Origin of the sequence: Paenibacillus sp. FSL H7-0940, assembly GCF_037979415.1 — a bacterium.
GTDB lineage: Bacteria > Bacillota > Bacilli > Paenibacillales > Paenibacillaceae > Paenibacillus > Paenibacillus amylolyticus.
This window is the reverse complement of the sequence record NZ_CP150280.1, coordinates 4,498,087-4,959,459: the sequence shown is the minus strand read 5'-3', so window position 1 is coordinate 4,959,459 and position 461,373 is coordinate 4,498,087. Positions and strand designations below refer to the sequence as shown.

Below are 461,373 nucleotides of genomic sequence, written 5' to 3'. Positions count from 1 at the left end.
CAAAAGAGATATCTTTCAGTCATTTGGCTGAAGATATCTCTTTTTTCTCTAAACCATCTAACCCCAAGCTTAATAAGGCGGCCACAACAACTTGCGTGCCGTTTCGTAACGCTCGGCCACAGCGGGCCAGTAGACAACGTTCCACCAATCCTCGATATACTTTTTGCGTTCATTCTGATGCTTCAGATAGTAGGCATGTTCCCACACATCCAGTGGCAGGAGTGGTACGATATCGGACTGGGACAGGTTCTGGTGTTTTTCCGCCTGCAAAATCTCCAAACGATGTGCTCTCGGGCTCCAGACAAGCATCGCCCAGCCACTGCCTTCCACCTTGTTCGCGGCTTCTGTGAATTGATTCTTAAACGCTTCATAACTTCCGAAATCCCGCTTGATCTGCTCTGCCAGCATACCGGAAGGTTTGCCGCCACCAGCAGGATTCATAATTGTCCAGAAGATCGTATGCAGGTAGTGGCCTGCCCCGTTGAAGGCAAGTTCACGTTCCCAATGTTTGATGAGTTCAAAGTTATTCTTTTTTCGCGATTCCGCCAGCTTTTTCTCTGCTACATTTAGTCCGTCCACATAAGATTGATGGTGTTTGTCATGATGGATACGCATCGTCAGCTCATCAATATGTGGCTCCAGCGCATTGTACGCATAGGGGAGAGGAGGCAGTGTGTGTCCTCCAATGGGAACTGGCTTCTCTTTTACGGGAGGTGCTGTAGAACTGGGTGTGGCTTGTGTTGTTCCGGTAGAAGGTGGTTGAATGGTTGCGGATTGGATATGAGCTGAACCGGCAGGTGCATTTACATTCCCCTCTGGAGAAGTTGGAGCTTCTGAAGCTTGGCGATGGACACTTCCTGACACTGACGTATGCAACGCATTTTCCAGAAAAAGTGATGGCTCCGAATCCGTTTCGCGTAAGATGCCAGGTTGGCCAAGCGTATCCAATACACCCAGAAAATACTCCGACTCGCGGATAAAATGCAGAATGAGTACTTTGGCAAGCGGAACAGCTTGCACAGCAGCACTTTGCTCCAGAAGAACATACAGCTGTTTGATGAACTCTCTCGATTGCTGCCGAGCTGCCAACACAAGTTGATCGATACAACGAACGATGTAGGGAGCAGGTGGATGGGTTGCGGGCAATAGTTGTTTTAAAAGCTGATTGGCTACTCGCTCACTGTTTGCAAAGGTAACCTCCCATTCCTCCAGTAGCTTGACGTATGGGGGCTCCAGATCAGGAACCAGGGCACGAATGACGAGTGTATGTTCTTTCTCCTGCTCTTTCCAGAAACGGATTTCCTCCAATGTCCGCAGAGGCAGCAGGTGACCATATTCATACCAGTTCATCTATGTTGAACCTCCTTCAGATGAAATTCATTGCATGCAGACCGTCTGTTCATGCGTCCCAAGAGTATATTCCGCGAGCTTGTTGTCCTATGAGTGCAAAAAAAAGAGCCCCTGAGGGCTCTGGAAAAAATTCAATGATTGAAATTTGGTTATTCTCCACTATTGGTGTTTTCCACATCGTCACTGCTTGTTTTCGTTACATGACTCAGGAAAGTTGAGACACGGCGCAGATATTCCTTTGGATGCTCCCGGAAGATCAACTCATGATGCGCATCCTGGACAATCCATACATCGGAGTACGGATTGGTCTGGTTGGCGGCGAGTTGCTCCGCAATTGGATAAGGCGCCTTCTCGTCCTCTGTACCATGGATGAAGAAAATCGGGAACGGATAATCTTTCTTTTTCACTTCCTGGTATGGAATCTGTTGTAATCCGGTACCATTCAGAACAGGGAACAACAGTTTCATGATCTCCAGTGTAGGCTGACGCGGGAGATCGATCTGGTTGTGAATGTTGTGGTACAGCGTATCTGGCTCCAGCAGGAACGCACTGTCCAGAATCATCGCATCTACTTCCTGCGTAATCAATCCGGTTTGAAGCGCTGTACCGGCACCCATCGAGAAGCCCCAGACAACCAGTTCCTGCGCACCACGTTGCTTGGCGAACTGGATCGCACCGAGCAGTTGCTGTGACTCAGCTTTGCCACCTGTGGCTACAGCTTTGTTCACCTGTGAGGCGAAGCCATAATCGAACATGACCACGTTAAACCCAAGTTGATGGGCATAGTGTGCCAGGTCATACATGGGTACCCATGTTTCTTCACGATTAGCACCATAGCCGTGACTGAAAATAATCGTTTTGCTTGCAGCATTGTCAGCAGGTATATACCATCCCTGCATCGTCCGGCTGCCATCTGCTGCCGGGAACGTGATATCTTCATACTTCATGTTCTTGGCTTGCATCGGATTGGAGAAGACTGGCGCTACCGTTGGATTGGATAATACCCATGCGATATAACCATGCAGTGCAATAAAACAAAACAGTAGAAAAAATACAACGGAGAGCAGCAACGCTACGATAATATGTTTGAACCGAATCAGCCTCGGTGATAGGGAAGAGGGCAGATCGGACACTTTTGTTTGCAGCGGGGCTTCGCTCTGGGATGATTGATACATGAATGCCCCTCCTTTGAAGTTCAGTTGAAGATAACAACGACATGTAAAGAGAATTGCGTCGATTTCAGAGCCTGCTTCAGAGCGATATCTTAATGTAATATATCTTTATCGTATGTTCCAATATAGTCAAAGTCAATTGATTGAGGGCATTTGTTACGCAATTGTTATATAGTTCTTAAGATATATGGGTAACATTACCTTAGTGTGTAAATTACAGGGGATTAAGTCTTATAAAAAGGAAAAATTTATACGTTGGCCTATTTTGATTTTGGCTCTTTTTGGTTTACAGATGAGACCGTTTCTCATATAATTTATGTAACCAAGTTTCATGTGATGAAACATGAGGAGGGCATTATGCCATGGAAGATCGCAAGTTAACCGTCCGGGCTGTGGAACGGGCGCTGGATATATTATTATGTTTTACCACACGCAGTGATCTGGGACTCACCGAAATTGCCAGCCAGATCGGCCTGCACAAAAGTACAGTCCACCGCTTGATGGCTACGCTGGAGGATCGAGGGTTCGTGATCCGCGATGCAGCAACAGAGAAGTACCGACTTGGCATCCGAATCTGGGAGCTGTCAGCTCATATGTCCCGCAGTGATGATCCCGCTATTCTGCTGCTGCCTGCGATGGAGCGACTGAGAGATCGATTGGGGGAGACCGTGAGTCTGTACCTGCGTGATGGGAGTGAAAGGATACGGATTCAAGCTGTGCAAAGTGATCAGGCGATCCGCCGAGTCGCTCCAGTGGGTGTTAGACTCCCGCTGTCTGTGGGCGCTTCCAGCAAAGTCCTGATGGCGTTTGCCACGGACGAGGATCGTGAAGAACTGATGAACGGGCCGGAATGGCCGGTGTTTATTGATCCCGCGGTGTATTTGGCGCAGATGGGAGATATCCGGGATAACGGATATGCGACGAGTTATGAGGAACGTGAGCCGGGAGCTGCCGCGGTATCTGTACCGATTATGGATCGCAGAGGCAATATTGCAGCTGCGCTCTCGGTCTCAGGACCTGTCAGTCGACTCTCGCAGGAGACATTGCATGAATACGCACCTGTGTTGAAGGATGCTGCTACGCAAATGGGGCTCATGTTATCCTGATGTTGATGTAAGTTTTTTCTCTAATAGAGTTTGATCATTTGGAATATAAAGGTTGTTTTTATGTTCCGGTTGCGCTACTCTGTAATGGACGGCCCAACGGAGCCAGCTTCATTGAATATGAACGGCGGCTTATGTAAGCCGCAACTTATTAACGTTACTGGGGGAGTCCGAATTGTCCGGACTGAGACGGAATCGCATGAGATTCCGGACCCTTTGCACCTGATCTGGATCATACCAGCGTAGGGAAGTAATCGGCGATATGACCACAACCACCACATGATGTGACCCTTGTAGGGCTCCGTTAAGGAGCTGCATAAAGGTGCATTATTGGTGATGGACATAAAAGTCGGTTCCTTCGGGGACCGGCTTTTTTATATACAGGGAACGGGCGATATAGCGCGGATTTTATGGGCCTCTTTTTCGATAACCTGCGGAAGTGGGCTTGGATGAGGAGGGAAGTCTTATAGATCGATGATCTGTGGCAGCCTCCGTCTGTTGTTAACTGTACATGAAAAGTGTCTCCCCTGGTCTGGTGTAGGATCGCTCTTTCTTCTCTGCATTGCGCATGATTTGGGACAGGTACGTAAGCGAGCTAATGATGAAACCAACCAAACAAGCGACGAACACTGAGGAGGAGACAAGTGAACATGAGTACAGGAAATCAAACGGGACAACAAGCGACGGAGCAGGGACATAACGATCAGCAGGTGGAAAAAGAAACAGGAGCGGCCGGACGGGTTCAGCCCTTTCCGGGCAGCCGCAAAGTCTACATTCAGGGCTCACGGCCGGACATTGCTGTACCGGAGCGTGAGATAGCCCTTCATGACACGAATACTCCCCAAGGGGTGGAGCATAACGAACCGCTGCGTGTCTACGATACGAGCGGCCCCATGACCGATCCCGAATTTCATGCGGATATCCGCGCAGGTCTGCCAGCTCTGCGCACTCGTTGGATCACAGAGCGTGGCGATGTTGAAGCTTATCAGGGCCGTATGGTTAAACCGGAGGATAACGGACTGAAGCCCGGAGGGAAGAGAGCCGGCGCTGAAGAGTACCCCGGATTACGTGGCAAACCGTTGCGGGCACAGCCGGGACGTTGTGTGACTCAGATGCATTACGCGAGGCAGGGAGTCATTACGGCAGAGATGGAATTCGCCGCCATTCGTGAAGGCGTGGAACCGGAATTTGTGAGACAGGAGCTGGCGAGTGGACGGGCCATTCTGCCATCCAACATCAATCACCCGGAGAGTGAGCCGATGTTGATCGGTCGTCATTTTCACGTGAAGATCAATGCCAACATCGGCAACTCTGCCGTATCTTCCTCCATCGAGGAGGAGGTCGAGAAGATGACTTGGGCAGTACGATGGGGATCGGATACCGTGATGGATCTATCCACAGGCAAAAACATTCATACCACCCGGGAATGGATTATCCGCAATTCACCTGTGCCGATTGGTACGGTGCCGCTGTATCAGGCGCTGGAGAAGGTGAATGGCGAAGCGGAAGCGCTGACCTGGGAGTTGTACCGTGACACGCTCATTGAGCAGGCAGAGCAGGGCGTGGACTACTTTACGATTCATGCTGGTGTATTGCTGCGTTACATCCCCATGACCGCCAAGCGTATGACAGGCATTGTGTCCCGGGGTGGTTCCATTATGGCAGCATGGTGCCTTGCGCATCATCAGGAGAATTTTTTGTACACCCATTTTGAAGAAATCTGCGAGATTATGAAAAGGTATGATGTGGCGTTTTCACTGGGAGATGGACTTCGTCCAGGCAGTATCTACGATGCGAATGACGAAGCTCAGATGGCGGAACTGGCCACGCTTGGGGAACTGACGCAGATCGCATGGAAGCATGATGTGCAGGTGATGATCGAAGGCCCGGGTCATGTGCCGATGCATAAGATCAAGGAGAATGTGGACTTGCAGATGGAGATCTGTAAAGAAGCACCGTTCTACACACTTGGGCCGCTAACGACCGACATTGCGCCAGGATATGATCACATCACATCCGCCATTGGGGCAGCCATGATTGGCTGGTTCGGCACGTCCATGCTCTGTTATGTTACGCCAAAAGAACATTTGGGCCTGCCCAACAAGGATGATGTGCGGGAAGGGGTCATCGCCTACAAGATCGCAGCTCATGCCGCCGATCTGGCGAAAGGCCATCCGCGTGCTCAACGCCGCGATGACGCATTGTCCAAGGCACGCTTTGAGTTCCGTTGGCGGGACCAGTTCAACCTGTCACTGGACCCGGAACGGGCATTATCCTACCATGACGAGACGCTGCCAGCAGAAGGGGCCAAGGAAGCTCATTTCTGCTCCATGTGCGGACCAAAGTTCTGTAGCATGCGCATTACGCAGGACATTCGTGCCTTTGCCGCGGACAAAGGATTGTCCGAGAATGAGGCTGTAGCAGCGGGTATGCAGGAAAAGGCCGAGGAATATCGGACACGGTCCTAGGCGCCGATACAGCGCAAGCTGGGCAGTCTGAAATAGAGATAAAGCCGTTTCTCTCTGTCATTGCAGAGAAGAACGGCTTTTTTTAGTGTTATGTCATGTATGTATTCTTAACCATACTCAGCCTTTATCAGAATTAGCTTTGTGATTAAGTGTGGTCCATATCTTATACAGAATTCCTGCGATAACGAATAAAAGAGCATCACTGAGTTTTGGTGCTCCTCCGTATAGAAATGCGGAACAGGAAAAACCTACTATAAACAGTAAAACAATATAGAGGAATCGCATATTAGTTCACCTCGTTAATTTGTGGTGTTACTAAGTAAGTGAGTTCATAGTTGCATAGTTTCAGATAGAACTTGTTACTTCACTCCAAATCAGCAGCTACTGTCGAGCCAAGCCCAAATCCTTCTCCAAATACGCCGCAAGCAATGCCAGCGGGCTATGGATTGGAATACCGCGATCTATTGTAACCTGTGCAGCAGCGGGAGCCATAGACAGTTGGGCCGCCACTACCGCTTTACCCGGGTACTGCTCAGCAATCTGCTGTAAGCCTTCTCGTACCGCTTCGAGATACCCTTGCTGATCTCCACGCATAATCAACTCAAATGTCCCAGGGATGCACACCGCTTCCGTCTGAGAGGTCTTGGCAACGTGTAGTTGCCCATTCTCATCCTCTTGCTGTAATGCCTGATTCAACCGTGCCATCGTTCCTTCAATAGTTGCCGGGTTGGTGAATGATATTATGTAATCTCCTGGTACTCGCCGCATCTCCTGCAATAACGGATCATCTATGCCGATCACAGGCACAGGGACCTGTATGGCTTCCTGCTCCAATACTGTCGCAAACAGGGTACACGTGACCAGAATGGCATCGGCATGACACTCAGCGATCCATTGGAGCGTCTGGGCTACCTTCTCGTGAATGACGACCGCGGAAAAGTCAGCGTCATGTTTAAGACGGTCCAGACCTGGATCGACGTAATGGACCAATTCAACTTCATAAGGAGCAAGCGTCTCTTCAATTAAGGCGATGTTGGAATAATGAGCGTGAAAACAACCAATGGTGATCATGTGCTAAGTCCCCTTTAACAGTTCGTATATGTCATGGATCTTTTAGATATTTAAACCATTATAGAAACATGCCTGAGAACTGTACAGTCGTTTATGGCTCCACGCCAATAACCGCCCTTCCGCCAAGCTGCGGAAAGACGGTTGATAACCTGACTCGACTAGGGTCGGTCCGGTGTCCATTTTTATCTAAGGGAAGGAGAAGCGTTTTTCTTCGCCATTTTTTGCTGTAAAATTTCATGAAAGGATAGACCTTGAGTGTTCTCATTCTCCTTTTTAGGAGCAGTGGTCGCCGTGTTGCGCGGATATTGGTGATGGTACGGGATCATTTGCTGAATAGGCATGCGGATCATCTTGGTTCCTCCTTTGATGCGTTTTTTTGGATTATGTATTTCGACTGGTTACCATGCCAGGTGCGCATATAGGTACATGTGACTTGTTAGACGAAATAAAAGAGTTTAAAGCGTAATTCCAATTGGATTGTAGTGATTTTACCCGGTTTTAAGGAGATGTAAACGTTTTTAGGGAAATTCAGGAGAAAAGGACCTGATATGAAAGGTTTGATATGGGAGGATCGAATCGGTTGTTATGTGAATAGTCCCAATTTTAAGGAAGTCAATGGTACCCGCATATGAGGCATATTATCTGGTTAAATGATGCAAAGCATGCTAACTAACTTGGTACCATGGTCGGGTTGTTTAGGGGATAATGTAGTTCCGGATATAACAAAAAAACTGCCGAGCGAACCCGGCAGCTTGCTTGATATGAAGAAGGATGCGATGAAACTTTGATTCTGTCTGAGGTGGTATCGTGTTGGTTTTATCTACTTTGGCGAACAGCGATGTATATATCCACTTGTACACTTTCGGGATTCAGGCTGCGTTCATCATATAATTCAAAATCCCCGGTGAACGTACGATCGCTTTGTTTATCCCATGCCCACACGGCTCCCCAAGCTTCGCCAACAACCTCTGCCATCGGTCCTTTTCTGGAAGTGAATATGGCGTAATTTGCAGGAGGGAGTAAAATGTCGTCCAATCCCTCAGGCAACGATTCGTTCGGACTGACCTCATGCCCTACCAGTATGGTGTATTCTCCGGTTATCCCATCGGTGTAATCCGTGTAACAACCATAGCGAACAACTTCAGGTGCAGGGAGGTGCTCTGAGGCAAAATAATTGTTCCAGAGTCCCTGAATACAACCTTTGCCACTGATCTCAATGGCGTTGGTTGTGCGGGCGGATACGCCGGCAAGACGTTTGCCAGGGAGCGTGACATAACGAACGGGCTGGGCAGAGAACGAATGCTCTGTTGTTACCTGACCAGGATTAGCGGAAGCAGTAGAGTTTTCAGCCAGAGATTCTGTGTGTTGATCCGTTGTATTCGTGCGCCAACGCTTCAAAAAAGGAAGCTGGTTACGCAGCATCGAACGAGCGGATTCCTCATCCATGCCTTCGTCCTTCAGAATGGCAGTGCACATCTCCGTCATGCCTTCTAGTGACATACCGGGCTGCTCAAACTTGCCCTCTTTGTAACAATAAATACAGTACTCACGGGTTGTGCTTCCATCTGCTTCCGTTCCGAATTGGGCAGGGGTTGTGAGCGGCATTCCGCAGCTTTGACATACAGTAACGTTCATGATTAGTTCCTCCTCATATATGTACAGATTGAATATATCTGAAGTATACGGGTAGGAACTGGACAGCTGTCTGTCAGGTTTGAGTCGGAGGTATATAATTTTGTACAATTTGCTCCGCGATACGGCAGATTTCATCCCGAATATGCTGAGGTTCCAATACTTCAACGTCCGCGCCGAAGCCCAGAATGAACCCATATAACCAGCCATCCTCGGGAAAAGCAACCTCGCTGATATAATACCCAGTCCCATCAGGCATGACGTTCTCGATCCCAAACCATTCTTCCGCAATATGACGGACGCGAGCATGGAATTTCAAGGTTAACCTAGCTTGATTGTCCGGACGGCTCCATTCCTGTTGCCAGGGTCTGTCCTGTGGGTTAATGACTTTACGCTCGAAGTGCTCATTAGCAAGTGTAACATCTTGCATGCGCACAAGCTTGAACATGCGAAATTGATTCCGCTCGTGACAAAAAGCGTACAGGTACCAGGAATGCTTCTTGAGTACGATGGTATGAGGGTCGGCAGTTCGGTGAGTATGGATACCTTCCGCACTGCAGTAGGTAAAGGTTACGGGGCGTAATTGATCCATACCCTGTTCGATAAGTTCAAGCTTGATTTTCAGCGCTTCGGGATGCGTCCAGGTTGAATAATCAACGATGAATCGATTGGTATTAGCCTGAAAATCGTCATTTTTGGATTCAGGGACGATACTGCTGAGTTTTTCGACCAGAAGCTCACGCGCCGCATTAGCATGGGAAGTGGATACACTGCGCAGTGCAGTGACGATAGAAGCGAGGTCCTTGTCTGTTAATACGTTTCGATCCAGACGGTAACCCTCTGCCAGACCAATCCCGCCGCTTGCCCCCTGATACGTCACTACAGGGATACCTGCTTGACCCAATGTATCGATGTCTCGATAGATGGTCCGGATCGATACTTCGAACATATCTGCCAAGTCTTTGGCTTGTACCCGTCCACGATTGATTAGCAACACCACGATGGCTAATAAACGCTCCAGTTTCATATGTATGGATTCCTTTCATTGGTTTATCTGTTGGATTCAAATATGTTATATTGTTGAGCATCACACATAGGAGTGGAATAAGCAATGAAGCGAATTACGATTCTGATCGCAGACGATGAAGTTGAGATCGCTGATCTGGTTGCTTTACATTTACAAAAAGAAGGATATCACACCATCAAGGCCTTTGATGGGAAGGCGGCGGTTCAAGCTGTTCAGACCCAAGCGATAGATTTGGCGATTCTGGACATTATGATGCCTGGTATGGACGGGTATGAGGTGACACGTAAAATTCGGGAACAGCATCATTTACCGATCATTTTCCTAAGTGCCAAAACGTCAGATATGGATAAAATTACGGGGCTTGTGATGGGCGCGGACGATTATATGACCAAACCGTTTAATCCGATGGAGCTTGTTGCCCGGGTCAACTCTCAGTTGCGTCGTTCTCTGCAATTCAGCCAGTCTGTGCCTGTGCAAAGGTCCATTCTGGAGAAGGGCGGGCTCATCATCACGCCAGATCAACATCGCGTTGAACTCTACGGCAAACCAGTGGAACTAACACCGAAGGAGTTCGACATTTTGTATCTGCTCGCGAGCCACCCCAAGCAGGTGTTCAGTGCTGAGAACATTTTTGAACAGGTCTGGGGAGAAGCCTATTACGAGAGTGGGAATACCGTGATGGTCCATATTCGGACCCTGCGCAAAAAGCTGGGGGAAGATGTGAACAAGAACAAGTTTATCAAAACCATCTGGGGTGTGGGGTACACGTTTAATGACTAAACGAAGAAGTTTTCGTACAACCATGATTATGTTGCTAGGGTTAAGCATGCTTGCCTCTGGTGCAATTACCTATGGCATTTACAAGCTTTTACAAGCCTATTATTCGGGTGTCCGTTTAGAAGATCCGCTTGCTGAATATCGTCATTTTATGAGAAGTATCGGAGATATTTATTTTTTTCTGCTCTTATTTATCCCGCTCGCCATTCTATTTTTCTTCTGGTTTACCAAGCCCTACGTGACGTATTTCAAGGATATTTCTACAGGGATCAGTCATTTGGCGAATGGAGACTTTCAGCATCGTGTACAGATCTCATCCAAGGACGAATTAGGTACGATTGCAGAGGATGTGAATCTGGCGAGTGAGAAGCTAAGGGAAGCGGTAGAACGAGGGGATTTTGCTGAAAATAGTAAGGACCAGCTTGTTGTCAATCTGGCGCATGACCTGCGAACACCGCTGACCTCAGTGCTTGGATATTTGGATCTGCTGATGAAGGATGAACATCTGACGGAGGAACAGGTTAGGCACTTTACGTCGATTGCCTTCACCAAATCACAGCGTCTAGAGAAGTTGATTGATGATTTGTTCGAAATTACCCGCATGAATTATGGCAGGCTTCCTATAAACAAGACACAGCTGGATCTTAGTGAGCTGCTGAAGCAGATGAACGAAGAAATCTATCCTGTATTTGAAAAGAACAAACTAGTCGCCCGACTAAAAATAGACACTGACCTTACCATCTCCGGTGATGGCGAGTTGCTGGCACGTGTGTTCGAGAATCTGCTGATTAACGCTGCACGACATGGCAAGGATGGCATGTACGTGGATATTAACGGATATCGTGATGCAGAACAGATCATTATTCAGGTGATTAACTATGGTGGACATATTCGTCCGGAGGAATTGCCGCATATCTTCGATATGTATTACACTGGAGATCGTGCCAGGACCCCTCAGGACGGGGGGACAGGCCTTGGCTTGTTTATCGCTCGCAATATAGTGGAGCAACATGACGGTACGATCTCGGCCCAGAGCGATGTGGTGCGGACGTTGTTCGAAGTTCGTTTGCCCGTATTCCAATAAAGTTCGACGTCAAATTTAAGAAAAACTTTAAAATTGCCCTGCTTTTTCTTTAACTTGTTTTGTCTATCCTTGATGTATGAGGTAAAAGGAGGAACAAGCATGAAAAAGTGGGGCTTTTTAATATGTATCGTTTTGATCGGATATATCGTTACACAATCACCAGGATGGCTTCAGCAGAAGAAGGAGTTGCCCATCGAGATTCAGAATACGCATGAAAATCCTGCAGGTTATACGGCATCCGTCACTGGAAATATTCATGATCAGGTACATAAGGGGAACTTGTTATTGGTTAATAAGCAATACCCCGTTGAAGCGGAAGGGGTTAAATCCGATATTGTATATGTGGCAGATGAGGATGAGCTGCTTCGTGGATATGGAATCATGGATCAGAAAATCATGTTATCCCGCCAGGTGGCGCAGGAGTTTCAGAAGATGGTCGAAGCAGCAGGCGAAGAGGGAGTCCGATATTTTCTCATCAGTAGTGGTTACAGGGATTTTGCGAAGCAGGACGAGCTTTATCGGGAAAAGGGTTCAGACTATGCGCTTCCTGCGGGACACAGTGAGCACAATCTCGGGTTATCCCTGGATGTCGGTTCCAGCTTGGCTGCCATGAATGAAGCACCAGAGGGAGCCTGGCTGGAGAAGAATGCATGGAAATACGGATTTATTTTGCGTTACCCAAAGGATAAAGTGCGCATTACAGGTATTCAATATGAACCATGGCACTTTCGATATGTAGGCCTGCCCCATAGTGCTGTCATGCATGATAATAATCTGGTGCTGGAGGAGTACCTTGAATTGTTAAAAGAAAAAGAGAACATTACTGTTGAAGTAGAGGGTGAGGCGTATCATATCCGCTATTATCGTGCCACCGAAGATATGACCGTGTACATACCTGAGCAAGGCCAAACTGAAATATCGGGTGATAACATGGATGGCGTCATCGTCACCGTAAAGAAATAACAGGGCAACACAAAGGAGGAGGAGCAGCATGAATCACAACAACCAGAAGAAAAGCAAACATTACATCCTTTGGATTGCCGTATTCATTATCTATGTATATCTGCTGACTAAGCTGATCCTGTTCAAAGGAAACCCGGTCGATTTTGGCATCGTGAAGGATCGACTGATGGCGTTCTTGCAACAACCGGATCTGATCCATACACGAACCGTGAACCTGACACCATTCCAGGAAATCTCACGAGACTGGAACAGTCTGTCGTTACATCGTCCGGGTACAGCAATCCATCTGGTAGGCAATATACTGGCCTTTATCCCACTGGGCATCTTCATCCCTGTGTTGACGGGCAACAAGTTATTCTCTGGAGTAAAAGTGCTCCTGCTGTCTCTGCTACTCAGTCTGGGTTATGAAGTGACACAGTTAGTGACTGGGATGGGGATATTCGATGTGGATGATCTGATGCTTAATACACTCGGCGGCTTGATTGGATATATTGTTTTCACTATGGCTATGGGTCTGAAAAAGGTGTTGGTGGGAGGAGAATCCCGCGTGACGACGAAAAAGTTAAATTCTAAGGAAAGTCACGTGTAAGGAGGGGAACAACTTGATTATAATGGCTGTACTGTTCATTAGCGCAGGGCTAATGTTTCTCGTGTATCCACACAAGGTAACGGATGCTTCGGAAAAACAGATCACGGAGCGAGTGATCATGTCTAGATGGGTTGGCGGCTCGTTAATTGCTCTGTCGTGTTTGTTTCTGATCATGGGCACAATTCAACTGTTAGATCAAGCCGCACATCACATTGGGCATTAAAAGGCAGTTGGCCTTGAAGCAACGGAGAATACACACATACTGAAACCACAGCTCCCCGTAACGTGCAGAGTGCACTTTACGAGGAGTTTTTTAGTGTTTCATAAGGTATCGAATTTAGCATAGGACCATTGAACTTTGCGAGTAACATCGTAAATGAGGTAGAGTAGAGAAGATGCGTTAGTACCTATTTCTTACAAAAAAAAGGAGGACATACATTGTATTCATTAGCTAAAGAACTAGCTGGAACAATGAAAGCCATTATGCAAATTGAAACTGAAATTGCTGAAGCTAAGATTGATCAACAGGCTGAAGAGATCATACTTGGTATGGAACAGAGAAGATCGGCTTTAATAAATAATGTCACACGTGATGAATTAATGGTCATCCAAACAGTGATGAACGTAGGAAGGTCAGAAAGAGGGTATCGTTATCATTTTAATTCGGAAGACGTTGAGATTATTAACCTTCCCATTGAGTTAAACGAGCATGAGTTGATGCAGAAATATTCCTATTATCTTATACATAAAACCAAAGAGGAATTAGCATATGGAATTGAATATCATACGCTTGTCTCATCATTTCTAAAAGAAGGTATAGAGATCTTAAAACTCTAGACCGTTACGCGACATACTAATAGGAGGTCTGCAAGATGATAATGAAAATTTCGTATTATACGCCAGATGGATTCTACTATTATGTCCCCGATCAATATGCAGAGAAGATGGAAGAGTGGAGAATTGAATTTTCAGATTTTTTGCAGAGTATAGAGGGGAAACATCCATTCACAGAATACATGGAGTCCATTAATTATGAGGGTGAGCTGGAATATGCCGTTTTTGTAAGATGCTACGGAGGAGATGAGTTTGTAGACTGGATTAACGTAGAGAAATTAAACTGCAGAGGTATATATCGTATAGCTGAGCCACCTGATGATTCGGAAGTTGGCTTGAAGATTGATTTTTAAACATATTCCTATTATAAAAAACAAAGCCAAAAAAGCTCCTCGCCACGTGCTGATTGCACGTGGCAGGGAGCTTTTCTGTATAACTTCATCACATTAATGATTCATGTAATTAAGCTTTTTTCATCATTTGACGCAATACAGTTTGCAGGATACCGCCGTTATGGTAGTAATCCACGTCAACCATGCTGTCCAGACGAGCGATAACAGGGAATTCGAACTGTGTACCGTCTTCACGAGTTACGGTTACTTTCAACTCTTGTCCTGGTTTCACATCATTGCTGAGGCCGGTAATGTCATACGTTTCACGTCCGTTCAGACCAAGGCTGGACCAGCCGTGACCTTCCTGGAATTGCAATGGCATTACGCCCATGCCGACCAGGTTACTACGGTGAATACGCTCGAAGCTTTCTGCGATAACGGCTTTGACGCCGAGCAAGAATGTTCCTTTTGCCGCCCAGTCACGGGAGCTTCCTGTACCATACTCTTTACCTGCGATAACGATCAGGTTCTGTCCTTCATCCTGATACTTCATGGAAGCATCGTAGATGGACATTTCCTCGTCCGTTGGCAGGTACTTCGTGATACCGCCTTCTGTACCAGGAGCCACCTGGTTACGAATACGAATGTTGGCAAACGTACCACGCATCATGACTTCATGGTTACCACGGCGTGAACCGTAGGAGTTGAAGTCTTTGCGCTCTACGCCATGTTCTTTCAGGTACAGTCCAGCCGGGCTGGATGGTGCAATATTACCTGCTGGCGAGATGTGATCCGTTGTTACGGAATCCGCAAGCAATGCCATAACGCGTGCAGAACGGATATCTGCGATATCGTTCAACTTGTCGCCAAGCTCCTGGAAGAACGGAGGATTCTGAATGTACGTGGAGTTCGGATCCCACTCGTACAGTTCACCTTCCGGTACAGAAATTGAATTCCAACGCTCATTGGCTGTAAATACATTCTCGTACTTGTTGCGGAACATCTGAGCGTTCAGGGAACTAGCGATAGTATCCTTGATTTCCTCGGAGGTAGGCCAGAGGTCTTTCAGGAATACAGGCTCATTGTTCGTATCATAACCGATTGGATCGGTTTCAAAGTCAATATTTACGGTACCCGCAAGTGCATATGCCACAACGAGTGGTGGTGATGCCAGGTAGTTGGCTTTAACCTGTGCGTGTACACGGCCTTCGAAGTTACGGTTACCGGACAATACAGCCGCTACGGTCATATCGTTCTCAGCAATAGCTTCGCTCACTTCGTCCGGCAGTGGGCCGGAGTTACCGATACATGTTGCACAACCGTAGCCCGCAACGTTGAATCCGAGTTTGTCGAGATACGTGATCAGACCTGCTTTTTCCAGGTACTCGGTAACCACAAGGGAACCTGGTGTCAGACTGCTTTTCACATATCCTGGTTTGGTCAGGCCGCGTTCAACTGCTTTTTTCGCCAGTAGTCCCGCTCCAACCATAACACTTGGATTCGAAGTGTTCGTACAACTTGTGATCGCCGCGATCACAACAGCGCCTGCTTTCAGTTCACTGTTGGAACCGTCCGGATGCTTCACAGGTACGGATTGTTCGATTTTCTCATCGCTCAGACCGTAGCCGCCTTTATCTACAGGTGTGCGAATGATGCTGTTGAAGCTTTCTTTCATTTGTGTCAGCTCGATGCGATCCTGTGGACGTTTTGGTCCTGCAAGACTTGGTACAACAGAGCCGAGATCCAGTTCAATCACATCTGTGAATTCAGGATCGACGGTGCTTGAAGTACGGAACATGCCTTGAGCTTTGTAATAAGCTTCAACCAATTCTACCTGCTCGTCAGGACGGCCAGTGTTACGCAAATAGTTCAACGTCTCACTATCAACAGGGAAGAAACCGATCGTTGCGCCATATTCTGGTGCCATGTTGGCTACTGTTGCACGGTCAGCCAGACCGATGTTGGCAAGACCTGGTCCGTAGAACTCAACGAATTTACCAACAACGCCTTTTTTACGAAGCAATTGGGTAACAGTCAGTGCCAGATCCGTTGCTGTTGCGCCTTCACTCAGGCTGCCTGTCAGTTTGAAACCGATAACGTCCGGTGTTACAAAATAAAGCGGTTGGCCCAGCATACCTGCTTCAGCCTCAATACCACCAACACCCCAACCAACAACACCAAGTCCGTTGATCATGGTGGTGTGGGAGTCTGTACCTACGAGGGAATCCGGGAATACAACGGTTTCGCCGTCCACGGTTTTTGTTGCTGCCACGGAAGCCAGATACTCCAGGTTAACCTGGTGAACGATCCCTGTGGATGGTGGAACTGCACGGAAGTTGTTGAATGCCGTTTGCGCCCAACGCAAGAAGCGGTAACGCTCTTCATTACGCTCAAACTCAACTTTGATATTGTAATCAAGTGCATCGTTGGTACCAAAAGCATCAACCATAACGGAGTGGTCGATAACGAGATCGACCGGTACGAGCGGGTTGATCTGTTTTGGATCGCCGCCTGCTTTTTTCACAGTATCACGCATTGCAGCGAGGTCAACGACAACCGGTACACCGGTGAAATCCTGCAGAACGATACGTGCAGGGATGAATGGAATTTCCTTGTTATTGTCACGGCCATCTGCCCAGCCGGTCAGTTGTTTTACGTGTTCTTCGGTGATAGCACGTCCGTCGAATTGACGAATTGCTGCTTCAAGCAACACTTTAATGGAGAAAGGAAGCCTGGAAAGATCGCCGTGGCCGTTTTCCTGAAGAGCATCGAGACTGTAGTAGCGGTAAGACTTGCCTCCAACCTCAAGACTGCGAGCGGCGGAGAAATGATTCTTTGCTGACATACATGTACCTCCTTGGGATGTGTCGGTGAGATGAAGAAAACGTTCATTTAGGTGAAGAACAGGCCTTCATCGTTCCGTGTTCTTGTTCGTTAGTTTCATCAGATGAAACGTAATTTCATAATCATAACTTTAGTTTTAAGTATACCGTTTTCACCTCCGTACGTAAAGGTCTTTTTGCCTGATCAAGCAAGCTTTTGGACCGATGAAGGCGTTTTCGTGAAGCGAGTAGGAATAAGATATCTTGTGTACCTGTATTTGCCGAATTTAGAATCTCCCTCCTGAGCCGTGTACATACAACCGAAGACCCTTTCATATGAATAGTAGGAGTTTATATACGCAATGAAATATTTCAGACAGAACTCATGCCAAAGGGGGACATAGGCTTGGAACGGGAATGGAAGAGTGCCTTATATACTTACGTGAACCAGTACAATCGCTGTGAGATCGACTACCGTCCACAGACCAGCGAACGGATCGTTACCGATCCTGACTTCGTGGTGGAACGGGGAGAGCGTATGGCAAGGCTGGACGAATGGTATCGTAAGCGGCGCGCCGTGCCTCTTCGCAGCGAGACCAGCGCCAAGCTTGTGCGCACGCTTATGGATGGCCAGGAAGAAGCGGTGGTGGATGTACAATTGTACAGCAGACTGTTCTACGAGAAGAGCGGGATCACCCACCGGGAGGACCGGATTGAGCGGGAGCGGTTAACCTTTCTGCGGCAGAGTGGTGGATGGATCATTGGACGGGTCGAGCGAGAAGTGCCGGAGCGTCGCCCTGCTGGGGAAGGACGTCCGTTTCAACAAGCTGATTTTGTACAGGCGATGAATCGGCCGTTGCTGAATCGGGAAGTGTTGGGTCAAGGAAGAAGCTCACGGCAACAGTCATATCGCAGAGATCTGGCGGTTGCCTATGCAGATCGGTGGTGGAATGCGGGGAATCCGGCATTTGAGGAATTTGATGTGGATTGTACCAATTACGTGTCCCAATGTCTCTTTGCAGGGGGCGCACCCATCCACTATACTGGTAGAAGAGAAGCCGGCTGGTGGTATAAAGGGTATGTGAACGGCTCCGAAATGTGGAGTTACAGTTGGGCAGTTTCCAACAGTCTGGAGCGTTATTTGTCAGGCAGCAGCTGGGGTCTGACCGCGACAGAAGTGGAGCGTCCTGAGCAGCTGATGCTCGGCGATGTTATTCTCTACGATTGGGATGGAGATGGACGATTTCAGCACAGCACCGTTGTGACCGCGTTTGATGCAGGCGGTATGCCGCTTGTTAACGCACATACGGTTAGCAGCCGTCACCGCTTTTGGGATTACCGGGATTCTTACGCTTGGACGGAGCGGACGGTATACCGGCTTTTTCATATTGCAGATGAGTTTTGATGATGAAAGATTTTCGGGATGCGGTGACGCAGACATCCAGTTCCGTGTAAAATAAGACCAGATAATGCAAGCAGAATAACAAGGGTGCTGAGCATGCAAGCATGACAGCATCAGGCACAGATAATCGGAGGGTACACATGAGTATGGATAAATTAAAAGTAGGCGTCGTGTACGGCGGAAAATCAGGCGAGCATGAGGTGTCGCTGCAAACGGCGTTTGCTGTAACAAACGCATTTGATTATGAAAAGTATGAACTGGTTCCTTTTTATATCTCCAAGCAGGGGACGTGGAAAAAAGGACCTGTCATGCATGCGCCGTTCGCGCAGATTGAAGACTTGAAGCTGGAGCAATCGGCAGGCGGAACGCAGGATGCGCTGAACGCACTGTTTGGCCGTTTGTATGGCGGAGCAGAAGCGCTGGACGTGATGTTCCCTCTGCTGCATGGTACGTTTGGAGAGGATGGCACCATTCAGGGCATGTTTGAGATGGCGGATATGCCATATGTAGGTGCAGGTGTACTGGCTTCGGCTGGCGGCATGGACAAAGTGGTCATGAAAAAGCTGTTTGCACAGGCTGGCATTGACCAATGTGCCTTTACGTATTTTAACGCGACACAATGGAAGCAGACAGAGCACGAAATGATCGTACAGGTCGAAGATCAGCTGGGGTATCCTTGTTTTATCAAACCGGCGAATCTGGGCTCCAGTGTAGGTATCTCCAAAGCACGTAACCGCGATGAGTTGAAGACAGCTGTCGAGTTTGCACTTCGGTATGACACGAAGGTTGTCATTGAGGAGTTCGTTGAAGCACGCGAGGTTGAAGTCAGCGTCCTCGGCAATGACGAGCCCATGGCTTCCGTTCCAGGTGAGATCGTATCCTCCGGTGAGTATTATGACTATGCAGCTAAGTATATTGATGGTCAATCACAGATGCTGATTCCAGCTCCACTGGACCCAGAGGCCGCAGATCGCATTCGCGAGGCAGCTTTGCAGGCGTTCCGTGCGATTGAAGGTAACGGTATTTCACGTGCCGACTTCTTCATTCGGAAAAATGACGGCGCTTTGCTTATTAATGAAGTCAACACCATGCCTGGTTTCACACCATACAGCATGTATCCACTTCTTTGGCGTGAGACAGGTGTATCGTATGCCGAACTGCTGGATCGCATGATTGAGCTGGCACTGGAGCGTTACAACCGCAAGCAGGCACTGAATTACGAGAACGGCGTACAGGCGTAGCCTGCGACCACAAGATCAGGAGGGATATGCATGGGATTTCAGACTGAATTCAATTCCGTATGCAAGTTCAAGAATGAGCAGGAGCTGTTCGAACTGCTTGAATACGGACGCGGCAAAATGGTCAAACAGGGCTTCCGGGTATTTCCTACCGGCCAGAAAGTGATTGCATACACACCGGATAACGTGGCTGTAGCCATCGTCAAGATCGTGGTTTCCATTGCGGAGATCAACTTCCAGGGGCAAGAGGTAACCGAGGTGGAGATGCAACTCATCCGCAAATTGACTGAGGAAGAATCACGCATTCAGACTGCCCTTGCGGATGAGATGTTCTTTGGGGAGCAAGCACAGGAGTAGTTGTTGACTGTAAGTGCGGGTCGGAAGGACGGATTTGCCAGAATACGATTATGGTCACTCTTTTAGGGTAAAACTTGGTTATATACAGTGACGGTACATCCTGACGGTTGAATATGCCGTGCGGGTTCTCCGCCCTAATAGAGAGGAAGAGATTCATGCTCGTACGCTTTGGTTACGTGGCAATGTCCGTGCTTATAGAGAACGCCTCGCCTTCCCGGACCATGACCATGTCGAGTTTTAACAAAATCGATGACAGGGAAGCGGCGATCCGCAAGCTCGAACGGATTGCAGCCGAGAACCTGCACAATACATTACGTTTGCTCAGGCACAACAAGGGTAGCCATATTCATGTATATCGCTTCTCTTCCAAATTGATTCCACTGGCAACACACGAAGACCTGAATGACTGGGACCCGTTCCCGGCACTGAAGCAGGACTTTGCGGCCATTGGTGATTTTGTGAAGGAAAATCATATGCGTGTGTCCTTTCATCCGGATCATTTTACCGTACTTAGTACCCCCCGCGAGCAAGTTCTGCGCAACTCGATTCGCGACCTTCGTCATCATGTTCGGATGCTGGATGCCATGGGTCTGAATGCCACTGCCAAGAACAATATACATATTGGTGGTGCATACGGGGACAAGCCTTCGGCGGCGCTTCGTTTTGAAGAAAACTTTTTGAAGCTGGATCGGGACATTCAGGAGCGGCTCACACTCGAAAATGATGACAAAACGTTCAATGCGCCTGAGACACTTGCCGTGTGCCAGCGCTTGGGATTGCCCATGGTACTGGATATCCATCACCATTGGGTGAACAACGAAGGAGAACAGGCATGGGATCTGTGGCCTGATATTCTAAAGACCTGGCAGTCACCGCTTGCCCAGGCAGATTCACCGGCTGATCAGCCATTGCCACCCAAAATCCATGTCTCCAGTCCAAAGAGTGAGAAGGATCTGCGAGGTCATGCCGATGGTGTGGAGGTAGAGCCTGTGCTCGATTTCTTGCGTCATATCGCAGCAGACACCCCAAGACTTGACGTGATGATTGAGGCCAAACGCAAGGATGAGGCTCTTGTGCAACTGATGCAGAAGCTGACATTCTATCACGAAGAGGGTGTGGAGTGGGTGGACGAGTCTACCGTCATCATTCATCCGTAGTGCCAAAAGGGGCCTGGGCAACGAGAAACTTTACGACCTGTGGGGCGTATACTTTTAACAAGTATTTCAACTTTTCGTAGATTGATATAGAAAGTAGAGTGAACGCTTTGAATGAGAAGGAAAAGACACCTTATGTCGTGACAAGCAAAAGCTATACTGCCGTTGCCATTAATGCAGCTTCCAAAGCTGGCGAATGGATCAAAAGCCGTCTTGGGACGGTAGCTGAACTTGGCACCAAATATTCACCCCAAGACCTGGTGACCGAAGTGGATAAAGGAGCGGAGCAGATGATCCGCCGCCTGATTCTTACGCATTTTCCCCACCATGCCATTCTGGGTGAAGAAGGCGTCGAACCGGGACCGGAAGCTTCGGCAAAAGCACTGAAAGAGGCCGAGGAAGAAGAGTTCCTGTGGATTGTTGATCCTGTGGATGGAACGACAAACTTTGTACACGGATTTCCGTTTTATTCGGTGTCCATCGCATTGGCTCACAATGGTGAAGTCATTGTCGGCGTGATCTACGACCCTTCCCGTGATGAAATGTTTGTTGCGGAAAAAGGGAAAGGAGCATATGTTCACGGAAACCGGATGCTTGTATCTGGTGAACAAGAACTGGCTCAGAGCCTGATTGCGGTTGGATTCCCGGCAGACACAACCTTTGCGTTGCCACTAAATATGGCCGCTGTACAGGCGCTTGCTCCGCAAGTTCGTAACTTGCGTGCAGGCGGATCTGCCGCCCTCCATCTGGCATATGTTGCCGCAGGACGTCTCAGCGCCTACACCGAAGTTGGATTGAAACCTTGGGATATTGCCGCAGGTGCACTGTTGGTTGAAGAATCAGGTGGCAAGGTGACCGATACCATCGGAACGCCTTACCAACTGTCTGTGAACCATGTCGTTGCCAGCAATGGCAAAATCCATGATGCAATGACGGATGTACTGAAGGAAGCGAAGGCTACCGGCTTGGAGTGAGTTTATTCAACTCATCCATGCTTTAATAACCCCTGTGATTGTACATTAACGGAGGGGACAGAAAGCATCTGAAGAAACGAAGTGCTCGCCTTTATCACCGGATTTCTCCCTTGGAAAAGGGAATCAAAGAAATCTGGGGATAACAGCGATCGGAAGATGGTTCTGTACACGAAGTGAAAGTACAATAGTAATAATTAACGCATGTATGACTTTAATTAAAGGAGCGAAAACAATGGATGAATCCAAAGAACTGGAACGACGGCTCAGTGATATGCTGACGGAAGGGGACATGGAAGAGTCCGGCGACACCGATCAGCGTGAACGCCAGCTGATTCCTCCCAAGTATGAAGTGCGAATCCAGACGGAACGTGATCCAATTGTCGAGGAAACGTTAAAGTACCGGAAGATGGCACGCGAAGTGGATGATCGTTATGATCGGTATCTGGAGCGAGCTACCGGGAACAAACCGGAGAGTGACAAGGGTCATTCGATTGCTGAAGACTCGAATAAGCCGCAATCTTAACTAATCACTGAACGTCATAGCTGAGCTTAACCAGTAACAGACTCCCCTTCAGGGAGTCTGTTATTTCATGTGTGCTCTCAGTAGAGAGGACAACACCTACTTTAAAATGATAGAATAGAGTAACACCAACCAATGTCATTGGAATGACCAATGTACTATATATTAGTGAGGTTGTTCAAAAAGTCCGCTTTTGATTACGAAGGATGCCTAACGGCATCATCAGCATCGAATATGGAATTCAGCCGAAATAAGCGGGAAGCTTACGAAGTATGTTTCCGAAGGAAACATTTTGGTTGCTCACGTAGTTTTCCTACGCTCCGCTACTCCATTTCTAGCTTCATCCCATCTTCTCGGTACTGAAAACCGACCTTTTTGAACACGTACATTTAGTGTAATTATAGATTTGCGAGAAGGAGTGTTACCTGAATGAAGCGTAAACGTATATGGGAAAATACAGCTGCCGGTTTAACGGTAAGCATGTTGGCAGGAATGCTGCTCTTTACATCATCTGCATTGCCTGCACACGCGGCTGACACCAAAACCGGTGTATTGCCAGCGGGTACAAACGAGACTTCGCTGACAGCGAAGAAAGATGCAGTAGCCGTAACTAAGGAGTTCCGCATCGTCACATTGGGAGATTCCATAACGGTAGGTTATGAGCCCAACACAGAAGAATTGCCTTATGGTTATGTAGAACGTCTCCAGGAGCAAGGTTTGCTACATGGACGTACACAGGTGGACAACTACGGGATTGCCGGATTGAAAACCAGTGGTCTGAAAAACTTCACTACTGCAATTAAGGATGGCAAAACGCTGACTTCTGAAGCCATTCAACCAAGTCTTCCTGATCCAAGAGCGGGACAGATCGGAGCCAATACTGCTGCAATCCGTGAGAGTGTAGCAAAGGCCAATCTGGTTGCAATTACCATTGGGGGAAATGATGTATCTGAGCTTCTCGGTACAGCAGACAAACTGAGTGATCAGGATCTGCAAGCGAAGGTAAAAGAATTACTCGCAACATATACAGCCAATGTAAGTGCAACGATTAATGATATCCATGAAATTAATCCGACAGCTACAATTGTCATCGCCGATCAGTATCAACCGATGCCAGAAGTAGCAGGCAAGGCACTTTATGCCAAACTGATGGAGGCATCTCAAGGTTTCACACAGACCATTGATGGCATTGCAGCACAATTCACTGCTCAGGGTACCGATGTCAAAGTCGCACACGTGGCCAAGGAGTTTGTTGGTGGTGAAGGCACGATGACACATATGATCAAAGATCGTGATTTCCACCCGAACCAATTTGGATATGCGGCCATTGCCGAAGTATTTGCCAAAACGATCTGGGGCGACTACACCAAGCTGACTGCACCTGCGATAGGTGAGCCGATGAACATTATTGTGAGTGGCAAAACATTAAATACACCGTACAAACCGATTATCCGTAACGGCAAAAACTTTGTGGCGATTCAAGACATCGTAAACGCTGTCGGGGCTACTACGGTGTGGGATAACAAAACTTCAACCGCAACCATTACATATGGAGACCGGAAAGTTGCTGTGAAGATTGGTGCCAATACTGTGAAGGTAAATGGAGCATCGGTTACTGTGGATACACCTGCATTCCTGAATAAGGTAGGCAAAGAGTCCAAAACATATGTACCACTTGCCATGGTGGCTGAAGGTCTTGGCTTTGATGTGCAATATGTAGCGAAGCTGAAAACTGTTTTTGTTAACCCGTAAATTGTATTTCTTACTTTAACATGATGTTATTCAACAGCCAGAATACCTTGATCTGTTCAAGGTATTCTGGCTGTTTTGTGTTCTTTTTGAGTTGCTGACACAGATGTATACCTTCTCTAATGACCTAAAATGTTGCATAAATATATCTTGTCAGATGACCAATGGATGTGTAAATATGAAAATAACTTACAATAAAACCACTAATGCATAGTATGACAGGCACCCCTCGCAAGCCAAAGGAGCGCTTAGGATGAACAAAATTAAGAACGCTTTCACAACACTGCCGATTCATCACAAAACGATTCTTCTTATCGGACTTTTGATGTTGATCAGCTTTACGTTTTATGCGTCCGTACTCCGATATGTGTTCAGCATCTATGACCGTCAGATCTATGAGAAATCCTCGCAGGTCCTCAATATGTCTTCGGTAGGTATTGAGAATCAACTTCGTGAAATTTCCAATCTCTCCTTCAAGGTGATGTCGGACGAGCCGCTTCAGCAATATCTGCTCCAACTGAAAAAGGCCGAAACGGGTTACGAGAAAAATGGATTACGTAAAAAAATTACCAACAGGTTAGTCGCTTATGCCGGTTCCGAAAAATACGTCTATTCCATGCTATTTATCGATAATGATAATAACGTTATGGCTGCAGGCAATCGAGAGGGAATTTCGGAGTCGAAGCAAAAGGAACTGGTTGCACTGGGACAGCAATACTCGGGCTCGAATGCATGGCATACCAGTGGGGATAAACAGTCCCGACTCTTGTCGGTCCGACAGGTGAAATCCTTTATTGGCGGAGCATTTACATTGGAGGACCTCGGCACACTGATCATCCGCGTCCGGCTGGACCGAATTGTACAGGACCAGATGCAAGAACCGGCCGAGGACTCCCAATTACTCATTACGGATGGAAAAGAAGTGATCTATCCAACAGAATCGTCGGTCAGTGAAGCCGAGATTGAGTCTGAACTGAAGCGTACCCAGCCCTATGGAATTGCCATGTTGGAGCAGGGGAGACACTTTGTAGCTCGTGCTCATTCTTCCTATACGGATTGGACCTATTTGTACACAACCCCGTTTGACCAGATGTTTAAAAAGATCCAGTTTGTCAAACAGTTGGTCACGGTGATCTTCATCATGATTTTTCTGGCGGCGCTTATCATTGGAGCGAGATTCTCTCGCAGTATTACCCATCCGATTGCACAGTTGATCAAAAAGATGCGTAATATCGAAAAAGGCGATTTGGATAAGCTGGAGGAGGCTGCTCTCGGCAATGTTCCGATATCTCCACAGAATGAGGTTGGGCTGCTGCATCGCACATTCAAGATGATGCTTCAACGAATACGTGAATTGATTGATGAGAATTATGCCAAGCAACTGGTGATTCGTGAGACCGAGTTGAAAGCGCTTCAGGCGCAGATTAATCCACATTTTCTATACAACACGCTTGAATCCATTAACTGGCTGGCTAAAGTACAGAAGCAACGACAGATCTCGGAAATGGTTGAGGCTCTCGGATTTCTGCTGCGTAGCTCTGTGAATATGTCCGAGAAGTGGATCACGCTGGAAAGAGAGCTGGACATTGTCCGCAGTTACGTGACGATTCAGCGCACACGTTTTGAGGAAAGACTGGATTTCGACATGGAAATTGCCCCGGAGGTAGGAACGGCGCGGATACCGAAGTTAACATTACAGCCTCTGGTGGAGAACGCGATACATTATGCGCTCGAACCAAGTATTGACCCCTGCCGGATTCGGATCCGGGCGAGAGCAGAGGGAGATAAGGTGATTATTGAAGTCGAGGACGACGGTCCGGGGATGACACAGGAATTCCTGGAACAACTACACGAAGGACGTATTCAGACAAGAGGACAGGGCATTGGGTTATCTAACATCCAGGAACGAATCAGACTGACCTTCGGTGATGAAGGTGGAATGGTGATGAGCAGCAAGCCCGGATCAGGAACTGTAGTATCGATCAGCATACCTTGGATCAGAGAGGACGATGACGATGTACAAAGTGATGCTCGTAGATGATGAACGTGTCATTCTGGAGGGGATTTCCCAAGTGGTCGATTGGGCCGCGGCAGGAACGGAATTGGTGGATACGGCGAGGAACGGGATTGAAGCATTGGACAAAATTGGGCAGTCGCGACCCGATATTATTATTACGGATATTTCCATGCCAGGTCTGGATGGTCTCGGACTCATAGAGAAGGCGTCTGAAGCTTACCCAGGAGTACGTTTCATTATGTTATCCGGCTACAAGGAGTTCGAATATGCTCGCAGAGCGATGCAATATGGTGTGAAGCATTATTTGCTCAAGCCCTGCAACGAGAATCAGATCCATGATGCGTTAACTGAATTGTTGCAGGAACATCAGGATGCTCAGGTGAAGGAGCATGTTGCCGGTGAGATGAAACAGCGATTGCAGCGTGTCCTTCCACATGTGAAGGAGCAATTTCTGCTGGAGTTCATGACCAACCGCACCTATGGGCCGGTTGATCTGGAGTATTATCAGGAGCTGTTTGATCTGGAGCTTGAAGAGAACGCAGTTCGGTTACTGTTGTTCCGAATTGTAGATGAACATGATTATAGTCACTTATTTGCGATCAAAAACATTGCCAATGACCTGCTCCCACATGTCCTGTTAAGCACAACCATTGAAGGCAAACTCCTCATTCTGCTCGCGGATTCAGCTGATCCGGCTGGACTGAAAGAAAGTATTGAAGAGGTTCGGTCTGCATTCACCAGACTATATAAATTGGAAGTGACCGCTGCGCTGAGTGAAGCAGATCGAATGATTCAGTCCCGGCGGTTGTTTCGTGAGGCGTTGCAGTATCTGAACCATCGCTTTTTTATCGGTGAAGGCAAGCTGATTACGAAGAATGATCTGGTACTGGCCGGAGAATGCGACGGATTGCATGTAGAACAGGATGCCGAGCAACTGTGTCAGTTGATCAAATCGGGCAATACCGAGGAAACAGCGGTAGAGGTGGAGCGTCTGTTTGATCTATTATCACGTCAGCAGCTGGAAATTGAAGTGACTCGCTCTTACGTAGTGCAGCTATATTCTGCGATGGTTCATGTCTGTCCGCCAGAGGAGGCAACGGAATTCACCCAGCGTATGGCAGAACTGCCGCATATCGATACGTTATCCGGTTTGAAGTCTTTTGTTGCAAGCAGTGCGGCCCGATTAACTTCAGGGTATTACAAAAACCATATCAGCCGCCAGTCTTCTGCCGTGGAGAAGATGATGGATATCGTGGATCGTCATTATGGGGAGGCGGATCTTTCTCTCAACGGAGTCGCCCATCAGATGCTGTATATGAATCCCGATTACCTGGGCAAGATTTTCAAAAAAGTCACAGGCGAGAATTTCTCCAATTACGTGAATCGTCTGCGCATTGAACGCGCATGTGACCATATTCGCAGAGGCGGGGATGTGAAAGTATTTGAGCTTGCTGAATTGTTCGGATTTGGCGGGAATTCACAATATTTCAGTCAGGTGTTCAAAAAATGGACCGGGATGACACCTACTGAATTCCGCAGGATCGGCATATAACAATGGGCTACCAATCATGTAATTCATGTCTGGGGAGGACGAACAGCGCCGAGAGGGGGACTGTTGTCCTCCTCTGTTTTTTGAACCAACAAGACGGTTTTGTGTATTCAACTATGGTCGTACATTTGCGAAAATGACATTAACAAGTTTGTGAAAGCGTTATCAGAAATAAAAAGGATAACTCGTTCACACAACCATATCAACATAAAAGGGGAGATTGGCATGGTGAAAAAGGCAATATTCCTGATGATGGCTGCTTTGCTCGTGTTTACAGCGGCATGTAGCTCAGGTGGAGGAAATGAAGGAGCATCTGGAGATGACTCAGTTACCCTGCGGATCGCTTGGTGGGGCTCGGATGCAAGGCATGAATATACACAGAAGGTCATCGACCTGTACAAATCGAAAAACCCGAATGTCAAAATCGACGTGGAATATGCTTCATTTGATGACTACTGGAAAAAGCTCGCACCACAAGCAGCGGCAAATCAGTTGCCTGACATCGTTCAGATGGATATTTCCTATATTAGCCAATATGCACAGAATGGTCAGCTTGAGGATCTAGCGCCTTATCTTGGCAACCAGATCAAAGTGGACGATGTGTCCGAGAATGTTATCAGCACAGGTGTAATTAACGGTAAACAATACGGTGTACCTGCCGGTGTTAACGTTCTGGGCTTCCAATATGATCCGGCATTGCTTAAAAAAGCAGGCGTGGATGCAATCCCTGACAATATGACTTGGGAATCGTACGAAGCACTGGGTAAACAAACCGCAGATAAAGGTCTGTATTTGGATGGAGGGATAGCTCCGGATATTTTCTTCCACTACTTCCTGCGTACCAAAGGATTGTCGCTTTACAATGCGGAAGGAACAGGTCTTGGTTATGATGATGATCAATTGTTTGTGGAGTTCTTCGGACTTATGCGCCGCATGATCGAGCAAGGTGCAGCACCTACGCCGGATGTAGCCAACCAAACCAAAGGCATTATTGAGGAATCAGATCTCGTGAAGGAAAAAGGAATTGGCGTGTGGCAATGGTCCAACCAGTTCGTAGCCTTACAACAGGTAGCGAACCGTCAACTCGAAATCGCCCCAATGCCAGGACCAGATATGGAAAAAGGACTATATATGCAGCCAAGTATGTACTGGGGTGTGACGTCCAACTCCAAAGTGAAGGAAGAAGCGGCTAAATTCATTGATTTCTGGGTGAATGACGTGGAAGCCAACAAACTGATCAAAGGTGAGCGCGGTGTGCCAATTTCAGGAGCAATCAAAGAAGCTATCGCACCTGAGCTGAGTGACGCAACGAAACAAGTCTTTGAATTCGTAGCAGCCATGGAGCCTAAGGCTTCACCAATGAGTTCTCCGCCACCGGTTGGTTCACCTGAAGTAATCTCTTCCCTGGCAGATGTGGTTGAAGAATTGAACTTTGGCAAAATTACACCTGAACAAGCAGCAGAGACATTCCGCAAGAACGCCGAATCTGTACTTGCGAACAATAAATAACAGTTGAATGATGGCTTGCTCGTCCCACTTCAGGGATGGTCGGGAATGGGGCTACTCGCAAATGCGAGGGCCTTTCCCCGTCCAGATGACCGAAGCCAGGATGAGGGAGCAAGCTGATCCATGAAGGAGGTTCGTTCCATTGAGGCAGTATTCGTCGTTACGTAGAAACTTAACTGGATATGCGTTCATAAGCCCGTTTATTATTGGTTTCCTGGGCTTCACACTCATCCCCATGTTTGTGTCCTTATATATGTCGTTCACGAGTTATAACTTGTTCACTTCTCCGCGGTGGATTGGGCTTGATAACTACACCAAAATGTTTTTTGATGACCCGAAATATTGGAACTCGGTCAAAGTGACGTTTCTGTATGTATTCATTGGGGTACCGTTAAGGTTGATCTTTGCCCTCTTCGTAGCGATGGTCCTAAACACTGGCTCTCGTATGATTGGAACGTACCGGACGCTGTATTACCTGCCATCCATAATCGGTGGTAGTGTGGCCGTATCCATTATGTGGCGTAACCTCTTCAGTAATGAGGGTGTTATCAACAGTGCTCTAACGGCAATCGGGATCGGGCCTATAAGCTGGTTTGGTGACCCGAATGCGTCCCTGGTTATGCTCATCTCACTGTCTGTGTGGCAGTTTGGTTCGTCCATGCTGATCTTCCTGGCTGGTCTCAAAAATATCCCTACTGAGATGTACGAGGCAGCAGGTGTGGATGGCGCGAACCCTATACGGAAATTTTTCAGCATCACTTTGCCACTGCTTAGCCCGATCGTCCTGTTCAATATGATTATGCAGACGATTGGAGCATTCATGACGTTTGTACCTGCCTATATTATCTCCAAAGGCGAAGGCGGTCCAATGGACGGTACGATGCTGTACTCTCTATATCTGTTCCGTCAGGCATTTATGTTTAACAACATGGGTTATGCTTCGGCCATGGCTTGGATCATGCTGATCATGATCGGTATACTCACGGTAGCTGTGTTCCTGACATCCAAGTACTGGGTGTTCTACGAATCTGAAGGAGGGAAGTAACGATGGTTTGGAGAAATGTGAAATGGCCCATTTATCACCTGTTCGTTGCAGCTCTTGCCCTCCTAATGTTGTATCCCGTACTTTGGATGCTCTTCAGTTCATTCAAGGAAAGCCGTACGATATTCGTCACAGCGGATACCCTGTTTCCTGCGGAGTGGATCTGGAGCAACTATGTAGATGGCTGGAAAGGCACAGCGGGAAGACCGTTCATGGATTACATCACGAACTCACTTGTAATCGTAGTGATATCTACCATCGGTGCTGTGATATCGTCATCGCTGATCGCTTTTGGTTTTGCCAGACTGAATTTCAAGGGACGCACGTTCTGGTTTTCCTTGATGATGTTAACACTGATGTTGCCACATGACGTGGTATTGGTTCCTCAGTACATCATTTTCACGAAGCTCGGCTGGCTGAATACTATCTTGCCAATCGTTGTACCTACATTCTTCGGAATGCCGTTTTTCATCTTCCTGATGGTACAGTTCATTCGAACGATTCCGAAGGAGCTGGATGAGGCTGCAACCATCGATGGGTGTAACAAGTTCAGACTGTATATCCAGATTATTATGCCGCTGATCAAGTCTTCTCTGGCGACTGCAGCCATTTTCTCCTTCTACTGGAGATGGGAGGATCTGCTCGGTCCGGTATTGTACCTGAACTCACCTGATAAATACACCGTGTCGATGGCGCTGAAAATGTTCCTCGATAGCGAATCTGCTTCCAACTGGGGTGCAATGTTCGCCATGTCCATCGTCAGTCTGGTTCCGGTTGTAGCTGTGTTCTTCATCTTCCAGAAACAAATTGTTCAAGGGATGAGCACCAGCGGATTGAAAGGATAAGCCAGATTACTGTATCTTCGTATCTTCGCCCGAATGAACGTTTACGAAAGTTAACCAAGGAGGTTATCGCTTTTGAATAAAGCTCAGGGTAGTCAGGCCGTTGCCATGGAGGCAGCGGCAGAGGGCCAGGCAGTGTCCGTGACCAGCTGGAAGTTTAACTTTGGACCAGACTCGGGAAGAGCAGATGAGACAGGGGATTATCTGAAAGTAACTGCAACAACCGCATATGAGGAACGCGGAGGGTACGGATTCGAGGCAGGATCTCTGGTGTATGAGAAACAACGCATTCGTGATGACGATGTGTCGAATCCCACGAAACAACATCATAACAATCCGGGGCAGACAACCATGTCTGCCCGATTGCGTTCAGGCTTCTGTATTCCGCTCAAAGCATCGTTCATCGTGGATGTTCCCGACGGAACCTACCAAGTATTACTTGTTGCAGGGGATGAATTGGCTGAGACAGTGACACGCGTGAAAGCTGGTGAAGGCAAGCTTGTACTGCCAACCATTCGCACACTTCCCGGACAATACGCAGAGGTTAGATTCTCGGTTGTTGTTCGCGGCGGCAGACTTCGTCTGTCATTCTCCGGTCCTGCACCGAGAATCAATGCATTGGAGATTACTCTTGCGAATCAGACCATGACCGTATTTCTTGCCGGGGATTCAACCGTAACAGATCAGCCGGAAAGTGGATATCCGTATTGCGGTTGGGGCCAGTTATTGCCGGCACAGTTCAAACATGATGTGGCAGTGGATAATCATGCCCAGTCAGGCCGCAGTTCCCGCAGTTTTATTAATGAAGGCAGATTAAGCGCCATTCTGGAGCGAATCAAGCCTGAAGATTTTCTGTTTATTCAATTTGGACATAACGATGAGAAGCCGGACCCTGAACGTGGGACGGACCCATTCACAACATATAAGGAATATTTGAAAAAGTATATCGATGCTGCACGCGAAGCCAAGGCTCGTCCGGTGCTCATCACCCCAGTGCATCGTCGCTATTTTGCGGACGATGGCACATTGACCGATACCCACGGCGATTATATCATCGCCGTGCGTGAGCTGGCGGAAGAGGAAGATGTTCCGCTGATCGATCTGGCTGAGCGCAGTCGTCTTCTGTTCGAGCAGGCGGGCGTTGAAGGCACTAAGGACGACTTTATGTGGGTACTGCCAGGCGAGTATGTGAACTTCCCATCAGGCGTGGAAGATAACACGCATTTTCAGGAAAGAGGTGCCCGCCGCCTTGCCCAGCAGGTGGCAGAAGCCATCCGCGAGTTGCAATTGCAACCGCTGCAGATGTATCTGCGGTAGGTTCATGCCCTTAATAATTAAGCGAGTTAATTAAATAACGAGCCGGCAAAGTTGCCCAGCGAAAGAGCGAAGGCAATAATCTTTAAAAAACAGGCGAGCGTAGCAGCGAAGAAGGGCGGAATCGGGTAGAGGGAGCGAAGCGCCCGCCTTTGGAGCGGGATTTCCCCTGCTGAGGGGGAATTGAATAGAAATCCCGAGCCAACAGCGGCCCACAGCCCGATCCGCCCGCCGAAGCGGCTGCCCCACGAGCCCACGGGTTTTAAGAGTTTCCCCCGCGAATGAGCCAAAGAAATCCCGAGCCAACAGCGGCCCACAGCCCGATCCGCCCGCCGAAGCGGCTGCCCCGCGAGCCCACAGGTTTTAAGAGTTGCCCCCGCGAATGAGCCCAAGAAATCCCGAGCCAACAGCGGCCCACAGCCCGATCCGCCCTTCGAAGCGACTGCCCCGCGAGCCCACGCATTTTTAACCTATATTGCACTCGCAAAAAAGGAGGAGGTATATCAATGACACCTGACCAGACAGAATCAGGCACATCTGCCCGTAAGAATGTTTCAGCAGCTACAGGTCACACCTACTGGGTCATTCCGGATGGTTACATTCCCCCGGAGAGCCGGGGCACATTGGAGAGTCATGAGAGCATCTGTGTACTGAACACCAGTGCCACGGATGCGGAGCTGCACATCACGATTTACTTTGAAGACAGAGAACCATTCGAAGGTATGGTCGCTGAAGTGCCAGCGAGAAGGACGAAGCATATTCGCACTGCATCGCTGCGATCCGGGGAGCAGTCTATTCCGCCGGGCGTGCCTTATGCGATTACGGTTTCGAGCAATATCCCCGTTATCGTCCAGTACAGTCGTTTGGACACGACCCAGCCTGAATTGGCTTTGATGAGTGTCATGGCGTATCCATTAGGATAACTTCCCCAATTGACCGCATAGCTGGAGATGTTAAGAAGCCCCGTAACCTTGCATTCAATGCAGGTACGGGGCTTCTATTTCTTCATTTATTCACTGTATTTATATGTGCTCGCATTCAGGATATCCACGTGAACCTCCACTTTTCCAAGCTTAAAACGTTGGAGTGGGTCCGCCCGGTTGTAGACTTCCTGTTTCCATAAGGGAAGGTTGTGGCGATATAAGTGTTCCACAAGACCGTATGAATCGATCTTGCGTTCCTTGGTTTTTTCGAACGTATCTCGGATTTGGGATTCGATCTGTTTCTCGGCTTCTTGTTCCATGGCATCTGGAGACCGAGGAGCCCCATGATCTTCGGTGATGGCGCTTTTGACCGAGATAACCAGATCAAATGTGACGCCATCACCTTGCTTCCTCGCCTTGATTTTCGTCTTGGGATGATGAAGCATCAAGGTTAAGTCAGGAGTCTTTCCACCATTCCCATATACGTAAAGTGGGTACTGATGTACGCGCTCATAATTTACGTATCGTGTACCATCTGCATCTGCTCCTGCAACTCTACCTTGACTTGTGCCTTTGGAAATGACATAAAATCCATCCATTCTAACAAGGGGTGGCGTTTTATCGCCGTTAAACCAGGTCTCGTTCCTCGTTGACACCGAGGGTAAAAGAACGACGGAAGCAGGTTCCCGTAATCCATCGAGAAGCTGATGGAGCCGGATAGGTTCGTAACCGGAATGCTGTTTGTATAGCCTCATGGGCTCAAATAATTCAATGGTCTGGGCGGATTGGTTCAACAATGCAGAGGGAGAGAGTATATCCGGAATGTTATGCTCTGTAGCATAGATCCAAGGTGTATATCTTAATTGGCCTGAATGAAGAAGGGTATTAAATACATCCTCCAGTCGACCGTCCAGCACTTTTTTGGATAAAACAATAGCTTTAACATGAGTCCAGAGCGTTTGCTGCTGTGACGTTTCATACAAGTCGTTAATAGCCATACTCAGTGTTGTACCCTCGCCCCGTCCAGTCCAGATATCCCTAGTCTCCCGGGAAGTTGGCGTTTCCTGTTTTGCAATACTGGAGAAGTCAATCAGTTGGGCATACGCAATATACTGGTTGTCTACATAGTCAATTCCTATCGCCGTAATGAAGTTTATACTTTGCACCTCTTTGGAATCCCAGCACCCGGTTAGCAGGATCAAGCAGCATATAAGAAGGCCGCTTATGGATACCCATCGTTTCACGGACGTTTCCTCCGACGGGTAGAATCCTGTGTATGAAGTGCTTCTGGGCGCTTGGTTCTTTTCATGGAAGGTGGCATGGATACGGCCTGAGTGAAGTCTCCGGGAATGTAGGGAGATACAGGTGACAGATAGGATACGCCATAACACTCCAACGATACGAGGTGTACCAACAAGGCTAATAGTCCGATCATAAAACCGAATAATCCAAGAATGGAAGAGATGAGTAACATCCCGATCCGGATATGGGCAGTAGCCCCACTTAACACAGTGTTCACGAGAATATAGCTAGAGATGACCGAGATCGCTACCGTGACAATAATGGTAGGGGACGTAATCCCGGCTCTAATGGCAGCATCCCCAATAATAAGCCCGCCAACAACGCTGACCGTTTGCCCCAACGCACGTGGCAACCTACGCCCAGCTTCGTTAAATAGCTCGAACATAAAAATCATCAGGAACGCTTCCAGTGTCACCGGCATGGGCAGGCCCATTCGAGTGCCAGCAATCGTTGCCAGAAGAGGCAGGGGAATCTGTTCCACATTGAAACTGGTCAGGCCGATATAGAAGGCTGGGAAGAAACAGGCAATCAGCAGTCCGGATATACGCAAAATTCGTTCGAAAGTAACGATGAAAAAGGGTGTACTTTCGTCCTCCGGAGACTTCAATTGATTGAAAAGTGTAGTTGGTGCGATGACCGCTACAGGAGAACCTTCAATGAGAACGGCAAAACGTCCGTTTAACAGGGAATCAACGACAAAATCAGGACGCTCGGTATTATCTGTAAGTGGAAAGATACTCCGAATCCCTCCCATGACAGCTCGTTCCATGATTGAGGTACCCAGAATGCCATCAATCTCAATCTGATCCAGATTGTGCCGAGCTTCTTTCAGAATGTCTGGATTGATAATATCTTTTACATATAGAAGTCCAATGGCTGTCTGGGTACGACCGCCTTTGACATATTTCTCATAACACATCGAAGATGTTTTCATTCGTTTGCGTATAAGGGCCACGTTGGTAGTGAGTTCTTCGGTGAATCCATCGCGCGGGCCTTTAACTGATGTTTCAATAGCTGATTCTTCTGGACTGCGTCCCGGGATATCAGCAATATCCACACTGCAGGACTGCACACCATTGCCGAAAATGATCACTAGTTGTCCACTAAATATCAACATATTGAGCTTGTTAGTATCTGTGAGGTCATCCAACGGGTTCAAGGTTAATCCCAGTTCTTTAGGGTGTGATTCCTCAATGATCAGGGAGTGCTGTTCCAGACGGGGAATAATAAATTGGTTAATTTGTTTACCGTCGACGAGACCGTCGCAATAAAGCAGAATTACGGGCTGATCAGATTCATCTTTGACAGGAAAGGTCTGAATAACGACATCTGCACATGGATTGAACTGCTCTTTCAAAGAGGCAAGCAGTGTCTCATGGGACGTGGTGTCAATCGCTTGATGCTCCATGATGTTTCCTCCTCTGATGGCGTGAATGGATAAAGGCAACCGTCGTTGCGATAATCGCAAGTCCGCTCAGATACACGAGATTGAACGGAAATATGTATTCGACCAGAAGCTTTTCGAAGGTCATATCATCCAGAGGATACAACATGGTTAGAATAAAGAAGACACCTAACGAGATACAACTGATAAGCCTTCTGGTAGAGCTCTTAATATTCCATATTTCTACTACAATATACATGGCGAGACTAATACGGGTGAACGAGCCTGCGAGCCACTGGTAGATGGAAAAGAAGTCGGTCTGGGCGATGTATTTGCCCAAGGAGGCGATTCGCCATTCTTCAAAGGCGGGATATCGCATTTTGGCAGCCTCAAAAGGATCAAATTCCACAATCGCCCCGATGAGTGGGCCGACTGTCAGTCCCACAAGAATGAGTGCGAGCATCAGATACTGCCATACACGTATACGTTTGGTGAGGTGAGGCTGGATATACCAGATGAACAGCAGTTCAAACATGCCTGCAAGACTGTAAATCATGCCATTCAGCACTGGATGCCAGCCATGTTCTAACATAGGCAGTAGACGACTGTAATCCTTATATTGAGTGTTCACAATTGCAACATAGAAGCCCAACAGTACCACCAGTGGAAGGATCAATCCTGCCGTAAATGCCAGTGAGCGGATGCCTTTATATGCCCCATAGGCACATAGAGTCATCAGAGCAATACTAGTTACCAATATTGGCGTTTCTGTCAGGTAATTTGTTTTGGCCCAAGTCGTGGTTTCGTGCAGGGTGAAATAGATTGCGCTCAGAAAAAAGAGACTGTTACCAACTCGAAATAACATGCCAATGGGCTTGCCGAGACGGGATGTTAACCATTCATGCAGAGTTTGATGCTGGAGGAAACGAGAGACATATGCGAGCATTAGCGCAAATATCAAAAATGGTCCGGCTGATAGCAGGACGGAAATCCAAGAATCCCTTTTGGCCGCAGCCAAAAGGGCAGGAATAATCAGAACATGGCTGATCAAGCCAACGGACAACATGATCAACATCATAGCTTGTAAAAAAGAAGGCTGTGTTCGTTTCATGCTGAGGGGTCTCCTTTTCCCAATAGACTGTCCTCAGCAGTGTTAACGTGATTGGAGCGCTTCATACCGTCAGTCGAAATAACGAATACCCATGGTTTCTCTTACCTCTAACATCGTTTCCCGGGCCGCTTTCCGGTCAAAATGCGGGGTTTGGGGAGGATGGGAGCGTATAACTCGTTGAACCAGCGAACCAAATTCCGCGCTGTCTCAATATGGGGAATCTGATTTGATTCCGGTGACCAGCCTATGTTTGCGACCGCTCATATTGGTGCCAAGCACACCGGCGATAATCAACAATGCACCAATATAGTGATGGCTACCCACTGGTTCATGCAATATCCATGCACCTCCTACGATGGAGATGAGCGTGGACAGATTGCTGAATACACTCATTTGCGATGCCTCCAGATGAGTAAGGGCATAGCTCGCAAGCAGGGTAGAAATCATGGTGGAGAGAATTGCCAGATAAGCGAGTGCACCCAGATAGGATGTATCTCCAAGCGGTTTGATATAGTCCATCATGGAGCCGTTGGACGCATGTCGGATCAGGGAAGCGGCGTTAAATACAATACAGCCAACCATCAGTGTGACCCAGGTTAATTCCTTTGGTTTATACTTCTGGGTTAATGGTCTTGCAAGCACACCATATCCTGCAAAACAGACCGTGGAGAGTAGCAATAATGCAATACCCTTCAGGTTACTCATAGATACGCCGCTTCCTTGCATCATGAAAATAAAGACCACTCCAGCAACAGATAGAAGCAGGAATAGCTTCTGCATCGTGGATGTACGTTCCTTCAGGAAAACTGAAGCGAGAACGAGTGTGAATACAGGGGCCATAGCCTGAATAATTCCGGCTTCCGATGAGTTGGAAGAGACAAGTCCAAAGGCTTGAAAGGCAAAAAATAAGACGGGAGATAAAAGCCCCAGTGGAATGATTCGCCACAGATCACGAAGGCTAAGTCGAATTTTGATCCAGCCAAAAATGACAGGAATGCTGACAACGATCAGCGACAGCGCGAATCGGTGGGCAAGCACATCAATTGGATGTGCAACAGAGACTGTCATTTTAACAAATAAAAAAGATAGACCGATAATAGCTGCGTACAATACAGCTGCGATATAGGCGTATCCCCGAGTGTGTGTTGTGTTCATGAATGCTCCTCCAATACAGTAGTCATAGCGCTTTATCCTTCATTATCCTGAATTATGTCAGGTTCGAGGCATGTGCTGGCCTTATTCAATATACTGCCAGGTGCATCGTGCTACAATAGATAAAAGGTTAAACTGTATCGGTACAGTTGTTGGAGAGGGATGGGTGCATTGAGAAAATACGAAGTGATTGCCGAAGCGTTAAAGCAATGGATTCAGGAACAGATGCAGCAGCAGGATCGTCGCCAGTGGGCAGATAAGGGCATTCGACTGCCAGCTGTTCGAGTTGTAGCAGAACAATATCAATGCAGTGTAAGCACGGCTATTCGTGCATATGAGTGGCTGGAACAGCGGCATTTGGTGTATGCCATACCTCAATCCGGTTATTATGCCGTACAGAACGGGACAGGTGCTCAGGACATGGACTGGCAAGGAGCGTTGGACTTTGCTTCAGCTGCACCCGATCCAAGGGTGTTCCCTTATGCAGACTTTCGTCATTGTGTGGATCAGGCGATGGAGAAGAAGCAAGCAGAGTTATTTATGTATGGCACGGATCAGGGATTACCTTCGCTTATCATGCTGTTGCAGAAGCAGTTTGCGGATTATCAGGTGTTCGCGAGAACAGAGCAGTTCTTTATCACGTCAGGTGTGCAACAGGCACTGGCTGTACTTGCATTGATGCCTTTTCCCAATGGAAAGAGAAAAGTACTGCTTGAACTACCGACCTATCACAATATGCCCTCGCTACTGAGTGGATTGAATGTGCCGATTGCTGGTGTGAGACGTGCCCTGGATGGGCTGGACTGGGCATCGCTTGAACGTCAGTTCGCTGAGGGAGATATCAAGTTTTTCTATGTCATGCCGCGCTTTCACAATCCGATTGGCACATCTTTAACTGTTGCTGACAAGAAGAGACTGATCCGGCTTGCACAGCGGTACGATGTCTATCTGGTGGAGGACGATTATCTGGCTGATCTGGAGGACAATACGAAACAGGACCCGCTATGGTCTTATGATACGGAAGGCCGGGTCATCTATTTGAAGAGTTATTCCAAAATTTTGTTTCCAGGTCTGCGCATTGGTGTAGCTGTTCTGCCCTCACCACTAATTCAATCTTTTGGGGCTTACAAAAAAATGCTCGATATCGACACTTCCGTTCTGTCTCAAGCTGCTCTGGAAATCTATGTCCACAGCGGAATGTTTGCTCATCACAGGAAAGTGATTCGTAACCGCTACGCTGCCCGGATGCACACGGTGCATGAGCAATTGGATGCATATCCAGACTTTGCTCCATTTATGGATGCTCCTCGAACAGGAGGGGAGCATACCGTATTACCTTTGGCGGGTGATATGCCGCTTCGTGTTCTGCTGTCCCGGCTTCAAAAGCTCGGAGTCATCGTTGATACGACTGAACGGTATTATCCGGAGGGAACATATCAGGTGCATCAGGATCAGATGCTGCGCTTGAACATCTCCAATGTGCCGAAGCAGCGAATCGAAGAAGGGATACAGAAGATCCGGGAGGAAATTTTGAAACTTCAGATCAGGCAGAAATAAGGTGAAGAATCGGAGTGTTGTCCGTAAATAACAAAAGGCGTCCACACAAGTTAATCACTTGTTGGACGCCTTTTCCATGAGTTGTTATCCATCTACAATACAAGCTTGTACGCTACATGGTAGATGGAAATAATCTAATTTATTCTTGAGCCATCGCTTTGAAGGAAGCTTCTGCGGCTTCCAATGTAGCCTGAACATCCTCGTCTGTATGAGCCGTGGTCAGGAACCACGCCTCATATTTGGATGGAGCCAGATTAATGCCACGGTCCAACATGTGACGGAAGAAGGAAGCAAACAGCTCTCCATCCGTGTCTTGGGCATGATCATAATTCGTAACCGGATGGTCACAGAAATGGGTGGAGAATGCACCGCGAATCCGGTTGATCGTCAGAGCAATGCCATGACGGTCAGCAGAAGCTTGCAGACCTGCCGTCAGGTCGATAGCAAGGCGTTCCATCTCTTCGTATACACCCGCGCCTTGCAGGACCTCCAGACATGCGATACCAGCCGAGATGGATGCAGGGTTACCAGCCATCGTTCCCGCCTGATAAGCCGGCCCAAGCGGAGCAACCTGCTCCATAACGTGTTTGCGTCCACCGTAAGCACCGATTGGCAGGCCGCCACCAATAATTTTACCAAGAGCCGTCAGATCCGGTTCAATCTCCGCATGATTATCGAGTCCGGCATACGTCTGAGTAGAACCATAATGGAAACGGAAAGCCGTAATGACTTCGTCATAGATAACCAGGGAGCCGTTGGCCCGTGTCATGGCACAGAGACCTTCCAGGAAGCCAGGTTCCGGCATAACCATACCGAAGTTACCAACGATCGGTTCAACCATGACTGCGGCGACATCATCACCCCAGCGTTCCAAAGCATCCTTCAGGGCTTCCAGATCATTGTAGGGCACAGTAATGACTTCTTGTGCAATACTGGCTGGAACTCCCGCACTGTCAGGAATTCCGAGCGTGGACGGGCCTGAACCGGCAGCTACAAGCACCAGATCGGAGTGACCATGGTAACATCCAGCGAATTTTACGATCTTGTTGCGTTTGGTGTAGGCACGAGCGACCCGAATTGTAGTCATGACCGCCTCCGTACCGGAGTTTACAAAACGAACTTTATCCATGGAAGGGATAGCTTCCTTCAACATTTTGGCGAGCTTGATCTCAAGCTCAGTCGGGGTACCGTATAGCACTCCATTTGCCGCTGCTTCCGTAATGGCCTGTGTAATATGCGGATGAGCATGTCCTGTAACAATCGGACCGTAAGCGGCCAGATAGTCAATATAACGGTTGTCATCAACATCCCAGAAGTGGGCCCCTTGAGCTTTTTTCATAAATACAGGTGCACCCCCACCAACGGCTTTGAACGAGCGTGAAGGGCTGTTAACACCTCCTACAATATGTTCAAGTGCTTCTGCATATAGAAGTTCGGAACGAGAACGTGATGTATTCATAAGATAACTTCCTTTCGTTAATTCAAAATATGATAAAGAAACAAGCCACAGAAAGATATGATGATTTTCTCATAATAGTATAGCCGGGCACAACGAGAGGGCAGCGTAATGGCTGCCCTCTGCATGTTTAGATTACTGAGCCGGTTGCTCTGACTTTTGATCGTCACCACTGGCTGTTTTATCTTCGGTGCTGGTTGTACTATCATCCGTTGTAGCAGGTGGGTGAATAATATCCTGAATATGCTGCTTTAATTTTTCTTCATTGGTAACCGTCAATACTTGTGCACCGCCTGCTGTACGTTCTTCTTTCAGCAGGTTCATTGGCGGAATCTGCTCACTGCCGTTCATGCTGCTCTGGTATCCGAGTCCACCCAGCTTCCACATATCGGAAAGCGTGAGATTTGTATCTACGTAAGGATTAACCTGTTCCAGAATGGCAGGCAGTTTGGCAATGGTAGTTGTTGACTGCATTTTCGCTGTTACAGCTTTCAGCAACTCACGCTGACGTTCGGACCGAGCGAAATCCGACATGGCATCATGACGGAAACGAACGTACATGAGCGCTGTCTCGCCATCTAGGTGCTGATATCCTTTTTTGAGATCAATATCGTATTCGTTATTGTCTGCTTTACTTGTATAGTGCATGTCTTTCTCCACATCAAAATCAACACCACCAACGGCATCCACCAATTTGATGAATCCCTGGAAATCCGTATACACATAATACTGTACAGGGATGCCGAGCAGGTCGCCGGCAGCTTGCATCGCTGCATTAGGACCATGGGTGATAGCGGTGTTGATCCGCTCCTTGCCATATCCGTCAATATTGACGTAAGTGTCGCGCAGAATGGAGAACAGATTGATTTTTTTGGTCAGTGGGTCGAGCGATACAACCATCATGCTGTCGGAGCGAGGAACTTCACCTTTTTTCAATCCACGTGCATCGACACCCATAACGAGAATATTTACCGTTTCTGTGCCTTCCCATTTGGGTGGGTCAGGCGTATTTACTTTCTCCACATTTTCGATGCCTGCGAATGGTGAATCGTCGCCGTCCTTTGCCAAACCGTCCAACTGATTGAGAATAGAACCGAAATAATATGCCGCTGCTCCTCCAATAATTAACACGAAGGCGGCAAGAGAAATCCATATGGTTCTCTTCGTCTTTCTGGTCATGCTAGCTCTCCTTTGTATTTGAGATGAAATAAAAAAACGAGTTCGAGTATTCAAGTAAGAACTAGTCGAAGCTTTCCGTACACATCTTTTCCCAACATAAGGGCAGGACGCGGCTCCAGACTATTTTAAAGCTTGCTGAATTTTGACTGATACCATTATAATTTCTTTTTGGGCTACAAGCAATTTCAACAAAATCCAAGTGAGGTATAATCATGCTGGCGATTGATGTCAAAGATTTGCGCAAGTCGTTTAGCGTCCAGAAAAGCCGAGGTGGGCTGAAGGGCGCGTTCCAGGACCTGTTTGCACGTCAATACCAAGAGGTATTGGCTGTAAATGATATTTCGTTTCAGATTCCACAGGGTGAAATATGCGGATATATTGGGGAGAACGGTGCCGGTAAATCAACAACGATCAAGATGTTGACCGGCATTTTGGTGCCTACTTCAGGGCAAATATCGGTTGGTGGATATGTTCCGTATCAGGAACGGGAGAAGTTTGTACAGAATATCGGTGTTGTTTTTGGTCAGCGCAGTCAATTGTGGTGGGATATTGGCGTTATCGAATCCTTCCATTTATTGCGCAAAGTATATCGTGTCGGAGAGGTCGATTTCCGCAAACGGCTGGATGAACTAGTTGAGCGATTGCAGCTCCAGGACCTGTTAAGCCGTCCGGTACGGAAGCTCAGTCTCGGTCAGCGTATGCGCTGCGAGTTAGTGGCAGCCTTGTTGCATAATCCGAGTATTGTTTTCCTGGACGAGCCAACCATTGGTTTGGATATTGTGGTGAAGTCGGAAATTCGGGATTTCTTGAAAGACATGAACAAGGAGCATGGAACGACCATTCTGCTCACAACCCACGATTTGCAGGACATTGAGGCACTGTGTTCCCGGGTCATCATGCTTGATGCAGGCAACATCATTTATGATGGAGGTCTGGATCATCTCAAGTCCCAGTGGGGTAAGGAGCGGGAGATCCGTTTCAAATTTGGTTCAGCTCACAACATCAGTCAGATGCAGGAATGGACTGCTGCGTTGCCTGTACGTTGGACGGTTGAGAATGAATTGTCCGCATCCGTATGGATTCCACTTGAACTGAATGTTTCGGATGTACTCGGACGTGTCGTTGGACAAGCTGATATTACCGATATTCAGATTATCGAGATCAACACGGATGAGATTGTGCGCAGTATTTACCAATCCGGTTCCGCCGAGCGTCCCGAGATTGTGGGAGCAGGGAAAGAAGCGGTGGGTGTATCCTGAGATGAATAGTGCATTTATTGATTTTATGCGCATCCGTTTTCTAACGATGCTGGCATACCGGGTGAATTATTACTCCGGCATTTTGATATATACGCTGAATATCGGCGTGTATTACTTTACCTGGCAAGCTATTTACGGTAGCAGTGGGGAGCTTGGCGGCTTCACGGCAGCGCAGATGACCACTTACATCGCTGTATCCTGGATGGCACGTGCTTTTTACTTTAACAACCTGGACCGGGAGATTGCCGCAGACATTCGGGATGGCTCCATTGCGATTCAATTCATCAGGCCGATCAATTACGTTATGGTCAAAATGATGCAGGGTCTTGGCGAAGGTATTTTCCGCTTCCTGCTGCTCATGATTCCGGGAATGCTCATTGCCATTCTGCTGTTCCCGGTTGAATTGCCTACGGCGCCATCGGCGTGGATTGGCTTTCTCGTCATGCTGTTCTTCAGTTTCCTCATTAATTCCCAGATTAATGTGATAACGGGACTGGCGGCATTCTTTGTGGAAAACAATGAAGGCATGATGCGTATGAAACGCGTCGTGGTTGATTTGTTCTCCGGTCTAATCATCCCGATCAGTCTGTATCCAGGCTGGATGTCTGCGGTGATGAAAGTATTGCCTTTTCAGGCCATTACGTATCTGCCCGGTTCTGTGTTCACTGGAAGAGTGGAAGGTACCGCCATCTGGAGTGTACTCGGTATTCAGGTGTTCTGGTTTGCCGTACTGCTGCTTCCGATGGTATTGATCTGGCGTAAGGCGCGCAAGCGTCTGTTCGTGCAAGGGGGATAACAGATATGTACTATATGGGTCTGATCTGGGAATATTTGAAGAATTACATGAAAACACGCCTCACGTACCGTGCTGATTTCTGGGTGGAGATCCTATCGGATCTGCTGTTCCAGGCAACCAACCTGATCTTTATCTTTGTGGTGTTCCGCCACACGGATAACTTGGGCGGCTGGAGTGAGAGTGAAGTGCTCTTTGTTTATGGATATTTTATGGTGCCCTATGGCATCTTCAGTTGTTTTATCAATCTGTGGGGATTCAGTGAGCGGTACATCGTCAAAGGTGAGATGGATCGGATCCTGACACGTCCAGCACATAACCTGTTCCAGATATTGCTTGAAAATGTGGACCCGCCTGCACTCGTGGGCTCGTTTATCGGCTTGATCATCATGATCTTCAGCGGAGCAGAGATGGGTCTGATGCTGGAGTGGTGGCATATCCCTGCCTTAATTATTTTGGCACTCAGCTCAGTCATGATCTATGCCGGCATCTATACCACCCTGACTTCGTTGTCCTTTTATTCGGACGCGCCAACAGGTATCCTGCCGTTGATGTATAACATTCAAGGATATGGACGCTACCCGGTAACGATCTATAACCGTGCTATTCAGGTGCTGTTAACCTGGATCATTCCGTTTGCCTTTGTGGGGATCTATCCCGCAGCGTTGTTCCTGGAGAGGTCCGAGATGCATCGCATGGCGCTGCTTACACCTGTGATGGGATTGGTGTTTGGCTCGATGGGCTTGCTGTTGTGGAATTTTGGCGTGAAGCGGTATCGCGGAGCAGGTTCATAATAACGCCCTATAGCATTTCATGGGGGAGATTAGGGAGGAACTGACATGACGTTAAATGTAGGCGAATTGGCACCGGATTTTGAGCTTCCGTCCAGTACGGGAGAATCAGTAAAGCTTTCGGATTACCGCGGACAGCGGGTACTGCTTTATTTTTACCCCAAGGATATGACCTCGTCCTGTACGCAACAAGCTTGTGATTTCCGGGATCGACATGCTGAATTTGAAGGGCTGAACACGGTCATTCTCGGAATCAGCACCGATCCGATGAAACAACATGACAAGTTTATCGCCAAATATGGACTGCCTTTCACCTTGTTGTCGGATGAAGAGCACGTTGTAGCCGAGCAATACGGTGTATGGCAGCTGAAGAAAATGTATGGCAAGGAGTACATGGGTATGGTTCGCTCCACTTTTCTGATTGATGAAGAGGGGAAATTGATCAAGGACTGGTCCAAAGTTCGGGTCAAAGGACATATCGAGGCTGCGCTTGAGGCTTTGAAGACATTGTAATTAATGATTTAGACATGTGTGAATAAATACATCTTAACCGTTTCATCATTAAAGGCTGTGCTTCGCGGAATTTACCGTGAACACAGCCTTTTTAGGTGGGCAATCGTTTATGATTGGTTGAATTGTTCTTGCTCTTGCCCGAACGAAGCCGATGCACAAGCAGTAGGAATAGCGGAATAATAAAGCTTACCGTGATATCCCAATCCACCCAAGCGGGCATGATCGTATTGGTGTAGAAAATGACATTGGGAGAAATCAGTACAGCTAACGCGAATAATAACATCGCTGATGGCAGGATGAGAGGTTTATATGTCTTTAATCGAAATAGCTGAGCTGTTCCAACGACAAAGGAGAACATATACAGCAGGCTTTTAAAATAGGTAGCAATTAACCACGCGGTTGCCATGAACGCCTCAATTCGCTCGAAAAAGTTGCCGATATTAATTTTCTGGGACAGGGTATAGGAGATGTAGATGTCATGTTGGGTCAGAAAGGGGCCAAATATCATCAGTGAAATGACCAACAATGTGGTTAGTAACAGCCCTCCACATAAAGTAGCGAGTAACATGTCCCGTTTGATGTGAGGCCCGGACATCACATAAGGAAGAACCATGGTGATCACGATTAGTTCACCAAAGGAAGTGAAAGCCCCTCTAATGATAGACTGCATCAGATGAAGCCAAGGGGTGTTCAAGTAAGGCTGTAGATTTGAACTGTCTACTTTGGGCATCAGCCCCAGAAATAATAGAATCATAAATGCAACAACGATTGGAGTCAGCATTTCACTGCTTCCTCCTATTGTATGCAAACCATGCATAAGCCCCCAGACCAGAGCGCACATAAGGATAATTAGAATGACCCGGATGGGGGTCTGAAGGTAGATCTGTGTGGTCATGAAGTCACCGACTTCACGGATACATATGACAGCGCCTATGGCGAAATAAAATAGATATGCAGCTGACAAAACAGACCCTGCCCACCGGCCAAGTATTTTTTGGCAGATTTCAATAAGGGAAAGATCAGGATGCGTCTGATGAAGTTTGTATAGCACCCACATGATAAGTATGCCGATCGGTTGACCGATAAGAGAACAGATCCATGCATCCTGTTGACCCGAAGCAGTAACCACGGAGGGATAGAGTAGAATCATGTCCCCAATCATGACGAGAAAGGTAAGGACTGCAAATTGCCTAATGGTGATTTTCTCCTTAATTAACATAGACACCGTTCTCCTTCTCTATATTCAGCATGGATGACTTTCATGGATGAACTCCATTTTTCCATCTATACCAGGCTCCTTCCCTCAAAAAAAGCACTCATTCCTGTGAGGAATTGTTTGGAGTAACCGATGATGTTCTGTAAGACTTGAGCAATTGTATCAGCAGGAGACAACCCGGCAGAATGATCCCCAGTGTGGTATCCCAATCTACCCAATATGGAACAATGGTGATCACGATAAAAGTAATGCTTGGTGAGATCAGATTGGCTAATCCGAACACAAGTATGGACGCAGGGAGTACCAGTATCTGATACTGCTTAAGCTTGAACAGTTCCGCACAACCAACAATAAAGGCGTATAAGTATATCATCGCTTTGAAGTACGTAGAGATCAGCCAGGAAGAAGCCATAATCGCTTCAATACGTTCAAAAAAGTTCCCAATACTGATTTTCTGGGACAAAATAAACGAAGCATATATGTTATGTTGCGTAAGAAAGGCACCCAAGACCAGCAACGATATGGTAACGAGTGTTGCCAATACCAAACTACCTAGGCCAGCTGCAATAATTACGTCCCGTGTTCGATGAGCCTGCTTGGCAACATAGGGCAGTATCATCATGATGGGAACGACTTCACCGATTGGATATATAATGCTTACCAGAATGCCTTGCGAGATAGAGACAACACCCGTATCACTTACTGGCTTCAAATTTCTGATATCAATCTGAGGAAGCAGGCAGATTGCAAGGACGACAATAAACACAATAACAACGGGCATTAGTAGTTCACTACTTCGCCCCATCGCCTCTAATCCATGAGACACTCCCCAGGCGATCACGATGACGAACATCAGAATGATGATGCGAAGGGGAGTGTACGGGAAGATTTGAGTGGTCATGAAATCGCCGACTTCTCTCGTATGTGTGGAAGCGCCAATAATGAAAAAGAACAGGTAGAAGCAGGAAAAGAAAGTACCTGGCCAGAACCCTAGAATGCTTCGTGCCATCTGCACCAGATTTTTTTCTGGGTGCATGCTACATAGCTTCAGGAACATGGCCATCAGTGCCATCCCCAGAGGAACGCCTATAAAAGCGCAAATCCAGGAGTCTTGTTTGGCATAGGACGTGATGACCGAGGGGTAGATCAGCATCATATCCCCGACCACCATCATAAAGATGAGCGTGGTCAATTGTCTTGTTCCAAGGCGCCCCTGTTCCAGCATAATGGTCCTCTCCTTTTTCTAGGTTCCCGTCAGATGTGCCAAGAATTGATTAACAGGTTCATAGATCCACATGATGATATAGAGCGGACTGGGGAAATCCCACAGGTTGGCTGCAATCACACTGAACCCTGTGGCTATGACGAGCATTCCGCTGTACACAACTGTTTCCCTCCATTCCTTACGGCGGATGAGACCTGGAAGATCAACCATACCTACGAGGCCCCCTATGACAATGACAGTAATTGTAATTAACATCCGGTCTCACTCCTTCAAATCCTCCTTGAATGAATCATCCAGTGTACCTACACGTTTGATCTGTGCATTGGCTTCATATTTAACATCCAGATTCTCAAAATATTGATCCCAATCCTTCTCAATTTTTTTGAAAAATTTAGGATCGGCATGATAAACTTCCTGACCGAATCCAAAAATGTCAATATGGAACTTTCGCCGCACTGAATTCACGGATTTTTCCATCAGTTCTATCAATCGCTCCTCACTGTCCTTTTCCAACTCTTTGAGTGTTTTCATCGAACCAATTTTGATTCCACACTCTACTGCACCAATGGAAGATACATTTTTAATTTTGATGTGGATCACAGGTTGGTCATCAATGACCTTTGCTTTTCGTTGAGTCTTGGTGCGAAGGGTTTTAAAAGTCACATTTCCTCCTTTTCGGCAAGGCAGGTGACCTATGGTAGATACGACATTGTCGCGGATATAGTTGTACCCTTTGGATTCATCTTCCGTTAACCAGCCAATCAGTTTGTCTTTTTTGAATACACTCAATCCTGTTGAAACTAGACGAGCTTTGGACTTAATCGTCGCAATATTGTCTTTGCTTCCGCTTCTCTCTGAATTTCCAAAAACCTCTACACCAGTGATTACGGGTTGTATTCCGGAAGTAAGCATATATTCCATCAACTGATCACCGGTTACAGTCGTTGTAGGAGACCAGGTCTTGGCAGACACGTCCAGGGAATTAAATAACTTCTCTGCAGGTAAATTCTCTAATGGAGTAAGTGTGTCCAATACCTTGGAAGCTGTAGTATTTCGAGCAACCATGACGTAATAATCGGGCCGGACAGTAGGTTCTCGCATTAATGCTTCCATAACATCGTAGATGCCCTCTTTGCGGGCATATTCTTCACTGAACACCAGTACACGGATATGTGCCATGAATATACGGCGTGGGCTTGTCTCGGTCAGCTTTTGAATCGCTTCAAACAGCGTGGGCGCGGACGCTTCGTACAGCGTGACAGGAGTGCCATTGCCTCCCCCTGACTTGGAGGAAACTTCATTTGGCACAACGACCTGAGCGCTCACTTTAATCAAATCGCCATCCTTGTCTACACCAAGACCCAGCATAATGCCAAGTTCATTCAGCTCCTGGCGATCCCAGCATCCGGTAAGGAGAGGGAGTAGGAATGCAATGCATACAATTAATCGGAAGCACTTGTTCATACGTTGTTCTCCTTACCGAATTAACGCTTCGTTTTTTTTTTGGTTTGTCTGGTTTTGTTCGGTGTACCCGTAGAGAGTGGCCGTGTTTTCATACGGGACCAGGGCACACGAAACAGCGTATCCTTCAGATCTTTCTGAATTAGAGGTGCAAAGGGGGACATATATGGTACGCCAAAAGAACGCAAGCTGCACAGGTGTGTAACTGTAATGAGCAGAACAATTAGAATACCGTAGAAACCAAAAGCTGCCGCGAGAATCATCAATACAAATCGCAAAATTCGGACAGAGATAGACAGTCCATTCTCTGGAATGACATAACTGGATATGGCCGTTATGGAAACGATAATAACCATTGCTGCGGAGACAACTCCTGCATCTACGGCTGCTTGGCCAATCACCAGTGTTCCGACAATGGAAACGGCCTGACCGACCGTTTTCGGAATACGTATACCTGCTTCTCGCAAAATTTCATAGGTCAGTTCCATCAGTATGGCTTCAATGAATGCGGGAAAAGGAACGCCTTCACGTTGAGCTGCCAGACTAATGAGCATATTGGTGGGCAACATCTCCTGGTGAAAGGTGGTAATGGCAATATAGAAGGATGGAGCTAGTAAAGCAATAAAAAAGGACAGATAACGAATCAAGCGAATCAATGTACTGATATCGGCCCGTTGATAGTAATCCTCCGGCGATTGGAAGAAATGCACGAACAAGGCTGGAACCAGCAGCACAAAAGGCGTGCCGTCCACGATGATGGCTACTCTACCCTCAAGCAAAGCAGCACAAACCGTATCTGGACGTTCACTATTGTAAACCGTGGGGAATAACGTTCTGGTTTCGTCTTGTACAAGTTCCTCGATGTACCCGCTCTCAAGGATACTGTCGATATCGATCTCATCGAGTCTTCGACGCAGTTCTTTTACAATCTCCTGATCCACGATATGTTCCAGATAGAGCACAGCCACTCGGGTTTTGGTAACCTGACCTATTTCTCTTTCTTCGATCCAAAGATGAGGATTACGGATTCGTTTGCGGATCAATGATGTGTTGGTACGCAGGTTTTCGTTGAAGCCTTCCATAGGCCCCCTAACGACAGTTTGGGAGACAGGTTCTCCAACGGATCGATCTTCCCAGCCTGCTGCACCAATCTTCAATCCTCGTACAGATCCTTCAAGCAGTAAGATAGCTGATCCCGAAAGAAGTGCATTCATTACTTCATCCATATCATCGACCAGCAATACATCACTGGCGATCAAGATATCATTCTGGAGGTAGCTGAGATGTTCATCGTCTGCAGAGAATTCAGGGAGATCACGCTTTTGCAATAATGATTCCATAATGGAGTGATTCAGGATCTGCACATCCACTAATCCATCAATGTACAACATGACTGCAGGCCATTTATGTAAACACTGGAGAGGGCGCATCATCAAGTCGTTGCTGTTCCCCATTACTTGCTTGCAGTATTCCATATTTTCGCTTAGATCCGGAGAGATTTGCCTCTGATCTTGGCGTTCCAGCGACGATTCACTCATGCCTTCACCTCCCTATACACCCTATATTTCAAGTTAGTATGACCTGGATGAATTCGGATTATCACAAAAAAAAGGAGCTGCGATTATTCGCAACTCCTTGCCTGTTTATTATAGATGGACTTTTGTCCGAATTTACTTTTGTCTTTGTCGAACAGGGGCTGGCTTGGATACGGTGGATCTTGCTGTCCATGCTTTGCGGTAACGATAGAGCACAGCTACGATAAGCAATAGGCCGATTCCTCCCACGATATATGCTGCATATTGATGAGCCAGATGGAATACGGCGTTCCACTGGGGGCCAAATATTTTGCCAATGCCCAGAAACAATACAACCCAGAACAGTGCGCCTGAATAGGCGTAGAGAGCGAATTTGCGAAAGGGAACAGCGGCTATGCCCGCGAAATACCCGGTGAAATGCCTTACACCCGGAATGAAATAACCGATGAAGATTAAGGCATTACCATACTTGGCAAACCACTTTTGCGTTTTATCGAGCTTGTCCTGCTTCATCAGAAACCATTTTCCGTATCGTGTTATAAAGGGCAGTCCTGCTTTGGCTCCAATAAAATAAGTGATGGTCATGCCAATCGTTGTTCCCAGAAAAGCCAGTATGGTGAGGATTCCGAAGTCCAGATGCCCCTTGTAGGAGAGAAACCCTGCGTAAGCCATCGTTGTTTCACCAGGAAAGGGAAGTGCGATGAATTCAAGCAACAAGCCAAAAAACAAAACGCTGTATCCGTAGGACCCAAACAGATGTTGGATCTTCTCAAGCAATTCCAATAGATTTCACTCTCCTGAATACGGGGTGGGAGCATGAATACTCTCCAAGGTGTTTTAATGTGTTCTGCCTGTTCATTATGCTACCTAATCTGAAGCGAAGAATCAATCAGGCTACATAGCAAATTGTGAAAAAATATTAAACAAAATCACGTCTTTTTTCAATGTAGCCTCCATATAATTCTAACAAATCTGCTGAAGTCTATCAGCAAATTACTAGAGACGGTGGAGGTCGATTCGTAAATGGTACAGAGACCGGAATTCAGAATCAAGAAATTAGGGGGAAACTCTGCAACAACCATACATATGTTTTTAGCTGGACAGTGGTCTGTCATTCTCATGCGTATTGCGATATTGTTATGTGCATTTGCTGTATATGCAGGCACGGCTTATGCATCTTCTGCTTCTGGCTCAGGTGATCCAATCCCGGAAGATAAGAATACTCAAGACAAGGTAGTTTATCTGAGTTTTGACGATGGACCGGGGAACCATACCCGTGAAGTATTGGATATTTTGCGTAAGGAGAAGGTTTTGGCTACATTTTTTGTGCTGGGTGAGCAGGCAGAACGTTATCCCGAGTTAATCCGGGGGCTTGTGGAGGATGGACATGCACTGGGCAATCATACGTTTAATCATCAATACGAACAGCTGTACAGTGATTTTAAAGTGTTCTGGAAACAGATTAAGCAGACAGAGGAAGTGCTGGAGCGTATAACCGGTTTCCGTCCGAATCTGGTGCGAGCACCAGGCGGTACCTACGGGCATTTTGACCAGAATTATTTTGATTTGCTCCAACTGGGTGGATACACCGTCATGGACTGGAACGTCGATAGTGGAGATTCCAAGCGTAAAGGTGTTCCAGCCAAAGAGATCCTCAGCAATTCGACCAAAGTACCTGCGGGGGCACGTTCGGTCATTGTCCTGATGCATGACGGTGGTGCACATGCTGAAACGGTAAAAGCACTTCCGGGTATTATCAAATATTATCGTGATCATGGATATCGTTTTGAGACCATAAAGAGTACGGATCAACCAGTTCAATTCCGTGTACATCCAGATGGTAAGTATAAGGCCCGCAAGGTGCCAGGAAAGGCCTGGATCGCAGAGCATGTAGAAGCGAACGCGACGTTATGGCTTGCAAGCAAGAAGCTGAAGGTAGAGGTGGGCTTGGCTGCAGCTACCTTGCAACCGGGTGAGTTCCGCATGGAGGGGCCGCGAATCATGGTGCCATTGCGTACTTTCATGAAAAAATTCGGGGGCAGCACTCGCTGGGACTCTGAAACAAGGACGGCCATAGCAGTATGGAAGGAAAGAACGATTCATGCAGACAGTGTGAGTGGAACACTGACAACAACCGGGGCAATTGAAACGGGAGCAGTACAGAGTCAAGGTGGAACCATCTGGGTTCCGTTACGTGAGCTACTGGAGCAGATGGGGTTGAGGGTGAATTCCTTAACCAGTAATGAAGCAGAGTGGACGGTAAAGGCGGGCACTTCCAGATCTATTTCGGCAATGAACAACATATTTAAGTATAAAATGATCTGAAGAAAGTAATTCTTGCAGGACTATTCTCTCTACTTCCGGGCAACACTGAATCATAGATTACTATGGTTCAGGAATGCTGATGAACGGAAGGAGATCAGAGAAATGTCTTATATCCGAATGGAACATGAACATGCTGTTGAATTGTTAAACAGGGTCATGAAGCGTGTTGAGAGTGTGATTATTGGCAAAAAAACAGAGATTCGTTATGTCCTTACCGCAATGCTCAGTGGAGGTCATGTACTTCTGGAAGATGTGCCGGGTACCGGGAAAACGATGCTGGTTCGTGCCGTTGCTTCTGCACTGGACTGCTCCATGGGCCGGATTCAATTCACGTCCGATGTCATGCCGGCAGATGTTACGGGCACTTCAATCTATCATCCACATACAGCTGAATTCAAGTTTCGTCCCGGACCTGTCATGTCCAACGTTGTCCTGGCTGATGAAATAAATCGCGCTTCACCACGCACTCAGTCTGCCCTGCTGGAGGCAATGGAGGAACGACGTATTACGGTTGATGGTACAACCTATGCCTTGCCACGCCCGTTCTTTCTGCTGGCGACACAGAATCCGTTGCAGTTCGAGGGTACGTACCGTCTGCCTGAAGCGCAGCTGGATCGATTTATCATGAGAATTGGATTGGGGTATCCCGATCCGGAACAGGAATTGGAATTGTTAACCCGCATGCAAGGTAGAGAAGCGATTGATGAACTTCGCCCTGTCCTGCTTGCTGAAGAGGTCGTAGCCATGCAGCGTGAAGTCAAACAGGTACATGTTGATCCGGTCGTTAAACAGTATCTGGTGGCTGTTGCTGTAGCCTCTCGCAGCCTTCCGGCGGTCAGACTGGGCATCAGTCCGCGTGGAACACTGGCCTGGATGGCTGCGGCGCAGTCATTTGCCTATCTTCAAGGGCGCAGTTATGTCATTCCGGATGATGTGAAAGAGGTAGCTGTGCCTGTCCTTTCCCACCGTATTCAATTGAAGGCACAGAACAGAGCGGAGGTTTGGGGGCAAGTACAGGTCATTGAAGAAGCATTGTCATCGGTCCCGGTACCTGTACAGATGGCATCACAGGGAAGGGGACGGAGGCAATGACTGCGCTGGGACAACGGATTGTGAGTGCTGTCTTGGTGGTGGTTTTTGCTTCCTTGTATCAGTGGCATGGGGGCAAAGCGGCGTTGTTTCTATCCGTTATAGCTTTCTTGATGTTCACAGGAGGTCTGTTTCTCCATTGGTTCGGACCACGGCGTATTCACATCCGCCGGAAAATACACACGAACCGGATTGAGGCAGGCGAGCAGGTACGGGTTCTGGTCGAACTGGAATTCAATTGCCGTATTCCATTGTTATGGATCGTTCTGTGTGAGAACACACCTGCAGGTGTTCATCGCAAATTGATTTTCCCGGGAACACGGCGACAATTTTCCTATCAATATGAATGTTCCGGGTTACGCAGAGGAGTCTACAGATGGGATACGGGCAGATTGTACTGGGGTGATATGTTTGGCTGGAATACCCTCTCCGCAGAGACCGCGGGAGGTACCCCCTTGATTGTTGTTCCTCAAGCAACAGCTTGGGGGAAGGGTGATTCGGTAGAATTCGCAGCGATGATCGAAGGGACTCTGTCAGAGCGAAGAAATAGCCAGGGTAACCGTAGCCCTGAGTTCCGTGAATATCAGCAGGGTGACCCACTGGGACGAGTTCATTGGAAAAGTACAGCCAAAACGGGAAAACTTCAGACCTTTCTGCCTGATACCACGGATCTGGCTTCGCTCGGCATCCTTGTGTATGAAGGCGCGTCAGGTTATGACGTAAAACAACGGGAGAACATGGATGCACCTGCTTTTGAACGAGTGGTTCGTGCAGCTGCCCGCTGGATTCATACCGCTGAACGGGATGACATTCCTTATTATCTGTGGATGGAAGGCGGCGATAAGAACTATGATGCACAAGATCAATGGAAACATGGGCCGTTCCATGCAGATGATGAGAATCATGGACTGGACAAGTTAGCGGGGGCACGAATATCCAAAGCACAATCAGGCTCTGTTTCGCTTCGAACGGAGATGCTGGATGGACTAACGAGCGGGTCGCGAATTGTGGTTCTCACAGGTAAGATGGATCAGGTTCTGGCCGAATGGATCATAACTGCAATCGGGTCGGGTTATCGTGTAGAGGTGCAATTGACTGAAGCAAACCAGAATCAAAACCAATTAGGATCAACGGATAGATTGATGAATGGGTTGGGATATGACAGCTTAAGTTTGGAGCGGCTTCGTCACAGCGGGGTGCCGATCCACGCGGTTACAGACGTTGCGTTATCTTCATTGGGAAAGGTGGAGGTAACGGATGTGGGAGCGTAATGGTAACCAGCAACCCAATTCCACTGTGGCCGACTTAGAGTCAACGGACCGTACGAGAATGGAATCGGCCCATTCTGTATATATAGCTGTGAACCAGAATTCTGTGACGGATATAAAGGATGAGGGATATGTGAGCGTACCTGTCCTGTACAAAATTGTTATTTCGGCCATTTTACTTATACTGTCTCTGGAGTGGATATATCCGGTTACATCATCAGATCAGCAGGGCAGTGAACGGTTCTTGTCCGTAATGGCGGGATTAACGGGAGCATTGTTGCTCGCGGGGTTAATTCGTACAGGATGGATCACCGGAGTACTGATCCGATTATTCATTGCACTCACTGCGCTATGTCTGATGTACGGAGGAAGTGATCCTGTCCGTTGGGCCGTTGCATACCCTGGGATATTTTCAGCGGATATGGACACGTTTATAAATAACTGGCGATTTCACTCGATTAGTACAGAAACGAGAGGTTTGTTCATGATGTGCGGCTGGAGTATGCTCATGGCTTCTGTGCAATCCCTCGTATTGTTACGTCGAAGCGTGATGCTGTTTGGCAGTGCAACGCTGCTCTATTTGCTTTTGCTTGAATCCTTTGCGGGGCTGGATGTGTATGCTTCCGTAATACGGTCTGTCCTATGGACTTTTCTTATTCAGGCTCTGCTTCAGCTACTACGTCTCAATGGAGGAGTCACGACTCCGAGTTATCGCGGCAGCCCCTATGGCCGTTGGAGTGCAGTAACTATCGTTGCTTCTGCAGGTATGGTACTTCTCTCCGCGTTACCTGGCCAGTTTGCTTCCATTCCTCAACCTGAACGCATATCTCTGGAACAGATGGGTGAACGCATAGCTCGCTGGGCAGGTTATACACAGCACAGTAGTATCCCTGCTGCAACAGCAGTCACGGGATATAGCACAGCGGACGCGCCTATGGGAGCACCGTTGGTGCAGGGGAACTCCATCTTTTTTATAGCAAAAAGTCCAAAAGTGACGTATTGGCGAGGGGAGACCCGTTCATATTATAACGGTAGTACTTGGAGTGATCCGGGTCAAAGCTTCGAAACGGCAAGTCCATCCGGAATGCTGCGTGCTGATGGTTGGGAGAATCCAATCTATTGGAGTCGCATTCGCCAAACTGTCATGATGCAGCGAGAGTGGAAAGGACCAAATCCACTCTTTACCGGAGGCACACCGGTCAACGTATCGTTCCAGGATAAGAACAAGGATAATCAGGAAAACATGTTTTCTTTGCTGTCTAATCGCGATTCGGCAACATTGTGGCTCGCGAGCTCCGGAAACGATAAGATAGTTAAACATTATTCGGCAGACGTCATGGTTCCTGTCGCAACACCTGAACAGTTACGTCTGCTTGAGGAAACGAATAAAGGGAAAGATCCGGCAGCCATTCGGAGGGATTATCTGCAATTGCCTGCATCACTCCCTGGTCGAGTGAAGACGCTTGCCAAGGAAATCATTCAAGGCAGTGAGACCCGGTATGACGCTGTGCAGGCCGTCAAGACTTATCTGGCTGCTCATGCCGAGTATACGTTGGATACCCGTATGCCACCGCGTGGAACCGATTTTGTGGACGATTTTCTATTCGTCACCCGGCAGGGGTATTGCAATCATTTCTCCACAGCTATGATTGTGTTGCTGCGTGCAGAGGGCATCCCCGCACGCTGGGTTAAAGGCTTTGGGCCTGGAATTGCTGACCCGAATGTGCCCAGTCAATATGTGATTTCACAGGGAGATGCACATTCCTGGGTAGAGGTATATTTTCCGGTTGCAGGCTGGATGCCGTTTGAGGCCACGCCAGGCTTCACCATGGCGCAAGGCGCGGGCGAAAGTGTCGCAGCGCTCGCCGGGCCGCAGCCTGTTGCGGAGACTCCGCCGTATATGAGCGGCGGATTGGCTAATGCGGGCGCATGGCTGCTCGCCCGCGCACGGGCTTTTGCCGCGGAGCCATGGCTCGCGGCAGCCCTTGTGGCAGCGGCCCTGCTGGGCGCCGCTGCTCTGATCCGCATGCGGCGGCTACGCCCCGCGCTGCGGATAGGGCTGCTGCTGGCGTGGCCACGCAGCAGCTTTCCAGACCGCGAGCGGCTGCTGCGTGCCGCCGCTCCGGTCTGGGCCGCGCTCGCGCGCCGGTACGGCCCGCGGCCGCCGGGTATGACGCTGCGTGAATATGCAGCTTCACCGGCTTTAGCCGCAGGCGCGGACGGGGCGGACATCGCGCGGTTTGCAGCCGACTGGGAACGGCTGCTGTACGGGCCAGACCGTCCGCTGCGCACGGACAGTCTGGACTTTCTGCGCCGGGCACTTCGTTTGGCCCGGCGGTTGCAGACGTTGTAACACAAGGATGTTACAACGTTACACCAAAGATGCGAAGCAGGCTTGCCATACAGTCGCTATCGCTTTCCAATAGAGCTTGGCCACTTGTGGGCAGATGAAGATCTCCATTGCTGGCGCATTGTTATCTAAATGAAGCGTTTGGTTCATCGCTGCATGCCATACATAAGACGCCTTTCGCGCTGCGCTGCGAACGAGGCGTCTTTCCACGATCATACACTTGAACCAGCATCTTGCTGCCAAGCTTTTCTGTTCGAAATTTCATATTTAGAGGCATTTGGTAATCCTGTTTTGAGATGTCGAAAAAAGGAGTTTCGCCTTTCCTTGACGGTATGTTTTGTCGTTGCGTATAATTAGTTTCATTGAATTGAGGGAGGCACGGTTATGAATAAACAGAATGAAATTGTAGTTGTCCTTGACTTCGGGGGTCAATACAATCAGTTAATCGCCAGAAGAATCCGGGATCTTGGCGTATACAGCGAGCTTTTGCCGTATAATACACCGGCGGAAAAGATCGCAGAAATAGCACCAAAAGGGATCGTATTTTCAGGTGGTCCGTCCAGCGTATACGCTGAGAATGCTCCACACGTGGACCCAGGTGTCTATGACCTGGGCTTGCCGATCTTCGGTATCTGCTACGGGATGCAGCTTATGGCCCAGCAGGCTCGAAGGTAAAGTAGAACGTTCCGAGAAGCGAGAGTACGGTAAAGCAGACCTTGAGTTTGCCGCTGGATCTACACTGGCAAAAGGCATTGAAGGCGAACATACGGTATGGATGAGTCACGGTGACCACGTGGTTACACTTCCTCCAGGTTTCAAACTGGATGCAGGCACGGAAAGTGCGCCAATCGCTGCCATGAGTGACGATGAGCGTAAATTGTATGCTGTTCAGTTCCATCCGGAAGTACGTCACTCTGTTCGCGGTAACGACATGATTCGTAACTTCCTGTTCGAAGTTTGTGGTTGCGAAGGCAACTGGACGATGGAGACATTCATCGATGACACGATCAAAGACATTCGTGAAAAAGTTGGCGACAGTAAAGTACTGTGTGCGCTTAGCGGCGGTGTAGATTCTTCCGTTGTAGCTGCATTGCTTCACAAAGCCATTGGTGATCAACTGACATGTATGTTTATCGACCACGGTCTGTTGCGTAAAGGCGAAGCAGAAAGTGTAATGGAGACGTTTGTCGGCAAATTCGACATGAAAGTTGTCAAAATTGATGCACAAGAGCGCTTCATGTCCAAACTGGCTGGCGTGGATGATCCGGAACAAAAACGTAAAATCATCGGTAACGAGTTTATTTACGTATTTGATGAAGAGTCCAAGCAGTTCGATGATTTTGCATTCCTGGCGCAAGGTACACTGTATACGGACATCGTAGAAAGTGGTACAGCAACTGCACAGACGATCAAATCCCACCACAACGTGGGCGGTCTGCCTGAGGACATGAACTTCAAACTGATCGAGCCACTGAGCACGTTGTTCAAGGATGAAGTACGTAAAGTCGGTACCGAGTGTGGCTTGCCGGACGAAATTGTACACCGTCAGCCGTTCCCTGGTCCAGGTCTTGCAATTCGTGTTCTTGGTGAGGTTACCGAAGAGAAACTTACCATCGTTCGTGATTCAGACTACATCCTGCGTGAAGAGATTGCCAAAGCCGGTCTCGACCGCGAAATCTGGCAGTACTTCACAGCCCTGCCTAACATGAAGAGTGTCGGCGTTATGGGTGATGCACGTACGTATTCCTACACTGTAGGTATCCGTGCTGTAACATCCATCGACGGTATGACTGCGGACTGGGCACGTATCCCTTGGGATGTGCTGGAGAAAATCTCCGTACGGATCGTTAACGAAGTTGATAACGTAAACCGTATCGTCTATGACGTAACTTCCAAACCACCTGCAACAATCGAGTGGGAATAGGGTATAGACTCTTAACGATAGATTATAAAAAATGCTCTTTTATCTGCGGTATTTCGCAAATAAAAGGGCGTTTTTTTATTAAGAAGAATATTGTGATCAAATTTTTGTAGGGCTACTTTTTTTACAAGTAATAAACTTTCAAAATTCATCCCATTTTAAAGTTCACTTCATGATCCTTTCAGGTCGGGCCTGTACAATAAGTACATACTAAGAGCTATATGGCTACTGAAGGGAGAATTGAATGTATGCGTAAAACCGACTATATGAGCAAATGGAAGATGGGCATTGGAAGTGCGTTTCTGATGGTGATGCTGGCAGGATGCGGTTCAGGTATGCAAGATCTGGCTTCCGGTTCGGGGGACTTTCCATTTGTGAATTTAGAGGCAGCGGATGCTTCTTCCGATCAGTCCAGTAACCAGGAGTTATCCTCTGACTCAACAACAAACACAAATCAGGAACAACAAGAGATACAGGATGCTTCGCAGACAGAGATATAATTAACATAGGACTGATCCGGTAAAAAATAGCTCCGGAACATGTCGCAAATTGCTCCATATACCTAATGAGTATAAGTCTTCGGAATACGAGACATCGTTATTATTCCTATATCATCATACACCTGATTGCTAAGACGCATCAGAAATATAAGCTAGCCTGATTAGAGCGCTTCTGCTCTTTGACCAGGCTAGCTTTTTATGTTATCCTGCGGAACTTTCAGTCTGAAAGAATGGACATATCCCATTGAGATTGCACCGAAAAAAGCGTATTCAATTGGGTTGTAAACCGCTGAACTGGTTCAATCTGTTAAATAATACGAACGATATTCTAAAAGCGTGATATTAACATTCGTTTTTCTCATTGACAAAAACATACTGCCCTCCTAAAATAGTGATGGGAAACAAACAAATAGCGCATACTTATTCGTATAATCCTGGGGATTGGCCCGGGAGTCTCTACGAGATCACCCTAATGATCTGGCTACGAAGAGGAGAAGGCTAAGCACATGAATTCTACATGATTGCGGGGACATCACGCACATTAGAATTTTTTTTGTTCTTAGTAAAGGCACATGCCACTCCTTGTCAATTTGAACCCTGGGTGAAGAATCTTCATCAGGGTCATTTGTCGTTTTTCAATATGGCTTCAACATCTCTAAGGGGGAGTTAGTAATTATGGATCGTTTCTTTAAATTAAAAGAAAACGGAACAAACGTTAGAACGGAGATTGTTGCGGGTCTCACTACGTTTATGACAATGGCTTACATTCTTTTTGTAAATACGTTGTTCTTGGGACAAGCCGGTGCGGGGATGTCGGATAATGCAGTATTCTTTGCAACAGCCGTCGGCGCCGGATTAATGACTATTATTATGGGATTGTTCGTGAATATTCCAATCGCGCTCGCACCAGGTATGGGGCTGAATGCGTACTTCATGACTGTCGTTCTAAGCTCGAATGGAGCGATTACTTGGCAGGCTGCCCTCGGAGCGGTATTCCTTTCAGGTATCGTGTTCATTATTTTGACCGTGACGAAGATTCGGCAAATGCTGCTTGTAGCAGTTCCACAGTCGATCAAAATGGCCATTACTGTTGGTATCGGTCTCTTTATTACCATTATTGGTTTCAAACTTGCTAATCTCGTGGCTGTAACAGTTAATGTTGCGCCAGACGCAGATCTGAGTCAGCCGATTCCAGGTAGCAGTTTTAACTTGTCATTGGGAAACTTTATAACGCACCACGATGCTTTGCTTGCACTGATTGGTTTGCTCCTTATTGCTATATTGATGGTTATGCGCGTCAAAGGCGCTCTGCTGATCGGGATCGTAGCAACAACGCTGATTGGTATTCCGATGGGCGTTACGAATCTGAGTGGTCTTTCAGGCGCAAGCTGGTTGCCTAACTTCAGTGATCTGGCGGTTGGACAGCTGGATTTGAAAGGTGCCATCAGTCTCGGATTGTTCGAGATCATCTTCATCTTTACCTTCGTTGAATTGTTCGACACGTTTGGTACGATGGTAGGTACTGCAACGCGTATGGGGATTATGAAGGATAAGAAAAAGGCGAGAAAACGATCGGTAAAGCGATGCTCGTCGATGCAGTTGGTGTCAGCGCAGGTGCTGCACTAGGTACAAGTACCATTACGGCATACGTTGAAAGTGCTTCAGGTGTTGAGGCAGGTGGACGTACAGGACTGACTTCGGTAACGACAGGTTTGTTGTTCATTTTGGCCCTGTTTATCGCACCGCTTGCGCTGGTTGTTCCATCCGCTGCGACGGCTCCGGCATTGATCATCGTGGGTGTACTTATGATGAGTCAAGTGCGCAGCATTGAGTGGGATGATTTCCTGCAAGCTTTCCCTGCATTCCTTACCATTGTATTGATGCCTTTCACAGGTGGAATCGCAAACGGAATCTCCGCAGGTATCGTATCTTATGTGATTCTGGCGGTGTTCAGTAACTTGGTTACAGAGCGTAAAGTGAAAATTCATTGGCTTATGTGGATCTTGGCGCTCATTGTAATTTGCCGATACGTATTTATTGGCGGGGAGTAAGCGTACATTAGGTTTAATGAAGAATACGGAGATAAGTTTGATACCTTATATATGAAAGAAGCGGAAGCCACGGGATTTAAACCCGGAGCTTTCGCTTTTTTTGTATTCTTTTCTTGGGAAAAATGAATTTCAAAAATGTTTTCCTTCTATATAGAAGGAATGAGTATAATGTTCTATGATCTGTTGGTTGTTTATCTAATGAAATTATCGGTTAATAAGTTCTATAACGTGATGAGTATGTACGTATACAACATGAGTTTCTCTATAAGTTGGATTAAGGATCATATAAAAAAACTTATTGCGTTTGTAAGTTAATTACTCTGATCATCAAAGTTAGTGCGCAGATGTATCATTTAGCTGGTTATAAGGAGATACTTGTTAAAAGGTCTATAGGGTATTCATTTTATAAGAATTTAATGTTTATCTAAAAAAGACTTGCGTTTCATAACTGTACATGGTATATTCTATTTCCGGCCAAAAAAACACGAGATACACGGTGCGGCAAGCGAATGAAATAAGCTTCGAAAGAAACTTAAAAAAAGAGCTTGCAAAGTTGGTTCGGACATGATATTATATAAGAGTTGCTGAAGAGAACAACATTCAGTAACGAAACAAGTTTGATCTTTGAAAACTGAACAACGAGTGAGTAAACATTCTGCTTGCAGAATGAACGCAAAAGTTTGAGACAAGCCTTGGCTTGGATCGACTGGAGCACAAATGAGATTTTTAATCTCGTCAGATTCAAAATGAGCATATCGCTCTTTTCAATACTTTATTGGAGAGTTTGATCCTGGCTCAGGACGAACGCTGGCGGCATGCCTAATACATGCAAGTCGAGCGGAGTTGATAGGAAGCTTGCTTCCTTGATACTTAGCGGCGGACGGGTGAGTAACACGTAGGCAACCTGCCCTCAAGTTTGGGACAACTACCGGAAACGGTAGCTAATACCGAATAATTGTTTTCTTCGCCTGAAGGAAACTGGAAAGACGGAGCAATCTGTCACTTGGGGATGGGCCTGCGGCGCATTAGCTAGTTGGTGAGGTAACGGCTCACCAAGGCGACGATGCGTAGCCGACCTGAGAGGGTGATCGGCCACACTGGGACTGAGACACGGCCCAGACTCCTACGGGAGGCAGCAGTAGGGAATCTTCCGCAATGGGCGAAAGCCTGACGGAGCAATGCCGCGTGAGTGATGAAGGTTTTCGGATCGTAAAGCTCTGTTGCCAGGGAAGAACGCTTGGGAGAGTAACTGCTCTCAAGGTGACGGTACCTGAGAAGAAAGCCCCGGCTAACTACGTGCCAGCAGCCGCGGTAATACGTAGGGGGCAAGCGTTGTCCGGAATTATTGGGCGTAAAGCGCGCGCAGGCGGTCATTTAAGTCTGGTGTTTAATCCCGGGGCTCAACCCCGGATCGCACTGGAAACTGGGTGACTTGAGTGCAGAAGAGGAGAGTGGAATTCCACGTGTAGCGGTGAAATGCGTAGATATGTGGAGGAACACCAGTGGCGAAGGCGACTCTCTGGGCTGTAACTGACGCTGAGGCGCGAAAGCGTGGGGAGCAAACAGGATTAGATACCCTGGTAGTCCACGCCGTAAACGATGAGTGCTAGGTGTTAGGGGTTTCGATACCCTTGGTGCCGAAGTTAACACATTAAGCACTCCGCCTGGGGAGTACGGTCGCAAGACTGAAACTCAAAGGAATTGACGGGGACCCGCACAAGCAGTGGAGTATGTGGTTTAATTCGAAGCAACGCGAAGAACCTTACCAGGTCTTGACATCCCTCTGATCGATGCAGAGATGTATCTTTCCTTCGGGACAGAGGAGACAGGTGGTGCATGGTTGTCGTCAGGCTCGTGTCGTGAGATGTTGGGTTAAGTCCCGCAACGAGCGCAACCCTTATATTTAGTTGCCAGCACTTCGGGTGGGCACTCTAGATAGACTGCCGGTGACAAACCGGAGGAAGGTGGGGATGACGTCAAATCATCATGCCCCTTATGACCTGGGCTACACACGTACTACAATGGCCGGTACAACGGGCTGCGAAATCGCGAGATGGAGCCAATCCCAACAAAGCCGGTCTCAGTTCGGATTGCAGGCTGCAACTCGCCTGCATGAAGTCGGAATTGCTAGTAATCGCGGATCAGCATGCCGCGGTGAATACGTTCCCGGGTCTTGTACACACCGCCCGTCACACCACGAGAGTTTATAACACCCGAAGTCGGTGGGGTAACCGCAAGGAGCCAGCCGCCGAAGGTGGGATAGATGATTGGGGTGAAGTCGTAACAAGGTAGCCGTATCGGAAGGTGCGGCTGGATCACCTCCTTTCTATGGAGAATCGTTTCCTGCAACGGAAACATTCAAATAAGCAGGTTCTAAGAACCTGCAACAGCGATTCATTTCGGTCCGTCACTTCGGTGTGGATGAAATGAAGAGCAAAAGCAACTCACTCGTTGCTCAGTTTTGAGAGCTCAAACTCTCAAAACAGCTTGCTTTTGCATGGAGCTTGTTCTTTGAAAACTAGATATCGAAACGAAACAAACGCGAATTAGAACATTCCTTTAAGCTGATCTTGTGTAAACAAGTGAAGTGTTTTTATAAGGTAGATTGCACGTACGATGGTATCGAATGGGAGCGACTTTTGGCTTTGCGCAAGCAAAACAAGGGAAGCGAGCAGTCGAAACCGGAGCACGAGGTTAAGCTACTAAGAGCACACGGAGGATGCCTAGGCGCTAGGAGCCGATGAAGGACGTGGCGAACAACGAAACTGCCTCGGGGAGCCTGTAAGCAAGCTTTGATCCGGGGGTGTCCGAATGGGGAAACCCAGGCTGGGGTAATTTCCAGTTACTCATAACTGAATACATAGGTTGTGTAGAGGCATACCAGGGGAACTGAAACATCTAAGTACCCTGAGGAAGAGAAAACAATAGTGATTCCGTCAGTAGCGGCGAGCGAACGCGGAGAAGCCCAAACCAAAGAGCTTGCTCTTTGGGGTTGTGGGACGTCTCACATGGAGTTACAAAGGAACCGGTTAAGCGAAGAGGTCTGGAAAGGCCCGCCAAAGAAGGTAAAAGCCCTGTAGTTGAAAGTCTGTTCCCTCCGAGACGGATCCCGAGTAGTGCGGGGCACGTGAAACCCCGTATGAATCCGGCAGGACCATCTGCCAAGGCTAAATACTTCCTAGCGACCGATAGTGAAGCAGTACCGTGAGGGAAAGGTGAAAAGCACCCCGGAAGGGGAGTGAAATAGAACCTGAAACCGTGTGCTTACAAAAAGTCAGAGCCCGTTTTAGGGGTGATGGCGTGCCTTTTGTAGAATGAACCGGCGAGTTACGTTCCCGTGCAAGGTTAAGGTGAAGAGCCGGAGCCGCAGCGAAAGCGAGTCTGAATAGGGCGACTTAGTACGTGGACGTAGACCCGAAACCGGGTGATCTACCCCTGTCCAGGGTGAAGGTGCGGTAACACGCACTGGAGGCCCGAACCCACGCATGTTGAAAAATGCGGGGATGAGGTGGGGGTAGCGGAGAAATTCCAATCGAACTCGGAGATAGCTGGTTCTCCCCGAAATAGCTTTAGGGCTAGCCTCGGAAAACAGAGTCGTGGAGGTAGAGCACTGATTGGGTGCGGGGCCCGCAAGGGTTACCAAGCTCAGTCAAACTCCGAATGCCATAGACTTACTTCCGGGAGTCAGACAGTGAGTGCTAAGATCCATTGTCAAAAGGGAAACAGCCCAGACCATCAGCTAAGGTCCCCAAGTGTGTGTTAAGTGGGAAAGGATGTGGAGTTGCACAGACAACCAGGATGTTGGCTTAGAAGCAGCCACCATTGAAAGAGTGCGTAATAGCTCACTGGTCGAGTGACTCTGCGCCGAAAATGTAACGGGGCTAAACACACCACCGAAGCTATGGCTTGATGCTTTGCATCAGGGGTAGGGGAGCGTTGTATAAGGGTTGAAGGTGTACCGTAAGGAGCGCTGGACATTATACAAGTGAGAATGCCGGTATGAGTAACGAAAAGATCAGTGAGAATCTGATCCGCCGAAAGCCTAAGGGTTCCTGAGGAAGGCTCGTCCGCTCAGGGTAAGTCGGGACCTAAGGCGAGGCCGAAAGGCGTAGTCGAAGGACAACAGGTCGAAATTCCTGTACCACCGTAAGCCGTTATGAGCAATGGGGGGACGCAGTAGGGTAGTGACGCGGACTGATGGATGTCCGTCTAAGCAGTGAGGCTGATGTGTAGGCAAATCCGCACATTGTAAGGCTGAGCCTGTGATGGGGAGCGAAAATTATAGTAGCGAAGGTCATGATCTCACACTGCCAAGAAAAGCCTCTAGCCAGGTGATGGTGCCCGTACCGCAAACCGACACAGGTAGGCGAGAAGAGTATTCTAAGGCGCGCGGAAGAACTCTCGTTAAGGAACTCGGCAAAATGACCCCGTAACTTCGGGAGAAGGGGTGCCCCGGTAGTGTGAATAGCACGAGGGGGCCGCAGTGAAAAGGCCCAAGCGACTGTTTAGCAAAAACACAGGTCTGTGCGAAGCCGTAAGGCGAAGTATACGGGCTGACGCCTGCCCGGTGCTGGAAGGTTAAGGGGAGTGGTTAGGAGCAATCCGAAGCTGTGAACCGAAGCCCCAGTAAACGGCGGCCGTAACTATAACGGTCCTAAGGTAGCGAAATTCCTTGTCAGGTAAATTCTGACCCGCACGAATGGCGTAACGACTTGGGCGCTGTCTCAACGAGAGATCCGGTGAAATTTTAATACCTGTGAAGATGCAGGTTACCCGCGACAAGACGGAAAGACCCCATGGAGCTTTACTGCAGCTTGATATTGAATTTGGGTACGATCTGTACAGGATAGGTGGGAGCCTTTGAAACGTGAGCGCCAGCTTGCGTGGAGGCAACGTTGGGATACCACCCTGATCGTATCTAGGTTCTAACCTGGTACCGTAATCCGGTGCGGGGACAGTGTCAGGTGGGCAGTTTGACTGGGGCGGTCGCCTCCTAAAGAGTAACGGAGGCGCCCAAAGGTTCCCTCAGAATGGTTGGAAATCATTCGAAGAGTGCAAAGGCATAAGGGAGCTTGACTGCGAGACCTACAAGTCGAGCAGGGACGAAAGTCGGGCTTAGTGATCCGGTGGTACCGCATGGAAGGGCCATCGCTCAACGGATAAAAGCTACCCTGGGGATAACAGGCTTATCTCCCCCAAGAGTCCACATCGACGGGGAGGTTTGGCACCTCGATGTCGGCTCATCGCATCCTGGGGCTGAAGTAGGTCCCAAGGGTTGGGCTGTTCGCCCATTAAAGCGGTACGCGAGCCTGGGTTCAGAACGTCGTGAGACAGTTCGGTCCCTATCTGTCGTGGGCGTAGGAAATTTGAGAGGAGCCTGTCCTTAGTACGAGAGGACCGGGATGGACGTACCGCTGGTGTACCAGTTGTTCCGCCAGGAGCACCGCTGGGTAGCTATGTACGGACGGGATAAACGCTGAAAGCATCTAAGCGTGAAGCCCCCCTCAAGATGAGATTTCCCAGTATGTAAGACCCCTTGAAGACGACGAGGTAGATAGGCTGGGGGTGGAAGTGCAGCAATGCATGGAGCCTGACCAGTACTAATCGGTCGAGGGCTTATCCAATAGCAAGTGATAATTCGCATGTTTCGTTTCGAATCTAGTTTTCAGAGAACGATCTCTGAAATGAAAATTGGTACATCACAGAACGTGTGTATGATTTTCAGTTCCATATCTGATTTTAAGAAGCTATGCTTCGACAAATCGCGTTTGGTGGCGATGGCGGAGGGGTTCCACACGTACCCATTCCGAACACGACCGTTAAGCCCTCTAGCGCCGATGGTACTTGGACCGCAGGGTCCTGGGAGAGTAGGACGCCGCCAAGCAATCTAAAGACACACTTGATGATATCGAGTGTGTCTTTTTTATTTTAATCCTAAATACTTATATAAACCTTAACAGCCCTGGTAAATAACCAAGGCTGTTTTTTTATTTCAATATTTATGAGAATGTTAAATAACTTTAAAAGGATCATTTCTTCTCTATCATCGATTTAAGTACAACATCTGTCTATACTTTCATTTGGTTGCAAGCCTCCCCAAGGATTGTAAGGGAGTTCTGCAATGCATGCTGGGTTTCCGAATCAATGATGACGCCTTGTTTGTTCATTTTCAATGTAATATGAGGAATGGTTAAACAGCCCTCCTGTAGAACTTGTGCATTAATCATGTTTAGTGTGAGCAATAAGGAAGCATGGGCTTTGTCACCTCCCATGGGGCTTGGGGAAGCAGCAATGACAATGGTGGGTTTATTGAGCCATTCTCCAGAAGATACAACCCAATCTAGTGCGTTTTTTATGACCCCAGGAACGCCGTTTCCATACTCTGGCGTGCAGATAAGGACACCGTCCGAATGCTTAAGTTGGGCTCTCAAGTTCTGTACGGACACTGGACCCTCCTCGACATCGAGGTCAGGGTTAAAATGCGGCAGATCATTTAATCCATCATATACTTCAAACTTAAGGTTAGTGTGAGCCAGTTTAATCATGGCGTGCATTAGTAACGTATTGGAGGACTGATTGCGCAGACTTCCGGAAATGGCAAGGATATTTAATTCTTTTTTCATGGATATAGATCATCTCTATTCTTTAGTAATGTAGGGCAATTTGTTTATTTTCCTCCTGTTTGAATGAGCTGTCTATAAAAAACGCATATAATTAAGGCATTCTTCATGTTAGTCAGGGAATATCCACAATTCTTCATCAAAAATGCATGCCATCGTTTGTATTACTCTGGGTAATAGAATGAAGAGATCACTTTAAAATAAACAACTAACGAAAGAATCATAATAAATATTTTATAAAATTAGTACCAAGTACTAAGACTTAGTGATATAATGATAAAAAACAAGTGAGGTGACTACCGGTATGAATCATCAATCAAAGGCAACCATCACGGCAATGGGGACGTATGTACCGGATCGAATATTAACGAATGCTGATCTGGAGAAATTGGTCGAGACAAGTGACGAATGGATTGTACAGCGTACAGGTATGAGAGAACGGCGAATTGCAGCTGAAGATCAATTTGTATCTGACCTGGCTACGAAGGCTGTAGAAGATATGATACATCGTTATGATGTAAGTGTAGAAGATGTGGATATGATCCTAGTGGCTACAAGTACACCTGAATATGCTTTCCCAAGTACCGCATCCAGAGTACAGGCTAATCTTAAGATCCCACACACGGGTGTACTGGATTTAAATGCTGCATGCGCAGGTTTTACCTACGGACTACAGCTAGCCGACAGTCTGGTGACCAGTGGAATGTACCGCAAAGTACTGGTTACTGGAGCAGAGACATTATCCAAAATTACGGATTACACAGACCGCACGACTTGTGTATTGTTTGGTGACGGGGCGGGAGCCTTCTTGGTGGAGAGATCATCGGATGCTGAAGGTGACTTTATGGCAGCCATATCAGGTACACATGGAGAAGGCGGTGCACATCTCTATAAGAGTGGCTTGTCTTCGGAGATGAATGGTGTGCCTTTACAGGGCGAAGGTTGTTTAGTTCAGAATGGGCGAGAGATTTATAAGTGGGCTGTACGGACGATTCCAGAGCAATTGGGTAAACTTATAACGAAAGCTGAATTAAGCCCTGACCAGATTGACTGGTTTGTCCCGCATAGTGCCAACATGAGAATGATTGAAGCTGTTTGCGAACGTGGTCCGGTTCCTTTGGAACGTACTTTAACCAGTGTCGAGTATCGGGGGAACACATCTGCTGCTTCCATTCCGCTTGCTTTACAGCTTGCAGTGGATGAAGGGAAGTTGAAAGAAGGACAGAGCATAGCTCTCTTTGGCTTTGGCGGTGGTCTGACATACGCAGGCCTGGTGCTGAAATGGGGCGTGCCGGACAAGATTCAGGAATGAGTAACTTATGACTGTGCAACACAAAATAAATAGAGAAAAAAAGAGACCACCCAAACTTCATGCAGTCATGAAGAGGGTGGTCTCTTTATTGGGTTAACTCGTTTCAAAAAAGTGATATGATTGCATTTATTTTTTTGTTAACTGGATTGCTTAATTCCATAAATATTTTACGGCGTAAGTTTAGGCGCTTGGCGGTGATGTGTACCTTGTTCGTAGCTGTAAGCTAGCTTGATCAAGGTACCTTCATCAAAAGCACGACCCAGAAATTCCATACCTACTGGCAAACCATCAGTTGTGAAACCAGCAGGTACAGTAATCGCCGGGAAGCCGGAGAAAGGACTCAATCGGTTGTTACCACCAGAGTTTTGTCCTTCGCCAATAACACCAGCGGCTTGTGTGGACGTAGGGTAGATGATGGCATCCAGGTTATTGTCTGCCATAACTTTCAGTAGGGACTCACGTGTAACTTGGGTACGTTTCAGGACGATGTCCTTGTATTCGGTAGTCTCCAACGTTTGGCGTGCATCCCGAGTCTTCATGGATTGCTCCTGAGATTTGTCGAACTCTCCGGAAGCGATGATCTCGGACAGACTGTGATATGGAGCGTCTGCACCCAATGAGTCCAGATAGTCATTCAACTGGAACTTGAATTCATATCCACTAAGGCTTGGATATTTATTGATCTCAGTCAAGTTCGGGATGGAGATGGGAACTGCGGTAGCGCCCAGTGTCTTCAATTCTTCCACAGCGGTGTTGATCAAGTCAGCAACGGCTTTTTCTTCAGCTTTGGTACTTGGGATGAGTTCTGTGGCCACACCGATGCGTGCACCTTTCAGTCCGTTTACATCCAGGAAGTCTGTATAGCTGGAAGGGATTTTTCCAACCGCGTAAGCTGTAGCGACATCCTTTTTATCATATCCGGCTGTAGCATCCAACATGATTGTAGCGTCACTAACCGTACGAGCCATAGGTCCACCTACATCCTGTGTCAAAGCCAATGGGATAATGCCTTCACGGCTGGACAGTCCGATGGTTGGACGGATACCTACAAGGCTGTTGAAGCTGGATGGGATTCGGATTGAGCCACCAGTGTCAGTCCCCATGCCGGCTGCTGCAAAGTTAGATGCAATGGCAGCACCTGTTCCACCACTTGAGCCACCTGGATAGTGGTCCAGGGCGTAAGGATTAAGTGTTTGTCCACCTAATGAGCTGGATGTCGTGATGCCAAATGCGAATTCATGCAGGTTTGTTTTGCCCAAAATAATGGCGCCAGCTGCTTTGAGTTTCTTCACTTGTTCAGCATCGTGAGCAGGAATGGAATCTTTCAGACAGATACAGCCTGCGGTTGTCGGCATGTCATTGGTATCAAAGTTATCTTTCACCAGAATGGGAACGCCATGCAGAGGCCCGCGAGCACCTTGGGCTGCACGTTCTTCATCCAATTGCTCCGCAATTTGGAGTGCATCCGGGTTCAGCGTTAATACGGCGTTGATGCTTACACCTTGATCATCGTATTTCTCAATGCGGTCCAGATATTTCTGAACCAGCTCTTTTGATGTCAGTTTTCCTTTCGTCATTGCGGCCTGGAGATCCATAATGGTTGCTTCCTCCAGAACAAACGGTTTTATGTAGTTATAAATGCGGTCTTTCAGTATGGAGAGGTCATTCTCGGTAAGTACAGCGTTTGGAAGGAAGAGGGATTCCGTATAACCTTTCATCAACCCCGCAGTGTTCAATGCACCAACAGCACCTGCGAAAGTGGCTTCATCTGGAACATCCTTGAATGATTCGGAAGTCGAATCCAGCTTGAGCCATTGTTGCAAGGCGGCCGCAGCATCTTTACGTTGTACGGTTGTGCCAGAGAGCTTGTCCATGGTAAAAGGAACACCTGCAAGTGTAGCCGCTTCTTCCATAGCCTGAACAAATGCTGCCGGAGTTGCTGGCGCTTTTCCTTTGGATACAGCTGCTACTGTTGTTTTACTCGTAGGCGTTGCCGTTGCGGCTGATGCCGAAGGTACCGTTCCTCCCCATGTTGTGGCAACAACAGCACCTGCCAGTAACAAAGCCCCACTTTTTTTCAATACAGATCCATGATAAGTCATGCATCCACGCTCCCTTCCTGTGTCTCATTGATGTGTGTAGCAGCGATTCTGTTTCTATGCTTTTGACACATTGTATAGTTATGTCAGGTAATCTTACAAGGGTTATATTTATCCAAAAAAACGTATACATCAATACTTTACAGTGTTAATACTTATTCATGCTTCTGTTTACATGTACTCAGAAAAACTATTATATATTATGATGTGAAGAAATATAACATAAAAGCGGTATGTTGATTAAACATGAGGTTACGGGATGCGAGTAGATTAGGAAGTAGAGATGACAGAGCATACCTTTAGTGTGAAATGATATAATGAAAAGATAGGGATAAAAGAGACATAACGTTCTACCAGAGAGGAAGAGATATGAAGTGAAGACATTGGTACTCGCAGAAAAACCATCTGTAGCACGCGAAATAGCCAGAGTAATGGGGGCGCGTGATAAACATAAAAGTTATATGGAAGGCCCGAAATATATCGTTACCTGGGCGCTTGGACATCTGGTTGGATTAGCTGAACCTGAGGATTACGACAAAAAGTATGCAACATGGAATCTGGAGGACCTGCCCATTCTGCCAGATCGTACGAAACTGAAGGTACTTAAAGAGACCAACCATCAATATAAAGCCGTGCAGCAGCTGATGAAACGTCAGGATGTGGGTGAGCTTGTCATTGCGACGGATGCAGCACGTGAGGGAGAATTGCTGGCTCGTTGGATCATGCAGATGGCAGGGTGGAAAAAACCTTTTAAACGCCTGTGGATTTCATCCCAGACAGATAAGGCGATCAAAGACGGATTTGCTTCGCTGAAGCCAGGCAGTCAGTTCGACCGCCTCTATGAATCTGCACGTTGCCGGGCGGAAGCCGACTGGATGATTGGACTTAACGTGACCCGTGCACTAACCGTTCGTTTCAATGCACAGTTATCTGCTGGACGTGTACAAACCCCGACATTAGGCATGATTATGGATAGGGAAAATGAAATTACCGGTTTCCGCTCGCAGGAGTATGAGACGTTAACGGCAGATTTGGGAGATTTTCAGGCTGTGTGGCGGGCAACTGGGGGAGATTCGCGAATCTTTGACCCTCAGGAAACGCAGGAATTGAAGAAACGGGTAGACGGGCGCAAGGGTACGATTGCCCAAGTGAAGAAAAGCGAGAAGGTTGAGCCGCATCCACTGGCATATGATCTGACGGAACTACAACGGGATGCCAACCGGAAGTATGGTTTCTCTGCAAAGCAAACATCAAATGTCCTGCAACGTCTGTATGAACAGCACAAGCTTGTGACGTATCCGCGTACGGACAGTCGATACCTCACTTCGGATATGACAGCTACGTTGAAAGAACGGCTGGATAGTGTAGCCATTGGACCTTATGCGTCTTTGGCACGTCCTTTGCTGCGCAAAAATCTGAATATTACCAAACGTATTGTGGATGACAGCAAAGTTACGGATCACCATGCGATTATCCCAACGGAGCAGACGGTACTTTTGAATCAATTGAATCCAGAGGAACGCAAATTGTACGATCTGATTGTACGTCGTTTTATCAGCCTATTCTATCCGGCAGCGAAGTACGATTCGGTTGCGATCACGGTTCAGGTGGGGAATGACTCCTTCCATGTTAAAGGTACAACGGTGAAAGAAAGTGGATGGCGTGAAGTATACGGCGGCGATTACAGCGATGATGACGATGACCGTACTGATGATGCAGCAGACCATGAGCGTGCGCTTTTGCCAGATGTGCAGCAAGGGCAGTCCGTGACGGTTCAGCGTTGCCATATTAAAAGTGGACGGACGATGCCGCCCAAACGGTATACCGAAGCTGCTTTGCTTTCCCAGATGGAAAAGCATGGACTCGGCACTCCAGCTACACGTGCGGATATTATCGAGAAGCTGGTCAGTTCCGATACAATAGATCGTCAAGGCAACAGCATGCATCCAACCGGTAAAGGAAAACAGTTGATTGAACTGGCTGCCCCGCAGCTTCGTTCACCGGATCTGACTGCCCGCTGGGAAGCTGAACTGGAACGCATCGCTCGTGGGCAAGGGAAACCGGGGCCGTTTCTGGATAGTATCCGATCCATGGCGAAAGAGCTGGTGTCTACGGTAAAAGGCAGCAAAGCGGAGTATAAGCCGCATAATGTGTCCAATAGCCATTGTCCGGACTGTAATGCACGTTTGCTGGAGAAGAAGGGCAAGCGCGGCAAGTTTCTTGTATGTCCTACCGAGGACTGCGGGTATCGTCGTTCGGCAGAAAAGAGACTCTCCAATCGTCGTTGTGCGCAGTGCCACAAAAAGATGGAAATCAAAGAAGGTAAGGCGGGGTTATACGTACAATGTCTACCTTGTGGTATTACAGAAACGTTGGATAAGGACAAACAGCATGTGAACAAACGCGATCAGCAAAAGCTGGTGAAACAATATGCGAAGCAGGAGTCCATTGGGTCTAACCTTGGAGATCTGCTGAAGGCGGCTATGGAGAAAAAGGGAGAGTAACACGCTTGAGGGTAGTTGAAGTCGTATAAGATCCTCCGTTTTCAGGCAACGTAAGCCAAGGAGGTGATACCTACATGCCGCATAACAAACCAGAGAAAATTCATAACCAGCAAAACAAAGACAGTATTCGGGAAGAGAGTATCGCTGTGCGCCCGGACAAAGCAGCCAAAAGAGCACCAAGCCTGAACGGTATTCCAAAGCAGGAGTCCTAGGTTAGAGCAAGGTTAGCGTTATTACACAAAATTGCGGTTCCCTATCCGGTGCGTTGAACATGTCTCTGATGAGGACTATAATGGAGACAGGGAGATGTCCCGGGACAGGGGGATCGCTAGAATTATATGCAAACCGGACTTATATTGTGGTTTTTATTTATTAATGTAGTTGGTTATCTGGTGATGTCGGATGATAAGAGGCGTGCACAACAGCGTCGTGACCGTACACCCGAACGGACGTTATTCTTATTAGCATTCATAGGCGGTGCTTTGGGAGTCTGGATCGCGATGTATCGGAAAAGGCATAAGACTAAACATCCCAGCTTCACCATTGGCATTCCGCTGTTGTTATTCTTAAATGCGGTAATCTATGGTTACTTTATTCAATGAACACGGAACAAATGCGTAACCATTCAAACAAGACTTACGCTGAAGTGAAAGGTGTATCATTAATTCGTCTGATATGTAAATTCATTCGTATAAATGGTTCATTGTGGTTCCGGAACGTTTAAGGAGTTATATGGTTCTGTTAGTTTATTACATGTCAGACCGAAGCTTGCTTCGCGTGCTCTACATATAAAGGAAGGGACGGGATTCACATGTTATTTTCCAAAATATTAGTGGCTTATGATGGTTCCAAAGCTTCAAATAAAGCGCTTGATCGTGCGATTGAGCTAGCTAAAGTGTCCCCAAATGCAGTACTGGATGTCATTCATGCTTTTGATTTCCCGCGTGTATTCATCGGTGAGGGACTGGCTCCATTGCCACCTTCACTTAATAATGACTATTACAATCTGGCGGTACAGACAACAGATGAAGCGAAAGAACGAATTCAGGCTGCGGGTGTAACGGCCAATGTGGATCTGATTCAAGGAGCGGCAGCGGAAGTGTTGCTTGATTTTGCCAAAGAAAATGATTCTGATATCATTATTATTGGCAGCCGTGGACTGGGTGGTATTCGGGAATTTGTCCTGGGTAGTGTCAGTCACAATGTGGTGCAGCATGCGCAGGTTCCAGTACTGATCGTAAAATAATGGATGAAGTGTGGACGCACTGAAAAGCAGGAAGCCGGTTGTCTTCGAGAGATTGAAGAGGAGCCGGCTTTCTTTTATGGGATGAAATGGATGGTTAAGCGAATTTAAAGAAGCAATTCCCGAACGTTATATTTGTCAATATGTTAAATGTTCGTCTTTAAGTTGACATTAGCTGTAGGGGATTGTTAGAATGTTAGATGTGTCGATCAGGTAAGAATAAGGTCGAGTAGGAACGAAATGTGTAATAAGAGATTACTAAAATGAACGAAGATAGTTTGACAGATATTTGCTCGTATAACGCCGGGAATAGGGCCCGGAAGTATCTACCCGGGAACCGTAAATTTCCGGACTACGAGGAGATACGGCTGAGAGTCGCATGCAACCAGATGCGGACAGCAAGCCCCCTTTTGGCATGCCCAAATGAGGGATACGTATTTCTTGGAGTCCGGTGTCCGGAGAAAATGTGATGTTTTCGCGGGTAGCGGATTTTTTCATTTCACACGTAATAAGAGTCCCTTAATAGTCAGATGTAATCAAAAAAGCGCAGACGGGAGTTGGATGTATTCATGTCACTGCAAGTCGCTGTAATTATGGGCAGCAAGTCGGATTGGGAAACGATGAAACATGCGTGCGAGGTGCTGGACGAGCTGGAGATTGGGTATGAGAAAAAGGTGGTCTCCGCCCATCGTACACCGGATCTGATGTTTGAATACGCAGAGCAAGCAATTGATCGAGGATTCAAGGTGATCATTGCAGGGGCAGGCGGGGCAGCACATCTACCTGGTATGGTTGCCGCCAAAACGATGCTTCCAGTCATTGGCGTACCGGTTCAATCCAAAGCATTGAACGGTCTCGATTCCTTGTTGTCCATTGTTCAGATGCCTGGTGGTATTCCCGTCGCAACTGTGGCGATTGGCAAGGCGGGGGCAACGAATGCAGGATTGCTGGCAGCTCAAATGATCGGTGCTTTTGACCCGGATGTCCAACGTCGCTCTGAAGCTCGCCGAGAGCGCATCAAACAAGAAGTACTCGAAAGTAGTGAAGAACTATGAGTAGCACAGGGAACCAGTCCGGTATAACAGGAGAGCTGAAAAATGTCCTGCTGCCGGGGAAGACAACCATCGGCATTCTAGGGGGCGGACAGCTCGGACGTATGATGACGCTCGCAGGAACGGCAATGGGGTATCGATTCGTTACTCTTGATCCCGCTGCGGATGCACCTTGTGGTCAAGTTGCTCGTCAGATTGAAGCTGGTTATGACGATGCCAAAGCTGCACTTGAACTGGCTCGGCAATGCGATGTCATTACGTATGAATTCGAAAATGTGGATGCAGAAGTCGCTGTGCTGCTCGAGCGTGAGTCTTACGTTCCACAAGGAAGTGCGTTACTGTACACCACACAACATCGGTTGCGTGAAAAACGTGCGATCGAAGCTGCTGGAGTAAGAGTCGCGCCTTATCGTGAGATCACAAGTGTGGATACGATGCTTGCTGCTGTTAGCGAACTTGGAGTGCCGTGTGTACTGAAGACGGTGACTGGAGGCTACGATGGCAAAGGTCAACGGGTCATCCGGGAAGCAAGTCAGGCTGTTGCCGCATATGAAGAACTTGCAGCTACTGGTGCGGAACTGGTGCTGGAACAATTCATCAAGTTTGAATGCGAGATTTCGGTCGTTGTAGCGCGTAGTACAAATGGGGAGATCAAAACGTTCCCGCCAGCGGAGAACATTCATGTGAATAACATTTTGCATGCTTCAATTGTACCGGCTAGAGTTGCTGCAGACATCCAGATTGAAGCACAGAAACTGGCAGCAGCGGTGGCAGAATCGATGAAGGCTGTTGGGCTACTGGCTGTGGAACTGTTTGTAGCGGCGGATGGAAGACTGTACGTTAACGAACTGGCACCAAGACCGCATAATTCTGGTCACTATACGATGGAAGCTTGTGCGACTTCTCAGTTCGAACAACATATCCGTGCGATCTGCGGATTACCACTCGGGGACACCTCGTTATTGAGTCCAGTTGTTATGGTCAATGTGCTTGGAGAACATCTGGAAGGCATTATCGCCAGAACAGGGCAACCTGATGCAGAAGCGATAGAGCTCGGTGTGATTCCCAAGCTTCATATATATGGTAAAACCGAAGCAAAAACAGGACGGAAGATGGGGCATGTGAATCTGCTCTGTCAGGATGTTGAAGAAGGATTGCAATGGATTGAACAAACTAACCTCTGGAGGAATACAAATTCATGATTGAACGTTATAGCAGACCCGAAATGAGAGCCATCTGGACCGAAGAAAACAAATTCCAATCGTGGCTGGAAGTTGAAATTTGTGCATGTGAGGCGTGGGCCGAACTGGGTGTAATCCCTAAGGAAGAAGCAGCATTGCTTCGTCAGAACGCATCTTTTGATATCGATCGCATCTATGAGATTGAAAAGGAAACACGTCATGACGTTATCGCATTTACACGTACGGTATCTGAAAGTCTGGGTGCAGAGCGGAAATGGGTGCACTACGGACTGACTTCCACAGATGTCGTGGATACGGCTCTGGGTTATGTACTGCGTCAAGCGAATGAGATTTTGGAAAAGGATATCGTGAATTTCATTGAAATTCTGCGTGAAAAAGCACTGGCTTATCAGCATACACCTATGATGGGACGTACGCACGGCGTGCATGCGGAGCCAACAACATTTGGACTGAAAATGGCGTTGTGGCATGAAGAGATGAAACGGAACCTGGAGCGTTTCCGCCATGCAGCAGACAATGTACAATACGGCAAAATCTCAGGCGCAGTTGGAACATATGCGAACATCGATCCGTTTGTCGAAGAGTTTGTCTGCGAGAAGCTGGGCACGAAACCTGCGCCGATCTCGACTCAAACATTGCAACGTGACCGTCATGCGGAATATATGGCTACACTGGCGTTGATCGCAACGTCCCTGGACAAGTTCGCTACAGAGGTACGTGCACTGCAGAAGAGTGAATTCCGTGAAGTGGAAGAAGCTTTTGCAAAAGGTCAAAAAGGATCTTCCGCGATGCCGCACAAGCGTAACCCGATCGGTAGTGAAAACATCTCCGGTCTGTCCCGCGTCATTCGCGGACATATGGTATCGGCATACGAGAACGTAACGCTCTGGCATGAACGCGACATCTCGCACTCTTCCGTAGAACGTATCATTCTGCCGGATGCAACGATGCTGCTGAACTACATGCTGAATCGTTTTGGTAACATCGTGAAGAACCTGACTGTTTTCCCTGAAAACATGAAACGCAACATGGAGCGCACCTACGGGGTACCATTCTCCGGTCGCATCATGACAAAGCTGATCGACAAAGGCTTCAGCCGCGAGCAAGCATACGATACCGTTCAACCACGTGCGATGCAAGCATGGGAAGAACAACGCCAGTTCCAGGATATCGTGAAATCCACACCGGAAATTACGGAAGTGCTGAACGAAGAAGAAATCGCAGATGCATTCAACCCGTCATGGCACCTGAAGCACGTTGACACCATCTTCAAAAAGCTCGGCTTGAACGACTAATATATTAAGGTTTTGAATTATTCTACTCTCTAAAAGTATAGGTTGATTATGTGTTCACGCTGGAACGGAGAAGGCAGAAAAAACCTGAAGAAGCAAAGCGCTCGCCTTTATCACCGGATTTCCCCCTTGAGAAAGGGATCAGAAAAATCCGGGGATAACAGCGATCGGAAGGTTATTCTGCATTCGGAGTGGCCCCGCGTGATGAGGGGAATTGGACGTATACTTTACATCTCCTGAAAGAAGGTGAGCCCATGGCACTGTCCACTGCGGCAGATCTCGTTAAAGCACCTCTGTTATATAAAGGAAAAGTACGTGAATTATACGATCTGGGTGAACATTTTCTGATCGTGGTTACGGACCGTATATCGGCATTTGATTACGTGCTGGACCCGGCGGTTCCCGAGAAAGGAAACGTACTGAATAAACTCAGCAGCTTTTGGTTCGAACTGACGGGTGACATGATGGAGAATCACGTCGTTCATACCGATGTGAATCAACTGGTTGATCTCATCACAGATCCTGAATTGCTCAAAGACCGCATCATGGTAACCCGCAAAGCAGAACGCATTGATATTGAATGTGTCGTGCGTGGATACATCACGGGTGGGGGATGGAGACAATACGAGACGAGTGGTGAAGTGAATGGCATTAAACTGCCTGATGGACTTCGCAAAAACGCCAAGCTCGAAGTTCCTATTTTCACACCGGCAGCCAAAAACGATGTTGGTCACGATGAGGACATCCCAATGGATCGCATGAAAGAACTGGTGGGAGACGCACTCGCAGTTGAGCTTCAGGAAAAAAGCTTGCGCCTGTACGAATTCGCCCGTGATTACTGTGATCAGCGTGGCATCATTCTGGCAGATTGCAAATTCGAGTTCGGCATCGTGGATGGCAAGGTCATCCTGATTGACGAAATCTTCACCCCAGATGCTTCTCGCTTCTGGGCCAAAGAGAATTATGAACTCGACATCGAGATCGACAGTATGGATAAAGAGCCAGTGCGCACCTATCTCGCCGGAACCGATTGGGACAAGAACAGCAAACCTGATCCACTTCCACAAGAGGTAGTAGAGACAACAACCGCAAGATACGTCGATATTTATAACCGTTTAACGAAATAATAAAGTTTAACGTTTGAGGAGACTAACGTTTGAGCGGGCTACGAGAAAGTTTGGCTTTCGATCGCTGTTGCCCCCGGAATGTTTTGATTGGAATCCTTTTTTCAAAAGGAAACATTCCGGTTGCAAAGGCGAGCACTTCGTTTCTCTAGCTCAAATCTTTCCCTCCGCCAGTGTTCAAACTGGTGGGTGAGGCAATTAAGAGCGGTGGCTTCCCACAGGTAGGGGAAGCCTTAAAAATTAAGAGAATTAAATTCACTAATTACTAAAGTAACTTAAAGACCATTCGCCATTCACTGTTTTGAAGGAATGGTCAGGCTAGACGATTACACACCGTGCAACGTAAAAGGTTTAGGCCTTTAAAAAACGTCGCATGGACTAGCGGAGGGGCGGAATTGTTCTTAAAGGAGCGATAGCGTTCGCCTTTGTCCCCGGGTTTTGACCGCACAGCGGGCCAAAACAATCCAAAAAACCTGGGGACAACAAGCGACCGGAAAGAACAATCCGCCCCGGAGCAAGCACCAAAAGTAACTTTTTTAACAGCGTAAAGCATTTATCCCGTTCATTACTGAGGAGGAACATAAGGATCATGATCAAAGCAACCGTATATGTCACTATTAAGCAAAGCGTACTCGACCCGCAAGGCGTAGCTGTTCAAGGAGCCCTGCATTCTATGGGATTCAACGAAGTGGAAAGTGTACGGATCGGTAAAGTCATGGAATTGAACCTGGATACAACAGATCGTGCGGAAGCGGAGAAACGATTGAAAGTCATGTGTGAAAAGTTGCTGGCCAACACCGTTGTTGAAGATTACCGCTACGAATTGGAGGGTTAATCTCATGAAATTTGCAGTTCTTGTGTTCCCTGGCTCCAACTGCGACATCGACTGTTATAAGGCAGTGGAAGATGCAATTGGGCAAGAGGTTGATTATGTATGGCACACGGCTACAGATCTATCGGCTTATGATTGTATTTTAGTTCCGGGTGGTTTCTCTTATGGTGACTACTTACGTTGCGGAGCGATTTCCCGCTTTGCACCGGTAATGAACGAGGTAGCGAAGGCTGCTGAACAAGGTAAATATATTCTTGGTATTTGCAACGGATTCCAGATCCTGACGGAAGCGGGATTGCTTCCAGGTGCATTGATCCGTAACACTTCCCTGAAATTCCGTTGTCACGATACGGTATTGAAAGTGGCAAACGCAGATACACCATTTACACGTGATTATGCACCGGGTGAAGAGATTATCATCCCGATTGCTCACGGTGAAGGAAACTATTATTGCGACGAGGAGACGCTCGCGAGTCTGCAAGCGAACAACCAGATCGTATTTACGTACGGGACCAACCCGAACGGTTCCCTAGGTGATATTGCAGGAGTCTGTAACGAGGCTGGAAACGTGGTCGGCATGATGCCGCATCCAGAGCGTGCAGTGGATTCACTGTTTGGTTCGGAAGACGGCAAACGTATGTTTACATCTATTTTGAAAGCATGGAGGGATCGGCATGACGCAGCAGCTATCCGCTAAGGAACCAACAGCAGAACAGGTCGCAGAACATAAACTTTACGCACAAATGGGCGTATCTGACAGCGAGTATAAGCTGATCTGTGAGTTCATGGGGCGTAAGCCAAACTACACGGAAATTGGTGTGTTCAGTGTAATGTGGTCCGAGCATTGTGCTTATAAAAACTCCAAGCCATTGCTGCGCCGTTTCCCAACCACTGGACCACGTGTCCTGATGGGACCTGGTGAAGGTGCCGGTATCGTGGATATCGGTGATAACCAGGCCGTTGTATTCAAAATTGAAAGCCATAACCATCCTTCCGCAGTTGAGCCTTATCAAGGTGCGGCAACAGGTGTGGGCGGCATTATCCGTGATATTTTCTCCATGGGTGCAAGACCGGTAGCAATACTGAACTCCCTTCGTTTTGGCAAGCTGGAGAGCGATCGAGTTAAATATTTGTTCGAACATGTGGTAGCAGGTATTGCTGGATACGGTAACTGTATCGGTATTCCTACCGTTGGTGGCGAAGTGATGTTTGATGAGAGTTATGAAGGCAATCCGCTGGTTAACGCCATGTGTGTGGGTCTGATTGATCATGACAAGATTCAGCGCGGCGTAGCTAAAGGTGTAGGTAACCCTGTGTATTATGTTGGTCCGCCAACAGGCCGTGATGGAATTCATGGAGCAACCTTTGCATCGGTTGAATTGACGGAAGAATCCGAGTCCCAACGGACAGCCGTTCAGGTCGGTGACCCGTTTATGGAGAAACTGGTGATGGAATCTTGTCTGGAATTGATCGACACGGGAATCGTGCTGGGAATTCAAGATATGGGTGCCGCTGGTCTGACATGTTCGAGTGCAGAGATGGCAAGTAAAGCGGGTAACGGTCTGGAACTGTATCTGGATCAGGTACCACAGCGTGAAGAAGGCATGACACCTTACGAGATGATGTTGTCTGAGTCCCAAGAACGGATGTTGTTCGTTGTTGAGCCGAAGGACGAGGCGCAGGCGATGGAAATCTTTGAACGTTGGGGCGTAATCTGTGCCAAAGTTGGTAAAGTAACGGATGACGGTCGTCTGAAATTGATCCACCACGGCGAAGTGGTCGGAGATATGCCAGTAACGGCACTGGTTGACGAATGTCCAGTGTATGACAAACCTTCTTCTGTACCTGCATACTACGAGCAAAGTGCTTCCATCGACACGCTTCGTTACGACGAAGTGTCGGATCTCGGCGGAGCGTTGAAACAAGTATTGGCTTCACCAACAGTAGCTAGTAAAAAATGGGTGTATGATCAATATGACTACATGGTGCGTACAAGCACTGCCGTTCGTCCGGGTTCGGATGCGGCTGTAGTTACGATTCGTGGCACACGCAAAGGTCTCGCAATGACAACGGACTGTAATGGACGTTATGTGTACCTTGATCCTGAAGTTGGCGGACGGATTGCCGTAAGTGAAGCAGCGCGTAACATTGTATGTTCCGGTGCTGAGCCACTGGCGATTACTGACAACCTGAACTTCGGTAATCCGGAGAAACCGGATATTTTCTGGCAAATGGAGAAAGCGGTAGACGGTATGGCGGAAGCTTGCCGTGTGCTGGATACGCCGGTCATCGGTGGTAACGTAAGTTTGTATAATGAAAACGCCAAAGGCTCCATCTATCCAACGCCAGTTGTCGGTATGGTAGGTCTCGTTCATGATACGGATCATATCACGACACAAGCATTCAAGTCCGAAGGTGATGTTATCATCCTACTGGGTGAAACAAAAGCTGAACTGGGTGGCAGCGAGCTGCAATACGCGGTTCATGGTCAGACGGAAGGTCGTCCACCAGAACTGAACTTGCAAACAGAAAAAGCGTTGCTCAGCACGGTGCTGGAAGCTATTCAATCCGGTCTCGTTCGCTCGGCACATGACTTGTCTGAAGGCGGCTTGGCTGTTGCACTCGCAGAGTCTTGCATCAGTGGTAACGTAGGAGCACAGGTGAATGTGGAGACTGCATTGCGTGCAGATCACGCCCTATTCAGTGAGAGCCAATCCCGTATCTTGTTGTCGGCTACGCCAGAGCAAGCGGGTAAACTTGAAGCATTTGTACGTGAGCGTGGTGTACCTGTAGCTGTGATTGGACGAGTAGAAGGAAGTAACCTGACGATTGAATTGAACGGAACATCAGCCGTGAGCGAACCTGTAGGAGGTTTGGCTCAGGTCTGGGAGGATGCGATTCCATGTCTCATGAACTGACGACAGGACCGTTGTGGACAGGCGATTATTATAATGAAGGGTCCGGCAAGGAAGGACTCGACAAATTGAAAGAAGAATGCGGTGTGTTCGGGGTGTTCAGACACCCTGACGCGGCTTCGCTCTCCTATTATGGACTGCATGCGCTGCAACATCGGGGCGAAGAAAGTGCAGGCATGTGTGTGAGTGATGGCAGCCAGTTTAACTATCATCGCGGCATGGGTCTGGTGAAGGAAGTATTCACCAAAGACCTGATGCAGACGCTGACCGGGGATATTTCCATTGGACATGTCCGTTATTCAACGAGTGGTGACAGTAAACTGACAAACGCACAGCCATTGGTATTTAAATACCGTGATGGCGATTTGGCGGTAGCGACCAACGGGAACATTGTGAATGCACCAACGATCCGGCGCGAGCTGGAGCAGAGCGGGTCCATTTTCCAAACAACAAGTGATACCGAGGTCATTGCGCATCTAATTGCACGATCCTCCAAAGGGCTTGTGGAAGCGGCAAAAGAGGCGTTCCAGCGCATTGTGGGTGGTTATGCATTTCTGATCATGACCAACGACAAACTGCTCGTGGCTTCCGATCCGCACGGACTTCGTCCGCTGACGATGGGTAAGCTGGGAGATGCATATCTGTTTGCATCTGAGACGTGTGCACTGGAAACAATTGGCGCAGAGTTAATCCGTGACATTGAACCGGGTGAACTACTTGTGTTGGATGCAGATGGTCTGCACGAGGATCGCTTTGATCATCACAAACACCGCAAGGCATTATGCGCGATGGAATATATTTATTTTGCTCGTCCGGATAGTGATATGAATGGTACGAACCAGCATGCGGCCCGTAAACGGATGGGAAGCCGGATGGCGATTGAGTCGTTTGTGGATGCGGACTTGGTTACGGGGGTACCAGATTCCAGCATCTCGGCGGCCATTGGATATGCTGAACAGACAGGTATTCCGTATGAAATGGGTATGATCAAGAATAAATACACTGGACGTACGTTTATCCAGCCAAGCCAGGAATTGCGGGAGCAGGGCGTGAAGATGAAGCTCAGCGCTGTGCGTCGCGTTGTGGAAGGCAAACGTGTGGTCATGATTGACGACTCCATCGTACGGGGAACAACTTCCCGACGGATCGTGAACATGCTGCGTGATGCAGGAGCTACCGAGGTTCATGTGCGCATTACATCACCACCTTTCAAAAACCCGTGTTTCTACGGTATTGATACGCCTGACAGCCGCGAATTAATTGCTTCACAGTTGTCGGTGGAAGAAATCTGCAGTGAAATTAATGCGGACTCCCTGGAGTTCCTCAGTCCCGATGGACTGATTGCATCGATTCAGGGAGATAATCAGGATGATCCGAAGGGCGGACTATGTCTCGCATGTTTTGATCATGATTACCCAACCCGCCTCGACTTTGGCGGCGAGGAAAAATTCGGCTGTAGCTGTTAATCCTTAAGCCCCGCTTTGCGGAGCAACAGGGGCTAGGCAGCCAGGCGAAGCAGCTGCCACCGGGTCTAGCCCGAGCCCTTAAGCCCCGCTTTGCGGAGCAATAGGGGCTAGGCAGCCAGGCGAAGCAGCTGCCCCGGGCCAAGCCCGAGCCCTTAAGCCCCGCCTTGCGGAGCAACAGGGGTTAGGCAGCCAGGCGAAGCAGCTGCCCAGCGGGCTTGCCCGCAGCGTAGCTGAGCGGGGTTCGCTGACCGATGGCTTGCAGCCAACGGAATCGGCGAACAATCCCGCGAGATCACGCACGAACCAACCATAGCAAGATCACACCAGCCACCTCTGCACCGCTTTTTTGGCGGGTGTCCAGAGGGCCTGCCAAGGTCCTATGGGGTCCTCCCGGGCGGGAGGATTTAGGTGGGGCGAAAAAAAAGGAGATGATTCCACTTGTCCGAAGCATATAAAAAGGCCGGCGTTGATATCGCGGCAGGTAATGAAGCGGTTGAACGGATGAAAAAACACGTGAAGCGTACCTTCCGTCCGGAAGTGATGACAGATCTGGGTGGATTCGGTGCCCTGTTCGGTTTGAACAAAGATAAATACGATGAGCCGGTGCTTGTATCCGGTACGGATGGCGTAGGCACCAAGCTGAAAATTGCATTTGCCATGGACCGTCACGATACCATCGGAATCGACGCGGTAGCGATGTGTGTGAACGACATTGTGGTACAGGGTGCAGAACCACTCTTCTTCCTCGACTATCTGGCATGTGACAAAGTCATTCCTGAGAAAATTGAAGCTATTGTTGCGGGTATCGCTGAAGGGTGTCATCAATCTGGTTGTGCGTTGATCGGTGGCGAGACGGCGGAGATGCCGGGCATGTACAGTGAAGGCGAATACGATATTGCCGGATTCACGGTGGGCATCGTGGACAAAGCGAAGATCATCAATGGTACAACCATTGCTCCTGGCGACACAGTAATTGGCCTGGCTTCCAGCGGTGTGCATAGTAACGGATTCTCGCTGGTACGTAGACTTTTGTTGGAAGATGCGGGACTTGATCTGCATGATGAAGTAGCGGAACTGGGTGGTAAGCTGGGCGATTCTCTGCTGGAACCTACAAAGATCTATGTTAAACCTCTGTTGTCCCTGCTGGAAAAGGTAAAAGTAAAAGGCATGGCACACATTACAGGTGGTGGTTTCATCGAGAATATCCCACGTATGTTGCCTAGCAGTGTGAATGTGGATATTGACTACGGCTCTTGGCCGATCCTGCCAATCTTCAACCTGTTACAGGAAAAGGGTGCTGTCTCGAACCGTGACATGTTCACCACATTTAACATGGGTGTTGGGCTTGTACTGGTCGTTAATGAAGCAGATGCATCAGAAGCGCTACAACAACTGAAAGCATCTGGTGAAGAAGCGTACATCATTGGCCGTGTTACTGAAGGAGATGCGCGAGTAACCTTCACGGGAGCGGATGTTTAATGGCGAACTACCGCATAGCTGTATTTGCCTCGGGTGAAGGGACTAACTTTCAGTCATTGGTCGATGCAGTACGGAATGGTGGGCTGAATGCATCCGTTGATCTGCTCGTGTGTGATAAACCATCTGCACGTGTTGTGCAGCGGGCACAGGACGCAGGCGTGGAATGTCATCTGTTTACTCCGAAAAATTATGCTTCCCGTGAAGCCTATGAGGCAGAGATCGTGGAAGTGCTTGAATCCAAAAAGATCGACTTGGTCGTTCTTGCTGGATATATGAGATTGCTGACTTCCGTTGTGGTGGATCGTTACGCAGGGCGGTTGATTAACATTCATCCGTCCTTGCTACCGGCATTTGCAGGTAAGGATGCGATTGGACAGGCATTGGAATACGGTGTGAAAGTTACGGGTGTGACCGTGCACTTTGTGGACGGAGGCATGGATACTGGACCAATTATTGCCCAGCATCCGGTTCCCATTTTGCCAGAGGATACGCCTGAGTCAATCAGCCGTTCCATTCATGCGGCTGAACAGCAGTTATACCCTGAAGTTGTTTCCTGGTTCGCGCAAGGTCTGGTTCAGTTAGACGGACGTCACGTCACTGTTAACAAACCGGTTTGATATAGTTTTAAACTTTTTCACACATTAACGGAGAGGACAGAAAAAACCTGGAGAAGCGAAGCTAAAAGCTTTCTGAAAGAAAGCTGCATCGGAAGCATATACTTCGCCTTTATTACTGGATTTTTACCATTGAGAAATTGTTCAAAAAAATCTAGGAATAACAGCGATCGAAAGATTATTCTGGACTCGTAGTGTTTTAGTGTGAAAATCTATTTATCAACTGTATAACAGAAGTCGAATATTGGTACGCATTTTGTGATATTTCTCGGGAAATAAATCGGCTGTGTTTCGTCAGGAAACGCGAAGCCATGGGACATTAAAGGAGGAGCATATTGTGAGTATCAAAAGAGCGCTGGTTAGCGTATCGGATAAAACGGGCATCGTGGACTTTTGCCGCGAGCTGTCGCAAATGGGTGTGGAGATTATTTCGACAGGAGGTACAAGTAGCCTGTTGTCGAAGGAAGGCGTACCTGTCATCGGAATTTCGGATGTGACCGGATTCCCGGAAATCATGGACGGACGTGTCAAAACATTACATCCGGCAGTTCATAGTGGGTTGTTGGCTGTGCGTGATAACGAAGAGCACACACGCCAGATGGAAGAACTCGGTCTCGGCTATATCGATCTGGTTGTCGTGAACCTGTATCCATTCCAAGAGACTATTGCGAAACCGGACGTAGCATACGAAGATGCCATCGAGAACATCGATATTGGCGGTCCAACGATGCTTCGCTCGGCAGCCAAAAACCATGCCTTTGTCAGTGTCGTTGTAGACGCATCTGATTACAGCCAAGTGCTGGAGGAAGTGCGCAACGATGGAGATACCACTCTCGAAACTCGCAAACGGCTTGCGGCAAAAGTGTTCCGTCATACGGCGGCTTACGATGCACTCATCTCCGACTACCTGTCCAACGTAAATGGCGATCCACTGCCAGAGCGTCTGACGGTTACTTACGAAAAACTCCAGGATTTGCGTTACGGCGAAAATCCACACCAGCAGGCGGCATTCTACCGCAAACCGCTGGCTGCACAAGATACGTTGACAACAGCCGAGCAATTGCACGGCAAAGAGTTGTCTTATAATAACATCAACGATGCGAACGCAGCATTGCAGATCGTCAAAGAATTTGAAGAACCGGCAGTTGTGGCGGTTAAACATATGAACCCATGCGGCGTAGGAATTGGCGCAAGTATCTATGAAGCCTACAGCAAGGCATATGCTGCAGATCCAACGTCTATCTTTGGTGGCATTGTAGCAGCGAACCGCATTATCGACAGCGACACAGCAGGCAAGTTAAGCGAGATTTTCCTGGAAATCGTACTTGCTCCTGACTTTACACAAGAGGCTCTCGATATCCTGACGAAGAAGAAAAACATTCGTTTGCTCAAAACGGGTGAGTTGAATGCTGCTCGTAAACGGGAGAGCCAATTCGTGGTAACGTCTATCGACGGCGGCATGATCGTGCAACAGTCCGATGTACACTCCATCGAAGCGAGTGAACTGAACGTGGTAACGGATCGTGCGCCATCGGAAGAAGAACTGAAACAGCTGTTGTTTGGCTGGAAAGTAGTTAAACACGTGAAATCCAATGCGATTGTACTTGCTGCGAATGATATGACGGTGGGTGTGGGCGCTGGACAAATGAATCGTGTGGGTGCAGCCAAAATTGCGATTGAGCAAGCGGGCGAGCAAGCAAAAGGTGCTATTCTGGCATCCGATGCGTTCTTCCCAATGGGTGATACGCTGGAACTGGCAGCAAAAGCCGGAATTACAGCCGTGATTCAACCTGGTGGTTCGATCAAAGATGAAGAGTCCATCAAAGTAGCCAATGAATACGGAATTGCCATGGTCTTCACAGGCGTTCGTCACTTCAAACACTAGAACGAAAAAGGTTTAAATAAGGGGTGTCGCCAGTCATACTTATGACTTATGGTACACCCCCTCTTTTTTAGGTTTTTTAACACGCATTAGCGTAACAAATCCAGTTATGCACGGAGGGGGAACAGAGCGAATGGATATTCTGGTAGTAGGCGGCGGTGGCCGGGAACATGCAATCATCTGGGCATTGGCAAAGAGTCCAAAGGTAGACAAGATTCACTGTGCACCTGGAAACGCAGGCATTGCTCAGCTCGCTGAGTGTCATGCCATTGCGGTAAATGAATTCGATAAACTAACGGCTCTTGCTGTAGAGCTTAAAGTAGGTTTAGTGGTTATTGGTCCGGATGATCCGCTTGCGGATGGGATCGTGGATGCATTTGATTCGACAGGTATTCCGGTATTCGGACCTCGTCGTAATGCAGCAGAGATCGAGGGAAGTAAAACGTTCATGAAGGATCTGCTGCACAAATACAACATTCCAACCGCAGCCTATGAAAAATTCGACAACTACGAACAAGCTCAAGCATACCTGAATGAGCAAGCAATCCCGGTTGTCATCAAGGCAGATGGATTGGCTGCGGGCAAAGGTGTGACGGTAGCTTATTCTCGTGATGAGGCTGATCAGGCACTTCGCAGTATCATGGTGGACAAAGTATTTGGTGAAGCAGGAGCCAAAGTGATTATCGAGGAATTCCTCGCAGGACAGGAAATGTCGATTCTGGCTTTTGTCGATGGGGAGACGGTTCGCCCAATGGCCGCAGCACAGGATCACAAACCTGTATTCGACAATGATCAGGGGCCAAACACAGGCGGTATGGGTACATACTCACCTTTGCCACATATCCCTGCTTCTATTATTGAGGAAGCCGTGGAGACGATCATCAAACCAACTGCCAAAGCGATGGTTTCCGAGGGACGCCCATTCCAGGGTGTATTGTTTGCCGGGCTGATGATTTCACCAGATGGTAAACCAAAAACGATTGAGTTCAACGCACGTTTTGGTGATCCCGAAACACAGGTTGTTTTGCCACGTTTGAAGAGCGACTTGTTCGATATTTTCTGGGCAACCGTTCATGGCAAGCTGGCTGACATTGAGATTGAATGGAGCGATGAAGCTGCTGTATGTGTGGTACTTGCTTCAGGAGGTTATCCGGGTCCTTATGCCAAAGGCGTAGTCATTGAAGGACTGGATCAAGTGCAAGATGCCGTGGTATTCCACGCAGGTACAGCACGTAGTGAAGCAGGAGACTGGGTTACGAATGGTGGACGGATCCTGGGTGTAGTTGGCCTTGGTGCGGATATTGCCGAAGCTAGAAACAAAGCTTATGAACAGGCGGAGCGTATCCACTTTGATGGTAAACATCAGCGAACGGATATTGCTGCCAAAGCACTCGTATAGAATGAATATAAGAGCCCGTAAAGATGTATACCGGAAAGGTATTTGCATCTTGCGGGCTCTTTGATACGTATATAGATGTATCTTGTGCATAAGGCCGGACTTGTTTTATACGGGAAAGAATATGGGGAAGATTCAAAACGGGATTAAATCAGGGAGATCCGGCATGTTTAATGCCCTAAAGTAAGGGGTAGTATTTTTATAAATTGGACTATACTAGACATGTGAACAATATCACATTATGAGGTAATATCAATCATATTATATAAAGTACGTAACATACATAGAGACTAATTTGTGAACATTATACTGTAAGCTTGTGGCAAACCATAACGTGCAACTGGATGGTTGAGCGGGAAACATGGTATACTTTTCGGAAACAGGAATGAGTACGAGGGGAGGTGGATATCTATTGGGTAGGCGATATTGTAAATTGTCCAAATGGCGAATCTAGGTGGAGTTAAGCGAGGAACAATTGACAGCATGAGGGGTAACCCGATTTGAATGAAGAAGTTTCTGCAAGTCATTGACTTCATCTTGAATTCCTGTTTTGTAATTTTACAAGGTCAAACGTAAGACTTATACAAAAGATATCATTGAAATCAATTTTATATAAGGCAGACGTCGTGTTGAAAGACTAACAGTTGATGAATGGTTAACACAGTTAACGGATCACGCTGTAACTATCTCTGGAGGTGAATCCCTGAGAACCGGGGAAATCATTGGACATAATTACCATATTGAATATCGTTTTACTTATTATCTTGATTGCATTGACTGCATTTTTCGTAGCATCGGAGTTCGCTGTAGTCAAAATTCGTACATCAAGAGTGGATCAACTGGTTGCGGAGGGCAATAAAAAGGCCGTATTGGCTAAAAAAGTTGTCTCGGACCTGGATTATTATCTGTCAGCCTGTCAGCTCGGTATTACGGTCACTGCTCTGGGACTGGGAGCGCTCGGAAAACCGACGGTTGAGAGATTGTTATATCCGGTATTCAATTATTTAGATGTACCTGCTTCAATCTCGTCGATTGCTTCCTATGCGATCGCCTTTATCCTCGTCACGTTCTTGCACGTGGTTGTTGGTGAGATGGCACCGAAAACGTTGGCGATTCAATTTTCAGAAAAACTGACATTAATGCTCGCCCCATCGCTATACTGGTTTGGTAAAATCATGTATCCGTTCATCTGGGCGCTTAATGGAACATCACGTGTTCTTCTGCGAGGATTCGGTGTGAAGCCTGCCAAACATGATCAAGCCTACTCGGAGGATGAGATCAAAATCATCATGAACCAGAGTTATGAAGGTGACGAGAACAACAAGACCAAGCTTTCATATCTGGAAAATGTATTTGTGTTCGATGAACGTGATGCCAAAGACATCATGGTACCTCGTACAGAACTGGTGACATTAGATCAGGATATGACCTATGACGATATTATTCCTATATTGGATGAACATAACTACTCACGTTACCCTGTCATCGAGGATGGGGACAAGGACCGCATTATCGGCGTTGTGAATGTGAAAAAGATTTTGCCTGACATGGTAGCCGCAAGATCGTATCAACTAAGCGAGTTCGTTCGTGAGATCCCATTTGTTTCCGAAGTTACAAGTATCCAGGATGCAATGATTAAAATGCAGCAGGAACGTGTACACATGGCCGTGGTCGTGGATGAATATGGGGGTACCTCGGGTATCATTACGATGGAGGATATTCTGGAGGAACTTGTCGGTGAGATTCGCGATGAATTCGATGCCGATGAGGTGGCCGATATTCAGGAGACCGGAGAGAATCAATATCTCATTAATGGTCGGGTACTTTTGGATGAAGTGGAGCGGCAGTTCGGACTTAGCTTTGAAGGTAATGAAGAGATGGATACCGTTGCTGGATGGATCCAGTACCAGAAGGGTGTAGGTGTGGAAAAAGGCGACACGGTAGAACACGGCGATTATGTGTGGACCGTTGTTGATACCGAAAACTATCACATCAAACAAGTTCTTCTGGAGCGGGTAAACGGCGCGCAGGTCGAGGAAGCGACTAGCGATCTGGCGTGATCTTGGTTGGTTCGATCTGACTGTAATCTAGGGTTTGACTGCCTATTTGGCTACTGCCCTCAGAATTTAAAACGTTTTGGCAACGTAGCAGTGTAGGGGACGGAATCGATCCTGAAGAAGCGTAGCGTTCGCGTTTGCAAACCAATTTTAAACCTTTGAAAACAATAATCAGGAAAATTTGGAGGCAATGGCGATCGGAAGAACGAGCCGTCACCGGAACGTCACTCGTGCAAACCTTATTTTAAAATTTAATGGAGGTGAATCCCTCAACCCGAGGGAAATCATTGGACGGAATAATAGCCTTGAATTTATTTTTAGTAGCCGTATTTATAGGTCTGACAGCCTTTTTCGTTGGAGCCGAATTTGCAATTCTTAAAGTACGGATGTCCCGAATCGATCAATTGATCTCGGAAGGCAACAAAAAGGCAGTACTGGCCAAAAAAGTGGCGCACAACCTGGATTATTATCTGTCGGCGTGTCAATTGGGGATTACCATCACGGCGCTGGTATTGGGAGCCTTGGGTGAACCTACTGTTGAGAAAATGCTGCATCCGCTCTTTGAGCGAATGGAAGTACCAGCGGCATTGTCTACCGTGCTTTCCTATGGTATTGCTCTGGCGATCATTACGTTCCTGCACGTGGTTATTGGTGAATTGGCACCGAAAACCCTGGCGATTCAGTTTGCAGAGAGAATGACGCTGTTGCTGGCACCACCACTGTACTGGTTCGGTAAAATCATGAATCCATTCATCTACGCGCTAAATGGAGCTGCTCGTCTGTTGCTTGGCATATTTGGTGTAAAACCTGCCGGGCATGATACCGTTCACTCCGAAGAAGAGCTGAAGCTGATTATGGCACAGAGCTACGAGAGTGGCGAGATCAACCAGACGGAGCTGGACTATCTCAAAAACATTTTTGCTTTTGATGAGCGTCTGCTTCAGGAGATTATGATTCCACGAGATAAAATTGTTACTCTGAATAAGGAAATGCCGATTGATCAGATCATTGAGACGCTAAATCGACATGAATACACGCGATACCCTGTTATTGCAAATGGGGATCAGGCTCATTTTGTTGGCTTTATTAATACAAAAGAAATGCTGACGAGTGTGGCTGCGGGCAGAGATTTCAATATGGAGACATTTGTTCACAATACGCCGAGTTTCTCCGAGCGTTCTCCAATCAAGGATGTACTGATCCAGATGCAGCAAAGCCGTGTACACATTGCAACCGTGAAAAACGAGGCAGGTGCTACGGTAGGTATGGTTACGATGGAGGATATCCTTGAAGAGATTGTCGGAGATATCAAGGATGAATACGAGCATAAAGATTTGGTGAATCCACCAAAAAGAATGAAACTGGTTTAAGAAGCAGTAATGCAAAAGTAATACAGGAATACGAAGCAACCTAATCAATCGTTATACGCTAAGCAGGTTCCCGGAGTGATCGGGGCCTGCTTTTTGTATTAAATCTTAATTTTAAAATAAAAGCTTGCATATTGAGGTCCAATGGATTAATATAAATTTAAAGAATCTTAACTTAAAGATAAATAACAGAAACCAATAAATAAAAGAAGCAAAAACAACCTATGATACAACTAAAACCAAGGGAGTGGAGATTATGTTCAGAACTTCAGGAATTCATCATATTACAGCTTTTGTTGACGATGCGCAGAAAAACGTTGATTTTTATGCAGCTGTGTTGGCGCTCAGACTGGTGAAAAAAACAATAAACTTTGATGCACCGGACGTGTATCACTTGTATTACGGGAATGAGCAGGGTGCACCGGGCACAATCATTACCTTTTTCCCACAGCAGAATTCAAGAAGAGGTGTCATTGGGTCAGGTCAGACTGGAGTTACCGTATATGCGGTTCCTGTAGGAAGCCTGCCTTTCTGGAAAGAACGTCTTGCTTCCTTCGATATTCCATATGAAAATAAAACCAGATTTGGTGAGCAGTACATTCGTTTCTTCGACAAAGGCGGTCTGTTGCTTGAACTGGTTGAGCGTGAAGGCGGTCAGCAAAGCAACTGGAGTTTCAACGGTGTGACACCGGAGCATGCCATCAAAGGATTTGGCGGAGCCGTATTGTTCAGCCACGTTCCTGAGAAAACCATGGACGTCTTGGTGAGCAAACTGGGTCTGGAGCAAGTCGGTGAAGAGAACGGACTCCTTCGTCTTCAGGCAAGCGGCGATATTGGTCAGATCATCGATATTCAGTCCACAGGTATCCAACGCGGGATTGGCGGAGCCGGAACGGTTCACCATATTGCATGGCGTGCCAAAGATTACGCGGAACATGAACAAATTCAGCAGGATCTTGAACAATCCGGATATCATCCAACGCCAGTCATTGACCGTCAATACTTCAACGCTGTGTATTTCCGGGAGCCGGGTGGTATACTGTTCGAACTGGCTACGGATCCTCCGGGATTTGCACGGGATGAACCAGCAGAGAGCATGGGTGAGAAACTGATGTTGCCTGAATGGTATGAACCACAGCGTGAGCAGATTGAACAATTGTTGCCACGAATTGAAGTACGTGAATGGAAAGGAGAGTCCAAATCATGACCACAACCAATACAATGAAACATATCTATAAAGCAGGTGCTCAGCCGGATGCGCCAACAATCCTGTTGCTTCATGGCACAGGCGGAACCGAGAATGATCTGATCGGTCTGGCGGAGATGATCGCACCAGGAGCTGGCATACTTGGGGTGCGGGGTAATGTATCGGAGAACGGGATGCCCCGTTTCTTCCGCCGCCTGGCCGAAGGCATTTTTGATGAAGAAGATCTGATTGCTCGTACGGCAGAGCTGGGATCTTTTGTCGATGCAGCTGCGGTGGAATATGGGTTCGATCGTTCCAACGTGTATGCACTGGGTTACTCTAACGGTGCCAACATTGCGGCAAGCTTGATCTTCCATCAAGCAGATGTATTCAAAGGTGCAATTCTGCATCACCCGATGGTACCGTTGCGCGGACTTGAACTGCCGGATCTGAAAGGCCTGCCTGTGTTCATTGGTGCGGGCGAGAACGATCCGATTGTACCAAGACGTGAAACCGAGGAACTTGCTTCGCTGCTCAGCGGTGCAGGTGCCGATGTAAACACGCATTGGGAGCGTCAGGGTCATCAGTTGACTCGTACCGAGGCAGAAGCCGCGGCAGCTTGGTTTAAGACTCAGGCGTAAATTGGGTGGATAGACGGTTATGAAACGTGTAGAGACAGCCTGATCGTGAAGATCGGGCTGTTTTTCCTTTTTATTTTGATCATCGTCAGGAAGAAGAAATGATTGACTGGTGTTATGTAACCGTTACTAACCGGGTAAACATTTGAATGTGTGGTAGATAACCTTGTATGCTTAGTGATATAGCTATGTATCAACATCATGAACTGGAGGGGTTAATGTGGAACGTAACATCAAGGAACTGGTACAGCGGATGACACTGGAAGAAAAAGCGGGCATGTGCTCGGGACTGGACTTTTGGCATCTGAAAGGGGTGGAGCGTCTTGGCATTCCATCCATCATGGTGACGGACGGACCTCACGGACTACGCAAGCAGGATGGGAGTGCAGATCATCTGGGTCTAACGTCGAGCGTGCCTGCAACCTGTTTCCCGTCTGCGGCAGGATTGGCTAGTTCATGGGACAAGGAGCTGGCGCGTCAGGTCGGGGTGGCTTTGGGTGAGGAATGTCAGGCCGAGGATGTAGCGGTATTACTTGGACCGGGTGTAAATATTAAACGTTCCCCATTGGGTGGACGTAATTTTGAATACTTTTCCGAAGATCCGTTGTTATCTACGCAGATGGCTACCGGTCATATTCAAGGTGTGCAGAGCCAGGGTGTGGGTACGTCTCTCAAACACTTTGCAGTTAATAATCAGGAAGAACGGCGTATGTCGATTGATGCGGTGGTAGATGAACGGACACTGCATGAGATCTATCTGGCGAGCTTCGAAGGTGCGGTGAAGGATGGACAGCCGTGGACGGTGATGTGTTCTTATAATAAGGTGAACGGTACGTATGCAGGTGAGAATGAATGGTTGCTTACGGATATTCTGAAAGACGAATGGGGTCACGAAGGTCTTGTGGTATCAGACTGGGGTGCGGTTAATGAACGTGCAGATGCCCTTGCAGCAGGACTGGAACTGGAGATGCCAACAAGTGGTGGAATCGGTGAGCGTAAAGTGATCGATGCCGTAGAAAGCGGACAACTGCCGCTGGACAAGCTGGATCGGGCGGTGGAGCGTCTGCTTACGCTGATCTTTAATGCCGTTGATCAAAAGCAAGATGGGGCTGCATATAACAAGGATGAGCATCACCAACTTGCGCGTAAGGTGGCAGCCGAGAGTATGGTTTTGCTGAAAAATGAAGAAGGTATCCTGCCGCTTGGGCGTGAAGGCGATGTGGCGATAATCGGGGCATTTGCGCGTAAACCTCGCTTCCAGGGCGGGGGAAGTTCCCACATTAATCCGACCAAAGTGGATGATATTGTGGAAGAGATGACACAGGTGGCTGGCGAAAGTGTAACCTTCTCGTATGCCCCAGGTTATCGGATTGAAGCGGATGATGTGGATGAGACATTGATGCATGAGGCTGTTCAGGCAGCACAGTCAGCGGATACCGCTGTTGTGTTTGTTGGATTGCCGGATCGTTATGAATCCGAAGGGTATGATCGTGCCCATTTGCGTTTGCCTGACAATCATATTCGTCTGATTGAAGAGATTGCAAAAGTACAATCACGTGTGGTTGTGGTGCTGAGTAACGGATCTCCAGTGGAGATGCCTTGGTTGCCGCAGGTGCAAGCGGTGCTTGAAGCTTATCTTGGTGGACAGGCCGTTGGTGGAGCGATAGCTGATCTGCTGTATGGAGAGGTGAATCCGTCCGGTAAACTGGCAGAGACATTCCCTGCCAAACTCAGTCATAATCCATCTTATTTGAATTTCCCGGGTGAAGGGGATCGTGTCGATTACCGGGAGGGTATCTTTGTTGGTTATCGCTATTATGATAAAAAAGAGCTGGAGCCACTGTTCCCGTTTGGTTATGGACTGAGTTATACGACATTTGAATATGCTGATCTGAAGGTAGATCGCACAGAATTGACCGATCAGGATGAGGTGAATGTGCAAGTAAGGGTCACCAATACCGGTGACAGAGCGGGCAAAGAGATTGTACAGTTGTATGTCAGCGATGTAGAGAGCACAGTTATTCGTCCTGTAAGAGAATTGAAAGGATTTGCGAAGGTGGCCCTTGAACCTGGAGAGTCCAAAGTGGTGAGCTTCACACTAAACAAACGTTCATTCGCCTATTACAACGTAGATATGAAGGACTGGCATGTGGAGACCGGAGAGTTCGAGATTCAGGTAGGCAGTTCCTCACGGGACATTCATGTGCACACACGTGTGAATGTAGAGTCTACAGCGACATTCCTTCCAACCTATACGCGTAATAGTACATTGGGTGATATCCAGCGTGATCCGGCCCATAAACAGCTACTGGACCAGGCTTTGCAACAATTCCAGGAAGCCAGTGGGTTCGGCGGTGATGATGCCGGGGATCATGCAGATATGATGGATGCGATGATGAAATATATGCCGCTGCGAGCACTGGTTGCGTTTAGCGGTGGGGCCATGACGGAAGAAGCGATGAATGAACTTCTGGAGCAGCTGAACAACAAGGATCATGGTATTAGGGGATAAGGGGCTGTGCTCTTAAACCGAGTATTCGTCCATCCTTGGATTAAGCGATTACGATTATGCGATACGTGCAGGAACTGCGCACGAAGCAACAAGAATGTGCATGAGGGCCAGCCGCATAGTGGCTAGGACAGTTACCCGATCCGATCATGGATCGGGTTTTCTTTTTGCACAAGGAAAAAGGGGGGAAGGAACGGTGGGATGTGGGGTGATCCTAGCAACGTGACAGAGGTGACAGGACTGCTCTAACTTGCTGAAGCAATATGGTTGTCGTAAAGGATAGATTAATCTATAATGAAGTAATTGATAATCATTTTCAATTAGATTCGGTGATAGATGATTATGCACGTAATCAGGAGGGGAATATGAATCCTAACCCTAGCTTACATACATTTGGTTCAAGTGCGTTTGTTCAGACCCGCGATGGTCGCAAACTACATTATATGTCCAGGGGAACAGGAGAACTGACGGTTGTATTTGAGTCCGGTATGGGCGCCTCCAGATCAAACTGGGGACTGGTTGCACCAGCCATTGCTGAGCATGCACGTGCTGTCGTGTATGACAGGGCAGGGGCGGGACGAAGTGATGTCGACTCGGCTCCCCGCAGCCTTGAACGCATTGCAGGGGATCTTGGAGAACTGCTGACAGCTCTGGGCCCGGGCCCATTCATTCTGGTTGGACATAGCTGGGGCGGTCCGATTGTACGGGCTGCGGCAGCTGCACATCTATCTCGATTACGTGGCATTATTCTGGTAGATCCATCAGACGAGCATTGCGAAATGTATTTTTCCAAGCTTACTAAAAAGAGCTTTGCCATCAATGGTTTTATTATTCCAATCATGGCGCGGACTGGCTTATATAAGAAACTTGGCAGCAAAGCTGGAAGTGTTCAGCCTGACGATGTGGCAGCGGATCACCTCAAGGAGGATTTCACTGTACGGGCAGCCAGCACGATGCTTGCAGAAGGCAAAACATTTCTGAATGACATGGCAGCGCTGCTGGAACATCCTCCGGCTCTGGGTAATCTGGAAGTTAGCGTGATCACGGGTACGAACCCGGGCAAGGGAGAGGGGAAAATCAGACCTGCCCTCATCACGGCGCATCGCCAGACGGTGAGCCAGCTATCCAATGCGAGATGGATTGGGGCCGATCAATCGGGACATATGGTTATGTATACAGACCCTCAGGTCATTATTGATGAGATTGTACGAATGATAAATGACGTGAGCTCAGGCGCAAGAATAGATCAAAAGTGATACAATACAAAGAAAAGCAGTGCGCGACATTGCTAGATAAGTTGAATTAATGATTTACACGATAACGGAGAGGACAGAAAGAACTCGAAAAAGCGAAGCGTTCGCCTAAAAGCTTTCTGAAAGAAAGCTGCATCGGAAGCATACGCTATCACCGGATTTTTCCCTTGAGAAAAGGGAATCGAAAAAATCTGGGGATAACAGCGATTGGAGGGTTATTCTGTCATCGTAGTGTCAGTGTAAATAAACTTTAGTTCAACTTATATAGACCATAAAAGCGGAGTGTGGAGACAACATGAAACCAGTTGAACAAGAACCAACGGGAACCACAAGTCCCGGTCGTGCCAGTGTTGGCATGGAAGATATCGTACGCGCACATCATGTGTTGCGTGAGGTCATTGTAAGAACGCCGTTACAGCGGGATGCTGTATTGTCGGCCAAATATAACTGTAATGTGTATCTGAAAAGGGAAGACCTTCAAGTGGTGCGTTCGTTCAAAATTCGGGGCGCCTATAATATGATTCGCAGTCTGACACCAGCCGAGATGGAGAAGGGTATTGTCTGTGCAAGTGCGGGCAACCATGCTCAGGGTGTTGCTTTTAGCTGTAATGCCCTTGGAATTAACGGCAAAATCTTCATGCCGAGTACAACGCCGAACCAGAAGGTGAAGCAGGTGCGTCGCTTTGGTGGAAACAACGTTGAAGTGGTGCTGATCGGGGATACGTATGACGATGCATACGCAGAAGCAATGCGTGCATGTGACGAACAGGGCATGACGTTCATCCATCCTTTTGATCAACCGAAGATTATTGCAGGTAATGGTACGGTAGCGATGGAAATCATGGAAAGTCTCGATGAGAATGCCGACTATGTATTCGTGACGATTGGTGGCGGAGGGCTGGCAGCCGGCGTGGGAACCTACATGAAGACCGTGAGTCCAGAGACACGCATCATTGGAGTTGAGCCACTTGGGGCAGCTTCCATGAGTGAGGCGATGTTCCGCAAACAGGTTGTGACGTTGGATGATATTGATAAATTCGTGGATGGCGCAGCGGTGAAACGTGTTGGCGATCTCACCTTTGATATCTGCAATAGTATACTTGATGACATTGTGAAAGTGCCGGAAGGCAAAGCCTGCACAACTATTCTGGAACTATATAATGAAAATGCGATCGTTGTCGAGCCTGCCGGTTCCTTGGCTGTTGCGGCGCTTGAGCAGTATCGTGAGCAAATCGTGGGCAAGACGGTGGTCTGCGTAATTAGTGGCGGTAACAACGATATCGACCGGATGCAGGAGATCAAGGAACGTTCCCTGATCTATGAAGGTCTGAAGTATTATTTCATGGTTAATTTCCCGCAGCGTGCAGGAGCTTTACGTGAATTCCTGGAGGAAGTTCTAGGGAAAAATGATGATATCACCCGGTTTGAATATACGAAAAAGCATGATAAGGAAAATGGCCCTGCCTTGGTGGGCATCGAGCTGATGTACAAGGAAGATTACCACCCGCTCATTGAACGTATGAACCGCAAAGGTATCGCCTATACCGAACTGAACAAAAATCTAAATCTGTTCAACATGTTAATCTGATGAATGATTCCAAGATGCAATTAGATCACCAAGAAACATCTCCTCTGATCAGACCTGCGCGCATAGAAGATGCTGATCAGGTTATTCCGTTACTGTATCAGGCGATAGGAGACATTGCATACGCGCTTGCGGGTGAGGCGGATCATGAGAAGGCGATGCAGATTTTGCAGGAGTTCTATGTACAGGAAGACAACCGGATTAGCTATCGTCATGTGACAGTGATGGAGCGGGATGGGCTGATTGCGGGGATTCTGGTAGCCTATGATGGCGGAGATGCAGATCGTCTGGACCAGCCGATTCTGGATCGACCTGGACGAAGCCGGGATGAGAAGTATGCATTGGTCAAAGAGACCCGTCCGGGGGAGTATTATCTGGATACTCTCTCGGTAAGTGAAGCATATCAGGGGCAGGGTATCGGCCGGGCACTGATGGCTGCTTTTGAGCAGCAGGGCAGAGATCTGGGTCACTCGCAGGTATCTTTGATTGTAGAACGAGACAACGGCCGTGCGCTAATGCTGTACGAACGGCAGGGATATGTCAAAGACGATGTAATTGTCATCGCAGGACATGAGTATAATCATATGGTCAAACCGATTCAATAGTGCAGGGAGCTGACCGGTTGAGTTAGTTCTGATGATAAAGCATGAAGAAAACCGCCACAGGAGCGAATCCTGTGGCGGTTTTTGTTGTGGTTATCTGTTGGGATTTAGCCTGAATTTGAACCGGGTGTTAACCGTGGGAGCAGATTAATTCAATAATTCGCGTAGTCGCTGACCGGCACATTCTGCTCTAGCCATTTCTCGACAGCAGCGGTTTTCTCGAATTTGGCTTCGGTTACGATATCCATGAACTTTTCGAGTTTGGTCAGGAAGGCACTGTCTTCGGATGAGTTACGTTGTAAGACAGCTTTGTAACCTTTCTGGGCATTGGCTGTCATTTTGTTCGTTTCATAGTCAAATAAAGGCGTATTATTCAGGCCATAAAAGGTATACAAGGTATAGTTATTCATCAGGTTCTTAACCTGTTGTACCCGATTGGACTTCGGATATTCGTTCAGGAATCGTTCCTGATTCAAAGCGCGATTGAGTATCTCCTGATAGCCAATGACCAGTGCACCATCATCGGCGGCAAGGTTGCTGGTTTCAACTGCCATAATATTAATGTATTGTTTGATGTCTGGTTTCACGTACGAGATATATTTCTGAAAAGCCATATAATTCATGATCGGATAGAGGGAACCTTCCAACATAACCAGGCGATAACCGCTATCCCGTGCCTGCTGGAGCAGCGCACGCAGACTGGTGTCGTTGGTGCGGCTCATCAGTTGGGTGAAGCTATCATTCCACTTGTAGGCATTGATCATCTTGTCTTGAACATTAGGCACCAGTAGACGGTCCGTCATGGCTGTTAACGCCTTGTTGCGGGCATTCTCCAGTTGTAAGACCATCAGAGTTGCATGATAAGTGGTGACTTGATTGATATGAGATTCGAGATAAGTATCCGCGGCAGGCAAGCCGTTCTTTTTGTAGAGCATGGACTGAAATGTTTTATATATCGTTGTTGAACTGGCAGTCGTGACTTTGGTATCTGTACTGGAAGAAGCGGCAGCAGCGACTCCGGATAAGGGAGCGACAGCCGTTTGGAGCAGCATGAGGATGGCGGTGGCTGTAATGAAGGTGCGCATGCCTTTACGTTTGGCAGATTGGAACGATGATGTCATAGATATGAACCTCCCGTAGTTGAGAAAATGATAGGTGCTGTTCACTAGTCACTATACATTAACCTAATTGATGCAGGATGTGGTTGCGGAATGGTGACAAATTCTTCTGTTATTTTTAACTTTTGGAGGGTGGAAGATAGAGGGAGAATTCTGAGAAAATATTTTTTGTACAACTGGAAACTTTTGAGCTGATCGGAACGTCTTAGTTGTGCATAGGTAAATACAGGAATTAATGAAAAGAACAGCGAATCTATTTCGATGTTAACTAAATGCGAGAATGGGGATATGGGATATGAGGAAAGCGGGAGGAAAACAAGTGAAGAAGGTAATGTCAGCGCTGGCTGTATCAGCCATGCTGATGTCCGCACTTCCAACGTCGGTTATGGATGCAGCCGCGAGGATCAGTATATATATTAATGATGCAGAGTTATCATCTGCTCAGGCACCTGTCATGAAAGGTGGACGCGTACTGGTTCCGCTGCGGTCGATTTTTGAAGGATTGGATGCGAAGGTACAGTACACGAACAGAACCAAAACGATTGTTGCAACGCGCGACGATCAGGAAGTTACTTTGACACTTGGTTCCAAAACGGCATACATCAACGGGGAAGCGATATCGCTGGATGTACCTGCGAACACGATTAAGGGCAACACGATGGTTCCAATTCGTTTTGTCAGTGAAGCTTTTGGAGAAAAAGTATTCTGGAACTCACGCAATCAGCGTGTAGATATCAAGACAACAGCAACACCTCCAGTAGATGAGACTCAATATGCTGCATGGAACATCTATGGTTCGGTATCCGGAAGTAACGGAGATGGTCGTGACTTGACCGTGAGCTTCACACGTCCAACTTCAGAGAAGGCGGTATCTGCTTACCGGATTATGCTGGTGAAAACTCGCGATGTGAATAGCTTTACGGAGTCCTCAGCAACTGCCGTACCTTCTGCAAACTATACATCTGTTACACCGAATGGCAACAACCCGAAACTGACACTTAATGCACAGACGCGTGACGTAAACGGGGATTTGCTCAATAGTAATGAAACTTATCGTCTGTATGTACTGACTGTTGGTAACAGCAGCAATAATTATAAAAATGCATTGAACTGGTCTTCCCAAGCATTGAAGCTCAATAATGTGAAATCCACAGTACAGGCGGTTACAAGTCTGCGTGCCGCAGATATTAGTGACTATGGCGATGGCCGCGATCTGGAGATTAACTTCACGCAGCCGAGCACGACATCGAACATTACGTATTATCGTGCTTTTGTAGTCAAAGCGAAGGACTCTTCTGCGTTCAATCTGGCTGCAGCGAATAAAGTGTCCAGTGCAAACTCCACGATCATATACAAAGGAAACAGTACCGCAGTGAAAAGCCAGCTGACTTCTTCGACACGGGATACGTCTGGCGAAATGATTAAAAGTGGCACAGCGTATGTGGTCTACATCTTGTCGGTAAGCACTAATACAACAACAGACAGCAAGCTGTCCGCAGCATCATCTTCACTTACGTTGTCCGTGAACACAGCAACGTCTCCAGTAATTACGCAGGTGAAGGATAACTCGGATTATGGAGATGGTCGTGATATTCAGGTGAGTTTCAACCGTTCATCGGATGAGTCCAAGGTGGCGAATTATCGCGTCTTTGTGGTACGCAACTCGGTTGCCAGCAGCTTTAATCTGACGACGGCAAGTAATCTGTCCTCCAGTCTGTACTATACGGTGAATAAAACAGGCAACAACATTACAACGACTTTGCCTTCATCCATGAAGGACACAAGTGGTTATAACGTAACGAATCTGCAAGATTATCGCATCTTTGTGATGGCGGTGGGCAACCAGCAAAATGGATACACCAATGCGCTGTCAGCTTCCTCCACAGCTCTGAGACTGACAACGACCGGTAACGCGGGAGTTATTAGCAACCTGTCTGTTGCGGATATTAGTGACTACGGTGATGGGCGTGATCTGCGGGTTTCTTTCAACAAAGCTGCGGATGAATCCAGAATCTCTGCCTACCGAGTATATGTAGTTCGTTCCGCTAATGTGGGCAGTTTCACACTAAGCGCAGCTAATGCGTCGAACAACTATACACAGGTGAATAAAACGGGTGGTAACCTGTCAGTTACGCTTCAAAACTATGCGGTAGATACCAATGGTTATACCATTACCAATAATGTTGCTTATCGGGTATTCGTGCTGTCGGTGAATAACAACGGTAACTCCAGTCAGAATGCGTTGTCCGGTTATTCTTCGCAGATTACATTGTCGGCAAACGCGGCGGTAACCGCACCAAGCGGTGTGCTGCCATCTGATATTGGGGATGCTGGAAATGGTAGTGATCTGCGTGTGAGTTTTAATAAATCCGCAGATGAGACGAATGTGAATCATTATCGGGTGTTCGTAGTGAAGGCGGGCAGCGCGTTTAATTTGAACACAGCGAATGCATTGAACAGCGCGTATTACAGAACCGTCAATAAAACGGGAGCTAACCAGACTGTTACTTTAACAAGTAGTTCCAGATCTGTGGACGGTGAACTGATTCGTAATGATGTGGCCTACCAAGTATATGTGATGGCTGTGAATAACAATGCTTCTCTGGCGAATGCATTATCGTCTGCCTCCGGAACAATTACACTGACTTCGAATGCCACTGTAGAGGCAGTGAGCAAGGTAGAAGCAACTGTGAAAGATGCATCGCAAGCTGCAGGCAACGTAACTGATATAACAGTTAAATTTACGAAGCCTGGTAACGAGACAGGCATTAAACGGTATGTGCTAATGGTTGTGCCTGCTGCAACGGCATTTGATCTGAATGCAGCCAAAACAACTGCAAATTCAAATTATGCAACAGTTGTTACTACTACTCCGACAGACTTGCCACTTTCATTGAAGGATAGCAATGGCGGTGATATCAAAGCAGGAGTTTCATACAAGGTGTATATACTATCGGAATCATCAGATAGTAAGCGGGAATCCAATTTGGCATCTTCCCCTGTTTTCACAATCAACGCAAAGAAACAGGCACCAACGCCTGTTGAGAAGGTAACGGGTGTAAATGCAGCAGTAACTGATAATTCAATCAATGTAAGTTTCACTAAGCCGACTAATGAGGCAGGCATTGTTCGTTACGATGTGTACATTGTTAAAGAAGGGGGCGGTACAGGTACTTCTGGTACAGTTCTAGCCACAGTAAATACGGGTACTGCTCCATGGACAGCAACAGTGGGTATTACAGCTAAGGATTCAGATAATGTAGATTTTGGAGCAGGAAAATACCGGGTTTTGGTAGTGGCAGTGGCGAGTGACACGTCGTTAAATACATCCGTCACTTCTGAAGGGACTTTGACCATTCCGCCAGCTTCTTCTGGTACTGATCAGGGAGCCGACAATACAGGTACATCCTCTAATCAGGATACCGATGCAAGTGCCTCTGGTGGTAGTGGTATTTAAGTATCAGCTTGAGATACCTCATAAAACAAACAAATTTAAATACTTGGATGCATAATCTGGATGAGTGACAGAGGTAGTGAAGGGCACGGAATCGATTCTGAAGAAGCGTCAGCGTGCGCCTATTACTACCTTTTACAGGTTAATCAAGAAATTTGGAGACAACAGCGATCGCAAGAACGATCCGTGACCGGAACGGCCACTCAGAGAAGCGCAATCTATTTTAAGTAAAGTAACATGTTAACTCCCTTTCCAAAAGAGAAGGGGAGTTTTTTTTATTACCATATTGAAAATCTTGTCGCTAAAAAGGTTCCTTAGACCATTGCTGGAACAGGACAAACGGATGGATAATAGAAGGAATAAGCTAGAAGCCTATGAGCCGAAAGGAATGATGGAATGCTTGCATTTCGTTTGACAGGCCTGCCGGATTCCCGGTTGCCGCTGTACCTGTATTGTGTGGGGACACAGGAAGAGAAAGTTCTGCATAGACCGGATGGATTTCCGGTGTATCAGTTGTTTTTGTCACGCGGTGGTGAAGGGCAGTTCAAGATAACGGGAAAAGGGACATGGACGATGGGAGCAGGGCAGTTATTCATCGTGGAACCCGAGGTTGCGCATGAGTATGTGCCTCATTCCAAAGCCAAAGGAGAACTGGGTTATATCGGTATTGGCGGTACATCGGCTGGATCGGTACTACAATCCACGGGTTTGCTTCAGAACGAGCCGTGCCATATCTCTGGTTTTGAAATCATCTGGTCACGCATGACCAATCTCTGGCACGCGTTGGATCGAGGAGCAACGGAGATGTGGAACACATCAGCCCTTATCTACCAGCTTATTTTAGATATAGCACAATCGAAAATTCCATCTGATGTCGGTATTGGAGGTGTTGGATCAGGGATGCCCCGTGACGTAGCTGTAAAACACTCTAATCGGGAGACCGATCCGAGCAAGGATGCACTCATCCGAGCAGTAGCATTGATGCATACGCACTACCAGGATGACCTGTTATTGAAGCACATCGCTGACGCAGTTGGTTATTCGGTGCAGCATCTCAACCGATTATTTCACCAGCATTATGACGTGACAGGACATCAATATATGCAACGATTACGTTTGCAGAAGGCTTCGGACTGGATGGACAAGCATCCAGGAGCAAGTGTACGAGAGGCGGCAGAGACCATAGGGATGGAAGTGAACTATTTTATCCGTATGTTCAAGCGGGAGTTTGGAGAGACACCGGGCAAAGGAATCAAACATCGGAACCAGCTCCAAATGGAAAAAGACCTCACGAATTCGTGAGGCCCCTTAATCGCTTATATAACGTGTTATGCTGTTTTCTTTTGTCCAAATAAAGGCCTTACCGTTGCAAGTCCCACAACTCCGATCACTGCACTCACCCACGGAGCCAGTGCAAATACCGGAAGTTTATCACGCAGTGGATACCCTACAAAGAGCACAAGGACCACGATGACGATGTAGATGATGATTCCCTTAAGGTTAACCTTAGGTACGGTGTTCTTGTCCGCTCCTTCATCGTCCGGTCGCTCAGCAAGGCGGCGAAGCATCTCCACCAATGCAATACCGCCAACTGCCGCAACGATCAGAGAGAACAGACTGATGTGTTGGAACGGCTCCGTATCTCCGCCAGTCCAACCCACGAACAATCCCACACATCCTTGAATCAACATGACAAAAGACAAAGCCGCCCAAGCGATCATGGCATACCACTTTGGTGTCCGTTTCACAGGCTCTGGATTCTCAGTTGGCTGTGGTTCTACAACGTTGGCATTCTTTTTCGATGAAGCTGTTGAACTATTATCACGGGTTGGGCTGGATTTACCCACCTCAACGGCAGCCGTCTTCTCCGGTGCTGTATTTGTAATCCCGAGCTGTGCATGGATGTCTTGTTCCAGATCAGGTCCGTATAACTCGCGAGCGGGTTTGTTATCCCGCTGAGCCTGTACGATTGCTTTTCCTGCGGAGAGTATCCACTCTTCCTGTGTTCTCTCGTCCGCTGGCGCATGACGCGCAATTGTGCTGATCTCGTCATACAATTTCACATGTTCAGGTGTCATTCGACTCATCTCAGTTATTTGCCGATTCTGTATTTCTTTAAGCTTCTTATAGGAAATCCCCAATGATTGCTCCCCCTGTCTACACACGTTCTGATCTTCCAATGGACTGAAGACCCTGACGGTATTTTAGTATACGGGAAGGGCTCTCGTTTCGCAAAGTCATTCCTTATAAAAAAGCTGCTCATGGTGGACCCATATCCATACACAGGCCAGTATAACACAGGTGCATAACAGCACCAGTTTACCGTGATGTTGAATCCATTCCAGTAGATGTTCCATGAATTCATTCCTTTCGGCAGAAGGATTCCGAGGCATATGCTGCCTATGTTTGTTCGTTTATTTTCCCCCGTTCATGTGAAAAAATACCCTCAAGCCTCCCAGATCTAACGATTGTGTGAAGTATGCATAAAGAGCAGCCGATTCCATCACAATAGTAGCATTTCCAACAGAAATCCAAGATTGGAGTGTGCTTGTTATGGATAAACAAACAGAATTGACGCGAAAGCTGCTACTGAACAGCAACTCCCGTGGAGTCGTGGACGAGGTTGTATCCTTTGAAGAGAACCTGGAGGATACGGAGTATGCAGAAGAACTGACAGATGGCAATTTGAAGGGAAGAAGTTTCTGGGACAATAGTGATTCGGGTCATGAGCATGAGTGGAATGGACGGGTGGAGACCCACGAGATGTTCCGTAGAAGCTACGAATAACGATCCTGCAACACTTGTTTGAATTCCAAATGATATCCGGGCCAGCTGTCATCAGCGTGGCTCATTTTTTTGCGCTCATCAACCGATAAAATGTAGATTAGTAGTCGACGTAGAAAGGATCCTTATTACGTTGACTTGAAGGTTACGGGATGATAATATATGAATAACATCTTAATACACACTAAACTTATCGGATTATATATATTTAATAAATGAAGCTCAACAGGCTAAGCAAGGAAAGGGGAAATCGGTATGGAACGTCAGATCAGTATCCGTCATGGACAGGATGAATTAACAGCCACGATTCATTATCCGGTTGTGAAAGATATCAAGGAGGAGAAGAGTCAGCAGCGCGTCCCTCTTGCGGTTATCTGCCACGGCTTCGTTGGTAGCCGGATCGGCGTGGATCGTTTGTTTGTAAAAACTGCACGGGAGCTGGCTGAAGACGGTTATTTGGTCCTGCGTTTCGATTATATCGGTTGCGGAGAGAGCAGTGGGGAGTACGGAGCGGAGGGACTGGAGTCCATGGTACTGCAGACCCGTTCGGTGCTGGACTACGCGGTGAATTGCAGTGATGTAGATCCTACGCGTGTTACGCTGATTGGTCATAGTCTGGGTGGTGCCGTTGCATTACTAACTGCTGTACGTGACAAACGTGTCAAAAACCTGGTTATGTGGTCCTCCGTGGGTTATCCATTCAATGATATCGTGAAGATTACGGGACGGGAAGTATACGATGAAGGCGTGAAACTGGGTGCGTCTGATTATCTCGGATACAAATTCACACCAACGTTCTTCGAGTCTCTTGCTGAACAACAGCCATTCCAGGAAGCAGTTAAGTTTAGCGGAGATGTACTCGTCGTACATGGCACGTCAGATGAGATTATTCCTGTAGACTACGCATTCCTGTATCAAAAGGTATTCTGGATGCGCCAAGAGGGCCGCTGTGACAAGGAGATCATCTTCCAGGGCGATCACACCTTCTCTTCAGGTAAAGAGCGGGAACAGCTAATTACGCGTACCAGAGAGTGGCTTGGGGAACGTCAGAAGATCGAGCAGGATTGGCAGCACTGGATGATATAAGTGGCAGGATTACAACTGTTTGGGGATGTCAGCTTGGAAAAGCGCCTTCTTAAGGGTAAAATAGAGGAGTAAGCATTCTATCCGTGTCTGGAGGTTGGCAGCAATGACATTACCCGCACTTTTCATTGCGCATGGTTCTCCCGCTCTGGCGGTGGAGAGCAATGACTACACTCACTTCTTGAACCAGCTTGGAGACAGGCTGCCGGCTCCGAAAGCCATTGTCGTATTTACGGCGCATTGGGATTGTCCTAAGCCGTCCGTGACGATGGATGATACACATCAGACCTTGCATGATTTTTACGGATTTCCTTCTACGATGTATACGATGGAATACCCTGCATCTGGGCAGCCAGATTTAGCGAACGAGATATGTGCTTTGTTCACCCGCAGCAATCTGGCACATCAGCCGATTCGAGGCCGAGGGCTGGATCATGGCGTATGGGTACCGTTGCTCCATATGTATCCCGAGGCTAACATACCTGTGATTGCTGTATCTGTAGACTCGTTGCGTACGCCGCAGGAACAGTATGATATTGGCCGAATGCTGGAACAGTTACGTCATGATGATGTGTTAATCATTGGCAGCGGTGGAACGGTTCACAATTTGCGATTGCTGGGCAATACGGATGAACCGCAAGAGTGGGCGGTTGAATTTGATAACTGGATTGGGGAGCGCTTGCAGCAGTGGAACACAAGAGAACTGTTTCAATATGAGAAAAAAGCCCCTCATGCACGTACGGCGGTTCCGTCGTATGGTACAGAACACATTGCACCTTTGTTCTACGCCATGGGTACAGCGGATATGTCCCGATCAGCGAAGCGTCTATTCCAGTCTTACCCTTACGGAACGCTCAGTTTGAACTGCTGGCAGTTTGGAGACGGCGTGTAACTTGGAACAGACAACAGCCTGATTATGGTGTTTGAAGCCAGTTTGGTACGGATAACATAACGTGTATTAATGCATACAATTACAATATATAAACAAAAGAAGGTTACTCTACACCCTTGAAGGGCTACAGTAACCTTTTTTCAATATGAGGACTTTATTCATGCAATAGATCTTTATTTGCGGATTTCGAACAATTCACAGTCTGTACGCGAATGATAAGCGAGCTCACTGACACTGGATTGTACTACTACGGTGTTGCTGTCAAAACGGATAATGATGCCACCGGAGTCAATCTGGTGATTATCTTTAAAAACTCGAACCTTATACTTCATATTCATGGCTTCCTGGAAGTCCGCATCGGTCTCAAGACGTCGCTGGGTCGGCATATCGTGTACTCCTTTGAAATTCAACTTTATTTCATCATAATACGATTTTCTGTGGCTGAGCAAGTCAGACAGAGTATCCAGGCTATTTTTGAAAAGTAAAAAGCCCTGCTCTCCAGGGGGATTGGGAGCAGGGCCGAGAATTTTATGCTATGAATGATTGCTTAAGCTGTTTTTTGAGTTGGGCTAATCGTTGGTGTGTCTTTAGGAAGATTGCCTTTGTTGTTACGAGTGAACAATCCGCGAAGGTAAGGCAGTACCCAGTGATCCAGCCCGATTTTACCTGCATTTGCACCAGCAACGACAAGGAAGATTTCCATTACAACCAGTTGAGCATTCGTGCTTACTGTTCCCGAGAAGAGGAACGCGAAGTTCATGACCATAGCCATCAGTGCTGCTAGTGTAGTGAAGCAACCGAGGATGAGACCCAAACCTACAAGGAATTCACCCAATGGGATAACGAAGTCAAACAGTCCTGCGTTTGGTACTGCGAATTTTTCAAGGAACGTTGCCCACCAAGCTTGGACAGCCGGGTGATCACCTGTTGCTTTTTCTACCGCACCGGCCAAGAACCCGCCAGCTTGGAATCCGCCAGTCAATTTGCTCCATCCGTGAGTCATCCAATCATAACCGATATACACCCGAAGTACTGTCAAAATCCACATTGCTACTTTGTTTTCTCTAAGCCATTGGTTTGTGCTGAACATATGAACCACTCCTTCATGGAATCTAGTGTGTGTTGTTTTGTTTTTCTAAGTGATCACCTTTGATGTCTTTATTGTATAGTTCAAAAGTTGTTTTGTTTGTGATTAAAATCACAATCTAGTTCAAATTTTAAGTAAGGTTTGAGAAGTTCACATTTAGGACATATTTTTCTGGCTATATGCTGTTTCAAATGTGAATTTCAAGCTGTATCAAGGCCTTCTGGGCGCAGACAAATCGGATAGGGTGTGATTAAATGGAAAGAAATACGTGAAATGGTTGCCCACATGAGACATATATCACAACTTAGAACCAGGCCATATCGTTCAGGAGGTCCTATATTGAAGCTTTTTAAATGGAACAAAGTAGCATCGGCTGCATCTCTGTTTATTCTCTCATTAAGTCTTGTTGCTTGCCAAAACCAGGAGGTGGCGCAGATGCCAGTTCAGCCAGAACCGACACCTGCACCTGTACAAGAAGAACACGTGGAGGAATCCAACACGTCTCTCTATACAGCACCTCTGACGGGTCTGCCTGTAGATGAAGCGATTACGCGTCGACCACTCGCCGTAATGATTAATAATGCACCCGCAGCTCGGCCCCAATCGGGTCTAAGTTCAGCCGATATCATTCTTGAAGTTCTCGCTGAGGGAGGCATTACCCGTTTCATAGCCATCTTCCAGAGTGAAGGCGGTGCTGAGACGGTTGGACCGGTTCGCAGTATACGTCCATATCTGATTGAGCTCGGCGAGAGTTATGATGGGGTACTTGTTCACGCCGGAGGCAGTCCGGAGGCGTATTCCATTTTGCAAAGGCAGCAGAAACAGCATATGGATGAAATCTCGAATGGTGGACCTTACTTCTGGCGTTCCTCGGATCGTAAAGCCCCACATAATCTGTATACTTCAGCGGACAAGCTGAGAGAAGGGTCAGATATCAAGGGTTACAGCCATGATTTCAAGTCGCCAGTATACAATTATAACGAAGAAGGCGCGACATCCGCAGGAGAGGCAGTGAAGCAATTTGATATCCATTATTTATTGGATAGTTACCGGGTGACGTATGATTATGATGAAGTTAGCGGACGATATATGAGAATGGTGAATGGCAAGGCAGATCAGGATCTGGATAATGGGACTCAACTTGGTGCAGCGAACATCATTGTGGCAGGTGCAGATCACAAGGTGCTCGATAATGTAGGTCGGTTGTCCGTTAATTTGGAACAGGGCGGGGAAGCCATGCTTTTTCAGAAGGGCAAGATGATTCGTGGGCAGTGGGTGAAGAAGCAGGGGGATATTATACGGTTTGTTCAAGGTGGCAGTGAAGTTGCTCTTGTACCGGGTAAAACCTTTATCAGCATTGTTCCCAATCAACCGGAATTTTCCAGTCATGTGAAGCTGGCTGCGCAGCAATAAAAGGATGTAATGAAAGAAAACAATGAAACATGTATTCATTTTGTTGTCGAAAAGGCATTATATTTGTCCTTAGCGTGAAAAGTAGAATCGTGTCGATTTTGAATTTTGATGTCGAATTGTAAACGCAGTGTAAAATCTTGACTTGAATTTACCATTATTCCAAATAATTAAGATTCATTTCAGATTAATGTGATAAGAATATAAAAAAGGATCACACCTTTTGTACAAACCATGAAACAAATATGATAAGATATCAAAGGTTGTCATTTCATGTTTCATCGGTTGTCGGCAATTTTTCTCGTAAAGGGGATAGAGCTATGAAGCTTAAGAAGAAGAAGGATATATTTTTTGAGACACTGGAGAATATGGCAGATACGGTTGTTCAAGCGGCAGATTATTTCTCCCAGCATGTTTCCAACCTTCAGGATGTGACTCTTTTTGCTAATGAAATGAAGAAGTACGAGTCGAAATGTGATGATTACGTGCATACGATCATTACAGAACTCAACAAAACATTTATCACACCGATCGAACGCGATGATATTATGGAGCTGACAACAACACTTGATGACGTATTGGACGGACTCGAAGCAACGGCTTCCCGTTTCTATATGTACCAACTGACAGATCCAGATGATGAGTTCGTCATACAGTTTGCTGAAATTTTGCGCCAATCGGCTTACGAAATTCAGAAGGCGATCCATCTGCTGTCCCAGAAAAAATTGCTCGCGATCCGTGAGTATACCATTCGTTTGAATGATCTGGAAAACCAAGGCGACGAAGTGCTGCGCATGTGTATCAAACATCTCTTCGCTACCGTGTCTGATCCGATTGAACTGATCAAGCGTAAGGAAATTTACGAACGTCTTGAGACAACAACGGATGCTTGTGAAGACGTGGCGAACGTGCTTGAATCCATCATTATGCGTAATTCTTAAGGAGCCAGAGAATAATGGAAACAACGATTTGGGTATTGGGTATAGTCGTCTTCCTTGCACTGGCGTTTGACTTCATCAACGGTTTTCACGACACGGCCAATGCCATTGCGACTTCGGTCTCAACCCGAGCACTGACGCCGCGTCGAGCTATTCTTATGGCAGCGGTGATGAACTTTGTCGGTGCGATGATGTTCACAGGTGTTGCGAAGACGATTGGGGGGAGTGTGACCGACCCCACCACGCTGGATAACGGGATAGAGGTCGTCATAGTCACCTTGATATCAGCGATTATCTGGAACCTGGTTACATGGTGGTTTGGTATTCCGTCTTCTTCCTCACATGCACTTATTGGAGCCCTTGCAGGTGCCGTACTCGTTGGCGCAGGATCTGATAAAGTGAAATGGAGCGGATTCATTGATATCGTCGGAGGTTTGTTATTATCACCTCTGATCGCATTTGCCATCGGTTATGTGGTCATGACGATTCTCAAATATATTTTCGCCAAACGCAGTCCGCATAACGTGAACAAAGGTTTCCGTACGGTACAGATTTTCACGGCAGCACTGCAAGCATTCACGCATGGTACGAATGATGCACAGAAAGCGATGGGTATTATTACGTTTGCTTTGGTTGCAGCAGGTGTGCAGGATAATCTGGATGTTCCGCTGTGGGTTAAAATTTCAGCGGCAACAGCGATGGCTCTGGGTACGTCCATCGGTGGTTGGAAAATCATCAAAACGATGGGTACCAAAATCTTTAAAATTGAACCGATTAATGGTTTTGCCGCGGATATTTCAGCTGCTTCCGTTATTTTCACAGCAACGTTGCTTCACCTTCCAGTTAGTACAACGCACGCGATCACCTCAGCTATTCTGGGTGTGGGTTCCGCGAAACGTTTCTCTGCTGTGAAATGGGGACTTGCTGGACGTATCATTATTACGTGGTTCATTACGATTCCGATTACTGCGGGACTGGCAGGATTGCTCTACTGGATTATTTTCTAAAAAGAGAAGTTATCCCGAACGAATTCGGGGTTACCAGACCATCTGTTCATAACTGTGTGAATATCGGGATATGTGGACAATTATACAACCAAAATCAAGAGACGCCTGTGCATGAACGTGTGGACAGGCTGGATATGTGGATAGCCATCCGTGGAATGATAAACCAAAAGAAGATATTCCTGTGGATACAGGGAACTGTGGATAGGGAAATGAGAGAAGCCAACAGGGTTGGCTTTTTTTGTTGTCGAGTTTGAATGCGTCTGTGGATATTTTGGACACGTGGGAGACGTACCTATGGTTAAAGTTGTACAATGAAGTAAAGATACAGGACAAGGACGTGGTCTAATTTATGATTCGTACACTCGCCATTACACGAGAACATCAAGTCTCCGTTAACGTACCACTTACACAGCTGGATCTGAACGATTACGCCTGGGTATGGGCCGATTTTAACCAGCCAACGGAAGAGGAAAGTCGTTTGCTGGATACATATTTTCATTTTCACCCTTTAGCTATTGAGGACTGTCTGCATGTATTGCAGCGGCCAAAGCTTGATTATTATGATAATCTGCAGTTTCTTGTACTACATGCACTGAACCCGTCCACACTGGAAGCCGAGGAGGTTGACTTGTTTCTCGGATCAAACTTCCTAGTGTCTTTTCATCATGGAGTTTTGGAGGAAGTAGATGAAGCGTGGGAACGCTTGTTGCACCATGCACATGAACGAACCATCTGGGCACGAGGTCCGGTGGCTGCAGCCTATACGGTGATGGACAAGCTGGTCGATCATTATTTTCCGTCTCTATTTGCGATTGAGGATGAACTGGCCGAACTGGAGAACCGGGGTGGACAGGAGTCAGTTGAAGACTTGATGAACCAGGTGTTTGATCTGCGGACTCGATTGCTGAAGCTAAGACGAACGGTAGTACCGATGCGGGATCTGCTCTATCGGGTGGTCAATTCCCAGCATGTACAACGAACAGGCGAACATACGGCTTATTTTACCGATATCTATGACCATTTATTGAAGCTGACGGATATGATTGAAGCCGATCGGGAGATGACCGCTGACCTGCGCGATAGTTATATTTCCCTGAACTCCAACCGGATGAATCAGATCATGAAGACACTCACGGTGATTACGACTGTATTTATGCCGCTTACACTGATCGCGGGTATTTATGGCATGAACTTTGCCTATATGCCTGAGCTTCAATGGAAGTTTGGGTATGGTGCGGTGCTACTGTTGATGTTTGTGCTTGGCGGAAGCATGGTCGCCTGGTTTGTAAAACGGGGCTGGTTTAAGTGAGAACCAGTGTAATCAGATGTTAGTAACAAAAACTTGTAATAACGTGTATCCACAGGTAAAATATAACGATATGTGAATAGATTCTGGATGAATTATCCATACATATCATTGTGGAAGGATGGGATACGATGAGATTGGCAGAGGCTCTTGTACTGCGTGCAGATGAGCAGAAGAAGATAGCTCAGCTCAAGCAACGTCTGGAACGCGTAGTTAAAGTTCAGGAAGGTGAACAGCCAGCAGAGGACCCACAGTTGCTTATGATTGACCTGGAGAATACGATCCGGAGCCTGACGGTATTGGTTAAGAAAATTAATAAGACCAATGCACAGACTGACTTCACAGCTGGAGTTACGCTTGCAGATGCCCTTGCAGAGCGGGATGGAATCATGCAAGAAAGAGCATCGTTTAACGAGGTTTTGCAGAATGCGTCCATTCGCCAGGATCGGTACAGTCGTTCTGAAGTGAAGTATGAGCGAACCGTGAACATAGCAGATATTCAACAAAAAGTGGATAGCCTTTCGAAATCCTACCGGGAACTGGATTTTAAAATTCAGGAGAAGAACTGGACCATAGACTTAATCGAGGAATAAAACTGCGTCGGTAACCCTATCCAAATGAAGCGAGCATAACCCACCAACGGGAAGTTGGAAACCTGGTAGACGCTGGGCCATGTCTAACCCATATCATCATTTAGCCCAATATTGTTACAAGAATGCGCAGCATGGATGTATCGTGTATCTTTCTAATTGTTACGACCATATGCAGGTCTTTGGATAGCGGTGAGGGTGGGTAAGGGGAATTGCAGTTTGAACTACATATGAAGAAGGCCACTGGGCCATGATCTCGGGCAGTAATAAATGTCGGGAGATGATGTTTGCCAGGTGGCCTTTCTGATTCTTCTATTAGAAGTTTTGAAAAAAATGTATCCACATGTGAATAACTATTCCGCTTCAACAAGCTGTGTATAACTTATGATGACTTCCTTTTACTCCATTTCAAGAACAAAAGAAGTTGTAGCTGCTTCTTTGCCATTCACAAGAATGGTAAGCGTATGCAGACCGGCATAATATTTTCTCGTTGTGATGACTTTGAACGATTGTTTAGTGGCTACCTTGGTTCTGCCTGTCGGGTACATTTTATCGGAGCATTTGAACCGTTTGGGGGCCTGCTTGCCATTTGCCTTCATATAACCCATCTCATATTCAATTCGCAGCATCTGGGACTCGCCGCTCTCGTTAACGACATCAAACGAAAAATGAAGATCCTCGCCAATGCTAATCGTATCCTGGACAAGCTGAAGCTGCTCAATGTGAATCGAATCCTGCTCGTTATAACCAAAAAGACTCAGTGCTTTGCGATGTCCTTTCTTCAGTAATGACCTGCTGGCATGCCGGACAATCCAGTCTGTGTGTGCATGTTGTCCGTACCAGGTCGTGGCCAGATCCATAACCAGTTCAGGGTGGTCCTTGGAGATGTCATTCAGATGATTGGCGACACTTTTGCGAACATAGAGGGACTCGTCCTGTTTCAATGCATGCAGAATCGGAAGTACAGGTGTTGGATCAGTGATAAAGTTCTGGAGTTTCGCACCCCATGGCAAACGTGGCCGGCTGCCCTCACTGGCAAGTCTGCGGATATGCTCGTTGTTGCTCTCTGCCCACGCCATCATATGTTTCATCGTTTGGATTGGATAATGTTCAATAAACGGGCGTACCGCGAACTCCGAGCTGGAATAAGGTGTGAAGAGGGTCAGATACTTCATGGATAACTCGTAATCCTCTGGGTCAAGTCCGTTCACTTCGATAAAATCCGGTACAAACAGATATTCAACGCCTCTCATCGTCGGGGCGGCTTGTTCGATAATATGTAATGCTTCCTCATAATTGTCCGGCAGTACCTGGGTCAAAGCCAGTGTGATTCTGCGAATGCGCGCTTTGAATTCCAACTGTTCCCAGCCTTCGGCGAAAACCAATTCATGAAATTGCTGTGTATCCAGCTTAGGGTAGAATTGACGCATCTGTTCGCCGGTCCGATCGATTAATGCGGGAGTGTATTTATCTTTGATAAGTTCCATGGTCCGCCTCCTTTAGTTACTATCCAGTATACCTCAAATTACAGAAATAAGAACGTAAGTTCCTGGAATTTATTTGTATACGGATGGACGGTGTTAAGGCACCCGCCTTCTGTAAGGGGGTGCCTGAATCTTCTTAACCTTTGTGACTTTTGGGACGGCGCTTCGTGGAATTGGATTTGCGACGGGTTGGAGTCGTATTACGGCGACGTGGAACATTCGTTGCTTTGTTCCGACGTTTGTTTTTGCGTTTGCGGGACGGCTTATATTCTTCATAGTCTGCATCGGCCGCGCTGCTATCCGTTTTTCCTTTTCCAAAAGGCAGAATGCCCATAACAAGTTTCATCATCGGAGCCATCTGCTGGATACCACCGACGACCTTTTGCATTTTGCCTATTCCAGTCATGATTCCATCAATACCGCCGAAGCGGTCGATCATTCCTTTTAACTCACCGATGTTGGCTAATGAAAAGCCGGAACTGCCAGTAGCAGGCGCCGGTACCGGAGCTGGGGGAAGAACCTGAGCTGCACCTCCATAAAAGTTCCCGCCAGCCACACCTTGCCCATAGGGTACGACTGCAGAAGCTTCGACTTCACCAAAGCCCGGGTAATGGGGCTCTACTCCAGGATACATCGGTTGAATCTGAGTTTCATTTAAAGACCTCGGAACCACACCGGGCGGCATATAGGCAGAAGTATGTGCCTGCCGATGAGCATGAGAAGACGGACGCTGCCCTGGTGCTGGCTGGCGGTGATAATAATGCTGTGGCATGAACAATCACGTTCCTTCTATTGGATTTCGGAATTGCGTTCCATGAGTTGCATGACAGATGTACATCATAGACCCTTGTGGAACTCCCTTTTGTTATACTGTATGTCATTCGCGGAGAGACGGCGTAGGCGGGTATCCCGGAAAACGGGATATTTGCGGATTTGGGCGCATGTAAGATGGCAGGTTCACGAAGAGTAAAATGAAGTTTAGACACAAAATTGTAACATTTAGGAGGATTGAAATCCTACATAAGTAATCGGATATATACAGGTGAAAACTGGGAAAAAGCGCGGAAATTTCGCCCGATGTACACGAGGGGAGGACAATAGTACCTTTTGTAAGCGGTAACATGTATTTTTATTCTGTAGTGCGTGAAATCGGTAACGCTTGAAATACCAACTCAGGGTGAGTACAATGTAGGTACACAGTAACCGCTAGGGGATGATGATGAAATGCAGCTGAAAAAGCTAAATGATAAAAGCATTGAACAACTATTCGAGGCTATTTTGACGCTAAAAGATATTGAAGAGTGTTATGTTTTCTTTGATGACCTCTGCACAGTTAACGAGATCCAATCCATGTCCCAGCGGCTGGAAGTGGCTCGTATGTTGGGTAAAGGCAATACGTATAACCAGATTGAAGCAGAGACAGGTGCGAGTACAGCTACAATTTCACGTGTGAAACGCTGCCTGAATTACGGTAATGATGGTTATAAAATGACGCTGGAACGCCTGGGACGCTAACATGAAGAAGCCGGGTGTACTCATCATCAGTCACGGTTCACAGGAGCAGACCTGGGTGGAATCCGTCGATGACGCGATCTCCCGGTTGAATCTGCCTGTTCCATTACCGGTTGAAGCCGGTTTTCTTGAACTTGTGGAAGGACGCCTGATCCAGGACGGTATCGACCGACTGGAAGCACAAGGCGTAACCGATATTCTGGTTGTACCTCTATTTGTTTCGTCCGGGAGTACACATGTGGATGAAATTGAATATGCCATTGGTGCAAAGGAAACACCTGATCGCGAAACGGATCTGGAACCGTTCGATGTGAAGGCTCGGGTTCACTTCGGTTATCCGGTGGATAACGATCCGGATATTGCCGTGATGGTGTGGGACAAAGTCCGATTACTGTCGCAGCAACCGGAGGAAGAAACGATTCTGCTGGTAGGCCATGGGAGTATTCATGATGGTTTTCGCGAGCGTTGGGAAGCTGGAATTTCTTCCCTTGCAGAGCGTGTGCAGGAAGTTAGTGGTGTAGCCCATACGGATTATGCATTGCTGAATCCGGAGAGTGTGTACGACAAAGTGAAGTACTGGAGCGAAGAGCGGGGGAACCGAGTCATTGTGGCGCCGCTGTTTTTGAGTGCCGGTTATTTCACGAGGAACGTTATCCCAGGTCGGCTGCAAGAACTGAACTATGTGTACAGCGGTGAAACACTGTTGCCACATCCATTGCTCGGGCAGTGGCTGGAGCATCAGATCCAGATTTTGCTGGAGAGATGTAATGAAGTTAAAGCTTCTTCTTGAAGTGATTGCTTTGGCATAGGTGTGTAATCACATCGCTCGCAGTAATGTCGCATCAATTGATTTGAACTCCATAGCTTCATAAACAATTAAACCACGTCGAAGGACGTGGTTTTTGTTTGTTGTAGATCACTTGAAAGAGATTGGGTTATCCATTAATGGGTGCGTGCAATTGCAGATGTAGCTCCAGTAAATTTATTAATTGGTCAACGATCTCCTCGGCCGGATAAGGCATGGAATTCATAATCCACCACTCCAGGAGGCCCACAGCAGCGGAAGCAAGAAACTGTATGGTAATCTCTTTTTTCATACCTTCCTGGATTCCACAAGCATCCATTTGATCCTGTACTCCCTGGACCAACAATGTCATCAACTTACTACGGAACGCTGGAATACCTTTTTTAGTTAGAAGTGTGGTATAGGTAGAGGCATGCTGTTCCAGATAACTGAAGGTTCGGAGCAGCGCATCCTTGGCCGTAACGGGTGTTGTAGTAGGGCTTTCGATCATACAGGCATCCAACAACCGCTGCAAATAGGTCTCAATGCATTGATCCAACAGGTCGAACTTGTCAGCATAATGCAAATAGATGGTTCCTCGGTTTATATTAGCCCGATCTGCAATATCGTTTATCGTAATTTGCTCGAATTCCTGTTCCTCCAGTAACCCCACAAAAGCTTCAATTATCGCCTTTCGTGTCTTGAGTACTCGTCTGTCCATGGCCCCTCCTATGATGGTTTTCAACAATAAGGAATCATTCGTTGATTATTCAACAAAAACGGATATTTTAACGATTGAAGCACAGTAGGTGCTTTGTTAATCTTATTTTATCAACAAATGTTCATAAAGCAACGAATATTGATAAAATATGAAATTGAGGGATAACCAATGAAGATATTAGTTTATGGTGCGGGGGTTTTGGGCAGTCAACTGGCGCATGTTCTGGTGCGCGGCGGCAATGAAGTCACCATTCTGGCCAGAGGGAAGCGGGCAGAGGAGCTGGAGAAGGATGGAATCGTCATCCGGCATTTTTTTCAATTCAAAACGACAGTTGATCAGGTTCGGGTAGCCAGAACGTTGGAAGTGGATGACGAATATGATCTGATTTTTGTTGTCATGAAGTATAACGATTTTTCTTCAGTGTTACCTATTCTGGCAGACAATCAGAGCAGCAATATTGTGATTGTGGGAAACAACGCAGATGCACGAAGCATGCAAAACTTTTTGGAGGAAAACAGCAGGGTAGCAAAACAGGTCGCGTTTGGATTCCATGTGAGTGCAGGGAAGCGGGAAAAGGACCGCATGTTATCGGTCGGTGGAGGCAGCGGACAAATGGTAATCGGCAGTCTGGACGGAGAGATAGGATTTAAACCTTTACTGGACCAAGCTTTCCAACATGTGAAATACAAGTTAAATGTTCTGAGCGATATTGATGCCTGGTTGAAAAGCCATATCATCCCCATTCTGATGCTTAATGCGGTGAGCTTTAATGAGGAGAGTGAGTTGATCAAGTTGGACGGGAACAGAAAGCAAATCCAACATATGATTGGGGCGATGGATGAAGGCTTTAGCGTACTTGAGGCTATGGGCATAACGATTATACCGGAGATTCAGGCTAAAATGATCCGCAAGCATCAACGGATGTTGTACCTTCTGTTGAAGATCTATAGCATGCTTCCGGTTCATAAGCTGGTCGCAGGTTCTTTTGGAGAGATTGAGGCATTAAATAATGCATTTACCGATTGGAAAAAGACAACAGGCATCCCAACTCCCCATTGGGACGTGCTGAAAAGAGATTTTACTATCCTTAAATGAAGTGTTGCTCATTAACCCAATACCGACTACAATAAAACCAACTAATAAAATGGGGATAAGGAGATATACAGATGCGGGAAGTGCCCATGCGTTATGTGAAAGCAAATCAGGTCGGTATTGTATTGTTTGTTTTACTCTCGTTTGTGTTCAATCCAATTGTAGTTCTGGGAGCGCTCTGGAGCATTCAGGTGGTTGGTCTGGCTTCCAGTGGCAAGCTTAATCTGTTTGTGCAGATTGGGAAAGCTGTGTTGACTGGTAAAGGTACAGAGACGCAGGCGGTGGAGCTGCAGCGATTCAACAATATTCTGGCCGTGCTCTTCCTGTCTCTGGCACTCATCTCGTTCTCGCTTGGCTGGGTAGCCGCAGGTTATGTATTCTCCGTCATGCTTCTCGCGGCTGCAAGCGCGGCGCTGCTGGGTTATTGTGTAGGCTGCACCGTCTATTTCTGGTATAAACAGCTGCGTGCAGGCAGAAAAATCGGATTTTGAAGTTGGTTGAAGAAGTGATACAGGTATCCGGGATACTACAATAACTTCATAATGAAATCCCCCTCAAGTGAGCTGCCACTTGAAGGGGATTTTTTTATCTGAACCAGGCCTTATTTAAATTGTTGGTAAAATTGTTATCGTTGAAAGGCACGTTGGCGCTACCGAAGTTTGTCGTGTTGAGTGCATTTCGTGCCGCAGAAGTCAGATCGTCCCATCCGATCAAAGGCTGAGTTCCACCCACAGCATTAGTAACGCCAAGCTCATGGTTCAGCGGCCAGGTACTATTGTAGGAAATCAACGGATGGTTACCTTGTGTATTGTTATTGTTCGGTGTAACTTTTGTAAACTGGCCGTGACCGGAATATGCGATAGAGAGGATTTTGGAATTGGCAGCTGCCGGATTATCGACCCACACGACGATTCCTTCCCAATCATGACGATGGCCGAGTCCAGAGGAAGGGGAGTCTTTGGGGAAATACCACGAATACATGATAGCCCACACCCCATTGTGCCATGTGGAGCGGGAGTAGATCTGCCCTGTACTTGAGCTACAGTTCCCATTCGATGACCCGGACGTATTCAAGCCAGCACTGGTATTGCCCTGTTGATCCACTGCGGGAAAAGGCACACAACCATGATAGACCTTCAAAAACGGCTGAAAACGCTTGGCTGCTTGTTGCATTACGGTGACTGGTGAGACTTCCTGAAATCCGACAACCTGATCATGATTGATTTCTGCTGCTTCAACAACGGTGACCCAAGGAATACATGCCATAAGCGAAACCATGAGCATTAACACGATTTTTTTCATTTACAATTCTCCTTCAAGGGTATGATGTGGTGCTAAGTCGAGGGTTCACTAAAACTATATTGGAAAAAGGTTTATGTTATTTATCTTTTCATCTTAAGATTTGTAAATTTGTAGCATATCTATGTCATAATCATATGTAGATCATCGAAATCGAAGACTAATTCCTGCCTAAGCGGGCAGAATGGTTGATTAATGAGACTATTTTACATAAAAGGTAGTGGGGAAGATTCAGGATCGGTGCGTGAGGTTTATTGGGTAATAGGCAGATTAGTGGGTATTTATATGTTAAAATATACTTATACATTACAGGCTAGGACATCTTTACATTTGATGATATGATAGGAGTTAAAGGCTTTGGAATGAGACGGAATTCCTGATGCATAGATATAGGTAAGTCGAAAGATTAGAGCAGAATGAACGCAAGTTCATTATTGTGTAAAAAATATGCCCTTTTGTGGACTGATGCAACGTAAGAATATGAGGTCGTTTAGACTCATGGATAATGTGGAATAGGTGGCGTATGAGATGAAAAAAGCTCGCTTAATATATAATCCGACCTCAGGCCGGGAAGAAATGAAGAAACGTCTGGCTGATATTTTGCAGCGTTTGGATCAAGGTGGTATTGAAGCTTCATGTCACGCAACAACGGGTGAAGGTGACGCAACCCGGGAAGCTGAACTGGCAATTGAACGCGGATATGACATGATTATTGCTGCTGGTGGCGATGGCACGTTGTATGAAGTTATCAATGGTATGGCTGAGCGGGAGAATCGTCCTCCGCTGGGTGTGTTCCCTTTGGGAACAACGAATGATTTTGCACGTGCACTCGGCATTCCGAGACAGTGGGAGGATTACGTGGATCTGGTCATTAACCAGCATCTTCGTCCGCTCGATCTAGGCAAAGCGAATGATAAATATTTTATCAACATCGCCGGTGGCGGATCACTGACTGAACTGACCTATGAAGTACCGAGTCGTCTGAAAACGATGATTGGGCAACTGGCCTATTACATGAAGGGTATTGAGAAAATGGCGAGCCTGTCTCCTCAGGAGCTGATTATTCGCGCCGACGGTCAGGAAGAGATCCATGATGAATTCATGTTATTCCTCATCGCCAATACCAATTCGGTCGGGGGATTTGAGAAGTTGGCTCCAGGTGCAACCATCGATGATGGTCTGTTCGATGTGATCGGTGTCCGCAAATGTAATCTGGCCGATATGATTCGCCTCGTAACGCTCGCGCTGCGTGGGGAGCATCTGAACGACAAGAAAGTGGTTCATTTCCAGACGAGTCATATGGAAGTTACGTCCCCGGGATATGTACAATTGAACCTCGATGGAGAGTTGGGCGGTACATTGCCAGCTACCTTTACGAATTTGCGTCATCATCTGATGTTGTATCGTTAAACTTGGCACTTGGCGGAGAATGTGGTCGCTTGCGGAAAGCGTTAATGCCGCAGTGGTTGTTGTATAGCATCGCACAAGTGGTGAGGAGAGTTGGATTCAGCTCTGCCGTAAGGCGTGATGGAAGTGTATTTTCCAGTTGCTGTGTACAGTGGGATCGCGTATAATCTCATGTGGTCACTATGCGTTGAGCTGATACAGGGCAGATTGTGGTGATTGAGTGAACGTGAACAGTGAATATTGAATATTGAATAGTGAAGGTTAAAAGAGCTGGTCTAGTTCAATGGTACTGCGATGTGGTACACCGTGCTGAATGTAACAGTTTGGTCGAATGCCGGCTGGCTGCTAACGAACTCAGAAAGCCTTAATGTGGCGAAATCGCCGAAGTTGTGAATCTAACGAATCTCAACGTCGTTATTTTGGAGAAAATGACCGAAAAAGGTTGGAAAACACCATCCGAAGATGATATAACGTTTCTGAAGTTCATTAGAAATTCGGAACGTTATTTTTTGATGTGATACTATATAAGAAGAAAGAAGTGAATGTACGTTGTCTAATACGAACCGCAGCGGTCGTGGAAAAAACCGCCGGAATTCGGCTGCCTCTCAGGGGCAAGGGAACGCTTCAGCGTCCCGTCAGCCAAGTCAATCATCTCGTCCATCTACACGTCAGCAGGGAAAAGAGGTGCGGCCACAAGGCGCATCTCTTTCTGCCGTTCGTCCAAAGGGAAGAACACGTGAATCTGCACCAATCGAAGGACTGCCCGTTAGCAAAAATGAAGAGACCGTCATCGACATCATTGGCATGAACCATGACGGTGAGGGTGTAGGTCGTGCGAATGGATACACGCTCTTTGTGCAGGGTGCGCTTCCAGGTGAAACCGTGCGTGTGCGCGTGATGAAAACCAAGAAGCAGTATGGCTACGCCAAATTGCTGGAGATTGTGAAAGCAAGCCCGGATCGTGTGTCCGCGCCTTGCCCGATCTACGATCAGTGCGGCGGCTGCCAGATCCAGCATATGAGTTATGCCGGACAGCTTGCGTGGAAACGCCAGTTGGTGGTCGATAATTTGGAGCGGATTGGCAAGTTGAACGTGATGGTGGAGGATGCAGAAGATACAGAACACGCGATTCGCGTACTGCCTACGATGGGTATGGACGAGCCGTGGCGATATCGGAACAAGGCACAGGTGCCCATTGGAGCTGCCGAGGGTGGTTTGGTAGGTGGTTTTTACGCTAAAGGAAGTCACCGGATCATTGATATGGAGAGCTGTCTCATTCAGCATGAGCATAATGACGAAGTGGTTGCGAAGGTTAAGGAGATCGGCAGTCATTTTGGTATTAGCGCCTATAACGAAGAGACAGGTCGCGGCTTGCTACGTCACGTGGTTGTGAAGAAGGCATTCCGTACTGGCGAGATGATGCTCGTACTGGTCACGAATGGTCGAGACATTCCGTACAAAGACGAATGGATTGGCAGTATCCGTGAAGCGATTCCGCATGTGGCAAGCATCTGCCAGAACGTGAACAAGAAACAGACCAACGTCATCTTTGGCGATGAGACCCGCGTCCTGTGGGGCCGTGATGTAATTTATGATTATATCGGTGATGTTCAGTTTGCGATCTCGGCTCGTTCGTTCTATCAGGTGAATCCAGTGCAGACGGAAGTACTGTATGGGAAAACGGTAGAGTACGCAGGACTGAGCGGCAAAGAAACTGTAATTGATGCTTATTGCGGCATCGGAACGATCTCTCTTTTCCTCGCGCAACATGCGGATCAGGTGTACGGGGTAGAGATCGTGCCCGAAGCGATTGAGGATGCGCGTAGCAATGCTCTATTGAACGAGATGCGCAACGTCAAGTTCCAAGTTGGTGCCTCTGAGGACGTCATCCCGCGCTGGAAAGAACAAGGCATCGAAGCTGACGTCATCGTTGTCGACCCACCACGGAAAGGCTGCGACCCGCGTTTGCTCGATACCATCCTGGAGATGAAGCCGGAACGCGTGGTTTACGTGAGTTGTAATCCGAGTACGCTGGCACGTGATCTTCGTGTGTTGGAAGATGGCGGCTATCGCACCGTGGAGGTAACGCCGGTGGATATGTTCCCGCATACGGTGCATGTGGAATCAGTGGCGATGTTAAAATGGAAGGGGCAGGATTAATTCCTACGCCTCTCGTTGTTCCAACTTCCTTATGGATTGAGGACGGGAAATATGTAATGTATGGCTTTGATTGAACCGTCTTTAATAACTTCAATTTTTTGAATAAGTCTTTGAAGTGCCTGCTTAAAGACTTGTTGACCTTCAATTTGAAGTTTGGTGAAGCGGGATAATTGCTTTATATAGGCACGGAGTTGTTCTTCCGTGTCTTTTTTTGTACCTATAATACAGATAGAGGTGAAATTTCTTGAACTATAGGGGCATAGATCTCATCCAGTAGAAGATTCTTATCATCACGCTTGTAGCCAAATGTGGGTAGAGAAGCCTTGTAGGGCGGTTCGTGAAAATATCATCTTCATGTGGCTCGCCGCTGGCCAACTGCCAGACTTTCGTACCAGTAACCTCTTTCCGAACGGATGAAAGAGGTTACTGGAAACCGTGTTTACCCATGTGCTAGAGTTATAACTGATTTCGATTGGACGTCAAAGCGAGGCAAACTTCATTAACTCAGCTTTGTACGCTGATACACGTGATTCTGTATCGTGTTCGTGAGCGATTCCAGTTTGAAGTCGAGCCGTTCTCCTTATCAATATCTCCGCTCGTCTGTTTCCTCGTAAGCTTAACAGTCCCTAGACGAAAACACTTCGACATTGTGGTTATGAAGCATTCTGACAATGTTTATTGTATTAAGCGTATTCTTTATGACTGGAATGGTTGCGTTAACTATATTTTCCCTTAACCATACACATTTTGAAACAATCACAAATGAGAGAAACAACCAGATGACGAATGGAATTCCAGAGGGCATCAACGGGCTTTTTCAAAAATGTTGACAATTGGTATATTTGTAATTATATTAAATATATCGGGCGCTTGGTGCTGTAAATCTACTAGTGTAAACGCTACCAAGAAAGCCTTTACGCAGTATAGTTCGATCCCGTCGAGGAAGAAAATGGAGAGTTGATTGGGGGCTTACTCCCAGTTGTATATACACTCTGTCCATTTACGAGTGACATTCATCGTAGTTTTGTAGAGCATTTTCAGCAACGCTTCATTGCTTGGGAAAATGCTTTTTTCTTTAGGTTTTGCGATGTTGACGATGGTAACCCTCAATTATTTCCGTCGTTGTACTCTTCGCGTCAAGCTTTTTATGTCCTGCATCGTGTCATACTCCGCCTCCAGCATGAATTGCAGAATCTCTGCATACAACTATGCAAACAACTCTTTCAGTGCAAATTCACCTTGTACATCGTTATGAACTTTTTTTTCTTCAAATCACTTTCACTTGCTCATCACGTATACTATCCTCTTTAATCAGCCTTTCTAAAGATTATCTAACGGGGGAATATGATGTCTAAATCAATAGAATCTATCTTGAGAGATGAAATTTTTGCTGAGCTGGACATCGAGTATCCGGAAGGCCACGATACCCGTTTGTTGGACCAAGGGATCGATTCAGTAGGCTTCATCAAGCTTATTGTTTTAATGGAATCGAAGTTTAACATCTCGATCCCTGATGAAGATCTGTTATTTGAGAAGTTCTCCACGGCTGGATTAATCCTTAATTATTTGACTGTGAAAACGCTATGATGACTATCATTCAGCGTCTATTTCTGGAGGCCTCTGATCGCCAAGATCATATTATCCTTGAAGATCTAAAGCAGCAATGGACTTACGCAGAAGTGATGACAGAAGCTTACTTGATTTCTTTATATATCCACAAGAATTTTGAACTTGAGTCCGGAAGTCATCTTGCATTATACACAAATAATGAGCCCTTGTTCATTTTTGCGGCGCTGGGCATTCAATTCTGCGGTTATGTGTTAGTACCGGTTCCTTATTCGGCGTCCAATACTGAAATTGAAAATATTTTAAATGCCAGTGACGCCAAATTGGTTATCAGCAAATCTGCACAGCCAGCGCATTTAAATTGCGACATACCTTGGGTTACCGCTCAGGATTTATCGCAAGAACCAATGCCTTCGTTCGAATCGATCTCGTTAACCAATCAGTCCGATCCCAATCAATGTGCGATTCTCCTTCCTACATCGGGCACAACCGGAAAATCTAAAATCGTTATGTTATCCCATTGGAATGTATTAACGAATGCGTTGGCACATGGCGGAAAGGTGGGGTATACAGAACAAGATTCGTTTCTTGTAACGATGCCCGTTCATTTCAGTTCTACGATTGTCACGCAATTGATTTCTTGTATGTTATATGGAACCCGAATTAAACTTATCAGCTTGCCCTTGCTGCCGCGCACAGCGTTTAAACTGTTTCAGAATAAGGCGGTCACGGGATTCTCAGCGGTGCCTACGCAATTGATGCACTTTGTTTCCGATTTCCATCAGACAAAGAACTGGAGTGCCTTTGATTCCATTGAATTTATTGTAATTAGCGGTGCGGCGATTCCCGCGAAATTAGTAGACCATCTTCAGACTGTATTTCCTCACGCGGACATTATTCAAACCTATGGATTGACCGAAGCTTCTCCGCGGGTGACCATGATGGAACGGGGAGAGCGCTACTTATCCTGTGGATCACCCATAAATGACGTTTCTATTCGTCTTGTTGACGAAGAAGAGAATGAGGTAGAAGGAGCTGCTATCGGAGAAATTTGGGTCAAGGGCCCGAATGTGATGCTCGGTTATTACAAAAACCCGGAGTTAACGAACGCTACCATTGTTGAGGGTTGGTTAAAGACAGGAGATTTGGGATATTGGAATGAATCAGGGTGTCTTATACTCACAGGCCGAAAGAAGAATATCATTATATCCGGCGGTATCAATATCTATCCGGAAGAAATCGAGGAATTTTTGTACGGCTTGAAAGAAGTGGAGGAGGTCATGGTTGTTGGTGTACACGATGATCTGTTAGGCGAAGTGCCTATCGCATTTCTGAAAGTTTTTAATGAATGCCTGGTTGATATAGATGCACTGACACGACATTGCAACTTGCATTTGTCAACGTATAAAGTGCCTAGACAATGGAGGATTATCGATAACATTCCAAAAACAAAAACAGGAAAACTGGACAGGGTAAGCACGAAGCGCTTATTGCTAAATGAGATATACTGATTCGAAATCCTTAAGCTATTTAACCAGATAACGAGGGGTGAACGAAAGGTTGAAGAATTCAACTCAAACGTTAGGCAGAAAAATATTGCCGGTCAGTTATCCGATGATTACAACATATACGCAACATGCTCATCTCTTGTCCATACTTACCCATTACGAGTGCGCACACCCATGGATATTTAGCAATTATATTCAATTATTTATTAACAAAGATTATAAACACCATTGGGGAGATTTTTATTTCCCTCTGACTTATGAGCTGCGGCCTTCGGATGCGTGCAAATGGATTACTACTCAAAAGATACATAGAGATACTGTAACAACTAAATGGGACTCTGTTATTCATTTTATTATAGAAAATATTAATGCTAATAACTATGTCCACACCATGGTCAATTATTTCTACGTGCCCCTAAGCGATCGCTATAATAGACTTCAATTGCATCATGACATATTTGTTTACGGCTATGATTTGGATAGAGAGATGTTGTATGTTTCCGATTTTTTTAAGAACGGGGTGTATAGTCAGGCTGAGATATCATTTACTGATTTCAATCTTGCGTTCGACACGAATCATCTAACAACCAATCATGATTATCTTAGAAAAATGGTTTATCTGTATAGATTCAATGATCAATATCAGGATAAATTCAGTGCAGATACCCTAGTGAATTCTATAAGAAATTATTTCACTAAGCAAACGCCGGAGTATTGGCAGATGTTCAACTATGGGGGCGACAGGGATAATCTTGACTTCGGCATGCAAATATACACAACTCTATTTAATTATGTGAAAGAGACATTGGAAAATAAGGCTATGCTTGATATAAGACCCTTTCATTTAATTTATGATCATAAGAAGATAATGACGCTAAGATTCAAGTACTTGTACGATAATCAGCATTTAATTGAATTAAATCAAGAGCATATAGATGAATTCACAGCTATTGAACTTCAGGCAAAGATCCTTGTGAATCTAGCGATTAAATATAATTTGACAAAGGATACGAGTATTTCCGAAAGCTTACAAACGCTGATTACGAATATAGAAAATGAAGAATCCATATTCCTTGAACGATGGCTGAAGAAGGTAGTTATTCAGTAATGTTGAGGGAGCAGATGATGTCAGTTGTGGATATCTCTTCTTGCACCCGAATAGAAGCTTTAGCGCGAAGCCCGTGGTGATCCGGGCATATTTATGGAAGGAGTGATGCCGGGATTATAATCGTTGGGAGACAGCGTGTTGAGTAAGCCAAACCGTTGCTCTTGTATTAAAGATTCCGTTTGCTGACAGCCTATTGCCTTCTTGTCTTTCAACGATCCGCATTGCTTCAAGCGCTTTTTTCCGGCACAACCACAGCGAATCCACTCACCTCAAGAATCTCTCCTGGTATTTGACCCAACATCTTGTGATTCATGCATAGAACCATATCTGTTCGATTGAATTAATAGTGGTTTCACAAACCTTAAGCAAGGGGGGGGATCATAATATTCATTGTATTAACAGGAGTCGCAGGCTTCATCGGTTCCAACCTTGCCGAGAGGCTGCTGCGGGAAGGCCATACCGTTATCGGCGTCGATAATTTTCTGACCGGGTCTACTGTCAACATAGACAATCTCTTACGGTCGCCCAATTTCAAGTTTATCGAGCATGACGTCATTTATCCGCTCGCAATTGAAGGCCCTGTCGATTGGGTGATGCATTTTGCCAGTCCTGCCAGTCCGCCCAAATATTTGTCCTATCCGATCGAAACGATGAGGGTCAACAGCGAAGGGACGATGCATCTGCTGTATCTGGCCAAAGAAAAGCAGGCTGCTTTCTTCTTGGCTTCAACAAGCGAGATCTACGGTAACCCAACTGTTCACCCTCAGCCGGAAAGCTACTATGGCAACGTGAATTCGGTTGGAGCAAGAAGCTGCTACAACGAAGCGAAGCGGTATGCAGAGGCGATCACCTACTGGATGAACAGGAAATACGGTATACCGGTAAGGGTCATTCGGATCTTCAATACATTCGGCCCGAAGATGGATTTAAATGACGGACGCGTCATTACCAATTTCATTAATGAAATCATGTCCAAGCAAAACCTTACGATTTATGGCGACGGCAGACAGACGAGAAGCTTTCAGTATATCGACGATTTGCTGGAAGGGATTGTGAGACTGCTGAGCACCACGTATGAACAGCCAGTCAATTTGGGGAATCCGGAGGAAGTCACCATACTTGAAGTCGCCCAAATATTGAAGGAGCTAATGAAGTCCAACGCGCAGTTAGAGTTTCTCCCGCTGCCGGAAGACGATCCAAGGAGAAGGAAGCCGGATATTACCATTTCAAGGACGATTATGGACTGGGAACCGGCGATCAGTTTGCATGATGCACTCGCTAGAACGATCCATTATTACCAGGGTCAATATATCCATTAAACGGGAGGTACCTATGCAAGAACAGATCATAGCGTTGATATGCGAAATCAAGGAAGACGCCCAACTGGCAAACAGTTTGAACGAGCATTCGAACATCATGGAAGACGGGGGATTGGACTCTTTACAGCTAATTACTTTTGTACTACAGGTGGAAGAGCGTTTCGGTATTGAAATCGATTTTGAACAATTCGACTTCAATCTTATGGAGTCGGTAACGACCTTCTGCAATTATATCTCGGAGCTGCAGAAAACAGCGCCTGTATGAACGATAGACGCAAGTTCGAGCTCATTATCGGGACATTTGACGCGGAACGCTTCTGGCGCGACCCTAATCTAGCCAAACTGCCGTCGTTTCACGATCCTGAAATGGAGAATATCGTGATGGCCATGGATGAGCTGCTCTTCCCATTTTGCGAGGCGCAGGATAAGCTCATTACTCGCTATCGAATGAACGTTTGCCATAAAGCGTATTTGCATGAGATCGGATTTAAATTTCTTTCCAATTCAACCGATCTCGAGAGTCCTGATGTAGGAAGCGTAGGCAGAACCGCCAATATATTCGACCTGCTCACATCAGCCGATCGAATGGGTGACATGGATCTCTACTTGCTGGACGGCGCCCAGTTGTCCCCCTTTGCCGTCATTCCGGGGGTGGATCGTACTGCAGCGCGTTACGGGCTGGAACAGGATTTTCCAGCTATCGAAACGGTTCAGACTGTCAATTCGAAGCTGTATTCAACCGAATTGAACCGTCGCCTTGATCTTCGGTGTGACAGCCAGACGGTCTATTCTCCCGAAGAGCTGCTGGCAAGCGGCTTGACTTTGCTGAATCAAGGCCCCTTCCTGATCAAAGATGAGTTTGGGGTATCCGGGAAAGGGAATTTGCTGATCGAGTCGGAAGCGATTTTGCAGCGAGTCACATCCTATGTCGCCGATCAGTGCAGCAAGGGAAAAACGGTTCGGTTTATTATTGAGCCGTTCCTCCGCAAGGAATTGGATTTTTCTTGCCAATTCCACATCGATCCGGACGGCACTTACCGACATATCTCAGTGCAGCAGTTGGTCAATCACAATTTCGCTTACCAAGGCTCCTATACAGCAGACGATAGGTTGCTTCATATGCTGCAGGAAGCGAAGTATTTTGATGTAATGAAACGGGCGGCTCGCGAGCTTTATCGGTCGGGTTATCACGGCGACGTATGCGTCGATTCTATGCTGTTGACAGACGGCCGCATCGTTCCGATTGTTGAGGTGAATGCAAGAAGATCGATGAGTCTGATCAAGCATTACGTTGACCGCTACCTGAAGAAGCACGACACGGCCGGGAGCATGACACATGCGACTTTACAGTTTGCATGCGATGTATCATTCGATCAATTGCTTGAATCGCTGGACCGCGAGGGTGTTCTATATAAGCCTGATCGAGGATTCGGTATTTTACCTTTAAGCGCGAATACGCTCTTTATTAACAAAGTCGTCAGCGAGTGCAAGGGGATCCGGAATAAGCAGGTGAAAGGCAGATTATATTATTCGTTGATCGAAGGGGAATGGGATAACGAACGATTGACCACTAAGGTTAATGAGGTGCTGTCGTCGTTATCCTTCAAGATCGCCCGCTGATGCAGTCCGAAGCGCTTGAAGCCATGAATGGAGGAAGAAATTTTATGGGTGAGCGGAAAGTGACGATTCTATGCTCGGGTTTCGGTCTGGGTTTCTATATTCCCGGCCTGTTAGCTGCAAGTGATTTCGAGAAAAGGGATATCGCGACGGAAGTGCTCGTGTTCGAAAGCTATTTGGAGCAAGACAAGATGGATCATATTGTAGACAGCAGAAAGGCTTACCACAATAATTTCGCACTTGCCAATTTATCGGCCCGAATGCCGATGGATATCCGGGGCAGCATTGATTATGCCCAGGTCGAGCTATTGCTGGAGGCGTGGAAAGCGGAAGAGCGGTACGAATTCATATCGTTATCCGGACACTGGATCTATATTCTGGATTTGTATAGGGAGAAGATGCTGCCGAATCAAATTCATGTAGACCTGCTCTACGTCGATTCAGATCTGGCCCCGTCTTGGAAGAGCTTGAAGAAGTTTCATCCTAGCTATGACGAGTATTATTACAATGCTTGTCTCTATGACACCGACAAGATGGAGATTCGATGCGAAATCCCGGTTCTTCATCGTACGGCACTGCCCTTCGACTCAAGGAAGCGGCGGCTTGTTGTTCATGGCGGCGGCTGGGGGATGGGCACTTATCAAAGTACAATTCCAGAGCTTGCCTCCCATAACTATGGGCTTGATATCGTAGCTTACGATTGGAAGGAAGCGAAGCCCGATCCCGATCACCGATATTGGATGAATGATCCGGAATGGTGTGCATGGGTGAAGAGTGCGAACGGCCTGCACGAGTTTCCGCCATACATCGAAATAACGGGAGAAGACACGAAGTCATACGCCGCTGAGGTTGATCATCATTGGTTATTCGATATCGCTTCGGAGGCGATGGCTATCGTGGCCAAGCCGGGAGCGGGCACATTAATCGACTCGCTTGCATCCGAAACCCCTCTTATTCTGCTGGAGCCGTTCGGAAGTCACGAGCTTAGCAATTTGGAATTGTGGGAATCACTGGGGTTCGGAATACGCTACGAGAAGTGGCGGGAGATGGATTTTTCCGTAGAGGTCCTTAGGGAGATGCATCAAGCGATCATGAACAGACCCAGAGAACGGACGAATTATGTGGATCATTATTGTGCGAGAGTCGCGTTAACGAAGGGGTAAGATTTCAATGGCAGAAGGGGTTATGCGATGAGCGTAAACAAATTGAGTGTCGCCCAAGATAAGACAAAGACAAGCTATCCGAGATGGATCGTCATGCAGCTGTTGGAGGAGTGTAATTTACGATGCAAGATGTGCTATGAGTGGGGACTCGAAGGGCCCTACAAAAGCAAAAAAACGTTAGCGCATCTGGATCCGGATCTCATTAAAAAGATCATCGTCGAGTGCAGCCCGGGCAAGCCGTATTACGATTTCTTCGGCGGCGAGCCGCTGATGTACCCTTGGCTGAGCGACATTCTCGCCATGATCAATCACTATGGAAGTAAAGCGGACTTCCCCACGAACGGCACATTGCTTGAGCAGCATGCCGAGATGCTTGTCGAGACTGCTCCAAATAAGATCTGGATGTCGCTCGACGGCCCTGAGGAAATCAACGATAAGCAGAGAGGCAAAGGCGTATTCAAGAAAGTAATCAAGGGGATCGAGAAGCTTTATGAGCTTCGGGAAAGCAAGGGCAAGCAATTTCCGAAAATGGGTGTATCCTTTATCATTACGCCCTTGAACTATATGTACGTTGAGGAATTTTTCTTTAAGCATATCGACTTGTCAATGTTGGACCATATCAGCATGGAAGTGCAACTCTATGCAACGGAAGAGCAGTATGCCCAATATGTGAAGGTTCTTAGTGACAAATTCGACGTTCATGAAGCTCCTTATGCCAAGGGGATGGTGTGGCGTGACACCAGTTCGTTCAGCCAGATCGATATTCCGGAATTGACGAGACAGCTCAATAATGTTAAAGCGTATTGCTTGAAAAACAGCATCCATGTGATCACCTATCCGAAGACGATAGATGAACAAAATTTGAGCAACTATTTCTCGGGGCAATTCCATCAGATGGCTGATAAACGGAATCGGTGCTCCCTTCCATGGGTTTATGCGGAGATTACGGCAAGGGGCGACGTTTCTCCCTGCCATGCCTTCTATGATCTGACCTTTGGCAACGTGAACGAAGAGAGTTTGCTGGATATCTGGAGTAGTGACAAGTACAAAGATTATCGCGCGTATATGAAAAAAAATATGCTTCCGATTTGTACGGCTTGTTCAAGGTATTATATCTATTGATTCATGTGAATGACCTAATAGGTTTAAGAAGGGTGGTGTTGATATGAATCCGAAATCAGAGATTAAACGTTCCCCAAAGGATTTGCAAATATTGAAACGTACTATCAAGAATACGGTGGAAACCAAGCGGAACATGGAGAAAATAGCGGGTTACGCGACACCGTTGCCAGAGTCGGTCGGGATTAAACTGACGAACCAATGCAACTTGCGCTGCAAGCATTGCTATCAATGGAACGACACAGGCTATCATCACTTTATGACACCGGAGCAGCAGCGGGAACAGCTCGACTACGGGCTGCTGGAGAAGCTGATCCTCGAGACGGAACCAGCCAAGTCGAGACTCTATATCTGGGGCGGCGAGCCGCTCGTATACAGCCATTTCGACCGTTTGGCCGATTTGCTTGAAGCCCATCCTCGCGAGACGACGATCTGCACGAACGCGATGCTGATCGAGCGAAAGCTGGACGCCTTGCTGAGAATCTCCGACAACCTGGAGCTGCTCATTGCACTTGATGGATTCGAAGAAGAGAATGATGCGCTTCGCGGCAAAGGGGTATTCAACAAGGCGATAGATGCTATTCGGATGCTAGTCGAGCTGCGCAAGGAAAACCGATTCAAGGGCAAAATTACGATCCATACCGTCGTTAACGATGCTATGACCGACAAGCTGTACGATCTGTTGGACTTTCTGGAGGGCGTCGGTGTAGATATGGTCATGGTCTGTTTCCCGTGGTACATCTCGGACGAGTGCACGCAGGGAATGGACGATTACTTTGACCAGAAGTTCGACTTCCTTGCGGCGAGCGAGCACAAGGGCGAACGAAGCTGGCACGCCTTTAACTACAAGCTCGATCCGGAGCGTATCCCTGCTTTGATGAGCGAGTTGGACCGGGTGAATAATCGGGTCTGGAAAATGCGTTTACGCTACCAGCCGAATCTGGATTATGACCAGATCGAAGATTTCGTGCTCGGCAAAGAGGTGAAGAGTAAAGGCACGATGAACAAGAAGTGCCTGGCTCTCTCGAACCGGATGGATATTACGCCCGATGGAACGATTGTTGCGTGCAAATTTTTCAAAGAGTTCGAGATCGGCAAATTAAATGAAGCGTCCGTACAGGAATTATGGCACGGCATGACCTACAGAAGGATAAGGGAAATGATGGATGAACGACTGACACCGGCATGTTCCAAGTGCAGTGTCTTGCATTTGCACGGTGTTTAACTATTCTACATGAGCATAAATGAGGTGAACCAGTGAGTATTATCCAAGTGGAACACTTATCCAAAAGCTTCAATTACTACGAAAAAGAATTGGGGTTCAAAAAATCGCTAAAAAATTTAGTGAAGCGGAAATCACTGATCAAAGAAGCGGTTAGCGAGATATCACTTGTAATCGAGCAAGGCGAGATGGTCGGATTCTTAGGCCCGAACGGTTCCGGCAAAACAACTACGCTTAAGATGTTGTCCGGCATCTTGTATCCGACAAGCGGGCAAGCGACGGTATTAGGCTATGTCCCTTGGGAGCGAAAAAAAGATTTCAAGATGCAGTTCTCGATCGTGATGGGGCAGAAATCGCAGTTGTGGTGGGATTTACCGGCGAACGAATCGTTGTACCTGAACAAATGCATTTATGAGGTCGAGGATAAGCCCTACAACCTTGTCCTGGATGAGCTTACGGAGATGCTTGATGTTAAAGATCTGCTCAATATTCAGGTACGTAGGCTTTCGCTGGGGGAACGGATGAAGATGGAGCTAATTGCGTCGCTCATCCACCGGCCTAAGGTGATTTTTCTGGATGAGCCTACAATCGGACTCGATCTGATTTCGCAGAAGCGCATTCGGGAGTTCCTGAAGTATTATAACCAGCAGACGAAAGCAACGGTCATTCTGACAAGCCACTATATGGCGGATATTGAGGATTTATGCAAACGAACAATCATCATCAATCAAGGGAAGATCGTATACGACGGCGATCTTCGGCGTGTGAACGAGCTGTTTCATGCAAAAAAGATCATCAAGCTGCAATTTACGGACGAAGTGCCGAGGCAAGCGCTAAGCGACTATGGCGCTATCATGCAACATGACGGCATGAATGCCGTCATGGAGATCGATAAGCATGACCTTCAGCGGCTTTCCAAGATGATGCTGGACCGGTTCCCGATCCTCGATTTCACAGTTGAAGATATACCTGTCGAGCGAGGCATCGAAAGCTTGTATCAGAAAGATGGGGTCAGACATGAAAGCCTTACAGAAGTATAAAAGGACGTACATCCTAGCGCTTCAGAATGCGATGGAGTATCGGACCGATTTCTTTATGAGTATCATCAGCGGCGGCTTCATCATTCTCGTCCAATGCTTCCTCTGGACGGCCGTGTTTCGCAGTTCGCCGCAAGAGATTATTAATGGCTATACTTATTCACAGATCATCATTTATTCCGTGTTGTCCGGCGTCGTCTCCAAGCTGGTTTCTGCCGGCTTCGAAGGGGAAATCGCGAATGATATCAAGACGGGTGGACTGAGCAAATTTATCGCTCAGCCCATTCATTATTTCAGCTATCGGATATGCAATTTTTTCGGTGGGAAAACGGTCCAGATCGGGGTCGTCCTTGTCTTATTCGTCATACTGATGATCGTTTTTACTCAGATTTGGGGGTTTCAGCTTAGAGGGGTGCAGATCGTTATGTTCCTGGTCAGCATTCTGTTCGGACTGCTCATCAACTTCCTGCTTTTTTATTCGATTAGTGCTCTCGCGTTCATCATTACCGAGGTGTGGGGCGTTTATATCGCGTTCAATCAAGGCGTCTATCTGCTAAGTGGTGCCATCTTTCCGCTTAATATTTTCGGAGATACGTTTGCCAGAATCTCCAGCTATTTACCGTTTCAATATGTCGTATTCTTCCCGGTTAACATCATCAATGGGAGCATGGCGATTCATGAAATCGTGCGCGGACTCCTCTTACAAGCGGTCTGGGTAATTGTGCTTATGATGATTTCGAAGTTGTCGTGGGATTCCGGGATGAGGAAATATGTAGCCGTTGGAGGTTAGATCTGTGAGTATCAGCTTGACGGAGTTTCGGAAGCATGTACGTATGTTCTTTATTTTCGCAAAGAACAGCTTGGTCGGTTACATGGAATACAAAGCGAATTTCTACTCCGGTTTGATCATGGAGACCGTATTTCTGTTTTCCAAACTTATCTATATCTTGTTCGTTTTCCAGCTCGGGATCGAAATCAATGGCATTTCTCCTGACCAGATGTTGATCTTCACGGGGACCTATACGATTATGATCGCAATCTATACAGGACTGTTTATGGATAACTTTTATAGATTCGCCGGCCATATCCGCAACGGGACGCTGGACTTGTATATGACGAAGCCGCTTTCGCTGCAGTTCATGATTTCATTCCGGCACGTTAACTTCGCGTTTCCGATCCCGAACCTGATCGCCGGGATCACGATGATCGTACTGGCTTGGCGGCGTCTTGACATCGAGCCAAGCTTGATCCACGTGGCCGGATATATCGGCGTGATCTTGAGTAGCACGATCGTGACCTATTCGGTGCTTCTACTTCCGCAAATCCTTGCCTTCTGGACGGTGAAGTCCGGTTCGATCTTCGAAATACTCGACAAATGTTGGGATTTAAACAATATGCCGATGTACATATACCCCAAATGGCTGCGGAGAATTGGGCTGTATGTCGTGCCGATCTTGTTCATCACCAACATGCCGTCGGTTTATTTGATTGATCGATTGGACTTGTTCCTTGGGATATGGATTTTTGTAGCTCCCGTTATATCGCTTCTAGTGGTCAGGCTGTTCTGGAAGCTGGCCGTCAAACGCTATGAAAGCGCCAGCAGTTAGAGAAATGCCCTACAAACAAATTGTTGAGAAGGTGAATTGAATGAGCAGGACGGAGCATGAGCGTCATCCATTGCAGACAGAGGCCATTACAAAAAAACGGCTGCACAACGGGATTGAAATCTATCAAAATAACGAAGGAGAGACCGAGTTTCTCTACAACGAGATTTTCCACAAGGAGATGTATTTCAAGCACGGGATTACGCTTCCGGATCATGGCACGGTCCTGGATGTCGGGGCTAATATCGGCATGTTCAGCCTATATGTCAGCAGCAAGAGCGACTGCAGGGTGTATGCCTTTGAGCCACTGCCTCCGACGTTTAAACTCTTGAAGATGAATACAAACTCGCTGCCTCGCGTAACGACGGTTAACGTCGGGCTTTCCAATGAGATCAAGGAAGCGGAGTTTGCCTATTTTCCTACGATGTCCACGGACTCTGTCCAGATCAAATACAGGGAGAAACACGATCAAGATCTCCGATACGGGTTAATCAACCATTACGAAGATAATTTCGCTGACCGGCGAATGCTAAACCGCTTTGTCGATCATCTTATGTCGCCGAAGCTTCTGAATGAACAAATCTATCGTTGCAAGCTAACTACGATCTCCGATATGATCCGTTTTTATGATCTGAACCAAATTGATCTGCTCAAAATCGACGTGGAAAAAAGTGAGTTCGAGGTGCTGGAAGGAATCCAACCGGAAGATTGGAGCAAAATCAGGCAAATTGTAATGGAGGTACACGGACTGGACGGAGAGCAGATCAGCAGGCTCGAGAACATCTTCCAAACCTACGGCTTCTATGCCGTGATCGATTACTACGAAGATTTGAATATCCCAAATTACTATAATGTGTACGCGTTGAATCAAATGCATACGTCGGCTGGGTGATAGTCATGCTACAACATCTACATGCAAGGTTGGTATGCTCCAGCTGCAAGGGCGTGCTGGTCCAGTCGGAGGCATTGCTGCAATGCTGCAGCTGCGATGCGGTATATACGAACGATGACCGTTATGTATCGATGCTCGACCGGCGTGAGCAGTTTGTCCACCCTTCCGAATGGAACCGGAAAGAGGCTGAAATTCGGGATTATAGCGAGATTTCGCACTCTCTTGCGCTGTCCGGTATAGGCCGATTCGCCACCTTCTTAAATTATGGTTACGTCCCGCACGGGAATGAGCAACATGCGGTGATCGAGCCCGACGATGCATGGAATAGAAACTCGGTCAAGCTGCTGCTTGAGACAGTGGGCAGGACGGCGATTCGGGAGCGGCAGGTGATCGACATCGGATGCGGCAGGGGAGGGAACATAGCAGCTCTGTCTAAATATTTCAAGCCGCTGTCTATTGTCGGTCTCGACATCTGCCCGGCGAATATTGCCTATTGCAATGCCAAATCCCGAGGGGGTGAATCTTTGTATCTCGTCGGTGATGCGGAGAATATACCGTTTGCAGACGAGAGCTTCGATGTGGTGTTAAATATAGAATCCGCACATGCCTATCCGAACCGATCACGATTCTATGAAGAGGTGTACCGGATAATGAGAGTTGGCGGCGTATTTCTGTATACGGAGCTGATGCTGGGAGATCAGGTAGCGCAGAACATCAGGCTGTTAGAGGAAGCAGGCCTGTCTGTAATCCGCAATCAGGATGTGACTTCGAATGTTCTTCTATCATGTGATGAGAGTGCGAAGCAGCGTACTGGCACACAAGGGATCGCGAGCAACGCCAAAGCGAGCACGAATATTGGAGATATCAATGAATTCATCGCATTGCCCGGCTCAAAGAAATATGAAGAGATGAAGGCTGGAACGCGGCAATACCGTATGATGAACCTTGTTAAGAGGTAATATAGCCGTAATATCAACAATAATTTTAGTATAGGAGAAATATTGTATGGAAGAAATTATTTCCCTGGACACCTTTCAGCCCTTCGACGGCATGACAAAAATGTATCCTCATCATAATTTTCCTTATTTTAATTGCGGCTATAATTTGTTGTTAACGCTTGCCAGATATTTTAAAAAAGATGAGTTGCCGATTTTGAATAATGTTATTAGTATTTATAGATTTGATAAACAAAAAATACAAACAAGAGGATATTTCAAGTTAGAGGTGTTGGATCTTGAGGAGGGAGATCAGATCCTTGAGGAAATGGGGATCTCTATTCGTAAAAAATCCCCTGAACTAGATACGTTACAAGATGAGATCATAAACTCTATTTCAAGTGGTCATCCGATTTCCATATTTATTGATTTATTTTATCAACGCGGGAGAGACTTTTACTATAACCAAAAACATGGACTGCACCCTGTTTTTGTCTATGGCTTCAATCTTACGAACGAGGAAATATATACGGTTGATGATATTACAGAATACAGACAATATTCTCTGCCATTTTCAGAATTTAAATGGTCATGTATGACTTCGGAACACGTAAAGATGCCAGACTACTTTTGGGAATATGCGCTAGTGCCCCCCGGTAATCATGAGATCTTGAACAATAAGAATTTAGCACACACAACCATCAATACATTCGTAGAAAATATGTGCAGGTATCAAAATGAAATAACGGAAAGTTTGAATAATATACGGTTGTTGGCAGAAAATTACGAGCTCATTATAAAAAATGAAACGATTATAGAAACATTGAGCAGTACTATTTATAGGAAATGTTCTGAGAAATACAGGTTAAATACTCTCTATAAGTACAACATTGATCATATCAATGCAAAACATACGCTTGACCCGTTATTGGACCAAATTATTCATGACTGGAAGACAGTAAGGATCTATTCGAATAAAGCCATCATGTCCCAAAAGTTCACTGGGGAAATCATAGACAAGTGCATTGGTTTATTTACAAAAATATATACGAATGAAGTACATTTTAATAATCAATTATTTTTAATGTTAAAGGCTTTCAGGTAAAATCACATCTAATATTGCTAGAAATGAGCCGCATCAACAGGCATACTGTGCATGTGTCTTTTCATCGTATGAAAACCGCCGCGAACAGAGAAGCCGCCGCCGCTGTCTGCATCAACACTTTAAACACAAACGGCAGAGATGCCGTTTTTTTGTTTTGATTTTGTTACAGCACACTAGTCATGTAGAGTGTTACTCACTGTTGGTCAGGAAAGACTAATAGTTGAGATGTATTGGCGAAAATAGCAAAGAGGGGAAATTAACCCCTCTTTTTCTTTTCCCCTCTGAACTACCGTGTCCCGTTAGTATCAACGAGGCCGTCTTATCTTTCATTTATGACAGGTGATGATCTTGTAAAGATCTATGTATAAAAGAGTAAGTGGAGAATATCTCATCGAACAGGCATATCTGACAAAAACAGAAAAAACTAAATTTCAGCTCGAAAATCCGAAAACTCAACTCATTGAAAAAACCTCTCTATCTAAGAGTGAAAATTCTTGGATTAAAAAGCCAGATGTTGTATCCAAGGGGGCGCAGTATAGCTTTGCTTCTGTCGCAGATTACATCACAGAGTGGAACGATCTCTCTTTTCCTGGCGCAACATGCGGATCAGGTGTACGGGGTGGAGATCGTGCCCGAAGCGATTGAAGATGCTCGCAGCAATGCGTTCTTGAACGAGATGTGTAACGTGAAGTTCGAAGTTGGCGCATCCGAGGAAGGTATTCTATGCTAGAAAGAACAAGGTATTGAAGCTGATGTGATCGTAGTTGATCCACCGCGCAAGGGCTGTGATCCACTTTTACTTGAAACGATCCTGGAGATGAAGCCGGAGCGAGTGGTGTATGTGAGCTGTAATCCGAGTACGTTGGCACGTGATCTTCGTGTGCTTGAGGATGGTGGATATCGCACGGTTGAGGTAACGCCGGTGGATATGTTCCCACATACGGTGCATGTGGATAGTGTAGTGATGTTGGTTAGGGTATAGTGTTTTGAAGCTACATTTACCTGTTTTAATAAATTACTTTGCCCGAAGCTTCTAAAGCTCGGGCTATAGTTGTTATAACCATTAGTAGAGTTGATGTTGGTCTGAACAATATCCAATTTTTCAGTTTATCCGTTTTTAATAGCTGTGTGTTGTTCAATGTTTTCTAATGCCAAGGTAAGGCGTGGCAAAGGTATACCTAACTTTTTTGCTTCTCTCACAACTTCAAGTACTGCAAAACCGGCTTTACTATTGTTGTATTCAATGAAAAGTCGCGGTAAGCTGCCCTTTGTAAAAATAACCTTGTTAAACAGCGTGCCGAGAAGTGCTGATGGAATTTTGGTCAACAGTAGAGTAATCGCGTCCATCTTTGCGCCTCTTGCTTTAAGTACAGGTGCCATTTCCCGCATATTCTTACCAACATTTGCGAATGAGTCACGATGATTCATAAGTGCTGGAAAACTTCCCCGTTTTAACACCTCGGTCTCCATCGCCGCATTCACGGCAAAGTGATTCCATAGCCAGCTTTGCATATCCTTTATCCAATTGATTTTAAAATGGGCGCTTTCAAATAGTTCTTTGACCTTGTTGTTTATCTGTTCCGTGCCTACACGTGGTTTTTCCAGAAATATCGTTTTTAAGAAGCCGCCCCTAAGCTTATTGTCCTCAATGCCGCCTCCTGCTCCTGGGAAACCAAAGACAACATTGTTCATAGACAAGGGCAAGATCGATGATTTTAAATCCTGCCAAATATTATTGAATATAAGGATCGGGGTGTTACCCGCGGTAGTCGATAGTAATTGTGCTGCTTCGGGAAGTTGTTTCGTATTGACACTCGCAATAATAAGATCGTAATTTGGGCTTATCTCCTCATGCAGCTTGACTTTCCAGTTTTCCTTGATTAACCGTTTCGCTCTTCGTGCGTCCCACATTTCAAGCGCTATATGACTTCCGAAGGTTTCTTTTCTCCCTTTTCTAACGTAAAACTCAACGGTGTGGCCTGCCTTTTCGAAAGCCCACGCGTATTGGGTCGATATTACACCTCTACCGAAAAATAAAATTCTCATCTTAGCCTCCTAATAATCAATATTCATCCTTGTTGATGATCCAACAACGTGTTGTATAATATTATTGTATTGATTCACTATACGGTCATCAACCATCAGATTTTTAATATCTGTCGGATAATTGATCGAACAGCAAACGGAGGAAAATAATGAAAAAGCAACCTGAAATTACGGACAAAACAAGGCAGACATTCATAAATGTATTCTGCGATTTATATAGCCAAAAACCCATCGAAAAAATATCTATTCAAGAGATTGCTAACCAATCAGGATATAATCGGAGTACATTTTATCAATACTTTACAGATATCTATGAGTTGTTGGACTGCGTTGAGGAGCGTATTTTGAAATCCATTAAGGAGGAAATGGCAGGCAGAGAGTTTTCTACACATACTATTCAAGATGCACTTCAATGCTTAGAAAATGCAGAGGAGATTTCAGTTCTTAAAGCTATATTGGGCGACTATGGTTCTGTTCATTTTGTGGAACGCTTGAAAAGAGAAATTCCCTTTGAGCGATTGATTGTGGATTTTCCAACAGATGATGTCTTGGCACAATATATCATTGAGTTTTACATTTCAACATTAATATCTATGTTTCGTCTTTGGATACGCAACGACAAAGATCTATCGTCGGAGGAATTGATCAAACTGATCGATAGTCTATTTTCAAAGGGGATAACACCGTATCATATCTTTGGCACGGTCAATCCGCAGCGTTCAGGAGTGTAGCGATGATGGTTAGAAAGCTAAACATAAACATAAGGGGTTCGAGAATTTATACATAATTCTCGAACCCCTTCTTGTCTAATACACATGCACACTCGCGCCAAGCACGGATTTGTTTTGTACGGAATTACCGGATAGATATACCTTTTGCAGATTAGGCAGCTGGCTAAGGGTCTCTATATTGGAAATGGCATTGTTCTCGAGATGAAGCTCTTCTATGGCCTGCCAGTTGCTCATGAATTCGAGAGAAGCCAAATTGCTGTCTTGCAGAGTGAAGGTACGTAGAGCGGACATGTTGGCAAAGTAAGGCATTATTTGGTCAACTTCAGTAACAGAGGTATTGTTCATGCTAAAATATGACTGATTTAAGGTCAAATGTTCAAGTACGCTGTTCTTCGCGGCCGCCTTTTGTTCAAAGTTCAGCCTACACTCGTAGCACACCAGAGATTTCACCTGCTTCAAACGAAATAAGGCATCGCTTTCCTTGAACAGTGACGAGTCGTAAATGTTTAAGGTCTCTAGGCGGGACAAGCCGTCCAGGGCGGCAAGACGGGTTATTTCATCGATCTCCCAGAGCGAGAGTTGCTCCAGTTTCGGGAATTTCCCCAGCGCAGCCAAGTTCAATTCCCCACTTCCGCCACGGAGCGTCAGACTGGTTGTAACCGGGGCCTTTAGCCCGGGGAGAAAGGAGCTTGGAATTTCCACTCGCTCTACTTTAGGCAGTGTCAGCGCTTCTGCATTCTCGTAGTAGCCGGACAACGTTAATTCCCGCAAAGAGGGCAGACTGTTTATGGCCTTTACCGAGCCAAGCTCACTTAGAGAAGCCAGGCGTAGTGTGGTAATAGAGTTTTTGCCGGTCAAGCGCTCCAGACTGGAGAAGTTTACATTTTCAATATCTAACGTTTGTAGAGCAGGCATATTTTGCACAAAGTCGATGGACTTTACGTTCGTTAAATAGGACAACTGAAGCTCCTGAAGCTGGGTCAAGGCATACAGCGGCTGCAGGTCTGTGGTTTCACTGTACTGTATAGACAAGGATGATAACCCGGTCATGGACGACAACCATCCGAGTTCATCGACAAAGGTGAGCGACAGGGACTTGATTGGCAATTGGTTTAACAAGTGAAAATCTGTTACGGACTCATCCACATAGGTAATGGATAAAGAGTTCAGATTGGGGAATTCCAGCAACATAGCCAATTCCTGATTGCTGCGAAGCTGAGTGGTAAGCTCCGTAATTTTAGACTTGTCGCCAAAGTAGCCCGAAAATGTACTAAAGGATTCGTTAAAAGCGCCACCATAACTTTTTAATCCGGGCATATGGGCCAAAGTGGTTTGGTCCGTCTGGGATATTTCATAGGTATTCGTCAGGTCCAATGCCGTCAGTCCCTTAAAAGCTTCAAAATCTCGCTGATCAATCCGCTGGCTATTCAGTTTCTTGTCCTGAGTAATATAAGTGATCTTCTCGGCCTGTTCATCGCTGAAGGGATCGGAGAGGCTATATGTAAACTTCCACTGATCATTCTCCGAATGCTCTACGGTTAAATAGCGAATACGAGCCAATTCCTCCTCTGTTGGCAAGGCGGCCCCTTTATCAAAGATATCTCGCAAAAATGAGAGCAGAACCTCGCTTTCAGGCATCTTTCGTAAAGGCAGATTGGCTTCTGTTTTTGGATAGGTGGAGCTGTTGCTATAATAAAAATATGTACCGATCGCGCCAGTTAGGACTAACATCAGTATCAGCATTACCTTTACGGAGGCAGTCTGCTTCAGCGGTGCTTTAGGGGGTGTTCCGTGGTAATGATTAATGGTCTGGTCTACGTAATACACATGATTTTGCTTCAATAAAAGCTCTGTTTCACAATAGGGACACTTTAAAACCTCATCCTTCTTGTATTCGATTTTTCCGTTGCAATTGGGGCAGTTTAGCGGGATAAACGCCACGAATGTCCCCTCCTTCATTATGATGGTCATAAGATCATGCTGAACGGTCATCTGATTTCATTATACCTTGTGAATTTACGTTTGATGAGAGAAAGAAGTTTCACATAACGAAGGAGCAGGGAAATCCTGCTCCTTTTTGATCTTTTTTAAGTATGGTCTGGTGGTAGGTCTTATTAAATAAATCATCAAGCAATAGATGTAATCGGATGTTTAACGTGCAGAGGGTAGAGATGTTCACCATGGGTTCTTACAAATAAACCTTCATTGGTGATCGAACTTTTTAGAACGATATCATCTGTTGCATCTGGAGTGAAATGAAAGGTTACTTTCTCTGTATCTTCATCTGCAATCTTATCCAATATATCTTTCATATTCATTTCGTTTAAGCTAACAACGTCGAAGAGCTCAATATGATTGTCTTCTTTCTGATAAATAACAATGACGTTTTCGTTTTCCAAGTAATAAATATCATCACTAAAGACATTCAGGCAATAAAACATGAGTATTCCTTGAGCATGATGGGTTGCGAAATGCTGAGAAACAGGCAATCTTTCCGATGCCAATTTTTGAATAAGACGTAAATCCTCCGCGTTAGTTACATTTAGTTTTCGGATGTTCGCAGGCTCGGGTGATTTTTTTGCCGTATAATTCATTGAAAAAAGATGTTCTTCCACAGGATTAAATCCAAACTTGGGATAAAAATCAAGCACCGATTCATTGGCAAAAAGGTACATGTAATCGTACTTGTTCTCGTATTCCTCTAAAACTTTATTCATTAAACGTGTGGAGAGTCCTTTTCCCCGATAATCAGGATGTGTCATCACCGTGCCGATTTGAATCGCTTTTTTCTTCTCACCGTGAATGATGAGCTCAAGGATGTTAACAGAAACGTTGGCAATAACCTGGTCTCCATCGACATATGAATAAGGGATGTAACGCTCGCCCCAGTATCCTTGTTGATACCAATCTTCAAAATTGATCTCAAACGTGTTGACAGCAAGCTCGAAAAAACTCTTGCGCAGTACTTCATTGTTTTTATAATTCTTCATAAATATTAATTCTTGCATGGTATTCTCCCCTTAATCTTCAAAAGTGACTGTTTGTACAGTGGTACGATCCCGTATTTAACTATATAAAATATGATTGCAGGTGACAATTGCAGGTGACAAAAATCCTCTCTTAACAACGCATTTTAAACAAACCTGGCGATATTGGTTAAGCAGGAGTTTTAACAAGAGAAAGTGGAGTTTGATATGGAAAGAGACGCGAGCAAATTCGCGTCTTCTTTTTTTGCATGCTTTATAGGATATGCTTAAATGCAATTGCGTCAGTGAACTGTTTTTCACTATTAAAAATCTTGGTCTATTAATCTACGTTAAAATGCACGATTGCACTATATAACATCTTGTTGCGAAAAGGGTCAAACGTGACTTGATGCTGAACTTGCTTCACGCGCAGCATTAATGCTTTGTTCATTCCGATTCGCTCTTCGATCGCTCGTTCGAGTTCACGGAAGTCATAAGCCTGCAAACATTCGACTTTGTCTTTGATCATATCCAGTGAAATTTCCATATATCATTCAGGCCTCCTTAAAATCTCGATTTGCAGGTTAAAAGCCTGTCGAGCTTCATTCTAGAGGAGCTTTTCCAGTTCGGCAAGTGCAATCGGGCTGAAAATCTAATAGAGACGTGATAAAATCGGGAAAGAGCAATTTCGAGATCATCGCACTTCCATTAATCTGAAGATCTAATGGAAGTAATAACAGATACTGCTGTTTGAAGGAAGTTCATTTGCATGGTATAAGTGAAGAAGCAAGGACAGCATAATGTGAATTGCAACGAAACTGCGAATGATCATGTAAAGGATAGGCCAGCAGATGCATGAGTTACGAGGTTTACTATTTTAACTATTAATGAGGACAAAGATTGTCCTGGAATGTATAGAGGAGCTTTTGAGATGACAAAGGAAAACTTTTGGCGTGAATTGCCACGACCATTTTTTATACTGGCACCCATGGAAGATGTGACGGATGTTGTGTTTCGGCATGTCGTAGGTGAAGCGGGAAGACCGGATGTGTTTTTTACGGAGTTTGCGAACACAGAGAGTTATTGTCACCCGGAGGGGCACCATAGTGTGCGCGGGCGTCTGACATTTACAGCGGATGAACAGCCGATTGTGGCTCATATCTGGGGAGATAAACCGGAATTCTTTCGTGAGATGAGTATCGGTATGGCAAAGGAAGGCTTTAAAGGCATCGATATCAATATGGGTTGTCCGGTAGCGAATGTAGCCGAGAATGGAAAAGGAAGTGGATTGATCTGCCGGCCAGCCCTTGCGGCGGAGATTATTCAGGCGGCGAAAGCCGGGGGGCTGCCGGTCAGTGTAAAAACGCGTCTCGGATTTACTGAGGTAGACGAATGGCGTGACTGGTTAACCCATATCTTGCAACAGGACATTGTGAATCTGTCCATTCACCTGCGGACAAGAGAAGAAATGAGCAAAGTAGATGCTCACTGGGAACTGATTCCGGAGATTAAGAAGCTTCGTGATGAGATAGCGCCCAATACACTGCTGACGATTAACGGGGATATTCCTGACCGTGAGACGGGCCTGAGACTAGCTGAGCAATATGGCGTGGATGGCATTATGATTGGACGCGGTATTTTCCAGAATCCGTTTGCTTTTGAGAAGAAGCCGAAGGAACACAGCAGCACGGAATTGCTTGATTTGCTACGGCTGCATCTGGATCTCCATGATCAATATTCCGAGCTTGAACCACGTTCGTTCAGCCCGCTGGCCCGGTTTTTCAAAATCTATGTTCGTGGCTTCCGCGGTGCTAGTGAGCTGAGAAACAGCTTGATGAACGCCAAAACCACTTCTAAAGTACGCGAATTGCTCAATGAGTTTGAAAGTAATGAACAGGTGGGAGTAGAGTAAGACGTAATCATGGATACGGAGTATGATTCAGGTAGATTAATAGCAAAAAAAGAAGCGGTAACTTTTCCGCTTCTTTTTTGCTTTGCTGTTTAACGCGTATACGCAGGCTTCTCCATAGCCACCGGCTGAGGATTGGCAAGCACCCATAACACAGCCAACTCGGATAATCTGGCGGGCGCATCAAAATCGTATCCATTGTGAAGTCTGCTGACCAAGTCTGCTGCCTCTTGGAGAAGTGCCGGGGCGAGTGGCGTACCAGAGCCCAGGTGACGAATCAGTGCATCCAGCATCTTGCGATACTCCGCATCCCAGTTTCCACCGCCATTATCCAATACTTCATGGGACACACGTCCTGTGATGCGGATGACCTCTCCCTGCACCGTTTGAGCGTGGCCTTGGGCGGGAATGAGATATTCCCACAGCTCTTGGTGCTGTTTGGTCCAGGTGGTTGCCTTTACCTGAATGGGAGTAGTCCCATCGTGTATGATCCGATTCGCTACCGGCTCAACATCAAATAACGGGTACAGTTTGATCAGCGCGTCTGAAACTTCATCGACCTTGTCCTTATTGAACTTCTCACGGACGAATTCAAAATCCTTACCGATCCGCTTCACCGATTCTTTCATATCGGGGGTGACCGATGCTCCGGCATTCAGCAGAATTGCGGCAATCTCTGCCAGACTGACTATATCGCTATTCCTGCAATTGGCTAACCCCTTAGCTAATGGCGTATTTCCCTGTTTATTTTCTACGTTAATCGTAGCGCCTTGGTTTACCAACTCTTGAACCACTTTGGTTCGATACCCATTGACTGCTGCATGTAACGGTGTTTCATTTTGGTAATCCACAGCGTCCAGATCCGCACCTAATTCAAGGAACAGGGGTACATTTCCTGACCAGTGTGAGGCATGGGCATGTAAAGGCGTGCGTTGATATTTGTCGCGTGCATTAATATCTGCCCCTTGCTCTACCAGCCAACGAACCAATTCATCCGATATTTGACGAAAGCTGAGGGTCGTACCTTTGCTGTAGCCCCCGCGGGCATCCCATTCGCATTGCTCGAAAACCTCTTTTACGGTAGCGATATCATTATCTTTAACGAGTTTTTCCATATGAGCAGGTAAGGTTGCTTTCTTCGTAGCCATTACACTCTTCCTCTCCTTTGTGAATAACAACGTATGTTCCAATGGTAGGCTATGACGATTTAATAGTAAGTAGATAATTTTCTGCAATTTTATCACATAGGGGATTTTAAAACCAATAACTGGGTTTCTTCCATCATCCATTTGGTTTGCTATGTTATAATTTAGATGAATGTTGATACTGGAGACGGATTGAAAAATATTTGAAATGATCGCCGTAATTCATGCGGTAGGCTTTTGATAATAGGAGGATCTATGTCCTGGAGTAAATTGAAGCAACAACTGGAGAGTTTTCTTAGTCCTGCGTTAGTTGGAAGGGTGGAGTACCGTGCCACCAGCTATAGCTATTCACCTGATAAATCAGGCAATTGTTATATTACTGTAGATAAAAAGAATGTACTCAACATGAGTGATACTACAACCCCAATTCGATGGTATCAGTCAGAGCAGGAGATCAAGAGCGACCCGGAAATCATGATTCCTGTGAGCGATGAAGAGATTGAAGCTATCAGAAAAGATTCCAAAGGACCCATTCCCGAGGATCGTCTTCAAGTCATGGCAAGAAGTAGAAAAATCTCCGTACATGCCAAAGAGCTTTTGTTGGCTCAGACCGCACTTAGTAAATCGAATTTTACCGTTGCAGCTACGACGTATTTATCCACTTCTATAGAGGATAATCTGGAGAGCAAGGATATCTTGTTTAATATTCTGGCTTTAATGGACAGACGAGTTGGCAAAAAGCGAATTCTAAATATGTCGAAGCAGGTCAAATTAAAGCATCCAGCCGTTCAGTATTTTTATGAACTGCGTCGTCGTACGGTGTGAAATTGAATAACGTTCACGGATAGAGGTACACTGTGTCGGTGAAGGTTTCACTGAAATCTGTCTAATAAGTGGATATAGCTTTTAACTATAACCAGTTATGGTTTTTTAGTATCCCTTCTAACTGCTCTCAGCGTGATATGATCATTGTATACAACGAGGGGGTTTTTTACATGACTGATAAGTTCCAGATCGTAGGAAGTTTATTGCGGCCGGATGAGCTGCTGAAATATAAAACGCAAATTGAACATAATGATGATATCCAATATCCGTTCTATGAAAACTACGAAGGATATGAGAAGTGTGAGACGGAGGCAATCAAACAAGTTGTCGCTAAGGAAATCGAACATAACTTGTCCGTGGTTACCGATGGCGAATTCTCCAAATCGATGTGGCATCTGGACTTTGTATGGGGATTTGGCGGAGTGAAGCGTTACATCGCGGATCACGGCTATTTTTTCAGAGATGTGGACGGAACTTCGAAATATGAAACACGCAAAGATATTGGACTGCGCATCACTGATAAATTGAGTGGAAAGAACCATCATTTCATTCAACTGTTCCAACAACTGCAAGACACGGCTGGCGAGCAACAAACGAAACTTTGCGTACCGTCTCCTTCCCATATTTTCGGTGAGCTTTCCTGGTCAGATAACATTGGCGGTACGGATGCTGTATATCAAAACATACAGGAGCTCAAAGAGGGTCTTGTGATCGCGTATAAGGAATTCGTGGAGGAATTCGCTGCAGTGGGCGGTAAAATTCTGCAATTCGATGATTGCTTGTGGGAACTGTTTGCAGACGACAACCCGAACTCTCCTTTTACAGGGGAACATATTAATCAAGATGAAGTATCAGGTCTCGCAACTGAATTCATTGATATTAATAATACCGTGATTGACTTTGGTCATAGCCTTGGCTTGAAAATGTGGACACATAACTGCCGCGGCAATTATGATTCCCGCAACATGGGTGGTGGATCGTATGCCAAAATTGCGAATCTGTTCCTGAAGCAATTGAAGTATGACCGTTTCTTCCTGGAGTGGGATGATGATCGTGCGGGTTCAATTGAAGCTCTGGAAGTGTTCAAGGACAGACCTGAAACGGAAATTGTACTGGGTCTGTTGTCATCCAAAACGAGTACACTCGATGATGAAGCACGTGTTGTCCGTTTGCTGGACGAAGCTTCCAAAATCATCGATAAGGATCGGCTGTTGTTGTCTCACCAATGCGGCTTTGCATCTTGTGATGGCGGTAACGAATTAAGCGAAGCTCAGCAATGGGCGAAGATTGATCAAGGGCAGAAGATTGCAAAGCAATATTGGGGCAGCACCGTCTAGAATTTAAGCTGAATGTATTGTGACCTTATAAATACATTGCTCGATCAATAGTGTTATGCACGATAATGAAACGGCGACTTTTCCTCTGGAATCTATCCAGGGAGAAGCCGCCGTATTTGTTGTGGAACGTACGTATGGGTACGTTCTCATTTCTATAACTTTTTTAAACTAATGATGGGGCTTGTCATTCTTTATTTCTGAGATTCACGCTGTGCCAGCCATTCCTTTTTCAACAAAGCATATTGATACGTATTCTCGTATTTCGGTGTGCCGTCCTCATTTTTGACAAATGAAACGAACTCCAAAAAAAGACCCTCCCGGCGCATGCCCAGCTTCTCACACAGTTTCTGAGAACGGAAGTTATCATCCTCGACATAAGCGTACAATCTTCTTATTCCCTGTTCCATAAAGAGATTTTCGATGAAAGCATTGGCGCTCTCACTGGCGTACCCTTTCCCTTCAAATCTGCCATTAAAATTCCAACCTATACTATACGTATCTGAATTCGAATCTTTATCCGTATCGGAATCCCGATCTTCCCTCATACCAAACAGCTCACCGATCAACTCGTTACTGTCTTTCAGACAGACTGCGATGTGGGAATCGTCACTGCTTCTTTTTGCGACCTCTGCCGCCGCATCTTCCAATGTTGAAATTTGTTGATCCATAAAACAATTCACTCTGGGATTTGCTGTGTATTCCAACAGTCCGGCTGCGTCCGTTACGGTGAAATTTCTCAGGATTAATCGATTGGTTTTAAGTATTTGCATAAGATGATATACCTCCGGTTTTCATATCAATAGATTGGCTTTGTTCATGTTGTATCTCTTTTTATTTTACGAGACGCCCTATTCGTACTATAACTGGGTATAGCCTTGGGTTTGGCTTTGGTACTGTCTGACCGGGAGAACAATCCCACCAATTTCTCCCTATAGATATAACCGAATACGAACCCGATTACAGCGACAACAGAAATAATAATGGCGATTGTGTATTGTTGCATATGAATCGTGGACCCTACAACGGTAGATGCGATGATCCATGGCAGACGACCAACGATAAGGATCGTGAAGAACCTAAACGAACTAATCGATGTAAGTGCGGCGACAAATACAAGCATGTCTTTGGGCAAGCCGGGAATTACGAAAAAGATGAATAAAAAAGCGGAGAACTTCTTCTCATCATGAATTAACGACATCCACTTATTATTTTTCTTTTGCATTAGCCGTGAAATATAGGCGCGACCGATAAAACGAGTAAAATAAAAAGCAATCGCTGAGCCTATAATCAAACCTATTGTAGTATACAAGGACCCAAGTGTAACCCCATAGATATAACCGCCTGCAATCTGTACCACTTCTCCTGGAATGGGTGCAACCACGATCTGAAGAATCTGGAATAAAATAAACATGACCGGACCCCAATGGCCTGTTGAATGAATATACGCTCTGAAGTTGTCCATGGAAGACATGATTTTAATAAGGGCAGGAGAATAATACACCAGTAGACCAATGGACAACATGATGAACAGACCCAACAATATGTTAATCATTACTTTTTTCGAAGGTTGTGGCATACCTGACGACCCCTTTGTCTAATAACTTCTACATATTTACAGTATAAGACGAAATTATTAAGAGATACCTACATAACTTCTGAAGAATTCTTAAGTCGATTGTATTTGCTGGTAGTCGCTAATAGCGCATATTATACTGAAATTAGACGGAGGGATCAGATGAGCAAGAAAATTCTAATTGCTGATGATAACAGTGAAATTCGTGAAATTGTAAGGATTTTGTTAGAGAGTGAGAATTATGAAGTGATTGAAGCGATAGATGGTCAAGATGCGATTGATAAAGTGAACGAAGAGACGGATCTCATTATTTTGGATATGATGATGCCCAATAAATCGGGGCTGAAGGCGTGTCTGGAGATTCGTGAAAAAACAAGCGCACCGATCCTGTTTCTCACGGCGAAAACGCAGGATTCTGACAAACAATTGGCATTTTCCTCAGGCAGTGATGACTTTTTGTCCAAACCCTTTTCCTATACAGAACTCGTTTCGAGGGTGAAGGCCTTACTGCGGAGGTATTATGTTTATCGGGGCAAGGAGAAGACCGAAGAACAGGACCAAATTATCGTTAAGGATCTTACCGTCCATCAGGATTCAAAAGCCGTGTTTGTTGGGGAGAAGGAGATTGCTCTGACTGAAATTGAATACCAGATTTTGCTGTTGTTGGTTAAGAAACGACGAAAGGTATTCTCGGCAGAAAACATATATGAGAGTGTTTGGGGGCAACCCTACTTTTATACGTGTAATAACACGGTGATGGTTCATATTCGTAACTTGAGAGGCAAACTGGAGGATGACCCGCAGAACCCTAAATATGTGAAGACCGTTTGGGGGAAGGGGTACAAAATTGAATAGATTATTAATCGGAAAAAAGCTGAAGATTAAACTGGTTCTGGCGGTTGTCATTTCTTTGGTCATTTCCATAAGTGCACTCGTTATTTTACAAGTTGTTGGCGAGACTGTATTGGATAGTTATTTAAGCAAATCCACTTTTGTAGAGAACAGGCAGCAAGATGCGCTTGATCGATTAGAAGCATTTGTGAATAACCAGAACGTGTCAACTCGTGATCATGAGGAATTGTCTGCTTGGATAAGACATGAGCGCTACTTAAATCTGTATATTTTTGCAAAAGACAAATTGATATTTTCCTCCAACACGGAAGTTGATCCTGCCATTAATGAAGAGTTGTTAACTCAATTCGTGCCATCGAAAATACCCATCACCACCATCCATTTTGCGGATCAGGATGCCCAGATATACTTGGTTAGCTTTTATGAGTATCAATACTACAACCTCATTCTGATTATTGGTGTTTTCATAGCGGCCATTGTGTTCATTGTTTCCTTTCTATTGATGATTAATAAGAAAACATCTTATATTGGCGTGCTTGAACAAGAGATCAAAATACTCGAAGGTGGAAATTTGGATTATTCGATTACGATATCGGGAAAGGATGAACTGTCATCTCTGGCCCAGAGTATTGATGAGATGAGGAAATCATTTGTGGAGCGGCTGGACAGCGAGGAGAGGGTCAGGATGGCCAACCGTGAATTGATCACGGCGATTTCCCATGATTTGCGAACACCACTCACGATTCTATTAGGATATATGGATATCATAGAGCTCAACAAATATAAGACACATGAGGATCTGTTGCAGTATATTCATAATAGCCGGGAGAAGGCCTATCAGATCAAAGTGCTGTCAGACAAACTATTCGAATATTTTACGGTATCCGCCGCTGAAGAAGAGGAAGTAGAATTTGAAGTGTATGAGGGCAGAGCGCTTATCGATCAACTCATAGATGAGCAATTAGTGGTTTTGGACGATATAGATGTGCAGGTTCAGACAGATGCACATCATGAGGAGTTTTTGCTGGAAATCAATCTGGTCGCCATGCGTCGCGTAATGGATAACATATTTTCAAATATTCGAAAATACGCCGATCCAGGGCATCCCGTTCATATCCAGATTTCTTTGAAGCAACAATGGGTCATTCTTGGGGTGGAGAATAAGATTAAACGTGTTGGCAAAAAGAATGATAGCAACGAAATTGGGCTCGTTAGTAGTCAGAAAATGATCCAGCAGCACAACGGGACGTTGACGGTGTCGCAGGAAAAGGATATCTTTTCACTACAGATTATGCTACCTGTCATCATCAACAAACCAACGCAGACTCATATATAACGGATCTCTTGAAATGATGCTGAGTGTTCGTGGAATCCATCTTGCTGTCTAATTTTGTTACCTTAGGGTGCTGTAGTGGAGGAGCTTGCTAAATAGGCGTAGGAGAAAGAACATCGCTCTACCATTCACACTATACAAAAAGAGCCATGCGACAGCATGGCTCTTACATATATCGCGAGAGGGCAAACCTCATGTTTTAAACAACAGGTGCATTCTGTTTCTTGAAATATTGTTCAATTAAAAACGCGAGCATCGGTCCGGGCTCAGCCTGCTGTAATTGAGCCTGATCGCCAAATTCCATGAGATACGGCTGTTCCGTAGTACAAGGAGTCCAATGAGGCATCAGCTTTCCGGTGGAGTCCGAGCCGTTCGGATCACCTGTAGCAATAAAGTTGGATAAATAATTACACATCTGGCGAGCCAGATCATAATGCTTGCCTGTGAAAGGCCGCCAGCATTTGGCGAGTGTTTCGAAGAAAAACCACAGATCAACGGAGTGAAAAGTGCCTGGCTGGTCCCAGCCCGGAATCTCGGCGTCGAAGTTATAATAGTAGAGAGGCGTTTCAGACGGATGACCGCTGTTCGCGCGGATGGCGAGCAGAATGGCATGTTGGATCATGCGGACCGATGCTTGTTGCAGAGCATGTTCGATTTGGCCGGAATCAGCCTCACATAGTTGCAAAAAGGCAGGAGCATCCTCGCCAAAGAGCTCCACAGCCATCTGCTTCAGTTCTTCCAGATTGGCTGCGGCGGGACGGGTCCAAAATTCGGAAGACGTATGCCCCAGCATTACGGGGATCGCCTCGCGCTCCTGCTGAACAAAACGAGTAAACGGATCGCCTGCGCAGAATTGTTCGTCGATGACGGTTCCCCAGAAGCTTTTGTATTCGAGTGCTTTGTCACGGAGATATTCAGCATCCAGTTGTCTCGCCTCAGCCAGGGAAGATACGCCCAGGAAGCCGAAAAATTCAACCCCTGCTTGCTCTGCATCCCTTAGTGTGGAGCGGACAGAAGGCACGCGGACCTTCGGGTACAACTCGGTAGCTATACCGCTCATGATGACGGCTCGCTGGAACAAGCCTTTATTTTGAGGAGAGGTCATCTGGCTGAGTACACTTCCTCCGCCTGCCGACTGTCCGCCGATGGTGATCTGGTCTGGATCACCGCCAAAGGCGGCAATGTTGCGTTTGACCCACTGGGTACCTGCTTGTTGATCAAGATGACCAAAGTTGGCGGGTGCATGGGGGGATTCGGCACTAATCTCAGGATGGCACAGGAAGCCAAAGGCATTCAGTCGATAATTAATCGTCACAACGACAATACCTCTACGAGCGATTCGCTCGCCATCAAATTCCATTTCGGCTGTGTGGCCGACTTGTAGGCCCCCGCCAAAATACCAGACAAAAACAGGCAACTTCTCGTCCGTACGCTTGGCGGGTGTCCAGACATTCAGATACAGACAATCCTCGTCCATGGGCAGGTCGGGATCAACGGCCCATTCGCGGGTATAGATATTGTTATCATCGATGACTGTTGGGGCTTGCATGGAGATGGGAGCAAAATCAAAAGCTTGCAGTACACCTTCCCAGTTCGACTGCGGTTGCGGAGCGCGCCAGCGGTTCTCACCTACAGGAGGGGCGGCAAAAGGAATTCCCTTGAAGCTGGTAATCCGCGGGTCCGCCGCGGGCAGTCCTTGCACTTGTCCATGTTCTACCGTAACCATTCTAAGCATACAACATTCTCCTCTCTGGATTTAGCATGTAAGCGTTACCGAGCATCTGATCAACGATATATAAGATAAACCTAACGCCAGAACAGGGCGTCTTAGAAAGGGGGAATCGTGGTTGAATCCGATTTGGCATGAGAGCAGTAGAGCCAGTAATTTGCATTTTATCAGCGGTGGTCACAAGCCAGCTAACCCTCACCAATGGGGGCCAGGCGTGCGTGACGTTTATGCGCTGCACTATATTATCCGCGGCCAAGGGACGCTGGAGACGGGCGGCCGCGTTTTTCGGCTCGTTACGGGGGAAAGCTTTATCATATTTCCGCAAAAGGAGATTTACTATTATCCAGACCCGCAAGATCCATGGGAGTACGTCTGGGTGGAGTTTAGCGGTGAGGATGCCGGGCGGTTGCTGGGGCTGACACAGCTCTCAGAGGTACAACCCGTGGTGACGGTCTCGCCGGAGACATTGCAGCCTTTTTTCCACCTTGCCTGGAACGCGGGTGCATCATCTTATGAATTACTGCGGGCGGATGCACGTTTGCGTCTGCTGCTCTCCTACTATATGGAGCATTATCCGAAAGAGCCGCAGGTGGACGCCAAGGATTATGTCTGGCTGGCGAGAAAGTACATCGAGCAGAACTACTGGAAGCCAACATTGACCGTCACCGAGATCGTAAAGGCAGTTAATCTGGAGCGCAGTTATTTGTTTCGTCTGTTTAAGGCAGCAACCGGCAAGTCTGTTTTGGAGTATATTACATCCTGCCGAATCGAGCGCGCCTGTGAACTGTTGAAAACGTCGGGCCTGCCGATTCAATCGGTAGCTTATTCTGTCGGCTACAATGATCCGTTATATTTTTCCAAAGTATTTAAAAAAGCAACTTCACACACGCCAACATCGTACATGATGCTGCACGGGACCAAGGCATAACGTTAACGGAACAGGGCGCAGTTCCCGGACTCTCGGAAATAACGGATCAGCTTCTCAATAGGCTCGCGTCCACAGTTCAGCTTCACTCCTATACAATCGATGCACAGAAATTGCTGGGCAGAGCGCGAGATCAATTTGAGGTAGATGCCCACATCGTCTGAAGAGAGCGGGACCTGACAGGAGGTGCACAGGTGATGTTGAGCCATCTATTTCACCAGTTTGGCACGCACAACTAAACAATCATGTGCTGCAACAACGGGAGCGAAGCGTTCACGGAATACGCCAAGCTCTTGATGTTCCCAGCAGTCATACAGGGACAGGGCATAACCGGCAGCGTAAGGCAGACCCATATCCCAAAATTGCAAAGACAATTCCCGCTGGCTGTCGCTCAGGTTGAAGAAACCAATAGCTAGATCTCCATCTGTGAGTACCTTCACCAGCATAAATACATCGTCCGTGTGAAACCATTGCGGTTCTGGTTTAATGCGGTAAGCTCCGCGCGCTTCTACATCCTGATTGATAGCGATTAGGTCAGGATTCAGGAGAATATCTTTTGTGATCTGGTTAGCCTTGCGCACGTCACATCCGATCATTAATGGGGACCCCATCATGGACCAGAGTGAGAAGTGGGTTTTATATTCGATGTCGTTGCATCCGCCGATGCTGCCAATATAATCATTGTTACTTCCACCGTACATACCTACAATCAGCATATCCATGTCGTTATGGCAGAAGGAGCCGGTGTAGCTTTGTTTTCCCAATTGAGACAGGGCAAGTTCCTTCACTGAATCCCAATTGTCACGGATATCGCCGGTGGAGCGGTACATATGAGCCCCCGATTCGCGAATCCAATCGTATACATCGTCAGCTCCCCAGTTGCAGGCGGAGAACAGGATATCGCGTCCGCAGTTTTTGAGCGCAAGACTCATCCGTTTGTACAGCAGCTCTCCTGAGATATGGCGCGGCTTGAAGCAGTAATCATACTTCAAATAATCAACGCCCCATTCGGCAAAAAGGGCAGCATCCTGGAATTCATGCTCGAAGCTGCCTGGATACCCGGCACATGTATGCGTACCTACGCATGAATACATGCCGAATTTTAGTCCTTTGCTATGGATATAATCAGAAAGCGCTCTCATTCCACTCGGGAATTTATCCGGGTCAGCCACCAGATTACCGCTCGCATCCCGTTCCTTCAGGCTCCAGCAATCATCAATGACAATATACTCGTAACCAGCGGCCAGATAACCTTCCGATACAAACACATCAGCGACATCCCGAATTAATTGTTCGTTAATATCCCACGTAAAGGTATTCCACGAATTCCAGCCCAGGGCAGGGGCAAAGCCTAATACTTGATTGTTGCTCATGCTCTCGCATCCTTCCTCATCTCGGTTTTGTTAACAACACTAAACTGAACATAAACGATGAGTGACGTATCCTGCCATAGGTTAACGTTGCTTGGACATGGACATATGTTGCTCTGCTTGTGCTGGGGGAATCAGCTCTTTCCAATCAGGCTCTCGGCAGGTATTCAGAAGTTGCCAGTAGAAGCATAAGAAAGGAAAAATGTTCGTCTGCGAAGAAGTTATATCTATCTTTTCAGGGATCTGTGCGAAACAATGGATAAGGATGTTATGATCGGTGATAATGCTCGAACAGGTTGTCAGAGCAACAGGGAAATTTGAATAGTATTCAGTTTTTTTAGGAAAAATACTCCAGTGGGGAATCCCTCATACGTAAGGTAGTAATTCCGCCGTAACGATTATGCATATGCCAGAAGGGTTCCAATTGGATAATGTACGATTTCTCATCGGTTTTTTGTTAAACATAAGTGTTTGTTTGATTTGATTAGATATATAATTTATAGGATTGGGAGTGTCGCGAAATGAATCTAGATGAAGTGATGCAAGAGCTAGAAGCGCTGGGTAAAGAACGAACGAAAAAAATCTATATCTCTAACGGTGCGCATGAACCGCTATTTGGCGTGGCAACCGGAGCGATGAAACCAATGGTGAAGCGGATCAAAAAGGATCAACCTTTGGCAGAGCAACTATACGCGACGGGGAATTATGATGCGATGTACTTTGCGGGCGTGATTGCCGATCCTCAAGCAATGACGGAAGCTGATTTTGACCGTTGGATTGATGCTGCTTATTTTTACATGATCTCTGACTTTATCGTTGCTGTGACGTTAGCCGAGACAGACATTGCGCAAGAGGTTTCCGATGCGTGGATTGCTAGTGGGGATGAACTGAGAATGTCAGCGGGATGGAGCTGTTACTGTTGGTTGCTCGGCAGTCGAAAGGATGCTGAGTTTTCGGAGAATAAACTAATGGAGATGCTTGAACAGGTGAAAAAGACGATTCACGAATCTCCGGAACGAACGAAATATTCGATGAACAACTTCCTGTATACCGTTGCAACATCCTATCAACCGTTGCACGATCAGGCAGTGGAGATAGCCAAGGCTGTGGGACCTGTCGAAGTGAACAAGGACAAGCTGCTGAATGCCTCTGAGAATATCCAAAAGGCAGTGGATAAAGGGCGGACGGGGTTCAAGCGTAAATATGTAAGATGCTGAAATTTTCGCCGTATCGTCAGTTTGAACATACGGAACATATGGTTATCGTGGGATTGAAATCCACAATCTCCATGTTATAATGAGGACAGAAACAGCTTATAATGCAAAGAGAGCCGTGCGCTAACACGACTCTCTGATGCAATAGCCGCTTTTAAGGGCGGTGGGCTTAACAAGCAGGGTACCGACTAAATAGACCGCATCCCTTAGCCAGAGGGCGGTCTATTTGTCTTTATTGGACAGCAGCGCTACAATCAGCGAACCGAAGGTAAGCATTAGCATAATCGCTTCAAATACTGTCACAAGGCATCACCTCCCTTCCGGGAGATTAGCCGACCGCCCATATAAGCCTTTCCATTGCTCTGTGAGTATACCATATTTTTCTTGGAGCTAATAGATGAACAATAATTCGTTTTTATAAAAGTTTGGGAATGTTAATGACCCCGTACTTTGAATGCCAAAAGAGCGTTACGGTGGCTAGGATGGAATTTATTAAGTTGCAAACAGATAAGAAAAACACGCCATTTATAGGCGTGTTTTTTGTTGACAGCTAGATAATCAGCATATAGCAACATCAAGGATACATAGCGTTCCTTTTAACCATTTCTTTGGCTTGTTGCCTGCCCGCCGAGAGAAAGCTGTCGCTAAGCTCAGGATCAGTAACAGAGCGTGCAAGTACAAGCGAACCAACCATTGTACTGAACAGTGCACGACCGCTGGACATATCGATCTCAGCCAGATTGGAGATAAAAGTGATCATCCGCTCCAATTCATGTGTGAACACCTGCCGAACCTCTTCGGACGAACGGGATATTTCGCTGGAAAGGGCGGGGAAAATACAGCTCATTTCTGTTTGGTCGCGGTGATACGGACTCAAATAATAATCGATTACTTTATTGATTTTGGGATTTTGCTCTTGCTGATCAGCCACGTTCTGTAGAAGTGCAATGGTATCACTGATGGCATATTCGCAGGCTTCGGCAACTAATTGTTCCTTGTTGTCAAAGTGTGAATAGAACCCTCCGTGAGTTAATCCAGCTCCCTTCATAATAAACGGGACACTCACCTCCTGGATACCATTGGTGCGAAAAGCTCGAGCCGCACTTTCAACAATCTTACCTCGTACTTTTATCTTATGTCCTTTGGGATAGGGCATGATCATTCACTCCATAATTTCATCATTATGCTTTTTAAAATATTATAGTCATCATAATAAAGCCTGTCAATTTGGCGACTGAATATCAGTTGATTTAGAAAAGGGCCAAATACGGTTGTTGACGGTCTTAAAATATGATGGTTATAATATATTACGGTCATCATATTTTAAAATGACTTCAAATCGGGAGGTATCAGAATATGAGCAAGCTTGAATCTGTGGATACGTTAGTTATTGGATCAGGTCCAGGGGGATATGTGGCGGCGCTTCGTTCTTCGCAGTTGGGGATGAAGACGGCGATTGTTGAACGTAAACAGCTCGGCGGGGTCTGTACACATGTGGGTTGCATACCATCCAAAGCCTTAATTGCGGAATCGCATCGCTATGATTGGTTCAGACAGTTCAATCAAGCTGACGCGGCAGCGACATTTAAGAATGCTCAGGATTTTAAACAGGGGGTTGTGAATAAACAGGCAGGTGGTGTCCACTATTTGTTAAAGACTGCGGGTGTGACCATTCTTGAAGGCGAGGCCAGTCTGTTGGATGAGCACACAGCCATGATCCAGCAAACTGGACAGGAGCAAAGCATTTCTTTTAAAAATCTCATATTGGCAACGGGGTCTCGTCCAATTGAGCTGCCAGCATTTCCAGTTGGAGGTCGCATCTTATCTTCCACTGAAGCATTATCTCTACAGGAGGTTCCGAGTAGTCTGATTGTGATCGGCGGAGGTTATATTGGGGTGGAGCTCGGACAGATGTATGCCAAATTCGGAACCAAGGTAACGATTCTGGAGGGAGGCGCACAAGTATTGCCTGGATTCGAGGCGGAACTTGCAGCCCCTGTAGTCAAACAATTAAAGGCGGACGGCATCCAGATCGTAACCGGAGCGATTGCCGAAAAGGTGGAGCACAAGGCGGATTCCATTACACTTCATTATTCAAAAAATCAGGAGCAGCATCAGGTTACAGCGGAATATGTATTGGTCACAATCGGCAGGAAACCCAATACAGACGGCCAGTTAGGACTGGAACGCATAGGCTTGCCCGTAACGAACAAAGGACTGGTTGAGACGGATGCACAGTGCAGAACGGTTATCCCGCACATTTATGCCATTGGAGATATTACAGCCGGTCCGGCACTTGCTCACAAGGCCTCCTATGAAGCTAAAGTAGCTGCAGAGGCCATTGCGGGTCTCACCTCCAAAGTGGATTACAAGGTGATTCCGCTTGTTGTCTTTTCTAATCCGGAGCTATCCAGTGTTGGGGTAAGTGAGACGGAAGCCAAAGCGCAGGCCATTCCGGTGGTTATCGGAAAATCTTCTTTTGGGATCAACGGAAGAGCATTGGCGTTAAGGGAAACCGAAGGTTTTGTGAAAATAGTGGCTGACCCGACTTCAGGAATTGTCATTGGTGCGCAAATCGTCGGAGTGGAGGCATCCACACTGATATCGGAGCTTGCACTTGCGGTCGAGATGGGCGCAACCGTGGAAGATCTGGCCATGACGATTCACCCTCATCCCACTTTGGGAGAAGTGATCATGGAGGCAGCCGAGAACGCAGTCACCAAAATGAAAAAGCAAAAATAGTCAGCAAATTTAACCATACACGAGGATTGGGAATGGGAGAGATAAAAAGATGAAGTTAAAAGCAGGTTTGTATATCGGAATTGCGATGGTGTTCATTGTTGGAGGTTCACTTCTGGCTGTTAAAGGAAAGGATGCTGTAAGTCAGGCCGAGAGCAGTAAACAAGGCATACTTGAGGCAGAGCAAACGACATTATTTTATCAGAATAGTCCCGGGACGATTGCAGAGGTTGGTGTGTCTGCAGGTGACTCCGTGAAAGAGGGAGAGGTACTTTTCAAAGTGAAATCAGCGGGGGAGGGAGATAAGGAGGTACTTGCACCGTATGACGGGTTGGTTGACCGAGTTGCTGTAATACAGGGAGATCAAGTCCAAGCAGGAGTCCCGCTAGCAGTTGTGCAAAAGAATACGTATTACACCGACCTTTACATACAGGAAAGTGAAATTCAACAGCTTGAAGTGAATCAAAGCATTGATGTTCATTTCCCTTATTTGGATCAGCCAACGCAGGTGAAAGGGAGTATTATTTCCATCTCAACTGCTCCTCAGTTTGCGAACTTGCGTATGTCGCGGGAAAAAGGGCAAGCCGATTTGAGCATGTTTCTGGTCCGAATATCGATGGATTCGAATACCGATTTGCTTCCGGGGATGACAGCAGAGGTGAAACTTGATGAAATCACTGATTGACGAATGGAAGTACGTCGCGGACAGTAAGTATATACGGCTAATTTTTATTGGGCCAATGATTGCAGCCCTATTTTTTGGATTAATGTTCTCGCAGAATCAACTTAATAAATCACCAGTTGTGGTTATTGATGAGGATCATAGCGAATATTCACGGCAATTGATCTCCAAGATAAATGCGTCACAATATATGAGCGTCAAAAGCGTATATGCGAGCCGAATGAGTCCTGAAACATTGCTTGCCAACGAGCAGGCTGTAGCGGTCATTATGCTTCCCAATCAGTTGGGTTTGCGTCAACAACAAGGGAAATCGACGAATATCGGCATCTTGATGGATAACACGATGCCCTCGGGGTTAACAGGTATTCGCACTGCGATTCAGGAAATCATACTGACAGAGAATATGACCCTTTCCATGACACGTCTGATCCAAAAAGGGATGGATGCCGAGACAGCTAAAGGAATCGTGTCACCGTTATCCCTTCAGCAGCGGATGCTGTTTAATCCAACCTCCAGTTATGTCGGTTTTATGGTGCTTGGATTTGTGAATATCGTAGTATTGATGATTACAACAAGTGCAGCGGGCTCAATTGTACCCCGGCTTCGTCAGGAAGGGAAACTGTTTGCAAACGGAAAGTCACCTTTCCAGATATGGGTTCGGAGTGTACCTTACGCTGTGTTGAGTTCCCTTTCGCTGCTTCTAACCTATGGATTATTAAAGCAGGTGGGGGGAATGCGGTTTGAAGCAGAGGCTTATCTTTTTATCATTCCGTTAGTTGTTTATGCTTTTGCCTTGTCACTCATGGGTATGCTGATTGGATACACTGCCAAAGATATGTCGAAAGTAAGCCTACGAACCAGTTTTGTATTGTATCCCTCCTTTTTGGCTACGGGAATTCAATTAACGCCGCTGGCGTTCCCAGAACCGTTCCAAATGTTCGCATGGGCATTACCCATGAACTGGCTTAACCGTCTGATTCGTGGAATGGCGTTTAGGGACGGGGCGCTGACAGCCTACAGTCAGGAGTTGGGGGCATTGCTGATTATTATTGGCGGAGTGTCTTTGTTCATGGGATTACTGTTTCTGCGGGAAACAAGGAAAGTTTCTTCCAGCAGAGCACCCCTGTTGAATATGGATATATTGCCGAGCAGTAATTAATTTTTTAAGAATCGTTAAACAACGAAAAAAGACGCACGGGAGTCATTCCTGTTGCGTCTTTCTGTTTTCTTTTAAATCTCATTCGTGCTCCCATACGGCGAGCTATTTTCCATATTCAAAAATGGATCGTGATAAAGAGGGAAATACCATAGATTGTTTCTCATTAATCGTCATCATTATATGATATAATTTCTCACTGAGAGTACAGAAATGGAGAGCAAGAACGGCTTGATCCAGCTACTCCATAGCTGCGCCCATTTGTGACCTACTGCTCAGATGAAGACTTCCAAGGGAGCACTGGCTTTTAGGATATAGAGCTGCACGCAGATAAAATTATATATTGTGGGAGTTGTCTAACGAATCATGAATAAAAAAGAAGTCGCGCATATACGCAAGCAGTTTAAACTCGATCACGATCTACTGAATATTTACGATATTCTCAACGTGTATATTACGAAGGAAACCAATGAGGTCTATCACTGGGAGCGTCACCCGTTCGAACTGGTGGACAGAGAGAAGCAGGAGCTGTACATGGGCAATTTCAAAAAATTGCTGACAGGTGATTTGGATCAGAAGTTGTTTGAGTTGAAGTTCCAGGAAGCGGCGGAGGATCCAGCACAAGTATTGCTTCACCAGGCGCTGGTAACAGGTGATCCGGATGAATGGCAGGATCTGATGTTGCTGCTCGTGGATCGAATGTTGGTGGATACGAAGTTTGAGCGGGATATGGTAGCTACGTTCGTGCGTGGACAGTATTATCTGCCAACCAAGGCTAGAAACGAAGCCACGGAAGAGAGTGAGAAGAATGAGGTGTTCGCCCATCCGTTCATTCTGTGCAGCGTGAATTCCACGGAGAAACAGCGGAAGACACTCTTGTTTGATTACGTGGAGAGAGAATTCAAATACAACATCATTGTAGATCCGATTATCAAATTAAGCACGCCAGAGCAAGGGTTTCTGTACCCTAGCGTGACGGACAACTACTCCGATGTGAACCGTGTACTGTATTGTACAGGGAAATCTAATTTCCCGGATCCGCATTTTGTTGAAAATGTATTGAATGGAGAAAGATCCGTTACCGCACTGGAAGAACGGGCGATCTTCGAAGATATCGTCAAGGAAGTGGCCGGTGAACAGTTCGATTCAGCCACCATTGCACATGTATACGAGGAGATCAACCGAGTCATCGAGATTAACGAAGAGTCCCATGAGGAAGAACCTCCGAAGCTGGATTATAAAGATCTGGAACGTGTACTGACCGCAAGCGGTATAGAGGATCTGACAACGGAGAAAGTAGAACGTGCCTTCGAAACGATCGTTGATAACAAGAACTATGAGATGAAGGCAACCAGTGTTATGCCGAAGTTTACGTCCAAGTCCATTAAGATTGAGACCAAGGTTGCTACGATTTCGGTTAGCCCGCAAGACCTGAGATATGTGAAGCAGGTAAATTATCAAGGCAGACGTTGCATCATGATTGAAGTGGACGAAGATGTTGTGATTGAAGGCTTTACCCTTAATACAGAAAAACTTATAAATGAGTAATTGATTCTAGACAATGGTGATGTAAAATAATCCTGCAAGGACGAATAAACGTCCATTTATTGCAAAAAGCCCAAGCCAAAAGCAACACTGAACTGCTCCTGTCATAGTAGACCGTAGAAGACTACGATGGGAGCAGTTCATTATCGCCAAGGCATGGGCTTTTTTGCTGTTTCATGACTGTCGCAGCAGTTGTTTGATATCCGCTGCCGGACTGGAGCCAAGCTCCTCTTTGAGCAATTCCTCCAGCACCAGATACTGTCGCTGCGCTTCGGTTCTTCGTCCAAGCGACAGATACAACAGGATGATCTCGCGATGAATATCTTCCCGAATCGAATCAATCTGGAGGATACGTTCAAAATAATACAGCGCCCGTAACGGCTCGCCTGCCTTCGCGTGATAGTGGGCCGCAGTTTCCATCGTCATGATGAAATCCAGTTCCAGCTGTCTGGACCACGCAAAAGCCCACTCATAATGCCTTCCTTTCAGAAGTTCACCCGTATACAACGTATCCATCCGCTCGAAGAGCTCGGGGCGATGTGCCGAGGCCTGACGCATCTGCCGGAACAAAGTCTCGAACTCGTACAGATCACAGTTAATCGCTTCCCGGTCGATACGGATACCGTTTCTGTCCTTGAGAATGATCGGCACGTCACTGTTATCACCGATGGCACGTCGCACGTAGTACAGTGTGGAATTGATGTTGGTCCAGGCTTTCTGCGGACTGAGGTCCTTCCACAACGTATCGGCCAAGGCATCGCGGGTGGTTGATTTGGTATACAGCAAGAATGCAAGTAACTCTTCGGTTTTGGGCGTTCTAAGCTTGATGGGACTGTCTGCTCCGGCACCGCCAAACACGGTGAATTCACCGAACAGACGAACGTTCAGTTTGGGTCCAGGCACCGCTGGTTCAGGTGTTATCACGGACTTGTGAAGCTTTTCCTGCAACCGTTTGATGCTGCGGTTCAGTCGCTCAGCCGTGACCGGCTTGATGACGTAATCGATGATCTCTTTGTCGAAGGCCTGCACCGCATATTCCTCATAACCGGTCACCAGCACGATTGGAAGCGAAGGATGATGTTTACGCAGTTCACCAATGAGTTGCATACCCGAGATGCGAGGCATCGTAATGTCCAGAAATGCCGCATCGAAGCTATTCTCTGCCGCATATTCACAGGCTTCCTCCGGGTCATGAAACGCACGAGATACCTTGACTTCTCCGCTTTCTGTCAAAATGCGATTCAGTCGCTTCAGCGACAAATCCTCATCGTCCACGATGATGACTTTCATCTTCATGTTTCATAACCTCCGTTCCCATCTGTGCTTAGACGTTGATTTGGAAGATCAAATGTAATCCGCGTTCCCTCGCCGTCCAGACTTTCCATCTGAAGGTGTCTGCCATACAGCAGGTTCAACCGGCTGGAAATATTCCATAGTCCAACGCCGTTACTGCCGTCTGTGGATTGCCGAATTTCGTCCATCCGTTGCTTGGTTATGCCGATTCCGTTGTCCTCGATGGTGAACCGTGTTTCCGTATCATTCAGATTGCGGATAGACAACATGACCCGACCACCGCGAATGCTGGACATCAGCCCATGCCGAATTGCGTTTTCGATCAGGGGCTGTAACGTGAGCGGTGGAATGTCCATGTTCCGGTTCACATCCGCATCCACATCGATAATGACCTCCAACCTTGAGCCAAAGCGGGCTTGCTCAATCGCTACGTATGCCTCGATCATCTCCAGTTCGTTCATTAGGCTAGTTTTTGAGTCCAGATGTTTAAAGTGCACACTCCGTCGTAAGTAACTCGATAATTGCAAAATCAATTGTTCTGCCCGATTTGGCGCATCCACGCACAATTCGGCAATGGCGTTCAGGGCGTTATACAGAAAGTGCGGGTTCATCTGTGACCGCAAAAAAGATATTTCCGCATCTCGCGCAGCTTGGACGGATGTTTTCATCCGAGTCAAACCGCCGATCCGTGCCAGCAGTTCCTCCGATTCGAACGGCTTGGATACAAAATCATTGGCGCCTTTCTCCAAGGCCAGCTTCAATTGATTAGCTTTATTACTCGCCGTCAACATGAGTACAGGTAACTCGGAAGGAGAGAAGCGCTCCCTGATCCGTTCCAGCAATTCGTAACCCGACATGTCAGGCATCATGATATCAGCAATGACGAGATGCACGGCAGGTAGTTTGTCCAGCAACTCCAGTACGGAAGGGGAGCGTGAAGTGACCGCATAACTGTAACCTTCCAGCTTCAAGAGATTCACTATTGTCTGCAAATTAGCCGAGTCGTCATCCACAACGATGATCCATTCGTCTTTATTCCCTTGTACAATCGTTGGTTCTTCGAACCGGAGTAGCCGATTACCAGGACCTGTAGGAGCGATGGTAAGTGGCATGACGTTGGAACGTTTCTCTCCTTTATTCTCTGCCAGCGGAAAGGTCAGGATGAACGTAGCACCCATGCCGGGTGCTGATTCCGCATGAATGGTTCCGCCATGCAGCTCGACCAGCTTGCGTGTAATGCTTAGTCCTAGACCGGTGCCTCCAGCAACGACTGGCCCCGTATCCGCTTCCTGCTCGAACGGCAGGAAGATATGTTCCAGCTTGTCCGTACCGATACCACGGCCGGTATCCACAATGCGTATTTCCGCTTTGCCTTGCACGACCGTAGCTTTGATGCTTACCGTGCCACGTTCCGTGAACTTAACGGCATTGCCGATCAGATTATGCAAAATCTGAATCAGTCGGTTGCCGTCTGCATAGATCGGCGGGAAATGCGCCGGGATGCGGTTGATAAGCTCCACCTTTTTCGCGCCAAGCAGGAAGGAGTGCATACGCATGACCGATTCGACAAACGAGTACAGATCGGTCGAAGACCGGTGGAGTGGGATGTCGCCATGTTTCATTTTCGAATAATCCAGTAATTCATCGACCAGATAGGTTAATCGTCTGCCACTTCCCGTCACGATCGCCAGATTGTGCGCTTGCTCATCGGTAAGGGGACCTTCTGCGCCTTTAAGCAGGCTTTCACTGATGTTAACAATCGCGTTCAGCGGTGTTTTGAGCTCATGCGAAGTATTGGACAGGAAGTCGTCCTTCACCTTGTCCAGCAAGAGCAACTGATCTTTGAGGGTGCGGACCGTACGATAGGCCTCGAAGAACCGAAGCACCGCTAGAAACAGCATCAGGATGCTGAACAGGACAATGGAAGCCTGCCCGATATTCATATTTTCCTTGAGCGAGATCGAGAAGAGATTAATGTCCAGACAGTACAACATGATGCTTAAGAGAGCTGCGTACCACAGAAAAGTAGACAGCCGTTCGCCTTTCTCACTGGTTAGGAACTGTTTTGCACATTGATACAGCAACCAGAGCAACATCAACGTGTACATAACGACGACGTAAGGCGCAGCCAGCCCGTAGATGGAAATAGGCAGGAGCGTGACCATACATAAGTAAGCTCCGAAGATGATCAGGATCAACGCCGTGAGCATACCGGACAGGATGCCTGTTTTGAATCGGTAGAAGTAAAAGGTTAACAGACCCAGACATGCCACAGAGCAGAAATCTTTTAATTTATAGAGCGTGCTAAAGGAGATTTCCGTGCCCGCCATCGATAACACACGTTCGCTGATCATGCCGTTATAGAGTGCATACAGCAGACAGATTAGACCAATCAGCAGCAGGGAATCGTCTCTGTTTCGGTAGAGTGCAGACCCTAGGTAACTGATGAGGAATATGATCGAAATGGTACCCAGTACAGCAAGCGTGCCAAATTCGATAGCTGTGTTGAATTGATGTTTTTTCAGCATGGCTGCTTGTTCGCCAAAAAAGAGTGGACCTGGAATGCCAGAGTCCGTGTAATCGTAATTAGCCACCCGAATCAAAATCTCAATGTCACCGCCATGATAGGGGAAAAAGCCAATCTGGGGGGAGTTGCCTGGTCGGTAACCTGCGGATTTTGCCACGGCATACCCGTCTTCCAGCAGCTTGTTGCCATTAATGTAGATCTCGCTGGCAAAACGGATGTTCATTTTTTTGATCGCCAGTGTTCCCTCAACAGGTGCATTACGCAGTACCAGTCGATACGTGGCGAAGCCGTGGGTTGGCAGTCGTTCACCATCCACTTTAAGTCGATTCCAGGAGCCGGGAACGGTTGCATAGGTGTCGGGTGCTTTCGTTGGACCAGCCTGATTCGATGTTGCAGATTCGTCAGGAAGCAATCGCTCCCAGTAAAATTCCCACTCCCCGTCCAGCTTGATCCGCTCGTCTTGTTCAGGGTCCCAGGCCGAGAGGTCCAGAACACCTTGACGGGCATGAAGCGCAGCAGATTGTGGTTCTCTGATCGTTGACAGCAGCAGTACGGTAATAGCGAGTAAAACAGTCAGGACAACGCCTGAAATTTTTAATAACACGAAATGCTGCTCCTTTAGAGATTGTTCAATCCTTTGGTAGCTTCGGACAAAATCTCTTGTATTCTATCGGCATTGTAGCGAATATCTCTGGGGGGCGCAATCACATTTCGACAAATTTTTTTCTGTTTATTGCTTGTTTATTGTGATCCATTATAATGCGGAAGCAAGATATGTCGAACGGACGCAGAAAAAGCATCGAAAGACCTATCTTTGCGCGACTATGGGCTGATGGAGTTGAGAGAAATGAAGAGGAGCATCACATCATGGCGTTTGCGGCGTCAGATGATTGGCTTGCTGGCTGTACTGATTGCTGTGGCATGTCTGAATGGATATACAGGTGTATCCGTTGCCAAAGCCGCTGGAACCGGACAAGTGGCCGTATCGGGAGCTGAAAAAGTGTATCAGTCCGCGGCGCAAGCTGTCTTTTACTTGAAAGCGTATCGCAAGGACGGAACGCTCAAAACGGTAGGTACCGGTTTTCTCATCGGTAATGGTAGAGCACTTACAGCAGCCCATGTTGTGAAGGACGGGGTTTCTTTCGAAGCTGTATTTGAAGATGGTTCCATTGAAAAGATAACGGTTCTGAGCGCTGACATGGATACCGATGTGGCTATGCTGTCTGTGCAGAATAGTAAAAAACGTCCGGTCCTTACCCTCTCAGGGGACAAGCAGTCTGCAAGATATGGGCAACGATCGTTTGCCATCGGATACCCGCTAAAGGATGGCAAGATCATTACGGAGGGCATCGTGAATGCACCAACCGCCGAGGTGAACGATGTCATTCGCTTGCTGACTTCCGCGCAGGTGTCTGCGGGCATGTCGGGTGGTCCTTTGTTAAATGAAGAGGGTCGCGTAATCGGATTAATCTCCGGTTCGTTTCGGACAATGACTGGCATTCATATCTGTGTAACGATCGAAGATATTCGCAAGCTGATGAAGAAGTCGAATACATAATGGGGAAAAAGGGGAATCTCGCATGTTCAAAAAGTTATCAATCTGCCTGCTTGCTGCCTTGCTGACGTTGACGTCTGTGAGCTGGCCACACCAACCGACCGTTTCCGCAGCTGCGGGGTACACGGATATTCTTATTCCGAACGGCGGCGGTAAAATCATCAATCGGGAAGACATGTCTTCCTGGAACAACAACGTGAAGAAGGACGAAGCGAACAGCTTTGGAATATTTGCTGGCAAGGCACAGGGCGTATCCACGGATTTGAAGAATGTAAAATCATTGGGACCGAGTTACATGACTTTTGAAAAGGGTTTCGCAATGGATACAAGATTCAGCGGAACGATTAACGTTCAATCCAATCCCGTCTTGAAGCGCCTGGCTGAAAGCGGTGATGCCAAAATGCTATTGAAAATCAAACGTCTTACAGGATCCTGGACAATGGCAGCTAGTTTGGATGTTTCCGTTAATGGAGGTTCCAAATATAGGCAGGGTGCAATGCAATCAGGGGCCTCCGCAAATTCGTCATGGATTTCATTTGGCGCTAATGATACCATTCAAATTTCGATCACGGGGTTTACGATAGAGAACATCGACGACATTGAACTCTATTTCGCGGATATCACACCCCCTACATACAACGGCAATACACTGACCCATACCGGTGCAGTTCGATTCAATGCTGATCCGGCGGTACAAAAGAATGAATTGTTCCTAAAGCAAGGGAGCAACCTCAACCTTGCGCTGAACTTCAGCGAGCCGGTGTTTCCTGATTTTGCAGAGCTTGCCTCTGACCGAATTGATGGCAAATTCAGCTTCATGCGTACCGAACTGTTCAGTAATCCGGGTGGAGACGGCTTCGATCCTTCCGTTTATTATCTAACAAGCGCAGATAGCGGATACGGTGACTTTGCGCAGGGTGGACTGGATCGCAACATTCATGCACGCTCCACTTTTAACTTTCGTTATCAGGCTGCGTTAAATGATAGCACAGGCAACATTCCTATTGATCCGAAGCGCCTGATCGCGCCCTCCGAGGAGGACCGTCCAACATTGCTGGAACGGATGAATGCAGCGGGCTTTATCGATGGCGCGGGTAATCCCGTTGCAGCTTTTAACGGCATTGGAACAGTTCCTTTTGCCGATAACGCGAACCCGAGTGGTACGTTCCGTACCATTATCGACGCGCGAGTACCGCAGTACTCAGCATCTCGCAACGGCGTACAGCCTGAAGTACTTACGGGACTTGTGCTGAACAAGGGCGACGTTGTTGATTTTACCGTGTACCTTAACGAACAGGTGATCAGCGCGTTTACTCCGACCGAGGATACACGACTCAAGTTTGCCAACGGCTTGACCGCAGCATATGTTGGCGGCCAGAACACAAATATATGGACGTTCCGTATGACGGTTCCAGATGGCAAGAGCATCGAAACGTCATTGCTGGAGACGGCTGCCTTGGAGCATGCCAGTAATCCTGGCGACGGGAAGGCTCTGACGGACTACGCTGGTAACGTGCTTACTGAGCCAGTCAAAAAGATTGATTGGGCTGGATTGTCTGTGGACAACACGGCACCTGAAGTGAATTTTGTTTATGAGAATCAGGACGGAGAAGTCATTCCCGAAGGGCAATACGTGGGAAATGGATCATTCACGATTAATGCGTTCGATCCCGACTTAAACGGCCAGACGAGCAAAGGATTGTTCCGTCCAGGCAGTGGTTCAGGGCTCGTGTATTATGTGCTGAACCAGAGTCCGAATGATCCCTTCGCTGGGCAAAACGACAACTTTGCCGCTGTGAAACGGTATTCCCTGACACAGAAGCAGCCTTCCGATGAACTGTATACATCTGGTTTCCAGGATGTTGTATTGTCTACCGGACAGAATGGCATGACAGTAGAACTGCCGGATGACGGCAAAGATTTGAACGGGAACTGGTACTTGCATACATGGACTGCGGATATGAGTTGGGACTCGGCACGTCAGCGGATGCAATACGACAAAGGCAGCAACGAACGTGCGGCTTACCTTGCCCAACATCCAGATGCAACACCTGCTGAGTTAGAGGAATATTATCGCTCAAGTATATTGCCAAATCTGTCCGATTACGGCAATACGACGCAGTGGCCTTTGGCCGATTTCAAACAGGATGATTCCAATTGGTCGTACCATGTCGGCCTGTTGAAAATTGATAATGACGATCCAACCGTCGAAGTTGCAAACATCGTGGACAATAACTCCGACAATGTGAAGATTACGGTTAAGGCCGCTGATCCGACTTCTTCTATTAAAAATAACAAGGTGCAATACCAGTTCGTGGCAGCGGGCAAGAGCCCTGTCGCTTCCGGGTGGCAGGATGCCGAGCTGAACGCACAAGGTGAAGCTGAGATATCAACATTGAATGATCCGGCGATCTCCAAAGGCGGACAATACGAGCTGCATGCCAAAGCCGAGGATGTGGCGGGCCATTCAGCCACCGCCGATCCCAAAGCGGTCGATGTGCTTGTTATCTCAACCAAGTTCAAAGCCTATCCGGGTACCTATGCGATTAATGACGGACCCGACTTCACCGTAGCCGGTGTTCCGATCGATACGATTGAATATCAATACAGTGAAAGTTCTGAACGTCCTGTGGGCAACAGCAAATGGGTTGCTTTTGAGAATGCACCGAAGGAAACAAAGCTTGGGGAAGTACCCGCCGAGCGCTACAGCTTCCCTGCCGACAAAACGTTGAACGGGGCCTGGTACGCCCATGTGCGCATCAAGCAGCAGGATACCGGACGTTTTTACTACTATTATCAGGAGTACAAATTCGACCATCTGCCACCTGTCACGAAATTCGGTTCGCAGGGTTATCTGTATCCGATGCCAGAGCAGACGGTACAGATTGATGTGTCTGACACGTTGGTGGACTTTAACGGTGTAGCAGCCAAGAACATTCGTCACCAATGGATCAAAGTGGTTGACGGGCAAGACGAGAAGGAACCAGATCCGGAAGGCAAGGGCTGGAGCGTGTCCCCTGCGGATCGTTTGATCACATTGCAGGTAGACAACAAAAAGGACAACGGTAATTACCGCCTGTACGTCCAGGCCAGCGATAGCCTGGGTAACAGTAAGCTTTACCACACAAGTGGTCTGTTCTCCGTGTTTTATCTGAGCAGTGAACCACCTGTTGGTAGCGCGCGTTTGATTCGGACAGAAGGTCCAGGAGATGACGGGTACACCGCCATTATGGAACTGACGGTTGATGTGCCAGCACAGGAAGGGTACTTCTATTCCGTTTCCACCAACGGCGGAGACAATTGGAGCACTTGGCTGCCGTATACGAACTATGTCGGCGTTCCTGTTGATACGAATGATTCGGGACAACTCAAGTCACAGGTTCGGGTCAAATTCAAAGGTTACTACGACAATATCAGCGATATCGTAACACCTGAGATCGAGCTTCAGGATGCCCCCCCTGCATATGGGCTTGCTTCATTGGAGCAAATCATGCCGGTTCGCGGAGGCGAGAAGTTGCAGGATGGTGGGCAGAACGAAGGACAAGAGATCCTGTTCGACCTCGTTGATGGCAAAACCGTGAAGCCAACAAACAGCAACCCGGAAATGCCGGAAACGCTGGAGGCGAATAAACGGTTCAAAATATACCGCAACGGAAGCTACTCCTTCACCGTGAAGGATGGCAGCAATACAGCAACCGTGTTCATCGTCGTCTCCAACTTCGATGATACTCCGCCAATGGTGAATGCGAAGTATTCCACGATTGCGGCAACGAATAGCACAGTTAAAGTAAGTCTGCAATCGAGTGAACCGATCCGCATCACGAATCTGCCAACGTCGTCCAAAACGTTCCGCGAGAACGGAGAATTCACGTTTGAGTACGAAGATGCGGTTGGCTTTACAGGCAGTGTGACAGCAACGGTGAGCAACATTGATACCACGCCGCCGGAAGCAGATATTGTCATGCACTACAATCATCCCGATCTCAAAGCGTTGATTCGTTACGGTAGTGGTACTGCTGTCGTGGATAGCGCGGGTGATGGATACAACGCAAACGGAGAATTTACTCATTTCGCAGCACCGACAACAAGTAATGTGATCGTGTCTAATCTGATTGTGGCGCAAGTGCTGCCGAAACAGGGACAAGTTCAGGATTATCAGGTGGTGTCCAATAGCTCGGGGACGAACCAATCTTCATTGGTCATGACTTCGGGCAGTAAAGCACGCTTCTCGTTGGCAGATGCCGCCGGGAATAATGCAAAGCTGGAATCCGAAGCGATTACAACACTCGTTGGATCAATCCCGGCTGTAGAAGAGATTACGATGGTTCGAGTAGACAATGATGGACAGACCATCGATGACAGCAAGCTGGTGCAGATCGGCGATCAAGCCTACTCCAAAGGCAAAGTGCGTGTAGGTCTTGTGATGCCATCATCTGTAGTAGAAGGCAATACGATCTACGCCGGGGCAACCCCGGTAGCAAACTTTAGCGCCGACTACGCCAGCAATGGCGAGCATTCGATTTTACTTTCAGACGTACTTGGTAACAAGAAACAGGTCAACTTTACGATTGCGGGTCTGGATAACACGGCACCAACGATCCGTCTGAACAAAGCTTCCACAACGGTTCTGCAAAACAAACCAGGCTTCGATCTGGTCACCGATCTGGGTGGATACACAGTGAGTGACAATCTCACATCTGCGGAGCAGATTCAGGTGACGGCTGCGGAATATGTTCTGGAAGGCGGACAATACGTGGAGAAACCTCTGAACCTGACGGTGACGGGTAAACACACCATTCGTTACACCGCGAAGGACCAGCTCGGCAATGCAGGCTACGCGCTCCAAACGGTGTTTGTTCGTTCGACAGATGGCATGTTTGTTACGGCCAATGGCATTCCGTTGTCGGATACCGAATCCGAAACAGCAATCGTGAATACAGGTACAGTCACGTTCAATGTGAACAACTTCCGTACGATCGAGACCGCTGGCGGAACCAAGCTGGAGAACGAACTCGGCACGTACGACATTTATTATTTCCCGGGTCTGGTGCGCGAAGGACAGATGAAATACATCGCCACCCGAGTGACCTATAAAGAACTGATCAGCAAAGACTTCAAGGTTACACTGCCCAAAGCAGGATGGTACACCATCATTGTGCAAAATCAGGAGCGCGAACGCGTATACTCCACGCTGCTTGTTAATCGGGCCAATTAGAGAAACGGAAGGGGTTCACCCATGCGACGGAACAAAATCATTCGGATAATCGCAACGTTGATGGCCATGGTAATGCTGATCAGCGTCTTGCCACTTCACATCGCGGTAGCGGCCGTTTCCTCAGCGGGAACGACATCCATTAAGAACGGGTTTATCAAAGTAACAGTGGACAATGCAAGTGGGCGCTTTAGTATTCGTACAGAAGATGGCCAGCCAATCCGCAAAAAGGATAACGGTGTGGATATGATCTTTGGTGGAGATAACCCGGAGACGTCGTTCACAACGTTCCGTATTAACGGAACGGATCTGATCTTTGGTAATCCGTACAAAATGGCACCGAACTGGACCTCGGAGGTTACACCTCCGAAGGTCGTAACGGGTAATGACGGTACTCAAAGTCTCTTGACCGTATGGACCGTTCAAGGTATTCGCATTAGCCAAGTCATCACTTTGCTGTTGAAGGAAGACAAGGATCAGGGCGGAAATGCCCGTGTTCAATATGTGGTGGAGAATACGACAAATGCCAAGGTAGAGATCGGGTCACGTGTATTACTGGACACGTCGGTCGGTGGCAATGACGGCCCGGCCTTCCAGATCGGGCAGAATTATTCCGTTCCACTTACGGTGGAGCGCAAACTGGTTCACGAGCCAGAGAAACTCGGTTACGACAAAAACGTGGACGAGCAGGCATACAATCTGCATAAACTGCCACCTTACTGGGTGATGCGGGACAAGATTGATCTAAGCAATCCGCTGTCGACAAATGTCATTGCTTATGGATTTAACAACTTGTTCGAGGGCGGTATTAACATTGTTGATGAAATGGTGGTAGGCCATTGGGCCAATCTTGCCGGAACGAAATGGGAATATGAACCGGACGAGAATCTTGATTTTACGCAGGATACAAATGATTACGGTACAGCCGATACGGCCGTGGCTTTCTATTGGGAGCCTGATATGGTTCAAGCTGGCGCCCAGCACTCGTATGAACTGGTGTACGGTTTGGGGGAAATTGTATCCCCGGAGAAGGTATTTGATGTTCGTTTCCTAGATCCAACGCAGAAATTGGAGACCAATGAGGAAGAGACGGGTTACGTTAATGACGGCGTGTTCGAAGTGAACACGGAGATCGAGAACCTGGAGATGTTCAACACAAACCATAGCCAGATCGATGTGACTCTGACACTGGAGAAAGGTCTGAGCTTTGTGGATGAGAATGGGAAGGAACTCAATGCAACAAGCCAGAAGCTTACCTTCCGCAAGGATGTTCCGCCGGAACAAGCTGCACAGGGCATTGAATTTATTCCGTATAAACCGGGCGAGGTCGTCGCAGCCAAATGGCGAGTGAAGGGTACAGGCAAAGCCTGGCCTTCAACGCGCCAGTATATGGTAACGGTGAGCAGCCCGGAGACAGAGAAAAAGCTGGAGACGGCTGCTCAAGAGAGTGAGGGGCTTCCGGAATCGGAGATTCGTGCAATCTATGAATCGTCGAGAGCAGGTTTTATTTTCCTGCCACCGGTTGGTGAATTAAGAGAGACGTTGATCTACGCCATGTCACCCGAGGAAGCGTACAGCACGGACGAGAAGTACATCACGCTGAACGTGTCCAATATCGCTGCCTACAATGTCGGCAATGAAGCAACGTCTACCGCTGCCAACTTTGACATGTATCTGGAGAATGTGAAGAACGGGGATCGTTACAAAGTGCCGGTGACCCGATCTGTAACATCCCAGCCGCTTGGAAACGGGTTCGCGGGAGATTTGAAGCTGGTATATCGTGGCGGGGAAAAGGTGAAGGCGGACGGCACAACGCTTGAAGTGCTGAACGACGCGATCTTGCCACTTGGTGAATATGCTGTGCAAGTGGACTATCGGGACAAGTCAATTCCCGAGATGGCTGAAGCGCTGAGCTTCAAGACAGACCAGACCTTTTCTATAACCGAGAACGAAGAGAACCGGATTCGCAAAGCCGGCATTCTCGCTGTATATAAAACCAAACTGGACCTAAATGCAGGTGCTGGTGAGAAAGCGACGTTTGCCAGCGTGCTGCCATGGACGTACGGTAACCTGACGGACGCGCAGTTCAAAACGAAGTTGGATCAGGATCGGGCGAGACTAACTGCTGCCAAGCAGGAAATGGTAGCAGCATCACGCAAACTGGACCCTGCTCTGGATGTAGCTGGAGCCATCGATGCATCGGCTTCGCCGGTATATGCGGTCCAGACGTTTGAAAATGAAGCGGCATTCGAAACGTTCAAAAAAGGACTTGATGATGATACCGAGCAGGAGGTTGTTCTGGAAGTGCGCGGTAAGATCGTGCAGTCCGGTACGGGGGCAAACGCCCAGTACACGGTTCAATCGGATACAGAACCTGCGATTCTCAACAAGAGTGTAGCTTACAGCGGGAAAGACCTCACCATTTCAACAGGGAACTTCCCGCTCGCCAAAGATTTGAGAGCCAATACGGACACGCCGTTTTTGCAAACCCTCTTTGTGGGTGGCGACGGTACCCTAAGTGTGGCGAACAGCGGGTTCGTATTCCATTCCGGCGAATGGACCGTTGATTTCTACAACGGATTCGATAAGTCACTCGGAACGGAATCAAAGCTGACGGATGAAGAGCAGGCATGGGAGGAAGGACGCAATCCGGAAGACCCTACCCTGAACGGAACCCTGACTTGGGCTAACGGTATGCTGGGCGATGCGCTCAATCCATATCGCAATCTGCTTGTCTCCTATGTGTACTTTAATAAACACACGTTGTTTTCAACACCTACCTTCTCGCTGAATGGCTTTGGGTTGAAACTCAATGACTTTGTGCTGCGGCAGGATGGGGTGTCCTTCGGTGGTGCAATGAAGATGTTTATTGTAAACGGGGAAGTAAGCAACGTTATGTTCAACCAATCGGGCTTTGTAGGCATTGATTCCTCACTGGCGTTTGAACTGGATAATAGAATTGGTTTGTTCAAACCGGACTCCGAGGACAGTGTAAAAGGTGGCATCAATGTTACGCACTATAAAGATCCGAACAAATACGGCGTCATGAATTCGTACGGCGTTAACTTCGAGGCGAAGCTAGAGAACTTGTTCTCCATTAGTGCGGAGCTTGCCTTTAAACGGGTTCCTGACGGACGGATTATTCCTGACGTGATTGCTTTTGGATCGGACCTTCCTGATCCGGGCATCATGATCAATCCGGCTACCAAAATCTCAAGTATTCGCGGCGCAATCCGTGAACTTGCGATGACAATTGCGGGTGGTACCGAGCGCTTGCCACTGACGCTAGAGGCAGGCATCGACATGGAGCTGGGTCAGAAACCGGCTGTTTTCTCAGGTAGTGTAGACCTGACGCTCAAAGCTACCGGATTCAAAGTGGTGGGCAAACTCGGCTTTGGTGAAGGCAGCAAAGTCATCCCGATGTTGACGGAAGCGCTTGTCCAGACCCAATGGGCCAGCCCGATGTTTATCCGAGCCAGGGCACAGATTGATGTCGGTGGATGGGATATCATCGTGGGCAGCGCCAGCCTCTTTATCGGCGAGAACCTGGAGAAGGGACGAGTCGATTTTGAAGGCATGGTCAGCTCCAAAATACAGATACCAAGTTCAGTGCCGGTTGTCGGCGGTTTAGGATTTGGAACCCGTGCAGGCGTGAATAACGATGAGCTGTGGGCAGGGATTTCCTTGTTATTCCTCACCTTGGGCATCAAATATTACTGGGGCGGTGGCATCTCGTTTATGACCGATGGATCGGCATTGGATAACGAGGCACTCGCACACCTGTCGATTAATGATCCAGAACAAGGTCCGCGCTTGTTACAGATCGGGACAGGAATCGAGACGCTTGCGACCTCATGGGAGAATGAGGAGCTTGAGCGTTACGAGATTCGGTATACCGCCGTTGGGGACGGCATTGATATGATTGAGGATAGCTCGCAAAATCTCGGAATTGGCGGCATTCGTACGTCCAATGGAGGGAAAACACATGTGATCCCGATGAGCGGAGTGACAGGGGATGCACTCCTTGAATTAGAGTATTTTACAACAACCAGACCTACCCTGACTCTGAAGCGTGACGACGGAAGCACGTACGATATCGTGTACGGAGAAGCAACGGATCGGAACGCAACGGCGTTTGAACAGATTATCAAAGCACCTAAAGAGGGTGATCTGAAGAGTGACGGTACAACAGTGACCAAAAAAGAAGAGCTTCAGGGCACCGATATCCGTCGGATCTATGTTGCGATTCCACAGGACGATGCAAAAACGGGAAGCTGGACGCTGACGTCGAGTCAATCGGTCAAGTCCAAGCTGATGAACATTCCGGTACTACCGGAACTGTCTTCGACGGAACTTGCGATAGATCCACAGGATGCGGACCAATTCACAGCAAACTGGACCGTGGACAACGCTTCGCCTGGAGATACGGTTGATCTGTATCTGTCTTCGGACCGTTTGCAGGCAACACCTACACCGGACGAATCCATTGATCCAGGGATCATGATTGCCAAAGGCATCGAGATCGAAAGTGCCGATATTGGTGCTGACGGTCGTGCATCAGGCGAGATGACCTTTGACGTGAAGCAGATTGCGTATCTCGGCGGAGCAGACCTTCGTGGTTTGCTGCAACAAGGGACATATTATCTTCGTACGGAACTGAAAACGGATATGGCATTCTCTGTCTTGTCTTCACAAGAAGGGTATACGCTCGTAGATCCGTTTGCTCCGAACGCCGTGCCAGTGGTTGAAACGAGAAGCATCGGTAACGGGCAGTTCGAGGTCGCTTTCCCGGCGATCACCAAAACAGCCGAAGGAGAAGCGGAGGAGTTCACTTACATCCTGACCGCATCGGATGAGCAGGGACATCTGTATGATCCGTTCGGCGAAGAAGGATACAGTGAATCCGACTTGAAAACCACGCTCAAGGATGGCAAGTATCATGTCACCGTAGGTGGATGGAATGTACTAGGAACGCCTAAGCTGGGTGCGGACGGCAAAGTACTACGCAATGCAGACGGCACCATTGCCATGGAGGATAAAGAGGTACGCCATTCCGGACTGGAGTCGGGCAAATCGTATCGCATCGGCGTTACGGTCGCACGCCAACCGGCTTCCGATGAGCAAGCAAATCTTCGTTTATCCACAACAACGTATAGCGGGTCGAAGCTGCTTCCTGCCCCTACAGGGCCAGTGCTTTCACTCGATAACAAACAAGTGGTCAACAACAAATACGAGGTTGTTACAAGTTCGAATCAGGTGACCGTGAACGTGGCTTCGAATCAGCCAAACGTGGTTGTAGAGGCTTCGACGGACGATGGTTCGCTCGGCACCACTAACCTTGCAACAACAGACAAACTAAAGTTCAACTTTGAGGTAGATGGTGTATACGCAGTCCAGCTCAAAGCTCGCAATACCAGCACAGGGGATACGTCAGTCACAATGCTGTACGTGACGATGGATACGACGGCTCCGATGATCTATCTGGATTCACCTTCACAAGGCGAACGGGCACAGGGAGGCGTTGCGCTCGTACAGGGTACAACGATGACCGACGCCCAAGTGACGGTAACGGATGCCGATAGTGATCAAGAATTGGCACAGTTCAAACCGGACGAGAACGGAGTCTTTAAACATGAGGTGCCGATTGATGCAAACCGCATGAAGACCCGTCTCCGAATTAAAACCGAGGACGCGGCAGGCAATGTGAACTCTGCCGTTGTTGAGGTGCTGAACGGCGACTTCAAGCTGCCGCGCAGACTGAAACTGGTTATGCCGGAAGAACTTGTTGCTGGTGGAGAACAAGCTGCGGTTCAGACTTATGTGGAGTATACGGATGGAACTCGTGAACTCGCAGACAACGACAGCATCATCTACAGTGTGGTTATGGGTGAAGCGAACGCAGCCGTTCAAGATGATGGCCTTCTCGACGGAAAACGTGTTGGAGTTGCTCTAATCCAGGCCGATTATACATGGCAAGGTACGGAGCTCAGCACAACGGATATTGTATCCGTTGTTGCACCGAAGACGGGAGCTGCACCACCGGATTACATGGATACGATCAAAGCATCCACGATCGGAACGGGCAAAAAGGGAGAGACACGTGTCTCGATCAGCGCTGCCGGACACAAAGGCAACATGGTTGGCAGTGAACTGGCATACCGGATTTTCACGGAGCAATCGCAAGTGATGTTGCCAACATTTGAACAGGATATCAGCGGATGGAACACGCTGCCTTCCGATAAAGTCATCAAAGCAAAACCAGGCGAGTGGGTTGTTATCGCCAAACGAACAACGAGTGAGCCAAAACTCACGACAGCATCCTCTGCTGCGGTGAAGGTGAATGAGCGGATCTCTTCAAGCGTGGAACCAAGCGAGCCAAGCTCGGGCGGCAGCAAACCACCGGCATCGAATGTGCCTGTTGGTCCGTTAACAGTGGGTGGTGTAGCGATCGATAGTGCCATTGGAGGTCGAGACCTGAAGATACCTCTGGAACTGGACGCAGTGCAGAAGGATGGATTGTTGCTGGTCGATGTTACGCCAGGCGTAAGTGGCCCAACCGTGGTTGCTCATCCTGTGCGAGAAGCGCTGCTGGATGCAGTCAAGCAAGGTCAGCGAATTCGTTTGCACGTTGCGGGCCAACTGGAGCAACTACGCTTCGAACTGGATGCGGATCTGATTAAACAACTCGCTGCCAAAGACATTTCGATGGATCTGGAAAGCGATTGGGGCAGCTACCGTTTGGATTGGAATGCCATCGATCTGAACGCACTTGAAGCAGCTTTCCCGACGCAAAAGGGCGAGGATATCAAAGTAAGCTTAAATGTAGGTAAACCGGATCAGGCATACGAACGGCTTGCTGCGAAGCTTGCCAGTGAGGGACGTACGATTCCAAGAGGAACCCCGGTTGCCTTCAACATGACGGCAAGTGACGGTACCAAGTCAATCGAGATTGATAAACTTTTGAAAATGACAACCAAAGAACTGTACCTGCCGGTCGGAGAGGACGAGCGCTCCGTATCGACCGTGGTCGTTCTTGAGTCTGACGGCAGCTTGCGGCATGTGCCTACTCGCTTCGAAGTGCGGGAAGGTCGGGTGGTTGCCATCGCAAGCAGTCTGACCAACAGCGTGTACTTGCCGATCCGATATGACACTGCGTTTAGCGACATGAAGGGCCACTGGGCAAGCGAAGCAGTTCATGATCTGGCATCACGTCTGGTTGTGAATGGCGTGTCGTCTGCTCGTTATGAGCCTTCGCGTAGTATGACTCGGGCAGAGCTTGCTGCACTGATGGTGAGGGCCTTTGGACTCAAACCAGATACAGGCGCAAGTTCAACATTCACAGACGTTAAGGCAGCAGATTGGTACAACGATGTGGTGCAAACGGCAACTGCCTATGGCCTCATGACGGGCTACAGCGGTAACCGTTTCGGTCCACAGGATGCCATGACACGTGAGCAAGTGATGGTCATGCTGATCCGTGCATACGAGATGGCAGGACATACTGCACCAGCTGTGAGTAGTGCAGCTAATAGCCTTGAGGGTTATACCGATACATCAACATTGTCTGATTGGGCCAAAGATAGTGCCGCGCAGGCGGTGAAGCTGGGTCTGATTCAAGGCAAATCGGCAACGACACTTGAGCCAAAAGCTCCGGTAACTCGTGCCGAGATGGCAACGCTTATCCGCAGATTACTTGTGGAACTGGATTTGCTGTAAACATGAAGTTGTTGATTTGAACTGGAAAAGCCCGAAAGTCATTGCGACTTTCGGGCTTTTTTGTATCTTTTTTATGAGAAAGGTTATTTCAATATGTTGTACGTGAATTCATACCCAACCCGTGAATTCCAATATCGACGCTTTTGCAGACTGTGCTTCCGTATGAGCGCCTTTGCGCCAGGCTTTGGGCGATTCTCCCATCAGTTTGGCGAAGCAGCGGTTAAAGCTGGAGATGGATCGGAAGCCAACTTGCTCGGAGATGGACAGGATGGAGGCCTCCGTACTTTTTAATCGCTTGCATGCCTCTTCAATCCGGGTACTGTTCAGAAAATCAAGCGGCGTGGTTCCCATAATTTCATGGAACTTGCGTCGAAAATGCGTTGTACTCAGATGACACAGTTCAGCGAGGTAATCGATGGTCACAGGCATCATATAGTTTTTGGTGATAAACTCCAGCACGGGTGAGATAACCAAGTCACCTTGGAGGTCTCGTTCCCGTTCCTGATCCTGAGATGACAAGCGTTCGCTGCTCGCATGAATTCGAAGCAGTTCGATATATAGAGACATCAACAAGCCGTACGCGCTCTCCCGATAGTAGGGGGACTGCTGCTTCATTTCTTCAACGATTGAAGTTGCGAGCATATGAATTTTGGGATGCTGTTCCTTATTCAGAATGCAATTGGTTCCCTGAATCGCCCATAGATTCGGTTCAATGTGAGTTTGTGCTGTTTTGAGCGAGTGACGGAAGAGTTCTTCCGGTGAAAAAAAGATATAAGCCCACAGGCTGGCATTATTAGGTGAACTGTATGTGGTATGCGGAAGATAGCGGGGAATGAAGGTGACGTCGCCTGCCCGAAAAGGTACAGATTCCCCCTTAATCTCCATGATGCCTCCATCTGAATAACAGATGCCAATCTCCATGTGGTTATGGAAATGAAGATGCTCACTCTTGATATCGGATATTCTCCAGCGGTTTCCACTGAGTAACAGGACAGGAAAATCAATGGGCAGGCTGTAGTGGCGATATTCAATGACAGGTTTCTTCGGTTTGGGCATTTTCGAGGACTCCTATGTATAAATGATTGAAATTGCACAGTTTTGTTGCGAATATGCTTAGATTGAGACTATTTTACTGCGTACAATGGAATAAGTAAAGCGTTTACAAAAATGGACGGACACCTCTCAGGGCGCACTTGGGGGCGTGTACACAGGGAGAGGGGAATAACAATGCTTCAAGTGAAATATGACAGGGAACAGATTCTACACGTAATCGAGAACGTTACCAAGAAAACACTGGATATGGATCTGACATGGGATTGGCCCGGTGGAGTGGCTTATTATGGCGTATCCAGAGCCTATCAAACGACAGGCAATCAAGAGATTCTGGACAGGCTAGTGAAATGGGCGGACGAATATATCGAGCTGGGTCTGCCAAGTTGGACGGTAAATACATGTGCCATGGGTCATGTGCTCATCACTTTATATGAAGAAACTGGAGATCAGAAATATTGGGATATTGTCCTCAGCAAGGTCGATTATCTCCAGAATCATGCGCTTCGCTTTGGAGACAATGTGCTTCAGCATACGGTATCCGTTTCCAATGATTTTCCGGAACAGGCTTGGGCGGACACCTTGTTTATGGCGGCATTTTTCCTGCTTCGCGTAGGTAGCAAATTAAAAGATGAAGCCATGATCCAGGATGCGCTGAATCAGTATTACTGGCATATCAAATACCTGCAAGATCCGAGCAGCAGTCTGTGGTATCACGGTTATAACAATATCAACAAGGACCACATGTCCGGATTTTATTGGGGCAGAGCGAACGCTTGGGGAGCCTATACGATGTCTCAAGTGAAACCGCAATTGAACGACTGGTACTTGTATCCGCAATGTATGGATGTAGAGTGTGCCCTTCGTGATCAATTGGCGGCTCTCAAGCTGGTACAGACCGAGAATGGCTTGTGGCGTACGGTTCTGGATGACGAAGAATCGTATGAAGAGGTGTCAGCTTCCGCGGGTATTGCAGCAGCCATGATCAACAACGGCAATCCACTGCATACCAAATACGTGCAAAAGGCATTGGAAGGCATCCTGAACAACATTAGCGAAGATGGACGCGTGCTTGGTGTATCTGGAGGTACGGCGGTAATGAAGGATCGGGCTGGCTATCGCAATATTCCAAAAGACTGGATTCAGGGCTGGGGTCAGGGCCTGGCACTCGCTTTTCTGTCCGATATGTTGAGATAGGGAGGGAACCACATTGTCCAAACCAACCAAAGGCTCCTTTACACTACCGGGAGAATCCGGTTATGAAGCACTGACGCTTGAACTTGCCAACCGCTGGGGTGCCGATGTGATCCGTGACAGTGACGGTACAAAGTTGTCCGATGAGATTATCAATGCCGGATACGGCATCTATTCAACCATTTGCATTATTCGGGATCATAATGAGTGGGGATCCCGTAATCTGGATAAACTGCAGCAATGTTTTCTCATTACGAATCCGAAGGTTGCTGTGCAAGATTATGTATCCATCTATCTGATGGAGGACTTCTTTGCTGAACAATTCAGGGTGAATGATTCGAAAGAAGCGTTTAAATATTGGCAAGTTTATGATCGAACGACTGGGGAAGAGGTGCCTAGAGGACAGTGGAATTATGAAAGGGAATCTGGCAATGTTGTCATTACCGGCGTTGCTCCTTGGCATAAATACACCGTGAGTTTCATGGTTTATCGGATATGGGAAGAAATTTCCATGTACAATCACACGACGAATAATTGGGACAAAGAGCATCTGATGCAGATTGACCCGATCTATACAGACACCCAAACCTATTTGCTGGATTGGATGGAAAAGTGGTGCCAAGGCCACCCGGAAACAACGGTTGTACGTTTTACGTCCCTATTTTATAACTTCGCCTGGATCTGGGGCAGTGATGAGCGGAATCGTCATCTGTTCTCGGATTGGGGTTCATACGATTTCACGGTAAGTTCGAGAGCGCTGGATCTGTTTGCTCAAAAATATGGGTACTCACTCTCCGCCGAAGACTTTGTGAATGGCGGTAAATATCAGGTCACTCATATGCCTGCGGATCAGCGCAAACTGGACTGGATGGCATTTATCAATGATTTTGTCATTGAATTCGGTAAAAAGTTAATTGATATTGTACACAAACATGACAAGCTGGCGTATGTCTTCTATGATGACAGCTGGGTGGGCATGGAGCCGTATAATGATCGCTTTGAGGAATTTGGATTCGACGGCATGATCAAATGTGTGTTCTCCGGTTACGAGGCAAGAATGTGCTCCGGCGTTAAGGCTGATACCCATGAGATTCGCTTGCATCCTTACTTGTTCCCAGTTGGCTTAGGCGGGCTTCCTACCTTCAAAGAGGGAGGAGACCCTACCCTGGATGCGAAGAAATACTGGATTAATATCCGGCGTGCGCTGCTGCGTGAGTCGATAGACCGGATTGGACTGGGTGGATATTTGCATCTGGTTGAGCCTTACCCGGACTTTGTGGATTATATCGAGAAGATCGCCCATGAATTCAGGGAAATGAAAGAGCTGCATCAGGCTGGAAAACCATATCAGATCAAGACAAAGGTAGCCGTGCTGCATAGCTGGGGCAAGTTAAGATCGTGGACCTTGTCTGGTCATTTTCATGAGACACATATGCATGATCTGATTCATGTGAATGAGGCATTAGCCGGGTTGCCTGTTGACGTGCAGTTTATTGATTTTGATGATATTCGACAGGGGGCATTGAAGGATGTAGATGTCGTCATCAATGCCGGCTCTGCAGGTTCAGCATGGAGCGGTGGAGCGCATTGGAGTGACCACAAGTCTGTGGACTTATTGACACAATGGGTGTATGAGGGTGGTACCTTTATTGGCATTAACCAGCCTTCGGCAATGGACGGGTACGACAGCTATTTTAGAATGGCCCATGTGCTTGGGGTAGATGAGGATACAGGTGCAAGGGTTGTTCATGGAAAATGGTCGTATGAAGTTAATGATGAGTATGGTTTGGTGCCTGAGGGGGCCAGCATACTTCCGAAAGATAACATTTATCTTACTGATGGATCAGCAGCTGTAGTGAATGAAACGGATGGTCAGATCACACTGTCCACACATGCTTTTGGAAAAGGAAAAGGGATCTACCTGCCTTCCTTCGAATTCAGCTGGGAAAATACAAGACTACTTCTGAATTTGATTCGATTTGCGGGCAATGAATTCCATGAAACAAAGTACATCACGGATAACTTGTATACGGAGTGCGCCTATTACCCCGAGAGCAACATATTGGTTGTGATCAATAATAGCAATCAGGTTCAGTCCACGACGATCAATACAGAGCATGGAAAACAGACCGTGGAATTGGAGCCGTATGATACGGTGATCACCAAAATTGGTTTAACAAAATCGGTATCCCCATAGAATAATGACTCGATAGACCGTATTCCTTAACCAGGGAGCGGTCTATTTTAGTTATTAGGACGTGTCTGAAAACTCTGAAGAAAGCAGATTTTATCGTACGGATATTACTTTATAGTTTTAACACTATTTAGTAGAATATTTAAATAAGGATAGGGATCATGAGCCCTAATATATTATTGTTTTCATCTTTTTAAAGGAGAGAGTGCCCTAATGTACAGTTATAAATTGTTGGACAAAATAAGCATGGAGACACTTCACGAGGCGTTTGTGGATGCGTTCTCCGACTACCAGGTTAAAATGGATTTGCCTTTTTGGAAGTTTCAACAAATGCTCCAACGAAGGGGGTATCACCCCGAAATATCTATGGGAGCCTTTAAGGATGAGAGAATGGTTGGATTTGTTATCAATGGACTTCGAAGCTGGAATGGAAAGGAAACTGCATATGACCTTGGGACAGGCGTTATAAAAGATTGCAGACGGCAAGGCATTACAAGCAATCTGCTCTTGAATATTCAAAAGCTGTTAAAAGAAAAAAATGTAGAGCAATATTTGCTGGAAGTCATCCAATCCAACGAATCTGCAGTTCAGCTGTACAGTAAACAAAACTTCAAAATTCAAAGGGAATTTTCATGTTTCCAGTTGCAAAAAGATCAATTCATACCGCAAACGACCTGCACGGTGGAATGTGTGGAGAGAATCGATGTGGAGCAGTTTAAGGAATTTTGGGATGTGGAGCCCTCCTGGCAAAATTCAATTGATTCCATCTACGCTGTACCGGAGGCTTTTATCTATGTGGTAGCACGTCAGGATCACAGCATTGTTGGTTATGGCATTATAGATCAAAAAACAGGTGATATTCCCCAGCTTGCAGTGAACCAAAATTACCGGGGCAAAGGTATTGCAAGCAGCATCCTGACAGAGATGGTCCAACGCACAGAATCGCCTAGAATCAGTGTCCTCAATGTGGAGTCTCATCTGAAACCGATGCAAGATTTCCTCCTGGTCAAATCAGGTTTTGCATATCATGTGGGCCAGTACGAAATGCTCTTGAAATTATAACGAGATACCCGTTTCGACTTAAGATCAGATCGGGTTCATACGAAAATATGTGGGGTGTTAGTGTCTGTCTTGTTGGGCCAGTTGAACGGGAGGTTGATTAAAGGCTTCCCGGAAATCCTGGATTGCAGTATCCAACCCATCCTGTACTCGTTATAATAATGTTGATATATGACATGGTTAGAGGAGACAAAGACATAACATGAGCCGCAAGAAATACTGTAAGCGTATTCAGTTTCTGGATGATTGGAGTCTCAAAACCAAGTTGTACATATTGTTCATTTTTTGTGTGCTGGTCCCGGTCCTGGTCACAAATACCGTGTTTTACCAAAGTATCAAAGGTAACATTGAAGAGAAGGAGCATAGCCGATTCAATGAGATGCAGCAAAGGATCAAGTTCAACCTGCGGAACAGTATAGACAATAGCTTGTATGTGTCCAATTTTCTCTATACCGATGGAACGCTGAACCGGTTCATGGAGTTCAAGTATCGCGATCAGGAAGACTATTACTCTGCCTACTATGATATGCTTAGCAACAACAATCTGGTCAGGTACTACTACAGCTACCAGCAGGTGAATCAAATTACGTTTTATGTTGGCAATGATACATTCGTCAATGGAGGAAACTTCATTAAGCTGGATGATGAGGTGAAGAAAAGTGATTGGTATCAAGCGCTGATGAACACGAGCGACCATATCATGATCTATTCGTATTTTGACAAACAGCAGGCGGAGATGTCGCAAAGTCAGGGAGGACGCAAAGTAAGCATTATTCGCAAGCTGGATTACTTTGGGGAGCAACAGGTTGAAAAGGTGTTAAAGGTTGATCTGGACTACGCTTTCATCAACAAATCGCTTAAAAATGAGGGAGCAAATGGGAAGGTGTATGTCGTTTCGGATGGCAGGGTCATTTTCTCGAACGATTCAAAAATGAATCAGATGCGCAAGCCATTTAATCTGATTGCAAACAGTTCAATTGATCCTGTTCAATCCATGCAATCGATTCCCGTCGTATCCGAGGATTGGCAGATTGTCGTCAGCACGGAGAAATTGGACGTTCTGTCGGAGATTGTTAATTCCAAGCTTAATTTGACTTTACTAATCATTCTTAATCTGTTGGTGCCGACACTGCTAATCTGGTTGATATCCAGATCACTGGTCATCAGAGTTGATCGGATAGCGAAACACCTGGATCAAGTGAAGCATGAGAAATTTGAGGTGATATCGGGACCTGTGGGCAAAGACGAGATCGGCAGCCTGACCCATAGTTATAACATGATGGTCATCAAGATCAAGAACCTGATTGAGATTGTGTTTAAGGGCCAGGTGGAGCGGCAAGCCCTTGAGCTCTCCAAAAAGCAGGCGGAGCTGAAAGCCCTTCAGAGTCAGGTGAATCCCCATTTCATGTTCAACACGCTTGAAACGATCCGTATGCGGAGTTTGATCAAGGACGAGCTTGAAACCTCCGATGTCATTCATAAACTGGCACTGCTGTTACGTCAGACGATCAATTGGGGCGATGATCTGATTACAATTGCAGAGGAAATCAATTTTGTGGAGAGTTATCTGAGTATTCAGCAGTATCGCTTTGGTGAAAAGCTGCAATTTGCAATCCGGATCACAGACGAATCCATTGCTGCCATGATGATACCCAAGCTAACCGTTCTCACCTTTGTGGAGAATGCTTGTATCCATGGTATTGAGGGGACGTCGAATGATGGGGTCGTGGAGGTATTATTCGAAATTCGAAGTAATGAGCTGTACATTTCCATTCGAGATACCGGAGTCGGTATGGATCAGGACAAGCTGGCCTCGCTCCGCAAAATGATGCAAGACCCGAGTATGGATCGGATGAGCGAGCTTAGCAGCATTGGTATGATGAATGCATATATTCGGCTGCGGATGTATTTTGATGATTTCGTTCAGGTGCACATATTCAGTGAAAAGGGGAAGGGAACAACGATTGGCATTCAAATTCCTCTTATGCAGGCATCTCAAGAATAAGGAGCGAGGATATGATCAACGTGCTGATTGTGGACGATGAGCCATTTATTCGCCAAGGACTTCTATTGTTAATTGATTGGGAGTCTTACGGGTTTCAGATTTGCGGTCAGGCTTCCAATGGCATGCAGGCATTGGAGTGTATCCGCGCTATACAGCCCGATCTGGTGATTTCCGACATTAAGATGCCGGAAATGGACGGATTGCAGCTTGCCAAAACCTTGTACGAGCAATATAACGGTGACATCAAGCTGATTCTTCTAAGTGGATTCTATGAGTTCGGATATGCCAAGCAGGCGATTAAATACCAGGTGGATGACTACATTCTCAAGCCTATTGTGAAGACCGAACTGGTTCAGGTGCTTGAGGAGTTCAGGGTCGCATTTAATGCGCGGACGAAAGAGAAGCGATATCAGCAAAAAAAAGATCGGATTATTATGGCTCAGCATATGCAGTCAATCTTGCTTGGGGTGGCTGAGGAGGATGCTGTTACGAGTCTGCAGCCCCACTATCAAGATGTCGGCATACTGCGTTGCATCCTGATTGAGGCGGAAGCCGGTCCAGAACAGGGAACGGATTGGTGCGCTCGGGTTGAGGCATGGGTGGGCAAGCCTTTGCCGGGACAAATTTTGAAGCCGTTCACAGGTGATAAAAATGCGGTTCTGCTTATGGTTACGGACCTGATGGTGAACCGTGAGGCAGTGACCTTGGAGCAATATTTGACCCGATTACATGCCGATCTGAGCCATGGTCAAGAGGCGGCTATTGCTTGTTATGTCGGGAAGGAAGTACATGAGTTGGAGGCGCTGCACGAGTCTTATCAATCCTGCGGCATAATGAAAAGCTTACGTTTCTTCACCACTTGCAGGCCCATTTATTACTTCGAACTTATGGATACGACCTTATTTGTTAATCGGCCGGGACAGTTCGAAAAACAATTATTTGATGGGCTAGTCAAGTCTATTGAGGAACAGCAGACGGATGAGTTATACAGTCATGCAAAGGCCATTTTTCGATTTTTTCTGGATGAGCGAATCGAGCCTGGTATTGTCCGCATTCACTTGCATTATTTGGCATACACATTGCTGGATCTCGTGAATAACGATACGGTTACTCCAGATTCGGGGTTGATGGAATCGACTTTTCTGAAGGTGAACTACGCGATGTTATCCATGGAGGAAAACATTGAACATTTATGCGAATTCTCGCTCATGTGCGCAGAGAAACTGAAGGAGCAGCAAAAGTCAAATGCGATGGGCGTATTAGCCAAAATCGAGGCCTTCATTCACGAGCATTACAGAGAAAATATCAGCCTGAAATTGCTTGGGGAGCAGTTTTACATGAATAGTGCATATCTGGGTCAGATTTTCAAAAAGCATTTCTCGATCAGCTTCAGTGATTATTTGAATCAATTGCGTATTGAGGAAGCCGCCCGGCTGTTGCGCAGAACAGATCAAAGAGTATACGAAATCGCAACAATGGTGGGATATCGGGATTCCGATTACTTTATTAGCCGGTTCGAGAAACTCATGGGGGAGACTCCTGCACAATATCGTAAAAGTGCCCATGCTGCGTACTCTCTTGATTAACATCCTGCACTCCTTGACGGAGCGGCGGGATATTTTTTTTCGCAGATGCTGGAATTAGTGGGATTCCATCTATAGTTTATCCCGTTGAGAGGGGCATGGAAGCATGATAATTTTAAGTCAGCCTTTGGAAAGCGCTTTCCAAAAAGCTTCTGTCAATATAATCGATGGAGGGGTCATGATGAAAAAGGATGTTAGAAAAAGAATCAAGTATAGTGCTCTGCTCGCTTTAATACTGGTCATCGCACTCACTGGATGTACACCGGGATCGTCCTCGAAAGGGGAAAAGACAGCAGATGGAAGGGAATTGAAACAATTTTCCGCATTTTTTGCCGTACCGGGAAAAATTGCGCCTGACGATAATCGGGTGTTAAAGGCTATTGAGGAGAAAACAGGCGTCAGAGTCACGATGGACTGGCTTACGGGCCAAACGGCCAAAGAGCGGATTGGTGTACTTATTGCAGGCGGCGAATATCCCGATTTTATCGATGGGAGTGATGGTACTCAGCAACTGGTAGCAGCAGGCGCGTTAGTACCACTTGAGGATTACATCGATAAATATCCAAATATCAAAAATTACCTGGGCGAAGACTGGAAGAAGATGAAAAATACGACGGATGGACATATCTACTTCATTCCTCAATTCGGCAATATACAAGAAAAGTCAATGAAAGTATCTCATGACGGCGAAGCATTCTGGATTCAGAAGGCCGTACTGGAGTGGGATAATTATCCGACAATCAAAACGCTTGACCAATACTTCGACTTGATTGAACGATATAAAGCAGCTCACCCGACCGTTGATGGTCAGCCAACCATTGGATTTGAAATTATCTCCTATGACTGGCGTTATTTCGCACTGGAGAACCCTCCGCTCTTCATGGCTGGTTATCCTAACGAAGGCGCAGCCATCGTTGATAAAGAAACGCTGACGGCCAAAAACTATAATACCATTCCGGAAGCGAAGGCATATTTCAAGAAGATCAATGAGGTATATCATCAAGGTTTGGTCGATAACGAAACCTTTACAGCAAACTATGATCAATATATCTCCAAAATTTCAACCGGACGTGTGCTGGGCATGGTGGATCAAGGATGGCAGTTCCTTGACGCCGAGGCATCACTCGTGAAGCAAAAATTGTATGACAAAACCTATGTACCATTGTCCATTACACTCTCCGAGGATGTTAAAGGGCGCTATCAGAACAATCCAATCCTTAACGTGAATGGCGGCTTGGCCATTACAAAGAGCTGCGAGGATATCGAGGGAGCACTTCAATATATTAATGATTTGCTGGACCCTGATATGGAAGTATTGAGAACTTGGGGACAGGAAGGCGTGGATTACCAAGTCGATGACAAAGGTGTGTTCTCCAGGAATGAAGAGCAACGTGCGAATTCCAAAGATCCGGACTGGGTGCTGGCAAACACGGGAAGCCCGTTGGTCTATTTCCCGCATCATGAAGGCATGACCGCTGACGGGAAGAATGCCCTTGACCCTAAGGAGCAGCCGGAGGAGTACCTTGCCACATTGAATGACATCGACAAAAAAGTGCTGAAGGCTTATGGATATACGAAGTTTACCGACTTCCTTGAACCCGCGGAGGAAAATGAACCGTGGTTCCCAATCTATACCTATAATTTTGAACCGAATAAACCGGAGACCATCGCCAGACAGAAAATGGACGATGTAAAACGCAAATGGCTACCCAAAATGATTATGACCTCACCAGCCGAATTTGATAAGGCTTGGGAAGAATATCAAGCCACGCTCAAGGAAAGTGCAGATATTAAAGCGTATGAAGATGCGCTGACGGAAGAAGTCCGCAGACGTATGGAACTGTGGGGATAAAGGCCTGTCACAGAAAGGCTATGGGGAACCCCGTAGCCTTTCTTACACGCTAGATTGGATAGGAATGGAATCGATTCACCCAGACTGGGTGATATAGATAAACTCGTAAGCAAGGAGAGAAAAAACATGGCCAAAAAGGAGTTGCAGCCTTCGTTAAAAACCAGCCATATCCCAGCGGGAACAAGCTGGATCGGGTACAACCTGTCCAGAATGAAAAGTCAGCGACAATTAATGTGGATGTCATTTCCGTTTATTGCGTTTATCGCTATTTTTGCGTATGGACCATTATGGGGCTGGTTGATGGCGTTTCAGAATTATAGACCTGGCATTGGTTTTATGGAGCAGGATTGGGTTGGAGTGGATCATTTTCGAACGTTATTCACGGACCCTACATTTTTACGTGTCATTCGCAATACGCTGGCGATGAGCCTGATCAGTCTGTTTCTGGGATTTGTCGGCTCGATTGGTCTGGCGCTCTTATTGAATGAACTGCGAATGGTATTGTTCAAACGTGTGGTACAGACGGTTTCCTACCTTCCGCATTTCCTGTCATGGATCATCGTAACAGGTATTGTTGCGAATGTATTATCAACGGAAACAGGAATAGTGAATGTGCTGTTGACAAAATTGGGCCTGATTGATGCACCGATCAATTTTTTTGCCGAACCCAAATACTTCTGGGGGATTGTAGGTCTGTCCAGCATGTGGAAGGAAATTGGCTGGGGCACGATTATTTATCTGGCGGCCATGGCGTCGATTAATCCGAGCTTGTACGAGGCAGCTTCCATCGACGGAGCCGGACGGTTTCGTAAAATGTTCAATGTCACACTTCCAAGCATCAAACCAACGATTATTATCCTGCTTATCATCAACGTTGGTAACGTACTGAACGCGGGTTTTGAGATTCAATACTTGTTGGGGAACGGACTTGTGCAGGATGTATCCGAGACGATCGACATTTTTGTTTTGAAATACGGGATTAATCTCGGCAACTACTCACTTGCCACCGCAGCAGGCATTTTCAAAAGTGTGGTCAGTCTGGTGCTCATATTTATCGCCAACGGGATTGCCAAGTCTCTTGGTGAAGAGCGATTGATATGATAAGGGGGCAGAGCTGTGAAACGATTTAGTAGAAAACGAAGCTTGGGAGACTCTATTTTTTCCATCACCAATGGCATATTTATGTTGCTTGTCATGGTTGTTACGTTATATCCTTTTTTAAACACCATTGCCGTATCTTTCAATAACGGGCTGGATACGATCCGCGGGGGGATCTATCTCTGGCCGAGGGAATGGACGCTGCAAAATTACGTTTCCGTATTCCAAAACCCGAATCTGACACAAGCCGCATTTGTTTCGGTCGCCAGAACCGTGGTGGGAACGGTTGTACAGCTGTTCTGTACAGCCATGCTGGCCTATGTACTGAGCCGCAAGGAGTATATGTTTAACAAATTGGTCACAACGCTGTTTGTCATGACGATGTATTTCAGCGGCGGCTTAATTCCGGGATACATGCTGATCAAACAAGTGGGGCTGCTGAACAGCTTCTGGGTATACATTATTCCCGGGTTGATCGGGGTGTTCAACATGATCGTCATTCGTACCTACATTCAGGGACTGTCGGAGGGATTGATTGAATCCGCGAAGATGGATGGAGCCGGAGATTTTCGGATTTTCATGCGTATCGTGCTTCCCCTATCCAAACCGGTTCTGGCTACGGTTGCACTGTTTATTGCTGTAGGTCAGTGGAACTCCTGGTTTGACTCCATGTTGTACACGGCGGGAAATCGGAATTTGACCACCTTGCAGTATGAGCTGATGAAATTGTTATCCTCTGCGACCTCACAGGGGGGGACCGTCAACGTGGATTCATTCAAAAATGTAACCAACATGGTGACGCCTGTATCCATTCGGGCAGCAATCACGGTTGTGACGGCAATGCCGATTGTTTTACTGTATCCGTTCTTGCAAAAATACTTTGTGACTGGACTAACCATTGGAGGGGTAAAAGAATGAAGAATGCAACTCAAAGCGAACAATGCACGTTTAACAATCCGATTATGCCCGGGTTTTATCCAGATCCGTCCGTATGCCGGGTGGGTGAAGATTTTTATCTGGTGACATCAACATTTGCCTATTTTCCTGGCGTTCCGATCTTTCAGAGCCGTGATCTAGTGAATTGGAAACAGATTGGAAATGTGCTGGACCGCCCTTCACAGTTAAATCTTCAGGGAGCAGGCCATTCACAGGGGATATTCGCACCAACGCTCCGGTATCATGAAGGCACCTTCTATATGATTACAACCAATGTATCACATGGCGGCAATTTTGTTGTAACCGCTACCGACCCGGCTGGGCCATGGTCTGATCCTTATTTTATTGAAGGCGCAGAAGGCATAGACCCTACAATTTTCTTCGATGATGGCAAAGCGTATTACCTTGGTACACGTCCTTGCTCCGAGGGAGTTCGTTACAATGGGAACTGGGAAGTGTGGCTGCGGGAGTTGGATCTGGGCAGTATGAAGCTGGTGGGAGACAGTTACGTTCTGTGGCGTGGGGCGATGGTGGATGTCATATGGCCGGAAGGCCCGCACCTGTATAAGATCGATGAATATTACTATTTATTGATTGCAGAGGGAGGCACAGGGCCAAACCATGCGGTGACCATTGCTCGTAGTAAAAATTTGACTGAAGGATACGTCGGGAATCCGAATAATCCAATCATTACACATCGCCATTTGGGTAAACGTTACCCTGTTGTTAATGTAGGACATGCCGACTTGGTGCAGGCTGCGAACGGTCAATGGTTCATGGTCATGCTTGCTTCGCGTCCATATGGAGGGAGCTTTAGCAATCTGGGGCGGGAGACGTTCCTTGCTTCTGTCGTTTGGGAGGACGGATGGCCTGTTGTTAATGAGGGCCGCGGAATCCTGGAGGAGCAGGGCACGTTGGATTTGAAGCCTGTTCCGGTAGAGCCGCAACTGCGTTTTGACCATTTTGACAGTGATAAACTGGGCTTGCAATGGATGTTCCTGCGCAATCCTCAGGAGGATCTCTATTCATTAACCGAACGAAAAGGATACTTGCGACTGAAGCTGAAACCGCAAACATTGAAGGAAAAAGAAAATTCCAGTTTTGTTTGTCTGCGTCAAAGGCATATGGATTATGTCGCAGCTACAGCGATGGAATTTGTGCCCGGGAATGCCAACGAAACGGCTGGTCTTGTCGTCATTCAGAACGATCTGTATCACGTACGGATTGAGCGTGCTCTGGCGGATAAACAGCAGGTGCTGCGTGTGGTGACCGTTATAGATGGTCAGGATAGCCACATTGCGCAAATCGCGCTGGAGGGTGATGTATCGCGGGTGTATATCAAACTGGCCGCAACAGGTCAGCAACTAAACTTCTATTACAGCACAGATGGAAGTCAGTATCATCTGGTGGCGGAACAGGTGGATACAAGCAGCCTGAGCACCGAAGTAGCTGGCGGCTTTGTTGGCTGTTGTATCGGAATGTTTAGCAGTAGCAACGGTACTTCTTCCGATCAGGTAGCGGACTTTGACTGGTTTGAATATGGTTCATATAAATAATATTTAGATGACAGAATAACAGCAAGAAAGCTCAATCCGGTGGCGGTAGTCCAGGGATTGAGCTTTTTTTCGTTCTTTTTGCGAAAGGGCTATGGGGAGGCATTACAGTCTATTGTCTAGCTTCATGTGCTGAGCTTTTTATGATGTTAACTATTTTACGCTGCGCATCCCTGGCTTCCGGAATCGGATAGAGGACAAAGACATGGTTCATTTTGGGGTAAACGTACGTTTGATGATCGATTCTTTGATCCGTCAGCAGTTTGTCGAGCTTCATATTATCAGGAAACAAACCCTCGTGAGTCCCGATAAAGATGCTGATTTTGCCCAGACCGGCGAAATCTCCGTAGATTGGACTGATTAACGGATCGTTCAAAGGTTTGTCACCTGCCCAGATCCGCCGGATGACATCATACCCTTCGACAGCGAGCATAGGGTCGCGGGTCTCGTAATCGAATATGACCGGATTGTCCAGCACCATATCCACACAAGGTGATAACAAGATGATATCTTTGGGCTGCGGGAGATCATGCATCTTCAGATAATGGGCCAAGGCTAGGGATATGTTCCCGCCTGCAGAATCCCCCATAATGGTGAGTTGTGCCGGGTCGTCCACGGAGGCAAGCAGATCCCGATATAGATTGAGCAGTTTCGGATACGTGTGCTGATAGTTAAAATGTGGAACCTTTGGATAGATGGGAGCAACAACTTTGGCATTCAGAGCCTGAGCCATACGGTCCATGAATTTCCAGTGTAAAGACAGCGGCTGGTGTGTATGCGCCCCGCCATGAATGTAGAGAATGACCCTCTGTTCACGGGAATGCTGATCGTTTAAGGTGAACACCTGCATGTCTTCATGGGAGCGCTCTTTGATGGAAGATGACAGTTTTGTTTTACCCAAGATATAAGGTTTAATGTTTTCCAAGCCCATATGATCCAGGTGTTTGCGGGTAAGCTCGCGTGTTGAAAAAATTTTCTTGGTATCTAACGTTCCGATATATTTCTCGAATAGAAAGCTCGTCAACGAGCGTTTGTGATTATGGATATACATGTTCATTGAGGAATCACCCTTCCTGATGGAGTTCAGATATACGGTCTGTGGAGACTATAAGTAAAGTATAAAGGTTGAAGTATACTTCAAGGTCAATCTTAATTTTTCTATCAAACCGTTATGGTTAGAGTAAAGCATGGTACCCGTTCTATGTTATGATATTTGCATCTTCAAAAGTTCGATTGAAGGGGCATAGCGTATGAATCAGAGCATACAACAGTTTAAAGCGGATTTTTTCAAAGCGTTGGCACACCCGATGCGGATTCAGATTTTGGAGCTGCTGAGTGAAGGAGCCAAGAACGTGAATGAACTGCAAAGCATTCTGGGATCGGAAGGCTCTGCTGTTTCACAGCAACTGGCTGTATTGCGTAGCAAAAACGTTGTCCACGGAATCAAAGAAGGGACAACCGTCACCTATTCGCTGCGTGATCCGCTGATTAAGGACCTGTTGGCAGTCACCAAACAGATTTTTGACAATCATCTGGTTGATGCCATTTCCATGCTGGAAGATATTCGTAAAGAGTCCTGACACAATAAACAAGAGCAACTGGGTGTAAGCTCCGGAGGTTCTTGTTTTTTTGTGTTAGGTTCCTGCTGGGATTGTGCGTAATCCGATTGACAGGACGTATGCAGGGGAGTAGTCTTTTAAATATATTCAAATATTCAAATATATGAAGAAAAGAAGGTTTTGGTACATGAAATGGATGGGGAGATATGCAGGGTACAATGCTGCCGCTTTTCGCAAGGATCTGTTATCAGGACTGATTGTAGGTATCATTGCGATTCCACTCGGTATGGCCTTTGCCATCGCTTCCGGGGTCAAACCGGAGTATGGATTATATACCACAGTAATCGCAGGGATTCTCATTTCCTTGCTGGGTGGGTCCAAGTTCCAGATTGGCGGGCCAACGGGGGCATTCATTCCGATCCTATTTGCCATTGTGATGCAGTATGGATATGAGAATCTGCTGATCGCCGGAATGATGGCCGGTTTGATGCTTGTACTAATGGGCGTATTCAAGCTCGGGGCATTAATTAAGTTTATTCCAAAGCCGGTGACTATCGGTTTTACGGCAGGGATCGCCGTCATTATTTTTAGCGGACAAATTACGAACTTTCTGGGACTTCGAGGCATCGAGAAACACGAGGATTTCTGGTCCAATATGAAAGAAATCGGGATGCATATCTCGACGATTAATATATACAGTGTGCTTACAGCTGGAATCTGTCTGGCTGTTCTTCTGCTTGTGCCCAAGTTTGCACCAAAGGTGCCTGCATCACTGGTGGGGCTGGTTCTTTCGACGGTAGTCGCGGCGTTCTTTTTTGAAGGGCAGGTGGCTACAATTGGTTCGTCCTTTGGCGCCATACCTAACTCTTTGCCTCAGTTTCATGTGCCAGAGATCACTTGGGAGCGTATTGTGAACCTGCTGCAACCCGCTTTTGTCATCGCCATGCTGGGTGGAATTGAATCACTGCTATCCGCAGTGGTTGCCGATGGCATGACCGGAAGTCGGCATAACAGCAATCGAGAGTTGATTGGGCAGGGGATTGCTAATATGGTGACGCCGTTGTTTGGTGGTATTCCTGCAACAGGAGCGATTGCACGCACAGCAACAAATATCAAATCCGGCGCAGTATCGCCATGGTCTGGCGTGATTCACGGTGTGGTGGTTTTGCTGGTTCTTGTTCTCTTTGCGCCATATGCATCGCACATTCCTCTTGCCAGTATGGCTCCCGTTCTCATGCTGGTTGCCTGGAATATGAGTGAACGAAGATCCTTCGTACATGTCATGAAAACCAAAACGAGTGATTCACTCGTTCTGCTGATTACCTTTTTGCTGACCGTATTTACAAGTTTAACAACGGCTGTAGAGGTTGGGTTGATTCTGGCGGTCCTTTTATTTGTTAAACGGATGAGTGAGATGTTGAAGGTTGCCAAAGTACTACCCGATCCCGATCATAAACATGAGAAAGTCATGGCCCACATGGTTCGGGAAGGACATGACTGTCCGCAAATAAGCCTGTATACAATTGAAGGGCCACTTTTTTTCGGCGCAGCGGATATGTTCGAGAAGTCGGTCATGGATTCGATTCATCGGCGACCAGGCACTCTGCTGTTGCGCATGGGCAAGGTGCCTTTTATGGATACAACAGGTGAATCCAATCTGGCCCGTGTTGTCAAACATATGGAGAGATCCGGGGGCAGGATTTTACTTTCAGGCATTCAGGCGCAACCGTTGGAGATGTTGAAGAGAACAGGTTTGATTGAACGAATTGGTTCGGATCATATGTTTGAGCACACGGGTGAAGCCATCAATTATGCATTAGTGCATCTGGATGTTCAGAAATGTAGGGGGTGCAAACACTTTGCCTTTCGTGAATGTGCTGCATTATCGAGAGATGGAACTATAGGAGTCTAAAGAATATTACTCATCAAAATATATATTCTGGAAAATAAACGAAAAATATACTATGTTATAGGTTGATAGGTGAAAGGATTACATCGTTCATCAGATGAAAAATAATCATATTAAACCGAAGGAGCAACCATATGTCCATTCAACCGACTGCTTTACGTTCAGTGCTTAACCCCAGGTACCTGGGGTCTGCATTGAGTAATCAATATGACATTGGAACATGGGAAGAATGTTTGTTTTGGCTTAGAGGATTAAATGATACCTACCGGGTTCGCACGTCCAGTGGCATGTACATTCTCCGTATCTACCGCACTGAAATCACGGAGGCAGATGTTCAGTATGAGCTTTCATTATTGTCTCAACTCAAGAACGTTCTAGGTTCTGCGGAACATACCGACATTGGAGAATACATCGAGAAGAAAGATCATACGGGATATACGGTGTTGGAGGCTGCGGAAGGCAAGCGGGTTGCTGTAATGTTTCGGTATATTGAGGGTACGGAGAACAACCTGGAGGATGAGGAGTCTTGTTACGCCTTTGGTCAATCTGCCGCTGAATTGCATGAGGCTATGGATCAGGTGAACATGGAGCTGCCACGATATGAGCTGGATCTGAAGTTACTTATTGACGAACCTCTTGAGCGAATTATTCACTATATCGGTGAGAACAATGAAGCAGCAGCATTTCTCCATACGTTTGCCACAACATTAAAAGAACGCATCGTTGCCACTTCCAGGCAAGACCTGGACTTTGGTCTGTGCCATGGCGATATGCATGGGAATAACAATGTATTTCAACAGGAACATCAGTTCATCCATTATGACTTCGAGTGGGCAGCCAAAGGCTGGCGTGCCTATGATTTAGCTCAAGTGAAAGTTCGAAAAAGACAGTCTGATGAACGAAAAGCAGCATTATGGGAAACGCTCATGGCAGGATATCGTTCAGTCAGAAGTTTCTCTGCCGAAGATGAGCAGGCGGTTGATCTCTTTATTGTTGCTCGCCGATTCTGGGTGATGGGACTAGATGTTGCTTTTATTGAGAGTGATACGGGTGCGCTGGACTATGGTTCGGATTGGCTGGATAGTTTCGTGGAAGAATTCCGGGAAGCAGATATCGTTAGTTAATCATTCAATGAAAAAGAGAATATAGTTACCATCATCATGCCGCCATTCTGGCGGCTTTTTTAGTTTGAATGAACGTACATACCTGTGTGCTGTAATACGTTTACTCTGCGAATTCAACAGGCTTGTCATTGAATTTGTACCCGACACCCCGAATTGTACGGATATAGTGTGGCTTGGCCGGATTTTGTTCCAGCTTCTTCCGCAGATTATAGATATGCACCATAACTGTATGCGTATCGCCCATATGCACATCATCCCAGAGCAACGAGAAAAGCTGTTCATTTTTGTATACGCGGTTAGGGTTCTTCGCAAGATGGAACAATAATTTGAATTCCTTGGCCGACAAAGCAATGGGTTTGTCACCGACGAGTACACGATGGGTGGCTGGGTCGATGAGTAGTTGATCAAATACCAGCGTTTCATCCACCTGTTCCTCTTGTTTCTGTGGCATGTTGTTTCTCCGAATATGAGCCTTGACTCGTGCAATCAGCTCAATTGGACTAAATGGTTTGGAGATAAAGTCGTCCCCTCCCAGCCCAAGTCCGATGACTTTGTCTGTGGCTTCATCCTTACAACTTACGAACAAAATAGGCACATTACTCGTTTTACGAATCTCGCTACAGATCTGAAAACCATCCATCCCAGGCAACAGCACATCCAGGAGTACAAGATCAGGTGAATGCTCCTGTGCAGCTCGAAGTGCCTCCACGCCAGTGTATGCAGATATAGTCTGAAAACCTTCCCGTTTCAAAGACATCGTTAACAATTCATTGATTTCATGATCATCATCGACGATCAAAATCGTGTTTTTCAAAGACATAGGGCTTTCATTCTCCTTATGTATATCGCTTTGGTCAAAGTCCGTATCCTTCCAATCGTTCGTTGAAAGTCCTCGATGTATTCTGTTTCAAGTATCGCATGTGGACCGGGATAAGTCGATTGGATACATAAAATTTGATATGAAATTGAGGTTAACTTGAATTTCAATTTATGGTCTTGATGATTAGGCTCCTTCTATAATTAATGATATTAAAACTTGGGCGTTCCAGGTTTGAGCTCTGGAGGGAGATAGGTCTAGTGAATGGAAGTGGGGGGAATCGCCTGAAATGGGTGTTGTGGAGTGTGGTACTGCTTGGTGCACTGGTAATCAGTGGGTGTTCATCTGACGCTGCGCCAGACCAGATCAGAGAAAAGACGCTTGGAAGCTCATCAAATGAAGTCATCGTGGGAGCTGTATGGCCTTTTGAAAAGCAGAATGAACAATTCCGTGAAGGACTTCAGTTGGCGCTGGAGCAGATTAACAAAGAGGGTGTTCTGGGAGGGAAAAAAATTAAATTGCTGGAGATGGACGATGGCGCTTCCACGACAAAGGGCATGGCCATTGCGCAGCAATTTGCCGATAATCCCTCCGTCAGCGCGGTCATTGGACATCGGGGTTCTTCCGTAACCGTACCGGCTTCACGTATATATGCCAATGCGGGCATTGTACTGTTGTCTCCGGCATCGACCTCGCCCAAACTGACCGATGTGAGCAGTCCTTATATTTTTAGAAATATACCGAATGATAATCAGATCGGGCAATCTCTTGCCCTGTATGCTGCGGGCACGAAACATGAGAATATCGCAATCTACTATACCGATGATGAGTATGGTAGAGGGCTCGCGAATGCATTTGAACGTCAGGCTACCCTATCCGGACAGAATGTGGTTGACCGCGTATCCGGTTATAAGGACGGAGCCGACATGATGCGGATTGCGAATAAATGGGAAACACTGGACACGGATCTGATCATGGTAGCGACTAGGGCTGACGAAGGCATTACGTTTGTCAAAGCAATCCGTGCGGCGGGTATGGATACCCCTATCATTGGGGGAGATGCGCTTGATTCGGCTGAGTTTGCACAAGGCGGCGGGTCCGTAGAAGGCACAATCGTCGCTTCCGTATACGATGATCAGGGACAATCGACCGTCAATCAAGATTTTCGATCAACCTATATTAAACACTATGGTAAGGCACCGGACAAATGGGCAGCACAGGCATATGATTCACTGAAATTACTCGCTGCGGGTATAGAAGAAGCAGGTTCACGAAGTCCGAAAGCGATAGCAGAAGCTTTGTCCGACCTTACATCTTGGGAGGGGGTTACGGGTGAACACTTTTTTGATACCCAGGGTGATGTTCAGGGAATGAGCATTGTAATGAAGAAGTTACAGCAGGGCAAATTTCAGACCCTGAATGAGACGCCCGTTTCAGATTCATCACGAGATTCAGCGAAAGGGGGAGGTCAGGATGAATAAACAGGTTTTTCGAAAAGTAGCCCTTGAGCGGCTGTCTTCTCCTGAACAGCTGGATAATCTGGTACGAGTCACCTCTCCCCGCGGCTGGTTGATGCTCATCGGAGCAGGTTTAATTCTGGCAGCTGCGCTGTATTGGGGAATCTTTGGCACCATGACCACGAGGGCAGAAGGACAGGGTGTATTGATTCGGCCGGGCGGCCTAAAAACGGTACACACCTCTTCAGAAGGCGCAATCTCCGATATTGCAGTGGTGGAGAATGATACGGTTCAGCAAGGAGAGGTGATTGGTCGGATCGAGCAACCGGCATTGCTTGACCAGATCAGGCAAACGAAGCTTGCTATCACCAATCTGCAAAGTGCCTCATCTCAAGGCAAGTCAGGACGTGTTGCGGAGCTGGGCAAGTTAAAACAGCAGCAGGAGCAGCAGTTACTGAACTATGAATACCAGACTCAAGTGGTCAGTCCTTACACAGGAAAGGTCACCGAGGTGTTAGTTAAGAATGGAATGTATGTGGGTGAAGGAACGGAGATGTTCCGGATGGAGACCTACGGGTCTCAGACGGATGAATTAATAGGGGTTATATATGTGCCCGTAAATCAAGGCAAGCAGTTACTTCCGGGCATGGAAGTCCGCGTCTCGCCAAGTACCGTTAATCGTGAAGAATATGGCTCCATGATCGGGCAGGTCGTTTCGGTATCTGAATTCCCCGTAACGGTACAAGAGTTACAGTCTACATTAGGTAACGAGGGTCTTGTAGAGCAGATGGCCTCACAAGGTCTCTCGCTGGAAGTACGCGTGAATCTCTCACCTAACTCGGAGTTGTCGAGTGGATATAACTGGACAACGAAACAAGGTCCGCCTGTGCGTCTGAATAGCGGAATGACGATGGATGGAACCATTACGGTTCATTCGCAGCGACCGATTGCAACCGTCATTCCCTATTTCAAATGAGGAGTCAATATAGTCGAACAGGCATAGGGAGGATGATGGAGTAGTGGCCCCAAGAAGAGTGAAAACGCCGACGGTATTACAAATGGAAGCTGTAGAATGCGGAGCTGCCTCACTGTCGATCGTACTTTCCTATTACAAAAGTTTCATTCCGCTGGAGGAGCTTCGGATATCCTGTGGCGTGTCCCGTGATGGCAGTAAAGCGAACAATATTCTCAAGGCAGCAAGGCAATATGGAATGGAAGCCAAAGGGTACCGTAAAAATCCCGAGGATCTGAGAAACATGCCATGGCCGGTCATCATCCACTGGAACTTCAATCACTTTCTAGTATTGGAGGGCATTCAGAAGGATCGGGTGTTCCTCAATGATCCGGTTACGGGCCCGCGGGAGATTACCTTTGAGGAATTGGATCAGTCGTTCACGGGTGTTGTACTGACGATGAAGCCTGCGGAGGGTTATGTCCCACAAGGCAAAACGTCAAGTCTGCTTAGCTCTCTCTCCAGTCGAATCAAAGGTTCGGAGAAGGCACTGGTCTATGCGATTATAGCAGGATTGTTTCTGGTTCTGCCCGGTCTGGTCATTCCGGTGTTCAGCAAAATTTTTATTGATCAGGTCTTACTTGGACATCTGAACAATTGGTTATTCCCGCTTCTGGTTGGTATGGGAATAACGGCGCTGCTGCGTGCATTGCTGATTTGGCTGCAGCGCTACTACTTGCTCAGACTGGAGATGAAATTGGCTTTAAGCTCATCCAGTCGTTTTTTCTGGCATGTACTCCGGTTGCCGATTGAATTTTTTTCCCAACGGCATAGCGGAGACATCGCATCAAGGGTGGCCATCAATGATCGGGTCGCGCAGCTGTTGTCTGGACAGCTGGCAGTCGCTGCACTGAATTGTGTCATGATCCTGTTTTATCTGCTCCTGATGTTGCAGTACAGTGTATTGCTAGCTGTAGTTACGGTAGGGGTATCCCTGCTTAATGTTATATTCATGCAATTCATCACGCGTAAGCGCAACGATCAGAATCTGCGCCTGTTGCAGGAAAGCGGCAAGATGCAGGGTGTCTCCATGAATGGACTTCAGGTTATTGAGACGTTGAAGTCCAATAGCTCTGAGTCTGATTTTTTCGTCAAATGGTCAGGTTATCAGGCAAAACTGTTGCAATCCAATCAGCAATTTGGCGTATCCAATCAGTTTCTGATGTCTGTTCCCACACTGTTGACCAGTCTGGGGGCTGTTGCCGTGTTATTTTTTGGCGGTTTTCAAGTCATGGACGGGGCGTTGACCATTGGTTCGTTGGTGGCTTTTCAAAGTCTTGCGGCAAGCTTCAGTCAGCCTGTGAATGAGATGGTCATGCTGGCAGGAACGATTCAGGAAGCAGGAGGAAGCATGAAACGTCTGGATGACGTGTTGCAATATCCGGTGGATCGTCAGATTCAATCGGATCTGGATGAAACAGACGAACAGAAGGACCGTGCCAAGTTATCCGGTCAGGTACAGATCAGTAATCTGACATACGGATACAGCAAGCTGGAGGCACCGTTAATTGACCAGTTTAATCTGTCTATTCAGCCAGGTATGAAGGTGGCTCTGGTTGGTGGTTCGGGTAGCGGAAAATCCACGATTGCAAAACTGATTGCCGGAATATATGAACCGTGGGAAGGTGAGATTCGATTTGATGATCTGCGTCGGGATGAGATCTCCAGGCATCGGATGGGCAATTCCCTGGCCGTTGTGGATCAGGAGATTGTGCTGCTTGAAGGCACGATCAAGGAAAATATTACATTCTGGGATGCAACGATTCCAGAGACGGATGTCGTTCGTGCAGCCAAAGACGCCGTCATTCATGACCATATCGCAGAACGTAGCGGTGGGTATGACCACATGATTTCGGAGAATGGCGGTAACTTCAGCGGAGGACAGAGACAGCGGCTGGAAATAGCCAGAGCCCTTTCAGGCAACCCGTCGATTCTGATCCTGGATGAGGCGACGAGTGCACTTGATCCGGCAACAGAGAAATTGGTCGATTACAGTCTTCGGCGCAGAGGTCTGACCTGTATTACGGTGGCTCATCGTTTGAGCACCATCCGGGATGCCGATGAGATCATTGTACTGGAACGCGGGAAGATAATTGAACGGGGAACGCATACGTTTTTGATGGAGCAAAATGGATATTACACCCGTCTTATTCAGAGTCAGTAACAGGGGTGCAGAAGGGGGTGAAAGCGTGGCAGAGCCGATCAGGCCGAAAATGGAGTCATTTTTTACAAAGGTTGGAACGATTCATGATGTGGAAGGAAATAACCCTATTCTGATCACGGATGAGAACAGTGTATGGTACGTGGCTTCCGGTTACGTGGATGTATTCGCTGTAGTCATGGAAGGAGAGAACGCCGGAACAAGACATAAACGCCGTTATATGTTCAGTCTGGATGAGGGAGCGCTCTTGTTCGGCTTTGACAATGGTCAGATGGTGGAGCGAATGGGCTTGTTGTTAACAGCGTCTGTCGGTACCAAAGTATTCCGGATAGATAAGGAGTTACTCCTGAACCGAAGAGTAAACGACCAGTGGGATAACGAGTGGCTGGCATCCAGGGTAGATCAGTGGGTTGGTAGTTGGTCGGCAGCACTGAATGTACGGAATTCACCACTTGAATTTACACTGTTGGAACCTGGGGAAGATCAGAATCTGATACCTGATCAGACCTGGAGGCCGATGCGTACCGTATGGATTAAAGTACAGGATGGCATGGTACTCTGGGGGAAAGAACATCCCGTTACTACAGAAGATGCTTGGTACATACCCGTAACGTCCTCGGGCTGGCTGGAAACGCAACAAGCGGCTGTCGTTGATGTAATAGCAACACAGTCCTGGTTACCCACAGATCCGTCACTTCACGGGTTATATGCGTTTCATCGATTAATCGCCAGCAGGCTGTCAATCGTCGTTGCCAAGGAACGCTTGCAGGAACAGGAACGCTTGCAACAGCGTACGGAGCATGATGATTCCTTAATGGACCATGCGCTCAAAAAACTGATTGCCGTTACCGGGCCGGATGAGCAGCAAGTTGTCTCTTTTTATTCTACTGATCCGCTTTACCCCGTAGGCAAGATCGTTGGGGACTATGCTGGTATCGTGATGAAGCCTGTTACACGAAAATTAAAAAGCCAATCGAAGCGTTCACCTGTCCAGGAGATGGCGGAATCTTCCGGTGTGCGGTCCCGCCAGGTCGCACTTAAAGGGGAATGGTGGGAAGCGGACAATGGACCGCTTGTTGGATACCTGGAGACATCAGGCGAGCCAATTGCATTAATCCCGGCAGGGGCCAATTCTTATCGCTGGGAGAATCCATTGCACGGGGAAAATGGGTTCGTTAATGATGAAATGGCGGCTACCATACAGCCGATGGCGTACATGTTTTACCGGCCTTTTCCCGCGCGCGAGCTTGGCATCAAAGACCTGCTTCAGTATGGTGCTCACCACTCGGTTCGTCGGGATCTCGTGATGGTGATTCTGATGGGGGCACTGGCTGGATTACTGGGCATTATGGTCCCGCTCGCCAGCGGTATTCTGGTGGATACCATTATACCGGAGTCTTATCGAGGGCCGTTGGTACAGATGGCCTTTATCCTCATCGCGGTCGTGTTATCGATTGCCTTGTTCCGACTCGCAGGTTCACTTGCCGCGCTGCGTATGGAAGGACGCGTGGAGAATGCGGTTCAGGCTGCCATCTGGGATCGATTGCTGAATCTGCCGGTTTCGTTCTTCCGAAACTATTCAGCCGGGGATTTGGCTTCCAGAGCGGGAAGCATCAATGCGATTCGGCAGCTGTTATCCGGTGCAGTAATCAGTTCGCTGCTAACAGGTGTGTTCTCCATTTTTCAATTTGCATTATTGTTCCGGTATAGTCCTGTTCTTGCCTTGGTGGCGGGTGGTCTTGTCCTCATCTCCATGTCATTTACCTTTGCGATTGGCCTGCTACAGGTACGTTACCAGCGCCGATTGTTGGAGCTTCAGGGACAGATTGCCGGAACAGTACTTCAGCTATTGAACGGAATGAGCAAATTTCGGATGGCAGCAGCCGAGAACCGGGCTTTCTTCTTGTGGGCCAGAGCATTTGCGGAGCAGAAAAAGTGGTCCTATAAAGTTCGGATGCTGGATAGCTTCTCCAGTGTATTTCATGCCTTTTTCCCATTGCTGACATCAATGGTGTTGTTCTATCTGGTGGTCTCTACCCGTTCAGAAATGTCGGCAGGACAGTTTATCGCCTTTTTCGCTGCATTTACCAGCTTCCTTATGGCCATGCTCGGTATGGCTACAGCACTATTATCCGTGGTGAACATTATTCCATTATATGAACGAGCCAAACCCATTCTCAAAACGTTACCTGAAATCCATGATCAGTTGGAAGATCCGGGTGAGGTGAGTGGAGCGATCGAGATTCGCCATATCCAGTTCCGGTATGAAGAGGATCAGACACTTGTGTTGAACGACCTGTCGATGGATATCAAATCAGGACAATATGTAGCCTTTGTCGGGGCATCAGGCTGTGGAAAGTCTACCTTGATGCGACTGTTACTTGGTTTCGAACAACCTCAGAGCGGCTCTATTTATTTCGATGGTCAGGATCTGCGTTCGCTTGATATCAGCTTGCTTCGGAGTCAGTTCGGCGTGGTGTTGCAAAATAGTAAACTGATGTCCGGTGATATCTTCACAAATATCACAGGAACGTCGGATCTGACGATTCAGGATGCTTGGGAGGCCGCAGCCATGGCTGGATTCGATGATGACATCCGCAGCATGCCCATGGGAATGCATACGGTCATTTCTGAAGGTGGAGGTACACTATCCGGTGGGCAACGGCAGCGTTTAATGATTGCCAGAGCCATTGCCAAACGGCCGAAGATTCTCTTTTTTGACGAGGCAACAAGTGCATTGGACAACCGGACACAGCGTATTGTCAGCCAAAGCCTCAGCAAGCTTCAGGTGACAAGGATTGTGATTGCACACCGGCTCAGTACGATTACGCAGGCGGATCATATCTATGTATTTGATAAAGGCAGAATCATTCAGTCTGGTACCTATCAGGAGCTGATGGAGCAGAATGGGCTCTTCGCGGAACTGGCCAGCCGTCAGCTGGCGTAGATTTGAACTAAACTTGAAGTAACCTTGAGCGTTGCTTGAAACTGGGCTGTTATGCTGAATAAGGTAAGAAACCAAATCGATCTATTGGAGGAATCATTACATGAGTTGGACAGAAGAGCAGATTCAAGAAACGGTTAACGCAGTTATGGCTAAGGCAAGTTCGGATGCAGCATTCCGCGCATTGGCTGTAAGCGACATCTACGCAGCAATTCAGCAAGAAACGGGTCAAGAAGTACCACGTGAGTTCAAAATCAATGTAGTGGATGGAACAGGTTACCACGCAACGATTGTATTGCCAGAAGCACGCGGCGAGGCGGATGAGTTGACAGAAACCGAGCTGGAATCTGTGGCTGGTGGTAGCAAAGACGGCGCAACTGATTTCTTCAATGGCGTGGGTAGTATTGCCGAGGATGCTGCAAGAGCAGCCATCCGTGTTGGAGAGAATTACGGTAACGCACAAGCCAAGTAGTCTTCCTTATATACTTCATACTTATATTAAAAAGCATGGAATGAATTGGAGTGTGATCCCCTACCCAGGTAGGATCGCACTCCAAATTGCTTAACACGAGCCGAAAAGTCCGCTGTCTGAACAGGAATTCAGTGCAGCAGTCACTATGGCTACAATGACGAACAAGAGGTGCCTGCGTGTCAAGGAAGACAGCTTTCTCATTGAAATGGATCAAATCATTCTGGATGATTGTGCTCTGTATGGTATCTGGAATTGCGGCAGGATTATACGTTCCTGAGTTGGCTCATGCCGTATCACGTTTTGGCGATCTGTATCTGTCCTTTTTGAAGATGTGTGTCATTCCCATTATGATGACCGCCATCATCTCTAGCATCGGCAGTCTGTTTATCCAGAGCGGAGCGATGAAGATGATCGTTCGCATGTGCATGGTATATACCATAGCGTTGATATTCTGTGGTCTGTTGGGTCTCGGTCTTGGTGGAATAGGTCGTCCGGGTGCAGGGCTGCCAGAAGAATCCAAACATGTACTTGGGGCTATTGTATACGATCTGAGCGCCGATAACAGTGCCCTGTCCATCGAAGAGAAGCCGCAGGGGATATTTTCGTTTTTGCTTAACATGATTCCATCCAATATATTCACAGCGCTGACGGAAAACAATACGCTGCAAATCTTGTTTTTTTCCGTGATCGTTGGGGTGGCAGTCGGCATGATGCGGACACCGCAGGGAGATGACGTGCTGAAGATTGCTGATGTATTGTTTGGAGCGTTTCAAAAGGTGATCTCCTGGTCCATGTACGCATTGCCTTTTGCACTCTTCTGTATGATGGCAGGGCAGTTCGCAACACTAAATTTGGATATTCTACCTGCCATGATGAAGTTGATTATGATGTTTTACATTTCCAGCGTGATTCTGATTGGGCTATCTATTGTGATGATGGCTGTAACATTGCGGAAGCCTGTCCGGGTAGTCCTGTCTGCATTGAAGGATACGTTAATTCTGGCATTCGGTACACGGAATAGTATCGCCACCGTTCCAACCTGTATGGAGGCACTGAGTATGAAGCTTCAGCAAGATCCGCGTATCGTTCAATTGGTCGTACCCCTGGGCATGATCATGTGCCGTTACAGTATGGTGCTTGTGTATACGCTTGGCATCACCTTTACCGTTCAATTGTATGATTTTGACTTTACGTTGTCGCAGTGGATCGCGGTGCTTGCAGGGGCTGTGGTGATATCGATTGCTGGTGCAGGCTCCCCGGGTGTTGTCTCTATTGGCATGATAGCGGTTATTGCGGAGATGCTGGGTCTGCCTTCCGAGGTCACCATCATTCTGCTTTTGGCTATGAATCCAATTATTGATCCTATCATTACGGCTGCGAATGTATCCATACAATGTCTAACCACTTCACTATTGTCAGCCAGAAAGGATAACTATGATCACTATCAAACGGCTAACACTCCAGGACAGGTTGAAGTATAAATCGTTCATGTTTCAGTGGTTATACAAACAAGTGGAACAGAGCTTGAATGATCCAATGGAATCTGAACGGTTCATGTTAATCGGAGCAGAATCGCAAGGTGTCCCCGTGGGCCTGCTTGTGCTTGAGCAGCGGGGTGGATACGGGCATGCAGTCTTACAGTGTATCTTCGTATCGAAGCCATGGCGCAGGCAAAAAATCGCTACATCGTTGCTCCAGGAAGCACGAATTTTAGGTATGGAGAAAGAAATGGCTACGCTCTCTCTGAGCTATTACTCTGACAAGTCTTCGTCGGATACGATCGAAGCTTTATTGCATAAGGAAGGCTGGATACAGCCTCAATGTGAATCAGTCGTTTTCCATATCCATCTTGGAAGCGGAATTGCTGAGGCGACCTGGTTAAGGGAACGAGCTATCCCCAATGGGCTGGAGTTATTTCTATGGGCAGATCAGGAAGAGGGGCAACTTAGACAATCCATTGAAACAGGAGAGCTTGATTTCCCTTCATTTTTGTCTCCGTTCAAAACCTTTGCTCCCCTGGAACCAAGCAACAGCTTTGGTATTCAATCCACACAGGGAGTTCAGGGGTGGTCGATGACGTATCGACTGGACGAGGATACGATCTTGTATGATGCACTGTATATTGCGCCGGAATATCAACAGTTCGGTCTGGCTTTTCAGATGCTGGGCAGATCCATCCGGGTTCAAACGGAGGCAGGCATCCCCCACGCGATGTTCACAGTTAACCAAAGTACACCAATCATGATGAAGCTTTCCCGGCAGTGGCTTGCACCGTATTCCTGGAAGACGAGTGAGAAGCGAAGCAGTTATATCCGATTGGGATAAGGAGAGGAGGACGAATATGAGCGACAGAGAGAATGCCAACACGAAGGATCGTATCGTGATTACAGGCATGGGCGTATTATGCGCACTCGGCGATCATCCGCAGATGGTATATGAGCGTATGCTTGCTGCTGAGACCGGAATTCGGGAAGTAACCCGCTTCGACACGGATAAATTACAGAGTTCACTTGCAGGTCAGTTGGAGGATCCCATCCGAGAGGCGGTACTTGCAGGCACAGCGGAGCTATCCATGGACTTATGTGCACGGTATGCCATCGCTGCTGCGAGGAAAGCGTTAATCGATAGTGGCCTTTCAATAGCACATGCGGATAACATGAAGCATCACGACAGGGCAAAAGGAACAGGTGGAAAGCCATCCGTTTTTCCTGCGCGGATCGGACTCACGCTGGGTACGTGTAACGGTGGAGTTCTATCTTTGGAAGAACAGTGGAACCTGTCTGAGTTGGACGTTGATCATACGTCCCGGTACCCATTTTATCAGCAGGGCGATGATGCAGCGCGAGTTCTGGGTGTGGCAGGTCCGGTCGCAACGTTAAATACGGCATGTGCTGCGAGTGGCAATGCCATAGGCTATGCAAGTGATCTCATTCGCTGGGGGTATGCCGATGTGATGCTCGCTGGTGGATCTGATCCATTGTCGCATAGTGTATATGCCGGATTTAATGTACTCCGTGCACTTAATTCCCGTCCCTCTTCACCCTTCAGCACCCAATACGGATTGAATCTGGGAGAAGGTGCTGCTTTTGTGGTTCTGGAGAGACTGGACGCCGCACTTGAACGTGGTGCTACGATCTATGCTGAATTATGTGCCTATGGGTTGAGTAACGATGCCCATCATATGACGGCTTCTCACCCGGAAGGTGCAGGTATACAACGTGCAGTGGAGATGGCGATCAGCCTTGCCGGAGTATCCAAAACGGATATTGAATACGTAAACGCACACGGGACTGGAACACAGGCGAATGATCGTGCTGAAATTAGTGGTCTGCAGGGTAGTTTCGGGCCTAATCTGTCGATTCCTATCAGCTCAAGCAAAGCCTATTTTGGTCATACATTAGGTACTTCGGCTGCATTGGAGCTGGTTACCTCGCTCTACGCTATCAGGCAAGGATACGTTCCCGCTACGCTTCATTTTGAAGAAGCTCGCGAAGGATGCGAGGATGTTGATATCATTCAACATTCGATGCGTCCGATGCGCCCGGAATATATGATCTGCAACAATTCTGGCTTCGGAGGACACAATGTTTCGCTTGTGCTGCGTACAAATGGAATCGAAGAAGAGCGGTATTCAAGCGTGCAGAATCCTGAACGTGAGAATTCACTTGCAGGGCATCCGGGCGAGGCAGTCCCCCGACGACGTGTTGTCATTACTGGAGTGGGTGCCGTCAGCAAAGGGGATATCCGTAAGGGAAATGTACTCGGGGCTTTTGGTAAGGATACCAAACAGGTAACGGAAACGTCCTTCTTCTCCTTAAAAGATTACGATAAGAGCAAATATGAGCGCAGAATGAACCAGCTCACACAGAATACGATAGGTGCAGTCCTTGCAGCGATGGAGGATGCAGCGCTGGGCGAGTCTCAGCGGGAACATACGGGCTTTATCTACGGTACAGCACGAGGAAGCACGAGCAGTATTTCGAACTTTCTGGAATCTGTATTTGTCAAAGGCCCGGAGTATGCAAGTACGATCTATTTCCCGCATACGGTCATTAATTCCATTGCTGGCCAGACGGCTGAAAAATTACAATTTAAGGGATTCAATAGCTCCTTCAGCACAGGAGGCAACGAGGGATTGACTGCGGCATTGTATGCAACGGGCAAGATCCGAGAGGGAGCCCTGAGGTCTTGTCTGATTGGTGCTGGAGATGAACGATCCCAGCTTACGGAGGATATCGACCGGGCCAAAGGATTGCAGGACAGCCGTTACGAGATGACGGAAGGCAGTGTCTGTATGGTCCTCAGTGACCTGGAAGAAGCTGATCAGACGCGATCCGGGATCTATGCAGAATTGAGTGGACTCGGTGTTGCTTCTGGCGCAGCACAGAACGCTTCGAGACAGAGCGAGGCGTTGATCCGGGCAGTTACCGATGCACTCCATGAAGCTGAAACCAGCATGGGGCAAATGGATCTGATTTTGCTCAACTCAGTGGGACGTCCCGGTGAATTGGAATTAGAGCAGAGCGCCATATCCTCGATGGGGAAAGGTGAGGTCGCACAATTCGTGCCGATCATGACCCTTAATGCGTGCACTGGTTATGGAGAATCGTACAGTTCGATGTTACATCTCGCGGCGGCTGCAGAGCTTGTAAGCCCGGGAGCCATGCACGAACTTGCCAAAGGTACCTACGCCCATCTGGGCCTGCCTGAGCGATCTTCTGCATACCAGCATATTTTGACCATCAGTTCTACCGTTAATGGCAGTTATTCTGCGGCAATCGTCAGTAGCGTCGCTGAGTGAACCGTGTTAATTGAAAAAATTATAGGAGGCTTACACATATGACAGTGAATTACGAGGTAGAGATGGATGAGATCAAACAGACAATCAAACAAACGTTGTTAATTGATCGGCTCAAACTGGAGGACATCACCGCAGAGGAAATTACGGATGACATGATTTTGTTCGGTGAAGAACTGGGACTGGACTCTGTGGAGGCGTTTGAGGTTATGGTTGGTATGGAAGAAGTATACGGCGTGATGGTCGAGGACCTTCCCGCGACAGAGTTGCAGATTCATCTGAAAAATGTGCAATCTATTGCCGAACTGATTATGGCCAGAAAGACCAAAGGAACGCGAGGCCAATGACCTTTCGTGATCACGTCGTTGTGGTTACGGGGGTAACACGGGGCATAGGGCGGGCCATAGCGCTGAGATTCATTGCAGAGGGAGCCATTGTGGTAGGCATTTTTGTCAGGGATGACGCTGCAGCGGACCGGCTAACAGAAGAGGTGAGTGCAGCAGGCGGACGGATGCGGTTGTTCAAGGGCTCTGTTGCGGACCATGCTTTTGTAGCGGATGTGATGAAAGAGGTATTTGATACATTTGGCCGTGTGGATGTCCTGATTAATAATGCCGGAAGATCGAGCGACCAGATGGCACTGCGGATGGAAGAGCAACAGTGGAATGAGGTGCTGGACACCAATTATGTTGGTGCCTGTTATTGCTCACAGGAAGCGGTCAGCTACATGGTTCTTCAGGACAGTGGAAGCATTATCAACCTGGTGTCGGTGAGCGGTATATACGGCCGGGAAGGGCAGTGTAATTATGCAGCTTCCAAAGGCGCTTTGATGGGGCTGACGAAGTTATATGCCCGCCTGTATGCATCACACAACATTCAGGTCAGTGCCATCGCACCAGGTATGATTGATACCGAGATGACGGTGGAGGTGCCGGAAGAGAAACTGAATGATTTTCTGCGCCACACCCTGATCGGAAGGCAAGGATATGCGGAAGAGGTAGCTGAGGCGGTAATATACCTCGCAGGACCCGCGGCACGTTATCATACCGGACAGACATTAAAACTGGATGGCGGCTTTTTGCGTTAAGGGCAAACTTGAATTGGAATCAGAGGGAGGGAAGCTAATGAAAACGGCGTATGTGCATCATGCAGAGAGTACAGTTATGCAGATGATGGTTGTATATTTGTTACATCGTGGCTTGCAGATTACAGCAAGCTTCGCCACATCAGAACAAGCAGAGCAGTTTCATTCCGATCTGTCTGTGCACGACCAGAAGAACTGCCGGACTATCGTTGCGCCGGACCTGGGAATGAAGGGAATTGAATCCGTACTGTCAGCATCTGCCGAGCATATGCAGGGGCTCGACTTCTATATTCATGGCAGTAGCTGGGTGGATGAACTGTCTGAGTTCCAAAGTGATCCGGCGGCTTTTGCTCTAACCAGCCATCGTCAGTTAAGTGAACTCTTTCTATATACCCGTGCAGCAGGTCATTTTATGGCGCGTAAACAGAGTGGACAGATGATCGTACCCATACTGGCAGATATGATGCACTATAGTGGATTTCCTTCTTCTCCGGTGTATAACCAGGGTGCCCAGGCATATGTCAAAAGCTTTGCCAAAGAGATGACGCCTTTTCGAGTCTCGGTCAATACGTTAACGTTTGGTTACTACCGTATGGAGAACCATATAAATGCCGGACGAAGTCGCAGGAAGATCTATGATATGTTCACCTTAAAACCTTCTGTGCCTGAATTGGAAGAGCTTGTACAAGGTCTAGGCCTGTTACTTGATTATGGTCAGGGCATGAGTGGTCAAAATATAACGTGGGGTTACGGTATTCCGTCTGTTCTCTGATATGATCTGAGACAATACGGCTTCAGTAATCTTCGAAAGAGGCAGAAGATGGGATATCAACAGAATGGAAACGATGCGGAGCAGGAGAACCGCCTGTCCGATGAACTGCTGGAAGAAGAACTGGAAGAGGTTGTCGGTGGGCTGGCAACTGTTTCGATTGCGCGTTGCGAAGTCTGCCACATTCGAATTGCAGTGTACGAGATGAGCGTATGTGCAGCTTGTTTTCGCAAAACGCAGCTTCCACTTGCAGGAGAAGGGGGCTAACCATGATCAGAAGTTACGGCCGGCTGTGCAGCTTGCTGTTGTTCATGTTAATCATAGGACTTATCCTCTCATCCTGTACAAGCGTATCCCGAGACGCTGCATCAACCATAGCAAGTCCGCAGATTGAAACGGCTCAGTCTCGGGCAACAGAAACGGACATCACAGCAGCTAAGGCAGCTAAGGGAAGTGAGCCCAGAGTTTATACTGCGGAAGAATTAGAAGGATATCCGCAAGATATTCGGGATATTTTGAGCAGGGGCAAGCTGAGGATTGGATTGAAGGTAGAGGACCGTTATCCGTTCTTTTACACCGATGAAGAAGGGTTACTGCGCGGGAGCGATGTTGAGCTTGCCAACGACATCGCTCTTAAACTTGGAGTTAAACCGGAGTATATCCGAACAGCGGATTCTTTCGATGAAGTGATTGATCAGGTGTCTTCCGGGGAGGTGGATGTCGGCATATCCAAATTGAGTATCACCCTGGAGCGGGCGAAGCGAGTACTGTTCTCTAATGCGTATCTACATTTTAAACAAGCACTGCTGATTAACCGCCTTCAACTTGCGGAGCTCGGCAAAAAAAACGAATTTTCCGATGTGCTAACGCTGCTTCAGCAACGTGGAACACAGATCGGCATTGTGCAAGGCACGTCTTACGTAGGCTTCACACGTGAGCTTTTCCCCACGCAGAATCAGATTGCCTACAAGAATACTTCCGAATTGTTTGATCGTGTGCGGCAAGGCGAAGTGATCGCTGCAGTCTATGATGCTTTTGAAATTTCACGTTATTTGGATCAGAATCCAGCCTACTCCCTTGACCTTCAATATGTGCAGCTGGAGGATCAGGATGACGATATTGCCATCGCCGTTGATCCGCGCCGCATGCATCTCCACCAGTGGATCAATACGTATCTTCACATGCAGGAGAAGAAGATTCAGCGCTGGCTTGAAAACTATGGCATCTGAACAATAGGGTTGTGCTATGATACATGCATGAACCCGATGGTTCGGTTTTTTATTCAGTTAAAAGAGGGGACACCGTGGTGGGAATCTCATGAATAAACGTACTTCTTTCCTGTATTACATCATCCCTGTTATGCTATTTTTTCTGATTTTCACGGTGTTGATCTTGTTCGAATTACCTTCTAATCAGATGAATGCAGAAGTTCAGGATGGGCGTTTAACGATTACCAGTGAAGCTCTGTCCTCTGGAGAAGGAAGTCGGTTAGATGGCGAGTGGGCATTCTATTGGAAACAATTGCTGGAGCCCAAGGATTTTGCCAGTGAACGAACCGGTCCGGTAAGTTACGTTAATGTTCCAGAATCTTGGGGGGATTATGAAATCAGTGGGCATAAGCTGGATAATACGGGATTCGCCACGTATCGTCTGGTGGTGGATTTACCTGAGCAAGATATAGAGCTGGGATTACTAACCTCAGGGATAACTTCCGCACACCGATTGTGGATTAATGGCAAACTTGTATCCGAAAGTGGGATTGTCGGACGAACGTTAAAGGAATCTTCTTCATATAAGGTGCCTGCTCTAATCCGAATGGAGGCAGGGCAGACCCAAGCTGATATTATTATTCAAGTTTCGAACTATACACATCGAAAAGCGGGTCTGTTTGGCTCTCTAACGATCGGTGAATATAATCAATTGAATCAATCCATGAAATACAAAATTGTATCCGAGAGCATGATTATTGGCTGCATGTTGATTATGGGGCTCTACCATATCCTGTTGTATGCATTGTTGCGCAAAAATCGGGAGTCTCTGTATTTTGGTCTGATCTGCATTCTGCTGGCCATGAAGAACAGCTCTGATTCCCAGTACATTTTATCAGAGCTTATTCCGGGAATGAGTGGTGATACGTTCCTTAAAATTGAGTATTTAGGCTTCTTGGGCAGCTCTCCACTTGCTCTACTTTTTTGTTACTCCATTTTCCCCAACGAGATGTCCAAACGATTACGTATATTTTGGATTCCAGGGTTGCTATTCACTGTATTTATCCTGTTCACACCTACTCAGGTATATACGAAGTTTGCGTTGTTCATGCAGGCATACGCGATTCTGATCGGGATTGTGATCATTCAAAATGTGGTCCGAGCTGCCATGAAAAAACTTGGTGGGGCACACTGGATGCTGGCAGGTACCATCGTATTCTTCATTACTGTAGTGAATGATATTTTAATGAATAACGGTATAATTCAAACAGGAATCTATTTCTCATATGGTCTTCTCTTTCTCATTCTTTGTCTGTCGATTATTGTATCCACCAAATTTTCCAATGCCATGAAAACCAATGAACGTTTATCTTCGCGCCTGCTTGAATTGGATCGGGTAAAAGATGAGTTTCTGGCCAATACCTCCCACGAGCTTCGTACACCGCTCAACGGAATTATCGGGCTTACGCAGTCGTTGCTACACAGCATGGATGACCGGTTGGAAGATAACCAGCGAATGCATCTGAACATGATCGTCTCAAGTGGTCAACGTATGTCTTTTCTGATTAACGATATTCTGGATTATGCACTTCTTAAAAATAACGATGTACGTCTGAATCGAACCAAAATAAATCTGCACCAATTAGTTCAGGTAGTCCTCACCGTGGTTAAACCGCTCATTACTGGTAGGGATCTTCTATTACATAATCGAATTGATCCCCATTTTCCACCGATCGAAGCAGATGAGAATCGAATGCAGCAAATTTTGTTTAATCTGGTCGGCAATGCGATCAAGTACACACCATCGGGTCATATCGTGATTCGTGCACGGATTGTGCAGGGTGATATAGAAATTCAGGTAGAGGATACAGGGATTGGCATACCGGAGGATAAATTTTCAATGATTTTCAATCCATTCGAAAAGCTGGAATCCATTGATAACACGGGTACCGGACTTGGACTGAAAATCACCAAGCAACTTGTCGAGCTGCATGGAGGAGAGATTAAAGTACAGTCGAAAGTGAATCAGGGCTCCCTTTTCTCGTTCACCATCAGGCAGCATAAGAAGAATGTTCCAACTGCGCTACCGGATAAGCAAAACAATGAATCCATTCAGAACGGCGTAAGCACCCTTCGTTCTGTTGCAGAAGTTAAGACAGCAAGTTCACATGCTCTTAATAAGGAAGTCAGTTCCGCGAAAGAATCGGAGATCCAACTTTATCGTGTATTAATTGTGGACGATGAGCCCGTTAACCTGCAGGTGGTGATTCAGCAGCTTGCACCACTGGCCTGTGTGTTTGAAATTGCGAACAGTGGCACTGAAGCACTCGTGCGTATCAATGAGTTGCAGAATTTTGATCTGGTGATCACGGATATGATGATGGTCGGCATGTCTGGATATGAACTATGCGGATTGATCAGGGAGCGTTACAGTCTGATTGAGTTACCTATTCTAATTATGACAGCAAGTAATCGAGATGATACAATTACAGCCTGTTTTGCCGCTGGAGCTAATGATTATATATCAAAACCTATTGGACGTAATGAACTCATAAGCCGTGTACGCACACTGTTGTTGTTAAAAAGGTCTGCTCAGGAGCTGAGTCTGAACGCACAGCAGCTTGAAGAGTTGAATCAGCAGTTATCCGAGTTAAATACCAACCTGGAGCATCGTATTCAGGATCGTACAGTAGAGCTGGAGCAAAAAAATAAAGATATGGGCCGTCTGGAATTGTCACGCAGACGATTGCTGAGCGATATATCGCATGAACTGCGCACACCGATGACTGCGATTCAGGGCTATGTGGAGGCAATTGTATCCGGATTGGTGGATAATGAAGAGGATCAAAAAGTATATCTGCAAATGGTCTTAGTGAAGGCGCTGGGGCTAAACCGTCTCATTCACGATCTATTCGAGTTGTCCCGACTGGAGTCGGGCAAGTCTGAAATGATCTTTATCATGATGAGCTTGCAGGAGTTAATGGATACCATTCAGGACAAATTCAGGCTGGACATCGCACGTGCTGACATGAGCTACGAATTTCAGATGAACATTACGACTGCTCAGCGAAGTGAATATCAAGTCGTGATTGATATGGATCGGATTACTCAGGTGTTGACCAATCTGGTGTTTAACGCGATTCAGCATACAGGTGCAGGTGGAATGATTCGTCTTCATTGTTCCATTGAGGAATGGGAAAATGACGGTGAATCTCCAGGACGACTTACCATCCGTGTGGAGGACAATGGAGCGGGTATTATGGAAGAGTCACTGCCATTTGTATTTGATCGCTTTTTCCGTGAGAAACATGATCGGCATGTGGTTCAGGGCAGTGGAATTGGACTTGCGATTGCGAAGGAAATTATTCAGTATCATGATGGAAACATACACGTAGAAAGTGAAGTCGGAAAAGGGAGTTCTTTTTATTTCACGTTGCCTCTGTATGTTCTGGATTAGGGAAAGACAAGCATCTCGATGATTAAGTCGGAAATGATTGAGTTCCATAGGAAAACGAGTACTCAGGGTTCACCCCGGTACTCGTCTTTTTATTATGCTTGGAACAATTTGGGAGTCAGTTCTAAGTGTCAATTCGATGATGATGAAGAAGCAGCAGCCGATGCTGCGGCAGTTGCGGCCATGGCTGCTTGTTGAGCGATGATAATATTTGTGATACTGGTTGAGATTGCTGTCGTCAGCACACCGTTCCGCAGATTCTCCACATGTTGAATGGCTACCAGAGCAGACGAGAACAGGAGCAACTCCTGTTTGTCGATTGACCAGGCACCGAAGCCTTTTTGAGTCCGTAACCAGTCATTTGTTTCCGCGACTTCATCCACTAATGAGTCTCTGTCCGAAGGCAGTAGAGAAAGTATTCCAAGAGATGGTAACGTATACGTTTTGTCCATTCGAAAATCTCTTTTACGAAAAGCTTCATTTAAAGCAATCACACGAGCGCCTGCATCCGGGGGATCCTCTCCAAGAACCAGGACTTGTGTTAACGCCTGCACACTGTTTCTGGAAGAGAACTCTGGTTTTAATTCCCCGTAGAGTTGTTCCATACGTGCCACACCAGTATCTACGTTGAGGTCGGAAAGAGCTAACATGGCAGCGAAAATGTAGTCGTCCTGTCCAGTGAGGAAACGATGCTCTGCTTTCATGCCGTCATAAAATGATTTGGCCCGCTCCACCGTAGGTTGAAACTGGTCAGGTGATGTCTGAGTAGCGATCTGATAGGCGGCAATAACCAGATAATCGGAGTTGCGAAATTTGATCTCTTTCATCAAGTCATAGACATGCAAGGTATCTGCCAGCTTCGTCTCTGCATCCGTTGTAAGGGAGAGCATGGCAGCAATGCTAATGGCCGAATTACCTCTGAATGCAGAGAAGAGTTTTGTGTTTTGCTTAATCAACTCATGGCTTTGAAGAATAGCTTCCCCATCCGCTGTTTTATTCTCCGCTGCATAGAGCAGGGCAACCAGACGTTGCATCATCGCATGTTGCCATTTAAACGACTTCTTGATGATCTGGGTGTTGGAAACAAATAATTCAACTCGTTCTGCATGATGCTGCTGCATAGGCACACCTCCATATTCACTGTTATTCAACAATACCCTTCCAGCTTCCTTCATTTCGTCGGTGTAAACAGATTAGATGATTAGGAATATCAAATGAATTAAAGCGATTATTCCCATAGGGTAGATCAATGATCTGGAGAACCCGTTTTTAAATTCATTTCGAGGATGTTTTTCGAAAAAGAAGTGTAATACGGTATGTATGATGAAAAAGATATCCAGCACCCAAAATGTAATGGTCTGATATGAGCTAAAAAGAAGAGAGAGGATGATGGTATACATTGGCAGGTGAATCCAAGTGAAATACCTATAGGCTTTATCATCTTCCATATCTTTTAACACCATAAACAATTTCCACTCGGACCGCCTGATGGCATCCATTTCGTGAAGCAGAAAGAGAGACAGGTTAAACAAAAATAAAACCAGTAAAAAGTCAGGCATGTAAAGTCTCCTTTTCCTATTCAATCTGCTCCTATCTTACTAAAGGTAATTTAATTTGGCAAAATATGAAAAAAAGGTTCACGCTCCGTTCATACGTGCTTGATATGCTCTCGAAAGAAAGCGTAAGGAACAGGTATCAAAAAATATGCGGAGTGGTGGGGGCAAGTCATGTCATCGTTGATAAGAAAGATTTTTGGGAAAATGATTTTACTGGTGTTATTGCTAGGCATGATATTAGGTGCAACTGGATTAGGGACCATGCCACTATCGGCAGCAGTATCCAATCAGGGATTAAATTCGGGCAAATTGGAGCAAGGAGTCGTAGCTAATCTGGAGGATACTGATCAGTTAACGGCATTCATGGATGGGATGATGGATGTGCAAATGCGATCTTTACAGATCCCAGGCGCAGTCATTTCGATTGTGAAGGATGGGAAGATCCTGCTCTCCAAAGGATACGGACATTCGAACATCGAAGAAAATAAACCCGTTGATCCCCAAACCAGCTTATTTCGAATTGCTTCAACAACAAAGCTGTTCACATGGACCGCCGTGATGCAATTGGTTGAGGCGGGCAAGCTTGATCTTGATACAGACGTCAACACTTATCTGAAAACGGTGAAAATACCGAAAACCTATGAGGAACCGATTACGTTGCGCCATCTCATGACCCATACCGCAGGATTCGAGGAGGGCGGTGTAGGTTACCAGATCACTACCGATCCGGGGAAACTGCCCGTCTCTATTGCTGAAACGATGGCGAAACATATGCCTGCAAGGGTTAAGCCACCAGGCGAGATGCTGTCGTATTCCAATTATGGCGCCTCACTCGCGGGACTTATCGTCGAAGAGGTCAGTGGTGTTGCCTATAATGACTATATACAGAAAAATATATTTGATCCGCTGGGCATGAATTATGCTACGGTAGAGGAGCCTGTTCCAGCGTCTCTGGAACCTTATGCCGCCCTTGGATACGCCCGAGCTAACGGCGAGTTTGTAACCAAACGGCCAACGTATGAGGGAGGATTTCGTCCTGCGGGATCAGGGAGCGTGTCGGCAAACGATATGGCTCATTTTATGATTGCCCATCTTCAAGACGGGCGGTATGAAGATAAACAAATACTCAAGCCGGAAACAGCCAAACTCATGCATTCTCCGGCATTCCAGTTTGATGAACGTTTACCCGCCATGGATCTGGGCTTTTATGAGTTGAATATGAATGGGCTGCGTGTGATCTCTCATGGAGGGGCCGATGAGCTGTTTAATACAGCGCTTTATCTTGTACCGGACAAAAAAGTGGGCATCTTTGTTTCCTATAGTGGAGGGGAAGGCGGAACGGCAGCAGAAGGGTTGGCGCAAGCCTTTTTTGACCGATACTATCCTGTACATGCAACGGAGCAGCCTAATGAAACTTCTATCGAATTCGGGGAGTCTCTGGAAAAATATGCAGGCTCTTATCAATTTACACGCCGTAATCACACGAAGATCGATAAGTTTTTCAGTTTTCTGACTCAAATCAATATTGAGTTTTCGGATAACCGACTGTTTATTGGAAGTGGTGCAGATCAGCAAGTGTATACTCCGATTGGCGTGAATTTATTCCAGGAGGTCGGAGGGACACATCAGATGGGATTCCGCACCGATGCAGAGGGCAAGGTCACGTATCTGTTTCTAGATATATTAAACCCAATGCCGCTGGAACCTGCACCGTTAATGAACCAATCGAAGTTCTGGCTCCTCTTGCTCGGCATTTCGGTTGTTCTGTTCATCACTGTATTGCATGGATTTGTTTATCGCAGACGCGAAATCAGAGTGATGCCAAAAGCACAGAAATGGGCAGTTCGGTTGTCAGCTATTACGTCTATATGGGGACTATTAACCTTGGGCGCAACACTTCTGGTGATGAACATGGATTTGATTGATCGGCTTAGCCATATTCCACTATCTTTACGTCTCTATCTGTTTATGCCGGTTATCCTTGTAGGGTTGACTGCGGCAATATTCATCATGAGCGTCCTGGCATGGAAAAACCAATATTGGACGTTACTGAAGCGTGTGCATTATACGTTCGTAATGGTAGCAGCAGTGATCTTGAGTTTATTTTTCTATCATTGGAACCTGCTGGGATGGCATTTTGGTTGAAAACCTGCACCCAGATAGGAAGAACAAGATAGATATCGGAGGCATACATTTCATATGACCAAAATCCTAGTTGTGGATGACGATGTGCATATTCGTGAGCTGATTACCTTGTTTTTGCGGAATGAAGGATTCGAGATTGTGGTAGCCAAGGACGGTGCGGAAGCACTGGAGATTGTGGGGAAATCCCCAATTGATCTGGTTATCCTTGATATTATGATGCCGCGATTGGATGGTTGGGAATTATGCAGGGAGATCCGGCGTATGGATCTGAATATGCCATTGCTAATGGTCACGGTAAAAGGGGAATCGGCCCAGAAAGTAAAGGGATTTCAGTTGGGAACAGATGATTATTTAACGAAGCCCTTTGATCCGCTGGAACTTGTGATGCGAGTAAAAGCTTTGCTGAAACGTTACCTGATTGTCTCCTCCCAGACCATTCAACTAGGGGGCATTATGCTGAATCGACGCAGCTTTCAAGTGATTCGTGGAGAGGAAACAATCCATTTGCCTTTAAAAGAGTTTGAGTTGCTGTTCATGCTGGCAAACCAGCCTGGGCAGATATTTACCCGAGAACAGTTAATCATCAATATCTGGGGGAGTGATTACGAAGGGGATGACCGGACAGTTGATGTTCATATCAAGCGACTACGTGAAAAATTCGCTGGTGATGCACACCATTTTCAGATTGAAACGGCTCGTAGTCTGGGCTACCGGTTAGTCATCACATGATCAAAACCTTATATGTTCGTATTATTTGCACGTTTCTGGTCGTCATTGTTTTCAGCTTGCTGACCTCTTTCTTCATGGGGATCTTCCTTTTCAAAAAGGAAGTAAATCATATCGGTCAGAATGACATGATTTCTGTAGGGGAGGAACTGATCCGTCTATATGAGCAAACGCAACCTGAGGACAGGGATGCTTTCATCAAAAGTATGGTTAAAGTGTCCACCTATCCCATTCATCTATATGACGTTTCGGGTAACGTAACCTTTTATGACTTAGACCATACAGAGACCGTTGAAATTGCACAAGAAGTGGTTCAAATGGTGTTGCAGGGTCAGATCTATCGTTCTCCCGGAGAAGTGGAGCAGACGTTCATAGGTCTTCCTTTTCCATACAAAGGGGAACCACAAGCCATGTTTATGCAGTATTCTCCGCAGAATGAAAATATCATTAATCGGATGGTTTTGCTGGTATTATTGCTTGCACTGTTGATCGGAAGTTTTTGTATCCTTATTGCTGCAAGGTATTTGGTGAAGCCGATTCAGGTGTTGACGCGGGCAACCAAACGACTGGCGAAGGGTGATTTCAATGTGGAAATCCAAACAAAACGTGTGGACGAAATGGGAGCATTGACGCAGAGTTTCAATGAAATGGCGAGTGAGCTTAAACAGCTGGAACAGATGAGACAGGATTTTGTTTCCAATGTATCTCACGAGATTCAAACGCCGCTGACCTCTATTTCCGGTTTTGCCATGGCTTTGAAAAACAGCAGCCTGGTTGCGGAGGCTGATCGTAACTATTATCTCGATATCATTATTACGGAGAGTGGACGACTATCCAGACTAAGTGATAATCTGCTGGAGCTTGCGTCTCTGGATTCCGATCATCATCCGTTCGAGACAACTACCTATAATCTTGATGAACAAATCAGGCAAGTGGTGGTGACTTGCGAGCCTCAATGGTCAGCCAAAGGCATTCCAATTCACTTAGAATTGGCGGACGGTATCAAAATCAGGGCAGATCAGGACCAGCTTAACCAAGTGTGGATGAATTTACTAGGCAACAGCATTAAGTTTACTCCCGTGGGCGGGCGTATCGAAATACGCACGAGCCAGTCTGTCGATGGAATCTTTTTCACGATAACCGATTCGGGCATTGGAATAGCGCCGGAGCAACTGGATTATGTTTTCGAACGGTTTTATAAAACAGACCTGTCACGCGATCGTAGCATTAGTGGTAACGGTCTGGGCCTCGCCATCGTCAAAAAAATCGTGATGCTTCATCACGGAACTGTCGAAATGAAAAGTCAGGTGGGCGTGGGGACAACGGTGATGGTTCATTTGCCTTCCGGATGATTACAAAATCAATTTAGGGCTGCCAGCGATATTTTTCTGGTAGCTCTTTTTTATGGATGTTTAGATTCGTTTATAATCACGAGTTATCAGGGTAGGATTGATTACGCAACAGTTCTGGCAAAGCATGTAGCACTTGCATACGTTCCAGCGCACCCTCCATATTCCAATGCTGCCCTACGTGATACACTTTGCCGTTACACACCGCAGGAAGATCACGCCAATAGGGGCTTTCCATCCAACTCACGTCGCGCTCATAAGAAGTAGGGTCAGTGACGTCCCCATCTCGAGTTGCAGAAATCATAAAAATACGATCCCCTACATAACGCTCAAAATCGCTTTCCTCGATCTTAACAAAAGCCTCGCCTTGCTCTATTAATGTCGCTACTTCATGAGGAGGTCTGAATCCATTGGCATGGTACAGTGTGTTTGTGAGACCTTGAGAGGCCATGACATAGAGATTTCCATCATTTCCGTCCACAAGAACTGTGGCACTTTCGCCGTGTTCAAATGCACCTTTACACACATTCCACATGTATTCAGCCATGGCTTCATAGCGGATCAGCCAACGTTCCGCTTCTTTTTCTTTGCCGAAAATTTGGCCCAAGGTCCGCAAGCGGCTATCCAATGTTTGCTCACGATCCAACACAATGGTTGGAGCAATGGTATTCATTTCATCCAGAGAAATGCCATAGTAGTTGGCGACGAGAATAAGATCGGGCTTCAGCTTTCGAATCTCCTCAGGCTTGGGGGGAAAGCTGATTTCAGTTGTGTTTTGCATTGGAGCGGTATCGATGAATTGGCCTAATAGACTCTTGGGACTACCGACTGGGAACAAATCCAGGGCCATCAAGTCACTTGCGGTATTGCGATCCAGATATACGATACGTGATTTGTCCTTGGGGAGTTCTAACAGCCTTCCTGTAGAGTCACGGAAAAAAATGTCCTTGTCCCTATCGCTTTGCTTATACATCGCTGCATACTCTCTAGGAGGCAACCCGGTCTTCTGACGAAATCGTCTGACAAAGTAATAATGATCATTGAATCCAACCTGATGGGCGATGGACTCAATGGTTTCTTCTGTCTGTAAAAGCAATTCCTTGGCTCGATTCAAACGAATCTCGGTTAGATATTCAATCGGGGTTTTGTCTGTCAGTGAGCGAAACAGCTCATTGTATTGCCATAAGGAGACCCCGGATATATCGGATAGTTCCTGCACTTTAATTTTCTCGGCGTAGTGTTCCTGCAAATAGATAAGGGTGCGTTTAACGGCATCTCTGGTATTTTCCAAAGAGTGAGCTTTCGTATTCTGTTCAGAGAGAGACAGCATCAGCATATGGAACATAGGTTGATAGGCATTGCTTTCTGCTTTGTTGATATAGGGGCGTTGACGAGTCATATCCTGAATAATGGTGTGCACGCTGGAATAGGAACGATCGGATCGCAACGTACTTCCATCAAAGGCAGGACTTGTGTCAAACCAGACGGACGAAGCCTGAACTTTAATTACATGAAAAGAAAACATATAGACAGCGAACGGCTCATGATCCTGCCTGGTTAGTACAATGTTGCCTCCGGGTCGAATATAAAAACACTGTTCTTCAATGGCAGTAAGGGTCTCTTCCCCCAGATCCAACCTGAAGTTTCCCGAAACGACAATGAGAAGACGATGCTCTTGCGAAGGCAGTATGCTGACGGGTTCCTCCATAAAATCAATCTCGTTAAGCGAATAGATTCCATGTACCTGATCGGTATGTAATAGAAGCTTCATGCCACAATCCCCTTACTAATTGATAACGATTCTCATGGAATAGCATAGTGTAAATACGCTCTTTTTTCAACCAATTGATAGGCGAGATAGAACATAACTTGGTGTTACACCTGCTAAGTATTGTCTGAAAAGCCCTGGAATTGTCCATTGATGCGCCTATGCTGGATCGTTACTATAGGTAGAAGATAGTGATAATGATTATCATTAAAACAGAGTGAATGGGGAGAACGTCATGTATAGTGTGAAACGATGGGGATGGTCTATTGGTGCGGTTCTGGTGCTGAGTATCGGCCTGAGTGCTTGCAGTAGCAATGAAGGTGCGTCGGTAAATGACGGAACAACGCAGCAGACAACCGTAAAAGAAAAGGAACCCGCTGCGGAGAAACCGGAAACCAAAGAGTACGTGGATTATCTGGGACGTAAGGTAGAGATTCCAACTGATCCACAGAGGATCGTCTATTATGATAATAAAACCTTCGGGGACATGCTGGTACTTGGAGCAGATGCAGTCGGTCAGGATAGCCGATTCGAATCAATATATCAGGATCAAGTCAAGGACATTGAAGATCTTGGTGCGCCGTTGAATCTGGAAAAGCTGGTTGAGCTTGAGCCAGATCTGATCATCACAGGTCTTCACGCTCAAGGGGAGGAGTTGGATCAGATTGCGAAAGTGGCGCCGACGGTCGGAATCGATGTAGATGCTCCATTGGAGCAGCGCCTGCCTATACTTGGTCTTCTGGTGAATAGGGAGGCAGAGGCACAGCAGTGGCTGGCCGATTATGATGCGAAATCGGAGCAAGCCTGGAATGCGTTCAAACAGAGTGCAAACATCGGTCCGGATGAGACGGCAACGATATTTTTAAACACAAATCGTACGCTGTATGTTATGACGACAGGGCTAGCTGCCGATTTATACTCACCTTATGGACTGGATATACCGAATGAGGTGAAAAAGGTAACGATTGATGAAGAAATGCCATGGGCTCAAATATCACTTGAGAGTCTGCCATCATTTACCGGGGATCACGTATTCCTGATGGCAGCTGGGGCAGGGGAAGATTCCGCTGAGAATGACGAACTGATGAAGTCAGCGATATGGAAGGACCTTCCTGCGGTTAAGAACGGTCATGTGTATGTGGTGGAGCAAAAGTGGAATAAACGTGATGCCTACACGATGCATGAATTTTTGAATGAACTGCCTGCCATGATGAAGCAGCAATAGTTCGGTAATAAGTAGTAGAGTTGAGAGAGCCTCCTGTTGAAGGGGGTTCTTTTTGTACTTTTTGTACTATCGTTCTACTCCACACTTTGAAATGGGCTCAGCTTGTACAATCAGACTTCACCTTATCTGACTGCCATATTCATTAAGCGGTTATCCTATACCTATATGTGTAGTGAATCCGTTTCCTCACATTCCTTGTTGTATTTCTGCGGCACATCTCGTACAATTTGGTGAAGTAATTCTGCATTGCGTTAATGTGAATGTGAAAATTAAAGATTACATCAGGAAGCAGTACACAAGAAAAGGGGAGAATCGTTTGGAATCAAAGCAACTATCTAGAGGGCTAAAGCCCCGCCATGTAGAGCTGATTGCACTCGGAGGTACAATCGGCGTTGGTTTGTTCATGGGATCGGCAAGTACGATCAAATGGGCAGGTCCATCCGTGCTGCTGGCTTATTTATTGGCTGGTATCGTTATCTTTTTTGTCATGCGCATTATGGGTGAAATGTTGATTCAGGAGCCGGTCACGGGTTCGTTTGCTACATTTGCTCACAAATATATTAGTCCGCTTGCCGGATTCCTGACCGCCTGGAGCTACTGGTTCCTATGGGTTACGGTTGGTATGGCGGAAGTTACGGCGATTGGTATCTATGTCGGGTATTGGTTCCCGGATATTCCACAGTGGCTGCCTGCACTTGCTGGGGTGCTCATCATTGCGGCGGCAAATCTGGCGGCTGTGAAGTTCTATGGAGAATTTGAATTCTGGTTTGCGATGATCAAAGTGACGGCTATTGTGGCGATGATCGTGATCGGAACAGGACTCATTTTCTTCGGCTGGGGGAATGGGGGTCAGGCCATTGGTCTGTCGAATCTGTTCAGCCATGGTGGCTTCTTCCCTGGGGGCATCAAAGGTTTCCTCTTCGCGCTGTGTATCGTAACGGCTGCGTATCAAGGGGTGGAGATGGTCGGTATTACAGCAGGCGAAGCGGAGAATCCGAAATACACCTTGCGTAAAGCGATCAAAAATATCGTGTGGCGTATTCTTATTTTCTACGTTGGCGCCATATTTGTTATCGTAACCCTGTACCCTTGGAACGAAGTGGGCGAGACGGGCAGCCCGTTTGTGCTCACCTTTGCCAAAGTTGGTATTGTTGCTGCAGCGGGGATCATTAACTTTGTGGTGCTCACGGCGGCCATGTCGGGATGTAACAGCGGGATCTACAGTGCGGGACGTATGCTGTACACGCTGGCGGAGAATGGGCAGGCACCTGCCTTTTTCAAAAAGCTGTCCAAAGGCGGGGTTCCCCGCAACAGTATCGTCATTACAATCTCCTTGCTGCTGATTGGGGTTGTGCTGAACTACCTGATGCCGGACTCCAAGCTGTTCCTGTACATCTACAGTGCAAGTGTTCTTCCGGGTATGGTTCCATGGTTTGCGCTGGCGTTCAGCCAGTTCCGATTCCGAAAGCGTTGGGGCAACGAGATGGCGGATCATAACTTCAAGTCCAAATGGTTCCCGATCAGCAATTACATTATCATCGTGTATCTGATTCTCGTCATTATCGGTATGGCGTTTAACCCGGATACGCGCTTACCTCTGGTTGTTGGAGCTACGTTCATGGCAATCGTGGTGGCAGGATATTTCGCATTTGGCATCGGCAAAAGACAACGGATAGATGGCGGCGAAGATCGCTAGTCCAATATTCAAAAATCAATTTATATCGTAATATCATACATGCATTCCTTGAAACGACTGGAGAACCTGCGGGTGATTCAGCGTCATTCAGGGAGTGCATTTTTTATTCGGAAAAATCATGCTTGAATCTCCTGTAACTGGAGGTTTTAAGATTGGAGTTATAAAGATTGCACTAAAGCCTATTTACACTTGCCACTTCGATGACAGAACAACCTTCTGATCGCTGTTATCCCCTGATTTTTTGATTCAATTTTACAAAGGTGAAAATCTGGGGATAAAGGCGGGGTGTATGCTTCCGAAGTAGCTTTCTTTCAGAAAGCTTTTAGCATCCGCTTCTTCAGGTTATTTCTGTCCTCTACGTTCTCGTGTAAATGTTTAGTTCAATTTATATAATAGCTGCTGCGCAATAATATCATTCCGATGTAATCCGTGGCAGGATGGGAGGCTTTAAGTATATGAGGACAGTAGAATGGATTTATCTTATTTTCAACCTGCTTATATTAGTGGGGGTAATCGGGATTGGGAAACAGAGTCAACATTTTCGGAAAATGGTATGGGGTGGATTCGCCATATCAGGTGTGCTGCTGATCGTCCATGGTGTGGTCGAAGGACTTCGTTGGCCGATGATTCCGGCGTATCTGCTCACGTTGGTTCCACTGGTTGTGTTAGTTACACAGGCAAGACGCCAGCAACAGTCTGGTGTAACCTCGCTGAACAGTAAACGTACCGGGGCATCTGCTTCGACATCGACTGTGACGAGGAAATTCGGACGTGTTCGAATCATCGCAACGTCTCTTCTGGTGTTGGTATACGCTATTGTGAGCATTGGCTTGCCGCTGCTGTTCCCGGTGTTTTCGTTTGCCAAGCCAGCAGGTCCTTATGGAATCGGAACAGTATCCTACGACTGGACAGATAACAGCCGTGAGGAGTTGCTGACGAGTTCTGTCGGTGATCAACGGGAGCTGATGGTACAGATCTGGTACCCAACGAATCCAGATGTACAGGGCGCAACAGCTCCTTATGTTAATAAGCCGGAGATCTACGGGACAGCCTTCAATGAAGTACTGAAACTGCCAAAGCTTTTATTTTCCAGTCTGAGTCAGGTCAAAACACATGCGATTCAGGAAGCTCAGTTATCTGATGCCAAAGCCAAGTATCCGGTTGTTCTTTTCTCTCATGGTCTGCATGGGTATGAAAATCAGAATACGTTCCAGGTCGAGCAGCTGGTGAGTCAAGGATACATCGTTGTGGGCATTAATCACACGTATAGCAGTCTGGTGTCCGTATTCCCGGATGGACGTGTGGCGCAGTTTGAATCGGAAGGAAAAGAAGGTTTTGAACAGCTACAATTCAGTTACATGGACAAGTTGAATGAGACATGGGTGAAGGATGCACAGTTTGTACTGGATGAGGTAGAGAAGTTGGGTGCGGAAGATCCGAGCGGACGCTTTACCGGACGTATGGATCTGGACAATATCGGCATGTTTGGGCATTCATTTGGCGGAGCAACGACAGTACAGATGTTAATGGATGATCCACGTGTGAAAGCAGGCATGAATATGGACGGTGTATTGTTTGGCGAGAAACGTATCCCTGCGGAAGGCGTGGGCAAGCCGTTCCTGATGATGAGTGCAGACTCAACCGTTGCAGGCACAAGTGTGATGAGTGACGAGGAAATTGCTGCGATGGGCACGACCCGTCCGGAAGCCGAGAAATATTACGAGGAAGTGTACGAGCGCTATGAGCCGGTAACCGCAGGAGGGAACTTCTGGATGGAGCTGACCAACACCAAACATCTGAGTTTCTCCGACCTCTACCTGATCTCTCCACTGCTCGAATGGACACAGGGTGTAGGTGCGCGGGGGACACAACAGTTGGTCAACGATACAACGATTGATTTCTTCAACCACTACTTGAAAGGGCAAACGCTCCATATGGACAAGGAAGTGGGAGAACATGAATCCTATTTGTTGAAAAAAGGCTAAACGTATAAATGGAAGGAGACTGAAGTTCAGTCTTCTTCCATTTGTTTTAATCGTAACCGCATGCCCTCCTGTAACAGGTTAATGCCATCTACAATCTGGCTCCATTCGGGATTCATTACCTTGCATAGCTTGTTAAAACGCAGAATGCGATCCGTCACAGAGTCCAGCATATATCGGGCCTGTTTACTAAAAAATACTTCAGGTGTTTCGGCATGCTCGACACTTGCATACATCAACACAAAGTCCCACACCATGCTTTGCACAGCAGGGCTATCGATTGCCCAACGCTTGTCCAGCGCTTCGGTAGTGCGAATGCGAATAGCCTCCATTTTTTTCACCCAGACGTCCGCTTCGACTTGTGGCTGATTCGCCATAATGAAGAATGGAACCTCCAGCCGAGCCAGATCAGCCCAATAGGCCGGATCATTGATCAGTTCCTGAATTTCCTTCCAAGCCAGTGTTTGCTGAGCCGTCAGTTTGGTATCTTTCATCATGTATTTATCGAAAAAGTGCAGAAACGAGACTCTCCAGTCCTGCGGAATGCTATCCAGCAGATGGGATTCATCCACCTTGGCAGCAACGAATTGTTTTCGCCTGCTCGCATTGGCCGTCAGGGATTCTACCAGACTGGAGATATACGTGAGAGACTGTTCCGAATGCAGTGAAGTGTCTTCTTCATGCTGCTTCGCTTGCTGCAAAATGGAGAGCATGGAATTCATCGTGCCGATCTGGGTTTCCAACGCTTCAATCTGTAGATCCAACGCCTGTGCTACCGCCAGTTCACCCGACATGAGCTTTCGAATATCCGGTATGCTGAAATTCAGATAACGAAGCGTTGTAATGAGTTCGAGTTGCCACAGGTCTTGCGTTGTATAGAGTCGATGCCCGCCTTCCGTATGACTGGAGGGTTGTAACAGTTCAATCTCATCGTAATAACGGATCGTTTTCACCGTGGAGCCGATCAGTTTGGCTGCTTCACCGATAGAATAGGGCTCTTTATTTGCATTCAACGAGATCACCTCATGTTCTATTATACAATCTCCAGTTAGGGGAGATTCAATGCTAGACAGTCGTTAGGGAATCCGATTAGCTTAGTTTAAATTTCACCCATCTCGGTTACAAAGGAAAGAGTGCAACTTTTACGCAAATTAAATTCACAACAAATAAAAAAATACGTTTATACGATGGGTATCGTGTAAATAACCAAGGAGGAAATTGAACATGGCCAATCAAGACCAGCACACCATGCAAGATCCAACGACACAATATCCGAAGGCTACACCGGAGTGGAAACAGCAGCAGGATGAGCCGGGGCTTCAGCGTGAGATGACACCTGTTCCCGATGCGGGTGAGAAAAGTTATAAAGGCAGCGGACGTTTAACAGGACGCAAAGCAGTTGTGACAGGGGCCGACAGCGGAATTGGTCGGGCGGCAGCGATTGCGTTTGCCCGTGAAGGTGCAGATGTTGTTCTGGCCTATCTGCCGGAAGAGGAAGCAGATGCGCAGGAAGTTGTGAAGCTGATTGAGGAAGCCGGTCGCAAAGCAATTACGATGCCAGGTGACCTGAAGGATGAGAAATACTGTGAAGAACTCATTGAATCTGCGGTAAAAGAGCTTGGCGGGATTGATATCCTTGCTAACGTGGCAGGCAAACAGCAGTTTGTTGAGCAGATTGCGGATCTGACCACCGAGCAGTTCGATGCAACGTTCAAAACAAATGTCTATTCCATGTTCTGGCTCTGCAAAGCAGCTGTGAAACACATGAAGCCGGGCAGCTCCATTATCAACACATCATCGATTCAGGCGTACAAACCTTCGCCAATCCTGCTGGATTATGCAACAACGAAGGCATCCATTAACACGTTCAGCAAAGCGCTGGCCCAACAGGTGGGTAGCAAAGGGATACGTGTCAACGTTGTTGCACCAGGACCGGTATGGACACCGCTCCAGGTCGTGGGTGGACAACCAGTCGATAAGCTGGCCGATTTTGGCTCCAATACACCGCTTGGTCGGGCAGGACAACCTGCTGAGATGGCTCCGGCATTTGTGTTCCTGGCAAGCCAGGAATCCAGCTATGTGAGCGGTGAGACACTGAATGCAAATGGCGGTACGGTTAGTCCGTAAATAGTTTCAGGTAATCCGATCAGGGTATCAGAGGATACGGTCTCCATATTGGGGGCGGTATCCTCTTTTTTGTCATTAAGATGAGAGAAATAAAATATTTTTATATATGAAAGCGTTCTTATATAAAACAGGAAAGGTACATGGTAATATATTCAAGAACATCATCTTCGCTCCCAGCTCTGAGAGTGCGTTGCTTATACAATGAATCTGTTCAGATCAATACACTATGCCTAGGAATCGAAGGAGGAATTCTGTAATGGCCAAGAATGTACTTAAACTAGGTGACCCTGTCATAAGCACGTATACATCATATGGGACATTAACATCCGTTATGCACGAAGATTTATGGCCATGGATTTTCAATAACTTTATACAAATCAGGTATGCACATGGATGGGGAATTTTTTCGTTTGATTCTCATCAGTTTCTGCTAAGTACCTGTCCGGGAATTTCCTTTTACAACCTCCCACAAGAAATTGTGATTAGCAAATGGGGAACATCACTTAAGCAAGTGATTACGGAAGCGATAGATATGGGATATTATCTATATATTTATGCAGATAGATACTATATTGCGTGTACAGACTATTTTCAAAAAGAACATCTCATGCATGAATTATTAGTGTATGGGTATGACCTGGATCAAAATTTGATATACATTGCTGATAATCTTGATGATGGTAAATTCATACAAAGCGTATGTAGTCTGGATGAACTTGAGAAAGGCTACTGGACCATGTCTAATGAGTACAGTTTTTGGACAGAAGTGAGATTTCTCAAGCCTATCCAGAATATCAATTATGCAATTCATGTGGAGCAGATTATAACGGCGATGGAAAACTATCTTAACTCAAGCGAGACATATGACTTAGTGAGAGATCAGAAATACGATTTTGGAATGCAAGCCATTCAACGCATCTTTACCGATATTGAGCAGGCAGCCCTAGTTGGAGAAGCATTGGATTCACGAGTCTTTCATCTTTTATATGAACATAAGCTACTAATGGAGTTACGTTTATCTTATTTAATGGAGAAATTAATCATTGAGCCAGATGCAACTTTTATGGAGTTAAGCACTGTTCTGAAACAGGACTACTTTAAATTGAGAAATATAGTTCTGAAATACAATATAACGCGTGATACAAGTACACTCAGTAAAATAAGTGAGAGATTACAAGAGAATCTCATGAAAGAGAAAGCATTTATTTCTTCTTTTATTACCAGATTACAACAGGTTAAATCAATGGCTTGAAATCATCTAATAATAGACAAAAAATCCCCTTTGCTTGTGAAAAAGCAAAGGGGATTGCTGTGTAACTAAGTTACTTCTGCTCTGGTTTTGGGTCCAGAATGGCATAACTGCCTAGCGTGGCACAGGTGAGAGGGGAGGGGATAAGTCCTGTAGAACAATAGAACAGTTGTAATTCCGTAGCGGGGGGACCATGTTAAAATACAAGAGTTACTACATATATATATCAGAATAATTTGAGGAGGGGCTCAGATGACAGCAGAACAGATTGTCAGAACCTTTTTTGAAGAGGTCCGATCAGGGCGGAATCCCGATTATGCAAGCAGAGTGATGGCGGAACAAGTGCTGGCTCATCAAGTGATATCTGAAGAAGAGGTCACAGTGACCCGAACCCCTTCCGATTATGCAGATCATGTGCGAGAAATGATCGAAGCTTACGGGGAATTTTCACTCGAAATTCAGGAGTTGCTGACGCAAGGCGATAAAGTCTATGTGCGCTGGAGACAAACCGGTACCCATGTTGGCGAAGTGGACGGATACAGTCCAACCAACCTCCCGGTGATTGAAATTGCGAGTGCAGTATACCGAGTGGAAAACGAACAAATTGCAGAGTATTGGATACAGATCGACAGGTTGGGCATCGAGAAACAATTGGAACGTAATCGGAGCTGAGTTTCTCAGCTCTTTTTTAGTTTTCAGTTCTTTGTAAGCGTTCCCGTGTTATAATGAACAAAGTTGTATACAAGTTGCCTAAAACGTTTTCTGTCTTTTGACTCCATAATCTGAAAGTGAGGTTCAGTGATGATTAAAGCAACGGAAGATAATCAATATGTTGAACTAACAAGCCCGACAAGTTTACCGAAGGCATCCGGATTCCTTTGGAATGAAAAGATGATGATTCATGTGAATTGCCGGGGGTACGCGGTGGCCCAATTCATGCAGCCCGAACCTGCTAAATACTCGTATGCGCCCAACCTGGAAGCCAAGACGTTTATGCAACCGGAGCAGCCATACTATGCCCACCATCCGGGACGGTTTGTCTACATTAAAGATGAAATAAGTGGCGAAATTTTCTCCGCCCCGTATGAACCCGTTCGCAAGCAGGCGGATAGCTATACGTTCGCTGTCGGTAAACACGATATTCATTGGAAAGTGATTCAGGACGACATTTGCATCGAGATGTCCCTGCGTCTGCCGAAGGAAGATGTCATGGAGCTATGGCGTGTGAAGGTAACCAATCTGTCTTCGAGAAAACGCAAGCTGAGTATCTACCCGTATTATACGGTCGGTTATATGTCCTGGATGAACCAATCCGGTTCATATGTGGAAGATTTGCAGGGCATTGTCTGCTCGGCGATTACGCCGTATCAGAAATATCAGGATTATAGCAAAATCAAAAATTACAGCGACAAAACCTATCTGCTTGCAGATCACCAACCGACTGGCTGGGAAGTAAATCATGAGACTTTTGAAGGCGAAGGTGGACTACATAATCCTTCGGCCCTGCAGTCGGAGACACTGGCTGGTGGAGATGCACGGTACGAGACACCTGTAGCTGTATTGCAATATAGAGTCGAACTGGAAGCAGGAGCGGAGCAGGCGTATCGATTCATCTTTGGTCCGGCTCATGATGAGACAGAGATTGAGGGCATTCGTCAGCATTATTTTGTGAAGCAGAATGAGGAAGGACAGGATGGTTTCACCGCAGCCGAGCAGGAGTATGCTGGTTATATTGCGGAAGGGCAAGGGAACATCCAGATTGAGACACCGGACAGCTGGCTAGATAATGTCGTGAATCATTGGTTGCCTCGCCAGATGTACTATCATGGCAAAACCAATCGTCTGACAACCGATCCGCAGACGCGGAATTATTTGCAGGACAACATGGGTATGAGTTATATTCAGCCGCAGATTGCGCGGGCTGCGTTCTTGACCGCTCTCTCTCAGCAGCATATAAGCGGCGCGATGCCAGACGGCATTATTTTGCACCCGGACGCAGAACTGAAATATATTAACCAGGTTCCTCATACCGATCACTGCATCTGGCTTCCGGTCTGTATGAAGACCTATCTAGATGAAACGAATGACTATAGCATTTTGGAGGAACAGGTTGCTTTTACAGACAGTGAACAAAAGGTTTCCGTACTGGAACATATGAATCTTGCGATGCGCTGGTTGATCCATGAGCGTGATGCGCGTGGGTTGAACTATATCAATCAGGGTGACTGGTGTGATCCGATGAACATGGTGGGATACAAAGGCAAAGGCGTATCCGGCTGGCTGACCATTGCGACGGCATATGCGTTCAATGTGTGGGCAGATATTGGTGAACAGGCAGGGCATGCCGAGGTCGCAGCGGAATTCCGTCAGGAAGCCAACCAGACCAATGCGGTAGCCAATGAGTATCTGTGGGATGGGGACTGGTATGCCCGCGGAATTACGGATGATAACGTAGTGTTTGGCGTAAGCAAAGACGTGGAAGGACGCATCTATATCAATCCTCAGAGCTGGGCACTTATGAGCGGTGCTGCGGATCAGGAGAAACAGGAGAAGTTAATCCGTGCCGTAGAGGAGCAATTGGAGACGCCATATGGTGTCGAGAAACTCGCGCCGTCTTTCACAGCGATGCGGGAAGATGTAGGTCGAGTTACGCAGAAACATCCGGGAAGTGCGGAGAATGGTGCCGTGTACAATCACGCGGCGGCGTTCTATATTTACGCGTTGTACCTGGTGGGCGAGAAGGAGAAGGCGTATCGTCTGTTGCGTAAAATGATTCCTGGCCCCGATGCCGAGGATATTCTTCAGCGGGGTCAGCTACCCGTATTTATCCCGAATTATTATCGCGGAGCCTATCGTCAATTCCCACGTACAGCTGGGCGCTCCAGTCATCTGTTCAACACCGGCACGGTGCCGTGGGTGTATCGTTGCCTGATCGACGGATTGTTTGGACTGCAAGGTCATGCACAAGGACTTCAAGTGCGGCCGCAGTTACCAGAAGATTGGAACGAGGCATCAGTTACGCGGTTGTTCCGCGGGGCTGAGCTGAATGTAAACATGAAGAAGGATGCAACTGTCCGGACAATTGAGGTACATGTTGACGGTCAACGAATTGCAGGCGACATCATCAAGAATATACAGGCCGACGTGAAATATGAGGTGCTGGTGAAGCTGCCTTTGTAGAAAAGCGCAAGGAGTAATGCTGAACGATGTGAAGAGTTTGGAAAATTACGAAGACAAATTAAAAACTGCCTTTCCTTTATAGAAGGAGGGCAGTTTTTGCTTTCAAGATGTTGTTTTGAATTAATCTGTTTGTCAGACTGAATATGATGAAAGAATCCACAAGCTAAGCTTGATTAGCAAACACTCTATTCTTTGACTCTGTACCAATAGCTATAAATCTCTGAATAACCCAGCTTGGCGTAAAGTTTCAAGGCAGGTGCATTATTCGCAACCACTTGCAGGTAACTGGAGGTAGCACCTTGTTTTTTTGCCCAATGCAATAGATGCAAGATCATCTGTTCAGCAAGTCCCCGATTTCGAAAGTTAGCGTCTGTAATGATATCATACAACCCGATATAGCCACGTTCGATGACACCAAACCCACAAGCGACGACTTGCTCATCGATCAACAGCGAGATGAAACCTACCTGTGTGCGGATATTGTTCAACATAAGTTCCGTCGTTTCCCATTGCAGATCATTCACCTGATTTAACCTGCAAAAATGATCCAGCCACGCTGTGGTCAACTGTTCGTCGATCTGTACAGCCTGGTGTGCAGGCTCTTTGATCTCTTCCAGGCTCCTGATCTGGATACGAGTCAGATCCACAACAGTATACCCTTTGTCTTGCAAAAGTTGGTCGAGATGATCCGGCTGAATAAACGGTGTGATTTTAAATATGGTACTTAACTGATTGGAAGCATAGATGCGCTCACATTCTTCAATCTTTTTATGCACATCCAGAGTGGAGTAATGGATAGGTTGAACGGAGTTGGCACGTTTGGTATATCCTTTGGCAAAACGCAGTACCCATCCGTCATATAATAAGGTAGACAAGGGTTGCCAGTGATTAAGCGATAGTTCTTCAATGGTTTTGTGTTCTGAATCTATGGTATGCGTCATATCCAACCTCCGATTTTATGATTAAATAATAATACATAATTGTGTATAAAAATACAATAAAAACATATATATCGTCGAACAGTATGCATTATGGTCGGAGATGGGATACAATTTGATTGAATGAATAATTTCAGAAGCGGAGCGCATTATGTTAACGATTGAGATGCAAGGCCATAGCATTAACTGTCATATCCAATACGGCAAACGGAAGAAAGTGTCCATCACGATGGACTTGCCTTATATGGTAACAATCAAAGCACCCAATGGTACCAGTGAAGACATGATCCGGCAACTTGTAGAGCAGCACGGGGATGTGATTTTGAAGAAATCCGCTCTGATGCAGCGGGCGCTTGAAGGTCCTCAAGCTAAGGAATACGAAGATGAGGGCAAGGGGAAGTTTCTGCTTTTTGGCAAGGAGCATGCACTGCATGACTTAATCCCTGTAGAGGGGCTGACAGAAGAAGAGCTGCGAGCGAATCTGAAGAAGTTTTATTTTGCCGAGTGTAAACGCATGATTGGGGAGCGCATCGGACGTTATCAGCAGGAGTTGAAGGTGAAGCCGAAGTCAGTAGAGATCGTAGATTCTCCCACCAAGTGGGGCAGTTGCAGCTGGGACAAAAAACTTACGTTCAATTATCGTCTGGCGATGGCGCCACTGGAAGTGATGGATTATGTCATCATTCATGAACTTTGCCATATTCACCACATGAATCATGATCGCTCCTTCTGGCGGCGGATCGGTAGCATCATGCCGGATTACAAAACAAAAGAAGATTACCTGATGCGAAATGGTCGGGCTATGACACTATAATTCCAGACCCAAGTTTGTACTTGATACGATAGATCCCTCCATTATAATTCGTAAAATCCGCGATGGTCCCACTGTTTGCAGTGAGCGACTTCGCGGATTTTTTGTTATGTCTGGATCAGGAGTGGGTTACTTGAACGCCGTATTGTGTGAAAAAATGAGTAACCGCATCCATGTTCATTCGATCATCAAACAGATGCTCAGGATAATAGATGCCTGGAGCCATAGGTTTGTCCATTGGCATCATCAGTATCTTCTCGGCTTGCACCGCAGCGCCGAGTGCAGTCATGTGGGTCTGACCGAGTGGGTCAGAGACCGTCATCGTTCGTTCAACCTGATTACCTTTCGCATCCAGCCCTTTCAATTGAATGACCAGATGATGTGCACTCCCAGTTCCCGGATTATAGAGCAATTTCCGCCGGAATGGCTGGAAACGTTCACCACTGATCATCTTCCATACTCCAGTTTTAACCAGTCCCGTGAGTGCATAGGTAGATACTTTACTATCGAATGCAATGCGGAAGCTGGTTGAATCAATATGACTGGTATGAGGTAATGTGACGTGATCGGGTGTATCCAATCTGTAACATGGAGTCGTATACCCGTTCGGGAAATGAACTTTGATCGGATCTGTCATGGGATAGACGAGTCGATGTGTATTGGCTTCGGTTATCTGAAAAGGAATACTCATCCGGTCCATGAAGGCTGCCGAATCAGGCCCGGCCTTATCCCGCAGCGACCATAGGGCATGAATGTTTAATTCGACATGTTGCAGAGAGTTAGAAAGTATCATGGCAAAGAGTGACGCCGTTCCTGCCATCCATCCAGAGGACAGCACTACCGGAGCATGAAGCTCTTCCTGCTCTACTGTACGGATCGCTTGATTGAACACCTCAGTCCAGCGTGTTATATCGATGAGGGGAATTTTTCTCCGCACTGCCGATACCAGTAGCCGATCATCCAGATCGTTCACTGCATTAATGATTAACGATATATTCTCTCCTGCGTGAATCAGTGGATCGTTTGCATTGGTATCAACAACAACCGTTTGGACACGATTGGATGGAAAAGGTGCTGCTTTACCCACAGAACGACCTCCCAATACCAATTCCAGATCAGGATGCCTGTCATGCAAAATGCGGGCAAGCTGTGCACCTACAGCACCATAACCTCCAGCGATGAGAACTCTTTTTCTATTCATTCGATAAACCTCCGTTGATATGTTTATGTACTTATATGTTTAAACTATTGAACATATAAGAGTGAAGAAAAGGAATGCAGTACACCAGCGCGGTATGCGCTAGCTCTGACATTCCACTTCCACGAGATGAACGAGCTGTTTGATTAATTCGATCGCATCGTTGAACTCCAGCTTGTAATACATCTCCGTACCTTTTTTCTGAACCGATAACAGCCCGGATTGACGCAATATTTTCAAGTGATGAGAGACCGTAGGGCGTGACATGGGGACATGCTCTGCAATCTGCGATACGTTCATGCTCTCTTGATCAATGAGCAGCGATATGATTCGCTGGCGAACGGGATCTCCCAAACCTTGAAGATAAGGACTTAGATTCTCGAAAATATCAATAACTTTTTGGTTACCCATCGATTCGTTCATGGCTCACTCCGTTATAATGTTTAATTGTTTAAACGTATTATAAAGCTTAGTTCACTTAAAAATCAAATTTAACATTCCAAGTTGCAGGAAAATAGCTGTTCCGCTTGTCCATTTGAAGTACAATATAAGCAAATATGCCCGTACCACGAATCCATTGATGTATCCGTGGTGGAAGGAGTCCAAGATGGCTGAGAGTAACCATTATTCGGTGCTGGTAGATGAATATATCTCGGAGTTTGCACCCGATGTACAGGTGAGATTACAGGCAATAAGACAGATTATTCGTGAAGCGGCTCCGAACGCCGAAGAGAAGATCAGTTATAAGATGCCTACGTATGCACAGCATGGGAATTTGGTTCATTTTGCCGCTTACCAGCATCATATTGGGTTTTACCCTGCTCCCAGGGGAATTCAAGCTTTCCAGGAGGAACTCTCCAAATATAAAGGGGGAAAGGGATCTGTCCAGTTTCCGCTGGATCAGCCATTGCCCGAGGATCTCATTCGCCGGATTGTGGAGTATCGAGTGAAAGAAAATGTGGAAAAAGCTCGGGAGAAGAAGCAGAAGAAGTAGTAAATGGTAAAAACCTGTTAGTCTACTGAAGGGGAAGTACAGATGAACAAAGCACTAATCGTGTTGGATGTGCAGTATGGGATCAAGTCATTGAAGGATTTCACAGTTCAGTTGGGCAAGATTGAAGCGGTTATCGCTGATTTTGAACAGCAACATGAGCCAATCATATACATGAAACATGTAGATTACGATCAGGAGGGTTCTTCACTGTTCTATAAAAATGTTGAGAACCTGGAAATTATAATGGGTACCGGTCAGTATCCTGTTATGGAGAAAAGCAAACCAAGTGCCTTCAGCAATCCGGAGCTAAGAACTTGGCTACATGAGCATCAGGTAGAACATGTATTTATTGTTGGATTCAACATGGAATATTGTTGTCTGTTTACGGCAATCACTGCGGAACACGAAGGGTTTAAGGTAACCTTGATTGAGGACGCAACAGGTTCGGTGAACACAGCGGAGACGTATGAGATGCCGGGTCTGGACATTCAGGATTTTGTCGGTTCGATTTTGAATTGGTCGAATTGTATTGAAGTTTTATATGTGGATGAGTATAAAGAAATGTATCGTATCTAGCGTGGTTTACATGTGACGCCTGAGATTTGAGTATGGTATAATAAGAGCAGATTAGACGTAAAATGCAAAGAGAGCCGTGCTGGTAACACGACTCCTCCGAGCAATAGCCGCTTTTAAGGGCGGTGGGCTTCGGTAACATAAGGGCACGATGAAATAGACCGCATTCCTTTGCTACGGGGGCGGTCTATTTGTGTGTATTGGACAGAATAAGGCATTCCTTGTCAACATGACAGTGTGCATTTTAGTTTGGAGGAGAATTCGTATGATCAAGGTTCATTTATCTCGTATTATGGGTGAGAAAAGAATTAATATTGCTGATTTATCCCGACTAACCGGATTACATAGAAATGGGATTGCCAAATTATATAATGAAGAAACCGATGGTGTGAAGTTCGATACGCTGAATCGAATATGTGAGGCTTTGGATTGTGACATCCAGGATATCATTGAGTTTATTAAGGACGAGAAGTGATCTTCAACAATTAGCTAAGGCCCTATACTTTTAAAAAATTGGACATATAGACCGTTACCTTATCGAAGGGACGGTCTTTTTCTGTTTGTATACACATACTGATCCGCACCGATCGCAAGCGTTACTCCCTTTCAGCGATTTTTCAGCCAGAGCCATTATAATACTCACGGAATCCTGTAATCGAAAAGGAGTTTTCGCATGTCTAAGGTGCTGCATAAGTCGTTTTATCTCATTTTGCTCGTGTTTGTTGCGGTGTTTATTGCTTCGTCCTTGTTGGTTCGGGCACAGTACAACTACGCCTTGTATGGGGACAATCCCATTTTGGGCATGCAGCAGTGGAGTATTTTTCTCCCGGTCATTCTTTTGCTTCTTGGTTCAGGTGTCGGGTTATATGCTCTATGTCTGAAGCTGAACAAATACAGTCCGAAGGTTGTCATTCCGATTGTGCTGCTAAGTTCTTTGGCCATTCAGATCATCATCATTTTTGTATTTCCGAGAGTACCCACCGATGATTCACAGACCGTTCTCTCACTCGCCATGAACATGCTGTATGACCAAGACTACTCGTCGTTTGAACCGGGTGGTTATCTGCAGATGTTCCCGTTTAACTACTCGATCGTGTTGTACCTGAAGACATTGCTGTACCTGTTCCCGGACAACTATCTGGTCATCAAACTATTTAATATTTTGTTTTCAACGTTAACAACGTTCATGATTTATCTTATCTACAAACAAGTGAATGACAGATCTACGGAGCGTGATTACGGTGTGTTGATCTTTGCAGCCACGTACCTACCGTCCTTGTTCCTGAACAACCTGATCTATAACGATGTGATTGCCACAGCATTTCTGACATCTTGTATATACTTTGTTATTCGTTTTGTACGTGAAAAGTCTTGGAAAACAATCGTCATTGCCGCCGTTTTTCTCGCAATGGGCAATTACTTCCGAAGCATTGGCGTGATCGTGCTAATCGCTGCCATCATAACTATCCTGCTGAATATGTGGAGCATCGGAATGAAGAAAGTTGTCATTTCCATCGGTGTGCTGGCTATGTTGTTTAATGTACCAACCTGGACTCAGAATGCGGTTCTTCAATCCTCCGGTGTTGTGAGCGAATCTGTCGGAGAGAATGCTGCACCGGTCTATATGTGGCTGAATATGGGCATTAATCTGGAGCGTTTTGGCTTCTGGGACAATATGGAGAGTTATCAGATCTATCAGAGGCAGGCCAACTACAATAAGGCTGAGAGCGCAGCATTGTTCAAACAAGAGATCGGCAACAAGCTGTCTGAAGCAAGTGCAAGTGACTTGGTGCAGATGTATTACAAAAAGATTATATGGACCTGGACCGAAGGAACGTACCAGATGGACCGCTACGGAATCGGCAATGAAAGTTCCATGGGTGCCGGAAGAGGAAGGGGAGGCGGAATCGCAAGCTCCTACAGTTACACCAATGCGATAACAGAACTGTTACAAGGGGATTCGGTTTATCGGACAGGTTTGCTCTGGATTGTATATGTGATGAATTTCTTGATGTACTGTTTTATTTCCATCCGGTTGGTTGGTGGAATTCGTCGTAAACGGTATGATGAAGTCTCCTTAATCCTGGTCATTCTCGGATTCATCGGATTTTATATTCTGTGGGAGATTAAGTCCAGATACATCTACCCTGTATATCCGTTGTTGGTTGTGCTGTCCTATATGGGTTTCAAAGATACGTATGACTTCATATTCCATCGTAAAGGTACCTTGGAGAGATATTCCCTGAGAAAAAGGTGATCATATGCGAAAAAATAAATATTTTACATCGGTTACGCTACTCCTACTGCTGGGATGTTGGGTTATGCTAACGGCTTGCGATGTGATAACCGCTCAGAATATTACCAAGACCAGTTCTGCGCAAGGCATGAACGGTGGCGGTATGCCGAATGGTGGTGGCCTGGGAATGAATGGAGGAACACCGAGAGGTGGAAGAGGCACCGCGGGCATGAATGATCGATCAGGCAGTCCTGGCATGACGCAGGGGATGATGAATGCCAACATTACTGGTAGAGTCATCTCCGTGAATGGAAACACAGTTACGCTGGCGTTACTTGAGGTGCAGGACAACTCATCCCCAAGCATGGAGTGGAAGGATACCGGAATGGAAATGAAGTTGAATATAGGTGATGATGTTGTTATCACTGAAGGCATGGGGACGCCGGGTTCGGGCAATTCCAGCCCACGTGCGAATTCGTCCATTCAAGTGTCTGATCTCCAAAAAGAAAACATCGTGATGGTGTGGTATAAGGACAACACCGAGACGGTGGAAAAGGTGATGGTTGTCCAGTAAAAAATGATGGGATTATCGTCATTTTGTAATTGCTTACATTTGGCTTATCGGCTATTATGGTAACAACTGGTTTTTTGAAGGGAGTGAGCGTCATGAAACGACGGTCTAAGATGGTATGTTCTATTACTACAATGAAGGTAAGCATAAACTGAATAATTCCGGCAGATCATTCAGATACAGTGTGGACACATCCAGCTTCCCAGTCGATCTGAGATCTGCCGATCTATAGGGATATAACTGCTCAATTTTTCTGGCGTATGCGAGGTTTATTTGCTTGTGCAAATTTCTCATACACTCAGAATTTTTAAAAGCCGCAGGCATAGCCTGCGGCTTTTTGCGCGCAAAAATAGGCATTCGGTGGTTACAAGCAATGCACATAAAACGATCAAAAAGGAGAACTGCCCATGTTAAAATTAAAATATTTATTTCAACATAATGATCTTGCCGAGATGATTTTAAAGAATTGGAACTATGATCTTGAGTCGCTGGATATGTTTCAGTATTATCGCATATCCTCCAATGCCGTGTATCCGTTCAGAGATCAGGGGGAAGTGAGATTACTTCGATTTGCTCCGGTAGAGGAAAAAAATCAAGTCAACCTTAGCGCGGAATTGGAGTTCCTCCGTTATCTTCGAACGAATCAGTATGGAGCCATGGAGGCTGTACCTTCTCATTCAGGAACAGAACTTGTAGAAGCTCATACTCCATGGGGAACGTACTATGCTTCCGTATTCAAGCGAGTACCTGGATCGCAGTTAGGAAGCATTGATTTGAATGACCCCATCCTGTACAGCTATGGTCAGGCGTTGGGTGAGCTGCATCATCTATCACGTACATTCATGCCTGAGCAAAAGGAGAAACGCTGGACCTATACGGATGTTTTGGATTGGATGCAGGAGATCCTGAAGGGTTTTTCTGGTGAAACGGCTGCTCTGAACGAGGTGGAGTTTCTCCGAACATATTTTGCGACTTGGCCGATAACCCAGCAAAATTTCGGACTCATCCACTACGATTTTGAATTGGATAATGTTTTCTATGATGAAGGTAGCCAGTCTTGTTATGCCATTGATTTTGATGACTCGATGTGTCACTGGTACGCGATGGACGTGGAACAGAGTCTGGATAGTTTACGTGAGGAGATCGAGCCTGAACAATGGGAGCAGAAGAAACAATTGTTCCTGAACGGATACTGGTCCGAGACAGGAGAACTTTATGATCTGGAGAGTATGTTCCCCGCTTGTCGCCGTTTTGCCAACTTGTACGGTTATGTGCGTATGCTTCGATCTGTTGCAGAGCAGTGGTCACATGAGCCGGAGTGGATGAGCGGACTAAGAGCGAGGTTAAGCAGAAGGATGACGGAACAAGCAGAGCAATTCGGAAAGGCAGTCGACAGCTAAGATTGGTTCCAATTCACCCTAGGCTAGTCAAGATCCATGAGCACTGAAGTTTGGAAGAATCATTCACGTAAATTGGTCCCGCGGTCAGATGCAGATCCTCTGTATCGATCACGGGGCTTTTCTTTTGTTCGAACATTACCGAATAATGAAACGGAAGTGGAAATCTTGTAGAAAGGTTGGATGGGACTTTCATTCTTTCTACGCTGAAAATGGTATTTTAATGTCGGATTATATGAAAAAATGTTAAAAAAACAAATAAAATAGTTATTGATTAAATTTGGGAGGGATGATAAGTTGTAATTAACTTATTTTAGGATAAATTATATATAAAGGAGAATTAGATGGGAAATGTATGTGTTGATCTGCATCCTTTAACAGAGCATCAACAAAGAATATGGTACATGGAAATGTTATATCCGAAATCAGATGTATGGATGATTACATCCAAGATGAGCATACCGGAACCGATCGATTTCACCTTGTTAGAGCGGTCGATTAACAGGGTTTTGAAGAATAACGAACTGCTTCGAACTCGGATTATACTGGATCAAGGTGAGAATAAACAATACATCCAACCTTATGAGTACAGATCACTCAAGCATATTCATGAAGATCCAGCCTTGACGGGTGTGACATGGACTGAGTATGTGGGTAACCATCCGATTCATGTACACAGTGAAGATCTATGTCAGTTTTATACGTATGAGGGTCATGGACAATACGGATACATCATTCAGGTTCACCATATCATCTGTGATGGCCTGGGATTATTCCAGTTGACGAATGAGATTACGGCAACCTATCATGCCGAACTGAAAGATGGTAATGCAAGCAGGATTGAATCTACGATTCACGATTATGAATACTATATAAATAGTGAACAACAATATCTCGCTTCCAAACGCTATGTGAAAGATCAGGCCTTTTGGAGAGAGAAGTTTCATACGATTCCCGAATTTATGGAACTGAAAGCGCACAATCCCCTTCTAACTCACACCGCAGCCAGAAGAAAAACGATGAATATGGATCACTCCATGTATGTACGTTTGAAAGATTTCTGTCGTCAGAAGAATGTCAGCGTATTTACCTTTTTTCTCTCAACTCTAGCTATTCTGCTAAATAAACTCACTCACCAAACCGATTTGGTCGTTGGAACCAACTACGCGAACCGAACTAGTAAAACAGATAAAGACATGATTGGCATGTTTGTCACAACCATACCTGTCAGGATCGGGGTAGAACCCTCTGAAACCGTGTTAACCTTGCTGCAATGCATCTCCAATGAACAAAAAGAAATATTGCGTCATCAGAAATATCCGTATAATCAGCTGATCCGTGATCTGAGAGAGTCGCTCTCCTTACCGGAACTGAACAGACTGTTCGGCATATCACTGGTCTATCGTCCAGAACGCTTTGACAAGATGCAAGGACATGATGTCTATATGGACAACAAGTTTAACGGACATGAGACGAATGATCTGCTTATCAATATTATTGAAAAAATCAATGCGGATCGTATCATATTTCAGATGGATTATCGGACCCAGTTGTTCAGTGAATCGTTCATGGACATTCTGCTCGATCAGTTTCTTACGGTTACGGAAGCCATTCTGGAGCATTCTGAACAAAGAATTGAACAGGTCAGTATTGTAAGCGAAGCCGATAAACAATCGATGCTAACCGAGTTTAATGATACCAGGGCGTCTTATCCTAGCGACAAAACGGTCATCCAGTTGTTTGAAGAACAGGCAGCTGCTACCCCTCAACATACAGCACTTATCCTGGGGGATAAGGAGATGAACTACGAACAATTGAATGCCAGAGCTAACGGCTTGGCTACGACATTGATCAGCAGAGGAATCAAGCAACGAGAACTGGTAGGCATTATTGCAACCCACAGTATGGAGATGGTTATCGCGATTCTGGCTGTTATAAAAGCCGGATGTGCTTACATTCCGATTGATCCCGAGTATCCCGATGAGCGAATTCATCATATTTTGAAAGACTCTCAGGTAAGGTTCGTCCTGGTTAACAAGCTTGTTCATTTGCCGGACGGTCTAGAAGTCATTGACTTGATTGAAGAAAATGATGGATATATACCAACAGATAATCTGAACTTGACCATAGATATGAAGGATCTGGCTTATGTCATCTACACATCAGGATCAACTGGAGCACCGAAGGGTGTATTGGTGGAGCATAAGGGATTGACGAACTATATATGGTGGGCGAGTCAGACCTATGTTACTGACAGGAAAACGACTTTTTCACTGTATTCATCCATCGCGTTTGATCTGACTATTACCTCCATCTTCACACCGTTAATTACGGGCAACACGATGATTATCTACAACTCGTCTCATAACAAGGCATTGATTACTGATGTTGTCCTAGATCCGCGAGTGGATCTGGTCAAGCTGACGCCGGCTCATCTGCAATTGATTCAGGATATGAACATTATGGACAGATCCAATGTCCGGACATTTATTGTGGGCGGCGATAATCTGAGTGCTTCATTGGCTGCGAATATTACCCGGCAAAGCAAACATGAGGTTACCATTTTCAATGAATATGGACCGACAGAGACAGTGGTGGGCTGTATGATCTATACTTACAATCCTCATGTTGACCAAACGGAGTATGTGCCTATCGGAAAGCCCATTCAGAACACATCCATATATGTGCTTGATCAATCACTGCAATACGTTCCTGTCGGTGTTCAGGGTGAATTATTGGTTGGGGGAGACGGAGTGACCAGAGGCTATCTGAACCAACCCGAATTGACGGGCAGAAAATACGTCGAACACCCGGATCATCCAGGCGAGAGATTGTACCGGACAGGTGATCTATGCCGGTTAAGGGAAGATGGTCAGATGGAATACCTCGGAAGAATGGATGACCAAGTGAAGATTCGCGGGTATCGAATTGAACTGGGTGAGGTCAAGGCAGCTTTCTTGAAGATCAAAGGAATCCGAGATGTTGCTGTAAGCGTCAAGACGGATCAGCAATCCCGTCAGTTATGTGCTCATTACGTCAGCGATGCACATGTGACCCGGAGGATGATACGGGATAATCTGGTATCTCTGTTGCCGGAGTATATGGTTCCCACACATCTGATCAAGGTGTCTTCGATTCCACTTACCATTAATGGCAAGATTGATTACTTGGCGTTATCGATAGAGAAGCCACAATCGGATGAAGAAAATGTGTATGTGGCACCGAATACTGTCATGGAACAGACGATATCTACCATCTGGTCTGAGATTCTTGGTCTGGAAGAGGTGGGTGTGACGGATCACTTCTACGAACGGGGTGGTGATTCCCTTAAGTTGATTCAGATCTACACAAGGCTTTCCGAGATAGGTTTTGATTTTTCGATTAACGATATGTTTAATTTCCCTACAATCCAATCCTTAAGTTCATATCTGGATCAGGTCATGGAAGAAAAGGAAGGCATGATGAGCATGGAACAAAACACAATAAAGAGATCCAAAATGGAAGTATTGAACGGAATAATGGACAAGCCGATCTTCCTGTCAACAGATATTCCCCGAGTTGATCCGGCGCTCAAAGGTGTAATGTCATTCAACCAGGAATCCCTGTGGCTGGTTGAACAGTTCGAGGGGAAGAGCACCAAATATAATATTCCCGGACATGTCCTTTTTGAAGGCGCATTCTCGGAAGAGGCATACATCTATGCATTGAATCAAATTGTGCAGCGGCATGATGTATTGAGAACGTATTTTGTTGTAGAAAACAATACACCCGTGCAGCGAATCAGGCCTTACGAGCCTTTTGGCATTGAGGTCCAGCATACGCTGAGGGATAATTCCCAAGCCAGTCTGAAGCGTGTAATTGAAGAAGAATCCAAACACCAGTTCAACCTGGAAACCGGGCCGATGTATTATTTTGGATTGTATCGGATCCATGCACATCAATATTTTGCCTATTTTAATTTTCATCACATTATCTTCGATGGCTGGTCTCAGGATATTCTGATGGCTGAACTGGGGTCATACTATAATGCTTATCTGAGGGGAGAAAATGCAGCAACTGAGAATTTGAGTATCCAATATTCCGACTATTCACATTGGCAAAAGAATAAATGGATGACTGCCGAATTTCCGACAGTTCTGAATTATTGGCGCAACCAGTTGGGAAGTACCGTTAACCGATCGGTGAAAGTATTGCCGTATGACCGGGAGCCTTCGCTGAATAATGGGGATACCGGAGATATTCTGCTCTCAGAAATTCCGATCCAAACCATTGAAATGATCAAAAAGGCCGGTATGAAAAACAATGCCAGTCTGTACATTACCATGCTCACCGCCTACAAAATGTTGCTGTACTTTTACTCGGGTGAAACCGAGATCGTCGTGGGAACACCTGTAGCAAACCGTAATCGTGCCGAAGTGCAGAGATTGATCGGATATTTCTCCAACAGTCTTGCTTTGAAGACGACCATGGACCCCGAGCAGTCCATAGATGCCCAGATTATTTCGGTTAGAAATACGGTATTTGAAGCGTTTGATCATCAGGAGATGCCTTTCGGCAAGCTGATTGAACTGCTGAACCCGGATCGTGCTTCGGGGCTGACCCCGTTCTTCCAGACGTGGTTTGTACTTGATGTCAAAAATACGTACAACATCGAAGGGCTAAGTATTGCTCAAAATGAAATTTTGTGGGGACACAGCGGCAAGAGCAAGTGGGATCTGACATTAAATCTCATCGAGGCTGATCATGTAATGAATGCAGTGGTGGAATACAAAACAGAGTTGTTTGGCAAATCCACCATGAAGAGATTCCTGCATGATTATATGGCTGTAGTGGAGCTGATTGCAGCTGACTCCTCGCGGAGTCTTCAAGCTGTACGTCATGATTGGGAGGTGATGGCCCACGAGTACAAGATGGTGTTGCTGAATAGCAGTAAGAGCAAAAAGAAATTCAACAAAATCAAATCTTAGGAGGAATAACTATGAAGAAGAAATTTGATAAAGGTGCGCAGATGGTCATCCAGAAAGAAATTGTGAAGCAATCGTTTCTGGAGGAAGGTCAGGAACTGCCGTTGGTAATCAAACCCAATGTATCCGGTCTGGATCTGAATCAATGGTATCTCAACAATAAGGATATGGTTGAAGAGAAAATTTTGAAATATGGTGGCGTCCTGTTCAGAGGTTTTGATACTACCACACCAGAGAGTTTTTATGGGTTCATCGATGTAAGCTGCCCCGAACCGCTCAGTTATAAAGAAGGAGCGACGCCGAGAACCCAAGTACAGGGCAAGGTGTATACGTCAACGGAATTTCCGAATGAGGAATCCATTGCACCGCATAATGAACTGTCCTACGTCATGACATGGCCCAAAAAAATCTGGTTCTCCAGTATCGTTGTCGCTGATGAAGGAGGAGAAACACCTATTGTGGATGTACGGAAAGTATATAACCTCATTGATCCGGACATTCGGGATGTTTTTGCAGAGAAAGGCTGGATGTTGGTTCGAAACTACGGAACTGGATTCGGACAGACCTGGCAGTATGTTTTCCACACGGAGTCCAAGGACGAGGTCGAGCAATATTGTCTGGACAACAACATGGCTTGCCAATGGAATGAGGATGGAACATTGACAACGAAGCAGGTGAGACCGGCCATTACGATCCACCCCGATACAAATGAGAACCTGTGGTTTAATCATATTGCCTTCTGGCATAGCAGTAGCTTGAACGAGGAAGTTCGCAACTTGATGCTCGAAGAATTTGGAGAGAGCGGCTTGCCATACCAGACGTATTATGGAGACGGAACTTCAATTGATGCTGATGTGGCTGCACATATTCGTCAGGCTTATGCCGATGCCACGATCGCCTTTCCATGGCAAGAGGGAGATATTCTTATGCTGGACAATATGCTGGTGGCGCATGCACGGAACCCGTATCAGGGAGATCGAAAAGTACTCGTAGCCATGGGAGAACCCGTGTGTCGTTAAGCCTCAATTGCGCCTGAAGGAAATTACATTCGAACTGAAAATACATTAGAAATGCAGGAGGATTGAACATGGAAAATGTAATGCTGGGTTATCCCCTTTCACCACAACAGAAACGACTGCATGAACTGAATAATAACGGATTAACATCACTGGTCCCAAGTGTAATTGCTGTTAACATCGAAGGTGAGTGCTCCAATGATCAGATTGAATTAGCCGTGAAGAGAATAGCCGAGAAATACAGCACACTCCGCACTTCCATAGAAGCCGATCCCAATTATGGGGTCCATCTTCAGAAAGTAGATTCGGAGACCAGAAGCCGATTCCGTACTGCATATTCCGATGAACCGATTCAGGAGCAGGATATCCAAGGGTTGATCCGAAAGGAGTTGGACACATGGACAGGTGATTATTCGCTGGAGGCCATTAACGTGGATCTGTCCGAACGTTCCAAAGTGTTGATTCTCGCTTTTGATCCACAGTTCTCGGATATTGAACCTGCCGTTATTCTATCGGATTTATCACAATTAATCGTGGCCGAGGTGGACTCTGAACTTTTGGAAGAAGAGGTACCGTACTATGCTGTATCCGAGTGGTTGAATGACCTGTTGACCAATGATGAGCATGCGGAGGAAAGAAGTTTTTGGAACAATAAACGGTTTGATCATGTTGATAAACAATTGTCCATGGTATCCGGTGGCGGAACCACGAGTATTACGATGGCAAGTTTCTCTGTGGAAGGGTCACCAGAATTGTGGGCTGAACTTGAGAAGGTAGCGGAGAAGGCTGGAAGTACAATAGATAACGTTACGCTCGCCTGTTGGAATCTGACTTTGCATCTGCTGGGCGAGGATAAGGAACTAACGGTTGGCGTACATACGCGTGGCCGACAAGATGAGGATTTGGAGAAGGTTGTCGGTGCATTGAATCGATACGTACCTCTGTACTCGGGATTAAAAGAGGACGACACGCTGACTCAGTTTTTCCAAAGAACGACGAGTGAAGCGAAAGATAGTGCAGAATATGCAGATTATTTTGACTTCAAAATGTTTAGCAAATCGAATTCGAGTCAATCTGTGTTCTCCTATGGATTCGAGAGTCGGGATGCATCATCCGTGGTGGAATCGGGTGGTCACACGTTCCGGGTTGTGTATCAGTCGGAACAGATTGAACCGGTTCACCTTGGACTCCATATCCAGCAATACCCTGATCGCAGAGATATCGTTCTTCGATATAACGAGGAAAAGTACACTTCGACAGAGATTGGCTACGTAGCGGATATATTCACACATATTTGTAACAAGGCCTATGTGAATCTGGATGAACCCGTATCGTCCAATATCATCCCTGATCATCTGACATTTACATTGCAATCGATTCTTCAAGGAGAGGTTCGGGAATATGCAACCTCTACATTGGTGGAGATGCTGGACGAACAAGCCTTGAAGACACCAGATCAGGTTGCGGTTGTGTCCGGTAACACTCTGCTTACGTTCCGGGAAATCCATGAGAAGTCCAAACAGCTTGCCCACTATCTGCATCGGACAAGAAGTGTCGGGCATGGAGATGTAGTCGGGGTAAGCGTGGAGAGATCTCCTGAGCTGGTCATAGCCCTTCTGTCGGTACTTCGAGCAGGGGCGGCTTATGTACCACTTGATCCCGATTATCCCAATGAGCGATTGTCCTATATCCGTGAGAATGCCCGCATTGAAACGGTGCTGTTGTTGAATAAAAACAATGAACGGCTCAATTCCCTTTTTGCTAATCCTGTATTTCTTGAAGAAGAAGGTGAGGCAATTGCGACCGAGCCCACGGACGCACCGGCAATCGGAGTAGATGCCAGAGACATCGCCTATATCCTCTATACTTCCGGTTCCACAGGTAGACCCAAAGGGGTCAAAGTGTCACATCAGGCCATCAGCAACCATATGCATTGGATGAACAATGAATTTCCACTGAGCGGGGAAGACGCTGTATTGCAGAAAACATCGATTAATTTCGATGCATCGGTATGGGAATTCTATGCACCGCTCACTACGGGCGCAAGGCTGGTTCTTGCTGAGCTGGACAAGCATGCTGATCCCGACTATCTGCTCGATATTATTCATAAGGAACGAATTACGACATTACAGGTTGTACCTACCATGCTTCAGGCTTTGGTGGAAAAAGAAACCCTCTCTTCAGCACCGTTAAAAAGGGTGTTCAGCGGCGGAGAGAGACTGGGAATTCCGCTCCAGAAGGCTTTCTTTGCTGGTTCCAACGCTCAGTTGATTAACTTGTACGGCCCAACTGAGGCGAGTATTGATACGACTTATCATATCTGTGACAAGGATAACGTTCATGAAACGATCGGCAGACCGATTCATAATACGAATCTGCTCGTGCTGGACTCGAACCTTAATCTTGTCCCGCCAGGTGTTGCCGGAGAGTTATATATCAGTGGAAAAGGCCTTGCAGATGGATATGTAGATGAACACTTAAATGACCAGGCTTTCCTGGCACATTCTTATGCGCCGGACAACGTGATGTACAAAACCGGAGACAGGGTCCGTTATTTCCCGGATGGTCATATCGAATACATTGGTAGGGTTGACCGGCAGGTGAAGTTAAGAGGTTACCGGATCGAACTTGGCGAGATCGAGAAGGTTCTGAATGAACATCCTCATGTGCGACTTGCAGCGGCGAAATTGTTAGAGAAGACAGAACCTTTGCTGGCTGCCTATGTAGAACTGGATACCGCTGGAGAGATTCAGGATGTCAAACAGTGGATTTCATCCGCACTTCCCGAATATATGATTCCGAACGTCATCCAAGTGCTGGAGCATTTACCGCAGCTGAGCAATGGGAAAATTGATTACCACGCCCTGCCGGACGTGGATGTAAGTTCAGGGGCGGAATATGCCGCACCAACGACAACCGTTGAGCAGATTGTCGCCCAGATCTGGAGAGCGGTATTGAAGCGGGAGCAGATTAGTATTGATGAGAATTTCTTTGCACTCGGAGGGCATTCGCTTATCGCAACGCAGGTCATCTCTGGAATCAGACAACAGGTAGGTGTTAATCTGCCGCTACGTAAAATATTTGATGCGCCTACCATTCGTGAATTGTCCGAAGTGATTGAGAATCTGTTATTGGAAGCGAATGGTTATTCTACGGAGGGTAATTAAGTGAAAAAATCCGGTGCAGTAATAAACAAAAGCGAACTGATTGATCGAATATTAAGTCAGATGAATGTTTCCAAAACAGTAGAACGCACTTCTCGGGAAATCAACCGATTTCCCTTATCTTTTGCTCAGAAGAGATTGTGGCTTCAGCAACAGATTGAGCCGGGAAGTACGGCATACAACATGGTTTTTGCCAATGAGATTAGAGGAGAGTTCGATGAGTCGGCATTTGAGCAAGCCATCGGACTGATGGTGGACAGGCAAGAGTTACTGCAGATTCGGATTGATTCCGAAGAGGGTGTACCTTATCAGTATATTTTGAAAGAACAACCGGATTATCAATGGGTTGATCTATCGATGTATCCGGAAGATCAGGCCGAAAGTCAGATTGTCGATGGAATTGAAAGGGCCGATGGCCCTTTTGATTTTACTCGGGACAGACTGTGCAGATTCAAATTATTTAAGCTTAGTGATCACCGCCACATTTTTGTCCTGATGATGCATCATATCATCTCGGATGGTCAGTCAATCGAGATCATACGAAGAGACCTGTTATCTTATTATGAACATTTCCGCGGAGTGGGCCCATTGCCGCTATATAACCCATCCGCGACCCAATATATAGACTACTCGGTATGGCAGAATCAATTGTTGGAACGTAAAGAGTTTGCTGCTCAGAAGAGGTACTGGCTTGATCAGCTGAAAGAACACTCCTATACGCTCACTTTGCCATATGACCATGAACGTCCGCAGAAACGGAGTGAAGAGGGGATATCCGTATACTTCACGATACCTGCATCTCTTACCAGCAGATTAAGGAAAATCTCGGAGAAGAATCATTCCACGCTATTTATGGTGATGTATACCTGTTTTGCGATTTTGTTACGTAAGTATTCGGGTGAAACGGATCTGCTGATCGGTACGCCTGTCTCCAATCGGCCACAGTCCGATTTGGAGAAGATAGTTGGTTTCTTTGTCAATACACTCGTACTGCGAAGCCGTATTGATGATCAGCAATCATTTCTGGACCACCTTGACGCTTCCAAAAATACCATCCTTGATGCATTTGACCATCAGGATGTACCGATTGATCTGTTGTTCGATGACCTGATCCAATCTAGAACCACAGGATATTCGCCATTGTTTCAGGTCATGTTCAGTCTGGGGAAGGCGGGCCATTTTGAACAGAAAGATCAACAGGCTGTGTTCAGGGAGATCAAGCTGAAGCAGATCAACACATCCAAATTCGACATGTCACTGGACTTGACGGAAGATCAGGATGTAATTAAGGGTACGTTTGAATGTAGTCGGGATCTGTTCCACGTGAGTACGATCGAACGCTGGGCCAGTAATTTTATAGCGTTGCTTGAACATATTGTGAATTATCCAGGGAAGCCAATCGCAGGGGTTGGAGCCGTTAGTGATGAAGAACGACAGAAAGTTCTATATGAATGGAACGATACCGTAATGGATTACCCTGATCATATCTGTGTACATCACCTGTTTGAAGCATCTGTAGCCCAAGCCCCAGATCAGGTGGCTGTGGTGTATGGGGGAGATGAATTATCTTATCGAGATCTGGACCGTCAAGCGAATCAATTAGCTCATCTTCTGATCGAAAAGGGAATTGGACCTGACAAGGCGGTAGCCATTGGCATAGAACGTTCAATGCATTTGCCTATTGCCCTTCTTGCTGTGTTAAAAGCGGGAGGAGCCATCGTGCCTCTGGATCTGGATGCACCTGTGGAGCGAAATCGTCACATGTTAACAGATTCGGGAGCGTCCATCTGTCTCATCAATACGAATACGTTGCCGATCCCGGATGATGTTGCCCTTCTGATCGACGTATCTCAATCTGAAATATATATGGACAAGCCGATAACAGTTCCCTCGACACAAGTGGGGCCTGATCATCTGGTAGCTATTTATTATACGTCAGGCACTACAGGGAAACCCAAAGGGGTATCTGTGCGGCACCAGGGATGGGTGAACCGTATCTGCTGGATGCAGCACCAATTCAAGCTGGAATCCCATGAAACAGTACTTCAGAAAACAACTCTGACCTTTGATGATGTCGGTCTTGAATATTTCTGGACATGGATGGCAGGTGCTAGGGTTGCCCTGTTGGAACCAGGATTTCATCGTGATCCGTATGCGATCATTCAAGCTTTGAAGCAATATGAAGTGGCCATCGTCTTTTTTGTTCCGAGCATGTTGAAGATGATTTTGGAGCGAATTAGTGTGGCGGATCTGGAGCAGTTAGCGTCATTAAGGGATGTATTCTCCAGTGGGGAGGCATTGAAACCCGAAATGGTTGCAGCGTTCCACCACAATCTTCCCGAGCGTAATCTGCATAACAGTTATGGGGTAACCGAGGTTTCCATTGATTCGACCATTCATATGAATGTGCAGTTGGAAGGTCTCCGCGCACGAAGAAATATATCCATTGGTCGGCCAATCGGGAACAATTTTATATATGTTCTGGATGAAATGCAGAATCCGGTGCCGATCGGGGTTCACGGCTATTTGTATATTGGTGGTGTTGGGCTGGCTAGGGGTTACTATGGAGATCCCGTAAAGACCGGACAGGCTTTCTTTGCAAACCCGTTTACGGATGGAAGGATATACAGGACGGGCGACATTGCTTATTACGACGCCACTGGCAAGTTATACATTGTCGGTCGAATAGACAACCAATTGAAGATTAGAGGCATGCGTGTAGAATTGGGGGAAATCACGGATGTAATCTCCAGACATGCTGATATTCAGGAGTGTGCGATGCTGGCTGAGAGATGGGGAGATGATGAAGAACTGTCACTGAGTGCTTATATTCAGCTGGCTCCATCTTCTGAGATTCTCAGTACGGACCTTCGCAACTTTTGCCGAACCCTGCTGCCAAGTCACATGATTCCTTCACGTTTCATTACTATTGATCGTATTCCCCTGAACAGTAACGGTAAGTTGGACAAGGCAGCGCTGAAGCAGCTGGACCGTGGCACATTGAAGGATTATATCGCTGCTCCGCAGGATGAGCTGGAAGAAAAGGTCATGCAGATCTTCATGGATATCCTTGGTGTGGACACCATCCATCTTCATGAAAGCTTTTTCGATCAGGGTGGACATTCGATCAAAGCCGTCCGTTTAATGGATGTTCTGAACAGAACATTTCATACCGAGCTATCCGTGATCACCTTGTTTGATTACTCCACCGTGACCGAGATTGCACATATCATCCGAGAGGGGAACCTTCCTCAAGATCAATCGGTTGTTGTGTTGAAAGAAGGTGGCCGTGTTGATGACTCGCCATTGTTTCTCCTTCCGACGGGTGGCGGCAACCTGATCAATTATTATGAGTTGGTTAGCCAACTGGAAGGCCTGAATATATACGGATTTGTGCCAAAAGGATATGAAAACGACGAAGAACCGCTCTATACCGTCCAAGAGCTGGCGCAGTATTATTATGGTGTTCTTACGCAATTGCATCCGATAGGTCCCTACCGTTTGCTGGGTTGGTCCTTTGGTGGCAATGTGGCATTTGAGATGGCACGGATCATTGAAGATGCAGGACAACAGCTGGAGTGGCTGATTATTCTGGATGCACCTGCCCGAAGCCATGAGCGGGATGTTCGTCCAATAAACAAGATGGAGGCTCTTGCCGAATTAGCAAACAACGACGGATATGAGTTCGTGCCTAGCGGAGACTATGAGATTCAGTTAAAGGAAGTCATGCATCACTTTTCAGATAATGGAATAATTGGACATCTCAAAGTGCGTCTGGCTAATGAGGTGGCCTTTGATAACTACTATTCAGCAGAACCGATTCAGTCCGATATCCATCTGTTGTACGCAACCGCTCAGGATGAACAAAGTCCAGTTCCGTTAACGGATGCACAGGTCTGGCACGCCAAGACGACAGGTACATGCACTTCAACTCCTATTCCAGGTCATCATGAGAATCTGATCGACTACAATCATGCTGTGAATGTGGCCCAATATGTGAATCAAATGGTGAAGGGATGGATCAGATAACTTTTGAAACGATGGAATCCAATGTGAGAAGTTATTGCAGACATTTCCCGGCCTTATCTGATAAAGCCAAAGATGACCGACTCTATATGGAGTGAGGAAATATTGAAGCAGTACCCCAACATTGATATTCGGGGAATTGGTCTGATCTGGGGGTTGGATCTCTCCAAATTCGATACAAATATTGCAGCAGAGGTACAGAAGGCATGTTTCGAACGTGGACTTATTGTCGAGCGAGTAGGCAGACATGATAGCGTGGTTAAGGTCATGCCTCCATTGAATATTTCCAACAACAATCTGCGAAAGGGATGCGAAATCCTGAGGGATAGCATTGCTTCGGTGTTGGCGTTGCAAGAGGAGAAAGTTGTGCAAAAGATTTAACTTTGGATGCATCTTCCTGCTTCATATGGAAGAGAACATCAGATTGAACCAAGCGGAGCATTAATGACTTCGCTTGTCTTCATTCTTCATAGCAGCATGAAAGAGATGTGGAATGAGTTTTAGGTTCGACGTAAGCGGAGGTGGGCCATGGAGATTTTCAAAAACAAGAACTTCAGTTTGATGTTTTTTGGCAGAATCTTGACCAACATCGGAGATAGCTTATATGCGGTATCCGCCATGTGGCTGGTCTACAATCTGGGAGGATCCTCATTTTATACAGGACTCGCGGGTTTTTTGTCCATTTTGCCGAAAATTATTCAACTGTTATCCGGACCGATGATAGATCGGATCCCGATTCGAGGGATTCTGGTATATAGTCAGTTAATTCAGGCCGCATTGTTATTAATTGTCCCTATTGCTGCATACTATGATTTTCTGAGTGTAGGCCTGGTACTCGTGATCACCCCTATTCTGAACATATGTAATACCTGGGTGTACCCTGTTCAGATGTCAGCACTGCCAAGAGTATTGGAGAAACACCAACTCACGCAGGGCAATTCTCTGTTTTCCATCGCTTATCAGGGGATTGATGTGGCTTGTAATGCCATCTCCGGGATCCTCATTGTTGCGCTGGGTGCGGTGTCTTTGTATTTTTGGAATGCCATCGGTTTCTTCATAGGTGCGTTATTATTCTCCCAATTGCGGATTGCTCCTTATATCATGGAATCGAAAATGAAGAAGGAACAGGATACATATGATGAGACTATTGAACAGGTGAATGGGAGTACATCGTCAGGAATGCGTTTGTTTTTTAGGAATTACACGGATGATTTAGTGAGTGGAATCAGGCTGCTTACACGGACAGCATTGGCCAAATTACTTTTTGGCATTATGGTTATTAATGCTGCGGGAGGAGCGACATTTAGTGTACTCCCCATATATAGTGATGAGATCGGTGGAGCCGATATCTACGGGTTGATGCTGATGGCACAGGCGCTCGGCAGCGTCATTGGTGCAACATGTGCACCGTATCTCAGACTGGAAAATGTGCGTTTGGGTCGGTTGTATTCTGTGGCATACATCATCTCCGGGATCGCTTGGATCGGGTGTATATTTACTCCATGGAGCTGGCTGAGCATTCTGGTATACGGACTGGCCTGGGTTCCCGGCGGAGCCGTTAACGTCATCATCAATACCGTTGTGCAGAAGGGAGTGCCGCAGCAATATTTGGGTTTGGTTTTCTCCGCGACGATGGCTTTAAGCGGCATAGCTATGCCAATAGGCAGCTTGATCGGCGGTACGCTGGGGGTCTGGCTGCCGAGTTCTACAGTCATTACCTTATGTGGAATTACCGTTGTTTTGGTAGGTGTATACTGGATGTTCGATCGCGTATCCCGCAACCTTCCCAAGACGGAGCAACTGGATGAAGGATATTTCAATTTCACACCACGTGGCGGCACGGCTCGTTCGAATACCGAAATGGGGGCTTAACACTGTAGCATAATGAGACCGTCGTTCATCTCTAAATTTCATATGTGAAAAAATAAAAAAGGCACCTTCAGAAGGGTATGGGGATAACGATTGGTTATCCCGTGCCTGTTCCATGAGGTGTCTTATTCAGGTTCATTCATGTTAAACCATGTTAAACGTTACCTAAGCAATCGAATATTGCAGGTTAATTGTTTTTACTCCGTATAATCACTTATCGCAGTTCGCCCCGCCTCTACACTGATCCAGTAGGAATAATCTTCGCGTACGTCCACATAGAGGTTAAGTTCCTTCGCATCAAGGGTACTTACCGTTAGTTTAAAATTGCCATAGGCATCTGTTGTAACCTGCTGCGTCTGGATGTGCTCTACAGCAGGCGAAGGACCATGGATTTTAATTGGCATCGTCTGGTTGGCATACGCCGGGAACGTACCTTGAAGGACCAATGTGTGATCGGCAGAATATACTGCTTTCATGGTCTGATCCGATAGTCCGCCGTTCTTTTCATTCTCGGTAGCTTCAGTGGCATTTTTCGGTCTGCTCCATAGTTCGAAGCCTTTTTCCTTCAGGTTCTGGAGAAAAACAACGGCCTCTGCCCGGGTCAAGGATTCTTGTCCCGCATAACCTTGCACCGTAGCTGCAGTTTTGCCCGAAGAGTATCCCATGTTCAGCAGATACCTGATGGCATCGTCATCCTGGGTATAATTTTTACCGCCAAGCCCCGCCACGATTACGGCTACTTCTGTTCGATTCAAGGCATGATTGCGCAGCTTCGGATTCTGTTTGCTGGCATCCAGTTTCAGATTCAACGCGGAAGCATAGGTATAATAACGATCACTCCAGATGTTTCCTTTGATAGCTTGTCCCTCTACAGCATCGATGCTCTGAATGACATGGGAATTCGCATACAGCTTGAACAACATGGAGAGGAATTCGGCTTCACTCACCTGATTGTTGGGTTTGAACGTTCCATCCTCGTATCCACTGACCATCTCCTGTTGAACGGCCCATTGAATGGCATCTTTCGCCCAATGTGTACGGACATCAGTTAATTGGGGAATTCCCGTTACCGTAACAGAGACAACCACTTCTTTCCCTTCAAAACGAATCCGAATTTCGGCTTTACCAGCCTGCAGTCCAATGATTTTTCCATCCTTGATGGCAATGCGATCTGACGTCGTGGTGAAGGAAACGTTAGACTGTGGAACATAGGATGTTCCGTTATCATTCACGGCAGTGATTGAAGGTAGATCAATCTGTTCTCCTGCTCGGACTTTCAGGTTTGGTTGTCCTGGCGTTATACGGGTAAGTGTTGTATCTTGAACACCGTCCACATGGAAGAAACGTGTGGAGTATGAGATTTCCGCTGCTGTACCGTTTTTCTTTTGCAGACCTGTAATTCGAATGTTGAACGTATCGCCGTTCTTTAACAATTGCACATCGTCAGGACGGAAGATAATGGCGTAGCCATATCCATATCCACCTGTCTCTACATTGAAATAGGCTTGATTAAACCATTGTTTATCCGCAGGGTCCACGTTGTAATAACCCGTTGGAAAGCCAGTGTTCTGGTTCTTGGCATTAAAGTTCCATGTACGTTGATCGGAAGTTCGAGTCATCTCGACCTGTACCTCAGACAGTGATGGCTTCGCGAATACATCTGTATTCAGTTGGACAGACCAGGCCTGTGTACTGCCAAAGGCTTCGATTGGAAAAGCTCCCTGATTTGGGAACAGGCTGTAGTTGAACGAAGTTCCCCCAGTTCTGCTTTTATCAAATACCTGCATGGCACTATAGTACTGATCATATGTCTTGCCTGCTTCACTACGAGTGGCGAGTCCAAATCCGATTCGTTGCAGTTGTGGACTCAAAATCCAGCGCCGATGACCGAGTCGATCAATATTGGAGGCATCTGAATCATTCATGTAAGCCTGAATGCTTTTGGTCAGGACGTTATCCTTGGCACTACTGGTAAGGTACAGATTGGAGCTGCTGGCAGACTTTGAACCTGTGTCAAAGAAATCCTTTGGCATATCTCCTGGCTGTTTTGGAGAATGGGACAGGTATCCACCCGTGGAGACCACAACAGCCCCATGCTGGGCTTGACGATTCAATGTCGGGTCAAGCACAAGATCGCCCTGTAGCCCCGTAATAAAACGATAAAAGTTGGCTGCGTTCAGCCCTTGTTCCAGATAGGCGTCACTTACCACACCAGCAGAGTAGGGAGCACTTGTCGAAGGTGTTTTTGTATACAGGGGAGATGTATCATTGCCATTCATCCACTGATTCCACTTTTGGACAATCTCCTGCTGACTTCGCTCAGGTAACAAACTGTCCACCTGTTCCGCATGTGCCGCTTGAGCACCCCATAACAGAAACAGCAGCCCTGCCAAGGGCAGAGTGAACAGTGAATGCATTTTATTTTTCCGGTAAACCATGTTTCCAACCCCTCTCATATCTGGACGTACGAAGAACATATGCATATACAGCATTATGGTATATTCATCGACATTACAGCTTGTTTTGCTTAGAGTCAGGCATGGGAGCATAAGGCCGAGCGTATGAAGGAGGGTGTTTAAATTAGGGGGTTGGTGGTTTTTTTGTTAAAAAAAGAGCACAGGCCACCCCGCTGATTGGGGACTGCTTATGCTCTTTCTACATATGTATCTACTTTTTAGTCGAGACTCAGGTCGAAATCAGGCTCACACATATAATCTAATGGGTACAGATCATCTCGTGCCGAGATTAATGCACGGAAATAAAGATCCCTGATACCGTGCTCAGTTGCACTTTCATCTGAGCGATTGGAGACAAGTTCAGCTACCACAAAAACGTCTTCTGCGAGGTTACATTTAAAAAGGACATTTTTCGGATGAATGACTTCCTCCAGGTAACTGTACGTCATCACGTGAAATACTTGTCCGCACCAGTTTGTCTTGATCACTTTATAGGACTTTGTGCGAACCAGATCCAGATAACGTTCCAGCTGGAACGTATGCTCGAATTGCGTAATATAACCTTTTTTATCTACATCAATCGTAAATTCGACATCATAGCTCACATGCATTTCATCTTTATAAGTTCCGTTCATGACCTTCATGGCCTCAAAGTGTGATCCGAATTCCGGATCTTCCACATAGGGAATGGTAACGAGTTCGGGGTCAACATATTCTGTGATCTTACTGTTACTGGAAGGTGGGGTGTAATACTTCGATGGCTGAAGATCAATCGATCCAATCATGCTTCCTGGGAAACCGGGGCTGCAAGTTATTCGCATATTCATCTCCTTAGTTGTTGGTCAGTAGTTAGACGAACGACTAGGGAGAAAGTTGCACCAGAATAAGGAAATGAAGGACGGGAAGAACCCAGTATGTCTATCTCCCAACATCGAGCAGCAACGAGTGGTAAGTAAGTTTTCTTCTCATATGCAGGAGTACTGGCACTATTTCCAATCTACCTACTCTTTTGATACAGTAACTGTAGGACATATCGGAGGTATATATCATGTATGGGACAATGTTTTCATGAATGGGTCATGGAGAACCGTACCCCATATCACTCTCGGAGAGGAGTCCATCTAATGAATGTGAATGAACATGTGATCGAACAACAGTCTCTTACCTTTGTGGGCATCAAACGAACGTTCTCTTGTGTGGATGGTGAGAATTTAATAGAAATTCCTAAGATGTGGCAGGATGCTTTGGCAGACGGCATTGAGGAACGTTTAAACGGGTTCAATAACGGAGCTATTCCCGGTCTGGTGGGATGAATTAAAGCCGGAGGCGATACAACGGTTGTGGCACCATATTATGACAGAGTGGTTGCCTTCCACTTCATATAAGCATGCAGGTATTCCAGAACTTGAAGTGTACAGAGGTGATGGCATACCTCCCCAAGTCTGGATACCTGTAAAATCTGTGTGAGCAAAATTGAATTAGGAGGTCTGCGATGTTATCCAATAAAGTGATTGATCATTGCCAGGAGCAAGGCTGGTGGCATGAAGATGTTCCAGCAGCCTACGAAGAAGCATTGCAAAAGCTGGAGATCGATCTTCAATCGGATTTTGCACAATTTTATTTACATGCAGAGGATGGACCAACTTTCTACAGCAGGCATCAGGAGTTGTATCAGATCTGCTGGTTTATGGAGAACACCGTATATATGGAAGACATGGATGTAGCACAGCTTACACTGGGACTTCCCGAGGCGTATATTCCACTGGACAGTTTTGAAGGTGAAGGTGGATTTTTCTACAACCGTCAGACGGGAGAAGTGGTACTGGTGGAACTGGGTGAATCGATTGAACGGTTTCTTAATGGCGAGAGTGAGCCGCAGTGGGCTGATTTCAATGCTTTTCTGGAGTGGTATTTCGTTCTGGAGGAGGAGACGGTGCAATGAAAGATCTGACACCGGAACATGCCGAACTGGAGCGACAAATTGTAGAAACGGTAGAAGCCGGTAATGTGCTGGATGAGACGCAACAACATGAACAAGCACTTATCTATTATGATCAGGCATGGGGCATGTTGCCCGAGCCGAAGATGGAATGGGAGATTGCAAGCTGGATCGCATCCTGTCATGCGAATGCACATATCGATCTGAAGCAGTATGGACTGGCGAAGCCGTGGGCTGAGATATCGTTAAGTACGCGGAGTTCGGATAGAAGTACGAGTCCGTTGATCGATCTCGGCATGATCTGCATGAGACTTGAACAGCATGACGAGGCGTATTCGTATTTGCATCAGGCGTATGAGTTCGGCAGAGAGCGTGCATTTCAGGGAAGTCCGAGGGATGTGTTGAGTTATTACATTGAAGAGCGGGCTAAGCGTAACTAGAATGATTCCGACCAGACCATGAAACAAAAAGGGTACCCCGGTTTGGCCAAAACATGACCACAGGAGTACCCTTTCGAGTTGAATATTCGTTTATTACAGGATGTTTGACTTCATTTAATCCGAAATGTTACGCGTATAGTATTCAATAATATCCTTACGACGGATAATACCGAGGAAGACACGATCGACATCCACCACGGGCACAAAATTTTGGTCTGCTGCAAGTGTCAGCATATCCTCCATTTCAGCCTCAATGAATACACATTCATTATATACCCGATTGTTAATCTCATGGACCTGAACCTGATCCATCGTATCAAAAGTCAATCCGGGTGTATTTCGCATTTTCCATAACAAATCGCCTTCGGACAGGGTAGCAACATATTTTCCATCCTGGTCAATCACGGGAACGGCGGTGTAGTGTTGCGATTCCAATTGCTCAATAGCATCTTTCATGGAAGCGGTAGACTTGATATAGGCCACTTCGGCTTTGGGGAGTAAAAAATAGCTGATTTCCATCATCGGGCTCCTTTTCAGCCTTTTGCATAGCAAAAAAGCTTTAGTATGTAATCTCACTCTCCTTATTTAAACATATTATGTGAGCTTTCGGCTATTTTTAATGATAAATTCGTCAGATTTGTTTCATTGTTTAAATGGCTCTGGAAATCTATAGTGTATATTAGAGGTGATGTAACCATGAAATCAAAACGTAAATTAATGTACGGACTGCTGCCCATCTTGTTTGCAGGTGGAATCGGAATGTATCTATACATGCAGAATAACAAAGAAGCAGAGGCTAAGCCCCAGACTACCGTGAATCAATACATAGAGCATCTGCAAAAAAAAGAATTTGACCAGTTGTACACCTTGATGACACCTGCTTCGTTGCAAGAGTCGGGCATGAACAAGGAACAATTTGTTGAGAAATACAATGCGATCTATTCGGGGATGGAAGTATCCACCGTCAAGGCGGAGGTTAAACCTGTGGAGGTTGACGAAACGGCTTCCGATGGCAGTAAGACCGATGCAGAGAAACAAAACCCGGATACGTATGAGGTGGATTACAACCTGCAACTGACAACTTTTTTGGGTGAAGTCAGTGAGACGCATACATTAAAACTGGTCCGGCACGAGCTTGAGGACGGGGGCAAAAACTGGCAAATTAACTGGCAGCCTTCGCTGATCCTGAATGACATGGCTAAGGGCAGTAAGGTACGAGTGAGGACACTGTTCCCCGATCGTGGAGACATTGTGGATCGTGATGGTTTGCCGCTCGCTACCAAGGGGACGATGAATGAATGGGGCATTGTACCTGAGAAACTTGGTGATAACCCGGACCAGATGATTACCCGAATCGCGAGCCATTATCAGGTTTCGGAAGATGCCATTCACAAGGCGCTTGCGCAGACATGGGTGAAGCCGGAGTATTTTGTCCCGATTGGTTCAACGGAGGAGTTTGACGTGCCAGAATCTTTAAGCGGGGTTACGATGCAAAGCAAGGAAATCCGCTATTATCCACTCGGCGAGGCGGCTGCGCACCTGATTGGTTACGTGCGCAAAGCCACCAAGGAAGATCTGGATAAGGATACGGAAGGGTATTATCGCGCAGAAGATTGGATCGGCAAAGCGGGTTTGGAGCAGTCCATGGAGAAGCAGCTGCGTGGTGAACGTGGTGGTCTGATCGAAATCACTGATGAATCCGGTAACTCTCGTTCTGAGCTTATTCGCAAGGATGCTGTAGATGGACAGAATGTACAACTGACGATTAGCTCCAAACAACAAAAGAAATTGTATCAGACATTATCCAGTGGTGGAGATGCAGGTGCAATGGTTCTAATGAATTCGACGGACGGCAACCTGCTGGCGTTGGTCAGTGCGCCTTCCTATAACCCGAACAAAATGGTCACAGGACTTACTCAGGCAGAATGGGATGCTTATTCGGCGAATGAGAAGCTTCCTTTTATCAACAGAGTCACTACCCGGTATGCACCAGGATCAACCTTCAAAGCGATTACAGCCGCAGCGGGACTGGTGGAGAAGGTGACCACAGCAGACAAAACCCATGATATCTCTGGCTTGCAATGGCGTAAAGACGATAGTTGGGGCGGTTATTATGTTAAGCGTGTGAAGAGTTTATCCCCGGTTAACATGGTCGATGCTCTGGTGTACTCGGACAATATTTACTTTGCCATGGAAGCGATTGAGATGGGCAGCACCAAGTTTATTGATGGGATCCAGAAGTTTGGTTTTGGCGATAACTTTGGACTGGATGAACTGTATCTGAAGCCAAGCCAATATGCCAACGAAGCACATCTGGATCTGTCTTCTGAGGTGTTGCTCGCTGATACGTCCTACGGGCAAGGGGAGATGTTGATGTCCCCGATTCATCTGGCATCGTCATTTACACCTTTTATTAATGAAGGGAAACTGGTGAAACCTGTTCTGATCGAGGGAAAAGAAAGCACTGAGCCTGAGGTAATTATTACTCCGGAAGCCGCAAATACGGTTAAGGATGCTTTGGGAGAAGTTGTTTCCCGGCAAGGAGGTACGGCCCACACCTTGAATTCAATACCTGGAGGGCTCGCGGGCAAGACGGGAACAGCGGAACTGAAAGCAAAAAAGGGAGAGAAGGGTCAGGAAAACGGATTTTTCGTAGTGTTTGATACTGATTCTCCGAGCTTTCTGTTATCCGCTGTAATTGAAGAGGTGAACGGCCGAGGTGGAAGCCACTATGTCGTGGATAAATTAAAGCCTTTTTTGGAAAAGTTGGAGATTACGCAGTAACTCTGATTTAATATAGCCTCGAAAGCATAATATAAAGACCCGGTCACCATGTTATGGTTCTCACATGTGACCGGGTCTTTATTGTTTCATTTTATTCAATATGGAATCATTTATTTCCGAGCAGTAATCATGAAGCGTGCCGAGTTGGTACGAATGCCCTTCTCGTCGTGATGTTCTTTCACAAACTGCTGGAATCGCTCGAAGTCAGTGTCTACCTTTCCGAAATCAGGAATGATGGGTGCATGGGTTAGGAGAAACATCAAATCTTCAGGTGTAGCGTAATGCTCCACCACATTATATTCACGGACCTGAATGTCATGGAAACCTGCTGTTTGAAGTTCATGCTTGTATCGTTTCATCAATGTGCCAGGTTGAATGCCAAAACTTTGGCCACGGCCAAAAGCTACTGAAAGGTTGAGTTTATCATGTTCGCTGACCTGCTGGGTTAGAAATATCCCACCCTGAGCAAGAACCCTAAATACTTCTGAAGCAGAGAACCCAGAGTGTCTGGAAGATACCACATTAAAGAAGCAATCTGGAAAATCCAATTTTTCTGCGTCCATATGCAGAAAGCGTACATTGGAATGACCGCCCGTAGCCTGAAGATTATGCTGTGCGGTCTCAATCATTCCTTGAGCGAGATCAATTCCCACTAGCAATAAAGCTTCTTCCGCAATGGACAGAATGGATTCTCCACCACCCGTCCCAATATCCAGCAACAGATCGGACGATCGCGTATGGCGGACAACTTCCTCATAGAAGTTCCATCCGATGTTCTCCGAGACAACGTTCATGGAGCTGAAGTTCCAGCCATTCGTCCGGCCTACTCGCTCATAAAAGTCAGCGTAATCTATTTTGTTTTTCATTCTCATATTCCTCCAATGTGATTTGTTTGAACAGGACAAGAGTGTTGTGCCAAATCGTTCTAGTGTAAATGCTCGAATAGGATCAAATGGACAGACGTGTCCCTTGATAGCTGGTACGCGTTTTTGACCCAGCCCGACGACTAATTACTTCGAACAATACGGAGCAACATCCGTGTCACCTCACAAGTTGGAATGTCTCCATTATATTCAATTGACAGCGTATTCGCGAGGTGTTATTTTGAGGTGGAATGTATTCTATGAGTTCGAGGTGATCGATGGTGGCTATTCGTGCTAAGCAGATTTTTGTCAATTTACCTGTACAAGATTTGAAGAAATCCGTTGAGTTTTTTACCAAGGTGGGATTTGAGTTTGACGCCAATTTTACGGACGAGTCTGCTACTTGTATGATCATCGGAGAAAATATTTACGCCATGCTTCTGGTGGAGGAACGTTTCCAATCCTTCATTTCGAAAAAAATCTCCAATGCCGCCGATACAACCGAAGTCATTGTTGCCCTGTCTGTAGATAGCCGTGAGCAGGTAGATGTGATTGTACAAGCTGCCCTCGATGCAGGAGGGAAGCCATCCAACGAACCACAGGATCACGGATTTATGTACGGATGGAGTTTTCAGGATCTGGATGATCACCTGTGGGAAGTTTCCTATATGGATCTCAGCGCTTTTCCTTCGGAGTAATAAAATGAAAATAACTAGAGCCTTCCTAGATTAATAGGAAGGTTCTTTTTTTGTCAGTCGTACCTTTTTCATTGCTTATATTGGGTGCATCTGTTAAAATACAGAACGAATGTTCAGTATGGATGGGACGGAGTGAAATGGAATGAATATGAATAAAAAGCAACTTCAAACCGAGCAGACCAAGAAAAAACTTGCGGATGCTTCCAAAGCCCTTTTTGTACAAAAAGGTTATAAAGCAACGTCTATTGAGGATATTGTAGCTGCGACGGGCAGCAGCAAAGGCAATATATATTACCATTTTAAAAGTAAGGAAGGTCTGTTCCTCTATCTAATCGATGAGTGGGATCGGGAGTGGGAAGAGAGTTGGGCGGCCAAAGAACATCTCTATCGCACCTCCACGGAAAAGATATACGGACTGGCTGAACAACTCGTCATGGATGACATGAATCACCCGCTGACGAAGGCAGCTGATGAGTTCTTCACAGGGGAAAAGAAAGAAAATGATATTGAGGAGCGGATCTCCTTAATGTTTGAGCGGCATATTCAATTTAATAAACAAATGATAGAGCAAGGCATTGAGAGCGGTGAGTTCAAAGCAGACAATGTAGATAATCTCGCGCTCATATTGGAAAGTACCATTATTGGCCTTAGTCAGATGTCACGGGGGATGGAGCCTGATCAGGCTCTTGCGTTATACCGCCAGGCTGCCAGTGTATTCTTGCACGGGATTGCAAAAGATAAAGATTAAGTAACATTTTGACTATTACGGAGGATGGAATCATGGCATTACTAACACGGAACAGGGGCGCATTGCTGCTGTTAATGTTTAATATTTTTCTCGTTTTTACGGGTATTGGTCTCGTTGTGCCGATCATGCCTGCGTATATGGATCTACTGCATATCACCGGATTCACGGTTGGATTGCTGGTAGCGGCATTTTCCTTCACCCAGTTTCTGTTCTCCCCGCTTGCGGGTCGTTGGTCGGATACATGGGGACGTAAGAAAATTATCGTTGGCGGCATGCTGATCTTTGCTGTATCCGAGTTTATGTTTGGTGCTGTCAACGCACCAGTGCTACTCTTCGCAGCCCGGATGCTTGGTGGTATTGGTGCAGCGATGATCTTCCCGGCGGTTATGGCTTACACCGCAGATATTACAACAGAGGAAGAACGCGGCAAAGGTATGGGATTGATTAATGCAGCGATTACAACCGGATTTATCATCGGTCCGGGAATTGGTGGATACATTGCGGACTTTGGCATTCGAATTCCCTTCTACGCCGCTGGGGTTGCCGGTTTGCTGGCATCCATCATTACATTGATTATTTTGCCGGAATCCACACGAAGCACAGGAGAACAAAGTAAACCTATCCCTGGTTTAACGAAGGTCAAAGCTCCGGGTATGGTATCCCAATTGCTGAATTCATACCGTGAACCGTACTTTTTCAGCTTGATTATTGTGTTTGTTATGGCATTTGGTCTGGCGAACTATGAGACGGTATTTTCACTATTTGTGGATCACAAGTTTGGCTTCACGACCAAAGACATTGCATTTATTATTACATTTGGCTCCATCGCGGGTGCGGTTGTGCAAGTATCCTTGATCGGTTGGTTGCTCAATCGATTTGGTGAAAAGATGGTCATTTCAGTCTGTCTGTTATTTGTAGCCGTATTTGTACTGTTGACCTTGTTTGTAAGTACGTACTGGATGATTCTCGTCGTAACGTTTATCGTCTTTCTGGGTATGGATATTTTACGTCCGGCGATCAGTACACAGATGTCCAAACTGGCACAAGAACAACAGGGCTTTGTGGCCGGACTGAACTCGGCGTATACCAGTTTGGGGAATATCGCAGGTCCAATCGTAGCTGGAGCACTGTTCGATGTGAATATTAACTATCCTTATGTTTCAGCAGCTGCCGTTCTGGCGATCTGTTTCCTGTTATCCCTACGAGTACTCAGAGGGGCCAAAGCGGTAAAACAACCGAAGGCTGAAATGTAATTTTATAATTGGAAAATAAAGCTTCCATATCAATGCATCAACACCAAAAAAGTCGACTACACATGTTTCATGTGCAGTCGACTTTTTTATTAGTGCGTGTATTAACGAATTTCTCCATTCGTTTCAATCAGTTTTTGATACCAGTGGAAACTCTGTTTGCGGATACGTCTCAATTTCTTGATATCGAATTCCTCACGATCCACATAGATGAATCCATAACGTTTGCTCGACCCTTGATGTGTGCTGACCAGATCGATCGCAGACCAAGGGCAGAAGCCAAATACATCCACGCCGTCCGTAATCGCCAGTTGAATCTGTTCGATATGTTTATTGAAGAATTCAATACGATATGGATCGTTAACCACGTCGCCTTCCTCCAGTTTATCAAAGGCACCCAGACCATTTTCCGTAACAATCAATGGCAGGTGATAACGGGAGTAGATCTGGCGCAGGGTAGAGCGGAAGCCCACGGGATCAATTTCCCAGCCAAACTCCGTTTTTTGCAGATTGGGATTCACAGATCCTCTATATGCGCCCGGTTCACCTACGATTTCATGCTGGTCTCCTGTATGGGAGAAGTCATTACCATCGTTCAGGCTTTCACCAACCGTTTGGGAAGTATAATAGTTGAACGCAATAAAGTCAGGTTTTCCTTGAGCTAGGATGTCCATATCTCCGTCTTCAATGATGGGAGTATATCCTTTCTCTTCGAGATAACTCCAGGCAATATGATTATAACGTCCATATACCGCCATATCGAGATAGAGCCAGTTACGAATGGCAGCATAGTTATCAGCCGCGAGTGTGTCTTCCGGTTTGGAGCTCGCCGGGTAAATTACACCGATATTAGGAGCTGGGCCAATCTTGGCTTCAGGCAGCATTTCATGACACAGGACCATGGCTTTAGCTTGAGCAACCAGCATGTGATGATTTTGCTGATACAGTGTTTTTTGCGGATCAACAAGTGTTGTATCCAGTGTACCCAGAGAGCCAGGATGCAGGATTAGCATATTTTGTTCGTTGATGGTCAGCCAATATTTAACCCGATCTCCGTAGTTTTCATAAAGAGTCTTGGCATATTGTTCAAAAGCATCAATCGTTGCTCGGTTGGACCAGCCGCCTTTTTCTTCAAGCGCATAAGGAAGATCGAAGTGATACATCGTCACAATGGGCTCAATACCGTATTTAATCAACTCATTAATGAGGGAATCGTAAAAGGCGAGGCCCTTCGGATTCACTTCACCTGCTCCTTGCGGATAGATGCGTGTCCATGCGATGGAGAAGCGGTAGGCTTTGAAGCCCATTTCGGCGAGCAACGCCACATCTTCTTTGTACATATGATAGTGATCACTGGTTACCTTGAAGTCGGTTACGCCTTCCACATGATTCCCCATGTCGATGACAGAAGGGCCTTTACCATCTTCATTCCAGGCTCCCTCAATCTGATAGGCAGAGGTTGAACCTCCCCAGAAAAAATCTTTAGGAAATGGTTTCAGTTGAGTATGTTTCATGGTTAGTTCCTCCTAAATTAAATTCGTATAATATAAGTTGGGTCAGACTACGAGAGTCAGCAGGACATCATTTTTCTGTACCTGTTCCTGAGTTGTTTCGAACACATCCACTTCTTGTTGCGTTAGAGTGACAATGACAGGTGTTACGGTTTCGTATCCGGCTTCCTTGATCTTATCGATGTCAAACTGGATCAACAGATCGCCCTGTCTGACGATATCACCTTCCTGAACAACTGGAGAGAAGTGTTTTCCCTTTAGCGCTACTGTATTGATGCCGATATGAATCAGGATTTCCGTTCCTGCGTTGGTGGTTAATCCAATGGCATGTCCAGTTGGGAAGAGGGAAGTGACAACGCCATCTACGGGAGCGACAACTTCGCCAATCTCAGGGACAATCGCCAAACCTTTGCCCATAGCACCAGTCGAAAAGGCTGGGTCGTTAATGGTATTCAGTGCTACGGCTTTACCAGTAAGTGGGCTATAAATTTGTTCTTTCTTGATCTCCGTTGTTTTGGTCTCAGGAACGACAGGAAGTTCAGCCGGCGTACTTTCAGCCGATGTGCTGGAGACAGAATCATCTTTCTCGGAAACTGTGTCTTTCGTTTTGCTTTCGTAACCAAACATCACCGTTAATACCGCGGCTACCGCAAAGGAGCAGGCAATCGCAATCACGTAGACAACCGTTGGTGTATAGACAGGAATGGCAAATATATTGTGGAACACATAAGCAGTCATTTTAACACCAAAGTGACCATTGATGGCACCGCCGATCGCACCTGCGATAACCACAATAGGAATCACACGTTTATAACGCAGGATCAGACCATATACAATTGGTTCAGTGACTCCTGCAAGTAAACCTGTAAGGCTGGTTGAGCCAGCAAGAGTGCGCAGGGTTTTGTTCTTTTTGGCTTTCAGGAAAATACCGAAGGCTACACCGATTTGTGCAAATACAGCTGCAGCAGCCATGGCTTCAATCGGATCGCCGCCAACCCCGATATTCTGTATCGTGATTGGAGTAAAGCCCCAGTGGAGTCCGAACACAACCATGAAGGTCATGAATCCACCGAGTACAACCCCTGATAATATACCGCTGACCCCAATGAGCCAAGTTACGCCGGAGGAGATCCAGTCACCTACCGTGGTGCCGAATGGTCCAAAGGCCATTGCGGACAGAGGAACCATAATCATCAAAGCAATCATCGGTACAAGGAACAATTGCAGGTCTTTCAAAATGATTTTCTTGAGTAACTTATTGAGAACAGCGTAGATACTAATCGATATGAAGATTGGGAATACGCTGGCTGAATAATTCATCATGACAACCTGTATACCCAGGAATGATACATCGGAGCCCTTATCCATCAGCCCGGTGAAGCTCGGTTCCATCAGAGCGGCACCAATTACGCCAGCTACATAAGGATTGGCTTTCAGCTTCATACCCAGTGTGATGCCGAGGAAGATAGGCAAGAAATAAAATACAGCGTTGCCGGCAGCAGATAAAATCAGGTATGTGTCACTTGTATCCGACATCCATCCGAGCATGGTCAGGACAGTCAGCAAAGCTTTTAGCATACCTGATCCTGCCATAGCCGGGATTAACGGCGAGAAACTTCCGGATATAATTTCAAAAACTTTGGATAATAGCGAGGTTTTTTCCCCTGTAGACTCAGCCGATGAGGAGGAATCTCCTCCAAAATCCCGGTTTTTCATAATCTCCGCATATACATGAGCCACGTTACTACCGATGACAACCTGGAACTGGCCGCCGCTTTCTACAACGGTAATAATGCCGTCATGCTTTTCAAGCGTTTCGCGTTCGGCCTTTTTCGAATCTTTCAGGTCGAATCTCAGCCGGGTCGCACAGTGGACAAGACCGTTGATATTGGCTTCTCCGCCGACGAGACGAACGATGTCATCCCCCATTTTTTTATGATCCATGTTCATTCTCCTTTGTTGTTAAGATTGCCTGAAAACAAAAAAATACCTAAACGAATGGCTATGATCATCGGAAAGATGACCTGTTGCCAATCATTTAGGTATCGCCTGCTTGAGCAGTAACAATCCTTGTCGTTAAGTTGTGAGACCTACTATATATGACGCCGAAATCGTTTGCAAGCTTTTTTTATTCCGTGTCCAGCAACTCGTTACGGGAAGTGACACGTTGAATATGAATCGTTAAATACACCTTTTCATCAATGGACATGGCACTTTCAAACTTGTCTTCAAGGTACTGATTGATCCGTTGTGTGCACTCAAAAGCCTTGCTATATTTGTCCTTCACCTGCTCATACAGAAAGTTATCTCCTGAAGCAAATTGCTCCTGTTCATTACTCAACATTCTCTGCACAAAATATTGAAGATGGGTAATAAACCGGGAATAATTAAACGAATTTTCATCCAGGGCAATTTGGTAATGATTAGTCACAATATTGAAGATATCATCAATCACTTCGGTAATTTCAACGGTTTGTTTCATACCTTGAGCATCTTGACGAGCGTTTACAAAATGCATCGCAATAAAGCTGGCCTCATGTTCATCCATTTGGATGCCAAATTGTTCCTGAATCAGCTCCACAGCGTTCATGCCAATCCCAAATTCCTTCTTGTAAAACTTCTTAATCTGCCACAAAAGAGAATTCTTCAGCCCGACGGATTTACGGTACCGGGTAATGGCAAACTGAATATGATCGATCAATGAGATATAGATATTATCACTAAAAATATCGCCCATTTCCTTTTTGGCATGGCCCACAATTTCGTCTGCTAACTTCAAATATTCGACCGATGTTTCCCCAATCAGATCAATTAATTTTTGCGGTATTTTATCCGATTTCAGCACAAAGGTTTTTTCGATTTTATCCTCATCCACAGGCTGTCCATTTTTCTTTTTGAATCCAAGACCGTTGCCAATGACAACAAATTCGTGACCAACCTGGTTCTCAGCCCGGATGACATTGTTGTTAAAAATCTGACGGATGATCATATATGTGTTTCACCTCAATTGGTCGTAATAATAACAAAAAACCCAAACTAAGGCTTAATAGACAGCCTTGGTTTGGGTATCGCCTGCTTACCAGTAACAATCCCGAAGAAGACGCAGCTTCCTCTTTCAATTATGTCCACTATACCGCTTTCATAACAGAATAACAATACAATGATTTATGGAAATGGACGTAAAGACGTGGATTTTTGGTATAATAAGAAATGCTGGAAGTGAATTAGATGGGCTGGGTTGCATAATAAGTTACCGAGGACGGTCATTTTTAAGCATATACAGGATTATTGGAGTGATAACATGAGCAATGCAAAAGGAAAAGGCGGCACCGGCCGTGGTACGGGTAAAAAAGGCTGGAACCGTTGGCAAGCCGCTGCTAACCGGGCGAAAAGTGCACCGAAGCCTTATAAAAGTAAAGGCACAAAGAAGAAGGACGATACCGAAACTTCAAGTGGCAAGCCCGAGTAAGTATGGCTTGACGATGCCAGAGGAGAGAGCTGCCTGACTAACGGGTGGGTCTCTTTTTGCTTGAAAAGATAAAAAATTAAATTGACAGTAATGTAAATATGGTAATAATATAGAGCTTACGCAAATTAGATGGTAGTGCTACTATATAGAGGAAGGAGCAACAGCATGCCTGTTAATATGGATGAAAATCCACTTGGACTGATTCTGTCACGGACGTATCTGGCATACAAAAAAACAACAACCAGAAATCTGAGTGAACAGGATATTACTCCGGAACAATTTGCAGTCTTGAATGAATTGAGCAAGGCTGGAAGCCATATATCACAGAAAAAACTGGCTGAATTAACAGTGCGGGACCAGACAACAGTAGGCAAAATTATAGACAAGTTGATTCGCAAAGGTCTGGTGACAAGAGAAGAAGATCCACAGGATCGCAGAGCGGTATTGCTTTGTTTGACGGCGGAAGGACTGGAAATGAATAACGTTCTGACACCAAAGGCAAAACAGCAAGAGCAAGAGGCACTCGCCGAATGTTCTCCTGAAGAGCTTGAAGCATTCCTGAATGTGATGAATCGCATCTATGAAAAGATGAAATAAATTTTTTTGGCCAAATATGTGCATGTGCATATATATGTAGTGCAATTATTTTAATTTTAACTAATGGGAGTCGTGAACGAATGAAAAGCTTCAAAGATTTTCTTAAAGTGCCACAGACAAAAATAGGATTGGTTTTTGCATTGATTGTTCCGCTGTTATTTGTTGTGATCTGGATGACGGGTTATCATCAAGCCACGGAGAGAGTGGATCAACTTCAAGTTGCTCTGGTGAACGAAGACGGGGCACAGGGAACAGAGGTGCAGAAGCAGGTTGAAACGCTCGCGCCTTTCCATGTCAATGTACTGGGTTCTGCCGAGGAAGCTGAGCAACAGATGAATGCAGGTAACTATGCGATGGTTATTATTATTCCGGAAGGATTCACTGACCAGATTGAAGGAGGTACAGAGGCGAGCTTGTCCTTTTATATCAATCAGGGAAATGCCGATGTAGCCAAATCCATTGTGGAACATGCTGCGACCGGAATGACTGCACAAATGGGTCAAGGGATTCTGGAATCCAAGGTTCAAGTGACACTCAATAACGATAGTATAAACAGCGATGGACTGAGTGCAGCTATTGGACAAGCGATGGCGAAGATGAATGAAGGGCCTGTGAAGGCTGAAATTAATAAAACGAACAGCGTGAGTGATTTTGCAACATCGATGCTGCCCATGATTTTGGGTTTTATCACCTATATTGCTTCGATGACTATGAATATTCAGTTTAATATTACGTCGAATATCATGAAGCGTATCCATTCCAAATGGGAAATCTTCTGGGGACGGCAATTGCTGTTATTGTGTATAGCTTTGATTGTTCCCCTAATTGTGGATACAGTAGCTCTTCAGTTCACAGATGTTGCGAGCTCCTTCGGCGCTTTGTATCTGTATCATGTGCTGGTGAGTCTGGCTTGTATCTGTTTTACACAAATGAGTTTTGCCCTGTTTGGCAATGCAGGTCCTCTATTTAATGTAGCGATGGTTCCGCTCCAGTTGATGACAGCAGGAAATATAATTCCAGCCGAGATGCTGGCGCCATTCTACCGTTATATCGGAAACTTTCTGCCCGCTTCCAATGGGGTACAGGGATTTATGCGTTTGATCTATAGTGGAGAAGCAGTTGGGGGATACATGGTTCATCTTCTATTGATCTCGATTATTACGTGGGGAATTACGTTGCTGCGAGTTGGTATGCAAAAAGCAGGTAATGGACAAATGACGATGACGCCTCCAGCATCAGCACAGGCACAACATTAAGAGTTTCCTTCTATATATAATGTAATGACACACAAGAAAGTGGTTCACGTATAGTTATATGCGTGCATCACTTTTTTTGTTTATCTTTTATAATACCTCTACTTATACTCGTGGTAACTTACAGTGCCCCCAGTAATCTTACATGACCTTGATAAAAGGACAACCTAAATTGAGCATATTAATGAAGCTGAAATATAAGAGAGGAGATGTAGGCTAATAAGTTTAAAATCAATTAGACATGTATTACGATGTATGAATTGAAAAAATGTCATTTAAGCTATAATAAACTTTACACTGGGATAGAGGAGAGCGACACAGTACAGGTTGTTGATTTGTGGTAAATGAATTTTATTAAATTAAGTATTGTAATTAATATCTATACGTGATATATTATTAATCCGGCCAAGAAAACACGGTTTAACACTGGTGTGGCAAGCAAATGAAATAAGCTTCGAAAGAAACTTAAAAAAAGAGCTTGCAAAGTTGGTTCGGACATGATATTATATAAGAGTTGCTGAAGAGAACAACATTCGGTAACGAAATAAGTTTGATCTTTGAAAACTGAACAACGAGTGAGTAAACATTCTGCTTGCAGAATGAACGCGAAAGTTTGAGACAAGCCTTGGCTTGAATCGACTGGAGCACAAATGAGATTTTTAATCTCGTCAGATTCAAAATGAGCTTATCGCTCTTTTCAATACTTTATTGGAGAGTTTGATCCTGGCTCAGGACGAACGCTGGCGGCATGCCTAATACATGCAAGTCGAGCGGACTTGAAGAGAAGCTTGCTTCTCTGATGGTTAGCGGCGGACGGGTGAGTAACACGTAGGCAACCTGCCCTCAAGTTTGGGACAACTACCGGAAACGGTAGCTAATACCGAATAGTTGTTTTCTTCGCCTGAAGAGAACTGGAAAGACGGAGCAATCTGTCACTTGGGGATGGGCCTGCGGCGCATTAGCTAGTTGGTGAGGTAACGGCTCACCAAGGCGACGATGCGTAGCCGACCTGAGAGGGTGATCGGCCACACTGGGACTGAGACACGGCCCAGACTCCTACGGGAGGCAGCAGTAGGGAATCTTCCGCAATGGGCGAAAGCCTGACGGAGCAATGCCGCGTGAGTGATGAAGGTTTTCGGATCGTAAAGCTCTGTTGCCAGGGAAGAACGCTTGGGAGAGTAACTGCTCTCAAGGTGACGGTACCTGAGAAGAAAGCCCCGGCTAACTACGTGCCAGCAGCCGCGGTAATACGTAGGGGGCAAGCGTTGTCCGGAATTATTGGGCGTAAAGCGCGCGCAGGCGGTCATTTAAGTCTGGTGTTTAATCCCGGGGCTCAACCCCGGATCGCACTGGAAACTGGGTGACTTGAGTGCAGAAGAGGAGAGTGGAATTCCACGTGTAGCGGTGAAATGCGTAGATATGTGGAGGAACACCAGTGGCGAAGGCGACTCTCTGGGCTGTAACTGACGCTGAGGCGCGAAAGCGTGGGGAGCAAACAGGATTAGATACCCTGGTAGTCCACGCCGTAAACGATGAGTGCTAGGTGTTAGGGGTTTCGATACCCTTGGTGCCGAAGTTAACACATTAAGCACTCCGCCTGGGGAGTACGGTCGCAAGACTGAAACTCAAAGGAATTGACGGGGACCCGCACAAGCAGTGGAGTATGTGGTTTAATTCGAAGCAACGCGAAGAACCTTACCAGGTCTTGACATCTGAATGACCGGTGCAGAGATGTACCTTTTCTTCGGAACATTCAAGACAGGTGGTGCATGGTTGTCGTCACTCGTGTCGTGAGATGTTGGGTTAAGTCCCGCAACGAGCGCAACCCTTATATTTAGTTGCCAGCATTTCGGATGGGCACTCTAGATAGACTGCCGGTGACAAACCGGAGGAAGGTGGGGATGACGTCAAATCATCATGCCCCTTATGACCTGGGCTACACACGTACTACAATGGCCGGTACAACGGGCTGCGAAATCGCGAGATGGAGCCAATCCCAACAAAGCCGGTCTCAGTTCGGATTGCAGGCTGCAACTCGCCTGCATGAAGTCGGAATTGCTAGTAATCGCGGATCAGCATGCCGCGGTGAATACGTTCCCGGGTCTTGTACACACCGCCCGTCACACCACGAGAGTTTATAACACCCGAAGTCGGTGGGGTAACCGCAAGGAGCCAGCCGCCGAAGGTGGGATAGATGATTGGGGTGAAGTCGTAACAAGGTAGCCGTATCGGAAGGTGCGGCTGGATCACCTCCTTTCTATGGAGAATCGTTTCCTGCAACGGAAACATTCAAATATGCAGCTTAGCTGCAAAACACTCACTCGTTGTTCGGTTTTGAGAGCCTCAAACTCTCAAACAGCTTGCTTTTGCATGGAGCTTGTTCTTTGAAAACTAGATATCGAAACGAAACAAACGCGAATTAGAACATTCCTTTTTAGCTGAACTTGTGTTAAACAAGTTTCAATAAAAACGGTAGTCAAATTGCTTTTGTGAGGGTATCGGGTGAGAGCGACTTTTGGATTTGGACGTAGTCCAAACCAAGGGAAGCGAGCGACCGAAACCGGAACAAAATGGTTAAGCTACTAAGAGCACACGGAGGATGCCTAGGCGCTAGGAGCCGATGAAGGACGTGGCGAACAACGAAACTGCCTCGGGGAGCCTGTAAGCAAGCTTTGATCCGGGGGTGTCCGAATGGGGAAACCCAGCTGGGGTAATTTCCAGTTACTCATAACTGAATACATAGGTTATGCAGAGGCATACCAGGGGAACTGAAACATCTAAGTACCCTGAGGAAGAGAAAACAATAGTGATTCCGTCAGTAGCGGCGAGCGAACGCGGAGAAGCCCAAACCAGAGAGCTTGCTCTTTGGGGTTGTGGGACGTCTCACATGGAGTTACAAAGGAACCGGTTAAGCGAAGAGGTCTGGAAAGGCCCGCCAAAGAAGGTAAAAGCCCTGTAGTTGAAAGTCTGTTCCCTCCGAGACGGATCCCGAGTAGTGCGGGGCACGTGAAACCCCGTATGAATCCGGCAGGACCATCTGCCAAGGCTAAATACTTCCTAGCGACCGATAGTGAAGCAGTACCGTGAGGGAAAGGTGAAAAGCACCCCGGAAGGGGAGTGAAATAGAACCTGAAACCGTGTGCTTACAAAAAGTCAGAGCCCGTTTTAGGGGTGATGGCGTGCCTTTTGTAGAATGAACCGGCGAGTTACGTTCCCGTGCAAGGTTAAGGTGAAGAGCCGGAGCCGCAGCGAAAGCGAGTCTGAATAGGGCGAATTAGTACGTGGACGTAGACCCGAAACCGGGTGATCTACCCCTGTCCAGGGTGAAGGTGCGGTAACACGCACTGGAGGCCCGAACCCACGCATGTTGAAAAATGCGGGGATGAGGTGGGGGTAGCGGAGAAATTCCAATCGAACTCGGAGATAGCTGGTTCTCCCCGAAATAGCTTTAGGGCTAGCCTCGGAAAACAGAGTCGTGGAGGTAGAGCACTGATTGGGTGCGGGGCCCGCAAGGGTTACCAAGCTCAGTCAAACTCCGAATGCCATAGACTTACTTCCGGGAGTCAGACAGTGAGTGCTAAGATCCATTGTCAAAAGGGAAACAGCCCAGACCATCAGCTAAGGTCCCCAAGTGTGTGTTAAGTGGGAAAGGATGTGGAGTTGCACAGACAACCAGGATGTTGGCTTAGAAGCAGCCACCATTGAAAGAGTGCGTAATAGCTCACTGGTCGAGTGACTCTGCGCCGAAAATGTAACGGGGCTAAACACACCACCGAAGCTATGGCTTGATGCTTTGCATCAGGGGTAGGGGAGCGTTGTATAAGGGTTGAAGGTGTACCGTAAGGAGCGCTGGACATTATACAAGTGAGAATGCCGGTATGAGTAACGAAAAGATCAGTGAGAATCTGATCCGCCGAAAGCCTAAGGGTTCCTGAGGAAGGCTCGTCCGCTCAGGGTAAGTCGGGACCTAAGGCGAGGCCGAAAGGCGTAGTCGAAGGACAACAGGTCGAAATTCCTGTACCACCGTAAGCCGTTATGAGCAATGGGGGGACGCAGTAGGGTAGTGACGCGGACTGATGGATGTCCGTCTAAGCAGTAAGGCTGATGTGTAGGCAAATCCGCACATCATTAAGGCTGGTTTGTGATGGGGAGCGAAAATTATAGTAGCGAAGGTCATGATCTCACACTGCCAAGAAAAGCCTCTAGCCAGGTGAAGGTGCCCGTACCGCAAACCGACACAGGTAGGCGAGAAGAGTATTCTAAGGCGCGCGGAAGAACTCTCGTTAAGGAACTCGGCAAAATGACCCCGTAACTTCGGGAGAAGGGGTGCCCCGGTAGTGTGAATAGCACGAGGGGGCCGCAGTGAAAAGGCCCAAGCGACTGTTTAGCAAAAACACAGGTCTGTGCGAAGCCGTAAGGCGAAGTATACGGGCTGACGCCTGCCCGGTGCTGGAAGGTTAAGGGGAGTGGTTAGGAGCAATCCGAAGCTGTGAACCGAAGCCCCAGTAAACGGCGGCCGTAACTATAACGGTCCTAAGGTAGCGAAATTCCTTGTCAGGTAAATTCTGACCCGCACGAATGGCGTAACGACTTGGGCGCTGTCTCAACGAGAGATCCGGTGAAATTTTAATACCTGTGAAGATGCAGGTTACCCGCGACAAGACGGAAAGACCCCATGGAGCTTTACTGCAGCTTGATATTGAATTTGGGTACGATCTGTACAGGATAGGTGGGAGCCTTTGAAACGTGAGCGCCAGCTTGCGTGGAGGCAACGTTGGGATACCACCCTGATCGTATCTAGGTTCTAACCTGGTACCGTAATCCGGTGCGGGGACAGTGTCAGGTGGGCAGTTTGACTGGGGCGGTCGCCTCCTAAAGAGTAACGGAGGCGCCCAAAGGTTCCCTCAGAATGGTTGGAAATCATTCGAAGAGTGCAAAGGCATAAGGGAGCTTGACTGCGAGACCTACAAGTCGAGCAGGGACGAAAGTCGGGCTTAGTGATCCGGTGGTACCGCATGGAAGGGCCATCGCTCAACGGATAAAAGCTACCCTGGGGATAACAGGCTTATCTCCCCCAAGAGTCCACATCGACGGGGAGGTTTGGCACCTCGATGTCGGCTCATCGCATCCTGGGGCTGAAGTAGGTCCCAAGGGTTGGGCTGTTCGCCCATTAAAGCGGTACGCGAGCCTGGGTTCAGAACGTCGTGAGACAGTTCGGTCCCTATCTGTCGTGGGCGTAGGAAATTTGAGAGGAGCCTGTCCTTAGTACGAGAGGACCGGGATGGACGTACCGCTGGTGTACCAGTTGTTCCGCCAGGAGCACCGCTGGGTAGCTATGTACGGACGGGATAAACGCTGAAAGCATCTAAGCGTGAAGCCCCCTCAAGATGAGATTTCCCAGTATGTAAGACCCCTTGAAGACGACGAGGTAGATAGGCTGGGGGTGGAAGTGCAGCAATGCATGGAGCCTGACCAGTACTAATCGGTCGAGGGCTTATCCAATAGCAAGTTCTAAATCGCATGTTTCGTTTCGAATCTAGTTTTCAGAGAACGATCTCTGAAATGTAAGCTATGCTATGCGTTTGGTGGCGATGGCGGAGGGGTTCCACACGTACCCATCCCGAACACGACCGTTAAGCCCTCTAGCGCCGATGGTACTTGGACCGCAGGGTCCTGGGAGAGTAGGACGCCGCCAAGCAACAGGAAGACACACTTGATGATATCGAGTGTGTCTTTTTTATTTTAATGTAATTTATTTTATGTAATTCATTAGTTCTGATTTGACTTGTTATATACATAAAATACTGGCGTTCCAATCCTTAAAGCTGTGATACAATAGGTGAGGTCTATATAGAAAACGGAAACACGCATAAGTACGAGGAGGAACAGTGAACACGATGAAATCAGCCCCGTTTATTGCCGTGGAAGGTCCAATCGGAGCGGGGAAAACAACGCTGGCAACGATGCTTTCCCATGAATTGAATCTTCCGTTAGTTAAAGAAATCGTAGAAGAGAATCCATTTCTGGCTTCCTTTTATCAGGATATCGACGAGTGGAGTTTCCAATTGGAAATGTTTTTTCTGTGTAATCGGTTTAAACAACTGGAAGACACGGGCGTTCATTATGTAGAGCAGAATACCCCAGTCATTTCAGACTATCATATCTATAAAAATATGATTTTTGCCGATCGTACCTTAAAGGGAACGAAACGGGATAAATATCGTCAAATCTATCATCTGTTAACAGATGATCTGCCAAAACCCAATCTGGTGCTTTATATTGAAGCTGAACTCGATACGTTGATGTACCGCATTAACAAGCGTGGACGCTCATTTGAGCAGGACATGGACCCGGCATATATGGAACAACTCATTGCTGATTACAAAACAGGCATGGACTATCTGGCAAATAGCTCAAATCCGCCAGTAATCATTAAGGTCAATGCAGAGCAACTCGACTTTGTGGAACATCCTGAACACTTCAGGCAAATTGTTAATCACGTAAAGGAGTATATCATATGAATAACTATGGCATTCCAACGAATGCATTAATTACGGTAGCAGGTACGGTTGGAGTGGGTAAATCCACGTTAACGGCTGCTCTTGCACAGCGTTTGAATTTCAAGACTTCTCTGGAACAAGTCGATCATAATCCATATTTGGAGAAGTTCTATCATGACTTCGAGCGTTGGAGCTTCCATCTGCAGATTTATTTCCTGGCAGAGCGCTTCAAGGAACAGAAAAAGATTTTTGAACTGGGTGGAGGATTCGTACAGGATCGTTCCATCTATGAAGATACGGGCATTTTTGCACAAATGCATGCAGATCAAGGAACCATGTCTGCTACAGATTTCGAGACATACAGCAGTTTATTTGAAGCGATGGTAATGACACCGTATTTCCCACATCCAGACGTGCTGATCTATCTGGAAGGCAGTCTGCCTTCGATTTTAAACCGTATTACGGAACGCGGACGCGAGATGGAGATTCAGACGGACCGTTCGTACTGGGAACACATGCACGAGCGCTATTCCGTGTGGATTGATCAGTTTACGGCTTGCCCTGTGCTGCGTCTGAACATTGATGAGTATGATGTGCATGATCCGGCATCGGTGGATGCCATTTTGGCACAGATTGCAGGCTTGTCATTCAGCCTTCCAAGGAAGTACAAAGGTAAGATAGAGCGAGCTTTCCGATGTAGTTTTCTGGGTTACATTGGTTATATCTATGATACAGATATGGACAACATCCCTTCTACGGCTATTATGCTGTTGGAGGGATGTTTTTTTATATCCCAAGGGAATGATTATGAGTTGTTTGTGGACAGAACTAAAATGATATTCGAGCGAATAAGGAAATGGATGCTTAATATATCTTTTATGTTATATAAATATATTTGCTCACCAAAAGTAGAAAAATGTTGAATAATAAGTCTTTTTGTGGTTTCATAGGAAAGGTGAATTCTGGAAAAGAAGCATATGCATGACTCAGGAGGGAAAGACAACGTGGAAGAGAAACAAGGAGTTAAAATCGGTATGCCGATCATTGGTGGCTTAATTGCAGCCATTCTGGGAGGCATCGTATGGGCAGCTATTGCTGCAATGACCGATTATGAGGTGGGATTAATTGCGATTCTGATTGGAGCGCTCACAGGTTACGCAGTTGTGTTGTTCTCCAATAAACAAATTGCGACGGTACATAAGATTATTGCCGTACTGTTTGCGCTTGTTGGTATTTTGTTGGGGAAATATCTGACGGTGGTTTATTTTACTTCCGAACTGTTTGGTGATGTAAGCGTGATGGAACTCGTGTTTGATAGCGAGATGATCAGTGCGTTTGTGGAAACCTTCCAGGAGTACTTCAGTCAACCGATTGATTTATTATTCATCGTGCTTGCGATTGTGTCTGCATGGCAGATTCCTGGCCGGATGGCGAGAACCAGTCTAGCTACGGATGCATCTTCATCGGATCACGCACCAAGAGCTTAATCGGATAGACGGTGGACGCGGGCAGCAAAATGAAGAATGTTTGACAGAAGAAACTTAATGCTCATCATCCTAATCATCTGGTGAAAAGGTTATATCGAAGGACTGGGAGCAGAAGAAAAACGTAGTAAAGAGCAATCTATTTTAAAAGATATTCATAAAGTACTCAGAGTGAGCAGCAGTTAGGCTTGTTCACATTGCGGCTGGGTTACTTGCATACATAAAAGGGACGATACGCCTGAGAGGGCGGACGTCCCTTTTGTGTGTACACTGGGCAGTAGGCGGGATATCCGCTCATAATGGCTGTAGTAACTCGGATCGATCCAATTTATTTACAACGTAACCCTAGTATATATTCAGCATTTTCAAAAGGTAATTACAAGAAGGACGGTCACCACAGGAGGAAGGTTCAAATGTCCTGATGTCATGTACAGCGATAAAGCTGATAACGAGAGATTACTTTTATCACTACGGACAGAGGTTTAATTTCCAGACTATCGTTTACAATCTACATCTGATGGTAATGAGAGTTGAATAAACTGTATGTGGTTGAATACAGGGTTATATTATTTGTTTTGGTCAGCAAATACAGCCATAGCATCTCTCATAAATACAGCCAAACCATCGCCAAACTGATCAATATTACGCGTGAAGCGTTCATCGTCCACGTACATCTGACCAAGTCCTCTAAAGGCTTCAGGTGAGTAGCTTCCCATTTGGTTTAGCCAAGTGAACCACTCTTTGATGCCTGCCTGTGCCTCCTCAGATGCTGGTTCTATGTGACGAAGTGAAGCCAGATGTTTGTAGATTTCGTTCATTTGATCGGATAGAGCCTTCTGATCTGTGGTTGATTTACTGTGCAGCTTCTGATTTGCGTGATCGACGGCATGGTCTCCCCAACGTTCCCGCGCTTCTTGTTCATACGGATTCTGGCTAAAATCAAATCCTTCGAATTGTTCTTTGGCTGTCATTTTAATTTCTCCTCTCACGTGTAAAACCGTTTTATCAATGGTAGCAATCATCTGGTCCAAGCGTTGGCGCTTCTCCAGCAGTATAAGTCGATGCATGTTAAGTGCTTCTTCCGGATTGAAGGAGGGGTTGGTTATAATGTTTTTGATCTCCTTCAGAGAGAAGTCGAGTTCCTTGAAAAACAATATCTGCTGCAACCGTTCCAGGTTGGCATCTGAATATAATCGATATCCGGCAGAAGTTACTTCGTCCGGGGTTAATAGTCCGATCTCATCATAGTGATGCAGTGTGCGCACACTGATCGAGGCAAGTTCGGCAACTTCTTTTACCTTCATGGCCATGAGTGAAACCTCCTTACAACACCGATTGTACAGTGTCACGTTACGTGAGAGTCAACCGTTGAAAATGAAAAAACAAGATGCGAGCATGGAAGCTGCATCTTGATCATGGATTGGTGACTAAGTATGACTATATAAGTTGAACTAAAGATTATTTACACAGACACTATGATGACAGAATAACCTTCCAATCGCTGTTATCCCCAGATTTTTTCGATCCCCCTTTCTCATGGGAAAATCCGGGGATAAAGGCGAACGCTTCGCTTCTTCAGGTTTTTTCTGTCCTCTCCGTTATCGTTTAAATGATTAGTTCAACTTATATAGATTATTGTAAAATTCAGTCACTGTAGGGGAGCGGATGCGCTTCTATGTCGAAGACATGGGTTGCTGCCGCGCCGCGGGGTGTTTTAAGGCTCCCTCTGTTATGGAGAGGAGCGTGAGCAGTTGTGGGCTGCACCATGTATGCGGTGCAGTCCACGGAGTTAGCAGTGCAGGGAGAGCAGGGCTACGCCTGCATCCCGCGCACTGCCGCAGCGAACTGCGCAGCCGCTGCGCGCACGTCGGCCGCGCCCGCGATGGCGGAGATGACGGCTATGCCGTCGGCTCCAGCCGCCATCACGGCGGCCGTGGTATCGGGCGTAATGCCGCCGATACCCACAATCGGAACTGCGATGCCTGCGGCGCGCAGTTCCGCCACCCCTGCGGGGCCCAGCACAGCATGGGCATCCGCTTTGGAGCGCGTCGGGTACATGGGCCCGACGCCAAGGTAGTCGGCGCCCGCCTGCAACGCACGGCGCGCCTCATCCACGGAGTGGGCGGATACGCCAAGCATCCGCCCATCTCCAATGCGGGCGCGTACTAGCGCCGCGTCCGCATCATCCTGGCCGACATGCACGCCGTCGGCCTCCACTGATACAGCCAGCTCCACATCATCGTTCACGATGAACGGGACCCCGTGCTGGCTGCACACCTCGCGAAGCCGCATCGCAAGTGTGATGCGAGCTTCGCCAACCAGGGCGCCAGTTCCCTTTTCACGGAACTGGAACAGCGTGATGCCGCCAGCAATGGCCTGGCGCAGCACTTCCACAGGGTCTTGCGTTGTATTAACGCTGCCCATCACCAAATACACCTGCATCGCGCGTTGTACCGCTTCTGCATCCCAAGGGCGCATCACTGCTCACCTCGCTGTCTGCGCTGATACGCAAAATGATTCGTCGGCCCATGTCCGGCCCCAATCCCCAGCTCATCTTCGATGGCTGCCTGAATGAATGCTCGCGCGGTCGTAACGGCAGCCAGAACAGGTGAACCCTTTGCTAGCTCTGCGGTGATCGCAGCAGAGTATGTGCACCCCGTTCCGTGTGTATGACGTGTTACCACACGAACATTCTCCAGATAATGAAAAGACTGCCCATCGTAGAGCACATCCACGATCATGCCACTTCCTTCATCATGACCACCTTTGACCAAAGCATACGTTGAGCCCATCTGTACAATCCGTCTTGCGGCTTCTTCCCGCTGGCTCAGATTGGTGATAGACATCCCGGTAAGCAGTTCCGCTTCCGGAATATTGGGTGTTGTGATCAGGGCATGGGGCAACAGATCCGTAACCAACGCCTTTACAGCTTCCTGCTGGAGAAGGGGGGCGCCACCTTTGGCTACCATCACAGGGTCGATGACCAGATTCGACCAACGGTATTGCTGCCATTTCTCAGCGACTAGCCGAATAATCTCAGCACTATATAACATGCCAGTCTTCGTTGCGGTTGGTTGAAAGTCTTCGCCGGTCGAGTCCAATTGCTGGGCAATGCCATCGTAAGGGATGGGAAAAACGCCCTGCACACCTGTTGTATTTTGGGCAGCAATAGCGGTGATAACGGTCATGCCGTATGCGCCAAGCTCCTGGAATGTTTTTAGATCGGCCTGAATTCCTGCGCCGCCCCCGTTATCGGAGCCTGCAATGGTTAGCGCTTGAGCAATACTCATACTGCACCTCCACGGATCTGACAGATCTGTGAGCGTTCTGCCAAGAGGTCGGGTGTTACTTGTGCCAATTGATTCAACAATTCAATCTGGAAGCTGCCCGGCCCCTGATGAGTTGTCCGCTCTGCCGCCAGTTCAGCTGCTACACCATAAAACGCGAGCGCTTCAACAACACTGCCTAGAAGATCGGCTCCTGATTCCGCTATGGCTGTAAAAGCACCAATCACCGAACTGAGTAGACAGCCAGCACCTGTGACCTGAGTGAGCAGGGCATGACCATTACTCGTGAGGAATGTGGATTGTCCATCAGTAATAATATCTTCTTTTCCGGTAATGACCACGACACAGCCAAGTTTATGCGCTGCCCGCTCCGCAATGCCGATTCGGTCGCCCTCACCTGACCCTGCGTCCACACCTTTAATACTCCAACTCTCACCGATGACATTGGCGACCTCCGCCACATTGCCGCGCAGTACCGTGAGACGAAGTTCACGAACGAGCATTTGCACGGTTTCCGTGCGATAAGTGGTTGCGCCAGCTCCAACCGGATCAAGCACCACAGGCACGTGATGCGCATTAGCCGATTGGCCTGCCAGACGGATTGCCTGAACGACTTTGTCATCGAGTGTACCGATGTTGAGTACCACGGCTCCTGACATCTTGGCGACATCAGCGACCTCTTCATGAGCATAGGCCATAAAAGGGGACGCACCGAGTGCAAGCAGACCATTGGCTGTGAAGGGAGCCACGACAAGGTTAGTGATATTGTGTACCAGCGGATTTTGCGTACGAACACGTTCCAGATAAGACATATAATTTCCTCCTTGTTTTGAAGTAACCCGATCGGCGGAAGTCCGATATCTGGAGTCACTCAACAGAATAATAGGATATGAGTTGCCTTGTTGAGTTGGGGCGCAGAGTCTAACAACAGCCAGATCATTAATGCGGGAAAAGCAGAAACGTAAAATCTAAATCATTTACTTTCCTTGCAGATTAATAAAAGCATCCTCGGCTTTCACCGATTCAGGAATCAAATCCTGTTCAACGAGCCATGCACGTACATTTTCCCACGATTCCATTTCCTGCCGACCAAATGGTTGGCCTTCTTCATTCATGAGTGGTAGCAGAATTGCCAGGCTTTTGGTTTCGATCTCCGGGTCAAGCGGTGATGTTTCATTCTCATGAGCGAGCAGAATACTCAAGGCTTCTTCTGGATGCTCAGTCACATATTTCTGTCCTTCCTGGACCGCTTTGACGAACCGGGTAAGTTGGTCTTTTTTTGCTTCAATGCCAGCTTCACTTGCAGTCAGGACCAATTCATAATAATCAGGCACACCATAATCGACGGGGTTAATCGATTTCATGGCATGTCCTTCTTTCTCCAAAATCAATTGTTCATGGTTAATAAAACCACCCATAATCGCATCCGCCTGTCCGGAAGCCAGCGAAGGAATCAGATCGAACCCAACGTCAACCAGATTCATGTTGTCGGGATTGCCACCATCGTGGCTGATCATCGTACGAACCATCGCTTCATACAGCGGAATCGAAGAATAACCGACAGTTTTTCCTTCAAGATCTTTGGGTGAATTCACGTTGCCATTTGCTTCGGTCAACAGATGCACAAGCGGGTGCCGAACAACAGCAGCAATGGAACGTACAGGAATGTTCTCGCCACGCGCGAGTAAGATTTGGGGCTGGTAGCTTAAGGCCAGATCAATTTTTCCGGCAGCGACAAGTTTGAGCGAATCATTGGTATCCGCAGGCATCTGAATATCGACATCCAAACCTTGGTCTGCAAAGTATCCTTTTTCCTGAGCCACATAGATGAAGGAGTGTACTGCATTCGGGTACCAGTCGAGCATGATGGACAGTTTATCTTTGGCGTCTGATGCTGGTTCGGTTGCAGACGGATCTGTTTGCTGTGCATTGGTTGCCGAATCTGTTGTTGGCGTATTTTGGCTAGTGTCTGTGGTGCTGCATCCGCTAACGATCAGCAAAAGGCTAATGAGTATGATGGGAAGCAGGGAGTATATACCTTTGTTATTCATAAATGAAGTTCCTCATTTCATCGTTTTGATTTGTAGAAAATGGGCAACAGCATGTTAACGACAATGTGACAATGAACTGATTGAAGTTTGCTGCTGAAATGGTGCATAAGGTATGTTTTGTTTTGAAGGTCGTCATTCTGTATTTATATCTAATTTCTGTCTAGGTATTATCCAACGTTTCTTTTGCCTCCGTGACGATGACGCCGTATGTTAAACCGTTTCTCCAGCCAGGCAATCAGTACAAACAAAACGATCCCCAGCAGGGATAACAGCAAAATGGCGGCAAACATCGCATCCGTGTTCATGTTGCTGGACATACGACGGCTGAAGTACCCTAGACCTTTGCTACCACCGAGCCATTCGCCAATCGTTGCCCCAACCACGCAGTACACCACGGACATCTTTAACCCCGAGAAAAAAGAGGGAAGTGCCAGCGGAACCTGGAGTTTGCAAAAAATATCCCATTTGCTGGCGCCCATGGTGAGCAGCAGTTCACGCTGCTCTGGATCGCCTTGGCGGAGTCCATCGTAGGTACTGACCACAATGGGGAAGAACGCGATTAGGAACACCACGGCGACTTTGCTCCACAACGTATAGCCAAACCACAGGATGAACACGGGAGACAAGGCAATCAGCGGGATGGTCTGACTGATCACGATGAAGGGATACAAGGCCTTTTCAATCGATCGGTTCATATGCATGCCTGTTGCCAGCGTAATTCCAGTCACTATGGACAAGCCAAAACCAACAATAACCTCCATAAAGGTAGCAGGCAGATGGATGGTCAACAGCAGACGACGATGTTCAACCAGTGAGCCTATGATGGCCGTGGGTGCAGGAATGATGAAGGAGGGCACCCAACCCATACGCACACTCACTTCCCAGATCGCCAGTAATAAGAACATGAGCATAATAAACAAACCATATTGGGAAAACCATTTCGAGAGCCACTTCGAACACCACGTCCAGACGCTAACCTCAGCTCTATCATTTTGCATGCAATTGTTCCTCCAGTTGTTGCCTCATCTGCACGAGAGCCAGTTCGTAGATCATGTCCGAATGCCTTGGACGTGGTAAAGGAACCGTCATCTCCCGCAACTGCTGACCTTGCCCCCCTGGAGTTAACAGAATGATACGGTCACTTAACAGCAGGGCTTCTTCAATGTCATGTGTAATGAACATCACGGTTTGGCCAAAGCCCTCCCACAGCTCGAGCAACCAGCGATGCATTTCTCGTTTGGTTAAGGCGTCGAGTGCACCGAAGGGTTCATCCAGCAACATGAGCTGCCCGCCTGTAAGCAAGGTACGAAGCAATGCCACCCGCTGCCGCATGCCGCCGGATAACTCATCCGGGTAGGCCTGCTCATAACCTGACAGGCCGAACCTTGCCAACCCAGCTAGGATGTTTGCCCGTAACTTGTCCTTGTCCTGTCGGCCTGGTGCAAGCTCGGCAGGCAGCATGCAGTTCTCCATGACGGTACGCCAGGATAACAGCAGATCTTTCTGCGGCATATAGGCGACTCGTCCGAGCCGTTGTCCTTGCGGGACATCAGCTATATCGATGGTGCCAACGGTTGGTTTATGCAAGCCTGCGAGCAGCTTGAAGAGCGTGCTTTTACCTGATCCGCTGGAGCCGATGAGCGAGACAAATTCTCCTTGTTGAACCTGAAGCGACACATTGGAGAGCACAGGGGACTCTTTTTTTTCGGGAAAAGCAAAGCTTACGTTGTGAATGGTTACATGGTTATCCATCTGATCCTCACCCCCTTGATGTCAGACTACTGCAATAACAACGGCATCCTATACTCTGCAAAAGGAACAAAAAAGACCCACCCATTTCCGGAGAAATGAGTGGGTCTGTAAGTTAAATCCGCAATTTATCTTCACATACATGAAAAATTCCGCTTACTAAAAGGCCGCTCCACTTCCCTCCGCTGGTATGATCCAGATCAGGTTCAAAGGGTCCGAATAGTCATATTCGTCTCAGCCGCAAGGCTCCCCTAGTGCAAAAGTTCAAGATATGCAGTTGTGTGTTCAGCATATATCACTTGAACATGAACTGTAAAGAGGCAGCATGATGGAATTGTTGAGATGAACTTGGAGTCAGACCCGAACAACTGAACAATTTACCTGGGCTCCCTAACCCGATATAATAGTGGTGGCGCATATTGGCCGGATCACAAATGCAGGCGGGATTGTTCTCCCTCCGAAGCAGAATGGGGACCCGAGTTGAAAACGTTCAAAAAAGTATATATTGAGATCACGAGTATCTGCAATCTGGCATGCAGCTTCTGTCCGCAGACACAGCGTGCCAAAGGATTCATTGACCCTGAAGTCTTCAACAATATACTGGATCAAGTTAAACCACACACCAATCATATTTATCTACATGTCAAAGGCGAACCCTTGTTGCATCCCAAAATAGATCTGTTGCTCGATTCCGCACATGAGAAGGGACTCAAGGTGAACATTACAACGAATGGTACACTGCTGCCCAAGACTCAGCATAAATTGCTTGGCAAACCGGCGCTGCGGCAGATGAATTTCTCCCTGCACAGCTTCGATGGGCATGAAGGTTCAACAGATCGTGACGGATACCTGCGTCATATTTTGTCCTTTGTACACGAGGCCGTTAAGCACAATGTCATCATCTCATTTCGGTTGTGGAATCTGACACAGGATAACTTCACAAATGCTCAGATGAATCGAAATCGGGAGACTCTTGAAGTATTGGAACGTGAGTTCAATCTGGACTTCCGCATTGAGGAAAAAGTAGTTCCAGGCAGCGGGGTCAAAATTGCCCCGAATGTATACCTGAATCAGGACCATGAGTTCCAGTGGCCAAGTCTGGATGCACCTGAAGATGACGGCAAAGGCTTCTGCCATGCACTTCGCGGTCAGGCAGCTGTGCTTGTAGATGGAACGGTGGTTCCATGCTGTCTTGATGGCGAGGGTGTCATTAACCTCGGTAACGTGCACGAGAAGTCATTCTCGGAGATTATTGAGGGAGAGCGAGCGAACAATCTGGTATATGGCTTCTCCAAGCGGGAAGCTGTAGAAGAGTTGTGTCGAAAGTGCGGTTATCGTCAGAGATTTGGAGCCTGATATCTTATATCAGCAAGCCAGAAGCCATTCAAGATCACACATTTGGAGACAAATGTAGTGGTCTTTCTTTGTGATCGGGGATTAAGTGAGGGGTACATACGTTACAAATGAGCATACCAGAGGTTGATATGAGCATATTGCTTGAGAGGCATAGCATGCAAAAAATGCCGATATGACAGGGATTGTGGGATGTCATGATATATCTGATCTAATGATTATTCTAGTTACCTCCCTTATTTGGTAGGATTAGGTTGGGATCGGACAGAGGTGCACCTCTGACGAACTTCCAATACAAGCCTAGGCTTGTACACTACCAAAAAACGAGAGAATAAGGGAGGAATAAAGTTATGAAAAAAATGTTGACGTTGTTGCTGTCCGCTGGTTTGGTTGCTTCTATATTTGGTGCCGTTCCGGCTGCGGCTGCACCTACCGTTGTAAATTCAACCATTGTGGTTCCAAAGGGCACGACCTATGACGGCCAAGGTAAAACATTTGTAGCCAATCCTTCCACACTGGGCGACGGATCTCAAGCAGAAAATCAGAAGCCAGTCTTCCGTCTGGAGGCAGGGGCCACGCTCAAAAACGTAAACATTGGATCACCAGCTGCTGATGGTGTTCACTGTTATGGCAACTGTAATATATCGAATGTGGTCTGGCAGGACGTGGGCGAGGATGCACTGACATTGAAGTCTGCCGGAACGGTTAACATTACCGGTGGGGCAGCGTATAAGGCTTATGATAAAGTGTTCCAGATGAATGCAGCTGGAACAATTAACATCAAAAATTTCCGTGCAGATGATATTGGCAAACTGGTTCGCCAAAATGGTGGAACTTCCTTTGCAGTTAACATGACGCTGGATAACTCTAACATTTCCAATGTGAAAGATTCGATTATGCGTACAGACAGCAGCACATCACAAGGGAAAATTACGAATACCCGTTATTCCAAAGTACCAACGTTGTTCAAGGGGTTTGCTTCGGGGAAAACGAGCCAGTCTGGGAACACGCAATATTAAGAACAGGGATACCTTGGAATACGGATTGAAGGCGTGTACGGATAAGGTAGCTATTTCACATGGTGAAGTATGTCCAAAAGGCATCCAGGGGGATGCCTTTTCCTATGCCAACTTTTGATTTTTGTAGAGACCATTGCCACAAATACCCATCTGATGTACATTAGAAGCAATGAAATAAGTGAACCGGGAGCTCAATGAAGTTGGGCTGAGAGAGTGGCCTTGTGCCGCTGACCGTACATCTGATCTGGGTAATGCCAGCGTAGAGAACATGGATTTGCGATATGTAAGGGTGAATTGTGGGAATGAACGTGGATGAACAACAGACCTCTTTGAACTGTGGTGGTGTATCTGCCATGACGGAGGGGTGCTGGTTGATATTCCGTATTTTCGACATCCATCCAATACATCATTGTGAGGATTGTACACTGTACGTAAGGCCTGCCCGGAACCGGGGAGGCTTTTTCGTTTATTTTGATAACCCTCACAGGGAACAAAGGAAGGACGTAGAGAACATGGCAACAACAGCAGGCAACAAGCGATTGAAACTAACGGATATTCTGGTAACCATCGTGATCGCAGTAGTGTTTGGGGTGATTTACAAGATATGGGGACCTACATATGACTTGATGAAACCATTTGGCGTTCATGCGGAGCAGATGATCTACGGCATGTGGTTTATGGCGGGCACGTTTGCTTTTGTTATCATTCGTAAACCAGGCGTGGCTATTCTTGCCGAAGTTGCGGCATCAACGGTAAGTGCTTTTCTGGGTAGTGAATGGGGCATGTCCACACTTGTATACGGTCTGTTGCAAGGATTGGGAGCCGAGATATTCTTCGCCGCATTTTTGTATCGTAAAACCAATCTGTTTGTCACCTGTCTTGCAGCCATAGGAGCCGCAGCGGCTTCGCTTTTGCTGGATTACCAGTACGGGTATATTGATTCACTCTCGGCCTGGAACTATACGTTATTTATCGGATTCCGCTTCATTGGAAGCATCTTGATTGCTGGAGTGTTTGCTTATTATCTCGCCAAAGCATTGGAACTGACTGGTGTAACGCGTTCGCTCAGACCGGTATCCAAACAAGATTATGAGGCGCTGGATTAGATGAACGGGGAAGGGAATTCGCAAGCGGTAAGTGTCACAAATCTAAGATGCAAGTTCCCGGGAGAGGAAGCCTTGGTATTTCAAGGCTTGTCTCTTTCTGTGCGTCAAGGGGAGAAAGTGCTGTTGCTTGGCCCAAGTGGCTCCGGTAAATCAACGTTATTGCAAATTCTGAGCGGTCTGATACCACGTTCGGTTGAGATTCCGATGAAATGTGATGATATTCGGATTCCCGCCCAAGCAGGAGTGGTCTTTCAAGATCCGGATACCCAGTTCTGTATGTCCTTTACGGATGAAGAGATCGCATTTGTTCTGGAAAACCGAAATATTCCGCGTGAAGAGATGCCTGCTCTGATTGAATATTATCTGAAACAAGTGGGGTTATCCTTTGAACAGAATCGTGTATTGATCCAGTCCATGTCTCAGGGGATGAAGCAGCGTCTTGCGATTGCTTCGATGCTTGCCATGGACCCGGAGGTATTGTTTTTGGATGAACCCACTGCACTGCTGGATGATGAGGGGACTTCCCAGGTGTGGGATACGGTCAAACGGATCGCCAGTGACAAAACGATCATCATCGTTGAACACAAAATAAACGAGATTGTGGATATGGTCGACCGCATCATTGTGTTATCACCTGAAGGAAAGATTGTGGCGGATGGGCCAGCACAGCAGGTATTTACGCATGAACGGGAAAAGCTGAAGGCTTATGGAATCTGGTATCCAGGCATATGGGAGGAGCAAGAGCAGGCAGCTAAGCAAGAAGAGGGAAGTGCTTCTGGAGAGATTCAAGTGTGTGTGGATCACGGCATCTCAAATTTGGAAGCACAGCGATCGTCTGGCTTATCCGATACACCGGGTATATCCCCCATATCTCACGACTCATCCTTTTCGCCTGTATCTCCCGCCTATCTGCCTGCACTGGACTTGCAGCAGTTCACCGGATGGCGTGGGAAAACACCTTTCATTCAGGTGGAGCAGGCCAAGGTATGGCATGGAGACTGGATTGGTATTGTCGGAGCTAATGGAGCTGGCAAGAGTTCATTGTTGTTATCTCTGATGAATATCCTGAAAACAACAGGTCATTATGAGGTGGACGGTCAGCCTTCTGGCAAAACGGAGCAGCTTGCAGATCGAATTGCGTTTGTATTTCAGAACCCGGAGTTTCAATTTGTGACCAACACGGTCGCGGAAGAAGTGGAATTCTCATTACTGGGGGGCAGGCATACAACGGAAGAAAGACTTGTCAGGACTGATCATATGCTGAATCAATTTGGATTAATCGACCTGTCCGAGCGCCATCCCTACCAATTATCGATGGGGCAGAAACGACGCTTGAGCGTTGCCTCTGCACTGGTGAGAGAGCAGCGAATACTGCTGTTGGATGAACCTACTTTTGGACAGGATGCCCGCAATACGTTTGCCATGTTAGCACAACTGGAGCAATTGCGGAGAGAGGGAACAGCTATTGTTATGGTTACCCATGATCGTGAAATTGTAAAAAGATATTGCACCCGAATCTGGACGGTAGATGAGGGGAGGTTATCTGATGCAACTGTCGTTTCCTCACCGTGAAACATGGCTTCATAATGTCAATCCGGGATTAAAGATGATCATTCTGACGATGATGTTTGTCATCGTTATCCTCATTCACAATCTGAATGTAATGGCCAACGTTGCGGTGGCGATGATGCTATTACTGTGCTGGACAGGTCATCCGTGGTACAGATTGATGCTGTACGCATCACCATTCATTCTGGTGTTTATCTCCACGTCTACAGGCATGATGATGTTTGGTAAGGGCGAGACCACATGGTATAAGTGGGGACTGATCCACATAACCGAAGAGAGTTTCTATCGCGGTCTACACTTGGGTTTTCGCTCGCTGACTATGGCCGCGGCAGGGTTACTCTTTGGTCTTACGACCAAGCCTGTGAGACTGTTTTATTCCCTGATGCAGCAGTGGCGGCTTCCCGCAAAATATGCCTATAGCTTTCTGGCCGCGATGCGCATGATCCCCATTTTGCTGGATGAATTCCAGACGCTCCGTTATGCGATTCGTATTCGTGGAACACAGCAACGCGGCTCTCGCTGGAATGTGTATCGTACACTCAAGCGTTACGCTATTCCGCTGCTGGCACAGAGTATTCGTCGTGCACAGCGAATGGCGGTAGCGATGGAAGCGAAAGGGTTCACAGATGGCGCGAGCCGAACGTATTACATTCAGATTGGCTATTCGCGAGCTGATCTGTGGTTTGTATTTTATTATATGCTCACCTTAACAGCTGCTTATTACATCGGGGTTACCTTCCCTTATCATGCTACGATGGTGGATGTAAGGTAATACGGGCAGATAGATAGAAATATATTGAGGTAAACGGTAACTTTTTCCTTTTTACTGCGTCTCTATTGGAAATAGCTTCTAATGAATGGGGATGAACGAGAGTGAAGACGGGTCCTGATTGGCAGAGAACGGGGTACAAATGGATTACCATGACTGGATTATCAGCTATGCTGTTGACGGGCTGGATGCTGCTGGATTCCAAAATGGTCGCCCTTGAAGGACAAGCTTCGGCTACAACGCCACAAGCATTGGGGGCAAGTTCCCAAGTCTTAACTGCAAAGTTAGCTTACAAACAAGGAGACACCGTTACGCTTATTAATGACATCCCTCTGTTCAAAAACAGAAGGGATGGCAGTGTGGCTGCTGACCAGATGGGGATTGAATACTATACAACAAAAAACGAAAAGTATACGTTGGCCTCGGTTCGAGGCGAGTGGGTGCAGCTTAAGTCAACCGATCATGGAAACTTTTGGTTGCCAAGTTGGTATGCACTGAAGGAGAGTAGAAGCATGAGGGAAACAGCTCTCCAAAGCTTCACACTCCAATCAGGCAGTAAGTTCTATCTGGCTCCAGATAGTTCTACAACCTGGTCTTTTGAGAAAGCGCTAACAGATAAGGCTGTTATTGTTGCAAAGTGGAAAGGTTGGTATGGGGTATCCATTGCCCCACGAGTCTGGAATAAAGAATCCTCCACGTATCGGCCAGGACTCTTCTGGATCAAGGCACAGGCTATAGAACAGCGGATGAATGTGGCGGATGGTTGGTTCAATCAGGAGGCATCGCTGCCAACTTCGGTTATACGCCATCTGACAGATATGAAGCTGAACAAGGCAACCACCTCCAAACAAGTGGCTGGGTGGTTAGGCGAGCCGGATTGGAAAGAGAGTTCAAGCAATCTAAATTTCACGGGTTATTCAATGAGTATTGGACAGACCTGGAGATATGAGCGGGAAGATGCGCAATTTCTGGTCACATTCAACAAGAATGGCAGACTGGTCAGAACACGCTGGAATTTAGCACAGGATAATCGAAATGCTGTTGTTTCCGATTGGAACATCAGTCGGGCGGATGAATATGGGTTCACAACAAAAATCTATGGCACAACACTGCCAACGACAATCCCTTGGAAACCGGTTTGGACCAACCAGGGGGATATTAACTATACTTTTTTACAAGCAGCCACGGATGATGTGCTCCTGATGAAAGGGGATGACGGTGGATTCAGCGGGGGTTACTACGAAGGTTCTATATATGCCCTTGACCGACATTCCGGCCAGCAATTATGGGAGATCAACGGGGGTTTTGGAAGACAGCAGGCAGTGGTGGATGCAGAGCGCAAATACGTTACAATCTACACCGATTATGACCCTGATAAGAAAAAATACGTGGATCGTATTCGTCATCTGAACTTGAAGAACGGAAAGGTCATGTGGACGTACACTCCTAAGCAAAATTTTAAACTAAATGGCATCACCGCTGCGAAGAACATTGTGGTTGTAGATAACCCGGTTGTTGAGAGCTCAAGCAACAGTTGGTTAACGGTTCTGGACAGTGCAAACGGAAAAACATTGTGGACGCGAAAACTGGCTACGGGTTATGAATTATTGAACAAGAGTGCAGATGACCCCTATGTGTTGTATTGGGAAAAGAATAAGCTAGTTGCAGCCGATCCGCAATCGGGCCGAACCGTATGGAGCTTGAAAGCTAAACGATCTACCATAGAACAATTTGTGAATGATCCATATTTTGATGGAATCGAACGTCTGGATCCCTTTGCAACCACGAATGCTGAAAGATGGTTATCACTAGATAATCAGTGGCTTCTGCTTGATCTGAACACGGGGAAAAAGCTTGCCCAATTCCCTGCTCGGGTAGGACAGAGATTTGAGGAGCTGAATGATGGCATGTTGTTGATCCGTGAGAACAAGAACGGCAATCATTACGGAGAATATGAAGATTTTACAACTACCCTGTATGATGCCAAGACAGGCAAAACACGTTGGACGCTCAAGGGCAAGATTGAACGAGGACTGGTGGAAGAGGATCAGTTGTATGTGATTAAGAATGGCTACCCGGCGGCTGTGGATTATAAAACGGGGGAGACGCGTTGGAATGCCAAAGATACGATTGCAACACTAAGGCATCCGACGAATCAGGGAAGTTATCTGGTCATTGATGATCAGTTGCTGTTGCCCATGGACGAGAATTTGCTCGTAATGAACAAAAAGAATGGAGCACTGTTAGGTCGTGTACATGACGTTGTGATGGGAAACCCGGAGCACCGGGACCGGGATGCGAAGAATGGAATGATTAACCGGATCAGTAATGAAGTGTATGTGGGTTCGTCCAACGGACGTTTTCGTGTATATGAAGCCAGCCGCCTGCAGGAGGCAATCTCACCTTAAAAGCTTGTCTCGTAAGGGATGTTGATTTATTATAAATGAACAGGCTTGCTCGCGCTCCGGTTATCGGCTGTGCGGGCTTTCTTCATGTGTTCTTGAAGAACCATGCATGATCATTCACGGGAGGACTCTCCATGATCTCATTATATGGTGTAAGCAAACGTTATAACGAGCGCGGTTCCCGTGCAAGTCAGGGATTCGAAGCATTAAGCTCGGTGTCCCTCGAAGTGGGACAAGGAGAAATACATGGCATCATCGGATCGAGTGGTGCAGGCAAATCCACGCTTATGCGGATGCTCAACGGATTGGAAAAGCCGGATGATGGTGAGGTTGTTGTGAATGGGCAGCACCTGACCCAGATGAATGAACAGAGTCTGCGTCAGGCACGAAGATCCATTGGCATGATCTTTCAACACTTTAATCTTGTCAGTAACCGAACGGTGAGTGGCAATGTCTGCATGCCATTGGAGCTTGCGGGTATGCCCCGTGCGCAGCGAGTTGAACGTGGACTTGAGGTACTGCGGTTTGTTGGACTGGAAGACAAGGCGGGTCAATATCCTGCTCAGCTTAGCGGAGGACAGAAGCAACGTGTGGCAATTGCACGAGCGCTGGCCAGTCGTCCGGATGTGCTGCTCTGTGATGAACCGACCTCTTCGCTGGATCCACAGACCACGAACGGTATTCTGGATGTGCTGCGACATATCAATGAAACGCTGGGCGTGACCATTGTTGTAGTAACGCATGAGATGGAAGTGGCTCGCAGACTATGTCACAGGATATCCGTCATGAAGGATGGGCGACTCGTTCGTACGTTGTCTAAAGCGGAAGTGAGCAGTATCCCTGCTCCGCAGCCTGATCTGCTGACCTCCTTGCTTGCGGGTGACGAATACGGGATGACAGGTTCGTCTCTGTTCCGTCAGGCAGAACAGGAGGACAAGTCATGAAGTTACCTGAGTCTGTGCTGAAATATCAGCATGAGATATGGCAGGCGATCGGAGAGACTTTTGTTATGGTGGGCATTTCCATTGCGGCAGCTGTTCTGATCGGGTTACCTCTGGGTACACTGCTGTACTTATTCCGTAGAGGACAACGGTATCAGAATCAAACGCTGTCCTTTGTACTCGGCAGTATCGTTAACATCGTTCGTTCGTTTCCGTTCTTACTGCTGGTTGTATTCATGATTCCATTCACACGGATTGTTGTGGGAACGTCCATAGGTACGTTGGCGGCAACCGTGCCACTCTCGGTCATTGCAATTGCCTACTACGCCAGACTGGTGGAACAAGCGTTGCTGGATGTACCGAGGGGAGTGGTTGAAGCTGCTGCTTCCATGGGGGCATCAACGATGCAACTTGTGGTGAAGTTTTTGTACGTGGAGGCACGATCTGGTCTTGTACTGGGACTCACAACAGCTACGATTAGCTTCATCTCCTACTCGACGGTGATGGGTATTGTAGGTGGCGGCGGTGTTGGTGATTTTGCCATTCGCTACGGTTATCAGCGCTTCGAAACGGAGATTATGGTATTTACGATCATCATTATGATTATCCTGGTACAGATGATCCAATTCACAGGTAGCAGACTGTCCCACTGGCTGGATCGCAGATCCTGAACGGTTGGACCGTGCATTATTACGAATAACCAATACAGATTATACGATGAGGGGTAGACATGAAATGAAAGTGAAAATGATGCTTATGTTGCTTGCAGTAATGCTGGTTGTATCTGCTTGTGGCAAAAAAGAAGAAACACCTGCGGCTGAAGGAACAAAAGAAGATACACAAGCTGCACAAGAAGTTACGCTGAAAGTAGCCACGTTGATTCCACCGATGACAGATGTACTGGATATTGTTAAACCGCTTTTGAAGGAAGATGGCGTCAACCTGGAAGTTGTTGTGCTGTCAGATAACGTACAGCCGAATACGGCACTCGCGAACAAGGAAGTGGATGCAAACTTCTTCCAACACGTGCCTTACATGACCCAGTATAATGAAGCGAACAATGCCAATCTGGTGGCTGTACAGCCTATCTATAATGCCATCTATGGCGCCTACTCCAAAAAGTACAAAACGATTGAGGAATTGCCAGAAGGTGCAACGGTTGCAATTGCAAACGATCCTTCCAACATTGGTCGCTCTCTTGTGATGCTGGAGCAGAACGGATTGATTAAGCTGAAAGAGGGCGTAGGTTTTAACGCCACACAGGCAGACATCACCGAGAATACAAAGAACTTCAAGTTTGAGGAAGTGGACTTGTTGATGCTGGCTCGCATGATGGATGATGCTGATCTGGTAGCCATGACACCGGCATATGCCAGTCCGCTCGGTCTTACACCGAAGAAGGATGCATTGTTAACCGAGAAGGATGATTCCCATTTTGCAATCACCATGGTTGCCCGTGAGGATAACAAGGACTCCGAAGCGATCCAGAAGCTGGCCAAACGCATGGCGGGTCCAGAGGTCAAAGCCTTCTTCGAAGAGAAATATGCAGATATCGCGATCCCGGCATTTAAATAGAGAATACGTTGGTCCAATGTAAATAACCTTTAGATCTGAGCGATAACGCTTGGATCTTTTTTTTGTCGTCCGCTTGCTTATTAACAAGTATTTAGAAAGTTAACAATTTGGTCATATCCCCGGAACACTTTATTTAATAGTTTTTTCGTATAATTTGTTTGAAAATAGTTCTTTTGGATTATAAATTAAGAGATTTGTTCGAGTTTTGTAGTGTAAAGAGTGTTTTTCACAAGAAGTGAGACCTAGTTTTTTGAAAAGATGGTTTACAATCTATGAGAGCTATACAAGAGCTTTATAAGTTGTATGAATCATTCAGCAAGTGGCAGGTTGTTCTGTCATCGGAGTGGCAAGTGTAAATAATCACTAGTTCAACTTATAAGTAGATCAAGTAAAACTAAAATTTATCTGGAAGAGGTAGAGAAATTTGTCCCGAAAAAATAGCAAATCGACCTGGTTCAACAAGATGCATAAGAACTTTAAAACCAAGCTGGTGGTGTCCTTTATTGCTTTCCTGGCCATTCCTTCGTTAAGTATTGGAGTTTTATCGTATAACAGTGCAAAAGATGAAGTGGAGAAGCAAATTTTACATAGTGCGATGGAAAATGTGAACCTTGCCAGTGCAACGATAGATCTTTCAGTCAATGCCAAGCGGAACCACATTGAATATTATGCGAGTACACTCGCGGAGCAATTGCGTCAAGAAGATGCCGAGGTTCGGGTTGTGAACGAATTGAAGGGGTATGCCGCACAGAACAAAGATATCATCACCATAGGTGTAGGCACAGAGGCAGGTGTGTATCTGATGTCCTCTGATGCGGAGATGCCTGAAGATTACGATCCGCGAACAAGACCATGGTACACAGAAGCGATGGGTACTCCACAGCAGGTCATTGTTACAGACCCTTATGTTTCTGCCGAGACAAAAGAGATTACCATTACGATTGCGAAGGCACTGGAAGACCAATCTGGTGTGGTCCAACTGGATCTCAATCTGGCGGACATTAGTCAATTAGTTAGCGGAATTAAAGTTGGAGAAAAGGGACATCTGATTCTGCTGGATGCCAGCGAAAAGTATATCTATCATCCGACGATGCAACCTGGAACAGATGCAACAGAAGATTTTTGGACACAAGTGTATACGAATGAATCCGGTAATTTCAACTATACCTTTGATCAGGTTGATAAGGTCATGTATTACGCCACGAATGAATCAACGGGATGGAAGGTCGCGGGCACCATGTTTTCTTCTGAAGTAGAGGATGCCGCTGCGCCTATTCTGAATCGAACGATTATGGTCATTATTTCTTTTCTAGTCATCGGAATTTTGATCATCTGGCTTGTGATGCGATCAATTGTTAAACCGATTCGTCAGTTGAAGGTTCAGGCGATTCAGGTGAGTGAAGGGGATCTAACCCAGACCATTACAAGCACAAGTAATGATGAGATTGGTGAACTGAGTGATGCCTTTGGCAAAATGCAACACAATCTGCGTGTGTTGATTCAAAATGTGGAGAACAGCGCCAGTCAGGTAGTCATCTCATCGGATGAAATGGCTCAGAGTGCGGAATCAACCAGTGCAGCCAGTGAGCAGGTAGCGCGAGCCATTCAAGAAATTGCGAGTGGTGCGGAGAAACAGACCGAAGGTATTGAACATAACCATCAGGCCATGAATGAAATTACGATTGGTATTACAAGAATCGCCGAACGTTCCATACATGTCGCTGATTTGGCGAAACATACAACCGTACAAGCAGAAGAAGGCGGCAACACCGTCAAGCAGACGGTGAGTCAGATGCAATCGATTCAAGAGACGGTAGCACAGACAAACCAATTGATTCAAGCGTTATATGAACGATCACACCAAATTTCAGCGATCACGGAGTTAATCGGAAATATAGCCAAACAGACAAACCTGCTCGCGCTGAACGCATCCATTGAAGCTGCTCGTGCAGGTACACATGGCAATGGATTCGCTGTTGTAGCAGCAGAGGTTCGCAAGTTGGCAGAGCAATCCGGGCAGTCCGTCAATGAAATCACCGTGCTGACTACGGCGGTACAGGAAGATATGGCTGCTTCCGTTCGCATGATGGAGAAGGTGACTTCAGAGGTTGGAGAGGGCATGGACATCTCTACAGAAGCGATTCGGAAGTTTGAACGTATTCTGGATAGCATGCGGGAAACGACACCTCAGATTGAAGAGATTGCTGCCACGTCGCAAGAGATCACAGCAGGTGTACAGGAAGTATCTGCTGTATCCAATGAGTTGGCAGGCATTGCGTCAGGCAACGCCGCAACTTCCGAAGAAGTGGCCGCTTCCTCAGAGGAGCAACTGGCAGCGATGGAGCAGATTTCTTCCTCGGCTCGTGGCTTGTCTACCCTGGCTGAAGAGCTGCAGCGCCTGATTAGACAGTTTAAGTATTAAACGGGATCGTAGAAGAGATTATCACACAGGGACAGCATCACATCATGTTTCATTAGAGGGAGTGGACAACCATGCAACTGGAACTCAAAGCCTTCTTACTGCTGACGGATGCGGTCATGATTACAGATGAGGAGGGTGTGATTCTGGATGTGAATTCCGTTTATGTAACCAAAACAGGATTCTCACGGGAGAGCACCATAGGTAAGCCTGCCCGATTGCTAATGGATACCCACTGGAGAGGAAATCAGACCTGGTCCGGCGTAGCCAAACTGATGAAGGCTGATCAGGAAGTGTGGGAAGCCCAAGTTACGATTACATCGGTTCATTTGGATGATTCTCTTTTTTATATCAGCATATTTAATGATGAATTTTCATGAAAAAAAACGTTGTTTGGTGATAAGGGGATGTTAGCTGAAAGCAGTAATTATTTTCAAAAAAATGGTCAATATCGTCAATTGAATAAGGGAGCACGGCATACTATGATTTGTGTACTGAGGAACTGCGACCATGAATCTGACAACATTCATTGAATGCATGAAATCCTGAAGTCGTAATGTGGACGGTGACCATTTGCTACGCGATCTTGTATTAAATTTCACGCTAATTTTGATCTTTGTTTTCCTAATTCATCACTATTTGAACCATACAAATGCTACCCGTTCAACATCCATCACGACTCGAATCATTATTGGTATTACGCTGAGCATGTTGGGCACGGCGCTCTATTATTTCTCTATTGTGCTTGAGGATGGTACATTGTTGAATTTCCGGGCCATTGTGTATCTGCTTGCTGCTTATTTTGGTGGGAGTGGCTCTGCTTTCGTTACTTTTGCATTCATGTGGATGTTTCGGATTAATATGGGGCGTAATCCCTTGTTGGAGAACTGGCAGTATGCGTTGACAGAGTTGTTATTTGTCGTAGCCATATGTCTGATCTTTAAGTATATCAGGGGATTTATACAGAAGTGGTTGTCCGGAGCGTTGCTGTTGATTACTGTGTATGAGTTTTCTGCACTAAAGACCAATTCCCCTTCTCTGCTAATGATGGGGCAGATTCTCTTTTTTCAATGTATCTGCCTGCTGTCCGTCATATTATTCCTGTATTATCTGAACCAAAATCATCGATATAGGAGATTGGTCATTCAGAGGGATCAGGAAATGCTGGAGATGCTTCGTATGCAGCCGGGTTTTACTTTTAAAATCCGAAAACAGAACGGAAAATTCGAGTATCTTGTGCTTGAGGGAGAGATGCTCTCCCGACTGGGCTTGGATATGAGTAGTCTGAAGCAAGATTACAAACTGGGCACATTGGATATTTTACCTCAGGAAAAGGTAGAATTTCTGCGAAAGCAGTTTAACCGGGCATGGGAAGGGGAATCTTTTTTTTACGAGATTGAGCATGGAGGTTACTATTCGCTGGTGAACGTTCGCCCTCTGCGAGAAGAGGGTGTGGTGAAATATGTCGTGGGATATGGACTTGATATTACGGAGCACAGAGCGGTTAAACGAAGGATTCAAGAAAGTGAAGAGCGATATCGAACACTTGAGCGAGTGTCGGCAGACTGGTTTGTCGGTTTGGATAACAACAGATGTATTGTGTCAGTGAATCAGAAATTTCTGGATGTTCTCGGTCTCGGCAGGCAGGAAGTGATTGGGCGTCAGCTTGAAGAATTGTTGTTCATTGAGCAGCTGGAGAACTGGTTGTTCGTTTTCCAAAAAGCCTTACATCACAATATAGCACAGGATACGGAACTGAGTTTTATTGTTGGAGAAGGTCATGAGCAGCATGTTCGGGTTCACCTATCCCCTGTTAAAGTATTAAACTCGAGTGAGAAAATTAAGGCAGTTATTCATGACATTTCGGATCACTATAGACGTGTTAAGGCTGACAAAGCAAGCCAGGCAAAGAGTGAGTTTCTCGCATTCATGAGCCACGAGATTCGTACCCCACTGAGCGGTATTATCAACTTTTCGTTGTTGCTTCAACGGACAGATCTATCTCCACAACAAAAGGATTATTTGAGTAAAATCAATGCGTCCTCCCAAACCTTGCTTGCCCTCGTAAATGATATTCTTGATTTTTCGAAAATTGAGGCAGGCAAGCTGATGTTGGAGAAGGTCTCTTTTTCACCAGAGGATGTGATCAAACGTGTGGCAGATCAGATCGGTGTGGCCATCGGGCACAAAGATATCGAAGTGATTTTTACAACCGATCCCGATCTGCCATTAACGGTGATTGGTGATCCGTTCCGACTTGAACAGGTGTTATTGAATCTGCTCAGTAATGCGATTAAATTTACGGAGCATGGATATGTAACGTTGCAGGCAGAGGTTCTTTCATTGGAGGCGGAGCGAGTTCATGTCCGTTTTGAGGTACAGGACACGGGAATCGGAATGTCACCCGAACAATTGGAACGGCTCTTTGTCCCGTTTACTCAAGCGGAACCCTCGACGTATCGAACATATGGTGGCTCTGGTCTTGGGCTGGTCATCTGTTACCTTCTGGTCACCTCTTTGGGAGGAAGCTTGCGGGTGGATAGTGTTTTGGGAGAGTACAGTCTGTTTTCATTCGACTTGATATTTGAACTTGCAGATTCGGAAGAAGAAGAGAGTTTCTCCCTGCAGACACACCCTCTCCTATATGGTGCGAATGATGTGGTTATCATTGAAGATGATGAACGGATGGGCGCAAATCTGAAGCAGCTGCTCTATTCATTCGGGATGAATCCGACGCTGTATACTTCCTTGAACCATATGATGGAAAGTGATTGGTATGTCCATCATGTAGATGGGGCAAGTTCCATGATCATGATGATGGATATGGATGCAGAGGAGACCGTCAACGGATCGTCATGGGACAGTTTCATGAAGCGAATGAATCAAACCAAATTTCAAATGGTGGGTTATACCCATGCTTTTAGTGAAAATACCCTGTGGAGTGAGGAGAGATCCTTTCGCCCGGATCTCATGATGATCAAACCGATTACACGTCTGGGATTGTTCGAAGTATTACTTGCACTTCAGGGTGAAGGGCCATTGGAGAAAAAGCGGATGATAGAAGGTGATGAATCCTACTTGCTTAAATCCAAAGGGCACATTCTGATCGCTGAAGATCATGAAATCAATCAACTGGTCATTCGGGCCATGCTGGAACATACCGGATTCAAGGTGACACTGGCAGACAGTGGCACAGAGGTTTTGAAGAAATTGGATGAACAAACATGGGAACTGATTCTGATGGATCTCTATATGCCAGCTATGAACGGAATTGATGCAGCGCGACACATTCGCAAGATGAGGAAATATGATCGTACACCCATTATTGCGCTTACAGCGAATGGTTTAAAAAGGGACCATGAATTATATCTTGAAGCAGGTATGAATGCCATCCTGACTAAGCCCATACATGAACAACAGCTCGCAGACATTTTGGAAATATGGATTGATCTAAAAGGCATAAGGGAGATCAATGGAATTGATGCAGATAAGGCGATCAGACAGATGGACGGCAAGCCACATATTCTGCAATATGCGCTCACGAAATTCAGAATGGAGTATGACTCGTTTCAGAAAAAACTGGCGATTCAACTTCAGCAACAGCAGATTGCTGATGTCATTCGTAGTGTTCATTCTCTTCGAGGCGTAGCTGCGAATCTGCATGCAGTGGACCTGATGTGTGCAGTTCTCCAATTGGAATCACTCTTGTTCCGTCCGTTGTTCAAAGAAGAGGAACTGCGTTTGGTATTGGAGAAGGTACAACAGGAAATTGATAAAATTACCGAGTCCCTGCCATGGTGATCGGAATGAAGCTGTGTTGTATTAAGGTGTGAACTTATATCCGACCCCCCAGATGGTTTGAATGTATTGGGGGTTTTTTGGATTGTCCTCAATTTTTTTGCGAAGTTTGGTAATGTGCACATCGATGGTGCGATCATTAATGTAGGCATCAATACCACGAATGGCTTCGATCAGGGCATACCGACTGTAGACTTTGCCAGGATTGAGAATAAACAGCTTCATGATCTCAAATTCGGAAAACGTCATCTCCACGCGCTGGTTATTCAACAAAACAGTTCTTCGGGCCAGATCGAGAGATATTCCGGATTCCTGTTCAGTGACAACAGAGCTGTTCAATATAGAGTAACGACGCAATACGGCCTCAATACGTGCCTTCAGCTCCTGCATGCTGAAAGGCTTACATACATAGTCATCAGCCCCGTCTGTTAATGATCGAATCCGCTCAGAAACCTCGGTTAACGAAGAGATGACAATGATGGGGATTGCCGTATGTTGGCGCATGAGAGAACTAGGATTCTTATTACCCGAATCAGGGAGCATCAAGTCAAGAAGCAGGATATCAGGCCGCGCTTGAAGCTGTAGAAGACCATCTCTTGCGTTATCGACACGGATAACATCATACCCTTCACCTTGCAAATACAAGGATAATGTATCGCCTAACATGTTGTCGTCCTCTATGATAAGCACTTTCGTCATGATATTCCTTTCTGAACCCCCTTCTTGTAGAAGGACTAAGATCCATGGATTACTTAATATACCTGATATTTAAAACATGCAACATGAGGATGTCAAGACTCTAACATGACTCCAAGAAGGTGAGAGACTCCGATTTAATGCTTGCCAAGATGTGAATCGGTTTCACGCTCGATCAGGCGCATCAGTTTGCGCTCGGTAGCGCTCTCTGGCGCAGGGGTGTAGACACTGCATCGCAGATCGGAACTACCCTGAACCTGCAACGAAGTCAGATCAAACAACATTTTGCCTGCTTTGGAATGCCTGAACTCGATTAATACGTCCGGGGCACTGCTGACGCTGCTTTGTTTCCAAAGGGTATGAAAATCGGGATGTCTGTTCATCATGTCATCCAAAAATAAATTATACCATTCATCATCAACATACTGGCCATAGTAAGCACGAAAAATCGCCAGAAATCCGCTAACAAAATCCTCCCAGTTTACCGCGAGCCTGCGAAACTCCTTTCGATCAAATAACAGACTGATCATATTCCGCTGTTCGGGGGCAATCTGTTCAAAATCCATAAAAACATGCCGGGCTGCATCATTCCAGCCGACAATGTAACAACGCCGATCCGAGATCACGGTAGGGCAGTGGTGAAGTTCTTGCAAAATTTTCTGCAAAGAAGGGTGAAGTTGAACCGGTTCTTCTTCTAGTGTGGGCAGCTCCGTATGATGCTCCATGGCGAGCGAAAACAGATACTTTCGTTCATCGGCAGTAAGCCTCAGTGCCGAAGCAATGTTATCCAACACGGAATGGGATACCTGAATATCCCGACCTTGTTCAAGCCAGGTATACCATGTTGTACTCACTCCTGCCAGTTGGGAAACCTCTTCTCTCCTCAGCCCAGGCGTTCTTCTCCGACTTCCAGTGGGTAAACCGACCGATTCGGGGGAAATTTTGGAACGCTGTGTTTTCAGAAAAGTGGACAATGCCTGTAACCTGACATCGTAGTTCAATCCATCACCTTCAATCCTCGTTATCATGGTAGTCATTATACTATTATAATTGACAACTTGTAATAGGATATTCAAAAGTGCACTATTAGTGGCAGAGCGTAAGAGTAAGGTAGATAACAGCGCTGAAGGAGGATGGACATGGAACGAGTCGTGATTACAGGAATGGGAGTTATCTCTCCTTTGGGAAATGATGTAGATACATTCTGGAACGGATTGATTGAGGGTAGATCAGGGATATCGCCTATAGAGCATTTTGGTACAGCTTCGTACAAAACCAGAATCGCAGGAGTGGTCCGTGATTTTGATGGTGAAGAGCGTTTTGGACGCAAGGAAGCAAGGCGTATGGATCGATTCGTTCAATTTGCTGTTGCTGCTGCGGATCAGGCTGTATCACAATCGGGTCTTGTGATGGATGAAATGGACCGTGAACGGGTAGGTGTATATATTGGTTCAGGCATAGGCGGCATCCAGACATTGATGGAACAATGCAAGGTCCTGTCAGATCGGGGACCTGCGCGAGTCAGCCCAACACTGGTACCGATGATGATCTCCAATATGGCGGCAGCTATGGTCAGTATGAGGTTTGGTTGCTGGGGACCGACATTATCGCCAGTAACAGCTTGTTCCATTGGAAATACAGCCATTGGAGAAGCTTTCCGGTTAATTCGTCATGGCGGAGCCGATGTCATTATTGCTGGAGGGACAGAAGCGGCTGTAACCGAAGTGTCACTGGCAAGCTTCGGTAATGCGACAGCGTTGTCTACACGAAATGAAGCGTTCCAAGCAGCCAGCCGTCCATTTGATGCAGGGAGAGACGGTTTTGTCATGGCGGAGGGTGCTGGAATTCTGGTTGTGGAATCACTGTCTCATGCTCTAGCAAGAGGGGCGAATATTCTTGCCGAAGTGATTGGATATGGTGCCAGTTCAGATGCGTATCATATGGTAGCTACCCACCCGGAAGGGCGGGGTGCATATCTGGCGATGAAAGCATCACTGAAAGAAGCTCAGATTGGACCTGAGGACATTGATGTGATTAACGCTCATGCCACCAGTACGGAGGCAGGTGATCTGTCTGAGACGAGAGCCATTAAACAACTTTTCGGGACAGGTGCCTATGATATTCCGGTCACAGCGAATAAGTCCATGACGGGACATATGCTTGGTGCAGCAGGCGGTGCGGAGGCGATCTCACTTATTCAAAGTCTGCGGCATGGCATCATTCCTCCAACCATCAATCAGGAGCAGAGGGACCCCGAATGTGATCTGGATTATGTGCCAAACGAGGCAAGAAAAGCAGATTTGCGGATTGGGATGTCTAATTCCTTTGGTTTTGGCGGTCATAATGCGGTTATTATTCTTCAAAAATATTCATCTTAAGCAGAAAAGCAGCTTTAAGCAGAAAGAACAGCGTAGCCCCATCAGGCTGCGCTGTTCTTTGCTTACTTCGACTTCGGGATCATCCACACACACCGTACCATTGTTTAACGGCCGAGTGGTTGCTCAGGAAGAAAGGGACGTCGATTCCGCCATGCCTTTGTTACCTCGGCTCAACCAGCTCACACGCCAGCGGGATTGCATGAAGAGAACCAGGAACAGGGAAGCTGCTGCAATCAGGCTAAGAATGACAAAACCTGGTGTATAGGATTGATAGCTGCTATACAGTTGACCGAGAATCAGCGGCAGTGCATACCCGCCCAATCCGCCAGCGGCACCTACAATACCTGTCATCAGACCAATTTCGTTACCGAACCGTTGGGGAACCAGTTGGAACACGGAGCCATTTCCGGCTCCCAGACACATCATACCGAGGAACAACATGACTACTACAACAGGAAGCGGTGGCATGAAGGATACTCCGATCAACATGATGCAGGCTCCAGTGTACAGGAAAGTCAGCATGCGGGTTCCGCCAATTTTGTCCGCCAGATAACCCCCTACAGGCCGGAAGAAACTGCCTGCGATCACACAGAAGGTGGTAATGTCTGCGGCACGAACAGGAGAGAGCCCATACTGGGTGTTGAAGAAGATGGTGAGATAGTTACATAATCCAACGAAGCCACCAAAGGTCACACAATAGAAGGCACAGAATACCCAAGCATCTTTTTGTTTCAGCAGGCTTCCGTATTGGGATAATTTCTTGGGTTCAGGCCGGTTAGGGCTATTCTTGGCAAAGATAGAAAAGAGAATGAATACAATAACAATCGGTATAATAGCAAGTCCGAACACAACTTCCCAACTGCCAAAATGCGTAGCCAAGCGATTGGCAAACAACGTCGCAAGTACGGTTCCGCTGTTACCCGCCCCGGCAATACCCATGGCCAGACCCTGATGCTCCTTGCCATACCATTGGCCTGCCAGAGGTAGCGCAGCAGCAAAGGAGGCGCCTGCGACACCAAGCAAGAGTGCCACCACGTACAGTTGGCTTAAAGAGTCAACCCATAACCAGCCGAGTAACAAAGGAACTAAGGTGACGAGCATCCCGATCTGTGCGGTCAGTTTCGGACCAATATAATCAGACATGAAGCCAAGCACAAGGCGCAGGATGGAGCCGCCGAGAATAGGCAATGCGACCAGATTGGCCTTTTCCAGCGGAGTCATCGGATAATCCAACGCTATGACAACTGCGAGTGGACCAAGCATCCCCCATATCATAAAACTGATGTCAAAATACATAAACGCCCCGAAGAGGGTGGGCTTATGCCCGCTTTTCCAAAAACTTTTGCTCTCCATCATCCATCATCGCTCCTCATCCAATTGAGATCTTCGTGATTTGTCTATGTGCTTGTTAAGGCAGAAAAAGGCCGCAATTCGTCCAGATCTGAACGATTTGCGGCCCCGTTGCCGACAGGCGGTACACGTCATTGTGTTCCCGCATCTGAGTTGATCACAGCACTGTGATTTTGATTCAAATTATAATCAAGTGAAAATATATATGTCAACAAAAATTACATGGAATTTTAAATAATTCATTTTTTTATCTTCATTCGCATTTTTAATGTTAATTTAGTTGACATTAGATTGAGATTCCCTTAATCTGAATCTAATATGAATCCACACAAAGGCGTGTGGATTCCGGAGGCAACGGTGCCCTTTTCCGAATCATGGAGAAGGGATTTTTCTGTTTATTTTCAGGTGAGAGAGATAGGGGGCATCCCATGAGTAGAAGCAAACTGGTGATTATCGGGAATGGCATGGCTGGAGTGAAGTGTGTCGAAGAGATTATCGCACTGGAGCCTGATACGTATGAGATTGTAATCTACGGCAATGAACCCCGTCCCAACTACAATCGGATCATGTTATCAAAAGTATTGCAGGGTGAGCATTCGTTACAGGATATCATTATCAATGATTGGACTTGGTATGCCGAGCATCATATACGGCTATGTACAGGTGAAACGGTACACCGCATTGATACCCGTGGAAAATATATAGAGACTGAATCCGGACTAAAAGAAACCTATGATGTCCTGATTCTGGCGACAGGGTCTTCACCTTTTATCCCACCGATTCCGGGAATTGATAAAGAGCGGGTCATGTCCTTCCGAACGATTGATGATTGTACGCGCATGTCTGATTATTCCAAAATATATCGCAAGGCCGCCGTCATTGGTGGTGGATTGCTTGGGCTGGAGGCTGCACGCGGGTTGCTGCATCTGGGCATGGAAGCTGTGGTGGTCCATAACGCACCTTACATTATGAACCGGCAGTTGGATCAGAAGGCTGCCACGATGCTTCAACAGGAACTTGAAGGGCAGGGTATGTCCTTTCTTTTGGCCAAAAATACGCAGAAAATTACCGGGCGATCACAGGTTCAGGGCCTTCAGTTCACAGATGGTTCCAAACTTGAAGCACAGGTTGTCATTGTCGCTGTAGGAATTCGGCCAAATGTGGACCTGGCCAGACGAAGTGGAATCGCAACCAATCGGGCAATTATGGTAGATGACTATATGCGCACCAGTGTACCGGATATCTACGCAGTTGGGGAATGTGCTGAACATCGGGGAATCAGTTATGGTCTGGTGGCCCCCTTATACGAACAGGGAAAGGTGCTCGCACGTACGCTCTGTGGACAGGAAACGCCTGAATACAAAGGATCTATTCCCTACTCACAGTTGAAGGTATCGGGGGTTGATGTTTTCTCAGCGGGTGAGATCAGTGGGGAAGGCATGCAGACCGCAATTCAACATCTGGATGGCATTCAAGGCACATATAAAAAAGTGCTGATGCAGGCTGGCAAAGTGCGTGGAGCCATTTTATTTGGAGATACAACCGAAGGAACGGCATTGCTTGGACTTGTGCAACGGGGCGCAGATGTGGCGGAATTGGCTCCGCGTGAAGGGGCTCCGGACCCGGCTGAGATGGCTGCTGCGGCATTACCGGCTCAGGAGACCGTATGTGCCTGCAACAATGTGACCAAGGCTGCGATAATGAAGGCCATTCAGGAACAGGGTCTCGAAACGGCAGATCAGGTGAAGGAGCAGACCAAGGCGTCAGGTTCATGCGGTGGCTGTCGCCCGATGGTGGCTGCTCTGTTGAAACATACGCATAACCTGAAAAATAACGGGGGTACTGGCGTGGTAGGCACACCAGACAAACCTGCTCCAATGCCTGTGTGCAGTTGTACGGCGCTTGGGCATGCAGAACTGAAGGAAATACTGGCTGACATCGTTGTTCTGGAGACAGTGCTACCAGACATATCTTTGATCTTGCAGAAGCTGGGTTGGGGTTCGGAACATGGCTGCGCGGTATGTCGCCCCGTAATTCATTATTACTTACAGGTATCCAATCGATCGATTAATGACAGAGAGATCATGAATACGGAATATCGGATATTTAAACGGAATGGAAATCAGGCTGAACTTTCAAGGGATGATGAGATCGAAGGTCACTCAGAGGTTCAGGTGCGCTGGGATGATCAGATCCCGCTTTCATCCTATGCAAGAGATGCCAGGGGGCTGGCTGCACAGCTTCGTGCGAGTTGGATCGGCGCTGCAATGCCGTCGCCGGTGAATATGGGAGTTGCACCAGGGCCCGGTTCGTTGGTGAGCGCACTGGTGCAGGATATTGGCTTGCTGGCTTCACCAGCTGGGTGGGAGATCTATGCAGGCGGTCATGCAGAGCATCCGGTCAAACAAGGTGGCTTGCTCGGCGTGGCTGAAACAGAGGTGCAAGCGGCCACACTTGCATCAGCCTGCCTTCAATGGTATCGCCAAACCGCTTGGTATGATGAGCCGTTATGGGCATGGACGGAACGATTGGGATTCATGTCGATTCGGGAAACGCTGCTGGATGACCAGTTACAGAAGGAACTTGCAGCTACACTTCAAGCTGATATATAGATGAAAGGCGGAGATGGAAAGATGGGATTATCCGTGAGTTCAGAACCAGCAGCCTCCAAGCTGTATGTAAAGGAGACCCAGTGTCCGTATTGCAGTGTGCAGTGCAAGATGACTGTTGAAGAACTGGCTGCACCTGTTGCAGGCCAGCGTCGTGGTGAGTATACGGTTCAGGGTGTTCCGAATGAAGCCTCTCAGGGCAGGTTGTGTGTGAAGGGTATGAATGCTCATCAACATGCACTCAGTGGTCAACGATTAATGCATCCGCTCATTCGTCGTAATGGCGAGCTTGAACCCTGTTCCTGGAAGGAGGCCATTCAGACCATCGCAGAGCGGTTCCAGGACTTGAAGGATTTATACGGAGCAGATACGGTCGGAGTATACGGAGGCGGATCTCTGACAAATGAAACAGCCTATCTGCTCGGCAAGTTTGCCAGAGTTGCATTGGGGACAAAATATATCGACTATAATGGACGGTTCTGCATGTCAGCTGCGGCTTCAGCTGGCAGTAAAGTGTTTGGGATGGACCGTGGATTGACGTTCCGTCTGTCCGATATTCCCAAGGCAGGTTGTATAGTACTCGCAGGTACCAATATTGCAGAATGCCAACCTACCCTTCTGCCATACTTCAATCAAGCGAAGGAGAATGGAGCCTTCGTTATCGTTATTGATCCACGCAAGACGGCAACCGCTGCCATTGCCGACCTTCATTTGCAGGTGAAGCCTGGCATGGATGCTCTGCTGGCGGATACCATGTTGAAGGTGATTATGGATGCCGGATTGGTGAACCCTCATTTTATAGACGAACGAACGCATGGTTACGATCAATTGATACAAGGGTTGGCTGATCTGCAACTCGAACAGGCGGCAAAAGCGTGCGGGGTTGATCTGGCGCTGATTCGTCAGGCGGCGATGACATACGGTGAGGCAGAGACAGGCATGATCATGACAGCACGTGGTGTGGAGCAGCAGACGGATGGACATATGGCAGTGAGACACTTTTTGAACCTGGTGCTGGCAACTGGCAAAATTGGTAGAGAAGGCTGCGGATATGGTGCCATCACAGGTCAAGGCAATGGGCAGGGCGGACGGGAGCATGGGCAGAAGGCTGACCAGCTGCCGGGCTATCGATCCATTGAAAATGAAGCCGATCGTGCCTATGTGGCATCCGTCTGGGGCGTGGAACCTGCAAGTTTGCCAGGCAAAGGGGTATCCGCCTACGAGATGATGGAGAAGGTCCATGATCAGGAGATTCGGGCGTTGCTTGTAATGGGCTCCAACCCGGTCGTATCCAACCCCAATGTGCGTTTGGTGGAAGAAGGTCTGCGCAAGCTGGACTTTCTGATCGTGGCAGATATGTTCCTGTCGGAGACAGCACGCATAGCTGATCTGATTCTGCCGGTTACATCTTATATGGAGAATGAAGGTACACTGACCAATCTGGAGGGGCGTGTTCTGCTCCGTGAACAGGGGCGGCCTGCACCGGGAGAAACGCTTGATGATTGGGATATATTATGCCGGATTGCCGCGCAATTGGGTAAAGCTTCTTACTTTGAATATGACACTGCTGAGGATATCTTTAATGAGCTTCGGGTGGCGAGCCGCGGCGGAGTCGCTGATTACTATGGCATTACCTATGAGCGTTTGCGTAACGAGAAAGGGGTATACTGGCCGTGTTCTGCCCTCGAAGATCAGGGAGAAGGACTGCTGTTCGGTGAACGATTCGCTTACCCGGACGGCAAAGCGGCGTTCACATTTGAATCCAGCCCGGGCTGGAATGATATATCTTCGGAGTTCCCCTTAATTCTCACCAATGGGCGTGTGCTGCCTCATTATCTTACAGGGGTGCAGACACATCGAAGTCCGGCACTGGCAACTCGTGAATTGGAGAACTTTGTTGAACTTCACCCGGCTACCGCTGCCCGTTATCGTATTCACGATGGAGAGTGGGTAGAGATTCAATCGACGTACGGAAGCTTCACGGTTCGTTCGCGCATCAAGGATTCCATTCGGGAGGATACCTTGTTCGTGCCGATGCATTGGGGCGGCATTCAGAATGTGAATCGGGCCACCAGACCAGAGCTAGATCCGTTCTGTCGGATGCCTGGCTTCAAGACAGCAGCTGTAACCATTCGACCGTTGCGTCTGGCGAGATGACTCATAAAATTACAGGTTACCGGCGACATAAACTGTTCTAATGGTAGCTTAGCGGCTGCGCAGTCCATATTTATATGACACTGTGCGGCTTTTTTTGCGTATATGTACGCAAGTAGGCCCTAGTTCCGTGGTTCCACGTAAACATGAGGATTGGCTCATGAATATGGATTGAATTTTAGTTATGATGTTCATTAGGGGTACATATGTACGTATTTTATATTTTATTTAGAGACAGATAATCATTTCGAGTTTAGGTTATTCCGCATCGTGGTATAGATATCGGGGCTTATGGAAGCTTCTTCAAATAGAGCAGGACAATGGAGGTAATGCAGTGAATGTATGGATAACGGTAAAAAGTCTGGGCAAGCGCAAGCCGGTACTTGCCAAGCAAGCTGCCGAACTTCCGGAAACAACTCATACGTTAAGGCAGCTCATTGAGAACATGGTGGCTCTACAAGTAAAAGCTCTTCAGGACAAGAAACAACAGGCAGAATTGCTCGCCTACCTGATGCCGGATGAGATTGAGACACAAGGAGCGGTGGGGAAAGTTGGGTTTGGCGCAGTATACAATGAGGGTGTTCCTGATCTGAATGTTGCGATGGAGACAGCTATAACCGCCTATGAGGATGGGTTATATAAAGTATTTCTCAACGATGAAGAATTGCAGGAGCTGGATGAGTCGCTTGTTGTAAAAGACGGAGATAACGTGGTGTTTATTCGTTTTACAATGCTAGCCGGGCGTCTGTGGTAGAGAACGATGAAGGAGGAGAACAGGATGAATCAGGAAGAGCAAGTACAGGTGTATATGGATGGATTGCAGGAAAGAGCCAAGTCGTTAACAGGGGTACAGCTTGAGCTGGCAGGCTATGTTGTGGAGATCGCCGGGTCTACGTATTTACGTGGAGACGAAAAGATGTTTTTGAATACTGATAAGTTGCTTGGAAGGCTGGCTGCAGAAACGCAGAAACCATTATTCGAGCCACTATTGGATGTGCTCCAGCATCTGGCGAGCGAGTCATTGGTTGCACGATTCCGTTATATTGCAGAGCGTGCGACTCGTTTCCCATACAGTAACAACTATGAACGCCGCCCTTTCCGCACATCCGATCCGGAGCAGCATGTAGAACAAGTCATCCGTAAACTGATGGGATTGTTCCGTATGGAAATGAAAAATTTCTCGCTGGAAGAATATGTGTCACTTCGTGAGTACAAGCTGGATTATTTGCATGAGATCCGTTGGGTCCTGGCGGATTGTATCGCTTATGAACTGGATCATCAGGGCGGAGATATGAAGCAGGCGCTGCATGATGTTATCTATGGTGACAATCAGACGGCGCTGTTAACCCATGAAATGATCAAAGGTATATTCATGAGTGATCAGGCGGATGCCTATCAGATGGTGGGTCAGCTGCTAGTTGCAGCAAGGTTGCAGGAAGGGCTGCGCCAAAGCATTGTGGAGCGGATGGATGAAGGGACACTGGAAGCCTATATTTACATATTAAAAATCATTATCGACAACAACCTGATTCGCTTCAGTTCCGTGGTAAGAGCGCTTGCCGTATGGACGGGGATCGGTATAGAAGCAGCCAACCAGCGTGTTGCCGCACAGTTGATTGAACAGGCCTATCAGGCGCTTGTGCAACCAGAAGTACGCGAGGCCTGGCAGCAGGAAGCTAACGCCAACAAACTCTTTATCAGTCTTTGGGCGACAGCGGTCATTGAAGAGAATGAATTGAAGAGCAAGATAATCGAGATTATGGATCAAGGTCAGTTATATCAGAAGATTGTTGCTCAATATGTACTGGCTAACAGCCGGAACAGGGAGCTTCGTTTGGACATTGCACGTCGTTATCTGGAGGCGCAGGATACCGAGTTGATGCACTGGATTGTGACCAACTATGATGCGATGTATATGTACAACTGGAGTTTCGAGAATGGAGAGAATCAGCGTAGCGTCTACGTGTGGCCATTGCCTGCTCTTGGAGATAAGGGCTTGCGGCGTCAGGATTTTGATCGGTTCAAACAGATGCTGGATGCCATTCCAAAAGGTGGGTCAGGTGGACCATCGGGTGTACTTGAGTATGTTCACTACCGGATTGATACGGATGATGTAGTCAAGAAAATGTTATATTTGGCCGCTTATGATATGGACCCGGAATGGATCGGGGAGGTCATCGCAATCAAGGACCGTTTAAGCCCGGAACTGCGCGGAGAACTGTTGTCCCAGTTTGTTCAGCATCCCGATAATGAGGTGCAAAGACAGTTTGTGTTTGAGAGTTTGTCTGATAAAAGCATCAGTAATCGGGAGAGTGCACTCGCCAAAGCGAAGCTGCTCACGTTGACGGTTGATGAGATGAAACAGATGGAGGCGTTGATGAAGCTCAAAACAGGCTCACTTCGTCAGAAGGTCATTCATGTATTGTTACTGCAACCCGTGGACCAATTGGCGATCTCGCTGAAGCGACTTTTGCAGGCCAAGAGTGAACTGCAGCGCTTGGGTGCGCTAGAATTATTGACCGAGATTGCGGCAGATCCAGAGCGGATAGATCAGCAGGAGCAATTGCAGCCATTGGCGCAGCTGATTGAGACACCCACTGCCAAGGAACAGAAACTACTGGATAAACTGACTGATCAGGGGAGTCGTTACACAGTTTCTAATGGATTTGGTTTATTTGATTCGAAGCGACGTGAGCCATTGCTGGATGAGAAGCGTGATCTCAAGGGCCATAATCCGAAGGATATCTTTACATTCTCTCTGGATAAGACCAGACCATTTCTGGAGGGACTTAGTGAATTAGTGCATGAACACAGGGATTATGAGTATCAAGTGGAATACTACGCTGGCTATAAAGACACATTGTTAGTCGGAGCGAGTCTTCGCTCCAAGGTTCCATATGGAGAGCGGAATGAAATGAAGCAGATGGAACAGTTCCCACTTCATGACGTATGGGAGAACTATATTCAACATGCCGGGTTCAGCAGTGTGGAACTGATGCAGCTATACATGGCTATACAGCTCCGGGAGTTCAATGGCAATTTGAGCGACCATTACAGCTATTTCCGTGAGCAGTATGACTATGACGAATTGCATAAGATTCCGTTATTGGAAGGCTGGCGCAAGTCGTTTGCCGAACAGATCTATCCTCTGGATGACATCGAAAAGCTGCAGCAGATGCTGGATTCGTTAACGTATAAGGATCAGGTAGTGGCACTGATATCGGCGGCATTTCAGGATAGCGATCCGATCGACACGTTTGAAATAGCTGAGAAAACCTGGGCCTCCATCATCGCAAGTATGCCTGCTGATCGACTCGAAAAAGAGTCAGGCATGCTTCATATTCTGACTGGACCTTGGAATTATGTAGTTCGTGGCAAAATCCATGACGATAACAGCTTCAAACGTTTCTTCCAGACAGCTTACCAGTTCACCAGTCTTGTAGAGAGTAGTCAACCGCTGTCTTTACTGTCACTTGAAGATTTCCTGCGTGCATACCAGTTGAACCTGATAGATGATCAAGAGATATATCGACAGGTGCTGGTCGGTGGGAATCGTCAGTTGTTTATTCGGGACTTAACATCCACTCGTACAGAAGTGATCGCAAGTGATCCCAAGCTGATTCATTTACGGGATACGGTCGTTAATCGGATTCTGGAGATCGAGCTGACCCGGGGAGAACTCTCTACAGAAGTAAGTACACTTGCCATGAAACTGGAACGAATTGAAGGCATGGAACACTGGGTACATCTGGTCTCTGCGATGGATCAGGATACATTTGTCCGTGGATATATCTATAGTTATGGAGACAACACAACACGTAAAGAGACGTTTAGCTATTTAATTCAGAATTGTCATCCACGGGATGGAGAAGATGAGAATCGTCTTGGAGAATTGCTCCAGAAGTATCCGGTGAATGAGAAAAAATTGCTGGAAGCAGCCATGTACGCCCCGCAGTGGATGGAGATTGTAGCGAAACATCTGGGATGGGAAGGTCTACGCAGTGCAGCCTGGTACTTCCATGCCCATATTAATGAACGCTTTACTGCCGAGAAAGAAACCATCGTGGCCCACTATTCTCCAATCTCACCACAGGACTTTAATGAAGGTGCGTTTGATATCGCTTGGTTTGAAGAGGCCTATGCTGCTGTCGGGGAGGAACGGTTCAATCTGTTATACGATTGTGCCAAGTACATTTCCGGGGGATCCAACCACCGCAGATCCCAATTGTTCGCAGATGCTGCACTGGGTAAGCTTCGACTGGACGATATGCGTGAGTCCGTGTCAGACAAGCGAAACAAGGATCATTTGTTAACCTACAGCCTGATCCCATTCGCAGCTAATCGAGAACAGGATCTGCGTGAGCGATACGACTTCATTCAGAAGTTCCTGATGCAGAGCAAACAATTCGGTGCACAACGCCGTGCCAGTGAAGGTGTGGCATCACAGATTGCACTGGGCAATCTTGCTCGTAATGCAGGTTATGCCGATGTTACGCGGCTGATGTGGGACATGGAAGCACGTAAGTTGGATGAGATGAAATCCTTCTTTGAACCTCATGCATTAGATGCTGACACGACAGCACAATTGATCATTGATGAGGAAGGCCAACCCGAGATGGTTATCGTTAGCAAAGGGAAGACACTCAAATCTGTACCTGCCCGGTTTAAAAAAGATGGATATATCGCTGAACTGAAAGAGCTGAAATCGGATCTGGTGGATCAGTATCGCCGGGCACGACAGGAGCTGGAACGTTCGATGACTGCAGGAACATCCTTTACACGTCAGGAAATTGCCAGTCTGATGCAAAATCCGGTTATACAACCGCTGGTAAGAACACTTGTATTCCAGTCAGGTGACAAGACGGGAAGATTCGATGTATTATCCAATGGTTTGGTTGCACCAGGACCGGAGGGTACGGTCCATGCACTAGCGGAACAGGATCAACTGTTGATTGCTCATCCGCTTCATCTGTATCAGAGCGGAAGCTGGAGTGAATTCCAGCGGGATCTGTTCACCCGTCAGGAGCGTCAGCCGTTCAAGCAGGTATTCCGTGAGCTGTATCTTCCTAACGAGGACGAATTGGCTAATGGTACGGTGTCCCGCCGATATGCGGGGTATCAGATTCAACCGAAAAAAGCAGTAGCTCTGCTTAAAGGACGCCAATGGACTGTCAGTTATGAGGAAGGTCTGCAGAAGGTAAGTTATGAGCATAATCTGATCGCGAATCTCTATGCTATGGCAGATTGGTTCTCACCAGCAGATACCGAAGCACCTACCTTGGAGACGGTGCAGTTCTACGATCGCAAGAGCTACAAACCTGTAGCGCTGCAAGATGTGCCGCTGACGTTCTTCTCGGAAGTTATGCGTGATATCGATCTGGTGGTCAGCGTTGCACATGTGGGAGGCGTAGATCCGGAAGCCAGCCTGACAACAATCGAGATGCGTCACGTCATTGTGAACGAGTCGTTGCGTCTGCTGAAGATCGACAATGTACGTTTGGACGGGAATTACGCACGAATTGATGGTGAATTGGGTGAGTATGCTGTTCATCTGGGGAGTGGTAATGTGTTTAAACAAGCAACAGGTGCACTTCATATTGTTCCGGTGCACAGTCAGCATCGGGGTCGAATCTTCCTGCCATTCCTCGATGAAGATCCGAGAACAGCTGAGATTTTGTCCAAGGTGATGTTGCTCGCCGAAGATAAAAAGATCAAGGACCCGCAGATTCTTGCACAGTTACAGAACTAGAAGTGATTGAACAGAAGTGAGCCGTCCCTCTTGGGGCGGTTTTTTATTTGCTACTCCGATTTCAATGTAACTTCGAATCTCAATATAACGAGTGTAGAACAAGAATCATGGATGGAAAGTGAACAATATGGAGCAATTCCAACATAAAGGCAGCTGAAGAACCTGTTAAAAGGGACCTCAGTTGCTTTTATATTTTTGGATATTTCAATGGACCGGATTGGTTCCGTTTTCAAATAGACTTAGGACCCAGAGTGTGTCGACATATTCCTTAATCTGATAATTAATTGCATTAATTGGTTGATCGGGAGTGGGTCGAACCGACTGTTTTTAAAAGTAAAGAATTTGTTCTAAAGTAGTTACGGAAATGTAAATAATTCGTTTTCTTGTTTTGTTATCTGAATTATTAATATGGTGATTCCAAAGAACTAGGCTTGTTCCAATCGGTCATTTACCAAATTTAAGGGGATGTAATTCATGATCATGTCGGCTATCGTTAGGAAGCGAAATCTGCTGACTTGCTTGCAGGCTGCAGTTTCAGAAGCCATGTGCAGGACGACCTGAATGCTTGAAAGACTGGGATCAAGCCAGTTCGCATTCCCTTGTATACATGTATTCAATATGTGCACAAGAAAAATGATCAAGAGAGAAGGAGAACTTACAACATGAACAGAAGACTCAATCTGATTTTCCTCAAACGATGGTTTATGTTATTAATCATCGTGGCGGTTGCGGCTATGCCGCTGCACGCCTTCGCCGCGGAGGCGGAATCTGGGGCCAATCGGCCTTGGATGAACAAATCTCTATCAGCGGAAGAACGCACCGAGCTGCTGCTCAAGGAGATGACGCTGGAGGAGAAAGTTGGATTCGTAACCGGTAAAGTAAATAACTATTATGGTTTCTATAATGATGAATTGGAGCGCCTCGGCATTCCGGCATTACAGATGGCAGATGGACCCGCAGGAGTACGTGTGGCTAACCCGGATGTGCAGGACAAAAAGTCCACGGCATTGCCTGCACCCATCGCGCTTGCCGCTTCCTGGGATACCAATCTGGCCAAGAAATATGGCGATCTGATCGGTCAGGAAGCACATGATACAACACATAATGTAGTGCTCGGCCCTGGGCTGGATATTGCACGTACACCATGGGGTTCCCGGAACTTCGAATCTCTCGGGGAAGATCCGCTACTGGCTTCCGGCATGGGTGCAGCGTATGTGAACGGGATTCAAAGTAATCCAGTTATCGCTACAGCGAAACACTATATCCTGAACAACCAGGAGACGGAACGTTTCACGACCAATGCAACAGCCAGCGAACGTGCCATTCAGGAAGTCTATGCACGTCCGTTCCAGGCGATGGTCGAAAAAGCGGATCTTGGTTCAGCAATGTGTTCATTTAACCAGGTGAACGGTACATATGCTTGTGAGAACAAGGAGATGCTGACTAATGTCCTTCGGGATCAGTTTGGCTTCGAAGGGTTTGTCATGAGTGACTACGGTGCAAACTTCAGCACAGCCAAGTCCGCCAATGCGGGTCTGGATCTGGAGACACCGGGAGAGCCTTACGGCAAATGGGGAGACAAATTGCTGGAAGCCGTGAACAATGGCGAAGTCAGCGAGCAAACCGTTGATGAGAAGGTTAGACGCATTTTGCTTCAAATGTTCGATAAAGGGCTGTTCGATAACCCTGTAACGAATACACAAATCAATGCTAAGAAAGACGGCAAACAGGCACGTGAAATTGCAGAAGAGAGCATGGTTCTTTTGCAAAACAACGATAATGTGCTGCCGCTGTCCAAGAAAAACGTGAAATCCATCGCTGTCATCGGTCCGGATGCAGATAACGCATCTGCTGCTGGTGGAGGTAGCAGTCTGGTTAATCCGACGTATACTGTAAGTCCACTTCAAGGCATTCGTAACCGTGCCGGTAACGGTGTGGATGTAAAATATGCTGCCGGAACGGATCCTATCTCCGCAGGAGATGCATTTAATGGACCATCCGCCGTACCTTCTACTCTTTTATCACCAGCGGATGCTCAGGAAAGTGAAAGAGACTATGGTACAGATCGTGCGGAATACGGTCTGCGTGCTGAATACTGGACGAATAAAGATATGGAGGGTAATCCTTCTTTGGTCCGTACAGATAATCAGGTCAACATGAATCTTGGATTCTACAACTATGAAGGTTTTAACGCACAGTCTTCCAAGCTTCCAGTGACACCTACGAAATTCAATGCCAAAATGTCTGCTCGTTGGACAGGGGCGATCACAGCACCTCAAACGGGTGAATATAAACTGTCCCTGACCAGTCTAGGTTCTGCGAAACTATATGTGGATGATAAGTTACTCGTAGACAATCAAGGTGAAACATTGAGTACAACGAAGAAAGAAATCACATTCAAAGAAGGTGAGTCCCACAATATTCGAATTGAGTATCGTACGGATTTCCCGGTACAGACTAATCATGATATGGGTGCACAGGTTCGTTTTGGCTGGGAAGCTCCAGACGACGCTGTGGATATTAAAATGCGAAAAGCAGTTGAGCTGGCGAAAAAATCCGATGTTGCCGTCGTGGTAACTCGTACGTATGACAGTGAAGGTTACGTCGACCGTTCCGACCTGGAGTTGCCGAATAACCAGGAGCAGCTGATCCGCAAGGTAGCAGCAGCCAACCCCAAAACGATCGTGGTGCAAATGAGTGGTCGCGCTGTTGAAATGGATTCCTGGCAAAAAGAAGTGCCATCCATCGTTCAGGCTTGGTATGCAGGTCAGGAACAAGGTAATGCAGTGGCACGTGTGCTGTTTGGTGATGTGAATCCATCCGGTAAGTTGCCAGTGACGTTCCCATCAGATGATTCCCAGACCCCGGTATCCACTGCGGAACAATTCCCGGGTGTGAATGGGGTGGGTAACTACTCCGAAGGTATCTTTGTAGGCTACAAAGGATATGACAAAGAAGGCATGACACCGGCGTTCGCCTTTGGACACGGACTGTCGTATACCGATTTTAATTATCGTAATCTACATGTGAAAAACACAGGTAAAGGCGATAAGGAAACTGTAGAAGTATCGCTGAATCTGCGCAATACCGGTAAAGTTGCCGGTGCAGAAGTCGTACAAGTCTATGTTGGCAATCTGCCAACCAAAGTTGAGACACCAGAGAAACAACTTGCTGGTTGGGCGAAGGTTGATCTGAAGGCAGGCAAGCAGCAGCGGGTCAACATTCAACTGGATCGCAGCGCATTGTCCTATTGGGATGAAACATCGCATGAATGGGTAATGCCTAAGGGTAAAGTCCAAGTGTATGTTGGCAGTGCATCGGATGATATCCGTCTGACAGGCAGTGTGAATATCGGAAGCAAGTCCGGTAAATAAAAGTTCAATAAGGGAGATTGGAAGGTTGTTCTCCCAGTGAAGTTATTTCGTTAAATGCAGTTTGTTCTACTTCATATAGATTAGGAAAATGAGTCGTGGCCTAGTGGCCGCGGCTTTTTCCACAATGGAAGGAGAGTGAAGCATGATAAACATAGGTTGGCGAGAATATCCCAAACGATGGATGATCCTGTTAATCGCCGTTTGTTGTGTCGGTATAGGAATCTGGCTTATCTTCAACCGAAGTGAACAACCCGCTCCGCCACCGGTTGTGGACAAACAGAGAACGGCCGAAGTCTGGTTAACCACGGGAGATCAGCAAAATCTGCTTGCACGACAGAAGCCCATTCCAATTACCGATCACCATGATGCCGACACAAGTTCTTCAGTTTCTTCAACGCAGGAGCCAGACATTTCTTCGTCGGCGTTCACCATACAGATTGACCCGGACAAGACGTATCAGACCATGGATGGTTTTGGCGCAGCGATGACGGGTTCATCGGCACATCTGATCAACGAGCTCCCAGAGGAACAACAAGAGCAGCTGCTGAAGGAACTGTTTACAACAGAAGGGCTGAACATGGATATGGTGCGTCATACGATTGGTGCCTCCGATTATTCGGTAGATGAAACAGGTGTGGCTTCGAGTTATACCTATGATGATATCGAGTCTGGCAAGGACTATGACATGGAATCCTTTTCGATCGAAAAGGATCAGGAAGTTGTGAACATGCTGGAGCGTGTAGCTGATTTGAAACCGGATCTTAACGTACTGGGCACACCGTGGACGGCCCCGGCCTGGATGAAGTATGGGGAGAAGACCACTAACGGTTGGTATCTGGATTACAACGATCCTCAGGTGTACGAAGCGTACGCAAGATATTTTGTGAAATATATCAAAGCTTATCAGACAAAGGACATTCCCATCTACGGGATCACGTTGCAAAATGAACCGGAGTTCACCTCGGACAAATATCCGAGTATGAGTATGGGAGCTGAAGAACAAGCGATGTTCATTCAGGATTATCTCGGCCCGGCTCTACAGGATGCGGGACTGGACACGCGAATCATCGCGTATGATCATAACTGGGATCAGGCGGTTGAATATACCGACAAGGTGCTTGGTGATGAGCAGGCTGCTGCTTATATCGATGGATCTGCTTTCCACTGTTATGCAGGTGATCCATCTGCCATGTCGGAAGTGCATGAGCGCTTCCCAGACAAAAATATCTATTTTACCGAATGTAGTGGTGGGGAGTGGAGTCCTGATTTTGGCAAGAATCTGAGCTGGCAGATGTCCAATCTCATCATTGGTGCACCTCGCAACTGGGCAAAAAATGTGCTGCTCTGGAACATCGCACTCGATCCGCAAGGTGGACCCACGAACGGTGGCTGTGAGAACTGTCGTGGGGTTGTGACGATTGACCCGGACAGTGATGAAATCACTAGAAATGTCGAGTATTATGTGTTAGGCCACATCAGCCGTTATGTACGTCCGGGAGCTGTGAGAGTTGATTCCACGCAAGAACAGGGCAAGATCGAGAACGTAACCTTCCGCAATCCGGATGGAACGATGGTGCTGGTTGCAGCTAACACGGGTGAGGCAGAAGTTTCCTTTGATGTAGTCATGAGCGGAGATTCGTTTCGATATATACTGCCTTCCCAATCGGCAGCAACCTTCCGTTGGAAGCCAAAAACGGGGGTAGAACGTTGACTCAAGATTGGAAATTATGGGTACAGATTGAATGATGGACATGGTAAAATAAACGTAGAGTTATTTCAAATTTGATGTATTAAACAAGTCCGATCCCAGGATCGGGCTTTTACATAACCTTTACTTTTAATAGAAAAGGAGCATACGTTGGACATGTTAGTCGCTGCATATCGGGAACAGGATCATGACAAGTTGGTCGAGATCTGGGAGAGTGCTGTTAGGGCAACACATTGGTTAACCACGGGATATAAATGACCACGAAGAGGAGTGTGCAGGATGACACAGATCAAGGTGACACCGGAACAACTGGAGACGGTCAGTGGGCAGTTCGCTCAGGCACATCAGCAATTATCGGGCTTCATGTCCACATTGGACGGCAAGATGAGTGTCATGCGCAGCAACTGGGATGGCATGGAGCGTGAGCGTTTTTATAACGATTATTCAACGGCTCAAGGCACGATGAAATCTGTTCTGGAACTGGTTCTGTCCATTCAGTCGGAGCTTAAGAAGATTGCCGAGCGTTTCCGCACGACAGATGAAGAGGCGGTGAGCCAGGCAATCATGACGGCGCTGACCGCAGCGCGGGCGCTATCAACCATGGGCAAAAATAAAGGCGATGATCTGGACAAAACGCCAGGTCCACCAAAGAACATGGATGAATGGGATGAGAAGGATGCCGAGAAATACCAGAACTATGAGGAAATGCTGAAGAAAGCCAAAGAGATGGGTGACGAAGAACTGGCGCAACAGATTCAGGCCAGCATGAACATCATTCGGCTTCAGTATGAAGATGTAATCTATCAGACTGACCCCAATACGGGCAAGACGGTGAAAATTACCGAGGATTCCATCGTAGGTACGTATCAGGTGAAAAGCGACAAGGGCGAAACAACCACCATCAGTCTGGATAAACAGGGCAATGTGGTGGACTATAGCAAGGATACGGAAAAGTATAGGTATTCGGAGCAAACGCACACGACCAGTCAAGGCGAGCATCTCTTTGGCAAAGCAGCACAAACGGCTACAGCCTACGGGATTGGTCTGCTGCTCACAAGCAAGACGGGCTCTGCCTTTACAGAACATGCCACTGGACTTGGTTCTTCCTTCGTCGCGGACAAATTCCTGTTCTCCGTGCCGGAAGAAGGCGAGACACGTACGATGATTTACCGTACCAATAAGGAGACGGGCAAAATTGAGAATATGATCGTGGTCACGCGCGGCGACAACGATATTGAATATACTCCGTGGCGGGAGTACTTCTAAGCCACGGATGGGGTTGGCAAGCGGGCAACACAGGGCTACCTGATTGCGGCCTGCTTGCCGACCCACCGCATGGAGCCATGTGATTGTGTATCACATGGCTATGCGTGTGGAGGGCAGGCGGCTTATCCGTGAGCCTGCCTATAGAGAAACACCCCGGCAACCTTTTCCCTGAGATGGGAAGGATGCCGGGGTGTTTTGGATTCTTCTTACCGATTCGCCACGGTCGAAGGACCGGGCCGGAAGGAGGGCTTTTTTTGCCAGAGATTAATGTGTCTCTTCATCCAGAAACGGTTTGTTCACCGCATAATACATGAAGCCCATCAGCAACACACCGCCCACCAGATTACCCAAGGTCACGGGAACCAGGTTGTGAATCACACCTTCAATTGAGATCGTCCCCGGATGGTTCAGCACGAGTGCAATCGCGAACGTACACATATTGGCGATGCTGTGCTCGTATCCCGAGATGAAGAAGCAGAACACAAAGAGCATCATGGCAAACATTTTGGCTCCATTCTCCTTCATGAACATCGGGACAAAGAACGCCATACATACAAGCCAGTTACACAGAATTCCGCGGAAAAAGAGTTGCATGGTTGGAACTTCCATCTTATGCTCCACCACGCTTAACAGAAAACCGTTCACCTGAGACGAGTCGAACAATCCGGTCAGGTAGATTAACAGGGCAAACACAGCTGCGCCCATCAGGTTACCACTATAACTCGCAATCCACAGTTTGATCACTTCGAACCAGCGCAGTTTCTTGCGCAGCGCCGCATACGTGTAATAAAACGTATTGCCCGTGAACAGGTCACCCCCGCCATAGGCGATCAGAATGATGGCCGCGCCAAACGTAATTGCCGCCATCGGATAGGTAAACGGGGACTGCTCCATATAAAAGAAGTTACCTGTCTTAAACGCCACGATGACGCCGAATCCGATAAACATACTGGCCAGCATGGAGCGTGCGAGGTACCTGATTAAACTTTGTTTATAAATCTTGTGTTTCTTCAGAGCTAGTTGTTCCACGTTGCGTAAAGCTTCCGTTTCCATAATTCTCCTCCAATAGCATGGTGTCTTGCTTACCATTATAACGAAATTATGGAAATTGGGGAGGGTAAACTTGGTTTATTGGTTATTACTTCCTTGTTTCGAATGCAGTACCCGCATTGCAGAAGAGCCAAAATCAGGGTGTACATTGTTGTTATTATGATTTAAATCAGACATGTCAGACATATCCTATCGTTCATCTCCTGAAGAATATTAAGATTGGGGTGGAAGAATGATTGGACGGGAAGCCAAGGCTTCTTCCACAATCTGTTCAGGCGTCAGGTCTCGATCATCCCAGAAAATCAGATTACTGATCTCCGCATGTGGAACCTGCTGCTGTAGCTCCGTTAACATGTCATCCAACTCGGCTTCCGTTCCTTCAGAGTCCATCAGTTTGCGAACCAATTCGACCAAATGTAATCTATTGTCCATATCGATACCTCCTGAATGATTCATAGTGTGAACAAACTAGAGCGAGCGCTAACGAATCTGAGACGTCTTATTCAACGATTTGAGGCGCCCTCAGAAATCTAAGGAACCTGAGACACGCTATATCAGAATAAACAGCCATTTGCTGCGTTTTTGCCAGTGAATTTTGTCCAATAACGTGTCTGAAATTCCTTACAATTTAGAAAGAGGGCCTGAAGGCCGAATAAGACGTCTTGTGTTCCTTAGAAAACGCCCACTCATTCGCCAGAAGTAGCTAGCTTGGACTTCAAGATTTCTCAGATGCTGAAACCCATCATCGTATAGCTTGCCTGAGTTTGAAGACACACCCTAGTTTTGTATTGGCTTGATCCAATTCAATTCGTTCTATTTAAAAGCGGACTACAATCTGGCATCATTCAATCCGGATAGCCAGATTACCAAACTGCTCGCCTTTTTCCATACGTTCGAATGCTTTCGCTGCGTCCTGTAACTGATATACGCTATCAATTACAGGATGTATGTCATGTTGCTCCACGAATTGCAGCATCTGGATAAACTCCTCACGGCTGCCCATAGAGGTGCCGATCAGACTGATCTGCGGGAAGAAGATAGAACGAATGGGTAGGGTCAGATCATCCCCCGAGCTTGCACCATACATCACGATACGTCCACCTGGTCTGATTATATCAAAATATTTTGGGAACATGGCTTGTCCAATGCTATCCAAGATGATGTCCACAGGTTCCAGATCGTTCTGCGTACTCCAATCGGCATGACTATCCAATGCATGGGTAGCACCCAAGCGCAGTGCCTCATTTCTTTTGGCTTCACTTCTGGAGGTGACGGTCACCGTGGCACCAGCCGCTACTGCCATGAGCAGGGCATAGGTTGCAACACCACCGCCAATACCGGGAATGAGCACATGTTCACCTTTCTTCAATACACCGCGAGTGAATAAGGCGCGATAGGCCGTCAGCGCTGAAAGGGGCAATACGCCTGCTTCCTCCCAGGATAGGTGGGCTGGCTTAGGCAGGGCATTTTCAGCAGGCAACGTTATATATTGCGCGAGCGTTCCATCCGTAGGGCCCCCAACAATATCGGGTACGATGGGCACTTCAGATGCATGTTCCCAACCGAGCGTAGGATGGATAATGACTTCATCTCCTATCGCGAACCCTCTTACGCTTTCGCCAATCGCTACGATAATACCTGCTCCATCGGAACCGGGAACGAGTGGGATGTCCTGAGGGCCGCGTCCTGCCATGATGAATAGATCCCGATGATTGATACCAGCGGATTTTAATTGAATCTGCACTTCCCCGGCTTCTGGTGCCCGAGAGATTGACTCTGTATATTGAGGACCTGCAAGGCCGCTCTGGGCCGAATGGACAATAGCTTTCATGTTCAATATTCCTCCTGTCTGTGTAGCTAGATTTCACTACTGAGCCTCATTGTACAGACGGAGCAGATTCACGTAAAATGAACAAAAATGATTGTCAGTATCATTGAAAATAATAGATAAGTACTTTGCATGAATCGGATGATGCAGAATGCCGATATAACGACGAGCAGGTGATCAGGGTATGGATGCAGGTGATTTGAAAATATTTCAGGCGGTTGCCCGCGAAGGTAGTATCAGTAAAGCTGCGCTCTCACTTAATTATGTGCAGTCCAATGTAACAGCACGGATTAAACAGTTGGAGACCCAACTGCAAGTACCGCTATTTCATCGTTCCAATCGGGGGATGTCACTTACACCAGCAGGCGAGAACCTGCTTGGGTATGCGGATAGAATATTAGAATTATTATATGAAGCAGAGCAGGCCACGCAAGTGGGTAACCCACCAGCTGGCATGCTTCGTCTAGGTGCCATAGAGACAGCAGCTTCTACTTTTCTGACGCCGCTCTTGGCTGAATATACTTCATGTTACCCGGAAGTACAGCATTCGCTTGTCACGGGTGGGACCCATGAACTGAACCAGAAGGTCATCCAACATGAATTGCATGGAGCCTTAATATATGGCCCGATTGATCATCCTGAGCTGAACTATATGAAGATGTATGACGAGGAATTGGTGCTGATCGCTGAACCCGGAGCGCATGAGATGTACACGTTATTGTCCAGGCCAATGTTGTTTTTTGAGATCGGATGCACACATCGTGATCAGGCGGAATCCTTTTTGAAAGATCAGGGTATCCACACGCTTAACATCATGGAATATGGAACACTGGACACGATTCTGAATGGTGTATCTGCCGGGCTCGGCGTATCATTGCTACCACGTTCTTCGGTTACCAAAGCAGAATTAAGAGGTGAGATCGCGGTGATGTCTTTGCCTGATCCCTATTGTCGGTTGGAAGTAGGATTTGTGTATTCCCGTGGTGAACATATATCTAGTGCGCTCAGCGCATTGGTTGAGATTATTACAGAACCAGGACTATAAGAGGTTGTTCAAAAGTCCGTTTATGAACATGCACTATAAAGGAGTGAGTGATCTTGAAAGAAACTGCGTTAACGTTGGGTGATGCATTTAATCAGGCAGACTTTATTGTAGGTGGTCATGGCAGTCGCCAAGTGAAGGTACTTCAGAACGTACTGGACCAGATCGATGGCGAGGTGTTCAGTGACCACTACGGCAACGGCCCCCTTATTGAAGAATTTCAGCAACAGATGGCTGACGTTCTTGGCAAGGAATCGGCGGTATTTTTTCCAAGTGGAACGATGGCGCAGCAGATAGCATTACGAATCTGGTGTGACCGCAAAGGTGTAAAACGAGTAGCTTACCACCCTCTGTGTCATCTGGAAATCCATGAGGAAGACGGACTGAAAGAGTTGCATCAGATTGAATCAATTTTACTTGCGGACAAGGATCGTTTGATTCGTTTGGAAGATGTACAAGCGCTTGATCAGGACATTGCCTGTCTGCTGTTGGAACTGCCACAACGTGAGATTGGTGGGCAATTACCGGCGTATGAAGAACTGGAAGCGATCTCGGCCTATTGCCGTGAAAGCGGGATTAAGCTACATCTGGACGGGGCACGCCTGTTTGAGATCACTCCTTATTATGAGAAAACGCCTGCGGAGATTTGCAGTTTGTTTGATACGGTGTATGTTTCCTTTTACAAAGGCATTGGAGGTATTGCGGGGGCTATATTGGCGGGTGATCCGGATGTGATGCAAGAATCAAAAGTATGGAAACGTCGGCACGGCGGAGATCTGATCGGCCTATATCCGTATATTCTGAGTTCTCAGTATTATTTCAATGAACGGATTGGCAAAATGGAACTGTATTACGAGCAGGCTCAAGAACTCGCCTTACTACTGAATGCGTGTCACGGGATACAAACGTTGCCCGAGGTACCGGTATCCAATATGTTCCATGTACACTTTGCGCTCGCTGCGGCCGAAGTTGAACCAATTCTTGTGCAAATGGCTCAGCAGTATGGCATAGGAATGACTTCATATCTGAACAAAACAAGTGGAAACAGCTGTGCCTTTGAACTGTCTACGGGTGATCGTTATGAGAAAGTTCCTCAGGACAAGCTGCGTGCAGCACTGGAATGGCTGGATCAAGAGTTGCGTAAACAGGTGAGATAAGAAGTTGATTTTAATGTTCGACTCTTGTTTGGGTAAGGTGTTGCGCTTCAAGGAGAACTATTGAATTCACAACGGCTGATCAGTGGAGAAAGGTATCTTAAGGGGGAGTTCAAGTGACGTCAATAGAATTGAAACCGATTCGTGATCTTTTGGTGAAGGCCTACGATACAACAATGGGAGATGGGTGTACTCCTGAAACACAACAGAGCATTGAGGATTTTGAGCAAAAGTATAATGTGAAACTGCCCGCAGCGTATCGCGCACTTTTGCTTGAATTCGGTGCATGTAATTTCGGCGACCCTGCCTTGTACTCGGTGAAAGAACTGAGCTGGGCTTATCCGGATTTTTTGGAAGTATACCGTGAATATGAGAAAGAATACGAGCTGCCAGCTGACCTCCAGCCTTTCCCGATTGGTGGATTTGGTGAAGGAAGTACGGCTATACTGGATCAAAATTCAGGCAAGGTGCTGATGTTGATCCACGATGCAGGGGAAACTCCTCTGCGGGAAATTGCTGTGGACTTTAATGAATTGATGACGATGCTGGCTGAGTCGGCAATCTGGGTTCAGGAACAAATGAATTAACAAGGTAGACGGAAGGATGCGCAATCGGCTTATGGATATTCGGAAGTTAAGATACTTTATCACCGTGGCAGAAGAACTTCATTTTCACCGTGCAGCGGAAAAATTAAATATGACGCAACCACCGCTGAGCCAGCAGATTCAGAATTTAGAGGATGAGCTTGGTGTGAAGTTGTTGGAGCGCACCAGAAAAATGGTTCGTCTCACCCCGGCAGGTGCGGTATTTCTGGAACAGGCCAGGCTAATCATGGCCCAGCTCGAACGATCCATTCAGCTTACGCAAAAAGCAGATCAGGGCATCATCGGGCATATAACCATAGCCTTTGTGGATTCGGCTTCGGGGAGCATTATGGTGGATGTTCTTAGGAAATTTCGCGCAGCGTATCCTCAGATTGAATTGACGCTGCGTGAGATGACTTCATCCCAACAATTGCAGGCACTGGAAGACGGACAGATCCATATTGGATTTTTGCGATATCAGGAAGATACTCGTCATGTCTCGTTCCGCCCCTGCCAGATGGAAACGTTGATTGCTGTATTGCCAGATCATCACCCGAAGGCTTCTCAGACTCAAGTTTCAATTCGAGAACTGGCGGATGAAGATTTTATTTTATTCCCAAGGCATCTGGGTTCCCCGTTCCATCGTCTCGTTTTGGATTATTGCAGGGAGCATGGCGTAGATCCTCGAATTACGCAGGAAGCGATCCAGATGTATACGATTGTGAATCTCGTTGCGGCGGGCATGGGCATTTCCATTGTTCCGTCATCGGTGGATGTGTTCCAGCGTAAGGGTGTGGTCTTTCTCCCATTACAAGAAAATCCGCCATCCGTACCGTTGTATACGGCATGGCGGACGGATATGAATCAGGAAGTGATATCCCGATTTATGAACTTTGTTAATGAATGTGTTTAACCCGTCTTGGTTGGATCACGCTCAATCCATGGATTCAATATTTCATCAATACGAGTCATGATCGCAGGGTCCAGTTTCACACCAGAAGCTTTTACATTTTCAAGTACCTGCTCTGGCCGGGATGCACCGATAATGACGGAACTGACATACGTATGCTGAAGAACCCACGCCACAGCGAGTTGGGGGAGAGTTAGACCAATCTCTTTAGCGAGTGGAACAAGCTGTTGCACAGCGGTAAGAACATCTTCACGTAACCACTGTCCAGCCAGTTTATTGAAAAAGGGTGCTCCTGCCTCAGCAGCTGCGCGAGATCCGGTGGGCAATGCTGCGTTAGGCGCATATTTGCCTGATAGTATACCCTGAGCAAGAGGAGACCATGTAATCTGTCCAAGTCCTGCTTGGTCGCTTGCAGGCACCACTTCTTGCTCAATCACACGCCATAACATCGAATATTGCGGCTGACTTGCAATGAAGGGTATATGAAGTTCCTTCGCCAAAGCGGCTCCTCGTGCAATCTGATCCGCGTTCCATTCACTTACGCCAATGTAATGAACTTTGCCCTGACGCACCAGATCGGAGAATGCCAGAAAAGTCTCTTCCAGCGGAGTATTGTAGTCATAACGGTGAGCGTAATAGACATCGATATAATCCGTCTGTAGCCGCCGCAATGAACCATTGCAGGCTTCCATGATGTGTTTACGTGAAAGTCCGCGGTCATTATGACCTGTGCCGGTTGGGTGACAGACTTTGGTGCATAGTTCAATACTTTCTCTTCGTATTTCCTTAAGAGCCTGTCCCAGTACGGACTCTGCCTTGGTATTGGAGTACACATCTGCGGTATCAAATGTGGTAATACCTGCATCCAATGCGGTTCGCACACAAGCTTCTGCTATTCCATCCTCGACTTGCGCTCCATGCGTAATCCAGTTGCCGAGTGAAATCTCACTGACGGTTAATCCACTGTTTCCTAATTTGCGATATTCCATTCATGTCGCCTCCCTAAGTCATCTGGACTCCATTGTAACAATGGCAGATTAATAGGTGAAATATCTTTTAACCTCATCTTTGATACGAAAAAAGTATCAGTGAATCTACATTTTCTCCTGGAGGTATTTGCGATAGAGAGCAGGCGTAATTTCCTCGAACTTTTTGAATATTTTGATAAAATATCCCGATTCATTAAATCCCAGCTCATCACTGATCTGTGAGACAGGCATGTCAGTGACCTCCAGCAATTGCTTGGCCCACTTTATCTTGAGTTTTGCTAGGTAGGTGGTAAAGTTCTCACCCGTTTCCTTGGCAAACAGTCTGCTGAAATAACTCGGACTCAGGTGGCATAGATCGGCCATTTGTTTGAGTGAAACTTGTTCACTCTTGTGACTGTGAATGTATTCAAAAGCAGGCTGGAGCACCGGGCTGGAGCTTTCCGTGTCACTTGGGCTATTTTTGAGATAAGCATCCGCTATCGCATTAGTCATCTCTTTTTTGATCGACTCGATATTACGAATGGAGTAACCCGGCAGAATGGTGGAGAGGTTTAGAGTCTCCTGATTGCCTGAAGCTTTCTCGAACATTTCAACTAACAGATTTTTGTTTAGCGCTTCTTCCACAATGTAGTTGCAGAGCAGGGATAACATGTTAGAGATTTTCACAATCTCTTCATAGGTCATCACAGGTAGCTGGGCGTAATCATCCTTTAATTCCTCCAGCTTGGCTGCATGCATGGGTACGTTTTTGGACGTGACAATTTGCTCCAAGTCGCTACCCTTTTCCGGATCGGCGAGTTTCACTTGTCCTGCCATGACGGCGCCGATATATTTGCCATCAATTGTGATTGGAATCGCGATATCAATAATATTGAAATGGCATAAATACACATAAGGTTCATTCAACCGGACGGCTTCCAGACCACCGCGTGAATCACATTTTTGACAGTAGGGGAGAAGCTCAGGGTCTTTACGGACATTCTGGCAGAAAGCCTGACAGCTGCTGTGACTGGTTACGGGAATGCCTTTATAATCAACGGTGAGGATCGCCAGTTTGGTTACTGTTGCGAGAGAATCTTGTAGACGCTTCCATTTATTAAGGTCCAGAATTTTATTGATATGCAGATATTCTTTGATCATTGGTGCAACCTCCATAGGCTAACCAGATTCATAATTTAGGCCGTTAAAAGTTAGCAAGTTGTACATATTAAGATGTAATGATGACGGGTAATGTATAATAGGAGGTCAAAATTCAACCATCTCATGACAATAAGATACCATGATTGTGCCAAAAAGCAAAAAATTACGATTGTAAATTATAATAATTTGTTATCAAAGTCCACTGTAAACCTGTTGCTCATGCGTTATATTAAGGTCAATTGTAAGAAATTAAAATTTGATGTAATCACTAAACCAATTCATATCATTAGGAGGCATATAATATTATGAGAAAAGCATTTATCAGCCCAACCAAATATGTACAAGGCGAAGACGAGTTGTTGAACCTGGGGTACTTTGTTAAATCCTTCGGAGAATCTGCTTTGCTGATTGCACATCCGGATGATGTACAGCGTGTCAAAGCAAAGCTGGATGCAACAGCCGAGAAATTTAATATTACGTTTGTTGAAAGCGGTTTTAAAGGGGAATGTTCCCGTGAGGAAGTTGCTCGTCTGCAAGCGATCGCGAAGGAAAAAGGATGTGACTCTACCATCGGTCTTGGTGGCGGTAAAGCCATTGATGCGGCCAAATGTGTAGCAGAAGGCGAAGCACTGATCATCTGCCCAACGATTGCGGCAACAGACGCACCGACAAGTCACTCGGCTGTATTGTACACACCGGATGGTTCTTTTGATGACTATGCTTACTTCAAACAAAGCCCAAGTGTGGTTCTCGTTGATACAACCGTAATTGCCAATGCACCAACACGTTTCCTCGTATCCGGTATGGGAGATGCGCTCTCTACATACTTCGAAGCAAGAGCAACAGCGAAATCTTATTCCCGTGTAAACGCAAGTCTGCCAATGGGTTCCCGCGAAGGATACACACCCTCTGCAGTAGGTACCAATGCGGCACTTGCACTGGCAAAATTGTGTTATGAAATGCTGCTGACTGATGGTGCAAAAGCGAAAGTAGCAAGTGACAGCAACGTTGTGACACAAGCGCTGGAAAATATCGTTGAGACCAACATTCTGTTATCTGGTCTTGGATTCGAAAGTGGCGGACTGGCCGCAGCACATGCAATTCACAACGGTTTGACTGTTCTGGAAGGCACACATCATTTCTTCCACGGTGAAAAAGTATCCTTCGGTACAATCGCACAGCTCGTCCTTGAAAATGCACCAACCGAAGAGCTGCATGAAGTCATGGACTTCTGTCTTGAAGTGGGACTGCCGATCAGCTTGGCGGATATCGGTGTAGATACGATTAGTCAGGAAGAACTGTTGAAAGTGGCAGAGATCGCTTGTATTCCGGAAGAATCCATTCACGCCATGCCGTTCCCAATCACCGTTCCTGAAGTAGCTGCTGCCATTGCAGCGGCTGACCGCATGGGCCGTGAGTACAAAGCAGCTCGCCGGGAGGTAAAATAATGAAGAAAATTATTAACCAGGCCGAACATGTTGTTATGGAAATGTGCAACGGGATTGCGCTTGCACACCCGGAGCTTGAATTTCTGAAAAAATATAAAGTCATTAAACGCAGAGAGATTCAGGCTGATAAAGTCAGTCTGATCAGTGGCGGCGGCAGCGGACATGAACCGGCTCACGCTGGTTATGTGGGTAAAGGCATGCTGGATGCAGCGGTGTGTGGAGATGTATTCGCATCTCCTTCCCAAATCCAGGTATATCAAGCGATCAAGGCAACAGCCAGCAACAAGGGTACACTCCTGATCATCAAGAACTACAGCGGCGACATGATGAACTTCAAAAATGCAGCACATCTGGCTGAAGAAGATGGCATCAACGTACAGTATGTGCGTGTTGAGGATGACATCGCTGTACAAGACAGTTTGTATACCGTTGGACGTCGCGGTGTTGCCGGAACTGTACTGGTTCACAAGATTGCCGGAGCAGCAGCCGAAGAAGGCCGCAGTCTGGCAGATGTGAAATCCGTTGCTGAGAAAGCAGCTCAGAACGTGCGCAGTATTGGTTTTGGATTCACATCCTGTACCGTGCCAGCCAAAGGCACGCCTACATTCGAAATTGCTGAAGATGAGATGGAATTCGGCGTAGGGATACATGGTGAGCCAGGGATTCGCCGGGAGAAATTGGTATCAGCGGATGAGTTGGCAGGACGTATGGTCGAAGCATTGCTCGCAGATATGAAGCTGGATAAGGATGCATCCGCTGAGATTGCGGTGCTCGTGAATGGTTTTGGTGCAACGCCACTGCAAGAACTGTATCTGCTCAACAATTCCGTTCAGCGTGAGCTTGCTGGACATGCAGGTCTGAAGGTCGCTACTACGTTTGTAGGCAACTACATGACAAGTATCGATATGGCGGGTGCGTCGGTTACGATCCTGAAACTGGATGATGAACTAAAAACGCTGTTGTTCAAGGAAAGTGATACACCTGCATTTAAAGTATCCGGCCCTCCAGCAGCACAAGTGGCGTATTCCGAAGCGCTGGAAGCTGTTGTGGGTGAAGACGCTCCTGTATCTTACGAAGTGGAGACGGATGCATCAGCTGCGGTAATCAAAGGCAATCAATTTTCACTTGACAATGTCGTCTATCTGATCGATAAAATGGGTGAGATCATCATCAAGAATGAAGTACCATTCTGTGAACTGGATTCCCATGCCGGTGATGGCGATTTCGGTATGAGTGTGGCAAAAGGCTTCCGCCAGTTGAAACGCGAATGGAATCACATCATTAACGAAGATAAAAAAGACATCGGATCATTCCTCGATGCATGTTCCTTGGTCATCATGGAATATTGTGGCGGCGCATCCGGCCCAATCTGGGGTTCGGCATTCCGTGCGGCTGGCAAAGCAGTAGGGGACAAACAGCAATTAAACGTTGCTGAATTCGCCGAGATGATCCATGCAGCGGTGCAAGGGATTCAGTCTACAGGAGAACGTTCCTTCGGACGTGGTGCCGTTGTAGGTGATAAAACCTTGATTGATGCACTCGTTCCGTGTGCCGATTCCTGGACTCAAAGTGCGGAGTCTGGCGATGACTTCAAAACAGCATTTGCCAAAGGTGCAGCAGCAGCCGTTGAAGGTGCGAAGAAAACGGAAGACATCGTGGCACGTATGGGACGTGCAGGTGCCGTCGGTGATCGTAGTCTGGGCTACCCGGATGCTGGTGCGTATGCGCTGGGTGTTATTTTCACAGAATTATCTGAGTCGATGAAATAAGAATGGTCACGGGTTTGCCCAGCGTCATTCATCAGACAGGTATAGAGATTGAGTCAGCAAATGTTAAGCTACTATGCAGCAAGTGACACAGGTAATGGCGCCGGACGTCCGGCGCCGTTATGTGTGCCTTTTTTAGGCCATACTAAGTCAATTTTTACATGTTATCATTTACATCTAATTTGAATAGCTCTTTGGACGTATCTACAATGCACTATTATTCATTCATTTATCTAGTATTTTATATTTATTAAGGGGACCTTTATGAGAACAGTCACATCATTCTTAAAAAAACCGCAGGGGTTGTTGGTTTTATCACTCGTTTTGGTCATTTTTGGAAGCTTGTTTGCTGGAATGTTCAACTCTTCCTTTTATTCCGTTAAGGTCAAAGAGATCAAATTCCAAGCCGATCATGGCACGCTATCGGGTCTGCTCTACATGCCTAAAGGGGCAGGTGCGGATGATAAACGTCCGGTCATTATTACAACACATGGATATCTGAATACGAAAGAAATGCAGGATGCACCTGCTATTGAGATGTCCCGACGCGGCTATATTGTGCTTGCACTGGACATGTATGACCACGGGGATTCCCGCTGGAGTGCAGATATTCCGGTAAAGGATCTGTTCGGAACGTTCTGGATATACTCGCAGTTTGATGCAGCCAAATATATTTATGAGCAGGACTTCACCAAGAAAGATGAGAAAGGCAATGCCTACGTGGCAGTCAGCGGTCACTCCATGGGTGGGTTCTCAACGCTGTTGTCAATGTACATGGACGAGATGAGTTCCCTTCAAACAGGATACCGTATGATCTACACAGGCATCTCAGCAGGTGCGGATTACTCTTACGCTGCGGCGGTTGCGCCACAGGATCAGCTTCAGGCTGCATTTGGCAGTCGGACGGTGGGCATGGTCGCGGGGAAATATGACGAGTTTTTCTTCAACAAATCGGATGAAGAGAAAACAGCCGCAGAGAAAGAAGTACAAGGTACGGTGACTCGCAAGGATTTTGCAGCAACGGCTTCGGGTAAAGCCTTCCTTGGCCTTGCTCCTGATGCGCCAAGAGGCACGACCGATACATTTACCAAAGTACCATCCGGCGATCTGACCGTAGACGGAAAAGTGGTACGTCCTTCCCAAACGGGTGAGCATATTCTGTTTACGCCTAATCAGACTCACCCATGGAACCATTTCTCGCGTACAACAACTGGGCATCTAATCGACTTCTATGCACATGCATTTAATGGTGTGACGTCGCCTAATCAGACCAATGTGAATCTGGATTCGGGCAATCAGATCTGGTGGGCGAAAGAGGCATTTAACTTTGTCGCTCTGATTGGATTCTTCTTGATGATTGTGCCGCTGATTACGTTGTTGATCAGACTGCCGTTCTTGCGCAAAACGGTAACGGGAGAGATTGCAACGGTGTCCGCAGCAGTCAGTGGGAAACAAAAGTCAATCTATTGGCTTGCTATCGCATTCAGCACCCTGATTCCAGCGGTCTTATTCCCAACCTTGATGGATAAAGAAGCAAATGGATTGAATGTGCTTCGCATCATCGCTCTTATTGTACTTGCCGTGAGTGTGCTTGGAGCCATTATCGGGTTCGTGATGGCTGGAAGCAAGAAGAACGACTATACATCAAGCCGCCGGATGAAAAATATTGCGGTAGGCAGCGTAATTCTGGCTATCGTATCTCTCGTGATGTGGATCATCTTCAACTATGCAGATAAGATTGTGGTTACAAGTTCTTACTTCAATGAACCGACTACGAACCAGATTGTTTACTGGGCGCTGGTGTCGGCGTTAATTATGATTCTGGTGACCTTTGCATTCCACTATTTTTCCAAAAAGGATGCAGGAACCCGCTTCAGCGATTATGGGATCAGCCTGAACCCTGTTACGATCATTGCCAGCTTGGTAACCGCAGTACTCGCAGTAGTCATTGGGTACGCATTGTTATTCGTAGTACAGGCGATCTTCGGAACAGATTTCCGGATCTGGACGTTTGCGGTCCGTACGTTCGAGAGTGAACACTTCATTACCGCATTGCGGTATACACCGTTCTTCCTGATATATTACTTTGTCAGCGCGGTTGCCCTGAATGCCAATACACGTGGTAAACGTGGGGGTATGTTCCTGGCCATGGTACTGAATGTTGGCGGGTTGGTGCTGTGGTTGCTAGTGCAATACGGCAAAGACTTTATGACAGGTGTGGCGTTGTATCCAGGTCAGGCATTGAATGGCATTCTGCTCTTTGCACTGGTGCCTTGTCTCATCATCGCTGCTGTGTATGCACGCAAATTGTTTGAAAAAACGAATAACGTATGGCTCGCCGCATTTGTGAACACATTATTGTTCACCATGGTTACGGTGGCGAATACGGCATTGTTTTGGAATTTAGTTTAATGTAAAAAAAGACATGGAATGCACCTAGGATTACACTTGACCACTCCGATTGCAGACCATACTTGATTTGACACTCAGGAACTACACAGACAGAAAACCTTTCGATCTCTCTTATCCCCGAATTTTAATGATTTTTCCCCTGAAGGTAGAAATCCGGTGATAAGGGAGCACGCTTCGCTTCTTCAGGTCCTTTCTGTCTGCTTCGCTCTTGTGTCTATAATAAGTAATATGTCTGCAATCTCCGTTCCGGTGTAATCATGGGTCAAACCATATCCAACGTTACATTAAACGTGGATATAAGTAAGGGGACCGCTCTGTAGCTTGGCTTACAGAGCGGTCTTTTTGATATGGAGGAGCGATCTTGTGTGCCTTAAATTGGATTCGCAGTTCCAGATAGTGTAATCTGGAGATTATGAAAACCCATTTGAACGAGAAGGGATCGGGATGATTCAATGACGCAAAAAATCTATTATGACTCTGCTTATACAAGAGAGTGGCATACAACGATTACAGGCAGAGTAGACAAGGAAGACGGCGTATATGTCACGCTGGCGGAGACTGCTTTTTACCCGCATGGGGGCGGACAGCCTTGTGATCTGGGACAAATTGGTGGCATCGCTGTTCTGGATGTGAACATTGAAGATGGTGACGTATGGCATAAGCTGGAACGCGCCTCTGAAGAGACTGAGGTACATTGTGAGATTGACTGGGAGCGCAGATTCGATCATATGCAGCAGCATACGGGTCAGCATTTGTTATCGGCAATCACTCTAAAGCTTACTGAAGCGATGACCCTCAGTTTCCATCTTGGTACGGAGTATGACACGATTGATGTGGCTACGGCTGAACTGGGAGCGAATCAATTAACCGCCATTGAACAAGAAGTGAATCGCCAGATCTATCGTAACGCTCGGATCAACACGTCTTGGGTTACAGCAGAAGAGGCTGCACAGTTACCACTGGTGAAGCAACCTACGGTAACGGAAGACATTCGCATCGTCGAGATCGAGGATGTGGAGTATAACGCCTGCGGTGGAACGCATGTGTCGGCGACAGGTGAGATTGGGATCATCAAACTGTTGAAAACTGAAAAAGTGAAGGGCGGTACCCGCATTTATTTCAAATGTGGAACAAGGGCTCTAAATGAATTCACAGCTACACAAAACGTGCTCAATAGCATTATGGTTAAATTAAAGACCAGCAAGGACGAGTTATTGGAGCGCATTGAGAAAATGGAGCTGGAGCAAAAGCAGCTGCAAACTGAGCTGAATGCAGTGAAAACAACGAATGATGCCTATTATGCGGAGGAACTTCTGGCCGCTCGGCAAGGGCTGGTGATTGCTCAGGTCTTTGAAGATAAATCGCTCAAGGATATGCAGAGCCTGGCTACGAAGCTGACGGCAGACCATGAGGGGCTTGTACTCTTTGCCAGTATCTCAGAGGCCAAAGTAGTTCTGGCACAGAACGGACAGCCGCCCGAATGGGCTTGTGGACCTTTCTTTAAAGGCAATCTTGGAGCATACCAAGGCAAAGGTGGCGGCAGTGAAAAGATAGCTCAGGCAGGCTTTGCCAGCAGTGAAGATGCGCTTGCCTTTTACGAATTTACCAAGGACCAGTTGGGACATCACTGATTGCATCTTACGATATAAGACCGACAGCATTTAAATATGGAGTAAGGGACAAGCACGTCACATTGTGGCGTGTTTTCCATTGCCAATAGTTGAAGGAGGTTGGAATATGACAGAACGAATTCCGTGTATACGGGAAGGGTGTGCAAATACCATTTTACCAGCAACAGCGTTGAAAACGGGTGGTTATTGCATGCCTTGCAAGCAAGAGATGGAACGCGAGGAGCGCCAGAGATACATTGAAGCGAATCGACGTGACGTGAACTTGTATGCAGGTATCACAGACCCGGTCGAAATTTTGAAAATCATGCACAAACCCCAGGTTCGCGATCCACTAATTCGTTATACGCCCTATGAACAATCCGAGGAACAGGTATATCTATCCTTGTCTGTAGAGCAACAAGATCAGATGAAGGATTACGCGATGCAACGGATTCGTACAGGTGATGAAGATACGGGCAAAGACATTCTGGTATATCTGGTCTGCTACCATGATATATCGTTGACTGCCGAAATTCCTGAGCTGCTGGAACAGGAGATATATTATCCTGCCATTTTGTATAAAAGTGCCTCGGGTGAGGCTCGTGATCATCTCTTGCAGCAGGTGGATACCGATGATGAGAATCGGAACCACATATTGCTCATGCTGGCCCATATCGGAGATGATGTTGTCGTGCGGCAGTTCCGGCAGTGGAGACAATCTCCTCCATCTTGGGCGAACGAATTATACGTGGCACCTGAGCATTACACCACTGAAGCTGGTTGGGAGCTTACAAAAGACGGGCAGCGCAGGGAATTATTCATCACCCCAAGTTATTCACTCTATAAAGTAAAAGAGAATGAAGGACCTAACGTGGAGTTAACCGGAAGTTCACTATCGATGCTGAACCCTAGCACCAATTGCTGTCCATGGTGTGGCAATGCGTTAACCACCTTAATTAGTCTGGATGTTAAGCATCCAGCATTGAATGACGTTTCTTGGCATGCTCAGCAACTTCAGATACGGACTTGCGTGATATGCAGCAGTTACGGTGTGGTTTACATGGAGATGGACGCGGCAGGGGAACCGTTATGGAGTTCACATAATGTCATGCCTATGGGAATGGACGAGATTGACCTGGACGACTATGGTAAACTTGCAGCGGATGTTGGCCAGCAGTTTCGGATTGCGAATGCATCGCGTCATGCATTCCATGCCAGTGAGTGGGCGATGGAGCCATCGCTATCTCAGGTCGGCGGCCATCCGGGATGGATTCAAGATGCGGAGTACCCAACATGTCCACGCTGTTCCACGAGAATGAAGGCTGTCGCACAACTGGACTGGGGCGAGGTTGAGAAATATGGTGAGGGTATGTATTACATGTTCATATGTGAGCCGTGTCAGATGACCGCCGTATCGTACCAGCAATCTTGATGGTGGAAGCTAGTATATAACATTATAAGCAATTATAAGCAGTCATCTTATTATGATATTACACCGCTTTTAAGGTTGGAATGACAGTAGTAGACAGACTATAACCAAGGGGCATCCCGAAGTTCTTGGAACTTCATGGGATGCCCCTTTGCCCTGCGCAGGATGGATGTGAGATATCTTTGCTACAGCCAGTCGTTTATGCTATTTATTTAGCCGCCAGAGTGAGAATGGGTTGTTTTTTCTACGTGCAGAGGCCGCTTGTCGTACTCACACAGTCTAACGAACCTAGCACGTCTTATTGGGCGGTCTTACAGCAGTATAGAATTCTAACGAATCGTAGCCACTTTATTTCTCCCATTGGCAGGGTTTTTCGAAGAAAATCAGAGGTTTGGTCGGTAATAAGACTGCTGAGGTTCGTTAGAATTTCATATGTTTGTAAAACTGCGATATAAGGTGTGTCCGATTCATTTGCGCTTGGCCCAAACCTAAACCTAAACTCACCTCATACATACCACCCGCAGATTACGGCCCACACCATACGTTCCGCACATTACTACCTAAGTTACTACTGCGGAGTATGTGCCTCTTCAATACATCCGTCTACAAGTCTGCAGATGCCTGTTTCAACAAACCAGCTAGCCATTCATAATCCGGCGTATCTTTTTCCTTGAGTTTGATCGTTTTACGCTCTTCTGGGCCTTCAAATATCCCATCGGGTAGATCGAGTCCGGTTGCATTGAAGATGGTGAAAGACATGGCTTGTTTGGATGGCGAGATGACCGCAGCATACTTTCCGTTTTTCAAAAAATGAGGTTTCTTGTACTGCACGCGTTCCTGCACGTCAGGGATGGTATCATGCACCAACTGACGCAGTTGTCCAGCGACTTCTACTTGCCAGGGGATCTGAATCTGTTCAATAAACTCAGTGACTTCTACATTCTTGGTCATGCTTGTTCACCCTCCGTATGGATCTGATTATGTGTTTCCCATTCTGGTCTTAGGATTCCCATCATCAAGCGGTCATAACGCTTACCATCACGATATACAGCAGAGCGTGCCCGACCTTCCAACTGAAAACCAACCTTCTCATAGGAACGGATTGCTTTGGCATTGTAGGCGATGACATCGAGACCAACTCGGTCCAGATTCATCTCATGGAACGCATATCGTAAAATAAGATTCAACGCTTCCGTGCCATATCCCTTGTTGCGATGTTTGGCAAGTCCGATACCAATAGCAAGCTGTCCGCAGCGGTTATTCCATTCAATACTGTGAATGACGACAAAACCAATCAGCGTATCCTCTTCATGCGTGCGAAGTCTGAAGTAAACTTCCTTGTTCTTCGTTTCGCCCTCATCCTCCAACTGTTTCTCCGAATAGGGAATGGCCAGATCAGTATCCACATTCCGAAGGTACTCCGGGTCTTCGTTCCATTGCAGCATGGTCTGCACGTCTTCAGGACGTGGGGGCGTCATCTTTAATCGTTTGCTATAAAACAGGTTGTCCGTAGTTAGTGTCATAGGGGTCTCCTTTAAAATAGGTTAAGCTTGCTTCACCTTAGTTTCACGTTTAACTCTATGTATATTTCGCAATAGACCTCGCCCCTTTGGCATCTGATAGCCTCATCATACTGGAAATTATAGGTGAATCACAATAGCGTATTTCTGTGGATGTAAGTAACCTCTTGTCATAAAACCTAACACGGCAGTAAGATAAAATGATGGATATATATTCAGTGACAAGTACACTAAAAATGATGGCAGGAGTGGTACGTTATGGAGATCAAAGTGGATGATTTGAATGGAATACAAGTTAAGGATTTAATTGCAGAGCACTTGCAAGGGATGGCAGGTGATTCCCCTCCAGAGAGTATTCATGCGTTAAACCTGGATGGGCTGAAGAAGCCTGAAATTACATTCTGGTGCGCATGGGAAGCGGGAGACCTGATGGGCTGTGGGGCAATGAAAGAACTGAATCCGGAGCATGCAGAGTTGAAATCGATGCGTACCGCTTCGGCTCATCTGAGAAAAGGCGTAGCGAGAAAAATGTTGGCTCATATTATGGACGTTGCAGTAGAACGTGGTTATAAGCGAATCAGTCTGGAGACAGGTTCAATGGATTCATTTATCCCGGCACGGAAGCTGTATGAAGACTTCGGATTTGAATATTGCGAACCATTCGCAGATTATATATTGGACCCGAACAGCACGTTTATGACCAGAACAATCTAAAGTGATCTACATGACAAACCAGTATTCTGTTTTTACAGGACGCTGGTTTTTTAATTTTGCAACACATCATACATATTGAAATTTGGAAAAAGAGTACAATAAACTCAATGACGCAACATGGACCATGCTATGAAAAGGGTGGAGAGAGTCGTGCATGATATATTGGTGGTTCGCTGATATGAATCCGCTGTTTGCTGTCTTGGTGTTATGTCCCATCATTGCTGTGGTGCTAACCTGGATTGCACACAGATTGCTTCATGCCATTGTGGGGTATAAAACATAGGTTATGTCCATATATGTTTGGGATGAATTGGCCATAAGGAACTTCTGGGCTGATTGATGGACAATAGGGTATACTGGACATTATGTCTATGAAATATGACAGCATTACAGACGTTTTTTACATCAGGAGGACTTGAATTGGCTCAGACAGAAGGAACACTACAGAAGAAGCTTAAACCAAGACACATCAGTTTTATGGCTATGGGTGGTGTCATTGGAACGGGAATTTTCAAAGGCAGTGCAGAGACGATTGGACTCGCGGGTCCGGGCGTTATTGTCACATACATTTTTGCCGGATTATTGCTGCTGGTTGTTATGGCCGCGATGGCGGAGATGGCTACGGTGTACAAGAACAAAAATATGAAAGACTTCGTGCAGGAGGCATTTGGTAGCAGAGTATCCTTTGTTATGGGATGGATGTACTGCTTTCTATGGTTATCGGTGTGTGTCATTGAGGTGATTGCCGCCGGGAGCTTTTTGCAGTATTGGTTCAGTGAAGTACCGCTGTGGATGCTGAGTCTGGCATGTGCGGCGTTCATTATACTGGTTAATCTGTTAAGTGTAGGTGTGTTCGGGGAATTTGAGTTTTGGCTGGCTGGAATCAAAATTGCCATGATCATTATTTTTATCTTCCTGGGTGCAGGATTGATCTTTGGCATTATCCCAAGTGACAACACCCCTTATCTGCAAAATTATACGCAAGCAGGTGGGTTCTTCCCGAACGGATGGTCATCGATCTTCTCGGCACTGCTTGTGGTCATGTTCTCTTATGGGGGATCGGAGCTGATTGGTCTGACCCTGACCGAGACGGAAAATGCAGAAAAAGTTATGCCCAAAATCGTGGGCAATTTCATGCTCAGAATTATTCTGTTCTTCACCTTGCCGATTCTCATCATCTGTGGTCTCATTCCATGGAATGAGATCGGGCCGGAGAGCAGTCCATTTGTACAGGTGCTTGCCTCCACGGGACTGCCGGGAGCAGCACACATAATGAACTTCATTTTGGTGACGGCCGTTCTATCTGCTGCGAATTCAGGGATCTATGGTGCATCCCGGATGATGCACTCCATGGCAGTGGGCGGGGAAGCTCCGAAGGCATTGTCAAAGACCAATCGCAATGGTAGCCCTGTTAACACACTTCTGGTGTGCTCAGTGGTTTTGCTCGGAGGTTCCTTGCTTGGCCTGTTCGCGCAGGATCAACTGTTCCGCGTATTGCTCGCAGTTCCGGGGTTTGTCGTAATCCTTGTGTGGATCTGTATTGCCTCATCACAGTTGAAACTGCGGAAGAGATATCCGGTTCAACCGACCTTCAAAGTTTGGGGATTCCCTTATATAACCGGAGTTGTTGTACTATGTCTTAGTGTAATTGCGGTGATGTTTGTGTTTGATGAAGGTAATCGGTTCAGCATTAGCATCTGTCTTGCCGTGCTCGCGTTGCTGATTATCTGGTCCCTAATTCGATTCAGAAGGACGAATGGACGAACAGTTTAGTATTTTTACATTCAAATGTAGAACACATCAACATCTCGGCGCTTGAGCCGGGATGTTTTTTTCTATCATTTTTCACTGCAAAGAACCTAAACAAATCCTCCAAAATTATGCCTAGATGCAGCTCCAATGAACAAAGCTACCACGGCCATGATAGCGTTTTTATGTAAACCCAATATTTTCTTGCCTAATTCGACATATTCGTTTACTATTTTCCCATACATAGTGCTTCAAGCATGCGTTTTTTGGGTAGCGCCTAGTCAAAAAGGCTTGGGTTCACGGGAGAGGAAGAGGAGCGGATGATTGGTTTTTTTAGAAAACGTTTGGTTGTGCGCATTGTTGCAGTAGTTACACTGGTCATTACGATTATAGCCGTTGGTAGCATGCTGTTACAGGTGGCCAATATGAAACTAGCTGCGCAGGAGGCCATTTCGAGTTACAACATCCAGATTGCTCAGAGTTATGTGAATCAGCTGGATACAGCATCTTATGCCGAGTTTGCCAAGGACCCCAAGGAGAATGACGAATTCTTGAAGATTCGTGATGAACTGGATGACTTTCGCGTAAGCATTGGTGCAATGTATGTGTATTTCGTCAAAATAGATGACAAAGGTACGCCACTTATTATGGTGGATGGCATGAAGGATGTAAATAAAGCCTCGCCGATTAATGAAGTTACGGATGTCCCTCAGGAGGCTGTGCAGAAGCTGTTGCAGGGGCAAACAGCCAGTTCTTCGATCATTAACAATGAGGAGTATGGCGACTATATTTCCTCATACGCTCCCATGCTGGATAGTAACGGCGCTGTAACAGGTGTAATTGGGATCGATACGGCGGTATCGGTGATCGGAAGCATTGAGTCAGATATAATGAAATCGAGTATTCCGTTCTATGCCTTGTTGCTACTAATTACACTTATAGGCATTGCTGTTGTCACGTGGTTTATCGTAAGAGGACTGCGGCCACTTCAACCGCTGAAGGCGAGTGTGGAAAAAATGGCACAGGGTGAGCTTGCAGAAGCGAACCAAATTTTGACGTCGTATCGTTTGCGCAGCCAAGATGAGATTGGAACCACATATCAAGCGATGATACATATGTCCGGTAACTTGAATAAGATTGTGAGTAACATGGTTGAAGGCGTAGCAGTAACCACAGATATTTTATCGGAATCAACGAAGGAATTTAATCGCAGTACCGAAGAGATGCTTGAGATGGGCAAGACGGTTGATCAATCTGTCGAACAGATTAGGCAGGGTGCACATACGCAGAAGCAGGGTGCAAGCGATAGCGCGCATGCGATGGAAGAGATCGCAAAAGGCATAACGGATATATCCGAATCCTCGATGGTTGTATCGGATGCGGCATCAAGTGCGCTTTCTACGGCGGAGTCCGGTAAACAGAGCATGACACTGATGAAAACACAGATGGAGAGCATCTCAAATGTCTCAAGTGAAGTTGTAGCGATGGTTCAGGTGCTGAACAACTACTCCCAGGAAATTGGTGGTGCCCTGCACACGGTTCGTGACTTTGCGAGTCAGACGAAGCTACTTGCGCTTAATGCATCCATAGAGGCAGCACATGCAGGAGAACACGGCAAAGGTTTTGCGGTTGTGGCGGATGAAGTTCGGAAGCTTGCTGAGGCCTCAAGCACATCCATGGAACGGATCTCCGACTTGCTGCTTCGTATTCAACAAGAATCACAGCAGATTGGCTCACAGATGGGGGTTACTGCAACCGAGATTGGACAAGGGGTTACAATTACTGCAGAAGCGGAGCAAGCTTTCGCTCATGTCGTTGACGCGTTCCAACTGGTAACCAGTCGCATTCAGGAAGTCTCCGCTGCGGCAGAGGAAATCTCGGCAGGTTCGGAAGAGGCAGCAGCCTCCGTCAATACGATCTCGCAGATCTCAGCCGGGGTGTCGGATCATTCGGATGAAATCTATCGCTTAATGCGTGAACAGTCGGCCATGTTCAACAGGGTGGCGCAGACCTCCACAATGTTGGAGCAGCAGACGAACGAGATGAGTGAAGCCGTACGAAAAGTTAAAGTATAGTTTGAGTAAGGTGTAGTAATAGTAACGCAAGAGATAGTCAGAAAAGTGTTCCGCTTTTGGAGAAGTTGGTGTTCATCCCAAACTTCCTTCAAAGGGTGGAGCACTTTTTTAGATTTAAACTTTTAAATGATCCAGCTCTATCGCCTGTCTGAAGCGTTGGGCGAATCGTTCTGCAGCTACGGCGGACTCCTTGGACTCCGTCTGCACGAAGCCAATCTGCATTTTCGGTTGATCGATTCCAGCGATCTCTACCATCTTCACCAGACCTTCTTTCCATAAGGGATTTTGGTGAAAGGAAAAGTCGTGACCAATCGTGGCGGCAATATCGTTTCTTAACACCATGTTGATCGCTTCTGAATTATTTGTTTTGAACAGAATGGACAGAGGTCCATGATCATAAGTGAATTCCTTGATGAAGTCTTCGATGAAACCATCTCGATAGAGTGCCAGCTTGTGTTCTTTTAATTGATCCGGTGTAACACGGCTGTGCTTGGCAAGTTCAGACAGGTGATGAGTACCAACTACCAGCTTGCCCGAATACATGGGACTGAAGTGAAGTCCATCGAATTCCCGCAATTGTTTGGCATAGATCGCGATAAAGCCCAGATGGGTTTTGTTGTTGCGAATATCTTCAATAATTTCCATGGACCCTTTCTCTTCAATGGAGATATTAAGTTGCGGGTGCTCACGCTTCATATCCGCAGCAGACTGGACAAGATAGGGCATAACACTTGGAAAAGTAGCCACATGAAGCTCTCCGCTAAGAGAGGAGGCTTCTGCGTTCAGGGATTTCAATTCATCAATCCGCTGCAAAATGTCCAGTGCCTTGGCAATGAATTGTTTGCCTTCGGGAGTGGGATGAGTTCCCTGCCGCGAGCGTTCGAACAGGATGATACCCAATTCTTTCTCCAGACGATGAACCGATTGGCTGATCGCCGATTGTGTGACATGTAGATGCTCCGAGGCGGCTGAGAATGATTTCGTTTTCGCAATTTCAACGACATATTCGAGCTGTTCCAGATTCATGATTTCATCTCCGTTTAGCATTAATACAACTAATGTTAACATTAGTATCTATAAATATGAATAATACATGAACAGCGATATAATATATAGACAATCATACAAAGGGGATGAACTTCATGAAAGCAGCAGTATGGTACGGCCATAAAGACGTTCGTGTAGAAGAACGAGAAGTTCCGGTCGCTCAAGCGGGTCAAGTCAAAATCAAAGTGGAATATGCAGGGATCTGCGGCAGTGACTTGCATGCCTATCATCATGGTGTGGGAATTCAAGAAGGCGAGAATCATCCGCTCTCAGGACAGAAAGCACCGTTGACATTAGGTCATGAATTTGCAGGAACCGTGAGTGAATTGGGAAGTAATGTAAGCGGTATCAGTGTAGGGGATCGAGTTGTGGTAGAGCCGTTGTACCATTGCGGAAAATGTGAGTACTGTATCCAGGGGCGTTACAACCAGTGTACTCAATTTGGATTCGTTGGACTGAATGGTGACGGTGGTTTTGCGGAGTATGTTGTTGTTGAAGCATACATGGTTCATCCCATACCGGATAACGTATCTTTCGAAGAAGGTGCGCTCGTAGAGCCTACGGCAGTAGCCTTTCACGCGGTTCGTCACAGCAAGTTGAAAGTGGGGAACAAGGTAGCCGTATACGGAGCTGGCCCAATTGGATTATTGACCATTCTGTCTGCCAAAGCTGCAGGAGCCTCTGAAATCTATGCAGTCGATGTATTTGAGGAACGTCTGGACCTGGCAGCCAAACTGGGAGCGGTTCCGGTGAACAGTGCCAAAGTCAATGCAACAGAGGTGATCTTGCAACAATCGGGCGGCATTGATGTAGCTTATGAAGCAGCAGGTGTGCAACCAACGATGGATAGTGCCATTGCGGTTGTCAAAAAAGGTGGAGAAGTTGTTGTCATCGCAGCGATTCCCAATCCGCTTCAAGTGAACTTCTTCGATCTTCTGGTCAAAGAAGCGAATCTAACGGCAACGCTGGCATATCGCCACATTTTCCCTGAAGTGATTTCATTAATTGCTGAAGGGTCGCTCGATGTGAAACAGGTCATCACCAAGAAAATCAAACTGGACGATATCGTGCAGGAAGGGCTTGAGCTGTTAATGAGCGACAAGAGCCATGCGAAAATTTTGATGGAGATTGGCGGCTAAAAAATCAATAGCGATGTATCATTTCAAATGGTGATTGATCATTTATAAATGTAAAACAGACCGTCATGAAGATGATCGGTCTGTTCTACATTTCATTCTCTGCTCCCTGATCCCGTGTTGCTGTTAACCTCCACTAGGAATCATAACGGTAACAGATCGCCTTGCCCCCGTCACTCTCGGAGCTGAATTCCTTATCCTCTGTAAATCCAAAACGCTCATATAACCGGATGGCATTGACCATCTGACCGCCGGTATATAAATACACCGTATTTTTGCCCATTTCTTTGGCAGAATCTACGCATTGCTGGAGCAATACTCTGGCAATCCCGTGACCTCTCCATTTTGGATCAACACCCAACAGCCGAATAAACGGATAATCGATTGGCAATTCAAAGTTTGGATAAGCCTTGCGTGCTGTTTCGAATAATTGGACTGTACCGACAATCTGATCATCAATCTTTGCGATCCATAATTGTGTCAGGTACGGATTAACCACAGACTCTCGAATATCTTTTAGGTAGGCTTCCCAGCGTTCATTTTGCTCAAAAGTCTCCCGATACTCGGCATAACTTGCAATAAGGATATCTACAATCTCTGGATGGTCTGCTTCTGTGGCAGGGTGAATCGTAACGGCAGCCGTTGTCATCTTATAATTCCTCTTCTCTTATGGGTTAAGTATGGAATATAGTTTTCTTGCATTTTACCATAACGGATTCAATCCGATTCATTCAAATTTTCTATAGGTAACTCAGTCATTTCTATTGATCAAAGCATATCAGCGATTGAGCTGTGTGGAATACAGATGATTGCGATACTCGGTTGGCGTATTGCCTTCGTATTGTTTGAACATGCGCAGGAACAGCTTGTAGTCGGAGAAGCCGCACTGTCCGGCAATTTCTTTTACACTGGCATTGGTGTTGAGCAACAATTGTTTTGCCCGGCGAATACGTTCTGTGAGGATATAGGTTTTGAGCCCGGTACCTTTCTCGCGTTTCACCATTTTGGAGATATAGTCTTTATTAAAATTAAAATTTTCTGCAATCTGACTCACCGTGATGTTTGTATGCAGATGAATATCGACCCACTTGCAGATATGGTCCACAATCGCATTGTGCGGGCGATAATCCGCCTCTATATTGCGCTCCAGCTCCTTGAACAACAGTAACAAAGCAGCGTCGGCTTCTTCTGGTGAGAAGGATGACACATGCAACAACTGCTTGAATAACTGATTGGCCATGGAAGGCACCTGAATGGTGGCATGTGTCCTAAACTGGTTGAATTCTGCCGAAATGGCATCATAGTGAACCCAGTAAAAGCTGACGGGTGTGTCGCTAATCTGGTAGCCGTAATGGGTGCGACCGGCGCGCAGAAACAACAGGTCGTTGGCACGAACTACATATTGTTCCTCTTCCTCCGCGATGTACATCTCACCTTCCAGCATCAAAATGATCTCATGCACAGGCATGCTGCGTCTCATGTGGCTCCAGTTGCCTTCGGATATGAACTTGCCGCACAGGTAATGTTCCAGTGGCTTTTGCATAGGACGGATTTATCCACCTTTTCTTGGATTATGAGTCTGATGTAATTGTATTTTATTTGATAGTATGGGGATATTCAAGCTCTACAGTAGATTGATGAGTATTAGTCATATGGAACAGAACACGGATTTTACCCCTTAAGAATGAATGGATATCTATTACATCCCGAGAAGGAGTGAGTGTCATGATTGATACAAAAAAAGGATTTCTGGGACCGGAACATGTAGATCTGTTAAATGGTGTGTTTCAAACATCACAAGAGGTGGGGGAGCGTTACCTGTTATCGCTGGATATTGATCGATTCCTGGCCCCATGCTTCGAAGCGCATGGTTTACCTGCCCGAAAAGAGCGCTACGCGGGTTGGGAGGCACGTACCATCAGCGGACATTCTCTCGGACATTATCTGTCTGCCCTGGCTGTGACGTATCAGGCAACCGGGAATATCACGTTAAAAGAAAGACTGGATTATGCGGTCACCGAACTGGCGAGAATCCAGCAGACCACGGGGAGCGGATATATCGGTGGTTTGTCCGAAGAACCTTTCCACATGGCTTTTCGAGCAGAGAATATCGGTGGATTCAATATCGGTGAATACTGGGTTCCCTGGTACAGTGTGCACAAAATCTATCGCGGCCTGATTGATGCGTATAAACTGACTGGCAACGGACAGGCACTTGAGGTGGTTACTCGATTTGCAGACTGGGCGGTCGAAGGATTGCTCCCGATGACAGAAGAACAGATGCAGACGATGCTTCAAAGTGAACACGGGGGCATGAATGAAGTATTTGCACATTTGTATGGAATCACAGGCAAAGCCTTATATCTTGAGATCGCTGACAAGTTCACTCATCATTTGATCCTGAGACCCTTGGAGCACAAGCAGGATGATCTTCAAGGCAAACACGCCAATACCCAGATTCCCAAAGTGATCGGTGCAGCCGAAATCTACAATCAGGACCATACCCATGAGAGTTATCGGACAGCGGCAGAGTTTTTCTGGAACACCACGGTGCATCATCGTTCTTACGTATTTGGTGCGACGAGCATTTCGGAGCATTACGAAGCAAAGGGTATGGAGAGTCTGGGGATCAAAACAGGAGAGAGCTGTTGTACTCACAACATGTTACATCTAACGAAGCAACTCTTCGCCTGGAATCATGATAGCGCCTACATGGACTATTATGAAAACGCCATCTACAATCACATCCTTGGCACGCAGGACCCCGATACAGGGAACAAAACGTATTTTGCATCAACGCTGCAAGGCCACTACAAAATCTATGGTACTCATGATACCGCTTGGTGGTGCTGCACAGGATCAGGCATGGAGAACCCGGGCAAATATACCGAGGCGATCTATTTTGAGGATGAACAGGACCTGTACGTCAACCTGTATATCGCTTCCCACTTGGACTGGACGTCACAGGGATTATCCCTGAAGCTCGAAACCGACTTTCCTTATTCGGAAAAGGTAACCCTGACGATCACCGGAGGCAACGCCTCGGCTCATCTAAGATTACGCGTGCCCTCATGGCTGCAAGAGCCAATGACGGCAACAGTTAACAGGGATACGGAACATCCGTATACACAGATGGAACCCGGTTATCTTTCCATCGACCGCACATGGACAGCGGGCGATGTCATCACCATCACACTGCCGATGTCACTCCGCCAGTACACTGCCCGGGATGATTCCCACAAAGTGGCATTCCTGTACGGCCCGATAGTACTCGCTGGTGCACTAGGAAACGAGGGTCTTCCGGAGGATACGATTGTGGATGAAACAGCTCTAAATCCCAAGACTGCACCTGTGCCTGTGATCTGGACGGAGCAGGATGATGTACGAGAGTGGATCAAGGTTGTGGATGCAGACACGTTAACATTTGAACTTAGCAAAGATGTTACTTCCACAGGCGAAGCCGTGAAGCTCATTCCGTTCTATGATGTGCATCACGAATTTTATACCGTGTACTGGCCGTTTAACGATGAAGGAGATGCGCTGGAGAAAGAGTTGAACGATATCACGATCGACAGGGTTCAGGCTGACGGTCAGCAGGATGAGATTGGACATCAACTGGATAGCAACTGCCGTGGGGAGCACCACAACGGTTCAACCACAGATGGCCGTAAGAAGTTGCATATGTGGCGAGAAGCTTTTGGCGTCAGTGGGGCTTACTTCAGTTACCAACTGGCAGTGGATCGTGAGGCAACCAATTATCTATGTGTGGCCTATTGGGGCGGAGATCATTCCGCGTTTAAACGGGAAGGTAAGTTATATGACAGACAATTCGCCATTACCGTGGATGGAACACTCATCGGTGAGCAGCGAATTCATATGAACAAGATTGGCGAAGTGTTCTATGTGACCTACGATATTCCTGAGGCCGTAACATCAGGTAAAGACAGCGTTAAGGTAATGTTCCAGGCGAAGGGCGACAATGGATGTTCCGGGAAAGTTGTAGAGGTACGCACCACGCGAAGTAAACCGGAATCCATCTTTTCATAATAAGGGGAATTATATGAAAAGGCGCAAACACAATGGTTTAATATAAGCAATATAAGGACTGGATTACACATGGGATAAGCATGGGGAATGTGGCCTGTCTACTACACGGTGTGCAATAAGGCAGTTGTTTTCTAAATTCTAACGAACCGTACACGTCTTATATGGGCAATATTGATGTGGTGGAAAATGTAACGAATCTCAGCGATGCTATTTCATTCGAAATAAGCGATAAACAACGTCTTTTCGCCTAAAACGGGAACATAACGTGTCTCAGGTTCGTTACATTTTCAGAAGAGCTGGAATGTACCTAATAACGTCACCTCAGTTCGTTAGATGTAGAACACGGCATCAAAATTTTAATAAGAACACGAAAAATAATGAACCAACGTAAAAGGGACGAAAGCGGATGATCTCCGATTCGTCCTTTTTGCATTACTCTTTTTTCAGACAAGTCTTATATAAAAAATGACACGCATAGCTATTTTCCACGTATTACCTGATAACATTTCTTCTCCACAATCTGCTGTCTCGTAAAACTCACTTTTTATGGATTGACCACAAAATTTCCTGCCAAGTTCCACGTTGTCCCTGAAAATATGAAATGGGATAAGCCCAAACCACGTATATTATGAGTATTCAAATATCCAATCATATCCACCTGAGAGCGTTAACATCATGTACAATAAGAATAAGTTGAACAGGAAAATTACGACATGAAGCACCAATATATAACATGAAAGGAGGTCGGATGATTGAACATGATCAAGTACATAAAATTGTTGGGATTAATCCTCGGTATTGTGGCTGTGAATGTTCTCGCATTCTCACCCGGCTTTATCGGGCTGAATTTCGAGGAGGGTGCATTCACAACTGCGCTATCCGTTACCCTTCTGTTCGGCAGTGCAATGGCACTCTTGTATGGAAGTTACACCTCGCTGTTCAGACAACCGGTAGTCCTGCCCGTGAAGCATATTGAAACGCATGAAGATTATGTGGAAGCACTATCTTTTTATAGACGCATTAAAGTTCTCGAAGAAGATATTACGCTGGGGCTGTCCCAACTTAGTCGAATGAAAAAGAAAAAAGAAACCCTCCTGAACGTGCTTCATCAGCGGTTTGATCCAGGAGAACTGAGCTACAAGAAATTTGCTTCGGTCACACTGGAAGTGGAGAAGCTGTTGTACCTGAACATCCGCAGTGTGCTGAACCGGTTGAATGTATTTGATGAAGCTGACTATGCCAACATGATGAAATCCAAATCCGAAAGCATTCCCCAGAAGCTTTTTCAGGAAAAAACCAAGGTATACAACGATTATCTGTCTTATGTGAAAAATGCATTACACACCAATGAGGAAATTTTGCTCAAGCTCGATCAGTTGTTACTCGAGATTTCACGCCTCGACAGCTTTGAAGCCGGAGATATTGAACAGATGCCTTGTATGCAGGAGATCGATCAGTTAATCAAGCACACCAAATTATACAGATAGTGAGGGGTTGCTCGTATGGCCAAGAAGGGAAAGTTTTTTTTCATATCGATTGTAATGCTGGTACTCGTATTTGGTCTGGTCTATGCAGGGATTACACTGACGTCGAACTTTGGCAAGTCAACCACACAGGTGAGCACAGAGAATGCAGGTAAGGAACTGGGGAAACTGTACGCGGACATTGCGCCAGCGACGGCGGAACCGGTCAAAGGACAGATTGATCTCGACCCGGTCGATGTGGCAGAATCACTGCCGGATATCTCCAAATTTGCTATTGCCGTAGAGAATACAACAAATGATTACGTCGAAATCTTCTCTTCCACGGAGAAGTCGGGCAGCGGTGTAGACGGCTGGTTAACCGAAGTGGGCGAGGAGTTCAACAAAGCAAACATTACCGTTGGTGGGAAACAGGTATCGGTCAAAATCCGCAACATTGCCTCCGGTACGGCTACCGATTATATCAAGTCTGGTAAGTATATGCCGGATGCATTCACACCTTCCAATGAACTGTGGGGCGAGATGGTTGAGGCCAGTGGAGTGAAGACAGAGATGGTATCCGAGCGACTGGTCGGGAATGTTCCTGGTATTGTCATCTCCAAAGCCAAATATGATGCACTGGTTGATACGTATGGCTCCGTTAATGTAAAAACCGTGACAGAAGCCATTGCGAACAATGAACTCGCGATGGGATATACCGATCCATTTGCCAGCTCCACAGGGCTGAATTTCCTGGTGACTGCACTGAATACGTATGACAGCGCCAACCCGCTTGGCGAGAAGGCTATTGAAGGGTTCGAAAAATTCCAGACGAATGTACCGTTTACAGCGTCAACAACGATTCAGATGCGGGAAGCTGCCAAGTCAGGCAGACTGGATGCCTTTGTACTCGAATACCAGACGTATGTGAATACCGCTGATCTGAAGAGTGGATACGTCTTTACACCATTTGGTGTGAGACATGATAGCCCGCTGTATGCATTGGGACAATTGCCCCAGAACAAACAAGACATTATCCAGAAGTTTGCGGAATTCGTAACCCAGGCGAAGTACCAACAATCGGCGGAGGAGTTCGGTTTCAATGGGTTGCAGGATTACAAATCCGAGCTGGCCACTGTGGATGGCGGCACGTTGCTGTCTGCACAGAAAGTATGGAAAGAGAAGAAGAACGGCAGTAAACCAATTGCCGCCGTGTTCGTGACAGACGTGTCCGGAAGCATGGACGGCGAACCGCTTAACCGACTGAAGGAGTCCCTGCGCAAAGGTCAGAAGTACCTGGGCACAGACAACAGTATTGGCTTGGTTTCTTACTCCAGCGGCGTAACCGTGAATCTGCCGATTGCCAAGTATGATACGAACCAGCAGTCCATGTTTGTCGGAACAGTTGATAGTCTGCAAGCTGGCGGTGGTACGGCGACCTTTGACGGGATCGTGGTGGCGATGAAGATGCTTGAAGATTATATGGCTGCTGATCCAAACGTGAAGCCGTTGATCTTTGTCCTGAGTGATGGCGAGACCAACGAAGGTCATACCCTGAAGGATATTCGTGATCTGGTCGAGACGTATAAAGTGCCAATCTATACGATTGGATACAACGCGGACATCAAGGCTTTGGAGAGCATCTCCAGCATTAACGAGGCTGCAAGCATTAATGCCGATACCGACGATGTCGTGTACAAGATTGGAAACCTGTTTAACGTACAGATGTAAATTTATAACACGAAGACGTAGAGTGCAGAACCGATCTGAAGAAGCGTAGCGGTCGCCTAAAAGCTTTCTGAAAGAAAGCTGCTTCGGAAGCATACGCTATCACCAGATTTCAACCGATTAATGAGGAAAATGAAGAAATCTGGGGATAACAGCGATCGGAGGATGGTACTGCAATCGGAGTCACTCGCGTGGAATATCAATCATTTTACAGCACGTATTTAAAGGGGGAACTGTAGATGTCATTTTCAATGGAAATACCGAGCCAGAAGGAAATTCAGAAGGTGATCGAAGAAGAGGTGAAACCCGTGCCCGCCGAGGTCGCGGAGCTTCAACAAGTGGCAAATGCCAACGTAGAGATGATTATGACACTGGACCTCGAATCCCTGGAGAAGCGCAAAGAGATTTTGCAATCCATAGACGGTTTTGGCATGAACACGATGAGATCCTCTTCCGAGAAAAACGCCTTGCTTCAAGTCTCCGTTGGACATCTGTCCAAGACGGGAGACGAGGGCGGTCAGGTCGCCAAAGGTTTGACCGAGTTGCATATGCAACTGAAGGATCTCGACCCAAGCGTGGTCGACTTTGCCAAGACCGGTTTCCTCGGGAAATTGTTCAATCCGCTGCGCGCCTATTTCCTGAAATACCAGAAGGCTGATGCAGTCATTGCTGACATCGTAACCTCTTTGGATAAAGGCAGATCTACCCTGCGTAACGATAATACAACGCTGGAGATTGAACAGCAGAACCTGCGGGAACTCACCAAACGACTGCAAAAGGAGATTCAGCTTGGCGTGCTTATGGATGAGTCCATCGATGGCCAGATCGAAGCGGCCAAGGTCCGCAATGAAGACCCTGAAAAAGTCCGGTTTATTACGGAAGAAGTGCTGTTTCCGCTCCGTCAGCGGGTCATGGATCTTCAACAAATGCTGGTCGTGAATCAGCAGGGCATCATGGCGATTGAAGTGGTGATTCGCAACAACAAGGAACTGATCCGAGGCGTAGACCGTGCGAAGAATGTAACGATCTCGGCATTGAAAATTGCCGTTACAGTAGCAAGCGCTTTGTATAATCAGAAGATTGTATTGCAGAAAATTGAGTTGCTGAACCAGACAACCAACGATCTGATCGCCGGAACATCCAAGATGCTCAAGGATCAGGGGATTGCCATCCAGAAGCAGGCATATGAAGCCAGCATCTCCGTGGATACGATGAAACAGGCGTTTACCGATGTGCTGTCAGCACTCGATTCGATCAGTCTTTATAAGCAGGAAGCTCTGCCAAGAATGCGTGAGACGATTAACCAGTTCCGTGAACTTGCGGATACCGGAGAGCAGCAGATTCAGCGGTTGGAGAAAGGGCAGAAGCTGGGCCTGTGATAAGGAGAGAGAGAAATAAATACCTATTTGATTGTCCTCTTTATTTATAATTAGAAAAAGCGACCGTTCCTCATTAAACATGAGGAACGGTCGCTTTTTGGGCTTCTATGAAGATAGGTACTAACTGTCATACCCCAAGCTTCTTGCATAGGCGTATAACTGTTGTTCGCATTGATCCATTAGAACACTAGCGGTGTTTACTTTGGCATTACCTTGTTTTAGTAACGTGTAATTCACTTTGTTCTTGGATACTGCCTTTTGGTACAACAGGTATCCTTCGAGCTGAGTGTAACTTGCCTTAACAAATGTAGCGTGGATTTTCTTGATTTGCGGGTTGGTAGGCTTGATTTGTTTTGCCTTGGATACCAATTTTGTATAATTGGGGATCACCGTATTCGTAAGTTTAAGATACATGGACTTGCGATTGGTTGAAGTTACCTGGGTGTCGATGCTTTCCAAAGCTGTGAAGGCTTTGGCCTCATAAGTTTCAAGAGCAAATAACTGATTAGTGTACTCTTTAAATTCTGCATAACTCTGATCCAAATCTGAATATGTAGAGGTTGCTACTTTGGCTGTATCAGCAGAAGCGGCTGGAGAAAGAAGCATCCCACCAAGCAAAACAAAACTGGTAATCAATGATATAATCCACGACTTCTTCAAATGTAATGTCATCCTCCTTTTGTTATATTCCATTGGATAACCTAACATATCATTACCAGAAATTACAGGAATACATTTACATAATTTTAGTGGTAAAGCTTTCTTAAAATTCCTCTCAATCAACCTACTCTAGGGAAGTAAAACGATTCAAAAAATCTCAGTTTTTTAACACGACATTATCCGGCTTGTAATGGATGATCTTGAACAACTCCTCGGCCATGTAGGCGGGGCTGTGCTTGAAATCCTGTCTGATCCACTCCATGATCATGCCAAATATCGCATGAGATTGGTAACTTGCCAATATTTCATGGTTGATGTGCGGAGGGAAGATATGGTTCAGATCCTGTAAAGCGAGATCCCGAAGGACATCACAGATCATACGCTGGAAGTTGGAGGAGGCCTCAGATTTCACAACCAGTGTGTAGAATTGTGCGTGCTGGTGTACATGCTCAAATATAGTGATAGCCGAAGAGGGCATCAGATTGACTTCGAACTTTTCCTCATCCTGATAAGGTTTGCGGAAAGAAGTTACCAGATCCTGAATCACATCATCGATAATTTCGTTGAACAGGTCTTCTTTGTACTGATAATGCCTGTAGAAAGTTCCCCGATTCAGGTCGGCTCGCTGCACAATATCCGTAATTGATATTTCTTTAAAGGGATGTTTTTGCATCAAATGGATGAGTGCATCCTTCAGTGCAACTTTTGATTTTTTAATTCTTCGGTCCATCGAATTCGGAGTTTCAGACATCTATTTTCCTCCTCGCGAGTTCACTTTATTAATTAAAGTACATTTGGGCTTATTAGTGTTGTTTAACGTACAACTGGACAAGCTTTTACTGATTGAAGTGAAACGCTATGACTTATTATACTAAGGATAGGAGTTAATGAACATTTGTTTGTTAACTTATTGTAAACGAATACACAAAGGAGGATACATGGAATGAAACTTCAAGATAAAGTTGCAGTTGTTACAGGTGCTGGTTCAGGTATGGGGAAAGCAATTGCCACGTTGTATGCTCAAGAAGGCGCGAAAGTCGTTGTATCGGATATTAACGAAGAATCCGCACAAGCGGTAGTGAATGATATTAAAGCTCAGGGTGGAGAAGCGATTGTCGTTCTGGCCAATGTAGCTAAAGAAGATGATGTGCAAAATCTGATCGATACGACGGTGAGCACATACGGTACAGTAGATATTCTGGTTAACAATGCGGGCATTATGGATGGCATGGAGCCGGCAGCAGATGTAACGGATGAGAAGTGGGAGAGATTGTTTGCTGTGAACACAACCAGTGTGATGCGGACAACACGTAAAGTATTGCCGATTTTCCTGGAAAAACAAAAAGGTGTTATCGTGAACATTGCTTCGGCAGGTGGATTGCACGGTGGACGTGCGGGAGCAGCTTATACGGCGTCCAAACATGCGGTCGTGGGCTTCACCAAAAATACAGGGTATATGTATGCTGAGCAAGGCATTCGCTGTAATGCGATCGCTCCAGGCGCTGTGGCAACCAATATCAGCACATCCATGACCGGTATTAGTCATTTCGGTGCAGGGCGGCAACAGCTTGGGATGGCAATCAACCCACGCATCGGGACAAGCGAAGAGATTGCCAAAGTGGCTTTGTTCCTTGGATCTGACGAGTCCAGCTTCGTGAACGGAACTGTCGTTACAGCAGATGCTGGCTGGAGTTCGTATTAATCCATTCAAGCACAGTCGAGCATGGAGTACGGAAATAGTGTGTGAATTAAGGAAGCCGCATGAGTATATGCGGCTTCCTTTTTTTGCACCTATGCACCTACGTACGGTGGATAACAGCATCATATTCCGTGTAGGACAAACGTTTGCATTACTACACGGAAACCCGAAATGAATCAATCTGAGGGTGGCCTTGGTTTGGAAAAGAGTGAGGATTCACGCACGATCAGACGATGGGGGATAATGACCGGATTATGAAGCTGTGGTTCCCCACTAAGAATTTTTAACAATACCTGAACGGCTGTATAACCAAGCTGATAAGTCCCGATGTCGATAGAGCTTAGGGGTGGAGAAGCCAGTTCCGATAATGCAATATTGTTAAAACTGACCACACTGATATCTTCAGGCACCAGATAATGAAGCTCGGCAAGAGCTCTCAATACCCCAAAGGCCACGTTGTCATCGATGACAACAATTGCGGTGGGTCTGTCCGGCAAGGACATGAACAGCGACATCGCTCTGAATCCACTTTCCTGCAGAAATTCGCCTTCCACAATCCAATCACTATCCGCATCCAGCCCGGCTTGGGCAAGCGCTTTTTGGTATCCTAACATACGATCATGCGATAACGTAATGTCCGGAGGACCGCTGACAAATCCGATTCGAGTATGTCCCTGAGCGATTAGATGATGAGTCGCATCATAAGCGGTCTGCACATTATCGTTATCCACCATGGGGGCATTTGGATGAGCTTCACTGCGACCGATTAACACAAAAGGAAACTTTTCCGCTTCCAAAAATGAAATGATGGGATCGTCTCGCTTGGACCCAAGCAGCAAAATACCATCAACTCTACGGCCATGCACAAGGCGGGATATCGCATGCAATTCATTGTCTGATGATGTTTCGGTTGTTAGCAGCAATTCATAATTCATACGGGTGGCATGTGTAATAATACCTCGGAGCAGTTCCCCGAAAAAGTAATTTTGAAACAACTCTTCTGCAGGACGCGGAAGCATAATCCCAAGGGTATGTGTTGTTTTGGAAACCAGGCTTTTCGCGATGATGTTGGGATGGTAGTTCAATTCTTTCATAATTTGCTTCACTTTGAGAGACGTTTTGGTGCTGATTCTAGGATGGTTGGAAATCACCCGTGACACTGTAGAAGGGGAAACACCCGCCAATTTGGCAATATCCTTGATCGTAATCATGTAAAAAAATCCCTTCTGAACAATCGTATAAATATTCTCCTATGGTAATCCAAAGGATACGAGAAATCAATTGCTAACTGCCGAGTAAGGGATGCACGTGAAGTGAAATTAAGGAAGAAAGAGTCAGAACAAGGAAACAGGAAATTACTGTAGGTAGAAGAAGGAAATTGGTTAAAATTGAGCAAATATGGCTTGTGCAAACGTTTGTGCAAATAAAGATCGTTATTGTATGATGTGATTGTTATTGTAGCGCTTACATCAGTGGATTTACATACTTCTTGACTTGTTTACCCCTACATATTGAACGGAGAGGTCATCTTGTCTCCCATTTGAGCAAACGTTTGTACAAAATGGAATATGGGATGCAAAACCTGACAACATACGCAGACAAAAGGGTGAAAAGCGCGAACTTTGTTGGACCAAGCAGAGGGAAGGGGACATTTTACATGAGAAAATGGCAAGGGGCAACATTGTCCGTCATGATGGCTTTTACACTGGCTGCGTGCGGGGCTGGAGGCGGAAGTCCATCTCCAACTACGGCAGGTGAGAATCCGGAGGAAGTTGTAGAGCTGACAGCCGAGAACCTTCAACCGGAAGAAGGGGCAACGCTGGTGATCTGGGAGGATAAAAATCAAAGCAGCTTTATTGAGCAAAGAGCCAAAAAATTCGAAGAAAAATATGGGGTAACGGTCAAAATGGAGGAATTACCTCCAACCGATCAGGTAACCAAGCTGACGACGGATGGCCCAGCGGGTCTGGCGGCAGATGTGGTTGTTTTCCCGCATGATAAGATTGGTAGCGCTTCAGAGGCGGGACTTATTCTGCCCAATGACATATTCGAAGCAGAGACCGCGGAGAACACCAGCGACAACGCACTGAAGGCAGTAACGTTCAAGGATATCCTGTACGGCTATCCGTACAGCGTGGAGACCTACGCCCTTTTCTATAACAAGGCACTCTATCCAGAAGCTCCGAAAAACTTTGATGAGATTATCAGTTTCGCCAAGACGTTCAATAATGTGAAGTCCAATCAGTATGCGCTGATGTGGGAATTGCAGCAATTTTACTATAACTATGCTTTCTTGGCGTCACAGGGCGGCTATATTTTTGGGGATAACGGGATGGATAGCGCAGATCTCGGTCTGAATAACGAAGGTGCGCAGAAGGGTGGACAGTTCTTACAGACGCTGAAGTCGGAAGTGCTGCCGCTTAAGATGGGTGACGTGAACTATGATATCAAAAAAGGATTATTCTCCAGCGGCAAGCTGGCTATGGACATTAACGGTCCGTGGACCATTGCCGATTATCGCAATGCAGGTATTGATTTTGGCGTTGCTCCGCTTCCGGCAATCGATGGTAAACCGATGACCTCCTTCTCAGGTGTTAAAGCCTATTATGTGAATGCATTTACACAATACCCGAATGCGTCGAAGCTCTTGGCAGCGTTCCTTTCCAATGAAGAAGCTCAGATGGAGAACTTTGACCTGAACGGTACACTTCCTGCGAACAAAAACGTAGCTGCTGATCCGAAGTTGCAGGAGGACCCGATCAATAAGGCGTTTTTGGAACAGTTCAACAACTCAACACCGATGCCTTCGCTTCCTGCCATGGACAGCGTATGGGGACCAATCACTTCGGCCATTACGGATATATGGGATACCGATAAGGACGTGAAGGCATCGCTGGACAATGCTGTGAAACAGATCCAGGAAAGCCTTGCCACCGTCCAATAAGGACGAACGACGAGTGCGAAGATATGCATAATTGAACTTCATATTTACACCAAAACGTAGAGGACAGAAGAAAGCTGAAGAAGTGAAACTAAAAACTTTCTGAAAGAAAGCTACTTCGGAAGCATAGGCTCGCCTTTATCACCCATCGGAAGCTTGTTCTGTCATCGGAGTGGTCAGTGTAAGTACACTTTTGTTCAATGTATACAGGTTAGCAATAGGCAGGGAGGAGAGAGCGAATGCAACAGCAGCATGTCCCGGTGCCTGTTGGACCGAACAGGGAAAGACAGCACCGGATGACAGCGGCCATATGTTCCATCATACTGCAAGGTCTTGGACAGCTGTACAATCGACAATGGATTAAGGGAATTTGTCTACTGTTACTGGAGGGAGCGGGGCTTGCGTACCTGCTTCCTCGCCTGTCACAGGCCGTATGGGGCATATGGACACTGGGGGAAAATACACAGCGTTTTGTCAAAGTGAATGGGTCCACCGTACTTCAAAGGGGAGACCATTCCATCTTTTTGCTGCTTGATGGCATTATCGTACTGCTGGTGTTTTTTGTGTTTATTCTGATCTACATCCTGAATATCCGGGATGCGTACGTCACGGGACTCGGGAGGGAGGAAGGCAAGCAGACCTTGGGTGCAGCGGCATCGCTTCGGAACATGATGGACAAAAACTTTCCGTATCTGTTTCTGTCCATTCCGGCACTGGGGATACTCTTCTTCACCGTTATGCCCATCCTGTTTACGATCACGATCGCGTTTACCAACTATTCGGCCCCGGATCATATTCCGCCAGCCAAACTCGTGGACTGGGTGGGCTTCAAGACGTTCAGTGATCTGATTCAGCTCAAATCCTGGAGCCAGACATTTTACGGCGTGCTCACTTGGACGGTCATCTGGGCCATTCTGGCTACAGTCACCACCTATTTTGGCGGCGTGTTAGTAGCACTGTTAATTGAACAGCGGGGCATACGTTTCAAAAAGCTGTGGCGGACCATCTTCATTCTGCCTTATGCGATCCCACAGATCATCTCCTTGCTGCTCATGCGTAATCTGTTCAATGGTCAGTTTGGTCCGATCAATACGTACTTGAGAGCATTTGGGCTGGAGGGATTACCCTGGCTGACAGATCCGTTCTGGGCTAAGGTCACCGTCATTGTTGTCAACATGTGGATTGGTATTCCGGTCAGTATGGTGCTGATTCTGGGTGTATTGACAGCCATTCCTCGTGATCTCTACGAGGCTGCCGAAGTGGACGGAGCATCTGCGTTTCAAAAATTCAGGATCATTACGATGCCGTTCATTCTTTTTGCCACAACTCCGGTACTTATCATGCAGTTCGCCGGAAACTTCAACAACTTCAATGTCATCTTCCTGCTGACCAACGGGAATCCATTGCGGGGAGACTACCAGTACGCAGGGGCAACGGACCTGCTGGTGACCTGGCTCTACAAGCTCACACTCGACAATAACAAGTTCAACATGGCTTCAGCGGTAGGGATCATTATCTTCCTCATTATCGCTTCATTCTCTATCTGGAACTTCCGCCGCTCCAAATCATTCAAGGAGGAGGACATGATTCAATGAAGACACGTAATAATCCGCTGCGTCTGGCTCTGAGTTATGTGCTGTTGCTAATCATCGCCGTTGTCTCCATCTATCCGGTGCTCTGGATCGTTCTCTCTTCCCTGAGACCCGGCGCGGCATTGTTCAGTGAACGGTTATGGCCGGAAGCATTCACGTTGACCCATTACGGGGAGCTGTTCAATAACCCGTCTTTTATGTACGGCAGATGGTATATGAATACGCTGAAAATTGCCTTTTTCACGATGATCTTCTCCACGTTGATGGTGACACTTGGGATGTATGCCTTGTCCCGTTTCCGCTTCCGTGGACGTAAAACGATTCTCTCCACCATGCTGATTCTCGGCATGTTCCCGAGTTTCATGAGCATGATTGCAATCTATATCATTTTGCTGCAAATTAAATTGCTCGACACCCACGCTGCGCTCATCCTGGTTTATTCATCAGGAGCGGTACTGGGCGGATTTATCGTCAAAGGTTTCTTTGATACGATTCCCCGCAGTCTGGACGAAGCAGCCCGCATGGATGGTGCAAGTCACCTGCGTGTATTCACCAGCATCATCCTGCCTTTATCCAAGCCGATGCTGACTTATGTGGCACTAACCAGTTTCACCGGTGCGTGGATGGATTTTATCTTCGCCCGGCTGGTGCTTCGGACCAAGGAGAACTGGACGCTTGCAGTAGGCATGTGGGATCTGGTCAACCGTTATCAGGACAGTAACTTTACGATGTTTGCTGCGGGGGCGGTACTGATCGCTATTCCAATTACACTGCTGTTTGTTTTCCTGCAACGATTCCTGGTTCAGGGTCTGACGGCAGGAGCTTCGAAAGGGTAATCCTGTGCCATAACAGCATAGTCAGCCGCGATCCCTGCGGCACTCAACCAGGCACTTCCGTGATGTCATGTCTTTGTCGACTGGCAAAGCTGCGGAAGTGCCTGATTCTGTATGGGCTCGAATCATGATTAGGGAGGAACGTGATGTATGGGCATGAACTCGTCCAGTGAGCCCGAGATTATCGGATACCAAGATGGACAAGCTGCATTGCATAATACTAAAGCTCCGCCAACACTTTGGCGTAATGTTACCTTTCGCAGGATATTGTACGGCTACGGCATCTCGGTCTTTGGGGATTGCTTCAGTGGAATTGCGATCAGCCTGTGGGTGTTACAGACCACAGGTAGTGCAAAGAGCATGGCGGCCGTACAGATCTGCAATATGGCTGTCAGTTTTCTGTTTGGATCGGTGGCGGGTACGGTTGCAGACCGATTGGATCGCAGGAAGCTGATGCTTGCCTCGGATGTATTTCGGGGCGTAATGGCTGTACTGATTGCGATTAGCTTGTTCGGCTGGCATGCTCCGTTCCCAGTGGTGCTGCTGTTGCTCTCACTCTCCATGTTTACAAGCCTGTTTCAGGCCCCTGCATTCCACGCCTCTGTAGCAAGTATGGTTGGCAGAGAGCATATTCAACAAGCGACCGGAACCATTCATATGGTGGATAATCTTGCCCGAATCAGCGGACTAGCCGCAGCGGGCGTTGCTGTTGCTGCATTTGGCGGATTCATCGCCATATTAATTACAGGGGCAACTTTCCTGTTGTCCGCAGTCTGTGTGCTGATGGCGGGGCGCTTTCCAGAGGTACAGCGATCCGATAGTCAGCAGACCACGTTTGCTCAGGAGTGGCGCAGTTCGTTTGGCTACATCTATCGGAATCCTTTGATCCGATCCATTGTATTGCTCAATCCGGTGCTGATTTTATTTTTCATGTCGGCGATGATGCTGGTTCAAGTGATGGCGGTCAAGGTGTGGGAGGCTAATCCGGTGCAGTTTGGATTAATTGAGACCTGTATTCCACTCGGATATATGATTGGCTCTGCATTGTTGATTGCTTCGGGGAAACGATTGAAGCGAAGAGGGAGATGGGTGTTTATTGGTCTAATTGTGTTGGGGCCGATATATATTTTTTTATCGAACGTATCCTCACCAATTATGGCGTTACCGTTCATCGTGGGCGGAGGTGCGATGTTCGCGTGCTGTACGATGCTCACCCAGATTATGCTGAGGACAGCCGTTCCGGACGAGCTGCAAGGAAGAGTCTATGGCGTAGTTGGAACAATCACCAGTACAGCGCCTATTCTGGGATTGACGGTTGTCTCCGTATTGGCAGATCAATGGGGGGCAGCTTCTGTGCTGCAAGGCGTGGGCATATTACTGCTGGCGACAGGTATTCTGGCTGCTACAACACTGAAGTCGATCCGAACCTATCAATGACATGTATGATACACCAAAATGAAATGAATTGAACCCACATATAAATTCAACAGAGAGAGGATAGAAGCAATCTAAGCAATCTGGCTAGGTACAGCAAAACCCGGAGCATACGCTGCGTTAGCGTAACTCCGGGTTTAGCTTGTGGACTGGATATTCTATTGCCAGTTTACATTGACTGTGGCTGTACCGCTGGTTGGTGTGGTGAACGTGTGGTTGGAACCACCTTCCCACGTAATGGTTGCACCATTTTTCTTGAAGAATTTGAACTCCAGTTGTTTCCCGGCTGGCACGCTCACATCATAGTACCAAGTTGGGTAGGCGTGGATGACCTGATTGAAAGCAGGGCCGATAGCTGTTGTGCCCGTACTCCAGTTGCCCAGTTCTGCAACATTACCTGTTAGATAGATGTTCTGACCCAGTGTGGTGGAAGCATTGTTAATGACAAATCGTACAGTGACCTGATCACCCGTAAGGATGGTGAAGTTGTTATACGCATTGCTGTTAACACCGTTCGCAGCTACTTTCACAGCATAATTGCCTGCGGCAACCGCTGGGATCGTCACTTTGATCTGCGTATCTTCCCAGGATGTGATCGCAGCACCGGTAACGGCTGTTGTACCGAAGTATACCGTACCTTTGGTGGAGCCAAATCCACGTCCGCTAATGGTAACGACATTACCCGGTTTGCCCATCACCGGACCTACATGTCCGATCGTTGGTGTAGTTTCGCTCGTTGTATACTGCCATACCGCTGTTGCTCCGGCTGCCAGTGTGAAGGAAGAGACGTTGCCATTGGTGGAAGTGATGTTATTACCGTTCAGTGCACCGCCCAGTACATCGGTGTAGTTGCCTGTTGGCAGTGAAGTGCTTAGATTCGCAATGCTTGCTGGTGTGGAGAGATTACGGTTCACCGCAACAACAGCTACACTTTTGCCAAATTTGCGTTCATAAACGTACACATCATTATTGATCCAGCGTTGCTGAGTAGAGCCATAGGCGATTGCTGGATTGGATTTGCGCAGAGGGGCCAGTTTGCTGATCACGTTGAAAGCAGTGGTTGTTTTGGAGAAGGAAGGCATTTTGGCCCGATTATCAGGGTCTCCGTTACCCGTCAGATACTGCTCGGTACCATAATAGATGGCAGGTACGCCGCGTGAAGTCAGCGTGAAAGCCAGCGCTTGTTCAAGACGACGGTTGTTGACGGCACTTGTTTTGAACCGATCCATATCATGGTTGTCGATGAACGTAACTTGGTCATTCACCTGATTGTAATCTGCCGCTGTGCCTGTAATCATCGAATCCAGAGCATACATGTTGGATGTGTTATCCCGGAAGACATCACGTACGGCAGAGTTAAAGCGGAAATCAAGCAGGCTCATCCCGGATTCGTTGGCAAATTCCGTGTTATCCGCATCAGATGCAGCGGAGCCCAGGAACCATTCACCAAAGGTGAATACAGGTTTATGTGCATAGATGGAGGACATCCAGCTCTTTTGCCAGCCGAGAGGCATATGTTTCACCGCATCAACGCGAATACCATCCACGCCCATATCGAGCCATAGCTTGATTGCATCTTTGAAATATTGATCAATAGTACTGTTATTGTGATTCAGGTCAGCGAGGTCATAGAGGTTTTTGTAGATACCATTCTCCAGGGAGGAAAAATCGGAGCCGCCGTTGTGATGGAAATATCCATTTGTATCATTTGTGTATCCGCCAACAAGATTACCGTTGTCGTATAACTTGCCATTCTCCGCAAAGGAGGTATCTGTTTCCATGGCAGGAGACGTATGGTTCGGTGCAAAGTCAATGACGATCTTGATGCCTTTGGCATGAGCGGTGGAAATCAGATTTTGAAAGTCGGCCATCGTTCCGAAATACGGATTGGTCTTCTTGAAATCCCGTGCCCAATAGCCATGATACGCCGTGTTGGTCACGCCGCTGTAGTTGATGGTGGCGAAGATATTTTCGACCGGCTGGGAGATCCATAATGCCGTAACGCCCAGATCGCTGAAATAGTTATCGTTGATTTTGTTGATCAAACCCTGCCAGTCGCCGCCGCAATACAACTTCAGGTTGCTACAAGTGGCATCGTAGGCAGCTCCAGTTGGGTTGTTGGAAGGATTGCCGTCCAGGAAGCGGTCCGTAAAGATCTGATAGATGACGTCTGTACTGAAGTTCTGCTTGTTGGTAACTGCGGTATCGGCATCGGCATAGATCGCTGAAGCAGGCAGATAGGGAAGTGCGCCCCCTGCAAGTAAACTGAGTGTCAGTGTTGTGCTGAGGAGTACACGTTTGGCCATTTGAAACATAGTAATCCACCCTTCTCGTGAATGTAGTAGTTTAGATAAACAACCAACCCGGCTCTTGAATAATAGCGTTTTCAATACAGCGAAGTGTTACGCAGTGGATTGAAGACTTCCCTCCTTTTGACACGCCAACAACCCCGGCATCTCCTTCGGGAGTTACCGGGGTTGTCCTAAACCGCTCAGGTTTAAAAGCATGGCCCTCGAGTTATGATCACAACGTTATCGTAAGAAATATTGGATCTTATGTCAATAACTTTTTTGGGAGCATTTATTTTCTATTTTTATGTTTACAAAAGCACGTCCGGGGATTTAAACTATTCGCAGATTCACAATATAAGGGCTATGTATCCCGGGACACTTACGTGTTTTCTAGGACAACCCCGTCTCTTCTGAGGCGGGGTTATTTGTATTATGCAGTCGAATTGGGAGAAGAGAGGCGGTTGATGATCGTTGAGTACCCATTCTGTCATCGAATGTTTGGAAGGCATTCAGGCGTCGCGGCTGGGCAATATCCGCAACATTTATGTGTACCTCCCGCCCGGTTACCATGAGCAGACAGCTCGGCATTATCCGGTTCTGTACGTTCATGCGGGGCAGCGGGCTTTTGGTCCATCCGGGCCAGGCAATGAAACATGGAATATGGACCAGGCAGCAGACGGTCTTATTTCCTCCGGGCAGATTGAATCACTAATTATTGTCGGCATTACGCATGTTCGTCCAGTCACGCACAACGAATTCTACCACTTCATTGCTCCGGAGAGAGAGGCCGTGAGTGTGGGGTGCTCAGCCATCGCCTATGAGCATTTCATCATTCATGAGCTCAAGCCGATCATTGATAATCGTTACCGGACGTTGCCGGACAATCAGAATACCGGGCTGTTAGGTTCATCTGCCGCGGCTCTTTGTACATTGCACATGGGGTTGCGAAATCCGAATGTTTTCGGAAAACTGATCATGATGTCGCCATTTTATGTAGATGTGCAGCTGGACGAAACATCGGAGAGCGGACTGTTGGAAGAAAATATGTATCGCTTGCCAGAAGAGGTACCCGACGTTCGAATGTGGATGGATATTGGAGATACGGAAGGATTGTTTCTGCCTTCTCAGGTCAGAAGGGTAGCTCATCAATTACTTGAACGCGGAGTAGGATCGTGTGAGGAATTGGCATTTCTGGAACATCCGGGTGCCTGCCATCAGGAAGGTGACTGGGGAGCACGCGTTCACCTCCCGTTACTGTACATGTTCGGCCACGTGGGTAAGCCCTCCTCGCTCGAACTGCTTGGAAGGGATGTCATCGGACTAGAGGGTGGAATGACCGTGTGTATCAATGCACAAATGCACTACGAGAGTGGAATGGTTCAGAGTCTGCTGCATGGGAATTATACTTCGAGTGACCCAAATGTGCTTCAGGTTCATGCGAGTGGAGAGTTGGTTCCTGTCGGTATTGGAAGTGCATCCATCACGCTGACTATGGGAGAACTGTCTGCTACACGCATCTACACTGTCGTTCCTGAATTGTCCAATCATGTGGAGGTCTGCATTCATGCAGACGTAGCTCCCGACGAAGACTCGGAGGAGACGATATATGGTGGGATGGGCATGAAGCTTGTTCGTTCTGGTACAGGTCGATATGAAGGTTATTATCGAGTCCCGCGAGATAGTGGGTTCTCCTTCCGGTTTACTCGCGGTTTCCGTCGTTTCGAGACCGATGTGGATGGCAAACCTATTGCCAATCGGGTATTTCGAGCGACAGATGATATGTCTGTGCATTACCTAATCCAATCCTGGTGCAGTACGTCAGCCAAAACGGGAACAGGAGGCCCCAAATGATCATTCCTTCATTCGCTCCAGTGCTGGACATTCCCTATTATTATCCCTGCAATTTCCCTCTGATTCATGAAGTGCTCCATCGACAAGGATCCATCACAAGTCTTGCACTGCTGGCGGCAAGTCGGTTGTACAGCCTTCCTTCGTGCGGGGATAACGGACTGGTGAAGCCTTATTTTCACAAACTGGATTATGTAGAGCCGATCTGGGAGATGTATGGTCAGCGACAGCTGGAAAGCTTCGAGGAAGGCAAGACGCAGATCCGGCAGCATATTGGCGAAGGTGGGCTTTTTTTGGCTACAGGAACCAGTTATCATCTGCCTTACTGTGAGGATTATCAGAATCCCGAGTACATTCGCAAACATGTGAAGCAGGGCTCCCGACTACATCTGGTAGACCATTGGATTGCTGTATATGGTTTGGAAGATGAGCATGTTCACGTCTACGATCCCGTGCCCTCCAAGTATAAGGGAAAGGTTACTCAAAGGGCCTTTCATGACTTCTGGAAAGGAAACCAAAGCATACCCGAGCTTGCTCAGGCGAAGCGCAAAGAAGAACTCCGAACGTATGGAACCATGGACATTCGGGCGACTGTGAAGCTGGACTCTGACGGTTACCGAGACATGTTGATCCAGGCGTTAACAACGCAGATTGGAGAATTTCTGACAGGCCGGACGATTACACAAGGAGAGCGCAATTTTCATTTTGGACATGCGGTATCGCTACAACTGTTACATGCACTGCATGAGGTGAATGAAGGGGATCCGGCCAATGAAATGTTAATATCGGGTCTGTTGTTTGATATGCGATGGAGTCGATATTTTCTTCGAGATCTTCTTCAGGAGTCTGCCTTATGGCTCGGTTCTCCACTTGATCAATATGCGAGAGAATTCAGCGAGATCATTGTACGTTGGGAGAAGGCCTACAATATGCTTCAGGTCAGTCGGATAAAACAGCGTGAGCAGTGGAAAGTACAGCTAACAAGTGTAATTAAAATGTTGGTCACCGATGAATGGCAATGGTATGAGTCACTTCGACAGTCCATACCTCAGGCAGATTGCTTCCCACGTCAGGCCGTGTTGATGATTGGACAAGAACACAGGGAGGATTTGCTCCGTATCGTATTGGATAGTTGCCGGGAGTTAAACGCGTACCATAATACAACGATTCCACTTGGTGAGGGTGGTAACGCTCCACTGTACGGACGAAGTGGGCAACTGGATTCGCTGGAACTCGTGTCATTGCTTGCAGTGGTAGAGCAGGGAATTGAAGATCGATGGGGTACGGGGATGGGAGCCGCACTGGCGGAGATGGCTGCTGCTTCCATGCCGGAAAGCCCATATCAGACCGTAGGTTCACTTGTTGATTATCTCGCACAGCAATGGGCGCCTGCCGGTGAGGAGGATGCAAGATGTTGAACCAATTCTTGCTTGAACGATTCGCGGAGCAGGGACAGCAACCTGCGCTGATCTGGAAGGAACAGGAGTACAGTTACCGTTGGCTGCTGGAACAGGTTGGCATCATGAGTGAGCGGATTACAGCAGAAGGGCTGAATGGGCAACTTGTAACGCTGGAGGAAGACTATTCCCCCTATGCAGCGGCAGCGTTGGTTGCTTTGCTCGGACAAGGGTGTATCGTGCTCCCCATGGATCGGAACCTGGTTGAAGCCAAACGAGAGGAATATATCCAGCTGGCACAGGTGAAGTGGCGTTTGGGCGTTGAAGAAGGCAAGTTGTGCATTCGGCAAACATGTGAATTATCTGGAGAGGTTCCTGTGTTGTTATCCTCGCTGGCACAGGAGGGCGTAGGCGGACTGGTACTCTTTTCATCTGGATCAACCGGAGTAAGCAAAGCGACTGTCCATCGTGCAGATCGGCTGTTACATGGTTTTCGGCGGCAGGTTCGGCCCTTGCGAACGATTCCATTCATGATGTTTGATCATATCGGCGGTGTGAATACCATGCTGCAATCCCTGTCCAGTGGGGGCTGTCTCTGTATCATTGCGGATCGTTCTCCCGAAGAAGTGTGCCGAACGATTGAGAAGTTTCGTGTGCAGGCGCTGCCTGTCTCCCCAACATTCATGAATCTGTTGCTGCTGGGTAGAAATGATGAGGGGTATGATCTGTCGAGTCTCGAAGTTGTGTCATACGGATCGGAAGTGATGCCTGAATCCGTACTGGCAGCCTGGAACCGGAGATATCCACAACTAAGGACGATACAAGCCTATGGCATGTCTGAACTTGGCATTCTGCCAACCCGCTCCAAAGAGCCAGGCTCGCTGCTGTTTTCCATTCAAGATGAAGGGGTCAAGTATCGGGTGGTGGAAGGAGAATTGCAGATTCACACGGAAACCGCGATGATTGGATATTTGAATGCACCTTCACCTTTTACAGAGGACGGGTGGTTACGTACTGGGGATGAGGCCGTGCTGGAGCAGGGGTACATTCGTATTCTGGGCCGCCGTTCCGAGATCATTAATGTAGGGGGACGGAAAGTGTATCCTGCCGAGGTCGAGGGTGTTCTGGAAGAGATGGAATGTATTGAAGCGGCTGTAGTTTCGGGAGAACAGAGTGGTATCACGGGTCAGAGGGTGAAGGTGACTATCCGGCTGGCTACAGAATGTACTCTCACCGATCTGCGGCGATCCATCTGGGAATATTGTCAGGACAAGCTGCCTTCATACAAGATTCCGCAGAAAATCGTAATTACACAGGGAGCGCTTGTAAGCTCAAGAATGAAGAAAATACGAAAACCGATGACTTCGACACCCTTCGCCTCGGCTGGAAAATAGGTCGCTGCTTCGAAGAGTTTCACCTTGCTTGAATCGGTATCGCTAACGAACCTCAAACATCGTATTGAGGGGATAATCAAGAAAAGTAAAACCTAACGAATCTCAGTAACGTTAATGCTTCAAAAATACGGCCTCTACTTGCGAAAATCGACGTATTGGACGAAATAAGATCTCTCTGATTCGTTAGGCATTTAACCCGGGTATAATGAAGCGAATAAGGTGTGCTGGGTTTGTTAGAATATGACGTATAAGATACATCAGACGTATATGATGCACAAGACGTATAAGATGCAGGAGAGGCTGTTCCCCGGACGTATGACCTGGAGGACAGCCTCTTTGAAGTTATTTTCCCTTGTTAGCCGTATTTATCTCAGGCCTCAGCTGGTTGTTTCAGCTCAAGTTGCATCAGTGAGAATCCGTATGCTTCCAGATCGAGGGTCAGTTTATTTTGCCGTGCTTCCACGGTGTTTGATGTGAACAGATTTCGCCAGATGTTACGATCTCCCAAGGGGAGTTCAAGGGTGCATGGTTCATCACCAGCATTAAGAACAAGAAGCATACGCTCTCCCGTATGCGAATCCACTCGTTCGATGGCAAGACAAGGGTCTCCGGCTTTTGCATATATAATCTTCAGTTCCGTGCTGCGCAGGGCAGGGTGCTGTTTGCGAAGGGAAATCGTACGGGTGAAGAAATCCAGAAGCTCACGATTCTGCTTGCTCTCATCCCACTCCATACACTTGCGGCAACCCGGATCATATCCTCCATCAAGTCCCACTTCATCTCCATAATAGATACATGGCACACCTGGATACGTAAGTAGTAACGTAACGGCAAGTTTCATCTTGCGCTCGTCTCCATCACATAAGGTCAGCAGTCTGGGGGTATCATGACTTCCGAGCAGATTGAAGGCCGCTTCCGTTACAGGCTGTGAATAGGCTGCGAACAGTTTGCCGATCTCATTGGCAAATGCGAGTCCGTCGAGCTTGCCGTGCACCGTATAGTCCAATACCGAGTTGGTAAACGGATAATTCATCACGGCATCGAACTGGTCTCCCTGAAGCCACATGAGTGAATCATGCCAGATCTCGCCGAGCAGATAGGCATCAGGTTTAATGGCTTTTACCGTCTGACGGAATTCGCGCCAGAACTGATGATCCACCTCATTCGCCACATCAAGCCTCCATCCGTCAATGTCCATCTCCTCAATCCAGAAACGTCCTACCTCTAATAGGTATGCCTTCACTTCAGGGTGTTCCGTGTTCAGTTTCGGCATGAGCGGTTCAAAAGCAAAGGTGTCATAAGTCGGTATACCATCCTCCACACGTGGCGGCCAGTCCTTGATATAGAACCAATCTGCGTAGGGAGAGGCAGCTCCATTCTTCATGACATCGACAAAAGGAGGGAACTCTCTGCCGGAATGGTTGAACACCGCATCCAGAACGACACGTATGCCGCGCTGATGACAGGCGTCCACGAACGCCTTGAACTGTTCATTGGTTCCAAAGTGAGGATCAACTTTCATGTAATCGCCTGTATTGTATTTGTGATTCGTCGTGGCCTCGAACAGCGGACAGAAGTAAATGGCATTGATGCCGAGCTGACTTATATGATCCAGATGATCAAGCACACCTTGGAGATCGCCGCCGAAGAAGTTCACCGGTGTAGGTTCTCCTCCCCAGGGTTCAGCATTTTTGGGACTGAGGGATGGATCGCCATTGGCATAACGTTCAGGGAAAATCTGATAAAATACAGCGTCCTTAACCCAGGCAGGCGGTTCAAAAATGTCGACTGGATTCATAAATGGAAAATCAAAGAATTCGAGTGGATGATCAGGCAGCGCCTGCTCGAATCCGCGCTCCGTCATCCAGACCGATTCCTCTCCTTGAATCAGTTGGAAACCATACCGTAATCGGCGATAGGGAGGTGAAGTCTCAGCTTCCCAATAATCGAACATTTCATCCCGGGCAAAGATATGCATAGGTGTGTGTGTGATCGTCCGATCCCAAGCATATTTGTCTCCGGTAATCGCAATCACCGCATCCAGATCCCCACGTTTGGACCGAAGTCGGAGGTGCATGGTCGAGCGGTCATAAGCATAAGACCAATTGAGTTTGGGGCGGTGGTAAATGGCTTCAAGAATCACGTGAATCACTCCTCGTCAGATGATGAAATTCAGATAAAAGTGGCCATTAAACGCAAAAAAGGCACAACCTCAATTGTTCACGAGGTTGTACCTTTCGGCAGCATAGCCTTTTGATTATAGTGCTATTATACGAACTAACTCAGCAAAAGAAAACACTTTTTTCCTAAAATTTCAAATTGTTTTATTCGAAATGTAGGACGCATATCTGCAATTACTGTTTTTTATAAATCAAATCCAAGTTTATTGGCGTATGCAGAGAATTCTTTGTGAAATTTCTCGATATTTTTCTTGCCGGCAGCAATTTTGGCATTGGCTTGTTTCAGGACAGCGCTGTTTACCGTTGTTTTGGAGACAGATTTTTTAGCGAGTTGGAATCCTTCCAGCTGTGTATAGCTACCTTTGATCAAGTTGGCATGGATTTTTTGCAATTCCGCATCTTGCGGTTTAATCAACTTCAGCTTGGATACATATTTGGTGTAGTTAGGAATCGCTGTATTGGTCAGTTTCAGGAAAACGGACTTGCGATTGGATGATGTAATGTAAAATCCACCTCCCAAAGCATTGAAGGCTCTCTCCTCATATACCGATGCCATATCTAACTGATCAAGGTAGCCCAGGAAATCTTCTTCTTCGACTGTAGGGATCGGTTCTTGTTCTGACGTGTCAATTTCTTCATAGTATTCGTCTTCCGAATATGTAGTGGTTGAGTCATCCGCAGCAGCGGCATAGGACCCTACAGGTGCGAACACCCCGCCGAGCAAGACAAAACTCATAATGATTGATAGTACCCATGATTTCTTCACGTGTTAATATCCCCTATCTATAGATGTGATTTTATTCCAATGGATAATCTAACATAGTACAACAAGAAATTACAGGAATTGTTTTACAGTAAATTCATCAGTCAAACGCATATGAATGAATAATGATTCACCAGCAAAAAGGACATATATTAGATGAAGCTAAAAGTAAGAAGAGAGATTTGTATATTTAGCAGTTAAGAAAAAAATTACATATATGGTTTATGTGGAAGCGTATTGTATCGATATATATTGTATTGGTTTAGTTAATATATCTTTATTTAATGTTGTTTTGTGAAGTTACAGCGTTCGACAGGGAGTGAGAAGTTTTTCCAAATAAAATGCTTGTATAATGATTTCATCTCCATTACAATACAATTGATAATGAGATTCAATATCATTTAGATAAAAAAGGGGAGACAGATTTCATGTATAAAGTAAAGAAAAAGCTATACATTTATGCAGCACTTATTCTGATGATTTCACTACTTGCTGGTTGTGCTTCGGGTGGAAGTGCCGAGACAACGAATACGTCCAGTCAAGCTGCAAGCAGCAATGAGAGCAATAATGAAAGTGATACAACTGCCAGTGCGACTGAAGATCAGACCCGAGTGATCAAACATGCCATGGGCGAAACCACAATCAAGGGAACCCCGCAAAAGATCGTGACACTGTTCCAAGGTGCGAATGATGTCGTTGTTGCACTTGGCGTGAAACCGACAGGCGTGGTGGAATCCTGGGTTCAGCAGCCAGTCTATGAATATCTGAGAGCAGATCTGGACGGAGTTCCACAAGTAGGACAGGAATCACAGCCCAATCTGGAAGAGATCAACAAGTTGAAACCCGACTTGATTATTGCTACGAAGATCAGACATGAAGAGATCTATGAGCAACTGTCGCAGATCGCACCAACGGTAGTGACGGAGACGCTATTTGACTGGAAAGAAACGGTGAAAACTGTTGGGGAAGCGATGAATAGGGTTGAGCAATCGGATAAATTGTTGTCTGATTGGGATGGCCGTGTAGCTGATTTCAAAGAGAAAATGGGGGATCGTCTGCCAATTGAAGCAACCATCACGAACTTTAGAGCCGATCAGGTTCGTATTTTCTACATGGGATATGCGGGTAAGATTCTGAATGAACTTGGGTTCACCAGACCTGCCGGACATGACGCAGACACATGGGGAGTTGAATTGACTTCCAAAGAAAACATTCCAGATATGAATGCAGACATGATCTTCAACTTCAATTCAGGCACAGAAACAGATGCCATTCAGAAAAATTATGATGATTGGACCAGCAGTCCACTGTGGAAAAACCTTGATGCAGTCAAGAATAACCAACTGGTTCAGGTCGATGAAGTGGCCTGGAACATGGCAGGTGGATACACATCGGCCAACATGATGCTGGACGATCTATATAAGCAGTTCAACCTGAACTAACTAACAGGAGCAGGACCTGCCATGCACCAGAACATTCGTTAACGAAGTGTATGGGCAGGCAGGTCTTTTATCATTTTACAGATGAAAGAGTGAGAGTATGTTTCCCCTTTTTACAAAGGCAAGCGTCAAGATCTATGGACTGGTTGGTTTATTCATATTACTTCTACTTGCTTGCCTAGCCAGTATGATTCTGGGACGTACGCATATCACGTTTCAGATGGCATGGGAAGCACTGCAATTCTATGACGAGAGTTCTGTGGAACATGTGGTTCTGCTGACGGAACGGTTGCCACGTACAGTTATTGCTGCTGTTGTAGGAGCAAGTTTGGCCGTGGCGGGCGGGCTGATGCAGGCATTGACACGTAACCCACTGGCATCACCGAGTGTGTTCGGAATTAATTCTGGTGCGATCTTTTTTATTGTTATTGCCATTGTTGTATTGTCCGTATCTTCGCTCACCACCATGATGTGGTTTGGTTTTGCAGGGGCTGCTGTAGCCGCGGCAATTGTATATGGGCTAGGTTCCCTCGGTCGTGATGGCCTGACACCGATCAAGATTGTACTGGCGGGGACGGCAATCTCCGCGTTATTTGCCTCGTTCACACAGGCCATTCTGGTGCTGGATGGAACCGGATTGCAGGATGTACTGTTCTGGCTTGCCGGTTCAGTAAGTGGTCGGACATTGGATATGTTATATCCTGTTCTGCCGTACATGACAGCCGCAGCTATTGTCTCTTTGTTCATGGGCAGAGCCATCAATCTGCTGTTGACGGGTGACGATATCGCCAAAGGCATGGGACAGAATGTACTTCTAGTCAAGGTGCTCATGGGAATTGTTACGGTGTTGCTGGCGGGTGGTTCGGTTGCCGTAGCCGGTTCGATCGGTCTTGTCGGACTGGTTGTCCCGCATATCATGCGTGCACTGGTGGGAAATGATTACCGCTGGCTCGTTCCTTACTCTATTGTAGGGGGAGCGATTCTGCTGCTGTCCGCGGATGTGGTTGCAAGGTTGGTGATCATGCCGCAGGAAGTTCCACTCGGTGTCATGACTGCACTGATTGGCGGACCCTTCTTCGTGTATATTGCCCGCAAGGGGGTGACGAAGATATGAGGAAAATGTTGACTTTCCGCAACAAAAAAGACACCGTCTCGGTGCAAATGGAACGAAAATCACTGGCTGTCATCGGCATATGTATTCTCCTGTTTCTCGTGGCAGGGGTTGTCGGTACCAGTGTGGGCAGTGACTTTATATCTCCGCTGGATGTGCTTCGAACGATATTCGGTCTGAATGAAGGGGAGTATGACTTCGTCGTGCTGACCTTAAGACTGCCACGGGTGTTATTATCTCTGCTCGTAGGAGCAGCCCTCGGTATGTCAGGCGCACTTCTGCAAGGCATTATCCGTAATCCGCTGGCCTCACCGGATGTCATCGGCATCACCGGCGGTGCAGCTGTTGCGGCTGTAGGTTTTGTTACATTGCTGGGCGGAGGGGTGAGCATCAAGTTGTTACCACTGTTCGCCATTGTTGGTGCGCTTTTGACGGCAATGATCATCTACGTGCTTGCCTGGAAAAAGGGAGTCAGTCCGATCCGCCTGGTGCTGATCGGAATTGGAGTGTCAGCCATTACCGGAGCTGGAACTACCTTTATGCTGATCCTGAGTCCGTTCTACACGGCAGGTCAAGCCTATATCTGGCTGACAGGAAGTATATACGGAGCATCGTGGACCGATGTCCGAACGATTTTGCCGGTTATCGTAATTGTTATACCGCTGGCGATCTGGTTCGCTCGTAGCCTGAATGCACAGGAGTTCGGGGATGATCTGGCCACAGGGCTGGGTGTAACTGTACAGCGGCATCGTTCAGCGTTGTTGTTATGCAGTGTACTGCTGGCGGGAATCGCCGTTGCGGTTGCCGGAACCATTGGTTTTGTAGGCCTGATCGCTCCACATATTGCCCGAAAGCTGGTTGGACGGATGTTTGGCAGTATGCTGATTGTGTCTGGACTGGTTGGTGCTCTGCTTGTATTTGCGGCAGATCTGATTGCCCGCACTGCCTTTCTACCGCTGGATGTTCCCGCAGGGGTATTCACCGCAGGCGTAGGCGCACCGTTTTTCCTGTATCTATTGTTCAAGAATCGAAATCAGTTTTGAGGAGGAGAGAGCTGTGAGTATTCTGGAAGCCAAGGAGCTTACGATCTCCTATGGAGCAGATCCCATTATTGAAAATTTAAACCTGACCATTCCCAAGGGACAGATTACCGTCCTGATTGGCAGCAACGGCTGTGGTAAATCTACGCTGCTGCGTACGATGGCCCGGTTGCTGAAATCCAGCTCCGGTTCGGTGCTACTGGATGGAGAAGAGATTGCAAAGTTGCCGACCAAGGAAATTTCAAAACGCATGTCCATCCTGCCACAGGGCCCGACCGCTCCGGAAGGCTTGACGGTGAACCAACTGGTTAAGCAAGGACGTTATCCACATCAAACATGGCTGAAGCAATGGTCACGAGAGGATGAGCGTATGGTCAAGCTGGCACTGGAGTCCACACATCTGACAGAACTCGCGGATCGACCTGTGGATGCATTGTCCGGTGGACAGCGCCAGCGTGCCTGGATTGCGATGACACTTGCGCAGGGTACCGAAATGCTACTATTGGATGAACCTACAACCTATCTGGATATGACACATCAGATTGATATCCTCGATCTGTTGTTTGAGTTGAACGAACGGGAAGGACGCACGATTGTCATGGTACTTCATGATCTGAATCTGGCATGTCGTTATGCGCATCACATTGTGGCTGTTCACAATAAGTCCATTTACGCAGAAGGCAAACCGGAAGATATTGTTACACAGGACATGGTCCGTAAAGTCTTCCAGATGGAGTGTGAGATTTCGGTTGATCCACTGTTCGGCACACCAACCTGTATCCCGCATGGAAGGGGAAGGAAGCTGAAGGGAGAACAGCGTTATACACAACTGGCTTGAGGATCAAAAAGTTGGTTTTTGATTCGTTTAATAGTTATTCAAAACTCCACATCAACTCCATTGTATGATCATGCAGATAACAAATTAGGCAAGCCGCTGGTAAAACCATGTCCCAGGCTTGCCCGGTTTGTTGTGCCTATTATTCGATAAAAGCATACCTGCATTGACTCAAACTTACACTAAATTAAATCTTATTTTTCCTTAAAAGTTTATTATTGACAATATAGCTCGAATTGCCATAAAATAGATTTTATATGATATTGATAATCATTATCAATATTGAATTACAATAAAAATTGATGAACGTATGAGCAATATAAGTTGAATTAATCATTTACATGCAACGGAGTGGACAGAAAAAACCTGAAAAAGCGGAGCTAAAAGCTTTCCGCAAGAAAGCTACCCCGAAAGAATACACTTGCCTAAAAGCTTTCCGAAAGAAAGCTGCTTCGTAAGCATAAGCTTCGCCTACAAGCTTTCTAAAAGAAAGCTGGCATCGAAAGCATACGCTAATCCCGGATTTTTCCCTTGAGAAAAGGGAATCAAAAAAATCTGGGGATAACAGCGATTGGAAGGTTGTTCTGTCATCGTAGTGTCAGCGTAAATAATCTTTAATTCAACTTATATAGGAGCGAGTACCTTCATTCGATCGAGGAGGATTTTCAGTGTTTCCGAAAGGGATTCATAATCTGCAAAACCGACTCATTATAAGCAAAGCGAGAGAAATGGGCATCACCTGTGAGCCACTTCTTGAGGGATGCGAAGATTTCCTGAAGCTGTCTGTAGGGGACCAAGAGATCATCATTAACAAAACCAGATCTCATCGTCTGCCGTTAATCGCTGGACTGCTCGCGAAGAACAAGCAGGCATGTAATATGTTGTTGCATGAACAGGGCATGCCTGTACCATCATTTATCGTGATCCCGGAGATGGGGAGTGAAGCAGTAGCTTTTCTGAATAGATACGGCTCTATTGTAGTGAAACCGCTGGATGCGAGCAGCAGCATGGGCGTGACGCTGGATGTGCGTACCGCAGATGAACTGGAGGAAGCCATTCGTCTTGCGAGTGTCCATGGCAGCAGCATTATGTTACAGCAATATGTGACCGGGATTGATTACAGAGTGCTGATCATTAATGGTGAAGTGGCGGCTGTGAACCAGTATCGGCCTGTCTATGTTGAGGGAGACGGAACTTCAACCGTTCGGGCGTTAATTGAGCAGTTGAATCAGGAACGAATCGAGATGACACCCATTGGCGAGTATGAAGCGTTTCCCGAGGTTAATGCAGAAACGGAACGACTGCTGGAGGTATTACATGCACAAGGGACAACACTGGATGAAGTTCCTGCCGCGGGAAAAGAAATCGAGTTATACAATCTCCGCAATTCTGCCGCCGGAAAAATCAGTGAATTCTACAAGGATTGTACCGAAATCATTCATCCCGAAAATGCCCGGATGATCATTCAGGCGGCAAAGACTCTTCAGATCGATGTAGCAGGAGTCGATGTTCGTTGTCGTGATATCCGCACCCCGATCTCCAGAGATCAGGGAGGCATCCTGGAAGTGAACGCCTTGCCAGATCTGACACACCACGTCTTTCCCCATGGTGGAACAACTCGTGATGTGGTTCGGTTATACCTGGAATACCTGTGTCAGGAGCAACTTGAATATAAGATATATAGCTTATAACAACGTATAGATGACAATATATGACGGATGACAGATAACGGATACCATCATTTAATTCGGACCTCACCATGATTTTGAACCAATACCATGTCATATGCAAAATGTAGAACAAGAATCACAGGCAGTAGGTTCAGCCTGAATCGATTATAAGGAGCGTTAGAGGGCTATGTCAGTAGAGGTGCAGACGGAATATCTGAAGATGCAAAATGAGAAGGAATCCAATGCAAGATCGTACCCGAGACATTTCCCGCTTGTCATTAACAAGGCCCATGGGGTGAAGATTACCGATACGGAAGGCCGCGTATTCTACGACTGCCTGGCTGGGGCAGGAACATTGGCGCTGGGGCATAACCATGACACGGTGGTCAACGCCATTCGCGATGTTCTGGATCAGCAGATTCCGCTTCATACACTGGATCTGGCAACACCGCTGAAGCTTTCATATATGCAAGAACTATTCTCCATTCTTCCGGCAGAGATGCGAGACAAAGCCAAAATCCAGTTCTGTGGTCCAACGGGGGCGGATGCCGTAGAAGCAGCCATTAAGCTGGTCAAACATGCTACAGGCGGCAAGTCTATTCTTGCCTTTCAGGGAGGTTATCACGGTTCGACCCAAGCGACGATGTCGATGAGTGGCAACCTGAGCAAGAAACAACATCTGCAAAGCCTGCTGCCCGATGTACATTTCCTGCCGTTTCCTTATGAATACCGCTGCCCATTTGGTGTTGGTGAAGGCATGACGGCCCGGTTAAGTGCACAGTATATCGAGAACTTGCTCGATGATTGCGAGAGTGGGATTGCCGCACCGTGCGGAGTCATTGTGGAGACTGTTCAGGGCGAAGGCGGGGCGATTCCGGCAGACATTGAATGGCTGAGGGAGCTGCGTCGAATCACAGCAGAGCGAAATATTCCGCTCATCATCGACGAAGTGCAGACAGGCATTGGACGGACAGGCCGGATGTTTTCATTTGAACATGCCGGAATCATACCCGATGTAATTGTCTGCTCCAAAGCAGTTGGCGGAAGTTTGCCGATGTCTGTTGTCATCTACAAAGAAGAACTGGACCAATGGCAGCCTGGTGCACACACAGGCACGTTCCGTGGCAATCAACTCGCCATGGCAGCGGGACTTGCTACACTTCGTTATATTCGGGAACAGGATGTTTTACACAACGTACATCTGCGCAGTGAGCAGTTCATGAATCAACTGAATGCATTGAAAGAACGCTATGCAGAGATCGGTGACGTGCGGGGCAGAGGGTTGATGATTGGCGTTGAGGTGGTTGATCCAACAGGACGCAAGGATCGTCTGGGACATTATCTGCCTAATGGTGCGCTGGCTGAGTCTATTCAGCGCGAATGTTTCAAGAATGGATTAATTGTAGAACTGGGCGGGCGTCATTCAGCTGTTGTTCGTTTTCTGCCGCCGCTGAATATTACGGAGCAAGAATCGGGTGCAATCCTTGCGATCTTTGAGAAATCGGTAGCTGAAGCGATAGCCTTAGCAACAGCCGCATGCTGAAGCTTTCCCTGATGAAGAGGCATGCAGTATTACTCGCGATTCTGATCGGTGCTTTTTCGCTGGTACTGACCAACAGTGCATTTAACCTGCTGCTGCCTTATTTTGTGCAATATTATCAGATCTCTACGACAGCAGGCGGATGGATCATTGCCTTGTACATGCTGGCTATGACGTTAACAATGCCGCTGGCTTCCCTGATTGTGGACCGACTGGGGCGTAAGCAGACGTATATGTTGGGCATCAGCATCTATGGACTGTTCTCGGTGGCAGGTGCGTTGTTTTATCACTCTATTGAGGTACTGTTGCTGGTTCGTTTCATGCATGGCGTTGCCGCGGGGCTGATGATTCCGTTATCACTTGTGCTGCTTTTTGATGTCTACGGACCGGAGGAAAGGGGACGAATTACAGGAGCGTGGGGCTTGCTTCTTATGCTCGCTCCGGCTGCCGGTCCAACACTGGGGGGCTTCATCATTCAGTATGGACGGCTTGAAATGTTGTTCTGGCTCAATGTGCCACTGGCTATATTCTCGTTGATCGGGTGCGGTCGAGTCATTCAGACCTATATCCCTGCCCGTAGGAAAAAATGGCATCCATCCAGTGTCATGCTGCTGATCTGTGCGGTAGGTGCTCTTAGTCTGGGAGTACAGTTGTACGCAAGTCCTGTCGTGGCAGTATGGGTACCTTGGCTACTGATTGCGCTCGGTGTGGTGTTGCTCATTCGTTTTGTCCAGACCGAGAACGGTCGGAAGGAACCACTTATCCGGTACCAGTTACTGCGACGTAATGCCGTCTTTCCGCTGACCGTATTGATCTCGACGATTCAAGATTGTGTCATGTTTGGCGTAATCTTTGCATTGCCACTATTGTTCCAGGATGTCTTCCACCTGTCGCCTGCCTTATCTGGTGCGTTATTCATTCCCTTGTCGATCTGTACAAGTCTGTTCATGTGGATTGGCGGTAGCTTGCTGGATCGCGGTCGGTCCATGCATTTTATCGCATGGGGGACGTTGCTGGTTTCGATATCGATCTTATCGTTTGCGGTTCTGCCCATGGGAGCGTCAATATGGATCATCGGGATGCTCATGGCGTGTCGGGGAATTGGCGTTGGTTTGTCAGGCATGAGTATCTCTGCAATTGGTCTGCAAGCATTACCGGACGAAGATATGCACGAAGGGTCGGTGTTATCAACCACGATTGAGCGTCTTGCTTCTTCGTTTGCGGTGATGGGCTTGACCTTGTATTACGATATGCGTTGGCAATGGCTTGCCGGGGCAGGAACGTCCATGGAGATGGCAAAATGGGGAGCGCTCAAAGAGATCTGTATCGGACTTGGCTGCGCCATACTGCTTACACTTCCCTTGGTCTTACTTATAACCCGAAAGAAGGTTGGCATCATTGTTCGAGATGGAAAACAAGCTCCGGTCTGAGGCTGAGCAGCAGGCCCACGAACATTCGTGCAAGCTGCTGTTGAACTGTTACATCCGTGAGCTTGCGCTAGAGAAGGAAAGCGATATTCGGATCAATCCAAATACGCTGTCGTACACTGTTACTTTTCAAGCCAGTAGGGTGAAGGTGACAGGACGCTTGTCTTATTACTCTGTCATAGGGGAGCATGAATACCTCAGCATGGAATCTGGCGGGGAAGCGGTGCATTATGGCGACCTGGTTCGTTGGATCACATCTGAGCTAAGCGGAAATGGGGAACAGGGAGCGAGTTCGGATCAACATGGAATGAAGAAAAGTGTGATGGAAATGAAGCGTTCACTTGAGGTGGATATTGCACATCCAAAGGGCGAGAATACGAATCGTGTAGATGCGACGTATGCCAAAGATTTTGCACAAAAGGTAGATAACAGTGTCGGTAACCTTACGTTGTATATCGAACAAGCAGCCGGTCTCGACATCCATGACTATCGCACATCTGAACAGTCACTGTTGTATGGTCATCCGTTCCATCCGTTTCCGAAGAACTCCAAAGGCTTCAGCGAGGATGATGTGCAGAAGTACAGTCCGGAGTTACGGACATCATTTCAACTCTGTTATATCGCCGTGAGGCAGGATGTCTACGTGCAGGAATGGGTCGATGACGAGGCGGCAATGGATTTGCAAGACTTACTGTGGAGCCATGTGGAGCCTATTTTAAAAGAAAAGAGTGAAATGTATGGGCTGCTGCCTGTCCATCCATGGCAATACGCATACATATCACGGTTGTCCGAGGTACAGTCCTATTTTCGAGATGAAAAATTAATACTACTCGGTAGTGCGGGGCCAACCGTCTATCCAACTTCTTCGGTCCGTACGGTTTATGTTCCCGAATGGAACTGCAATATCAAGCTGTCACTGAATATGCAGATCACGAACATGATTCGCACCAACAGTGCTGAGCAGATGCGCAGAACACTAGATGCCTCCAAGTATGTCAGGCAGCATGACTGCTTCGGTACTGAACCGAACACACATATTGCGTATGAGACAGGCGTAGCGACTTGTGCTTTTGAAGATGAAGAGTTAACCAGTCTGTTTACGATAGCTTATCGGCCCATTGAATTTGATGTCGAGAATACGTATGTCTTATCCAGTCTGGTTGAAGCGCCGCTTCCTGGGATGCGGTCGAGACTGATGACGATGCTGGGTGGTGGACGTGACATTGCCGAGCGTTGGCTGGATCGTTATCTGCAGCGTTCTCTGCTGCCGATTGTACGGGCTGCGGGAGAGAAAGGTATTCATTTTGAAGCCCATTTGCAGAATACACTTGTCACATTGGAGGATGGGTTGCCTGTGGCTTTTATCGTCCGCGATCTGGAAGGGGTCAGTGTGGATGAGGAACTTATCCGTGAGCAGGATCGTGCTGCGTCCGATTTATTATTTTATTCGCGAGAGAAAGCCTGGGCGCGGACATCGTACTATTTTATCGTCAATCATCTGGGGTCTTTGATTCATGCGATGGCGCGAGATGTGAACGTCCCGGAGGAGCATTTCTGGAAACAGGTACGTGAGGTCCTTGTGGAGGAACTGGAACGAACGGGCAATGCATATGTGCAATATCTGCTGACAACGGATGCATTTCTGGCCAAACAAAATTTGGTGAGTTGTCTAAGGGGGATCAGCCAGACCCCGGCCTACGTGCCGGTGAGCAATGTAATGAAACGAATGGGGAGTGAAGTGCGTGGGAGTCGTGGGATACAGGGCTGAAGCAGGCGGCAGGACAGAAGCAGTATACGTGGGTGTACAGGAACGGATCATGCGGCAGACACTGGAGGCAATGTGGTTCGAAGGCATTCTGGACAGTCATGTAAGTGGGAGCGAATGGCGAACCGAGGGACTTACATCTTCCGGCGATTCTGTGGCGTACACGTGTGAAGCCGAACGGAAGTTTTCATTTGGCCGGGTGAAGGTGAAGAAGGGTTCGATTCAAAGGGAAGGTGTACCCTGCACCGATCTGGATCTGTTTCTGGAGGAAATTGTGCTGAACGCGTTGAAGGGTGCAAATGTGACGGCTTTTATCCAGGAACTACTCGAAACGATGGCAAAGGACAGCCAGTGCCAAGCTATATTGCTCTTGAACATTCCGAATGAAGATCGGCATTATGATGCGCTTGAAAGTCACATGACCGACGGTCATCTGTACCATCCGAGTTATAAGTCGAGGTTGGGATTTTCTTTGAAAGACAATCTGGCCTATGGCCCTGAATTTAACTCGAAGGTTGCATTAGTCTGGGTTGCTGTGAAAAAAGAATTTGCTCAGACCGCTGTATCCGCAGGGTATAGCTCGGAAAAACTGGTGGGGCAACATCTGACCGCAGAGGACGTAGAGCGATTTCAACAGATCCTACAACAACAAGGTCGTACGGACACGGGCGAGAACGTCAAGGCATATGCGGCGAGTGCAGATCAGCTTGGTAGCAGTGCCGAGGTTGGTGAAATAACAGCTGTTCAAGATAGCTTAATAGGCTCGAGCGTTGGTAGCAAAGACAGCAAGGTGGATGGGGAAATAGGTTCTGACGCGGATGATCGCTATGTGTTCATTCCAGTTCATCCATGGCAATGGGAGCATCAGTTGGAATCGGTATTTGCCCGTCAGCGCATGGATGGGGACATCGTGTATCTTGGTCCATCGTCTTCGCCCTATCGTGCGCAGCAGTCAATCCGTTCGCTGTCGAATCGGGTGAACCCGGAGGCACCTTACATCAAGCTGGCCCTCAGCATCACCAACACATCGAGCACACGTATTCTGGCACAGCATACGACCCAGAACGCGCCACTGATCAGCGATTGGCTGGATGAACTTGTTCGTGAAGATGAGCTGTTGCAGCAGGCGCAGTTTGGCATTTTGAAAGAAATCATGGGACTGTCGTTCCGTTATGAGCAGTTGCCTGCAACTCAGTATGGACGAGCCTACGGTACACTCGGTGCCATCTGGCGGGAGAATGTTTCTGTTCACCTGAAGCAAGGTGAGACGGCGTGGCCGCTGAATGCATTGATGTTGGTGCAACCGGATGGTGTTCCATTTATCCAAGATGCTGTAGAGCGACATGGTGTGGAAAAGTGGAGTGAGGCCCTTGTTCGCACAGTTACACTGCCTATTATTCATTTGCTCTATGCACACGGGATTGCGCTGGAATCTCATGCCCAGAATATTATTTTGGTACTGGAAGATGATCTGCCGAAACGAATCATTATCAAGGATCTGCATGATGGCGTTCGCTATGTACCAGATCAACTGTTGCACCCGGAACGGGCACCGAAGCTGAACCCCGAGCCGGAAACCCACCGCAAGTTCAATCGATATTCCTTCATCTATGCCGGAGATGTGTCGGAAGTCCGGGACTATACGTATGATGCATTCTTTTTTATCTGCATGACAGATATTGCGCTGGCTTTGGAGAAGTTTGGGTTGTCGGAAGAAGCGTTCTGGCAGCTGTGCGCAGGTGTAATTGTGGATTATCAGAAGCAGCACCCGGAGTACACGGAACGGTTCGTTGCATTTGACCTTTTTGCCGAAGATGCACTGATTGAAGAGATGACCAAGCGCCGTCTGTATGGGGATGGAGAGTTATATTTCCGCAAAGCGAGCAATCCGCTTAAGATATCAAAGGATGTACTTGAATCAAAGAGGACACCCGAATTAAAGGGAATCGTCGAATGAGGATTAACACGCTGAAGGAAAAAATTGCACGCAAACAGCCCGTATACGGCCTTTTTGTATCCATACCACACCCGGTGATCATCGAGATGATCGGACATGCGGAATATGATTTTGTCATTATTGATTTGGAACATGCCGCAACATCGATGGAATCGGTGGAAGAGTTGATCAGGGCGGCGGAACTGGTCGGCCTAACCCCGTTGGTACGTATCTCGAAAGTGGAGCGAGCGGAGATTCTTAAGGTACTGGATTGTGGCGCACAAGGCATCGTCATTCCGCATGTCGAGCAACTGGAGCAGGTGGAAGAAGCGGTTCGTCACGCCTACTACCATCCGGTTGGCACGCGGAGCTTGAATAGTGGTCGTCCCGGTGTATTCGGGAAATATCCGCTCACGGGATACATTGGGGAAGCGAACCAACAGGTGATGGTTGTACCCATGATCGAAAGTGTGGAGGGCGTGCGGCAAAGTACACAGATTCTGTCTCACCCTCAGGTGAGTTTTGTATTGGAAGGGGCAGCGGATCTGTCGCAATCTCTCGGTGTGCCATGGCAGACAGAGCACCCGGATGTGAGACGTGCACTGGATGAATTGCATACTACCGCTCGGCAGTGCGAAGTACCTTATGCAACGGTCACTAGAGGTGTGGATGACATGTCGCTCTGGACTGAGCGGGGAGTACATATATACGTGCTTGGTGATGATCGGAATACGGCGTTTCGGGCGTATGCCCAAAAACGGAATGACTACAGGAATGCGGGTGGGCAGATATGAAACCTGGTGTATGGCATGCGATAGATGAACTGCAACGCGGAATGGAAGATCCGGTATGTGCTTACGTCTATGATCTGGTTGGCATTCAGGAACAGGTGAGTCAGATGTTGGGCAGCATGCCCCGGAACACACAATTGTTCTACGCTATCAAGGCGAATCCAGATCCGCGAATCATTGAGGCGTTGCTTCCATTTGTGAAGGGTTTTGAAGTGGCTTCGATTGGAGAGCTACTCAAGGTTAGAGCGGTAAGCCGAGAGGTTCCGATTCTGTTTGGAGGTCCGGGTAAAAAGGAGAGCGAGCTTCGTCTGGCGATCGAGCAGGGCGTGACTTTCATTCATGTGGAGAGTCTGCTTGAGCTGCGGCGCATCATTGCGATTGCGAAAGAGAGGGCGATGGATCAAGAGCATGATCAGGTGCAGGGGAGCAGGCAGAAGCAAGAATGGGAGCAGAAACCGGGACATGAGCTGAAACACAAGCAACAACAGAAGCAAGCGCAGGAAGTGCGAATACTGCTCCGAATCAACCTGCGGAGTAGTACGTTACCTCGGACGAAGATTGTCATGGGCGGTGGGCCGAGTCCTTTTGGAATCGATGAAGAGGCGGTGGAAGAAGCCATTGAACTCATTCGTGTGGAAGGCGCGGGTGTGGTTCGGTTAAGCGGGTTCCATTTTCACTCCTTGTCCAACAATATGGATGCAAGGCTACACGCCGAGATGATCGAGTTGTATTTGCAAAAGGTGGAACAGTGGCAGCAGCAGTATGATCTTCCTGTGGAAGTGGTGAATGCAGGAGGTGGGTTCGGTGTCACGTATGATGGTAGCCCCGGATTCGACTGGCCATTGTTCACTTCGCTGCTAGAACAAAGTGAAGCCAGACAGCGCCTTGTTTCACACGGAGGTCAGCTGTATTTTGAATCGGGTAGACTGCTGGTGGCAGACCACGGGTATTACGCGGCAGAGGTTACGGACATCAAAACCTCTCATGATCAGTATTTTGCCGTGTTAAGAGGAGGTACGCACCAAAATCGTCTGCCTGCTTCATGGGGGCATAACCATCCGTTCCAGATTATGGAGACGGACCGTTGGAAGCATTCATTTGCCCGGCCAGAGGTAAGAGGTTGTCGAGTCCATATCGTAGGTGAGCTATGCACACCCAAGGATCGCATGCATTCTGATGCGGAGGTAGCACTGCTGCGCGTGGGAGATATTGTTTTGTTTGAAAAGTCTGGGGCTTATTGCTGGACCATCTCGCATCATGATTTTCTGGGGCATCCGCACCCGGCATTCCATTATCTAACGGAGGACAATAATCATGTCAACACTGATGAAACGTTCCAGTCTGCAAGCCGCTGAACGCCGGATTATGGCGGATCTGATGAATTCATTTTTGTCGGAGCAATTACTCCCACTGGAGGATCACCCATTCATTGATTTTACCGCATCACCTGCACCGTTCCGTCGATTGTACAAGGGATATGACAGCGAAGAGCATAATCATAATGTAGCGTCTCGCTATAGATTGCACACTCAAGGTGTACTGTGTCTGGTTGAAACAGGAGTAAGACAGGGAACTCAGTGGGTTCAGGGTTCACCAATCTACGAGGAGAAAACAGATGGAAGCTGGGTTCTCCTTGATACTCCGGCAGAAGTTGGACGTGCCGTGTTACAGAAGGCTTTGTCGGATGAGGCTTATACGCAGCCTGGAGTCGCGGAATTCCTAGCTAGTCTAGACATTGCTGTGGAGCAGTTTGCTCTGGGTTGGGAACAAGTCCAGTATCTGTCCGCTAACGTCCCGGCTTCTGCGTATGAATGGTTTATCAAAGGTGAACGTGTTGCGGCATTGCGGGATCGTCCATTTCACCCATCGTCCAAAGCCAAAGTGGGATTCAACGCAGAGGATGTAACACGGTATGCAGCGGAATTCGGGAAGGCGATTTCGCTGCGCTGGGTAGCTATACGGCTGGATGCCGTGCAGCATGGGTGTGAAGATGGATTGTCCATTTTGGATTTGTTAGACGATGTTCAGCACGGAGTGGTGGAAGCCGAGTTTGCCAAAAAAGGGATCACGTTGGACGAATATCTGCCGATGCCTGTTCACCCGTGGCAATTGGAACATGTGATTCTGCCTCGCTTCACGGGAGAGATCGAAGAAGGCAGCATTGTCGTATTGGACATAGAAGTGGGCGACGTACAGGCCACATCCTCTCTGCGCTCGATGGCTCCATCAACCGAATCTAATCTGATGCTCAAGCTACCGGTTAGTGTGCTGTCACTGGGGGCTGCTCGTTATCTTCCGGTAGTCAAACTGTTGAATGGGCTTGCTGGAGAACGGATGTTAAGACAGGCTGTAGCTTGTGACGAGACGTTGAATGACAAGGTGTATATGTGCGAAGAGCAGAACTGGTGGGGCTTCATGCCAGAATCCAAGGGACTGTTCGATGATCATCCACGCCATCTGGCTGCACAGATTCGTATGTATCCCACTGAGTTGCTTAATGAAGCCTACAAAGTCATTCCAATGGCCGCACTGGGTGTGAATCTGGAAGGGCATCATCTATTAACGGAAATTCTGGGGGATAACCTGAGCAGCACGGATGTTCTCGAGTTTTATACCAGCATAGCTACGACGTTTTATGATATCGTGATGCGCCTGTTCAAGGTGGGTGTTGTACCTGAGATTCATGGTCAGAACTGCTGTCTGGTGTTGAAGGATAATGAGGTAAAAGGTCTCTTGTTCCGCGATCATGATTCCGTGCGTTTGCATCAGCCTTATCTGGACAAACATGACATTGAAGACCCTGCCTATCATATTCGTCCAGGCTACTCGAACAGCCTGTATAACGAGACGATTCAGAAACTGATCTTTTATGTGCAGTCTTTGGGGACGCAGGTGAATCTGGCTGCGATCATGGAGGCACTTAGCGAGGTGTATCAAATCCCGGAAACGAAGTTCTGGGAGATCACGGAGCAGGCTTGGAAGGAAGCGCTGCAACATGTGCAGCTTCCCGAATCCGACCGGGCCGCGCTCGCTCATGCGATATTCGAGAGCAAGGAGTGGCCCGTGAAGTTAGTTGTCCGTCCGCTGCTTGAAGCGGATGGGGTGCCTGGCGCGATGCCATCGGGCAAAGGCATAGGGTGGAACCCTTTTTACAAGGGATAGAGGTTGAGTAGTGTTGGTGTAGGAGTGTATAGAGAAGAAGTACGTGCTATAGGATAGAACTAGAAGGTGACTCGTTTGACGGGTTGCCTTTTTGGTTTGTTGTCATCGAAAGTTACAATGCTTGAAGGGAATAAAACGTTCATCATTATGGCTAAAAAATCTTATGAAATGGAGGTATAGGAAAGAGACTGATGGTATAATCGGGATATGTGTTATAGTCTTACTTGTGTATTACCGAAAAGGTTTTCGGAGAAAGCGACATCTACTGTTGTAACCGTAATCATAATTTACTTCAAGAAAGTGAGAAACTAACATGAATCAGAAGAGACTATTTAATGATGGATGGCAATTTGCGAAAAGTAAGCTGGATGTTACGGAACCTGCGGGTCTGGTGTATGAACCTGTGGAGCTTCCCCATGATTGGCTGATATATAATACGCTTGAACTATATGAAGACAGCATCGGATGGTACCGAAAGACGTTCCATTACACGAAGGATGAGCAGCAGCTTTTGCTTTGTTTTGATGGCGTATACATGGACTCTTCGGTGTATGTGAACGGGCAGCTGGTTGGGGAGTGGAAGTATGGCTATTCTGCTTTTGAACATGAGATCACGAATGCACTGGTGGAAGGCGACAATGAGATTGTGGTCAAAGTAGTACATCAGAGCCCGAACAGCAGATGGTATTCCGGGGCCGGAATCTATCGCCATGTGTGGCTGAAAACGAGAGACCGCAACCATATTGTTACGGATGGGATCTATGTATCTATTAATCAGCAGCCGAATGGCTGGCAGGTGGAAGTGGATACGGAGCTGAACCTGGATCAGAATCAGCAGGCAGAGCTGGTGCATGAGATCTTGTATGAAGGTCAGGTGGTGGCATCCAGCCAAGCGAATGTTACGGCTTCGGTGGGTGAGAATGCGGTCGCATCGGAAGATAGCCAACAGATCATTGTGGAGAGTCCAAACTTGTGGAGCCCGGATGCACCGCATCTGTATGAACTGGTGACAGAGCTGCGATTGATCTTGGATGATCAGGAAGATCGGACAGTTGAATCGGTATCACAGCGGATTGGATTCCGGGATATCAAACTTGATGCCAATGAAGGGTTCCACCTGAACGGGGTCAAGATGAAGCTGAACGGTGTGTGTGAACACCATGATCTCGGGGCGCTGGGGGCTGCGTTTAACCTGACGGCACTGCGCAGAAGATTCGTTTTGCTCAAAGAAATGGGCGTTAACGCTATCCGCACCGCGCATAATATGCCTGCCAAAGAGTTCATGGAACTCGCGGATGAGATGGGTATGCTGGTTGTGTCTGAAGCCTTTGATATGTGGGAACGTGCCAAAACCCCATACGACTATGCGAGATTTTTCCCGGAGTGGGTGCATACCGATGTGAAGAGTTGGGTGAAGCGTGACCGTAACCATGCCAGTCTGATTATGTGGAGTATCGGGAACGAAATTTACGATACCCATGCCGATGAGCGTGGACAGGAAGTAACCCGCATGTTAATGGACTATGTTCTGGAATTTGATCCAAAAGGCAATGCAGGCGTGACGATTGGTTCGAACTATATGCCTTGGGAAAATGCACAAAAATGCGCGGATATCGTGAAGCTGGCAGGTTACAACTACGCAGAAAAATATTATGACAAACATCATGAAGAACATCCGGACTGGATCATCTATGGTAGTGAGACGTCTTCTGTGGTGCAGAGTCGGGGCATTTATCACTTCCCATTCGAACAGCCGATTCTGGCAGATGATGACGAGCAGTGCTCCGCTTTGGGTAACAGTACGACCAGCTGGGGCGCGAAGTCGGCAGAATACTGCATTTTGGCAGAGCGGGATACACCGTATTCGCTGGGTCAGTTCCTGTGGACTGGATTCGATTATATCGGAGAGCCGACACCGTATCATACGAAAAATTCGTATTTTGGACAGCTGGATACAGCAACGTTCCCAAAAGACTCTTATTATATCTACCAAGCGGCTTGGACGGATTATAAGAAAAGTCCGATGGTTCACCTGTTCCCTTACTGGGATTTCAGCCCGGGGCAAATCATTGATGTACGCGTGTGCAGCAACGCGCCGAAGATTGAGCTGCAACTCAATGGTAAAACCATTGGTACGTACGATATCGATCATGCCAATGGAACACAGCTGTCAGGCTGGTGGAAAGTGCCGTACGAAGAGGGCGAGCTGAAAGCGATCGCTTATGATGAGAACGGTCAGATCATTGCAACCGATGTGCAAAGATCCTATACGGATGCGAAGAAGATTCGTCTGCAAGCGGATCGGGCGCAGTTGCAAGCCAGTGGAACGGACCTTATTTTTGTAGAAATTGATGTGGAAGATGAAGCTGGTAATCCGGTTCACAATGCGAACAACCGCGTACAAGTTAAGGTAACTGGTGCAGGACGATTGCTGGGTCTGGATAATGGGGACAGCACGGACTATGATCCATACAAAGGATTAAGTAGAAGACTGTTCAGCGGCAAGCTGATGGCCATCATCGGAGCGACAAATGAACCTGGAACGGTGCGGATTGAAGTTTCTTCCGAAGGTTTGGAAGGAGCTGTGGCTGAATTTGAATCTCTAGTTGTGACGGCTGAACTTAATGATGAGAAACAAGTACAATCTGTCTTCATGAACAATGAAGAACGTCCGGTGCTTACCGGGAATGCTCAGGAGATTCCTTTGCGGAAAATTGAGATCATCAGTACTGCAGGACAGTTGCTCGATCCGTCCAACCCGGAGCTTACTGTAACCGCCAAGCTGTATCCAGAGAACACCTCCTATCGAGATATCGAGTGGGCTGTTGTGAACGATGCAGGAATTGAATCCAACATTGCCAAGGTGGAAGCTGTTCAAGCGGAAACGGGCGACAACGGTGAGCATCAACATGCGGTGAAGGTATCTGCTATAGGTGACGGGGAGTTCCGGCTTCGCGCAACCAGTACCAATGGTACGGATAAAACGAAACTCATCTCCCAGTTGGAATTCAAGGCGGACGGTCTCGGCACAGCCTACAAAGATCCATACGGCTTCATCACGGGCGGACTGTACGATTACACCAAAGGTGAGGTTGGTAACGGTAACGAACGTGGGGTAGCGACAAGTCGCGACGGAGAGACGCATGTAGGCTTCCGTAATATTGACTTCGGACCGTACGGCTCCGATACCATAACGATTCCTATTTTCACGCTATCCACTGAGGAGTACTTCATTCAGATCTGGGAAGGTATGCCGGATGAAGAAGGAAGTACGATGATCGCAGATGTGGTTTATGACAAAGAGTCCATTTGGAATGTGTACCAGGAAGAGACATACCAATTGTCCAAACGCCTTAGCGGGATCACGTCGATCTGTTTTGTGCTGAAGCAGAAGATTCATATTAAAGGTTTCTCTTTCGAGCGCCAGAGTCGGGCCTTTGAACAGAACGCGGCTGCATCCTGTGACCATCTTTATGGAGATACGTTCAAAATTGAGGGCGACAGAGTAGAAGGTATCGGGAACAATGTGTCGCTAGAGTTTGAAAATATGGACTTTACGGCAGAAGGCACATCCAAGCTCGTGATCTACGGTCATTCACCAATTGATAAAAATACGATTCATATTCGCTTTGCAGGTGCGGACGGACAGAGCAACCAGCTGGTTGAGTTCACACAGTCGGGTGGATATGAGGAGCGGGTGTTTGAGCTTGAGCAAGTGACAGGTGTGCAGAAAGTAAGCTTTATTTTCCTGCCAGGCAGTCAGTTTGACTTTGGCTGGTTCCGATTCGAGAAATAAATGTGATCGAAATATAAAACCCCTTCAAGCAGGCATCGGTTCATGGGAACGTGGATCTGAATCGCTTGCGTGAAGGGTTTTTCTTGTATGTAGGTGTGAGAGAAAACATCAATGAAACTGCTCTGCTTCAACTGAGAGATCTAAGTGATGACCTATTCTGCTATAAATGTACAACTTAATATCCGTGTCTTGTAATGCAAGCAGGTTGATCGTTTTAACACTATTTCTGCTGATAGATGTTTCCATAGGTTCACTTCCTTCATCTACATACATCTTCACATATACCGTTTGGTTGCTGTTGTTTCCAACTGATATGTTGGCATGTGTCCCATTCGAAGCAACCATTGTGAAGCTGCCGTTGTATGCGGAACGACCTTCATGTTGAGTTGGGGCAATGAGCAGAACAGAAGTAGATGTTGGGACGGAGCGCTCCATTTCATGGGCTAGTCCGGTTGATTGCCACTCATTTGTTGAAGTTAGAGCCGCTGTACTTGCTGAATGGGTGGATAGTAGTACAGATAGAGCCAGTGCTACACCGAGCATTGTTTTTAAGGTCATTAAATTAACCCCCTACTGAATGATAAATCACTAAAATTTTCGTTCCTTTTTATACATTTCTATGATTCTAAACGTTTGGGACAACGAGGGAGTTACAGATAAATGACAAATTAAGCATAATCATGAAACAAAGGATAGTCTTGAACCGTTTCATAGATGAGGTGATGGAATGAGAAAAAGTATGCTTATCCTATCGTTGGCTTTAATGCTGTTAACTGCCTGTCAGGCAAATGAACCAACAACGAATCCTTCCGGAATTACGCAAGCTTTTCCAGAAATTATTGAGCCCCATAATCCAGAGCAAGCGGAGCAAAGCGGGGATGTGGTTGTGCTTCATGGAGGCATACGGAACGAAGATAAGTGGAACACATTTATGAAGAATGTGGAGAAAAAACAGCAGGACCAGGTTCGTGTAACGATGTATACCATTGAAGGTGGGCCCATTATCCAGGAATTGATCTATGATGGTACAGCTATTCAATCGACTTACGATAACTCAAGGGATGCCTACGGCTCCAAACAGGGAATGAAGACTGACACCTGCAAAGGGATCGGGACAATGAAGAGTGAGCAGGGACATATTTTTTACGTGTTAACCGGGTGCGAGAAGGAAGAGAACCCCTTTTGGATGCCTAAGTTGTAAATGTGATGTATCCACATGCAAATTCTTAATAAAAACTGTGAAGCCGAGGCTGGCTATGCAGGTTTTTGTTGCTATTTGAAAGGTGGAAAATCGAGATTTTATCTGTACAAAGCATTGGACTCTTTATTATAAAACCCATATGTCAAATCATTCTCAGACTGTCCACCGCCCTGAATTTCATAACCCAACTGCACTTCATGATCTGTATAGGTTGCATTACGCAGTGTGATGGTAAGCTCATCTACGGTTTTGGTTTGAAGTGGGATGTTTGAATCGGGAAGTGCGGATCCTTCTTTATTAGTTACAGAAAAATAAAGCACAAGTTGAAGTATCAATATGATAAGAGCAATAATGATAAAGATGATGATATTCCTTTTGTTCAATGTGCATCTTCCTTTCAGCGAATAGATTTTTTAATGAAGTGAATTTAATAGTTAATAACCAATTATATCATATTTTGGGTGGTGATTTAAATGAAGAGGCTTTGGGTGTTATGTATTTTGATACTTTTAGTGACAGGGTGTGGTCAGAACAATAGAGAGAAAGCCATTGATTATCTAACGCAAAATCAAAGAAATGATGCATCACTCATTGTATTTACCGACCGACCTTCGGAGCGACCATTTATTGTTGAGTTACAGACGCAATTAAATGAAGTGAATAACGAGAATTTGAGGGCAGAAGGCCCAATAACTAACGTAACCTTTTATAATGTCCGTGATGAGAATAAGTTTAATTATGAGAAGATTTTTGGTCTGAAATCATATCCGTACATGATCCTGTTCGAGAAAGGCCAGATCACATTGGAGACGCAGGAACCGGAAGAGATCGTTTAGCATTTTAAGGAGAGGTAAGAGTCTACTGAAAAGAAGTTTGATCCCAATGGATCGGCTAAGTTAAACATAAAATGTGATCTGTGAGGTCCTACTGGGGAGACAATTAAGCCATGCTGGCAAGACAAAGGACAACTATAGCAGGACTCATGTCTTTTTTATTGGGCTCCCTCCATAGTTATTCGCACACTCTCCGAATGTGCTAAGGACATAGTATAGGGCATATATACTGTGTGCCTTGGCCTAAGGAGATGACCATTTTGAAGTATCTGAACAAGAGGACAGCCACCCTCAATAAATTAAGGCCCAGTCGTTCTACGTCGAAATGCAGAAACAAACACTTGGGAAAGCGAAAGAAATGCCATATTATCCGTAGGTCTTATCGGAGAAAACGCTGCTCACTGAAGCGTCCATTAAGATCACAGAAGTTGGCCTGTGGCAAAAAAGTCATTGCACTACCGAGAGGGGTAGGCAGCAACCCGGCATGTTGTGAGCCTACTCCCCTGCTCGCTCCGTTGAGACAACATGAATTGGAGACTGTGAGCTTTCCTGGAACGAAAGGTATGCCCGGTGCCCAAGGCCCCGCAGGCCCACACGGCGGGCCGGGTCAACAAGGGGTTCCCGGAGCGCAGGGTCCCGCAGGCCCTCAAGGTGAGCAGGGCCAACAGGGAACTCCCGGGGTGCAGGGTCCCGTTGGTCCTCACGGCGGGCTGGGTCAACCGGGAGTTCCGGGAACGCAAGGCCCGGCAGGCCCTCACGGTGAACCGGGTCAATCGGGAGTTCCCGGAGCGCAAGGCCCGGCTGGTCCTCAAGGTGAGCCAGGTCAAGCGGGGCTTCCTGGAGCTCAGGGTCCGGCAGGACCTCAAGGTGAGCCGGGTCAACCCGGAGTTCCCGGAGCGCAAGGCTCGGCAGGCCCTCAGGGTGAGCCGGGTCAACCGGGGCTTCCCGGAGCGCAAGGCCCCGCAGGCCCTCAAGGTGAGCCAGGTCAACCGGGAGTTCCCGGAGTCCAAGGACCAACGGGTCCCCCAGGTGAGCAAGGTCCGCCGGGCACCGTGCCCGGAATTGAAATCATTCCTACGGCAAATCGTTACTTCTATTTTCCGGACACCGATCTGGATTTGTCGAACTCGGTTATAATTCCTGCCACAGAATTCACAAATGACGATGGCGACAGCATAACCGAATTTGCCGGGGTTGGACTTACTAGTTTCAACAATCTTTATATAAACGGGATTGTCCAACCAGGAAACTCATACAGTGTAAGTGCGGAGAGGTTGTTTTTTTCGTCACAAAACGGTGTGATCTTTGCAGGGACACCTATCACTATCGAGATAATTATAATAACAGCCAATATTATAAATGGTTAAAATTGGATTTAGTTGCTGGTTCCTTTGCCTTCACTACTCCCAAACCTACCACATATACTATGTTAGGTAGGAGGTGAGAAACATGCCACTTGTGACACCATTTCAGAACAGTTTAAGATTTGTTGCAACCATTGGTGATGGGACCGGCACTGGGGCAACGTTTGCCATTGCTGCGACTGCTTTTACAAACGACGCTGGTGTAGCTGCAACCGCATTTCCAGGCACCTACAACTACTACAATCTCTATATTAACGGCCTTATGCAAACAGCAGATACCTCCTCGGCTACGACGACTACAATTACAATTCCCGGTGGAGATGCATTAAATGATGGAACTCCAATTGTTGTTCAATTTGTAGTGTCTTAAAGAAGATCTAATCATGTTGCATCGTTATCTTGTGCGACTTCTATCTGTGATAGAAGTCGTTCTTTTTGTACAAGATACCCAGTCGACTCAACGGTATTCATTCGTGCATTAATATGCAAAAATGGTTACCCAAGGATGTTGCTCTACTACCGTATAACCTCTGAGGAAATGATCCTTCCGTTTGATTCCAATCCTCCTTCTCACTTGTTAAAATTTAGGTACATAAACTATGGTCAGGTTGGCGGGTGATAAGGAAATGCAGCGAATCGAGGTACATCCCGATCTATTGGAGGAAAAGGCCCGGTTGGTCCAGCAGAAGAAACAGGAACTGGAGCGAATGGTCTGGGAACTGGAGAAATCGATCTATATGTTGCAATCCGATTGGTCGGGTGTGACAGGAGAGCGTTTCTTCTGGGATTTTATGCAGGTGAAAGAAGTGTTCCCGACTACACTCGGGCTGTTGGACGAAATCCAGAAAGAGTTTACGTTTATCGCGAGGAACTTCAAAACAACGGACGGCTCAGGTGAGGTTGCGCTGTACATTCCAGAAGAACTAAAGCGAAATTTCGCTGTAGGGCTGCTTGATAAATCAGTAGGAGAAACAATAACGGGAATGGGCCAGACGGCAGAAGCTTTCTTCGAGAACCCGTTCAGTACATTAAGCAGTGTGGCATATGCCATGACAGTGGGCAAAGTTGTTGACGTTGGGCGTGGTATTCAATTTGCATGGGATACCGCCTGGGGCACGGGAACGGCGAGATCTGATATAGAGCAATTTGTAGAAGAGCAGAAGAAGCAGATCGATGAGAGTGGTGCAGGGTATTACGGTGGGGCGATGACGGGACAGGCCCTAGCGTATGTTTTGTTTGGCAGAGCTTTTCGTTCGAAGGACGACATTGGATCATCAGGTGGAGGCAAGCCTGAGTCGGGGAAAGGAAATGAAAGGACAGGTAGAACTCATTATTTAGAATCAGTTAATAAGTTTGAGGATCAAATTCGAAATAAACCCTTGGAACACGGGCAATTTTTTGATAAGAATGGTAATTTAATAGGAGAAACGGTTGTTGGTACTGAAAAGTCTATAAATATAAGTAACCATAAAGATGTAGCTAAAGATACGGTATTTACTCATAACCATCCAACTAACGGGCCTTTCAGTCTTGAAGATATAGCCACTGCAATAGATTTTAATATGGCTGAGATAAGAGCTGTTTCTCCAAATGGTACTAATTTGAGTATGAAACGAGGGGCAGAAGGTTGGAAAGAAAATGCAGAAGACATAGGAATTATATTCGCTAATATTCAAAAAGAGCTAAGAAGTGATCTAAAAGCACAAGAATATTTCAAAACTGGTAATAAAGATGCAGTGTGGGATATGCTATTTGACAGAGTTGCTAAAAAAATAGGTGGGGAATATACAAAACATTAAAAGGTAGGTTAAACAATGAATAAAGATTTTCTTTACACTAAGCCCTATGTTCCCGGGATAATAGACGATACACCAGTGGACCTCGAATCGTGGTTTCTAGATGATTCAAGAGAGAGGATGGAAGAGAAATTAAGAAATATTTCTCTGAATGACCTAATCATTGAGTTAATTAATATATTTAAAGACGGAGACCCGAATTATCAAGTTCTCTTAGGGTTATTAGGAGAAAAAGTGGTTAAGGAGGCTAGAGAAGACAAGATTGTCTATTGTCTAGGTGATATTTTGCGTGCTGATGACGATATAAAGAGAATTGAGATTGAAACTGATGATGAGGGTCTGAATATAAAGAAAATGAACATTTTTGTTATTCCAGCCGCGCTTTTGGTACTTCAAAAGGAGATAACTAGCCTTTGTGCTGATATTCAAACTCAAAAAACAAGCGATTACTTATCAATCTTTATTAAAGATAAGATGATAACCTTATTTTCAATTTAAGAGAGAAGACTGTCATACTAACTTATAATTCTAAGTGATACAGTGAAAAGATGATATGAGTTGCGCACATCTATGCACGATTTAAAGTCATATCATTAAGCACTTCTACCAGACCACAGGTAAAGGTGCTTTTTCCTATGAAATCAAACAACTAATGAAATCTTCCACAGATTGGTCGATAATATAGAAGAAGCAACTTTCAGCTAACATATACATAGAGAACTATCCACAAATCCTAACTCTCGCGAGGTACATTCATGAAACAAGGCATATATGAACAGCTTATCAACACCATCACCAGACAGGAGATTTCGGCGCTGGACCCGGATGTGTATAACATTGGGACCGAGAAGCTGGATGCAGAAGAAGCACGTAAACTGTTATCCACGTATTTGGCGGCGGTGACTCGGCGAGCGCTCAAGATTGTGCGGGAACAGACGGAAGATAAGACGGCAGTGTTGGCGCAGATCCGAACGTGTAATGAGATTATTGCTACCCTGAAAGGCACACTGGGTGAAGAGTACAACGAATTGCAACTGGATGAGCAGGTGGAAGTGTTGACCTATGTGTTGTAGTATACCTGTTAGTTGTTATTCCATTTACTACTTCAGGAGGAATATTTTGATGAAAGTTTGCTGTGAAAATTGTTTTAACTACAAACCCTTTAAAAAATATATTCAAGAAAAGGGGACAGTTGATAACTGTTCATTTTGTACATCTCAAGGCGTTCGAACAATTGATGTTCAAGATAGCTTTTTTGCTCGAAATATGTCCATTTTTGGGGAGAAATTTAGAGCAAATGATTCAGGCTTTGAACTAGAAAGGTTCTTTACTAAACAAATCGACCTATTAAGTATAGCTCTATCATCAACAGTTGCGAAAGAACTATTATACGAATTATTTCGCGAATCCATAGGTAGAGAATTGCTGAATGGGAAATTTAGCGTCAAGTTAGAGGACGATATAATTAACACTTGGAATAGCTTCAAAGAAAATATTAACATGGTAATCGGTTTGGTTTCGGAATTGACGCTAACTTAAAAGAATCTCTTATTGAAATACTCCAAACTAATGAAATGCAGTTAAATGGAGAAGAAACCCTTTTTCGTGCGAGACTTGGTAAGGCAGTAAATAAGCATGGCAGTGCACCATATGAACGCGACCAGATCATGAATCCTCCCAAACACTTAGCTTCTGAGGGAAGAATCAATCCAAAGGGAATCCCCTATCTATATTTAGCCGAAAACTTAGAAACTGCAATTGCAGAAGTAAGACCCTATAAAGGAAAAGAAGTTTCCGTTGCTACTGTGAAAATTGAAGATAATATCCGTATCTCTTCATTCAATAACAATACATTCTATGGCGAGACACTTTTTAAGCAATATCAGCTTTATTCATTAACCAATAAAGTAAATATGGAACTCTCTAAGCCTGTGGAAGAGGAAACAAAATATTTTAATTATATACCTACCCAATATGTTGCTGAGTTAGCAAAACATCTTAAATTTGAAGGTCTGGCATACGGTAGTGCATTAGGAAATGGGAAAAATTATTGTTTATTTAATCAAGAGAAGGCTTCATGGGTAAATAGCCGTTTGTATAGAACTAAACAAATTCATATTGAGTACGAACCTGTAGATAGTTGGGATGACTTTATCTAGTTGGGACTTTAACTTTAAACATTAAAAAAATAGATAGAAATCAAATGTAGTTGTGGTGCTGTAATGGTTAAACGTAAGAATAAAGATGGGGTGGAATTTTGGGGATGTAGCAGCTACCCTACTTGTAGAAAAACGAAAGCTATCTGAATATGTCAAAATGACGGAAAAACAAAGGCAAAGCAACTAGTTAAACAGTTGCTTTGCCTTATTTATGATTTGTTCTGTAACCCTTTAGTATCTCTTTTAGAATGTTCCTAGTTAATTGAATATTATCTAAATTTGTATCTCTAAGCATATCCACTATTTCTTGAATCATAATATCCGTCTCGGTTAATTCAATTTCATCATTCACATAAGCAAAAAGTTGAGAAACATTTACATCCAACGCCTCTGCAATTTTACCAAGATTAATTAAAGAAACGTTTTTCTCTCCACGTTCAACTTGTCCAATGTATGTAAAATGGAATCCACCTTTTTCTCCAAGTGCCTCCTGTGATAGTCCCTTATCTTTCCTTAAAACTTTAATTCGTGCACCGACTAATTTTAGAATTTTTCTATCTTCCACACTATGCACCCCCTATATGTAAAAGTGTAGACAAGAACTCAGGGGCTAAACACGAGCATTTAGATCGTATAATTTTTATTAATTATATCTTTGGGTATTATTCTATTGTATAATACTGGTATTAACTCTTTGGAGGGATGACAATGGCAAGAAATTGGTCCATAACCGAAGCACATTGTAATCACCAAGTAGATGTTACCCCACGTTTGCAAGACCATGATATCTCCACACAACCTAGTTCCAAACATACTCCTGCTTACCACATGCTACGTACCACAATAATGGCCTACCACCAACATGCTAAGTATCATTTGAAACTTGCCGTCATCATGTGTAATCACAATCAGTTTAAAGCCTGCCTAATTCTATGTGATTGGGCTCTAGCCTCCATGATTAAGGCGCTTTATATCCATAAGTATCATTCAACACATGCACCCAAGGAACTCACGATGAACGAAATCTTGCCTCTAGTGCATAGGGACAATGAACCCGGATTGGATATCGCTTTGTTCATCGGTACGATGCAACATATGTCATCCCTAGCGGATTACCCACATGACCAGCCAATAGAACTGGACAACATTGAAAAGCTTCTTCAACGAACAGAAGAGATATTGGACGAGTTAGCCACTCGATTGGAGGATGATTCATCAGAGTAAGATGTTTTTTAATTGATCATTTGGGTTAATGTTTGATTTATCTATGTTACGCTTACAAGATGACATCATCCAAATAAAGGATATATGATGCAGAGATTACAAAGGATGCTCTTTGCTTTGCATCTGGAAAGTAGGTGTACATTTTGAAAAGAGTAATTGCTATCGCGTTTTTCATATTATCTATATTGGAATTGGTTACTTTAATCCTAATCGGTAAAAGCATGATGATTGGGTATATGGAACCGAGTACGTTTAGCGGGATAATTTCATTCCCACTAGGCGCTACGTATCTCTCGATCTGGATGTTCTTTTCACGGCAAGAGTTTACCGGAGGACGAGTCGCGGCACAGATCAGTTTTACAGCGGCATTGTTGACGGCGTGCCCGTTGGTGTGTTTGTTAATTATTTTCTATTAAATCAACCCATCCCTCCACATAGCAACTTGTGTAATGGCATCAAGGGAGATTCTGGATCGATGCTAGGAGACTTCAAAAGTAGAAAGGATGTTATACCACATGCCTACATATAACAAATTGGTGCGGGACAAGATTCCGCATATTATCACATCCAGCGGTAAGGAATGCCGGACCCGCATTCTAGACTCGGAGGAGTATAAGCAAGAATTAAGAACGAAGCTACAAGAAGAATCGGATGAGTACTTAAATGCATCAAGCGATCAGGAAGCGTTGGAAGAGTTGGCAGACATGCTGGAGGTAATCCGAGCGCTGGCGGAGGTACACGGGGCGAATGCGGCGCAGCTGGATAAGCTTCGGGCAGACAAAGCGGAAGCGCGCGGTGCATTCCAGGAACGGGTGTACCTGATTGATGTCGACGAAGCTTAACGTTAAACTCATTACAGATAACCTGGTCGATGAACTGATTACCCGGATGCACCATGCGTCCGGGATTTATATTATGACGTCCTTTATCATGCAGTCCGGGGTGAAACTACTGGCCCCGCACTTAAAGCGGGCGGCGGAGCGTGGGGCAGAAGTATGGATGCTCGCAGGAGATTATCTGTACATAACACAGCCAGAAGGATTGCGGGCGCTGTGTAAGGTTGATCCACGAATTGAGACAGGTTTGTGGCGAAGTATGGGTACTTCTTTTCACCCGAAAGCTTATCTGTTCGATGCCGATTGTATAAAAACCATAATAGCTTCATACAAAAACCTCAAAAAGTCCTCATCGCCAAACTGATCAAAATAACCCGCATAGCGACGATCCGTCGTATAGGCTTCCGCGATACACCTCAGAATCTCAACATCACAGCTCATAAACTGTTCCAGGCAACTCTTCCATTCACGCACTAACGCTTGTACCTCACCAGAAGCAGGAGACAGATTCTGATGTTTTCCCAATTCCCGAAATACCTGCTCCATGTTGACCGAGAACTGCTGGTAGGCTTTTTCTTGCTCTTCCGCAGACAGTTGGTTCACATTGGCTTCGAATTCCTGATATTTCTCGGTATCTCCGTAGATGAACTTCGCCTCAGATTCATATTGTTCTTGAATAGACAGGATGGAAGAGTCGTCAAACAGATGAAGATGAGAGATATCTGTACCATCCACATACTCGTCCAACTGGTCGATGATGGTTTCGAGCTTTTGTTTGCGTTGAACGAGTGTACTGCGATGCTCTCTTAGGATACCTTTCTGTTCATCTTTGGAGAGTTGCATCATGGCTGCAATGTCTTTCAATGAGAAATTCATTTCTTTGAACAAGAGAATCATCTGCAGATTCCCCAGTGCCTCTTGATCGTAATAGCGATAGCCGTTGTCCTCGACTTTGCTCGGTTTCAATAGATCCGTTTTATCGTAATAATGTAATGCGCGTTTGGTGATGCCAGTGATCTGAATGATATCTTTAACGGTGAAATAGGGTGTCTTCATTCCAAAATTCCTTTGTTTCAGCAAGAATGACACTTGTCGGAGTGATGGTCGCTTCGGTGATAGGTGTACCTGTTTTGTTCAGATAATATTGAATTAAGTGATAACCGCAGGCATAGCCAGCCGCATAGGGCATACCTACGGGCGTGAAATTTTGCATGATGGTAAGTTCATCGCCGTATAGATACGGATTAATTTGGTCAAAACCGGTGACATGCAGCTGGCCTTTCATCTTTGGCTTGATAACGTTATTCAAAGTTTCCATATCCGTCTTGGCTACCCAGGGTCCTAACAACTCTTCTCCATACAGGGATGTCGCAAAGCTCTCAGCCAACCCCTCGCTAACAACCATCTCGCCAAGCGTAATCTGCGGACTCCACTGGATATGTTGATACCTCACATTATGATTGCATTCATGGGCTAACACGGTTTGCATACGAGGTAGAGTATACCCATTGGGGATCAGGTTCGCAATAATATAACCCGGGATTCCACCATCTCCGCTGATACCTTCGTTCATCATGAGTGAGGGGCTATTTTTATCGCCTAACAAAATCGTATACAGATATTCGGAGACCGATAGTTCAATCCCGTGATCTGTAAAGGTCGATAGACTCGTACGAACAGCTTCATGACACAGTTGCCAAAATGATTCGGACGAGATCGCTGCTAACGATGCGTTAATCTCAGGTGTGATATCTGCTGGAGCGATATTCATAAAGTTATTCATCATGATCACGTCAAAGCCGTGAGGTTCTTGAGAGCGAAACGGGATCTGTTGTATGTTCCATTTGTTCATGAATGGACTCATCATTCGCTCGCGGTATAACTCCAATTTCTCATCAGGTGCAGCCTGGATGATCTCCTCATAGATTTGATCTGAACGTAACGCGGTAATCTTCATCCTTAATCTCTCCTCCATGTAAGCTTGAGATCATTATCAAGTATGACCTAACGTAACAGTCAAGCGTTGATGTTACGCTGCTGGCTCTCTGAATGATTCTTCATCTTCATTGCGAATATCAGACCAGACAGGATATAGATCAGGCTTAACAAGAGATAAGGGAGTTGCAGCGAGAATACACGATCAAATGTTGTTTCACTAACCCGCACCAATAATCCGCCGAGAAGCGTACCAATGGCACTGATCCCAAAGGACAGAAAGCGAAACACACTTCCGACCCGGCCAAGCATCTCATTAGGAACGGAACGTTGCAGGATGGAGGAACGGGTAACATTGTAGACAATAATGAAAAATGCAGCACAGAAGTACAGTCCACCTACCATATAAGCATTCGTGGTTAACCCCACCACACCGTAGATGATTCCCATGCACAAAATGGAGGAGATAATCAATTGTTTTGTACTCCATCTCTTACGCATATAAGCCACAGCCTGGCTCCCTACAATGCTGCCGATTGTTGCAATGGAGATGAGAATACCAAATGCAAAAGCATCCAACTGAAGCACATCTCGTACAAAAAAGATCTGAGTAGCCAGAATGACCGAATACATCAGCGTAACGGTGACAGACAGAATGGCTAATCCCCGAAGAAAACGATCATGATAGACATATTGAATACCGGACCACATCTCGCGTTTCCAATTCTTCATTGGGCGAACTTCCTTCTTGGATGTTTCCGTATCCCCTGGATAGAAGTTTCCCTTCAAACTGATTAAAAAGAACAGAGCAATAACAGCCGTTACGGCGTCTATGGCAAAAGGAAAAACAATATGCAGGGTTATGATAAATCCTCCCAGAGCAACGCCTAGAATATCACTTGTAATTAACTGTCCGGCGGTGAACTGCCCATTCGCTTTCTCCAATTTATTCTCATCTACCAGTTGAGGGATGACTGTCTGCACCGTACTGTCGAATACAACTCGGCTCAGGCCAATACCAAACATGAACAGAGCCAGAAGCGGAATGCTCACCCATCCTCCCCAGATGCATAACGTCAGGACTAGCAGAAGGATCATTCGCGTAAAGCCTGCGCCAATCAACATATGTTTGCGTGAGTAACGGTCGATGAGGACACCAACTGGAAGACTGAATAGTAACCAGGGTAAACGAAGTGCCGTCATGGTGACAGAGGCATACAGCGTATCGCTCGTAAGTGTTGATATGAGCCAAGGAACCGCGGCAAGCGTAAGTCCATCACCTAAAAAAGTAAGCGAAAATGCACCGAATAACTTGGTATAGTTCGACTTAATCTTCATAGTTTCCTCCACATTCAAATTCAAATCAGTTTTACTACACAATGTAATGTACAAAACCATATTTATTCCTTTTAATACAAATTTAGTTTAATATATAATGGAGTGCAAGACTAATTTTACTATTTGGAGGTATAAAATGGGTGAGAAAAGAGTTGATTTATATGAGAATCCTGTTATTTCTCAGAAATTTGTGACGCTTGAGCAACCTTATTTCCATTTCAAAGTGGAGCAATTTTTTGATTCAAAGGTTGCTGGTCATTTGCTTTCCTGGCTTCAAGACACGAATTTATATAGGACGGTGGAAGGTGGATTCTATAAACAAACTATGTTCCCAATTACCACGGATCGTTTGCCAGAAGACCTTCAGAACTTATTTGATGAAAAAAATCGCAATCAGATTCAAAAAAAGGCTGAACAATACTTTGAAACGATGTTTCATGATTCATTTCTTATCACTGCGCATCGCCTTCTCCCGACGGAAAAAACTCTCATTCACAACGACTATCTGGCTGATCCATACCATATGAAATACGGATTTACACATCGTATTATTGTATATATTAACGACCAATGGAAGAGAGAAGATGGAGGGGTACTAGGCGTATATGCTTCAGATCAAAGTAGTGATCTGGTACACACCTATGAACCGATTCATAACTCAGCCATAGGGCTAGCATTTAGTCCAAACTCTTATCATGATGTGAGTGAAGTGGTGGGTGGAGAAAGATACACCATCAATTTCACTTTTTTGTCCAAATCACCGAATTTCAAAAAGTAGTATAACTCATCATAAAAAAACAAAAAAAATGTGATATTTGTCATTGAAATAAGGTTTTTTGTTGTCTATAAAAAAATACAATGTTAAACTAGTGAATAGTTGGGGGAATTTTCAATAAAAGAAAATTAAAGGGAGGAATTACGATGAGCAACGAACCTAAAGGGAAAATGGAAGAGTTCGATGACGATATTTATAAAATGACTTCGCCTAATAATATGCCTATGATTAACGAACTGGAGTCTTTAACAGAGGATGAGCAGCAAGAGATGGAACAGGCTTTAAAACTTTCAAAAGAAGCCTAAGACTCTAATATTCTGAACGAATTCCCCCAGCTTCTTTAACTTCATATGAAGGGAGAATCAGTCGTGGAGAAAGATGTATTCATTATTGATAACTTTTATGGGGATCCTGATTTGGTTCGTCAATTAGCAATCCAATCCGATTATGTAAGCGGAGCCAAATATAATTACCCGGGATATCAGAGCAAAAAGCAGTTTTACACTAAAGAAATCGTTGAAAAGATTGAGAACGTTACCGGAGTGAAAATTACGGATATAAATCGATTCACTTTTGGGGCATTTCGAATGATAACCCAAGCTACAGGGACTATGCCCAAGGTTCATGCAGATAGTGTAATTGATTGGGCAGGACTGGTATTTCTTACACCGAACGCTCCCAAGAATAACGGAATGGGATTCTATAAACATCTAGAAACAGGGTTCGAAGGACCGCCAACGGACAAAGAAGCTCGATTCCTAGGCTTCGAGGATGCCAATGAGTTTGAAAGACAAGTGGTCAGAAGAGATATGGCTGATTTGTCAAAATGGGAGTTAACTTCTGTTGTTGAACCAGTTTATAACCGGATGGTTCTATTTAGAGGATCGCATTATTATCATGCCCCTATTGGAGGAAGGGGAACTAATCCTCAAGATAGTCGAATTACACAAAATTTCTTCTTTAATGAGGCATTGAGTGTATGACTAGGGGCAAATAAGGAGGCTGATGAGTTGTTGGATGACATTCATATTATAGATGATTTTTATGAGAACCCTGATGCATTGCGTAAGCTTGCCTTAAAGACCGTTTATAAAAACTATGGTGAACAACAAAATTATCCAGGGTATGAGAGTGTCAAAGCATTCTATACTTATGATATTGTGAAAAAATTCGAAGGGATTTTGAAACAATCCATTGTTTACGATCCGAGAAAATTCATATTTGGTAAATTTAGGTATTCTGTTGTGAACGATCTTGCGAAAACAAAAATCCATCTGGATTGGCCAGTTCATTGGACAGGTATAGTTTACTTATCCAAAGATAGGCATAATAGAGGAGGGCTTGGAATCTATCAACATCTCGAAACAGGGATCACTCGTTTACAAGCAAGCTCAAATTTTTATCAGCAATACGGCTGCAAAAGCATAGAGGAATTTGATGCAAGATATATATATCCAAACAGTTCAAATTTAGAGAAATGGTCTTTAATTGAAGAGATACCGATCAAGTTTAATCGGTTGATTTTATTTCCTGGCTCGGAGTATTTTCACTCTATTACTGAGCAATTTGGAAACAAAATAGAAGATGCAAGATTAACACAAAACTTTTTCTTTTCAACATCAGGTAACAACGTATGTTGAACGGTAATGTCAAGAAGTACTATGCGGATAAAGTTATAAATCAAAACGGAGTTGCCACCTTTTTTGATAGTTTCGTTCTGAATCAAGGGACTCATGATAAAACTGCTCGAGAAGAATCTCTGTCTTTACGGGAAAATAACATGGTTCAACGTGTTAAAGAAACGCTGGATATCAATATGGGCGAACGATATGTGAACCTAAAAGATAGGATAGCTGACACCCTGAAAAGTGATATGGATATGTACGACCGGATATGCAGCCAAGGTACTCTGAACTGCATTCAATGGAAGGGGAAGCCTCTTCTCAAAAGTGCTCAAGATTTCGTGCTCTATCCGATGTTGATCTGGGAGTTAAGGCCAAATTCAATTATAGAGCTGGGATCTACTGCTACGAGTCTGGAATGGCTAACGAATCTTGCTAAAGTCTCTGAATTAAATAGCAAAATTGTAGGCGTGGATCTTCATCTTCCTAACTATATACCTGCAGAATCTGAATTTATACAAGGGGATATTGAAAAAATTGAAACGTTACTTACCGTTGACTATTTGCGCAATCTTCCTAGACCTTTGCTGGTTATAGAAGATGCACACACCAATGTATCTCAACTTTTGGAGTGGATATGTAATCACATGCGTGACGGAGACTATTTAGTTGTAGAGGATAGTCTATCGAAACAAGGTACAATAAGTCATTGGATTCAGCATACCACGATGAGCAGTACCATTTATGTTGATACGTACTATACCGATTTTTTTGGAGTTAACACTTCCACTGCCGTCAATTCAGTTCTAAAAAAAATAAATAAGGCGGGTTAGCACAATGAAGACACTGCTGGATATAGTTAAACTGGCAAGTCATATAACTGATTCAACATACCAATATTTCTTAGTCGGAGTTGATGTCGCAACTGTAAATGAAGATAGATTATTTCCTAAGTTACACAATGGACAAAATATAGAACAATTTACAGCAGCAAAAACAGGCAGAGGACTGTCTCAAATTACAAGAGATCTTGGATACATTGTATTGGTTCAGGCAGAATCTGGTCATATTATCAAGGAGACAACGGATTTAGCGGAAATTCGCAAAGGATCTGTCGTCAAAGTGTTGAATGGTCGTTTGTTGATTCAGAGGTATGGAGATCATTGCAATCTGGAGGGCACAAATTTGAGAGGGGCTCAATTGGAAGGGGCAAATCTTGAACAGGCCAATTTGACAGATGCAGATCTTTCGGGCGCTAACTTGAAGAATGCTAACTTGAAGGGGAGTAACTTGAGGCAAACGGAATTATATGGAGCGAATTTGCATCGTTGCAACTTGCAAGGAGCAGTTCTGGATTGTACTGATCTGAGAAGGGCTAATCTGACAGAGGCTGATTTACGATATGCACGTTTGGATAAGGTCGCGTTAAGAGGAGCTGAACTATGGTCAGCATATTTATGGGATATTGACCTGAGTACCTGCTTTGTTGAAGGGACTGATGTGTCCAGGGCAGATTCAAGAGGGGCCAAGATCACTGTATCTTAAAATGTCCGTTCTTTCATCCAATATGCTTTTTAGGAGGTAGCAGATATGCAAGAAAAGCACTTGAAAAGAGGGTTATACGGCGATAGACATTTGATCCTGATTACAATGGAAAGTGTTCTGGCCCATGACCGAATTTTCGTTGGAAACCAGCCGGATGATTTTGGAATTGCCAGCGTTCTTGCTCCAGGCAAACGTGTGCTTATGTTGGGTTTAGGTTATGGTGGCTCTATACGCTCTTTATTGGCGGGAATAGAGAACATCGAACTTCATATTATTGATAATGATCCCAATATTATAAAAAGTTGTTCCAGTCTGTTTCAAGATGTATTCCCTGATATCCATAATCGGGTTCATTACATTCAGGGTGATGCTTCCGGCTTTTCGGAGATCATTGAAGGGAAATTTGATGCAATTTGCATAGATACCTACACGAATGATGGTTATCCTGATTTTATTTTTGGTGATACGTTTTGGAATCAAGTAAAGGAAACCCTTAGTCCAGGTGGAATCTCAATCGTAAACGCCATGGGTTTACCAACACATCTTTACCCATTGCAGGGGGATACACCTCAAGCAAGGGTGCTTCATCAAATGAGAACGCAAATGAATTATGTGTATTCTATGCCGTATAGAAGAAGTTTAACGTTTATTTGTTCCAATGAGGAACCTCAAGCAAAAGAAGTGGAACTTCAATATGAATTGAAGAAATTTGATGAACTGATTATCAATATGTTTCCGATGAGATGGAATATGGCGAGACGAGTAAATATTGGCATGACTCCTTCCAAATATACAAATCATGTTTCTGGACTTCAGGAAGATATTGATAAAGAAATGAACGCACGATGGCCTGACTTCATAAAAATATTGAATAGGGGACTAGTAGCCTGTGGTTATACCAAAATAGAGGCAAAGGACTTAAAGGCGTTGCTTTTTGATTCTGTACGTTCTTCCATACTCACCGAATGGTTATTAAATAATGACTATATAGAAGAGGCTGCTTTTATTCCGAACTTTGTAGGCACACTCTCATATACAGAAGATGCACAACATATGAGATGGTTTCACAAATGGATTTTGAATCATGGAGAAAGATTAAATCGTTTGCACAAAGAATGGTTCATTAATACAGCTTTGTGGCAAGTAATGGCATCGATTACAAATCCGTTTGCTCACAATGAACATTTGTTTAATGAAGCAGATGAGTTGATAAAGAAACTTACTCTCTATAACGATAAGCTGAAAGTATGAAAAATTTTATCGATAAAAAATGGATCTAACTCGTGAAATAAGCTAAGGTAATCGTGCTGTTGCAGTTACTTTAGCTTATTTCACGTTTTTTAAGTTTCGACAAGTAATCCTATTTTTACATTAAATAACTTCACAAAACGCTTTCAAACTTTCAATTCTACCCTACCTTTCCCGCTACGAAGCTGAGATAATGGGAGAGGAATAAGGTATGAAACAGACGCGACAACCATGTTCACCAACAGTCTAAAAATAAAAGCTGCATATCCATAGGAGGGTTATTAATGACGACACAACCATTGAATCTGATCCAATCCACGGAGGGCCAAGCGTTGCTTGCCCAAATGTATGGACAATCACAAGTAGAGGAACAGACCGCACGTTACACAAAGCTGAACGCAACATTTGAAGAGTACTTTGGCGCGCAAGAGGGAAGCAAGTTGTTCAGCGCAGCAGGACGCAGCGAGATTGGCGGCAATCATACGGATCATAACCATGGTAAAGTGCTGGCGGGCAGCATTACGCTGGATACGATTGCAGTGGCTGCACCAACTGCGGAGTCGGTTATTACGTTTTACTCAGAAGGTTATGACAAGAAATATGTAATCGATCTCACGGACCTCACGCCAAATACGGAAGACGATGGCACAACAGCATTGATTCGCGGTATGGCTGCGGGATTTGGAGAATTCGGATATAAGGTAGGTGGCTTCCAGGCGTATCTCTCAAGTAACGTGTTCTCGGCATCAGGCGTAAGTTCCTCGGCGTCATTTGAGATGCTGATTTGTACGATTTTGAATCATTTCTATAATGATGGAGCACTGGATGTTGTGACCTTGGCCAAAATCGGTCAGTATGCGGAGAATCACTATTGGAACAAACCTTCCGGTCTGCTGGATCAGATGGCTTGTGCGTACGGCGGACTCATTGCTATTGATTTTGAAAATCCTGCACAGCCAGTCATCGAGCCTGTTCAGTGGGATTTCCAACAAAACGGCTACTCATTGGTCATTGTGAATACGGGCGGTAACCACGCTGATCTGACAGAAGATTACGCTGCTGTGCCATACGAGATGAGAGCGGTTGCTCAGGCACTGGGCAGTGAGTATGTTCGGGAAATTACTGCAGACGCCATCTATGCCAACCTCAAGAAGGTTCGTGAAGCTGCTGGCGATCGTGCCGTGCTGCGTGCGCTTCATTTCCTGGAGGAAAATAATCGTGTCGATGGTCAGGTTCAGGCGTTGCGTGATGGACGTTTTGCTGATTTCTTGAAACTGATTACGGCGTCCGGGAACTCATCATGGAAGTGGCTGCAGAATGTATATCAGAGTGGTGCTGTGAAGGAACAGGAGATTGGCATCGCGCTGGCACTGACCGAGAATTATCTGCAAAACCTGGGTGATGGCGCTTGTCGTATTCATGGTGGTGGATTCGCAGGGGTTATTCTGACGATCCTTCCAAACGAAAAAGTAGAAGAGTATATGTCATGGATGCACGACATGTTGGATACGCCGATTATCGTCGTTAATGTGCGTGCACAGGGTGCGGTATGCTTGAATGCATTGATCGCTAACGCGAGCTAAATAGCACTCAGTTAAATAGTTCTAACATGATTCTACGAAGTCTGGGCTATGCCCGGGCTTTTTGGATTGTCCATTTTTTGAAAAAACCTCAAACTTTGAAGGTCTGTAATGTGTTATTTAAGTAGTGGTTTAGTTAGGTTGGTAGTTACTAGAATACAGGCGTATTGATTATGGTTCGATTAGGCGAGAGGCTATATCTCAATAATGTTCTTATGAGAGGAAGGGTTAGATGAGTACACCTACAGTGGCTGGGCAGGAAGAGGCTCAATTATACGAGGAGTTGCGGCGTGCGATCGATGAATTCGAAGAGGGCGAGCAGCGGCAAATAGTTCTGAGTCGGATGGTCAGACAGCTCAGGTTTGCCAAGTGGCGCAAAGATCGAATGCGCAAGGTTGATACATACTGCCAAAGGATCAAACCCGCGACACTTTGGATCATCTTAGCCACAGGCGCACTTGCACCAGTCTTGCTGTTTAGCATGTTCATCTGGGTATCGTTGTGGGTGGAATGAAGCTGTAGAGAAGAGGGATAACAATATGAAGTTAATAAAAAGAACCGTTAACCATCGGATTATCGTATTCCGACTGTAACGATTCTCTGAGCTATCTTTAGGGTTAGTGGGACATTTGCGTAGATTTACCGTCTAAGGATTGCACTTGTCCCTGAATGTACTGGTGGTAATCACGGAAGCTGCTGATGTGATGCAAGGAATCAGAATTCTCGGACTGAATCTTAATTTTGCCGTCCTGAGGCAAACTTTTCATCTCAGCAATGACGGATTTGGAACCTTGGATATCACCGGACATGTCCTGGATTCGCTGTAATAATGCCGGATGTCCCTCATGCTGGAGCATTTCGGCGAGCGGTCTCATTTCCTCCAACTTTTGACTCGACCGTTCAAGTGTGGTCATCACTTTGTCTCCATCTGTACTTGCGCTAAGCGAAACCATTCGGTGAATATGGTCTTTCTCCATTCGCTCAAGCGCCTCAAGATGAGAAGCTTCCAGTCGTTTGGGATCGCTCCAACTCTCCGATCGAACGGTGTCATTCTGTTGCTGGGATGCATTATTCGCAGTGCCATTACCACAGCCCCATAACAGAGATGAGCAGGTTAACACGGCTCCAACGGCGATGATACTTTTTAACCTCATGCTGTCACTCCTTCGATAATTTACTTATGGTAGTATGAGCCGTAAATTGGTAATTATGCATGTAAATAAAGCGAAGAGTAGTGACTAACATAAAGGATTTTTAATTCTTATAGGAGTATTAAGGCCAATGGTTGGAGGCCTTTTCAATAATCAATAAGGAACGAAGTATTTATATTTCCATATATATACTGTAAAATCTTCTGATAAAGATATTAAGCTGAACGATACGATCAGGAAATCGGGAGGGTACATGAGTAAGAGGAAGAATGAGAAGTTGTTCAATTATTTATTGTTATTTTTAGTTTTGTATGGAATTAGTTTGTTAATTTGGCCTATAGCTCTTTTCGGACTAGGTATGTCTCTAGCTGCACCGTTTCCGCATACATACGATACTTCCCGTGATATATTAGGTGAAATTCTTTTTACATATCCTTTGGGCGTATTATTTGCAATTTTCTATTGTGGGATTAGTTACGAGAACGGAAGATTCAAAGCCCCTTACTGGGTTGTTCATGTACCATTGCTTTGGCCTGCTTCATGGAGCATAGTCGAATACTTAGGATTAACATTTGGTTTTTAAAGAAAAATGGATTTTTTCTTATCAACAAGTAAAAAACACAAACACCCCTTATCCGGCTGCATACCGGACAAGGGGTGTTTCGCGTTCTGGCTACACTTTCCTTTTATATTTCCCTGTATACGGGATGGTGAGATGGATTTTCAGATCCTTAATCGAGTCTTCCGTAAGCATCATCTTGCTCCCGTTGTTTGATAACTTACGCCAGAGCTTTGGATTTTTGCGATACAGCTTCTCCTGAAGACCGTAAATATCCACACCACGCTCAAGGCCGTGACGATAGGTCTGCATGATCTGCTCCCGTAACTTCACTTCACTAATCTGGATCATCTCCTCATAAGAAGTGGGCACCAGGTATTCGTACAGGGCAGTGAGGTAGTGGGCATCAATGTTGAACGTAACGTCTTCACCCTGAATGACAGGTTTAATTTTGATCTTTGGTAATCCTACACTGAGTGCCCCATAGATCGTTCCATCCTTCTGCACAAGCAAGGGAGCACGACGCATGTCTTTGATTAGCCAGTGATAACCGGGAAGCTGACTGCGTGGAAAGTATTCAAAGTCATAGCCAGTCTTTTCAAAAAAGGCCCCTTCCACCAGAAACAAATCATGTTTCTTCTCATTCTCAGCCCACTGAGTATTGTTCAATGCAAGACTCGGCAGATACGTCGTGGTAGCGGGATCATTATGTGTTGCAATGAGCTTAAAACTAAGCACAGGTGGATACAACGATTCTTCCATATAAGTGGGGAGCGGGTTGTGAAGAATGCTGTCCAGTGGCGACATATTATAGATGGACGTTGCACTTAGAATTTTCTCCAGAGGCTCTCGTGTTCCATACACCCAGGTTGTATAACGGGATTCTGGAAATCGTCCCAGCATGTCGAACACTTCTTTGATATGTTTGCTGGTCAGCACACCTTCGGCCATAACAATGGCTGTCACATGCCCCCAAGCCATGTGTAATTGAGCCGTACGGAACAGTTCGTTCAGCGCCAGACTCATAGTTTTCCCTTCGGCATGTCCGACCCATACAGGCGGTGTATCTGCACTCTTGGTTGAACTTTCACTTTTGGCGACACTGGCAAAATCCAGCGTTTGCACATACAGGTGATACATGCCGTCCTTATAATCAATCCCAAAGGCTTTGGCGTAGTCCACCTGTTGAATCTCAAAGGCACTCCAGCACCCACTTGTCATCACGCACATCGATAGGCTTAACAGACCCAGCAAACATCGCTGTAACAAGTGTTTCATCGTTCGTTCCCTTTCTTGCGGGGCTCCTGGGTCTCGAGATAGACGGGTCTTCGTTTACCTAGCCCCTTTGGCAGTTTGAATAATGAAGCTATCGCTTGTTTGAAATGAAGCGGTGTTAACGGCGTGAGATACGGAATGCCAAATGATTTGAGGTCGGTCAGGTAGATGAGGAACATAATCAACGACAGGATGAACCCATAGATGCCGAGGGATGCCCCCAGGACAAAACAAAGGAACCGCAGGATCAGCACAGAACTGGTCATGACCTGATTCACAATGGTTGCTCCAGCTACAACAGTAACTGCGATGATGACAATCATGAGGGGAGAGACCATGCCGGCTCGAATGGCGGAATCTCCGATAATCAGACCTCCAACGACAGTTAATGTCTGGCCGATGGCACTTGGCAAACGTACCCCTGCCTCACGGAACAGCTCCATCAGTAGCATAATGAGAAACATCTCCATTCCCGATTCCATCGGAAGTCCCATGCGTCCAACTGAGATCGTTGCGACTAGAGGAAAGGGGATCTGATCCATATGAAAGGATGTCAGCGCAATATAGAATCCGGGCAGGAACACGGTGATCATCAGGCCAAGAAAGCGCAGCATCCGTCCTACGTTCACAGGCAAGAAGGGAAAGCTGGCATCCTCCGGGGATTTGAGCAGAAGAAACAGATTGACTGGCCCAATGATGGCGCTGGGATTGCCGTCGACAATGAGGATAAAACGTCCATTCAGGAGACATTCCGCAGCAAAGTCAGGCCTGCCCGTATAATGGGTGACGGGAAACAAAGTAATCTTCGAAGGCGACAGCAATTCTTCCAGTTCGTTGGCCGTCAAGATGCGTTCGGTCTCAATCTTACGCAACCGATCCTGAACGTCCTCGATCAGCTCCGGATTGGCGATATTCTTGATATACATCAACGCCACCTTGGTTGCAGAACGTGAACCGATCAGTTCGATATTGCAGGCCAGTTGGTTCGTACGCAGACGGGTGCGTATCAAGGCAACATTGACGGCAAGTGGTTCAATGAACCCATCTCTTGCCCCGCGGATCGAAACTTCGGTGGTGGATTCCTCCGGTGTTCGAGTAGGGATGTTAGATATATCAATACTCCACATAGTTTGCAGGGAAGGAATACAGATCAACATGTGGCCTTCAAAAACACGAAGAGACATCAGTTCAGTTCCAAATGCCGGATCTTGCAGATCCATTCGGGTCCAATCCAGGCTGATGCACTTTTCAATATCGGATGTACGGATAAAGTGTGTATTTTCATATGTTCGTTTGAGTTCCGGGAGAATAATATCATAGATCGCTTCACTATCCACCATACCGCTACAATAGGTCATAAGGAGTTGCATCGGAGGTTCTCCGAACATATGACTATTGATGATGACATCATCAGATCCGGCAAAAAAGGTGTTCAGGTTATGCTCGTTCATTCGGAACGGTTCAACTTCACGATTATTCTTGGGTTGGGCTGAGATCGGCACGTTCGGGAGCCTCCTTGTCCTTTTTGTGGATTAATGCAGCAATGGTTAATATCACGGTAACGATGGAGACATAGGCCAGCATGACCGGGAACTGAATATGATCCACGTAGTAGTCGACGTAATCAATGCGCCACCATTGCATCGCCATGAAGCTCATGATGACGGTAATGGTGAGAATCGCGATATATCGTTTCTTCGGTCTGCGGAAATTCAGCAGATCCACGATGAGATACATGGATATGGCCACTCTTGCAAAGGAACCACTAAGCCACTGATAGATGGATAGAAAATCAACGTGTTGCAGCAGTTTTCCAATATTCACAAGTTTCCATTGCTCATAGGGACTGTTTCGTTGTTTCGCTGCTTCTTCAGGTCCGAATTCCACGATGGCTCCGATCGTGGGACCGATCGCCATACTGAGCATAAACACGCCAAGGATCAGAACATGCCACCAACGAATTTTGCCTTTGACTTCATGTTGGAACAACATAAGAATCCAGATTTCCATAAGCCCGGCAAGAGAGTAGATCATGCCCCGCCACACGGGACCCATACCGTTCTCCATAATCGGGAACAATAGACTGTAGTCTTTATATTTCATATTGGCGGACATTACAAAATAACCAAGCAAAATGACAAAGGGCAGCAGCAGACTGGAAGTCATCGCAATGGAGCGTATGCCCTTGGCCGCTGCCCAGGCAGCAACCAGTGCTCCGCCACCTGCCAGAACATAGGGAGGTGTGAATTGAAGATATGTGGACACGGTCCAGTTGGTTGTCTCATACAGCGTATGCGTGCCAAGCGTGAATAGCAGAATGGAAGCGGAGATCCGGAAGATCCAGGAAGGGACCGCCCCGAATTCTCGCGTAATCCAATCTGTTAATCGTTGTCCACGTACACGGCGAATAATGATGTACATCATACATAGAAACAACATGAAAAAAGGTCCTGCCGCCACGACAGACAACCATCCATCCCTGCCTGCTGCTTCGAGAATTCCTGGAATGGACAAGACATGGCAGACCAGTCCGGCACTTAATAAAATGATGGAAAAGGACAACCAAATGGTAATTTGACCTTTTTCACGACTCATGCGAATCCTCCTTTCCAATGAAGGAAGTTTCCGTTAGGTTGTACAGCATACAGGAAGTTGATTCCTTTTTCAGATTTTTTCACAGAAAGCTGCAAGCGATATGGACGGACTACGCAGAAAGCTTTAACATACAGATATAGCAATGTCGAAGACAAGCACTGAGCGAAGCATAGAGAAATAGGGAGGAAACCTGCGATGACAAATACAACGAAGGCACCTGGAGAGACAAAAGTTGGATTTATTGGTACAGGCGTGATGGGTAAAAGCATGGCTGGGCACATCCAGCAAGCGGGATATCCGCTGCATGTGTACACGCGAACTGCTGCCAAAGCGGAAGCATTGGTGAAGGAAGGTGCCGTATGGCATGACACACCAGGCAAACTGGCTGCCGCGTGTGATGTCATCATCACAATGGTGGGGTATCCGAAAGATGTAGAGGAGATCTATCTCGGTAAGGATGGTCTCGTTGCCAATGCCAAACCGGGTTCATATCTGATTGATATGACAACATCCAGTCCGCTACTGGCTGCACGAATCTTTGAAGCTGCGGAAGCCAAAGGACTGCATGCACTGGACGCGCCTGTGTCGGGCGGTGATATCGGAGCGCAGAACGCGAAGTTGTCCATTATGGTTGGTGGTAGTTCGGAGGCCTTTGAAGCCGTGCGTCCGCTGTTTGAGCAGATGGGCACCAACATTGTGTTGCAAGGCAAGGCGGGAGCCGGGCAGCATACCAAAATGTGCAACCAGATTGCCATTGCCTCTGGCATGATGGGTGTATGCGAAGCACTTGCCTATGCCAAGACGTCTGGTCTGGACGCGGAGACCGTGCTGAAGAGCATTGCTACCGGTGCAGCCGGAAGCTGGTCGCTCAGCAATCTCGGTCCGCGCATGATCGCAGGCGATTATGAGCCTGGATTCTATGTGAAACATTTTATCAAAGACATGGGAATTGCACTGGAGTCTGCAAAAGCGATGGGCATGAAAACGCCTGGGTTGGCCCTGGCCGAATCCCTGTATCAGGAAATAGCGAATAATGGGCTGGAAGAGAAGGGTACTCAGGTGCTCTACACCTATTATCTTCAGGCTTAACAACCAAGAGAACAGCAGCGTATTCTTTTTCTATTCAGGAAAGGGTTGCGCTGTTTTTTTCAATTTTGCAGCTTGTTTATGCGTCTAAAGTCACGAAATTGGTTAAATGTTCATATGTACTTTGCGTATTGGAGAGATTTTGATCGTTTTCCCTTTATTTTTACCCCGCTTTATCCGACATAAGTAATAGAAGTTTACATAATGAATGTGTCAAAGGATGTTATTCCTCCTGTAATGGTCACCCGTAACCCACACTATAATAGAACGGAGCTTGCCCATGTTCAAGAAAATCCTGTCTCTGTTCAAGACACAACCAGAGCTTGCGAACCAGATTACAGCCTCCGCTTCAGCGTTGCCATCAACGACAACCATTCCCCCGCGTATGGTCCGTAGTAAGCGCAGGAAAAAGGCGGAAGGGGATTGGACACGCCAGCCGGAGGAGCCTAGTACAGCAGATCAGCTGATAGGTCTTCCAAGTCAATATAAAGTGCTGAACGACCTGCTCGTTACCAATCCGAAGTCACGCTCCGGTTATTCGCAGATTGATCATGTCGTAATCGGTCCTCGGGCAATCTTCGTGATCGAAACCCGAAATCTGACAACAGGTGAGATTCGCGGCGGAAGAAGAGAGGCCAATTGGTCAGTCAGCAGCAGTCGGGTCAAAATGTACAATCCACTCATGCAGCATCGTGCACATGTGGAAGCCATCCATGCACACCTCGGAGACTACAAAAGAGTACGTCTTGTCTCCATGGTGACCTTCACGAACCGTTGCCGCATCAGTGTTGATCCTGCTGTGAGATATGTGAATTCGGATGAACTAATCATCTATGATCATGAATTGGTGGAAACGATTCAACGCAAGACAGAACGACTTGAGACAGAGGTTCCCGAAACCGTATTTCAAGAGAAGGATATCCAGGCGATCTACGCTCTGTTATCTTCGGTCAATTCCACCGATCCTCAGATTCGGTCAGAGCATATGGAGAAGGCTAAAGGGATCAAATAATTACGCTTCACAAACACTGTTGTCCATACGGACGGCAGTGTTTGTGCGTTGCGGTGGTAGTTAATGCGCGCCTAGTAAAAGGCTTTAGACACAGGTATATCGTCGTATACAACCGATTTTTAACTTATGATAGAATGTAGACCATGTCCAATTGTGTGAATCAAGCATGTTATATGAAAGGATATTTTTGTAAGTGAGTGTTCAAGTCTTGGAGCAGAGGTTAATGGTTCTCAGGAATATACATACGATAGGGGAAGATATACGATGAAATGGTATTATACGATAAAGACGTTCACAGTCATGCTTGGTTTGGCAACGATTCTGACAGCTTGTGGTGGCGGAGCTAAAGAGACGTCATTGCCGGAGTCTGCTTCCGGTACAGAAGTTGCTTCATCAGAAACAAGCAGCTCAAATGCTGCTGTAACAGAAACCGCAGCAATCGGTTCGAAGGGGAGTGAGGAGACAGGTTCAACTACAGAAGAATCTTCTTCAACTGACGACGGCAAGATTGGAAAGGACTCCACACTGGAAGAGTTGAAGCAGCAGTATGCGGATAAACTCGGTTATATCCGTATCCCGCTTACGGATCATCCGGTGCGTCGGGTCAGTGAGGCGGGTTCCAAAAACATTAATGTAGCCAACTACAGTGATGCCGTTGTGGACATGAATGCAGAGGTTCCAATTCATTCCGATTCGCAGCGGTTGATTGATGATGCCTTTCCATTTTTCACAATCGTACAAGCACCTGATGAATCTTATATAACTTGGGAAGAAGCAACCAATCTGGAGCGTGCTATGGTGAAAACACTGTTTATCGCCCGTGAAGGTCTGCTGATTACCGAAGATGCGATGAAAAATAAGGATTATAGCAGTACATCGTTCCAGGATTCGATGGATTTCTTCAGAGTCACAGCGAAATTTGAATCCATGGCACCTGTTGCACAGCATCCGCGTGACATCACGTTGAGTACGCTATACGACAAAGCCCGCACGTCGTGGGGCAAGCTTGCTGCGATGGACCCGGAGCAGGATGAAGCGGCGTTTGCCGAGATGTACAAGACGACGAGAACCGATGCCAATAATGCCATGGGGTTGCTTAATGTTCTGTTGTCTACGAATGAGGAAGAACGGATCAAAGAGATTTACGGGGAATAAAAATGCCGTGATCCAGAGTCAATATGGATCATCCCGGTAACATGTCTGGATCACATGCCTTCAAACTCTGACTACCGCTTGAAGCGGGGTCAGGGTTTTTCTGGTTTTTTCCAAGAGGTGTATGATATGTTTTTAGGAGTAAGACATGTACGGAATATAGGTGAGGTGTGTGAAAGATGTGGTGGATGAATTTTTGTAAACGCTTTAAATTTAAAACGAAGCTAATCTTGTTTTTATCTACCGCAACGGTCTTAATCTCCGGAATCACAGGGTTGATCACCTATCGCATCCATATCGACCTGTTCAATGAAGAGGTCAGTCGCCAGTATAGTCTTACCGCAGAGCAGATTCTTGCACGTCTGGATTCCAGGGTACACGACATGTATAAAGTCACCGATTATATCACACTGAATCCCTCCGTAAAAAATGCCATCAAAGCACAGACCTCTGGCATCTCGTCCTATGATCAGATGAAGCTAGAAGATGAACTGGATGATCAGTTGTATCAGGTAAGGCTGGATGCACCGGAGATCATGGGGCTCCGCATATATGACCTGAAGGATAACATATTTAATCTCGGCGCCTTTGCTGGCTCATTTCAACAGATGGATCCTTCCTATCTGGCAGAGATGGTTCATAGACTGGAAGGAACGGGCGGCGAATATGGTTGGAATCGTTTGGGGCCGGATGCTTTCTTGCAGGAGGAACAATCCAATTGGATTCTGGCGGGACGATTAATGCGGTCTGTTGATCTGGAGACCTATGGCGTAATGCTAATTCTGTTTAACACCTCGTTGTTCGAATCGTACCTCAAAGATCTGCGACTGAACGAGGAAGTTGCTGTCTACTTGTTTGACGCAGATGGTGAGCTTCTATATGCCTTTCATAATCAGGATGCGGATCCACCACCACTTACCGAGCTAAGCCTAGGGGCGACGGAGATCAGGGACGAGCAGGGAACAACCCAATTGTATACGAAGCAAACGTCAGACAAAGCGGGCTTCACCCTGGTCAGCAAGGTCTCACTCGCTCAGATTCAGAACAAGGGAAAGATCATTGTAAAAGTTGCTGTGTTCTCTGCGGTAGCCAGCATATTATGCTCCTGGTTCATCATTACCGTAATTAGCGGCAGACTGTTGCGTCCACTTGCGAGTCTAGTCAACGCGATGAAAAGAGTGCGTGATGGACAGTTCGATACACGGGTACGCATCGAGACACGGGATGAGCTCGGTTTCATCGGTGAACGATTCAATGCAATGGCTTCCCGGATTGATACGCTTATACATGAAGTGTACGAGCGGGAACTCAGTGAAAAAGAAGCTGAACTCAAAGCTATTCAGGCCCAGCTGAATCCCCATTTTCTGTATAACACCTTGAGCATGTTTTTCTGGAAGTTCTATATGCTTGGTGATGAGAAATCGGCTCGCCTGGTCACTGCCTTGTCCGAGATGCTGCAGTATACGCTGGAACCCGTGAAGCAACTAACGACCGTGCAGGATGAGATGAAGCAAATAGATCACTACCTGCAGATTCAGCAGGCCCGGTATCAGGAAGCCTTGTCGATTGAAATTGCCGTTCCTGCTGAATTGTTTCGCTGTCAGGTGATCCGACTGTTGCTTCAGCCCATCGTGGAGAATGTTTTTGTTCATGCCTTCTCGGACAAAAGGAACAACCGCCAGCTGGAAATTCGTGGCTCGCGGCATACCGGGCATGAAGGAGAGCCGGATCTGCTCATCATTGAAATTTCAGATAACGGCTGCGGCATGCACGCATCGGTCATTGAACGCATTATGACGCCAGTGGCACATGCAGATGAGGAACGTCAGCACATTGGCATGCGGAGTGTACTTCGAAGAATTGAGTTGATTCACGGTGAACCCTACGGTGTACAGATCGAGTCGACTGTGGGAGAGGGTACGCTAGTACGTCTTCGTTTGCCTTATCAGATCGGTGAGGACTCATGCCGGGAAATTCAGGTGACTGAGAGGAGTAGGTTCTGTTGAATGGACGTATGCTCGTAGTGGATGATGAAGCATTATTTCGTCAGGGTCTGATTCATCTGGTTCGCAATAACCCCCTCGGTTGGGAGGTCGTTGGGGAAGCGGCCGATGGAGAAGAAGCGATACAGGCTGTACACAGCTGCACACCTGATCTGATCATTACGGACATCAACATGCCTGTGATGGATGGTCTAGATTTGGCCGAACGCATACACGAAAGTGGACTGGACATTATGATTATCATTTTGACAGGTTATCGTGAGTTCGAATATGCACAGCGTGCCATCCGGTATGGGGCAATTGAATTTTTGTTAAAACCGTTCTCGCTTGATGAAGCATGTCAGGTGTTACAAAAGGCACATGAACGATATCGCCGAAAACAGTCCGACATTCGGATCAGGGAACAATACAGCCAGGTGGACCGTACCGAGAGACTGCGAGAGGAACTGACTTTGTTGTTGCTCCACCATCAATTCGGATCGATAATGAATCGGATCGAGATGTTGCTAGAAGAAGCGTCCGGGATGAGCTTGTCACAAGGCAAAGCGGAGATTCATATGCTTATGAAGGTCATGACGGACTTACGGGTACAACAGCTTCAGCCTCAGGAATCCGGTGGTATGGACTCAACTGCCCCAGATCCACTGCTCTGGATTCATACCATACCTGAAGTCATCGCTTGGGCCAGACGCAAGAGCGAAGAGTGGCTGGATATGCTAATGCGGCTAACTCAGGAACAGCAGGATCATGTCGTTACACGAGTTATACAGTATATTGAAATGAACTATTCCAGCACATGCACGTTGCAGGCCGTGGCTGCCCATGTTCATGTGACACCCAACTACTTGAGCCATTTGTTCAAAAAAGAGACAGGACAAGGCTTCAGCCAATATGTCAGCAAGCGCCGAATTGATAAGGCGAAGCTGCTGCTGCACAGCACTCGGCAGAGCATGGCAGATATCGCGGAACTGACCGGGTTCGATAACTCCAGTTATTTTACAACCGTATTCAAACAGATGACGGGGATATCGCCCCGCGAATATCGCAAGCAAGTAGCCAAGTGAAGTGCCCGGTAGAAATCCCCCTCGAACTGCTGCAGGGTCTCAAATTAAAGAGAAGCCTTCTCTTAATATCTGTTCGTTTCCAAGGTTAACCCCACCATGTGGGGTTATTTTTGCGTAGAAAATTATAAAAGGATCGTTAAATAACGAATGTTTACGCTTACATTTTTATCTAAAATACAACTATAGTACATCAACAGCAGAGAGGAGTGATGGATGTGAAGGGGGAACTGACCGCAGGTCCGCCGTCTGGATTACAACCGCCGGACAGTGAAATGAAGCATCGGATTCGGCAGCAGCGGCTTCGACGATTCAAGATGAATATACCGTTAATCTTGATGTTTGTTCCGGTGATTATGTTCTACCTTACCTTTCGTTATGCACCCATCGGAGGGCTGGTCATGGCCTTCAAGGACTACAACTTCTATGATGGACTGTGGAACAGTCCATGGGTGGGCTTTCAGCATTTTCAGACGCTGTTCAGTGATCCGCGCACGGTGGAGATTATTCGCAACACCTTGTTCCTCAGTCTGTTAAGCATCATTATCGGGTTTCCCATTCCGATCATTCTGGCCATTATGCTGAATGAAGTGCGAAATATGGCCTTTAAGCGAACGGTGCAGACGGTGGTCTATATGCCACACTTCTTTTCCTGGGTCATCATTGCGATGATGATCATGACGGTGTTCTCTTTGGAAAATGGGATCGTCAACCGCTGGGTCGAGGCCTGGACGGGAGCACCTTATCCGTTCATGTACAACAAGGGTTCCTGGGTAGCGGTGTTTGTTGGCTCAGGGATCTGGAAGGATATGGGCTTCAATGCCATCATTTTTCTCGCGGCACTAACAACCATTGATCCGAGCCAATACGAGGCTGCGCAGATGGATGGGGCCAGCAAAATGCGCCAGATCTGGCATGTCACCCTTCCGGGTATACGCTCCACCATTATTCTCCTGCTGATTCTGTCGATGGGGCGGGTGATGGAGGTCGGATTCGACCAGGTGTATATGCTTCAGAATTCCAATGTCAATGAGATAGCAGATGTAATCAGTACCTATATCTACCGCACCGGTCTTCAGGGAGCACAGTTCAGCCTGACAACGGCGATGGGATTGTTCGAATCACTGGTTGCATTTATCCTCATTTTTAGTGCAAATTATATCGCGCGGCGATTTAACGAAGGTTTGTGGTAGGGAGGGAGAACAGCGTGAGAAAAACCAAAGGAGAAAAAGTCTTTTATCTAATCAATTATGTATTGTTGTCATTGGTTGCCGTCAGCTGTATCCTGCCCTTACTGAACATTGTTGCCTTGTCATTTAGTGATGCGAGAGCGGTTGTTTCAGGTCAAGTAGGGTTATGGCCCGTCGATTTCACCTGGTTCTCCTATCACAGCCTAATTACGGGAACGCCGATTCTGAATGCATTCTGGAATAGTGTGGAGATCACATTGATCGGTACAGGGCTCAGCATGGCGGTGACGATTATGGCGGCATATCCGCTGTCACGTAGACATTTTTATCACCGGCGCTTCTTTACGATGGCGATGGTGTTCACGATGATTTTTAACGGTGGACTCATCCCGACTTATTTGGTCGTGCAAAATCTCGGTCTTGTGAACAGTTACGGCGCGCTCTGGCTACCGGGCCTGGTAAGCACGTACAACATGCTGATTATGCGATCTTATTTTGAAAATCTGCCGGGGGAAGTGGACGAGGCTGCGCGCATCGATGGTTGTGGTGAACTGGGGCTTTTGTTCCGAATCGTGTTGCCATTATCCAAACCTTTGCTGGCGACTATTGCTCTCTTTTACGGCGTGGGTTACTGGAATTCGTTCATGAGTGTGATGATTTATATCAATGATACGTCCAAATACAACATGACCGTGCTTGTCCAAAATATGATTATGTCCAATCTGAATGTACAGGATTTTACCGATCCAACGATGATATCGAATCTGACCCCGGAAGGCATCCGGGCAGCAGCTGTCATTGTGATGGTCATACCCATTTTGGCAGTGTATCCGTTCTTGCAGAAGTACTTCGTTAAAGGGGTCATGCTTGGATCAATTAAAGGTTAAAGCAGGCTGTGGGTTAACCCGCATGGATTCATATTACAGGAGAGAAAGAGGGTCTTATCTATGGCGTTAACGATGAAGGCATGGATGAAGTCGGGTCTCGTTCTGGGCTTGATCGGTGGTTTGCTGGCGGGATGTACAGGAGGTAACGGCAGCGAACAGACGGAAGGCGAAGGCAACAGGGGGAACATCACGTCAACGATCTATGATCGGGGTGCGGTCCCAAGCGGCATGGGTACGATCGAAGATAATATGTGGTCCAAGTGGATTAACGAGAATGGCCCGGCAAATGTAAAATATACAGCAGTTCCCCGCTGGGAATCTCAGTCGAAACTTAACGTATTATTCGCTTCTGGCAGTGCACCAGATATTATTTTTGAATTCGGTACGCCGATCCGTAACACACTGTTTAATCAGAAACAGCTGATGCCGCTGGATGAGTTGATCGAGAACTCGAGTGTGGAATACAAAGCCTTGATGGAGAAATATCCCCAGCTCAAGAAGGCTGGCATCAAAAGCGATGGTAAGCTCTATGAAGTGGGACGTATGAACGAGGTGTTTCCACTAACGAGCTTTTTCATTCGGGAAGATTGGCTGGAAAAGTTGAATCTGGAGGTACCGACCAATGAGGAAGAGATGTTGGCGGTAGCCAAGGCCTTCACGGAGAATGATCCCGATGGAAACGGAGCTAAGGATACATATGGCATCGGTGGATTTCAGTTCGGCGATACAGCGGGTCTGTTTCGCTATATGTACAACGCCAACTGGGTGAATGTGGAGGACGGGGAGATGGTGGTTGGTCCCAACAACATGAAAGAAGCCACGGCATTCAAACGTGCATTATATGAAGCAGGTGTGGTCGATAAGGACTTATTGACCGACAAGGACGGGGCTAAGGCGAAGCAGGATTTCCTGAATGGCAAAATCGGTATGTACGCGGCCATGACTTCGGATTATACCGGGTTTGCAGCAAAGGAACTGGATACACTGATGCAGAATGTTCCTGAGGCCAAATTAAAGGTCATCGCTCTGCCAACCACGTCCGTAGGACAGCACACGATGGTGTGGAATAACCCGGTTCAGATGACTGCAGCTGTGAATGCACGAGCCAAAAATCCGGAAGCAGTTATGCAATATATCGATTTTCTGACCAAAATAGAGTCAGGCCGAACCTTCAAAAATGGATTTGAAAACACGCATTATACGCTGAACGATCAAGGCTGTCCGCGTATCTCGGATCAGGAGAAATACAAGCAGGAGATCAGCTGGGCAGGCGATTACGCCATGTTGTACAGCCGTCTGGAGGAAGGCAAATGCGGGTACACAGAAATGCTGTTCAGCGAAGAGATTCCGTCGCAGAAGGAAGGACTTCGACTATTCAAGGAAGCGCGTGAGGTATACATGACGGATCTTCCGGTAGGAGAGGGTGTTACCCATTCAGAACATATGCCGCAGCTACCCAAGGAGCTTCAGGTGAAGTTGACTAATGTGACAACAGCGATCAACGATATCTTTACCCGCTCCATCATTGGCGGAAGCAAATATACAGTCGAACAGGCTGCAACGGAAGCACAGCAGAAGTGGGAGCAAGGCGGGGGTCCGGAGATTGAAGCATGGTACAAAGACTGGTGGAGCAAGGAAAAGGATAATGTACTAGTCTGGGACGACTTCTATGAAATCTATGAACAACAACAGGCTGATTTTGAAAAATCGGAATAAATTCACGGATTCAAATCATTCATGAAATTTATAATTTTGGTGTTGGTAGAAATAAGCGCTCTGATCCCCTGATCAGAGCCTTTTTATGTTTGGGCTTCAAATAGGGGAATATTTGACTGAAAAATGAAGTGAATAGAAAGTTCTCGCATCTCGCTTGAAACTATATCCAGAACGATGCGTATCATAAGGTATTAATTGTTTTTTAATGTAGAATATTGCCGTATTTCAGAGTATAGTTAAGGAATAATTTAACTTATATTCAACATGATGTAGACATGAAAGTTACTGAAAAATCTTGAAAAGAATGTACGGAACACCAGGTTGAAACTATTGGAGGTTGAGTATGAGTTCATTTAAAAGCTGGTTAAATTCAACAAAACAAGGACTTGAAGAGCAAGTCAAAAAGTTTAAAAATAAAGATTTTATGGATGCCGTGGTAGCAGGTTGTGCACTGGTTGCTTTTGCAGATGGTTCCATTGACGAAGCAGAAAAGAACAAGATGGCCGGTTATATCAACCTGAGTCAGGAATTGAAAGTATTTGATATGGCTGAAGTGATTACACGATTTAATCATTATGTCGCGAACTTTGAGTTCTCTCCAGAGATCGGGAAGCAGGAAGCGCTGAAAGCTATTGGGAAATTCAAAGCCAAGCCGGATGTAGGACGCGTTATTGTGGGTGTATGCAGTGCGATTGGTTCAGCTGACGGCAACTTTGATGATCAGGAGAAAAGAGTCGTTGCCGAGATATGCATTGTACTTGGACTGAACCCGAGTGAATTCAATCTCTAAGTAGCTATTTTACATATGAAGGGAGGTGAAAATCAGTGGCAAGCATTAATTTGGTCAAAGGACAAAAGATTGATTTAACCAAAGGCAATGCAGGACTTACTGAGGTGATTGCTGGTCTCGGTTGGGACCCGGTAACTGCCAAAGGTTTCTTTGGAAGAAAAAAACAAGCGGATATCGATTGTGATGCATCGGCGATCATGTTGAATGAGGAAGGCAAGTTGGTCAAGGACTCCAACCTGGTTTGCTTCCACAACAAGCAAAGTGCATGTCTTTCGGTTATCCATTCAGGTGACAATCTAACAGGACAGGGAGACGGTGACGACGAACAGATCAAAATGGATCTGTCCCGTATTCCTGCTGATGTTCATAAAGTATTAATCGTTGTTAATATCTACGACTGTGTCAATCGCAAGCAAGATTTTGGCATGATTGAGAAGGCTTATATTCGTATTCTGGATGGTAAAAATTCCAGTGAGCTCGTGAAGTTCAATCTATCCGAAAACTACACAGGTTCAACAGCGTTGATCTGTGGTGAATTGTATCGTCATGGAGGCGAATGGAAATTCTCGGCAATTGGAGAGGGTTCCCATGCGGTACATATCAATGAACTCGCTCGCAGGTACTCCTAAGTACAAGATTTAACCTAAATCGACAATAATCCTGATATTCATATGTCACGATAACTACAATACACTTAAATAAGCGAGGATGATCATACGATGGCAATTAATCTCTCTAAAGGTCAAAAAATCGATCTGACTAAAACGAACCCAGGTTTGACAAAAATCACAGTAGGCTTGGGCTGGGATACCAATAAGTATGATGGCGGAAAAGACTTTGACCTGGATGTATCGGTATTCTGTGCCAATGCAAACGGTAAAGTAGAAGGCGAGAAAAACTTCATCTTCTTCAACAATCCACAAAATGAAAATGGTTCTGTTGTTCACACCGGTGACAACCGTACAGGAGATGGCGATGGTGATGATGAGCAGATCAATATCGACCTGCCTAACGTACCCGCGAATGTAGAGAAAATTGCATTCTCCATTACAATCTACGAAGCTACAGAACGTAGCCAGAACTTCGGACAAGTCTCCCGTGCTTATGTGCGAATCGTCAACGAAGCAAACAGCGAAGAACTGATTCGTTTCGACCTGGGAGAAGACTTCTCCATCGAAACAGGTGTAGTTGTTGGTGAATTGTATCGTCATAGCGGCGAGTGGAAGTTCAGTGCCATCGGTAGTGGTTACCAAGATGGATTGGTTGGATTGACACGCGACTACGGTTTGCAATAGGACGTACAGTACGACTTACAGGATGGGAAGAACCGTCTCCTGGACGGTTCTCCTTTTCATTTAATCACATATTTTGGAAAGGTGGAAAAACAAATGACGATCAGTCTTGCCAAAGGACAACGTATTGACCTGACTAAGACGAATCCGGGCCTTACCCGTGTGGTGGTTGGTTTGGGTTGGGATACAAACAAATATAGTGGTGGAGTCGACTTTGACCTGGACGCCTCGGCTTTTTTGTTGTACGAAGATGGAAAAGCCAAAGGTACGGATGACTTTGTTTTTTACAACAATCCAAGCGGCGGTGCGGGTTCAGTGACACATACCGGTGACAATCGTACGGGTGAGGGTGACGGCGATGATGAGCAAGTTGTCGTTGACTTCAGCAAAATCCCTGCGCACATTCACCGGATCGGTATTACCGTAACCATCTATGATGGAGATGGACGAGGGCAGAATTTTGGACAAGTCTCCAATGCTTTTGTTCGTGTTGTAGATGCTGCAAGTGATCGGGAAGTGCTTCGTTTCGACCTCGGAGAAGACTACTCTACCGAAACAGCTGTAGTGTTCTGTGAGTTTTACCGTGCAGGTGCAGACTGGAAATTCCAGGCGGTAGGCAGTGGCTTCACAGGTGGACTATCTGCTTTATGCAAAAATTACGGGCTGGATGCACAATAACATAACTTGGCATAGAAAGGTGAATCTGCTATGGCGATTTCTGTCGTGAAAGGCCAGAAGAGTGATCTGACCAAAACCAATCCGGGCTTGTCCCGTCTAACGGTAGGCATTGGTTGGGAGGCAGCCTCGGGTGTAGAGCTGGACACATCAGCATTCCTTCTGGGTTCAGACAATAAAGTGGCTGGAGATGAGGATTTTATCTTTTATAATCAACCCTCTACCTCGTTCATCACGTACATGGATGGTGGACAGGTTGGTGGCGAGAAGAAACAATTCGCCATTGATCTTGGCAAAATCCCTGCCCGAATTGAGAAAATCGCCTTCAGCCTGACGATTCATGACGGTGAAGCACGACGCCATCATTTTGGACAGGTTCAGCATGGTTTTCTACGGTTTGCCAATGCAGCTTCAGGTCAGGAAGTGATGAGATATGATCTGGGAAGCGGTTTTACAGTGGAGACCGCGATTGTCATCGGTGAATTGTATCGCCATAACGGAGAATGGAAGTTCAATGCGATAGGATCAGGTTTTGCAGGTGGTTTGAATGCACTCTGCGCTAACTTTGGTGTGGATGTGGATGGTGGATCGGACCCTGCACCAACGACTTCAACCGTTCCTCCGACAGCTGTACCGACTCCACGACCACCGGCGCCCGCACCAGAACCGACGCCTGCTCCTGTGAATTCGATCAATTTCAGCAAAATTGAATTGAAGAAGAAGGGCGACACCATTAACCTCAAGAAAAATGCGGGGGGACTTGGTGAAATCCTGATTAACCTGAACTGGAATCAACAGGGTAGCAAAGGGTTATTTGGTCGCAGCAAGAGTGTGGATCTGGACTTGGGCTGCCTGTTCGAGATGAAGGATGGTACACGAGATGTGATTCAGGCATTGGGACAGACGTTTGGTTCACTGAATCGTTTCCCTTATATTGCACTGGATGGGGATGACCGGACGGGATCGGTTAAGACGGGAGAGAATCTGCGGATTAATGGTGCCCGTATCTCGGAAATTGAGCGCATCTTGGTATTCACCTATATTTATGGTGGTGTGGCCAACTGGTCTCAAGTAGACGGTGTGGTAACCATTCAGCAGAAGGACGGTCCCGATATCATTGTCCGAATGAATGAATACGGGAGCCCGCTTGGCATGTGTGGCATCGCGATGTTACGCAATGTGAACAATGAGACATTCAGTATTGAACGAATCGTGCAGTTCTATAATGGGCATCAGGCGTTGGACGAGGCTCATGATTGGGGAATGCAGTGGGTTGCGGGAAGAAAGTAATCATTTGAATTTAATCAATATATAAACGCTGTATCGGTCAGCGCCATTGCAAGGATACTGTTGACCAACGTTATCCTCGATAATAGACCATCAATCCCTCCAGACTAAGGAGGGATTGGTTTTTATGCCCCGACAGCTGGAATCAACTATTGCAGATTGGCTATTGCCAAAGGTGCGAGGAGGAGACAACCCTGAAATATTTTAACTTTTTGAGTCTGGAAGAAGAAGATACTTTATTTTTCTCTTCACCCGTCTCGTTCAATCACCGGACTTCCAAAGATCTACTGGCATATGCTGTTGGGGCTGCTCTATATATGCCCGCGACGCGCACACATATCGCGGACGACATTATGAATGGTAAACATGAAGGTCTGACGACCATTATTATTGATCTGGAGGACGCTGTGGGTGACGACCAAGTAGAGTTTGCCGAGCAGTGTCTGGTACAGCATCTAACTCAACTGATGACTTATATGGAGACAGGCATGCTGAGTCAGGATCAAATGCCTCTTCTGTTTGCTCGTGTACGTTCACCACAACAGTTGGAACGTCTCATTGATACGTTGGGAGAACTGGTGTCCATGCTGACAGGCGTGGCTTTACCCAAGTTTTGCGTGGGGAATGGAAGAGCCTATTTTGACCAGATCCGCAAGTATAATCAACGGAAACCGGAACATTATCCTGTTCTCTATGGAATGCCTATATTGGAAACGGCTTCAATTATATATCGGGAGACACGTTGGGAGACCTTACTGGGCCTTCGTAACATCCTCGATGAAAATGTTGAATATGTGCTCAATGTACGCATTGGTGCGACCGATTTCTCCAGCCTGTTTGGACTACGCCGAAGTCCGGAATTGACCATATACGATATCGCCACGATCCGTGACTGCATCTCGGATATTATCAATCTGTTTGGACGAATGGACAAGCCGTATGTGATCTCAGGTCCTGTCTGGGAATATTTCAGTCAGCGGGAGCGCGTGTTCAAACCTCAATTACGACAGACTCCATTCGAAGAAACCCTGGGCAAATCAGGGCTGCATCTGAGAATGAAATATATTACGAACACAATGGATGGATTGATGCGTGAAGTCATGATGGACAAGGAAAATGGAATTGTAGGCAAAACGATCATTCATCCTTCTCATATTAAGCCCGTACAAGCGATGTACGTTGTTACACATGAGGAATATTCCGATGCCCAAGACATCATCGCCCGTAATGACGGTAGCCTGGGTGTGTTCAAAAGTAATTACTATAACAAAATGAATGAGATTAAACCACACTTGAGCTGGGCGAATCGAATTCTAATCCGATCACAAATATATGGGGTGTTACATGAACAGCAGCATTTTGTCGGGCTCTTGCCCAAGCACGAACAACAACATAACTACGTTCCCAATTCTTGATCAATTCAGTCTGAACGTTCAGGTTACACATAACCCGCTGCAACTTCCACTAGAATCTCTATTTTCCATGGCTGCACGCATCAATAAGAAACGTTCATTTCTGTTTGTAAGCAAACTGCTAGGCAAGCACATCCCGGTTAACCCGTATACCTCGCTTCTGAGTGGCGCGGCATTGGCTGTTCTGTTATATGAGCACCTGACTGAGGAGACGGAAGAGATCAAAGATCAGATCACCGAGTGGAAACGGGGAATGGTCGAGGGACTGATTGATCCCCAACAAGCCCGGCAAGTGTACAACATGCTGTTGCAAGAAAGCTTGAGTTTACCGGAAACGATTCGTTTTGTTGGTTTTGCCGAGACAGCGACAGCGCTGGGTCACAGCATGTACGAGATGTTTGCTGATCAAGCTTCCTATATTCACACCACTCGCGAATATGTTCCAGCGATGCATCCAGATATTCAATTTGAAGAAGAACATTCCCATGCGATGGCTCATCGTTGTTATGCGTTGGATCATGAAGCCTTTGCAGGAGAGGGCCCGATTGTTCTGGTGGACGACGAGATTACGACGGGCAAAACGACGTTGAATATCATTCGGGATATTCAGGCCAGATATCCTAGGAAGCAATATGTGATTGCTTCGCTGTTAGACTGGCGTACGGAAGCGGACGAGAATCGATTTGCCGAACTGGAAGCTGAACTTGGAATTACTATTACACCGTTAAGCCTGTTGAAGGGCCGTATTGAAGTGGTGGGTACTCCACAGTTGGAACCAACACTGCAAGATGAGCAGCTATCCCATCCTGCCGTAACGCTTCAGACCACTACCGTTGCCGATGCCTTCGATCAGCTTCATGCCACTTCGGAGGATGGTGAAGGTAAACGTAGCACAGCGAGCTATGTCCAGCATACGGGCAGGTTTGGTATGCAATCCCGGCATAATGGCGAATTGCGCCAGGAGATTAGTCGGATTGCAGAACGGCTTCGGACGCAGCGTACGGGAGAACGGACTTTGGTGATGGGAACAGGGGAGTTCATGTACATTCCGATGCGTATTGCTGCCGAGATGGGAGAAGGCGTGTTGTATCAATCCACTACCCGCAGTCCAATCCATACACATCCGGCTCCAGGATATGCTGTTCGTAGTGGTGCCGGATATGCCTCACCGGAAGACGCATCTGTTCGTAACTTTATCTATAACATCGCTCCGGGACAATATGATGAGATTTTTGTTCTGCTGGAGAGACAGATGTCCCAAGAACGAATGGAACCGATGTTGAAGGTACTGGGGCAGTTGGGATGCGGATACATTCATATCGTATATTGCGGCTTGCCAGAGAAGACAGGGGACAACGAGCAATGAACTTAACTACACTGGAGCTAATCAGACAACGTGAGATTCCGTCTCCCGAACCGATGGGCAGTTATGCTGCATCGGACGTTGTTTTCCTACTGAAGGATATCAGCCATGTTGATCTGGAAAAGGGAACGGGTGAACGGGAGCAGGCGATCCAATCCGGGGTTCATTATTCGGAGATGTTGCCCGTGGAATATCAGCCCACAGCAGAATACATCGAGCTGTTCCATCAGACGCTGGAACAATCCGCTGCAAGAATCGCACGTCATACCGCCATTGTGGCTGAGAAGATTGTAGAGCGCAGGGGACTGAATCTGGTGCTGGTATCTCTGGCTCGAGCCGGAACACCTGTGGGCATCCTGATCAAACGTTATATTGAATTGAAATACAAGGTGACGATTCCGCATTATAGCATTTCAATTATTCGTGGCAAGGGTATGGACGAGAACGCAATTTTATATATTTTACAGCAACATGGTCTGGAACCAGCCATTCAGTTTGTAGATGGTTGGACAGGAAAAGGGGCTATTCGCAAAGTGCTGAAAGAATCCTGTGACCAAATGGAACGGACTTATGGCATAAGTCTCGATGATGATCTTGCCGTGTTGGCCGATCCGGGGCAATGCTCAGGCACCTTTGGGACAAGGGAAGATTATCTTATTCCTAGTGCTTGTCTGAATTCCACGGTATCGGGACTGGTGAGCCGTACAGTACTTCGCGATGATCTGATTGGACCGGCAGATTTTCACGGGGCCAAATGGTATCGTGAATGGTCCTCTGACGATGTGTCGACCCAATACGTGGATACTATCGCTCAGCATTTTCCGCAAATGATGGATCTGGCGGAGATTCAAACGGAGGACAATGCTACTGGTACTTCGGAAATCACCTGGAAAGGCTGGCAGGATATCGAGTCCATCCAGCAATCCTTTGGCATTGCGAACATCAATCTAATCAAACCTGGAATCGGAGAAACAACCCGAGTGTTATTGCGACGGGTCCCCTGGAAGATTCTTGTGGATCGTCTGGATAATCCGGATTTGCAACATATCATGATGCTCGCCAGAGACAGAAATGTGCCGGTTGAGGTATATCCGGGATTAACTTATTCCTGTTGCGGCATTATTCAATCCCTGGGAGGTGGCGGAGAATGATGATCTACGCAAGTGATCTGGACCAGACGCTGGTGTACTCCCGTCGTGCGCTCCGTATTCCCGAAGATACACCGGGACTTGTTCCCGCAGAGTGGATTAACGGCAAGTTGTCCGCTTTTATGTCAGCATATGCACTGGAGCGGTTGCAGTCTTTGCCACAAGACATTGTATTTATGCCGGTGACGACACGTACCGTGGAGCAGTACCGGCGCATTCATATTTTTCAGAGCGAATGTATTCCGAAATATGCGGTGACGAGTAATGGTGGCAACATCATTGTTGACGGTCAGGTAGACGATGAATGGAATCTGCATATGCGTTCTTTGCTTCGTCAGCAGGCAGCTACTCCCGAAGAGATCCTGAATTTATTTGACGATGTGCTGAGCCCGGAGTGGGTAATTAATCAGCGATTGTGTGATGAGCTGTTCTTTGCATTGCTAATCGAACGTGACAAGCTTCCAATGGAGCATATTGCGGAAAAGATTCGGGTGTTAGAGACGCTGGGATGGGAGAGTTCGATTCAGGGGCGGAAGCTCTATCTGGTGCCTTCGGCCGTGAACAAACGAGCTGCAGTGGAGCATATTAGGCAACGCATTGGCGATGTGCCTGTGATTGCTTCGGGTGATTCCTTGCTGGATCGTTGTTTGCTGGACTTTGCGCACTACGCCATTGCTCCGTCTCACGGAGAGTTACATGTGGAGAGACAGCGTGTACCTGAGCAGATACCGTATCAATTTACGGAACAATTCGGTGCTTTTGCAGCAGATGAGATTCTCGATTACGTTCACCGTATTCATAACGATCAACAGACCCAGATAGACCATGCCGAGATAAGGGAGACCGTATAAATGAAAAAAATGAAGATTTACTTCAACCGTTGGTTCTCTGTAACGTATCATTATATGAATGCGATTCGGGACAATGAGGACGGTATGGAATTTGAGATCTA

General features: G+C 46.7%; 359 protein-coding genes, 6 rRNA genes, 6 pseudogenes and 5 riboswitches (1 of these 376 only partly in view). Of the genes and pseudogenes, 276 read left to right on the top strand and 95 right to left on the bottom strand.

The genetic code is table 11. From position 1 onward, the window contains the following. Positions 1-69 precede the first annotated feature (69 nt). Positions 70-1,350: a Fe-Mn family superoxide dismutase gene (locus MHB71_RS21780; protein ID WP_340027675.1), complete on the bottom strand. Its 1,281-nt coding sequence runs from the start codon at positions 1,348-1,350 to the stop codon at positions 70-72. Positions 1,351-1,499: 149 nt separating this feature from the next. After that, the gene (locus MHB71_RS21775; RefSeq protein ID WP_340027673.1) at positions 1,500-2,525 is read right to left on the bottom strand and encodes an alpha/beta fold hydrolase; all 1,026 of its coding nucleotides are present in this window, start codon (positions 2,523-2,525) and stop codon (positions 1,500-1,502) included. 359 nt (positions 2,526-2,884) lie between these two features. Between MHB71_RS21775 and MHB71_RS21770 the strand changes: the two genes are divergently transcribed. Both MHB71_RS21770 and thiC read left to right on the top strand, forming a co-directional pair. Further along, positions 2,885-3,628, top strand: coding sequence for an IclR family transcriptional regulator (locus MHB71_RS21770; protein ID WP_017690772.1), 744 nt, complete (start codon positions 2,885-2,887; stop codon positions 3,626-3,628). Between the two features lie 149 nt (positions 3,629-3,777). Further along, positions 3,778-3,891, top strand: a riboswitch (TPP riboswitch). 384 nt (positions 3,892-4,275) lie between these two features. After that, entirely contained in the window at positions 4,276-6,093 is a 1,818-nt protein-coding gene (thiC, locus tag MHB71_RS21765; RefSeq protein ID WP_340027671.1) for a phosphomethylpyrimidine synthase ThiC, read from the top strand. 381 nt (positions 6,094-6,474) lie between these two features. Here the strand turns inward: thiC and MHB71_RS21760 are convergent, their stop codons facing one another. From MHB71_RS21760 to MHB71_RS21745, 4 genes are all read right to left on the bottom strand, one after another. Next, entirely contained in the window at positions 6,475-7,164 is a 690-nt protein-coding gene (locus tag MHB71_RS21760; RefSeq protein WP_340027669.1) for a hypothetical protein, read from the bottom strand. 182 nt (positions 7,165-7,346) lie between these two features. Continuing rightward, positions 7,347-7,514, bottom strand: coding sequence for a hypothetical protein (locus tag MHB71_RS21755; RefSeq protein WP_017690769.1), 168 nt, complete (start codon positions 7,512-7,514; stop codon positions 7,347-7,349). Positions 7,515-7,980: 466 nt separating this feature from the next. Continuing rightward, complete coding sequence (locus MHB71_RS21750; protein ID WP_340027667.1) at positions 7,981-8,799, bottom strand: zinc ribbon domain-containing protein; 819 nt, start codon at positions 8,797-8,799, stop codon at positions 7,981-7,983. A gap of 73 nt (positions 8,800-8,872) precedes the next feature. Beyond that, positions 8,873-9,823 (bottom strand): YafY family protein, encoded by a 951-nt coding sequence (locus MHB71_RS21745; RefSeq protein ID WP_036668223.1) that lies wholly within the window; start codon positions 9,821-9,823, stop codon positions 8,873-8,875. 84 nt (positions 9,824-9,907) lie between these two features. On the opposite strand from MHB71_RS21745, the gene MHB71_RS21740 reads away from it, so the two are divergent. The 7 genes from MHB71_RS21740 (at position 9,908) to MHB71_RS21710 (ending at position 14,423) form a co-directional block, all read left to right on the top strand. Next, positions 9,908-10,603 carry a response regulator transcription factor gene (locus MHB71_RS21740; protein ID WP_076329851.1) on the top strand — a complete coding sequence of 232 codons (696 nt, stop codon included), beginning with the start codon at positions 9,908-9,910 and terminating at the stop codon, positions 10,601-10,603. After that, positions 10,596-11,684: a HAMP domain-containing sensor histidine kinase gene (locus MHB71_RS21735; RefSeq protein WP_340027665.1), complete on the top strand. Its 1,089-nt coding sequence runs from the start codon at positions 10,596-10,598 to the stop codon at positions 11,682-11,684. The genes MHB71_RS21740 and MHB71_RS21735 overlap by 8 nt, the downstream gene beginning before the upstream one ends. A 99-nt stretch (positions 11,685-11,783) precedes the next feature. Continuing rightward, positions 11,784-12,647 (top strand): M15 family metallopeptidase, encoded by an 864-nt coding sequence (locus MHB71_RS21730; protein WP_340027664.1) that lies wholly within the window; start codon positions 11,784-11,786, stop codon positions 12,645-12,647. Between the two features lie 28 nt (positions 12,648-12,675). Then, the gene (locus MHB71_RS21725) at positions 12,676-13,236 is read left to right on the top strand and encodes a VanZ family protein (protein ID WP_340027663.1); all 561 of its coding nucleotides are present in this window, start codon (positions 12,676-12,678) and stop codon (positions 13,234-13,236) included. 13 nt (positions 13,237-13,249) lie between these two features. Beyond that, the gene (locus MHB71_RS21720) at positions 13,250-13,459 is read left to right on the top strand and encodes a hypothetical protein (RefSeq protein ID WP_340027662.1); all 210 of its coding nucleotides are present in this window, start codon (positions 13,250-13,252) and stop codon (positions 13,457-13,459) included. 215 nt (positions 13,460-13,674) lie between these two features. After that, the gene (locus MHB71_RS21715) at positions 13,675-14,073 is read left to right on the top strand and encodes a hypothetical protein (protein WP_340027660.1); all 399 of its coding nucleotides are present in this window, start codon (positions 13,675-13,677) and stop codon (positions 14,071-14,073) included. A gap of 35 nt (positions 14,074-14,108) precedes the next feature. After that, positions 14,109-14,423, top strand: a complete 315-nt coding sequence (locus MHB71_RS21710) for a hypothetical protein (protein ID WP_340019185.1) — start codon at positions 14,109-14,111, stop codon at positions 14,421-14,423. Positions 14,424-14,532: 109 nt separating this feature from the next. Here the strand turns inward: MHB71_RS21710 and acnA are convergent, their stop codons facing one another. Continuing rightward, the gene (acnA, locus tag MHB71_RS21705) at positions 14,533-17,247 is read right to left on the bottom strand and encodes an aconitate hydratase AcnA (protein WP_036614112.1); all 2,715 of its coding nucleotides are present in this window, start codon (positions 17,245-17,247) and stop codon (positions 14,533-14,535) included. A 377-nt stretch (positions 17,248-17,624) separates the two neighbouring features. On the opposite strand from acnA, the gene MHB71_RS21700 reads away from it, so the two are divergent. The 14 genes from MHB71_RS21700 (at position 17,625) to MHB71_RS21635 (ending at position 33,811) form a co-directional block, all read left to right on the top strand. Beyond that, complete coding sequence (locus tag MHB71_RS21700) at positions 17,625-18,629, top strand: amidase domain-containing protein (RefSeq protein ID WP_036614248.1); 1,005 nt, start codon at positions 17,625-17,627, stop codon at positions 18,627-18,629. A gap of 137 nt (positions 18,630-18,766) precedes the next feature. Continuing rightward, complete coding sequence (locus MHB71_RS21695) at positions 18,767-19,867, top strand: D-alanine--D-alanine ligase (protein ID WP_036614110.1); 1,101 nt, start codon at positions 18,767-18,769, stop codon at positions 19,865-19,867. Between the two features lie 30 nt (positions 19,868-19,897). Continuing rightward, positions 19,898-20,221 (top strand): hypothetical protein, encoded by a 324-nt coding sequence (locus tag MHB71_RS21690; RefSeq protein ID WP_036614107.1) that lies wholly within the window; start codon positions 19,898-19,900, stop codon positions 20,219-20,221. Positions 20,222-20,376: 155 nt separating this feature from the next. Then, the gene (uvsE, locus tag MHB71_RS21685) at positions 20,377-21,378 is read left to right on the top strand and encodes a UV DNA damage repair endonuclease UvsE (RefSeq protein ID WP_340027658.1); all 1,002 of its coding nucleotides are present in this window, start codon (positions 20,377-20,379) and stop codon (positions 21,376-21,378) included. A 98-nt stretch (positions 21,379-21,476) separates the two neighbouring features. Beyond that, positions 21,477-22,349, top strand: a complete 873-nt coding sequence (locus MHB71_RS21680; RefSeq protein ID WP_339189922.1) for an inositol monophosphatase family protein — start codon at positions 21,477-21,479, stop codon at positions 22,347-22,349. Positions 22,350-22,581: 232 nt separating this feature from the next. Further along, positions 22,582-22,872 (top strand): hypothetical protein, encoded by a 291-nt coding sequence (locus tag MHB71_RS21675; RefSeq protein ID WP_338590718.1) that lies wholly within the window; start codon positions 22,582-22,584, stop codon positions 22,870-22,872. A gap of 426 nt (positions 22,873-23,298) precedes the next feature. Continuing rightward, the gene (locus tag MHB71_RS21670) at positions 23,299-24,621 is read left to right on the top strand and encodes a stalk domain-containing protein (RefSeq protein WP_340027656.1); all 1,323 of its coding nucleotides are present in this window, start codon (positions 23,299-23,301) and stop codon (positions 24,619-24,621) included. 250 nt (positions 24,622-24,871) lie between these two features. Continuing rightward, the gene (locus MHB71_RS21665) at positions 24,872-26,659 is read left to right on the top strand and encodes a histidine kinase (protein ID WP_340027655.1); all 1,788 of its coding nucleotides are present in this window, start codon (positions 24,872-24,874) and stop codon (positions 26,657-26,659) included. Next, complete coding sequence (locus MHB71_RS21660) at positions 26,634-28,187, top strand: response regulator (RefSeq protein WP_340027654.1); 1,554 nt, start codon at positions 26,634-26,636, stop codon at positions 28,185-28,187. Before MHB71_RS21665 ends, MHB71_RS21660 begins: the two co-directional genes overlap by 26 nt. Positions 28,188-28,409: 222 nt before the next feature. Continuing rightward, positions 28,410-29,693 (top strand): sugar ABC transporter substrate-binding protein, encoded by a 1,284-nt coding sequence (locus tag MHB71_RS21655; protein ID WP_339189914.1) that lies wholly within the window; start codon positions 28,410-28,412, stop codon positions 29,691-29,693. 139 nt (positions 29,694-29,832) lie between these two features. Further along, complete coding sequence (locus tag MHB71_RS21650) at positions 29,833-30,735, top strand: sugar ABC transporter permease (protein WP_047841423.1); 903 nt, start codon at positions 29,833-29,835, stop codon at positions 30,733-30,735. A gap of 2 nt (positions 30,736-30,737) precedes the next feature. Then, on the top strand, positions 30,738-31,577 hold the full coding sequence (locus MHB71_RS21645) for a carbohydrate ABC transporter permease (RefSeq protein ID WP_017690747.1): 840 nt from the start codon (positions 30,738-30,740) through the stop codon (positions 31,575-31,577). A gap of 72 nt (positions 31,578-31,649) precedes the next feature. After that, positions 31,650-32,891, top strand: coding sequence for a rhamnogalacturonan acetylesterase (locus tag MHB71_RS21640; protein ID WP_340027653.1), 1,242 nt, complete (start codon positions 31,650-31,652; stop codon positions 32,889-32,891). 503 nt (positions 32,892-33,394) lie between these two features. Then, complete coding sequence (locus MHB71_RS21635) at positions 33,395-33,811, top strand: sensory rhodopsin transducer (RefSeq protein ID WP_340027651.1); 417 nt, start codon at positions 33,395-33,397, stop codon at positions 33,809-33,811. An 86-nt stretch (positions 33,812-33,897) separates the two neighbouring features. Here MHB71_RS21635 and MHB71_RS21630 read toward each other — a convergent pair whose 3' ends face one another. The 4 genes from MHB71_RS21630 to MHB71_RS21615 form a co-directional block, all read right to left on the bottom strand. Then, positions 33,898-35,055 (bottom strand): Ger(x)C family spore germination protein, encoded by a 1,158-nt coding sequence (locus MHB71_RS21630; RefSeq protein WP_340027649.1) that lies wholly within the window; start codon positions 35,053-35,055, stop codon positions 33,898-33,900. Further along, positions 35,052-36,521, bottom strand: coding sequence for a spore germination protein (locus MHB71_RS21625; protein WP_340027647.1), 1,470 nt, complete (start codon positions 36,519-36,521; stop codon positions 35,052-35,054). The genes MHB71_RS21630 and MHB71_RS21625 overlap by 4 nt, the downstream gene beginning before the upstream one ends. Beyond that, positions 36,502-37,608 (bottom strand): endospore germination permease, encoded by a 1,107-nt coding sequence (locus tag MHB71_RS21620; protein ID WP_340027645.1) that lies wholly within the window; start codon positions 37,606-37,608, stop codon positions 36,502-36,504. The genes MHB71_RS21625 and MHB71_RS21620 overlap by 20 nt, the downstream gene beginning before the upstream one ends. Positions 37,609-37,815: 207 nt before the next feature. Next, on the bottom strand, positions 37,816-38,763 hold the full coding sequence (locus tag MHB71_RS21615) for a DMT family transporter (RefSeq protein WP_340027643.1): 948 nt from the start codon (positions 38,761-38,763) through the stop codon (positions 37,816-37,818). Between the two features lie 159 nt (positions 38,764-38,922). On the opposite strand from MHB71_RS21615, the gene MHB71_RS21610 reads away from it, so the two are divergent. After that, positions 38,923-40,317, top strand: coding sequence for a PLP-dependent aminotransferase family protein (locus tag MHB71_RS21610; protein WP_340027642.1), 1,395 nt, complete (start codon positions 38,923-38,925; stop codon positions 40,315-40,317). A gap of 139 nt (positions 40,318-40,456) precedes the next feature. Here the strand turns inward: MHB71_RS21610 and MHB71_RS21605 are convergent, their stop codons facing one another. Both MHB71_RS21605 and MHB71_RS21600 read right to left on the bottom strand, forming a co-directional pair. After that, complete coding sequence (locus MHB71_RS21605) at positions 40,457-41,776, bottom strand: glutamate-1-semialdehyde 2,1-aminomutase (RefSeq protein ID WP_036668212.1); 1,320 nt, start codon at positions 41,774-41,776, stop codon at positions 40,457-40,459. A gap of 132 nt (positions 41,777-41,908) precedes the next feature. Next, on the bottom strand, positions 41,909-42,952 hold the full coding sequence (locus MHB71_RS21600) for an LCP family protein (protein WP_047841428.1): 1,044 nt from the start codon (positions 42,950-42,952) through the stop codon (positions 41,909-41,911). 212 nt (positions 42,953-43,164) lie between these two features. On the opposite strand from MHB71_RS21600, the gene MHB71_RS21595 reads away from it, so the two are divergent. Genes MHB71_RS21595 through bcp form a run of 4 tightly spaced genes read left to right on the top strand, consistent with a single transcriptional unit; the run spans position 43,165 to position 46,308 of the window. Then, the gene (locus MHB71_RS21595; protein WP_036614079.1) at positions 43,165-44,211 is read left to right on the top strand and encodes an ABC transporter ATP-binding protein; all 1,047 of its coding nucleotides are present in this window, start codon (positions 43,165-43,167) and stop codon (positions 44,209-44,211) included. A gap of 1 nt (position 44,212) precedes the next feature. Then, positions 44,213-45,007 (top strand): ABC-2 family transporter protein, encoded by a 795-nt coding sequence (locus tag MHB71_RS21590; RefSeq protein ID WP_036614077.1) that lies wholly within the window; start codon positions 44,213-44,215, stop codon positions 45,005-45,007. Between the two features lie 5 nt (positions 45,008-45,012). Beyond that, positions 45,013-45,798, top strand: coding sequence for an ABC-2 family transporter protein (locus MHB71_RS21585; protein ID WP_036614076.1), 786 nt, complete (start codon positions 45,013-45,015; stop codon positions 45,796-45,798). Positions 45,799-45,843: 45 nt separating this feature from the next. Beyond that, positions 45,844-46,308 (top strand): thioredoxin-dependent thiol peroxidase, encoded by a 465-nt coding sequence (bcp, locus tag MHB71_RS21580; protein WP_036668208.1) that lies wholly within the window; start codon positions 45,844-45,846, stop codon positions 46,306-46,308. Positions 46,309-46,399: 91 nt separating this feature from the next. On the opposite strand, the gene MHB71_RS21575 is transcribed toward bcp, so the two are convergent. From MHB71_RS21575 to MHB71_RS21550, 6 genes are all read right to left on the bottom strand, one after another. Further along, positions 46,400-47,527, bottom strand: a complete 1,128-nt coding sequence (locus MHB71_RS21575) for an endospore germination permease (protein WP_340027639.1) — start codon at positions 47,525-47,527, stop codon at positions 46,400-46,402. Positions 47,528-47,624: 97 nt separating this feature from the next. Beyond that, entirely contained in the window at positions 47,625-48,749 is a 1,125-nt protein-coding gene (locus MHB71_RS21570; protein WP_340027638.1) for an endospore germination permease, read from the bottom strand. Positions 48,750-48,767: 18 nt separating this feature from the next. Continuing rightward, entirely contained in the window at positions 48,768-49,004 is a 237-nt protein-coding gene (locus MHB71_RS21565; RefSeq protein ID WP_047841432.1) for a hypothetical protein, read from the bottom strand. 6 nt (positions 49,005-49,010) lie between these two features. After that, positions 49,011-50,213, bottom strand: coding sequence for a Ger(x)C family spore germination protein (locus MHB71_RS21560; RefSeq protein WP_127550914.1), 1,203 nt, complete (start codon positions 50,211-50,213; stop codon positions 49,011-49,013). Positions 50,214-50,233: 20 nt separating this feature from the next. After that, complete coding sequence (locus MHB71_RS21555) at positions 50,234-51,748, bottom strand: spore germination protein (RefSeq protein WP_340027636.1); 1,515 nt, start codon at positions 51,746-51,748, stop codon at positions 50,234-50,236. A 132-nt stretch (positions 51,749-51,880) separates the two neighbouring features. Beyond that, positions 51,881-52,528, bottom strand: a complete 648-nt coding sequence (locus MHB71_RS21550) for a DedA family protein (protein ID WP_340027635.1) — start codon at positions 52,526-52,528, stop codon at positions 51,881-51,883. 240 nt (positions 52,529-52,768) lie between these two features. Here MHB71_RS21550 and MHB71_RS21545 point away from each other — a divergent pair, with 240 nt between their 5' ends. From MHB71_RS21545 to rrf (MHB71_RS21500), 10 genes and pseudogenes are all read left to right on the top strand, one after another. Then, the gene (locus MHB71_RS21545) at positions 52,769-54,070 is read left to right on the top strand and encodes a polysaccharide deacetylase (RefSeq protein ID WP_340027634.1); all 1,302 of its coding nucleotides are present in this window, start codon (positions 52,769-52,771) and stop codon (positions 54,068-54,070) included. A 102-nt stretch (positions 54,071-54,172) separates the two neighbouring features. After that, positions 54,173-55,162: a MoxR family ATPase gene (locus MHB71_RS21540; protein ID WP_076320367.1), complete on the top strand. Its 990-nt coding sequence runs from the start codon at positions 54,173-54,175 to the stop codon at positions 55,160-55,162. After that, positions 55,159-56,430 (top strand): DUF58 domain-containing protein, encoded by a 1,272-nt coding sequence (locus MHB71_RS21535; protein WP_340027632.1) that lies wholly within the window; start codon positions 55,159-55,161, stop codon positions 56,428-56,430. The genes MHB71_RS21540 and MHB71_RS21535 overlap by 4 nt, the downstream gene beginning before the upstream one ends. Beyond that, positions 56,417-58,780, top strand: coding sequence for a transglutaminase-like domain-containing protein (locus MHB71_RS21530; protein ID WP_340027631.1), 2,364 nt, complete (start codon positions 56,417-56,419; stop codon positions 58,778-58,780). The genes MHB71_RS21535 and MHB71_RS21530 overlap by 14 nt, the downstream gene beginning before the upstream one ends. 381 nt (positions 58,781-59,161) lie before the next feature. After that, a pseudogene (guaA, locus tag MHB71_RS21525) lies at positions 59,162-60,701 on the top strand (glutamine-hydrolyzing GMP synthase). A gap of 245 nt (positions 60,702-60,946) precedes the next feature. Beyond that, entirely contained in the window at positions 60,947-61,198 is a 252-nt protein-coding gene (locus tag MHB71_RS21520) for a hypothetical protein (protein ID WP_340027630.1), read from the top strand. A gap of 404 nt (positions 61,199-61,602) precedes the next feature. After that, positions 61,603-61,702: riboswitch (purine riboswitch) on the top strand. Between the two features lie 171 nt (positions 61,703-61,873). Continuing rightward, a pseudogene (locus MHB71_RS21515) lies at positions 61,874-63,249 on the top strand (NCS2 family permease). Between the two features lie 772 nt (positions 63,250-64,021). After that, positions 64,022-65,575 (top strand): 16S ribosomal RNA (locus MHB71_RS21510). Between the two features lie 366 nt (positions 65,576-65,941). Further along, positions 65,942-68,873 (top strand): 23S ribosomal RNA (locus MHB71_RS21505). A gap of 143 nt (positions 68,874-69,016) precedes the next feature. Next, positions 69,017-69,133 (top strand): 5S ribosomal RNA (rrf, locus tag MHB71_RS21500). The 16S, 23S and 5S rRNA genes sit together here, the layout of an rRNA operon. 184 nt (positions 69,134-69,317) lie before the next feature. On the opposite strand, the gene MHB71_RS21495 is transcribed toward rrf (MHB71_RS21500), so the two are convergent. Beyond that, positions 69,318-69,872: an NADPH-dependent FMN reductase gene (locus MHB71_RS21495; RefSeq protein WP_340027629.1), complete on the bottom strand. Its 555-nt coding sequence runs from the start codon at positions 69,870-69,872 to the stop codon at positions 69,318-69,320. Between the two features lie 301 nt (positions 69,873-70,173). Between MHB71_RS21495 and MHB71_RS21490 the strand changes: the two genes are divergently transcribed. After that, the gene (locus MHB71_RS21490) at positions 70,174-71,181 is read left to right on the top strand and encodes a ketoacyl-ACP synthase III (RefSeq protein WP_340027627.1); all 1,008 of its coding nucleotides are present in this window, start codon (positions 70,174-70,176) and stop codon (positions 71,179-71,181) included. Positions 71,182-71,348: 167 nt separating this feature from the next. On the opposite strand, the gene MHB71_RS21485 is transcribed toward MHB71_RS21490, so the two are convergent. Continuing rightward, a complete protein-coding gene (locus MHB71_RS21485) occupies positions 71,349-73,283 on the bottom strand; it encodes an amidase family protein (protein ID WP_340027625.1) in 1,935 nt (644 codons plus the stop codon). A 371-nt stretch (positions 73,284-73,654) separates the two neighbouring features. Here MHB71_RS21485 and MHB71_RS21480 point away from each other — a divergent pair, with 371 nt between their 5' ends. The 24 genes from MHB71_RS21480 to MHB71_RS21365 all read left to right on the top strand — a co-directional run bounded on the left by MHB71_RS21480 (position 73,655) and on the right by MHB71_RS21365 (position 103,481). Next, entirely contained in the window at positions 73,655-75,784 is a 2,130-nt protein-coding gene (locus MHB71_RS21480; RefSeq protein ID WP_340027624.1) for a DNA topoisomerase III, read from the top strand. Between the two features lie 74 nt (positions 75,785-75,858). Beyond that, positions 75,859-75,996 carry a hypothetical protein gene (locus tag MHB71_RS21475; protein ID WP_017690703.1) on the top strand — a complete coding sequence of 46 codons (138 nt, stop codon included), beginning with the start codon at positions 75,859-75,861 and terminating at the stop codon, positions 75,994-75,996. 126 nt (positions 75,997-76,122) lie between these two features. After that, positions 76,123-76,386 (top strand): DUF1294 domain-containing protein, encoded by a 264-nt coding sequence (locus MHB71_RS21470; protein WP_017690702.1) that lies wholly within the window; start codon positions 76,123-76,125, stop codon positions 76,384-76,386. Positions 76,387-76,595: 209 nt separating this feature from the next. Continuing rightward, positions 76,596-77,030 (top strand): universal stress protein, encoded by a 435-nt coding sequence (locus MHB71_RS21465; protein ID WP_047840488.1) that lies wholly within the window; start codon positions 76,596-76,598, stop codon positions 77,028-77,030. A gap of 270 nt (positions 77,031-77,300) precedes the next feature. Next, a riboswitch (purine riboswitch) is annotated at positions 77,301-77,402 on the top strand. 194 nt (positions 77,403-77,596) lie between these two features. Further along, on the top strand, positions 77,597-78,082 hold the full coding sequence (purE, locus tag MHB71_RS21460) for a 5-(carboxyamino)imidazole ribonucleotide mutase (RefSeq protein ID WP_017690699.1): 486 nt from the start codon (positions 77,597-77,599) through the stop codon (positions 78,080-78,082). Further along, complete coding sequence (purK, locus tag MHB71_RS21455; protein ID WP_340027622.1) at positions 78,079-79,281, top strand: 5-(carboxyamino)imidazole ribonucleotide synthase; 1,203 nt, start codon at positions 78,079-78,081, stop codon at positions 79,279-79,281. The genes purE and purK overlap by 4 nt, the downstream gene beginning before the upstream one ends. Next, positions 79,278-80,576, top strand: coding sequence for an adenylosuccinate lyase (gene purB, locus MHB71_RS21450; protein WP_036668399.1), 1,299 nt, complete (start codon positions 79,278-79,280; stop codon positions 80,574-80,576). The genes purK and purB overlap by 4 nt, the downstream gene beginning before the upstream one ends. Before the next feature lie 251 nt (positions 80,577-80,827). After that, complete coding sequence (locus MHB71_RS21445) at positions 80,828-81,700, top strand: phosphoribosylaminoimidazolesuccinocarboxamide synthase (RefSeq protein ID WP_340027620.1); 873 nt, start codon at positions 80,828-80,830, stop codon at positions 81,698-81,700. 586 nt (positions 81,701-82,286) lie between these two features. Then, positions 82,287-82,532, top strand: coding sequence for a phosphoribosylformylglycinamidine synthase subunit PurS (purS, locus tag MHB71_RS21440; RefSeq protein ID WP_017690695.1), 246 nt, complete (start codon positions 82,287-82,289; stop codon positions 82,530-82,532). Positions 82,533-82,536: 4 nt separating this feature from the next. Further along, entirely contained in the window at positions 82,537-83,226 is a 690-nt protein-coding gene (gene purQ / locus MHB71_RS21435) for a phosphoribosylformylglycinamidine synthase subunit PurQ (protein WP_036606071.1), read from the top strand. Then, entirely contained in the window at positions 83,204-85,447 is a 2,244-nt protein-coding gene (gene purL, locus MHB71_RS21430; RefSeq protein ID WP_340027618.1) for a phosphoribosylformylglycinamidine synthase subunit PurL, read from the top strand. The genes purQ and purL overlap by 23 nt, the downstream gene beginning before the upstream one ends. Next, positions 85,432-86,910 carry an amidophosphoribosyltransferase gene (gene purF, locus MHB71_RS21425; RefSeq protein WP_340027616.1) on the top strand — a complete coding sequence of 493 codons (1,479 nt, stop codon included), beginning with the start codon at positions 85,432-85,434 and terminating at the stop codon, positions 86,908-86,910. Before purL ends, purF begins: the two co-directional genes overlap by 16 nt. Before the next feature lie 438 nt (positions 86,911-87,348). Next, positions 87,349-88,389, top strand: coding sequence for a phosphoribosylformylglycinamidine cyclo-ligase (purM, locus tag MHB71_RS21420; protein ID WP_340027615.1), 1,041 nt, complete (start codon positions 87,349-87,351; stop codon positions 88,387-88,389). Continuing rightward, entirely contained in the window at positions 88,389-89,006 is a 618-nt protein-coding gene (gene purN, locus MHB71_RS21415) for a phosphoribosylglycinamide formyltransferase (protein WP_307414985.1), read from the top strand. The genes purM and purN overlap by 1 nt, the downstream gene beginning before the upstream one ends. A 334-nt stretch (positions 89,007-89,340) precedes the next feature. Further along, positions 89,341-90,888: a bifunctional phosphoribosylaminoimidazolecarboxamide formyltransferase/IMP cyclohydrolase gene (gene purH, locus MHB71_RS21410; RefSeq protein ID WP_091019800.1), complete on the top strand. Its 1,548-nt coding sequence runs from the start codon at positions 89,341-89,343 to the stop codon at positions 90,886-90,888. 130 nt (positions 90,889-91,018) lie between these two features. Continuing rightward, positions 91,019-92,284 carry a phosphoribosylamine--glycine ligase gene (gene purD / locus MHB71_RS21405; RefSeq protein ID WP_340027614.1) on the top strand — a complete coding sequence of 422 codons (1,266 nt, stop codon included), beginning with the start codon at positions 91,019-91,021 and terminating at the stop codon, positions 92,282-92,284. A gap of 719 nt (positions 92,285-93,003) precedes the next feature. Then, entirely contained in the window at positions 93,004-94,341 is a 1,338-nt protein-coding gene (locus tag MHB71_RS21400; protein WP_340027613.1) for a hemolysin family protein, read from the top strand. A gap of 284 nt (positions 94,342-94,625) precedes the next feature. After that, positions 94,626-95,708, top strand: a complete 1,083-nt coding sequence (locus MHB71_RS21395; RefSeq protein WP_036606063.1) for a hemolysin family protein — start codon at positions 94,626-94,628, stop codon at positions 95,706-95,708. A 250-nt stretch (positions 95,709-95,958) separates the two neighbouring features. Further along, complete coding sequence (locus MHB71_RS21390; protein ID WP_340030211.1) at positions 95,959-96,912, top strand: ring-cleaving dioxygenase; 954 nt, start codon at positions 95,959-95,961, stop codon at positions 96,910-96,912. A gap of 14 nt (positions 96,913-96,926) precedes the next feature. Beyond that, entirely contained in the window at positions 96,927-97,532 is a 606-nt protein-coding gene (locus tag MHB71_RS21385; protein ID WP_036668429.1) for an alpha/beta hydrolase, read from the top strand. A gap of 217 nt (positions 97,533-97,749) precedes the next feature. Further along, on the top strand, positions 97,750-100,041 hold the full coding sequence (locus tag MHB71_RS21380) for a glycoside hydrolase family 3 C-terminal domain-containing protein (protein WP_340027612.1): 2,292 nt from the start codon (positions 97,750-97,752) through the stop codon (positions 100,039-100,041). Positions 100,042-100,403: 362 nt separating this feature from the next. Continuing rightward, entirely contained in the window at positions 100,404-101,294 is an 891-nt protein-coding gene (locus tag MHB71_RS21375) for an alpha/beta hydrolase (protein ID WP_340027610.1), read from the top strand. A 292-nt stretch (positions 101,295-101,586) separates the two neighbouring features. Next, positions 101,587-102,879, top strand: coding sequence for a threonine ammonia-lyase IlvA (gene ilvA, locus MHB71_RS21370; protein WP_036606060.1), 1,293 nt, complete (start codon positions 101,587-101,589; stop codon positions 102,877-102,879). Positions 102,880-102,893: 14 nt separating this feature from the next. Beyond that, a complete protein-coding gene (locus MHB71_RS21365; protein WP_340027608.1) occupies positions 102,894-103,481 on the top strand; it encodes a GNAT family N-acetyltransferase in 588 nt (195 codons plus the stop codon). A gap of 149 nt (positions 103,482-103,630) precedes the next feature. Here MHB71_RS21365 and MHB71_RS21360 read toward each other — a convergent pair whose 3' ends face one another. Then, on the bottom strand, positions 103,631-104,599 hold the full coding sequence (locus tag MHB71_RS21360; protein ID WP_340027607.1) for a hypothetical protein: 969 nt from the start codon (positions 104,597-104,599) through the stop codon (positions 103,631-103,633). Between the two features lie 316 nt (positions 104,600-104,915). Here MHB71_RS21360 and MHB71_RS21355 point away from each other — a divergent pair, with 316 nt between their 5' ends. Together MHB71_RS21355 and MHB71_RS21350 are read left to right on the top strand one after the other, a co-directional pair. After that, entirely contained in the window at positions 104,916-108,053 is a 3,138-nt protein-coding gene (locus MHB71_RS21355; protein WP_340027606.1) for a copper amine oxidase N-terminal domain-containing protein, read from the top strand. A 393-nt stretch (positions 108,054-108,446) separates the two neighbouring features. Next, a complete protein-coding gene (locus tag MHB71_RS21350) occupies positions 108,447-109,352 on the top strand; it encodes an AraC family transcriptional regulator (RefSeq protein ID WP_340027605.1) in 906 nt (301 codons plus the stop codon). A 26-nt stretch (positions 109,353-109,378) separates the two neighbouring features. Here the strand turns inward: MHB71_RS21350 and MHB71_RS21345 are convergent, their stop codons facing one another. After that, positions 109,379-110,191 carry a DUF1129 family protein gene (locus MHB71_RS21345; protein WP_340027604.1) on the bottom strand — a complete coding sequence of 271 codons (813 nt, stop codon included), beginning with the start codon at positions 110,189-110,191 and terminating at the stop codon, positions 109,379-109,381. A gap of 412 nt (positions 110,192-110,603) precedes the next feature. Between MHB71_RS21345 and MHB71_RS21340 the strand changes: the two genes are divergently transcribed. The 3 genes from MHB71_RS21340 to MHB71_RS21330 all read left to right on the top strand — a co-directional run bounded on the left by MHB71_RS21340 (position 110,604) and on the right by MHB71_RS21330 (position 112,809). Further along, the gene (locus tag MHB71_RS21340; RefSeq protein ID WP_047840502.1) at positions 110,604-110,837 is read left to right on the top strand and encodes a hypothetical protein; all 234 of its coding nucleotides are present in this window, start codon (positions 110,604-110,606) and stop codon (positions 110,835-110,837) included. Between the two features lie 252 nt (positions 110,838-111,089). After that, positions 111,090-111,920 (top strand): alpha/beta fold hydrolase, encoded by an 831-nt coding sequence (locus MHB71_RS21335; protein ID WP_340027603.1) that lies wholly within the window; start codon positions 111,090-111,092, stop codon positions 111,918-111,920. A gap of 103 nt (positions 111,921-112,023) precedes the next feature. Further along, on the top strand, positions 112,024-112,809 hold the full coding sequence (locus MHB71_RS21330) for a class III extradiol ring-cleavage dioxygenase (RefSeq protein ID WP_100526323.1): 786 nt from the start codon (positions 112,024-112,026) through the stop codon (positions 112,807-112,809). Between the two features lie 173 nt (positions 112,810-112,982). On the opposite strand, the gene MHB71_RS21325 is transcribed toward MHB71_RS21330, so the two are convergent. Both MHB71_RS21325 and MHB71_RS21320 read right to left on the bottom strand, forming a co-directional pair. Further along, a complete protein-coding gene (locus MHB71_RS21325) occupies positions 112,983-113,195 on the bottom strand; it encodes a hypothetical protein (protein WP_017690673.1) in 213 nt (70 codons plus the stop codon). 161 nt (positions 113,196-113,356) lie between these two features. After that, positions 113,357-113,899, bottom strand: a complete 543-nt coding sequence (locus MHB71_RS21320) for a DoxX family protein (RefSeq protein WP_036606056.1) — start codon at positions 113,897-113,899, stop codon at positions 113,357-113,359. A gap of 336 nt (positions 113,900-114,235) precedes the next feature. On the opposite strand from MHB71_RS21320, the gene MHB71_RS21315 reads away from it, so the two are divergent. The 5 genes from MHB71_RS21315 (at position 114,236) to MHB71_RS21295 (ending at position 119,150) form a co-directional block, all read left to right on the top strand. Beyond that, positions 114,236-115,309, top strand: a complete 1,074-nt coding sequence (locus tag MHB71_RS21315; protein WP_340027602.1) for a DUF3048 domain-containing protein — start codon at positions 114,236-114,238, stop codon at positions 115,307-115,309. A 317-nt stretch (positions 115,310-115,626) separates the two neighbouring features. After that, positions 115,627-116,247: a DUF47 family protein gene (locus MHB71_RS21310; protein ID WP_017690670.1), complete on the top strand. Its 621-nt coding sequence runs from the start codon at positions 115,627-115,629 to the stop codon at positions 116,245-116,247. Between the two features lie 14 nt (positions 116,248-116,261). Beyond that, the gene (locus tag MHB71_RS21305) at positions 116,262-117,251 is read left to right on the top strand and encodes an inorganic phosphate transporter (protein ID WP_036606054.1); all 990 of its coding nucleotides are present in this window, start codon (positions 116,262-116,264) and stop codon (positions 117,249-117,251) included. A 349-nt stretch (positions 117,252-117,600) separates the two neighbouring features. After that, positions 117,601-118,560, top strand: coding sequence for a magnesium/cobalt transporter CorA (gene corA / locus MHB71_RS21300; protein ID WP_036668386.1), 960 nt, complete (start codon positions 117,601-117,603; stop codon positions 118,558-118,560). 128 nt (positions 118,561-118,688) lie between these two features. Continuing rightward, positions 118,689-119,150, top strand: coding sequence for a DIP1984 family protein (locus MHB71_RS21295; protein WP_036668384.1), 462 nt, complete (start codon positions 118,689-118,691; stop codon positions 119,148-119,150). 395 nt (positions 119,151-119,545) lie between these two features. Here MHB71_RS21295 and MHB71_RS21290 read toward each other — a convergent pair whose 3' ends face one another. Next, the gene (locus MHB71_RS21290) at positions 119,546-120,634 is read right to left on the bottom strand and encodes a DNA alkylation repair protein (protein WP_338707752.1); all 1,089 of its coding nucleotides are present in this window, start codon (positions 120,632-120,634) and stop codon (positions 119,546-119,548) included. Positions 120,635-120,767: 133 nt separating this feature from the next. Next, positions 120,768-121,403, bottom strand: coding sequence for a hypothetical protein (locus MHB71_RS21285; RefSeq protein ID WP_338707753.1), 636 nt, complete (start codon positions 121,401-121,403; stop codon positions 120,768-120,770). 452 nt (positions 121,404-121,855) lie between these two features. Between MHB71_RS21285 and MHB71_RS21280 the strand changes: the two genes are divergently transcribed. Both MHB71_RS21280 and MHB71_RS21275 read left to right on the top strand, forming a co-directional pair. Further along, positions 121,856-122,146, top strand: coding sequence for a YerC/YecD family TrpR-related protein (locus tag MHB71_RS21280; RefSeq protein ID WP_017690665.1), 291 nt, complete (start codon positions 121,856-121,858; stop codon positions 122,144-122,146). Between the two features lies 1 nt (position 122,147). Then, complete coding sequence (locus MHB71_RS21275) at positions 122,148-122,933, top strand: CbiX/SirB N-terminal domain-containing protein (RefSeq protein WP_340027601.1); 786 nt, start codon at positions 122,148-122,150, stop codon at positions 122,931-122,933. A gap of 145 nt (positions 122,934-123,078) precedes the next feature. Here MHB71_RS21275 and MHB71_RS21270 read toward each other — a convergent pair whose 3' ends face one another. Then, positions 123,079-123,648 carry a TetR/AcrR family transcriptional regulator gene (locus tag MHB71_RS21270; RefSeq protein ID WP_340027600.1) on the bottom strand — a complete coding sequence of 190 codons (570 nt, stop codon included), beginning with the start codon at positions 123,646-123,648 and terminating at the stop codon, positions 123,079-123,081. Positions 123,649-123,816: 168 nt separating this feature from the next. Between MHB71_RS21270 and MHB71_RS21265 the strand changes: the two genes are divergently transcribed. Together MHB71_RS21265 and MHB71_RS21260 are read left to right on the top strand one after the other, a co-directional pair. Continuing rightward, the gene (locus MHB71_RS21265; protein ID WP_340027599.1) at positions 123,817-124,743 is read left to right on the top strand and encodes a 2-dehydropantoate 2-reductase N-terminal domain-containing protein; all 927 of its coding nucleotides are present in this window, start codon (positions 123,817-123,819) and stop codon (positions 124,741-124,743) included. A gap of 71 nt (positions 124,744-124,814) precedes the next feature. Then, positions 124,815-125,231: a DUF4395 domain-containing protein gene (locus MHB71_RS21260; RefSeq protein WP_338590858.1), complete on the top strand. Its 417-nt coding sequence runs from the start codon at positions 124,815-124,817 to the stop codon at positions 125,229-125,231. 94 nt (positions 125,232-125,325) lie between these two features. Here the strand turns inward: MHB71_RS21260 and MHB71_RS21255 are convergent, their stop codons facing one another. Further along, entirely contained in the window at positions 125,326-126,042 is a 717-nt protein-coding gene (locus tag MHB71_RS21255) for an NPP1 family protein (RefSeq protein WP_340027597.1), read from the bottom strand. Between the two features lie 525 nt (positions 126,043-126,567). Here MHB71_RS21255 and MHB71_RS21250 point away from each other — a divergent pair. After that, entirely contained in the window at positions 126,568-127,449 is an 882-nt protein-coding gene (locus MHB71_RS21250) for a diacylglycerol kinase (RefSeq protein WP_340027595.1), read from the top strand. Positions 127,450-127,995: 546 nt separating this feature from the next. Beyond that, positions 127,996-129,606 carry a 23S rRNA (uracil(1939)-C(5))-methyltransferase RlmD gene (gene rlmD / locus MHB71_RS21245; protein WP_340027593.1) on the top strand — a complete coding sequence of 537 codons (1,611 nt, stop codon included), beginning with the start codon at positions 127,996-127,998 and terminating at the stop codon, positions 129,604-129,606. 969 nt (positions 129,607-130,575) lie between these two features. Here rlmD and MHB71_RS21240 read toward each other — a convergent pair. Beyond that, positions 130,576-130,729: pseudogene (locus tag MHB71_RS21240) on the bottom strand (IS256 family transposase); the annotation flags it as partial. 224 nt (positions 130,730-130,953) lie between these two features. Here MHB71_RS21240 and MHB71_RS21235 point away from each other — a divergent pair. The 17 genes and pseudogenes from MHB71_RS21235 to MHB71_RS21155 form a co-directional block, all read left to right on the top strand. Next, positions 130,954-131,193: a phosphopantetheine-binding protein gene (locus tag MHB71_RS21235; RefSeq protein WP_017690656.1), complete on the top strand. Its 240-nt coding sequence runs from the start codon at positions 130,954-130,956 to the stop codon at positions 131,191-131,193. Next, the gene (locus MHB71_RS21230) at positions 131,190-132,683 is read left to right on the top strand and encodes a class I adenylate-forming enzyme family protein (protein WP_340027591.1); all 1,494 of its coding nucleotides are present in this window, start codon (positions 131,190-131,192) and stop codon (positions 132,681-132,683) included. The genes MHB71_RS21235 and MHB71_RS21230 overlap by 4 nt, the downstream gene beginning before the upstream one ends. Before the next feature lie 49 nt (positions 132,684-132,732). Continuing rightward, positions 132,733-133,788, top strand: a complete 1,056-nt coding sequence (locus MHB71_RS21225) for a hypothetical protein (RefSeq protein ID WP_340027590.1) — start codon at positions 132,733-132,735, stop codon at positions 133,786-133,788. 377 nt (positions 133,789-134,165) lie between these two features. Beyond that, a complete protein-coding gene (locus MHB71_RS21220; protein WP_308737410.1) occupies positions 134,166-135,107 on the top strand; it encodes an NAD-dependent epimerase/dehydratase family protein in 942 nt (313 codons plus the stop codon). 13 nt (positions 135,108-135,120) lie between these two features. Further along, entirely contained in the window at positions 135,121-135,372 is a 252-nt protein-coding gene (locus MHB71_RS21215) for an acyl carrier protein (protein ID WP_017690652.1), read from the top strand. Then, positions 135,369-136,727, top strand: coding sequence for a hypothetical protein (locus tag MHB71_RS21210; RefSeq protein WP_340027589.1), 1,359 nt, complete (start codon positions 135,369-135,371; stop codon positions 136,725-136,727). Before MHB71_RS21215 ends, MHB71_RS21210 begins: the two co-directional genes overlap by 4 nt. A 44-nt stretch (positions 136,728-136,771) precedes the next feature. Then, on the top strand, positions 136,772-137,887 hold the full coding sequence (locus MHB71_RS21205; protein ID WP_339285470.1) for a UDP-glucuronosyltransferase: 1,116 nt from the start codon (positions 136,772-136,774) through the stop codon (positions 137,885-137,887). Positions 137,888-137,914: 27 nt separating this feature from the next. Then, the gene (locus MHB71_RS21200; protein ID WP_076320025.1) at positions 137,915-139,009 is read left to right on the top strand and encodes a radical SAM protein; all 1,095 of its coding nucleotides are present in this window, start codon (positions 137,915-137,917) and stop codon (positions 139,007-139,009) included. Between the two features lie 43 nt (positions 139,010-139,052). Continuing rightward, positions 139,053-140,231 (top strand): radical SAM protein, encoded by a 1,179-nt coding sequence (locus tag MHB71_RS21195; protein WP_076320024.1) that lies wholly within the window; start codon positions 139,053-139,055, stop codon positions 140,229-140,231. Positions 140,232-140,263: 32 nt separating this feature from the next. Further along, positions 140,264-141,268 carry an ATP-binding cassette domain-containing protein gene (locus MHB71_RS21190; RefSeq protein ID WP_340027588.1) on the top strand — a complete coding sequence of 335 codons (1,005 nt, stop codon included), beginning with the start codon at positions 140,264-140,266 and terminating at the stop codon, positions 141,266-141,268. After that, positions 141,246-142,055, top strand: coding sequence for an ABC-2 family transporter protein (locus tag MHB71_RS21185; RefSeq protein WP_017690646.1), 810 nt, complete (start codon positions 141,246-141,248; stop codon positions 142,053-142,055). The genes MHB71_RS21190 and MHB71_RS21185 overlap by 23 nt, the downstream gene beginning before the upstream one ends. A gap of 4 nt (positions 142,056-142,059) precedes the next feature. Then, positions 142,060-142,872, top strand: coding sequence for an ABC-2 family transporter protein (locus MHB71_RS21180; protein WP_017690645.1), 813 nt, complete (start codon positions 142,060-142,062; stop codon positions 142,870-142,872). A gap of 40 nt (positions 142,873-142,912) precedes the next feature. Beyond that, a complete protein-coding gene (locus MHB71_RS21175; RefSeq protein WP_340027587.1) occupies positions 142,913-143,761 on the top strand; it encodes an FkbM family methyltransferase in 849 nt (282 codons plus the stop codon). 5 nt (positions 143,762-143,766) lie between these two features. Continuing rightward, on the top strand, positions 143,767-144,720 hold the full coding sequence (locus MHB71_RS21170; RefSeq protein ID WP_051446948.1) for a class I SAM-dependent methyltransferase: 954 nt from the start codon (positions 143,767-143,769) through the stop codon (positions 144,718-144,720). A 46-nt stretch (positions 144,721-144,766) separates the two neighbouring features. After that, positions 144,767-145,801, top strand: a complete 1,035-nt coding sequence (locus MHB71_RS21165) for a hypothetical protein (protein ID WP_340027586.1) — start codon at positions 144,767-144,769, stop codon at positions 145,799-145,801. 360 nt (positions 145,802-146,161) lie between these two features. Next, a complete protein-coding gene (locus MHB71_RS21160) occupies positions 146,162-146,446 on the top strand; it encodes an AIPR family protein (protein ID WP_340027585.1) in 285 nt (94 codons plus the stop codon). Then, positions 146,373-146,783 (top strand): annotated as a pseudogene (locus MHB71_RS21155) (methyltransferase domain-containing protein); the annotation flags it as partial. The gene MHB71_RS21160 and the pseudogene MHB71_RS21155, both read left to right, overlap by 74 nt. Positions 146,784-146,908: 125 nt before the next feature. Here MHB71_RS21155 and MHB71_RS21150 read toward each other — a convergent pair. Continuing rightward, on the bottom strand, positions 146,909-147,847 hold the full coding sequence (locus tag MHB71_RS21150; RefSeq protein WP_340027584.1) for a 2-dehydropantoate 2-reductase N-terminal domain-containing protein: 939 nt from the start codon (positions 147,845-147,847) through the stop codon (positions 146,909-146,911). Positions 147,848-147,996: 149 nt separating this feature from the next. Here MHB71_RS21150 and MHB71_RS21145 point away from each other — a divergent pair, with 149 nt between their 5' ends. Continuing rightward, positions 147,997-148,578, top strand: coding sequence for a TetR/AcrR family transcriptional regulator (locus tag MHB71_RS21145; RefSeq protein WP_340027583.1), 582 nt, complete (start codon positions 147,997-147,999; stop codon positions 148,576-148,578). A 75-nt stretch (positions 148,579-148,653) separates the two neighbouring features. On the opposite strand, the gene MHB71_RS21140 is transcribed toward MHB71_RS21145, so the two are convergent. The 3 genes from MHB71_RS21140 to MHB71_RS21130 form a co-directional block, all read right to left on the bottom strand. Then, positions 148,654-150,420, bottom strand: coding sequence for a leucine-rich repeat domain-containing protein (locus MHB71_RS21140; RefSeq protein ID WP_340027582.1), 1,767 nt, complete (start codon positions 150,418-150,420; stop codon positions 148,654-148,656). A gap of 284 nt (positions 150,421-150,704) precedes the next feature. Then, entirely contained in the window at positions 150,705-151,586 is an 882-nt protein-coding gene (locus MHB71_RS21135; protein ID WP_340027580.1) for a GNAT family N-acetyltransferase, read from the bottom strand. 298 nt (positions 151,587-151,884) lie between these two features. Beyond that, positions 151,885-152,091, bottom strand: coding sequence for a DUF2536 family protein (locus MHB71_RS21130; RefSeq protein ID WP_076215046.1), 207 nt, complete (start codon positions 152,089-152,091; stop codon positions 151,885-151,887). Between the two features lie 384 nt (positions 152,092-152,475). Here MHB71_RS21130 and MHB71_RS21125 point away from each other — a divergent pair, with 384 nt between their 5' ends. After that, complete coding sequence (locus tag MHB71_RS21125) at positions 152,476-153,456, top strand: tRNA-dihydrouridine synthase (protein WP_340027579.1); 981 nt, start codon at positions 152,476-152,478, stop codon at positions 153,454-153,456. 89 nt (positions 153,457-153,545) lie between these two features. Here MHB71_RS21125 and MHB71_RS21120 read toward each other — a convergent pair whose 3' ends face one another. Next, the gene (locus tag MHB71_RS21120; RefSeq protein WP_340027578.1) at positions 153,546-154,601 is read right to left on the bottom strand and encodes an ankyrin repeat domain-containing protein; all 1,056 of its coding nucleotides are present in this window, start codon (positions 154,599-154,601) and stop codon (positions 153,546-153,548) included. 252 nt (positions 154,602-154,853) lie between these two features. Here MHB71_RS21120 and MHB71_RS21115 point away from each other — a divergent pair, with 252 nt between their 5' ends. Both MHB71_RS21115 and MHB71_RS21110 read left to right on the top strand, forming a co-directional pair. Beyond that, a complete protein-coding gene (locus MHB71_RS21115; protein ID WP_340019244.1) occupies positions 154,854-155,423 on the top strand; it encodes a hypothetical protein in 570 nt (189 codons plus the stop codon). Between the two features lie 170 nt (positions 155,424-155,593). Beyond that, positions 155,594-156,760, top strand: coding sequence for a cobalamin-independent methionine synthase II family protein (locus MHB71_RS21110; RefSeq protein ID WP_150364496.1), 1,167 nt, complete (start codon positions 155,594-155,596; stop codon positions 156,758-156,760). A gap of 191 nt (positions 156,761-156,951) precedes the next feature. Here the strand turns inward: MHB71_RS21110 and MHB71_RS21105 are convergent, their stop codons facing one another. Both MHB71_RS21105 and MHB71_RS21100 read right to left on the bottom strand, forming a co-directional pair. Continuing rightward, on the bottom strand, positions 156,952-157,530 hold the full coding sequence (locus MHB71_RS21105; protein WP_253505651.1) for a GNAT family N-acetyltransferase: 579 nt from the start codon (positions 157,528-157,530) through the stop codon (positions 156,952-156,954). Positions 157,531-157,574: 44 nt separating this feature from the next. Then, positions 157,575-158,336, bottom strand: a complete 762-nt coding sequence (locus tag MHB71_RS21100) for a TVP38/TMEM64 family protein (protein ID WP_340027575.1) — start codon at positions 158,334-158,336, stop codon at positions 157,575-157,577. Between the two features lie 159 nt (positions 158,337-158,495). On the opposite strand from MHB71_RS21100, the gene MHB71_RS21095 reads away from it, so the two are divergent. Further along, complete coding sequence (locus tag MHB71_RS21095) at positions 158,496-159,188, top strand: response regulator transcription factor (protein ID WP_100526352.1); 693 nt, start codon at positions 158,496-158,498, stop codon at positions 159,186-159,188. Then, positions 159,181-160,521 carry a HAMP domain-containing sensor histidine kinase gene (locus tag MHB71_RS21090; RefSeq protein ID WP_340027574.1) on the top strand — a complete coding sequence of 447 codons (1,341 nt, stop codon included), beginning with the start codon at positions 159,181-159,183 and terminating at the stop codon, positions 160,519-160,521. Before MHB71_RS21095 ends, MHB71_RS21090 begins: the two co-directional genes overlap by 8 nt. 196 nt (positions 160,522-160,717) lie before the next feature. Here the strand turns inward: MHB71_RS21090 and MHB71_RS21085 are convergent, their stop codons facing one another. Beyond that, entirely contained in the window at positions 160,718-162,253 is a 1,536-nt protein-coding gene (locus MHB71_RS21085) for a carboxylesterase family protein (protein ID WP_340027573.1), read from the bottom strand. Positions 162,254-162,365: 112 nt separating this feature from the next. On the opposite strand from MHB71_RS21085, the gene MHB71_RS21080 reads away from it, so the two are divergent. Then, positions 162,366-163,175, top strand: a complete 810-nt coding sequence (locus MHB71_RS21080; RefSeq protein WP_036606021.1) for an AraC family transcriptional regulator — start codon at positions 162,366-162,368, stop codon at positions 163,173-163,175. Positions 163,176-163,381: 206 nt separating this feature from the next. Here MHB71_RS21080 and MHB71_RS21075 read toward each other — a convergent pair whose 3' ends face one another. Then, on the bottom strand, positions 163,382-164,545 hold the full coding sequence (locus tag MHB71_RS21075; protein ID WP_036606020.1) for a glycoside hydrolase family 27 protein: 1,164 nt from the start codon (positions 164,543-164,545) through the stop codon (positions 163,382-163,384). A 518-nt stretch (positions 164,546-165,063) separates the two neighbouring features. On the opposite strand from MHB71_RS21075, the gene MHB71_RS21070 reads away from it, so the two are divergent. Beyond that, a complete protein-coding gene (locus MHB71_RS21070) occupies positions 165,064-165,759 on the top strand; it encodes a DNA alkylation repair protein (protein WP_340027572.1) in 696 nt (231 codons plus the stop codon). 571 nt (positions 165,760-166,330) lie between these two features. Here MHB71_RS21070 and MHB71_RS21065 read toward each other — a convergent pair. Beyond that, positions 166,331-166,912, bottom strand: a complete 582-nt coding sequence (locus MHB71_RS21065; protein WP_340027570.1) for a TetR/AcrR family transcriptional regulator — start codon at positions 166,910-166,912, stop codon at positions 166,331-166,333. Between the two features lie 200 nt (positions 166,913-167,112). Here MHB71_RS21065 and lpdA point away from each other — a divergent pair, with 200 nt between their 5' ends. From lpdA to MHB71_RS21045, 4 genes are all read left to right on the top strand, one after another. Then, positions 167,113-168,498 carry a dihydrolipoyl dehydrogenase gene (lpdA, locus tag MHB71_RS21060; protein WP_340027568.1) on the top strand — a complete coding sequence of 462 codons (1,386 nt, stop codon included), beginning with the start codon at positions 167,113-167,115 and terminating at the stop codon, positions 168,496-168,498. Between the two features lie 49 nt (positions 168,499-168,547). Further along, positions 168,548-169,180 carry an HlyD family efflux transporter periplasmic adaptor subunit gene (locus tag MHB71_RS21055; RefSeq protein WP_036606016.1) on the top strand — a complete coding sequence of 211 codons (633 nt, stop codon included), beginning with the start codon at positions 168,548-168,550 and terminating at the stop codon, positions 169,178-169,180. After that, positions 169,164-170,336, top strand: a complete 1,173-nt coding sequence (locus tag MHB71_RS21050; RefSeq protein ID WP_036606015.1) for an ABC transporter permease — start codon at positions 169,164-169,166, stop codon at positions 170,334-170,336. The genes MHB71_RS21055 and MHB71_RS21050 overlap by 17 nt, the downstream gene beginning before the upstream one ends. 363 nt (positions 170,337-170,699) lie before the next feature. Next, on the top strand, positions 170,700-171,881 hold the full coding sequence (locus MHB71_RS21045) for a DUF4317 domain-containing protein (RefSeq protein WP_036606014.1): 1,182 nt from the start codon (positions 170,700-170,702) through the stop codon (positions 171,879-171,881). A gap of 171 nt (positions 171,882-172,052) precedes the next feature. On the opposite strand, the gene MHB71_RS21040 is transcribed toward MHB71_RS21045, so the two are convergent. Beyond that, a complete protein-coding gene (locus tag MHB71_RS21040; RefSeq protein WP_051446947.1) occupies positions 172,053-173,174 on the bottom strand; it encodes a response regulator in 1,122 nt (373 codons plus the stop codon). Then, on the bottom strand, positions 173,171-176,302 hold the full coding sequence (locus tag MHB71_RS21035; RefSeq protein ID WP_340027566.1) for an ATP-binding protein: 3,132 nt from the start codon (positions 176,300-176,302) through the stop codon (positions 173,171-173,173). The genes MHB71_RS21040 and MHB71_RS21035 overlap by 4 nt, the downstream gene beginning before the upstream one ends. 243 nt (positions 176,303-176,545) lie before the next feature. On the opposite strand from MHB71_RS21035, the gene MHB71_RS21030 reads away from it, so the two are divergent. The 3 genes from MHB71_RS21030 to MHB71_RS21020 are packed head-to-tail and all read left to right on the top strand — an operon-like array spanning position 176,546 to position 190,181. After that, the gene (locus MHB71_RS21030) at positions 176,546-177,256 is read left to right on the top strand and encodes a serine protease (protein WP_315370430.1); all 711 of its coding nucleotides are present in this window, start codon (positions 176,546-176,548) and stop codon (positions 177,254-177,256) included. 22 nt (positions 177,257-177,278) lie between these two features. Further along, on the top strand, positions 177,279-182,468 hold the full coding sequence (locus tag MHB71_RS21025) for a hypothetical protein (RefSeq protein WP_340027565.1): 5,190 nt from the start codon (positions 177,279-177,281) through the stop codon (positions 182,466-182,468). 21 nt (positions 182,469-182,489) lie between these two features. Beyond that, positions 182,490-190,181: an S-layer homology domain-containing protein gene (locus tag MHB71_RS21020; RefSeq protein ID WP_340027564.1), complete on the top strand. Its 7,692-nt coding sequence runs from the start codon at positions 182,490-182,492 to the stop codon at positions 190,179-190,181. Positions 190,182-190,289: 108 nt separating this feature from the next. On the opposite strand, the gene MHB71_RS21015 is transcribed toward MHB71_RS21020, so the two are convergent. Beyond that, a complete protein-coding gene (locus MHB71_RS21015; protein ID WP_340027563.1) occupies positions 190,290-191,237 on the bottom strand; it encodes an AraC family transcriptional regulator in 948 nt (315 codons plus the stop codon). Positions 191,238-191,408: 171 nt separating this feature from the next. Here MHB71_RS21015 and MHB71_RS21010 point away from each other — a divergent pair, with 171 nt between their 5' ends. From MHB71_RS21010 to MHB71_RS20970, 9 genes are all read left to right on the top strand, one after another. Beyond that, positions 191,409-192,428: a glycoside hydrolase family 88 protein gene (locus MHB71_RS21010; RefSeq protein ID WP_340027562.1), complete on the top strand. Its 1,020-nt coding sequence runs from the start codon at positions 191,409-191,411 to the stop codon at positions 192,426-192,428. Positions 192,429-192,441: 13 nt separating this feature from the next. Continuing rightward, positions 192,442-194,622 (top strand): 1,3-beta-galactosyl-N-acetylhexosamine phosphorylase, encoded by a 2,181-nt coding sequence (gene gnpA / locus MHB71_RS21005; protein ID WP_340027560.1) that lies wholly within the window; start codon positions 192,442-192,444, stop codon positions 194,620-194,622. Between the two features lie 210 nt (positions 194,623-194,832). After that, entirely contained in the window at positions 194,833-195,681 is an 849-nt protein-coding gene (locus tag MHB71_RS21000; RefSeq protein ID WP_340027558.1) for a GNAT family N-acetyltransferase, read from the top strand. 199 nt (positions 195,682-195,880) lie between these two features. Then, entirely contained in the window at positions 195,881-197,683 is a 1,803-nt protein-coding gene (locus tag MHB71_RS20995) for a sensor histidine kinase (RefSeq protein ID WP_340019258.1), read from the top strand. A gap of 11 nt (positions 197,684-197,694) precedes the next feature. Continuing rightward, on the top strand, positions 197,695-199,269 hold the full coding sequence (locus MHB71_RS20990) for a response regulator (protein WP_340027556.1): 1,575 nt from the start codon (positions 197,695-197,697) through the stop codon (positions 199,267-199,269). Positions 199,270-199,444: 175 nt separating this feature from the next. Then, the gene (locus tag MHB71_RS20985) at positions 199,445-201,118 is read left to right on the top strand and encodes an extracellular solute-binding protein (RefSeq protein ID WP_340027555.1); all 1,674 of its coding nucleotides are present in this window, start codon (positions 199,445-199,447) and stop codon (positions 201,116-201,118) included. Positions 201,119-201,244: 126 nt separating this feature from the next. Continuing rightward, positions 201,245-202,219, top strand: coding sequence for an ABC transporter permease subunit (locus MHB71_RS20980; protein ID WP_036606005.1), 975 nt, complete (start codon positions 201,245-201,247; stop codon positions 202,217-202,219). An 81-nt stretch (positions 202,220-202,300) separates the two neighbouring features. Then, complete coding sequence (locus MHB71_RS20975) at positions 202,301-203,134, top strand: carbohydrate ABC transporter permease (RefSeq protein WP_081745822.1); 834 nt, start codon at positions 202,301-202,303, stop codon at positions 203,132-203,134. After that, positions 203,131-204,708, top strand: a complete 1,578-nt coding sequence (locus MHB71_RS20970) for a glycoside hydrolase family 43 protein (RefSeq protein ID WP_340027553.1) — start codon at positions 203,131-203,133, stop codon at positions 204,706-204,708. The genes MHB71_RS20975 and MHB71_RS20970 overlap by 4 nt, the downstream gene beginning before the upstream one ends. Positions 204,709-204,817: 109 nt before the next feature. On the opposite strand, the gene MHB71_RS20965 is transcribed toward MHB71_RS20970, so the two are convergent. After that, positions 204,818-205,762 (bottom strand): alpha/beta hydrolase, encoded by a 945-nt coding sequence (locus MHB71_RS20965; RefSeq protein ID WP_340027552.1) that lies wholly within the window; start codon positions 205,760-205,762, stop codon positions 204,818-204,820. Positions 205,763-205,955: 193 nt separating this feature from the next. Between MHB71_RS20965 and MHB71_RS20960 the strand changes: the two genes are divergently transcribed. From MHB71_RS20960 to MHB71_RS20950, 3 genes are all read left to right on the top strand, one after another. Next, the gene (locus MHB71_RS20960) at positions 205,956-206,285 is read left to right on the top strand and encodes a metalloregulator ArsR/SmtB family transcription factor (RefSeq protein ID WP_017690603.1); all 330 of its coding nucleotides are present in this window, start codon (positions 205,956-205,958) and stop codon (positions 206,283-206,285) included. A gap of 166 nt (positions 206,286-206,451) precedes the next feature. Continuing rightward, positions 206,452-208,176 (top strand): sulfate permease, encoded by a 1,725-nt coding sequence (sulP, locus tag MHB71_RS20955; protein ID WP_340027551.1) that lies wholly within the window; start codon positions 206,452-206,454, stop codon positions 208,174-208,176. A gap of 131 nt (positions 208,177-208,307) precedes the next feature. Then, positions 208,308-209,297: a phosphotransferase gene (locus MHB71_RS20950; protein ID WP_340027550.1), complete on the top strand. Its 990-nt coding sequence runs from the start codon at positions 208,308-208,310 to the stop codon at positions 209,295-209,297. Between the two features lie 100 nt (positions 209,298-209,397). Here the strand turns inward: MHB71_RS20950 and MHB71_RS20945 are convergent, their stop codons facing one another. Continuing rightward, positions 209,398-210,117: a response regulator transcription factor gene (locus tag MHB71_RS20945; RefSeq protein WP_076253775.1), complete on the bottom strand. Its 720-nt coding sequence runs from the start codon at positions 210,115-210,117 to the stop codon at positions 209,398-209,400. A 257-nt stretch (positions 210,118-210,374) separates the two neighbouring features. Between MHB71_RS20945 and MHB71_RS20940 the strand changes: the two genes are divergently transcribed. The 14 genes from MHB71_RS20940 (at position 210,375) to MHB71_RS20875 (ending at position 229,476) form a co-directional block, all read left to right on the top strand. Next, positions 210,375-211,595, top strand: coding sequence for an ABC transporter substrate-binding protein (locus MHB71_RS20940; protein WP_340027548.1), 1,221 nt, complete (start codon positions 210,375-210,377; stop codon positions 211,593-211,595). Then, positions 211,588-212,547 carry an NHLP bacteriocin system secretion protein gene (locus MHB71_RS20935; protein ID WP_340027546.1) on the top strand — a complete coding sequence of 320 codons (960 nt, stop codon included), beginning with the start codon at positions 211,588-211,590 and terminating at the stop codon, positions 212,545-212,547. The genes MHB71_RS20940 and MHB71_RS20935 overlap by 8 nt, the downstream gene beginning before the upstream one ends. Before the next feature lie 43 nt (positions 212,548-212,590). Beyond that, positions 212,591-214,747, top strand: a complete 2,157-nt coding sequence (locus tag MHB71_RS20930) for an NHLP family bacteriocin export ABC transporter peptidase/permease/ATPase subunit (protein ID WP_340027545.1) — start codon at positions 212,591-212,593, stop codon at positions 214,745-214,747. Positions 214,748-214,772: 25 nt separating this feature from the next. Continuing rightward, positions 214,773-217,691, top strand: a complete 2,919-nt coding sequence (locus MHB71_RS20925; protein ID WP_340027544.1) for an NHLP bacteriocin export ABC transporter permease/ATPase subunit — start codon at positions 214,773-214,775, stop codon at positions 217,689-217,691. A gap of 100 nt (positions 217,692-217,791) precedes the next feature. After that, complete coding sequence (locus MHB71_RS20920) at positions 217,792-218,160, top strand: hypothetical protein (RefSeq protein ID WP_017690595.1); 369 nt, start codon at positions 217,792-217,794, stop codon at positions 218,158-218,160. Positions 218,161-218,336: 176 nt separating this feature from the next. Further along, positions 218,337-219,641 (top strand): cation:dicarboxylase symporter family transporter, encoded by a 1,305-nt coding sequence (locus tag MHB71_RS20915; protein WP_340027543.1) that lies wholly within the window; start codon positions 218,337-218,339, stop codon positions 219,639-219,641. Positions 219,642-219,648: 7 nt separating this feature from the next. Beyond that, on the top strand, positions 219,649-220,485 hold the full coding sequence (locus MHB71_RS20910; protein ID WP_340027542.1) for a GNAT family N-acetyltransferase: 837 nt from the start codon (positions 219,649-219,651) through the stop codon (positions 220,483-220,485). A gap of 16 nt (positions 220,486-220,501) precedes the next feature. After that, entirely contained in the window at positions 220,502-222,961 is a 2,460-nt protein-coding gene (locus MHB71_RS20905; RefSeq protein WP_340027541.1) for a beta-ketoacyl-[acyl-carrier-protein] synthase family protein, read from the top strand. Positions 222,962-222,999: 38 nt separating this feature from the next. Next, positions 223,000-223,305, top strand: coding sequence for a phosphopantetheine-binding protein (locus MHB71_RS20900; protein ID WP_083684981.1), 306 nt, complete (start codon positions 223,000-223,002; stop codon positions 223,303-223,305). Continuing rightward, the gene (locus MHB71_RS20895; protein WP_340027540.1) at positions 223,302-224,045 is read left to right on the top strand and encodes an SDR family NAD(P)-dependent oxidoreductase; all 744 of its coding nucleotides are present in this window, start codon (positions 223,302-223,304) and stop codon (positions 224,043-224,045) included. The genes MHB71_RS20900 and MHB71_RS20895 overlap by 4 nt, the downstream gene beginning before the upstream one ends. A 37-nt stretch (positions 224,046-224,082) precedes the next feature. Beyond that, positions 224,083-224,814, top strand: a complete 732-nt coding sequence (locus MHB71_RS20890; RefSeq protein WP_340027539.1) for a hypothetical protein — start codon at positions 224,083-224,085, stop codon at positions 224,812-224,814. A 48-nt stretch (positions 224,815-224,862) separates the two neighbouring features. Continuing rightward, positions 224,863-225,078 carry a hypothetical protein gene (locus tag MHB71_RS20885; protein WP_340027538.1) on the top strand — a complete coding sequence of 72 codons (216 nt, stop codon included), beginning with the start codon at positions 224,863-224,865 and terminating at the stop codon, positions 225,076-225,078. Between the two features lie 2 nt (positions 225,079-225,080). Continuing rightward, complete coding sequence (locus MHB71_RS20880; RefSeq protein WP_340027537.1) at positions 225,081-226,040, top strand: ABC transporter substrate-binding protein; 960 nt, start codon at positions 225,081-225,083, stop codon at positions 226,038-226,040. Between the two features lie 88 nt (positions 226,041-226,128). Beyond that, positions 226,129-229,476 carry an ATP-binding protein gene (locus MHB71_RS20875; RefSeq protein ID WP_340027536.1) on the top strand — a complete coding sequence of 1,116 codons (3,348 nt, stop codon included), beginning with the start codon at positions 226,129-226,131 and terminating at the stop codon, positions 229,474-229,476. Positions 229,477-229,604: 128 nt separating this feature from the next. On the opposite strand, the gene MHB71_RS20870 is transcribed toward MHB71_RS20875, so the two are convergent. Together MHB71_RS20870 and MHB71_RS20865 are read right to left on the bottom strand one after the other, a co-directional pair. After that, a complete protein-coding gene (locus MHB71_RS20870) occupies positions 229,605-230,594 on the bottom strand; it encodes a DUF4003 family protein (RefSeq protein WP_340027535.1) in 990 nt (329 codons plus the stop codon). A gap of 72 nt (positions 230,595-230,666) precedes the next feature. After that, positions 230,667-231,032, bottom strand: a complete 366-nt coding sequence (locus MHB71_RS20865) for a DUF6713 family protein (protein WP_017690584.1) — start codon at positions 231,030-231,032, stop codon at positions 230,667-230,669. 168 nt (positions 231,033-231,200) lie between these two features. On the opposite strand from MHB71_RS20865, the gene MHB71_RS20860 reads away from it, so the two are divergent. From MHB71_RS20860 to MHB71_RS20850, 3 genes are read left to right on the top strand one after another with little or no spacing between them, the layout of a single operon-like run. Next, positions 231,201-233,174, top strand: a complete 1,974-nt coding sequence (locus tag MHB71_RS20860; protein ID WP_340027534.1) for a serine hydrolase domain-containing protein — start codon at positions 231,201-231,203, stop codon at positions 233,172-233,174. Positions 233,175-233,228: 54 nt separating this feature from the next. After that, a complete protein-coding gene (locus MHB71_RS20855; protein ID WP_340027533.1) occupies positions 233,229-233,903 on the top strand; it encodes a response regulator transcription factor in 675 nt (224 codons plus the stop codon). Next, complete coding sequence (locus tag MHB71_RS20850) at positions 233,900-235,252, top strand: ATP-binding protein (RefSeq protein WP_340027531.1); 1,353 nt, start codon at positions 233,900-233,902, stop codon at positions 235,250-235,252. Before MHB71_RS20855 ends, MHB71_RS20850 begins: the two co-directional genes overlap by 4 nt. Before the next feature lie 76 nt (positions 235,253-235,328). Here the strand turns inward: MHB71_RS20850 and MHB71_RS20845 are convergent, their stop codons facing one another. After that, positions 235,329-237,020, bottom strand: a complete 1,692-nt coding sequence (locus tag MHB71_RS20845; RefSeq protein WP_340027529.1) for an AraC family transcriptional regulator — start codon at positions 237,018-237,020, stop codon at positions 235,329-235,331. A 232-nt stretch (positions 237,021-237,252) separates the two neighbouring features. Between MHB71_RS20845 and MHB71_RS20840 the strand changes: the two genes are divergently transcribed. From MHB71_RS20840 to MHB71_RS20830, 3 genes are all read left to right on the top strand, one after another. Continuing rightward, complete coding sequence (locus MHB71_RS20840) at positions 237,253-238,242, top strand: ABC transporter substrate-binding protein (RefSeq protein ID WP_340027527.1); 990 nt, start codon at positions 237,253-237,255, stop codon at positions 238,240-238,242. A 316-nt stretch (positions 238,243-238,558) separates the two neighbouring features. Continuing rightward, positions 238,559-239,938 (top strand): amino acid permease, encoded by a 1,380-nt coding sequence (locus MHB71_RS20835; RefSeq protein ID WP_076253758.1) that lies wholly within the window; start codon positions 238,559-238,561, stop codon positions 239,936-239,938. 455 nt (positions 239,939-240,393) lie between these two features. Further along, positions 240,394-241,923, top strand: a complete 1,530-nt coding sequence (locus MHB71_RS20830) for an acetylhydrolase (protein WP_340027525.1) — start codon at positions 240,394-240,396, stop codon at positions 241,921-241,923. A 26-nt stretch (positions 241,924-241,949) separates the two neighbouring features. On the opposite strand, the gene MHB71_RS20825 is transcribed toward MHB71_RS20830, so the two are convergent. Next, positions 241,950-242,933 carry a MerR family transcriptional regulator gene (locus tag MHB71_RS20825; protein WP_340027524.1) on the bottom strand — a complete coding sequence of 328 codons (984 nt, stop codon included), beginning with the start codon at positions 242,931-242,933 and terminating at the stop codon, positions 241,950-241,952. 211 nt (positions 242,934-243,144) lie between these two features. Between MHB71_RS20825 and MHB71_RS20820 the strand changes: the two genes are divergently transcribed. From MHB71_RS20820 to MHB71_RS20805, 4 genes are all read left to right on the top strand, one after another. Continuing rightward, complete coding sequence (locus MHB71_RS20820) at positions 243,145-244,047, top strand: SDR family oxidoreductase (RefSeq protein ID WP_036605993.1); 903 nt, start codon at positions 243,145-243,147, stop codon at positions 244,045-244,047. Between the two features lie 256 nt (positions 244,048-244,303). Then, the gene (locus tag MHB71_RS20815) at positions 244,304-245,299 is read left to right on the top strand and encodes a hypothetical protein (RefSeq protein WP_340027523.1); all 996 of its coding nucleotides are present in this window, start codon (positions 244,304-244,306) and stop codon (positions 245,297-245,299) included. Between the two features lie 249 nt (positions 245,300-245,548). Continuing rightward, on the top strand, positions 245,549-245,968 hold the full coding sequence (locus tag MHB71_RS20810; RefSeq protein ID WP_340027522.1) for an ester cyclase: 420 nt from the start codon (positions 245,549-245,551) through the stop codon (positions 245,966-245,968). 129 nt (positions 245,969-246,097) lie between these two features. After that, entirely contained in the window at positions 246,098-248,476 is a 2,379-nt protein-coding gene (locus MHB71_RS20805) for an NdvB protein (protein WP_340027520.1), read from the top strand. A gap of 185 nt (positions 248,477-248,661) precedes the next feature. On the opposite strand, the gene MHB71_RS20800 is transcribed toward MHB71_RS20805, so the two are convergent. Then, on the bottom strand, positions 248,662-249,417 hold the full coding sequence (locus MHB71_RS20800; RefSeq protein ID WP_340027518.1) for a GNAT family N-acetyltransferase: 756 nt from the start codon (positions 249,415-249,417) through the stop codon (positions 248,662-248,664). Positions 249,418-249,565: 148 nt separating this feature from the next. Between MHB71_RS20800 and MHB71_RS20795 the strand changes: the two genes are divergently transcribed. Beyond that, positions 249,566-250,228: a SprT family zinc-dependent metalloprotease gene (locus MHB71_RS20795; protein ID WP_076319976.1), complete on the top strand. Its 663-nt coding sequence runs from the start codon at positions 249,566-249,568 to the stop codon at positions 250,226-250,228. A 115-nt stretch (positions 250,229-250,343) separates the two neighbouring features. Here MHB71_RS20795 and MHB71_RS20790 read toward each other — a convergent pair whose 3' ends face one another. Both MHB71_RS20790 and MHB71_RS20785 read right to left on the bottom strand, forming a co-directional pair. Next, positions 250,344-251,426 (bottom strand): saccharopine dehydrogenase, encoded by a 1,083-nt coding sequence (locus MHB71_RS20790; protein WP_076319975.1) that lies wholly within the window; start codon positions 251,424-251,426, stop codon positions 250,344-250,346. A gap of 99 nt (positions 251,427-251,525) precedes the next feature. After that, positions 251,526-251,846, bottom strand: coding sequence for a metalloregulator ArsR/SmtB family transcription factor (locus MHB71_RS20785; protein ID WP_036605985.1), 321 nt, complete (start codon positions 251,844-251,846; stop codon positions 251,526-251,528). 184 nt (positions 251,847-252,030) lie between these two features. On the opposite strand from MHB71_RS20785, the gene MHB71_RS20780 reads away from it, so the two are divergent. The 12 genes from MHB71_RS20780 (at position 252,031) to MHB71_RS20725 (ending at position 272,236) form a co-directional block, all read left to right on the top strand. Next, positions 252,031-252,417: a DUF1801 domain-containing protein gene (locus MHB71_RS20780; RefSeq protein WP_036668305.1), complete on the top strand. Its 387-nt coding sequence runs from the start codon at positions 252,031-252,033 to the stop codon at positions 252,415-252,417. Positions 252,418-252,459: 42 nt separating this feature from the next. Continuing rightward, on the top strand, positions 252,460-252,993 hold the full coding sequence (locus tag MHB71_RS20775) for an isochorismatase family protein (RefSeq protein WP_036605983.1): 534 nt from the start codon (positions 252,460-252,462) through the stop codon (positions 252,991-252,993). A 262-nt stretch (positions 252,994-253,255) separates the two neighbouring features. Next, complete coding sequence (locus MHB71_RS20770) at positions 253,256-253,465, top strand: helix-turn-helix transcriptional regulator (RefSeq protein ID WP_036605982.1); 210 nt, start codon at positions 253,256-253,258, stop codon at positions 253,463-253,465. 198 nt (positions 253,466-253,663) lie between these two features. Next, positions 253,664-255,247: a glycosyltransferase family 39 protein gene (locus tag MHB71_RS20765; RefSeq protein WP_340027517.1), complete on the top strand. Its 1,584-nt coding sequence runs from the start codon at positions 253,664-253,666 to the stop codon at positions 255,245-255,247. A gap of 4 nt (positions 255,248-255,251) precedes the next feature. Further along, on the top strand, positions 255,252-255,800 hold the full coding sequence (locus MHB71_RS20760) for a hypothetical protein (RefSeq protein ID WP_340027515.1): 549 nt from the start codon (positions 255,252-255,254) through the stop codon (positions 255,798-255,800). Positions 255,801-256,204: 404 nt separating this feature from the next. After that, positions 256,205-257,197: a phosphotransferase gene (locus MHB71_RS20755; RefSeq protein WP_340027513.1), complete on the top strand. Its 993-nt coding sequence runs from the start codon at positions 256,205-256,207 to the stop codon at positions 257,195-257,197. Positions 257,198-257,538: 341 nt separating this feature from the next. Beyond that, positions 257,539-262,161: an amino acid adenylation domain-containing protein gene (locus MHB71_RS20750; RefSeq protein WP_340027512.1), complete on the top strand. Its 4,623-nt coding sequence runs from the start codon at positions 257,539-257,541 to the stop codon at positions 262,159-262,161. 11 nt (positions 262,162-262,172) lie between these two features. Then, positions 262,173-263,177, top strand: a complete 1,005-nt coding sequence (locus MHB71_RS20745; protein ID WP_340027511.1) for a TauD/TfdA family dioxygenase — start codon at positions 262,173-262,175, stop codon at positions 263,175-263,177. A gap of 68 nt (positions 263,178-263,245) precedes the next feature. Continuing rightward, positions 263,246-266,341 carry an amino acid adenylation domain-containing protein gene (locus tag MHB71_RS20740; protein WP_340027510.1) on the top strand — a complete coding sequence of 1,032 codons (3,096 nt, stop codon included), beginning with the start codon at positions 263,246-263,248 and terminating at the stop codon, positions 266,339-266,341. Then, complete coding sequence (locus MHB71_RS20735; protein WP_340027509.1) at positions 266,342-270,367, top strand: amino acid adenylation domain-containing protein; 4,026 nt, start codon at positions 266,342-266,344, stop codon at positions 270,365-270,367. 102 nt (positions 270,368-270,469) lie between these two features. Then, positions 270,470-270,745, top strand: a complete 276-nt coding sequence (locus tag MHB71_RS20730) for an aminotransferase class III-fold pyridoxal phosphate-dependent enzyme (RefSeq protein WP_340027508.1) — start codon at positions 270,470-270,472, stop codon at positions 270,743-270,745. A gap of 147 nt (positions 270,746-270,892) precedes the next feature. Beyond that, positions 270,893-272,236 (top strand): MFS transporter, encoded by a 1,344-nt coding sequence (locus MHB71_RS20725; protein WP_339189732.1) that lies wholly within the window; start codon positions 270,893-270,895, stop codon positions 272,234-272,236. A gap of 194 nt (positions 272,237-272,430) precedes the next feature. Here MHB71_RS20725 and MHB71_RS20720 read toward each other — a convergent pair whose 3' ends face one another. Together MHB71_RS20720 and MHB71_RS20715 are read right to left on the bottom strand one after the other, a co-directional pair. Further along, positions 272,431-274,671, bottom strand: coding sequence for an S-layer homology domain-containing protein (locus MHB71_RS20720; protein WP_340027507.1), 2,241 nt, complete (start codon positions 274,669-274,671; stop codon positions 272,431-272,433). A 236-nt stretch (positions 274,672-274,907) separates the two neighbouring features. Further along, positions 274,908-275,510, bottom strand: a complete 603-nt coding sequence (locus tag MHB71_RS20715; RefSeq protein ID WP_339189728.1) for a hypothetical protein — start codon at positions 275,508-275,510, stop codon at positions 274,908-274,910. 303 nt (positions 275,511-275,813) lie between these two features. Here MHB71_RS20715 and MHB71_RS20710 point away from each other — a divergent pair, with 303 nt between their 5' ends. The 3 genes from MHB71_RS20710 to MHB71_RS20700 all read left to right on the top strand — a co-directional run bounded on the left by MHB71_RS20710 (position 275,814) and on the right by MHB71_RS20700 (position 277,068). Beyond that, positions 275,814-276,002, top strand: a complete 189-nt coding sequence (locus tag MHB71_RS20710) for a hypothetical protein (protein ID WP_340027505.1) — start codon at positions 275,814-275,816, stop codon at positions 276,000-276,002. 179 nt (positions 276,003-276,181) lie between these two features. Continuing rightward, positions 276,182-276,631, top strand: a complete 450-nt coding sequence (locus tag MHB71_RS20705; protein ID WP_340027504.1) for a hypothetical protein — start codon at positions 276,182-276,184, stop codon at positions 276,629-276,631. Next, positions 276,628-277,068, top strand: a complete 441-nt coding sequence (locus MHB71_RS20700; RefSeq protein ID WP_076253745.1) for a hypothetical protein — start codon at positions 276,628-276,630, stop codon at positions 277,066-277,068. Before MHB71_RS20705 ends, MHB71_RS20700 begins: the two co-directional genes overlap by 4 nt. 114 nt (positions 277,069-277,182) lie before the next feature. On the opposite strand, the gene MHB71_RS20695 is transcribed toward MHB71_RS20700, so the two are convergent. Beyond that, the gene (locus MHB71_RS20695) at positions 277,183-277,587 is read right to left on the bottom strand and encodes a CBS domain-containing protein (RefSeq protein WP_036605969.1); all 405 of its coding nucleotides are present in this window, start codon (positions 277,585-277,587) and stop codon (positions 277,183-277,185) included. A 177-nt stretch (positions 277,588-277,764) separates the two neighbouring features. On the opposite strand from MHB71_RS20695, the gene MHB71_RS20690 reads away from it, so the two are divergent. Beyond that, positions 277,765-279,852 carry a penicillin-binding transpeptidase domain-containing protein gene (locus tag MHB71_RS20690; protein WP_340027502.1) on the top strand — a complete coding sequence of 696 codons (2,088 nt, stop codon included), beginning with the start codon at positions 277,765-277,767 and terminating at the stop codon, positions 279,850-279,852. A 110-nt stretch (positions 279,853-279,962) separates the two neighbouring features. Here MHB71_RS20690 and MHB71_RS20685 read toward each other — a convergent pair whose 3' ends face one another. Next, entirely contained in the window at positions 279,963-280,718 is a 756-nt protein-coding gene (locus MHB71_RS20685) for a class I SAM-dependent methyltransferase (RefSeq protein WP_340027500.1), read from the bottom strand. 278 nt (positions 280,719-280,996) lie between these two features. Between MHB71_RS20685 and MHB71_RS20680 the strand changes: the two genes are divergently transcribed. The 3 genes from MHB71_RS20680 to MHB71_RS20670 all read left to right on the top strand — a co-directional run bounded on the left by MHB71_RS20680 (position 280,997) and on the right by MHB71_RS20670 (position 283,414). Beyond that, positions 280,997-281,413, top strand: a complete 417-nt coding sequence (locus MHB71_RS20680) for a VOC family protein (protein WP_047840603.1) — start codon at positions 280,997-280,999, stop codon at positions 281,411-281,413. A gap of 148 nt (positions 281,414-281,561) precedes the next feature. Then, positions 281,562-282,161 (top strand): TetR family transcriptional regulator C-terminal domain-containing protein, encoded by a 600-nt coding sequence (locus tag MHB71_RS20675; protein ID WP_340030210.1) that lies wholly within the window; start codon positions 281,562-281,564, stop codon positions 282,159-282,161. 32 nt (positions 282,162-282,193) lie between these two features. Next, complete coding sequence (locus MHB71_RS20670) at positions 282,194-283,414, top strand: MFS transporter (protein WP_036668281.1); 1,221 nt, start codon at positions 282,194-282,196, stop codon at positions 283,412-283,414. 101 nt (positions 283,415-283,515) lie between these two features. Here the strand turns inward: MHB71_RS20670 and MHB71_RS20665 are convergent, their stop codons facing one another. From MHB71_RS20665 to MHB71_RS20655, 3 genes are all read right to left on the bottom strand, one after another. Continuing rightward, a complete protein-coding gene (locus MHB71_RS20665; RefSeq protein ID WP_340027498.1) occupies positions 283,516-284,925 on the bottom strand; it encodes a glycoside hydrolase family 1 protein in 1,410 nt (469 codons plus the stop codon). Between the two features lie 42 nt (positions 284,926-284,967). Further along, positions 284,968-286,866: a beta-glucoside-specific PTS transporter subunit IIABC gene (locus MHB71_RS20660; RefSeq protein ID WP_340027497.1), complete on the bottom strand. Its 1,899-nt coding sequence runs from the start codon at positions 286,864-286,866 to the stop codon at positions 284,968-284,970. Positions 286,867-287,050: 184 nt separating this feature from the next. Further along, a complete protein-coding gene (locus MHB71_RS20655; protein WP_340027496.1) occupies positions 287,051-287,911 on the bottom strand; it encodes a PRD domain-containing protein in 861 nt (286 codons plus the stop codon). A gap of 312 nt (positions 287,912-288,223) precedes the next feature. Here MHB71_RS20655 and MHB71_RS20650 point away from each other — a divergent pair, with 312 nt between their 5' ends. The 9 genes and pseudogenes from MHB71_RS20650 (at position 288,224) to MHB71_RS20610 (ending at position 298,228) form a co-directional block, all read left to right on the top strand. Continuing rightward, positions 288,224-288,391, top strand: a complete 168-nt coding sequence (locus tag MHB71_RS20650) for a DUF3934 family protein (protein WP_074093608.1) — start codon at positions 288,224-288,226, stop codon at positions 288,389-288,391. Between the two features lie 165 nt (positions 288,392-288,556). Then, on the top strand, positions 288,557-288,988 hold the full coding sequence (locus MHB71_RS20645) for a MarR family transcriptional regulator (protein WP_176873168.1): 432 nt from the start codon (positions 288,557-288,559) through the stop codon (positions 288,986-288,988). An 80-nt stretch (positions 288,989-289,068) separates the two neighbouring features. After that, positions 289,069-290,244, top strand: a complete 1,176-nt coding sequence (locus MHB71_RS20640) for an ABC transporter permease (protein WP_340027495.1) — start codon at positions 289,069-289,071, stop codon at positions 290,242-290,244. A 702-nt stretch (positions 290,245-290,946) separates the two neighbouring features. Then, positions 290,947-292,498: ribosomal RNA gene (locus tag MHB71_RS20635) — 16S ribosomal RNA — on the top strand. Between the two features lie 315 nt (positions 292,499-292,813). Then, a 23S ribosomal RNA gene (locus tag MHB71_RS20630) occupies positions 292,814-295,743 on the top strand. Positions 295,744-295,822: 79 nt separating this feature from the next. Beyond that, positions 295,823-295,939: ribosomal RNA gene (gene rrf, locus MHB71_RS20625) — 5S ribosomal RNA — on the top strand. 199 nt (positions 295,940-296,138) lie between these two features. Further along, the gene (locus tag MHB71_RS20620; protein WP_047841693.1) at positions 296,139-296,762 is read left to right on the top strand and encodes a deoxynucleoside kinase; all 624 of its coding nucleotides are present in this window, start codon (positions 296,139-296,141) and stop codon (positions 296,760-296,762) included. Continuing rightward, a pseudogene (locus tag MHB71_RS20615) lies at positions 296,759-297,385 on the top strand (deoxynucleoside kinase); the annotation flags it as partial. The gene MHB71_RS20620 and the pseudogene MHB71_RS20615, both read left to right, overlap by 4 nt. A gap of 360 nt (positions 297,386-297,745) precedes the next feature. Continuing rightward, positions 297,746-298,228: a hypothetical protein gene (locus MHB71_RS20610; protein ID WP_051449859.1), complete on the top strand. Its 483-nt coding sequence runs from the start codon at positions 297,746-297,748 to the stop codon at positions 298,226-298,228. Positions 298,229-298,791: 563 nt separating this feature from the next. Here MHB71_RS20610 and MHB71_RS20605 read toward each other — a convergent pair. The 7 genes from MHB71_RS20605 to MHB71_RS20575 all read right to left on the bottom strand — a co-directional run bounded on the left by MHB71_RS20605 (position 298,792) and on the right by MHB71_RS20575 (position 305,315). Next, a complete protein-coding gene (locus MHB71_RS20605; RefSeq protein WP_340027492.1) occupies positions 298,792-299,535 on the bottom strand; it encodes a MerR family transcriptional regulator in 744 nt (247 codons plus the stop codon). 502 nt (positions 299,536-300,037) lie between these two features. Continuing rightward, on the bottom strand, positions 300,038-300,703 hold the full coding sequence (gene thiE, locus MHB71_RS20600) for a thiamine phosphate synthase (RefSeq protein WP_340027491.1): 666 nt from the start codon (positions 300,701-300,703) through the stop codon (positions 300,038-300,040). Beyond that, positions 300,703-301,515: a bifunctional hydroxymethylpyrimidine kinase/phosphomethylpyrimidine kinase gene (thiD, locus tag MHB71_RS20595; RefSeq protein WP_036606146.1), complete on the bottom strand. Its 813-nt coding sequence runs from the start codon at positions 301,513-301,515 to the stop codon at positions 300,703-300,705. Before thiD ends, thiE begins: the two co-directional genes overlap by 1 nt. After that, positions 301,512-302,324 carry a hydroxyethylthiazole kinase gene (gene thiM / locus MHB71_RS20590; RefSeq protein ID WP_076329810.1) on the bottom strand — a complete coding sequence of 271 codons (813 nt, stop codon included), beginning with the start codon at positions 302,322-302,324 and terminating at the stop codon, positions 301,512-301,514. Before thiM ends, thiD begins: the two co-directional genes overlap by 4 nt. A gap of 165 nt (positions 302,325-302,489) precedes the next feature. After that, on the bottom strand, positions 302,490-303,563 hold the full coding sequence (locus MHB71_RS20585) for an ABC transporter substrate-binding protein (protein ID WP_340027490.1): 1,074 nt from the start codon (positions 303,561-303,563) through the stop codon (positions 302,490-302,492). Positions 303,564-303,730: 167 nt separating this feature from the next. Continuing rightward, complete coding sequence (locus tag MHB71_RS20580; protein ID WP_340027489.1) at positions 303,731-304,561, bottom strand: ABC transporter permease; 831 nt, start codon at positions 304,559-304,561, stop codon at positions 303,731-303,733. Continuing rightward, entirely contained in the window at positions 304,551-305,315 is a 765-nt protein-coding gene (locus tag MHB71_RS20575; protein ID WP_340027488.1) for an ABC transporter ATP-binding protein, read from the bottom strand. Before MHB71_RS20575 ends, MHB71_RS20580 begins: the two co-directional genes overlap by 11 nt. Positions 305,316-305,472: 157 nt before the next feature. Further along, positions 305,473-305,575: riboswitch (TPP riboswitch) on the bottom strand. Between the two features lie 217 nt (positions 305,576-305,792). Between MHB71_RS20575 and MHB71_RS20570 the strand changes: the two genes are divergently transcribed. The 12 genes from MHB71_RS20570 (at position 305,793) to MHB71_RS20515 (ending at position 322,269) form a co-directional block, all read left to right on the top strand. Continuing rightward, positions 305,793-306,668 carry a radical SAM/SPASM domain-containing protein gene (locus MHB71_RS20570; RefSeq protein ID WP_036606150.1) on the top strand — a complete coding sequence of 292 codons (876 nt, stop codon included), beginning with the start codon at positions 305,793-305,795 and terminating at the stop codon, positions 306,666-306,668. Between the two features lie 347 nt (positions 306,669-307,015). Beyond that, positions 307,016-307,684, top strand: a complete 669-nt coding sequence (locus tag MHB71_RS20565; RefSeq protein ID WP_036606151.1) for a pectate lyase — start codon at positions 307,016-307,018, stop codon at positions 307,682-307,684. 172 nt (positions 307,685-307,856) lie between these two features. After that, positions 307,857-307,967, top strand: a riboswitch (TPP riboswitch). A 229-nt stretch (positions 307,968-308,196) separates the two neighbouring features. Beyond that, on the top strand, positions 308,197-308,790 hold the full coding sequence (locus tag MHB71_RS20560) for an ECF transporter S component (protein ID WP_036672660.1): 594 nt from the start codon (positions 308,197-308,199) through the stop codon (positions 308,788-308,790). Further along, positions 308,791-310,362, top strand: a complete 1,572-nt coding sequence (locus MHB71_RS20555; RefSeq protein WP_340027487.1) for an ABC transporter ATP-binding protein — start codon at positions 308,791-308,793, stop codon at positions 310,360-310,362. Continuing rightward, positions 310,337-311,131, top strand: a complete 795-nt coding sequence (locus MHB71_RS20550; protein WP_340027486.1) for an energy-coupling factor transporter transmembrane component T — start codon at positions 310,337-310,339, stop codon at positions 311,129-311,131. The genes MHB71_RS20555 and MHB71_RS20550 overlap by 26 nt, the downstream gene beginning before the upstream one ends. A gap of 101 nt (positions 311,132-311,232) precedes the next feature. Beyond that, on the top strand, positions 311,233-313,536 hold the full coding sequence (locus MHB71_RS20545) for a PQQ-binding-like beta-propeller repeat protein (protein ID WP_340027485.1): 2,304 nt from the start codon (positions 311,233-311,235) through the stop codon (positions 313,534-313,536). A gap of 131 nt (positions 313,537-313,667) precedes the next feature. Beyond that, complete coding sequence (locus tag MHB71_RS20540) at positions 313,668-314,477, top strand: ATP-binding cassette domain-containing protein (protein ID WP_340027484.1); 810 nt, start codon at positions 313,668-313,670, stop codon at positions 314,475-314,477. Next, positions 314,474-315,145: a methionine ABC transporter permease gene (locus MHB71_RS20535; RefSeq protein ID WP_036606156.1), complete on the top strand. Its 672-nt coding sequence runs from the start codon at positions 314,474-314,476 to the stop codon at positions 315,143-315,145. The genes MHB71_RS20540 and MHB71_RS20535 overlap by 4 nt, the downstream gene beginning before the upstream one ends. A gap of 46 nt (positions 315,146-315,191) precedes the next feature. Then, a complete protein-coding gene (locus tag MHB71_RS20530; RefSeq protein ID WP_340027482.1) occupies positions 315,192-316,049 on the top strand; it encodes a MetQ/NlpA family ABC transporter substrate-binding protein in 858 nt (285 codons plus the stop codon). 424 nt (positions 316,050-316,473) lie between these two features. Beyond that, complete coding sequence (locus MHB71_RS20525) at positions 316,474-318,471, top strand: methyl-accepting chemotaxis protein (RefSeq protein ID WP_282319348.1); 1,998 nt, start codon at positions 316,474-316,476, stop codon at positions 318,469-318,471. Between the two features lie 71 nt (positions 318,472-318,542). After that, entirely contained in the window at positions 318,543-318,848 is a 306-nt protein-coding gene (locus MHB71_RS20520; RefSeq protein WP_340027481.1) for a PAS domain-containing protein, read from the top strand. Between the two features lie 178 nt (positions 318,849-319,026). After that, a complete protein-coding gene (locus MHB71_RS20515) occupies positions 319,027-322,269 on the top strand; it encodes a response regulator (protein WP_340027479.1) in 3,243 nt (1,080 codons plus the stop codon). Between the two features lie 21 nt (positions 322,270-322,290). On the opposite strand, the gene MHB71_RS20510 is transcribed toward MHB71_RS20515, so the two are convergent. Both MHB71_RS20510 and MHB71_RS20505 read right to left on the bottom strand, forming a co-directional pair. Then, positions 322,291-322,965 (bottom strand): response regulator transcription factor, encoded by a 675-nt coding sequence (locus MHB71_RS20510; RefSeq protein ID WP_076253483.1) that lies wholly within the window; start codon positions 322,963-322,965, stop codon positions 322,291-322,293. A gap of 134 nt (positions 322,966-323,099) precedes the next feature. After that, a complete protein-coding gene (locus MHB71_RS20505) occupies positions 323,100-323,963 on the bottom strand; it encodes a helix-turn-helix transcriptional regulator (protein WP_339191409.1) in 864 nt (287 codons plus the stop codon). Between the two features lie 138 nt (positions 323,964-324,101). Between MHB71_RS20505 and fabF the strand changes: the two genes are divergently transcribed. Beyond that, a complete protein-coding gene (fabF, locus tag MHB71_RS20500) occupies positions 324,102-325,340 on the top strand; it encodes a beta-ketoacyl-ACP synthase II (protein ID WP_340027478.1) in 1,239 nt (412 codons plus the stop codon). A 123-nt stretch (positions 325,341-325,463) separates the two neighbouring features. On the opposite strand, the gene MHB71_RS20495 is transcribed toward fabF, so the two are convergent. Beyond that, positions 325,464-326,693: a nitrate/nitrite transporter gene (locus MHB71_RS20495; protein WP_047844097.1), complete on the bottom strand. Its 1,230-nt coding sequence runs from the start codon at positions 326,691-326,693 to the stop codon at positions 325,464-325,466. 425 nt (positions 326,694-327,118) lie between these two features. Here MHB71_RS20495 and nirB point away from each other — a divergent pair, with 425 nt between their 5' ends. The 7 genes from nirB to MHB71_RS20460 all read left to right on the top strand — a co-directional run bounded on the left by nirB (position 327,119) and on the right by MHB71_RS20460 (position 343,550). Further along, positions 327,119-329,302 carry a nitrite reductase large subunit NirB gene (gene nirB / locus MHB71_RS20490; RefSeq protein WP_340027477.1) on the top strand — a complete coding sequence of 728 codons (2,184 nt, stop codon included), beginning with the start codon at positions 327,119-327,121 and terminating at the stop codon, positions 329,300-329,302. 21 nt (positions 329,303-329,323) lie between these two features. Continuing rightward, positions 329,324-331,456: a molybdopterin oxidoreductase family protein gene (locus MHB71_RS20485; RefSeq protein ID WP_340027476.1), complete on the top strand. Its 2,133-nt coding sequence runs from the start codon at positions 329,324-329,326 to the stop codon at positions 331,454-331,456. A gap of 331 nt (positions 331,457-331,787) precedes the next feature. Next, on the top strand, positions 331,788-332,207 hold the full coding sequence (locus MHB71_RS20480) for a hypothetical protein (RefSeq protein WP_047841712.1): 420 nt from the start codon (positions 331,788-331,790) through the stop codon (positions 332,205-332,207). A gap of 24 nt (positions 332,208-332,231) precedes the next feature. Further along, positions 332,232-337,202, top strand: a complete 4,971-nt coding sequence (locus MHB71_RS20475; protein ID WP_340027474.1) for a DUF4132 domain-containing protein — start codon at positions 332,232-332,234, stop codon at positions 337,200-337,202. 662 nt (positions 337,203-337,864) lie between these two features. After that, positions 337,865-340,576 (top strand): glycoside hydrolase family 3 C-terminal domain-containing protein, encoded by a 2,712-nt coding sequence (locus MHB71_RS20470; RefSeq protein ID WP_340027472.1) that lies wholly within the window; start codon positions 337,865-337,867, stop codon positions 340,574-340,576. 142 nt (positions 340,577-340,718) lie between these two features. Next, positions 340,719-342,287 carry a glycoside hydrolase family 30 beta sandwich domain-containing protein gene (locus MHB71_RS20465; protein ID WP_340027470.1) on the top strand — a complete coding sequence of 523 codons (1,569 nt, stop codon included), beginning with the start codon at positions 340,719-340,721 and terminating at the stop codon, positions 342,285-342,287. Between the two features lie 276 nt (positions 342,288-342,563). After that, entirely contained in the window at positions 342,564-343,550 is a 987-nt protein-coding gene (locus MHB71_RS20460; RefSeq protein WP_100527708.1) for a WXG100 family type VII secretion target, read from the top strand. 264 nt (positions 343,551-343,814) lie between these two features. Here MHB71_RS20460 and MHB71_RS20455 read toward each other — a convergent pair whose 3' ends face one another. From MHB71_RS20455 to MHB71_RS20445, 3 genes are all read right to left on the bottom strand, one after another. Further along, positions 343,815-344,603: a formate/nitrite transporter family protein gene (locus MHB71_RS20455; RefSeq protein WP_036606169.1), complete on the bottom strand. Its 789-nt coding sequence runs from the start codon at positions 344,601-344,603 to the stop codon at positions 343,815-343,817. A 210-nt stretch (positions 344,604-344,813) separates the two neighbouring features. Next, complete coding sequence (locus tag MHB71_RS20450; RefSeq protein WP_081745826.1) at positions 344,814-345,032, bottom strand: bacteriocin immunity protein; 219 nt, start codon at positions 345,030-345,032, stop codon at positions 344,814-344,816. Positions 345,033-345,441: 409 nt separating this feature from the next. Continuing rightward, positions 345,442-346,431: a zinc-binding dehydrogenase gene (locus MHB71_RS20445; RefSeq protein WP_340027469.1), complete on the bottom strand. Its 990-nt coding sequence runs from the start codon at positions 346,429-346,431 to the stop codon at positions 345,442-345,444. Between the two features lie 181 nt (positions 346,432-346,612). On the opposite strand from MHB71_RS20445, the gene MHB71_RS20440 reads away from it, so the two are divergent. The 4 genes from MHB71_RS20440 to MHB71_RS20425 all read left to right on the top strand — a co-directional run bounded on the left by MHB71_RS20440 (position 346,613) and on the right by MHB71_RS20425 (position 350,121). Next, positions 346,613-347,473 (top strand): LysR family transcriptional regulator, encoded by an 861-nt coding sequence (locus MHB71_RS20440; protein ID WP_340027468.1) that lies wholly within the window; start codon positions 346,613-346,615, stop codon positions 347,471-347,473. A 53-nt stretch (positions 347,474-347,526) separates the two neighbouring features. After that, positions 347,527-348,627, top strand: coding sequence for a beta-eliminating lyase-related protein (locus MHB71_RS20435; RefSeq protein WP_340027467.1), 1,101 nt, complete (start codon positions 347,527-347,529; stop codon positions 348,625-348,627). A 113-nt stretch (positions 348,628-348,740) separates the two neighbouring features. Beyond that, positions 348,741-349,211 (top strand): SMI1/KNR4 family protein, encoded by a 471-nt coding sequence (locus MHB71_RS20430; RefSeq protein WP_340027466.1) that lies wholly within the window; start codon positions 348,741-348,743, stop codon positions 349,209-349,211. A 16-nt stretch (positions 349,212-349,227) separates the two neighbouring features. Beyond that, positions 349,228-350,121: a LysR family transcriptional regulator gene (locus tag MHB71_RS20425; RefSeq protein ID WP_340027465.1), complete on the top strand. Its 894-nt coding sequence runs from the start codon at positions 349,228-349,230 to the stop codon at positions 350,119-350,121. Here MHB71_RS20425 and MHB71_RS20420 read toward each other — a convergent pair. Both MHB71_RS20420 and MHB71_RS20415 read right to left on the bottom strand, forming a co-directional pair. Further along, positions 350,118-351,107 carry an aldo/keto reductase family protein gene (locus tag MHB71_RS20420; protein ID WP_340027464.1) on the bottom strand — a complete coding sequence of 330 codons (990 nt, stop codon included), beginning with the start codon at positions 351,105-351,107 and terminating at the stop codon, positions 350,118-350,120. The genes MHB71_RS20425 and MHB71_RS20420 overlap by 4 nt on opposite strands. A gap of 105 nt (positions 351,108-351,212) precedes the next feature. Then, positions 351,213-352,247, bottom strand: coding sequence for a PocR ligand-binding domain-containing protein (locus tag MHB71_RS20415; protein WP_036606178.1), 1,035 nt, complete (start codon positions 352,245-352,247; stop codon positions 351,213-351,215). Between the two features lie 305 nt (positions 352,248-352,552). Here MHB71_RS20415 and MHB71_RS20410 point away from each other — a divergent pair, with 305 nt between their 5' ends. The 5 genes from MHB71_RS20410 to MHB71_RS20390 all read left to right on the top strand — a co-directional run bounded on the left by MHB71_RS20410 (position 352,553) and on the right by MHB71_RS20390 (position 360,915). Further along, on the top strand, positions 352,553-353,695 hold the full coding sequence (locus MHB71_RS20410; RefSeq protein WP_017690500.1) for a glycerol dehydrogenase: 1,143 nt from the start codon (positions 352,553-352,555) through the stop codon (positions 353,693-353,695). Beyond that, complete coding sequence (gene dhaK / locus MHB71_RS20405; RefSeq protein ID WP_338707838.1) at positions 353,695-355,464, top strand: dihydroxyacetone kinase subunit DhaK; 1,770 nt, start codon at positions 353,695-353,697, stop codon at positions 355,462-355,464. The genes MHB71_RS20410 and dhaK overlap by 1 nt, the downstream gene beginning before the upstream one ends. A gap of 261 nt (positions 355,465-355,725) precedes the next feature. Next, positions 355,726-357,873, top strand: a complete 2,148-nt coding sequence (locus tag MHB71_RS20400; RefSeq protein WP_340027463.1) for a hypothetical protein — start codon at positions 355,726-355,728, stop codon at positions 357,871-357,873. 452 nt (positions 357,874-358,325) lie between these two features. Further along, a complete protein-coding gene (locus MHB71_RS20395; RefSeq protein WP_340027462.1) occupies positions 358,326-359,504 on the top strand; it encodes an alanyl-tRNA editing protein in 1,179 nt (392 codons plus the stop codon). Between the two features lie 106 nt (positions 359,505-359,610). Further along, complete coding sequence (locus MHB71_RS20390; RefSeq protein WP_340027460.1) at positions 359,611-360,915, top strand: DUF1963 domain-containing protein; 1,305 nt, start codon at positions 359,611-359,613, stop codon at positions 360,913-360,915. Positions 360,916-361,515: 600 nt separating this feature from the next. On the opposite strand, the gene MHB71_RS20385 is transcribed toward MHB71_RS20390, so the two are convergent. After that, positions 361,516-361,863 carry a DUF1801 domain-containing protein gene (locus MHB71_RS20385; protein ID WP_340027459.1) on the bottom strand — a complete coding sequence of 116 codons (348 nt, stop codon included), beginning with the start codon at positions 361,861-361,863 and terminating at the stop codon, positions 361,516-361,518. Then, a complete protein-coding gene (locus MHB71_RS20380; RefSeq protein WP_340027457.1) occupies positions 361,860-362,435 on the bottom strand; it encodes a GNAT family protein in 576 nt (191 codons plus the stop codon). Before MHB71_RS20380 ends, MHB71_RS20385 begins: the two co-directional genes overlap by 4 nt. A 255-nt stretch (positions 362,436-362,690) precedes the next feature. Here MHB71_RS20380 and MHB71_RS20375 point away from each other — a divergent pair, with 255 nt between their 5' ends. The 4 genes from MHB71_RS20375 to MHB71_RS20360 all read left to right on the top strand — a co-directional run bounded on the left by MHB71_RS20375 (position 362,691) and on the right by MHB71_RS20360 (position 366,970). Next, complete coding sequence (locus MHB71_RS20375) at positions 362,691-363,146, top strand: GNAT family N-acetyltransferase (RefSeq protein ID WP_340027456.1); 456 nt, start codon at positions 362,691-362,693, stop codon at positions 363,144-363,146. A gap of 154 nt (positions 363,147-363,300) precedes the next feature. After that, positions 363,301-363,429 carry a hypothetical protein gene (locus MHB71_RS20370; protein WP_340027455.1) on the top strand — a complete coding sequence of 43 codons (129 nt, stop codon included), beginning with the start codon at positions 363,301-363,303 and terminating at the stop codon, positions 363,427-363,429. A gap of 137 nt (positions 363,430-363,566) precedes the next feature. Continuing rightward, positions 363,567-364,919 (top strand): amino acid permease, encoded by a 1,353-nt coding sequence (locus tag MHB71_RS20365; RefSeq protein ID WP_340027454.1) that lies wholly within the window; start codon positions 363,567-363,569, stop codon positions 364,917-364,919. A gap of 296 nt (positions 364,920-365,215) precedes the next feature. Next, entirely contained in the window at positions 365,216-366,970 is a 1,755-nt protein-coding gene (locus MHB71_RS20360) for a HAMP domain-containing methyl-accepting chemotaxis protein (protein ID WP_340027452.1), read from the top strand. 114 nt (positions 366,971-367,084) lie between these two features. Here the strand turns inward: MHB71_RS20360 and MHB71_RS20355 are convergent, their stop codons facing one another. Further along, positions 367,085-367,996: a LysR family transcriptional regulator gene (locus MHB71_RS20355; protein WP_036606191.1), complete on the bottom strand. Its 912-nt coding sequence runs from the start codon at positions 367,994-367,996 to the stop codon at positions 367,085-367,087. Between the two features lie 116 nt (positions 367,997-368,112). Between MHB71_RS20355 and MHB71_RS20350 the strand changes: the two genes are divergently transcribed. Next, positions 368,113-369,156, top strand: a complete 1,044-nt coding sequence (locus tag MHB71_RS20350; RefSeq protein WP_340027450.1) for a 2,3-butanediol dehydrogenase — start codon at positions 368,113-368,115, stop codon at positions 369,154-369,156. A 133-nt stretch (positions 369,157-369,289) separates the two neighbouring features. Here the strand turns inward: MHB71_RS20350 and MHB71_RS20345 are convergent, their stop codons facing one another. Both MHB71_RS20345 and MHB71_RS20340 read right to left on the bottom strand, forming a co-directional pair. Further along, positions 369,290-369,802 (bottom strand): GNAT family N-acetyltransferase, encoded by a 513-nt coding sequence (locus MHB71_RS20345; protein WP_340027448.1) that lies wholly within the window; start codon positions 369,800-369,802, stop codon positions 369,290-369,292. Between the two features lie 129 nt (positions 369,803-369,931). Further along, on the bottom strand, positions 369,932-370,696 hold the full coding sequence (locus MHB71_RS20340) for an AraC family transcriptional regulator (RefSeq protein WP_156946146.1): 765 nt from the start codon (positions 370,694-370,696) through the stop codon (positions 369,932-369,934). 182 nt (positions 370,697-370,878) lie between these two features. Here MHB71_RS20340 and MHB71_RS20335 point away from each other — a divergent pair, with 182 nt between their 5' ends. The 4 genes from MHB71_RS20335 to MHB71_RS20320 all read left to right on the top strand — a co-directional run bounded on the left by MHB71_RS20335 (position 370,879) and on the right by MHB71_RS20320 (position 377,767). Next, entirely contained in the window at positions 370,879-373,200 is a 2,322-nt protein-coding gene (locus tag MHB71_RS20335; RefSeq protein ID WP_340027447.1) for a beta-L-arabinofuranosidase domain-containing protein, read from the top strand. Positions 373,201-373,958: 758 nt separating this feature from the next. Then, entirely contained in the window at positions 373,959-374,687 is a 729-nt protein-coding gene (locus MHB71_RS20330) for a hypothetical protein (protein WP_321163459.1), read from the top strand. A 15-nt stretch (positions 374,688-374,702) separates the two neighbouring features. Then, positions 374,703-376,391 (top strand): VWA domain-containing protein, encoded by a 1,689-nt coding sequence (locus MHB71_RS20325; RefSeq protein ID WP_340027446.1) that lies wholly within the window; start codon positions 374,703-374,705, stop codon positions 376,389-376,391. A 236-nt stretch (positions 376,392-376,627) separates the two neighbouring features. After that, the gene (locus MHB71_RS20320) at positions 376,628-377,767 is read left to right on the top strand and encodes a toxic anion resistance protein (RefSeq protein WP_105405611.1); all 1,140 of its coding nucleotides are present in this window, start codon (positions 376,628-376,630) and stop codon (positions 377,765-377,767) included. Between the two features lie 120 nt (positions 377,768-377,887). Here MHB71_RS20320 and MHB71_RS20315 read toward each other — a convergent pair whose 3' ends face one another. Both MHB71_RS20315 and MHB71_RS20310 read right to left on the bottom strand, forming a co-directional pair. Next, on the bottom strand, positions 377,888-378,439 hold the full coding sequence (locus MHB71_RS20315; protein WP_340027445.1) for a hypothetical protein: 552 nt from the start codon (positions 378,437-378,439) through the stop codon (positions 377,888-377,890). A gap of 145 nt (positions 378,440-378,584) precedes the next feature. Then, a complete protein-coding gene (locus tag MHB71_RS20310) occupies positions 378,585-379,178 on the bottom strand; it encodes a TetR/AcrR family transcriptional regulator (protein ID WP_340027444.1) in 594 nt (197 codons plus the stop codon). A 192-nt stretch (positions 379,179-379,370) separates the two neighbouring features. On the opposite strand from MHB71_RS20310, the gene MHB71_RS20305 reads away from it, so the two are divergent. After that, positions 379,371-380,129 carry an SDR family oxidoreductase gene (locus tag MHB71_RS20305; RefSeq protein WP_340027443.1) on the top strand — a complete coding sequence of 253 codons (759 nt, stop codon included), beginning with the start codon at positions 379,371-379,373 and terminating at the stop codon, positions 380,127-380,129. Positions 380,130-380,302: 173 nt separating this feature from the next. Here the strand turns inward: MHB71_RS20305 and MHB71_RS20300 are convergent, their stop codons facing one another. After that, positions 380,303-381,337 carry a LacI family DNA-binding transcriptional regulator gene (locus MHB71_RS20300; RefSeq protein WP_036672606.1) on the bottom strand — a complete coding sequence of 345 codons (1,035 nt, stop codon included), beginning with the start codon at positions 381,335-381,337 and terminating at the stop codon, positions 380,303-380,305. Between the two features lie 446 nt (positions 381,338-381,783). Here MHB71_RS20300 and MHB71_RS20295 point away from each other — a divergent pair, with 446 nt between their 5' ends. The 4 genes from MHB71_RS20295 (at position 381,784) to MHB71_RS20280 (ending at position 386,929) form a co-directional block, all read left to right on the top strand. Next, positions 381,784-383,070: a maltose ABC transporter substrate-binding protein gene (locus MHB71_RS20295; RefSeq protein WP_278296679.1), complete on the top strand. Its 1,287-nt coding sequence runs from the start codon at positions 381,784-381,786 to the stop codon at positions 383,068-383,070. Between the two features lie 236 nt (positions 383,071-383,306). Beyond that, a complete protein-coding gene (locus MHB71_RS20290) occupies positions 383,307-384,662 on the top strand; it encodes an ABC transporter permease subunit (RefSeq protein ID WP_340027442.1) in 1,356 nt (451 codons plus the stop codon). After that, complete coding sequence (locus tag MHB71_RS20285) at positions 384,659-385,495, top strand: sugar ABC transporter permease (protein ID WP_036672604.1); 837 nt, start codon at positions 384,659-384,661, stop codon at positions 385,493-385,495. The genes MHB71_RS20290 and MHB71_RS20285 overlap by 4 nt, the downstream gene beginning before the upstream one ends. A 147-nt stretch (positions 385,496-385,642) precedes the next feature. Then, complete coding sequence (locus tag MHB71_RS20280; protein WP_340027441.1) at positions 385,643-386,929, top strand: MFS transporter; 1,287 nt, start codon at positions 385,643-385,645, stop codon at positions 386,927-386,929. A 155-nt stretch (positions 386,930-387,084) separates the two neighbouring features. Here the strand turns inward: MHB71_RS20280 and MHB71_RS20275 are convergent, their stop codons facing one another. Next, positions 387,085-389,241, bottom strand: coding sequence for an alpha-amylase family glycosyl hydrolase (locus MHB71_RS20275; RefSeq protein WP_338707850.1), 2,157 nt, complete (start codon positions 389,239-389,241; stop codon positions 387,085-387,087). A gap of 447 nt (positions 389,242-389,688) precedes the next feature. Between MHB71_RS20275 and MHB71_RS20270 the strand changes: the two genes are divergently transcribed. From MHB71_RS20270 to MHB71_RS20260, 3 genes are read left to right on the top strand one after another with little or no spacing between them, the layout of a single operon-like run. Further along, positions 389,689-391,068, top strand: a complete 1,380-nt coding sequence (locus tag MHB71_RS20270; RefSeq protein WP_340027439.1) for an alpha/beta hydrolase-fold protein — start codon at positions 389,689-389,691, stop codon at positions 391,066-391,068. Then, positions 391,065-392,483, top strand: a complete 1,419-nt coding sequence (locus tag MHB71_RS20265) for a hypothetical protein (protein WP_340027438.1) — start codon at positions 391,065-391,067, stop codon at positions 392,481-392,483. Before MHB71_RS20270 ends, MHB71_RS20265 begins: the two co-directional genes overlap by 4 nt. After that, positions 392,477-393,856 (top strand): fatty acid--CoA ligase family protein, encoded by a 1,380-nt coding sequence (locus MHB71_RS20260; protein ID WP_340027437.1) that lies wholly within the window; start codon positions 392,477-392,479, stop codon positions 393,854-393,856. The genes MHB71_RS20265 and MHB71_RS20260 overlap by 7 nt, the downstream gene beginning before the upstream one ends. A 370-nt stretch (positions 393,857-394,226) precedes the next feature. On the opposite strand, the gene MHB71_RS20255 is transcribed toward MHB71_RS20260, so the two are convergent. After that, entirely contained in the window at positions 394,227-395,999 is a 1,773-nt protein-coding gene (locus MHB71_RS20255) for an alpha-glycosidase (RefSeq protein ID WP_340027435.1), read from the bottom strand. Positions 396,000-396,220: 221 nt separating this feature from the next. Next, entirely contained in the window at positions 396,221-396,802 is a 582-nt protein-coding gene (locus MHB71_RS20250) for a hypothetical protein (protein ID WP_339189620.1), read from the bottom strand. A gap of 425 nt (positions 396,803-397,227) precedes the next feature. On the opposite strand from MHB71_RS20250, the gene MHB71_RS20245 reads away from it, so the two are divergent. From MHB71_RS20245 to MHB71_RS20185, 13 genes are all read left to right on the top strand, one after another. Then, positions 397,228-398,241, top strand: coding sequence for an iron-siderophore ABC transporter substrate-binding protein (locus MHB71_RS20245; RefSeq protein ID WP_047841758.1), 1,014 nt, complete (start codon positions 397,228-397,230; stop codon positions 398,239-398,241). A gap of 97 nt (positions 398,242-398,338) precedes the next feature. Further along, entirely contained in the window at positions 398,339-399,352 is a 1,014-nt protein-coding gene (locus MHB71_RS20240; RefSeq protein ID WP_340027433.1) for an iron ABC transporter permease, read from the top strand. Beyond that, positions 399,349-400,392 (top strand): iron ABC transporter permease, encoded by a 1,044-nt coding sequence (locus MHB71_RS20235; RefSeq protein ID WP_340027431.1) that lies wholly within the window; start codon positions 399,349-399,351, stop codon positions 400,390-400,392. Before MHB71_RS20240 ends, MHB71_RS20235 begins: the two co-directional genes overlap by 4 nt. A gap of 13 nt (positions 400,393-400,405) precedes the next feature. Then, the gene (locus MHB71_RS20230; protein WP_340027430.1) at positions 400,406-401,227 is read left to right on the top strand and encodes an ABC transporter ATP-binding protein; all 822 of its coding nucleotides are present in this window, start codon (positions 400,406-400,408) and stop codon (positions 401,225-401,227) included. A gap of 665 nt (positions 401,228-401,892) precedes the next feature. After that, on the top strand, positions 401,893-402,915 hold the full coding sequence (locus MHB71_RS20225) for a hypothetical protein (RefSeq protein WP_340027429.1): 1,023 nt from the start codon (positions 401,893-401,895) through the stop codon (positions 402,913-402,915). A gap of 166 nt (positions 402,916-403,081) precedes the next feature. Beyond that, positions 403,082-404,437: a diaminobutyrate--2-oxoglutarate transaminase gene (locus MHB71_RS20220; RefSeq protein WP_340027428.1), complete on the top strand. Its 1,356-nt coding sequence runs from the start codon at positions 403,082-403,084 to the stop codon at positions 404,435-404,437. 11 nt (positions 404,438-404,448) lie between these two features. After that, positions 404,449-405,864, top strand: a complete 1,416-nt coding sequence (locus tag MHB71_RS20215) for an MFS transporter (RefSeq protein ID WP_340027427.1) — start codon at positions 404,449-404,451, stop codon at positions 405,862-405,864. Continuing rightward, a complete protein-coding gene (locus tag MHB71_RS20210) occupies positions 405,842-407,629 on the top strand; it encodes an IucA/IucC family protein (RefSeq protein ID WP_340030208.1) in 1,788 nt (595 codons plus the stop codon). Before MHB71_RS20215 ends, MHB71_RS20210 begins: the two co-directional genes overlap by 23 nt. Beyond that, positions 407,604-409,583 (top strand): IucA/IucC family protein, encoded by a 1,980-nt coding sequence (locus MHB71_RS20205; protein ID WP_340027425.1) that lies wholly within the window; start codon positions 407,604-407,606, stop codon positions 409,581-409,583. The genes MHB71_RS20210 and MHB71_RS20205 overlap by 26 nt, the downstream gene beginning before the upstream one ends. After that, complete coding sequence (locus MHB71_RS20200; protein ID WP_340027423.1) at positions 409,580-410,356, top strand: aldolase/citrate lyase family protein; 777 nt, start codon at positions 409,580-409,582, stop codon at positions 410,354-410,356. Before MHB71_RS20205 ends, MHB71_RS20200 begins: the two co-directional genes overlap by 4 nt. Further along, positions 410,353-411,708, top strand: a complete 1,356-nt coding sequence (locus MHB71_RS20195) for a type III PLP-dependent enzyme (RefSeq protein WP_340027421.1) — start codon at positions 410,353-410,355, stop codon at positions 411,706-411,708. Before MHB71_RS20200 ends, MHB71_RS20195 begins: the two co-directional genes overlap by 4 nt. Continuing rightward, entirely contained in the window at positions 411,668-413,515 is a 1,848-nt protein-coding gene (locus tag MHB71_RS20190) for an IucA/IucC family protein (protein ID WP_340027419.1), read from the top strand. Before MHB71_RS20195 ends, MHB71_RS20190 begins: the two co-directional genes overlap by 41 nt. Positions 413,516-413,828: 313 nt before the next feature. Next, positions 413,829-417,311: a glycoside hydrolase family 2 TIM barrel-domain containing protein gene (locus MHB71_RS20185; protein ID WP_340027418.1), complete on the top strand. Its 3,483-nt coding sequence runs from the start codon at positions 413,829-413,831 to the stop codon at positions 417,309-417,311. A 108-nt stretch (positions 417,312-417,419) separates the two neighbouring features. Here the strand turns inward: MHB71_RS20185 and MHB71_RS20180 are convergent, their stop codons facing one another. Next, positions 417,420-417,869 carry a hypothetical protein gene (locus MHB71_RS20180; RefSeq protein WP_076253431.1) on the bottom strand — a complete coding sequence of 150 codons (450 nt, stop codon included), beginning with the start codon at positions 417,867-417,869 and terminating at the stop codon, positions 417,420-417,422. A 169-nt stretch (positions 417,870-418,038) separates the two neighbouring features. Between MHB71_RS20180 and MHB71_RS20175 the strand changes: the two genes are divergently transcribed. Continuing rightward, complete coding sequence (locus tag MHB71_RS20175) at positions 418,039-418,512, top strand: DUF4362 domain-containing protein (protein WP_340027416.1); 474 nt, start codon at positions 418,039-418,041, stop codon at positions 418,510-418,512. A gap of 98 nt (positions 418,513-418,610) precedes the next feature. Here the strand turns inward: MHB71_RS20175 and MHB71_RS20170 are convergent, their stop codons facing one another. After that, a complete protein-coding gene (locus MHB71_RS20170) occupies positions 418,611-418,895 on the bottom strand; it encodes a hypothetical protein (RefSeq protein ID WP_339285686.1) in 285 nt (94 codons plus the stop codon). A 90-nt stretch (positions 418,896-418,985) separates the two neighbouring features. Between MHB71_RS20170 and MHB71_RS20165 the strand changes: the two genes are divergently transcribed. From MHB71_RS20165 to MHB71_RS20125, 9 genes and pseudogenes are all read left to right on the top strand, one after another. Then, positions 418,986-419,348: a hypothetical protein gene (locus MHB71_RS20165; protein WP_340027415.1), complete on the top strand. Its 363-nt coding sequence runs from the start codon at positions 418,986-418,988 to the stop codon at positions 419,346-419,348. A gap of 425 nt (positions 419,349-419,773) precedes the next feature. Continuing rightward, the gene (locus MHB71_RS20160) at positions 419,774-420,712 is read left to right on the top strand and encodes a DUF4183 domain-containing protein (RefSeq protein ID WP_340027414.1); all 939 of its coding nucleotides are present in this window, start codon (positions 419,774-419,776) and stop codon (positions 420,710-420,712) included. Between the two features lie 82 nt (positions 420,713-420,794). Beyond that, a complete protein-coding gene (locus MHB71_RS20155) occupies positions 420,795-421,079 on the top strand; it encodes a DUF4183 domain-containing protein (protein WP_036606220.1) in 285 nt (94 codons plus the stop codon). A 256-nt stretch (positions 421,080-421,335) separates the two neighbouring features. Further along, on the top strand, positions 421,336-422,508 hold the full coding sequence (locus MHB71_RS20150; protein WP_340027413.1) for a WXG100 family type VII secretion target: 1,173 nt from the start codon (positions 421,336-421,338) through the stop codon (positions 422,506-422,508). 15 nt (positions 422,509-422,523) lie between these two features. Next, positions 422,524-423,003 carry a hypothetical protein gene (locus tag MHB71_RS20145; RefSeq protein WP_036606221.1) on the top strand — a complete coding sequence of 160 codons (480 nt, stop codon included), beginning with the start codon at positions 422,524-422,526 and terminating at the stop codon, positions 423,001-423,003. A 257-nt stretch (positions 423,004-423,260) separates the two neighbouring features. Beyond that, positions 423,261-423,572 (top strand): annotated as a pseudogene (locus MHB71_RS20140) (hypothetical protein); the annotation flags it as partial. 52 nt (positions 423,573-423,624) lie between these two features. Beyond that, positions 423,625-424,044: a hypothetical protein gene (locus MHB71_RS20135; protein ID WP_340027412.1), complete on the top strand. Its 420-nt coding sequence runs from the start codon at positions 423,625-423,627 to the stop codon at positions 424,042-424,044. 128 nt (positions 424,045-424,172) lie between these two features. Next, a complete protein-coding gene (locus MHB71_RS20130) occupies positions 424,173-424,664 on the top strand; it encodes an RES family NAD+ phosphorylase (RefSeq protein ID WP_340027411.1) in 492 nt (163 codons plus the stop codon). Positions 424,665-424,697: 33 nt separating this feature from the next. Then, on the top strand, positions 424,698-424,811 hold the full coding sequence (locus MHB71_RS20125) for a topoisomerase DNA-binding C4 zinc finger domain-containing protein (protein WP_306299279.1): 114 nt from the start codon (positions 424,698-424,700) through the stop codon (positions 424,809-424,811). A gap of 58 nt (positions 424,812-424,869) precedes the next feature. Here MHB71_RS20125 and MHB71_RS20120 read toward each other — a convergent pair whose 3' ends face one another. Beyond that, entirely contained in the window at positions 424,870-425,229 is a 360-nt protein-coding gene (locus MHB71_RS20120) for a helix-turn-helix transcriptional regulator (RefSeq protein WP_340027410.1), read from the bottom strand. Between the two features lie 143 nt (positions 425,230-425,372). Here MHB71_RS20120 and MHB71_RS20115 point away from each other — a divergent pair, with 143 nt between their 5' ends. The 3 genes from MHB71_RS20115 (at position 425,373) to MHB71_RS20105 (ending at position 426,730) form a co-directional block, all read left to right on the top strand. Then, a complete protein-coding gene (locus MHB71_RS20115; protein WP_340027408.1) occupies positions 425,373-425,888 on the top strand; it encodes a HEPN domain-containing protein in 516 nt (171 codons plus the stop codon). Between the two features lie 143 nt (positions 425,889-426,031). Continuing rightward, entirely contained in the window at positions 426,032-426,304 is a 273-nt protein-coding gene (locus MHB71_RS20110) for a hypothetical protein (protein WP_237176799.1), read from the top strand. A 99-nt stretch (positions 426,305-426,403) separates the two neighbouring features. Then, positions 426,404-426,730: a nucleoside triphosphate pyrophosphohydrolase gene (locus tag MHB71_RS20105; RefSeq protein WP_339285732.1), complete on the top strand. Its 327-nt coding sequence runs from the start codon at positions 426,404-426,406 to the stop codon at positions 426,728-426,730. 279 nt (positions 426,731-427,009) lie between these two features. On the opposite strand, the gene MHB71_RS20100 is transcribed toward MHB71_RS20105, so the two are convergent. From MHB71_RS20100 to MHB71_RS20090, 3 genes are read right to left on the bottom strand one after another with little or no spacing between them, the layout of a single operon-like run. Further along, entirely contained in the window at positions 427,010-427,780 is a 771-nt protein-coding gene (locus MHB71_RS20100; protein WP_340027406.1) for a MerR family transcriptional regulator, read from the bottom strand. Then, the gene (locus tag MHB71_RS20095; protein ID WP_340027405.1) at positions 427,755-428,681 is read right to left on the bottom strand and encodes a DUF2268 domain-containing protein; all 927 of its coding nucleotides are present in this window, start codon (positions 428,679-428,681) and stop codon (positions 427,755-427,757) included. Before MHB71_RS20095 ends, MHB71_RS20100 begins: the two co-directional genes overlap by 26 nt. Before the next feature lie 59 nt (positions 428,682-428,740). Continuing rightward, positions 428,741-429,997 (bottom strand): MFS transporter, encoded by a 1,257-nt coding sequence (locus MHB71_RS20090; protein WP_340027403.1) that lies wholly within the window; start codon positions 429,995-429,997, stop codon positions 428,741-428,743. 136 nt (positions 429,998-430,133) lie between these two features. Here MHB71_RS20090 and MHB71_RS20085 point away from each other — a divergent pair, with 136 nt between their 5' ends. The 9 genes from MHB71_RS20085 to MHB71_RS20045 all read left to right on the top strand — a co-directional run bounded on the left by MHB71_RS20085 (position 430,134) and on the right by MHB71_RS20045 (position 437,281). Then, complete coding sequence (locus MHB71_RS20085) at positions 430,134-430,775, top strand: 2OG-Fe(II) oxygenase (RefSeq protein ID WP_340027402.1); 642 nt, start codon at positions 430,134-430,136, stop codon at positions 430,773-430,775. Positions 430,776-430,918: 143 nt separating this feature from the next. Continuing rightward, entirely contained in the window at positions 430,919-431,077 is a 159-nt protein-coding gene (locus MHB71_RS20080) for a hypothetical protein (protein ID WP_340027401.1), read from the top strand. A 63-nt stretch (positions 431,078-431,140) separates the two neighbouring features. Further along, positions 431,141-431,755: a DUF6445 family protein gene (locus tag MHB71_RS20075; protein WP_340027400.1), complete on the top strand. Its 615-nt coding sequence runs from the start codon at positions 431,141-431,143 to the stop codon at positions 431,753-431,755. 27 nt (positions 431,756-431,782) lie between these two features. Next, positions 431,783-432,412, top strand: a complete 630-nt coding sequence (locus MHB71_RS20070) for a DUF6445 family protein (protein ID WP_340027399.1) — start codon at positions 431,783-431,785, stop codon at positions 432,410-432,412. Then, complete coding sequence (locus MHB71_RS20065; protein WP_340027398.1) at positions 432,406-433,227, top strand: CmcI family methyltransferase; 822 nt, start codon at positions 432,406-432,408, stop codon at positions 433,225-433,227. The genes MHB71_RS20070 and MHB71_RS20065 overlap by 7 nt, the downstream gene beginning before the upstream one ends. A 4-nt stretch (positions 433,228-433,231) precedes the next feature. Then, positions 433,232-433,939 carry a pentapeptide repeat-containing protein gene (locus tag MHB71_RS20060; RefSeq protein ID WP_340027397.1) on the top strand — a complete coding sequence of 236 codons (708 nt, stop codon included), beginning with the start codon at positions 433,232-433,234 and terminating at the stop codon, positions 433,937-433,939. Between the two features lie 45 nt (positions 433,940-433,984). Further along, complete coding sequence (locus MHB71_RS20055; protein ID WP_340027396.1) at positions 433,985-435,190, top strand: hypothetical protein; 1,206 nt, start codon at positions 433,985-433,987, stop codon at positions 435,188-435,190. A gap of 281 nt (positions 435,191-435,471) precedes the next feature. Beyond that, positions 435,472-436,770, top strand: a complete 1,299-nt coding sequence (locus tag MHB71_RS20050) for a galactokinase family protein (RefSeq protein WP_340027395.1) — start codon at positions 435,472-435,474, stop codon at positions 436,768-436,770. A 229-nt stretch (positions 436,771-436,999) separates the two neighbouring features. After that, on the top strand, positions 437,000-437,281 hold the full coding sequence (locus MHB71_RS20045) for a hypothetical protein (protein ID WP_340027394.1): 282 nt from the start codon (positions 437,000-437,002) through the stop codon (positions 437,279-437,281). A gap of 103 nt (positions 437,282-437,384) precedes the next feature. Here MHB71_RS20045 and MHB71_RS20040 read toward each other — a convergent pair whose 3' ends face one another. Further along, positions 437,385-437,921: a hypothetical protein gene (locus tag MHB71_RS20040; protein ID WP_036672574.1), complete on the bottom strand. Its 537-nt coding sequence runs from the start codon at positions 437,919-437,921 to the stop codon at positions 437,385-437,387. 250 nt (positions 437,922-438,171) lie between these two features. Between MHB71_RS20040 and MHB71_RS20035 the strand changes: the two genes are divergently transcribed. After that, positions 438,172-438,501, top strand: a complete 330-nt coding sequence (locus MHB71_RS20035) for a hypothetical protein (RefSeq protein ID WP_340027393.1) — start codon at positions 438,172-438,174, stop codon at positions 438,499-438,501. A 90-nt stretch (positions 438,502-438,591) separates the two neighbouring features. Here the strand turns inward: MHB71_RS20035 and MHB71_RS20030 are convergent, their stop codons facing one another. The 3 genes from MHB71_RS20030 to MHB71_RS20020 are packed head-to-tail and all read right to left on the bottom strand — an operon-like array spanning position 438,592 to position 442,347. Then, on the bottom strand, positions 438,592-439,755 hold the full coding sequence (locus MHB71_RS20030) for a Ger(x)C family spore germination protein (protein ID WP_036672569.1): 1,164 nt from the start codon (positions 439,753-439,755) through the stop codon (positions 438,592-438,594). After that, positions 439,752-441,254 carry a spore germination protein gene (locus MHB71_RS20025; protein WP_340027391.1) on the bottom strand — a complete coding sequence of 501 codons (1,503 nt, stop codon included), beginning with the start codon at positions 441,252-441,254 and terminating at the stop codon, positions 439,752-439,754. Before MHB71_RS20025 ends, MHB71_RS20030 begins: the two co-directional genes overlap by 4 nt. Next, on the bottom strand, positions 441,226-442,347 hold the full coding sequence (locus MHB71_RS20020) for an endospore germination permease (protein WP_340027389.1): 1,122 nt from the start codon (positions 442,345-442,347) through the stop codon (positions 441,226-441,228). Before MHB71_RS20020 ends, MHB71_RS20025 begins: the two co-directional genes overlap by 29 nt. A gap of 195 nt (positions 442,348-442,542) precedes the next feature. Between MHB71_RS20020 and MHB71_RS20015 the strand changes: the two genes are divergently transcribed. The 18 genes from MHB71_RS20015 to MHB71_RS19930 all read left to right on the top strand — a co-directional run. Further along, positions 442,543-443,436, top strand: a complete 894-nt coding sequence (locus tag MHB71_RS20015; protein WP_340027388.1) for an NAD(P)-dependent oxidoreductase — start codon at positions 442,543-442,545, stop codon at positions 443,434-443,436. A 277-nt stretch (positions 443,437-443,713) separates the two neighbouring features. Then, entirely contained in the window at positions 443,714-444,445 is a 732-nt protein-coding gene (locus MHB71_RS20010; RefSeq protein ID WP_340027387.1) for a nuclease-related domain-containing protein, read from the top strand. Positions 444,446-444,709: 264 nt separating this feature from the next. Continuing rightward, positions 444,710-445,600, top strand: coding sequence for a hypothetical protein (locus tag MHB71_RS20005; RefSeq protein ID WP_340027385.1), 891 nt, complete (start codon positions 444,710-444,712; stop codon positions 445,598-445,600). Between the two features lie 227 nt (positions 445,601-445,827). After that, entirely contained in the window at positions 445,828-447,603 is a 1,776-nt protein-coding gene (locus MHB71_RS20000; protein ID WP_340027384.1) for a histidine kinase, read from the top strand. Beyond that, positions 447,600-448,664, top strand: a complete 1,065-nt coding sequence (locus MHB71_RS19995; protein WP_340027383.1) for a response regulator — start codon at positions 447,600-447,602, stop codon at positions 448,662-448,664. The genes MHB71_RS20000 and MHB71_RS19995 overlap by 4 nt, the downstream gene beginning before the upstream one ends. A gap of 272 nt (positions 448,665-448,936) precedes the next feature. Beyond that, positions 448,937-449,854 (top strand): ABC transporter permease subunit, encoded by a 918-nt coding sequence (locus tag MHB71_RS19990; RefSeq protein ID WP_047844113.1) that lies wholly within the window; start codon positions 448,937-448,939, stop codon positions 449,852-449,854. A gap of 14 nt (positions 449,855-449,868) precedes the next feature. After that, complete coding sequence (locus MHB71_RS19985; RefSeq protein WP_036606256.1) at positions 449,869-450,738, top strand: carbohydrate ABC transporter permease; 870 nt, start codon at positions 449,869-449,871, stop codon at positions 450,736-450,738. Between the two features lie 60 nt (positions 450,739-450,798). Next, positions 450,799-452,454, top strand: a complete 1,656-nt coding sequence (locus tag MHB71_RS19980; protein ID WP_340027381.1) for an extracellular solute-binding protein — start codon at positions 450,799-450,801, stop codon at positions 452,452-452,454. Positions 452,455-452,797: 343 nt separating this feature from the next. Continuing rightward, positions 452,798-453,244: a tellurite resistance TerB family protein gene (locus MHB71_RS19975; protein ID WP_036606259.1), complete on the top strand. Its 447-nt coding sequence runs from the start codon at positions 452,798-452,800 to the stop codon at positions 453,242-453,244. 35 nt (positions 453,245-453,279) lie between these two features. Then, positions 453,280-453,873 carry a TerD family protein gene (locus MHB71_RS19970; protein WP_340027380.1) on the top strand — a complete coding sequence of 198 codons (594 nt, stop codon included), beginning with the start codon at positions 453,280-453,282 and terminating at the stop codon, positions 453,871-453,873. Positions 453,874-453,963: 90 nt separating this feature from the next. Then, complete coding sequence (locus MHB71_RS19965; protein ID WP_036606264.1) at positions 453,964-454,539, top strand: TerD family protein; 576 nt, start codon at positions 453,964-453,966, stop codon at positions 454,537-454,539. Between the two features lie 93 nt (positions 454,540-454,632). Continuing rightward, the gene (locus tag MHB71_RS19960) at positions 454,633-455,214 is read left to right on the top strand and encodes a TerD family protein (protein WP_036606267.1); all 582 of its coding nucleotides are present in this window, start codon (positions 454,633-454,635) and stop codon (positions 455,212-455,214) included. A 30-nt stretch (positions 455,215-455,244) separates the two neighbouring features. Continuing rightward, positions 455,245-456,501 carry a TerD family protein gene (locus MHB71_RS19955; protein ID WP_340027378.1) on the top strand — a complete coding sequence of 419 codons (1,257 nt, stop codon included), beginning with the start codon at positions 455,245-455,247 and terminating at the stop codon, positions 456,499-456,501. 191 nt (positions 456,502-456,692) lie between these two features. Then, a complete protein-coding gene (locus MHB71_RS19950) occupies positions 456,693-457,913 on the top strand; it encodes an HpcH/HpaI aldolase/citrate lyase family protein (protein ID WP_082219178.1) in 1,221 nt (406 codons plus the stop codon). After that, positions 457,843-459,276, top strand: a complete 1,434-nt coding sequence (locus MHB71_RS19945) for a phosphoribosyltransferase family protein (RefSeq protein WP_340027377.1) — start codon at positions 457,843-457,845, stop codon at positions 459,274-459,276. The genes MHB71_RS19950 and MHB71_RS19945 overlap by 71 nt, the downstream gene beginning before the upstream one ends. Next, positions 459,273-460,424: a cysteine protease StiP family protein gene (locus MHB71_RS19940; protein WP_340027376.1), complete on the top strand. Its 1,152-nt coding sequence runs from the start codon at positions 459,273-459,275 to the stop codon at positions 460,422-460,424. The genes MHB71_RS19945 and MHB71_RS19940 overlap by 4 nt, the downstream gene beginning before the upstream one ends. After that, the gene (locus MHB71_RS19935; RefSeq protein WP_340030206.1) at positions 460,424-461,272 is read left to right on the top strand and encodes a hydrolase; all 849 of its coding nucleotides are present in this window, start codon (positions 460,424-460,426) and stop codon (positions 461,270-461,272) included. The genes MHB71_RS19940 and MHB71_RS19935 overlap by 1 nt, the downstream gene beginning before the upstream one ends. Beyond that, positions 461,273-461,373 carry the 5' end (the start) of an ATP-grasp domain-containing protein gene (locus MHB71_RS19930; protein ID WP_339197437.1) on the top strand. It continues 949 nt past the right edge of the window, so 101 of the gene's 1,050 nt are visible here — the first part of the coding sequence; its start codon is at positions 461,273-461,275; its stop codon lies beyond the right edge, outside the window.

Coding starts and splice junctions, on each gene's coding strand:
- MHB71_RS21780 (WP_340027675.1), bottom strand. CDS start 1,350: ATGAACTGGTATGAATATGGTCACCTGCTGCCTCTGCGGACATTGGAG.
- MHB71_RS21775 (WP_340027673.1), bottom strand. CDS start 2,525: ATGTATCAATCATCCCAGAGCGAAGCCCCGCTGCAAACAAAAGTGTCC.
- MHB71_RS21770 (WP_017690772.1), top strand. CDS start 2,885: ATGGAAGATCGCAAGTTAACCGTCCGGGCTGTGGAACGGGCGCTGGAT.
- thiC (WP_340027671.1), top strand. CDS start 4,276: ATGAGTACAGGAAATCAAACGGGACAACAAGCGACGGAGCAGGGACAT.
- MHB71_RS21760 (WP_340027669.1), bottom strand. CDS start 7,164: ATGATCACCATTGGTTGTTTTCACGCTCATTATTCCAACATCGCCTTA.
- MHB71_RS21755 (WP_017690769.1), bottom strand. CDS start 7,514: ATGATCCGCATGCCTATTCAGCAAATGATCCCGTACCATCACCAATAT.
- MHB71_RS21750 (WP_340027667.1), bottom strand. CDS start 8,799: ATGAACGTTACTGTATGTCAAAGCTGCGGAATGCCGCTCACAACCCCT.
- MHB71_RS21745 (WP_036668223.1), bottom strand. CDS start 9,823: ATGAAACTGGAGCGTTTATTAGCCATCGTGGTGTTGCTAATCAATCGT.
- MHB71_RS21740 (WP_076329851.1), top strand. CDS start 9,908: ATGAAGCGAATTACGATTCTGATCGCAGACGATGAAGTTGAGATCGCT.
- MHB71_RS21735 (WP_340027665.1), top strand. CDS start 10,596: ATGACTAAACGAAGAAGTTTTCGTACAACCATGATTATGTTGCTAGGG.
- MHB71_RS21730 (WP_340027664.1), top strand. CDS start 11,784: ATGAAAAAGTGGGGCTTTTTAATATGTATCGTTTTGATCGGATATATC.
- MHB71_RS21725 (WP_340027663.1), top strand. CDS start 12,676: ATGAATCACAACAACCAGAAGAAAAGCAAACATTACATCCTTTGGATT.
- MHB71_RS21710 (WP_340019185.1), top strand. CDS start 14,109: ATGATAATGAAAATTTCGTATTATACGCCAGATGGATTCTACTATTAT.
- acnA (WP_036614112.1), bottom strand. CDS start 17,247: ATGTCAGCAAAGAATCATTTCTCCGCCGCTCGCAGTCTTGAGGTTGGA.
- MHB71_RS21695 (WP_036614110.1), top strand. CDS start 18,767: ATGAGTATGGATAAATTAAAAGTAGGCGTCGTGTACGGCGGAAAATCA.
- MHB71_RS21690 (WP_036614107.1), top strand. CDS start 19,898: ATGGGATTTCAGACTGAATTCAATTCCGTATGCAAGTTCAAGAATGAG.
- uvsE (WP_340027658.1), top strand. CDS start 20,377: ATGCTCGTACGCTTTGGTTACGTGGCAATGTCCGTGCTTATAGAGAAC.
- MHB71_RS21675 (WP_338590718.1), top strand. CDS start 22,582: ATGGATGAATCCAAAGAACTGGAACGACGGCTCAGTGATATGCTGACG.
- MHB71_RS21670 (WP_340027656.1), top strand. CDS start 23,299: ATGAAGCGTAAACGTATATGGGAAAATACAGCTGCCGGTTTAACGGTA.
- MHB71_RS21665 (WP_340027655.1), top strand. CDS start 24,872: ATGAACAAAATTAAGAACGCTTTCACAACACTGCCGATTCATCACAAA.
- MHB71_RS21660 (WP_340027654.1), top strand. CDS start 26,634: ATGTACAAAGTGATGCTCGTAGATGATGAACGTGTCATTCTGGAGGGG.
- MHB71_RS21655 (WP_339189914.1), top strand. CDS start 28,410: ATGGTGAAAAAGGCAATATTCCTGATGATGGCTGCTTTGCTCGTGTTT.
- MHB71_RS21645 (WP_017690747.1), top strand. CDS start 30,738: ATGGTTTGGAGAAATGTGAAATGGCCCATTTATCACCTGTTCGTTGCA.
- MHB71_RS21635 (WP_340027651.1), top strand. CDS start 33,395: ATGACACCTGACCAGACAGAATCAGGCACATCTGCCCGTAAGAATGTT.
- MHB71_RS21625 (WP_340027647.1), bottom strand. CDS start 36,521: ATGGAGCATCAAGCGATTGACACCACGTCCCATGAGACACTGCTTGCC.
- MHB71_RS21620 (WP_340027645.1), bottom strand. CDS start 37,608: ATGAAACGAACACAGCCTTCTTTTTTACAAGCTATGATGTTGATCATG.
- MHB71_RS21615 (WP_340027643.1), bottom strand. CDS start 38,763: ATGAACACAACACACACTCGGGGATACGCCTATATCGCAGCTGTATTG.
- MHB71_RS21610 (WP_340027642.1), top strand. CDS start 38,923: ATGGGTGCATTGAGAAAATACGAAGTGATTGCCGAAGCGTTAAAGCAA.
- MHB71_RS21605 (WP_036668212.1), bottom strand. CDS start 41,776: ATGAATACATCACGTTCTCGTTCCGAACTTCTATATGCAGAAGCACTT.
- MHB71_RS21600 (WP_047841428.1), bottom strand. CDS start 42,952: ATGACCAGAAAGACGAAGAGAACCATATGGATTTCTCTTGCCGCCTTC.
- MHB71_RS21595 (WP_036614079.1), top strand. CDS start 43,165: ATGCTGGCGATTGATGTCAAAGATTTGCGCAAGTCGTTTAGCGTCCAG.
- MHB71_RS21590 (WP_036614077.1), top strand. CDS start 44,213: ATGAATAGTGCATTTATTGATTTTATGCGCATCCGTTTTCTAACGATG.
- MHB71_RS21585 (WP_036614076.1), top strand. CDS start 45,013: ATGTACTATATGGGTCTGATCTGGGAATATTTGAAGAATTACATGAAA.
- bcp (WP_036668208.1), top strand. CDS start 45,844: ATGACGTTAAATGTAGGCGAATTGGCACCGGATTTTGAGCTTCCGTCC.
- MHB71_RS21575 (WP_340027639.1), bottom strand. CDS start 47,527: ATGTTAATTAAGGAGAAAATCACCATTAGGCAATTTGCAGTCCTTACC.
- MHB71_RS21570 (WP_340027638.1), bottom strand. CDS start 48,749: ATGCTGGAACAGGGGCGCCTTGGAACAAGACAATTGACCACGCTCATC.
- MHB71_RS21565 (WP_047841432.1), bottom strand. CDS start 49,004: ATGTTAATTACAATTACTGTCATTGTCATAGGGGGCCTCGTAGGTATG.
- MHB71_RS21560 (WP_127550914.1), bottom strand. CDS start 50,213: ATGAACAAGTGCTTCCGATTAATTGTATGCATTGCATTCCTACTCCCT.
- MHB71_RS21555 (WP_340027636.1), bottom strand. CDS start 51,748: ATGAGTGAATCGTCGCTGGAACGCCAAGATCAGAGGCAAATCTCTCCG.
- MHB71_RS21545 (WP_340027634.1), top strand. CDS start 52,769: ATGGTACAGAGACCGGAATTCAGAATCAAGAAATTAGGGGGAAACTCT.
- MHB71_RS21540 (WP_076320367.1), top strand. CDS start 54,173: ATGTCTTATATCCGAATGGAACATGAACATGCTGTTGAATTGTTAAAC.
- MHB71_RS21535 (WP_340027632.1), top strand. CDS start 55,159: ATGACTGCGCTGGGACAACGGATTGTGAGTGCTGTCTTGGTGGTGGTT.
- MHB71_RS21530 (WP_340027631.1), top strand. CDS start 56,417: ATGTGGGAGCGTAATGGTAACCAGCAACCCAATTCCACTGTGGCCGAC.
- MHB71_RS21520 (WP_340027630.1), top strand. CDS start 60,947: ATGCGTAAAACCGACTATATGAGCAAATGGAAGATGGGCATTGGAAGT.
- MHB71_RS21495 (WP_340027629.1), bottom strand. CDS start 69,872: ATGAAAAAAGAATTAAATATCCTTGCCATTTCCGGAAGTCTGCGCAAT.
- MHB71_RS21490 (WP_340027627.1), top strand. CDS start 70,174: ATGAATCATCAATCAAAGGCAACCATCACGGCAATGGGGACGTATGTA.
- MHB71_RS21485 (WP_340027625.1), bottom strand. CDS start 73,283: ATGACTTATCATGGATCTGTATTGAAAAAAAGTGGGGCTTTGTTACTG.
- MHB71_RS21475 (WP_017690703.1), top strand. CDS start 75,859: ATGCCGCATAACAAACCAGAGAAAATTCATAACCAGCAAAACAAAGAC.
- MHB71_RS21470 (WP_017690702.1), top strand. CDS start 76,123: ATGCAAACCGGACTTATATTGTGGTTTTTATTTATTAATGTAGTTGGT.
- MHB71_RS21465 (WP_047840488.1), top strand. CDS start 76,596: ATGTTATTTTCCAAAATATTAGTGGCTTATGATGGTTCCAAAGCTTCA.
- purE (WP_017690699.1), top strand. CDS start 77,597: ATGTCACTGCAAGTCGCTGTAATTATGGGCAGCAAGTCGGATTGGGAA.
- purK (WP_340027622.1), top strand. CDS start 78,079: ATGAGTAGCACAGGGAACCAGTCCGGTATAACAGGAGAGCTGAAAAAT.
- purB (WP_036668399.1), top strand. CDS start 79,278: ATGATTGAACGTTATAGCAGACCCGAAATGAGAGCCATCTGGACCGAA.
- MHB71_RS21445 (WP_340027620.1), top strand. CDS start 80,828: ATGGCACTGTCCACTGCGGCAGATCTCGTTAAAGCACCTCTGTTATAT.
- purS (WP_017690695.1), top strand. CDS start 82,287: ATGATCAAAGCAACCGTATATGTCACTATTAAGCAAAGCGTACTCGAC.
- purQ (WP_036606071.1), top strand. CDS start 82,537: ATGAAATTTGCAGTTCTTGTGTTCCCTGGCTCCAACTGCGACATCGAC.
- purL (WP_340027618.1), top strand. CDS start 83,204: ATGACGCAGCAGCTATCCGCTAAGGAACCAACAGCAGAACAGGTCGCA.
- purF (WP_340027616.1), top strand. CDS start 85,432: ATGTCTCATGAACTGACGACAGGACCGTTGTGGACAGGCGATTATTAT.
- purN (WP_307414985.1), top strand. CDS start 88,389: ATGGCGAACTACCGCATAGCTGTATTTGCCTCGGGTGAAGGGACTAAC.
- purD (WP_340027614.1), top strand. CDS start 91,019: ATGGATATTCTGGTAGTAGGCGGCGGTGGCCGGGAACATGCAATCATC.
- MHB71_RS21385 (WP_036668429.1), top strand. CDS start 96,927: ATGAAACATATCTATAAAGCAGGTGCTCAGCCGGATGCGCCAACAATC.
- MHB71_RS21375 (WP_340027610.1), top strand. CDS start 100,404: ATGAATCCTAACCCTAGCTTACATACATTTGGTTCAAGTGCGTTTGTT.
- ilvA (WP_036606060.1), top strand. CDS start 101,587: ATGAAACCAGTTGAACAAGAACCAACGGGAACCACAAGTCCCGGTCGT.
- MHB71_RS21365 (WP_340027608.1), top strand. CDS start 102,894: ATGCAATTAGATCACCAAGAAACATCTCCTCTGATCAGACCTGCGCGC.
- MHB71_RS21360 (WP_340027607.1), bottom strand. CDS start 104,599: ATGACATCATCGTTCCAATCTGCCAAACGTAAAGGCATGCGCACCTTC.
- MHB71_RS21350 (WP_340027605.1), top strand. CDS start 108,447: ATGCTTGCATTTCGTTTGACAGGCCTGCCGGATTCCCGGTTGCCGCTG.
- MHB71_RS21340 (WP_047840502.1), top strand. CDS start 110,604: ATGGATAAACAAACAGAATTGACGCGAAAGCTGCTACTGAACAGCAAC.
- MHB71_RS21335 (WP_340027603.1), top strand. CDS start 111,090: ATGGAACGTCAGATCAGTATCCGTCATGGACAGGATGAATTAACAGCC.
- MHB71_RS21330 (WP_100526323.1), top strand. CDS start 112,024: ATGACATTACCCGCACTTTTCATTGCGCATGGTTCTCCCGCTCTGGCG.
- MHB71_RS21325 (WP_017690673.1), bottom strand. CDS start 113,195: ATGCCGACCCAGCGACGTCTTGAGACCGATGCGGACTTCCAGGAAGCC.
- MHB71_RS21320 (WP_036606056.1), bottom strand. CDS start 113,899: ATGTTCAGCACAAACCAATGGCTTAGAGAAAACAAAGTAGCAATGTGG.
- MHB71_RS21310 (WP_017690670.1), top strand. CDS start 115,627: ATGAAGCTTAAGAAGAAGAAGGATATATTTTTTGAGACACTGGAGAAT.
- MHB71_RS21305 (WP_036606054.1), top strand. CDS start 116,262: ATGGAAACAACGATTTGGGTATTGGGTATAGTCGTCTTCCTTGCACTG.
- corA (WP_036668386.1), top strand. CDS start 117,601: ATGATTCGTACACTCGCCATTACACGAGAACATCAAGTCTCCGTTAAC.
- MHB71_RS21295 (WP_036668384.1), top strand. CDS start 118,689: ATGAGATTGGCAGAGGCTCTTGTACTGCGTGCAGATGAGCAGAAGAAG.
- MHB71_RS21290 (WP_338707752.1), bottom strand. CDS start 120,634: ATGGAACTTATCAAAGATAAATACACTCCCGCATTAATCGATCGGACC.
- MHB71_RS21285 (WP_338707753.1), bottom strand. CDS start 121,403: ATGCCACAGCATTATTATCACCGCCAGCCAGCACCAGGGCAGCGTCCG.
- MHB71_RS21280 (WP_017690665.1), top strand. CDS start 121,856: ATGCAGCTGAAAAAGCTAAATGATAAAAGCATTGAACAACTATTCGAG.
- MHB71_RS21275 (WP_340027601.1), top strand. CDS start 122,148: ATGAAGAAGCCGGGTGTACTCATCATCAGTCACGGTTCACAGGAGCAG.
- MHB71_RS21270 (WP_340027600.1), bottom strand. CDS start 123,648: ATGGACAGACGAGTACTCAAGACACGAAAGGCGATAATTGAAGCTTTT.
- MHB71_RS21265 (WP_340027599.1), top strand. CDS start 123,817: ATGAAGATATTAGTTTATGGTGCGGGGGTTTTGGGCAGTCAACTGGCG.
- MHB71_RS21260 (WP_338590858.1), top strand. CDS start 124,815: ATGCGGGAAGTGCCCATGCGTTATGTGAAAGCAAATCAGGTCGGTATT.
- MHB71_RS21255 (WP_340027597.1), bottom strand. CDS start 126,042: ATGAAAAAAATCGTGTTAATGCTCATGGTTTCGCTTATGGCATGTATT.
- MHB71_RS21250 (WP_340027595.1), top strand. CDS start 126,568: ATGAAAAAAGCTCGCTTAATATATAATCCGACCTCAGGCCGGGAAGAA.
- MHB71_RS21235 (WP_017690656.1), top strand. CDS start 130,954: ATGTCTAAATCAATAGAATCTATCTTGAGAGATGAAATTTTTGCTGAG.
- MHB71_RS21230 (WP_340027591.1), top strand. CDS start 131,190: ATGATGACTATCATTCAGCGTCTATTTCTGGAGGCCTCTGATCGCCAA.
- MHB71_RS21215 (WP_017690652.1), top strand. CDS start 135,121: ATGCAAGAACAGATCATAGCGTTGATATGCGAAATCAAGGAAGACGCC.
- MHB71_RS21210 (WP_340027589.1), top strand. CDS start 135,369: ATGAACGATAGACGCAAGTTCGAGCTCATTATCGGGACATTTGACGCG.
- MHB71_RS21205 (WP_339285470.1), top strand. CDS start 136,772: ATGGGTGAGCGGAAAGTGACGATTCTATGCTCGGGTTTCGGTCTGGGT.
- MHB71_RS21200 (WP_076320025.1), top strand. CDS start 137,915: ATGAGCGTAAACAAATTGAGTGTCGCCCAAGATAAGACAAAGACAAGC.
- MHB71_RS21195 (WP_076320024.1), top strand. CDS start 139,053: ATGAATCCGAAATCAGAGATTAAACGTTCCCCAAAGGATTTGCAAATA.
- MHB71_RS21185 (WP_017690646.1), top strand. CDS start 141,246: ATGAAAGCCTTACAGAAGTATAAAAGGACGTACATCCTAGCGCTTCAG.
- MHB71_RS21175 (WP_340027587.1), top strand. CDS start 142,913: ATGAGCAGGACGGAGCATGAGCGTCATCCATTGCAGACAGAGGCCATT.
- MHB71_RS21170 (WP_051446948.1), top strand. CDS start 143,767: ATGCTACAACATCTACATGCAAGGTTGGTATGCTCCAGCTGCAAGGGC.
- MHB71_RS21165 (WP_340027586.1), top strand. CDS start 144,767: ATGGAAGAAATTATTTCCCTGGACACCTTTCAGCCCTTCGACGGCATG.
- MHB71_RS21160 (WP_340027585.1), top strand. CDS start 146,162: ATGTATAAAAGAGTAAGTGGAGAATATCTCATCGAACAGGCATATCTG.
- MHB71_RS21150 (WP_340027584.1), bottom strand. CDS start 147,847: ATGAGAATTTTATTTTTCGGTAGAGGTGTAATATCGACCCAATACGCG.
- MHB71_RS21145 (WP_340027583.1), top strand. CDS start 147,997: ATGAAAAAGCAACCTGAAATTACGGACAAAACAAGGCAGACATTCATA.
- MHB71_RS21135 (WP_340027580.1), bottom strand. CDS start 151,586: ATGCAAGAATTAATATTTATGAAGAATTATAAAAACAATGAAGTACTG.
- MHB71_RS21130 (WP_076215046.1), bottom strand. CDS start 152,091: ATGGAAATTTCACTGGATATGATCAAAGACAAAGTCGAATGTTTGCAG.
- MHB71_RS21125 (WP_340027579.1), top strand. CDS start 152,476: ATGACAAAGGAAAACTTTTGGCGTGAATTGCCACGACCATTTTTTATA.
- MHB71_RS21120 (WP_340027578.1), bottom strand. CDS start 154,601: ATGGCTACGAAGAAAGCAACCTTACCTGCTCATATGGAAAAACTCGTT.
- MHB71_RS21115 (WP_340019244.1), top strand. CDS start 154,854: ATGTCCTGGAGTAAATTGAAGCAACAACTGGAGAGTTTTCTTAGTCCT.
- MHB71_RS21110 (WP_150364496.1), top strand. CDS start 155,594: ATGACTGATAAGTTCCAGATCGTAGGAAGTTTATTGCGGCCGGATGAG.
- MHB71_RS21105 (WP_253505651.1), bottom strand. CDS start 157,530: ATGCAAATACTTAAAACCAATCGATTAATCCTGAGAAATTTCACCGTA.
- MHB71_RS21100 (WP_340027575.1), bottom strand. CDS start 158,336: ATGCCACAACCTTCGAAAAAAGTAATGATTAACATATTGTTGGGTCTG.
- MHB71_RS21095 (WP_100526352.1), top strand. CDS start 158,496: ATGAGCAAGAAAATTCTAATTGCTGATGATAACAGTGAAATTCGTGAA.
- MHB71_RS21085 (WP_340027573.1), bottom strand. CDS start 162,253: ATGCTTAGAATGGTTACGGTAGAACATGGACAAGTGCAAGGACTGCCC.
- MHB71_RS21075 (WP_036606020.1), bottom strand. CDS start 164,545: ATGAGCAACAATCAAGTATTAGGCTTTGCCCCTGCCCTGGGCTGGAAT.
- MHB71_RS21070 (WP_340027572.1), top strand. CDS start 165,064: ATGAATCTAGATGAAGTGATGCAAGAGCTAGAAGCGCTGGGTAAAGAA.
- MHB71_RS21065 (WP_340027570.1), bottom strand. CDS start 166,912: ATGCCCTATCCCAAAGGACATAAGATAAAAGTACGAGGTAAGATTGTT.
- lpdA (WP_340027568.1), top strand. CDS start 167,113: ATGAGCAAGCTTGAATCTGTGGATACGTTAGTTATTGGATCAGGTCCA.
- MHB71_RS21055 (WP_036606016.1), top strand. CDS start 168,548: ATGAAGTTAAAAGCAGGTTTGTATATCGGAATTGCGATGGTGTTCATT.
- MHB71_RS21050 (WP_036606015.1), top strand. CDS start 169,164: ATGAAATCACTGATTGACGAATGGAAGTACGTCGCGGACAGTAAGTAT.
- MHB71_RS21045 (WP_036606014.1), top strand. CDS start 170,700: ATGAATAAAAAAGAAGTCGCGCATATACGCAAGCAGTTTAAACTCGAT.
- MHB71_RS21040 (WP_051446947.1), bottom strand. CDS start 173,174: ATGAAGATGAAAGTCATCATCGTGGACGATGAGGATTTGTCGCTGAAG.
- MHB71_RS21030 (WP_315370430.1), top strand. CDS start 176,546: ATGAAGAGGAGCATCACATCATGGCGTTTGCGGCGTCAGATGATTGGC.
- MHB71_RS21025 (WP_340027565.1), top strand. CDS start 177,279: ATGTTCAAAAAGTTATCAATCTGCCTGCTTGCTGCCTTGCTGACGTTG.
- MHB71_RS21020 (WP_340027564.1), top strand. CDS start 182,490: ATGCGACGGAACAAAATCATTCGGATAATCGCAACGTTGATGGCCATG.
- MHB71_RS21015 (WP_340027563.1), bottom strand. CDS start 191,237: ATGCCCAAACCGAAGAAACCTGTCATTGAATATCGCCACTACAGCCTG.
- MHB71_RS21010 (WP_340027562.1), top strand. CDS start 191,409: ATGCTTCAAGTGAAATATGACAGGGAACAGATTCTACACGTAATCGAG.
- MHB71_RS21000 (WP_340027558.1), top strand. CDS start 194,833: ATGTACAGTTATAAATTGTTGGACAAAATAAGCATGGAGACACTTCAC.
- MHB71_RS20995 (WP_340019258.1), top strand. CDS start 195,881: ATGAGCCGCAAGAAATACTGTAAGCGTATTCAGTTTCTGGATGATTGG.
- MHB71_RS20990 (WP_340027556.1), top strand. CDS start 197,695: ATGATCAACGTGCTGATTGTGGACGATGAGCCATTTATTCGCCAAGGA.
- MHB71_RS20985 (WP_340027555.1), top strand. CDS start 199,445: ATGATGAAAAAGGATGTTAGAAAAAGAATCAAGTATAGTGCTCTGCTC.
- MHB71_RS20980 (WP_036606005.1), top strand. CDS start 201,245: ATGGCCAAAAAGGAGTTGCAGCCTTCGTTAAAAACCAGCCATATCCCA.
- MHB71_RS20975 (WP_081745822.1), top strand. CDS start 202,301: ATGTTGCTTGTCATGGTTGTTACGTTATATCCTTTTTTAAACACCATT.
- MHB71_RS20970 (WP_340027553.1), top strand. CDS start 203,131: ATGAAGAATGCAACTCAAAGCGAACAATGCACGTTTAACAATCCGATT.
- MHB71_RS20965 (WP_340027552.1), bottom strand. CDS start 205,762: ATGAACATGTATATCCATAATCACAAACGCTCGTTGACGAGCTTTCTA.
- MHB71_RS20960 (WP_017690603.1), top strand. CDS start 205,956: ATGAATCAGAGCATACAACAGTTTAAAGCGGATTTTTTCAAAGCGTTG.
- sulP (WP_340027551.1), top strand. CDS start 206,452: ATGAAATGGATGGGGAGATATGCAGGGTACAATGCTGCCGCTTTTCGC.
- MHB71_RS20950 (WP_340027550.1), top strand. CDS start 208,308: ATGTCCATTCAACCGACTGCTTTACGTTCAGTGCTTAACCCCAGGTAC.
- MHB71_RS20945 (WP_076253775.1), bottom strand. CDS start 210,117: ATGTCTTTGAAAAACACGATTTTGATCGTCGATGATGATCATGAAATC.
- MHB71_RS20935 (WP_340027546.1), top strand. CDS start 211,588: ATGAATAAACAGGTTTTTCGAAAAGTAGCCCTTGAGCGGCTGTCTTCT.
- MHB71_RS20920 (WP_017690595.1), top strand. CDS start 217,792: ATGAGTTGGACAGAAGAGCAGATTCAAGAAACGGTTAACGCAGTTATG.
- MHB71_RS20910 (WP_340027542.1), top strand. CDS start 219,649: ATGTTTCAGTGGTTATACAAACAAGTGGAACAGAGCTTGAATGATCCA.
- MHB71_RS20905 (WP_340027541.1), top strand. CDS start 220,502: ATGAGCGACAGAGAGAATGCCAACACGAAGGATCGTATCGTGATTACA.
- MHB71_RS20900 (WP_083684981.1), top strand. CDS start 223,000: ATGACAGTGAATTACGAGGTAGAGATGGATGAGATCAAACAGACAATC.
- MHB71_RS20895 (WP_340027540.1), top strand. CDS start 223,302: ATGACCTTTCGTGATCACGTCGTTGTGGTTACGGGGGTAACACGGGGC.
- MHB71_RS20890 (WP_340027539.1), top strand. CDS start 224,083: ATGAAAACGGCGTATGTGCATCATGCAGAGAGTACAGTTATGCAGATG.
- MHB71_RS20885 (WP_340027538.1), top strand. CDS start 224,863: ATGGGATATCAACAGAATGGAAACGATGCGGAGCAGGAGAACCGCCTG.
- MHB71_RS20880 (WP_340027537.1), top strand. CDS start 225,081: ATGATCAGAAGTTACGGCCGGCTGTGCAGCTTGCTGTTGTTCATGTTA.
- MHB71_RS20875 (WP_340027536.1), top strand. CDS start 226,129: ATGAATAAACGTACTTCTTTCCTGTATTACATCATCCCTGTTATGCTA.
- MHB71_RS20870 (WP_340027535.1), bottom strand. CDS start 230,594: ATGCAGCAGCATCATGCAGAACGAGTTGAATTATTTGTTTCCAACACC.
- MHB71_RS20865 (WP_017690584.1), bottom strand. CDS start 231,032: ATGCCTGACTTTTTACTGGTTTTATTTTTGTTTAACCTGTCTCTCTTT.
- MHB71_RS20860 (WP_340027534.1), top strand. CDS start 231,201: ATGTCATCGTTGATAAGAAAGATTTTTGGGAAAATGATTTTACTGGTG.
- MHB71_RS20855 (WP_340027533.1), top strand. CDS start 233,229: ATGACCAAAATCCTAGTTGTGGATGACGATGTGCATATTCGTGAGCTG.
- MHB71_RS20850 (WP_340027531.1), top strand. CDS start 233,900: ATGATCAAAACCTTATATGTTCGTATTATTTGCACGTTTCTGGTCGTC.
- MHB71_RS20845 (WP_340027529.1), bottom strand. CDS start 237,020: ATGAAGCTTCTATTACATACCGATCAGGTACATGGAATCTATTCGCTT.
- MHB71_RS20840 (WP_340027527.1), top strand. CDS start 237,253: ATGTATAGTGTGAAACGATGGGGATGGTCTATTGGTGCGGTTCTGGTG.
- MHB71_RS20830 (WP_340027525.1), top strand. CDS start 240,394: ATGAGGACAGTAGAATGGATTTATCTTATTTTCAACCTGCTTATATTA.
- MHB71_RS20820 (WP_036605993.1), top strand. CDS start 243,145: ATGGCCAATCAAGACCAGCACACCATGCAAGATCCAACGACACAATAT.
- MHB71_RS20815 (WP_340027523.1), top strand. CDS start 244,304: ATGGCCAAGAATGTACTTAAACTAGGTGACCCTGTCATAAGCACGTAT.
- MHB71_RS20810 (WP_340027522.1), top strand. CDS start 245,549: ATGACAGCAGAACAGATTGTCAGAACCTTTTTTGAAGAGGTCCGATCA.
- MHB71_RS20805 (WP_340027520.1), top strand. CDS start 246,098: ATGATTAAAGCAACGGAAGATAATCAATATGTTGAACTAACAAGCCCG.
- MHB71_RS20800 (WP_340027518.1), bottom strand. CDS start 249,417: ATGACGCATACCATAGATTCAGAACACAAAACCATTGAAGAACTATCG.
- MHB71_RS20795 (WP_076319976.1), top strand. CDS start 249,566: ATGTTAACGATTGAGATGCAAGGCCATAGCATTAACTGTCATATCCAA.
- MHB71_RS20790 (WP_076319975.1), bottom strand. CDS start 251,426: ATGAATAGAAAAAGAGTTCTCATCGCTGGAGGTTATGGTGCTGTAGGT.
- MHB71_RS20785 (WP_036605985.1), bottom strand. CDS start 251,846: ATGAACGAATCGATGGGTAACCAAAAAGTTATTGATATTTTCGAGAAT.
- MHB71_RS20780 (WP_036668305.1), top strand. CDS start 252,031: ATGGCTGAGAGTAACCATTATTCGGTGCTGGTAGATGAATATATCTCG.
- MHB71_RS20775 (WP_036605983.1), top strand. CDS start 252,460: ATGAACAAAGCACTAATCGTGTTGGATGTGCAGTATGGGATCAAGTCA.
- MHB71_RS20770 (WP_036605982.1), top strand. CDS start 253,256: ATGATCAAGGTTCATTTATCTCGTATTATGGGTGAGAAAAGAATTAAT.
- MHB71_RS20765 (WP_340027517.1), top strand. CDS start 253,664: ATGTCTAAGGTGCTGCATAAGTCGTTTTATCTCATTTTGCTCGTGTTT.
- MHB71_RS20760 (WP_340027515.1), top strand. CDS start 255,252: ATGCGAAAAAATAAATATTTTACATCGGTTACGCTACTCCTACTGCTG.
- MHB71_RS20755 (WP_340027513.1), top strand. CDS start 256,205: ATGTTAAAATTAAAATATTTATTTCAACATAATGATCTTGCCGAGATG.
- MHB71_RS20750 (WP_340027512.1), top strand. CDS start 257,539: ATGGGAAATGTATGTGTTGATCTGCATCCTTTAACAGAGCATCAACAA.
- MHB71_RS20745 (WP_340027511.1), top strand. CDS start 262,173: ATGAAGAAGAAATTTGATAAAGGTGCGCAGATGGTCATCCAGAAAGAA.
- MHB71_RS20740 (WP_340027510.1), top strand. CDS start 263,246: ATGGAAAATGTAATGCTGGGTTATCCCCTTTCACCACAACAGAAACGA.
- MHB71_RS20725 (WP_339189732.1), top strand. CDS start 270,893: ATGGAGATTTTCAAAAACAAGAACTTCAGTTTGATGTTTTTTGGCAGA.
- MHB71_RS20720 (WP_340027507.1), bottom strand. CDS start 274,671: ATGGTTTACCGGAAAAATAAAATGCATTCACTGTTCACTCTGCCCTTG.
- MHB71_RS20715 (WP_339189728.1), bottom strand. CDS start 275,510: ATGCGAATAACTTGCAGCCCCGGTTTCCCAGGAAGCATGATTGGATCG.
- MHB71_RS20710 (WP_340027505.1), top strand. CDS start 275,814: ATGAATGTGAATGAACATGTGATCGAACAACAGTCTCTTACCTTTGTG.
- MHB71_RS20705 (WP_340027504.1), top strand. CDS start 276,182: ATGTTATCCAATAAAGTGATTGATCATTGCCAGGAGCAAGGCTGGTGG.
- MHB71_RS20700 (WP_076253745.1), top strand. CDS start 276,628: ATGAAAGATCTGACACCGGAACATGCCGAACTGGAGCGACAAATTGTA.
- MHB71_RS20695 (WP_036605969.1), bottom strand. CDS start 277,587: ATGGAAATCAGCTATTTTTTACTCCCCAAAGCCGAAGTGGCCTATATC.
- MHB71_RS20690 (WP_340027502.1), top strand. CDS start 277,765: ATGAAATCAAAACGTAAATTAATGTACGGACTGCTGCCCATCTTGTTT.
- MHB71_RS20685 (WP_340027500.1), bottom strand. CDS start 280,718: ATGAAAAACAAAATAGATTACGCTGACTTTTATGAGCGAGTAGGCCGG.
- MHB71_RS20675 (WP_340030210.1), top strand. CDS start 281,562: ATGAATAAAAAGCAACTTCAAACCGAGCAGACCAAGAAAAAACTTGCG.
- MHB71_RS20670 (WP_036668281.1), top strand. CDS start 282,194: ATGGCATTACTAACACGGAACAGGGGCGCATTGCTGCTGTTAATGTTT.
- MHB71_RS20665 (WP_340027498.1), bottom strand. CDS start 284,925: ATGAAACATACTCAACTGAAACCATTTCCTAAAGATTTTTTCTGGGGA.
- MHB71_RS20660 (WP_340027497.1), bottom strand. CDS start 286,866: ATGGATCATAAAAAAATGGGGGATGACATCGTTCGTCTCGTCGGCGGA.
- MHB71_RS20655 (WP_340027496.1), bottom strand. CDS start 287,911: ATGATCATCCGTCAGATTTTTAACAACAATGTCATCCGGGCTGAGAAC.
- MHB71_RS20650 (WP_074093608.1), top strand. CDS start 288,224: ATGAGCAATGCAAAAGGAAAAGGCGGCACCGGCCGTGGTACGGGTAAA.
- MHB71_RS20645 (WP_176873168.1), top strand. CDS start 288,557: ATGCCTGTTAATATGGATGAAAATCCACTTGGACTGATTCTGTCACGG.
- MHB71_RS20640 (WP_340027495.1), top strand. CDS start 289,069: ATGAAAAGCTTCAAAGATTTTCTTAAAGTGCCACAGACAAAAATAGGA.
- MHB71_RS20620 (WP_047841693.1), top strand. CDS start 296,139: ATGAAATCAGCCCCGTTTATTGCCGTGGAAGGTCCAATCGGAGCGGGG.
- MHB71_RS20605 (WP_340027492.1), bottom strand. CDS start 299,535: ATGGCCATGAAGGTAAAAGAAGTTGCCGAACTTGCCTCGATCAGTGTG.
- thiE (WP_340027491.1), bottom strand. CDS start 300,703: ATGCGCCCTTGGGATGCAGAAGCGGTACAACGCGCGATGCAGGTGTAT.
- thiD (WP_036606146.1), bottom strand. CDS start 301,515: ATGAGTATTGCTCAAGCGCTAACCATTGCAGGCTCCGATAACGGGGGC.
- thiM (WP_076329810.1), bottom strand. CDS start 302,324: ATGTCTTATCTGGAACGTGTTCGTACGCAAAATCCGCTGGTACACAAT.
- MHB71_RS20585 (WP_340027490.1), bottom strand. CDS start 303,563: ATGAATAACAAAGGTATATACTCCCTGCTTCCCATCATACTCATTAGC.
- MHB71_RS20580 (WP_340027489.1), bottom strand. CDS start 304,561: ATGCAAAATGATAGAGCTGAGGTTAGCGTCTGGACGTGGTGTTCGAAG.
- MHB71_RS20575 (WP_340027488.1), bottom strand. CDS start 305,315: ATGGATAACCATGTAACCATTCACAACGTAAGCTTTGCTTTTCCCGAA.
- MHB71_RS20565 (WP_036606151.1), top strand. CDS start 307,016: ATGAAAAAAATGTTGACGTTGTTGCTGTCCGCTGGTTTGGTTGCTTCT.
- MHB71_RS20560 (WP_036672660.1), top strand. CDS start 308,197: ATGGCAACAACAGCAGGCAACAAGCGATTGAAACTAACGGATATTCTG.
- MHB71_RS20555 (WP_340027487.1), top strand. CDS start 308,791: ATGAACGGGGAAGGGAATTCGCAAGCGGTAAGTGTCACAAATCTAAGA.
- MHB71_RS20550 (WP_340027486.1), top strand. CDS start 310,337: ATGCAACTGTCGTTTCCTCACCGTGAAACATGGCTTCATAATGTCAAT.
- MHB71_RS20540 (WP_340027484.1), top strand. CDS start 313,668: ATGATCTCATTATATGGTGTAAGCAAACGTTATAACGAGCGCGGTTCC.
- MHB71_RS20535 (WP_036606156.1), top strand. CDS start 314,474: ATGAAGTTACCTGAGTCTGTGCTGAAATATCAGCATGAGATATGGCAG.
- MHB71_RS20530 (WP_340027482.1), top strand. CDS start 315,192: ATGAGGGGTAGACATGAAATGAAAGTGAAAATGATGCTTATGTTGCTT.
- MHB71_RS20520 (WP_340027481.1), top strand. CDS start 318,543: ATGCAACTGGAACTCAAAGCCTTCTTACTGCTGACGGATGCGGTCATG.
- MHB71_RS20510 (WP_076253483.1), bottom strand. CDS start 322,965: ATGACGAAAGTGCTTATCATAGAGGACGACAACATGTTAGGCGATACA.
- fabF (WP_340027478.1), top strand. CDS start 324,102: ATGGAACGAGTCGTGATTACAGGAATGGGAGTTATCTCTCCTTTGGGA.
- MHB71_RS20495 (WP_047844097.1), bottom strand. CDS start 326,693: ATGGAGAGCAAAAGTTTTTGGAAAAGCGGGCATAAGCCCACCCTCTTC.
- nirB (WP_340027477.1), top strand. CDS start 327,119: ATGAGTAGAAGCAAACTGGTGATTATCGGGAATGGCATGGCTGGAGTG.
- MHB71_RS20485 (WP_340027476.1), top strand. CDS start 329,324: ATGGGATTATCCGTGAGTTCAGAACCAGCAGCCTCCAAGCTGTATGTA.
- MHB71_RS20475 (WP_340027474.1), top strand. CDS start 332,232: ATGAATCAGGAAGAGCAAGTACAGGTGTATATGGATGGATTGCAGGAA.
- MHB71_RS20470 (WP_340027472.1), top strand. CDS start 337,865: ATGAACAGAAGACTCAATCTGATTTTCCTCAAACGATGGTTTATGTTA.
- MHB71_RS20465 (WP_340027470.1), top strand. CDS start 340,719: ATGATAAACATAGGTTGGCGAGAATATCCCAAACGATGGATGATCCTG.
- MHB71_RS20460 (WP_100527708.1), top strand. CDS start 342,564: ATGACACAGATCAAGGTGACACCGGAACAACTGGAGACGGTCAGTGGG.
- MHB71_RS20455 (WP_036606169.1), bottom strand. CDS start 344,603: ATGGAAACGGAAGCTTTACGCAACGTGGAACAACTAGCTCTGAAGAAA.
- MHB71_RS20450 (WP_081745826.1), bottom strand. CDS start 345,032: ATGGACAATAGATTACATTTGGTCGAATTGGTTCGCAAACTGATGGAC.
- MHB71_RS20445 (WP_340027469.1), bottom strand. CDS start 346,431: ATGAAAGCTATTGTCCATTCGGCCCAGAGCGGCCTTGCAGGTCCTCAA.
- MHB71_RS20440 (WP_340027468.1), top strand. CDS start 346,613: ATGGATGCAGGTGATTTGAAAATATTTCAGGCGGTTGCCCGCGAAGGT.
- MHB71_RS20425 (WP_340027465.1), top strand. CDS start 349,228: ATGCGCAATCGGCTTATGGATATTCGGAAGTTAAGATACTTTATCACC.
- MHB71_RS20420 (WP_340027464.1), bottom strand. CDS start 351,107: ATGGAATATCGCAAATTAGGAAACAGTGGATTAACCGTCAGTGAGATT.
- MHB71_RS20415 (WP_036606178.1), bottom strand. CDS start 352,247: ATGATCAAAGAATATCTGCATATCAATAAAATTCTGGACCTTAATAAA.
- MHB71_RS20410 (WP_017690500.1), top strand. CDS start 352,553: ATGAGAAAAGCATTTATCAGCCCAACCAAATATGTACAAGGCGAAGAC.
- dhaK (WP_338707838.1), top strand. CDS start 353,695: ATGAAGAAAATTATTAACCAGGCCGAACATGTTGTTATGGAAATGTGC.
- MHB71_RS20400 (WP_340027463.1), top strand. CDS start 355,726: ATGAGAACAGTCACATCATTCTTAAAAAAACCGCAGGGGTTGTTGGTT.
- MHB71_RS20395 (WP_340027462.1), top strand. CDS start 358,326: ATGACGCAAAAAATCTATTATGACTCTGCTTATACAAGAGAGTGGCAT.
- MHB71_RS20390 (WP_340027460.1), top strand. CDS start 359,611: ATGACAGAACGAATTCCGTGTATACGGGAAGGGTGTGCAAATACCATT.
- MHB71_RS20385 (WP_340027459.1), bottom strand. CDS start 361,863: ATGACCAAGAATGTAGAAGTCACTGAGTTTATTGAACAGATTCAGATC.
- MHB71_RS20380 (WP_340027457.1), bottom strand. CDS start 362,435: ATGACACTAACTACGGACAACCTGTTTTATAGCAAACGATTAAAGATG.
- MHB71_RS20375 (WP_340027456.1), top strand. CDS start 362,691: ATGGAGATCAAAGTGGATGATTTGAATGGAATACAAGTTAAGGATTTA.
- MHB71_RS20370 (WP_340027455.1), top strand. CDS start 363,301: ATGATATATTGGTGGTTCGCTGATATGAATCCGCTGTTTGCTGTCTTG.
- MHB71_RS20360 (WP_340027452.1), top strand. CDS start 365,216: ATGATTGGTTTTTTTAGAAAACGTTTGGTTGTGCGCATTGTTGCAGTA.
- MHB71_RS20355 (WP_036606191.1), bottom strand. CDS start 367,996: ATGAATCTGGAACAGCTCGAATATGTCGTTGAAATTGCGAAAACGAAA.
- MHB71_RS20350 (WP_340027450.1), top strand. CDS start 368,113: ATGAAAGCAGCAGTATGGTACGGCCATAAAGACGTTCGTGTAGAAGAA.
- MHB71_RS20345 (WP_340027448.1), bottom strand. CDS start 369,802: ATGACAACGGCTGCCGTTACGATTCACCCTGCCACAGAAGCAGACCAT.
- MHB71_RS20340 (WP_156946146.1), bottom strand. CDS start 370,696: ATGCAAAAGCCACTGGAACATTACCTGTGCGGCAAGTTCATATCCGAA.
- MHB71_RS20335 (WP_340027447.1), top strand. CDS start 370,879: ATGATTGATACAAAAAAAGGATTTCTGGGACCGGAACATGTAGATCTG.
- MHB71_RS20330 (WP_321163459.1), top strand. CDS start 373,959: ATGATCAAGTACATAAAATTGTTGGGATTAATCCTCGGTATTGTGGCT.
- MHB71_RS20325 (WP_340027446.1), top strand. CDS start 374,703: ATGGCCAAGAAGGGAAAGTTTTTTTTCATATCGATTGTAATGCTGGTA.
- MHB71_RS20320 (WP_105405611.1), top strand. CDS start 376,628: ATGTCATTTTCAATGGAAATACCGAGCCAGAAGGAAATTCAGAAGGTG.
- MHB71_RS20315 (WP_340027445.1), bottom strand. CDS start 378,439: ATGACATTACATTTGAAGAAGTCGTGGATTATATCATTGATTACCAGT.
- MHB71_RS20310 (WP_340027444.1), bottom strand. CDS start 379,178: ATGTCTGAAACTCCGAATTCGATGGACCGAAGAATTAAAAAATCAAAA.
- MHB71_RS20305 (WP_340027443.1), top strand. CDS start 379,371: ATGAAACTTCAAGATAAAGTTGCAGTTGTTACAGGTGCTGGTTCAGGT.
- MHB71_RS20300 (WP_036672606.1), bottom strand. CDS start 381,337: ATGATTACGATCAAGGATATTGCCAAATTGGCGGGTGTTTCCCCTTCT.
- MHB71_RS20295 (WP_278296679.1), top strand. CDS start 381,784: ATGAGAAAATGGCAAGGGGCAACATTGTCCGTCATGATGGCTTTTACA.
- MHB71_RS20290 (WP_340027442.1), top strand. CDS start 383,307: ATGCAACAGCAGCATGTCCCGGTGCCTGTTGGACCGAACAGGGAAAGA.
- MHB71_RS20285 (WP_036672604.1), top strand. CDS start 384,659: ATGAAGACACGTAATAATCCGCTGCGTCTGGCTCTGAGTTATGTGCTG.
- MHB71_RS20280 (WP_340027441.1), top strand. CDS start 385,643: ATGGGCATGAACTCGTCCAGTGAGCCCGAGATTATCGGATACCAAGAT.
- MHB71_RS20275 (WP_338707850.1), bottom strand. CDS start 389,241: ATGTTTCAAATGGCCAAACGTGTACTCCTCAGCACAACACTGACACTC.
- MHB71_RS20265 (WP_340027438.1), top strand. CDS start 391,065: ATGATCATTCCTTCATTCGCTCCAGTGCTGGACATTCCCTATTATTAT.
- MHB71_RS20260 (WP_340027437.1), top strand. CDS start 392,477: ATGTTGAACCAATTCTTGCTTGAACGATTCGCGGAGCAGGGACAGCAA.
- MHB71_RS20245 (WP_047841758.1), top strand. CDS start 397,228: ATGTATAAAGTAAAGAAAAAGCTATACATTTATGCAGCACTTATTCTG.
- MHB71_RS20240 (WP_340027433.1), top strand. CDS start 398,339: ATGTTTCCCCTTTTTACAAAGGCAAGCGTCAAGATCTATGGACTGGTT.
- MHB71_RS20235 (WP_340027431.1), top strand. CDS start 399,349: ATGAGGAAAATGTTGACTTTCCGCAACAAAAAAGACACCGTCTCGGTG.
- MHB71_RS20220 (WP_340027428.1), top strand. CDS start 403,082: ATGTCAGTAGAGGTGCAGACGGAATATCTGAAGATGCAAAATGAGAAG.
- MHB71_RS20215 (WP_340027427.1), top strand. CDS start 404,449: ATGAAGAGGCATGCAGTATTACTCGCGATTCTGATCGGTGCTTTTTCG.
- MHB71_RS20210 (WP_340030208.1), top strand. CDS start 405,842: ATGGAAAACAAGCTCCGGTCTGAGGCTGAGCAGCAGGCCCACGAACAT.
- MHB71_RS20200 (WP_340027423.1), top strand. CDS start 409,580: ATGAGGATTAACACGCTGAAGGAAAAAATTGCACGCAAACAGCCCGTA.
- MHB71_RS20195 (WP_340027421.1), top strand. CDS start 410,353: ATGAAACCTGGTGTATGGCATGCGATAGATGAACTGCAACGCGGAATG.
- MHB71_RS20190 (WP_340027419.1), top strand. CDS start 411,668: ATGTCAACACTGATGAAACGTTCCAGTCTGCAAGCCGCTGAACGCCGG.
- MHB71_RS20185 (WP_340027418.1), top strand. CDS start 413,829: ATGAATCAGAAGAGACTATTTAATGATGGATGGCAATTTGCGAAAAGT.
- MHB71_RS20180 (WP_076253431.1), bottom strand. CDS start 417,869: ATGACCTTAAAAACAATGCTCGGTGTAGCACTGGCTCTATCTGTACTA.
- MHB71_RS20175 (WP_340027416.1), top strand. CDS start 418,039: ATGAGAAAAAGTATGCTTATCCTATCGTTGGCTTTAATGCTGTTAACT.
- MHB71_RS20165 (WP_340027415.1), top strand. CDS start 418,986: ATGAAGAGGCTTTGGGTGTTATGTATTTTGATACTTTTAGTGACAGGG.
- MHB71_RS20155 (WP_036606220.1), top strand. CDS start 420,795: ATGCCACTTGTGACACCATTTCAGAACAGTTTAAGATTTGTTGCAACC.
- MHB71_RS20150 (WP_340027413.1), top strand. CDS start 421,336: ATGCAGCGAATCGAGGTACATCCCGATCTATTGGAGGAAAAGGCCCGG.
- MHB71_RS20145 (WP_036606221.1), top strand. CDS start 422,524: ATGAATAAAGATTTTCTTTACACTAAGCCCTATGTTCCCGGGATAATA.
- MHB71_RS20130 (WP_340027411.1), top strand. CDS start 424,173: ATGAATCCTCCCAAACACTTAGCTTCTGAGGGAAGAATCAATCCAAAG.
- MHB71_RS20115 (WP_340027408.1), top strand. CDS start 425,373: ATGGCAAGAAATTGGTCCATAACCGAAGCACATTGTAATCACCAAGTA.
- MHB71_RS20105 (WP_339285732.1), top strand. CDS start 426,404: ATGCCTACATATAACAAATTGGTGCGGGACAAGATTCCGCATATTATC.
- MHB71_RS20100 (WP_340027406.1), bottom strand. CDS start 427,780: ATGAAGACACCCTATTTCACCGTTAAAGATATCATTCAGATCACTGGC.
- MHB71_RS20095 (WP_340027405.1), bottom strand. CDS start 428,681: ATGAAGATTACCGCGTTACGTTCAGATCAAATCTATGAGGAGATCATC.
- MHB71_RS20090 (WP_340027403.1), bottom strand. CDS start 429,997: ATGAAGATTAAGTCGAACTATACCAAGTTATTCGGTGCATTTTCGCTT.
- MHB71_RS20085 (WP_340027402.1), top strand. CDS start 430,134: ATGGGTGAGAAAAGAGTTGATTTATATGAGAATCCTGTTATTTCTCAG.
- MHB71_RS20080 (WP_340027401.1), top strand. CDS start 430,919: ATGAGCAACGAACCTAAAGGGAAAATGGAAGAGTTCGATGACGATATT.
- MHB71_RS20065 (WP_340027398.1), top strand. CDS start 432,406: ATGTTGAACGGTAATGTCAAGAAGTACTATGCGGATAAAGTTATAAAT.
- MHB71_RS20060 (WP_340027397.1), top strand. CDS start 433,232: ATGAAGACACTGCTGGATATAGTTAAACTGGCAAGTCATATAACTGAT.
- MHB71_RS20055 (WP_340027396.1), top strand. CDS start 433,985: ATGCAAGAAAAGCACTTGAAAAGAGGGTTATACGGCGATAGACATTTG.
- MHB71_RS20050 (WP_340027395.1), top strand. CDS start 435,472: ATGACGACACAACCATTGAATCTGATCCAATCCACGGAGGGCCAAGCG.
- MHB71_RS20045 (WP_340027394.1), top strand. CDS start 437,000: ATGAGTACACCTACAGTGGCTGGGCAGGAAGAGGCTCAATTATACGAG.
- MHB71_RS20040 (WP_036672574.1), bottom strand. CDS start 437,921: ATGAGGTTAAAAAGTATCATCGCCGTTGGAGCCGTGTTAACCTGCTCA.
- MHB71_RS20035 (WP_340027393.1), top strand. CDS start 438,172: ATGAGTAAGAGGAAGAATGAGAAGTTGTTCAATTATTTATTGTTATTT.
- MHB71_RS20030 (WP_036672569.1), bottom strand. CDS start 439,755: ATGAAACACTTGTTACAGCGATGTTTGCTGGGTCTGTTAAGCCTATCG.
- MHB71_RS20020 (WP_340027389.1), bottom strand. CDS start 442,347: ATGAGTCGTGAAAAAGGTCAAATTACCATTTGGTTGTCCTTTTCCATC.
- MHB71_RS20015 (WP_340027388.1), top strand. CDS start 442,543: ATGACAAATACAACGAAGGCACCTGGAGAGACAAAAGTTGGATTTATT.
- MHB71_RS20010 (WP_340027387.1), top strand. CDS start 443,714: ATGTTCAAGAAAATCCTGTCTCTGTTCAAGACACAACCAGAGCTTGCG.
- MHB71_RS20005 (WP_340027385.1), top strand. CDS start 444,710: ATGAAATGGTATTATACGATAAAGACGTTCACAGTCATGCTTGGTTTG.
- MHB71_RS19990 (WP_047844113.1), top strand. CDS start 448,937: ATGAAGCATCGGATTCGGCAGCAGCGGCTTCGACGATTCAAGATGAAT.
- MHB71_RS19980 (WP_340027381.1), top strand. CDS start 450,799: ATGGCGTTAACGATGAAGGCATGGATGAAGTCGGGTCTCGTTCTGGGC.
- MHB71_RS19975 (WP_036606259.1), top strand. CDS start 452,798: ATGAGTTCATTTAAAAGCTGGTTAAATTCAACAAAACAAGGACTTGAA.
- MHB71_RS19965 (WP_036606264.1), top strand. CDS start 453,964: ATGGCAATTAATCTCTCTAAAGGTCAAAAAATCGATCTGACTAAAACG.
- MHB71_RS19960 (WP_036606267.1), top strand. CDS start 454,633: ATGACGATCAGTCTTGCCAAAGGACAACGTATTGACCTGACTAAGACG.
- MHB71_RS19955 (WP_340027378.1), top strand. CDS start 455,245: ATGGCGATTTCTGTCGTGAAAGGCCAGAAGAGTGATCTGACCAAAACC.
- MHB71_RS19945 (WP_340027377.1), top strand. CDS start 457,843: ATGAACAGCAGCATTTTGTCGGGCTCTTGCCCAAGCACGAACAACAAC.
- MHB71_RS19940 (WP_340027376.1), top strand. CDS start 459,273: ATGAACTTAACTACACTGGAGCTAATCAGACAACGTGAGATTCCGTCT.
- MHB71_RS19935 (WP_340030206.1), top strand. CDS start 460,424: ATGATCTACGCAAGTGATCTGGACCAGACGCTGGTGTACTCCCGTCGT.